This is a genomic window from Actinomadura sp. 1N219 (assembly GCF_044326405.1).
Lineage (GTDB): Bacteria > Actinomycetota > Actinomycetes > Streptosporangiales > Streptosporangiaceae > Spirillospora.
The window spans coordinates 1-447,621 of sequence record NZ_JBIRAY010000005.1 but is presented as its reverse complement, the minus strand read 5'-3'; the positions used below and the strand labels follow the sequence as shown (position 1 = coordinate 447,621).

421 protein-coding genes, 2 tRNA genes, 6 pseudogenes and 3 riboswitches (1 of these 432 only partly in view) are annotated in these 447,621 nt (G+C 73.5%); of the genes and pseudogenes, 231 read left to right on the top strand and 198 right to left on the bottom strand.

Features of this window, described 5'->3' with window-relative positions:
- The 3 genes in view from hpaE to ACH35V_RS19485 are tightly spaced (at most 50 nt apart) and all read right to left on the bottom strand, a layout consistent with a single transcriptional unit that may run on beyond the window.
- Window positions 1-577, bottom strand: the beginning of a protein-coding gene (gene hpaE, locus ACH35V_RS19495; RefSeq protein WP_395974067.1) for a 5-carboxymethyl-2-hydroxymuconate semialdehyde dehydrogenase. 932 nt of this gene lie to the left of the window's left edge; the window shows 577 of its 1,509 coding nt (coding positions 1-577); it begins with the start codon at window positions 575-577; its stop codon lies off the left edge, out of view.
- Window positions 578-627: 50 nt separating this feature from the next.
- Window positions 628-1,548, bottom strand: a complete 921-nt coding sequence (gene dapA, locus ACH35V_RS19490; RefSeq protein ID WP_395974065.1) for a 4-hydroxy-tetrahydrodipicolinate synthase — start codon at window positions 1,546-1,548, stop codon at window positions 628-630.
- Window positions 1,549-1,565: 17 nt separating this feature from the next.
- Window positions 1,566-2,996 carry a fumarylacetoacetate hydrolase family protein gene (locus tag ACH35V_RS19485; protein ID WP_395974064.1) on the bottom strand — a complete coding sequence of 477 codons (1,431 nt, stop codon included), beginning with the start codon at window positions 2,994-2,996 and terminating at the stop codon, window positions 1,566-1,568.
- Between the two features lie 202 nt (window positions 2,997-3,198).
- Here ACH35V_RS19485 and ACH35V_RS19480 point away from each other — a divergent pair, with 202 nt between their 5' ends.
- Complete coding sequence (locus ACH35V_RS19480) at window positions 3,199-3,930, top strand: alpha/beta fold hydrolase (protein WP_395974062.1); 732 nt, start codon at window positions 3,199-3,201, stop codon at window positions 3,928-3,930.
- A gap of 94 nt (window positions 3,931-4,024) precedes the next feature.
- Window positions 4,025-4,699, top strand: a complete 675-nt coding sequence (locus ACH35V_RS19475) for a GntR family transcriptional regulator (RefSeq protein WP_395974061.1) — start codon at window positions 4,025-4,027, stop codon at window positions 4,697-4,699.
- Between the two features lie 86 nt (window positions 4,700-4,785).
- Here ACH35V_RS19475 and ACH35V_RS19470 read toward each other — a convergent pair whose 3' ends face one another.
- Together ACH35V_RS19470 and ACH35V_RS19465 are read right to left on the bottom strand one after the other, a co-directional pair.
- On the bottom strand, window positions 4,786-5,523 hold the full coding sequence (locus ACH35V_RS19470; protein ID WP_395974059.1) for an SDR family NAD(P)-dependent oxidoreductase: 738 nt from the start codon (window positions 5,521-5,523) through the stop codon (window positions 4,786-4,788).
- Entirely contained in the window at window positions 5,520-6,512 is a 993-nt protein-coding gene (locus ACH35V_RS19465; RefSeq protein WP_395974058.1) for a methyltransferase dimerization domain-containing protein, read from the bottom strand. The genes ACH35V_RS19470 and ACH35V_RS19465 overlap by 4 nt, the downstream gene beginning before the upstream one ends.
- Window positions 6,513-6,625: 113 nt before the next feature.
- On the opposite strand from ACH35V_RS19465, the gene ACH35V_RS19460 reads away from it, so the two are divergent.
- Window positions 6,626-7,642, top strand: coding sequence for an aldo/keto reductase (locus ACH35V_RS19460; protein WP_395974057.1), 1,017 nt, complete (start codon window positions 6,626-6,628; stop codon window positions 7,640-7,642).
- A 64-nt stretch (window positions 7,643-7,706) separates the two neighbouring features.
- Here the strand turns inward: ACH35V_RS19460 and ACH35V_RS19455 are convergent, their stop codons facing one another.
- Window positions 7,707-9,101 (bottom strand): amidohydrolase, encoded by a 1,395-nt coding sequence (locus tag ACH35V_RS19455; protein ID WP_395974056.1) that lies wholly within the window; start codon window positions 9,099-9,101, stop codon window positions 7,707-7,709.
- Between the two features lie 118 nt (window positions 9,102-9,219).
- Between ACH35V_RS19455 and ACH35V_RS19450 the strand changes: the two genes are divergently transcribed.
- Genes ACH35V_RS19450 through ACH35V_RS19420 form a run of 7 tightly spaced genes read left to right on the top strand, consistent with a single transcriptional unit; the run spans window position 9,220 to window position 16,940 of the window.
- The gene (locus ACH35V_RS19450; RefSeq protein ID WP_395974054.1) at window positions 9,220-10,170 is read left to right on the top strand and encodes an alpha/beta hydrolase; all 951 of its coding nucleotides are present in this window, start codon (window positions 9,220-9,222) and stop codon (window positions 10,168-10,170) included.
- Window positions 10,167-10,922 (top strand): ABC transporter ATP-binding protein, encoded by a 756-nt coding sequence (locus ACH35V_RS19445; RefSeq protein ID WP_395974053.1) that lies wholly within the window; start codon window positions 10,167-10,169, stop codon window positions 10,920-10,922. Before ACH35V_RS19450 ends, ACH35V_RS19445 begins: the two co-directional genes overlap by 4 nt.
- Window positions 10,919-12,670 carry an ATP-binding cassette domain-containing protein gene (locus ACH35V_RS19440; protein WP_395974052.1) on the top strand — a complete coding sequence of 584 codons (1,752 nt, stop codon included), beginning with the start codon at window positions 10,919-10,921 and terminating at the stop codon, window positions 12,668-12,670. Before ACH35V_RS19445 ends, ACH35V_RS19440 begins: the two co-directional genes overlap by 4 nt.
- A 51-nt stretch (window positions 12,671-12,721) precedes the next feature.
- Window positions 12,722-13,888 carry an ABC transporter substrate-binding protein gene (locus ACH35V_RS19435; RefSeq protein ID WP_395974051.1) on the top strand — a complete coding sequence of 389 codons (1,167 nt, stop codon included), beginning with the start codon at window positions 12,722-12,724 and terminating at the stop codon, window positions 13,886-13,888.
- Between the two features lie 58 nt (window positions 13,889-13,946).
- Window positions 13,947-14,819 carry a branched-chain amino acid ABC transporter permease gene (locus tag ACH35V_RS19430; protein WP_395974049.1) on the top strand — a complete coding sequence of 291 codons (873 nt, stop codon included), beginning with the start codon at window positions 13,947-13,949 and terminating at the stop codon, window positions 14,817-14,819.
- A gap of 32 nt (window positions 14,820-14,851) precedes the next feature.
- A complete protein-coding gene (locus ACH35V_RS19425; RefSeq protein WP_395974047.1) occupies window positions 14,852-15,958 on the top strand; it encodes a zinc-binding dehydrogenase in 1,107 nt (368 codons plus the stop codon).
- 16 nt (window positions 15,959-15,974) lie between these two features.
- Window positions 15,975-16,940 carry an aldo/keto reductase gene (locus ACH35V_RS19420; RefSeq protein WP_395974045.1) on the top strand — a complete coding sequence of 322 codons (966 nt, stop codon included), beginning with the start codon at window positions 15,975-15,977 and terminating at the stop codon, window positions 16,938-16,940.
- Between the two features lie 71 nt (window positions 16,941-17,011).
- On the opposite strand, the gene ACH35V_RS19415 is transcribed toward ACH35V_RS19420, so the two are convergent.
- Window positions 17,012-17,407 (bottom strand): STAS domain-containing protein, encoded by a 396-nt coding sequence (locus tag ACH35V_RS19415; protein WP_395974043.1) that lies wholly within the window; start codon window positions 17,405-17,407, stop codon window positions 17,012-17,014.
- A 146-nt stretch (window positions 17,408-17,553) separates the two neighbouring features.
- On the opposite strand from ACH35V_RS19415, the gene ACH35V_RS19410 reads away from it, so the two are divergent.
- Genes ACH35V_RS19410 through ACH35V_RS19395 form a run of 4 tightly spaced genes read left to right on the top strand, consistent with a single transcriptional unit; the run spans window position 17,554 to window position 23,861 of the window.
- Window positions 17,554-18,618 carry a FecCD family ABC transporter permease gene (locus tag ACH35V_RS19410; RefSeq protein ID WP_395974041.1) on the top strand — a complete coding sequence of 355 codons (1,065 nt, stop codon included), beginning with the start codon at window positions 17,554-17,556 and terminating at the stop codon, window positions 18,616-18,618.
- The gene (locus tag ACH35V_RS19405; RefSeq protein WP_395974039.1) at window positions 18,615-19,640 is read left to right on the top strand and encodes a FecCD family ABC transporter permease; all 1,026 of its coding nucleotides are present in this window, start codon (window positions 18,615-18,617) and stop codon (window positions 19,638-19,640) included. Before ACH35V_RS19410 ends, ACH35V_RS19405 begins: the two co-directional genes overlap by 4 nt.
- Complete coding sequence (locus ACH35V_RS19400; protein WP_395974037.1) at window positions 19,637-20,446, top strand: ABC transporter ATP-binding protein; 810 nt, start codon at window positions 19,637-19,639, stop codon at window positions 20,444-20,446. Before ACH35V_RS19405 ends, ACH35V_RS19400 begins: the two co-directional genes overlap by 4 nt.
- Window positions 20,447-20,477: 31 nt before the next feature.
- A complete protein-coding gene (locus ACH35V_RS19395; RefSeq protein WP_395974035.1) occupies window positions 20,478-23,861 on the top strand; it encodes an amino acid adenylation domain-containing protein in 3,384 nt (1,127 codons plus the stop codon).
- A 10-nt stretch (window positions 23,862-23,871) separates the two neighbouring features.
- On the opposite strand, the gene entS is transcribed toward ACH35V_RS19395, so the two are convergent.
- Window positions 23,872-25,179 carry an enterobactin transporter EntS gene (entS, locus tag ACH35V_RS19390; protein ID WP_395974034.1) on the bottom strand — a complete coding sequence of 436 codons (1,308 nt, stop codon included), beginning with the start codon at window positions 25,177-25,179 and terminating at the stop codon, window positions 23,872-23,874.
- 78 nt (window positions 25,180-25,257) lie between these two features.
- Here entS and panD point away from each other — a divergent pair, with 78 nt between their 5' ends.
- On the top strand, window positions 25,258-25,665 hold the full coding sequence (gene panD / locus ACH35V_RS19385) for an aspartate 1-decarboxylase (RefSeq protein WP_395974032.1): 408 nt from the start codon (window positions 25,258-25,260) through the stop codon (window positions 25,663-25,665).
- Window positions 25,666-25,670: 5 nt separating this feature from the next.
- Complete coding sequence (locus tag ACH35V_RS19380) at window positions 25,671-27,239, top strand: (2,3-dihydroxybenzoyl)adenylate synthase (protein ID WP_395974030.1); 1,569 nt, start codon at window positions 25,671-25,673, stop codon at window positions 27,237-27,239.
- A 39-nt stretch (window positions 27,240-27,278) separates the two neighbouring features.
- On the opposite strand, the gene ACH35V_RS19375 is transcribed toward ACH35V_RS19380, so the two are convergent.
- Window positions 27,279-28,307 carry a LacI family DNA-binding transcriptional regulator gene (locus ACH35V_RS19375; protein ID WP_395974028.1) on the bottom strand — a complete coding sequence of 343 codons (1,029 nt, stop codon included), beginning with the start codon at window positions 28,305-28,307 and terminating at the stop codon, window positions 27,279-27,281.
- 219 nt (window positions 28,308-28,526) lie between these two features.
- Between ACH35V_RS19375 and ACH35V_RS19370 the strand changes: the two genes are divergently transcribed.
- Genes ACH35V_RS19370 through ACH35V_RS19350 form a run of 5 tightly spaced genes read left to right on the top strand, consistent with a single transcriptional unit; the run spans window position 28,527 to window position 32,983 of the window.
- Window positions 28,527-29,519: an ABC transporter substrate-binding protein gene (locus ACH35V_RS19370; protein ID WP_395974026.1), complete on the top strand. Its 993-nt coding sequence runs from the start codon at window positions 28,527-28,529 to the stop codon at window positions 29,517-29,519.
- A complete protein-coding gene (locus tag ACH35V_RS19365) occupies window positions 29,516-30,373 on the top strand; it encodes an ABC transporter permease (protein WP_395974024.1) in 858 nt (285 codons plus the stop codon). Before ACH35V_RS19370 ends, ACH35V_RS19365 begins: the two co-directional genes overlap by 4 nt.
- Entirely contained in the window at window positions 30,370-31,164 is a 795-nt protein-coding gene (locus ACH35V_RS19360) for an ABC transporter ATP-binding protein (RefSeq protein WP_395974022.1), read from the top strand. The genes ACH35V_RS19365 and ACH35V_RS19360 overlap by 4 nt, the downstream gene beginning before the upstream one ends.
- A complete protein-coding gene (locus ACH35V_RS19355; RefSeq protein WP_395974020.1) occupies window positions 31,161-31,976 on the top strand; it encodes an ABC transporter permease in 816 nt (271 codons plus the stop codon). Before ACH35V_RS19360 ends, ACH35V_RS19355 begins: the two co-directional genes overlap by 4 nt.
- Window positions 31,973-32,983, top strand: coding sequence for an amidohydrolase family protein (locus ACH35V_RS19350; RefSeq protein WP_395974019.1), 1,011 nt, complete (start codon window positions 31,973-31,975; stop codon window positions 32,981-32,983). The genes ACH35V_RS19355 and ACH35V_RS19350 overlap by 4 nt, the downstream gene beginning before the upstream one ends.
- Before the next feature lie 63 nt (window positions 32,984-33,046).
- Here the strand turns inward: ACH35V_RS19350 and ACH35V_RS19345 are convergent, their stop codons facing one another.
- The gene (locus ACH35V_RS19345; RefSeq protein ID WP_395974166.1) at window positions 33,047-33,526 is read right to left on the bottom strand and encodes a hypothetical protein; all 480 of its coding nucleotides are present in this window, start codon (window positions 33,524-33,526) and stop codon (window positions 33,047-33,049) included.
- On the opposite strand from ACH35V_RS19345, the gene ACH35V_RS19340 reads away from it, so the two are divergent.
- On the top strand, window positions 33,411-34,721 hold the full coding sequence (locus ACH35V_RS19340) for an RNA-guided endonuclease InsQ/TnpB family protein (protein ID WP_395974157.1): 1,311 nt from the start codon (window positions 33,411-33,413) through the stop codon (window positions 34,719-34,721). The two genes, ACH35V_RS19345 and ACH35V_RS19340, sit on opposite strands and share 116 nt — an antisense overlap.
- 232 nt (window positions 34,722-34,953) lie before the next feature.
- On the opposite strand, the gene ACH35V_RS19335 is transcribed toward ACH35V_RS19340, so the two are convergent.
- Window positions 34,954-35,784, bottom strand: a complete 831-nt coding sequence (locus ACH35V_RS19335; RefSeq protein ID WP_395974017.1) for an ABC transporter permease — start codon at window positions 35,782-35,784, stop codon at window positions 34,954-34,956.
- A 183-nt stretch (window positions 35,785-35,967) separates the two neighbouring features.
- Between ACH35V_RS19335 and ACH35V_RS19330 the strand changes: the two genes are divergently transcribed.
- Window positions 35,968-36,993, top strand: a complete 1,026-nt coding sequence (locus tag ACH35V_RS19330; protein WP_395974016.1) for a LacI family DNA-binding transcriptional regulator — start codon at window positions 35,968-35,970, stop codon at window positions 36,991-36,993.
- A 36-nt stretch (window positions 36,994-37,029) separates the two neighbouring features.
- On the opposite strand, the gene ACH35V_RS19325 is transcribed toward ACH35V_RS19330, so the two are convergent.
- Genes ACH35V_RS19325 through ACH35V_RS19310 form a run of 4 tightly spaced genes read right to left on the bottom strand, consistent with a single transcriptional unit; the run spans window position 37,030 to window position 41,297 of the window.
- Window positions 37,030-37,866, bottom strand: a complete 837-nt coding sequence (locus tag ACH35V_RS19325; RefSeq protein WP_395974014.1) for a sugar phosphate isomerase/epimerase family protein — start codon at window positions 37,864-37,866, stop codon at window positions 37,030-37,032.
- Window positions 37,863-39,038, bottom strand: a complete 1,176-nt coding sequence (locus ACH35V_RS19320) for a dihydrodipicolinate synthase family protein (RefSeq protein ID WP_395974013.1) — start codon at window positions 39,036-39,038, stop codon at window positions 37,863-37,865. The genes ACH35V_RS19325 and ACH35V_RS19320 overlap by 4 nt, the downstream gene beginning before the upstream one ends.
- Entirely contained in the window at window positions 39,035-40,195 is a 1,161-nt protein-coding gene (locus tag ACH35V_RS19315; protein WP_395974011.1) for a Gfo/Idh/MocA family protein, read from the bottom strand. Before ACH35V_RS19315 ends, ACH35V_RS19320 begins: the two co-directional genes overlap by 4 nt.
- Window positions 40,196-40,223: 28 nt before the next feature.
- Window positions 40,224-41,297, bottom strand: a complete 1,074-nt coding sequence (locus tag ACH35V_RS19310; RefSeq protein WP_395974155.1) for an amidohydrolase family protein — start codon at window positions 41,295-41,297, stop codon at window positions 40,224-40,226.
- Between the two features lie 52 nt (window positions 41,298-41,349).
- Here ACH35V_RS19310 and ACH35V_RS19305 point away from each other — a divergent pair, with 52 nt between their 5' ends.
- From ACH35V_RS19305 to ACH35V_RS19285, 5 genes are read left to right on the top strand one after another with little or no spacing between them, the layout of a single operon-like run.
- Entirely contained in the window at window positions 41,350-42,120 is a 771-nt protein-coding gene (locus tag ACH35V_RS19305; protein ID WP_395974009.1) for an SDR family NAD(P)-dependent oxidoreductase, read from the top strand.
- Window positions 42,117-43,691 carry an acyl CoA:acetate/3-ketoacid CoA transferase gene (locus ACH35V_RS19300; protein WP_395974007.1) on the top strand — a complete coding sequence of 525 codons (1,575 nt, stop codon included), beginning with the start codon at window positions 42,117-42,119 and terminating at the stop codon, window positions 43,689-43,691. Before ACH35V_RS19305 ends, ACH35V_RS19300 begins: the two co-directional genes overlap by 4 nt.
- Window positions 43,688-44,461: an enoyl-CoA hydratase/isomerase family protein gene (locus ACH35V_RS19295; RefSeq protein ID WP_395974005.1), complete on the top strand. Its 774-nt coding sequence runs from the start codon at window positions 43,688-43,690 to the stop codon at window positions 44,459-44,461. The genes ACH35V_RS19300 and ACH35V_RS19295 overlap by 4 nt, the downstream gene beginning before the upstream one ends.
- A gap of 12 nt (window positions 44,462-44,473) precedes the next feature.
- A complete protein-coding gene (locus ACH35V_RS19290; protein WP_395974003.1) occupies window positions 44,474-45,322 on the top strand; it encodes a shikimate dehydrogenase family protein in 849 nt (282 codons plus the stop codon).
- Window positions 45,319-46,407, top strand: coding sequence for a glycerate kinase (locus ACH35V_RS19285; RefSeq protein WP_395974001.1), 1,089 nt, complete (start codon window positions 45,319-45,321; stop codon window positions 46,405-46,407). The genes ACH35V_RS19290 and ACH35V_RS19285 overlap by 4 nt, the downstream gene beginning before the upstream one ends.
- A gap of 224 nt (window positions 46,408-46,631) precedes the next feature.
- On the opposite strand, the gene ACH35V_RS19280 is transcribed toward ACH35V_RS19285, so the two are convergent.
- Entirely contained in the window at window positions 46,632-46,973 is a 342-nt protein-coding gene (locus tag ACH35V_RS19280) for a DUF5713 family protein (protein ID WP_395973999.1), read from the bottom strand.
- A 76-nt stretch (window positions 46,974-47,049) separates the two neighbouring features.
- Window positions 47,050-48,366: a salicylate synthase gene (locus tag ACH35V_RS19275; protein WP_395973997.1), complete on the bottom strand. Its 1,317-nt coding sequence runs from the start codon at window positions 48,364-48,366 to the stop codon at window positions 47,050-47,052.
- A gap of 125 nt (window positions 48,367-48,491) precedes the next feature.
- Between ACH35V_RS19275 and ACH35V_RS19270 the strand changes: the two genes are divergently transcribed.
- The 8 genes from ACH35V_RS19270 (at window position 48,492) to ligA (ending at window position 69,627) form a co-directional block, all read left to right on the top strand.
- The gene (locus tag ACH35V_RS19270; RefSeq protein ID WP_395973995.1) at window positions 48,492-60,458 is read left to right on the top strand and encodes an amino acid adenylation domain-containing protein; all 11,967 of its coding nucleotides are present in this window, start codon (window positions 48,492-48,494) and stop codon (window positions 60,456-60,458) included.
- A gap of 95 nt (window positions 60,459-60,553) precedes the next feature.
- A complete protein-coding gene (locus tag ACH35V_RS19265; protein WP_395973993.1) occupies window positions 60,554-61,570 on the top strand; it encodes an ABC transporter substrate-binding protein in 1,017 nt (338 codons plus the stop codon).
- 9 nt (window positions 61,571-61,579) lie between these two features.
- Window positions 61,580-62,908 carry a lysine N(6)-hydroxylase/L-ornithine N(5)-oxygenase family protein gene (locus tag ACH35V_RS19260; RefSeq protein ID WP_395973991.1) on the top strand — a complete coding sequence of 443 codons (1,329 nt, stop codon included), beginning with the start codon at window positions 61,580-61,582 and terminating at the stop codon, window positions 62,906-62,908.
- A 1-nt stretch (window position 62,909) separates the two neighbouring features.
- The gene (locus ACH35V_RS19255; protein ID WP_395973989.1) at window positions 62,910-63,107 is read left to right on the top strand and encodes an MbtH family protein; all 198 of its coding nucleotides are present in this window, start codon (window positions 62,910-62,912) and stop codon (window positions 63,105-63,107) included.
- 465 nt (window positions 63,108-63,572) lie between these two features.
- Entirely contained in the window at window positions 63,573-65,699 is a 2,127-nt protein-coding gene (locus ACH35V_RS19250) for a phosphatase PAP2 family protein (protein ID WP_395973987.1), read from the top strand.
- Window positions 65,699-66,604, top strand: a complete 906-nt coding sequence (locus ACH35V_RS19245) for a DMT family transporter (protein ID WP_395973985.1) — start codon at window positions 65,699-65,701, stop codon at window positions 66,602-66,604. Before ACH35V_RS19250 ends, ACH35V_RS19245 begins: the two co-directional genes overlap by 1 nt.
- Window positions 66,601-67,500: an alpha/beta hydrolase gene (locus tag ACH35V_RS19240; RefSeq protein WP_395973984.1), complete on the top strand. Its 900-nt coding sequence runs from the start codon at window positions 66,601-66,603 to the stop codon at window positions 67,498-67,500. Before ACH35V_RS19245 ends, ACH35V_RS19240 begins: the two co-directional genes overlap by 4 nt.
- Window positions 67,501-67,536: 36 nt before the next feature.
- Window positions 67,537-69,627: an NAD-dependent DNA ligase LigA gene (gene ligA, locus ACH35V_RS19235; RefSeq protein ID WP_395973981.1), complete on the top strand. Its 2,091-nt coding sequence runs from the start codon at window positions 67,537-67,539 to the stop codon at window positions 69,625-69,627.
- A 9-nt stretch (window positions 69,628-69,636) separates the two neighbouring features.
- Here ligA and ACH35V_RS19230 read toward each other — a convergent pair whose 3' ends face one another.
- The 5 genes from ACH35V_RS19230 to ACH35V_RS19210 all read right to left on the bottom strand — a co-directional run bounded on the left by ACH35V_RS19230 (window position 69,637) and on the right by ACH35V_RS19210 (window position 74,674).
- On the bottom strand, window positions 69,637-70,809 hold the full coding sequence (locus ACH35V_RS19230) for a helix-turn-helix domain-containing protein (RefSeq protein WP_395973980.1): 1,173 nt from the start codon (window positions 70,807-70,809) through the stop codon (window positions 69,637-69,639).
- A gap of 47 nt (window positions 70,810-70,856) precedes the next feature.
- Window positions 70,857-72,188, bottom strand: a complete 1,332-nt coding sequence (locus ACH35V_RS19225) for an acyltransferase family protein (RefSeq protein WP_395973978.1) — start codon at window positions 72,186-72,188, stop codon at window positions 70,857-70,859.
- A 196-nt stretch (window positions 72,189-72,384) separates the two neighbouring features.
- The gene (locus tag ACH35V_RS19220; RefSeq protein ID WP_395973977.1) at window positions 72,385-73,179 is read right to left on the bottom strand and encodes an SAM-dependent methyltransferase; all 795 of its coding nucleotides are present in this window, start codon (window positions 73,177-73,179) and stop codon (window positions 72,385-72,387) included.
- 313 nt (window positions 73,180-73,492) lie between these two features.
- Window positions 73,493-74,125 carry a GNAT family N-acetyltransferase gene (locus ACH35V_RS19215; RefSeq protein ID WP_395973975.1) on the bottom strand — a complete coding sequence of 211 codons (633 nt, stop codon included), beginning with the start codon at window positions 74,123-74,125 and terminating at the stop codon, window positions 73,493-73,495.
- 81 nt (window positions 74,126-74,206) lie between these two features.
- Window positions 74,207-74,674 (bottom strand): hypothetical protein, encoded by a 468-nt coding sequence (locus ACH35V_RS19210; protein WP_395973973.1) that lies wholly within the window; start codon window positions 74,672-74,674, stop codon window positions 74,207-74,209.
- 109 nt (window positions 74,675-74,783) lie between these two features.
- Here ACH35V_RS19210 and ACH35V_RS19205 point away from each other — a divergent pair, with 109 nt between their 5' ends.
- A complete protein-coding gene (locus tag ACH35V_RS19205) occupies window positions 74,784-75,728 on the top strand; it encodes a phosphotransferase (RefSeq protein ID WP_395973972.1) in 945 nt (314 codons plus the stop codon).
- Window positions 75,729-75,735: 7 nt separating this feature from the next.
- Here ACH35V_RS19205 and ACH35V_RS19200 read toward each other — a convergent pair whose 3' ends face one another.
- The 5 genes and pseudogenes from ACH35V_RS19200 to ACH35V_RS19180 all read right to left on the bottom strand — a co-directional run.
- Entirely contained in the window at window positions 75,736-76,689 is a 954-nt protein-coding gene (locus tag ACH35V_RS19200) for an anti-sigma factor RsbA family regulatory protein (RefSeq protein WP_395973971.1), read from the bottom strand.
- A gap of 250 nt (window positions 76,690-76,939) precedes the next feature.
- Window positions 76,940-78,028, bottom strand: coding sequence for a glutamate--cysteine ligase (locus ACH35V_RS19195; protein WP_395973970.1), 1,089 nt, complete (start codon window positions 78,026-78,028; stop codon window positions 76,940-76,942).
- A 142-nt stretch (window positions 78,029-78,170) separates the two neighbouring features.
- Entirely contained in the window at window positions 78,171-78,380 is a 210-nt protein-coding gene (locus tag ACH35V_RS19190; RefSeq protein WP_131969122.1) for an HGxxPAAW family protein, read from the bottom strand.
- Window positions 78,381-78,499: 119 nt separating this feature from the next.
- On the bottom strand, window positions 78,500-79,033 hold the full coding sequence (locus ACH35V_RS19185) for an acyl-CoA dehydrogenase family protein (RefSeq protein ID WP_395973969.1): 534 nt from the start codon (window positions 79,031-79,033) through the stop codon (window positions 78,500-78,502).
- A 118-nt stretch (window positions 79,034-79,151) separates the two neighbouring features.
- Window positions 79,152-79,292, bottom strand: a pseudogene (locus tag ACH35V_RS19180) (acyl-CoA dehydrogenase); the annotation flags it as partial.
- 160 nt (window positions 79,293-79,452) lie between these two features.
- Here ACH35V_RS19180 and ACH35V_RS19175 point away from each other — a divergent pair.
- The 7 genes from ACH35V_RS19175 (at window position 79,453) to ACH35V_RS19145 (ending at window position 87,461) form a co-directional block, all read left to right on the top strand.
- On the top strand, window positions 79,453-81,276 hold the full coding sequence (locus tag ACH35V_RS19175) for a methylmalonyl-CoA mutase family protein (RefSeq protein ID WP_395973968.1): 1,824 nt from the start codon (window positions 79,453-79,455) through the stop codon (window positions 81,274-81,276).
- Entirely contained in the window at window positions 81,273-83,486 is a 2,214-nt protein-coding gene (scpA, locus tag ACH35V_RS19170) for a methylmalonyl-CoA mutase (protein WP_395973967.1), read from the top strand. Before ACH35V_RS19175 ends, scpA begins: the two co-directional genes overlap by 4 nt.
- On the top strand, window positions 83,483-84,466 hold the full coding sequence (gene meaB, locus ACH35V_RS19165) for a methylmalonyl Co-A mutase-associated GTPase MeaB (protein ID WP_395973966.1): 984 nt from the start codon (window positions 83,483-83,485) through the stop codon (window positions 84,464-84,466). Before scpA ends, meaB begins: the two co-directional genes overlap by 4 nt.
- An 80-nt stretch (window positions 84,467-84,546) precedes the next feature.
- A complete protein-coding gene (locus tag ACH35V_RS19160) occupies window positions 84,547-85,545 on the top strand; it encodes a GNAT family N-acetyltransferase (RefSeq protein ID WP_395973964.1) in 999 nt (332 codons plus the stop codon).
- Between the two features lie 147 nt (window positions 85,546-85,692).
- A tRNA-Asn gene (locus ACH35V_RS19155) sits at window positions 85,693-85,763 on the top strand.
- A gap of 25 nt (window positions 85,764-85,788) precedes the next feature.
- Entirely contained in the window at window positions 85,789-86,229 is a 441-nt protein-coding gene (locus tag ACH35V_RS19150; protein WP_395973963.1) for an HNH endonuclease, read from the top strand.
- A 215-nt stretch (window positions 86,230-86,444) separates the two neighbouring features.
- Entirely contained in the window at window positions 86,445-87,461 is a 1,017-nt protein-coding gene (locus tag ACH35V_RS19145; protein ID WP_395973962.1) for a hypothetical protein, read from the top strand.
- Window positions 87,462-87,473: 12 nt separating this feature from the next.
- Here ACH35V_RS19145 and ACH35V_RS19140 read toward each other — a convergent pair whose 3' ends face one another.
- Complete coding sequence (locus tag ACH35V_RS19140; RefSeq protein ID WP_395973960.1) at window positions 87,474-88,544, bottom strand: Gfo/Idh/MocA family oxidoreductase; 1,071 nt, start codon at window positions 88,542-88,544, stop codon at window positions 87,474-87,476.
- A gap of 109 nt (window positions 88,545-88,653) precedes the next feature.
- Here ACH35V_RS19140 and ACH35V_RS19135 point away from each other — a divergent pair, with 109 nt between their 5' ends.
- Together ACH35V_RS19135 and ACH35V_RS19130 are read left to right on the top strand one after the other, a co-directional pair.
- Entirely contained in the window at window positions 88,654-90,288 is a 1,635-nt protein-coding gene (locus ACH35V_RS19135) for an FAD-dependent oxidoreductase (RefSeq protein WP_395973958.1), read from the top strand.
- Window positions 90,285-91,712, top strand: coding sequence for an ATP-binding protein (locus ACH35V_RS19130; RefSeq protein WP_395973956.1), 1,428 nt, complete (start codon window positions 90,285-90,287; stop codon window positions 91,710-91,712). Before ACH35V_RS19135 ends, ACH35V_RS19130 begins: the two co-directional genes overlap by 4 nt.
- A 14-nt stretch (window positions 91,713-91,726) precedes the next feature.
- Here the strand turns inward: ACH35V_RS19130 and ACH35V_RS19125 are convergent, their stop codons facing one another.
- Window positions 91,727-92,521, bottom strand: coding sequence for a class II aldolase/adducin family protein (locus tag ACH35V_RS19125; RefSeq protein WP_395973954.1), 795 nt, complete (start codon window positions 92,519-92,521; stop codon window positions 91,727-91,729).
- 125 nt (window positions 92,522-92,646) lie between these two features.
- Between ACH35V_RS19125 and ACH35V_RS19120 the strand changes: the two genes are divergently transcribed.
- From ACH35V_RS19120 to ACH35V_RS19110, 3 genes are read left to right on the top strand one after another with little or no spacing between them, the layout of a single operon-like run.
- Window positions 92,647-93,828: a helix-turn-helix domain-containing protein gene (locus ACH35V_RS19120; RefSeq protein WP_395973953.1), complete on the top strand. Its 1,182-nt coding sequence runs from the start codon at window positions 92,647-92,649 to the stop codon at window positions 93,826-93,828.
- A gap of 58 nt (window positions 93,829-93,886) precedes the next feature.
- The gene (locus ACH35V_RS19115; protein ID WP_395973951.1) at window positions 93,887-94,780 is read left to right on the top strand and encodes an LLM class flavin-dependent oxidoreductase; all 894 of its coding nucleotides are present in this window, start codon (window positions 93,887-93,889) and stop codon (window positions 94,778-94,780) included.
- Window positions 94,762-95,109: a DMT family transporter gene (locus ACH35V_RS19110; RefSeq protein ID WP_395973949.1), complete on the top strand. Its 348-nt coding sequence runs from the start codon at window positions 94,762-94,764 to the stop codon at window positions 95,107-95,109. Before ACH35V_RS19115 ends, ACH35V_RS19110 begins: the two co-directional genes overlap by 19 nt.
- Window positions 95,110-95,133: 24 nt before the next feature.
- On the opposite strand, the gene ACH35V_RS19105 is transcribed toward ACH35V_RS19110, so the two are convergent.
- The 3 genes from ACH35V_RS19105 to ACH35V_RS19095 all read right to left on the bottom strand — a co-directional run bounded on the left by ACH35V_RS19105 (window position 95,134) and on the right by ACH35V_RS19095 (window position 97,460).
- A complete protein-coding gene (locus tag ACH35V_RS19105; protein ID WP_395973947.1) occupies window positions 95,134-95,682 on the bottom strand; it encodes a hypothetical protein in 549 nt (182 codons plus the stop codon).
- An 86-nt stretch (window positions 95,683-95,768) separates the two neighbouring features.
- The gene (locus tag ACH35V_RS19100) at window positions 95,769-96,617 is read right to left on the bottom strand and encodes a helix-turn-helix domain-containing protein (protein ID WP_395973945.1); all 849 of its coding nucleotides are present in this window, start codon (window positions 96,615-96,617) and stop codon (window positions 95,769-95,771) included.
- A gap of 93 nt (window positions 96,618-96,710) precedes the next feature.
- Complete coding sequence (locus tag ACH35V_RS19095) at window positions 96,711-97,460, bottom strand: hypothetical protein (protein ID WP_395973943.1); 750 nt, start codon at window positions 97,458-97,460, stop codon at window positions 96,711-96,713.
- A gap of 264 nt (window positions 97,461-97,724) precedes the next feature.
- On the opposite strand from ACH35V_RS19095, the gene ACH35V_RS19090 reads away from it, so the two are divergent.
- Window positions 97,725-99,155 carry an alpha/beta fold hydrolase gene (locus tag ACH35V_RS19090; protein ID WP_395973942.1) on the top strand — a complete coding sequence of 477 codons (1,431 nt, stop codon included), beginning with the start codon at window positions 97,725-97,727 and terminating at the stop codon, window positions 99,153-99,155.
- A 46-nt stretch (window positions 99,156-99,201) separates the two neighbouring features.
- Here the strand turns inward: ACH35V_RS19090 and ACH35V_RS19085 are convergent, their stop codons facing one another.
- The 3 genes from ACH35V_RS19085 to ACH35V_RS19075 all read right to left on the bottom strand — a co-directional run bounded on the left by ACH35V_RS19085 (window position 99,202) and on the right by ACH35V_RS19075 (window position 102,491).
- Window positions 99,202-99,741: a hypothetical protein gene (locus ACH35V_RS19085; RefSeq protein ID WP_395973941.1), complete on the bottom strand. Its 540-nt coding sequence runs from the start codon at window positions 99,739-99,741 to the stop codon at window positions 99,202-99,204.
- Window positions 99,742-99,746: 5 nt separating this feature from the next.
- Entirely contained in the window at window positions 99,747-100,334 is a 588-nt protein-coding gene (locus ACH35V_RS19080; RefSeq protein ID WP_395973939.1) for a hypothetical protein, read from the bottom strand.
- A 90-nt stretch (window positions 100,335-100,424) separates the two neighbouring features.
- The gene (locus ACH35V_RS19075) at window positions 100,425-102,491 is read right to left on the bottom strand and encodes a DUF6077 domain-containing protein (RefSeq protein ID WP_395973938.1); all 2,067 of its coding nucleotides are present in this window, start codon (window positions 102,489-102,491) and stop codon (window positions 100,425-100,427) included.
- A 295-nt stretch (window positions 102,492-102,786) separates the two neighbouring features.
- On the opposite strand from ACH35V_RS19075, the gene ACH35V_RS19070 reads away from it, so the two are divergent.
- Window positions 102,787-103,239, top strand: coding sequence for a hypothetical protein (locus tag ACH35V_RS19070; protein WP_131963018.1), 453 nt, complete (start codon window positions 102,787-102,789; stop codon window positions 103,237-103,239).
- A 57-nt stretch (window positions 103,240-103,296) separates the two neighbouring features.
- Here the strand turns inward: ACH35V_RS19070 and ACH35V_RS19065 are convergent, their stop codons facing one another.
- From ACH35V_RS19065 to aceA, 5 genes are all read right to left on the bottom strand, one after another.
- Window positions 103,297-104,280: an ATP-binding cassette domain-containing protein gene (locus ACH35V_RS19065; protein WP_395974154.1), complete on the bottom strand. Its 984-nt coding sequence runs from the start codon at window positions 104,278-104,280 to the stop codon at window positions 103,297-103,299.
- A gap of 12 nt (window positions 104,281-104,292) precedes the next feature.
- Window positions 104,293-105,078 carry an ABC transporter permease gene (locus ACH35V_RS19060; RefSeq protein WP_395974152.1) on the bottom strand — a complete coding sequence of 262 codons (786 nt, stop codon included), beginning with the start codon at window positions 105,076-105,078 and terminating at the stop codon, window positions 104,293-104,295.
- 20 nt (window positions 105,079-105,098) lie between these two features.
- Complete coding sequence (locus tag ACH35V_RS19055) at window positions 105,099-105,887, bottom strand: ABC transporter permease (RefSeq protein WP_395973936.1); 789 nt, start codon at window positions 105,885-105,887, stop codon at window positions 105,099-105,101.
- 114 nt (window positions 105,888-106,001) lie between these two features.
- Window positions 106,002-107,468 (bottom strand): M1 family metallopeptidase, encoded by a 1,467-nt coding sequence (locus tag ACH35V_RS19050; protein ID WP_395973934.1) that lies wholly within the window; start codon window positions 107,466-107,468, stop codon window positions 106,002-106,004.
- 284 nt (window positions 107,469-107,752) lie between these two features.
- Window positions 107,753-109,051 (bottom strand): isocitrate lyase, encoded by a 1,299-nt coding sequence (gene aceA / locus ACH35V_RS19045; RefSeq protein ID WP_395973933.1) that lies wholly within the window; start codon window positions 109,049-109,051, stop codon window positions 107,753-107,755.
- A gap of 117 nt (window positions 109,052-109,168) precedes the next feature.
- Between aceA and ACH35V_RS19040 the strand changes: the two genes are divergently transcribed.
- The 3 genes from ACH35V_RS19040 to ACH35V_RS19030 all read left to right on the top strand — a co-directional run bounded on the left by ACH35V_RS19040 (window position 109,169) and on the right by ACH35V_RS19030 (window position 113,065).
- A complete protein-coding gene (locus ACH35V_RS19040; protein WP_395973931.1) occupies window positions 109,169-110,638 on the top strand; it encodes a helix-turn-helix domain-containing protein in 1,470 nt (489 codons plus the stop codon).
- Between the two features lie 119 nt (window positions 110,639-110,757).
- The gene (locus tag ACH35V_RS19035; RefSeq protein WP_395973930.1) at window positions 110,758-111,741 is read left to right on the top strand and encodes a glucosyl-3-phosphoglycerate synthase; all 984 of its coding nucleotides are present in this window, start codon (window positions 110,758-110,760) and stop codon (window positions 111,739-111,741) included.
- Window positions 111,742-111,835: 94 nt separating this feature from the next.
- On the top strand, window positions 111,836-113,065 hold the full coding sequence (locus ACH35V_RS19030; RefSeq protein ID WP_395973928.1) for an acyl-CoA dehydrogenase family protein: 1,230 nt from the start codon (window positions 111,836-111,838) through the stop codon (window positions 113,063-113,065).
- A gap of 513 nt (window positions 113,066-113,578) precedes the next feature.
- Here ACH35V_RS19030 and ACH35V_RS19025 read toward each other — a convergent pair.
- Entirely contained in the window at window positions 113,579-114,376 is a 798-nt protein-coding gene (locus ACH35V_RS19025) for an NAD(P)H-binding protein (protein ID WP_395973927.1), read from the bottom strand.
- A gap of 75 nt (window positions 114,377-114,451) precedes the next feature.
- On the opposite strand from ACH35V_RS19025, the gene ACH35V_RS19020 reads away from it, so the two are divergent.
- Together ACH35V_RS19020 and ACH35V_RS19015 are read left to right on the top strand one after the other, a co-directional pair.
- Window positions 114,452-114,982 carry a TetR/AcrR family transcriptional regulator gene (locus ACH35V_RS19020; protein WP_395973925.1) on the top strand — a complete coding sequence of 177 codons (531 nt, stop codon included), beginning with the start codon at window positions 114,452-114,454 and terminating at the stop codon, window positions 114,980-114,982.
- A gap of 1,211 nt (window positions 114,983-116,193) precedes the next feature.
- On the top strand, window positions 116,194-116,553 hold the full coding sequence (locus ACH35V_RS19015) for a hypothetical protein (RefSeq protein ID WP_395973924.1): 360 nt from the start codon (window positions 116,194-116,196) through the stop codon (window positions 116,551-116,553).
- Window positions 116,554-116,592: 39 nt separating this feature from the next.
- Here ACH35V_RS19015 and ACH35V_RS19010 read toward each other — a convergent pair whose 3' ends face one another.
- Complete coding sequence (locus ACH35V_RS19010; RefSeq protein WP_395973922.1) at window positions 116,593-116,757, bottom strand: hypothetical protein; 165 nt, start codon at window positions 116,755-116,757, stop codon at window positions 116,593-116,595.
- 255 nt (window positions 116,758-117,012) lie between these two features.
- Window positions 117,013-117,876 (bottom strand): LysR family transcriptional regulator, encoded by an 864-nt coding sequence (locus ACH35V_RS19005; RefSeq protein ID WP_395973921.1) that lies wholly within the window; start codon window positions 117,874-117,876, stop codon window positions 117,013-117,015.
- Between the two features lie 70 nt (window positions 117,877-117,946).
- On the opposite strand from ACH35V_RS19005, the gene ACH35V_RS19000 reads away from it, so the two are divergent.
- Entirely contained in the window at window positions 117,947-118,867 is a 921-nt protein-coding gene (locus tag ACH35V_RS19000; RefSeq protein WP_395973919.1) for a PhzF family phenazine biosynthesis protein, read from the top strand.
- The gene (locus ACH35V_RS18995) at window positions 118,864-119,931 is read left to right on the top strand and encodes an ornithine cyclodeaminase family protein (RefSeq protein WP_395973918.1); all 1,068 of its coding nucleotides are present in this window, start codon (window positions 118,864-118,866) and stop codon (window positions 119,929-119,931) included. Before ACH35V_RS19000 ends, ACH35V_RS18995 begins: the two co-directional genes overlap by 4 nt.
- Here the strand turns inward: ACH35V_RS18995 and ACH35V_RS18990 are convergent.
- Entirely contained in the window at window positions 119,924-121,225 is a 1,302-nt protein-coding gene (locus ACH35V_RS18990) for a serine hydrolase domain-containing protein (RefSeq protein ID WP_395973917.1), read from the bottom strand. The genes ACH35V_RS18995 and ACH35V_RS18990 overlap by 8 nt on opposite strands.
- Before the next feature lie 169 nt (window positions 121,226-121,394).
- Window positions 121,395-121,736: a hypothetical protein gene (locus ACH35V_RS18985; protein WP_395973915.1), complete on the bottom strand. Its 342-nt coding sequence runs from the start codon at window positions 121,734-121,736 to the stop codon at window positions 121,395-121,397.
- Between the two features lie 436 nt (window positions 121,737-122,172).
- Here ACH35V_RS18985 and ACH35V_RS18980 point away from each other — a divergent pair, with 436 nt between their 5' ends.
- Window positions 122,173-122,766 carry a DUF6461 domain-containing protein gene (locus tag ACH35V_RS18980; RefSeq protein ID WP_395973913.1) on the top strand — a complete coding sequence of 198 codons (594 nt, stop codon included), beginning with the start codon at window positions 122,173-122,175 and terminating at the stop codon, window positions 122,764-122,766.
- 242 nt (window positions 122,767-123,008) lie between these two features.
- On the opposite strand, the gene ppk2 is transcribed toward ACH35V_RS18980, so the two are convergent.
- The gene (ppk2, locus tag ACH35V_RS18975; RefSeq protein ID WP_395973911.1) at window positions 123,009-123,812 is read right to left on the bottom strand and encodes a polyphosphate kinase 2; all 804 of its coding nucleotides are present in this window, start codon (window positions 123,810-123,812) and stop codon (window positions 123,009-123,011) included.
- A gap of 445 nt (window positions 123,813-124,257) precedes the next feature.
- Between ppk2 and ACH35V_RS18970 the strand changes: the two genes are divergently transcribed.
- Entirely contained in the window at window positions 124,258-124,557 is a 300-nt protein-coding gene (locus tag ACH35V_RS18970) for a hypothetical protein (protein WP_395973910.1), read from the top strand.
- A 1,165-nt stretch (window positions 124,558-125,722) separates the two neighbouring features.
- On the opposite strand, the gene ACH35V_RS18965 is transcribed toward ACH35V_RS18970, so the two are convergent.
- Window positions 125,723-125,911, bottom strand: a complete 189-nt coding sequence (locus ACH35V_RS18965; protein WP_395973908.1) for a hypothetical protein — start codon at window positions 125,909-125,911, stop codon at window positions 125,723-125,725.
- Window positions 125,912-126,647: 736 nt separating this feature from the next.
- On the opposite strand from ACH35V_RS18965, the gene ACH35V_RS18960 reads away from it, so the two are divergent.
- From ACH35V_RS18960 to ACH35V_RS18940, 5 genes are all read left to right on the top strand, one after another.
- Complete coding sequence (locus ACH35V_RS18960) at window positions 126,648-127,151, top strand: MarR family winged helix-turn-helix transcriptional regulator (RefSeq protein WP_395973906.1); 504 nt, start codon at window positions 126,648-126,650, stop codon at window positions 127,149-127,151.
- Entirely contained in the window at window positions 127,148-128,101 is a 954-nt protein-coding gene (locus ACH35V_RS18955; RefSeq protein WP_395973905.1) for a DMT family transporter, read from the top strand. Before ACH35V_RS18960 ends, ACH35V_RS18955 begins: the two co-directional genes overlap by 4 nt.
- 19 nt (window positions 128,102-128,120) lie before the next feature.
- Window positions 128,121-128,726 carry a DJ-1/PfpI family protein gene (locus tag ACH35V_RS18950; protein ID WP_395973903.1) on the top strand — a complete coding sequence of 202 codons (606 nt, stop codon included), beginning with the start codon at window positions 128,121-128,123 and terminating at the stop codon, window positions 128,724-128,726.
- Between the two features lie 354 nt (window positions 128,727-129,080).
- A complete protein-coding gene (locus ACH35V_RS18945; RefSeq protein WP_395973902.1) occupies window positions 129,081-129,509 on the top strand; it encodes a VOC family protein in 429 nt (142 codons plus the stop codon).
- A 61-nt stretch (window positions 129,510-129,570) separates the two neighbouring features.
- A complete protein-coding gene (locus ACH35V_RS18940) occupies window positions 129,571-129,729 on the top strand; it encodes a hypothetical protein (protein WP_395973901.1) in 159 nt (52 codons plus the stop codon).
- Window positions 129,730-130,478: 749 nt separating this feature from the next.
- Here the strand turns inward: ACH35V_RS18940 and ACH35V_RS18935 are convergent.
- The 4 genes from ACH35V_RS18935 to ACH35V_RS18920 form a co-directional block, all read right to left on the bottom strand.
- Entirely contained in the window at window positions 130,479-131,084 is a 606-nt protein-coding gene (locus tag ACH35V_RS18935) for a hypothetical protein (protein ID WP_395973899.1), read from the bottom strand.
- Between the two features lie 325 nt (window positions 131,085-131,409).
- Window positions 131,410-131,952, bottom strand: a complete 543-nt coding sequence (locus ACH35V_RS18930; protein WP_395973898.1) for a GrpB family protein — start codon at window positions 131,950-131,952, stop codon at window positions 131,410-131,412.
- A gap of 73 nt (window positions 131,953-132,025) precedes the next feature.
- Window positions 132,026-132,214: an ATP-binding protein gene (locus ACH35V_RS18925; protein ID WP_395973897.1), complete on the bottom strand. Its 189-nt coding sequence runs from the start codon at window positions 132,212-132,214 to the stop codon at window positions 132,026-132,028.
- Window positions 132,211-132,555, bottom strand: a complete 345-nt coding sequence (locus ACH35V_RS18920; RefSeq protein WP_395973895.1) for a winged helix-turn-helix transcriptional regulator — start codon at window positions 132,553-132,555, stop codon at window positions 132,211-132,213. The genes ACH35V_RS18925 and ACH35V_RS18920 overlap by 4 nt, the downstream gene beginning before the upstream one ends.
- A gap of 69 nt (window positions 132,556-132,624) precedes the next feature.
- Between ACH35V_RS18920 and ACH35V_RS18915 the strand changes: the two genes are divergently transcribed.
- Complete coding sequence (locus tag ACH35V_RS18915; protein ID WP_395973893.1) at window positions 132,625-133,233, top strand: NAD(P)-dependent oxidoreductase; 609 nt, start codon at window positions 132,625-132,627, stop codon at window positions 133,231-133,233.
- Between the two features lie 189 nt (window positions 133,234-133,422).
- On the opposite strand, the gene ACH35V_RS18910 is transcribed toward ACH35V_RS18915, so the two are convergent.
- On the bottom strand, window positions 133,423-135,120 hold the full coding sequence (locus tag ACH35V_RS18910) for an amidase (RefSeq protein WP_395973891.1): 1,698 nt from the start codon (window positions 135,118-135,120) through the stop codon (window positions 133,423-133,425).
- A gap of 636 nt (window positions 135,121-135,756) precedes the next feature.
- On the opposite strand from ACH35V_RS18910, the gene ACH35V_RS18905 reads away from it, so the two are divergent.
- From ACH35V_RS18905 to ACH35V_RS18875, 7 genes are all read left to right on the top strand, one after another.
- Window positions 135,757-136,005: a hypothetical protein gene (locus tag ACH35V_RS18905; RefSeq protein ID WP_395973890.1), complete on the top strand. Its 249-nt coding sequence runs from the start codon at window positions 135,757-135,759 to the stop codon at window positions 136,003-136,005.
- Window positions 136,006-136,296: 291 nt separating this feature from the next.
- Window positions 136,297-137,601 (top strand): MFS transporter, encoded by a 1,305-nt coding sequence (locus tag ACH35V_RS18900; RefSeq protein ID WP_395973889.1) that lies wholly within the window; start codon window positions 136,297-136,299, stop codon window positions 137,599-137,601.
- 287 nt (window positions 137,602-137,888) lie between these two features.
- Window positions 137,889-139,232, top strand: a complete 1,344-nt coding sequence (locus tag ACH35V_RS18895; protein WP_395973888.1) for an MFS transporter — start codon at window positions 137,889-137,891, stop codon at window positions 139,230-139,232.
- A gap of 150 nt (window positions 139,233-139,382) precedes the next feature.
- Complete coding sequence (locus tag ACH35V_RS18890) at window positions 139,383-140,309, top strand: ketopantoate reductase family protein (RefSeq protein ID WP_395973887.1); 927 nt, start codon at window positions 139,383-139,385, stop codon at window positions 140,307-140,309.
- 5 nt (window positions 140,310-140,314) lie between these two features.
- The gene (locus tag ACH35V_RS18885) at window positions 140,315-141,406 is read left to right on the top strand and encodes an enolase C-terminal domain-like protein (RefSeq protein ID WP_395973885.1); all 1,092 of its coding nucleotides are present in this window, start codon (window positions 140,315-140,317) and stop codon (window positions 141,404-141,406) included.
- A gap of 73 nt (window positions 141,407-141,479) precedes the next feature.
- Window positions 141,480-142,463, top strand: a complete 984-nt coding sequence (locus ACH35V_RS18880; RefSeq protein ID WP_395973884.1) for a fumarylacetoacetate hydrolase family protein — start codon at window positions 141,480-141,482, stop codon at window positions 142,461-142,463.
- Window positions 142,460-143,770, top strand: coding sequence for a RidA family protein (locus ACH35V_RS18875; RefSeq protein ID WP_395973883.1), 1,311 nt, complete (start codon window positions 142,460-142,462; stop codon window positions 143,768-143,770). The genes ACH35V_RS18880 and ACH35V_RS18875 overlap by 4 nt, the downstream gene beginning before the upstream one ends.
- A gap of 74 nt (window positions 143,771-143,844) precedes the next feature.
- On the opposite strand, the gene ACH35V_RS18870 is transcribed toward ACH35V_RS18875, so the two are convergent.
- The 3 genes from ACH35V_RS18870 to ACH35V_RS18860 all read right to left on the bottom strand — a co-directional run bounded on the left by ACH35V_RS18870 (window position 143,845) and on the right by ACH35V_RS18860 (window position 146,930).
- Entirely contained in the window at window positions 143,845-145,494 is a 1,650-nt protein-coding gene (locus tag ACH35V_RS18870; protein ID WP_395973882.1) for an FAD-dependent monooxygenase, read from the bottom strand.
- Window positions 145,491-146,141, bottom strand: a complete 651-nt coding sequence (locus ACH35V_RS18865; RefSeq protein WP_395973881.1) for a TetR/AcrR family transcriptional regulator — start codon at window positions 146,139-146,141, stop codon at window positions 145,491-145,493. Before ACH35V_RS18865 ends, ACH35V_RS18870 begins: the two co-directional genes overlap by 4 nt.
- 171 nt (window positions 146,142-146,312) lie before the next feature.
- The gene (locus tag ACH35V_RS18860; RefSeq protein ID WP_395973879.1) at window positions 146,313-146,930 is read right to left on the bottom strand and encodes a PadR family transcriptional regulator; all 618 of its coding nucleotides are present in this window, start codon (window positions 146,928-146,930) and stop codon (window positions 146,313-146,315) included.
- Window positions 146,931-147,123: 193 nt separating this feature from the next.
- Here ACH35V_RS18860 and ACH35V_RS18855 point away from each other — a divergent pair, with 193 nt between their 5' ends.
- The 5 genes from ACH35V_RS18855 to ACH35V_RS18835 are packed head-to-tail and all read left to right on the top strand — an operon-like array spanning window position 147,124 to window position 150,888.
- A complete protein-coding gene (locus ACH35V_RS18855; protein ID WP_395973878.1) occupies window positions 147,124-147,792 on the top strand; it encodes a cupin domain-containing protein in 669 nt (222 codons plus the stop codon).
- Window positions 147,793-147,796: 4 nt separating this feature from the next.
- Window positions 147,797-148,522, top strand: coding sequence for a dienelactone hydrolase family protein (locus ACH35V_RS18850; RefSeq protein ID WP_395973877.1), 726 nt, complete (start codon window positions 147,797-147,799; stop codon window positions 148,520-148,522).
- On the top strand, window positions 148,519-148,869 hold the full coding sequence (locus ACH35V_RS18845; protein ID WP_395973876.1) for a Rieske (2Fe-2S) protein: 351 nt from the start codon (window positions 148,519-148,521) through the stop codon (window positions 148,867-148,869). Before ACH35V_RS18850 ends, ACH35V_RS18845 begins: the two co-directional genes overlap by 4 nt.
- Window positions 148,866-149,942, top strand: a complete 1,077-nt coding sequence (locus tag ACH35V_RS18840) for a mandelate racemase/muconate lactonizing enzyme family protein (protein ID WP_395973874.1) — start codon at window positions 148,866-148,868, stop codon at window positions 149,940-149,942. The genes ACH35V_RS18845 and ACH35V_RS18840 overlap by 4 nt, the downstream gene beginning before the upstream one ends.
- Window positions 149,943-149,991: 49 nt before the next feature.
- On the top strand, window positions 149,992-150,888 hold the full coding sequence (locus ACH35V_RS18835; RefSeq protein ID WP_395973872.1) for a fumarylacetoacetate hydrolase family protein: 897 nt from the start codon (window positions 149,992-149,994) through the stop codon (window positions 150,886-150,888).
- Between the two features lie 49 nt (window positions 150,889-150,937).
- Here the strand turns inward: ACH35V_RS18835 and ACH35V_RS18830 are convergent, their stop codons facing one another.
- Window positions 150,938-151,747, bottom strand: coding sequence for an IclR family transcriptional regulator (locus ACH35V_RS18830; protein WP_395973870.1), 810 nt, complete (start codon window positions 151,745-151,747; stop codon window positions 150,938-150,940).
- 283 nt (window positions 151,748-152,030) lie between these two features.
- On the opposite strand from ACH35V_RS18830, the gene ACH35V_RS18825 reads away from it, so the two are divergent.
- From ACH35V_RS18825 to ACH35V_RS18815, 3 genes are read left to right on the top strand one after another with little or no spacing between them, the layout of a single operon-like run.
- Entirely contained in the window at window positions 152,031-152,909 is an 879-nt protein-coding gene (locus tag ACH35V_RS18825; RefSeq protein ID WP_395973868.1) for a methylenetetrahydrofolate reductase, read from the top strand.
- A complete protein-coding gene (gene purU, locus ACH35V_RS18820; protein ID WP_395973866.1) occupies window positions 152,906-153,772 on the top strand; it encodes a formyltetrahydrofolate deformylase in 867 nt (288 codons plus the stop codon). The genes ACH35V_RS18825 and purU overlap by 4 nt, the downstream gene beginning before the upstream one ends.
- 43 nt (window positions 153,773-153,815) lie before the next feature.
- Window positions 153,816-155,243, top strand: a complete 1,428-nt coding sequence (locus ACH35V_RS18815) for a hypothetical protein (RefSeq protein WP_395973864.1) — start codon at window positions 153,816-153,818, stop codon at window positions 155,241-155,243.
- 260 nt (window positions 155,244-155,503) lie between these two features.
- Here ACH35V_RS18815 and ACH35V_RS18810 read toward each other — a convergent pair whose 3' ends face one another.
- From ACH35V_RS18810 to ACH35V_RS18800, 3 genes are all read right to left on the bottom strand, one after another.
- Complete coding sequence (locus ACH35V_RS18810) at window positions 155,504-156,307, bottom strand: NAD(P)-binding domain-containing protein (RefSeq protein WP_395973862.1); 804 nt, start codon at window positions 156,305-156,307, stop codon at window positions 155,504-155,506.
- Between the two features lie 284 nt (window positions 156,308-156,591).
- Window positions 156,592-157,176, bottom strand: coding sequence for a dihydrofolate reductase family protein (locus tag ACH35V_RS18805; RefSeq protein ID WP_395973860.1), 585 nt, complete (start codon window positions 157,174-157,176; stop codon window positions 156,592-156,594).
- A gap of 32 nt (window positions 157,177-157,208) precedes the next feature.
- Window positions 157,209-158,186: a threonine/serine dehydratase gene (locus ACH35V_RS18800; RefSeq protein WP_395973859.1), complete on the bottom strand. Its 978-nt coding sequence runs from the start codon at window positions 158,184-158,186 to the stop codon at window positions 157,209-157,211.
- A gap of 100 nt (window positions 158,187-158,286) precedes the next feature.
- Between ACH35V_RS18800 and ACH35V_RS18795 the strand changes: the two genes are divergently transcribed.
- Complete coding sequence (locus ACH35V_RS18795; protein ID WP_395973858.1) at window positions 158,287-158,802, top strand: Lrp/AsnC family transcriptional regulator; 516 nt, start codon at window positions 158,287-158,289, stop codon at window positions 158,800-158,802.
- A 179-nt stretch (window positions 158,803-158,981) separates the two neighbouring features.
- On the top strand, window positions 158,982-159,491 hold the full coding sequence (locus tag ACH35V_RS18790) for a hypothetical protein (RefSeq protein WP_395973857.1): 510 nt from the start codon (window positions 158,982-158,984) through the stop codon (window positions 159,489-159,491).
- Window positions 159,492-159,536: 45 nt separating this feature from the next.
- Here the strand turns inward: ACH35V_RS18790 and ACH35V_RS18785 are convergent, their stop codons facing one another.
- The 3 genes from ACH35V_RS18785 to ACH35V_RS18775 are packed head-to-tail and all read right to left on the bottom strand — an operon-like array spanning window position 159,537 to window position 161,645.
- Window positions 159,537-159,884, bottom strand: coding sequence for a DUF1330 domain-containing protein (locus ACH35V_RS18785; RefSeq protein WP_395973856.1), 348 nt, complete (start codon window positions 159,882-159,884; stop codon window positions 159,537-159,539).
- Window positions 159,832-161,256, bottom strand: a complete 1,425-nt coding sequence (locus tag ACH35V_RS18780) for an MFS transporter (RefSeq protein WP_395973854.1) — start codon at window positions 161,254-161,256, stop codon at window positions 159,832-159,834. Before ACH35V_RS18780 ends, ACH35V_RS18785 begins: the two co-directional genes overlap by 53 nt.
- A gap of 26 nt (window positions 161,257-161,282) precedes the next feature.
- A complete protein-coding gene (locus tag ACH35V_RS18775) occupies window positions 161,283-161,645 on the bottom strand; it encodes a MarR family winged helix-turn-helix transcriptional regulator (protein ID WP_395973852.1) in 363 nt (120 codons plus the stop codon).
- 222 nt (window positions 161,646-161,867) lie between these two features.
- Between ACH35V_RS18775 and ACH35V_RS18770 the strand changes: the two genes are divergently transcribed.
- Together ACH35V_RS18770 and ACH35V_RS18765 are read left to right on the top strand one after the other, a co-directional pair.
- Window positions 161,868-162,137, top strand: coding sequence for a hypothetical protein (locus ACH35V_RS18770; RefSeq protein WP_395973850.1), 270 nt, complete (start codon window positions 161,868-161,870; stop codon window positions 162,135-162,137).
- Between the two features lie 625 nt (window positions 162,138-162,762).
- Window positions 162,763-163,410 carry a DUF4360 domain-containing protein gene (locus ACH35V_RS18765; protein ID WP_395973849.1) on the top strand — a complete coding sequence of 216 codons (648 nt, stop codon included), beginning with the start codon at window positions 162,763-162,765 and terminating at the stop codon, window positions 163,408-163,410.
- A 66-nt stretch (window positions 163,411-163,476) separates the two neighbouring features.
- Here the strand turns inward: ACH35V_RS18765 and ACH35V_RS18760 are convergent, their stop codons facing one another.
- On the bottom strand, window positions 163,477-163,758 hold the full coding sequence (locus ACH35V_RS18760; RefSeq protein ID WP_395973847.1) for a hypothetical protein: 282 nt from the start codon (window positions 163,756-163,758) through the stop codon (window positions 163,477-163,479).
- Window positions 163,759-164,197: 439 nt separating this feature from the next.
- On the opposite strand from ACH35V_RS18760, the gene ACH35V_RS18755 reads away from it, so the two are divergent.
- Window positions 164,198-166,573, top strand: a complete 2,376-nt coding sequence (locus tag ACH35V_RS18755) for an ATP-binding protein (RefSeq protein ID WP_395973846.1) — start codon at window positions 164,198-164,200, stop codon at window positions 166,571-166,573.
- A gap of 22 nt (window positions 166,574-166,595) precedes the next feature.
- On the opposite strand, the gene ACH35V_RS18750 is transcribed toward ACH35V_RS18755, so the two are convergent.
- Window positions 166,596-167,678, bottom strand: a complete 1,083-nt coding sequence (locus ACH35V_RS18750) for an isoaspartyl peptidase/L-asparaginase family protein (protein WP_395973845.1) — start codon at window positions 167,676-167,678, stop codon at window positions 166,596-166,598.
- Between the two features lie 166 nt (window positions 167,679-167,844).
- Between ACH35V_RS18750 and ACH35V_RS18745 the strand changes: the two genes are divergently transcribed.
- Both ACH35V_RS18745 and ACH35V_RS18740 read left to right on the top strand, forming a co-directional pair.
- The gene (locus ACH35V_RS18745; RefSeq protein ID WP_395973844.1) at window positions 167,845-168,501 is read left to right on the top strand and encodes a TetR family transcriptional regulator; all 657 of its coding nucleotides are present in this window, start codon (window positions 167,845-167,847) and stop codon (window positions 168,499-168,501) included.
- Complete coding sequence (locus ACH35V_RS18740) at window positions 168,498-168,977, top strand: mannose-6-phosphate isomerase (RefSeq protein WP_395973843.1); 480 nt, start codon at window positions 168,498-168,500, stop codon at window positions 168,975-168,977. Before ACH35V_RS18745 ends, ACH35V_RS18740 begins: the two co-directional genes overlap by 4 nt.
- A gap of 69 nt (window positions 168,978-169,046) precedes the next feature.
- Here ACH35V_RS18740 and ACH35V_RS18735 read toward each other — a convergent pair whose 3' ends face one another.
- Window positions 169,047-170,270, bottom strand: a complete 1,224-nt coding sequence (locus ACH35V_RS18735) for a cytochrome P450 (protein ID WP_395973842.1) — start codon at window positions 170,268-170,270, stop codon at window positions 169,047-169,049.
- A gap of 120 nt (window positions 170,271-170,390) precedes the next feature.
- Window positions 170,391-170,867, bottom strand: coding sequence for an SgcJ/EcaC family oxidoreductase (locus tag ACH35V_RS18730; RefSeq protein ID WP_395973841.1), 477 nt, complete (start codon window positions 170,865-170,867; stop codon window positions 170,391-170,393).
- A gap of 198 nt (window positions 170,868-171,065) precedes the next feature.
- Here ACH35V_RS18730 and ACH35V_RS18725 point away from each other — a divergent pair, with 198 nt between their 5' ends.
- Window positions 171,066-171,899 (top strand): SDR family NAD(P)-dependent oxidoreductase, encoded by an 834-nt coding sequence (locus ACH35V_RS18725; RefSeq protein WP_395973840.1) that lies wholly within the window; start codon window positions 171,066-171,068, stop codon window positions 171,897-171,899.
- 81 nt (window positions 171,900-171,980) lie between these two features.
- Here ACH35V_RS18725 and ACH35V_RS18720 read toward each other — a convergent pair whose 3' ends face one another.
- The 4 genes from ACH35V_RS18720 to ACH35V_RS18705 form a co-directional block, all read right to left on the bottom strand.
- On the bottom strand, window positions 171,981-174,776 hold the full coding sequence (locus ACH35V_RS18720) for a family 20 glycosylhydrolase (protein ID WP_395973839.1): 2,796 nt from the start codon (window positions 174,774-174,776) through the stop codon (window positions 171,981-171,983).
- 235 nt (window positions 174,777-175,011) lie between these two features.
- Window positions 175,012-176,622, bottom strand: coding sequence for a monocarboxylate uptake permease MctP (gene mctP / locus ACH35V_RS18715; RefSeq protein ID WP_395973837.1), 1,611 nt, complete (start codon window positions 176,620-176,622; stop codon window positions 175,012-175,014).
- Window positions 176,623-176,625: 3 nt separating this feature from the next.
- Window positions 176,626-176,943 carry a DUF3311 domain-containing protein gene (locus ACH35V_RS18710; RefSeq protein WP_395973835.1) on the bottom strand — a complete coding sequence of 106 codons (318 nt, stop codon included), beginning with the start codon at window positions 176,941-176,943 and terminating at the stop codon, window positions 176,626-176,628.
- A 127-nt stretch (window positions 176,944-177,070) separates the two neighbouring features.
- The gene (locus ACH35V_RS18705; RefSeq protein ID WP_395973834.1) at window positions 177,071-177,628 is read right to left on the bottom strand and encodes a VOC family protein; all 558 of its coding nucleotides are present in this window, start codon (window positions 177,626-177,628) and stop codon (window positions 177,071-177,073) included.
- 202 nt (window positions 177,629-177,830) lie between these two features.
- On the opposite strand from ACH35V_RS18705, the gene ACH35V_RS18700 reads away from it, so the two are divergent.
- From ACH35V_RS18700 to ACH35V_RS18685, 4 genes are all read left to right on the top strand, one after another.
- Window positions 177,831-179,990: an anthranilate synthase component I gene (locus tag ACH35V_RS18700; protein WP_395973832.1), complete on the top strand. Its 2,160-nt coding sequence runs from the start codon at window positions 177,831-177,833 to the stop codon at window positions 179,988-179,990.
- 239 nt (window positions 179,991-180,229) lie between these two features.
- Window positions 180,230-180,376 carry a GPGG-motif small membrane protein gene (locus ACH35V_RS18695; protein ID WP_395973831.1) on the top strand — a complete coding sequence of 49 codons (147 nt, stop codon included), beginning with the start codon at window positions 180,230-180,232 and terminating at the stop codon, window positions 180,374-180,376.
- Window positions 180,377-180,454: 78 nt separating this feature from the next.
- A complete protein-coding gene (locus ACH35V_RS18690) occupies window positions 180,455-181,390 on the top strand; it encodes an SDR family oxidoreductase (RefSeq protein ID WP_395973830.1) in 936 nt (311 codons plus the stop codon).
- 79 nt (window positions 181,391-181,469) lie between these two features.
- Complete coding sequence (locus ACH35V_RS18685) at window positions 181,470-181,874, top strand: ChaB family protein (protein ID WP_395973828.1); 405 nt, start codon at window positions 181,470-181,472, stop codon at window positions 181,872-181,874.
- A 100-nt stretch (window positions 181,875-181,974) separates the two neighbouring features.
- Here ACH35V_RS18685 and ACH35V_RS18680 read toward each other — a convergent pair whose 3' ends face one another.
- On the bottom strand, window positions 181,975-182,946 hold the full coding sequence (locus tag ACH35V_RS18680) for a helix-turn-helix transcriptional regulator (protein WP_395973826.1): 972 nt from the start codon (window positions 182,944-182,946) through the stop codon (window positions 181,975-181,977).
- A gap of 108 nt (window positions 182,947-183,054) precedes the next feature.
- Between ACH35V_RS18680 and add the strand changes: the two genes are divergently transcribed.
- Complete coding sequence (add, locus tag ACH35V_RS18675; protein ID WP_395973824.1) at window positions 183,055-184,089, top strand: adenosine deaminase; 1,035 nt, start codon at window positions 183,055-183,057, stop codon at window positions 184,087-184,089.
- Window positions 184,090-184,104: 15 nt separating this feature from the next.
- On the opposite strand, the gene ACH35V_RS18670 is transcribed toward add, so the two are convergent.
- Both ACH35V_RS18670 and ACH35V_RS18665 read right to left on the bottom strand, forming a co-directional pair.
- Window positions 184,105-185,346: a DUF1266 domain-containing protein gene (locus ACH35V_RS18670; RefSeq protein ID WP_395973822.1), complete on the bottom strand. Its 1,242-nt coding sequence runs from the start codon at window positions 185,344-185,346 to the stop codon at window positions 184,105-184,107.
- Between the two features lie 44 nt (window positions 185,347-185,390).
- Window positions 185,391-187,436, bottom strand: coding sequence for a molybdopterin-dependent oxidoreductase (locus ACH35V_RS18665; RefSeq protein WP_395973821.1), 2,046 nt, complete (start codon window positions 187,434-187,436; stop codon window positions 185,391-185,393).
- A gap of 160 nt (window positions 187,437-187,596) precedes the next feature.
- On the opposite strand from ACH35V_RS18665, the gene thyX reads away from it, so the two are divergent.
- Both thyX and ACH35V_RS18655 read left to right on the top strand, forming a co-directional pair.
- Window positions 187,597-188,394 carry an FAD-dependent thymidylate synthase gene (gene thyX, locus ACH35V_RS18660; protein WP_395973820.1) on the top strand — a complete coding sequence of 266 codons (798 nt, stop codon included), beginning with the start codon at window positions 187,597-187,599 and terminating at the stop codon, window positions 188,392-188,394.
- Window positions 188,395-188,509: 115 nt separating this feature from the next.
- Complete coding sequence (locus ACH35V_RS18655) at window positions 188,510-189,310, top strand: helix-turn-helix domain-containing protein (protein WP_395973818.1); 801 nt, start codon at window positions 188,510-188,512, stop codon at window positions 189,308-189,310.
- Here the strand turns inward: ACH35V_RS18655 and ACH35V_RS18650 are convergent.
- A complete protein-coding gene (locus ACH35V_RS18650) occupies window positions 189,225-190,499 on the bottom strand; it encodes a globin domain-containing protein (RefSeq protein ID WP_395973817.1) in 1,275 nt (424 codons plus the stop codon). The genes ACH35V_RS18655 and ACH35V_RS18650 overlap by 86 nt on opposite strands.
- A 541-nt stretch (window positions 190,500-191,040) precedes the next feature.
- Between ACH35V_RS18650 and ACH35V_RS18645 the strand changes: the two genes are divergently transcribed.
- From ACH35V_RS18645 to ACH35V_RS18635, 3 genes are all read left to right on the top strand, one after another.
- On the top strand, window positions 191,041-191,793 hold the full coding sequence (locus ACH35V_RS18645) for a gamma-glutamyl-gamma-aminobutyrate hydrolase family protein (protein WP_395973815.1): 753 nt from the start codon (window positions 191,041-191,043) through the stop codon (window positions 191,791-191,793).
- 156 nt (window positions 191,794-191,949) lie between these two features.
- A complete protein-coding gene (locus tag ACH35V_RS18640) occupies window positions 191,950-192,918 on the top strand; it encodes an alpha/beta hydrolase (RefSeq protein ID WP_395973813.1) in 969 nt (322 codons plus the stop codon).
- Complete coding sequence (locus ACH35V_RS18635; protein ID WP_395973812.1) at window positions 192,899-193,696, top strand: enoyl-CoA hydratase/isomerase family protein; 798 nt, start codon at window positions 192,899-192,901, stop codon at window positions 193,694-193,696. The genes ACH35V_RS18640 and ACH35V_RS18635 overlap by 20 nt, the downstream gene beginning before the upstream one ends.
- A 14-nt stretch (window positions 193,697-193,710) precedes the next feature.
- On the opposite strand, the gene ACH35V_RS18630 is transcribed toward ACH35V_RS18635, so the two are convergent.
- The 3 genes from ACH35V_RS18630 to ACH35V_RS18620 form a co-directional block, all read right to left on the bottom strand.
- The gene (locus tag ACH35V_RS18630) at window positions 193,711-194,892 is read right to left on the bottom strand and encodes an acyl-CoA dehydrogenase family protein (protein WP_395973811.1); all 1,182 of its coding nucleotides are present in this window, start codon (window positions 194,890-194,892) and stop codon (window positions 193,711-193,713) included.
- Between the two features lie 73 nt (window positions 194,893-194,965).
- On the bottom strand, window positions 194,966-195,619 hold the full coding sequence (locus ACH35V_RS18625; protein WP_395973810.1) for a TetR family transcriptional regulator: 654 nt from the start codon (window positions 195,617-195,619) through the stop codon (window positions 194,966-194,968).
- A 40-nt stretch (window positions 195,620-195,659) separates the two neighbouring features.
- The gene (locus ACH35V_RS18620; protein WP_395973808.1) at window positions 195,660-196,451 is read right to left on the bottom strand and encodes an SDR family NAD(P)-dependent oxidoreductase; all 792 of its coding nucleotides are present in this window, start codon (window positions 196,449-196,451) and stop codon (window positions 195,660-195,662) included.
- Between the two features lie 195 nt (window positions 196,452-196,646).
- On the opposite strand from ACH35V_RS18620, the gene ACH35V_RS18615 reads away from it, so the two are divergent.
- On the top strand, window positions 196,647-198,734 hold the full coding sequence (locus tag ACH35V_RS18615; protein WP_395973806.1) for a HelD family protein: 2,088 nt from the start codon (window positions 196,647-196,649) through the stop codon (window positions 198,732-198,734).
- A 7-nt stretch (window positions 198,735-198,741) separates the two neighbouring features.
- Here the strand turns inward: ACH35V_RS18615 and ACH35V_RS18610 are convergent, their stop codons facing one another.
- The gene (locus tag ACH35V_RS18610; protein WP_395973804.1) at window positions 198,742-199,320 is read right to left on the bottom strand and encodes a TetR family transcriptional regulator; all 579 of its coding nucleotides are present in this window, start codon (window positions 199,318-199,320) and stop codon (window positions 198,742-198,744) included.
- Window positions 199,321-199,423: 103 nt separating this feature from the next.
- On the opposite strand from ACH35V_RS18610, the gene ACH35V_RS18605 reads away from it, so the two are divergent.
- The 3 genes from ACH35V_RS18605 to ACH35V_RS18595 are packed head-to-tail and all read left to right on the top strand — an operon-like array spanning window position 199,424 to window position 202,151.
- The gene (locus ACH35V_RS18605; protein ID WP_395973803.1) at window positions 199,424-199,825 is read left to right on the top strand and encodes a nuclear transport factor 2 family protein; all 402 of its coding nucleotides are present in this window, start codon (window positions 199,424-199,426) and stop codon (window positions 199,823-199,825) included.
- 47 nt (window positions 199,826-199,872) lie between these two features.
- Window positions 199,873-201,066, top strand: coding sequence for an acyl-CoA dehydrogenase family protein (locus ACH35V_RS18600; RefSeq protein ID WP_395973801.1), 1,194 nt, complete (start codon window positions 199,873-199,875; stop codon window positions 201,064-201,066).
- Window positions 201,063-202,151 carry an acyl-CoA dehydrogenase family protein gene (locus ACH35V_RS18595; protein ID WP_395973800.1) on the top strand — a complete coding sequence of 363 codons (1,089 nt, stop codon included), beginning with the start codon at window positions 201,063-201,065 and terminating at the stop codon, window positions 202,149-202,151. Before ACH35V_RS18600 ends, ACH35V_RS18595 begins: the two co-directional genes overlap by 4 nt.
- An 8-nt stretch (window positions 202,152-202,159) precedes the next feature.
- Here ACH35V_RS18595 and ACH35V_RS18590 read toward each other — a convergent pair whose 3' ends face one another.
- From ACH35V_RS18590 to ACH35V_RS18580, 3 genes are all read right to left on the bottom strand, one after another.
- Window positions 202,160-203,011: a 1-aminocyclopropane-1-carboxylate deaminase/D-cysteine desulfhydrase gene (locus ACH35V_RS18590; RefSeq protein WP_395973799.1), complete on the bottom strand. Its 852-nt coding sequence runs from the start codon at window positions 203,009-203,011 to the stop codon at window positions 202,160-202,162.
- Window positions 203,008-203,652: an adenylate kinase family protein gene (locus ACH35V_RS18585; protein WP_395973797.1), complete on the bottom strand. Its 645-nt coding sequence runs from the start codon at window positions 203,650-203,652 to the stop codon at window positions 203,008-203,010. The genes ACH35V_RS18590 and ACH35V_RS18585 overlap by 4 nt, the downstream gene beginning before the upstream one ends.
- A 70-nt stretch (window positions 203,653-203,722) precedes the next feature.
- Window positions 203,723-204,277: a universal stress protein gene (locus tag ACH35V_RS18580; RefSeq protein ID WP_395973795.1), complete on the bottom strand. Its 555-nt coding sequence runs from the start codon at window positions 204,275-204,277 to the stop codon at window positions 203,723-203,725.
- A 150-nt stretch (window positions 204,278-204,427) separates the two neighbouring features.
- On the opposite strand from ACH35V_RS18580, the gene ACH35V_RS18575 reads away from it, so the two are divergent.
- The 10 genes from ACH35V_RS18575 (at window position 204,428) to ACH35V_RS18530 (ending at window position 212,947) form a co-directional block, all read left to right on the top strand.
- Window positions 204,428-204,937: an XdhC family protein gene (locus ACH35V_RS18575; protein ID WP_395973794.1), complete on the top strand. Its 510-nt coding sequence runs from the start codon at window positions 204,428-204,430 to the stop codon at window positions 204,935-204,937.
- 200 nt (window positions 204,938-205,137) lie between these two features.
- Window positions 205,138-206,115 carry a sigma-70 family RNA polymerase sigma factor gene (locus ACH35V_RS18570; protein WP_395973793.1) on the top strand — a complete coding sequence of 326 codons (978 nt, stop codon included), beginning with the start codon at window positions 205,138-205,140 and terminating at the stop codon, window positions 206,113-206,115.
- A 123-nt stretch (window positions 206,116-206,238) separates the two neighbouring features.
- Window positions 206,239-206,922 carry a protocatechuate 3,4-dioxygenase subunit beta gene (gene pcaH / locus ACH35V_RS18565; protein WP_395973792.1) on the top strand — a complete coding sequence of 228 codons (684 nt, stop codon included), beginning with the start codon at window positions 206,239-206,241 and terminating at the stop codon, window positions 206,920-206,922.
- Window positions 206,922-207,491, top strand: a complete 570-nt coding sequence (pcaG, locus tag ACH35V_RS18560; RefSeq protein ID WP_395973790.1) for a protocatechuate 3,4-dioxygenase subunit alpha — start codon at window positions 206,922-206,924, stop codon at window positions 207,489-207,491. Before pcaH ends, pcaG begins: the two co-directional genes overlap by 1 nt.
- Window positions 207,481-208,707: a 3-carboxy-cis,cis-muconate cycloisomerase gene (gene pcaB, locus ACH35V_RS18555; RefSeq protein ID WP_395973788.1), complete on the top strand. Its 1,227-nt coding sequence runs from the start codon at window positions 207,481-207,483 to the stop codon at window positions 208,705-208,707. The genes pcaG and pcaB overlap by 11 nt, the downstream gene beginning before the upstream one ends.
- Window positions 208,704-209,483, top strand: coding sequence for a 3-oxoadipate enol-lactonase (gene pcaD / locus ACH35V_RS18550; protein WP_395973787.1), 780 nt, complete (start codon window positions 208,704-208,706; stop codon window positions 209,481-209,483). The genes pcaB and pcaD overlap by 4 nt, the downstream gene beginning before the upstream one ends.
- Window positions 209,480-209,857, top strand: a complete 378-nt coding sequence (gene pcaC, locus ACH35V_RS18545) for a 4-carboxymuconolactone decarboxylase (RefSeq protein WP_395973786.1) — start codon at window positions 209,480-209,482, stop codon at window positions 209,855-209,857. The genes pcaD and pcaC overlap by 4 nt, the downstream gene beginning before the upstream one ends.
- Window positions 209,858-209,925: 68 nt before the next feature.
- A complete protein-coding gene (locus ACH35V_RS18540; protein ID WP_395973785.1) occupies window positions 209,926-210,738 on the top strand; it encodes an IclR family transcriptional regulator in 813 nt (270 codons plus the stop codon).
- Window positions 210,739-210,760: 22 nt separating this feature from the next.
- Entirely contained in the window at window positions 210,761-211,918 is a 1,158-nt protein-coding gene (locus tag ACH35V_RS18535) for a 4-hydroxybenzoate 3-monooxygenase (RefSeq protein ID WP_395973783.1), read from the top strand.
- 162 nt (window positions 211,919-212,080) lie between these two features.
- Entirely contained in the window at window positions 212,081-212,947 is an 867-nt protein-coding gene (locus ACH35V_RS18530) for a phosphatase PAP2 family protein (protein WP_395973781.1), read from the top strand.
- A gap of 26 nt (window positions 212,948-212,973) precedes the next feature.
- Here the strand turns inward: ACH35V_RS18530 and cphA are convergent.
- A pseudogene (gene cphA / locus ACH35V_RS18525) lies at window positions 212,974-215,520 on the bottom strand (cyanophycin synthetase); the annotation flags it as partial.
- A gap of 16 nt (window positions 215,521-215,536) precedes the next feature.
- The gene (locus tag ACH35V_RS18520) at window positions 215,537-216,370 is read right to left on the bottom strand and encodes a cyanophycinase (protein ID WP_395973780.1); all 834 of its coding nucleotides are present in this window, start codon (window positions 216,368-216,370) and stop codon (window positions 215,537-215,539) included.
- A gap of 90 nt (window positions 216,371-216,460) precedes the next feature.
- Here ACH35V_RS18520 and ACH35V_RS18515 point away from each other — a divergent pair, with 90 nt between their 5' ends.
- A complete protein-coding gene (locus ACH35V_RS18515) occupies window positions 216,461-217,072 on the top strand; it encodes a QsdR family transcriptional regulator (protein ID WP_395973779.1) in 612 nt (203 codons plus the stop codon).
- Between the two features lie 93 nt (window positions 217,073-217,165).
- Complete coding sequence (locus tag ACH35V_RS18510) at window positions 217,166-218,521, top strand: ABC1 kinase family protein (protein ID WP_395973778.1); 1,356 nt, start codon at window positions 217,166-217,168, stop codon at window positions 218,519-218,521.
- Window positions 218,522-218,555: 34 nt separating this feature from the next.
- Here ACH35V_RS18510 and ACH35V_RS18505 read toward each other — a convergent pair whose 3' ends face one another.
- Window positions 218,556-219,401: a siderophore-interacting protein gene (locus ACH35V_RS18505; protein ID WP_395973777.1), complete on the bottom strand. Its 846-nt coding sequence runs from the start codon at window positions 219,399-219,401 to the stop codon at window positions 218,556-218,558.
- Between the two features lie 105 nt (window positions 219,402-219,506).
- Window positions 219,507-220,649, bottom strand: a complete 1,143-nt coding sequence (locus ACH35V_RS18500; RefSeq protein WP_395973776.1) for a serine hydrolase domain-containing protein — start codon at window positions 220,647-220,649, stop codon at window positions 219,507-219,509.
- A 221-nt stretch (window positions 220,650-220,870) separates the two neighbouring features.
- Between ACH35V_RS18500 and ACH35V_RS18495 the strand changes: the two genes are divergently transcribed.
- The 5 genes from ACH35V_RS18495 to ACH35V_RS18475 all read left to right on the top strand — a co-directional run bounded on the left by ACH35V_RS18495 (window position 220,871) and on the right by ACH35V_RS18475 (window position 226,805).
- Window positions 220,871-221,644: a cyclase family protein gene (locus ACH35V_RS18495; protein ID WP_395973775.1), complete on the top strand. Its 774-nt coding sequence runs from the start codon at window positions 220,871-220,873 to the stop codon at window positions 221,642-221,644.
- Window positions 221,641-223,323: a thiamine pyrophosphate-binding protein gene (locus ACH35V_RS18490; protein ID WP_395973774.1), complete on the top strand. Its 1,683-nt coding sequence runs from the start codon at window positions 221,641-221,643 to the stop codon at window positions 223,321-223,323. The genes ACH35V_RS18495 and ACH35V_RS18490 overlap by 4 nt, the downstream gene beginning before the upstream one ends.
- 174 nt (window positions 223,324-223,497) lie before the next feature.
- Complete coding sequence (locus tag ACH35V_RS18485) at window positions 223,498-224,346, top strand: MIP/aquaporin family protein (protein WP_395973773.1); 849 nt, start codon at window positions 223,498-223,500, stop codon at window positions 224,344-224,346.
- Between the two features lie 35 nt (window positions 224,347-224,381).
- On the top strand, window positions 224,382-225,899 hold the full coding sequence (glpK, locus tag ACH35V_RS18480; RefSeq protein ID WP_395973772.1) for a glycerol kinase GlpK: 1,518 nt from the start codon (window positions 224,382-224,384) through the stop codon (window positions 225,897-225,899).
- A 54-nt stretch (window positions 225,900-225,953) separates the two neighbouring features.
- Entirely contained in the window at window positions 225,954-226,805 is an 852-nt protein-coding gene (locus ACH35V_RS18475) for a trypsin-like peptidase domain-containing protein (protein ID WP_395973771.1), read from the top strand.
- Window positions 226,806-226,824: 19 nt separating this feature from the next.
- On the opposite strand, the gene ACH35V_RS18470 is transcribed toward ACH35V_RS18475, so the two are convergent.
- Together ACH35V_RS18470 and ACH35V_RS18465 are read right to left on the bottom strand one after the other, a co-directional pair.
- Entirely contained in the window at window positions 226,825-227,529 is a 705-nt protein-coding gene (locus ACH35V_RS18470; protein WP_395973770.1) for a haloacid dehalogenase type II, read from the bottom strand.
- Complete coding sequence (locus tag ACH35V_RS18465) at window positions 227,526-228,317, bottom strand: SigB/SigF/SigG family RNA polymerase sigma factor (protein ID WP_395973769.1); 792 nt, start codon at window positions 228,315-228,317, stop codon at window positions 227,526-227,528. The genes ACH35V_RS18470 and ACH35V_RS18465 overlap by 4 nt, the downstream gene beginning before the upstream one ends.
- 173 nt (window positions 228,318-228,490) lie before the next feature.
- On the opposite strand from ACH35V_RS18465, the gene crcB (ACH35V_RS18460) reads away from it, so the two are divergent.
- From crcB (ACH35V_RS18460) to ACH35V_RS18450, 3 genes are all read left to right on the top strand, one after another.
- Window positions 228,491-228,985: a fluoride efflux transporter CrcB gene (gene crcB, locus ACH35V_RS18460; protein WP_395973768.1), complete on the top strand. Its 495-nt coding sequence runs from the start codon at window positions 228,491-228,493 to the stop codon at window positions 228,983-228,985.
- The gene (gene crcB, locus ACH35V_RS18455; protein WP_395973767.1) at window positions 228,982-229,344 is read left to right on the top strand and encodes a fluoride efflux transporter CrcB; all 363 of its coding nucleotides are present in this window, start codon (window positions 228,982-228,984) and stop codon (window positions 229,342-229,344) included. Before crcB (ACH35V_RS18460) ends, crcB (ACH35V_RS18455) begins: the two co-directional genes overlap by 4 nt.
- Window positions 229,345-229,482: 138 nt before the next feature.
- Window positions 229,483-229,785, top strand: coding sequence for a DUF2267 domain-containing protein (locus ACH35V_RS18450; protein ID WP_395973765.1), 303 nt, complete (start codon window positions 229,483-229,485; stop codon window positions 229,783-229,785).
- 40 nt (window positions 229,786-229,825) lie between these two features.
- Here ACH35V_RS18450 and ACH35V_RS18445 read toward each other — a convergent pair whose 3' ends face one another.
- The 4 genes from ACH35V_RS18445 to mgrA all read right to left on the bottom strand — a co-directional run bounded on the left by ACH35V_RS18445 (window position 229,826) and on the right by mgrA (window position 233,122).
- Window positions 229,826-230,503 carry an SDR family oxidoreductase gene (locus ACH35V_RS18445; protein ID WP_395973764.1) on the bottom strand — a complete coding sequence of 226 codons (678 nt, stop codon included), beginning with the start codon at window positions 230,501-230,503 and terminating at the stop codon, window positions 229,826-229,828.
- Window positions 230,500-231,525, bottom strand: coding sequence for a glycosyltransferase family 9 protein (locus ACH35V_RS18440; RefSeq protein ID WP_395973762.1), 1,026 nt, complete (start codon window positions 231,523-231,525; stop codon window positions 230,500-230,502). Before ACH35V_RS18440 ends, ACH35V_RS18445 begins: the two co-directional genes overlap by 4 nt.
- A gap of 258 nt (window positions 231,526-231,783) precedes the next feature.
- On the bottom strand, window positions 231,784-232,053 hold the full coding sequence (locus ACH35V_RS18435; RefSeq protein WP_395973761.1) for a DUF6343 family protein: 270 nt from the start codon (window positions 232,051-232,053) through the stop codon (window positions 231,784-231,786).
- Window positions 232,054-232,096: 43 nt separating this feature from the next.
- Entirely contained in the window at window positions 232,097-233,122 is a 1,026-nt protein-coding gene (gene mgrA, locus ACH35V_RS18430) for an L-glyceraldehyde 3-phosphate reductase (RefSeq protein ID WP_395973759.1), read from the bottom strand.
- A gap of 67 nt (window positions 233,123-233,189) precedes the next feature.
- On the opposite strand from mgrA, the gene paaZ reads away from it, so the two are divergent.
- Together paaZ and ACH35V_RS18420 are read left to right on the top strand one after the other, a co-directional pair.
- Complete coding sequence (gene paaZ / locus ACH35V_RS18425) at window positions 233,190-235,232, top strand: phenylacetic acid degradation bifunctional protein PaaZ (RefSeq protein WP_395973758.1); 2,043 nt, start codon at window positions 233,190-233,192, stop codon at window positions 235,230-235,232.
- Between the two features lie 81 nt (window positions 235,233-235,313).
- Window positions 235,314-236,240 (top strand): LysR family transcriptional regulator, encoded by a 927-nt coding sequence (locus ACH35V_RS18420; RefSeq protein ID WP_395973757.1) that lies wholly within the window; start codon window positions 235,314-235,316, stop codon window positions 236,238-236,240.
- Here the strand turns inward: ACH35V_RS18420 and ACH35V_RS18415 are convergent.
- Genes ACH35V_RS18415 through ACH35V_RS18405 form a run of 3 tightly spaced genes read right to left on the bottom strand, consistent with a single transcriptional unit; the run spans window position 236,218 to window position 240,078 of the window.
- Window positions 236,218-237,363 carry a Glu/Leu/Phe/Val dehydrogenase gene (locus tag ACH35V_RS18415; RefSeq protein ID WP_395973756.1) on the bottom strand — a complete coding sequence of 382 codons (1,146 nt, stop codon included), beginning with the start codon at window positions 237,361-237,363 and terminating at the stop codon, window positions 236,218-236,220. The genes ACH35V_RS18420 and ACH35V_RS18415 overlap by 23 nt on opposite strands.
- The gene (locus tag ACH35V_RS18410; protein ID WP_395973755.1) at window positions 237,356-238,528 is read right to left on the bottom strand and encodes an NAD(P)/FAD-dependent oxidoreductase; all 1,173 of its coding nucleotides are present in this window, start codon (window positions 238,526-238,528) and stop codon (window positions 237,356-237,358) included. The genes ACH35V_RS18415 and ACH35V_RS18410 overlap by 8 nt, the downstream gene beginning before the upstream one ends.
- 11 nt (window positions 238,529-238,539) lie before the next feature.
- Window positions 238,540-240,078: an aldehyde dehydrogenase family protein gene (locus tag ACH35V_RS18405; RefSeq protein WP_395973754.1), complete on the bottom strand. Its 1,539-nt coding sequence runs from the start codon at window positions 240,076-240,078 to the stop codon at window positions 238,540-238,542.
- Between the two features lie 211 nt (window positions 240,079-240,289).
- Here ACH35V_RS18405 and ACH35V_RS18400 point away from each other — a divergent pair, with 211 nt between their 5' ends.
- From ACH35V_RS18400 to ACH35V_RS18390, 3 genes are read left to right on the top strand one after another with little or no spacing between them, the layout of a single operon-like run.
- Window positions 240,290-242,425: a thiamine pyrophosphate-dependent enzyme gene (locus ACH35V_RS18400; RefSeq protein ID WP_395973753.1), complete on the top strand. Its 2,136-nt coding sequence runs from the start codon at window positions 240,290-240,292 to the stop codon at window positions 242,423-242,425.
- Window positions 242,426-242,470: 45 nt separating this feature from the next.
- Window positions 242,471-243,382 (top strand): serine/threonine-protein kinase, encoded by a 912-nt coding sequence (locus ACH35V_RS18395; RefSeq protein WP_395973751.1) that lies wholly within the window; start codon window positions 242,471-242,473, stop codon window positions 243,380-243,382.
- Window positions 243,379-244,110 (top strand): ABC transporter substrate-binding protein, encoded by a 732-nt coding sequence (locus tag ACH35V_RS18390; protein WP_395973749.1) that lies wholly within the window; start codon window positions 243,379-243,381, stop codon window positions 244,108-244,110. The genes ACH35V_RS18395 and ACH35V_RS18390 overlap by 4 nt, the downstream gene beginning before the upstream one ends.
- A gap of 9 nt (window positions 244,111-244,119) precedes the next feature.
- On the opposite strand, the gene ACH35V_RS18385 is transcribed toward ACH35V_RS18390, so the two are convergent.
- Genes ACH35V_RS18385 through ACH35V_RS18370 form a run of 4 tightly spaced genes read right to left on the bottom strand, consistent with a single transcriptional unit; the run spans window position 244,120 to window position 248,756 of the window.
- Complete coding sequence (locus ACH35V_RS18385) at window positions 244,120-244,854, bottom strand: ABC transporter ATP-binding protein (RefSeq protein ID WP_395973747.1); 735 nt, start codon at window positions 244,852-244,854, stop codon at window positions 244,120-244,122.
- Window positions 244,851-246,626, bottom strand: coding sequence for an ATP-binding cassette domain-containing protein (locus tag ACH35V_RS18380; RefSeq protein ID WP_395973745.1), 1,776 nt, complete (start codon window positions 246,624-246,626; stop codon window positions 244,851-244,853). Before ACH35V_RS18380 ends, ACH35V_RS18385 begins: the two co-directional genes overlap by 4 nt.
- Complete coding sequence (locus ACH35V_RS18375) at window positions 246,623-247,522, bottom strand: branched-chain amino acid ABC transporter permease (protein ID WP_395973744.1); 900 nt, start codon at window positions 247,520-247,522, stop codon at window positions 246,623-246,625. Before ACH35V_RS18375 ends, ACH35V_RS18380 begins: the two co-directional genes overlap by 4 nt.
- Before the next feature lie 25 nt (window positions 247,523-247,547).
- The gene (locus ACH35V_RS18370; RefSeq protein ID WP_395973743.1) at window positions 247,548-248,756 is read right to left on the bottom strand and encodes a branched-chain amino acid ABC transporter substrate-binding protein; all 1,209 of its coding nucleotides are present in this window, start codon (window positions 248,754-248,756) and stop codon (window positions 247,548-247,550) included.
- A gap of 159 nt (window positions 248,757-248,915) precedes the next feature.
- On the opposite strand from ACH35V_RS18370, the gene ACH35V_RS18365 reads away from it, so the two are divergent.
- The 8 genes from ACH35V_RS18365 to ACH35V_RS18330 all read left to right on the top strand — a co-directional run bounded on the left by ACH35V_RS18365 (window position 248,916) and on the right by ACH35V_RS18330 (window position 256,740).
- The gene (locus tag ACH35V_RS18365; protein WP_395973742.1) at window positions 248,916-249,893 is read left to right on the top strand and encodes an ornithine cyclodeaminase family protein; all 978 of its coding nucleotides are present in this window, start codon (window positions 248,916-248,918) and stop codon (window positions 249,891-249,893) included.
- 63 nt (window positions 249,894-249,956) lie between these two features.
- On the top strand, window positions 249,957-250,565 hold the full coding sequence (locus ACH35V_RS18360) for a helix-turn-helix domain-containing protein (RefSeq protein ID WP_395973740.1): 609 nt from the start codon (window positions 249,957-249,959) through the stop codon (window positions 250,563-250,565).
- Between the two features lie 63 nt (window positions 250,566-250,628).
- Window positions 250,629-251,789 (top strand): NAD(P)/FAD-dependent oxidoreductase, encoded by a 1,161-nt coding sequence (locus tag ACH35V_RS18355; protein ID WP_395973738.1) that lies wholly within the window; start codon window positions 250,629-250,631, stop codon window positions 251,787-251,789.
- Entirely contained in the window at window positions 251,786-252,046 is a 261-nt protein-coding gene (locus tag ACH35V_RS18350) for a (2Fe-2S)-binding protein (protein ID WP_395973736.1), read from the top strand. The genes ACH35V_RS18355 and ACH35V_RS18350 overlap by 4 nt, the downstream gene beginning before the upstream one ends.
- Window positions 252,043-253,410, top strand: coding sequence for an NAD(P)/FAD-dependent oxidoreductase (locus ACH35V_RS18345; protein WP_395973734.1), 1,368 nt, complete (start codon window positions 252,043-252,045; stop codon window positions 253,408-253,410). Before ACH35V_RS18350 ends, ACH35V_RS18345 begins: the two co-directional genes overlap by 4 nt.
- Window positions 253,407-254,339: a dihydrodipicolinate synthase family protein gene (locus ACH35V_RS18340; protein ID WP_395973732.1), complete on the top strand. Its 933-nt coding sequence runs from the start codon at window positions 253,407-253,409 to the stop codon at window positions 254,337-254,339. Before ACH35V_RS18345 ends, ACH35V_RS18340 begins: the two co-directional genes overlap by 4 nt.
- On the top strand, window positions 254,339-255,340 hold the full coding sequence (locus ACH35V_RS18335; protein WP_395973731.1) for a proline racemase family protein: 1,002 nt from the start codon (window positions 254,339-254,341) through the stop codon (window positions 255,338-255,340). The genes ACH35V_RS18340 and ACH35V_RS18335 overlap by 1 nt, the downstream gene beginning before the upstream one ends.
- Window positions 255,340-256,740, top strand: a complete 1,401-nt coding sequence (locus tag ACH35V_RS18330; protein WP_395973730.1) for an aldehyde dehydrogenase (NADP(+)) — start codon at window positions 255,340-255,342, stop codon at window positions 256,738-256,740. Before ACH35V_RS18335 ends, ACH35V_RS18330 begins: the two co-directional genes overlap by 1 nt.
- Before the next feature lie 7 nt (window positions 256,741-256,747).
- Here the strand turns inward: ACH35V_RS18330 and ACH35V_RS18325 are convergent, their stop codons facing one another.
- Both ACH35V_RS18325 and ACH35V_RS18320 read right to left on the bottom strand, forming a co-directional pair.
- Window positions 256,748-258,127: an NADP-dependent succinic semialdehyde dehydrogenase gene (locus ACH35V_RS18325; RefSeq protein WP_395973729.1), complete on the bottom strand. Its 1,380-nt coding sequence runs from the start codon at window positions 258,125-258,127 to the stop codon at window positions 256,748-256,750.
- Between the two features lie 52 nt (window positions 258,128-258,179).
- Window positions 258,180-259,199: a lactonase family protein gene (locus ACH35V_RS18320; protein WP_395973728.1), complete on the bottom strand. Its 1,020-nt coding sequence runs from the start codon at window positions 259,197-259,199 to the stop codon at window positions 258,180-258,182.
- Window positions 259,200-259,523: 324 nt separating this feature from the next.
- On the opposite strand from ACH35V_RS18320, the gene pgi reads away from it, so the two are divergent.
- Window positions 259,524-261,155, top strand: a complete 1,632-nt coding sequence (pgi, locus tag ACH35V_RS18315) for a glucose-6-phosphate isomerase (protein ID WP_395973727.1) — start codon at window positions 259,524-259,526, stop codon at window positions 261,153-261,155.
- Here pgi and ACH35V_RS18310 read toward each other — a convergent pair.
- From ACH35V_RS18310 to ACH35V_RS18285, 6 genes are all read right to left on the bottom strand, one after another.
- Complete coding sequence (locus ACH35V_RS18310; RefSeq protein WP_395973725.1) at window positions 261,152-261,376, bottom strand: EF-hand domain-containing protein; 225 nt, start codon at window positions 261,374-261,376, stop codon at window positions 261,152-261,154. The two genes, pgi and ACH35V_RS18310, sit on opposite strands and share 4 nt — an antisense overlap.
- A 31-nt stretch (window positions 261,377-261,407) precedes the next feature.
- On the bottom strand, window positions 261,408-262,175 hold the full coding sequence (locus ACH35V_RS18305) for a sugar isomerase domain-containing protein (RefSeq protein ID WP_395973723.1): 768 nt from the start codon (window positions 262,173-262,175) through the stop codon (window positions 261,408-261,410).
- The gene (locus ACH35V_RS18300) at window positions 262,168-262,599 is read right to left on the bottom strand and encodes a PTS sugar transporter subunit IIA (RefSeq protein WP_395973721.1); all 432 of its coding nucleotides are present in this window, start codon (window positions 262,597-262,599) and stop codon (window positions 262,168-262,170) included. The genes ACH35V_RS18305 and ACH35V_RS18300 overlap by 8 nt, the downstream gene beginning before the upstream one ends.
- 47 nt (window positions 262,600-262,646) lie before the next feature.
- Window positions 262,647-262,949 carry a PTS sugar transporter subunit IIB gene (locus ACH35V_RS18295; protein ID WP_395954810.1) on the bottom strand — a complete coding sequence of 101 codons (303 nt, stop codon included), beginning with the start codon at window positions 262,947-262,949 and terminating at the stop codon, window positions 262,647-262,649.
- Between the two features lie 49 nt (window positions 262,950-262,998).
- Window positions 262,999-264,429: a PTS ascorbate transporter subunit IIC gene (locus ACH35V_RS18290; RefSeq protein WP_395973719.1), complete on the bottom strand. Its 1,431-nt coding sequence runs from the start codon at window positions 264,427-264,429 to the stop codon at window positions 262,999-263,001.
- Window positions 264,430-264,555: 126 nt separating this feature from the next.
- Window positions 264,556-265,296 (bottom strand): GntR family transcriptional regulator, encoded by a 741-nt coding sequence (locus ACH35V_RS18285; protein WP_395973717.1) that lies wholly within the window; start codon window positions 265,294-265,296, stop codon window positions 264,556-264,558.
- Between the two features lie 118 nt (window positions 265,297-265,414).
- Between ACH35V_RS18285 and ACH35V_RS18280 the strand changes: the two genes are divergently transcribed.
- Entirely contained in the window at window positions 265,415-266,764 is a 1,350-nt protein-coding gene (locus tag ACH35V_RS18280; RefSeq protein WP_395973716.1) for a hypothetical protein, read from the top strand.
- A 95-nt stretch (window positions 266,765-266,859) separates the two neighbouring features.
- On the top strand, window positions 266,860-268,062 hold the full coding sequence (locus ACH35V_RS18275; protein WP_395973714.1) for a carbohydrate kinase family protein: 1,203 nt from the start codon (window positions 266,860-266,862) through the stop codon (window positions 268,060-268,062).
- A 3-nt stretch (window positions 268,063-268,065) separates the two neighbouring features.
- Here the strand turns inward: ACH35V_RS18275 and ACH35V_RS18270 are convergent, their stop codons facing one another.
- Complete coding sequence (locus ACH35V_RS18270; protein ID WP_395973712.1) at window positions 268,066-269,010, bottom strand: cupin domain-containing protein; 945 nt, start codon at window positions 269,008-269,010, stop codon at window positions 268,066-268,068.
- An 81-nt stretch (window positions 269,011-269,091) separates the two neighbouring features.
- Here ACH35V_RS18270 and ACH35V_RS18265 point away from each other — a divergent pair, with 81 nt between their 5' ends.
- Together ACH35V_RS18265 and ACH35V_RS18260 are read left to right on the top strand one after the other, a co-directional pair.
- Complete coding sequence (locus ACH35V_RS18265; RefSeq protein WP_395973711.1) at window positions 269,092-269,940, top strand: NAD(P)H-binding protein; 849 nt, start codon at window positions 269,092-269,094, stop codon at window positions 269,938-269,940.
- 34 nt (window positions 269,941-269,974) lie between these two features.
- Window positions 269,975-270,478 (top strand): DUF1772 domain-containing protein, encoded by a 504-nt coding sequence (locus ACH35V_RS18260; RefSeq protein WP_395973709.1) that lies wholly within the window; start codon window positions 269,975-269,977, stop codon window positions 270,476-270,478.
- Window positions 270,479-270,559: 81 nt separating this feature from the next.
- Here the strand turns inward: ACH35V_RS18260 and ACH35V_RS18255 are convergent, their stop codons facing one another.
- Window positions 270,560-272,011 (bottom strand): alpha/beta hydrolase family protein, encoded by a 1,452-nt coding sequence (locus tag ACH35V_RS18255; RefSeq protein ID WP_395973707.1) that lies wholly within the window; start codon window positions 272,009-272,011, stop codon window positions 270,560-270,562.
- Window positions 272,012-272,090: 79 nt separating this feature from the next.
- Between ACH35V_RS18255 and ACH35V_RS18250 the strand changes: the two genes are divergently transcribed.
- On the top strand, window positions 272,091-272,657 hold the full coding sequence (locus ACH35V_RS18250; protein WP_395973706.1) for a helix-turn-helix domain-containing protein: 567 nt from the start codon (window positions 272,091-272,093) through the stop codon (window positions 272,655-272,657).
- 29 nt (window positions 272,658-272,686) lie between these two features.
- Window positions 272,687-273,526 (top strand): metallophosphoesterase family protein, encoded by an 840-nt coding sequence (locus ACH35V_RS18245; protein ID WP_395973704.1) that lies wholly within the window; start codon window positions 272,687-272,689, stop codon window positions 273,524-273,526.
- A 34-nt stretch (window positions 273,527-273,560) separates the two neighbouring features.
- On the opposite strand, the gene ACH35V_RS18240 is transcribed toward ACH35V_RS18245, so the two are convergent.
- The 4 genes from ACH35V_RS18240 to ACH35V_RS18225 form a co-directional block, all read right to left on the bottom strand.
- Window positions 273,561-274,169, bottom strand: coding sequence for a TetR/AcrR family transcriptional regulator (locus tag ACH35V_RS18240; protein WP_395973703.1), 609 nt, complete (start codon window positions 274,167-274,169; stop codon window positions 273,561-273,563).
- 186 nt (window positions 274,170-274,355) lie between these two features.
- Window positions 274,356-276,092: a phosphomethylpyrimidine synthase ThiC gene (gene thiC / locus ACH35V_RS18235; RefSeq protein ID WP_395973702.1), complete on the bottom strand. Its 1,737-nt coding sequence runs from the start codon at window positions 276,090-276,092 to the stop codon at window positions 274,356-274,358.
- Window positions 276,088-276,201, bottom strand: a riboswitch (TPP riboswitch). (Overlaps the previous gene by 5 nt.)
- Before the next feature lie 74 nt (window positions 276,202-276,275).
- Window positions 276,276-277,367 (bottom strand): hypothetical protein, encoded by a 1,092-nt coding sequence (locus ACH35V_RS18230; RefSeq protein ID WP_395973701.1) that lies wholly within the window; start codon window positions 277,365-277,367, stop codon window positions 276,276-276,278.
- Between the two features lie 65 nt (window positions 277,368-277,432).
- Window positions 277,433-277,798, bottom strand: coding sequence for an Mth938-like domain-containing protein (locus ACH35V_RS18225; RefSeq protein WP_395973700.1), 366 nt, complete (start codon window positions 277,796-277,798; stop codon window positions 277,433-277,435).
- Between the two features lie 86 nt (window positions 277,799-277,884).
- Between ACH35V_RS18225 and ACH35V_RS18220 the strand changes: the two genes are divergently transcribed.
- Window positions 277,885-279,090, top strand: a complete 1,206-nt coding sequence (locus ACH35V_RS18220; protein WP_395973699.1) for a sensor histidine kinase — start codon at window positions 277,885-277,887, stop codon at window positions 279,088-279,090.
- Between the two features lie 11 nt (window positions 279,091-279,101).
- Here ACH35V_RS18220 and ACH35V_RS18215 read toward each other — a convergent pair whose 3' ends face one another.
- Entirely contained in the window at window positions 279,102-280,826 is a 1,725-nt protein-coding gene (locus ACH35V_RS18215) for a serine/threonine-protein kinase (protein WP_395973698.1), read from the bottom strand.
- Between the two features lie 170 nt (window positions 280,827-280,996).
- Here ACH35V_RS18215 and ACH35V_RS18210 point away from each other — a divergent pair, with 170 nt between their 5' ends.
- Window positions 280,997-281,605, top strand: a complete 609-nt coding sequence (locus ACH35V_RS18210) for a CDP-alcohol phosphatidyltransferase family protein (protein ID WP_395973697.1) — start codon at window positions 280,997-280,999, stop codon at window positions 281,603-281,605.
- Window positions 281,602-284,112 carry a sugar phosphate nucleotidyltransferase gene (locus tag ACH35V_RS18205; RefSeq protein ID WP_395973695.1) on the top strand — a complete coding sequence of 837 codons (2,511 nt, stop codon included), beginning with the start codon at window positions 281,602-281,604 and terminating at the stop codon, window positions 284,110-284,112. The genes ACH35V_RS18210 and ACH35V_RS18205 overlap by 4 nt, the downstream gene beginning before the upstream one ends.
- Window positions 284,113-284,146: 34 nt before the next feature.
- Here ACH35V_RS18205 and ACH35V_RS18200 read toward each other — a convergent pair whose 3' ends face one another.
- The 3 genes from ACH35V_RS18200 to ACH35V_RS18190 form a co-directional block, all read right to left on the bottom strand.
- The gene (locus tag ACH35V_RS18200; protein ID WP_395973693.1) at window positions 284,147-285,562 is read right to left on the bottom strand and encodes an aminotransferase class V-fold PLP-dependent enzyme; all 1,416 of its coding nucleotides are present in this window, start codon (window positions 285,560-285,562) and stop codon (window positions 284,147-284,149) included.
- Between the two features lie 109 nt (window positions 285,563-285,671).
- Window positions 285,672-287,303, bottom strand: coding sequence for an ATP-binding cassette domain-containing protein (locus tag ACH35V_RS18195; protein ID WP_395973691.1), 1,632 nt, complete (start codon window positions 287,301-287,303; stop codon window positions 285,672-285,674).
- A 169-nt stretch (window positions 287,304-287,472) separates the two neighbouring features.
- A complete protein-coding gene (locus ACH35V_RS18190) occupies window positions 287,473-288,828 on the bottom strand; it encodes a PLP-dependent aminotransferase family protein (RefSeq protein WP_395973689.1) in 1,356 nt (451 codons plus the stop codon).
- Window positions 288,829-288,911: 83 nt separating this feature from the next.
- Here ACH35V_RS18190 and ACH35V_RS18185 point away from each other — a divergent pair, with 83 nt between their 5' ends.
- Complete coding sequence (locus ACH35V_RS18185; protein ID WP_395973687.1) at window positions 288,912-289,550, top strand: LysE family translocator; 639 nt, start codon at window positions 288,912-288,914, stop codon at window positions 289,548-289,550.
- 66 nt (window positions 289,551-289,616) lie between these two features.
- Here the strand turns inward: ACH35V_RS18185 and ACH35V_RS18180 are convergent, their stop codons facing one another.
- A complete protein-coding gene (locus ACH35V_RS18180; RefSeq protein ID WP_395973685.1) occupies window positions 289,617-291,776 on the bottom strand; it encodes an MMPL family transporter in 2,160 nt (719 codons plus the stop codon).
- 165 nt (window positions 291,777-291,941) lie between these two features.
- Here ACH35V_RS18180 and ACH35V_RS18175 point away from each other — a divergent pair, with 165 nt between their 5' ends.
- The 9 genes from ACH35V_RS18175 (at window position 291,942) to ACH35V_RS18135 (ending at window position 299,396) form a co-directional block, all read left to right on the top strand.
- The gene (locus tag ACH35V_RS18175; RefSeq protein WP_395954836.1) at window positions 291,942-292,634 is read left to right on the top strand and encodes a response regulator transcription factor; all 693 of its coding nucleotides are present in this window, start codon (window positions 291,942-291,944) and stop codon (window positions 292,632-292,634) included.
- The gene (locus tag ACH35V_RS18170; protein ID WP_395973683.1) at window positions 292,634-294,097 is read left to right on the top strand and encodes a sensor histidine kinase; all 1,464 of its coding nucleotides are present in this window, start codon (window positions 292,634-292,636) and stop codon (window positions 294,095-294,097) included. Before ACH35V_RS18175 ends, ACH35V_RS18170 begins: the two co-directional genes overlap by 1 nt.
- A 38-nt stretch (window positions 294,098-294,135) precedes the next feature.
- Complete coding sequence (locus ACH35V_RS18165) at window positions 294,136-295,008, top strand: DUF881 domain-containing protein (protein WP_395973682.1); 873 nt, start codon at window positions 294,136-294,138, stop codon at window positions 295,006-295,008.
- A 22-nt stretch (window positions 295,009-295,030) separates the two neighbouring features.
- On the top strand, window positions 295,031-295,363 hold the full coding sequence (locus ACH35V_RS18160; RefSeq protein ID WP_132172509.1) for a small basic family protein: 333 nt from the start codon (window positions 295,031-295,033) through the stop codon (window positions 295,361-295,363).
- A complete protein-coding gene (locus tag ACH35V_RS18155) occupies window positions 295,360-296,079 on the top strand; it encodes a DUF881 domain-containing protein (RefSeq protein ID WP_395973681.1) in 720 nt (239 codons plus the stop codon). The genes ACH35V_RS18160 and ACH35V_RS18155 overlap by 4 nt, the downstream gene beginning before the upstream one ends.
- Window positions 296,080-296,388: 309 nt before the next feature.
- Window positions 296,389-296,919: an FHA domain-containing protein gene (locus ACH35V_RS18150; protein WP_131964961.1), complete on the top strand. Its 531-nt coding sequence runs from the start codon at window positions 296,389-296,391 to the stop codon at window positions 296,917-296,919.
- 38 nt (window positions 296,920-296,957) lie between these two features.
- Window positions 296,958-297,701 (top strand): MerR family transcriptional regulator, encoded by a 744-nt coding sequence (locus ACH35V_RS18145; protein ID WP_395973679.1) that lies wholly within the window; start codon window positions 296,958-296,960, stop codon window positions 297,699-297,701.
- A 142-nt stretch (window positions 297,702-297,843) separates the two neighbouring features.
- A complete protein-coding gene (locus ACH35V_RS18140) occupies window positions 297,844-298,314 on the top strand; it encodes a bifunctional nuclease family protein (RefSeq protein WP_067886188.1) in 471 nt (156 codons plus the stop codon).
- 479 nt (window positions 298,315-298,793) lie between these two features.
- Entirely contained in the window at window positions 298,794-299,396 is a 603-nt protein-coding gene (locus tag ACH35V_RS18135; protein WP_395973678.1) for a MerR family transcriptional regulator, read from the top strand.
- Window positions 299,397-299,408: 12 nt separating this feature from the next.
- Here the strand turns inward: ACH35V_RS18135 and ACH35V_RS18130 are convergent, their stop codons facing one another.
- Window positions 299,409-301,886, bottom strand: a complete 2,478-nt coding sequence (locus tag ACH35V_RS18130) for a flippase-like domain-containing protein (RefSeq protein ID WP_395973677.1) — start codon at window positions 301,884-301,886, stop codon at window positions 299,409-299,411.
- 370 nt (window positions 301,887-302,256) lie between these two features.
- A riboswitch (glycine riboswitch) is annotated at window positions 302,257-302,351 on the top strand.
- Window positions 302,352-302,458, top strand: a riboswitch (glycine riboswitch). It abuts the riboswitch before it with no gap.
- Between the two features lie 64 nt (window positions 302,459-302,522).
- Between ACH35V_RS18130 and gcvP the strand changes: the two genes are divergently transcribed.
- The 3 genes from gcvP (at window position 302,523) to ACH35V_RS18115 (ending at window position 307,291) form a co-directional block, all read left to right on the top strand.
- Window positions 302,523-305,393: an aminomethyl-transferring glycine dehydrogenase gene (gene gcvP / locus ACH35V_RS18125; protein ID WP_395973676.1), complete on the top strand. Its 2,871-nt coding sequence runs from the start codon at window positions 302,523-302,525 to the stop codon at window positions 305,391-305,393.
- Between the two features lie 97 nt (window positions 305,394-305,490).
- On the top strand, window positions 305,491-306,603 hold the full coding sequence (locus ACH35V_RS18120; RefSeq protein ID WP_395973675.1) for a tetratricopeptide repeat protein: 1,113 nt from the start codon (window positions 305,491-305,493) through the stop codon (window positions 306,601-306,603).
- 52 nt (window positions 306,604-306,655) lie between these two features.
- Complete coding sequence (locus ACH35V_RS18115; protein ID WP_395973673.1) at window positions 306,656-307,291, top strand: alpha/beta family hydrolase; 636 nt, start codon at window positions 306,656-306,658, stop codon at window positions 307,289-307,291.
- Window positions 307,292-307,416: 125 nt separating this feature from the next.
- Here ACH35V_RS18115 and ACH35V_RS18110 read toward each other — a convergent pair whose 3' ends face one another.
- Window positions 307,417-307,620, bottom strand: coding sequence for a DUF5999 family protein (locus ACH35V_RS18110; protein WP_395973671.1), 204 nt, complete (start codon window positions 307,618-307,620; stop codon window positions 307,417-307,419).
- A gap of 277 nt (window positions 307,621-307,897) precedes the next feature.
- On the opposite strand from ACH35V_RS18110, the gene ACH35V_RS18105 reads away from it, so the two are divergent.
- The 3 genes from ACH35V_RS18105 (at window position 307,898) to ACH35V_RS18095 (ending at window position 310,793) form a co-directional block, all read left to right on the top strand.
- Window positions 307,898-308,626: a (Fe-S)-binding protein gene (locus tag ACH35V_RS18105; RefSeq protein WP_395973670.1), complete on the top strand. Its 729-nt coding sequence runs from the start codon at window positions 307,898-307,900 to the stop codon at window positions 308,624-308,626.
- A gap of 92 nt (window positions 308,627-308,718) precedes the next feature.
- Window positions 308,719-310,128: a lactate utilization protein B gene (locus ACH35V_RS18100; RefSeq protein ID WP_395973669.1), complete on the top strand. Its 1,410-nt coding sequence runs from the start codon at window positions 308,719-308,721 to the stop codon at window positions 310,126-310,128.
- A complete protein-coding gene (locus ACH35V_RS18095) occupies window positions 310,107-310,793 on the top strand; it encodes a lactate utilization protein C (protein WP_395973668.1) in 687 nt (228 codons plus the stop codon). Before ACH35V_RS18100 ends, ACH35V_RS18095 begins: the two co-directional genes overlap by 22 nt.
- Before the next feature lie 6 nt (window positions 310,794-310,799).
- Here ACH35V_RS18095 and ACH35V_RS18090 read toward each other — a convergent pair whose 3' ends face one another.
- A complete protein-coding gene (locus ACH35V_RS18090; protein WP_395973666.1) occupies window positions 310,800-311,375 on the bottom strand; it encodes a TetR/AcrR family transcriptional regulator C-terminal domain-containing protein in 576 nt (191 codons plus the stop codon).
- 114 nt (window positions 311,376-311,489) lie between these two features.
- On the opposite strand from ACH35V_RS18090, the gene ACH35V_RS18085 reads away from it, so the two are divergent.
- Both ACH35V_RS18085 and ACH35V_RS18080 read left to right on the top strand, forming a co-directional pair.
- On the top strand, window positions 311,490-311,906 hold the full coding sequence (locus ACH35V_RS18085; protein WP_395973665.1) for a plectin: 417 nt from the start codon (window positions 311,490-311,492) through the stop codon (window positions 311,904-311,906).
- A 183-nt stretch (window positions 311,907-312,089) separates the two neighbouring features.
- Complete coding sequence (locus tag ACH35V_RS18080) at window positions 312,090-312,812, top strand: maleylpyruvate isomerase N-terminal domain-containing protein (RefSeq protein ID WP_395973664.1); 723 nt, start codon at window positions 312,090-312,092, stop codon at window positions 312,810-312,812.
- On the opposite strand, the gene ACH35V_RS18075 is transcribed toward ACH35V_RS18080, so the two are convergent.
- Complete coding sequence (locus ACH35V_RS18075) at window positions 312,760-314,118, bottom strand: nitrate/nitrite transporter (protein WP_395973662.1); 1,359 nt, start codon at window positions 314,116-314,118, stop codon at window positions 312,760-312,762. The genes ACH35V_RS18080 and ACH35V_RS18075 overlap by 53 nt on opposite strands.
- Window positions 314,119-314,310: 192 nt before the next feature.
- Between ACH35V_RS18075 and ACH35V_RS18070 the strand changes: the two genes are divergently transcribed.
- On the top strand, window positions 314,311-314,559 hold the full coding sequence (locus tag ACH35V_RS18070) for a hypothetical protein (RefSeq protein WP_395973660.1): 249 nt from the start codon (window positions 314,311-314,313) through the stop codon (window positions 314,557-314,559).
- A 36-nt stretch (window positions 314,560-314,595) separates the two neighbouring features.
- Here ACH35V_RS18070 and ACH35V_RS18065 read toward each other — a convergent pair whose 3' ends face one another.
- On the bottom strand, window positions 314,596-315,078 hold the full coding sequence (locus tag ACH35V_RS18065) for an NUDIX hydrolase (protein ID WP_131967830.1): 483 nt from the start codon (window positions 315,076-315,078) through the stop codon (window positions 314,596-314,598).
- Between the two features lie 293 nt (window positions 315,079-315,371).
- On the opposite strand from ACH35V_RS18065, the gene ACH35V_RS18060 reads away from it, so the two are divergent.
- The 4 genes from ACH35V_RS18060 to ACH35V_RS18045 all read left to right on the top strand — a co-directional run bounded on the left by ACH35V_RS18060 (window position 315,372) and on the right by ACH35V_RS18045 (window position 319,940).
- Window positions 315,372-317,501, top strand: a complete 2,130-nt coding sequence (locus ACH35V_RS18060) for a molybdopterin oxidoreductase family protein (protein WP_395973658.1) — start codon at window positions 315,372-315,374, stop codon at window positions 317,499-317,501.
- Between the two features lie 91 nt (window positions 317,502-317,592).
- Window positions 317,593-318,006: a nitrite reductase small subunit NirD gene (gene nirD, locus ACH35V_RS18055; protein ID WP_395973657.1), complete on the top strand. Its 414-nt coding sequence runs from the start codon at window positions 317,593-317,595 to the stop codon at window positions 318,004-318,006.
- Window positions 317,990-319,186: a uroporphyrinogen-III synthase gene (locus tag ACH35V_RS18050; RefSeq protein WP_395973655.1), complete on the top strand. Its 1,197-nt coding sequence runs from the start codon at window positions 317,990-317,992 to the stop codon at window positions 319,184-319,186. Before nirD ends, ACH35V_RS18050 begins: the two co-directional genes overlap by 17 nt.
- Window positions 319,179-319,940, top strand: coding sequence for a sirohydrochlorin chelatase (locus ACH35V_RS18045; protein WP_395973653.1), 762 nt, complete (start codon window positions 319,179-319,181; stop codon window positions 319,938-319,940). Before ACH35V_RS18050 ends, ACH35V_RS18045 begins: the two co-directional genes overlap by 8 nt.
- Here ACH35V_RS18045 and ACH35V_RS18040 read toward each other — a convergent pair.
- Entirely contained in the window at window positions 319,892-320,404 is a 513-nt protein-coding gene (locus tag ACH35V_RS18040) for a MarR family winged helix-turn-helix transcriptional regulator (protein WP_395973652.1), read from the bottom strand. The two genes, ACH35V_RS18045 and ACH35V_RS18040, sit on opposite strands and share 49 nt — an antisense overlap.
- Window positions 320,405-320,519: 115 nt before the next feature.
- Here ACH35V_RS18040 and ACH35V_RS18035 point away from each other — a divergent pair, with 115 nt between their 5' ends.
- The 3 genes from ACH35V_RS18035 (at window position 320,520) to ACH35V_RS18025 (ending at window position 323,835) form a co-directional block, all read left to right on the top strand.
- Entirely contained in the window at window positions 320,520-321,503 is a 984-nt protein-coding gene (locus tag ACH35V_RS18035; protein ID WP_395973650.1) for an ATP-binding cassette domain-containing protein, read from the top strand.
- Window positions 321,504-321,505: 2 nt separating this feature from the next.
- Window positions 321,506-322,507, top strand: a complete 1,002-nt coding sequence (locus tag ACH35V_RS18030; protein ID WP_395973648.1) for an ABC transporter permease — start codon at window positions 321,506-321,508, stop codon at window positions 322,505-322,507.
- Between the two features lie 92 nt (window positions 322,508-322,599).
- Complete coding sequence (locus ACH35V_RS18025; protein ID WP_395973646.1) at window positions 322,600-323,835, top strand: esterase-like activity of phytase family protein; 1,236 nt, start codon at window positions 322,600-322,602, stop codon at window positions 323,833-323,835.
- Between the two features lie 91 nt (window positions 323,836-323,926).
- Here the strand turns inward: ACH35V_RS18025 and ACH35V_RS18020 are convergent, their stop codons facing one another.
- The 3 genes from ACH35V_RS18020 to ACH35V_RS18010 form a co-directional block, all read right to left on the bottom strand.
- Window positions 323,927-325,360: an RNA polymerase sigma factor gene (locus tag ACH35V_RS18020; protein WP_395973644.1), complete on the bottom strand. Its 1,434-nt coding sequence runs from the start codon at window positions 325,358-325,360 to the stop codon at window positions 323,927-323,929.
- Window positions 325,361-325,613: 253 nt separating this feature from the next.
- The gene (locus ACH35V_RS18015; protein ID WP_395973642.1) at window positions 325,614-326,660 is read right to left on the bottom strand and encodes a cation diffusion facilitator family transporter; all 1,047 of its coding nucleotides are present in this window, start codon (window positions 326,658-326,660) and stop codon (window positions 325,614-325,616) included.
- Between the two features lie 48 nt (window positions 326,661-326,708).
- On the bottom strand, window positions 326,709-327,917 hold the full coding sequence (locus ACH35V_RS18010) for an AMP-binding protein (RefSeq protein ID WP_395973640.1): 1,209 nt from the start codon (window positions 327,915-327,917) through the stop codon (window positions 326,709-326,711).
- Between the two features lie 122 nt (window positions 327,918-328,039).
- Here ACH35V_RS18010 and ACH35V_RS18005 point away from each other — a divergent pair, with 122 nt between their 5' ends.
- The 3 genes from ACH35V_RS18005 (at window position 328,040) to menD (ending at window position 331,617) form a co-directional block, all read left to right on the top strand.
- Window positions 328,040-328,939: a 1,4-dihydroxy-2-naphthoyl-CoA synthase gene (locus ACH35V_RS18005; protein ID WP_395973638.1), complete on the top strand. Its 900-nt coding sequence runs from the start codon at window positions 328,040-328,042 to the stop codon at window positions 328,937-328,939.
- 84 nt (window positions 328,940-329,023) lie between these two features.
- Window positions 329,024-329,953, top strand: coding sequence for an o-succinylbenzoate synthase (locus ACH35V_RS18000; RefSeq protein WP_395973636.1), 930 nt, complete (start codon window positions 329,024-329,026; stop codon window positions 329,951-329,953).
- The gene (gene menD, locus ACH35V_RS17995; protein WP_395973634.1) at window positions 329,950-331,617 is read left to right on the top strand and encodes a 2-succinyl-5-enolpyruvyl-6-hydroxy-3-cyclohexene-1-carboxylic-acid synthase; all 1,668 of its coding nucleotides are present in this window, start codon (window positions 329,950-329,952) and stop codon (window positions 331,615-331,617) included. The genes ACH35V_RS18000 and menD overlap by 4 nt, the downstream gene beginning before the upstream one ends.
- A 101-nt stretch (window positions 331,618-331,718) precedes the next feature.
- Here menD and ACH35V_RS17990 read toward each other — a convergent pair whose 3' ends face one another.
- Window positions 331,719-332,525 (bottom strand): tyrosine-protein phosphatase, encoded by an 807-nt coding sequence (locus ACH35V_RS17990; RefSeq protein WP_395973633.1) that lies wholly within the window; start codon window positions 332,523-332,525, stop codon window positions 331,719-331,721.
- A gap of 200 nt (window positions 332,526-332,725) precedes the next feature.
- Here ACH35V_RS17990 and ACH35V_RS17985 point away from each other — a divergent pair, with 200 nt between their 5' ends.
- On the top strand, window positions 332,726-333,775 hold the full coding sequence (locus ACH35V_RS17985) for a fatty acid desaturase family protein (RefSeq protein WP_395973631.1): 1,050 nt from the start codon (window positions 332,726-332,728) through the stop codon (window positions 333,773-333,775).
- A gap of 26 nt (window positions 333,776-333,801) precedes the next feature.
- Window positions 333,802-334,617 (top strand): Fpg/Nei family DNA glycosylase, encoded by an 816-nt coding sequence (locus ACH35V_RS17980; protein ID WP_395973629.1) that lies wholly within the window; start codon window positions 333,802-333,804, stop codon window positions 334,615-334,617.
- A 12-nt stretch (window positions 334,618-334,629) separates the two neighbouring features.
- On the opposite strand, the gene ACH35V_RS17975 is transcribed toward ACH35V_RS17980, so the two are convergent.
- From ACH35V_RS17975 to ACH35V_RS17955, 5 genes are all read right to left on the bottom strand, one after another.
- The gene (locus ACH35V_RS17975; RefSeq protein WP_395973628.1) at window positions 334,630-335,910 is read right to left on the bottom strand and encodes a cation:proton antiporter; all 1,281 of its coding nucleotides are present in this window, start codon (window positions 335,908-335,910) and stop codon (window positions 334,630-334,632) included.
- Between the two features lie 4 nt (window positions 335,911-335,914).
- Entirely contained in the window at window positions 335,915-336,397 is a 483-nt protein-coding gene (locus ACH35V_RS17970) for a cation:proton antiporter regulatory subunit (protein WP_395973626.1), read from the bottom strand.
- A gap of 108 nt (window positions 336,398-336,505) precedes the next feature.
- Window positions 336,506-337,753 (bottom strand): isochorismate synthase MenF, encoded by a 1,248-nt coding sequence (locus ACH35V_RS17965; protein WP_395973624.1) that lies wholly within the window; start codon window positions 337,751-337,753, stop codon window positions 336,506-336,508.
- Between the two features lie 166 nt (window positions 337,754-337,919).
- Entirely contained in the window at window positions 337,920-338,546 is a 627-nt protein-coding gene (locus ACH35V_RS17960; protein ID WP_395973622.1) for a biotin transporter BioY, read from the bottom strand.
- Window positions 338,547-338,637: 91 nt separating this feature from the next.
- Window positions 338,638-339,414 carry a spermidine synthase gene (locus ACH35V_RS17955; protein WP_395973620.1) on the bottom strand — a complete coding sequence of 259 codons (777 nt, stop codon included), beginning with the start codon at window positions 339,412-339,414 and terminating at the stop codon, window positions 338,638-338,640.
- A gap of 99 nt (window positions 339,415-339,513) precedes the next feature.
- Here ACH35V_RS17955 and ACH35V_RS17950 point away from each other — a divergent pair, with 99 nt between their 5' ends.
- A complete protein-coding gene (locus ACH35V_RS17950) occupies window positions 339,514-340,050 on the top strand; it encodes a GNAT family N-acetyltransferase (RefSeq protein ID WP_395973618.1) in 537 nt (178 codons plus the stop codon).
- A 97-nt stretch (window positions 340,051-340,147) separates the two neighbouring features.
- Entirely contained in the window at window positions 340,148-341,113 is a 966-nt protein-coding gene (locus ACH35V_RS17945; RefSeq protein ID WP_395973616.1) for a S1C family serine protease, read from the top strand.
- Window positions 341,114-341,186: 73 nt separating this feature from the next.
- Here ACH35V_RS17945 and ACH35V_RS17940 read toward each other — a convergent pair whose 3' ends face one another.
- Window positions 341,187-342,152, bottom strand: coding sequence for a GlxA family transcriptional regulator (locus ACH35V_RS17940; protein ID WP_395973614.1), 966 nt, complete (start codon window positions 342,150-342,152; stop codon window positions 341,187-341,189).
- 95 nt (window positions 342,153-342,247) lie between these two features.
- Here ACH35V_RS17940 and ACH35V_RS17935 point away from each other — a divergent pair.
- Window positions 342,248-342,868: pseudogene (locus ACH35V_RS17935) on the top strand (NAD(P)H-dependent oxidoreductase); the annotation flags it as partial.
- A gap of 204 nt (window positions 342,869-343,072) precedes the next feature.
- Here the strand turns inward: ACH35V_RS17935 and ACH35V_RS17930 are convergent.
- The 3 genes from ACH35V_RS17930 to ACH35V_RS17920 form a co-directional block, all read right to left on the bottom strand.
- Window positions 343,073-343,852 carry a class I SAM-dependent methyltransferase gene (locus ACH35V_RS17930; RefSeq protein ID WP_395973612.1) on the bottom strand — a complete coding sequence of 260 codons (780 nt, stop codon included), beginning with the start codon at window positions 343,850-343,852 and terminating at the stop codon, window positions 343,073-343,075.
- 75 nt (window positions 343,853-343,927) lie between these two features.
- On the bottom strand, window positions 343,928-345,235 hold the full coding sequence (locus ACH35V_RS17925; RefSeq protein ID WP_395974151.1) for a serine hydrolase domain-containing protein: 1,308 nt from the start codon (window positions 345,233-345,235) through the stop codon (window positions 343,928-343,930).
- A gap of 84 nt (window positions 345,236-345,319) precedes the next feature.
- Window positions 345,320-346,342, bottom strand: coding sequence for an Rv2578c family radical SAM protein (locus ACH35V_RS17920; protein ID WP_395973610.1), 1,023 nt, complete (start codon window positions 346,340-346,342; stop codon window positions 345,320-345,322).
- 164 nt (window positions 346,343-346,506) lie between these two features.
- On the opposite strand from ACH35V_RS17920, the gene ACH35V_RS17915 reads away from it, so the two are divergent.
- The 3 genes and pseudogenes from ACH35V_RS17915 to ACH35V_RS17905 all read left to right on the top strand — a co-directional run.
- A complete protein-coding gene (locus tag ACH35V_RS17915) occupies window positions 346,507-348,132 on the top strand; it encodes a family 10 glycosylhydrolase (protein WP_395973608.1) in 1,626 nt (541 codons plus the stop codon).
- 46 nt (window positions 348,133-348,178) lie between these two features.
- Window positions 348,179-348,382 carry a DUF3040 domain-containing protein gene (locus tag ACH35V_RS17910; RefSeq protein ID WP_395973606.1) on the top strand — a complete coding sequence of 68 codons (204 nt, stop codon included), beginning with the start codon at window positions 348,179-348,181 and terminating at the stop codon, window positions 348,380-348,382.
- Between the two features lie 251 nt (window positions 348,383-348,633).
- A pseudogene (locus tag ACH35V_RS17905) lies at window positions 348,634-349,641 on the top strand (ATP-binding protein); the annotation flags it as partial.
- Window positions 349,642-349,720: 79 nt separating this feature from the next.
- Here ACH35V_RS17905 and ACH35V_RS17900 read toward each other — a convergent pair.
- Entirely contained in the window at window positions 349,721-350,875 is a 1,155-nt protein-coding gene (locus tag ACH35V_RS17900; RefSeq protein WP_395973605.1) for a helix-turn-helix transcriptional regulator, read from the bottom strand.
- Between the two features lie 150 nt (window positions 350,876-351,025).
- Window positions 351,026-353,932: a hypothetical protein gene (locus ACH35V_RS17895; protein ID WP_395973603.1), complete on the bottom strand. Its 2,907-nt coding sequence runs from the start codon at window positions 353,930-353,932 to the stop codon at window positions 351,026-351,028.
- Between the two features lie 220 nt (window positions 353,933-354,152).
- Between ACH35V_RS17895 and ACH35V_RS17890 the strand changes: the two genes are divergently transcribed.
- The 4 genes from ACH35V_RS17890 (at window position 354,153) to ACH35V_RS17875 (ending at window position 357,731) form a co-directional block, all read left to right on the top strand.
- Window positions 354,153-355,163 carry an EamA family transporter gene (locus ACH35V_RS17890; protein ID WP_395973601.1) on the top strand — a complete coding sequence of 337 codons (1,011 nt, stop codon included), beginning with the start codon at window positions 354,153-354,155 and terminating at the stop codon, window positions 355,161-355,163.
- A 26-nt stretch (window positions 355,164-355,189) separates the two neighbouring features.
- Window positions 355,190-356,002, top strand: a complete 813-nt coding sequence (dapB, locus tag ACH35V_RS17885) for a 4-hydroxy-tetrahydrodipicolinate reductase (RefSeq protein ID WP_395973600.1) — start codon at window positions 355,190-355,192, stop codon at window positions 356,000-356,002.
- 112 nt (window positions 356,003-356,114) lie between these two features.
- Window positions 356,115-356,711, top strand: a complete 597-nt coding sequence (locus ACH35V_RS17880) for a TetR family transcriptional regulator (protein ID WP_395973599.1) — start codon at window positions 356,115-356,117, stop codon at window positions 356,709-356,711.
- A 144-nt stretch (window positions 356,712-356,855) separates the two neighbouring features.
- A complete protein-coding gene (locus ACH35V_RS17875) occupies window positions 356,856-357,731 on the top strand; it encodes a sigma-70 family RNA polymerase sigma factor (RefSeq protein ID WP_395973598.1) in 876 nt (291 codons plus the stop codon).
- Window positions 357,732-357,755: 24 nt separating this feature from the next.
- Here ACH35V_RS17875 and ACH35V_RS17870 read toward each other — a convergent pair whose 3' ends face one another.
- Window positions 357,756-358,319 (bottom strand): dihydrofolate reductase family protein, encoded by a 564-nt coding sequence (locus ACH35V_RS17870; protein ID WP_395973596.1) that lies wholly within the window; start codon window positions 358,317-358,319, stop codon window positions 357,756-357,758.
- A 162-nt stretch (window positions 358,320-358,481) separates the two neighbouring features.
- Between ACH35V_RS17870 and ACH35V_RS17865 the strand changes: the two genes are divergently transcribed.
- Window positions 358,482-359,033 carry a YdeI family protein gene (locus ACH35V_RS17865; protein ID WP_395973594.1) on the top strand — a complete coding sequence of 184 codons (552 nt, stop codon included), beginning with the start codon at window positions 358,482-358,484 and terminating at the stop codon, window positions 359,031-359,033.
- Window positions 359,034-359,125: 92 nt separating this feature from the next.
- On the opposite strand, the gene ACH35V_RS17860 is transcribed toward ACH35V_RS17865, so the two are convergent.
- Genes ACH35V_RS17860 through ACH35V_RS17850 form a run of 3 tightly spaced genes read right to left on the bottom strand, consistent with a single transcriptional unit; the run spans window position 359,126 to window position 360,562 of the window.
- Window positions 359,126-359,587, bottom strand: a complete 462-nt coding sequence (locus ACH35V_RS17860) for an SRPBCC family protein (RefSeq protein WP_395974150.1) — start codon at window positions 359,585-359,587, stop codon at window positions 359,126-359,128.
- Window positions 359,584-360,225: a TIGR03086 family metal-binding protein gene (locus tag ACH35V_RS17855; RefSeq protein WP_395973593.1), complete on the bottom strand. Its 642-nt coding sequence runs from the start codon at window positions 360,223-360,225 to the stop codon at window positions 359,584-359,586. The genes ACH35V_RS17860 and ACH35V_RS17855 overlap by 4 nt, the downstream gene beginning before the upstream one ends.
- Complete coding sequence (locus ACH35V_RS17850) at window positions 360,218-360,562, bottom strand: ArsR/SmtB family transcription factor (protein WP_395973591.1); 345 nt, start codon at window positions 360,560-360,562, stop codon at window positions 360,218-360,220. Before ACH35V_RS17850 ends, ACH35V_RS17855 begins: the two co-directional genes overlap by 8 nt.
- Window positions 360,563-360,742: 180 nt before the next feature.
- On the opposite strand from ACH35V_RS17850, the gene ACH35V_RS17845 reads away from it, so the two are divergent.
- Window positions 360,743-361,969, top strand: coding sequence for an AI-2E family transporter (locus ACH35V_RS17845; protein ID WP_395973590.1), 1,227 nt, complete (start codon window positions 360,743-360,745; stop codon window positions 361,967-361,969).
- Here the strand turns inward: ACH35V_RS17845 and ACH35V_RS17840 are convergent.
- Window positions 361,891-363,108 (bottom strand): protein kinase, encoded by a 1,218-nt coding sequence (locus ACH35V_RS17840; protein WP_395973588.1) that lies wholly within the window; start codon window positions 363,106-363,108, stop codon window positions 361,891-361,893. The genes ACH35V_RS17845 and ACH35V_RS17840 overlap by 79 nt on opposite strands.
- Window positions 363,109-363,277: 169 nt before the next feature.
- On the opposite strand from ACH35V_RS17840, the gene ACH35V_RS17835 reads away from it, so the two are divergent.
- Window positions 363,278-365,149 carry a glycoside hydrolase family 3 protein gene (locus ACH35V_RS17835; protein ID WP_395973586.1) on the top strand — a complete coding sequence of 624 codons (1,872 nt, stop codon included), beginning with the start codon at window positions 363,278-363,280 and terminating at the stop codon, window positions 365,147-365,149.
- A gap of 36 nt (window positions 365,150-365,185) precedes the next feature.
- Here the strand turns inward: ACH35V_RS17835 and ACH35V_RS17830 are convergent, their stop codons facing one another.
- Window positions 365,186-365,935: an alpha/beta fold hydrolase gene (locus ACH35V_RS17830; protein WP_395973584.1), complete on the bottom strand. Its 750-nt coding sequence runs from the start codon at window positions 365,933-365,935 to the stop codon at window positions 365,186-365,188.
- 81 nt (window positions 365,936-366,016) lie between these two features.
- Here ACH35V_RS17830 and ACH35V_RS17825 point away from each other — a divergent pair, with 81 nt between their 5' ends.
- The gene (locus ACH35V_RS17825; protein WP_395973582.1) at window positions 366,017-366,988 is read left to right on the top strand and encodes a helix-turn-helix transcriptional regulator; all 972 of its coding nucleotides are present in this window, start codon (window positions 366,017-366,019) and stop codon (window positions 366,986-366,988) included.
- 15 nt (window positions 366,989-367,003) lie between these two features.
- Here ACH35V_RS17825 and ACH35V_RS17820 read toward each other — a convergent pair whose 3' ends face one another.
- From ACH35V_RS17820 to ACH35V_RS17790, 7 genes are all read right to left on the bottom strand, one after another.
- Complete coding sequence (locus tag ACH35V_RS17820) at window positions 367,004-367,573, bottom strand: GNAT family N-acetyltransferase (RefSeq protein WP_395973580.1); 570 nt, start codon at window positions 367,571-367,573, stop codon at window positions 367,004-367,006.
- A gap of 53 nt (window positions 367,574-367,626) precedes the next feature.
- Window positions 367,627-368,646, bottom strand: coding sequence for a YihY/virulence factor BrkB family protein (locus tag ACH35V_RS17815; protein ID WP_395973579.1), 1,020 nt, complete (start codon window positions 368,644-368,646; stop codon window positions 367,627-367,629).
- Window positions 368,647-368,665: 19 nt separating this feature from the next.
- Window positions 368,666-369,046 (bottom strand): DUF3618 domain-containing protein, encoded by a 381-nt coding sequence (locus ACH35V_RS17810; protein ID WP_395974149.1) that lies wholly within the window; start codon window positions 369,044-369,046, stop codon window positions 368,666-368,668.
- Window positions 369,047-369,150: 104 nt separating this feature from the next.
- Window positions 369,151-369,669: a phage holin family protein gene (locus tag ACH35V_RS17805; protein WP_395973578.1), complete on the bottom strand. Its 519-nt coding sequence runs from the start codon at window positions 369,667-369,669 to the stop codon at window positions 369,151-369,153.
- 75 nt (window positions 369,670-369,744) lie between these two features.
- On the bottom strand, window positions 369,745-370,869 hold the full coding sequence (locus ACH35V_RS17800; protein ID WP_395973577.1) for an AAA family ATPase: 1,125 nt from the start codon (window positions 370,867-370,869) through the stop codon (window positions 369,745-369,747).
- The gene (locus tag ACH35V_RS17795; RefSeq protein ID WP_395973575.1) at window positions 370,853-371,641 is read right to left on the bottom strand and encodes an RNA ligase family protein; all 789 of its coding nucleotides are present in this window, start codon (window positions 371,639-371,641) and stop codon (window positions 370,853-370,855) included. Before ACH35V_RS17795 ends, ACH35V_RS17800 begins: the two co-directional genes overlap by 17 nt.
- Before the next feature lie 101 nt (window positions 371,642-371,742).
- Entirely contained in the window at window positions 371,743-372,633 is an 891-nt protein-coding gene (locus tag ACH35V_RS17790; protein WP_395973573.1) for a virginiamycin B lyase, read from the bottom strand.
- 105 nt (window positions 372,634-372,738) lie between these two features.
- On the opposite strand from ACH35V_RS17790, the gene ACH35V_RS17785 reads away from it, so the two are divergent.
- On the top strand, window positions 372,739-373,452 hold the full coding sequence (locus tag ACH35V_RS17785) for a TetR/AcrR family transcriptional regulator (protein WP_395973572.1): 714 nt from the start codon (window positions 372,739-372,741) through the stop codon (window positions 373,450-373,452).
- On the opposite strand, the gene ACH35V_RS17780 is transcribed toward ACH35V_RS17785, so the two are convergent.
- A complete protein-coding gene (locus tag ACH35V_RS17780) occupies window positions 373,421-374,671 on the bottom strand; it encodes an RNA polymerase sigma factor (RefSeq protein WP_395973571.1) in 1,251 nt (416 codons plus the stop codon). The two genes, ACH35V_RS17785 and ACH35V_RS17780, sit on opposite strands and share 32 nt — an antisense overlap.
- Window positions 374,672-374,678: 7 nt before the next feature.
- Window positions 374,679-375,098 (bottom strand): YciI family protein, encoded by a 420-nt coding sequence (locus ACH35V_RS17775; protein ID WP_395973569.1) that lies wholly within the window; start codon window positions 375,096-375,098, stop codon window positions 374,679-374,681.
- Window positions 375,099-375,278: 180 nt separating this feature from the next.
- On the opposite strand from ACH35V_RS17775, the gene ACH35V_RS17770 reads away from it, so the two are divergent.
- Window positions 375,279-375,650 carry a hypothetical protein gene (locus tag ACH35V_RS17770; protein WP_395973567.1) on the top strand — a complete coding sequence of 124 codons (372 nt, stop codon included), beginning with the start codon at window positions 375,279-375,281 and terminating at the stop codon, window positions 375,648-375,650.
- Window positions 375,647-376,066 (top strand): MerR family transcriptional regulator, encoded by a 420-nt coding sequence (locus ACH35V_RS17765; protein ID WP_395973565.1) that lies wholly within the window; start codon window positions 375,647-375,649, stop codon window positions 376,064-376,066. The genes ACH35V_RS17770 and ACH35V_RS17765 overlap by 4 nt, the downstream gene beginning before the upstream one ends.
- Before the next feature lie 27 nt (window positions 376,067-376,093).
- Here ACH35V_RS17765 and ACH35V_RS17760 read toward each other — a convergent pair whose 3' ends face one another.
- The 4 genes from ACH35V_RS17760 to ACH35V_RS17745 all read right to left on the bottom strand — a co-directional run bounded on the left by ACH35V_RS17760 (window position 376,094) and on the right by ACH35V_RS17745 (window position 379,961).
- Window positions 376,094-376,756 carry a response regulator gene (locus tag ACH35V_RS17760; protein ID WP_395973563.1) on the bottom strand — a complete coding sequence of 221 codons (663 nt, stop codon included), beginning with the start codon at window positions 376,754-376,756 and terminating at the stop codon, window positions 376,094-376,096.
- On the bottom strand, window positions 376,744-377,916 hold the full coding sequence (locus ACH35V_RS17755) for a sensor histidine kinase (RefSeq protein ID WP_395973561.1): 1,173 nt from the start codon (window positions 377,914-377,916) through the stop codon (window positions 376,744-376,746). The genes ACH35V_RS17760 and ACH35V_RS17755 overlap by 13 nt, the downstream gene beginning before the upstream one ends.
- Window positions 377,917-378,011: 95 nt before the next feature.
- Window positions 378,012-378,542: a hypothetical protein gene (locus ACH35V_RS17750; protein ID WP_395973559.1), complete on the bottom strand. Its 531-nt coding sequence runs from the start codon at window positions 378,540-378,542 to the stop codon at window positions 378,012-378,014.
- A 171-nt stretch (window positions 378,543-378,713) separates the two neighbouring features.
- Window positions 378,714-379,961 carry a Cmx/CmrA family chloramphenicol efflux MFS transporter gene (locus ACH35V_RS17745; RefSeq protein ID WP_395973558.1) on the bottom strand — a complete coding sequence of 416 codons (1,248 nt, stop codon included), beginning with the start codon at window positions 379,959-379,961 and terminating at the stop codon, window positions 378,714-378,716.
- Window positions 379,962-380,370: 409 nt separating this feature from the next.
- On the opposite strand from ACH35V_RS17745, the gene ACH35V_RS17740 reads away from it, so the two are divergent.
- Window positions 380,371-381,354, top strand: a complete 984-nt coding sequence (locus ACH35V_RS17740) for an NAD(P)/FAD-dependent oxidoreductase (RefSeq protein ID WP_395973556.1) — start codon at window positions 380,371-380,373, stop codon at window positions 381,352-381,354.
- A 30-nt stretch (window positions 381,355-381,384) separates the two neighbouring features.
- Here ACH35V_RS17740 and ACH35V_RS17735 read toward each other — a convergent pair whose 3' ends face one another.
- Window positions 381,385-382,254, bottom strand: a complete 870-nt coding sequence (locus ACH35V_RS17735) for a helix-turn-helix domain-containing protein (protein ID WP_395973555.1) — start codon at window positions 382,252-382,254, stop codon at window positions 381,385-381,387.
- 74 nt (window positions 382,255-382,328) lie between these two features.
- Here ACH35V_RS17735 and ACH35V_RS17730 point away from each other — a divergent pair, with 74 nt between their 5' ends.
- Window positions 382,329-383,327, top strand: coding sequence for an alpha/beta fold hydrolase (locus tag ACH35V_RS17730; protein WP_395973554.1), 999 nt, complete (start codon window positions 382,329-382,331; stop codon window positions 383,325-383,327).
- 291 nt (window positions 383,328-383,618) lie between these two features.
- Here ACH35V_RS17730 and ACH35V_RS17725 read toward each other — a convergent pair whose 3' ends face one another.
- The 6 genes from ACH35V_RS17725 to ACH35V_RS17700 form a co-directional block, all read right to left on the bottom strand.
- Window positions 383,619-383,813 (bottom strand): hypothetical protein, encoded by a 195-nt coding sequence (locus ACH35V_RS17725; RefSeq protein ID WP_395973553.1) that lies wholly within the window; start codon window positions 383,811-383,813, stop codon window positions 383,619-383,621.
- A gap of 53 nt (window positions 383,814-383,866) precedes the next feature.
- The gene (locus tag ACH35V_RS17720) at window positions 383,867-385,102 is read right to left on the bottom strand and encodes an RNA polymerase sigma factor (RefSeq protein WP_395973552.1); all 1,236 of its coding nucleotides are present in this window, start codon (window positions 385,100-385,102) and stop codon (window positions 383,867-383,869) included.
- Window positions 385,099-385,422 carry a YciI family protein gene (locus ACH35V_RS17715; RefSeq protein ID WP_395973550.1) on the bottom strand — a complete coding sequence of 108 codons (324 nt, stop codon included), beginning with the start codon at window positions 385,420-385,422 and terminating at the stop codon, window positions 385,099-385,101. The genes ACH35V_RS17720 and ACH35V_RS17715 overlap by 4 nt, the downstream gene beginning before the upstream one ends.
- A gap of 140 nt (window positions 385,423-385,562) precedes the next feature.
- On the bottom strand, window positions 385,563-386,162 hold the full coding sequence (locus ACH35V_RS17710) for a dihydrofolate reductase family protein (RefSeq protein WP_395973549.1): 600 nt from the start codon (window positions 386,160-386,162) through the stop codon (window positions 385,563-385,565).
- A 146-nt stretch (window positions 386,163-386,308) separates the two neighbouring features.
- Window positions 386,309-386,467: a hypothetical protein gene (locus ACH35V_RS17705; RefSeq protein ID WP_395973547.1), complete on the bottom strand. Its 159-nt coding sequence runs from the start codon at window positions 386,465-386,467 to the stop codon at window positions 386,309-386,311.
- Between the two features lie 33 nt (window positions 386,468-386,500).
- Window positions 386,501-387,691, bottom strand: a complete 1,191-nt coding sequence (locus tag ACH35V_RS17700) for a tyrosine-type recombinase/integrase (RefSeq protein WP_395973546.1) — start codon at window positions 387,689-387,691, stop codon at window positions 386,501-386,503.
- 183 nt (window positions 387,692-387,874) lie between these two features.
- Between ACH35V_RS17700 and ACH35V_RS17695 the strand changes: the two genes are divergently transcribed.
- Together ACH35V_RS17695 and ACH35V_RS17690 are read left to right on the top strand one after the other, a co-directional pair.
- Window positions 387,875-389,104 (top strand): hypothetical protein, encoded by a 1,230-nt coding sequence (locus ACH35V_RS17695; protein WP_395973545.1) that lies wholly within the window; start codon window positions 387,875-387,877, stop codon window positions 389,102-389,104.
- A gap of 515 nt (window positions 389,105-389,619) precedes the next feature.
- Window positions 389,620-391,638 (top strand): GTP-binding protein, encoded by a 2,019-nt coding sequence (locus ACH35V_RS17690; protein WP_395973544.1) that lies wholly within the window; start codon window positions 389,620-389,622, stop codon window positions 391,636-391,638.
- 139 nt (window positions 391,639-391,777) lie between these two features.
- Here the strand turns inward: ACH35V_RS17690 and ACH35V_RS17685 are convergent, their stop codons facing one another.
- Genes ACH35V_RS17685 through ACH35V_RS17665 form a run of 5 tightly spaced genes read right to left on the bottom strand, consistent with a single transcriptional unit; the run spans window position 391,778 to window position 394,595 of the window.
- Window positions 391,778-392,500, bottom strand: a complete 723-nt coding sequence (locus tag ACH35V_RS17685; RefSeq protein ID WP_395973543.1) for a hypothetical protein — start codon at window positions 392,498-392,500, stop codon at window positions 391,778-391,780.
- 10 nt (window positions 392,501-392,510) lie between these two features.
- On the bottom strand, window positions 392,511-392,795 hold the full coding sequence (locus ACH35V_RS17680) for a hypothetical protein (protein WP_395973541.1): 285 nt from the start codon (window positions 392,793-392,795) through the stop codon (window positions 392,511-392,513).
- Window positions 392,796-392,813: 18 nt separating this feature from the next.
- Window positions 392,814-393,431, bottom strand: a complete 618-nt coding sequence (locus ACH35V_RS17675; RefSeq protein ID WP_395973540.1) for a methyltransferase family protein — start codon at window positions 393,429-393,431, stop codon at window positions 392,814-392,816.
- Window positions 393,432-393,486: 55 nt separating this feature from the next.
- Window positions 393,487-394,218: a cation transporter gene (locus tag ACH35V_RS17670; protein ID WP_395974147.1), complete on the bottom strand. Its 732-nt coding sequence runs from the start codon at window positions 394,216-394,218 to the stop codon at window positions 393,487-393,489.
- A gap of 2 nt (window positions 394,219-394,220) precedes the next feature.
- Window positions 394,221-394,595 (bottom strand): ArsR/SmtB family transcription factor, encoded by a 375-nt coding sequence (locus ACH35V_RS17665; RefSeq protein WP_395973539.1) that lies wholly within the window; start codon window positions 394,593-394,595, stop codon window positions 394,221-394,223.
- 195 nt (window positions 394,596-394,790) lie between these two features.
- Here ACH35V_RS17665 and ACH35V_RS17660 point away from each other — a divergent pair, with 195 nt between their 5' ends.
- The 5 genes and pseudogenes from ACH35V_RS17660 to ACH35V_RS17640 form a co-directional block, all read left to right on the top strand.
- Complete coding sequence (locus ACH35V_RS17660; RefSeq protein WP_395973537.1) at window positions 394,791-395,126, top strand: hypothetical protein; 336 nt, start codon at window positions 394,791-394,793, stop codon at window positions 395,124-395,126.
- Window positions 395,127-395,128: 2 nt separating this feature from the next.
- Window positions 395,129-395,686, top strand: coding sequence for a GNAT family N-acetyltransferase (locus tag ACH35V_RS17655; protein WP_395973536.1), 558 nt, complete (start codon window positions 395,129-395,131; stop codon window positions 395,684-395,686).
- Window positions 395,687-396,646: 960 nt separating this feature from the next.
- The gene (locus tag ACH35V_RS17650) at window positions 396,647-397,072 is read left to right on the top strand and encodes a VOC family protein (protein ID WP_395974145.1); all 426 of its coding nucleotides are present in this window, start codon (window positions 396,647-396,649) and stop codon (window positions 397,070-397,072) included.
- Between the two features lie 78 nt (window positions 397,073-397,150).
- Window positions 397,151-397,651 carry a pyridoxamine 5'-phosphate oxidase family protein gene (locus tag ACH35V_RS17645; RefSeq protein WP_395973534.1) on the top strand — a complete coding sequence of 167 codons (501 nt, stop codon included), beginning with the start codon at window positions 397,151-397,153 and terminating at the stop codon, window positions 397,649-397,651.
- Window positions 397,650-398,173 (top strand): annotated as a pseudogene (locus ACH35V_RS17640) (DUF6596 domain-containing protein); the annotation flags it as partial. The gene ACH35V_RS17645 and the pseudogene ACH35V_RS17640, both read left to right, overlap by 2 nt.
- A 128-nt stretch (window positions 398,174-398,301) precedes the next feature.
- Here the strand turns inward: ACH35V_RS17640 and ACH35V_RS17635 are convergent.
- Window positions 398,302-399,426, bottom strand: coding sequence for an epoxide hydrolase family protein (locus ACH35V_RS17635; protein WP_395973533.1), 1,125 nt, complete (start codon window positions 399,424-399,426; stop codon window positions 398,302-398,304).
- A 62-nt stretch (window positions 399,427-399,488) separates the two neighbouring features.
- Here ACH35V_RS17635 and ACH35V_RS17630 point away from each other — a divergent pair, with 62 nt between their 5' ends.
- The 3 genes from ACH35V_RS17630 (at window position 399,489) to ACH35V_RS17620 (ending at window position 401,866) form a co-directional block, all read left to right on the top strand.
- Window positions 399,489-400,448, top strand: a complete 960-nt coding sequence (locus ACH35V_RS17630; RefSeq protein WP_395973532.1) for a helix-turn-helix transcriptional regulator — start codon at window positions 399,489-399,491, stop codon at window positions 400,446-400,448.
- 198 nt (window positions 400,449-400,646) lie between these two features.
- Window positions 400,647-401,303: a DNA alkylation repair protein gene (locus ACH35V_RS17625; protein ID WP_395974143.1), complete on the top strand. Its 657-nt coding sequence runs from the start codon at window positions 400,647-400,649 to the stop codon at window positions 401,301-401,303.
- 62 nt (window positions 401,304-401,365) lie between these two features.
- On the top strand, window positions 401,366-401,866 hold the full coding sequence (locus ACH35V_RS17620; RefSeq protein ID WP_395973531.1) for a MarR family winged helix-turn-helix transcriptional regulator: 501 nt from the start codon (window positions 401,366-401,368) through the stop codon (window positions 401,864-401,866).
- Window positions 401,867-401,930: 64 nt separating this feature from the next.
- On the opposite strand, the gene ACH35V_RS17615 is transcribed toward ACH35V_RS17620, so the two are convergent.
- On the bottom strand, window positions 401,931-402,908 hold the full coding sequence (locus ACH35V_RS17615) for a helix-turn-helix transcriptional regulator (protein ID WP_395973530.1): 978 nt from the start codon (window positions 402,906-402,908) through the stop codon (window positions 401,931-401,933).
- Between the two features lie 108 nt (window positions 402,909-403,016).
- Here ACH35V_RS17615 and ACH35V_RS17610 point away from each other — a divergent pair, with 108 nt between their 5' ends.
- The 12 genes from ACH35V_RS17610 (at window position 403,017) to ACH35V_RS17555 (ending at window position 409,030) form a co-directional block, all read left to right on the top strand.
- Entirely contained in the window at window positions 403,017-403,445 is a 429-nt protein-coding gene (locus tag ACH35V_RS17610; RefSeq protein ID WP_395973529.1) for a VOC family protein, read from the top strand.
- Window positions 403,446-403,533: 88 nt separating this feature from the next.
- On the top strand, window positions 403,534-403,995 hold the full coding sequence (locus ACH35V_RS17605) for a pyridoxamine 5'-phosphate oxidase family protein (RefSeq protein WP_395973528.1): 462 nt from the start codon (window positions 403,534-403,536) through the stop codon (window positions 403,993-403,995).
- Window positions 403,996-404,119: 124 nt separating this feature from the next.
- Window positions 404,120-404,749: a hemerythrin domain-containing protein gene (locus tag ACH35V_RS17600; RefSeq protein WP_395973527.1), complete on the top strand. Its 630-nt coding sequence runs from the start codon at window positions 404,120-404,122 to the stop codon at window positions 404,747-404,749.
- 159 nt (window positions 404,750-404,908) lie between these two features.
- The gene (locus ACH35V_RS17595; protein ID WP_395973525.1) at window positions 404,909-405,235 is read left to right on the top strand and encodes a hypothetical protein; all 327 of its coding nucleotides are present in this window, start codon (window positions 404,909-404,911) and stop codon (window positions 405,233-405,235) included.
- Window positions 405,236-405,376: 141 nt separating this feature from the next.
- The gene (gene gvpJ / locus ACH35V_RS17590) at window positions 405,377-405,814 is read left to right on the top strand and encodes a gas vesicle protein GvpJ (protein WP_395973523.1); all 438 of its coding nucleotides are present in this window, start codon (window positions 405,377-405,379) and stop codon (window positions 405,812-405,814) included.
- Complete coding sequence (locus tag ACH35V_RS17585; RefSeq protein ID WP_395973521.1) at window positions 405,811-406,593, top strand: GvpL/GvpF family gas vesicle protein; 783 nt, start codon at window positions 405,811-405,813, stop codon at window positions 406,591-406,593. Before gvpJ ends, ACH35V_RS17585 begins: the two co-directional genes overlap by 4 nt.
- 4 nt (window positions 406,594-406,597) lie before the next feature.
- Window positions 406,598-406,849 (top strand): gas vesicle protein GvpG, encoded by a 252-nt coding sequence (locus tag ACH35V_RS17580; protein WP_395973519.1) that lies wholly within the window; start codon window positions 406,598-406,600, stop codon window positions 406,847-406,849.
- 15 nt (window positions 406,850-406,864) lie between these two features.
- Window positions 406,865-407,125: a gas vesicle protein GvpO gene (gene gvpO / locus ACH35V_RS17575; RefSeq protein WP_395973517.1), complete on the top strand. Its 261-nt coding sequence runs from the start codon at window positions 406,865-406,867 to the stop codon at window positions 407,123-407,125.
- A 51-nt stretch (window positions 407,126-407,176) separates the two neighbouring features.
- Window positions 407,177-407,527 (top strand): gas vesicle protein, encoded by a 351-nt coding sequence (locus ACH35V_RS17570; protein ID WP_395974142.1) that lies wholly within the window; start codon window positions 407,177-407,179, stop codon window positions 407,525-407,527.
- Window positions 407,524-408,402, top strand: a complete 879-nt coding sequence (locus tag ACH35V_RS17565) for a GvpL/GvpF family gas vesicle protein (RefSeq protein ID WP_395973516.1) — start codon at window positions 407,524-407,526, stop codon at window positions 408,400-408,402. Before ACH35V_RS17570 ends, ACH35V_RS17565 begins: the two co-directional genes overlap by 4 nt.
- Entirely contained in the window at window positions 408,399-408,617 is a 219-nt protein-coding gene (locus ACH35V_RS17560) for a gas vesicle protein (protein ID WP_395973514.1), read from the top strand. The genes ACH35V_RS17565 and ACH35V_RS17560 overlap by 4 nt, the downstream gene beginning before the upstream one ends.
- A complete protein-coding gene (locus ACH35V_RS17555; RefSeq protein WP_395973512.1) occupies window positions 408,614-409,030 on the top strand; it encodes a gas vesicle protein K in 417 nt (138 codons plus the stop codon). The genes ACH35V_RS17560 and ACH35V_RS17555 overlap by 4 nt, the downstream gene beginning before the upstream one ends.
- Before the next feature lie 4 nt (window positions 409,031-409,034).
- Here ACH35V_RS17555 and ACH35V_RS17550 read toward each other — a convergent pair whose 3' ends face one another.
- The 11 genes from ACH35V_RS17550 to ACH35V_RS17500 form a co-directional block, all read right to left on the bottom strand.
- The gene (locus tag ACH35V_RS17550; RefSeq protein WP_395973510.1) at window positions 409,035-410,603 is read right to left on the bottom strand and encodes a TROVE domain-containing protein; all 1,569 of its coding nucleotides are present in this window, start codon (window positions 410,601-410,603) and stop codon (window positions 409,035-409,037) included.
- Window positions 410,604-410,871: 268 nt separating this feature from the next.
- Window positions 410,872-411,017 (bottom strand) — tRNA-OTHER (locus ACH35V_RS17545).
- A gap of 227 nt (window positions 411,018-411,244) precedes the next feature.
- Window positions 411,245-412,123, bottom strand: coding sequence for a methyltransferase domain-containing protein (locus ACH35V_RS17540; RefSeq protein ID WP_395973508.1), 879 nt, complete (start codon window positions 412,121-412,123; stop codon window positions 411,245-411,247).
- A 111-nt stretch (window positions 412,124-412,234) separates the two neighbouring features.
- On the bottom strand, window positions 412,235-413,998 hold the full coding sequence (cydC, locus tag ACH35V_RS17535; RefSeq protein WP_395973506.1) for a thiol reductant ABC exporter subunit CydC: 1,764 nt from the start codon (window positions 413,996-413,998) through the stop codon (window positions 412,235-412,237).
- On the bottom strand, window positions 413,995-415,608 hold the full coding sequence (cydD, locus tag ACH35V_RS17530; RefSeq protein WP_395973504.1) for a thiol reductant ABC exporter subunit CydD: 1,614 nt from the start codon (window positions 415,606-415,608) through the stop codon (window positions 413,995-413,997). The genes cydC and cydD overlap by 4 nt, the downstream gene beginning before the upstream one ends.
- A 29-nt stretch (window positions 415,609-415,637) precedes the next feature.
- Window positions 415,638-416,384: a cytochrome d ubiquinol oxidase subunit II gene (locus ACH35V_RS17525; protein ID WP_395973502.1), complete on the bottom strand. Its 747-nt coding sequence runs from the start codon at window positions 416,382-416,384 to the stop codon at window positions 415,638-415,640.
- 84 nt (window positions 416,385-416,468) lie between these two features.
- Window positions 416,469-417,701 (bottom strand): cytochrome ubiquinol oxidase subunit I, encoded by a 1,233-nt coding sequence (locus tag ACH35V_RS17520; protein ID WP_395973500.1) that lies wholly within the window; start codon window positions 417,699-417,701, stop codon window positions 416,469-416,471.
- A 142-nt stretch (window positions 417,702-417,843) separates the two neighbouring features.
- Window positions 417,844-418,938, bottom strand: coding sequence for an MFS transporter (locus ACH35V_RS17515; protein ID WP_395973498.1), 1,095 nt, complete (start codon window positions 418,936-418,938; stop codon window positions 417,844-417,846).
- A 198-nt stretch (window positions 418,939-419,136) separates the two neighbouring features.
- Complete coding sequence (locus tag ACH35V_RS17510) at window positions 419,137-419,712, bottom strand: TIGR03086 family metal-binding protein (RefSeq protein WP_395973496.1); 576 nt, start codon at window positions 419,710-419,712, stop codon at window positions 419,137-419,139.
- Window positions 419,713-419,873: 161 nt separating this feature from the next.
- Window positions 419,874-420,377, bottom strand: coding sequence for a GNAT family N-acetyltransferase (locus tag ACH35V_RS17505; RefSeq protein WP_395973495.1), 504 nt, complete (start codon window positions 420,375-420,377; stop codon window positions 419,874-419,876).
- 183 nt (window positions 420,378-420,560) lie between these two features.
- Window positions 420,561-421,877, bottom strand: coding sequence for a phosphatidylserine/phosphatidylglycerophosphate/cardiolipin synthase family protein (locus ACH35V_RS17500; RefSeq protein WP_395973493.1), 1,317 nt, complete (start codon window positions 421,875-421,877; stop codon window positions 420,561-420,563).
- Between the two features lie 181 nt (window positions 421,878-422,058).
- On the opposite strand from ACH35V_RS17500, the gene ACH35V_RS17495 reads away from it, so the two are divergent.
- The gene (locus tag ACH35V_RS17495; protein WP_395973492.1) at window positions 422,059-422,391 is read left to right on the top strand and encodes a YnfA family protein; all 333 of its coding nucleotides are present in this window, start codon (window positions 422,059-422,061) and stop codon (window positions 422,389-422,391) included.
- Window positions 422,392-422,444: 53 nt separating this feature from the next.
- On the opposite strand, the gene ACH35V_RS17490 is transcribed toward ACH35V_RS17495, so the two are convergent.
- Window positions 422,445-423,149 (bottom strand): DUF72 domain-containing protein, encoded by a 705-nt coding sequence (locus tag ACH35V_RS17490; protein WP_395973491.1) that lies wholly within the window; start codon window positions 423,147-423,149, stop codon window positions 422,445-422,447.
- A gap of 118 nt (window positions 423,150-423,267) precedes the next feature.
- Here ACH35V_RS17490 and ACH35V_RS17485 point away from each other — a divergent pair, with 118 nt between their 5' ends.
- Window positions 423,268-424,395, top strand: coding sequence for a tyrosine-type recombinase/integrase (locus ACH35V_RS17485; RefSeq protein ID WP_395973489.1), 1,128 nt, complete (start codon window positions 423,268-423,270; stop codon window positions 424,393-424,395).
- 155 nt (window positions 424,396-424,550) lie between these two features.
- Here ACH35V_RS17485 and ACH35V_RS17480 read toward each other — a convergent pair whose 3' ends face one another.
- The 3 genes from ACH35V_RS17480 to ACH35V_RS17470 all read right to left on the bottom strand — a co-directional run bounded on the left by ACH35V_RS17480 (window position 424,551) and on the right by ACH35V_RS17470 (window position 426,680).
- Window positions 424,551-425,312, bottom strand: a complete 762-nt coding sequence (locus ACH35V_RS17480) for a hypothetical protein (RefSeq protein ID WP_395973488.1) — start codon at window positions 425,310-425,312, stop codon at window positions 424,551-424,553.
- Between the two features lie 135 nt (window positions 425,313-425,447).
- Window positions 425,448-426,062, bottom strand: a complete 615-nt coding sequence (locus tag ACH35V_RS17475) for an HAD family hydrolase (RefSeq protein ID WP_395973486.1) — start codon at window positions 426,060-426,062, stop codon at window positions 425,448-425,450.
- A gap of 126 nt (window positions 426,063-426,188) precedes the next feature.
- Window positions 426,189-426,680, bottom strand: coding sequence for a DUF1707 domain-containing protein (locus ACH35V_RS17470; RefSeq protein ID WP_395973484.1), 492 nt, complete (start codon window positions 426,678-426,680; stop codon window positions 426,189-426,191).
- Window positions 426,681-426,876: 196 nt separating this feature from the next.
- Between ACH35V_RS17470 and ACH35V_RS17465 the strand changes: the two genes are divergently transcribed.
- Both ACH35V_RS17465 and ACH35V_RS17460 read left to right on the top strand, forming a co-directional pair.
- The gene (locus ACH35V_RS17465) at window positions 426,877-427,560 is read left to right on the top strand and encodes a DedA family protein (RefSeq protein ID WP_395973482.1); all 684 of its coding nucleotides are present in this window, start codon (window positions 426,877-426,879) and stop codon (window positions 427,558-427,560) included.
- A 123-nt stretch (window positions 427,561-427,683) separates the two neighbouring features.
- Window positions 427,684-428,481, top strand: a complete 798-nt coding sequence (locus ACH35V_RS17460) for a phosphatase PAP2 family protein (protein WP_395973481.1) — start codon at window positions 427,684-427,686, stop codon at window positions 428,479-428,481.
- A 92-nt stretch (window positions 428,482-428,573) separates the two neighbouring features.
- On the opposite strand, the gene ACH35V_RS17455 is transcribed toward ACH35V_RS17460, so the two are convergent.
- Both ACH35V_RS17455 and ACH35V_RS17450 read right to left on the bottom strand, forming a co-directional pair.
- Entirely contained in the window at window positions 428,574-429,242 is a 669-nt protein-coding gene (locus tag ACH35V_RS17455; protein WP_395973479.1) for a response regulator, read from the bottom strand.
- A complete protein-coding gene (locus tag ACH35V_RS17450) occupies window positions 429,239-431,107 on the bottom strand; it encodes a sensor histidine kinase (RefSeq protein ID WP_395973477.1) in 1,869 nt (622 codons plus the stop codon). The genes ACH35V_RS17455 and ACH35V_RS17450 overlap by 4 nt, the downstream gene beginning before the upstream one ends.
- Window positions 431,108-431,331: 224 nt before the next feature.
- On the opposite strand from ACH35V_RS17450, the gene ACH35V_RS17445 reads away from it, so the two are divergent.
- The 6 genes from ACH35V_RS17445 to ACH35V_RS17420 all read left to right on the top strand — a co-directional run bounded on the left by ACH35V_RS17445 (window position 431,332) and on the right by ACH35V_RS17420 (window position 436,569).
- The gene (locus ACH35V_RS17445; RefSeq protein WP_395973475.1) at window positions 431,332-432,735 is read left to right on the top strand and encodes a sensor histidine kinase; all 1,404 of its coding nucleotides are present in this window, start codon (window positions 431,332-431,334) and stop codon (window positions 432,733-432,735) included.
- On the top strand, window positions 432,732-433,397 hold the full coding sequence (locus ACH35V_RS17440; protein ID WP_395973473.1) for a response regulator: 666 nt from the start codon (window positions 432,732-432,734) through the stop codon (window positions 433,395-433,397). Before ACH35V_RS17445 ends, ACH35V_RS17440 begins: the two co-directional genes overlap by 4 nt.
- Before the next feature lie 48 nt (window positions 433,398-433,445).
- Window positions 433,446-434,195, top strand: a complete 750-nt coding sequence (locus ACH35V_RS17435; protein ID WP_395973471.1) for an RNA polymerase sigma factor — start codon at window positions 433,446-433,448, stop codon at window positions 434,193-434,195.
- Complete coding sequence (locus ACH35V_RS17430) at window positions 434,192-435,007, top strand: methylated-DNA--[protein]-cysteine S-methyltransferase (RefSeq protein ID WP_395973469.1); 816 nt, start codon at window positions 434,192-434,194, stop codon at window positions 435,005-435,007. The genes ACH35V_RS17435 and ACH35V_RS17430 overlap by 4 nt, the downstream gene beginning before the upstream one ends.
- A 130-nt stretch (window positions 435,008-435,137) precedes the next feature.
- The gene (locus ACH35V_RS17425; protein WP_395973467.1) at window positions 435,138-436,220 is read left to right on the top strand and encodes an NAD-dependent epimerase/dehydratase family protein; all 1,083 of its coding nucleotides are present in this window, start codon (window positions 435,138-435,140) and stop codon (window positions 436,218-436,220) included.
- A 97-nt stretch (window positions 436,221-436,317) separates the two neighbouring features.
- A complete protein-coding gene (locus tag ACH35V_RS17420) occupies window positions 436,318-436,569 on the top strand; it encodes a hypothetical protein (protein ID WP_395973465.1) in 252 nt (83 codons plus the stop codon).
- Window positions 436,570-436,595: 26 nt separating this feature from the next.
- On the opposite strand, the gene ACH35V_RS17415 is transcribed toward ACH35V_RS17420, so the two are convergent.
- The 4 genes from ACH35V_RS17415 to ACH35V_RS17400 all read right to left on the bottom strand — a co-directional run bounded on the left by ACH35V_RS17415 (window position 436,596) and on the right by ACH35V_RS17400 (window position 438,601).
- Complete coding sequence (locus ACH35V_RS17415) at window positions 436,596-437,372, bottom strand: sulfite exporter TauE/SafE family protein (RefSeq protein WP_395973463.1); 777 nt, start codon at window positions 437,370-437,372, stop codon at window positions 436,596-436,598.
- Window positions 437,360-437,506, bottom strand: a complete 147-nt coding sequence (locus ACH35V_RS17410; protein WP_395973461.1) for a hypothetical protein — start codon at window positions 437,504-437,506, stop codon at window positions 437,360-437,362. The genes ACH35V_RS17415 and ACH35V_RS17410 overlap by 13 nt, the downstream gene beginning before the upstream one ends.
- A 185-nt stretch (window positions 437,507-437,691) precedes the next feature.
- The gene (locus ACH35V_RS17405) at window positions 437,692-437,877 is read right to left on the bottom strand and encodes a hypothetical protein (protein WP_395973459.1); all 186 of its coding nucleotides are present in this window, start codon (window positions 437,875-437,877) and stop codon (window positions 437,692-437,694) included.
- A gap of 97 nt (window positions 437,878-437,974) precedes the next feature.
- Entirely contained in the window at window positions 437,975-438,601 is a 627-nt protein-coding gene (locus tag ACH35V_RS17400) for an IMPACT family protein (protein WP_395973457.1), read from the bottom strand.
- Between the two features lie 58 nt (window positions 438,602-438,659).
- Between ACH35V_RS17400 and ACH35V_RS17395 the strand changes: the two genes are divergently transcribed.
- Window positions 438,660-439,067: an ester cyclase gene (locus ACH35V_RS17395; RefSeq protein WP_395973455.1), complete on the top strand. Its 408-nt coding sequence runs from the start codon at window positions 438,660-438,662 to the stop codon at window positions 439,065-439,067.
- A 43-nt stretch (window positions 439,068-439,110) separates the two neighbouring features.
- Here the strand turns inward: ACH35V_RS17395 and ACH35V_RS17390 are convergent, their stop codons facing one another.
- From ACH35V_RS17390 to ACH35V_RS17375, 4 genes are all read right to left on the bottom strand, one after another.
- Window positions 439,111-439,890, bottom strand: coding sequence for an HAD-IIA family hydrolase (locus ACH35V_RS17390; RefSeq protein ID WP_395973453.1), 780 nt, complete (start codon window positions 439,888-439,890; stop codon window positions 439,111-439,113).
- Between the two features lie 169 nt (window positions 439,891-440,059).
- Window positions 440,060-440,635: a TerD family protein gene (locus ACH35V_RS17385; RefSeq protein ID WP_138650437.1), complete on the bottom strand. Its 576-nt coding sequence runs from the start codon at window positions 440,633-440,635 to the stop codon at window positions 440,060-440,062.
- 237 nt (window positions 440,636-440,872) lie between these two features.
- Window positions 440,873-442,729, bottom strand: a complete 1,857-nt coding sequence (locus ACH35V_RS17380; RefSeq protein WP_395973452.1) for an acyl-CoA dehydrogenase — start codon at window positions 442,727-442,729, stop codon at window positions 440,873-440,875.
- A 179-nt stretch (window positions 442,730-442,908) separates the two neighbouring features.
- Window positions 442,909-443,943, bottom strand: a complete 1,035-nt coding sequence (locus ACH35V_RS17375; RefSeq protein WP_395973451.1) for an ACP S-malonyltransferase — start codon at window positions 443,941-443,943, stop codon at window positions 442,909-442,911.
- Window positions 443,944-444,182: 239 nt separating this feature from the next.
- Between ACH35V_RS17375 and ACH35V_RS17370 the strand changes: the two genes are divergently transcribed.
- The gene (locus ACH35V_RS17370; protein ID WP_395973450.1) at window positions 444,183-445,244 is read left to right on the top strand and encodes a 3-oxoacyl-ACP synthase III family protein; all 1,062 of its coding nucleotides are present in this window, start codon (window positions 444,183-444,185) and stop codon (window positions 445,242-445,244) included.
- A 119-nt stretch (window positions 445,245-445,363) separates the two neighbouring features.
- Window positions 445,364-446,260: pseudogene (locus ACH35V_RS17365) on the top strand (SgcJ/EcaC family oxidoreductase); the annotation flags it as partial.
- A gap of 122 nt (window positions 446,261-446,382) precedes the next feature.
- On the opposite strand, the gene ACH35V_RS17360 reads toward ACH35V_RS17365, so the two are convergent.
- Together ACH35V_RS17360 and ACH35V_RS17355 are read right to left on the bottom strand one after the other, a co-directional pair.
- The gene (locus ACH35V_RS17360) at window positions 446,383-446,832 is read right to left on the bottom strand and encodes a DoxX family protein (RefSeq protein WP_395974140.1); all 450 of its coding nucleotides are present in this window, start codon (window positions 446,830-446,832) and stop codon (window positions 446,383-446,385) included.
- A 138-nt stretch (window positions 446,833-446,970) separates the two neighbouring features.
- The gene (locus ACH35V_RS17355; RefSeq protein WP_395973449.1) at window positions 446,971-447,495 is read right to left on the bottom strand and encodes a hypothetical protein; all 525 of its coding nucleotides are present in this window, start codon (window positions 447,493-447,495) and stop codon (window positions 446,971-446,973) included.
- Window positions 447,496-447,621 lie beyond the last annotated feature (126 nt).

The following is a 447,621-nucleotide window of genomic DNA, read 5'->3' as shown; positions in this document are numbered from 1 at the left end:
ACAGCGGCGTCCACTCGGCGGGCTTCAGCACGAGCGTGCACCCGGCCGCGATCGCAGGGGCGAGCTTCCAGCTCTCCAGCATGAACGGCGTGTTCCACGGGGTGATCAGCCCGGCGACGCCCGCGGGCGTCCGGACCACGTAGTTGAGCTGCTGGTCGCCGACGCGGTACGCCTCCTCGCCGAGCGCGACGATCACGTCGGCGAAGTAGCGGAAGTTCTCGGCGGCGCGGCGGGCCTGCCCGCGCGCCTGCGTGATCGGCAACCCGGAGTCGAACGACTCGAACGCGGAGAGCCGGTCCTCGCGCGCCTCGACGGCGTCGGCGATCCGGTTGAGGATCGTGGCGCGCTCGCGGTTCCCGATGCCGGACCAGGCGGGGAACGCCGCGCGGGCCGCCGCGACCGCGCGGTCGACGTCGGCGGGCCCGCCCGCGGCGGCGGTGGCGTAGGGGGCGTTGGAGACGGGGTCGAGGACGTCGAAGACCGCGCCGTCGGCGCTGTCGGCGAACTCGCCGCCGATCCAGTGCCGGATGCGGTCCGGGAGCCCGTCGGGCCGGGCGGGGGAGGAGGGGAGGGGCATCGTGCTCTCTTCCGGTTCGTTGTGGGACGGCGCCGCCGCGGAAATCGGTGTCAGATCCCCGCGGTGAGGTCGCCGCCCTGGTCGAGCAGTGCGCGGATGCGGGCCTGGGCGTCGCCGGACGGCGCCGCGAGCGGCGGCCTGACGTGCCCGGACGGGATCCGCCCCTGCCGCTCCAGCACCCACTTGGCGGGCGCCGGGTTGGTCTCGACGAACAGCAGGTCCACGAGGGGGTGCAGGCGGTAGTGCAGGTCGCGGGCGGCGGCGTGGTCGCCGGCCGTCCACAGCTCGTACATCCGCGCGACGGCGGCGGGCGCGAGGTTGGTCACGGCGCTGATGAACCCGGTGCCGCCGAGGGCGAGCAGCGGCAGGCACAGCAGCTCGATCCCGGACCAGACGAGCAGCTCGGGCCCGCAGGCGTGCAGGACGCGCGAGAAGTGCTCGAAGTCCTTGGTCGTCTCCTTGATCCCGACGACGTTGTCGAAGTCGGCGAACAGCCGCCGGACGGTCTCCGGCGCGATGTCCACGGCCGTCCGGGACGGGACGTTGTAGATCACGAGCGGCAGGTCCGGGAACTCGCGCGCGACGGCCGCGTACCAGTCGTACAGGGCGTTCTGGGTGGGCCGCGCGTAGTACGGGGTGATGATCAGGGCGGCGTCGGCTCCGGCGTCGCGGGCCGCGGCGGTGATCTCCAGGGTCTCGTCCAGCTTCGCCGAGCCGGTGCCGGGCAGGAACGGGACGCGGTCGGCGACCTCGTCGGCGGCCGTCCGGATGGCGGCGATGCGCTCGGCCGCGGTCTGCGCGCTCGGCTCGCCGGTCGAGCCGCCCAGCGAGATCCCGTGCGAGCCGGACTCCAGCTGCCAGCGGATCAGGCCGCGCAGCGCGTCGTGGTCGACGGCGCCCTCGGCGGTGAACGGCGTGACGACGGGCGCGATGGACCCGCGGATCGTGGCGGGGTCGGTGCGGAACTTCAACGTTGCTCCTCTGATGGTCAGCTGTGGTCGCGGCGCCAGGTCTCGTACGCCTCGCGCCAGCGCGGCCCGAGCGGGTACAGGCCGTCGACGGACTCGCCCGCGGCGACGCGCTCGGTGATGAAGCGCTCCTGCGCCTCCTGCTCGGCGGCGTCCGCGGCGAGGCCCGCGGCGATGTCCGGGGGGATGACGACGACGCCGTCCGCGTCGCCGACCAGGACGTCCCCCGGCTGGACGAGCGCGCCCCCGCAGGAGATCGGCAGCCCGGTGTCCCAGGGGACGTGGCGGCGGCCGAGCACGGCCGGGTGCGCGCCCGCGTGGAAGACGGGCAGGCTCATGCCGCCGACGGTCTCGCTGTCGCGGAGCCCGCCGTCGGTGACGACTCCCGCCGCGCCGCGCTTCTCGGCCCGCAGCGCGAGGATGTCGCCGATCGTCCCGGACGAGGAGTCGCGGCGCGCGTCCATCACCAGCACCTGGCCGGGACGGATCTCCTCGATGGCGCGCTTCTGCGCGTTCATCCCGCCGCCGTACCGCTCGAACAGGTCCTCGCGGAGCGGCAGGTAGCGGAGCGTGTGGGCGGTGCCGACCATCTTGACGCCGTCCCCGCCCGCCGGGTGGACGCCGTCGATCGACATGTGCTGCAGGCCGCGCTTGCGCATCTGGGAGCTGAGCGTCGCGGTCGACAGGCCGCGCAGCGCCTCCGCGACGGCCTCGTCCAGCGTGGGCTTCGCCACGTAGGCCGAGCCCCAGGCGTCGGCGCGCGCGGCGTCGTCCGCGCGGGGCATCGCGCCCCAGCCGTCGAGCGGCCCGGCCTCAACGACCGTGTTGGACAGCCGTCCGGTCGACTCGGCGCCGGCGGTCACCTCGACCTCGACGATGTCGCCGGGACGGGCCACCGACGCGCCGGCCGGGGTCCCGGTGAGGATGACGTCGCCCGCTTCGAGGGTGATCAGCCGGGACAGGTCGGCCACCAGCGCCGCGAACGGAAACAGGAGCGTGTCGCTGGTGTCGTCCTGGACGATCTCGCCGTTCACCCAGGTGCGGATCCGCAGCCCCGCGGGGTCGAGGGCGCGGGCGTCGAGGAGCCGCGGCCCGATCGGGGTGAACCCGTCCGCGCCCTTGGACCGCAGGTTGGAGCCGCGGTCGGCCCACTTCATGTCGTGCACGCCCGCGTCGTTGGCGGCCGTCACCCAGCCGACGTGGTCCCACGCGTCGGCGGGCGCGACGCGGTGCGCGCGACGCCCGATGACCAGGGCGATCTCGCCCTCGAAGGTCATGAGCTCGCAGCCGGCCGGGCGGGCGAGGGGGTCGCCGGTCCCGGCGAGGGAGGACGGCGGCTTGAGGAAGTACGAGGGCTCGGCGGGGATCCGCCCGCGCTCCCCGGCGCGGGACGGGAAGTTGAGGTGGACTGCGATGATCTTCGAGGGCCGGTCGCCCAGCGGGTGCGGCACTGCGAGCTCTCCTGTGACGGGACGGGAACGGACCTGGCATCAGGTCTGAGCAAATCGTATATGAAGTCATGCACGATGACGAGGGTGCAATGCGTCTCGCTTCAACCGTTCCAACATCCGGGACGGGCGGGAGCCGGATGCGAAGTTCCCGTGCAGTATGATCGCAAATCGTATGCGAAATCCTCTAGGAGGTGCTTGACGGATGCGCGACCTCGCCGTTCGCACGTTCACGTCCGCCGATCCGGCGGACGCGCCCCCCGTGCTCCTCGTGCACGGCTTCTGTTCGGACGGGAAGGCCGACTGGGTCGACACCGGCGTCGCCGACGCCCTCACCGCCGCCGGGCGCACCGTCGTCGTCCCCGACCTGCCAGGGCACGGGGATAGCCCGTCGCCCGCCGCCTCCGCGGAGGTCACCGCTCCGGCCATCGCCGCCGACCTCGTCGCCGTCATGGACCGCGCCGGATTCTCCACGTTCGACGCGGCCGGTTACTCGCTCGGTGCCAGGATCGCATGGGAGCTGCCCGCCGCCGCGCCCGGCCGCGTGGAACGCACCGTGCTGGGCGGACTCAGCCCCGCGGAGCCGTTCACGGCCGTCGACGTCGACGCGCTGCACCGCGCCGTCCGGGCGGGGACCGAGCCCGCCGACCCGTTCACCGGCATGATCGCCGGCATGATCTCCTCCCACGGCGACCGCGCCGCCGGGCTCGCGCTCTGCGTCGAGGGCCTGCGCGCGACCCCCTTCGCCGGAGGCGCCTGGAACGCGAAGGTCCTTCCCGTCTTCGTCGTCGGCGACAATGATGAGCTGACACGTGGAATCGGAGGCCTCGCCGAAGAGCTCGGCGAGGCGCGACTGGTCACCGTGCCGGGCGCCCATCACGAAGTGCTGGGCGGCGCGGGCTTCCGCGCCGCAGTGCTGGACGCGCTGTCGCGATGACAGGGTCGTTCCGGGGGGCGTGGGGGCCGTCCCCCACAAGAGACAGAACGGCGAACACGACCGGGGGGTGCGGGCCGACGATGAGGAGAACCGGGTGAACTCCGCGAAGAAGCAGGACCAGACCAAGGAGAGCAAGGCCGAGTTCTGCTACGAGCTGCTGCGGTCGCGCATCCTGGAGGGCACCTACGTGCCCGGCTACCGGCTGGTCATCAACCAGCTCGCCCAGGAGACCGGGGTCAGCACCATTCCGCTGCGCGAGGCGCTGCGCCGCCTGCAGTCCGACGGGCTCGTCGAGGTGGTGCGCAACGTCGGCGCCCGCGTCGCGGTCTTCGAGGCCGAGCAGGTGGAGCACACGCTGCAGATCCTGGCCCGGCTGGAGGGCTACGCCACCGCGATCTCCGCGCCGTTCATGAAGGGCGGGGAGATCGGCCGCTCCCGCAAGATCAACGACCGCATGGTCGAGGCGCTGGAGGAGTTCGACCCCACCGCGTTCACCGCGCTCAACCGGGAGTTCCACTTCTCCATCTACGAGTACTGCCCCGACGCGCACCTGAAGGCGCTCCTGGAGGCCGAGTGGACGCGCCTGGACCACATGCGCCGCTCCACCTTCACCTACGTCCCCGGCCGCGCCCGCCGCTCGGTGGTCGAGCACGAGCGCATCCTGGAGCTCATCGCCAAGGGCGCCGAACCCGCCGAGATCGAGCGCGTCGCCTGCGCCCACAAGAACGCCACCGCCGACGCCCTCCACAGCGCCGTCCCCCACAAGTAGCCGTCCCCTCGGGCAGCCGAAACGCCGAACGCGCCGTTCCCGCCGGGCGACTGGTGGGGGAACGGCGCGTTCGAGTTTCATGCCGGTCAGGTGAGGAGTTGGCCCCCGTCCACCTGGATGACCGTGCCGGTGATGTGGCCTGCCTGGTCGGACGCGAGGAACAGGACGAGGGGGGCGACGTCGTCCGTTGTGGCGATCTTGCTCAGCGGGATGCGGGACTCCCAGGCCGCGCGGGCCTCGGCGTTCTCCATCAGCCCGGCCGTCATCGGCGTGTGGACCGGTCCAGGCGCGACGCCGTTCACGCGGATGCCGTGCCCCGCCAGCTCCAGCGCGGCCGTCCGGGTGAGGGCGTCCACGGCCGCCTTGGTGGCCTCGTAGTGGCCGAGGCCGGGGGTCGGCTGGCGCGCGCCGATCGAGCTGATGTTGACGATGCGCCCCTTGGTGCCGTGCTCGATCATCTGGTTCGCCACCGCCTGGGTGACGGTGAACGTGCCGCGCAGGTTGACGGCGACGACGGTGTCGAAGATCTCCAGGGGCAGGGACGCCAGCGGCCCGCCGCCCGCGACGAGGCCCGCGTTGTTGACCAGGATCTCGACCGGGCCGACGGCCTCGGCGACGTGCGCGACCCCGGCGGCGACCGCAGCCGCGTCGGTGATGTCCATGGTGACGGCGTGGCCGTCCAGCTCCTTGGCCGCCTCGGCAGCGGCTTCGGCGTCCCGGTCGGCGATCACGACGCGGTCGCCGGCGGCGGCGAACGCCGCGGCAACCGCGCGGCCGATGCCGCTCGCGCCGCCCGTGACCAGGACGACGCGTCCCGCGCTCATCGGGCCTCCGCGATGATGATGCGCGGGCTGCCGGGCAGCGAGCGGGTCTCGACCGGCTCCCAGCCGGCGGCCGTCAGCCAGCCGCGGACCTCGTCCTCGGGGTAGACGACCGTGCCGTCGATGACCAGGTACTCGCCGGCGTGCAGGGCGTCGATGGCGCGCTGCTCCGGGTCGTCGTCGAGGAAGAAGTCGAGCAGGACGAGCGTCGCGCCGGGGGCGGCGGCGCGCCTGGCCTTCCCTATCAGGGTCTTGTTCTGCTCGGCGTCGAAGCGGTGGACGACGTGCTCCAGCAGGACGCAGTCGAAGCCGTCCGGGATCTCGCCGGTCAGCGGGTCGGACTCGACGACCTCGCTGCGGCCGGCGAGGCCGGCGTCCTCCAGGGCCTTGCGGGTGAACTCGAGGAAGTCGCCGGGCGCGACGAAGGTGCCGTGCGCCTTCTCGGCCGTGCGCAGCGCCTCGACGAGGAACGCGCCGGACAGCCCGCCGAAGTCCAGGATGCGCGCATAGGGGGTGAAGTCGAAGTTCTCCGCCAGCATCTTCGCGTGCAGCGCGTTGTAGGTCATCACGCCGGTCATGAACGTCTGCATCCGCGCGCCGGAGAGGTCGAGCGGCTGCGGCTCCGCGCTGGCCGTGGTGGCGGCGAAGTCGAGCCAGTGCGGGTAGCTGATCGCGTCGAGGAAGGCCAGGAACGGGCGCAGGTCGACGCCGTCCGCGCCGCCCGCCAGGTACGCCGCGGTGGCCGGGGAGTTGGCATAGCGGCCGTCCTCGCGCGTCAGCAGGCCGAAACCGGACATGGTGTCGGCGAGAATGCGGGCGGTGCGTTCGGGCAGCCCGGCCCGGCCGGCCAGCTCGGCCGCCGTCGCGGGGCCGTCCGCCAGCGCGGCGAACACGCCGGCCTCACTCGCCGCGAACAACTGCTTGGCGGCCATGTAGCCGGTGGCGACGCCGAGAATGGACGAGGGGTCGGCGCCCGGGGAGGGATGCGACATCAAACTGTCTCCTTCGCGGTGAGAATATGCAGGATGCTATACGATCTAACGCAGAGACGGCCAGGGGTCCGCCCGGGGCCGACCACCCATCCCGCTCACCGGAGGCAGTCACGATGGAGTTCGCAGAACGGGTGCCCAGGCGGCGGCTCGGCGTGCACGGGCCGGAGGTCCCGCTCCTGGCCCTCGGCTCCTGGAACACCTGGGACCGGATGGACCCCGAGGACGCGGCGGCGCTCGTCCGGCTCGCGGTCGACCGCGGCGTGAACATGTTCGACGTCGCGCACTACAACTTCGGCCCGCACTCCGAGAACGCCGTCACGGACATCCTCTTCGGGCAGGCCATCCGGGATGCCGGAATCGCCCGCGAAGACTACCTTCTGTGCGGGAAGCTCTGGCTGTGGGAATACCCTGCGTCCTCCTTCGCCGAGCAGATCGAGGTGTCGCTCGGCCGCGTCGGCACCGATCGCGCGGACTCGGTCGTGGTCGGCGACTTCATGGAGCGCCCCGACATGCACGCCGTCGTGACGGACGTGGCGGAGCTCGTCCGGGCCGGGAGGTTCACGTCCTGGGGCGTCAACAACTGGTCGGCCTGCGACGTGCTGTTCGCCTGCCGGTTCGCCGCCGCCGAGGGCCTGGTGCCGCCGTCGTTCGCGCAGCTCAAGTACAACCTGGCCCGCCGGTCGGTGCCGGAGGGCGCGCTGTACGCCCGGCTGTTCGCCGAGGAGGGCCTCGCGCTGCAGGCGTCGGACGTGCTGGAGGGCGGCATCCTCGCCGGGAAGGCCGACCCGCAGCGCAAGATCGGCGCCGACCCCGGCGGCATCCGTGACCGGATCCGCGCCGCCCTCCCCGAGATCCGCCGCATCGCGGACGGCTTCGGCGCCACCCCCGCGCAGCTCGCGATCGCGTTCTGCCTGGCCCATCCGGCGGTCGCGAACGTCCTGGTCGGCGTCAGCAGGTCAGATCAGCTCGAGGACAACCTGGCCGCACTCGGCCTCTGCGCCCGGCACGGCGACGAGCTGCGCGCCGCCGCGGCCGGGCTGTGGCTGGACGAGGGCGTCGTGGACCCCGCGGCCTCCTGGGGAACCGACGCGCCCTCCGCGGTCCGCGACGACGCCGTCCCGTGCGGATGACGAACCGCTGACCAGGCGGGCCGCCGACCCGGCCCGCCCCGCCCGCGCAGGGCTCGTGGACCGCTCAGAGTTCGTGCACGACCTCGCCGTCCAGAACGGTCATCCGCACCGGCACCGACGGCAGCGCCTCCGGCTCCGCGCCGTACAGGTCGCCGTCGAGGACGCACAGGTCGGCGACCTTTCCGGGCTCGATCGAGCCCTTCGTCCGCTCCTCGCCGTCCTGCCACGCGGGCGTGATCGTGTAGGCGCGCAGCGCCTCGGCGAGCGCGAGCCGCTGCGCCTCCCCGCGGACGGAGCCGTCCAGGCCCTTGCGGGTCACCGCCGCCGCGACCCCGGCGCGCCAGTCCGGGGTCAGCACGGGGGAGTCGGAGCTGAGGCACAGCCGGACGCCGGCGTCCAGCGCGTCGCGGGTCGGCCACGCGTCCCGGAGGGCGTCCTCCCCGAACGCGTCGGCCAGCATGGGCTCGGTCGCGACCGGGATCCCGGCCTGGGTGTTCAGCCCGATCCCGGCGGCCGACATGGCGGTCAGCGTCCGCGGCGCGAGCAGGTCGCCGTGGATGACGTAGTGCCGGGCGTCGCGCTCGCTCCGCCGCAGCGCCGCCGCCAGCGCGTCCGCCACGACCCGGGTGGTGGCGTCGCCGGTCGCGTGCACGCCGATCTGGTGCCCGGCGTCGTGCGCCGCGTCGATCATCGCCCGCAGCGCCTCCTCCCGCCTGTCGTCCGAGCGGCCGTCGATCAGCAGGGCGCCGTGGGAGCCGTCGGCATAGGGACGGTCCGTCCAGGCGGTGCGCATCGGCGGGATGCCGTCGGCGAAGATCTTCACGCCCGCGACCTTGAAGCGTCCTTGCACGTCAGCGGGCGGTTTGAAGTCGCGCAGGCCGTCAAAGAACTCCTGCGCGGAGCTGCGGCCGTCCAGCTCCCCGAACAGCAGCAGGGCGGTCACCCGGGCCTTGAGCCTGCCCTGCGCGGCCAGCTCGGCGTAGTCGTGCAGGGCGGCGGAGCCGAAGCAGCCGGTGGCGCCGCCGTCCTCGCCGGGGCCGAGGCCGGGCTCGGTGTAGCTGGTGATCCCGAAGGAGGCGAGCAGGTCGGCGGTGCGCAGGAGGGCCCGGCGGCGGTCGTCGGCGGTCTCCAGCCGGGAAGGGGCGGACGGGCCCGCCGGGGGCTCGTGCGAGTGGCCGCCGCCGGAACCGGCCAACTGGTCCATGAGCAGGTTCGGCCACATCGCGCCGAGCCACATACCGTGCAGATGGGAGTCGTTGATGCCGGGCAGGACTGACCGTCCCTCCAGCCGGACGACCCGCGTGCCGGGCCCGGTCAGGGGGGCGATCTCTTCGGCCGCGCCCACGCGCGCGATGCGGCCGCCGCGGACGGCGACCGCCTCGGCGACGCGGTCGCGGGCGTCGACCGTGTGGACCCTGCCACCGGTCAGGACAAGGTCGGCGAAGGAAACATCCGGCATATCCTGCTCCAACTCTGGACACCGTCGATGGGATGCAATTAACGTACACGGAATCAGATACGATTTTGGAGTGTCCGGCCCGACGGGCACGGACACACCGGGCCTTCGGAGGTAAACGATGCCCCTGGATCCCGAGGCGCGGCGGATCATCGACCGCACTCCTGCCGAGGACCCGAACGCATCAGGACCGCTCGACGTCGTCGCGATGCGCGAGGGGTTCAGCCAGATGTGGGTCATGCCGGACGACCTCCCCGAGGTCGGCTCCGTCGCCGACACCACGATCCCCGGCCCGGCCGGCGAGCTGCCCGTCCGCGTGTACACCCCCAAGGGCCCCGGCCCCTTCCCGACCTTCGTCTGGTACCACGGCGGCGGCTGGACGATCGGCGGCCTCGACGAGAACGAGTACTCGTGCCGCGCCGTCTGCGCCGCCGCGGACGCCATCGTCCTCTCCGTCGACTACCGGCTCGCCCCCGAGAACCCCTTCCCGGCGGCGGCGGAGGACGCCTACGCCGCCGTCGCCTGGGTCGCCGAGCACGGTAGGGAGATCGGCGCCGACCAGGCCCGCATCGCGGTCGGCGGGGAGAGCGCGGGCGGCAACCTCGCCGCCGTCGCCGCCCTCAAGGCCCGCGACCTCGGCGGCCCGGAACTGGCGCTCCAAGTGCTCGTGTCTCCCGTCCTCGGCCACCCGGACGACGGACGCCCCTCCTACGCCGAGTTCGCCGAAGGGTACTTCCTCTCCAAGTCGAGCATGGACTGGTTCTTCACCACCTACCCGACCGGCCCCGGCGACCTCGACGACCCGTACCTGCTGCCCCTGAGATCCGACAACTTGAAGGGACTGGCTCCGGCGCTGGTCCTGGAGGCGGAGTGCGACGTGCTCCGCGACGAGGGCGAGGAGTACGCCGCCCGGCTGAAGGACGCGGGCGTCGAGACCGAGCTCGTCCGCTACGACGGCATCATCCACGCGTTCTTCGGCCCGCTCGCCACCGAGCTGTCGGCCGCCAAGGACGCCCAGGCCAAGGCCGCCGCCGCGCTCCGCGCCGCGTTCGGCACGGAAGGCGACCGATGACCGCTCCGGCGCTCGCCCTGGACGGCGTGAAGGTGAACCGGGCCGAGGTCCCGGTGATCCACGACGTGACCCTCGACGCCGCCCCGGGCGCGGTCACCGTCGTGCTCGGCGCGAACGGGGCCGGGAAGACGACGCTGATGGACGGCATCGCCGGCCTCGCCCCCGTCAAGGCCGGCACGATCAAGCTGGACGGGACGCCGATCGAGAAGCTCCCGCCCTACAAGCGGGCCCGCGCCGGGCTCGGCTACGTCGAGCAGGCGCGCACCACGTTCCGGACGCTCACCGTCGAGCAGAACCTCATCGTCTCCCAGTCGGGCGACGGCGACCTCGGGACCGTCTACAAGCTCTTCCCCGAGCTGGACAAGCGGCGGAACCTGCAGGCCGGGCACCTGTCGGGCGGCGAGCAGCAGATGCTCGTGCTCGGCCGGGCGCTGGTCTCGGCGCCAAAGGCCGTCCTGATCGACGAGATGTCGCTGGGCCTCGCGCCGATGGTGGTGCGCCGGCTCATGAGCACGGTCGGCGAGCTGGCCGGGATGGGCATCGCGGTCGTGCTGATCGAGCAGTTCGCGAACCTGGCCCTCGACATCGGATCCCACGTCCACGTCCTGCGCAAGGGCGGCGTGGTCTTCTCCGGCCCGTGCGAGGAGCTGCGCGGCGACGAGGAGCGCCTCCACCGCCTCTACTTCGGCGGCCCTCCGCGGAGCGCCGCCGCCGAGAAGGACTCTGGCACAACCGAGAGCGAGCCCGAATGAACGTGCTGGACAAGCGGAGCCTCGGCGCCGGCCTCGGCGCCGCGGTCCTCGCGTGCGCGGTGCTGCCGGTGGCGCTGCCGCCGTACTGGGTCTACCTGGCGATCAGCGCGGCCATCAGCGCGGTGATCATGCAGAGCTTCGGCGTGATCGTCGGCCGGGCCGGCGTCATGTCGCTCTGCCAGATGTCGTTCGCGGCGATCGGCGCGTGGGTCGTGCTGCGGCTCAACGTGGCGGAGGCGCCCGGCGGCTTCTACCTGTGGCTGATCCTCGGCGGCCTCGCCGCGGTGCCCGTCGGCGTCGCGATCGGGCTGCCGGCGCTGCGCATCCGCGGCGTCAACCTCGCCGTGGTGACGTTCGGGTTCGCGGTCTCCACCGACATCGTGCTGAACGTCAACCCGTTCCCCGGCGCCGAAGACCTGACGATGCTGGACCGGCCGGCGCCGTTCGACACCGACGGCGGCTACTTCGTCTTCTGCGTGATCGTGTTCACCGTCCTGGCGGTCGCGCTCGGGATGATCGGCAAGACCCGGTTGGGGCTGTCCTGGTACGAGCTGCGGCACTCCGAGCGGTCCGCCGCCGCGCACGGCATCTCGGTCGCGCGCAGCAAGCTCGCCGCCTTCGCGATCAGCGCGTTCGTCGCCGGGATCGGCGGCGGGCTGCTGGTCGGGCAGCTCAGCCTGGTGGTGCCGCAGAACTTCGCGATGGGCCAGTCCCTGGCGCTGTTCGCCGTCGCCATCATGATCGGCCCGCACCACCCGGAGGGCGCCGTGCTCGGCGGGATCTTCGGCGCGATCATGGGCACGATCATGGAGAAGATCTCGCTGCCGCAGGACTTCGGCGGCGTGCTCTTCGGCGTCGGCGCGCTGCTCGCCCTGCGCAGCGGGCTGAGCCAGACCGACCTCACCCGGATGCGCAAACGCGAGGCCGGCGCCCGCAAGCTGCTGAAGGCCGCCGAGGACAAGGCCGCCGAGGAGCAGGCCGCAGGGGAGCAGGCCGCGCCCGCGGCCGTCCCGGCGCGGCGCCCCGCGGGCGACCGGACGCCGCTGCTCACCGTCAAGGGGATGACCGTCAAGTTCGGGGAGGTCGTCGCGCTCGACGCCGTCGACCTGACCGTCCCGGAAGGCGGCGTGGTCGGGCTCATCGGCCCCAACGGCGCCGGCAAGTCCACGTTCATCGCGTCGGTCAGCGGGTTCGTCGGCTACCAGGGCGCGGTCGAGCTGGCCGGGCGGTCCCTCGACCGGCTCTCCCCGAACAAGCGCGCGACGCTCGGGCTGCGCCGCACCTTCCAGACCACCGCCATCGCGCCCGAGCTCACCCAGTACGAGTACCTGACGATCGGCGCGGGCCGGCGGCTGACGCGCGCCGAGGCGGACGAGCTGCTGGAGTTCTTCGGCTGCCCGCCCGGGCAGGTCCCGGTGTCCATCGTGGACGCCGGCAGCCGCAGGCTCCTCGACGTCGCGGCGGCGATCGCGGCGCGCCCCAAGGTCGCGCTGCTGGACGAGCCCGCCGCCGGGCAGTCCGCGGCCGAGTCGCTGACGCTCGGCGCCCGGCTCGCCGCCGTCCCCGAGACGTTCGGGGTGTCGATCCTGCTGGTCGAGCACGACATGGAGCTGGTCCAGGCGGTGTGCGAGGAGGTCACCGTCCTGGACTTCGGGAATGTGATCGCTTCAGGCCCGACCGGCGAGGTACTGGAGGACCCCGCCGTCCGGGCCGCCTATCTCGGGGCCGCGGACGTCCCGGCGTCCTGAGCCGTTCCGTCGAACCACCACCCACCTTCCCCGCGAACAAGGGCCCACACGATGAAACGCACATACACGCGCACAGCCACGGGGGCGGCCGCGGCCGCACTTGTCATCTCCATCGCCGGCGCCGGCTGCTCGGACTCCGGCGGCAGTGACGGGCCGATCAAGGTCGGCGCGATCAACGGCATCACCGGCCTGTTCCAGACGCCCGAGGTCCCGAAGGCCGTCAAGGCGGTCTTCGACGAGGTCAACGCGGCCGGCGGCGTCAACGGCCGCAAGCTGGAGCTGGTCAGCAAGGACGACGCCATGGACCCGGCGCGGTCCAGCCAGGCCGCCCGGCAGCTGATCAAGTCCGAGAACGTGGTCGCGCTCGCCGGCTCGTCCAGCGCGGTGGACTGCGGCGTCAACCGCGCCACCTACACCAAGGAGAAGATCGTCTCGGTGCCGGCGATCGGCGTCGACCCGTCCTGCTTCACCAGCCCGAACATCGCGCCGGTGAACCCGGGCCCGTACACGCTCACCACGGCGATGCTGTACTACGCGTCCGAGACGCTGAAGCGCGACAAGGTCTGCCTCGCCTACACCGTCCTGCCCGGCAGCGGCGGCGGCATCGAGAACGCCATCAAGGAGTGGACGAACCTCACCGGCAAGACCCTCACGGTCAAGAACGTCGCCGTCGGCCAGGGCGACCCGACCCGCTACCTGGTGCAGCTGAAGAACGCCGGCTGCCAGGCCGTGGCCTACAACTCGACCGTCGGGCCGTGGTTCCAGCAGGCCAAGACGCAGGGCATGCAGAACGTCGACTTCATCCTCGCGGCGAACAGCTACTCCGACGCCAACGCCAAGGTGATCCCGGCGGGCATGAACGCCTACGCCGGCACCGAGTGGCAGCCGTACACCGACCCGACGCTGCCCGGCAACGACCGCTGGTCCAAGATCATCGAGAAGAACGGCATCCAGAAGACGGCGTTCAGCCAGGGCGCGGTCATGTCGGCGGACATCTTCGTCCAGGTCCTCAAGACCATCAAGGGCGACATCACCCGCGAGTCGGTGACCAAGGCGTTCAAGGAGATGAAGCCGATCAACTACCCGATGGTCGGCACCCCGTACGTCTTCGGCCCCGGCAACGACCACAACCCGATCAAGGGCAGCCAGTTCGTCAAGGCCGAGAACGGCGCCTGGAAGGTCCTGCCCGGCGGCTTCACCGTCCCCACCAAGAAGTAGCCGTGCGCACCGGGCGCGCGGGGCCTCCCCGCGCGCCCGGGCCCACCGGAGGTATCCGATGCTGAACTCTGTGATCGCCGGGCTGAGCAGCGGCGGCGGTTACGCCCTGCTCGGCCTGTGCGTCGTGCTGACCTACCGGCTCGTCGCCGTCGTCAACTTCGCGATGACGGCCGTCGGCGCGATGGGCGCGTTCGTGATGGTGACGCTCACCGACGAGGGCCTGAACGTCTGGCCGGCCCTGCTGATCGGCGCGCTCTCCGCGGCCGTGCTGTCGGGCGTGTTCGGCATGGCGCTCGCCCGCTGGTTCGCGGACCACCGCGAGGGGACGAAGGCCGCCGTCACGGTGGCGCTGTTCGTGGCGCTGACCGCGATCGGGGTGCGGCTGTTCGGCGGCACCTCCACCGGCGCACGCCGGTTCCCCGACCCGTTCAGCGATCCCGTCTTCACGGTCGGCGGTGTCGTCGTCCCGCAGTCGGTGCTGGTGTCGCTGGCGTTCGCGGTGCTCATCACGGTGGCGGTCGGGCTGATGCTGACCCGCACCCGGGTCGGGCTGAAGCTGCAGGCGCTGTCGGAGCGGCCCGGCACCGCCCAGGTCGTCGGCATCCCCGCGCCGGTGCTCGCCGTCGGCGTCTGGTCCGGCGTCGGCGCCGTCACGATGCTGGTGATCGTGCTGGTCGCGCCGCGGCTCGGCGGCGACTTCGGCACCCTGGCCGGGCTGATCAGCACCGCCCTGGCGGTGGCGATGGTCGGCGCGTTCCGCAACCTGCCGCTGACGCTCGCCGGCGGCCTGATCGTGGGGTGCCTGGAGGGCATGTCGTCCTCCCTGGACTCCATCCAGAAGTACCAGGGCGTCGTGCCCTTCCTGGTGATCCTCGTCCTCCTGTGGTGGCGCAGCCGCCGCGAGGTCTGGGACACCGCGCACAGCCGCTGACCCCCGGCTGCGAGAAAGAGAAACGAGGAAAGATGCTCCACCCGACCTCCACCAGGGCCGCCGTGCTCCGCGAGCACGGCGCGGACCTGAGCATCGAGGAGCTGCCGCTGCCCGCCGAGTGCGAGCCGGGCGCGGCGCTCGTCCGGGTCGACTGCGCGACGCTGTGCGCGACGGACGTGCACCTGTGGTCCGGCGCGATGGCGTTCCCGGAGATGCTGCCGATCGTCCTCGGCCACGAGACGATGGGCACCGTCTGCGCCGTCGGCCCCGGCACCCGCGACGCGCTCGGCCGGGACGTCAAGGTCGGCGACCGCATCGGGTGGTCGGAGTCGGTGTGCGGGCACTGCTACGGCTGCACCGTCCTGCGCAACCCCGTCGCGTGCTCCGAGCGCGGCTACGGGTTCCTGCTGCGCGCCGACCGCTTCCCGTACGCGACGGGCGGTCTCGCCGGGCACAACTACGTGACGCCGGGCGCGCTGAAGCTCGTCCTGCCGGACGAGGTGAAGGACACGTGGGCGGCGTCCGCGGGGTGCGCGGTCAAGACCGTCCTGCACGCCTTCGACCGGGCCGGGGGAGTGCGCCCCGGGTCGGCGGTCGTGGTGCAGGGCGCGGGCGCGCTCGGCATCGTCGCGACGGCCGTGGCGAGCCTGTCGGGCGCCGGCCGGGTGATCACGATCGGCGCGCCGGACGCCCGCCTCGACCTGGCCCGCCGCTTCGGCGCCGACGAGACCATCGGGCTGGACGGCGACGCCGACTCCCGGGTCGCCGCCGTCCTGGAGGCCACGCAGGGCCGCGGCGCGGAGCTCGTCCTCGACCTCGCCGGGGCGCCCGGCGTCGGCGCGGAGGCGGTCGGCATGGCCGCGTTCGGCGGCCGGTTCGTCATCGTCGGCAGCACCGGCCCCCAGCCGGACCAGCTCTCCCTCGGCGCGATCATGGGCAAGGAGCTGAACGTGCTCGGCTCGCTGAACGGCGACGTCGGCGACCTGCACCGCAGCATCGAGTTCCTGCGCGGTTCCGCGGACCGCTTCCCCTGGGACGACCTGTTCAGCGCCCCGGGCGGCCTCGCCGGGGCGTCCGGCGCGCTGTCCGCCATGTCGCGGCTGGAGCAGGTCAAGGCCGTCATCAACCCCAACCGGTAAGGAAACGCCCCCCATCGTGTCTGCACAAAATGTCCCCCACCGCCGCCTGGGCTCGGCCGGTCCTGAGGCGTCCGTCCTGTCGCTCGGCTCCTGGCACACCTACGACCGGATGGACTTCGGCGACGCGGTGAAGATGCTCAGGCACGCCGTCGACTCCGGTATCAACCTGTTCGACGTCGCCGTCTACGGCATCCCCGGCGTCCACCCGCCGGTGTTCACCGACGTGCTGTTCTCCGCGATGGTCCGCGCCGCCGGGATCGCCCGGGACGAGTACCTGCTGTCCACGAAGCTGTGGCTGGAGGGGTACCCCGAGCACTCGATGCGCGACCAGCTGACCAACGCGCTGTTCCGGGTCGGCGCCGACCACGCGGACGTGGCCGTCCTCGGCGACATCCGCAGCGACGACCTCGACCTCAAGGCGCTCGCCGAGGACCTCGCCGCGCTGGAGCGGGAGGGCCTGCTCGGCTGCTGGGGCGTCAACAACTGGTCGGCCACCGCCGTCCGGACGATCCGCGCGCACGCCCTGGCCGCCGGGTCGCCCGGCCCGCAGCTCGCGCAGCTGAAGTACAGCCCGTGCCGGCGCTCCATCCCCGACGGCGAGCCGTTCGCGGCCGTCTTCGCCGACGGCGTGTCGCTGCAGGCGTCGGACGTCCTGGAGGGCGGCATCCTGGCGGGCAAGTCGGGGGAGTCCCGGCAGATCGGCCGCGACCCCGGCGACATCCGCCCGCGCATCCAGGAGGCCGCCAAGGGCCTGGCCGACCTGGGCCGGGAGCTGGACGCGAGCCCGGCCCAGCTCTGCATCGCGTTCACGCTCACGCACCCGTCCACCAGCACCGTGCTGTTCGGCTCGACGAGCATCCAGCAGCTCGAGGACAACATCGCGGCGCTGGACGTCCTGGACCGCGTCGGCGCGTCCCGGCTCCGTTCCCTGATGGACCCGTTCTGGGCGGACCGCGACATCGTCGACCCCGAGGGCCCCTGACCCTCGACCCCGCCGGGGCCGGCCAGCGGTCGGCCCCGGCGGCCGGGGCCGGGCGGTGCGGGGTTTGCGGCTCAGGCCTCGGTCAGGGCGGCGAGCGCCTGCTCGGGCGTCTCGTGGGCGATGAGGTGGCGGTCCAGGCCGCTGCGTTCGATGATCGTGCGGAACCGCCGCTCCGGGCGGGCGAGGACGAGCCGGCCGCCCGCCGCGCGCGCGGCCTTCCAGAGCACGATCAGGGCGTTGAGCCCGGACGAGTCGCAGAACCCGACCCCGCCGACGTCCAGGACGACCCGCGGCGGCCCGTCCAGCCGGCCCATGTCCGCGAGGACGCGCTCCCGCAGCAGCCCGGCCGTGACGAGCGTCAGCTCGCCGTCCGCCGCCACGAGCAGGCACGGCCCGCGGACCTCGCTGCGGATCCGCAGCCGGTCCGGGTCCGCGGCGCCCGGCCGCTCCTCCGCGTCGTGCGGCACAGTGATCACCTTCTGTCATCGCGCAGGCATCTCGCCTACCCGCGACAGCGCAGGTCATGCGGCGATTCGCGGACCGCGGCCCGGCCGGCGTCCCGGTGGTCGGGGACGGCCTTATCAGGCGGCTTAGCTTAGGCTAGCCTCATCTTGTGCTGTCCCCCGTGCGCAGGCGCCCGCCCCGAGCCCCGGTGAAGGCGGGCGGGCGGCGCGGGCGGCGCGGTCCTGGGGCGCATCTGGGCTGGCTGGCGGCGCTCACGGTGGTGCTCCTGCTGACGGTCGTGGCGAGCCTCGCGATCGGGGCGGGGGACGTCCCGCTCGGACGGGTCCTGCCCGGCGTCTTCTCCCCGGACGACACGTCCCGGCCGGATCTGATCGTCCACGAGCTGCGGCTGCCGCGCACGGTCCTCGGCATCGCCGTCGGGATGGCGCTCGGGCTCGCCGGGGCCGTGATGCAGGCGCTCACCCGCAACCCGCTCGCCGAGCCGGGGCTGCTCGGCGTGAACGGCGGCGCCGCGCTCGCGGTCGTCATCCTCATCGGGTCGACCCAGGTGGACGATCCGCTCGTCTACGTGTGGGCGGCCTTCCTGGGCGCGGCGGGCGCGGCGATGCTCGTCTACATGATCGGCGCGCGGGGCCGGGGCGGCGCGTCGCCCGCGCGGCTGGTGCTCGCGGGCGCCGCCGTCGAGGCGGTGTTCACCGCGCTCACGGCCGGGCTGATGCTGCTCAGCCCCGGCAGCTTCGGCGGCTTCCGGTTCTGGCAGGTCGGCAGCCTCGGCGGACGGGAGATGTCGGTCTTCGTCCGCATCCTGCCGTTCGTGCTGGCCGGGACGGTCCTGGCGCTGCTGCTGGCCCGTCCGCTGAACGCGCTCGGCATGGGCGACGAGGCGGGCAAGGCGCTCGGCTCCCGCCCGGGGCGGACGCGGGCGCTCGGCGCGCTCGCCGTGGTGGTGCTGTGCGGGTCCGCGACGGCGGCGGCGGGGCCGATCGTGTTCCTCGGGCTGGCCGTGCCGTTCATCGTCCGGACGGCGGTCGGGCCCGACCAGCGGCTCGTGCTGCCGTACTCGCTGCTGCTCGCGCCCGTCCTGCTGCTCGGCGCGGACATCATCGGCCGGGTCATCGCGCCCGGCGAGCTGGAGACCGGGATCGTCACCGCGTTCCTCGGGGCGCCGCTGTTCGCGCTGATGGTCCGGCGGGGAAGGACGCGCGACCTATGAGAGTGATGCGCGCGGGCGCGCTGTCGGTGCGCTGGGAGCCACGGGCCGCGGCGGTGTGCGGGGCGCTGGCGCTGGTCGCGTTCGGCGCGGCCGTCCTCGTCGTCGGGTCGGGCGAGTTCCCGATCTCGCCGCCGGACGTGGTGCGGGCCCTCGCCGGGCGGGCCGACCAGGCCACCGAGTTCATCGTCACGACGCTGCGGCTGCCGCGCGCCGTCACCGGGCTGCTCGCCGGGCTCGCGCTCGGCCTCAGCGGCGCGATCTTCCAGAGCATCTCCCGCAACCCGCTCGGCAGCCCCGACCTGATCGGGTTCACCACCGGGTCGGCGTCCGGCGCGCTGCTGCAGATCCTCGTGTTCGGCGGCGGCGCGGTCGCGATCACCGTCAGCTCGGTCGCGGGCTCGGTGCTGACCGCGATGGGCGTGTACCTGGTCGCCTACCGGCGCGGCGGCGGCGTGCACGGCGTCCGGCTGGTGCTGATCGGCGTCGCGGCGGCGGCGATGTTGCAGGCGCTGAACTCCTACCTGATCACCCGCGCGGAGCTGCGCGAGGGCTACGAGGCCGCGTTCTGGCTGACCGGCAGCCTGAACGGGCGGGACTGGGACCAGGCCGTCCCGCTCGGGATCGCGCTGGCCGTGCTCGTCCCGGCGGCGCTGCTCCTCGCCCGCCCGCTCGGCATGGGCGAGCTGGGCGACGACGCGGCGCAGGCGCTCGGCGTGCCCGTCCAGCGGACCCGGGCGCTGCTCACGGTCGCCGGCGTGGGCCTGGTCGCGGCGGCGACGGCGGCGGCCGGGCCCGTCCCGTTCGTCGCGCTGGCGGCGCCGCAGCTCGCCCGGCGGATGACGCGGCGGCCCGGCGCGCAGTTGCTGCCCGCCGCGCTGACCGGCGCCGCGCTGCTGGCCACCGCCGACCTGATCTCGCTCCACCTGCCGGTCGCCATGCCGGTGGGCGTCGTCACCGGCGTCCTCGGCGGCGCGTACCTGGCCTGGCTGCTGTCGACCACCGGACGGAAGGGGATGGCGTGACCCGGTTGCGCGCGGACGACCTCACCCTGGCGTACGAGAGGCGCGTCGTCGCCGAGAACCTCGGCGTGCGGATCCCGGACGAGTCGTTCACCGTCATCGTCGGGCCGAACGCGTGCGGCAAGTCCACGCTGCTCCGCGCCCTCGCCCGCCTGCTCCGCCCACGCGCGGGCACGGTGTACCTGGACGACGCCCCGATCGCCGCCCTGCCGCCGAAACGGCTCGCGCGGCGGCTCGGCCTGCTGCCGCAGTCGCCGCTGACGCCCGAGGGCATCACGGTCGCCGACCTCGTCGCGCGGGGCCGCTACCCGCACCAGGGCCTGCTGCGCCAGTGGTCCCGCGAGGACGAGGCCGCCGTCGGCGAGGCGATGGCCGCCGTCGGCGTCGCCGATCTCGCCGAACGGGTCGTGGACGAGCTGTCCGGCGGCCAACGGCAGCGGGTCTGGCTTGCGCTCGTCCTGGCCCAGGAGACCGGCATCATGCTGCTGGACGAGCCCACGACCTACCTCGACATCGCGCACCAGATCGAGGTCCTCGACCTGTGCGCGCGGCTGCACGAGGAGGGGCGCACGCTCGTCGCGGTGCTGCACGACCTCAACCACGCCTGCCGCTACGCCACCCATCTGATCGCGATGCGCGGCGGCGAGATCCTCGCGGAGGGCCCGCCCGCCGGGATCGTCACGGCCGACCTCGTGGAGCGGGTGTTCGGCCTGCCGTGCCGCGTCATCCCCGACCCGGAGACGGAGACGCCGCTGATCGTCCCGGCCGACCGGCGGCGGGCGTTGACGACCGGAAAACCTCTCAATTAGGTTTGCCTTACCTAATTTGGAGGGGAGTGCCGTGCCCACCGCGCTGACCTGGGAAGACCTGCACGCCGCGCTGGCGGAGGTGCTCGGCGAGCCCGCCGGGGCCGACGACAACCTGATCGGGCTCGGGATGGACTCGATCCGGCTCATGCAGCTGACCGGGCGGCTGCGCCGCCGCGGCGTCGAGATCCGGTTCGCCGAGCTGGCCGAGCGGCCCACGCTCGCCGGCTGGTGGGACCTGCTCGCGGAGAAGGGGCAGGTCGAAGCGTCGGCGGGCCCGCCCGAACCCGGGCCGGACGAGCTCGATCCGGCCGACATCGAGCCCGACGGGCCGTTCCCGCTCGCGCTGATGCAGCACGCCTACTGGATCGGCCGCGACTCCGGCCAGTCGCTCGGCTCCGTCGCCGCGCACCTGTACGTCGAGCTGGACGGACGCGAGATCGACCCCGCCCGGCTGGAGGACGCCGTCCGCGGCCTGGTGGCGCGGCACCCGATGCTCCGCGTCGCCGTGTCCGACGACGGCACGCAGCGCATCCTGCCCGAGCGTCCCGGGCCGGCCGTGACCGTCCACGACCTGCGCGATTCCGCCGACCCCGAGGCGGGGCTGGAGGCGATCCGCGCGGAGATGTCGGAGCAGCGGCTCCCGATCGAGGACGGCCGCGTCTTCGACGCCCGCCTCAGCCTCCTGCCCGCCGGGACGTCCCGCCTCCACCTGGACGTCGACATGGTCGCCGCCGACGCGATGAGCTACCGCGTCATGCTCGACGACCTCGCCGCCCTGTACGAGGGCGGGACGCTCGCGCCGATCCGCTACGGCTACGCCCGCTACCTCGCCGACGACCCCCGCGCCGACGCCCGCGAGCAGGACCGCCGCTGGTGGGCCGACCGGCTCGCCGACCTGCCGGGACCGCCCGAGCTGCCGGTCGTCGCCGAGCCCGGCAACCGCGTCGAGCGCAAGCACCACTGGCTCTCGCCGGACGACAAGGACCGCTTCATCGCCCGCGCCCACGCCGAAGGCGTCACCCCCGCGATGGCCCTCGCGGCGGTGTTCGCCGAGGTCATCGGCGCGTGGTCGGCGACGCCCCGGTTCCTGCTCAACCTGCCGCTGTTCCACCGCGAGCCCGTCCACCCCGACGTGGACAAGGTCGTCGGCGACTTCACCGGCTCCATCATGCTGGAGGCCGACCTCACCGAGGACCTCACCTTCATCGCCCGCGCCCGCGCGATCCAGGCGAACCTGCACACGGCCGGAGCGCACAGCGACTACTCCGGCCTGGAGGTGCTGCGCGACCTGTCCCGGCAGCGCGGCGAGCAGGTCCTCGCGCCCATCGTCTACACGAGCGCGCTCAACCTGGGCGAGCTGTTCGGCGAGCGCGTCCGGGGGCACTTCGGCGAGCCGGGGTGGATCGTCTCGCAGGGCCCGCAGGTGCTGCTGGACGCGCAGGTCACCGAGGTGTCCGGCGGCCTGCTGCTGAACTGGGACGTGCGCCGTCCCGCGTTCGCGGACGGCGTCGCCGAGGCCATGTTCGACGCCTACACCTCCGCGATCACCCGTCTCGGCGCGCCCGGCGCCGACTGGGACGTCCCGCTCGGCATCGCGGCGCCGCCGTCGCAGCTCCGCCTGCGGCACGGCCTGAACGCGACCCCGGCGCCGCCGCCGCGCACCCTGACCGAGGGGTTCTTCGAGCACGCCCGCCGCCGTCCGGACGCCCCGGCGCTGCACTGGGGCGACGACGGGACGCTCACCTACGGCGAACTCGCCGACCGTGCGCTGCGCATCGCGTCCGGCCTGGCCGGGGAGGGCGTGCGGCACGGCGACCGGGTGTCGGTCGAGCTTCCCAAGGGGCCCGATCAGGCCGCGGCCGTCCTCGGCGTCCTCGCGGCAGGAGCCGCCTACGTTCCCATCGGACCGGAGCAGCCCGAGGCCCGCCGCGCCAAGATCCGCGCGACGGCCCGCGTGGCCGCGTCCCTCGCCCCCGACCGGATCGCGGACGCCGAGCCGCTGCCCGAGCCGGTCAAGACCCGTCCCGAACAGGTGGCGTACGTGCTGTTCACGTCCGGGTCGACGGGCGAGCCGAAGGGCGTCGAGGTGCCGCACGGCGCGGCCATGAACACCATCGGCGACCTCGTCGAGCGGTTCGCGATCGGCCCGGACGACGTCACGTTCGGGATCTCCGCGCTCGACTTCGACCTGTCGGTGTTCGACCTGTTCGCGGCCTGGCACGCGGGCGGCGCGGTCGTCCTCCCGGACGAGGACGAGCGCCGCGACGCCGCCCGCTGGGCCGACCTCGTCCGGCGGCGGTCGGTGACGGTGCTGAACTGCGTCCCGTCCGTGCTGGAGATGCTGCTGCGCGCCGGACGCGCCGAGAGCCTGCGGCTGGTGCTGCTCGGCGGCGACTGGGTCGGCACGCACCTGCCCGCGCTGCTGGACGAGCGCGCCCCCGGCTGCCGCTTCGTCGCGCTCGGCGGGACGACGGAGACCGCGATCCACTCCACGGTCCAGGAGGTCGCGGGGGAGCCGCCGCCGGACTGGCACGCCGTCCCGTACGGGGTCCCGCTGCGCGGCGTCGCCTGCCGGGTCGTGGACGAGCTGGGCCGCGACCGTCCCGACTGGGTGGCGGGCGAGCTGTGGATCGGCGGGTCCGGCGTCGCGGACGGCTACGCCGCCGACCCGGACCGCACCGCCGACCGGTTCGTCGTCCACGAGGGCGCCCGCTGGTACCGGACGGGCGACCTCGCCCGCTACCGCCCCGACGGCACGCTCGAATTCCTCGGCCGCCGCGACCACCAGGTCAAGGTCCGCGGGTTCCGGATCGAGCTCGGCGAGGTCGAGGCCGCGCTGCGCGACCACCCCGCCGTGGGGCGCGCCGTCGCGCTGCTGGCGAACGGCCGCCTCTCCGCCACCGTCGAGGCCGGGGACGATCTCGACCGGGACGCGGTGCTGGCGCACGTCCGGGAGCTGCTGCCGCCGCACATGGTGCCCGAGCTGCTCGTCCGCGTGGACGAGTTGCCGCTGACCGCCAACGGGAAGGTCGACCGGAAGGCGCTCACGGCGCTGGCCGCCGCCGAGGCCGGGGAGGCGTCCGGCTCCTACGTCGAACCGGGCACTCCGCTGGAGAAGGTGCTGGCCCGGGTCGTGGCCGGGGTGCTGGGGGAGGAGCGCGTCGGCGCGGACGCCGACTTCTTCGCGCTGGGCGGCGACTCCGTCCTCGCCACCACCGTGATCGCGCGGCTGCGGGAGGCGCTCGACACGACCGCGCTGCCCGTCCGGGTCCTGTTCGCCGAGCGGACGGTCGCGCGCGTCTGCCGCCGCTTCACCGACCTGGAGGAGACGCCGGGACGCCTTGAGGCCGTCGCCGCGATCTGGCTGGAGGTCGAGGCGATGAGCGAGGACGAACTCGCCGCCCGCCTCGGCTGACGGCCGCCGCTCAGCTCGGCTCGGGCTCCGGTTCGGGCTCCGGACGCAGCGTCGCCGTCCGGAGCCCGGTGAGGGTCAGCGCCAGAGCCAGCGCCAGGACGGCGCTGACCGTCCCGTAGACGACGATGGCCGCGCCCGGCGCGAGATACCGGCCGAGGGCCCCGGCGCCCAGCGACCCGACCGCGCCGCCTCCCGTTTCCTGCGCGGCCCAGAGCGCGTTGACGCGTCCGAGATGCGAGTCGGGCGTGTGCGACTGGATCAGCCCGTACCGCAGGATCTCCTCGACCGACTGGGCGAACCCGTACGCGAACAGGATCGCTACGGCCAGCGCCGGATGCCGTGCGAGGCCCAGGCACGCGAGCGCGGCGAACCCCGCGACGGACGCGACGAGCAGCGCCGTCCCGGGCGCCCGCGCCGTCCCCGCCCATCCGCTCGTCACGGACGCGAGCACCGCGCCGCACGCGGGCGCCGCGAACAGCAGCCCGACCGTGGTCGCGCCGCCGTCCAGGCTCCGCTCGGCGAACGCGGGCATCAGCACCGGAATGCCGCCCGCCACCATGAACAGCAGCCCGAGCAGCATCAGCGACCCGACGACGCGATGCGACGCGACGAACCGGAACCCCTCCGCGACGGACTTCAGCGGGTTCGCGGGCTTCTCGTCCCCGAGGTCGGGCTTCAGCGACGGCAGCCCGGTCAGCAGGGCGAGCGTGCCGATCGTCCCGGCGGCGGCCGCGGCGTAGTTCCAGCCGACGCCGAACGCCGACACCACGACGCCGCCGAGCGCGGGCGACGCCATCGACCCGAGCCGGACGGTCAGCGCGTTGAGCGCGCCCGCCGCGACCAGCTTGTCGGGCGCCACCAGCGCGGGCGTCGCGGCCAGCAGCGCGGTGACGCTGACGCCGGTCGCGAGCCCGTCCCACGCCGCGAGCACGTAGACGGCGGGGAGCCACGGCGACGGCAGGAACGCGTTCAGCGCCAGCAGGACGAACCCGGCCCCGGCCGCCGTCCTGGCGTGCAGCATCAGCCGCCGCCGGTCGTACCGGTCGGCGAGGACCCCGCCCCACAGGAACCCGGCCAGCAGCGCGAACCCCTCCGCCGCGGACACCGCGCCGACGTGCACCGTCGACCCCGTCAGGTCGTAGACCTGCACCGGGACGGCGACCGCCAGCATCCCGATCCCGAACACCGAGACGGTGCGGGCGATGAACACGTTGCGGAACGGCCTGCTGTCGCGGAGCGGGCCGACGTCCATGGCAAGTCGGCGGGCAGGTGCGAGTCGGCGGGCAGGAGCCAGGCGGCGGGCCAGTCGCCGGAGCATTCTCGGGGTTCTCCTCTGCCGGGGGGATTGGCTAAGGTAAGCCTAGCCTTAGTTGGTCTTGGAAAAGAGGGCGTACCGGTGCAGCGCATGCTGATGAACGGAAAGATCCACCGTGCCACGGTCACCCAGGCGGACCTGCATTACGTGGGCTCGCTGACCATCGACGCGGACCTCATGGCCGCCGCCGACATCGTGGAGGGCGAGCAGGTCCACGTCGTGGACATCACCAACGGCTCCCGTCTCGTCACCTACGCCATCACCGGCGAGGCGGGCAGCGGCGTCATCGGGATCAACGGCGCGGCGGCCCGCCAGGTCCAGCCCGGCGACCTGGTCATCATCATCACCTACGCGGCCGTGGCCGAGGCCGACCGCCCCCGCCACCTGCCCCGCGTCGTCCACGTGGACGGCGCCAACCGCATCGTCGCCCTGGGCTCGGACCCGGCCGAACCGGTCCCCGGCGCCCCGGCCCAACTCGCGGGACGGTGAGCGCGATGGACGGCTTCGTCCCCTGGCCGGACGGCTTCGAGGCCCGCTACAAGGCCGAGGGCTATTGGAGCGACCGCGTTCTCGGCGACGTCCTGCGCGGCGACCCCGGCAAGACCGCCCTCGTCGCCGGCGCCGACCGCCTCACCTACGCCGAACTGGACGACCGCGCCTCCCGTGCCGCGGCCGGATTCCTGCGCCTCGGCATCGGCCGGGGCGACCGCGTCGTCGTCCAGCTCCCGAACACGACCGGCTTCGTGGTGACGTTCCTCGCGCTCGTCCGCGTCGGCGCCGCGCCCGTCCTCGCGCTGCCCGCGCACCGCGAGAGCGAGATCCGCTACCTGTGCGAGCTGTCCGACGCCTCCGCCTACGTCTGCGCCGACCGCGACGGCGACTTCGACTACCGCGTGATGGCCCGCACCCTCCCCGTCGAGCACGTGATCGTGGACGGCGACGCGCAGGACCTCACCGCCCTGTCCGCCGTCGACGCCGACCCGGCCGACCTGCCCCGGCCGGACCCGTCCGACGTGGGTGTCTTCCTCCTCTCCGGCGGCACCACGGGCCTGCCGAAGCTGATCCCCCGGACGCACCGCGACTACGTCTACAACCTCGAGGCCAGCGCCGAGGTCTGCGGGTTCACGTCCGCCACCGTCTACCTCGTCGTCCTGCCCGCGGCGCACAACTTCGCGCTCGCCTGCCCCGGCATACTCGGCGTCTTCGCCAACGGCGGCACGGTCGTCCTGTCCCCGTCGGGCTCCCCGGACGAGGCGTTCCCCCTCATCGAACGGGAACGCGCCACGGTCTGCGCGGTCGTCCCCCCGATCGCCCTCCTCTGGCTGGACGCGGTCACCTGGCAGGACGAGGACATCTCGGCCCTCGAACTCCTCCAGGTCGGCGGCGCCAAGTTCGCCGCCGAACGCGCCGCCGAGGTCCCGGACGTCCTGGGCTGCCAGGTCCAGCAGGTGTTCGGCATGGCCGAGGGCCTGCTCAACTACACCCGCCTGGACGATCCCCGCGACCTCGTCGAGCAGACCCAGGGCCGCCCCCTCTCACCCGCCGACGAGATCCGCGTCGTGGACGCCGAAGGCGAGGACGTCCCACCGGGCGAGACGGGAGAACTCCTCACCCGCGGCCCGTACACGCTCCGCGGCTACTACCGCGCCCCCGAGCACAACGCCCGCTCGTTCACCCCGGACGGCTTCTACCGCACGGGCGACCTTGTCCGGCGGCTCCCCTCGGGCCACCTCATCGTGGAGGGCCGCGAGAAGGACCAGATCAACCGCGGCGGCGACAAGATCTCCGCCGAGGAACTCGAGAACCATCTCCTGGCGCACCCGGCCGTCCACGACGCCGCCGTCGTCGGCCTCCCCGACCCGATGATGGGGGAGCGCACCTGCGCGTTCCTCATCATCAGGGACGGCGAGAAGACGCCCGATCTCCGCGAGATGAAGGACTTCCTCCGCACCCGCGGCGTCGCCGCCTACAAGTTCCCCGACCGCCTCGAAACGACCGACGCCTTCCCCCGCACCCCCGTGGGCAAGATCAGCAAGAAGGCCCTCGCCGCCGGCGTCCAGTAGCCCTGGAGCTTGCGCGTGCCGCGGTAGCGCGGCTCGCCGTCAGGCGCGGGCGGTGCGGCGCGCGGTCGTCTCGCGGGGGATGAGCCGGTGGCTCAGGGAGGTGGTCTCGGCGGCGGCGCCCGCGGCGGCCGACGGGGGAGTGTCGATGATGTGGCGGGCGGCCATGGCGCCCATCTCGTAGAGCGGGAGGCTGACGGTGGTCAGGCCGACGAACTGGGCGACGCGGAGGTCGTCGATGCCCGCGACGGAGACCTCGCCCGGGACGTCGATATGCGCCTGCCGCAGCGCGTTGAGCGCGCCGACGGCGGCCTCGTCGTTGGCCGCGAGGATGGCGTCCGGCAGGGGCGGGCGCGCGATGAGCCGCATGGCGGCGGCGTGCCCGGCCTCGAAGTCGAACCCGCCGGGCAGGACTTGCGCGCCGTCGGCGAGGTCGGCGTTGCTCATGCAGGCGAGGAAGCCGTCCCTGCGCTGCCGGGTGGCCACCATGCCCTCCGGCCCCTCGATGAACGCGATCCGGCGGTGGCCGAGCGAGACGAGGTAGTCGGTGATGTCGTGCGCGGCGGCCCGGGCGTCGGCGGCGATGACGGGGCAGCCGATGTCGCGGGCGGCGAGCGACACGGCGTGGATGCCCTGCTCCTGCGCCTGGCGGACGGCCTTGGCGAGCTCCGGCTCCTTCGGGTCGTCGACGTAGCCGCTGCCCGCGAAGACGACTCCCGCGGCGCGGTAGTCGCGCATCGTCCGGACCCGCGTGATCTCCGTCGTGGTGCGGCGGTCGACGTTGCACAGCATCGTGACGTAGCCGGCGCGGCTGGCGACGTCGTCCACCCCGCGGGCGATGACGGAGAAGTACGGGTTGACGATGTCGCTCACGAGCACGCCCATGAGCCGGCTGCTGCGCGAGACCAGCGCGCGGGCCAGCGCGCTCGGCGAATACCCCAGCTCCTCGGCGACCGCGACGACCTTGGCGCGGGTCTTGGCCGAGATGGGATGGCTGGATCCGGTCAGCACCCGTGACGCGGTGGACACCGACACGCCAGCCGCCCGGGCGACTTCCGCGAGTGAGCTCACGGCCACCTTCCTAGGAGAACGTTTTCCTGATTATGGCACGAGGCGGCGCCGCCGACAAACGAAACCCGCCTGCTCCAGGGCGTTTTCCAGGGATCGCCCTTGACATTTCTGTGGTGAGGCTCACTACCATGCCGGGCTAAGGCATACGTTTGCCTAGTCGATTACCTCGCCTTTCGACGCGAAGCCGAGGGAACCGGCGCGATCCTGGAGGAGGAGACCGTGGACGCCGGGACACATCTCAGACGGCTCGCCGCCCTCGCGGCCCTCGCCGCCCTGGCCGCGACCGCCGCGTGCGGTGGCGGGGGCGCGGCCGAGAGCAACGGGAACGGGAAGCTCTCGTTCAAGGTGGCCCTCACCGAACCCGACATCACGACCGTGCCGATCCTCGCCGCCCTCGACGACCTCCGCGGGCAGGGCCACACCATCAAGGTCGTCGAGCTGGCCGAGCCCGAGCTGTCCATCGAGGGGCTGGCCAAGGGGGACTACGCGCTCTCGGCCGAGGCGACGAGCCCCGCCCTGCTCGCGGTCGAGCGCGGCGCCCCCATCAAGATCATCGCCGATGCCATCGGGAACCAGTGGGCGGTCTACGGCAAGCGCGGCGTCGCGTCCTGCGACCAGCTGGACGGCAGCCCGTTCGGGATCTTCAGCGAGGGCGCGACGGCGACCGCGATGGTCAAGGAGTGGGTGCGGTCCACCTGCGCCCCGGGCAAGAAGCCCAAGTACCTCACGATCGGCGGCTCGGACGTCCGCGCCCAGGCCCTCGTCACCGGACGGATCGCCGCCACCGCGCTGGAGGTCTCCGACGTCGTCGCCCTGGAGTCCAAGGGCGGCCAGTTCGCCAAGGTCGCCGACTTCGCCCAGAGCCTGCCCGACCTCCGGCCGCAGACCGTGTACGCCAACGGCGACTTCATCACCGAGCACAAGGACGTGACCCAGGCCCTGGTGACCGCGCTGACCCGGCAGCACGCGAAGATCAACGCCGATCCGCGGCACCTGGTGGCGCTGGCCGCCAAGTACCTGCCGGAGGAGGACGGCGCCGAGATGGCGAAGGTCGCCGAACGGTACGCCAAGGCGGGGCTCTTCAACGCTGCCGCGCTGACAGAGAAGAACATGCAGGGCACCATCGACTTCTTCGTCCGGGCCGGCGTGATCAAGAAGGGCATGACCGCCGAGGACGCGGCGGACCTGACCTTCGTCCAGGCGGCCCGATGACGGCGGCGACGACGGGCCGGCCGCCGCGCCGGGACGGGACGCGGACCGGGCCCCGCCCGGCGCGGCGGCCCGGCGTCCTGCGGCGCGCCGCCGGCCGGAACCTGCCGTACCAGCTGCTCACGTTCGTCCTCTTCGCGGCGGGCTGGGAGCTCTACGTCCGGCAGCGGGGCGGCCTGCTCATCCCCAGCTTCACCGAGACCGTCGAGGCGACGATCGAGCTGCTCGGCACCGCGGAGCTGTGGCGGAACATGTACGTCAGCAACCAGGCGCTGGTCATCGGCTTCGCCGTCACCGTCGTCCTCGGCGTGCCGCTCGGCATCCTGCTCGGCCGGTTCCGCGCGCTGGAGCGGCTCGCGGACGTCTACCTCAACATCCTGCTCGTCACCCCGATGGCGGCGATCATCCCGCTGCTGGTGATGTCGGTCGGCTTCGGGCTGGCCTCGCGGGTCATCCTCGTCACGATCTTCTCGATCGTGATGGTGGTGGTGAACGCGCGGGCCGGCGTCCGGCAGGTGGACCCGGCGCTGATCGAGATGGCCCGCTCCTTCGGGGCGGACGAGCGGGCCGTCTGGACGCGCGTCCTGCTCCCCGGCGCGCTGCCGGCGATCATGACGGGCGTCCGGCTGGGCCTCGGCCGCGCGGTCACCGGCATGGTCATCGTCGAGCTGCTGATGGTCTCCGAGGCGCTGGGCGGCATGATCCTGGAGTACCGCGGCCTGTTCCAGGCCCCGCTCCTGTACGGCACCATCGTGATCATCCTGGCGGAGGCGCTGCTGCTGATCTCCGCCGCGCGGTGGGCCGAACGCAAGCTGACCCGATGGGCACGCACCACCACGGCAAGGAGCGTTCGATGATCGAGATCCGCGGGCTGCGGAAGACCTACACCGGGCAGGACGGCGGCCTCGTCGAGGCGCTGCACGACGTCGACCTCGACGTCCGCCCCGACGAGTTCCTGACCGTCCTCGGGCCGAGCGGCTGCGGGAAGACCACGCTGCTCAAGTGCGTCGCGGGCCTCATCCCGTGGGACGAGGGCGACATCCGCATCGACGGCGACCCGGTGCGCGGGCCAGGGCCTGATCGCAGCATGGTGTTCCAGAACTTCGCGCTGCTGCCATGGGCGACCGTCCTGGACAACGTCGCCTTCGGGCTCCGGATGCGCGGCGTCGGCCGCGCCGAGCGCGAGGAGCGTGCCCGCGCGCTGATCGGCACGGTGGGGCTGGCGGGCTTCGAGACCAAGCGGCCCGGCGAGCTGTCCGGCGGCATGCAGCAGCGCGTGGGCCTCGCCCGCGCGCTCGCCGTCCAGCCGCGGGTGCTGCTGATGGACGAGCCGTTCGGCGCCGTCGACGAGCAGACCCGCCGCCTGCTCCAGGAGGAGCTGCTGTCCATCTGGGAGGAGCGCCGGCTGACGGTCGTGTTCATCACGCACAGCATGGAGGAGGCGGTCCTGCTCGGCGACCGCGTCGTGCTGATGAGCGCGCGCCCGGGGGAGATCGCCGAGATCGTGCCGGTCCCGCTGGAGCGTCCGCGCTCCAGCGACGTCGGCGCGCTGGAACGGTCCGGCGAGTACGTCGAGATCACGGCCTACCTGTGGGACCGGCTGCGCGACATGCACGCCGAGCACCGTGCGGCCAAGGCGGCCGGATGAGCGCCCTCGCGGAACGCCGCGACGGGGCCGCGCGGGCGCGCCGGCGGCTGTCCTGGCGGCGGCTGCCGGCGGCCCCGGTCAGCCTGGCCGCCGGTGCGGCGGCCTGGGAGCTGGTCGGGCACCTGGCGGACGCGTCGTTCTTCCCGCCGCTGAGCACGGTGCTGTCCCGGCTGGCCGAGATGGCGTCCAGCGGGCTGATCTTCAGCAGCCTGCGCGACAGCCTGATCAACCTGGTCCTCGGCTTCGCGATCTCGCTGGCGGCGGGGCTGGCCGTCGGGGTGGCCATGGGCCGCTACCGCAAGGTCGAGGCCGCGCTCGGCGTGTACGTCTACGCGCTGCTCACCGCGCCGTCCCTGGTCTTCGCGCCGATCTTCTTCTCGCTGCTCGGCGAGGGGCGCGGCTCGATCGTCGCCGTCGTCGTCATGTACTCGGCGTTCGTCATGATCATCAACACGGCGGCGGCGATCCAGGGCGTGCCGGCGCACCTGGTGGAGATGGCGCGCTCCTACGGCGCCGGCGAGGGGCAGGTGCTGCTGCGCGTCATGCTGCCCGCCGCAGCACCCATGATCATGGCCGGCGTCCGGCTCGGCGTCGGCCGCGCCGTCACCGGAATGATCAACGGCGAGATGTTCATCGCGGTCGTCGGCCTCGGCCGCGTCGTGACCCAGGCGGGCGGGCGCTTCGACGGCGCGAGCGTCCTGGCGGTGCTCCTGGTGATCATCGCCGTCGCGCTCGGCGCGGTGGCGCTGGTGCAGGCCGTCGACCGGAGGATCACCCGCTGGGTGCCGCAGACCGCACGAGGAGACCGATGAAGATCGACGCCTACAGCCACATCCTGCCCGAGCCGTACTTCGAGCGGATGCGGGAACTCGCCGACCCGGCGGCGTTCAAACGCTGGCTGGAGCTGCCCGCGCTGCACGACCTGGACGAGCGGCTGCGGATCATGGACGAGTTCGGCGCCGGCTACCAGCAGGTCCTCACGCTCTCCTCGCCGCCCATCGAGCTGCTCGCCGGCCCGGACGAGTCGCCGGCGCTGGCGCGGCTCGCCAACGACTCGATGCGCGAGCTGTGCGGCAAGCACCCCGACCGGTTCCCGGCCTTCGTCGCGTCCCTGCCGATGAACGACCCGGACGCCGCCCTCGCCGAGCTCGTGTTCGCCGTCGACGAGCTCGGCGCCCGCGGCGTGCAGGTGTTCACCAACGTCAACGGGCGGCCGCTGGACGATCCCGCGTTCGCCGCCGTGTTCGCCGAGATGGCCGCGCGGGACCTGCCCGTCTGGATGCACCCGGCCCGCACCGCGGCGTTCTCCGACTACGCCGCCGAGGACGCCTCCAAGTTCGAGATCTGGTGGGCGTTCGGCTGGCCGTACGAGACCAGCGCCGCCATGGCCCGGCTGGTCTTCTCCGGCCTGTTCGAGCGCCATCCCCACCTCAAGATCATCACCCATCACATGGGCGCGATGATCCCGTACCTGGAGGGCAGGATCGGGGTCGGCTGGGGCCCCCAGCTCGGCAGCCGCACGTCCGGCCCGGACTTCGAGCGCCTCCAGCACGCGCCGCGCGAGCCGCTCGACCACTTCCGCAAGTTCTACGCCGACACGTCGCTGTCGGGCTCCGACATCGGGACCCGGTGCGGCCTGGACTTCTTCGGCGCCGACCACGTCGTGTTCGGCACCGACTGCCCGTTCGACCCCGAGGGCGGCCCCCTCTACATCCGCGAGACGATCCGCGTCCTGGACGCCCTCGACATCTCCGGCGACGACCGCGACCGGATCTACCGCCGCAACATCCTGCGCCTGATGCGGCTCTCCGACGAATGACGGCGCCGGAAGGCCGTGCCGCCGTCCCGGAAGGTCCCGGACGGCGGCACGGCCCGGCCGGCGCTAGTCCGGCGAGCCGCCGTGGGCGCTGCCGAGCAGGGCCCGCAGCGCGGACGTCTTGCGGCCGAACTCCTCGGCGCGCATCGTCGCGGAGTAGTCGTCGCGGTCGGGCGGCAGGCCGACGTCCAGGATCTCCGCGACCCGGCCCGGCCGGGCGGTCATGGCGACGACCCGGTCCGACAGGTAGACCGCCTCGGCGACCGAGTGGGTGACGAGCAGGACGGTGGTCCCGGTCTCCCGCCAGATCCGCCGCAGCTCGATGTCATCGGATATCTCCAGCGTAGAAGGCCCGTTCCTGTAGGGCGGGGAGGAAGGGGGGGCGCGGTGCAGTGTGGTGACTGTCCGGGGTTTGTCGGTGGCGGTCGGTATGTTGCGGGGCGTGTCCCGGTACCGGCTGTGCCCGACCCCTGTCCAGGAGGCGGGGCTGCTGGAGCATTGCGGGCATGCCCGGTTCGTGTGGAATCTGGCGGTGGAGCAGCACACCTGGTGGACGCGGCGGCGGGGTCCGGCCCCGGGGTATGTCGCTCAGGCCCGTCAGTTGACTGAGGCCCGCGCGGCCAACCCGTGGTTGGCGGCAGGGGCGCAGACGGTGCAGCAGCAGGCACTCAGGGACTTCGCCCAAGCGATGGCGAACTTCTTTGCGGGCACGCACCGGCGCCCGACCTGGCGCAAGGCCGGTGTGCATGAGGGGTTCCGGATCGTGGGGGCCCGGGGCCGGGCTTGGGAGGTGCGGCGGTTGTCGCGCCGCACGGGTGAAGTGCGGGTCCCCAAGGTGGGGTGGGTGCGGTTTCGCCTGTCCCGGCCTGTGCCCGGCGGGGTGAGGTCGTTCCGGGTGGTGCGTGACCGGGCCGGCCGGTGGCATGTCGCGTTCGCGCACGTGCCCGCCCCGGTCCCTGCACCTGGCAACGGTGAGGCGGTTGGTGTCGACCGGGGCGTGGCGGTGTCGGCCGCGTTGTCGACCGGCGAAACCCTGAACGTGCCCGGGTTGACGGCGGGTGAGGCGGTGCGGCTGAAGCGGCTGTTGCGCCGCCTGGCCCGCGCCCGGCGGGGGTCGAACCGCCGCGCCCGGATCAAGGCCGCCATCGCCCGGCTTCGCGCCCGCGAGAGCGACCGTCGCAAGGATTGGGTGGAGAAGACCAGCACGGATCTGGCGCGCCGGTTCGATCTGATCGCCGTCGAGGACCTGAACGTGCGCGCCATGACCCGATCGGCCAAGGGCACCATCGATGCCCCCGGCGCTGGCGTCCGCGCCAAGGCGGGGCTCAACCGCTCGATCCTGGCCAGCGGGTGGGGCCGGTTGGTCACTCGCCTGGAGCACAAGGCCCCGGGACGCCTGGTCCCGGTCGACCCGGCCTACACCTCGCAGACCTGTCATGCCTGCGGGCACTGCGCCCGGGACAACCGCGAGAGCCAAGCGGTGTTCCGGTGCGTGGCCTGTGGGCACCGCGACAACGCCGACGTCAACGCCGCCTGCAACATCCGAGACACCGCCGTGGGACGCACGGTGGCCGCGCGGGGAGGCGGGGCGCCGGCCCGGCCGGCGAACCGCGAACCCCAACCCGTTCTCCTACACCGTAGGGAACGGGTTGAAATCCCCCGCCTTCAGGCGTGGGAGGACGTCAACGCCTCGCGGGTCAGTGTCGAGGGCGCCGAACGGCTCGGCCATGAACAACACTGACGGCCGGTGTAGCAGCGCGCCGCACAGCGACACCGGTGCTGCATCGCGTCCGCGAAGTCCAGGAGGCCGGTCATCACCATCAGCTCGCGAGCCCGCCACTCGACCTCATTCTTCGGCATCGGCCGTAGTTCGATGTTCATCGTTTCTCTCCCCCCAGGGGTTCTGCAATGGGCTGGCCAGGCGGTGTCGGCGGGAGGGCCGGGAGCGCCGGCAGCCGGTTCCGGCGGCACGATCAGGAGCCGGCGGTCGTGACGCCGGGCCGGCGGCGCGAGCTGTGCCAGGGCATCAGCAGCCGCTCGGCGAGGTCGACCAGCGCGAACAGCACCACGCCGATCAGCGAGAGCAGGATCAGCGCGGCGTAGAGCATCGCGGTGTCGACGTTGCCGGTGGCCTCGACGATCACGTAGCCGAGCCCGCTGTCGGCGCCGACGAACTCGCCGACGACCGCGCCGGTGACGGCGAGCGTGACCGCGACCTTCAGGCCGCTCATGATGAACGGCAGCGCCGCCGGGAAACGGAACCGGACGAACGTCTGCAGGCGGGTCGCGTTCATCGTCGCGGACAGCTCGATGAGGTCGGGGTCGATCGACTTCAGCCCGGTGAACCCGGCGACGACGACGGGGAAGAACGCGATGAACGCGGCCATCAGCACCTTCGGCGAGAAGGCGAAGCCGAGCCACACCACGAACAGCGGCGCGACGGCGATCTTCGGCACGACCTGGGCGAAGACGAGCACCGGGTACACGGTCTTCTCCAGCGCGGGCGCGTACGCCATCAGCAGGGCGGACAGGAGGCCGAGGACGACCGCGGCGGCGAATCCGGCGAGCGTCTCGGCGGTCGTGACGAGCGCGGCGTCCCAGAGGTAGCCGGCGTTGTCGGCGAACCGCCGCCAGGTCTCCATCGGGGGCGGGACGAGGTAGCTCTCGACGAGCCCGAGCGCGGTGACGGCCTTCCACACGCCCAGGACCGCGGCGATCAGCAGCGCGGGCCGCCAGACGGCCCCGGCCCAGGCCCGCCGGGGCCGGGGGAGGCGGGGACGGCGGGGGAGGGCGGAGCTCGCCATGGCAGATCCCTAACGGTAAGCGCTTTCAATTTCTGGCGCTGGCAATGTAGGCAGGTGTTGAGACTCGCGTCAAGGGAAGAGTTGTAAGCGCTTACGGATTCCGCCACGATGTGGCGGACCGTCACGTGCCGGGGACCGCCCCCGCCCCCTCGGAACGGCTTGCACCCGGAGGAAACGACACCCATGGCCGACCGCAACCTGGTCCGACTGCAGGACGTCGCCGCGCACGCCGGCGTCTCGATCGCGACGGCGTCGCGGATGCTGAGCGATCCGGACTACCGCGGCCGGGCCGCGCTCCGCGAGCGCGTCCTCGCCTCCGCGGCGGAGCTCGGCTACCGGGTGAACCCGCACGCCCGCGCGCTCGCGACGTCGTCCTCGACCAGCGTCGGGCTCGTCGTCCACGACGTCCGCGACAGCTACTTCGCCCTGCTCAGCGGCGGCGTCATGTCGGTGGCCGAGCGCGAGGACCTGCTGGTCAACATGGTCTGCACGTACCGCGACCCGGCCCGCGAGCTCGAATACGTCAAGCGGCTCATCGACCAGCGGGTCAGGGCGCTCATCCTCGCCGGAAGCGCGTTCCGCGACACCGCCCACAACGCCGCCATGCGCGCCGAGCTGCGCGACTACCAGGAGTCCGGCGGGTCGGTCGTCTCGGTGACGCGCGGGCGCGACATCGGGCACCTCGTCCAGATCGACAACGCGGGGGGCATGCGCGCGCTGGCTGGCGCGCTGGTGGAGCTGGGGCACACGTCGTTCGGCGTGGTCGCCGGGCCGCTGCGGCTGCTCACCGTCCGCGACCGGCTGCAGGGGCTGAAGCAGGGCCTCAAGGACCACGGCATCGTCCTGCGCCGGGACGACGTCGTCTACACCGACCTGTCGCGCGAGGGCGGGCTGACCGGCGCGCAGACGCTGATGAGCCGCCGGAACCCGCCGCGCTGCCTGATGGCCGTCGCCGACGTCATGGCGATCGGCGCGATGTCGTGGCTGCGCGCGAACGGGACCTCCGTCCCGGACGAGGTGTCGGTGACCGGCTTCGGCGGCCTGCCCGCCGCGCTCGACGCGGTGCCGCGGCTGACCACGGTGGAGATCCCGCTGGAGCGGGTCGGCGAGACGGCCATGGACCTCGCCCTGCGTTCCCCGTCCCCCCGGCACGTGGTGGAGATCGAAGGCACGCTCGCGCTCCGGGAAAGCGCCGCCGCGCCCCGGTGAACCACGCGGCTCACCGGCGGCGGGCGGCGTCGCCGGTCAGGGCAGGACGTGGCGGGGGAAGCCCGCGACGACGGCGGCGAGGACGTCGTCGGGGTCCGCCGCCCACACCTTCTCGTTGAAGATCTCCACCTCGATCGGGCCCGTGTACCCGGCGGCGTTGACGGCGCGGGTGATCGACGGGAGGTCGATCGCGCCGTCGCCCGGGAGCCCGCGCCCGAACGTCGGGTGCGGCTGCGGCACCAGCCAGTCGCACACCTGGTAGCCGATGATCCGCCCGCCCGCGCGGGCCAGGGCCGCGTCGAGGCCGGGGTCCCACCACACGTTGTAGGTGTCGACGGCGAGCCCGACGTGCGCGGGGTCGAACCGTTCGACCACGTCCAGCGCCTGGTCGAGCGTCACCGTGACCGACCGCTCGGCGCACATCATCGGATGCAGCGGCTCGACCGCCAGCCGGACGCCCGCCGCCGCCGCGAACGGCACCAGCTCGGCGATCCCCTCGGCGACGGCCGCGCGCGACCGCGGCAGGTCCAGGTCGTCGCGGACGCCGCCGCTGACCAGGTAGAGGACGTCCCCGCCGATCGCCGCCGTCAGCTCGACGGCGCGGCGGTTCGCGTCGTGGTCGAGCCCGCCCCCGTCCGGATTTTTGCCGGTGAAGAACCCCGCGCGGCACATGCTGGACACCCGCACGTCGTGGTCGCGCAGCAGCGCCGCCGCGCGCTCCGGGCCGTACTCCTCGACGGGCCCGACCCACGCGCCGAGCCAGCCGATCCCGTGGCGGGCGAGCCCGCGCACGGTCTCCTCGAAGGACCAGCTCTTCACCGTGATCTGGTTGATGGCGAGCCGTTCGATGCTCACGCCGTGATCTTCACTCACGCCGTGCTCCTTCCGTCGATCCCGGCGGTCGCCAGCACGGCGAGCATGCGGCCGGCCGCGAGTTCGGCGTCCTCGATGAGGCCCGCCTGGTCGGCGAGCCGGAACAGGCGGGCGAGATGGCCGAGCGACCGGGCGCCCTGGTGCCCGCCGAGCATGAGGAAGTGCGGCTGGAGGCCGCGCAGGTAGGCGAGGAACACGACGCCGGTCTTGTAGTGGTACGTCGGAGCCTCGAAGATCGCCCTCGACAGCGGCATGGTCGGGGCCAGGACGCGGTCGAAGCCGTCCGCGTCGCCCTCGTCCAGGAGGGCGAGGGCCTCGGCGGCCAGCGGTGCGATCGCGTCGAAGATCCCGAGCAGGGCGTGGCTGTGGCCCTGGTCGTCGCCCCTGATGAGCTCGGGGTAGTGGAAGTCGTCCCCGGTGAACATCGTCGTCCCGGCGGGGAGGCGGCGGCGCAGGGCGACCTCCCGCCCGGCGTCCAGCAGGGAGATCTTGACGCCGTCGACCGCCCCCGCGTGCTCCGACATCAGCCGGACGACGGTGTCCGCGGCGGCGTCGAGGTCGCGGGCGCCCCAGTAGCCCGCGAGCCGCGGGTCGAACATGTCGCCGAGCCAGTGCAGGATCGCAGGGCGGGCGAGCGAGCCGAGCACCTTCGCGTACACCGACAGGTAGTCGTCGGCCGAGCGCGCCGTCCGGCAGAGCGCCCGGCTGGCCATCAGCACGACCTGGCCGCCCGCGTCCTCGATCCACCGGCACTGGCGGAGGTAGGACCGCTCGATCTGCTCAAGGGTGACGGGCCGGTCGTCCGGGAGGTCGTCGGTGCCGGCGCCGCACGCGACGGCCGCGCCGCGTCCAACCGCCTCCCGGCACGACCGCTCGATCAGCTCCCGGACGAGCCCGTGCGGCAGCCCCGTCCCGCGCTGCGCGGTGTCCATCGCCTCCGCGACGCCCAGCCCGAGGTCCCACAGGTGGTGCCGGAAGCTCAACGTCGCGTCCCAGTCGACGGCCGGGTCGAGCACCGGGTCGGCGGTGGCCAGCGGGTCGGCCACGACGTGCGCGGCCGCGTACGCCCGGCGCGTCCGCGGCGCGTCCCGGCGGCCGGGGAGCGGACGCGGAGCGCCGCGCAGCGTGTACTTCTCCAGCCTCGCGCCGGAGGGCAGCAGGAGCGAGGTCACGCCGGCTCGACCGCCAGCTCGGGCACGTCCACCCAGCGCCGCTCGCGCGACGACCGCAGCGCCAGTTCGGCGAGCTGGACGCCCTTGGCGCCTTCGAGGAGGTCCCAGCCGAACGGCGCGTCCTCGACCACGTGCCGGAGGAACATCTCCCACTGGACGCGGAACGCGTTGTCGAACTCCTCGTTGTCGGGCACCTCCAGCCAGCCCGCGCGGAAGTCGATCGGGTTGGGGACGTCGGGGTTCCACACCGGCATCGGCGTGTTCGCGCGCGACTGCGTCCGGCACTCGCGGAGCCCGGCGATCGCGCTGCCGTGCGTGCCGTCGAGCTGCCACTCGCCGATCTCGTCGCGGTAGGGGCGGGTGGCCCAGGACGTCGTGAACTGCGCGGTGACGCCGTTCTCCAGCTCGAACAGGCCGTAGGCGGCGTCCTCGGCCGTGGAGTCGTAAGGCTTCCCGTCCTCGTCCCAGCGCTTCGGGATGTGGATCGCGCTGTGGCACAGCACCGACTTGATGGGCGAGACGACGTTGTCGATCAGGTAGCGCCAGTGCGGGTACATGTCCAGGACGAGGCCGCCGCCGTCCTCGGCGCGATAGTTCCAGGACGGCCGGTTGAGGTGCTGCCAATCGCCCTCGAACACCCAGTAGCCGAAGTTCAGCCGGAAGCTCAGCATCGTGCCGAAGAAGCCGCCGTCCACGAGCCTCTTCAGCTTGCGGATGCCGGGCAGGAACAGCTTGTCCTGGACGACGCCGTGCTTGACCCCGGCCGCGTCGGCGAGCCGGGCGAGGTCGAGGGCCTCGGCGAGCGAGACGGCCGTCGGCTTCTCGCAGAAGACGTGCTTGCCCGCCGCGACGGCCTTGCGGATCGCCTCCGCCCGCAGGTTCGTCGTCTGCGCGTCGAAGTAGATCGCGTCGTCCTCGTTGGCGAGCGCCTCGTCGAGGCTGGTCGTCCAGCGCTCGACGCCGTAGCGGCGGGCGAGGTCCGCCAGCTTGGCGGGGTTGCGGCCGACGAGGACGGGGTCGAGGACGAGGCGGCGGCCGTCCCGCAGGACGAGCCCGCCCTGGTCCCGGATCGCCGTGATCGACCGGTCGAGGTGCTGCCGCGTCCCCATCCGCCCCGTGACGCCGTTCATGATGATGCCGATCCGCACCTGATCCATGTGTACCTCCAGTTTCTGTAAGCGCTTTCTATTTCATGCGATTCGGCGGTGTCAAGGCCGGGGGTGGCAAGGCCGGCCGGGTCCGGCGGCCGAGGAGACCGGCGGCGGCGCCGCCCAGCACGCCGGCGCGCTGAGCGCAGGTCAGGCCGGGCGCCGCCGCCACCGCCGCGACCGCCTCGGGGTCGCCGGTGGGGAAGGGGTAGTCGCTGCCGAGCAGCACATGATCGCTCCCGGCGAAGCCGACGAGCCAGGACAGCGACGTCGGCGAATGGGTGAGCGAGTCGTAGTGGAGCCGCCGCAGGACCGTGCTCGGCGGGACGCGGTCGTCCGTCCAGTCAGCCCGGAGCCGGGCGATCGCGTCGAGCCTCCCGGCCTGGTACGGGAGGAACCCGCCGCCGTGGACGACGCAGAGCCGCAGCCCGGGAAAGCGGTCGAAGACGCCCGCGAGGATCATCGCGGCGACGGCCGCCGTGGACTGCGCCGGGTTGTCCACGATGTCGCCGAGCCGGTCGCCGTCCAGGCCCGCCGGGGAGGTCGCCCGCCAGGGATGGAGCAGCACCAGCGCGCCCGTGTCGGCCGCGGCCTTCCAGAGCGGATCCCAGCGCTCGTCGTCCAGCCGGGGGCCCGGCCCGCCGCCCACCGCCAGCTCACCGCCCGCGAAGCCGGGACGCGCCGCCGCGCGCCTGAGCCGCGCCGCCGCCGACACCGGGTCGTGCCTGTCGAGCAGGGACAGGGCGATCAGGCGGTCGGGGCGCGTCGCCACGACCGCGGCCATGGCGTCGTCCAGGGCGTGGAGGAAGCCGGTCGCGGCGTCGGGGGCGAGTTCGTCCGGGCTCAGCTCCAGCCAGGGGGCGACGACCTGGACGTCCACGCCGGTCCGGTCCATCTCCGCGATGCGGGTGCGCACGTCGGTGAGGGCGTCGGCGACGGGCGGGGTCAGGCGCGCGCCGAACCGGACGCGCTGGTCGTCGGTGAGGGCGGGCGCGTCCGGGCCGCGCCCGCCGCGTTCCAGCTCAGCGAGCAGCGCCGCCGGGACGGCATGCGCGTGGACGTCGACGACGCGGTCGCCGGCCGGGGCCGGGAGGGGGCTTGAAGTGGTCATCACGCTGTGAGATGGTAACCGAAAATTGAAAGCGCTTACAGGAGACGATGGTATGCCGGATCGAAACGAGTCGCGCCCGCTGCACGGCCGGGTGGTGGCGGTCACCGGCGGCGGCAGGGGGCTGGGACGGTCGATCGCGCTGGCGGCCGCGGCCGCGGGCGCCGACGTCGCGATCGCCTACCGGGAGAGCGAGGCCGGCGCGAAGGCCGTCGCCGACGAGGCCCGCTCCCTCGGCGCCGAGGCGGACGTCCACCGCTGCGACGTGACCGACCGCGACCAGGTGTTCGCGTTCGCCGCGGCGGCCGAGCGGCGGTTCGGCCGGATCGACGGCCTGGTCAACAACGCGGGCATCATGCCCGAGACGCCGTTCCTGGAGACGACCCCGCAGGAGTGGGACCGCGTCATCGCCACCGATCTGACCGCCGCGTTCCACGCCAGCCAGGCGGTGCTGCCCGGGATGCTGGAGCGCGGGTCGGGCAGCATCGTGAACGTCGCGTCCCGCCTGGGCCAGGTCGGCTGGCCGGGCGTCGCGCACTACGCGAGCGCCAAGGCCGGGCTGATCGCGCTCGCCAAGTCGATCTCCCGCGAGTTCGGGCAGCGCGGGGTGCGCGCGAACAGCGTGGCGCCCGGCGTCACCAACACCGACATGGGCCGGACCGTCATGGCGGGCGAGGTCGGCCGCAAGCGCATGGCCGAGCTGCCGCTGGGCCGGTTCGGGGAGCCCGGGGAGGTCGCCGACTGCGTGGTCTTCCTGCTGTCGGACGCGTCCGCGCTGCTCATCGGCCAGACCCTCAACCCGAACAGCGGGGGGCTGATGCCATGAGCGCGGTCATCGGGACCGTCGACGACGCGCTCGCGCTCGTCCGCGACGGCGACGCCGTCTGGGTCGGCGGCTCGGGCGCCGGGCACGGCGTGCCGCAGGCGTTCATCGACGCCCTCGCGGCGCGGTTCCGCGGCACCGGCCATCCGCGCGACCTCACCACCGTCCGCGTCGTCGGCATCGGCGACTTCGCCGACAAGGGGTTCTCGCAGCTGGGACTGCCCGGCCTCGCGCGCCGGACGATCGGCAGCAACATCGGCAACGAACCGGGGCTCGGCGCGCTGGTGGCGGAGGGCGCGCTGGAGGCGTACTCGCTGCCGCAGGGCGTCCTGTCGGCGCTGTGCCGCGACATGGCCGCCGGACGCCCCGGCCACATCACCCACGTAGGTCTCGGGACCTACGTCGACCCGCGGCAGACGGGCGGCAGGCAGAACGCGCGCACCACAGAAGATCTCGTCGAGGTGGTCGAGCTGGCCGGACGCGAATGGCTGCTCTACCGCGCGCTGCCCATCGACGTCGTCGTCCTGCGGGCCACCACGGCGGACGAGGACGGCAACCTCACATTCGAGCACGAGCCGATCCTCGGCGACTCGCTCGCCCTGGCGATGGCCGCGCACAACAACGGCGGCACGGTCGTCGTCCAGGTCGAACGGCTGGCGGCGCGGGGCTCGTTGCGCCCGGCGGACGTCCGCGTCCCCGCCGCCCTGGTCGATCTCGTCTATGTAGACGCCGTCCAACGCCAGACCTACGCGACCGCGTACTCCCCGTACTACTCAGGTGAGCTGCGCGCCCCGTCGACCGGTTCTGCGCCTTCGCCGCTGGACGTCCGGAAGGTGATCGCGAGGCGGTCGCTCATGGAGTTCCGCCGCGGCGACATCTGCAACCTCGGCTTCGGCATCTCGCAGCAGATCGGCTCCGTCGCCGCCGAGGAGGGCGTCGCGGACGCGCTGACGCTCACCGTCGAGCAGGGGATCTTCGGCGGGATACCGGCCTTCGGCGGCGACGGCGGCGCCGGGCACGGCTACCAGGCGCGCCTTGAGCAGCCGTCGATGTTCGACTTCTACGACGGTGGCGGGCTCGACATCGCCAGCCTGTCGTTCGCGCAGGTCGACCGCTCCGGAAACGTGAACGTGCACGCGTTCGACGACCGTCCGCGCGGCCCCGGCGGGTTCGTCAACATCAGCACCCGGACGAGGCGGCTCTGCTTCGTCGGCACGTTCACCGCCGGCGGCCTCCGCGTCGCCGTCGAGGACGGGGCCCTGACGATCCTCCGCGAGGGACGGCACCGCAAGTTCGTAGACGCGGTCACCGAGATCAGCTTCAACGGACGCCTGGCGGCGGAGAAGGGCCAGTCGGTCAAGTACATCACCGAACGCGCCGTGTTCGAGCTGACCCCGGACGGCCTAGCACTGATCGAGGTCGCCCCCGGCATAGACGCGGAGAAAGACGTCCTGGCTCACATGGACATCGAACCCGCCGTCCCTGACACCCCCGCCCTAATGGACTCGCGCCTGTTCGCCGCCGCCCCGATGGGCCTGGCGGCCGACCTCACCTCAAAAGGGGCCGCGACATGACCGAACTCGTGCACCTGGTCTCGGGGGCGTGCACGGAGATCGTCCTGGACAACCCGCCGATGAACGTCGTGTCGCGCGAGCTGACACGCCAACTGCGCGCGGCGCTCCACAAGGTCGCGCGCGACCCCGATGTCAGGGCGGTCATCGTCCACGGCGCCGGAGGCAGGGCCTTCTGCGCCGGTTCCGACATCGCCGAGTTCCGCGACCTGCACGGCCGGGTCGCCGAGGACAAGCTGCTCCTGGAACGCCTGGTCTACCGCCAGCTCGCCCAGCTCCCCGTCCCGACCGTCGCCGCGATCGAAGGCCACGCGCTCGGCGGCGGCCTCGAACTGGCGCTGTGCTGCGACTTCCGGATCGCGACCCGCCGCTCCAAGCTCGGAATGCCCGAACTGAAGCTCGGCGTGACCCCGGGCAGCGGCGGCACCCAGCGACTCCCGAGGGTGATCGGCCTCGCCCGCGCGAAGGAGATGATCCTGCTCGGCGAGCCGCTCGACGCCGCGGAGGCGCTGGCGATCGGCCTGGTCACCCGCGTTGTCGACGACGGCCAGGCAGTGGACGCCGCCCGGAGCATGGCAGAGACCCTCGCCTCACGCGGCCCCGTCGCGATGAGGGTCGCGAAGAAGCTGCTCGACCTGTCGGCGGAGACCCCTCTGGAGGACGGCCTGGCCCACGAGCTCGACGGCTCGGAGACCGTCTTCGCCACCGACGACGCATTGGAGGGCGCAGCGGCCTTCCTAGCCAAACGCCCGGCCCGCTTCACGGGCAGATGACAGGAGTAGACCATGCGCACAGTCGCCCTCTTCGGCCGTCCCTTGCAGAGACGGCACTCGGCGGTCATGCACAACGCGGCGTTCGAGGCGGCGGGTGTCGACGCCCGCTACGAGCTGCGCGAGGTAGACGAGGACGGCCTCACCGCCCAGGTGGCCGAGGCGCGCCGCAACGAATGGATGGGCTTCCAGATCACCGCTCCGTACAAACTGCTCGTCATGGACCTGCTGGACGAGATCGAGCCCGGCGCCCGCGCGATCGGCGCGGTCAACAGCGTCACCGCCGCCCCGGACGGCAGGCTGATCGGCTTCAACACCGACGTCGTGGGTTTCATGGCCGGCGTCCGGGACTGCCTGGGCGACGGCGTGAAGGGACGGTCCGTGGTCGTAGCGGGCTCGGGCGGCGTCGGCCACGCCGCCGTCTACGGCCTGGCCACCGCGGGCGCGGGGAGCCTTGCCGTCCTGGACCTGGACGCCGACCTGCCGCGCCGCCTCGCGAACGACCTGGGCGACGCCGCCTCGATCGAGCCCCTCGCCTTCGACGACCCGCGCGCCCGCGACCGCCTGGCGGACGCCGACCTGTTCGTCAACGCGACCTCCGTAGGCATGCTGTCCCCGGGTCCGGTGGTCGACGTCGACCTCATCCGCCCGTCCGCCGCAGTGTTCGACGTCGTGTACATCCCGGCCGAGACGGAGCTGGTGCGCCAGGCCCGCGCCCGTGGAATGCGGGCGTCCAACGGTGACGGGATGCTGGTCGCGCAGGCCGCCGCCGCATGGTGCCGGTGGACGGGCCTGCCCGACCCGACCGAGACCATGCGGCGGGCCGTTGCCCCGCTGCTCGCGGAGGGAGACCCGCGCCCGTGACGCCCCGTGTGGTGCTGGCGCCCGACTCGTTCAAGTCGACCCTCACGGCGGCGAAGGCCGCCGAGGCGATGGCCGAGGGCTTCCGGCGCGTACGCCCCGGCGTCGCGATCGAACTCCTGCCCCAGGCGGACGGTGGCGAGGGCACGCTCGACACGGTGCTGGCCGCACGTCCGGACGCGTCCGTCCACACCACAACGGTGACGCTGCCGAACGGCCCGCACACGGCACGGTGGCTCATCCTCGACGACGGCACGGCCGTGGTGGAACTGGCCGAATGCTGCGGCCTGCCCCTTGTAGGCACCGGCGACCCCGCAGGCGCCGACAGCGCCCCACTCGGAACCGTTCTCCGCGAGGCCCTCCGGGCGTCGGCCCGCAGGATCGTCGTGGGCCTCGGCGGATCGGCGTCCACCGACGGCGGCGCCGGCTGCCTGCGCGAACTCGGCCTCCGCACGACGGACCGGCACGGCCGCGACGTCCCGCCCGGAGCCACCGGCCTCGCCGCGGTGACCAGCACCGACACCGCGAACCTCCTGCCCCCTCCACCGGACGGCATCCTGCTCCTATGCGACGTCGACGCGCCCCTGTTCGGCCCGCGCGGCGCCGCAGCCGTCTTCGCCCCCCAAAAGGGCGCCGACCCGGATCTGGTGCAGGTCCTCGACAACGCCCTTCGCCGATGGGCGGACGTCGTGAACGGCGCCCCGAACGCTCCCGGCGCAGGTGCCGCAGGCGGCATCGGGTACGGCCTGGCGTCCTGCTGGGGCGCGACGACGACGTCCGGCGCCCGGTACCTGACCGAGTTGAGCGGCCTCCCGGACCACGTCCCCGGCGCCGCGCTCGTCGTCACGGGGGAGGGACGCCACGACGAGCAGTCCTACACCGGCAAGGTCACCGGGCACGTCGTCCAGCTCGCGCAGCGGCACGGCGTCCCGGTAGCAGTCATCGCCGGAACCGTCACAACCGACCGGCTCGGCGTGACGATGCTCAGCCTCACCGACCTCGCCGGCTCAGAACACGAAGCGAAGAAACGCCCCGAACACCACCTCCGCCGCGCGTCAGAACGCCTCGCCGCAGCATTCACGGCATGAAGCGCCTTTGGCGACGGCGACTCGCGTACGCGCCGGTTGGTTTTACCTACAGGTCACGCTCGTGATGGCCGTCGAACTCGACCAGGTCCGCTCCGCCCGCCGCTTCACCGGGGGCGCTCCTCGCCGGCTGCCCAGCGGCTCCGACAAGGAGCGCCCGTCCGGGCCCGCCGTCGCTCCGGCTGGCGGCGGAACGAGTTCCGTCGCGGTGCCGTCCTTGCCCGGTGTCACCAGTCTCGGGGGGCGATGAGTTCCTCGGGGTCGGCTTCGGAGAAGCCGTAGGCGGTGGCGATGAACGAGAAGTCCGCTGCGATGATCTCGCGGGCGGCCGTCTCCAGTTCGCTGCCGGCTTCGAGGAACTCCTCCTCCAGGTCGTTGAACTCTTCGGTCGCGGCGTGCGTCAGCCGGTAGAGCGCCGCCAGGTCGTCCGGCGGGTCGCTCTCGATCTGCTCGCACAACCTCAGCAGCACGGCCTTTCCCTTGTCGACGAGGTGGTCGGGGAAGTACCCGTCGTCGTACATGCCCTTGAGGAACTCGTGTTCGAGCACCTTCTGGTCGGTCGGCGGCATCGCGGTCCTCCTGAGCCTGGGTGGGCTGAGGGCGCTGATCGTAATCGGGGCCACCGACATATCAGGGCGTCCGGGCTCAGGGGAGCGGGACGACGTGGGGGGCGATGCTGGTCAGTTTTTCGCAGGTCTCCTCGTACTCGCGTTCCGGGGTGGAGGCGTCGACTATGCCGGCGCCGGCGCGGAGCCAGGCGCGGCCGTCGCGGTTGTAGAGGGCGCGGAGGACGAGCGCCGCGTCGAGCGCGCCGTCGTGGGTGACGGTGAGGACGGCGCCGGAGTACAGGCCGCGGTGCTCGTCCAGGCGGGTGATCGCGTCGATCGCCTCGGCCTTCGGGATGCCGGACGCGGTGACGCCGGGGAACAGGGCGTCGAGGGCGTCCCACGAGGTGCGGCCGGGGGCGAGGACGCCGCTGACGGTGGAGCCGAGATGCTGGACGCTGCCGCGCTCCTTGACGGTCATGAACCCGCTGACCTGGACGGACGCCGGGTCGCAGACGCGGTACAGCTCGTCCTGCGAGGTGCGGACGGAGACGGCGTGCTCGTAGATCTCCTTGGGGTCGGTCTCCAGGTCGCGGCGGCCGCGGGCGTCGGCGTCGCCGCCCAGGCCGAACGCGCGGGTGCCGGCGAGGGGCTGGGTCATGACGCGTCCGGCGGCGTCCACGCTCACGAGGACCTCGGGGCTGAAGCCGGTGGCCTGGAAGCCGCCCAGGTCGAGGAGGAACGAGCGCGCCGGGGTGTTCGCGCGGCGGCCCCGGACGAACGTCGAGACCATGTCGACGGGGAAGGGGACGTCCAGCCGCCGCGACACGATCACCTTCTGGTAGCGGCCGGCCTTGATCTCCGCCACGGCGTCGGCGACCTGCGCGCGGTAGGGGGCGCCGCCGACCCGGACGTCGACCGGTGCGGGGGTGCCCGCGGCGGCGGGGGCGCCGGGCTCGGCCAGCAGTTTGGCGACCTGGTCGGCCTCGTGCGCGTCGACGCCGGTGATGCGGGCGCGGCCGTCCTCGGCGCGGACCTCGACGCGGGGGACGATCAGGTGCGCGAGCCGTCCCCGGGGAGGGGACGCGGCGAACTCGAACGCGATCCAGCCGTAGGCGTTCCAGGCCGGGAGCGGGACGTCGGCGAACGTCTCGCGCAGCGCGTCGGCCGGACGCCCCTGCGTCCAGGTCCTGGTGACCGGGGGACGGTCGGGCCAGCGGACGTGCACCCGGTCGGCGTCGAGGACGACCTCGCCGAGCACGCCGCCCGCGAACGTCCACGAGCCGGGTCTCTCGTAGACGACGTGGTCGTCGAACAGCCCCGACCCGGACAGCCGGGCCATCAGCGCGAGCGGGTCCGCGGTGTACTCGACGACCAGCTCGGCGGGGTTCGCGTCAGTGCGCAGAGCGAAGGACAAGGCAGCCAACTCCCTTTCGCGGGCCCGGAACGGTCCCAAACTTAGGTAAGGCTAACCTTGTAGGAAATTCCTAGGCAAGGCTAACCTAACCGACGCCGGGTGAAGCCGACAACGGAGAGTTGAGCGTGCACGAGCAGACGACGACGGCACGACGACGCGAACTGATGCGGCGGATGATGGCGGAGGCCGGGCTGGGCCCGGACACCGCCAGACTCGCCCCCCGGGAATCGGACGGGCCGGCGCCCCTGTCCTACGCGCAGCAGAGCATGTGGCTGCACCATCGGACGTTCCCGGACAGCCCCGCCTACAACGTCTGCCTCCTGGTCCGCATGTCGGGGCCGCTCGACGCCGGCGCCTTGCGCGAGGCCCTGCGCGGGCTGATCCGGCGGCACGCGGTCCTGCGCACCGTCTACGCGGACGCCGACAGCGGTCCCGTGCAGGTCGTCACCGACGACGATGCGCTGGAGCTGACGCCGGTCGCCTGCGCCGACTCCGGTGCGCGGGCGGAGGAGCTGGCGGCCGTGCCGTTCGACCTGCGCCGCGAGCGGCCCATCCGGCTCGAACTGCTCAGGCTGGACGGCGACGACGAGCACGCGCTCGTCCTCGTCGTGCACCACATCGCGTGGGACGGCATGACCTGGGGCTCGCTGTCGCGCGACCTGTCGGCCCTCTACCGCGCCGCCGTGACGGGCGAGCCGGACGGGCTCCCCACCCTGGACGTCCAGTACGCCGACTACGCCGAATGGGAGCAGCGGCGTCCCGTCGACGAGGACGACCTCGCCTACTGGCGCGAGCGGCTCGACCCGCCGCCCGCGCCGCTCGACCTGCCCGCAGACCACCCGCGGGGCGCCGCCGTGTCCGAGCGCGGCGGGCGGCGGGCGCGGCGGTTCGACGACGCCGTGACGGACGGGATGCGCAAGCTCGCCGCCGAGGAGAACCTCACCCCGTACATGGTGATGACGGCGGGCTACGCCGTCCTGCTGCACCGCTACACCGGCGCCGCCGACGTGGCGATCGGGTCGGCCGTGATGAACCGCGAGCACGCGGAGATCGAGCGGCTCGTCGGCAACTTCGGCAACACGCTGGTGATGCGGACCGACCTGTCCGGCGCGCCGACGTTCCGGGAGGCGCTGCACCGCGTCGGCCGGACGGTCACCGGCGGCTTCGCGCACCAGGCCCTCCCGTACGACCGCATCGTGCGGGAACTCCGCCCGTCGCGGGGACGGGGGCGGTCGGCGTTCTTCGACACCATGCTGCTGTTCCTCGCCCAGGAGATCGGCGAGCTGGACCTGCCCGGCGTCACGTCGAGCTGGACGCACGTCCACAACGGCACCACGCACTTCGACCTGTCGCTGGAGGCGTTCGTCCGGCCGCAGGGCATGACGGTCGAGGCGACGTTCCGCCGCGAGCTGTTCGACGACGCGCGCATCGACGCGCTGCTCGGCCACCTGGAGACGCTCCTCGGGGACGCGCTCGCGGACCCCGACTGTCCGATCGGCGCGCTCGAACTCATGGACGCGGGCGAGCGCGCGCTGATCGAACGCGCCAACGCCACCGGCCGCGACCTGCCGGGCACCGGCGTCGTCGCGCTGTTCGAGGAGCAGGCGGCGCGCACACCGGACGCGACGGCCGTCGAGGCGGGGGACCGGCGCCTCACGTATGCCGAGCTGGACGAACGCTCGTCGGCGCTCGCCGCGCACCTTCGGGCCCGGGGCGCCGGGCCGGAGGCCGTCGTCGCGCTGGCGCTGCCGCGCACGCCCGATCTCGTCGTCGCGCTGCTCGGCGTCCTGAAGTCGGGGGCCGCGTACCTGCCGCTCGACCTCGACCATCCCGCCGACCGGCTCGCCTACATGCTGGACGACGCCGGGCCCCTCTGCGCGATCGCCACGGAGGAGACCGCGCGCCTGCTCCCCGACGCCGCGAGCCTCCTCGTCCTGGACGGCGGCCCGCTGGAGGACGTTCCGGCGGAGCCGTCCCACGAGCCGCGACACGACGACCTCGCCTACGTCATCTACACCTCGGGCTCGACCGGACGACCCAAGGGCGTGGCCGTTCCGCACGGCGCGCTCACGAACTTCCTCCTCACGACGCGCTCGCAACTCGACCTCGGCGCGGCCGACCGGCTCGTCGCGGTCACGACTATCGCGTTCGACATCGCGGCGCTGGAGCTGTTCGCGCCGCTGATCAGCGGCGCGACCGTCGTCCTCGCCGGGAGGCGGACCGTCCGGGACCCGGCCGCGCTCGCCGCGCTGCTGGAGGACGCGACCGTCGTGCAGGGCACGCCGTCGCTGCTCGGCACGCTCGACCCGGCCGCGCTGAAAGGGTTGCGGGTCCTCGTCGGCGGGGAGGCGCTGCCCGCCGCGCTCGCCGGATCGCTGGAGGCGTCCGCGTCGCTCGCGACCAACATGTACGGGCCGACGGAGGCGACGATCTGGGCGACGTCCGCGGACCTGCCCGCGGCCGGCATCGGCGGGCCGTTCTGGAACACGCGGGCGCACGTCCTGGACGCGGCGCTGCGTCCCGTCCCGCCGGGCGTTCCCGGCGAGCTGTACCTGGCGGGGACGCAGCTCGCCCGCGGCTACGTCGGCCGTCCCGACCTGACCGCGGAGCGGTTCGTCGCCGACCCGTTCGGCCCGCCCGGATCCCGCATGTACCGGACGGGCGACCTCGCGCGCCGCGCCCGCGACGGGTCCGTCGAGTACCTGGGCCGCACCGACGACCAGGTGAAGATCCGCGGGTTCCGGATCGAGCCGGCGGAGGCGCAGGCGGTGCTCGCGGCGCTGCCCGGCGTCGCGCAGGCCGCGGTCGTGGTCCGCGACGACCGGCTGATCGCCTACTACGTGCCCGACAGCGAAAGCGCGGACGAGGCTGCGCTGCGGGACGCGCTCGCCGGGGCGCTGCCCGAGTACATGGTGCCGTCCGCGCTCGTCGCCCTGGACGCGCTGCCCCGGACCGTCAACGGCAAGCTCGACCGCGCCGCCCTCCCCGCCCCCGAGGCCGAAGTCTCCGGACGGGCCCCGCGTGACGCCCGCGAGGCCGCGCTCTGCGCGATCTTCTCCGAGCTGCTCGGCGTCGACGGGATCGGCATCGACGACGACTTCTTCGCGCTCGGCGGCCATTCGCTGCTGGCGACGCGGGTGGCGGCGAAGGCCCAGGCCGCTCTCGGCGGGACGCTGTCCATCGCGGACGTGTTCGAGGCGCCGGCCGTGGCCGCGCTCGCGCCCAGGCTGGTCACGGCGGAGACGGCGCGCGTCCGCGACGTCGAGCGGCCGGAGACCGTCCCGGCGTCGGCGGCGCAGCGCGGGCTGTGGCTGGAGGAGCGGCTGCGCGGACCGTCCGCCTCGTACGCCCTGCCGCTCGGCCTCCGGCTCCGCGGCCCGCTGGACGAGGCCGCGCTGGACGCCGCGCTCGCCGACGTCGTCGTCCGCCACGAGGCGCTGCGCACGCTGCTCGTCGAGGGGCCGGACGGGCTGCCCGTCCAGCGCGTCCTGGAGCCGGACGTCCCCGTGCACCTCACCGTCGCGGGCACTGAAAGGGAAGCGACGGGTCACGTCTTCGACATCGGCCGCGACCTCCCGATCCGCGGCAGCCTCGTCCGGAACGGCGACGAGGACTGGTCGCTGATCCTGCTCTTGCACCACGCCGCCGCGGACGAGTGGTCGTTCACGCCGCTGCTCGCCGACCTGGCCCGCGCCTACGAGGCCCGCCGGGACGGACGCGCGCCCGAATGGGAGCCGCTGCCCGTCCAGTACGCCGACTACGCGGCCTGGCAGCGGGACGGCGCGCCCGACGCGTCCGCGCAGCTCGACTACTGGGAGGAGGCCCTGGCCGGGCTGCCGGAGGAGACCGTCCTGCCGTTCGACCGGCCGCGCCCGGCGGAGGCGAGCCACCGCGGCGGGCTCGTGCCGTTCCGGCTCCCGGCCGCCGGTGCGCGGCGGCTGGCCCGCGACACCGGCACCAGCGTGTTCATGGTGCTGCACGCCGCCGTCGCCGCGCTGCTCCAGCGGTCCGGCGCGGGCGACGACGTGGCGGTCGGATCGCCCATCGCGGGACGCGCCGACGAGGACCTCGCCGACCTGGTCGGCGTGTTCGTGAACCCGCTCGTGCTGCGCACCGACCTGTCCGGCGACCCGTCGTTCGCCGAGCTGCTCGACCGGGTGCGCGCGGCCGACCTCGCCGCGTTCTCGCACGCCGACGTCCCGTTCGAGCGGGTCGTGGACCGGCTCGCTCCCGAACGCTCCCTGGCCCGGAGCCCGCTGTTCCAGGTGATGATCGTCCATCAGCGGTTGGACGACGTGCGCCTCGCGTTGCCGGGCGTCCGCGCGGAGCCGTTCCTGCCGGAGACCGGCGGCGTCAAGTTCGACCTCGACGTGTACTTCGCCGAAGGCGACGAGGAGATCGAGGGGTTCGCGGCGTACGCGGCCGACCTCTTCGACGCCGCGACCGTCGAGCGGCTCCTGGACGGCCTGAACGACCTCCTCACCCAGGTCACCGCCGACCCGCGGCGGAAACTGTCGTCGCTGGGCGCACCCGTCGAACACCCCGACACCACGCGCGAATACCCCGTGCGGACGGTCGCCGCCCTCATCGAAGAGCAGGTCGCGCGGACACCCGCCGCGACCGCCGTGGTCTTCGGCGACACCGTCCTGACCTACGCCGACCTCGACCGCCGCGCCGAGGCGCTCGCCGACCGGCTGGCCGCCGCCGGAGCCGGGCCCGAGCAGGTCGTCGCGCTCGCCCTGCCGCGCTCGGACGAGTTCGCGGTCGCGCTGCTCGCCGTCCTCAAGACGGGCGCCGCGTACCTGCCGATCGACCTGTCGTACCCGCCCGCGCGCGTGGAGGCGATGCTGGACGCCGTCCGCCCGCTCCTCGTCCTCGGCCGCGACGAGCCGCCGCAGGACGCGCCGCCCCGTGAACGGCCCGACCTCCACCCCGATCACCCGTCGTACGTCATCTTCACGTCCGGCTCGACCGGGACGCCGAAGGCCGTCGCCGGCACGCAGCGCGCCCTCGCCAACCGGCTCGCCTGGGGCGTCGGCCTGCCGGCCTACGGGGCCGCGCCCGGCGGGGCCGCGCCCGGCGGCGTCCGCGTCGCGAAGAGCTCGCCCGCGTTCATCGACGGCACCACCGAGCTGCTCGGCGGCCTCGCCGCCGGGGACGCGGTCGTCATCGCCGACGACGCGACCGCCACCGACGCCGTCGCGCTCGCCGAGTTCATCGAACGGCATGACGCGCGGCTCGTCACGCTCGTCCCGAGCCTCCTGGCCGCGCTCGTGGAGAACGGGCTGCCGTCCTCGGTCACCACCTGGATCAGCAGCGGCGAGGCCCTGCCGAAGGCGCTCGCCGAGCGGGTCCCGGCCCGCATCGTCAACCTGTACGGATGCTCCGAGGCCGCGGGCGACAGCCTCATCGAAGAGGACGGCGGGCTGTTCCCCATCGCCAACACCCGCGCGCACGTCCTGGACTCCGCGCTCCGCGAGGTCCCCGTCGGGGAGCTGTACCTCGCGGGCGACGGGCTCGCCCGCGGCTATCTCGGCGACCCGGCCCGCACCGCCGAGCGATTCGTCGCGAACCCGTTCGGCCCGCCCGGCTCCCGCCTCTACCGCACCGGCGACCGCGTGCGGCGCCGCCCGGACGGCGGGCTCGACTTCCTCGGCCGCGCCGACGAGCAGGTCAAGATCCGCGGCTTCCGGATCGAGCCGGGCGAGGTGGAGGCCGCGCTCGCCGCGCAGCCCGGAGTGCGGCGGGCCGCCGTCGCCGCGCACGGGTCGCGGCTCGTCGGCTACGTCACCGGCGACGTCGACCCCGGCGAACTCCGCGACCGGCTCGGCGCGCTGCTGCCCGACTACCTCGTCCCGGCCGAGCTGGTCGTGCTGGACGAGCTGCCCCTCAACCCGAACGGCAAGGTCGACCGCCGCGCCCTGCCCGAGCCGGGACGCCCCGCCGCCGGACGCGCGCCCGCCACGGAGCCGGAACGCGTCCTCGCCCGCCTCGCCGCGACCGTCCTCGGACGCGACGCCGTCGGCGCCGACGACGACTTCTTCCGCACCGGCGGCGACAGCATCAGCGCGGCCCTCCTCGTCGCCCGCGCCCGCCGCGCCGGGCTGTCGTTCACCGTCCGCGACGTGTTCAAACTGCGCACCGTCGAGGCCCTCGCGACGACGGCCGCGCACGCCGTCGCCGCCCCGGCGCAGGCGGCGGAGCAGGCCGGGGAGCTGCCGCTCTCGCCGCTCCAGGAAGGGCTGCTGTTCCACCTGATGCTGGCCGGCGAAGGCCGCGACGTCTACGTGCAGCAGGCCGTGGTGACGCTGTCCGGCCCGGTCGACCCGGCGCGGATGGCGGACGCGGCGCGCGCCGTCCTGGAGAAGTACCCCAACCTCCGGGCCGGGTTCCGGACGGACGGCGACCGCGCCGTCCAGTTCGTCCCGGACCACTTCGAGACTCCCTGGACGCACGCCCGCGTGTCCCCGGACGGCCTCGACGCGTTCATCGACGCGCAGCGCGCCGAGCCGTTCGACCCGGGCGAGCCGCCGCTGATCCGGTTCGCGCTCGCCACCCTCGCGGCCGACGACCACCGCCTGATCCTCACCTCCGAGCTGATCCTGCTGGACGGCTGGTCCGGCGGCCTGCTCGTCACCTCGCTGCTCGGCTCCTACACCGACGCCGAGGCCGAGGCGGCCCGTCCCGTCCCGCCGTTCCGCGCGTTCCTGGACTGGGTGAACGGCCGCGACAAGGCCGCCGCCGTGGACGCGTGGCGCCGCGCGCTCGACGGCTTCGACGAACCGGCGCTCGTCCGGCCCGGCCTGGTCGACCGGCCCGCCGACCTGGCGACGGCGGGGGAGGTGCACCGCGCGCTGCCGCCCGGCCTGGCCGACCGCCTGGACGCCGCCGCCCGCGACCACGGCGTCACCCCCGGCACCCTCTTCGAGACCGCGTGGGGCCTCGTCCTGATGGGCCTGACCGGACGCGACGACGTCGTCTTCGGCGCCTCCGTCTCCGGCCGCCACCCCGACGTCGACGGCGTCGACGCCATGGTCGGGCTGCTGTTCAACACCATCCCCGTCCGCGTGCAGGCCGGACCGGCGGACCCGCTCACCGCCGTCCTCGACCGCGTCCAGACCGCCCAGTCGGAGCTGTTCGACCACTCGTTCGTCGCGCTCGCCGACGTCCAGCGCGCCACCGGCCTCGGAACGCTCTTCGACACGCTGTTCGTCTTCCAGAACTTCCCGGGCATGCCGACCGGCCGCGGCTTCGGCCCGGACGGCGCACTCCGCGTCCGCGGCCGGCAGGTCCGCGACGCCACCCACTACCCGATCACGATGGTCGTCGAGCCGGGCGCCGGGCTGCGCGTCATGTACCGGGGCGACGCGTTCACGGATGCCGAGGCCGAGCGGATCACCGACCGGTACGTGCGGGTCCTGCGGACGCTCGCGGAGTCGCCCGCGACGCCGTGCCACCGCCTCGACCTGCTCGTCCCCGAGGAGCACGACCGCCTGCGCCGCGACTGGGACGAGGCGCAACGTCCCGTCCCGGAACTGACCGTCGCGGAGCTGCTCGCCGAACGCGCCGCGCAGCAGCCCGGTGACCTGGCGCTCGTCTCGCTGCCCGACGTCCGTCTCACCTACGGCGAGCTGAACGCCGAGGTCAACCGGCTGGCCCGCCTGCTCATCGCCAACGGCGCGGGCCCGGAACAGGTCGTCGCGCTTGCGCTGCCCCGGTCCGCGCAGATGGTCGTCGCGCTGTTCGCCGTCCTGCGGACGGGCGCCGCTTACCTGCCGCTCGAACTCGACTATCCGGCGGAGCGCCTCGACTACATGCTCCAGGACGCCGCGCCTACCTGCCTGCTTTCGCATCGCGACATCGCCGCGGGTCTCACCCACTCCGGCGTCACCCTCGCGCTGGACGACCCCGAAGTGGCGCGCACGCTCGCCGCCCTGCCCGGCGCCGACCTGACCCCGGACGAGCTGCCCGGCTTCGCCCCCGGCACGCAGGGCCGCCTCGACCACCCGGCCTACGTCATCTACACATCGGGCTCCACCGGACGTCCCAAGGGCGTGGTCACCCCGTACCGCGGTCTTACGAACATGCAGTTCAACCACCGCGCGAACATCTTCGACCCTGTCGTGGAGTCCGCGGGCCGCCGCCTCCGGATCGCGCACACCGTCTCGTTCTCCTTCGACATGTCGTGGGAGGAGCTGCTCTGGCTCATCGAGGGCCACGAGGTGCACGTCTGCGACGAGGACCTCCGCCGCGACGCCGAAGCCCTCACCGCCTACCTGCGGCAGCACCGCATCGACGTCATCAACGTGACCCCGACCTACGCCCAGCAGCTCCTGGACGAAGGGCTCCTCGACGGCGAGCACCGGCCGCCGCTCGTCCTGCTCGGCGGCGAGGCCGTCCCGACCTCCGTGTGGGACCGGCTCGCGCAGGCCGACGGCGTCCTCGGCTACAACCTGTACGGGCCGACCGAGTACACGATCAACACGCTCGGCGGCGGCACCGAGGACAGCGCCACCCCGACCGTCGGGAAGCCGATCTGGAACACGCGCGGCTACGTCCTGGACGGCTGGCTGCGTCCCGTCCCGCCCGGCGCGCCCGGCGAGCTGTACATCGCGGGCGCGGGCCTGGCCCGCGGCTACCTGGGCCGCGCCGACCTGACCGCCGAACGCTTCGTCGCCGACCCCTTCACCGGTGGCCGCATGTACCGGACGGGCGACCTCGTCCGCGTCCGCGCGGACGGGAACATCGACTTCCTCGGCCGCACCGACGACCAGGTCAAGATCCGCGGGTACCGGGTCGAGCTGGAGGAGATCGAGACCGCGCTCGCCGCCGAGCCGGGCGTCGGGCAGGCCGCGGTCGTCGCCGCCGACACCGGCGTCCCCGGCGTGAAGCGGCTCATCGGCTACGTCGTCCCGGACGGGACGCGCGAAGGCGCCGCCGACGAGCAGCTCGCCGAATGGCGGCAGATCTACGACGCCGAGTACACCGAGGTCGGGACCGTCGTCCACCAGGAGGAGTTCGCCGGCTGGAACAGCAGCTACGACGGCGAGCCGATCCCCCTGGACCACATGCGCGAATGGCGCGAGACGACCGTCGACCGCGTCCGTGGGCTCCGGCCCCGCCGCGTCCTCGAAATCGGCGTGGGCGCCGGGCTGATCCTGACGCGCCTCGCGCCCGAGACCGACGAGTACTGGGGCACGGACTTCTCCGAACCCGTCATCGCCAAACTCCAGCAGGACCTCGGCCCGGACTCGCACGTCCGGCTGAGCTGTCGACCCGCGCACGACACGGGCGGCCTGCCCGAGGAGTACTTCGACGCCATCGTGATCAACTCGGTGGTGCAGTACTTCCCCGGCGCCGCCTACCTCCAGGACGTCATCGCCAAGGCGATGCGGCTCCTCGCACCCGGCGGGGCGTTGTTCATCGGGGACGTCCGCGACCTGCGGACGGTCCGCTCCCTGCACGCGGCGATCCAGCTCGGACGCGGAGGCGGGGACCTGGAGTCGGTCGAGCGCGCCGTCCGCATGGAGAAGGAACTGCTCCTCGACCCCGCCTTCTTCACGGCCCTGGACGGCCCCGCGCGCGTGGACGTCCTGACCAAGCGCGGCACGCACCACAACGAGCTGACCCGCCACCGGTACGACGTCGTCCTCCACAAGGACGCCGCCCCGGCGCCCGACACACCGGTCGTCGACTGGACCACCCTGGACGACCTCAACGGCAGGCCGCCCGGCCCGCTGCGCGTCAGGGGCATCCCCGACGCGCGCCTGACCGGCGAGATGGCCGCCCTGCACGCCCTCCAGAACGGGACGCCACCCGACGCGCCCGAAGGCGTCGAGCCGGAGACGCTGCACGCCCTGTTCCCGGACGCTGTGCTCACCCCGTCCGAAACGGCCGGGTGCTACGACGCGGTGTTCGGCGGGGGAGCGGCCTGCCTCCCGGCCGAGCCCGGACGCGCCCCCGCGTCCTACGCGAACAACCCGGTCGCCGCCCGCGACCACGGCGTGCTGGCGGCGCGGGTCCGGGAGGCATTGAAGGGACGCCTCCCCGGCTACATGGTGCCGAGCGCGATCATGACGCTGGACGCGCTGCCGCTGACCGTGAACGGCAAGCTCGACCGCCGCGCCCTCCCCGACCCCGGCCAGGACGGCCCGCGCCGCGCCGGGCGGGCGCCCCGCACACCCGTCGAGCGGCTCCTGTGCACCCTGTTCGCCGAGATCCTGGACGCGCCGGGAGCGGGCATCGACGACGACTTCTTCGACCTCGGCGGCCACTCCCTCCTGGCGACCCGGCTCGTCGGACGCGCCCGCGCGGTCCTCGGCGCCGACCTGGCGATCCGCGACCTGTTCGAGGCGCCGACCGTCGCGGAACTCGCCGAACGCGCGCACCGCAACGCCGCCGCCGGGGCCCGGCCCGTCCTGGAGCCGAAGGAACGGCCGGAGCGCGTTCCGCTGTCGTCCGCGCAGCGCCGCCTGTGGATGCTCGACCAGCTCCTCCGCGAGGAGGACTGGCCGAGCGGAGCTCGTCGTTTGACTGGTGGTGGGCGGGGGCTGGAGGACGGTGGGCCGCGCGGGGCATACCACTTGCCGCTCGCCGTCCGGCTCCGCGGCGACCTTGACCTCGCCGCCCTCGAAGCCGCGATCGCCGACGTCACCGCCCGGCACGAGAGCCTGCGCACCGTGTTCCCCGAGCACGACGGCGTCCCGTACCAGCGGATTCTTCCTCCGGAGGAGGCGCGTCCCGTCCTGGAGGTGGCGACGTGCGCGCCGGAGGACGTCATCGCCCGCCCGTTCGACCTCGCCAAGGACGTCCCGCTGCGGGTCGCGGTGTTCCCCGAGGGGGAGCGCGAGCATCTGCTGCTCGCCGTCTTCCACCACATCGCGTTCGACGAGTGGTCGTTCGGCCCGTTCGCGCGGGACGTCGCCGAGGCGTACACGGCGCGGCTGGACGGAGAGGCCCCCGGCTGGGAGCCGCCGCCCGTCCAGTACGCCGACCACGCGCTGTGGCAACGCGAGTTGCTCGGAGACCCGCTCGACCCCGGCAGCGTCCACGCCCGGCAGCTCGACCACTGGGCGCGGGCCCTCGCCGGCCTCCCCGAGGAGATCCCGCTGCCCGCGGACAGGCCGCGTCCCGGCACCGTCGGGCAGCGCGGCGGCACGCTGACCGCCGACTTCCCGTCCGGCCTGACGCGGCGGCTGCGCCAGGTCGCGCGCGACGGGAACGCCAGCATGTTCATGGTCTGCCAGGCCGCCGTCGCCGCGCTGCTGCACCGCACGGGCGCGGGCGACGACGTCCCGCTCGGCAGCCCGGTCGCCGGACGCACCGAGGAGGCCGCGCGGGACCTCGTCGGGTTCTTCGTCAACACGCTCGTGCTGCGCGCCGACGTGTCCGGCGACCCCGCGTTCGCCGAGCTGCTCGGCCGCGTCCGGGAGGCCGACCTCGCCGGGCTCGCCAACCAGGACCTGCCGTTCGAGGCGGTCGTCGAGGCGCTGCGCCCGCGCCGCGTGCCCGGCCGCAACCCGCTGTTCCAGGTGATGGTCGGCTACGAGAACCAGGGCGCGGGCGACGTGCGGTTCCCCGGGCTGGAGCAGAAGGAGGCGCTGTTCGGGCCGGGCGCGGCGAAGTTCGACATCGACTTCATCTTCCGCGAGGCGACCGACCCGGACGGCCTCCGGCTGATCGTCGACTACTCGGCCGACATGTTCGACCGGGACACGGTCGCAGCCCTGGCCGACGGTCTCATCGCGCTGCTGGACGCCGTCGCCGCCGACCCCGGCGTGAAGGTGAGCGCCCTGCCCGCCCCGCTCACGCCCGCAGCTCCTGCCGCCCGCGTGGCCACCGCCGAGGCGGCGACGCCCGCGGCGCGGACCGGGGACGACGACCGGGAGGCCGTCCTGTGCCGCGTCTTCGCCGAGGAGCTCGGCGTCGCCGAGGTCGGCCCGGACGACGACTTCTTCGATCTCGGCGGCCATTCGCTGCTCGCCATGAAGCTCGTCCGGCGGATCAGGAAGGAGCCCGGATGCGAGTCCCTGAAGATCGCGGCCCTGATGGCGTCGCCGACCGTGGCGGGATTGCTGGCGCGAATGAGGTGATGCTCATATACGGACACCCATTGCACAGTTAGGTGAGCCTAACCTAAGATCTCGGTCGATAACCCCCCGGAATTTCGGAAGGACACCGGTCCTCTATGCGCACCTTCATGCGGCGAATGGCGGTCACCGCCGCGCTGGTCCTGAGCCTGGGCACGGCCGCCGCCTGCGGCGACGACGATCCCGCGGAGAACGCCTCGGGCGGCAACGCGGGGACCGGCGCGTACCCGGTCACGATCACCCACAAGCTCGGCACCGCGAAGATCGAGTCCGCGCCGAAGCGGATCGTCGCGCTCGGCGAGGTCGACCAGGACGCGCTGCTCGCGCTCGGCATCACGCCCGTCGGCATGGCCGAGCTGACCGGCGTCCAGCCCGACGGCCTCGCCCCCTGGAGCGCGCCGAAGCTCACCGGCGCGAAGCCCAAGCTGCTCAAGGCCGGGGAGGCCGGGTTCAACCTGGAGGAGATCGCGGCGCTGCGCCCCGACCTGATCCTCGCCGCCGGCGACTTCTACATCGACAAGGAGTACGGCAAGCTCTCCAAGCTGGCCCCGACCGTCGCGTACCAGACCGGGCCCGCCGAGGACGCCTGGCAGCAGATCACCATGCAGGTCGCCAAGGCCGTCGGCAAGGACGAAGAGGGCCGCGCCCTGATCGGCAGGCTCGACACCAGCCTCGCCGCCGTGAAGACCCAGCACCCCGAGCTGAACGGCAAGGAGTTCGCGTTCACCAGCATGTTCCCGAACGGGAACATCGGCGTGATGAAGGCCGACACCGACACCAGCGTCAAGATGCTCAAGCAGTTCGGCATGGTGCTGCCCGAACCCGTGAAGAAGCTGCCCGGGGAGGGCTTCGCCGCGGAGCTGAGCATGGAGAAGATCTCCATCCTGGACGTGGACGTCCTGCTCAGCCACTACAACGACGACCCGGCCACGCAGAAGAAGGTCGAGGGCAACAAGCTGTTCGCCGACCTCGCCGTCGTCAAGCGCGGCGCGTACGTGGCGCTCGACCTGAAGTCGTTCTGGCCGCTGCGCACGCCGACGCCGCTGTCCGTCCCGTACGTCATCGAGCAGATCGTCCCGAAGATCGCCAAGGCCGCCGCGGCCAAGCCCGCCTAGGCCCGCCTGATGCCGGAGGAGCGCATGCAGATCCCCGTCCATGACGTGGTGGGCATCGGGTTCGGCCCGTCCAACCTGGCGCTCGCCGTCGCGCTCGACGAGGCGGGCCGCGCGGACCGCGCCGACCGCCCGGGACGCGCGGGCGGCGGGGACGGCGCGGCCGCCGACGCCGTGTTCTTCGAGAAGCAGCCGGAGTTCGGCTGGCACCGGGGCATGCTCATCGACGGCGCCACCATGCAGGTCCACTTCCTCAAGGACCTGGTGACGCTGCGGAACCCCGCCAGCCCGTACTCGTTCCTGGCGTACCTGCACGCCAGGGGCCGCCTCGTCGACTTCGTCAACCACAAGACGATGTTCCCGACGCGGGTGGAGTTCCACGACTACCTCGAATGGACGGCCGCCGCGTTCGCCGACCGGGTCCGCTACCGCTCCGAAGTGGTCGCCATGCGCCCGCACGACGACGACACGCTCGAAGTCGTCGTGCGGCGCGACGACGAGCTGGAGACGCACCTGACCCGCAACGCCGTCATCGGCGCCGGGCTGGAGCCCGTCCTGCCGGAGGGCGTCCAGGCCGGCGACCGGATCTGGCACACCGAGGACCTCCTCACCCGCCTCGCCGAGCGGCCGGGCTGGACCCCGAAGCGGCTCGTCGTCGTCGGCGCGGGGCAGAGCGCCGCCGAGGCCGTCGAGTACCTGCACCGCACCTTCGGCGGCGCCGAGGTGTGCGCCGTCTTCGCCCGGTACGGGTACTCGCCCGCCGACGACAGCTCGTTCGCCAACCGCATCTTCGACCCCGAGGCCGTCGACCACTACTACGCGGCGCCCGACGACGTGAAGCGGATGCTGTTCGACTACTCGCGCAACACCAACTACTCGGTGGTCGACCTCGACCTCATCGACGAGCTGTACCGGCGCTCCTACGCCGAGAAGGTCGCGGGCGCCGAACGGCTCCGGATCCTCAACGTGTCGCGCGTCATGGACGTCCGGGAGCTGCCAGGGGGAGTGCGGGCGCGGATCCGGTTCATGCCGACCGGCGACGTGAGCGACCTGGACGCCGACGCGATCGTCTTCGCCACCGGCTACCGCGAGCGCGACCCGTTCGACCTGCTCGGCGAGGCGGCCTCGCACTGCCAGACCGGGCCGGACGGACGTCCCGTCATGGAACGCGACTACCGCGTCGCCACCCACCCCGGCCCGCGCTGGGGCGTCTACCTGCAAGGAGCCACCGAGCACAGCCACGGCATCGCGTCGTCGCTGCTGTCCATGACGGCCGTGCGCACCGGGGAGATCGTCCGCTCCATGGTCCGCCGCTCCGTCCCCGTCGCCCAGGAGGCGTGAGATGACCAACCCGTTCGACGACCCCGACGGCACGTTCCTCGTCCTCGTCAACGACGAGGGCCAGCACTCCCTGTGGCCCGAGTTCGCCGACGTCCCCGCCGGGTGGACGGCCGCCTTCGGGCCCGCGTCCCGGCCCGACTGCCTCGGCTACATCACCGCCAACTGGACCGACCTGCGCCCGCGGAGCCTCATCACCTGACCCAGGGCGCCGCGCGGCGCGTGCCGCGCACTGGTCCCGCGGAAGCCGCGCCGGGACGTCCTCCCAGGTAGACCACTATTGCGGCCGGTCGTGTGACATTTCACGGCGGGCGGGCGCTGTAGGAGTTGGGAGCCGGAGAGCGACGCCGCCGGCGGGCCGTGCAGGAGGGGGGCCCGCTCGGCGGGGTCGGGGCACCGGCCGCAGCCGGCGGGCTGGACGGTCCCGCGGTGCCGGGGCGGACGCCGCGGGACCGTCTCGCCCGCCGGCCGGGGGCATGCGGGCATGGGCGGCATCGGACCGCTGACCGGCCCTTTCTTTCACACCTTCGCAGTTCTCTTTCGTGGCTCTTCTTGGCCTGCCGATCGGCGTCCATGGCAACGCAATAAACAAGTTCTGGTCGTTGCTATGGATGACGGGGAAGATGATCGGTAGTGGGCGGGAGTGACGGACGAGGCGGGAGGCGCTTTGATCCGGTCCGAATCGGTCGCGGCCGGCACAGGGGAGACCGGTCCGGGGGAGTCCGGCGCGGGGGAGTCCGGCGGGGGACGGGCCGCGTCGGCGGCGCGTGAGATCGCCGCCGCGCTCGTCGTCCTGGCCGTCTACCTGACGTTCACCCATGTCTTCACCGGCCCGCGGGAGGTCAGCGACGCGAACGGGCGTGCCCTGCTCGACTTCGAACGCTGGACCCACCTCGACATCGAGCGTCCGCTCAACGACGTGCTCGTCCGGCACGAGTGGCTGGGCGCGATCGCCGCGTGGGAGTACGCGACGACGTACGCCATCGGCACGTTCGGTTTCCTCGCGTACCTGTGGTGGCGCAAGAGCCCGGTCTACCCGTGGGCCCGCAACACGCTGATCTGGCTGACGCTGATCGCGATCTGCTGCTTCGCGCTCTGGCCGACCACACCGCCCAGGCTGCTGCCGGACGAGGGCTACATCGACATCATCGCCGTCCACCATCCGCCCGCGACCTGGGGAACCGGCGTGGTGTCGGCGGGCGCCAACCCGTACGCGGCCATCCCGAGCCTGCACATCGGATGGGTCGCCTGGATCGGGGTGGCGGCCGTGCGGGCCCGGACCGGCGCCTTCCTCACCTGGCTGTGCGCGCTGCATCTGGTCGTGACGGCCCTGGTCATCGTGGCCACCGCCGCCCACTACGTCGTGGACATCCCCGCCGGGCTGCTGCTCATCCCGGCCGCGGCCGCAGCCGAACGGCTCCGCGTGAGTGTCGTGCGGCGGTGGCGCCCGCCCGGCATCCGCGCCGGTGAGCTCCCAGCCCGGCGGGAGCAGCGGGTGGCCGCCGCCGACGCGTTCTTCCTCCACGTGGAGAGCGAGAACGTCCCGCAGGTCGTCGGCGGGGTCGCCGTGTTCGCCGGTACGGGCCCGCCGGCCGAGCGGATGCGCGACCTGATGGCCGAGCGCCTGCCGCACCTGCCGCGCCTCACGCAGCGGATCATCCCCGCCGGGCGGTTCCGGCGGGCGCGCTGGGCCGAGGCCGACGCGATCGACCTCGACTGGCACGTCCAGCAGATCGAACTCCCCAGGCCCGGCGGGCGCCGCGCGCTGGACGACCTCGTCGCCCGCCTGGTGGCCGGGCCGCTCGACCACGACCGGCCGCTGTGGCGGTTCTGGCTCGTCCGGGGCGGGGACCACGGGCCGGACGCCATCGTGATCCTCCTCCACCACGCCATCGCGGACGGGATCGGCGTCGTCGACATCCTGCGCGGCATCCTCGAACCCCGGCTCCCGGACGCGGAGCCGATGAAGGGCCCCGGCGGCTTCGCGCGCGCCGCCGCCGTCGTCCCCGGCCTGGTCCTGCTCGGCCTGGACGGCGCCGCCCCGACCGTGTCCGTCACGGGCGCGCTCGGTCCTGAGCGCGGATTCCAGACGGTGACCTTTCCGCTCGACCAGGTCCGGGACACCGCGCGGGCCGCCGGTGTCCGCGTCACCGACGTGCTGCTCGCGCTGGTCGGCGAGGTCGTCGCCGACGTGCTGGCCCAGCGCGGCGAACGCGCGGGCGGGCGGGCACTGCGCGCCGCCGTCCCCATGACGCTGCGCGCTCCCGCCCCGCCCGACCGGGGCCGGACCGCAGTGCCCGGCAACCTCACGGCCGCGCTGCGGCTGGACGTCCCGCTCGACCCGATGCCCGTCCACGAGCGGCTCGCGGCCGTGCACCGGTCGGCCGAGCGGCGCCGCAGGTCCGGCCGGGCGGTGGCGAGCACCGCCGTGCTCGCCCTGATCGGCGCGCTGCCGCCGCGCCTGCACGCCCGCGCCGCGCGCGGCGCCTACCGGGCCCGGTTCTTCGGCGGGATCGTCTCCAACATGCCGGGGCCCGCCGTGCCGATGTCGATGGCGGGCGTGCCGCTCGGCGACGTCCACCCCATCCTGCCGCTCGCGGACGGCGTCCCGTTCGCCGTCGGCGCGCTGAGCTGGGACGGGGCGCTGCACGTCGCGGTGACCGCCGAGCCGAGGCTGCTGCCCGAGGCGGCCGCGTTCATCGGCGGGATGGTCCAGGCGTTCGACGAGCTGTCCGCCGCCGTCGCGGGGCGGGAGCGCGGCGCGGACGGCGGCGCACGGGCCGGGACGGCGTGATGGAGTGGTCCGGTGAGACGGCGTGGTCGGTCTGGCTCAGCCTGGCCGCCGCGTTCCTGTTCGCCGGGGCCGCCGCGCTCCAGTACCGGGCGGCCAGGCGCGCCGTCCACGGCGGCACGGGCGCCACCGCCGCGCACGGGCTGATCCGCCGGCTGGTCCGCGACCCGGTGTGGCTGACCGGGTGGGTCGTGAACCTGGCCGGGTTCGCGACGCAGGCCGCCGCGCTGCACTTCGGGTCGACCGCGATCGTCCAGCCGCTGCTGGTCACCCAGCTCGTCTTCACCATCCTGCTCGGCACGGTCGGCACGGGCCGCCGCCCCGCCCGCATGGACCTGCTCGGCGGCATCGCCGTGTCGGCGGGCCTCGCCGTCCTGTTCACCGTGCCGGGCGCGATCCCGCCCGAGGGCGAGCCGTCCCGGCCGCGGCTGTTCCTCGCCGGGCTGATCGCCGCGCCGCTGATCATCGTGCTGTCCCGGGCGGCGTGGCTGCGCAAGGGGCCGGTCCGGGCCGCGCTGCTCGGCGTCTGCGCCGGGCTCTGCTTCGCCGCGACCGCCGTGCTGATCAAGCTCACCACCGCCAGCCTCGTCGACCACGGCGTCGCCGCGACCGCCGTGGACTGGCCCGGCTACACCCTCGCCGGCAGCACGCTGCTCGGGCTCGTCATCGAGCAGCGGGCGTTCGCGGCCGGTTCGCTGCCCGCGGCGATGACCGCCATGACGATGACGAACCCCATCGCGTCCTACCTGGTGGCCGTGCTCGCCTTCCACACCCTGCCGCCGCGGACGGTGTCCGCGTTCGTTGCCGTATCGTTCACGGCCATGCTCCTGACCGCGGGTGTCGCCATGCTGTCCCGCTCCGCGGCCGCCGCACGGAGAGAGGCCGCCGCCGTGAAGGAGGCGATTTGATCACCAGGCGGGCGCTGCTCGGCGGCGTCGGCGGCCTCGGGGCCGTCACCGCGATGAGCGGCGCCGGGTACGCCCTCGTCCAGCGGGAGGTCCTGCCCGGCAAGGTGCGCCTCGACCGCGCGCTCGGCAGGTGCGGGGACGCGCCTGAGCCGCCGCCGGGGCCCGTCGAGATCGAGTTCATGACGTGGCGGTCCGCGCGGCGCCGGACCGCCGTCACCGCCGCCATCGTGCCGCCCGCGGACGGCCGCTCGCTGCGCGGGCTGCCGGTCGTGATCGCCCTGCACGGCACCGGCCACACGGCGACGTCCCTCGTGGCGAGCCTCAACCTCCACCACTACCTCCCGGACGCCGTCGCGAACGGCGGCGTCCCGCCGTTCGCGCTCGTCGCCGTCGACGGCGGCAAGGACTCCTATTGGCACCCCCGCGCGGACGGCGACGACCCCATCGGGATGATCACGGACGAGCTGCTGCCCCGCCTCCGCGACCGCGGCGCCCGCACCGACCGCGTCGGCGCGATCGGCTGGTCGATGGGCGGCTACGGCGCGCTCGTCCTGACCCGGCAGCTCGGCGCCGCGCGGATGGCGGCGGTCGTCGCGTCGTCCCCCGCCCTGTTCTCCTCCTACGACGACGCGCGCTCCGCCAACCGGCGCGCGTTCGACGGCCGGGACGACTTCGCCCGCAACGACGTCTTCGCCTCACTGGACGCGTTGAAGGGCGTCCCGCTCCGGGTCGACTGCGGGCACAGCGACCCGTTCGCACGCATGACGCGCCGGCTTCGCGACCGGGTCCGGCCGGACGGCTCGATGAGCGGCGGGTGCCACGACGTGGCCTACTGGCAGCGCCTCCTGCGCCCGCAGCTCGCCTTCCTCGGGCACCGTCTCGCGGGCCCCCGATAAGTCCGAAATGTCGGTGGGACCAGGGATGATGTGGTCATGACCGAGACACCGGCCCTTACGGAGATCGGCGACCAGGCCGCCTACGCCGCCGCCGTGCAGAGCGCCGTCGCGGCCTCCGCCGCCTACTACGGCGAGGGCGACTCGCCGCTCGACGACGACGCCTTCGACCGGCTGGTGCGCGGCATCGCCGCCTACGAGGCCGGGCACCCCGAGCACGTGCTGCCGGACTCCCCGACGGGCAAGGTCGCCGGGGGAGCGGTCGCCGGGGACGTCCCGCACACGGTCCCGATGCTGAGCCTCGACAACGTGTTCTCGGCCGAGGGCCTGGAGTCGTGGGCCGCGGGCCTCGTCCGCAGGCTCGGCCGCGAGGTCGCGACGTGGAGCGTGGAGCCGAAGCTGGACGGCCTGGCGATCTCGGCCCGCTACCGCGACGGCCGCCTCGTCCAGCTGGTCACCCGGGGCGACGGGACCGCCGGCGAGGACGTCTCGGCCCGCGGCATCGCGATCATCACGGGCCTGCCGGAGCGGCTCGCCGAGCCGGTCACGGCGGAGGTGCGGGGCGAGGTGCTGATGACCCGCGCCCAGTTCGGGGCCGCCAACGCCGCCCGCACCGGCGCCGGGCACCCGCCGTTCGCCAACCCGCGCTCGGCCGCCGCCGGGTCGCTGCGGACCAAGCACCACGCCTACCAGGTGGAGACGACCTTCTTCGGGTACGGGATCCTGCCCCTGCCCGCCGACGCGGGATTCGGCACCGGCACCGCCCTTGAGCTGGCCGAACGGCTCCGCGAGCTGCCGCACAGCGCGCTGATGGCACTGCTGGACGAGCTGGGCGTGAAGACGACCGCCACCACCCCGGTCGCCGGGACGACGTGCGCCACGATGGAGCAGGTCCGCGGGCGCGTCGAGGAGATCGCGGCGCTGCGCGCCGACCTCGACTTCGGCATCGACGGCATCGTGATCAAGGCGGACGCCGCCGCCGACCAGGCCGCCGCCGGGCTCTCCTCCCGCGCGCCCCGCTGGGCCGTCGCCTACAAGCTGCCCGCCGTCGAGAAGATCACCCGGCTGCTGGACGTCGAGTGGAACGTCGGCCGCACCGGCGTGATCGCGCCGCGCGCCGTCCTGGAGCCCGTCGAGGTGGACGGCTCGACCGTCACCTACGCGACCCTCCACAACGCCGCCGACATCGAGCGGCGCGGCCTGCGGATCGGCGACCACGTCACCGTCTACAAGGCGGGCGACGTGATCCCCCGCGTGGAGGCCCCGGTCGTGCATCTGCGGACCGGGGAGGAGCGGCCGATCGAGGCGCCGTCCGCGTGCCCGCGCTGCGGCGACGCGATCGACGCGTCGCAGCAGCGGTGGCGGTGCGTCCGGGGGCGGGCGTGCCATGCGGTCGCGTCCGTCCGCTACGCCGTCGGGCGCGACCAGCTCGACATCGAGGGCCTCGGCGAGAACCGGATCGACCAGCTCGTCGACGCCGGGCTGATCACCGACTTCGCCGACCTGTTCGTCCTCACCCACGACCAGGTCATCGCCCTGGAGCGGATGGGGGAGACCAGCACGGCCGCGCTCATCGCCGCGATCGAGGGCGCGAAGGCCAAGCCGCTGAACAAGGTGTTCTGCGCGCTCGGCGTCCGCGGCACCGGACGGTCCATGTCCCGCCGCATCGCCCGGCACTTCGCGACCATGGACGCGATCCGCGCCGCCGACGCGGAGGTCTTCCAGCAGGTCGAGGGCGTCGGGCCGGAGCGGGCCGCGATCCTGGTCGAGGAGATCGCCGAGCTGGCCCCGCTGATCGACAAGCTCGCCGCGGCCGGCGTCACCTTGACGGAGCCGGGCGCCACCGGCCCCGCCGAGCCCGCGGGCGACGAGGCGTCCGGGCTGCCGCTGGCCGGGCTGTCGGTCGTCGCCACCGGATCGATGTCCGGGCCGCTCGACGGCCTGTCCCGCACCCAGGTGAACGAGCTGATCGAGCGCGCCGGCGGGAAGGCGTCCTCGTCGGTGTCCGCCCGCACGTCCCTGCTCGTCGCGGGCGCGAAGGCCGGGTCGAAGAGGGCCAAGGCCGAGCAGCTCGGCGTCGAGATCGTCACCCCGGAGGAGTTCGCCGGCCGCGTCGCCGCCTTCCTGTGACGGCGCCGGTCACGCCGTCCGCTCGGCGCGGCCCGTCCGGACGAGCCAGTTCAGCATCAGCATCACGTCGAGGCGGCCGCCGGGCTCGGTGAACCGGCCGCCGGTCAGCTCGTTGATGCGGCGCAGCCGGTACCGGACGGTCTGCTCGTGGATGTGCAGCCGCTCCGCCGCGATCACCGCGTTGTCGCCGCACCGCAGGTACGTCAGCAGCGTCTCGGCGAGCGGCTGCCGCCGCGCGGGCGGCAGCTCCAGCAGGGGCCCGAGGACGTCCGCGGCGGTCGCGTCGACCAGCTCCTCCGCGGCGAGGGTGGCGAGGGTCGCGATGTGGTCCGCGCACCGGATCGGGGCGCCGCCGGGCAGCAGCCCCCGCTCGGCCAGCGCCAGCGCGTGCCGCGCCCAGCGCAGCGAGACGGCGCCCCGCCCGATCGGGACGGTCGGCCCGATCGCCGCCGTGCCGAGCCTGCGCAGCGCGGGCCACAGCCGGTCCTGGCCGGGGCCGTCCGGATCGGGCACCACGAGGAACGGGATCGGCGCGTCCCAGTCGGGCAGCACGGCGGGCGGCAGGATCCGCGCCGCGGCGGGCGCCCCGGACGGCAGCGCGACCAGCCCGATGCTCTTCGGCAGCTCCCAGCGGGCCGCGACCGCCAGCTCCGCGATCGCCTCCCGGCCGGGTGCGGGCTCGGCGATGAGCAGGTCCCGCAGCCGGTCGCGGCGGCGCTCACGCTCGGTCGCGAGCTGCCCCTGCTCGCGCGCGTAGCCCTGCGCGGCGGCGTCGGCGACCCTGGCCAGCAGCAGGAACAGCGAGTCGGTCAGCCGGCCCAGCGTCTCCCGCGACCAGCCGAGCCGGTAGGCGTCCTTGATGAACCGGCGGCACGCGACCTGGCTGCTCACCCGCATCGCGTTCTGGAGGGCGTCCAGGCTCCGGCCCTGCCTGGCCTCCTGCTCGCCGAGCCGCACGTACAGGTCGGTGAGCTGCCGCGGGTCGGCGTCGGGGTGATCCACGGAGTCGACGAAGAACGCGACCGTGTCGCTGACGGTCCGCTCCACCCGCCGGGCGTAGCCGCCGCCCGCGCCGTACTCGGGCACCTGGTCGCGGATCTCCCGCTCCATCTCGGCGACGGCGGCCCGCAGATGCTGCCGCAGCATGTTCGGCAGCCCGGCGGGCATGGGCCCTTGCGTCATCCGGTGTTCCGTTCGGCGGGGTCGGGCTCGGGCGGATCCGCCTCACCTTAAACAGGAACGCGCACGCTGTCATTACCCGGGTCATTGCCCGGGTCAGCGCGCGGGCCCGCGTCCGCGCGGGGGCGGCGGCGGGCCGTCACGCGCCGTCCGAGCCGCTGGGCCGGGACTTCGACGTAGCGGTACGCCACCGCCGCCGAGCCGAGGACGAGCGTGACCAGCACCACGCCCCAGATCAGCCGGATCGAGCCGGGCAGGTTGCCAGGGTCGCGTCCGGCGGCGTGCCAGATCGCCTGGATGACCAGCGGATGCAGCAGGTACAGCGAGTAGCTGACCGTCCCCGACCACACCAGGGCGCGGGGCATGGGACGGTTCCGCAGCGCGAGACCGCCGAGGAACGTCAGCCACGCCGCCCCGACCGCGATGGACCAGTCGAGCCCGAGCGGGGCCGGGTTGGCGTTCAGCGCGAGGGCGGTCGGCGTGCGCAGGCCCGCGACCAGCGTGAAGGCGGGGACGACCGCGACCATCGCGACGGCGGGCCAGGTGCGCAGCCGCCCGTCCTGGATGCCCCGGACGGCCGTCCCGGCGAACATCGTGGCGATGATGCACAGGCTCTCGATGGCGCCGATACGGCTGTCGAGGACGAGCAGCCCCAGCGCCAGCGCCGCCACCACCGCGACGCCCGTCCGGCGCACCGCGCGGCGGCGGCTGACCATCGCCGCGAGCCCGACGGCCAGGAACAGCGCGGCGGCGAGGATCGTCCCGCCCGGCCACCGGGAGGCCAGCAGGCCCGACGGCAGCGCGACGCCCAGGATCGCCGCGCCCACGCCGAACCCCAGCGCGACCCGGGCGCTGGAGCGGTGCACCCCCGCGACGAACATCGCCGTCACGAGCAGGTAGAAGACCATCTCGTAGGAGAGCGTCCAGTAGACGTTGACGGCGTTGGGCACGCCCAGGAGATCTTGCAGCATCGTCATGTGCGCGAGCGCGGACGCCCACGGACGCTCGCTCAGCGCGGCCGGCAGCCCGTACGACATCCCCGCCGCGCCGAGCATCAGCGCGAGCGCCAGCGACACGCACCACGCGGGGTACAGCCGGAAGAACCGCCCGGCCCAGAACCGCCGGACGCTCCCGCGCCGCTCCAGCGAGAACGGCACGACGTACCCGCTGACCAGGAAGAACACGAACACCCCGTAGCGGCCGAAGTCGAACCACGGGCTCGCCGCGCCGCGGACCTCCGGCAGGAGCACGTCGAGGGAATGCTCGAACACCACCACCAGCGCCGCGAGCCCGCGCAGAGCGTCCAGCCAGTCCATCCGGCGCGCTTTGTCCGGACGGGAGCCGATCTGCGTTTGAGGCGGAGTCAGGGTGTTCGTCGGCATCCGGGCCACCCTAGGGGCGGCGCGCACGCGTTCTCTAACCGGCGAATGACATTTTTCTTAACTCGGCGCACCGGCGGCTGACTGAGGGTGATAGTCGCGGAGGCCCGCGAGCACGGGCGGGAGCAGGGACTCCGTGATCAGGAAGCGGCACGCCGTACCCGCCCCGGGTGTGACCAACTCCACAATGCGGTCCGCGTCAGCGCAGCCCGACGGCCCCGTACATGATCGGCTCGTGGCCGGGGCGGAACGTCCCGCCGAGCGGCCCGGAGGTCAGCGGGACGAGCCCGGGGGAGACCGGCCGGAACGGGCCCAGCAGCCGCGCGACCTCGACCGCGCCGCGCGGGAACAGCGGGATGTCGCTCGCCTCCAGGTAGAGCCGCGCCGCCTCGGTGATCGCGAGCGGCGCGAAGTCGGCGGTGACGTGCGAGACGACCAGGGCGCTGCCGGGCGCTGCCGGGCCCGCCAGCGCCGTGAGGAGGTCGGCCGCGCCGGGCAGGAAGTGCAGGACGGAGGAGAACACCAGCGCGACCGGCTCGGCCGGGTCGATGAGGCGGCGCACCTCCGGGCTGTCCAGGATCGCGCCGGGGTCGCGGATGTCGGCCCGCAGCGCGGCGACGTTGCCGCCGTCCATCATCAGCGCGCGGGCGTGCGCGATGACGAGCGGGTCGTCGTCGACGTACACGATGCGGGTGCCGGGAATGTGCCGGGCCGCTAACTCGTGCAGGTTCCCGGCCGTGGGCAGGCCGCAGCCGAGGTCGAGGAACTGCCGGACGCCGCGTCCCGCGACCAGCCGCACGGCGCGGGCGAGGAACTCGCGGGCGGCGCGGGCCGCCTCCGCCGCCTGCGGGAGCACCTCCAGGAGCCGCAGCGCCAGCTCGCGGTCGGCGGCGTAGTTGTCCTTGCCGCCGAGCAGGTAGTCCTGGACGCGCGCGGGGCCCGGCCTGTGCAGGGCGAGCCGCGTCTCCGGCGCCCGGGTGCCGACCGTCGTCATTCGCTTCACCTGTCGCTTTCACGAAGAGGAGCGCGGGGGCGTGGCTCTCCCTCGACGGTAGGCGGCGTAGGTCGCCGGAAGGTTGAGACGGCCCGCGGACCGCCCGGAGGGCGCCCGCCGCGTGGCCGCATCGGGCCAGCCGCGTTTGGCGGCGTCCGGCGGGTCCGGGCGGCGCCGGTGACGATGATCAGGAACGCGGCGGGCGAGCGGACGGTCGCCGAGCGCGCATCCGCCGTGATGCTCAATTGTCCAAATGGCCGCTTCCGGCCATGACAGGACCTTAACCGCGCTGCCGAATCCTTGTCGGAGCCGCTCAGGATCCGGGCGTCCGCCACATGAGCCAGATCGGCGGGGCGCCCCTGCCCGGCAGGGTCAGCTCCCGCGTCACCTTGAACCCGAACCGCTCGTAGTACGGCACGTTGATCTCTTTCGAGCTCTCCAGGTAGGCGGGCACGCCGTCGGCGTCGCAGCGGTCGAGCCGGGACCGCAGCAGCGCGGCCCCCAGGCCGTTGCCCTGCGCGGGCGGATCGGCGCCGAGCACGGCCAGGTACCAGTGCGGCTCGCGGGGATGCTCCTTCTCGATCGCGCTCAGCGTGCGCAGCGACGCGGGCATCCGCGCGCCGAGGACCCGCAGCAGCGGCACGGCCTGGGCCGCCTGCACGCGGAGGGGGACGCGCCAGTGCCCGGGCGGGTCCCACAGCGCCGCCGCCTCCGTGCGCGCGTCCCGTCCGGCGAGCTCCGTGCCGCCGTGCGGGAGGTGCACCCGGCGCAGCATGATCCCGAACAGCCCGGCCAGGCGGCGCACGCGGGACGCCTCGTCCGGCAGCAGCCACGACCAGACCGGGTCGTCGTCGAAGGCGCGCCCGAGGACCGCCGCGATCTCCGCGACGTCGGGCGCCGCGGCCTCGCGGACGGCGGGCCGCGACGGCTCGGGCCCGCCCGTCACGGGCGCTGGTCTGTCATGGGCGCTGGTCTGTCATTGCGCGGCCTCCAGGGGGACGCGCTGATCTTCACCGGGCGCGCACGCTCACGTCAACCTGAAGCACCGGCGCCCGCGCCGCGCGCGGCGTTCCTCGCGGGCCCGGCCGATCTCCTCCAGGACGAGGGCGGACCCGATGCCGAGCAGCCAGAAGTCCTTCGCCAGCGCCGTGCCCTGCTGGGTCGGACGCAGCCCGCCGGGCTCCCGCATGCCGGGCACCCGCAGGTACAGGCCGCTCAGCCCGCCCGCGAACGCGGTGAGCGCCGCGCCCGCGACGATCGACGGCACCAGCGGCACCATCAGCGCGGCGCCGAGCGCCACCTCGGCGGTGCCGAGCATGCGGGTGAACTCCCGCGGATCCCGCGATCCCAGGAACGGGTAGGCGGTCTTCGCCAGGCCGTGGGTCTGCTCCGCCGCCTCGTCCCCGCCCTTGAGCTTCGACAGCCCCGAGTTCACGACGAACGCCCCCACGGTCAGCCGGGCGGGCATCTGGTGAGCACGAGCCAGAAAACGCATCGTTCCCCATTGATGTCGGGTGAGATCGGGCGCTTGGATCCATTCCCGCCGTCCGCCCGCTACACCTGGAGCCGGGTCAAGTCTCGGCATCGGGGTAGCGTGGGCGGACGTGACCACCCGACCGGACGGATCGCCGCCCCCCGAATGGGCCCCAGAACGCGAGGTCACCGCGGACCTGGCCGCCGCGCTCATCGGACGCAGGTTCCCCGAACTGCGCGATGCGAAGGTGGAGCGGCTCGCCACCGGCTGGGACAACACGGTCTTCCTCGTCGGCGGGGAGTGGGTGTTCCGGTTCCCGCGCCGCAAGATCGCGGTGCCGGGGATCGAGCGGGAGATCGCGGCGCTGCCCGTCCTGGCGCCGAGGCTGCCGCTGCCGGTGCCCGTGCCGCGCTTCGCCGCCGAGCCGTCGGACGACTTCCCGTGGCCGTTCTGGGGCGCGCGGATGATCCCGGGCCGCGAGTTCGCCGACGTCCGCCCGCCGGAGCGCGAGCGGACCGCCCTCGCCGCCGGGATCGGGGCCTTCCTGCGGGCCCTGCACGACCCGGCGCTCGTCCGCGAGGCCGGGCACGGGCTGCCGCTCGACCCGATGGGACGGGCCGCCCCGGCGATCCGGGCGGCACGCACGACCGGCCGCCTGGACGCGCTCGCCGAACTCGGCGTATGGGAGCGCGACCCCGCCGTGGACGCGTTCCTCGCCGCCGCCCGCGAGCGCGGCGTCCCGGCCGGCGATCCGGTGATCGTCCACGGGGACCTGCACGTCCGCCACCTGCTGCTCGCCCCGGACGGCAGCGTCGCCGGGGTGATCGACTGGGGCGACGTGTGCCTGGCCGACCCGGCCGTCGACCTGTCGCTCGCCTACGCCGGGTTCGGCGGCGCCGCGCGGGACGCGCTCCTGGCCGGATACGGGCTGCCCGTGCCGCCCGGCCGGGAGGCGGCGGCGCGGACGCTCGCGCTGAACCTGAGCGCCACGCTCGCCGAGTACGCCGCGTCGACGGGCCGCGAGGCGCTGCTGGCCGAGTCGCTCGCCGGGATCACCCGCGCGATCTCCCCGTAATACCGGGTCAGTGGCGCATGTAGACGCGGACCGCGGTGCCGTCCGGGCCGGTGTGCATCCGGACGAGATCGGCGAGGTGGTTGACCATCAGGATGCCGCGGCCGCCGTCCGGGCTCATGTCGGCGGGCCGCCGCCCGGCCAGCGGGTCGGTGATCGTCCCGGCGTCGCGGACCTCGCACACGACCTGGCCGTCCTCCGACCACAGCCGTGCGGTGCCCGCTCCGCCGCCGTGCAGGCACGAGTTGGCGGCCAGCTCGTTCGCGGCCAGCTCAAGGTCGCCCACCGCCCGCGGCCCGAGGCCGAACCGCGCCGCCCACCGGGTGACGAACTCCCGGACGAGGGGCAGCGCGTCGAGGTCGAAGCTCATCTCGACCGCCCCGGCCGGCTCCGGCAGCGGCCGGTTGTAGGCGCTGATGACGCGGTCGGGCGCGTAGTCGCCGCTCACGTGCTCGCCGTGCCGGTCGATCACGACGGGATGGGTGGCGCGGGCGTCGGCGATCGCGACGTCGTCCAGGCCGCTCACGTCGTAGGGGCACAGGATCGACACGCCGCGCCCCTCGAACGCCAGGTTGATCAGCGCCTCGTGCTGGGCGCAGGCCGGGTACTCGGTCGCGGACCGGCCCGGCCAGATCGGCTCGCCGATGATCCGCACCCGCCCGGCGGCGGCGTGCCGGTCGGCGAAGTCGCGCAGCACGCCCGGGATGATGCGGCCCGGGTTGCGGCCCGCCTCGGACATGTCCAGCCAGGACACCTCGCCGGCCGTCCGGCCCAGCGCCTCGCGCAGCGTGCCCAGCCGCTCGCCCGGCACCGCGACGGCCACGGGTTCGCCCGACTCGCGGCCGGCGCGGATGAACGGCACCGTGCCCGCGAGGTACTCCTCGTCGTCGCGGTAGAAGAGGGCTGGGTGGACGAACGCGTCACGCGGCGGCGACGTGCCCGGCCCCCCGGGCCTGGGGTTCATCGCGCCGTCTTCTCGGTCGGGGCGGGTGGCGTATGCACGTGCATCGGGTTCGAGGGTACGCGTAGGGGAGCGGCTCGTGCCAGACGGCTGAACGCCGCGTCCCCCGGGGTCGGACGGCCGCCTCGGCCGAGCTGTGGTCACCACGACGACTACCCGCTGACGGCCTCCGAAAAACGGGTGAAGTCCGTAAAGTCACGTTTTCGACCGCCGAAAGCGCTTCCCCGGGCCGTCGAATCGCTTCCCGCGGGGCTCACCTGTCGCGCAGGATCGCGGCGTCCACCACGTCGGTCAGCCGGCCGCGCCGCCGGTACGCGCCGCGCTGGCGCTCCGCGCCCGTCCCGCCGGTGAGGAGCCGGCGGACGCCGCGGGCGACCGGGCCGAGGTCCCCGCTGTCGCGCAGCGCGGGCAGGACGTGCGCCAGCAGGTCGCCGGCCAGCTCCCGGAAGCCGACGGCGCGGCCGGTGCACACGTCCACGCCCGTCCCGGCCAGGCCGTCCCGCGCGGCCAGCCAGTACGCCGCGCGCAGCAGCTCCTGCGGCGGGTCGGGCGCCCGCTCGCCCGCGTCCACCGCGGCGGACGAGACCTCCACCAGCGCCCGGATCAGCGCCGCGAGCACGACCGCGTCGGCGGCGGTCGGGGCGACGTCGGCGAGCCGGATCTCCACGGTCGGCAGCCGCGCCGAGGGCCGCACGTCCCAGAAGATCGTGCCGGTGTCCATCAGCGCGCCGCAGCCGAGCAGCGTCGCGACGACGTCCTCGTAGTGGGCGGACGACTCGAAGAACGGCGGCGGGCCCGCGACCGGCCACCGCGCCCACGCCATCACCCGCCAGCAGGCGTGGCCGGTGTCGCGCCCGGCCCAGTACGGCGAGTTCGCGGCCAGCGCCAGCAGCGTCGGCAGCCACGGCCGCAGATGGTTGCTGACCTGGACGGCGTGCTCCCGGTCGGGCATCTCGACGTGGACGTGGCACGAGCAGATGCTCTGCTCGTCGTCCAGGCCCCGGTAGGTCGCGCGGCTCTCGGCGTAGCGGGCGCCCGCGCCGATCGGGGCGGGGAACAGCTCGCCGAGCACCGGCGTCCCGGTCGCGGCGAGCCGGACGCCCTCGGCCGCCGCCGCGGCCGCCATCGCCGCCCGCATCGCGCGGACCTGCCCGTCGAGCTTGTCGAGGTCGTCGCACGGGGGCGTCTTGGCCTCGGCGAGGAAGTCGACCAGTTCCGTGGAGGCCCGCTCGCCCAGCGCCGCCGACGCCCGCCGCACGACGGCGGCGGCACGCGGGACGACCTCCCGGGACACGGGATCGACGACGAAGTACTCTTCCTCGATTCCGAATCGCAGCGGCATCCCACCACCTCGGGCTCGGGAGCGACGCAGGAGGCTGCTTCCCCTCGACCGTACGTGGCCGCCGTCCGGTTCGCACCTGCCGGACGGGCGCTAAAGGGCCCCGCGGGCTGTCCTTGACGCTCCCTTGGCCGGAGCGGCGGGGCTACTGGCGGGGCTCGTCGACGACGACGTCGGTCATGATGTCGACGGCCAGCGCGATGATCCCGCCGATCACGGTCACCGCGGCGCCCGCGCCGAACACGATCCAGTCGGGTCCCATGACGAGGCCCACGCCGCCGACGACGAAACCGACGAAGATGATGGTCACCGCGACCCAGGACTTCGGGCGCCCGGCGTGGCTGCCAGTCGACATGCGTTGGTCTTCCTCTGCGGGATCCGTTGGGGCTTCGACGCCCGAACTCTAGCAACGCCCCTCGCCACAAGGCGTTCCGGGGTCAGCCGAACGCGCCGGATCAGGCGGAGGCGCCGGCGTCAGACGAAAGCGCTGTGGCCCGTCGCGGCGCGGCCGACGATCAGGGTGTTGATCTCCCGGGTGCCCTCGTAGGAGTAGAGCGCCTCGGCGTCGGCGACGAAACGGCCGATGCCGTAGTCGAGGACGATCCCGTTGCCCGCCATCAGCTCCCGCGCCCAGCCGACGACCTCCCGCATCCGGGTGGTGCAGTACGCCTTGGCCAGCGCCGAGTGCTCGTCGCGGTACAGGCCGTCGTCCTGGAGCTGGGCGAGCCGCACCACCATGCCGAGCGACGCGGTCGTGTTCCCGAGCATCCTGACCAGCAGGTCCTGGACGAGCTGGAACCTCGCGATCGGCCGTCCGAACTGCTCGCGCTCCACCGCGTAGTCGCGCGCGATCTCGTAGGCGGCGAGCATGACCCCGACGGCCTGCCAGGCGACGCCGCTGCGCGTCCGGCGCAGGATGGCGGCGGTGTCCTTGAACGTGTTCGCCCCGGCGAGCCGGTCGGCCTCCGGGACGCGGCAGCCGGAGAGGATGATGTCGGCGTTCTGCACGGTCCGCAGCGCGATCTTGTTCTCGATGCGGGTGGCTGTCCATCGCCAGGAACCCGGTGAGCAGGCTGCTCGGCTTCTCGCCCGGGCACTCGTCGTGGGCGAGCCCGGCGATGCCGAGCGCCCCGTACTCCGGGATCAGGTCGAACGGGAACTCGGCCCGCACCCAGCAGCCGTTCGCGATCGGCGCGACCTTCGACTCCAGGAAGTCCCGCACCCGCCCGACGACCTCCTTCTCGCGCTCGTCGAGGAGTTCCTGCATGTGGTAGAGGTCGCCGGGGAGCGCGTCCAGGGTCATGGCCTGCTCTTTCCCGGCCGCCGCACGGCTAACCGGGACGCGGCGCGGGGGTGCGCCTCCGCGCCTTCCGGTCGGCGGGACCCGCATTAGAGGTGCGTTCGGCCGCTCGCCTACGATCCAGGACATGACGGTGCCGCCTGACGAAATCGAACTGGCTGCCGCCTTCCCCCCGGCCGAACGCGACCGGTGGCGGGAGATGGTGAAGGGGGTGCTGCGCAGGTCCGGCGCGGCGGCGGAGGACACCCCGCTCGACGAGATCGAAGGTCTGCTGACCCGCGAGTCGTACGACGGCGTGCCGGTCGCAGCGCTCTACACCCGCGACGACGCGCCGCCGGGACGTCCCGGGCTCGCGCCCTACGTCCGCGAGGTGCGGCCCGACGGCGAGGGCATCGCGGGCTGGGACGTCCGGCAGCTCCACGCCCATCCCGACTCCGCGGCTACCCGCGAGGCGATCCTCGCCGACCTGGAGAACGGGGCCACGTCCATCTGGCTGCGGCTCGGCGGCGGGAGCCTCCCGGTCGCGGGTCTGGCGGATGCGCTGCGCGGCGTCCTGCTCGACCTCGCGCCCGTCGCGCTGGACGCGGGAACGGAGACGGCCGAAGCCGCGGACGCGTTCCTCTCTCTTGCCGCCGAGCGCGGGAACGCGGCTGACGCGTCCGGCGCCCTCGGCGCCGACCCGCTCGGCCTCGCCGCCCGCACCGGTACGCCCGGCTCCCTGGAGGACGCCGCCGCGCTGGCCGTCCGGTGCGCCCGCGAGTTCCCGAAGCTGCGCGCCGTCGTCGCGGACGGCACCCCGTACCACGACGCGGGCGGCTCCGACGCCGAAGAGCTGGGTGCGGCGGTCGCCGCGGGAGTCGCCTACCTGCGCGCCCTCACCGAAGCCGGGCTGAGCGTGGACGAGGCGTTCGGGCAGATCGAGTTCCGCCTCGCCGTCAACGCCGACCAGTTCGCCTCGATCGCCAAGCTCCGCGCCGCCCGCCGCCTCTGGGCGCGGGTCGCCGAGGTCGGCGGGGCCGCCGACGGGACGTCCGCGCGGATCCACGCCGTGACGTCGTCGGCGATGATGACGCGGCGCGACCCCTGGGTGAACATGCTCCGCACCACCCTCGCCGCGTTCGCCGCCGGGGTCGGCGGCGCGGACGCGGTCACCGTCCAGCCGTTCGACGCCCGCCTCGGCCTCCCCGACGGGTTCGCCCGCCGCATCGCCCGCAACACCCAGACGCTGCTGCTGGAGGAGTCGAGCCTCGCCCGCGTCGTCGACCCGGCCGGCGGGTCCTGGTACGCCGAGAGCCTCACCGAGGGCATCGCCCGCGCCGCCTGGGACCGGTTCACCGAGATCGAGAAGGCGGGCGGGCTCGCCGCCGCCCTCGAATCGGGCCTGGTCGCCGACCGGATCGCCGCGACATGGGCGCGCCGCCGCAAGGACATCGCCCGGCGCAAGGCCCCGCTGACCGGCGTCAGCGAGTTCCCCAACCTCGCCGAGACCCTCCCCGAGCGGGCCCCGGCGCCCCGCGCGCCCGGCGGCGGGCTCCCCGTCGTCACGTACGCGCAGGACTTCGAGGCCCTCCGCGACCGCTCCGACGCCCACGCGGAGGCGACCGGCGCGCGGCCGCGGGTGTTCCTCGCCACGCTCGGGCCCGTCGCCGTCCACACGGCGCGGGCGTCGTTCGCCGCGAACCTGTTCCAGGCGGGCGGGATCGAGACGGTCGGCGGCCCGCCGGAGGAGTTCGGGACGTCCGGGACGACCGTCGCCTGCCTCTGCTCCAGCGACGGGGTGTACGAGGAGCAGGCCGCCGAGGCGGCGCGGGTTCTCCGTCAAGCGGGCGCGATGAAGGTCTGGCTGGCGGGTAAGGGAACCTATGAGGGCGTGGACGCCGGCGTGTACGCGGGATGCGACGCGATCGAGGCGCTGGAGACCGCCCTCCGTGATCTGGGAGTGAACGAATGATCCCCGACTTCAGCGAGATCGAGCTCGGGACGGCGCCCCCCGCCGACGAGGCCGCCAAGCGGTGGCGCGCCGCCGTCACGGACGCCACCGGCCGGGACCCCGACGCCCAGACCTGGGACACGCCGGAGGGCATCGGCGTCCGGCCCCTCTACACCGGCGACGACCTCGCGGGGCTCGACTTCCTCGACACCTACCCGGGCATCGCGCCGTTCCTGCGCGGCCCGTACCCGGCGATGTACGCGACGCAGCCGTGGACGATCCGGCAGTACGCCGGCTTCTCCACCGCCGAGGAGTCCAACGCGTTCTACCGCCGCAACCTCGCGGCCGGGCAGAAGGGCTTGTCGGTCGCGTTCGACCTGGCCACGCACCGCGGCTACGACTCCGACCATCCGCGCGTCTCCGGCGACGTCGGCATGGCGGGCGTCGCGATCGACTCGATCTACGACATGCGGCAGCTCTTCGACGGCATCCCGCTGGACCGGATGAGCGTGTCGATGACCATGAACGGCGCCGTCCTGCCCGTCCTGGCGCTCTACATCGCCGCCGCCGGCGAGCAGGGGGTGGAGCCGGAGGCGCTCGCCGGGACGATCCAGAACGACATCCTCAAGGAGTTCATGGTCCGCAACACCTACATCTACCCGCCGCAGCCGTCCATGCGGATCATCTCCGACATCTTCGCGTTCACCTCGCAGCGGATGCCGAAGTACAACTCCATCTCGATCTCCGGCTACCACATCCAGGAGGCCGGGGCGACCGCCGACCTGGAGCTCGCTTACACCCTCGCCGACGGCGTCGAGTACATCCGCGCCGGGCGGGAGGCGGGCCTGGACATCGACGCGTTCGCGCCCCGCCTGTCGTTCTTCTGGGCGATCGGGATGAACTTCTTCATGGAGGTCGCCAAGCTCCGCGCGGCCCGCCTCATCTGGGCGAAGCTCGTGAAGGGATTCGATCCGCAGAATCCCAAGTCGCTGTCGTTGCGGACGCACTCGCAGACGTCCGGCTGGTCGCTCACCGCGCAGGACGTCTACAACAACGTCGCCCGCACCTGCATCGAGGCGATGGCCGCCACGCAGGGCCACACGCAGTCGCTGCACACCAACGCGCTGGACGAGGCGCTCGCGCTGCCGACCGACTTCTCGGCCCGGATCGCCCGCAACACCCAGCTCGTCCTGCAGCAGGAGTCCGGGACGACCCGCACCATCGACCCGTGGGGCGGCAGCGCCTACGTCGAGCGGCTCACCTACGACCTCGCCCGCCGCGCCTGGGGGCACATCGCCGAGGTCGAGCAGGCCGGCGGCATGGCGAAGGCGATCGACGAGGGCCTGCCGAAGCTGCGCATCGAGGAGGCCGCCGCCCGCACGCAGGCCCGCATCGACTCCGGGCGGCAGCCCGTCATCGGCGTCAACAAGTACCGTCCGGACGCCGACGAGGAGATCGACGTCCTCAAGGTCGACAACGCGTCCGTCCGCGCGCAGCAGATCGACAAGCTGCGGCGGCTGCGGGAGGAGCGCGACGAGCCCGCGACGCTGGCCGCGCTGGACGCCCTGACCCGCGCCGCCGGGGCGGCAGAGAACGGAACCCGCGAGCCCGGCCTGGAGCGGAACCTCCTCGCCCTCGCCATCGACGCCGCCCGCGCCAAGGCCACCGTCGGCGAGATCTCCGACGCGCTGGAGAAGGCGTACGGGCGGCACGCCGCGCAGATCCGTACCATCTCCGGTGTGTACCGGGAGGAAGCGGGCCAGGTGACCGCCATCGAGAAGGCGCGCGCGGCGACCGCCGCGTTCGAGGACGCCGAGGGCCGCCGCCCCCGCATCCTCGTCGCCAAGATGGGCCAGGACGGCCACGACCGCGGCCAGAAGGTGATCGCGACCGGCTTCGCCGACCTCGGCTTCGACGTCGACGTCGGCCCGCTGTTCCAGACCCCGGCGGAGGTCGCGCGGCAGGCGGTGGAGGCCGACGTGCACATCGTCGGCGTCAACTCGCTCGCCGCCGGGCACCTCACGCTGGTGCCCGCGCTGCGCGCCGAGCTGGCCGCGCTGGGCCGCGACGACATCATGATCGTCGTCGGCGGGGTCATCCCGCCCGGGGACTTCGACGAGCTGCGCGCCGCCGGCGCCGCCGCGATCTTCGGGCCCGGCACCGTCCTCCCGGACGCGGCGGCCGGCCTGCTGGACGAGCTGACCGCGAGGCTCGGCCACGGAGAGCAGTGAAAGCGGGCCTGGACGACTACGCGGCCGGCGTGCGGGACGGGTCGCGGGCATGGATCGCGCGGGCGATCACGCTCGTCGAGTCGACCCGCCCCGACCACCGTGACCTCGCGCAGAAGCTGCTGGTCGAGCTGACCCCGCACACCGGGAACGCCCGCCGCGTCGGGATCACCGGCGTGCCCGGCGTCGGGAAGTCCACGTTCATCGACGCGCTCGGCACCCGGCTCACCGGCGACGGGCACAGGGTCGCGGTCCTCGCGGTCGACCCGTCCTCGACCCGGACGGGCGGCAGCATCCTCGGCGACAAGACCCGCATGCAGCGCCTCGCCGCCGACCCGGACGCGTTCATCCGCCCCTCGCCCACGGCCGGGACGCTCGGCGGCGTCGCCAAGGCCACCCGCGAGGCGATGGTCGTCATGGAGGCCGCCGGGTACGACGTCGTCCTCGTCGAGACGGTCGGCGTCGGGCAGTCCGAGACGACCGTCGCCGAGATGGTCGACGCGTTCCTGTTCCTCACCCTCGCCCGCACCGGCGACCAGCTCCAGGGCATCAAGAAGGGCGTCCTGGAGCTGGCCGACGTCATCGCCGTCAACAAGGCAGACGGCGAGCACCAGCTGGAGGCCAAGCGCGCCGCCCGCGAGCTGTCCGGCGCGCTGCGGCTGCTGCGCAGCGACGAGCGCGTCCGGGACACGCCCGTCCTGACCTGCAGCGCCAAGGAGGGCACCGGGCTGGACGCGGTGTGGGGCAAGCTCGCCGAGCACCACGACCGGCTCCGCGAGTCCGGCGAGCTGGAGGCCCGGCGCCGCCGCCAGCAGGTCGGCTGGACGTGGGCGATGGTCCGCGAGCGGCTCCTCGGCGAGCTGCACGCGGACCCCGCCGTGCGCAGGCTCGCGCCCCTGCTGGAGAAGGAGGTCGCGGACGGCTCACTCACCCCCGCGCTGGCCGCCGAGCGGATCTTGGAGGCGTTCTCGCGGGGCCGCTGACCCTCGTTCGCGACGTCCGAAACCCCCGCGTTGCCCCGGGCCGCCGGTCGCGCGGCACGCCGATCAGGTACAACAGTCGGATGGACGTCATCGCGCTCGATGATCCGACGGAGGCGCAGATCCGGGAGTGGCACGAGGTGCTCAGCGCCGTCCACGCCGCCGACCCCGCCGGGGACCCGGCCCCCGACCCGGAGCAGACCGCGCTGCGGCTGCTCGGCGCCGGGCCCGGATCGCGGCAGCGGCTGTGGGGGGCGGCCGACGGCGGCCGGCTGGCCGGGGTGGCCGCGCTCCGGCTGCCCGGCGAGCCCGGCGCCGGACGTCCCGCCGAGATCGACATCCAGGTGAGACCGCCGCTGCGCCGCCGCGGGCTCGGCGGGCGGCTGCTCGCCGCCGCGGCCGAGGGGCTGCGCGCCGACGGCCGCACCAGCGTGATCGCGCAGGTCCTCGCGGGCACGCCCGCCGTCCCGTTCCTGGAGCGGCACGGCTTCGAGTGCGTCCTGACCCTGCGCGGCATGCTGCTGCGGCTCGACGACGTCCCGCCCGAGCAGGTCGCGCGGCTGCTGGCCGCCGCGCCCGCCGGGTACCGGCTCGTCCGCTGGCGGGGCGTGGTGCCGGACGAGCACGCCACCGCCCTCGCCCGCGCCAAGCACGCCATGGCCGACTTCGCCGAGTACGAGGGCGGCACGCCCTGGGACGCCCACCGCGTCCGCGAGACGGAGGAGGTCGTCGCCAAGCGCGGCGACGACCTCTACACCGTCGCCGCGCTGTCGGGCGACGTCGTCGCCGGGTTCACCGAGGTCGTCGTCCCGCACGACGACGCCCGCCGCGCCGGCCAGTACGACACGGCCGTCGTGCCCGAGCACCGCGGCAGGCGGATCGGCATCTGGATGAAGGCGGCGATGCTCCGGTGGCTGGCCGAGGCCCGCCCCGAGGTCCGCGAGATCGAGACCGACAACGCCGGCGACAACGCCCACATGCTCGCCGTCAACGAGGAACTCGGCTTCCGCATGGAACGCGAGTCCATGGAATACCAGGCCCCCGTCGACGCCCTCCCCGGCCCGCTGAGCCCCGCCCGCTGAGCCCGGCCCGCTGAGTTCCGGCGGCCCGCTGCGCCGCGCCCGGCAGCCCGGCGGCGGGACGAAAATGCGTTGCCTCCCGTGCCCGTGTATCGGCACTCTTATGAAGGCTTCCGGGAAATGCCCGGAGCCGGATAATTGCCGGAACATTTCCTCGTAGTTCAACGGGAGAACGCCGCACCGTTAATGCGGATATTCAGGTTCGAATCCTGGCGGGGGAGCGGCACGGGCTAGGGAGGTGACCCGGTGAACGTGCTCGTCCTGAACGCGTCGTACGAGCCACTGCAGAAGGTGGATCTGCGGCACGCCATCCGGATGCTGGTCCGCGAGGTGGCGGTGGTCGAGGAGGCGGAGGAGGGCCGCACCTTCGGGAGCTTCCCCGTGCCGCGCGTCCTGCGGCTGGTCAGGTACGTCGCGATGCGCTGGCGGCACGGCCGGCGCCCGCCCTGGAGCAAGCGCGGCGTCTACCTGCGCGACCGGGGCCGCTGCTGCTACTGCGGCAAGCGCGGCAACACGATCGACCACGTCCACCCGCAGTCGCGCGGCGGTGGCGACACGTGGGAGAACACCGTCCTGGCCTGCGGAAAGTGCAACAACCGCAAGGGCGACAGGACGCTCGCCGAGGCGGGCCTGCGGCTGCTGTCCGAGCCGCGGATCCCGCGCTGGGACGAGCTCGTCGGCCCTTGAACCGGGGCCGCGTCCGGGCCGTATCCAAGGGCGTATCCGCGGCCCTGTCCGAAGCCGGACCGCCGCATTGCGGCGGTCCGGCCTCCGAATCGTGGACCACACGGTCCTTCGGTAGCCTTTATGTCACGCTATGTGTTTTCTGATGCATGTGAGACGAATTAGGTGATTGTGGTAGCGTGCCGCCAATCTTGAGCTTTGTTATCTAGGAGTGATCTGTGGCGGCCCTCGATCCCACCGGCACGGCGGCCCGCTCGGGCGGGCGGCGCAGAGCGGGGCGGCGCCTCGCGGCCCTCGCCCTCGCGGCGGGCCTCGCGGTGGCGCTGCCGCCGGCGTCCGGGAGCGCGGCGAGGCTCCCGCAGGAGCCGCAGGACGCCAAGAAGAAGTACGCGGAACTCCAGAAGCGCGCGGCCAAGCTGTCGAAGGACTACCGCGGCGAGCTCGTCACCCTCGAGGAGACGAAGAAGGCCGCCGAGCGCGCCGCCGCCGACGCCGCCGCGACCGACCGCGAGTACGAGGCCGCCCGCGTGGGCATCGCGCGGCTCGCCTCCACCGCCTACATGACCGGACGGCTCGACATCATCCCGATGATCTCCTCGGCGCAGCCGGGCAGCGCCGTCCACGACGCCGCCGTGGTCGAGCACATCAGCCGCAACAACAGCCGCCGGCTGCAGGCCCTGCAGGCGCTGAACGCCAAGGCGACGCAGTCGCAGGCGACGGCCGCCACGAAGCTGGACGCGGTCAAGAAGGAGATCGAGGACCTGGAGAGCCAGCGCACCCGCGTCAAGAAGCTGCTCGCCAAGTACAAGCCCGAGGTCGCCAGGACGCAGGCCCCCGCGGGCCGGCCCGACGGCGTGAGCGGCTCCAAGTCCCCGATCACGGGCAACTCGATGACCGCGCGGATGCGCACCGCCCTGCTGGCGATCGACGGCAGGTTCGGGCCGTTCCCGTCCATCGGCTGCTCGCGTCCCGGCGACCCGCAGGACCACGGCTCCGGCCGGGCCTGCGACTTCATGGAGAGCACCGGCGGGCGGATGCCGAGCGCGTCCGCGCAGGCGCACGGCGACCAGGTCGCCCAGTTCGTGATCAGCAACGCGTCCCGGCTCGGGATCAAGTACGTCATCTGGAAGCAGCGCATCTACGACATGCGCAGCAGCGGCGGCTGGCGCCAGATGGAGGACCGCGGCAGCATCACCGCCAACCACTACGACCACGTCCACGTCTCCGTCCTCTAGGCCGGAGCGGCGCTATCTCTCGCCGCGCCGCGCCTCGTCCAGGTCGACGACGGCGCGTTCGGCGGCGGAGCGTGTGGCGGCCTCGACGACCTCCAGGCCGGTGATCGCGTCGGCGAGCGTCACCGGAGGGTGCGCGTCGCCGCCGAGGGCGCGGGCCACGGACGCGTAGAAGTCCTGGTAGGCGCCGGGCGCGGTGGGTTCGAGCCGCTCCTCGCCGGGCGTGCCGACCAGGCCGTAGGACTCCGGCGCGGCCATCCCGTAGCCGTGGTCGTCCGGGGTGAGGCCCGCGCGGAGCTGCTCCTCCTGCGCGTCCATCCCCGGGACGACGTAGGACGCGCGGCTCCCCAGCACCCGGAACCGCGGCCCGAGCTGCGCGGCCGTCGCGCTCGCCCACAGGTGGGAGCGGACGCCGCCGGGATGGGACAGCGCCACGAACACGTCGTCCGGCGTCGCCGCGCCCGGTCGCCGCGTGTCGATCTCCGCGTAGACCGAGCCCGGCCGGCCGAACAGCGCGACCGCCTGGTCGATCAGGTGCGTGCCGAGGTCGAACAGGATGCCGCCCGCGTCGCGCGGGTCGGTGCTCTCCTTCCAGCTCTTCCGCACCTCGGGCCGCCAGCGCTCGAAGCGGGACTCGAAGCGCCGGACGTCGCCGAGGACGTCCGAGCCGATCAGCCGCCGCGCCGTGCGGAAGTCGCCGTCCCAGCGCCGGTTGTGGAACGGGAACACCGGCACCCCCCGGACGGCGCTCAGCGCGGCCAGCGACCTGGCGTCCGCGGCGGAGGCGGCGACCGGCTTGTCCACGACGACGGGGAGGCCCGAGGTCAGCGCCGTCCGGGCCAGCGGGACGTGCTGCCGGTTCGGCGCCGCGACCACCACCAGGTCGTAGTTCCCCGACGCGCCCCACAGCCGGTCGGGCCCGTCCACGACCTCCGCCTCCGGGTACCGCTCCCGCACCGCCGCCTGCCGCTCCGGGTCCCCGGTGACTACCGCGGCGAGCCGCATTCCGGGGACGGACGAGATCAGCGGCGCGTGGAAGACCGAGCCGCCGGTCCCGTATCCGATCAGCGCAACACGCAGGTCCATGCCACGATCATGACCGATGGCGGGGCGGCCGCCCGGGGCCGGGGTCCGGGCGCGACGTAGGCTTTCGTCCAGGGATGTACAGGAACGAGGGGGCCCGTTGCCTAAGCCAGTGCTTCTGACGGTCGACGACGACCCGGGCGTGTCCCGGGCCGTGGCCAGGGACCTGCGGCGCAGGTACGCCGAGTCGTACCGGATCGTGCGCGCCGAGTCCGGCCGGCAGGCGCTGGACGCCCTGAGCGAGCTGCGGCTGCGCGGCGAGGACACCGCCGTGATGCTCGCCGACTACCGGATGCCCGAGATGAACGGCGTGGAGTTCCTCGAACACGCCATGGACCTGTACCCGTACGCCCGCCGCGTCCTGCTCACCGCCTACGCCGACACCGACGCCGCGATCCGCGCGATCAACGTCGTCGACCTCGACCACTACATGCTCAAGCCCTGGGACCCGCCGGACGAGAAGTTCTACCCGGTGATCGACACCCAGCTCGACGCGTGGGCGCGGACCGACCGGCACCCGCCCCGGGAGCTGCGCGTCGTCGGGCACCGCTGGTCGGCCCGCTGCTACGAGGTCCGCGACTTCCTCGCCCGCCACCAGGTGCCCTACCACTGGCTGATGGACGGCGACCCGGAGGGCGCCCAGCTCGTCGCCGCCGCCGGGGACCCGGAACTGCCGCTGATCGTGACGGCGGACGGGACGACGCTGTGCGCCCCGTCCGACGCCGAGCTGGCGTCCGTGATCGGGCTGTCGACGACGCCGTCCACCGGCTTCTACGACCTGATCGTCGTCGGCGGCGGGCCGTCCGGGCTGGGCGCGGCCGTGTACGGCGCCTCGGAGGGCCTGGACACGGTCGTGGTGGAGCGGCGCGCCCTCGGCGGGCAGGCCGGGCAGAGCTCCCGCATCGAGAACTACCTCGGCTTCCCCGACGGGGTGACCGGGGCGCAGCTCGCCGAGCGGGCCCGCCGGCAGGCCGACCGGTTCGGCGCGGAGCTGCTCCAGGCCGGCGAGGTCACGGCGCTGGAGGCGCGCGGCACGGCCCGCGTCGCCCGGCTCGCGGACGGCACCGAGATCGCCGCGCACGCCGTCATCCTCGCCACCGGCGTGTCCTACCGCCGCCTCAACGCCGAGGGCGTGGACGACTTCGTCGGGCGCGGGGTGTTCTACGGCGCCGCGCTCACCGAGGCGCCGTCCTGCGCGGACGAGGAGGTCGCCGTCGTCGGCGGCGCGAACTCCGCCGGGCAGGCCGCCGTCCACCTCGCCAAGTACGCCAGGAAGGTGCACGTCATCGTCCGGGCGGACGGCCTGGAGCGGTCGATGTCGCACTACCTGATCGAGCAGATCGCCGAGACGCCGAACATCGAGGTCCACACCGGCAAGACGGTCTGCGCGGCTGAGGGCGCCGACCGGCTGGAGCGCCTCACGTTCGCGTGGCCTGGCGGCAAGAAGACCATCGACGCGCACTGGCTGTTCGTGTTCATCGGCGCCGAGCCGGGCACGGGCTGGCTGGACGGGTTCGTCGAGCGCGACCCGCTCGGCTACCTGCTGACGGGCCCCGACCTCGTCGCCGGGGGACGCCGCCCCGCCGGATGGCCGCTCGTCCGGCAGCCCTACCACCTGGAGACCAGCGTCCCCGGCGTGTTCGCCGCGGGCGACGTCCGCGCGGAGTCGATGAAGCGCGTCGCGTCCGCGGTCGGCGACGGCGCCATGGCCGTCGCGCTCGTCCACCGCTACCTGGAGCAGGCATGACCACCACGACACCCGAGGAGCTGCGGGGGCTGTTCCTCTTCGAGGACCTCGACGACGACAAGCTGGCCTGGCTGTCGGAGCACGGGACGGTCGAGGTGATCCCCGCGGACGGCGTGATCTGCGCGCAGGGCGAACCCGCCGAGTTCCTGTACGTGCTCCTGGACGGCGAGATGGTGCTGTCCACGAACGTCCGGGGCCACGTCGTCGAGGTGACCCGGACGTCGCGTCCCGGCACCTACGGCGGCGCCGTCCAGGCGTACCTGGGCGACAAGATCGAGCAGATCTACCAGCACTCGCTCCGGGCGGCGCGGGACTGCCGGATGTTCGTGCTGCCGGCCCGCAAGTTCGGCAAGTCCGTCCGCAAGTGGTTCCCGATGGCCGCGCACCTGCTGGAGGGCATCTTCTTCGGGATGACCAACAACCGGCGGGTCGTCGACCAGCGGGAACGGCTCACCGCGCTCGGCACGATCACCGCCGGGCTCACCCACGAGCTGAACAACCCGGCCGCCGCGGCGGCGCGGGCCAGCACCGAGCTGGGCGATCGGCTGCTCGGCGCGCAGAAGAGCCTCGCCGACCTCGCGGCGCAGGGCGTCGACTGCAGGCATCTCAGCGCCCTGGTCGCGCTGCGTCCCGCGCTCCAGCCGCAGCTGGCCAGGCGGAGCCCGCTGGAGGTCGCCGACGCCGAGGACGAGCTGGGCGACTGGCTGGAGGAGCACGGCGTCGGCGACGCCTGGGACCTCGCGCCGGGCCTGGTCGCCGCCGGGATCGGCGTCGAGCAGGCCGCGGAGGTCGCGGCGGCGGCGGGCGACCACCTGCCGGGCGCGATGCGGTGGCTCGCCGAGGTGATGGAGGTCGCGCAGCTCCAGGCGGAGATCTCCGAGGCGATGGGCCGGATCACCGCGCTGCTGGACTCGGCGCGCCAGTACTCCCAGCTCGACCGCGCCGCGCACCAGCGCGCCGACCTGCGCGAGCTGCTCGACAGCACGCTCACCATGCTCAAGCGCAAGATCGGCCAGGACGTGGTGGTGAAGACCGACTACGCCCCGGACCTGCCGCCCGTCCCGGTCTACGCGGCGGAGCTGAACCAGGTGTGGACGAACCTGATCGTGAACGCGCTGTACGCGATGGAGGGGTCCGGCACGCTCACGATCCGCACCGCGCGCGAGAACGACCACGCCCTCGTGGAGATCGGCGACACCGGGACCGGCATCCCCGAGGAGAACCTCGGCCGGATCTTCACGCCGTTCTTCACCACGAAACCGGTCGGGCAGGGCACCGGCCTCGGGCTGGACATCTCATGGCGCATCGTGGCGAACCGGCACGACGGAGACATACGGGTCGAGTCGCTGCCCGGCGACACCCGCTTCCAGGTGCTGCTGCCGCTCACCGAGCCGCCCGACGAGAACGCGGACCAGCCGGACTAGATGGAACAGTCCGACTAGTCGAACAGGTCGGGCTGCTCTCGGGTGATCTGGTCGTGGAGCGGCTGGTAATTGATCCAGCCGACCAGGTCGTTGCCGATCTGCTCGTGGGTCAGGACGGCGTTGTCGTGCTCGATCGGGACGACCTGCCCGGCGGCCTTGGCGAGGAGCTGCACCTGGCACGAGCGCTCCATCGTGATGAACCACCAGGCGGCGGCGTCGACGGTGTCGCCGACCGTGAGCAGGCCGTGGTTGCGCAGGACGACGGCCTTGGCGTCGCCGAGCGCGGCGGCGATCCGCTTGCCCTCCTCCAGGTCGGTGACGACGCCGGTGTAGTCGTCGAACAGGCCGTGGTCCTGGTAGAACGCGCACACGTCCTGCGTGATCGGCTCCAGCTTCTGGCCGAGCGCCGAGAGCGCCCGCCCGTAGGTGGAGTGGCTGTGCGCGGCGGCGACGACGCCCGGCCTGGCCTGGTGGATCTGCGAGTGGATCGCGAACGCGGCCTCGTTGACGGGGTAGCGGCCCTCGACGACCTTGCCCTCGTGGTTCACCAGGATCAGGTCGCTGACCCTGATGTGCCTGAACGACATGCCGAACGGGTTGACCCAGAAGTGGTCGGTGCGCTCCGGGTCGCGGGCCGTGATGTGCCCGGCCACGCCCTCCTCGAAGCCGAACTTGCCGAAGATGCGCAGCGCGGCGGCCAGGCGCTCCTTGCGGTGGCGGCGCTCGTCCTCGACGTTCTCGAACGTCGGCGGCAGCTTGAAGATCAGGTCGGTCGGCAGCTTCTCCAGGAACTCGTCCTCGTCGGACATCGGCGCACTCCTCGGCTCGTCTGCCCCCACCGAACACCATCTCCGGCGGTCCGGCTAGACCGGAACGATCCAAGCATTCCGGGGCTCGTTGTCCGGACGGGACAAACAGGGCGCAGAATGGGGGGATGGAGCCCAGCGCCGGCGACCGGTTCCTGCGGTTGCTGATCGAGCACGGCGACGACCCGGTGCTGCTGGAGGCGACCGTCCGCGCCGCCCGCGGCCGGTCCCCGCTGGTGGCGGCACTGCCCGAGGAGGAGACCAGGCGGCACACCCGCGCGCTCGTGCGGGGCGTGCTCGCCGCCCTGGAGGGCGGCGGCCCCGGCGCCGACGTCCTCGCCGCGGCGGAGCGGCTCGGCTCGGACCGGGCGCGGCAGGGCGTGCCGGTCGAGGCGTTCCTGGACGGCTTCCAGGCCGGCCGCGCCCATCTGGTCCGGACGCTCGTCGCCGCCGGCCGCCGCGAGGGCGTCCCGGACGCCGCGCTCCTCGACGGCGTCACCCGCATCGACGAGATCACCACCGCGCTCGTCCACCGGATGGTCCACGCGCACCGGGTCGCCGAGCTGGAGACGGCCCGCACGATGCGGGAGGGCCGCGTGCAGATGCTGCGGCAGCTCCTGCACGGCGAGGCCGTCCCGGTGCTCGCGCCGCTCGACCCGTCCGGCGCGTACCGCTGCGTGGTGTCCGACGTCAGCGACCCGGCGGTCGCGGCGCGGCTGGAGGCGGAGCTGACCGCGGCGGGGCCCGGCCTGTGCGGGCTGGTCGACGGGCGGTTCACGGCGCTGGTCGCCCGCCTCCCGGAGCCGCATGCCACGTCCGGTCTCTTGCGGGGGGACGACCCCCCGCACCCCCCGGAACGGCCCGAGCCGCTCCTGCTGGCGGCCCCGCCTGCGCGTCCTGCCGATGTCGCGACGATGTACGAGCTGGGACGGCGGGCGCTGCGCGCGGGCGCGGACGCCGGGCTCACCGGGATGCGGGAGCTCGCCGACCTGGCGCTGCTCACCGTCACCGAGGCGGAGCCGGAGCTCGGCGGCCTGCTCGCCGGGGCGCTGCTGGCGGGCCTCGACCCGGACGAGCCGTTCCACCGCGAACTGGCCGAGACGGGTCTCGCCTACCTCGACCACGGCGGCCGGATCGGGCCGACGGCCGCGGCGCTGCACGTCCACGACAACACGGTCAAGTACCGGATCCGGCGGCTGCAGGAGCTGACCGGGCGCCCGCTGCTGGACCCTTCGGGCGGGGCGGCGGTGTCGCGCGCCGCGCACTGGTGGTGGGCCCTGAACCGGTGGCTGGCCCGCGCGGCGACGTGATTCTGTTTGGATGGACGTTCCGTCCGGGGACGTCCGGGACGAGAGCGGAGGGGGACCGGTGACCGCACCGAGGATCGGCACCGTGATGTGGCCCATGGAGTCCTGGCCGGAGGCGGGGGAACTGTGGCGGCGCGCCGAGGACCTCGGGTTCCGGCACGCCTGGGTGTACGACCACATCGCGTGGCGGGGCGCGACGCCCTGGTACGACGCGTACACGACGCTGGCCGCGGCCGCCGCGGTCACCTCGCGGGTGCGGCTCGGGACCCTGGTCACCTCGCCGAACTTCCGGCATCCCGTCCCGACCGCGCACGCGATCAAGACGATCGACCACGTCAGCGGCGGGCGGCTGGCGATCGGCATCGGGTCGGGCGGCACCCGCCGCGCGTCCGACGCGGGCGTCCTCGGCGGCGGCGACTGGACGCCCGGCGAGCGCGCCTCCCGCTTCGCCGAATGGGTCGAGCTGCTCGACCGGCTGCTGCGGCAGCCGGAGACGACCTTCGAGGGGACGCACTACACGGCGCAGGAGGTCGTCCTGGAGCCGGGCTGCGTGCAGCGTCCCCGCGTGCCGTTCGTCATCGCCGGGAACGGCCCGCGCGGCATGCGCCTCGCCGCCCGGCACGGCGCCGGGTGGGTGACCAGCGGCCGTCCCGAGGGCGGGACGGCGCAGGACACGGTCCGCTCCCGGCTGGAGGCGCTGGACGCCGCGTGCGAAGCGGAGGGCCGCAAGATCGAGGACAGGATCCTGCTGACGGGGTTCAGCGGGGAGCCGTGGCTGGACTCGGCCGGCTCGTTCGACGACCTCGCGGGCCGCTACGCCGAACTCGGGATCACCGAGATCGTGCTGCACTGGCCGCGTCCCGGCTCCCCGTTCGACGCCGACATGAAGGTCTTCGAGGCCGTCGCCGCGAAGCACGGCGAGCAGGGAGAGGGCGAGTGGGGAGAGGGCCGCTGATGCCGTTCGTGCTGCTCGCCCTCGCGATCGCCTTCGAGGTCACCGCCACGCTGTCGATGCGCGCGTCCGACGGGTTCACCAAGGCCGGGCCCGCCGTGGTCGTGGTCGTGGGGTACCTGATCTCGTTCTTCTTCATGGCGAAGGCGCTGACGTCGCTGAACGTCGGGCCCGTCTACGCGATCTGGTCGGCGCTCGGCACGATCGGCGCCTTCGTCGGCGGCGTGCTGCTGTTCGACGAGCAGGTCAAGCCGCTCACCATCGCCGGCGCGGTGATCATCGTGGTGGGCGTGATCGTGATGAACCTCGGCGGGGGCGTCCACCAGGGCTGAGGACCGCTCGCATCCGGTGACCGCTCACATCCGGTAGAGGCCGCCCGCGACGCCCCACTCGGCGGACGGCGGCGGGTCCCCGTGCCCCGCGGCGGGCGGCGGCCGGACGAGGACCAGCCGGGCCACGCCCAGCCGCCGCACCGCCCGGACGGCCTCGTCCGCGGGCCCGCCGGGCGGGACGCCCGCGAACATCAGGTCGGCGTCCCGCGCCCAGCCGGGCGGCTCGGCGAACTCCGGCGCCCACGCGCACGTGCGGTGCCCGGCGGTGATCAGGTAGCCGTGCATGGCGCCGCCGGGATGCGGGACCGGGAGCGGCTCGACGCGCAGCGCCCCGCGCCGGAACGGCGCGAGGACGGGCGCGGGCATGCCGCACTCCCGCGCGATCCGGGCGAGGACCGCCTGGTGCGGGCCCTGCTCGTCGCGGACGAGCCACGCCTGCGAGCTCTCCGGCGGCTCCGAGCCCGGACCGCCGTCCAGCCCGACCCGCGCGTGCCCGTACTCGACCAGCAGCCCGGCCGGGGCGTGCCGCGGCGAGCGGGCCGTTCCGACACCGAGCAGGATCAGGCGCGGCATGCCCCGATCGTCACCCCGTGTCCGGTCCGCGTCCAGCCCTGGAACAGCTCGGGGGCGGGGGAGGAGCGGCTCGGGAGCGGCTGTGGTCAGGCGGGTTCGGCGAGGGTGGTGACGCGCTGCTGCTCCAGCTGCCCGCCGATCAGCTCGCGCGGCGTGCAGCCGGACAGGGCGCGGAACTCGCGGTTGAGGTGCGCCTGGTCGTAGTAGCCGCAGGCGAACGCGGCGTCGGCGAGCGCGGCGCCGCCGGTCAGCAGCCCGACGGCGCGCCGGAAGCGGATCACGCGGGCCATCACCTTGGGCGGCAGCCCGGCCTGCTCCCGGAACCGGTGGGTCAGGTGCTTGCGGCTCCAGCCGACGTCGGCGGCGATGTCGGCGACGGTCAGGGCGAGGTCGCCGTTCAGCAGCCGCCACGCCCTGACGACCTCCGGGTCGGGCACGGGACCGATCTCCAGGCGGCGCAGCAGGAACGCGTCGAGGACGTCGAACCGCTCGCTCCAGGACGGGGCGGACGCGAGCCGATCCACGAGCATGTGCGCGCTGCGTCCGAGCAGGTCGGGCAGCTCGACGGCGGCGTTGGTCAGGTGGGCCATCGGGACGCCGAACAGCGTGTAGGCGCCGAGCGGGGTCACGTCGAGCTGGACGCCGCGCTGCCCGCCCGGGCTGACGTACATGCCGTGGCCGTCGTACATCCCGGCGACGAACGACCCGTACTCGCGGTCGGGGACGCCGCCCGGCACCTGCATGAGGAGCGGCGGCCCGAGGTTGATGATCACGACGGCGGTGCGGGTCGGCAGGGTCCGCATCCGGGTCGGGACGATCTCGGTCTCCCAGTAGCCGTCGTAGGAGCGCAGGAAGGGGCGCAGCGCGGGATGCGGGCGTGCCTGCGCCAGCCACCAGCCGTCCCGGTCGTCGAACTCGACCGGCCTGTCGCTCATGTTCCCAGTCCTACCACGCCATTCTGACAAATCCCTTCCCAGTCCTACCACGCCATTCTGACAAATCCAGGCGTGCGGACGCCCTCGCCGAGGCTACTCGTACACCTGGCCGCAGACCGCGATGCGCGACAGGTCGTCCCAGGTCATCGTGGTGATCGTGCGGACGTAGGACCGGGCGGGCGCCTCGCCGGGCTCCGCGGGCAGCGGGACGCGGGCGCCGTCGGCGGCGTCCCACCCGCCGAGGCTCCCCGCGACGGCGCACTCCAGGTACGTCGCCGGGTCGAAGTTGTACCAGCGGGCGGGGGTGGCGCGGGCGCCGGAGCCGGGCGGGCGCGGGGCGTCCACGCCGAACCTGGCCTGCGGGCCTGGGGGAGCGGCCAGGAAGTCCTCCAGGTCGGCGACCTGGGAGAGCAGGACGCGCTCCCAGTCGGCGTACCCGTCCGGCTCGTCGCCGGGCAGCGCCAGGTCCTTGCCGCTCCACGCCGGGTCGAAGTCGGCGGGCGGTGTCGTGGACGCCGCCCGGAACATCGCCGCGACGTCGTCCGGCTCCAGCCGCTCCTGGTCACTGAGCGGCGCGCTGACCTTCCACAGTGCGCGCAGGAACGCCGACAGCGACCACGACGCCGCCCTGGCCTCCTGGCCGAGGTGCAGGAACACCAGGTACAGGTCGCGGTTCGTGCGGACGACGGGCCCCGGCGGGCCCTCCACCCAATACATCTGCCTGTGCTTGACGCCGCTTTCCATCACCAGGACCTGGGCGAGCGCCGAAATCCGCGAATCGTGCGAGGCCACATGGAAAGTGTTGCCGAGGTCGTCCTGGCGCATCACGTCCCAGGTCTGCATCCGGCTCCTCCACGGTCGGCGGCGAGGTTCCACGACCCCCCGCCCAAAAAGTGTCCCATTTCGGGAGCTGCCCACCAGTAGTGGCGATATCACTTTCCGGACTCGAAGTCGTGACTTTGTGTACATAAAGTCCGTTGCGGGAGAATGGAGGGAGGCCGATCGAGGAGACCAAACGAGGAGACCGCTCGCGCGGCCGGTCGCGGCGGCATGACCGGATCCGGCGAGATCTCACCACCGCGCGGATCACCGGGTCATGATCAGCGCATGCGATCACGTTCCATCGCGGCGTTCGCCCTCGTCCTCGCGCTCGTCGCGCCGGGCGGGGCGGCGGCCGCCACACCCAAGCCGCCGGACGGGCGATCCCCGTCCGGCAACTCTGGACCGGTCCTGACCGACCCACGTCCCTGCCCCGGCCAGGCCGGATTCACCTGCTCGTACCTGACCGTGCCGCTCGACCACCGGCATCCGGGCGGGCCGGAGACGCTGCGGCTGCAGGTGGCCACGGCGGACAACGCGGACGCGCCGAAGGGCGTCCTGATGTTCCTGACCGGCGGCCCCGGACAGCCCGGCGTCCCCTACGTCAGCCGCATCGCCCAGCGCATGCCGGACGTGATGAAGAACTACCGGCTCGTCATGGTCGACCAGCGCGGCACCGGCGAGTTCGGCGCAATCAACTGCCCGGCTCTGCAGGCCGAGGTCGGCAGCGGCGACATCGAGCCGCCCACGCCCGGCGCGGTGGCCGAATGCGCCGGCGTCCTCGGGGAACGGCGGCACTACTACACGACCGAGCAGACCGTCGGCGACATCGACCTGCTGCGCCGGGCGCTCGGCGTCCGGTCCATGACGGTGGACGGCGTCTCCTACGGCACCATCACCGCCGCTTCCTACACCGCGCGCCACCCGCAGCACGTGCGCAAGCTCGTCCTGGACTCGGTCGTGCCGCACCGCGACCCGCAGCGCGACAACATGCTCTACCTGACGAGCCTGCGCGCCACCGGACGGGTCCTGCGGGACGCGTGCGCGACCGCCCCCGCGTGCGGCTTCGACCCGGCCGAGGAGCTGGCCTGGGTCGTCCGGCACCGCACGGACTCCGTGCTGATCTGGGACATGCTGGTCACCTACGAGTACGTCGACGCCACGTTCCGCAACCCGGACGCGCTGGGCGGCGCGGGCGACGCCGTGTCGGCGATCCACGAGGCCCGGAACGGGAACCCGGCACGGCTCGACCGGCTCCTCCAGTTCCTGAACCAGGGCGGCGACCCCGTCGCGCAGTACAGCTCGGGCCTGCACATCGCCACGATCTGCGCCGACGGCCACTTCCCGTGGGGGACGTCGGAGACGCGGCCGTCCGCCCGCCCGGCCGCGCTGGAGCGGACCCGCCGGACCCTCCCCGAACGGGCCACCTGGCCGTTCACGGCCGACACGGCCGTGGGGAACGGGTTCGTCCAGGAATGCCTGACCTGGCCCTGGGCCCGGCACACCGCCGAGCCGCCGCGCGCCAAGCTGCCCGTCCCGGTGCTGCTGGTGAACGGCGACCGCGACCTGTCCACGCCGGTCGAATGGGCGCGTGAGGTACTCGGCTACTCGCCGCGCGGCGAGCTCGTCGTGATCAAGGGCGCCGTGCACTCCATCCAGAACCGCGAGAGCGGGACGGAGGGCCGTGCGGCGGTCACCCGTTTCCTGCTGAACGACTGACGCGACCGCCCGCGCGGCCGCCCGGCCGCGCGGGCGTCGTCGCCGGTCAGGCGTCGATGACCCGGTCCAGCAGGTCGCGGTAGCCGTGCAGCGCCAGGCGGAGCCGCTCGGTGTCGGGGCGCCCGTCCTTCGCGGAGTCCTCGGCGAGGCTCCGCCGGTGCGCGGCGATCGCGCGCCCGAGCGCGTCGACGGCGTCCGCGGCGAGGCCGTCCGCCCGGCGGACGGCCTCGCCCGGGTCGTCGACGAACCCGGACTGCACCTCGCGCCAGCGCTCCCGGAACCGCTCGGCCTCGGCCGGGTCGAGCAGCGGCCCCGGCGACTCCGCCGGTGCGGAGCGCTCGGCCTGCGCGGATGGCTTCGCCTGCGCGGATGGCTTGGCCGGGACGGCGGGCGGCGGCGCCGTGGCAGGCGGCGCTGTGGCGGGGCCGGGCGGCGCGTCCATGACGGGCGGCTTCGGCGCGGGACCGGCGACGTGCGTGTCGCCCGCCACGCCGGGGTCGGCCGTCCCGGCGGCGCGGGCGCGCTCGTCCGCGATGGGACCGCCGCCCGTGCCCGGCGCCCTGTCCTGGGGTCGCCTGTGCTCCATCGGGGTCAGCCCCTCCTGGCCCGGTCGCCGGCACCGCTCGCCGTCCGGCCGGTGCCGGCGGCGGGCGCGGCCAGCAGCTCGTCGAACAGGGCGCGGTAGTGCACCATGGCCTGCCGCAGGTCCTCGGTGGACGCCTGCCTGGACGCCGCCCGGTCGCTGATGGCGCGGGCGCGGCGGTAGTGGTCCATCGTGCGGCCGTGCTCCACCGACAGGTGGGCGACCTTCTCCTCGAAGCCGTGCGTCGGGTAGCCGCGCTCGCCCATCACCACCGTGACGAGGCCGTCGGCCTGCTCGACCGCCGCCTCCGGGGCGTCGACGAAGCGCTCCTGGACGCCGACCCACTGCTCGCGGTACTGCTCGCGCCGGTGCGGATCGAGGTCGTGCAGGTCGAGCTCCTCGTGGCGCTCCTCGCGGGAGCGCAGCTCGCGCTCGGCCGCAGCGCGGCCGCCCTGGCGCTCCACGGCCCGGTCGTACTCGGGGCCGAAGCGCTCCCGGAGCCGCCGCGTCCGGGCCCCGGTCCAGGCGATGTACGTGGCCGCGGCGAAGCCCGCGACGATGACGATGGCGATGACGACCCATATCGCGGTCGACATGGTTCCTCCAACATGCGTCGGATCGAATGGGACGCCGATGCCCGCATACCGGCGTTCAAAACGAACCGCCATGAATCGGCCATGCGCGGGTCAGGTCCCCGGCGGGAAGAGGCAGACCAGCCGGCCGACGCGCCGGTCGCCCCCGTACCCGGCGCTCCGCAGCAGGTCCAGGCCGCGTTCGTCGCGGCGGCTCGCGCACGCCACGTCCACCTTCGTGCGCGACAGCGCCGCCGCGACCTCGGACGCCTCCGGCTTGGCGCTGCGCGGCCCGCGGACCGTCGCCGACAGCACCTTCCGGTCGCGAATGAACTGCGGCGGCACCGGCATCAGCTTCAGATAGTGGTTGTTCGGGTTGACGGCATGCGTGCGGACGGTCAGCAGCGGCACGACCCGCATGACGCCGGGCGGCATCAGCACCAGGCCGTCGCGTCCCGCGAGCGCGACCACCTCCCGTGCCGTCCCGACGGCGGACGCCGGCACCTTCCACGCCGGACGCGACGCCACGGCGGACCCGTTCGAGTCAGACCACACCGGCGTCCCGCCCACGACCAGCGCCACCGCGAGGACGGCGGCCGGGACGCCGACTGCGACGACGCGCGCAGGCCCGGTCCATTGCCAGGTGGGAATGCGCACCGCGGCGAGCAGCCCGATCAGCGCGGGCGCGGGGACGACCCACATCGTCCGCCACAGCACCTGGCCGGCGCCCGACGCGTCCGCCGCCGCCTCCAGGACCCCGGGGATGATCAGCACCGTCAGCGCCGCCGCGACGCCCGTCGCGATCAGCGCGGGGACGCCCCGGCGCGCCGTCCACGGCGACAGCCACACCGCGCACCCGCCGATCACCCCGAGCGCGGCGTGCAGCAGGACCCACCGGTAGCTGCCCGGCGCGTCGTGCACCCTCCCGACCACGCTCGTCTCGCCGTAGAGCAGCTTCACCGCGAGCGCCGTCCCGACCGGGTACACGATCGCCACGCACGCGAAGAGACCCGCCTGGACGCGTCCGGCCGCGATCAGCGCGACGGCGGCGGCACCGACCGCGAGCGGCACGACGAACACGGCGGACGAGGTCAGCCCCACCGCCGCGACCCCGGCGGCGGCGAGCAGGACGAGGTCGCCACGCGAGCGCCGCTCCGCCCACCGCGTCAGATACACGAACAGCAGCGGGACCAGCGCGGACACGAGCATCGCCTTGCCCTGCCACATGCGCAGCAGGTGGAACGAGCCGAGCGACGCCCCGCCCATCCCGCTCCAGAGCAGGTACACCGCCCCGACCGCGAAGCACAGGGCGGCGTGGCGCGGCGCCCACGCCCTGACCAGCCGCCACAGCGCCCAGACGGCGACGAAGGTCACCGCGGGCAGCAGCGCGTACCAGACGAAGGAGGCCGCGTGGACGCCGAGCACCCGCGCCACGGCCCCGGCGAGGACCTCGATCGACGCCACCGGCGGCTCGCCCGAGATCTCGTCCGCCCCGCCCGAGGTGAAGATCACGTCCTTGAGCGGGATCTCGCCGGTCACGGCCGTCGCCACGGACCGCGAGATGAAGTACGCGTCGTCGCCGTCGGAGTTCACGATGAACAGCGACGCGATCGCGAACCCGGCGCCGGTGAGGAGCGCGAGCGGCGTCCCCCACCGCGTGTCCTCGGCCCCGGAGGAGTCGCGGACGCCGTCGTCCGCGTCGCCTTCGCCGTCCGGCCCCCCTCGGCGGAGCAGCAGGTACGCGGCCGACGCGGCGACGCTGACGATCCCCGGGAGCCACGCGCACCACCACGGGACGCCGGACGGATGCAGTCCCGCGGACGTCCCCGCCACCACCCCCGCGACCACCGAGACGACGACCAGCCACCGGGGCGCGGACCTCGCACGCCCGATCGGCGCCCCGGAAGGCCCCCGCCAAAGCGGCCCCGCCCACCACCCGCGCCGCGCGGCGTACAGCGCGCCGATCGCCACCGCCCCGGCGAGCCACACCAGGAGCAGCACCGGCGTGGGCGGACGGAAGAGCAGCCCGAGATGGTAGACGGCCGTCCACGCCGCGAAGAGCAGCACGACGCCGTTGGTGAACCCGTCCACCAGCCGGGTCGCCCGCGTCGGCGTGGCCTGAACGCGCGGTCCCGCTGCGCGGGCCAGCTCCTGGATCACCTGCGTTCCCCCTGTGCGCATGTGCGTGCCTCCTCGCCGATTCCTCTGCCGGCGGGGGGAGGGCCGAGAGCGGTCGGAGGCACGGTGCCCTTTATTGATCTTGTTATGTATTCGACGCGGGATCCGGACCGGGAGTTGACCGGCACCGGCGATTCGCCTGCCGCCCGTCCGCCGCCGGGCGCCGTCCGTCGCGAAGAGTCGTCCCCATCGGGCGGATTTACTGCGCTATGCCCGATGCTCATGCTGTGATTGGGGGCGCGATACCGGAACGAGCGGACCGGAACTGACGGACCGGAACGATGGGATGTGATGCGCGGTGCGCCACGCGATCGGCTTCTTCCTCGGCGTCCTGCTGACACCAGGGCTGGTGTACGGCGCGGCCTGGGGTTACGTGCAGGCCGGCCAGTCCTTCGACGGCACGGGCCAGGAGATCACCGACCGCACCCGCATCTACGGCGCGTTCGCCCTGCTGGCCGCGGTGGGCCTGGTGATGGGCGTGATCATCGTCGCGCGGTGGGCGTCGCCGCTGGTCTCGCTCGTCCCCGCGCTGGCGCTGCTCGGCTTCTCCGCCTGGTTCCTCATCGACCCGGACGGCGTCCTCGACCTGCCCGGCAAGGTGCCGCCCGCCGGCGACATGGACTTCGGCCTGCGGATGCTCCTCGGCTCCGGCGTGTACGGGATGATGGGCCTCGCGCTGCTGATGCCGGCCTGGGCGCCGCGCCGCTGGGGCTCCGGCCGCGAAGACGACACCGCCGACCTGGCCTTCTGACCGCCCGGCCCGCCCGGCCCGGCCGTCCTGGCAGGCCCGCCCGGCGCTGACGCCCGGCTACGGCGCCACCGGACGGCCCGAGCGGCGGTACGCGTGGTCGCCGCGGTAGAGCCCGGCCAGCACGTCCTCGATCCCCGCCTCACGCAGCGAGATGTCGCGGACGTCGTGGCTGCGGGCCAGCTCCGCCACCACCGCCGCCGCGTTCGCCGTGCGCGGCAGCCGCAGCCACTGCCGCGGCCCCTCCACCCGCTCCGCCTCGATGCCGTCCAGCGCGATCGGCGGGACCGGCCGGTCCAGCTCGACGACCAGCAGCCGGTCGGCGTCCACGGTGCGGCGCAGCTCGTCCAGGCCGCCGTCGTAGGCCAGTCGCCCGTGGTCGATGATCAGGACGCGGCGGCAGAGCCGCTCGATGTCGCCGAGATCGTGCGTGGTCAGCAGGATCGTCGTGCCGCGCTCGGCGTTGATACGTTCCAGGAAGTCGCGGACGGTCGCCTTGCTCACCACGTCCAGGCCGATCGTCGGCTCGTCCAGGACGAGCAGCTCCGGGTCGTGCAGCAGCGCGGCGGCCAGGTCGCCGCGCATCCGCTGGCCCAGGCTGAGCTGCCGGACCGGCGTGTCCAGGAACGGCTCCAGCTCCAGCAGCGCGGTCAGCTCCGCCAGCCGCTCCCGGTGCGCGCCCGCCTCGACCCGGTACAGCCGCCGGACGAGCGCGAGGCTGTCCCGCAAAGGCAGGTCCCACCACAGCGTCGTCCGCTGCCCGAACACCACCCCGATCCGGCGGGCGAGCGAGGTGCGCCGCCGCGACGGGTCGAGCCCGCACACCCGCAGCCGCCCGGACGACGCGGTGAGGATCCCGGTCAGCATCTTGATCGTCGTGGACTTCCCGGCGCCGTTCGGGCCCAGGTACCCGACGAACTCGCCCGGCTCGACGGTGAACGACACGCCGTCCACCGCGCGCAGCGGCGTCCGCGTCCGCCGCCGCCCGCCGCCCGACCTCGTCCGGACGGTGAACGACTTGACCACGTCCTCGGCTTGGATCATCGTCACCCGGCATCAGCTCCCTGTCGATCGGTAGTGCCGCAGCCCCGCCCGCCACGCCAGCGCCGCCGCCCCGCACAGCGCGGCGGCGACCAGCGGGGACGCGAACCGCGCCGCGCCCGGCAGCCCGAGCGGGTCGGCGCGGTCCAGGACGTACAGCGCGGGCTGCCAGTTGACGAAGGCCAGCGGCACGACGAACGTCACGCCGCGGACGAAGTCGCGCGCGAACATCGTCATCGGGTACTGGGTCAGGAACCCGCCCCCGTAGGTGAGCGACTTGCTCGCGCCGTGGACGTCCACGACCACGAACTGCACCGCCGCCGTCAGCACCCACAGCGCCCCGAAGATCGCCGCCCCGGACAGGACCATGACCGGGACCATCGCCACGCGGCCGGGCGTCCACGCCACCTCCACCCGGGCCAGCGCGAACACGAGCACCCCCGCCGCCGGGACGAGCTTGCCGAAGCGGCGCGGCGAGAACTCCTCCGTCGCGATCTGGACGAGCGGGCTCACCGGCCGCACCAGCATCGCGTCGAGCGTCCCCCGCCGCACGTGGTGCCCGAGCCGCTCGGTGCTGCCGAGCACGATGTCGGAGATCCCGAACGACAGCGCCGACGTCCCGTACAGGAACAGGACCTCCGGCGCGCCGAACCCGGCGATGCGCGGCGCCTGCGAGAACAGCAGCACGATCGCGGCGGCGTCCAGGCCGGTGACGACGGCCGTCGCGAGGGCCAGCAGCACCATCGACACCGGGTACTGCGCCGCCGACCGGATCCACGTCCACACGAGCAGCCCGTACATCCGCCCCGCGTCAACCACCGTCAGCCACCGTGCACCACCAGCTTCCGCCGCGCCGCCCGCGTGACCAGCGCGCCCAGCCCCAGCAGGACCGCCGCCCACCCCGCCTGGAACGCCAGCGCGCCGACCAGGCCGGCGCCGCCGTAACGGCCGAGGAACACGTCCGCGGGCACCTGGATCATGGCCGCCCACGGCAGCGCCCGCGCGGCGGCGCCGAGCGCCCCGGGGAACACGACCAGCGGCAGGATCATGCCGGAGAAGAACAGCGACATCACGAGCGTGACGGCGCTGAGGCCGCGGTCGTCGTGCAGCCAGAACATCCCCATCGCCACCAGGTAGCGCAGCCCGAAGCTCACCGTCACCGCGAGGACGAGCGCCGCCGCGAACGCGGCGAGGTTCGCCGGGGCCGGCGGGCGGAACGGGAACACCAGCGCCCCGGCCAGCAGCGGCGGCCCGGCGCGCAGCAGCAGCGAGCCCGCAGCGCGGCCGAGGTCGTCGGCCAGCCACCAGCCCTGCAGCCCCGCCGGGCGGTGCAGGTCGATCGCCACGTCGCCGTTGCGGATCCGCTCGGTCAGGTCCATCCCGCCGAAGATCTGGACCGGTCCGATCAGCGCCTGCGTGATGAAGCAGAACGTCACCGCGTCGATCTCGTCGTAACCGCCGAGGGACGGACGCGCCTGCCACAGCGCGATCAGCACGTACGCCCGCATGAACCCGAAGACGGTGTTGGTCACGGCCTCGGTGGCGGAGCCGAGCGGATAAGCCGTGTGCCGGCGGACGCCGTACCACCACACCCAAGGAAGAACACCCACTTGCCGAGAGCCTAAACAGGCGGGCCCGCCCCCACTACGTAATTTCGCACAGAATGCGAGATACGGGAACGGGCCCCGGCGCGTCCCGCCGGGGCCCGTGCGCGCGCGCCGGCGCTACTGGATCTCGGGCTTGATGGCCGAGAAGAGCCAGTCCTTGAAGAACGCGTCCAGGTCCTGGCCGGAGATCTGCTCCGTCAGGGCGATGAACTGGGCGGTGTCGGCGTTGCGGTCCTTGTGCCGGGCGAGCCAGGTCCGCAGGACGGCGAAGAAGTCCTCGTCGCCGATCTTCTCGCGGAGCATCTGGATCATGATCGCGCCGCCGTTGTAGACGCGGTCGTTGAACATCGTGTCGCGCTGCGGGTCGCCGAGCACGACCGACCAGAACGGGCGGCCCGGACGGTCCGGGAACGGCCGCGCCGCGTAGGTCGCGCGGGCCTGCGCGGCGGCGGAGCTGCCGCCGTGGACCTCGTTCCAGTGCCACGTGACCCAGGTCGCGAAGCTCTCGTTCAGCCAGATGTCGTCCCACTGCCTCGGCGACACCGAGTCGCCGAACCACTGGTGCGCCAGCTCGTGGACGATCGTGCCGACGCTGCGGACGGCCGAGTACACCGGCTTGCTCTGGGTCTCCAGCGAGAAGCCGAGCGGCTGCCCGTTGAACTGCGCGTCGTCGGCGATGGCGCCGGTGCTGCTGAACGGGTACTTGCCGTAGATCTTCGCCAGCCCGTCGGTGACCTCGCTGGTGGTGTTGAAGAAGAAGTCCACCGCGTCCGGCTGGTTCGCCAGCAGTACAGGGTCGACGAAGGTGTAATTGGGCACGCCGCCGGGCGTGCGGCCCTGCTTGACCTCCCACTTCCCGACGTCGATCGTGGTGAGGTAGCTCGCCATCGGGCTGTCCTCGCGCCACTTGAAGACCTCGGCGCGGGTCTGCGCGCTGCGGCGGCTGAACGAGGCGACCGAGCTGCGGTGCGAGAGGAGCCGCCCGTTGGCGACGGCCTTCAGCCCCTGCGGCACCGTGAGGGTGTAGTCGTAGGTGGCCTTGTCGCTCGGGTGGTCGTTGACCGGGAACCAGGTGCTCGGCCCGTTGGGCTCGCCGCCGACGAACGCGCCGTCGGGGGTGTGCAGGAAACCGTACGGGGAACCGAAGACGATCGGCGAGCCGACGATCGTCTGCGGCACGCCGCCGTACTCGACGACGGCCGTGAAGACCGAGCCCTTCCGCAACCCCTTGCGCGGCGTGATCGTCAACTCCTGGCCGCGGCGCTTGTAGTCCGCGCGGCGCCGGTCGACGGTGACCTGCTCGACGTCCATGCCGGACAGGTCCAGGTTGAACGACGACAGGTTCTGCGTGGCGCGGGCGGTGAGGGTCACCGTCCCGTCCAGCTGGTCGTAGTCGGGGTCGTAGCCCAGGTCCAGCGAGTAGTGCAGGGCGTCGTAGCCGCCGTTGCCCTCAAGCGGGAAATAGGGGTCGCCGACACCCGAGGCGCCTGGGGTGTAGCGCCCGTGCTGGTGGCCCTTGTCGGCGGCGGACGCGGCCGGCGCGAGCGCCACGACGCTCACGGCCGCGACGGCGATCGGAAGCATTCGCCCGGGGTTCTCCCGGGACGGAATGAACCAAGTGTGACGCGCCATTGGAGATCCTCTCCCTCGAGTGATCAATAGCGCGCTCACGATCTACCTGATTTCGGTCGATGTCGAGATCCATTGCCGGATGTGGCCGAAACCGTGTCCTCGCCGCGGACGGAAGATCGCCGGACGCGGGCACGTCCAGGTCGGTGCGGGTCCGGGCGGCCAGAAGGCCCCCGCGGGTGTAGGAACGCGGGGGCCTTCTGCTCAGGGGGTCGGCCCGGAGGGCGGACGAAGAAGGATCAGTGGAACTGGCCCTCTTCGGTCGAGCCCTTCAGGGCCGTGGTGGACGACTCCGGGTTGATCGCGGTGCTGACGAGGTCGAAGTAGCCGGTTCCGGCCTCGCGCTGGTGCTTGACCGCGGTGAAGCCCTTCTCCGCCGCCGCGAACTCGCGCTCCTGCAGGTCGACGTAGGCCGTCATGCCCTCGCGGGCGTAGCCGTGGGCCAGGTCGAACATGCCGTAGTTGAGCGCGTGGAAGCCCGCCAGGGTGATGAACTGGAACGTGTAGCCCATGTGGCCGAGCTCGCGCTGGAACTTGGCGATGGTCGAGTCGTCCAGGTGCGCCTTCCAGTTGAAGGACGGCGAGCAGTTGTAGGCCAGCATCTGGTCCGGGTAGTCGGCCTTGACGGCCTCGGCGAACCGGCGGGCCTGCTCCAGGTCCGGGGTGCCGGTCTCCATCCAGATCAGGTCGGAGTGCGGCGCGTACGCCTTGGCGCGGGCGATGCAGGGCTCGATGCCGTTGCGCACCCGGTAGAAGCCCTCGGCGGTGCGGTCGCCGGTGACGAACTCGCGGTCGCGCTCGTCCACGTCCGTCGTGATCAGGGTCGCGGCCTCGGCGTCGGTCCGCGCGATGATCAGTGACGGCACGCCGGACACGTCGGCGGCGAGCCGGGCGGCGTTGAGGGTCTTGACGTGCTGCGAGGTCGGGATGAGGACCTTGCCGCCGAGATGGCCGCACTTCTTCTCGGAGGCCAGTTGGTCCTCCCAGTGCACGCCCGCGGCGCCCGCGGCGATCATGCCCTTCATCAGCTCGTAGGCGTTGAGCACGCCGCCGAAGCCGGCCTCGGCGTCCGCGACGATCGGCGCGAGGAAGTGGGTGTCGCCCTCGCCCGGCTGCCCGTCCGACTCGGCCCACTGGACCTGGTCGGCGCGCAGCAGCGCGTTGTTGATGCGGCGGACGACGGCCGGGACCGAGTTCGCCGGGTAGATGCTCTGGTCGGGGTAGGTCTGGCCCGCGAGGTTGGCGTCCGCCGCCACCTGCCAGCCGGACAGGTAGATGGCCTTGAGGCCCGCCTTGACCTGCTGGACGGCCTGGAGTCCGGTCAGCGCGCCGAGAGCGTTGACGTAGTCCTCTTCGTGCAGCAGCGTCCAGAGCCGCTCGGCGCCGAGGCGCGCGAGGGTGTGCTCTTCCTGGACCGAACCGCGGATGCGCACGACGTCCTCGGCCGTATAGGTCCGCTCGACGCCCTTCCATCGCGGGTCGGTCTCCCACTGCCGCCGCAGCTCTTCGGCTGCGCCCTTGAGGCGACTGTCAGTCATCGTCTTGCCCTTCCGTGTCGTCCCCTGGGTGCTTGTGGACGACTATGCCCCGGCTGCGGCGCCTTAATGAACCCAGGAGTAACGAAAGAAGTGCGAAATTTCCGCTACTATGAAGCCGTGACGACCTTGCGACCAGAAGAACCCCTCAACTTCACGAGTGACGTCGACCTCGTCACCTTCGGCCAGCGGCTCCGCCATCTCCGGCGCGGCCGCGGGATGACGCTGTCGGAGCTCGGCGAGCGCGTCGGGCGCGCCCCGTCCCAGCTGTCCCTGCTGGAGAACGGCCGGCGCGAGCCGAAGCTGTCGCTGCTGCAGTCCCTCGCCGCCGCGCTGGAATGCCCGGTCGAGGAGCTGCTGCGGCGCCAGCCGCCCAGCCGCCGCGCGCAGCTGGAGATCGAGCTGGAGGAGGCGCAGCGCGACCCGCTCTACCGGACGCTCGGCCTCTCCCACCTCAGGGTCGGCAAGCGGATGCCGAACGAGGTGATCGAGCACATCCTCGCGCTGTACGGGGAGCTGAAGCGCAGCCGGACGAAGCCGACCGCGAGCCCCGAGGAGGCGCGCAAGGCCAACGCCGAGCTGCGCCGCCAGATGCACGAGCGCGGCAACCACTTCCCCGAGATCGAGCGGATCGCGTCCCAGACCCTCGACTCCGTCGGCTACCGGCGCGGCGCCGTGTCGCAGGGCCTGCTGATGACGCTGGTCGGCCACTTCGGGTTCAGCCTGCAGTACGTCCAGGACCTGCCGCGCTCAGTCCGGTCCGTGACCGACCTGCGCAACCGGCGGATCTACCTGGAGCGCGAGCAGCTCGGCATGCACACCCCGCGGACGATCCTGCTGCAGACCCTCGGGCACATCGCGCTCGACCACGACCAGCCCCGCGACTTCGCCGACTTCCTGCGCCAGCGCGTCGAGGCCAACTACTTCGGCGCCGCGATCCTGATCCCCGAGCGCAGCGCCGTCCCGTTCCTGCAGGAGGCCAAGGCCGCGCGGGAGCTGTCGGTGGAGGACCTCGCGGACGTCTTCGCCGTCTCCTACGAGATGGCCGCGCACCGCTTCACCAACGTCGCGACCCACCACCTCGACCTGCAGCTGCACTTCACCAAGAACGACGAGAACGGCACCATCTACAAGGCGTACGCCAACGACGGCCTGAACTTCCCGCAGGACGAGGACGGCGCCATCGAGGGCCAGCGGATGTGCCGCGAATGGGCCGGGCGGCACGTGTTCGGCGCCGCCGACCGCTTCTCCGTCTACTACCAGTACACCGACACCCCGAGCGGGACGTACTGGTGCCTGTCGCACATCGACCCCAGCCACGAGCGCGACTTCGCGATCACGCTGGGCGTCCGGTTCGAGGACTCGCGCTGGTTCCGCGGCCGGGAGTCGACCCGGCGCCGCAAGTCGTCCTGCCCGGACGGCGACTGCTGCCAGCGCCCCCCGAGGGAGCTGTCGGACCGGTGGGAGGGCATGGCGTGGCCGTCGGCCCGCGCGCACTCGCACGTCCTGTCCGTCCTGCCGCCGGGAGCGTTCCCGGGCGTGGACGAGGCGGACGTCTACGAGTTCCTGGACAGGCACGCCGCCGAATGACCGCCGTGCCGCGTTCATCGGGCGGTCCCGCCCGGTGGTGAATGTTCTGGGAGGATCTGGCGTTCCCTAGATGAGGACGGACGCCGGGTCCCGGACGGCCCGCACGGGAGGGAGAGCGCGTGCTGCCAGAGGTCGCTTCGTGGTTGGCCCGCCGCACCAGCGCGGCGGAGGACTGGCCGCCGCGGCTGCTGCTCGCCGCCAAGGGCGACGCGCGGATCAGCGTCGTGCTGCCCGCGCGCGACGAGGAGGCGACGGTCGGGGCGATCGTCGCGGCCGTCCGGGCCGACCTGGTCGAGCGGATCCCGCTGGTGGACGAGATCGTCGTCGTCGACTCCCGCTCCGCCGACCGGACCGCGGCCGTGGCCGCCGCCGCGGGCGCCGACGTCGTCGCGCAGGACGCCGTCCTGCCCGGGCACGGCCGCATGTCGGGCAAGGGCGAGGCGCTGTGGAAGTCCCTCGCGGTGACGTCCGGCGACCTGATCGTTTTCGTGGACGCCGACCTGCGCGAGTTCACCTCGTCGTATGTGACGGGGCTGCTGGGGCCGCTGCTGACTGACCCGTCCGTCGGCTACGTCAAGGGCTGCTACGACCGCCCCCTGGTCGACGGCGAACGCCGCGTGGAGGGCGGCGGCGGCCGCGTCACCGAGCTGGTCGCGCGCCCCCTGATCAACCTGCACTGGCCGCTGCTCGCCGGCGTCATGCAGCCCCTGGGCGGCGAGTACGCCGGACGCCGCACGCTGCTGGAGCGCCTGCCGTTCGTCACCGGCTACGGCGTGGAGCTCGGCCTCCTCCTCGACGTCTACCAGGACTCCGGCCTGGACGCGATCGCGCAGGTCGACCTCGGACGCCGCGTCCACGCCCACCAGTCGACCGAGGCGCTCGGCGCCATGTCGGGCCAGATCATGCTGACCGCCTGGTCGCGGCTGGAACGGCACGGCCGGATGATGCCGCTCGAAGCCCCGTCCACCGCGCTGACCCGCTTCCACCGCGCCGCGGACGGCCACGACGCCCGCACGACCGACGTGGCCGTGGGGGAGCGCCCCCCGATGATCGAGGTCCCCGGCTACGCCGCCGCCCGCTCGTTCTCACCCGGCCGCCACTAGCCCGCGCTGTGGCGTCGGACACGGTGTTACCCGCGGTAACTCGGGAAGGTGCTACCGTTGGTAACAGCGATATTGGAGGAAGGGTCAATTAGCCATGACGAGCGCCGAACCGACGCCCTTCTCGCTGGAGCCGAGCGAGGACGTCCGCGAGGTCAGGGACTGGGTCCACGGGTTCGCCAGGGACGTCATCCGTCCCGCCGCCGAGGAGTGGGACGAGCGCGAGGAGACCCCCTGGCCGCTGATCCAGGAGGCGTCCAAGGTCGGCATCTACTCGCTCGACTTCTTCGCCACCCAGTGGCTCGAGCCGACCGGCCTCGGCATCCCCGTCGCGTTCGAGGAGCTGTTCTGGGGCGACGCGGGCATCGGGCTGTCCATCGTGGGCACCGGGCTCGCCGCCGCGTCCATCGCCGCCGTCGGCACCAACGAGCAGATCGCCGAGTGGGTCCCGCAGATGTTCGGGACCCCCGACGACGTCCGCCTCGGCGCGTTCTGCGCCTCCGAGCCCGACGCCGGCAGCGACGTCGGCGCCATCCGCACCCGCGCGGTGTTCGACGAGGCCAAGGACGAATGGGTGCTGAACGGCACCAAGACCTGGGCGACCAACGGCGGCATCGCCGACGTCCACATCATCGTCGCCTCCGTACATCCCGAACTCGGCAGCCGCGGCCAGGCGAGCTTCATCGTCCCGCCGAACACCCCGGGCCTGCGGCAGGGCCAGAAGTTCAAGAAGCACGGCATCCGCGCGTCCCACACCGCCGAGGTGATCCTGGACGACGTCCGCCTCCCCAGCGGCAACGTCGTCGGCGGCAAGGAGAAGTTCGACGAGCGCGTCGCGCGGACCCGCGAGGGCAAGCGCTCCAAGGGCCAGGCCGCGCTGAAGACGTTCGAGACCACCCGCCCGTCCGTCGGCGCGATGGCCCTCGGCATCGGCCGCGCCGCCTACGACTACGCCCTGCAGTACGCGCGCGAGCGCGAGCAGTTCGGCCGGAAGATCGGCGACTTCCAGGCCGTCGCCTTCAAGCTGGCCGACATGAAATGCCGCCTGGACGCCGCGCGCCTCATGGTCTGGCGCGCCGCGTGGATGGCCCGCACCGGCAAGGACTTCGAGAACGCCGAGGGCTCGATGGCCAAGCTCATGGCGAGCGAGATGGCGGTGAACGTCACCGAGGAGGCCATCCAGATCCTCGGCGGCAACGGCTACACCCGCGACTACCCGGTCGAGCGCATGCACCGCGACGCCAAGATCTTCACCATCTTCGAGGGCACCTCAGAGATCCAACGCCTGGTCATCGGCCGCACCGTGACCGGCCTCCCCGTCAGATAGCGCTGTCCTGCACGAACGACCAGACTCTCAGCGACGCTCGCTGGGCAGCGGCGCACCCGCCGCAACACTGTGGCCACGGTCTCGCGCCCGATTGGGAGACGATCGGGAGACGATCACCCCAAAGTGGGGCGCGGCGACGGCGACCCGCCGCGCGGCGAGCAGCTCGTTCAGCAGCGGCACCGGCGACGTCGGGCAGATCGCGAGTCTCTCGTCCAGAGTCGCCTCCCACCGCGCCTGGAGCCGCTAGCCCTGGCCCGGGACACAAGCGCGCGATCTCGTCGCGCAATGCTGGACGCACCTTCTCGACAAGCCACACCGCAACGCACCGCGGCTCTTCGAGTCCTACACCGAAGTCGCCTGATCGGCTACGGCCTGAACCGATCGTCCTCACCACGCAGGAGATGGGGAGCGCCTGCTGCTCGGAGGTGGTGCGGGTGCGGAGCGGGACTGATCGCGGCGTTCGGCGCAGGGGCGGCGGTCGGGTTCCTGCTCCTCGGCCACCGCTGCCCACGTCTATCCAAGGAACTCCCGCAGCGAACGCGGTTCGCGACCCAGGATGTCGGCCACGGTCGTGGTCGTGCTCGCCCAGCGCCCGTCCCCGATCTGCGACATGAGTTCGGCCAGGTCACGGGCCGCTTGGGCGGGCATGCCGCGCTTCTCCAGGTGAACGGCGGCTTCCTCGACCGTCAGATCCACGTAACGCACGGACCGGCCGAGTGCTCGGGTGAGCTCGGCGGCGACCTCGTCATGCGTGGGCGCCACCGGCCCGGTGAGCTCGTACGTGGCGTCGGCCCCGACTGGACGTGTGAGCAGCAGGGCTGCGACCGCCGCGATGTCACGCGCGTCGATGTAGCCGACGCCGCCCCTGCCGTACGCGCCGAAGATCCGCCCCTCCTCGTCGACGTCGCCCGCCAGGTTCTGCATGAAGCCGACGGGCGCCAGGATCGACCACGGCACCCCCGACGCCTTGAGATGCTCGTCCACCTGCCCATGCATGCCGAACCCGAGCAGGCTGCCCGATGCCACGCCGCGTACGGAGACGGTCACCACCTGCGCCACATCCGCCGCCCTCGCGTGATCGATGACCGCCTTGTGCGCTCGCACGAAACCCGGCCATAGCGCGCTATTGAGAAAGAGCCTGTCACCCGGTTCGAGCGGGATGCTCTCCGGCCGCTCCAGGTCGCCGACCACGTGGTCGCATCCCAGTTCCTCGCCCTGTTCCGCGCGCCGTACCACAGCTCGCGCCGCACCGCCGAGTTCCTCGATCAGCGCGCGCCCGACCGTGCCTGTGGCACCCGTCACCACAATCATCGCAACCTCCTAAGCGGAATGTCAGTTTCCGGTTCTATACTAAGCGGAAGACTGTCGTCCAGTTCAGGGAGTTCGATGCGCGCCGATGCCCGCCGCAATCGGGACCGGATCCTGGAGGCGGCACGCGACGCGGTGGCCGAGCGTGGCGCGGATGCGCCGATGGAGCTGATCGCCCGCCGCGCCGGCGTTGGCGTCGGCACGCTCTACCGCCGCTTTCCCGACCGCAGCGTGCTGCTCGCCGCCCTGGCGGAGCAGTACGTTCACGAGCTGATGGACGGTCTCGACCGCGCCGTGGCGGCCGAGCCTGACGCGTGGGCGGCCGTTCGCGCCTTCGTCGTCTACAGCGTGGAGAAGGGCCGCGGCGCCACCGCGGCCGCGCTGGCCGGGGCTTCTGCGCCGCAGGCGAGGCAGGCGCTGGTGCAACGACTCGACGAGCTGGTAAGGCAGGCGCAGGCGGACGGTGCGATGCGTTCAGATGTCGGCACCGGCGACCTCATGGATTTGCTCAACGTGTTCGCCTGCCACCCCGGCGTCATTCCGGAACGCTTCCTGTCTCTCATCCTCGACGGCCTCGACCGACGTCAGCCTGGCCGCCCCAGTAGGTGATCGGGGGCAGCGGCGTCCTCCGACGCCGAGACCGGCTTGCCGGGTCAAGGCGGCGGTGGATCGTGGCGCGGCTGACGCGAGCCGGTCAGCGACCTGCTGCGGCGCTTCCCGTCATCGCCCTTCATCTCGTACAGTGCACGGGCCATCTCCACGCCGTGAGCATCCGGGGCCGGAGGACGCCCGCCACCGCGACCGCGCCAGCGGAGTATCTCGGCTCACCGCGGGGGCGCGCCGTCCGGGCCGTGACCGAGCGCGAGGAGCAGATGCTGGCGCTGATCCAGAGCGCCACGATGAGCGGGGATGGCGAGATCGTCATGACCGACCAGGTGATCGAGCGCCTCTCGGCCGACCACGCCACCGGAGTGAGCCTGCCGTCGCGCCCTCTACCTCGACACCGCCATCCGCCGTCTGGGCGTCGCGCCCATCCCGGCCGGATCGTAGCTGCCGGCCAGCAGCCCAGACCGGCGCCAGCGCCATCCACGGCACCCCGAGCCGCCGCCCCGTCGAGACCGCCGCCTTCAGGCCCGAGTCGGCGGATCGTCTCACCCACGGGGTCTTGGACGCCGGAGTATCACCTGGGTGAACTTGGGCGATCGCGTCGTGCGCGGTTTGCGTTTCCAGCTCAGGCCCGGCTCGGTGGGTCACACGAGCGGTGCGAGCTGTCAGTCGATCGGAACGCAGTCGTTCCAGCCACGAGTGGACCGAGGCGAGCAGCGTGACCAGTGGTGCCGGGGTGAACTTACGGTTCCGCGCGGCAGTACCCCCGACACGTCGACCGGGCGGCGGACTAGGGCAGCAGAGCCTGGCGCTGCGGGCCACACACGGTAGTGACCCGAAGCCGGAATGCGGTGCCGACATCGTTCCGGCTCGATCGAGATTTCATTGTCGTGGGTCCACTGGCGTCCGGACGGCTTGCGGCCCAGATGGGACTCGATCAACCGCGTTCCGGCCGCAAGGTAGGCCGCGGTGACCGGATCATTGGCCAGCCTGCTGCGGCTGGCCGGCGTGGCACCAGCGTGTGCGGTGTAGCAGGCCCCCGGGTGACCTCAAGTCGTCCCCAGGCATGATCAACTGCGGGCTGCCGAATCCGCGTTTGCTCGCGCTTGTGGCGAGGATGTGTCGTAGAGTATTCGTCGATGCTCTTAGGGCTTTGGGAGGACAGGCATGCGCGGTTGGCCTGGGAGAATCCGCTGATGTTTCAAATGCTTCGGATGGCGGCACCCGAGAAACCGGGTCTCGATAACCCGATTCTCGCGGTCGTTGGCATGGTGGTGCTCGTCATCTTTCTTATCGGCTGTGTCGTGGCCGGTGTCCTTGCCTTCAGCGGGCGGTGGCGTTCCTGGTATCCCATCAAGTTGAACACGACGACCTCCCCACTGGTGTTCCCATGGATGGCCGGTGCCATGCTCCTTATGCTGCTCGCGGTGGGGCTGCACTACCTTCTCGATCCTATTCCGCTGTGGCTGGGAGGTTTCCTGGCCTGCTGTTCTGGGCTTCTGTGCCTCATCGGTGGGATCTATATCGTTCCGCCCCGCCGGCTGCTGCCTAGCTGGATGCGGGAACTCGAGTGATCGAGAGAATTTGGGTGTTCAACTTTGGAGCGCTCGATTTCAGGAGTTCGCATCGACGGTGTGCGGATCGCTCATCCGCCGTGGCATGAATCGGCAGACCGCTGCGGCATTCCGCCGGTAGAACACCTCGAAGGCCGCAGGGTCGCGCATGACCTGCTGGAGATCTCTGGCTTGCGAGGAGGTTTTTGAGGAGCCTTCTGACATCCACTGCACCTTTCGGTAGCCGGTGTTTCTCCTTCTTGGTCGGTGGGCCTGCATTACATCCCACGGTGCGCTTTGTTTGATCGCCCGACTGACTAGCTACGTCGTCTCACGACCGCGTGGCTATGAGGGCTTCGACGCAGACCGTCACAGCCACCTGCCCGAGCGGCCGCAGCCGTCTCCGCGGCCTGGACGCAGCGCCGGTCCTGTTCATTTCAGCGCGCCTGACGTGGCTCATGGAGCCGGGTGGTAGGTGCCCTACGGGGCGACCGCCCGGTGGAGCAGGCGTTCGAGGCTGTCCAGGGCGGTATCGGTCTCGGTGCCGGGGCGCCGCGACACGGCGATCTCCACTTCGGGCGGATCCGGCAGGCCGTCGCGTGCGGACAGGCGCGCCGCACCCGCGGGGATGTTGCCCGCAAGCAGCGCGCCGACCCCGATACCGGCGCTGACCGCGGCCTGGACGGCGTGGACGCTGTTGCTCTGGAAGGCGATCCGCCATGACCGTCCGCGCCGGCTGAGCGCGTCCAGCACCGGAGCGCGCCACTGGCACGGCTGGGAGAACATGACCAGGGGCAGGGGATCGGGGAGGGGGTCCAGCGAGACCGCGGCGACCCAGGAGAGGGGCACGCGGCGCCGCCATCGGACGGCGTTCTCGCTCATGACGGACGGGTCGCCGAACACCAGGTCCACGCGGCCGTGATCGGCGAGCGGGCGCAGCGTCGCCGCGGTCCCGATGATCACCTCCAGATCGATCCGCGGACGCAGCGCGGCGAAGTCGGCGAGGGCGGTGGGCAGGATGGTCACCGCGAGGTCTTCGAGGAGGCCCAGCGTGCGCCGTCCGTCCGGCGCGTCCCCGTGCCGGACGACCGCCGCGCGCGCCTCGTCGTGGAGCGCGAGGACTCGCTCCACGTAGGCGAGCATGGTCTCGCCGGCGGGGGTGATCCGGATGCCGCGCGGTTCCCGCAGGAGCAGCCGCTCTCCGGCGGCGCGCTCCAGGCGCTGGACGCGCTGGCTGACGGTCGGCTGGCTCAGCCGGAGTGCCGCCGCGCCCCGGGTGATGCTGCCCGCACGCACGGCCGCCGCGAACGAACGCAGGTCGGCGATCTCGAAGTCCCGCTCCATTGGGAAATCTTATGTGTGCCATGCCGATATCGCTCTTCTCGATGGGTCGACGGCTTTCTAGCCTGGTTCCATGCCACGAGCCCAGCGTCCGCCCCGACCGGTCGCGCACCACCACGTCGACGTCTTCGCCGAGGAGCCTTACACGGGCAACAGCCTCGCCGTCTTCGTCGATCCGCCGCCCCTGACGACGGCCCAGATGGCCGCCGTCACCAAGGAGCTGCGCCACTTCGAAACGATCTTCGTGGCCCGGCGGGACGGGCGGGCCGCCGATGCCCGCATCTTCGACCTGATCGAAGAGCTTCCCTTCGCCGGGCACCCGGTCCTGGGGGCGGCCGCCGTGCTGCACGGTCTCAGCAGCGCACCCGACGACGCCCAGTGCGAATGGACGATCGACCTGGCCGCCAGGACGGTGCGGGTCACCACGCGCCGGGATCCCGCGGGCCGGCTCACCGCGCTGATGGACGCCGGCCGGCCCGAACTGGTCGGCACACCGCCTGCCGGGGACGCCGCGTCCATCGCCGGTCGGCTCGGACTGTCCCCGGGCGACCTCGATCAGCGGCTCCCGCCGCAGGTGTGGTCGACCGGCCTCTCCTATCTCATCGTCCCGGTGCGCGACGGCGACGCGCTCGCCCGCGCCCGGATCACCGCCCCGGACTTCGAGGGCTTCCTCGGACGCCACGACGCGCAGTTCGCCTACGTGCTCGACGCGTCCGCGCCCGAGGGCAGGCACTGGAACAACGACGGCGTCGTCGAGGACGTCGCGACCGGCAGCGCGGCCGGATGCGTCGCCGCTTACCTGCTGCACCATGGGCGCGCCGGGGACGGTGTCCGGACCCTGCTGTCGCAGGGACGCTTCACCGGCAGGCCCAGCACCATCGCGATCACCGCGTACGGTACCCCGGAGCGGCCCGGCAGAGTCACCGTGAGCGGCGACGTCGCCCTGGTGGGCACGGGTGCCCTCCACGTCCTCCCGCGGCCGGAGCCGAGGTGACCGTCCCGCAGGTCTTCGACGCCGACGCCATCCGGCGCGCCGTCGGGTTCGAGGACCTCGTGGACCCGGTGGCGGACGCCCTGGCCGCCTTCAGCCGCGGACTCGGCGAGTCGCCCGTCACGGTCTTCGCGCCCGCGGGCCCGGACGGCGACGTGCACGTCAAGTCGGCCTGGCTGCCGGGGCGGCCGGTGTTCACCGTCAAGGTGGCGGCCTGGTTCGCGGCACGGGCCGCCCGCGGCCTGCCGGGCGGCAGCGGATACGTCGCGGTCCACGACGCCGCCACCGGGGACCTCCTGGCGCTGCTGCAGGACGAGCATCACCTCAGCGATGTCCGCACCGCGGCCGCGGGGGCCCTCGCCACCCGGCTGCTCGCCGCTCATGACGCCCGCACGCTCGCCGTCCTCGGCACCGGGGTCCAGGCGTATCTCCAGGCGCTCGCGGCCATGGCGGAACGGCCCATCGACACCGTGCTGGTCTGGGGGCGGCGTGCCGCCGCCGCGCGGACACTGCAAGCCGCGATCAGCGCCCGTGCACCCGAGGTCGCCGTCTCCATCGCAGGCACCGCCGGGGAGGCCGTCCGCGGCGCCGACGTGATCGTCACCGCGACATCCAGCAGGCGGCCGATCGTGGACGGGTCCTGGCTGCGTCCCGGCCAGCACGTGACCGCGGTCGGCGCCGACGACGCGACGAAGGCAGAACTCGACCCCGAGTGCTTCGCGCGCGCCGATCTCCTCGTCGTCGACAGCAGGGCCGACGCACCCGTCCACGCCGGCGACCTGCGCGCCGCCATCGCGGGCCGCGCCGTCACCGAAGCCGGCATCGACGCGGAACTCGGCGAACTCATGCCGGCCGGTCATGCCCGCCGACCCGGAACGCAGATCACCATCGCCAAACTCATCGGCCTCGGCGTCCAGGACCTCGCGGCAGCGGAGGTCGTGCTCCCCCGGTTGAGGGCGGACCAGCCGCCCAGTGCCGGGGCATCACTCCCGGCATCGATCCTCGACCTGCGCCGGACCGCCGGGAAACGCCGTCCGCCGGACGAACGACACCACGCTGCTATTTGAGCGCGGCATGGCCGATCCGCTGGGCCACCGGGTTCATCCCGTCGCCTTTCGCGTCCGTGGAGTTGATCGAGAGGACGAGGACGCGGCTCAGATCGCGGGACGCGGCGATCAACGCGCTGTAGCCGTAGCGGGCGCCCGACTTGAGCCAGTAGACCCTGCCGCTGTACTTGTAGCGTTGGAGCCCGACGCTCATCGTCGCGCCGTCGATGTTCGCCGGGACCGTGAACATCTCCTCCAGTTGCGGCCGGGGGACGATCCGGCCCCGGAACAGTGCGGTGATCAGTCGCTCCAGGTCCACCGTCGTGGAGATCATGTCGCCTGCCGCCCAGCGGTCCGCTTGGTTCCACTCGGTGACGTCGACGAACTTGGTCGTGCCATCGGCCCGTTTCACCGCCTGGTAGCCGCGGTTGTGCCGGCCGTGGATACGAGGATCGGTGCCGGGGAAGTAGGTGTGCCACATCCTGGCGGGGCGCAGCACGCGCCGGGTCGCCTCCGCCGCGTAGGGATGCCCGGTCACCTTCTCGATCAGCATGCCGAGAATCGTGTAGTTGATGTTGAGGTAGTGCTGCCGGGTTCCTGGACCGAACTCCGGCCCCTTCGCCGCCGCCGACGCAACGACCTGCTGGGGCGTCAGCGTGTCGAACCGGTGCGCGTACACCTCCTCGAACGTGTCCCCGAAGCCGTCACCGGCCTGGATGCCGCTGGTGTGGTTCAGCAGCTGCCGTACGGTGATGGGCTTGAACGCCCGGCCCAGCAGCCCCGGGAGATAGTGCTGCACCGGCCTGCCCAGGTCGACCTTCCCCTCCGCCGCGAGCTTCAGCACGACCGCGGCCGTCACCGCCTTCGTGGTCGAACCGGCCCGGAATCGCGCATGCGGATCCGCCCGCCGGTGGCTCACGAGGTCGTGCACACCCGCGCTGCCACGCCACCTGCCGTCGGTGCCGCCGACCCGCACCAGAGCAGCGGTCGCGTCCGCGTTCGGCAGTCCGCAGATCGCGGCTGCCAGAGCTTCGGCATCCGGACCTGCGGTGATGCTGCGGGAGGTCGTCGGGGCGGCGGGCGCGGCGGTGGCGGCTGCGGTCCGGGGGGCGGCTGTCAGGGCGAGGACGAGGGCGGAGGTCAGGACGGTGGTGCTGGCGGGCATACGCATCGGCTGCTCCTGGTTGTCGGATGTCGTTGATGGTTCTGCGGACCGATCACGTCCCACCGATCGCAACTCCTGGACGGCCCGGTGGAGGCCGCCGGCGCCGAGGATCTCGACGTCGAACTCCGGCCCGGCGATCGGTGCCTGCACGGGGCAGTCAGTGCCTGCACGAGGCGGGCAGCGCGGTACCGCGCTGCCTTCGCCACACTCCGGAAGACCGGCCTGGGCCGCAGGTGGTGAGCGCACTGGTGGTGCGCCGATGTCGCCTGTCCAGGCATGCGGATGGTGAAGCCAGGCCGTGCGCCGCTGGATCTCCTGCTCACTTGCGGCGGCGAAGGCGAGGATGTCGGGCAGCCGGAAGATGTGGCCGGCGCTGCCCCAGTTCCCGTTGATGATCACCGATGACGCGGAAGGCGTCCTCGTCGAGCGTCGCCTGCGGCACTCCGACCATGATCCGTTGGCGGGGCCGTTGCACCGGACGTCCTGTCACCGTGACCAGGGCGGGCTCGTGCGGGAACGTCCAGGGATCGACTCGGCCGCGTCGTTCCCCCGGTTCCGCGCGCTCCCATTTCGGGAGCGTGCGAGTGAGCGTCTCCATGAGTTCGGCCGCGGCGTCGTCGCAGAGCGCGTCGCGCGGCAGTGTGAGGTCGATCAGCGGCATGGCCGGGCCCATCGATAAGTTCACTAGAGATACTTACCGTAGAGCATGCTAGTTCACTACAGCAACTAAGGATTGGACATGCGTCAGGAGCGCGAGGAGCGGCGGCCGACCGGCAGGCAGACGGCCCGGCGGCCGGCGCCCGACGTCATCAACGGCGGACACCCGGAGCCGATCGACCAGCCGAACGCGCCCGCGCTGACCGGACGCCGCCCATTTCCCGGTCGGCTGAGCGGTCGGCTGGGCCGAGACGGCCAGGCGACGTCCGGCGCGCGTGCTCCCGCGGTGACCGTCCCTCGGCGAATGCCGTGGCGGCTTCGCGCGCGTCTTCGCTCTGAGCCGCCTCTACGCTCGCCACTGTTCCTCGCCGCAGGACGGGCGCGCTGCCTCGGTATCGCCTGGGATGAAATGTCCGCAAGAGATGGCAACATGCCACCCCATGATCAAATCTGACGAAAACTTCACCTGGACGGGCCGCTGCCCCGGAGACCCCCGCGAGAACTACGCCGTGGCGATGGTGCGCGGCCTGTCGCCTCAACACCTTCTGGAGAGGCTGAGACTTCGCCCGACCGATCCGCCGCGCATCATCGGAGCCGAAGCCGTGTACGAGCATTGGATGAACGAGCGCGAGGACGACGACCTGGTCGGCATCTTCCCGATCGACGATTGGGCGGTGGCCTTCGAGCCCGGCGCGTACCTGCTCGCCGACCGTCAAAGGCTCACTCGGCTGTCAGCCGGCACCCAACTGGTCTGCCATTCCAACAGCATCTACACCCAGGATCACTTCTACTGGCTGGAGGACGGAGACCTGCGCCTCTACCTCCCGCCGTTCTGGCCCGAGGAGCGGGAGGGCACTGCCGTCACCGACCTCACGGACGCCATGCGCGCCATCGGCTTCCAGTTCATCGAGGACGAAGGCGAGACGAACCCGATCGCCAAGGCGTTCGCGCTGGCAGAACACATCACCGGTGTCTCCCTCACCGAGGAGACGTTCCAGGAGGCGGTCTACCTGCTGGGCGCCGTGCCGGACTGACCCGACACCGAAGTGCGACCCGGACCCCAGCCGGTGCTCCGCACCATCCGAAGGCGCCCTGCGATCGCGGGATTCCAGCGATCACGAGGCGGCCTGGAAACTCCCCGCCGCCTCGGCTGTGCCGGCGGCCGCCGGCCGGTGGTCGACGACGACAAAAAGACGACGCTCGTGTGGACTACGTGCAGGATGTCGTCCGAGTGCCGGGCGATCTTGTTCAGGTCTATCCGGCCGTGGGGCTGGCGTCATTTGAGCAGGGTCGAGGAGTGGTCGGGGACGTAGGACTGCATGTCGCGCGGTGACCGCTCGTAGCCCTTCGGGGGCGGACGCTTGGGCAGCTCCAGCGGCGGGCGCTCCACGGCGTGGTAAGGCATCGTCGACAGCAGGTGGGCGATCATGTTGATCCGTGCGCGCCGCTTGTCCTCGCTCTCCACGACGTACCAGGGCGCCTCGGGAATGTCGGTGTGGACGAACATCTCGTCCTTGGCGCGCGAGTAGTCCTCCCAGCGGGTGATCGACTCCAGGTCCATCGTCGACAGTTTCCACCGCCGCATCGGATCGTCGAGCCGGCTACGGAAACGGCGTTCCTGTTCGGCGTCGCTGACCGAGAACCAGTACTTGCGCAGCAGGATCCCGTCCTCGACCAGCAGCCGCTCGAAGATCGGGCACTGGTGCAGGAAGCGCGTGTATTCCTGTTTGGTGCAGAACCCCATGACACGCTCGACGCCCGCCCGGTTGTACCAGGAACGGTCGAACAGGACGATCTCTCCGGCGGCGGGCAGGTGCTCGGTGTAGCGCTGGAAGTACCACTGCGTGCGCTCGCGGTCGGTCGGCGCGGGCAGCGCCACGATCCGGGCGACGCGGGGGTTGAGGTACTCGGTGACCCGCTTGATCGTGCTGCCCTTGCCGGCGGCGTCCCGTCCCTCGAACACCACGACGACGCGGGCGCCTTCGCTGCGCACCCATTCCTGCAGCTCCACCAGCTCCGTCTGCAGACGCGCCAGCTCCGGCTCGTACACCCCTCGGGGCAACCGCTTGGCCTTGCTCATGCACCATCCTTACCCGATCCTCCGGCCCGCGGACGCTGGTCCTTCCCGGGCCACGGCCAGCCGTGCTCGGTCTCGTGGGCCCGATCTCCACGTCGAGATGGGCGTTCACACGCATGCGATCCTCCTCCGGTCACCGACATCGCGACGGCGACGACCGGAACCCCACAACTCACTGCCGAGGCGACCACGAGCCCCACCGCCGGTTGCGTGTAGCGGGAAGGTGCTTAAGCAGGCGAGATGTCCGGGCTTTGTCCTTCTGTACATTGGCCGTAGCGTCGCCTCATGATCTCCGTCGCGAGCCGGTCCGCGGACAATGGCTCGGGAGCCGTGGTGTGCGCCGGCGCGGGCAACCTCGGCCAGGCCCTCGCTTGGTCCGGTCGCGGCCGGGTCTGGACGTTGTGGCGTCCGCTCCGCGCCCGCCGCGAAGCTTGATCGCATCCGTGCATTGGACGCCAGCCTGGAGCGGGTGGACGGCGACTTCGACGTGGCACGCGAGTGGGCGGCCATCGCGCGCCATGAGGGCATCCGGCTATCGCTGACGGCGTCGCCGGTCGGCGTCCCGGTCAGGCCGTCCTGGACGACCTCCTTCTGGTCGCTGACGATGTCGTCCTGGGCAAGGAGGCGTCGATCACCACCGGCAGGCGAATGCTCCTCGACCCCGCCGGCCTCGTCGTCTAACCGGCGGCAGCGCTTGGCATCGCGGCGGTACTCGAAGACCGCGACCGTTTCGCTGGCCGACACATAGTCACCATCGCGTCGGGCAGCAAGGTCGACGCAGGCGCCTATCACTGCTGGGCCGGCGCGACTCCAATCCACGGGTCTTGGCGATTGTTCCCACGCGTTTCTGGCGACCGATCTCCAACCGCCCGGATGCAGGACCATCGCTGAAGCTGCACTCTCTGGGATGCTCTTTCGTCAGCTTTTGGTCAGAGGCTGATTAGTCACAGGAATCTCCGTCACGCGGATGCACGTTACCCATATAGCCCATGAGCAACAGGTCCTGGGGTGGGTGCGGTACGACGAACCGGCTGTGCCCTGATGATGACGACTGTGACGCTATTCTCGCCGAGTTCTTAGACCCTCAGTCGGCGCTCTGCTCGATGGCAGGGGCGCCACGGGCTCGTCGGGCCAGCGTGCGGGAAGGTCGCGGACCTCTCGAACGCAGAGGTGAGAAACCATGCGATCATGATCGCTCTGCGCGGGCAGCGGCGCCGGGAAGCAGCTGGGCTGCGGCGGTGCGATACCGCGACGATCTGGCCGCCGCGCAGGTCGCCTACCCGGCAGGCACTGGCCTGGACTGAGGCATCCCCCGTCGTGTGGAGGCTTGTGCTCCGTCATCCGCTTGCCGAACTCGTTCGACTTGGCGGAGTCCACTCGGAGCCGACACAGTGGTGGCCCTTGCAGGGAGGCAGCGTGACTGAGCAAGGTGAGGCGGCCAGGCTGGCCGTTCCTGCTGGTGTATCTTAGGGTGACGTGGGGCGACGCGATGTATCGGCTGGGACATCGCGGGTACACGGACATTTTACGTGACAGCGTTCGGATTACTTCTTCTGCCATTGAGGCGATCATCGATTTGACTTCTAAGAGACGGCGTACGTCAAAGAACGGCCCTGTCGAGAGCCGGAACCACTTGGAGGATCTGAGCCCGTCGCTGCGGGATTATGTCTTGGAGCGCTGCAAGCGCGAGGGGATCCTCGTCACGTCAGTTCGCGTCGTCTCCCCAACCGAGGTCATCATCCCCTGATCGCCGAATCGGCCGGCGGACCAGCGCGCAAGCGTGCCGGGCGGAAATCCTCGATCGGAACTACAACCGTGTGGGTGCGGAAACCGGGGTTCAGAGCCTGACCTGCGTTTCGTGGTCGGAGCACGTGCTGGTACTGGCATCCTCCTGCTTATGGCTTGGTGTGTGCTTACCTTCTGCTCGTCGGATCCTGCAGCTTGTGGCGTTGTTCGCCCGTGGTGACCGCGCCAAGGAGATCGAGATTCTTGTGCGTCGGCATCAGGTCGCAGTGCTGCGCCGTCAGGTCGACCGGCCTGAACTGAACGACTGGGATCGGGTTCTGCTGGCTGCGCGGTCGCGGTCGCTGCCTCAGCGTCATGGATGAGCTTCTTGGTGACGCCGGCGACGTTGCTGAACTGGCACCGTCGCCTGCTCACCCGCAAGTGGACCTACCCCGCGCACACGTCCCGGTCGTCCCTTGGCCTGGCAGGACATCCGCGATGCGGCACGCGGTTCGGCTCGTGAGAACCCGAGTCGGGGTTATCGGCGGATCAGCGGTGATCTCGCCGGGGCCGGTGTCCGAGTGCCGCCCGGCACCGTACGCGACATGGGCGCAGTTCCTGAAGACGCAGGGCGAAGGGATCGTCGCCTGCGACCTGTCCCACGTCGGCACGATGCTGTGCGGACGGATCTACGTGTTGTCTTCATCGAGCACGCCACCCGGGTTGCGCACGTAGCGGGGTCACGGCGAATCCGACCGGTGCGTGGGTGGCTTAGCGTGCTCGATGAGGTGTTCACCTCGTTCGGTGTCCGGGTGATCCGGACGCCGGTCCGCGCCCCTGGGCGAACGCAATCGCCGAACGCTGGGTTGGGCACGGGATCGACCGCCACCTCCACCGCTGCTGCGGCCGGTCGCCACCGACCTGCGTCTTACGTCCAACTCAAATGTTGGCGAGCCGTTGAAGGCTTGGATCAGCGACTACCGGAACGCCGCATGACCCTACGGGAGGAACCACAGGTCAGAGCCTCGGGACCGAGTTCTCGCACCCCACAGGTGACGAAGGACGCCCAACAGGTCTATACATGACTGACTCAGTCATCTATCGTCCGAAGATATGGACGATAGATCAGCGAACCTCCTCAGCGCGCTCGTGGTGGCGCTGGCAGACGAGCTGGAAGACGTGACACGTCAGTCAGGTGCGCACGGGACCAGCGGCGCCTCGGCCCTGACGACGATCCTTTTCGTGCCGGGTGAGCGCATCGAGGACTTGAGCAAGGTCCTCGGGATCACCGGCTCGGGAACAGTGCGGCTGGTGGACCGGCTGGTCGCCGATGGGTTGGTCGAACGGCGCCCCGGGCGGGACAAGCGCAGTGTGTCGCTGTGGTTGACCGAGCGGGGGCAGGAGCTCGCCGAGGCGATCGTCGCCGAACGGCGAGCGGTGCTGCGACGGGTGTTGGAGCCGTTGACCGAGTCGCAACGGCGGGTGCTGGCCGAGGTGGCCGAGCCGATGCTGGCCGGCCTGGCGGGGGACCGCTACCGTGCGGACCGGATCTGCCGGCTGTGCGACTACCACGCTTGCCCGCAGGATCTGTGCCCGGTTGAAAGGTCGGTGTCATGAGCACCGGCCATTTCCGGCTGATTCTGATCGCTGCTGCGGCGGGATGGGGCTGCGCCACCACGGCGACCAAGTATGCGTTGGCCGGGTTCGGTCCGGTGACCATGCTCTCGGTCAAGCTGGCCGCGGCGACCGCAGTGCTGTGGGCGGTGTTGCTGGTACGCGGTGCTCGCACGCCCCCAGCTTGGCGGCGCCTGGCATTGCTCGGGCTGATGGAGCCCGCGCTGGCCTACGGCGGCCTCACGGTGGGCCTTACCCTCACGACGGCCACGAACGCGTCGCTGCTCGGGGTGACCGAATCATGTTTCGTGCTCGTCCTGGCCGCCGTATTCCTGCGCGAGCGCGTCCGCAGCCGCTCCCTGCTCGGCCTGGTGCTGGCGGTCGCGGGCGTCCTCGCTCTCAGCGGCGGCGACATCGGGTCGGGATTCAACGCCGGTGACCTGATCGTCGTGGCGGGCTCGGCCGCGGCTGCCCTCTATGTGACCCTCGCCGCGAAGGTCGCGCCGACGGTCGACGCCGTCACCATGACCACCTACCAGTTCACCTTCGGCACCCTGTTCGTCGCGCCGCTGGCGCCATGGGCGTGGCTGACCGGACGCGAGGCCGTCCCGACCGACGTCGCCCCCCGGTACTGGCTCGCCGCGCTGTTCGTCGGCGGCATCTGCTTCGCGCTGAGCTTCCTGCTCTACAACCGTGCGATCAGGTACGTGCCCGCCGGGATGGCGGGCCTGATCCTCAACATGGTCCCGGTGATCGGCGTGCTGACCGCCGTGGCCTTCCTCAACGAGACCCTGACGGTGTGGCACCTCAGCGGCGCGGTGCTGGTCGTCGCCGGGATCATGCTCTTCCCCGCCGTCAAAAAGACAGATCACACCCACGAACGGTTCGGCGCCGTCGAGGCAAGGATACCCCCGCACGGCCTCCAGCCTCCGCTGAAGACACCATCGGTCTGATCCAGAAAGGGAGCACACCATGACCACTTACGGGATCCTCATCTTCGACGGGGCGGAGGAACTGGACATCGTCGGCCCCTGGGAGGTGTTCACCTTCTCTTCAAGGCGGCGCGACCGCGTCGACACCGCCGTGCTCATCGCCCAGAACCTCGACCCCGTGAAGTGCAACCAGGGCATGCGAGTGCTCCCCGACCACACCTTCGACGACCACCCCCCGTTGGACGTGCTCCTGGTCCCCGGCGGCGCCCACTCCCGCATCGAGGCCCTGATGGCCGATCCCGCCGTGCTGGACTGGATCAAACGCACCGCCGCGCAGTCCGACTGGGCCACCAGCGTGTGCACCGGCGCGTTCCTGATGCACGCGGCCGGTCCGTCCCGCGGCCGCCGCGTGGCCACCGAAAGGCCGCTGGAAGACGAACTGGAGGCCCGTGGCGACATCACCGTCGTTCGCGACGCCCGCTACGTCGTGGACGGCAACCTGCTCAGCAGCCAGGGCGTGTCAGCCGGCATCGACATGGCGCTGTGGCTGATCGGCCGCCTGCACGGCCGCGACCACGCCCGAGACGTCATGAGCGGCATCCAATACGAGCCCGCACCGCCCTACCTCGCCGACGAACCCCTCTAAAGCGGCCGAGTCTCGTCGAACAAGATACGAAGCCCGCTCTGGATCATCTGAAACGGTCCCCGATGCGGTACAGGTGGAGCATCGGCGGGGTCCGCGCGGCGAAGCAGGTGCGGGAACGAGTTTCGGCGACCGCTTCACCGCTGTCACGAGTCGGGCCGAGCCCCGGCAGTGCGGGCCGTGCGCACTAGAGTCGGTCGGGTGACTGCCGGGTCGGCCGTGGGGCACGCGCGGACAGGATTCCCGGCCTCGGCGTGAGCGCGAGGCGGACGAGAGGCCCGCCCTCGCCGCGCCATCGCTTCGCAGCCCTTACAACTTCCCGTCCCATCGGATCCAAGCCCCAGAGGCACATCCCTGATGACGTACGACCAGCAGCGCCCGCACGAGTCCGAGGTGTCGGCGACCTCCGTCCAGCTCGACCACACCGTCGTCCACGCCAAGGACCGGCGCCTGGCGGCCGAGTTCATCGCCGCGATCCTGGGGCTGGAGGTCGGTGCTCCGTTCGGGCCGTTCCTGCCCGTCGACCTCGGCAACGGCGTGACGCTCGACTACTACGAGAAGAGGGACGAGCCGATCCAGCCGCAGCACTACGCGTTCCTGGTGCCGGACGCGCAGTTCGACGCCATGATCGCCCGCATCGAGGCGGTGGGGGTCACCTACTACGCCGACCCCGGCCACACCGAACCCGGCCGGATCAACAGTCTGTTCGGTGGTCGCGGGGCGTACTTCGATGACCCGGACGGCCACAACATGGAGATCATGACCCGGCCCTACGTCCGTCCCTAAGTCCCATGAGGTCCGCCCGGCCGAGATCCTCGGACGACGTCGGCGATGGCGGGTGGCCGTCGTGGCCGTTGCGGCCGTCCTGGCGAGCCTCCGTGCTCAGCCATGGACGCTCACCCGCCATCTGTCGACGAAGACCGCGATGAGGGAGCCGTCCAGGCTCGACCAGATGTGCCCTGACTCCCAGGTGCGGGTGGACAGCTTTCGCGCCGGCCAGCCCTGATGACCAAGGCTCGTGCAGGCGCCACCGGCCGCCGCGGCATTACCGAACGGTCTGGGACAACGGACGGACGTCCGCTCGCCAGAAGCCGTTGGGCGGGCATCGGAGAACGTGCAGCACGCCGGCCAGCGTCATCATGTTGGCCGGAATCGCCGTAGTGATCAGCTACAAGCACATGCACCAGCTGGTATTGCGGTACGGGTGCGCGCGTCTGCGAGCATGCCGATCATCAGTCGAGGTCTGGCGGCGAACTCCGTCTGACCGCCGTCTGACCGGGCGCCTCGGTCCATGCGGCCGGCATCGCAATCCAGGCCCCGCCCCGGGCAGGTCGAGCCGCCAGTCGATGAACGCGTGCCCAGTGGGGGCGGCGGTGAGCGCTGGCGTCACCTGGCTGTTCGTGATCTGCCTGGGCGGCCCGCGATACCGGAAGGCGACCTCGGCCGAATGGCTGCCTTTCTTGATCGCCTGGACACCATTGCCGATTCGGCATCGGTGGTCAGGGGCGTGGGGATGACGTGGTCTGGTTGTTGTTGGCGTGATTGGTCGGTTGTGCGTCGCCGCTGTTGGGATCGGGGTCCGCAGGGTGATGGGGGTGCCGTCGACCTCGGCGGCGTCGGCGAGCGCCTGTGCGGCCACTGGCGCTGCCTGCGTCGTGTCGGTGGAGGCCTGTCCCGCCAGCTCATCTGAGGAGGTCTCTCGGGTGGCCGGTGATTTGGGCGGGCCTGGACGAACGCGCGGTAGACGTCCGAAGGTCAGCGCCGTCGGCGGTCCGGCGGACTCGGCAGTTCGGCTGCGATCTCGGCGAATCCATCCAGCACCTTGGGATCAAAGGTTCCCGTGACGGTCTCGGCTTCGGCGACTGTGAGCCGCGCACTTCTGGGAATCGAGTGGTAGTAGCGGCCAGTGAACCGAATGTCGCGCATGCCGAGCAGGCCTGCGGCCAGCGGCTTGATATCGCCGGTGCCGTATACGTCGATCACCTCTTGGAACCGCCTCCGGTCGCCGCCGGTACGGAACTTCACCCAGGCGACCGAGACAAGGGCGGTGTTCCCACGCCGGTCGGTGATGGCGAACAGCATCCGGTCCAGAGACGTGCACGGATTGCGAATGAGGGATCGCTGCACCTCCCCGAACGTGGCGCGGGCACACCTGAGGTTCCGCCTGGTGGCCGTCTGCTTCACCCGACGCATTCCGATACGGCGCCATGCCTGCTTGGCGTCGCTCTTACGCGCGGCACGTTTCGCGTCCGCCTTACGGGCGCTGACGGACTGGGCGCTCACCGACGCACCTCCCGCCCCGCCGGCGACTCCGCCGCCCCCCGCGACCATGACCGCGGCCAATCCCGCCGCGACGGCCATACCGGCACCACCGCTCTCGGCGCCGATCGGGATCCGCCGACCATCCTTGGTTATCCAACGCTGTGCCATAGCCGCAGCCCCCAGGCGTCCATCAGCCGGATAGGAGCCAGACTCTAGAACAGGCACCCGACATTCCCCGAGCGATTCCCGGCCGTGGGCCGACTCCGGACGTAGCGTGCCGAAACCAGGTAGCTGAGGCCAGCGCATCACGATGTCGATCTCACTGACGGAAAGTTCGAGGCGCTCAGCTCCTCGACGAGTGTCGGCGTACTCGCTGATGTGCAGAGCCGAGTACGGGTAATCGTGCAGAGCTGCCGGTGGGGTGTCAGTTGGTTGCTCGTGGTGTGGTGACGAAGGATGTCTTGCCGGTGGTGTATGCCTGCCGATTGTGAGGATGCTGGTGGGCGAGTTCGCGTTTGAGCCGTTCGTAGTCGGCGCGCGCGGTGGGGTCGGTGCGTAGGAGGTCGCGGAAGGACATCCAGCGGTGCCATTGGGCGTCATCGTGGCGGACCGCGTGGAGGTGGGCGATCCTGTGCGCGGGGCGGTCCTCAAGGACGAACAGCAGGCCGCCTTGGTCACCTTTATCGCCGCGGTAGATATAGCCGAGCGGCTCAAGCGCCGCGACGACGTCCTTGGTCTTTGCGTGTGGGCTGAGTGCGACTGCTATGTCAAGGATCGGTTTGGCGGCGAGACCGGGAACTGCGGTCGAGCCGACGTGCTCGACCGCCACCGTCATCGCGCCGAGTGCGGCCTGCGCCCTGGCTGCGAGGTGCTCGAAGGCTCGGGGCCATCGTGGATCACTGTCACAGATGCGCACTGTTCCGTACTCGAGCCCCAGTCCGAGGAAGGCGGAGGCCTCCTGTGTCATGCGCGCCGCCTGAAGGTGTGCGGGAGTGGTGCTGGACTGAGGATCTGCTTGTGGGTTGCGGGGACGTCCTGGTTCAGCCGGTGGCGGCGACTCGGGTCTCGACGGCGGCGAGACGGTTCCTGAGTCGGTAGCTTGGTCCGTTGATGGCGATGACCTCGCAATGGTGCAGGAGCCTGCCGAGGATAGTGGTGGCCAGGACCTCGTCGCCGAATACGCTTCCCCATTTTCGGGCGGGCTTGGCATGTGTCCGTCGCCCGTTCATGGGGCGTGCCCTGAACGCTCCAGGTCGAGCGCGACCGTACGCACCGCATCGACGATCGGCAGCAGTTTGCGACCGAACGGAGTGAGGTCGTACACCGTCGACTGCTTGCTTTTCGTCTCCGCGACCCGGCTGACAATGCCGGCCTCCTCGAGCTTGCGCAGACGGTTGGTCAGGGTGACCGCATTGACCTTCGGGATGGCCCGCTGAAGTTCGTTGAATCGCATCCCCGACTCCTGCAGCGTCATCACGATCGCCAGCGTCCACAGGTCGCCGATGACCGACAGGATCTGCATGCACCGCGCCGTCTGAAGGTCCTCCGCCTGATCCATGATGCCGTCCATTCTAAACCACTATGCTATCTTCACTGGTAAATAACCTTTAGTGGTTTCGGTCAGGAAGGCGCCCCCACCATGAGGATCACGATCTTCGGCGCGACTGGACGGATGGGGCAGCTGCTGGTGCAGCAGGCCCTTGACGCGGGACACGAGGTCACGGCCTATGCCCGCACACCCGGCAAACTCCGCATCACGCACGCGAACCTGTCCGTAGCCGCAGGACAGCTCGATGACGACGAGGCGATCCTCGAAGCGGTCCGCACCGCCGACGCCGTCATCGAGGGCGTCGGCTCCGAGAGCGCCGCGACCCGCAGGATCATCGCCGCCATGGACACCGCCGGCGTCAAACGGTTCGTGGTCGTGTCCACATGCAGCGTTCCAGACCCGGCCGATCGGCCGGACCTCAAGTTCAAAGCGCTCGTCCGATTCGTCAAGACCGCCGCGCCCCGGGCCTGGGCCGAGGTGCGCTCCGCGGCAGAGGCGGTACGCGCCAGCGACCTGGACTGGACGCTGGTCCGCGTGGCCAAGCTCAACGACAAGCCCGCCACCGGAGACATCAAGGTCGGACACTACGGCCACGGGGTAGTGAACCTCTCCATCAACCGTGCCGACATGGCCGCCTTCCTGCTCAGCCAAGTGACCGATGAGACCTATCTGCGCAACGCCCCGGCGATCAGCAACTGATCGGCCCAGTCACTGCCCGCGGACCTGGCATCCGAGGCCGGTGAGACCTGGAGCCTCGCCCCGTTGGGACTCGGGCTCAACCGCTCAGGCCCCTGCCGGTCAGGCTGGCGGCCCTGATCTCACTCGCGGGTTCTTGCGGTGTCTTCCATTGTGGTGCCGTGCGTCCAAGGGGTGTTTGCGGTGGCGCGGTCAGTTCAGGGGTGGGGTGCTTGCTGGTGGTCGGCGGTGCTGTGTCGCTTGCTGGTAGTCGAAGCCGAGCCCGAGCAGTGTCGGCTCGCTGAACGGCCGTCCCAGGAGTTCGACGCCTACCGGCATGCCGTCGGGTGTGAAGCCGGCGGGGATCGTCAGAGCGGGGAACCCGGTGTTGGCGGCGAGGGCGCAGATCCTGAGGCCTTCCTGGGGCTGTCCGATCGGCGCGGCTTGCTGTGAGACGGCCGGGTAGACCAGTGCGTCCAGGTCGTGGCGCTTCATCAGGTTGTGGAGCAGCTGTTGCGCCTGCGCGCGCCGGGCCAGCTTCTGGTGGTAGGCGTCCTGCGGGCCGGTCGAGGTGCCCAGCCGTTCCTTGAGCCGCGTCAGGACGGTGGGCGTGACCTGGCCGGAGGTGACGATGTCGGCCAGGGTCACGATGTCGGACGGTGGCTCCAGCCGGGCCAGCGAGCGGGGGAATCGTGAGCCCGGCGCCGCCAGGTAGCGGTTGAGGTCGCGCTCCATCTCGTCGACGAACACCCAGGAGGCGTCCACCGCCGACATCAGCGCGGGTTGGGCCGGCACATCGACGATGGTCGCGCCCTGCGAGGCCATGTCCTGGGTGGCCGTCCGGACCAGCGCGTTCGTCGTCTGCGCGGGCCCTGACGTGCTCAGGTAGTCGGTGAACACGCCGATGCGGGCGTTGACCAGGGCGGTGTCGTCCAGCGCGGTGGTGTAGGTGGGTGGGATCTGGCCGATGGAGGCCTTGGTGGACGGGTCGTCGGGGTCGTATCCGGCGGTGGCGTCCAGGATCAGTGCGATGTCGCCGACCGACTTGGCGAGGGGGCCGCCGGTGTCCTGGGTGTCGGAGAGCGGCGCGATGCCGTCGCGGCTGGACAGGCCCTGGCTCGGCCGCAACCCGACCAGGCTGTTGTGGGCGGCCGGGCTGCGGATGGAGCCGCAGGTGTCCGAGCCCAGGCCGGCCGCGCCGAAACCGGCCGCGACGCCGGCGCCCGTGCCGCCGCTGGAGCCGCCCGGATTGCGGGTCTGGTCGTAGGGGTTGCGGGTCTGCCCGCCGAGCGAGCTGATGGTCTCGACGCCGGAGGCGAACTCGTGCAGGTTGGTCTTGGCGACGATGACCGCGCCGGCCGCGCGCAGCCGCGCGACCTGTTCGGCGTCATCGGCGGTGCGCCAGTGCCTCAGCGCCAGCGAGCCGTTGGAGGTGGGCAGGTCTTCGGTGTCGTAGTTGTCCTTGATCAGGATCGGGATGCCGTGCAGCGGCCCGCGGACGCGCCCCCGCCGGCGTTCGGCGTCGAGCCGGGCGGCATCGGCGATCGCCGTGGGGTCCCTGCGAATGACCGCGTTGACACCGGGCTGGTCGGCGTAGGCCCGCTCGTAGGCATCGATGCGCGCCTGGTATGCCTTGACCAATCGGACCGAGGTGACCCGGCCGCCCGCCAACAGTCCGCGTAACTTGGTGGCGTCCATTTCCACCACCCACTCGGCGATATCGGACGGTGCCGCCCCCTCGTCCGTGTCGCCAAACGCGGCGCCGTTACCCGTTGCCGCGCCGACGGTGACCACGGGCGCGGTCAAGACGCCGATACCGGCCAGCAGGGCCGTTGCTCGTGTGCGCAGATTCCGCCTTCGTCTTGCCACATCGGCCTCCTCGTCACCGATTGGCGCCTCGACGTACAGCACGGGATATGTGCGTTCGGCCCTGCCGCCCGTGAATAGCCGCTGACTGTGCGCCCTGATTATGGGCTGGGGGTGCCGCAGCGGCTACCACCAGAACGGGCACATGACGCTACGAAGGCCCAGCACCGTTTGACTCGCGGCACCGACCTGTGCTGCTGCGCGTGCTTGCGGCATTGCTCGGCCGTCACGATGGGGACCAAGTCTGCCGGGGATGGACGTCACCCGAACCGCACTAGCGGAGTGACGTCGGTCGTGGGGCCCAGGTTGGCCGTAGTGGGTTTGGCGAGGTAAAGGCGGCTGCGCGGTGGTCCTTCGTGTGGGCTCGTTGGGTCTCCTTGGGCGCGGGAGGGTGCCGTTTTTGTGCCATCACGGTGCCATCACCGGACGCTCCTCGCGCACTGCCGATCAAGGTCGTCACCGAGCCCGGGGCACCTCAGTGCCGGAGCCGAGTCCGGCTTCATCGCAGGTGCGGTATCCCCATGGCGGGTCGTCCGCTAAGGCGAACTTCTGTTCCAGTTTGCGTTGCATGGCGGCATCACCAGGGCCGAGACCGGCTGATCGCCGCGCGCGCTCACGCCCTCGCCACCCGGCATGGCTGGACGCGCTGGAAGGCCAACGAGTGACCGGACGTGGCTGCAATTGGCGCTCGCCGACGCGCTCCACCGCGCCGTCGACGAGTGCACCGATCCGGTCGGCTGGTGGACCGCGGTCTACTCCGACGCGTTCATCGTCACGCAGGTCGACGACGGTAGCGGCGGCCCTGCCGCCGGGACCGGCGAGGCGACGTCGTCGCTGTCCTCGCCCGGCGCCGTCGCGCCCGCTCGCGGCTTTGAAGGGGTCTTGACATCGGACCGCAAAGCTGGCGTACTTCCATACACACTTACCTAAAGAGTAAGTGATATCGCCATGACTCAGGAGGTGAGAGGGCATGGCAGTCAGCACTCAAGTTCGTGACTCCTGCGATGGGGGCCCGGCCGGCGCCGTCCGGGACCCGTTCGCCGTCCGCGCCGCGGAGCGGGCCGGCTGACCGAACCGGCTGACCGAACCGGCGACGCGTCAGCGCCCTCCGCCGCGCGCCGCGGCCATCGTGCCCTCCAGGCCCGCCGCCCGCACCCGCTCCCGTCACTCGTGCCCGTACCTTCCAGCCCACCCCTGCGATCGCCGAGCGAGGAGCCCGCGATGCAACGTGCCACAGCGTCCAAGCGACACGAGAAGGACCACCATGGAACGAGCGGCAAGGCGGCGATCCTCGTCACCGTCCTGTGCTGGCTCGCCGTCGTGGCCGACGGCTTCGACCTGATCGTCTACGGCAGCGTCCTGCCCACCCTCGACGACGAGCCCGGATGGAACATCGGGGCCAAGGGGCTGAGCGTCATCGGTGCGGTCACCTTCCTCGGCATGCTGATCGGCGCGATCGTCACCGGTCTGCTGAGCGACCGCCTCGGCCGGCGGCTCCCGCTGATCACCTGCCTCGTGTGGTTCTCGCTCTGCATGATCGGAAGCGCCCTCGCCCCCTCGCCCGAGGTGCTCGGGATCGCGCGCTTCCTCGCCGGGCTGGGACTCGGTGGGCTGCTCCCCACGGCGTCCGCCCTGCTGATGGAGTACGCGCCGCCCCGGCATCGTGTGCTCATCTACGCGATGGCGATCTCCGGCATTCCGCTGGGCGGCGTGCTCGCCGCCGTGCTGTCGCTGCCGCTGCTGCCCGAGCCCGGCTGGCGGGTGCTGTTCATGATCGGCGCCGCGCCGCTGGTCCTCATCGTTCCGGTCGCCCTGCGCTACCTGCCGGAGTCCTTGGAGTATCTGGTGAGCCGAGGACGGACGGAGGAGGCCGCGGCGGTCGCCGGCCGGTTCGGCGTCCCGCTGCCGCCGCAGGCCCCGGCCGAGGACGCGGCCGCGCCGTCGGCCTCCCTGTTCCGGGGCCGCAACCTCACCGCCTCGCTGTGCTTCTGGGTCGCCACGTTCCTGGCCCTGCTCACCTGGTACGGCCTCGGCACATGGCTCCCGGGGATCATGCGGGACGCCGGCTACGAGCTCGGCTCCGCGGTCGGGGCGCTGCTGGTCCTCAGCATCGGCGGGGTCGTCGGCTCGTGCCTGATCGCGGCCATGGGGGACCGGCTGGGATACCGCGCCGTCGCCATCGCGTCCTTCCTCATCGCCGGGACCTCCCTCTTCCTGCTCAGCATCCCGGCCGGGACGCTCGTCCTGTACCTGCTGCTGGCCGTCGCGGGCTCGGCGGCCGTGTCCACCCAGGTGCTCATCAACAGCTTCGTCGGCGTCTACTTCCCTCCGCAGCGGCGCGCCGGCGCGCTCGGCTGGACGCTCGGCGTGGGCCGCACCGGCGCCATCGTCGGCCCGCTGTCGATCGGCCTGATCGTCGACACCGGCATGTCGTACCAGTGGAACTTCTACCTGTTCGGGGCGTGCGCCCTGCTGGGCGCGATCGCGATCATGATGGTGCCGTCCGGCGCCGGCAGGCACGCCTGAGCGGAGGCGGCGCGTCCGAGCGGGAGGCGGCGTGGGCGACCCGCGCTGCGAAGGCCCGCCCTCGCGGTCGAGGACGTGCCGGGAGCGCACGCCGCCGCCAGGCCGGGATTCTGCGATACCGAATCTCGTGGTCAGGCCGCCATCGCGTTCCTAGCATCGTCCCGACCGAGCCCCCGGAGCCGCGATGAGCGCGGTCCGCGGAACACGGCAGACACTTCATCCGGCCCTCATATCCAACGGTCACCGTTCCACGTCCGATCCGATGACTCGGGGGAAGAGGAGTGGTCATGTCAGTCACGACACCGCAGGAGCCCAGGCGCTCCGAGCGCGCCGGCGCCCGGCCCGCCGACCCGGTCGAACGGCATCCCGTGTCGCGGTGCGCCGTCGTCGCGAGCAGCTTCGGGAACTTCGTCGAATGGTTCGACTACTCGGTCTACGGCTTCTTCGCGACCGTCATCGCCGGGGCGTTCTTCCCGTCGGAGAACGAGACGGCGTCGCTGATGGCGTCGTTCGCCGCCTTCGGGCTCACGTTCGCGGCCCGTCCGCTCGGCGCGTTCGTGTTCGGGCACTTCGGCGACCGGTTCGGGCGGCGGACGGCGCTCGCGGTCTCGGTGCTCATGATGGGCTTCGCGTCCCTGGCGATCGGCCTGCTGCCGTCCTTCGGGGCGATCGGGCTGTGGGCGCCGGTGCTGCTGGTGGCGGCGCGGCTCACGCAGGGCTTCTCGGCGGGCGGGGAGGCCGGCGGCTCGTCGTCCTACCTCGCGGAGTCGGCCCCGCCCGGGAAGCGGGGGCTGTACACGAGCTGGCAGCAGTTCACGATCGTCCTCGGCCTGCTCGCCGGGTCGGGCTCGGGCGTCCTGCTGTCGACCGTCCTTTCCGAAGACGCCCTGCAGTCCTGGGGCTGGCGGCTCCCGTTCCTGCTCGGCGGGCTGATGGCCGTCATCGGGCTCTACCTGCGGCTGAACCTGGACGACACGCCGGCCTTCCGCGAGCTGGCGGACGAAGGGGAGGTGGACGGGGCGCCGCTGCTGAGCATCTTCCGCACCCACTGGCGGACCCTGCTCAAGGCCGTCGGGTTCTTCGTCTCGACGTCGGTGACGAACTACACGCTGTTCGTCTACATGCCGTCCTATGCAAACACCGAGCTGGGCGTGCCCATGTCGCGGGCGCTGCTGTCGAATTCCATCGCGCTCGGCCTGGTCGTCTGCCTCATCCCGTTGGTGGGCATCCTGTCGGACCGGCTCGGCAGACGTCCTCTGCTGCTGTTCTTCAACGGTTCGCTGGCGCTGGCGACGTACCCGCTGTTCCTGCTCGTCTCGGCGGGCACCTTCCCCACCCTGGTGGCCGCGCAGCTGGTCTTCGCCGTGCTCGCCTCGTTCGGGTTCGGCGCCGGGACGGCCCTCTACACGGAGATGTTCCCGACCCGCGTCCGCTACACGGGGATCGGCGTGAGCCTCGGCGTCTCGGCCGCGATATTCGGCGGGTCCGCACCGTTCATCTCGACCTGGCTGGTGTCCGCGACCGGCGACCAGATCGCCCCCGCGTTCTACCTCATCGCCGCCGCGCTGATCTCGTTCGTCGCCGTCTACCTGATCGCCGAGACCTATCGCTCGCCGCTGAGAAAGAAGTGACCCTTCCAGTCATCGGCCGGTCCGGCGCGCCCGACGCGGGCGTGCCGGACCGGCCGCCGCAACGACGAAAGGCAGGACCATGACCGTTTCCGACGGCGGCGCCCCCGCGGCGGCGTCCGGACCCGCAGGCGCTCCGTCCGGGGTGGTGCGATGAGGATCGCGATCGTCGGCGCCGGGGGAGTGGGCGGGTTCTTCGGCGCGCTGCTGGCCCGCGGCGGGGCGGACGTGACGTTCATCGCCCGCGGCGCGCACCTGGCCGCGATGCGGCGGAACGGCCTGCGGGTCGAGGGCGGCGCGCATCCCGTCCACGTCCCGGACGTGCGCGCCACCGACGACCCCGCCGAGGCCGGCGCGGCCGACCTGGTGATGCTGTGCGTCAAGCTGTGGGGCGTCGAGGCGGCGCTGGAGCAGATCCGGCCGCTCGTCGGGCCGGACACCACGGTCGTGTCGTTCCAGAACGGGGTCCTCAAGGACGGCTACCTCACGGCCGCGTTCGGCGCGGAGCGCGTGATCGGCGGGGTCGGCTACGTCGCCACGCACATCGCGCGTCCCGGGGTGATCGCGCAGACCGGCTCGCTGCAGCGGCTGGTCTTCGGCGAGTTCGACGGGCGGACGTCGGCCAGGGTCGCGGCGTTCCACGAGGCGTGCGCGGCGGGCGGGATCAACGCCGAGGTCAGCCCGGACATCAGGCGGGAGATCTGGCAGAAGTTCGTGTTCCTCACCGGCCTGTCGGCGACGACCGCGACCACCCGGCTGCCCATCGGGCCGGTGCGGGAGAACCCGCGGACCAGGGCGTTCCTGCTCGACCTCATGCGCGAGGTCGTCGCGGTCGGGCGGGCGTCCGGCGTCGCCCTCCCCGAGGACTACGCGGAGGAGTGCCTGAAGCTCGTCGACGAGGTCGCCCACGACATGACCTCGTCGCTGTTCCACGACCTCGACCGGGGACGTCCCCTCGAAGTGCGGTGGCTGTCGGGCGGCGTCGTCGAACTCGGCCGGAAGGCGGGGGTCGCCACGCCGCTGAACCGCGCCGTCGCCGACATCCTCGCCCTGCACGCCGACGGCCGGGGCGGGGGGTGACGGGGGTGGAGCGGGCACTGACCATCGAGTCGGTCGAGACGGTCCCCGTCGAGGCGCCCATGCGGTTCCCCCTCGGCACGAGCGTCGCGACGGTCCGCTCGGCCCCGCTGCTCCTATGCACCCTCAGGACGCGGGAGGACGTCGACGGGCGGGCGTACCTGTTCTGCTACTCCACGGCGGCGATGCGCGCGATCGAGATCGTGCTCCACGACGCCGCCGGGTCCGTCGCCGGGCGTCCGGTCACCCCGGGGCGGGCGGCGGGCGAGCTGGCCCGCCGTGCCACGCTCGTGGGGGTGACGGGCGTCGTCCGCATGGCGCTGTCCGCGATCGACATCGCCCTGTGGGACGCGCTCGCCGTCGCCGCGCACCGGCCGCTCGCGGAACTGCTCGGCGGCGCCCGGGCGTCGGTGCCCGCGTACAACTCCGGCGGGCTGGGCCTGATGGCGCCGCGGGCCGCGGCCGACGAGGCCGAACTGCTGGCCGGCGGCTTCCGCGCGCTGAAGGTCCGGCTCGGCCACCCGTCGCCGGCCGAGGACCTGGCGGTGCTGCGCGCCGTCCGGGACCGCGTGCCCGGCGCGGAACTGCTGGTCGACTACAACCAGGTGCTCACCGTCGAGGACGCGCTCCGCCGCGGCCGCGCGCTGCAGGACGAGGGCATCGCCTGGCTGGAGGAGCCCGTCCGGCACGACGATCTCGCCGGGAACTCCCGGGTGGCGGACGCGCTCGACGTCCCGGTCCAGATCGGGGAGAACTTCAACCGTCCCGAGGATCTGGCCGAGGCGGTCGACCGGGGCGCGTGCGACCTGGTCATGCCGGACGTCGCGCGGATCGGCGGGGTCAGCGGCTGGCTGCGCGCCGCGGCGCTCGCCGGGACGCGCGGCACGCCGATCTCCTCGCACCTGTTCCCGGAGATCAGCGTCCACCTGCTGGCGGCGAGCCCCACCGCCCACTGGCTGGAGTACGTGGACTGGGCGGACCCCCTGCTGCGGCGCCCCCTGGAGATCCGGGACGGCGAGGCGGTCGTGCCGCGCCGTCCCGGGATCGGGCTGGAGTGGGACCCGGACCGCGTGGCGTTCCACCGCTGCGACCGGCATTGACAGAAGGCGCACTGACAGAGGGCCGCATTCACAGAAGGCCGCACTGGAGAAGGCCGCACTGACAGGAGAAGCGATGAAACTGCTGACCATCGACGCGGGCGCGGCCGGCCACGCCGGGGTGCTCCTCGCCACCGGCGAGGTGCTCGACCTCGTCGCGCTGCCGGCGTCCGGCTCGATCGCCCGGTGGGTCCCGCCCTCGGTGCGCGGCATCCTGGAGGGCGGCGACGAAGCGCTCGGCCTGCTCCGGAAGATCGTGGACTCGGTCGAGTCCGACGACGCCGAGCTGGCGCGCTTGCGGGAGAAGGGCGCGGTCACCCCGTACGGGGTGACGCCGCTGCGGGCCGCCGTTCCGGATCCCGCGCTGGTGCTGTCGACCGGGATGAACTACCGGACGCACCTCCAGGAGATGCGGAACGTGCCCGCGCCCCGGCTCCCGTACGTGTTCGTCAAGGTCCTGGAGACCCTCACCGGGCACTGCCGCCCGATCGTGCTGCCCCGCCGGTTCCCCGACATGGTCGACTGGGAGGGCGAGCTGACCGTGGTGATCGGGCGCACCTGCCACGACGTCCCGGAGGACGAGGCGATGGCGTGCGTCGCCGGGTACACGGCCGCGAACGACGTGTCCGCGCGCGACTGGGCCGCGGAGTTCTACGCCGCCGAGGGCAGGGTCGACGTCGTGGCGGGCTGGGGACGCGCGATCAACGGCAAGCTCTTCCCGACGTTCCTGCCCTGCGGGCCGGTGATCGCCACGGCGGACGAGATCGCCGACCCGCACGACCTCCAGCTGACCACCACGGTGAACGGGACGGTCATGCAGTCGGCGAGCACCGGCGAAATGATCTTCAGCGTCGCGCGGCTCGTCTCCTACTGCTCGCAGTGGCACCGGCTCCGCCCCGGCGACATGATCACGACGGGCACCCCCGCGGGCGCCGGCTACGCCCGCGACCCGCAGGTCTTCCTGCGGCCGGGCGACGTCGTGACCGTCGGGATCGAGGGGATCGGCGAGCTGAGCAACCCCGTCGTCGCGGCGGGCGGGCGCGGCGGGGAGGGCGCATGACCGGCGTCGTGAAGACCGTCGTGCCGGACCTCGCCGGGACGGGCGTCCGCTACGCCCCCGCCGTCGCCGCCGGGCGGTGGGTGTTCGTCACGGGCCAGGAGGCCTTCGACCCGGTCACCGGCGCGGCGGACGGGAGCACGCCCGGGATCGGGGAGTCACGGCTCAGGCGGGAGGGCGAGATCGTCCTCGCGGAGATGCGGCGGCTGCTCGGCGGCCTCGGCACCGACTGGTCGCGGGGCGTGCGCGTCGACCAGTTCTATTCGAGCCCGGACGCGGTCAACCCGTACCACCGGGCCCGGCGGCGCGTCTGCGGCGACCACATCCCGGCCAGCACGTCCGTCGTCGTGGACCGCTGCTTCGCCGCGACGAGCTCGGTGTCCGCGGGGCTGATCGCGGTCCGCCCCGACGCTGGGCAGGACGCCGGGCACGATGCTGGGCAGGACGCCGGGCAGGATGCCGGGCACGATGCCGAGGCCGTCCTCCCGCCCGGGGCCGAGGCCGGCGGCTGGCAGGGCGTCGCCCCGGCGGTGGCGTGCGGGGACTTCGTCTTCGTGTCCGGCCAGATGGCGAGCGCGGGCGGCGAGTCGCTCGACCCGCGCGCCGCGGTCCCCGCGGGGATGCGCTGGGGCGCGAGCGCGATCCGGCGGCAGGTGGAGCACCTCATCGTCCACAAGCTCACCCCGGTCCTCGACGCGGCCGGGTCGTCCTGGGACGCGGCCGTCAAGGCGCAGGTCTACCTCGGCGACGCCGATGATCTGCCGGAGTTCCTCGAGGTCTGGTCCGAGCACCTCGGCGGCGTCCCGTGCGCCCTCACCGTCGTCCCGGCCGCCGGGTTCCGGATCGCCGGAGGACGCGTCGAGATCAACCTCGTCGCGCTGCGGGACGGGGCGGCGCGGCGGAAGTCGGTCGTCGACGCCGGGCTGCCGCGCGGCGCCGCCTTCGGCCCGTGCGTGCGGGCGGGCGACTTCCTCTTCCCCTCGGGGCTGCTCGGGGTGGCGGCGGACGGCGCCGTAGCCGGCGCGGGAACGTCGCAGGCCCTGGACGGCCTCGCGCACGCGGGGCACGTCCAGGCCGCCGCGATCTACGACCATGCCGACGCGCTGTGCGCGGCGGCGGGCACGTCCATGGCGAACGCCGTCCGCGCGCAGTACTTCGTGACCGACGTCCGCGACTTCCCCGGGGTCGCCGCCGCCTGGGCCGCGCGGTACGGGGACGAGCCGCACCCGTTCTGGTGCCTCCAGGTCCCCGGACCGCTCCCGGCGCCCGGCGCCGCCCTGATCGGCGACTTCTGGATCTACGCGCCCTGAGAGCCGGCGCTCGCGGCCCTACGGGGGCCGGCCGCGCGCGCCGGCGGCTCATCGCCGTCAGGCGGTCAGCGCCGTCAGGCGGTCAGCGCCTCGACGGACGCCGGGGTCAGCCAGGGGGCGAGGAGCCCGTCCAGGTCGTCCGGGGCGTTGGTGCGGAACGCGAGGTAGCCGTCGGGCCGGATCAGGAAGAGGTCGCCCGGCCTCGCGCCGAGCTTGTGGAGCAGCTCGCGCCTGGCGTCCAGGAGCGTCGGGACGTCGCCCGTCTCCGGCAGCCCCTCGCCGAGCACCATCAGGCACTGCAGCGCCCCGGCGTGGCGGTGCTTCAGCGCGGCCAGCTCGGCGACCATCGCGACCCTCTTCGCCTCGGCGGTGTAGGACGAGGCGTAGCCGACCAGCGTGTAGCCGGGCGAGCGCATGAGGCTGTAGAGGTGGACGCCGGGCCCGCCCGCGTCGGCGAGGTCGAGGTCGGGGACCCGGTCCCCGGCGTTGAGGACCGCCCTCCGCACGCCGCCGAAGCGCTGCGTCTTCGACAGCGCCGCGTGCCGGTAGTTCACCCCGGTCTGGGTGACGCGGCCGCTCATCCGGTTCTGCACGTGGCTCGTGGAGAAGATCGTGGACAGCACCCGGCTGCTGACCTTCCGGTACGCCGCCGACCGCGCCTGGCTGATGAAGATCCGGAAGAGCCTGTCCGAGATCCTGCGGGTCTGCGCGCCGACGGGGTGGCGCTCGCCGTGGTAGCTGTCGAGAAGCGACTCCGGCGCCCGGCCCTGGCACACGTAGGCCAGCTTCCAGGCGATGTTGAAGGCGTCCTGGATGCCGGTGTTCATGCCCTGGGCGGCCACCGGGATGAAGATGTGGGCCGCGTCGCCGGCGAAGAAGATCCGATCCGCGCGGTAGGTCTCCAGCAGCCGGTGCTGCGAGTGGAACCTGGTGATCCACTGCGGCTCGCTGAGGCGGAGCGGGTAGGGGACGATCGCGTCCACCGTCTCCTGGACGTCCGCCAGGTCGAGGGGCGTCGTGTGGGGGACGTTCATCTTGCCCATGTCGAAGGCGATGACCCGGACGTACTCGTTCTGGAACGGCAGCAGCGCCAGGCCGCCGCGCTCGTTGGTGTGGAGGCTGACGAACCCGCGCGGCAGGTCGCCCTCGACCAGCACGTCCGCGATGAGCGCGGACCCGCCGAACAGCTTGCTCCGCTCGGTCGTCCCGTAGTCGCCGCTGAGGACGCTGTGGGTCCCGCTGCAGTCGATCAGATACCGGGCGCTCAGCGTGCTGTGCGCGCCGGAGGCGTCGGTCACCTCGGCGACCACCGCGTCGGGCCGCTTCTCGGCGCGCATGAGCTTGAGCCCGCGGCGGATCCCGCCGCCCGTCCGTTCGAGGTGCGCGGTGAGGACCCGCTCCATCTCCTCCTGCGACAGGGTCAGCATGAACGGGAAGCGGCTGCCGGTGTGGTACATCTCCACGGTGATCGGCGTGCGGTCGTCCGCGCCGAAGTTGAACCCCGGGGCCAGGTACCCGTCGCGCACCATCCCCTCGGTGAGCCCGTGCATGTCGAGCAGTTCCATGGACCGCGCCTGAAGGACGAGAGCACGCGAGTACCGCGCCGGCTCGGTCCGCTGGTCGATCAGGATGCATTCGACGCCCTGCCGGCGCAGTTCCAGCGCCGCGGTCAATCCGGTGGGCCCTGCCCCCACTACCAGTACCTGGGTGTCGTGAACGGTCACGGGCGTTCCTCCTTGGTGGTGGTACAGGCGAGGAAGTAGTCCAGGTGCGCCTCGACCTGGCGTTCGGCGGCCGCGAGATCGTCGTCGGACGCGTCGGGACGCAGGCGGAGGAACCAGATGACGTCGAGCGGGGCCATGAGTTCCCACACCAGCTGCTCGGCGGGCTGGTCGGCGCGCATCAGGCCGGCGGCCTGCCACGCTTTGAACGGGCCGGCCAGCCGGTGCCGCGCCGCGTCGATGGCCTCGGCGAGCCCGCGGGCGCCCTCCCGGCCGGCGCCGTCCCGGAGGACGACGCCGGCGTAGAGCCGTCCGCGCGGGCTGAGCCACACCCGCAGGAGTCGCTCGACCAGCGCGCGGACGGCCTCGTCGGGGGGCGTGGCCGCGATCGCGTCCAGGTCCGGGCAGAGCGCCTCGAGGGAGGGTGGGCCCATCTCGTCGAACAGGGCCGCGTACATGGCGTCCTTGTTCTCGAAATGGAAGTAGATCGCGCTGTCGTGGACCCCGGCGAGCTTGGCGATCTGCCGCACGGTCGTGGTCGCGTACCCCTGCCGGGCGAACAGGTCCAGCGCCGCGTCGAGCAGCAGCCGCCGCGTGTCCTGCTCCTCGCCCTTGCGCGGCCGTCCCCGCCGCCTGCCCTCAGTGCTCATGCGGCTCATAAAATAAGCGGCTGCTGAATTTGTCAATGCCCGGCGTGGCATCGCGGCTCGGCAGGGTGATCGAGGTCCGGCGTTCGGGGAAGATCGCGCGCAGCGCGGCACCCGCCGTTGAACTCCGTTCGAGGCGTCAGTTGAGGCGGTGTCGTTTGAGGAGGTGCCGGGTCAGGCGTCGTCGCGGGGCCCGGCGCCGGCGGGCTCGGCGCGGTCCAGGTCGTCGATCATCTGGAGGCCGCGGCGGGCCCACGCGATCTCGGCGTCGGCGTGGGCGACCTGGCCTTCGAGCGCGAGCGCCTTGAAGGCGATGATGCGGCGGCGCAGTTCGGGACGGCTCTTGTCGAGCCGCACGCGCATCAGCGGGAACTGCTCCGACCGGATGGTCTCCAGCAGCTTCACCCACTGGTTCCGCCGCCAGGTGTAGTAGTCGAGATGCTCGTTGAGGTTCTTGCGGACGTTCTCGAGGCTGGTGAACTCGCCGTAGGTGATCTGGAGCCGGTGGACGTTGCGCTCCGGCGGGTAGGGCAGCGACTCCCCGGTCCAGGCGCGCAGCCGCGCCCGGCCGCGCGGAGTGATCTTGTAGAGGCGCTTCTCGGCCCGCTCGCCGCGCGGGATCGTCTCCGCGCGGATCAGCCCGTCGGCCTCCATCCGCCGCAGCTCAGGGTAGATCTGGCTGTCCGACGCGGCCCACATCAGGCCGACCGTGTCGTCGAAGTACCGGACGAGTTCGTAGCCGGTCATCGGCTGAGCGGCCAGGAGGGCGAGAGCAGCGTGGCGTAGTGACACCGATCCCCTTGCGTGGTCACCGCGTGTTTACCGGGCGAGCATACCTCGCCGGCGTCCCGTCCCCGCTCCGCCCGCGACCCGCCCCGGTCGCTCGTCGCGCGGGTCTTGACAGGCGGGGGACCCGCGTGGCCTTATTTTAGCTAAGCACTTACCTAAGCAGTGAGTGAATCAGGCCGAGCTACGAGGTGAGACGATGGCCGCACAGGGCAATGGCGCGGGCGGGAAGTCCGGCAGGGCGATCAGCATCGAGGAGTACCGCGAGCTCCTGCCGGAGATGCGCTCGGTCCGGGAGAGCAACGAGACGGCGAAGGTGCTGGACGCCGACGACTACTTCAAGGTCGTCCGCAAGCAGGACACCCGGCCCGCGTTCTGGAAGTTCTCCGACGTGAAGGCGACGCTCGACCGGCTCGCCGAAGAGCCGCTGCGGGAGGCGGAGCGGCGCTTCTGCACGACGGTCAACGGCGACACCGGCGAGCTCGTCGGCGCGTCCCCGTTCATCTTCATCGGCTGGCAGCTCATCCACCCGGGCGAGGAGGTGCCCCCGCACCGGCACAACTCCGTCGCGATCTACCACATCCTGCAGGGCCGCGGATACACCGCCGTCCAGGAGGCCGGGTCCACGTGGACGAAGTTCCACTGGGAGAAGGGCGACACCCTCGCCTGCCCGTCGTGGGCGTACCACGCGCACTACGCCGAGGGGGACGAGGACACGCTGATGTACGTCGTCCAGGACATGCCCATGATGGCGGTGAGCCGGACGCTCTTCTGGGAGGAGCCGCTCGGCCAGGAGAACATCCGGCACATGGTGACGGGCGCCAGCCCGTCCTGGAGCGTCACCCGGGACATGGGCGGCGAGGGCTGAGCCGATGCGACACGAGCGGTTCACCGAAGTGCGGTTCAACGCCGACGGAGCAGGCGGAGTCGTGGCCGACCCGGGCGGCGCGGAGCGGCCCGCGGTCGTGCTGACCACGGCCATCGCGGGCGTGAACGACTACGTTCTGCGGCAGGCCGGGCGGCTCGCCGACGCGGGGTATGCCGTCGCGGTGCTCGACTACTACGCCCGCGAAGGCGGCCGGGCCCCGGACTTGAGCAGCCCCGAGAAGATCATGGCGGCGGTCGGCGCGCTGGCCGACGAGACCGTGCTGGGTGACATGGCGGCCGCCGTGGCGTGGCTGAAGGAGCAGCCCGGCGTCACCCGCGTCGGCGCGCTCGGATTCTGCCTCGGCGGCACGTACGCGCTGCTCGCCGCGTCCCGCGTCCCCGGCCTGAGCTGCGCCGTGACGTTCTACGGCATGCTCAGGTACGGCGAGCTCAGCGACACCAAGCCGGTGTCCCCGATCGACGCCGCCGAGAAGGCCGGCTGCCCGTTCCTCGGCCACTTCGGCGAGGCCGACCACCTCGTGCCCGTCGCCGACGCCCGCGAGCTCGCCGACCGGCTGCGCGGCATGCCGGCCGAGATCTACACCTATCCGGGCGCCGGGCACGCCTTCCACGAGGACTTCCGGCCGGAGGTCTACCGTCCCGTCGCGGCGACCACGGCCTGGGCCCGCACGCACGAGTACCTCGCGTACTACCTGCGGGAAGGCGAGTGACCGCGACCGGCAGGGCGCGGGCCGCGGAGTGGGTGCGGCTCGCGCCCGCTGGCGCGCTGCCCCGCGGCGAGGCGGTCGCCGTCGACGTCGACGGCGAGCGGATAGCCGTCTTCCACACCGAGGACGGCTATCACGCCCTCGCCGGCCACTGCCCGCACATGGCCGGCGAGCTCAACGAGGGAGAGGTCGCCGGCGGCGAGGTCGCCTGCCCGCTGCACGCCTGGCGGTACGACCTCGCGACCGGGGCCCGGACGGACCGCCGGGGCCAGTCGGTCGCGGTGTACCCCACCGACGTCAGGGACGGCTGGCTGTACCTCGCACTGCCCGCACCGGAACAGGACCAATGAAGATAGACAACGTCGCCACCAGGCTGGTCATCGTCCCCTTCGGCGCGGCGCGGGGCGGATCAGGGGCCACGAGCCTGCAGGTCCTCCACGTGACCGTCCGCGACGTCGACGGCCGGACGGGCACCGGATTCACCTACGCGCTGACCGGAGGGGTGGAGGGGGCCAGGGCGATCGTCGACACGACGTTCGGCCCGCGCCTCACCGGCCTCGACCCGCTGGACTGGGACCGCGTCTGGCACGAGCTGTGGGCGGCCACCCACCGGGTCGGGCGCGGCGTCGCGCTGCCCGCGCTGTCCGCGCTGGACATCGCCGTCTGGGACCTGCGCGCCCAGACGGCCGGGCTGCCCCTCTTCCGGCTGCTCGGCGCGCAGCGCGACAGCGTCCCGGTGTACGGGAGCGGCCGCGCCACCCACCGGATGAGCGACGGCGAACTCGTCGCGGGCGCGCTCGCCTACGTCGAGGAGGGGTACCGCGCGGTCAAGCTGCGGGCCGGCGCCCTCGGCATCGAGCGGGACGTGCGGCGCGTCGCGGCGGTGCGGGACGCGGTCGGCCCGGACGTCCGGCTCATGGTCGACTGCAACGAGCGTCTCGACCTCGCCGACGCGCAGCGGCTCGCCCACCGGCTGGACGAGCTCGACGTGGCCTGGCTGGAGGAGCCGCTGCCGTCCGGCGACGTCGAAGGCCACGCGCTGCTCGCCGCGCGGTCCCCGGTGCCGATCGCCGTGGGGGAGCACCTGCAGGGGCGGTTCGAGTTCAAGCAGTACCTCGACCGGGGAGCCGCCGCGATCCTCATGCCGGACGCGCCGCTCACCGGCGGGGTGAGCGAGTGGCTGCGGATCGCGACCCTCGCCGAGGCGGCGAGCATCCCGGTCACGCCGCACTTCCTGCCGGAGCTTCACATCCAGCTCGCGGCGGCGGCCAAGCCGGCGACGTACATCGAGCACTTCCCGCTGCTGGACGACCTGCTGGCCGAGACGCTCACCGTGTCCGGCGGCGTCGCCGTCCCGCCGGACCGGCCGGGGCACGGCCTCCTCTGGGACCAGGGCGCCCTCGACCGGTACACGTCCGCCTGACCCCCGGCCGGTGCCCGGACGGCCCGGCCCGCCCGAACGGAGCGAGACCATGCGACTTGCGATCTTCGACGACTGGCGGCTCGGCGCCGTCGACCCCGACCACGCCTCGATCACCGACGTCACGGACGCGCTCCCGGAGCCCCATTCAGGTGAGCCGTTCGGGGCGGGCTGGTGGGTCCGGCTGTGCCGCGACTTCGCGGAGACCGGGCCGCGCCTGGCCGCCGCGGCGCGCGGCGGAACGGCGCGGCCGCTCCATGAGGTGCGGCTCCGCGCCCCGGTCCTCAACCCCGGCAAGATCGTCGCGTGCGCGTCCAACTACGCCGCGCACGTCGCCGAGATGCGCGAGTCCGTCATGCCGCGCGAGACCGGCGGGACGGGCGCGTGGCTGCTCGACTTCGACGTCTTCCTCAAGGCGCCGAGCTCGATCAGCGGCCCGGACGACCCGGTGCTGCTGCCCGCGGCGCCGCTGGCCGCCGGACGCGAGATCCACCACGAGAGCGAGCTGTCCCTCGTGATCGGCCGCGGCGGCAAGGACATCCCGGAGGAGACGGCGCTGTCCCACGTGCTCGGCTACCTCATCGGCCTCGACCTGACCGAGCGCGGCACCGGCGACCGCTCCCGCCGCAAGAGCTACGAGACGTTCACCCCGCTGGGGCCGTGGCTGACGACGGCGGACGAGGCCGGGGCCCCGGACGCGTTCGACATCGAGCTCCGCATCGGCACGGCGGTGCGGCAGAAGGTCAGCACCGCCGACATGATCACGCCGGTCGCGCGCATCATCGCGCACGCGTCCCGGCTGATGCGGCTGGAGCCGGGCGACGTGATCATGACGGGTGCGCCGCCCGGGGTGGGGCCGATCGAGGCGGGCGACGTCATCGACGTCGCGATCAGCGGCCTCGGGGCCATGAGCCTGCCCGTCCGGAAGGCCGGATCCTCCGGCTCCTGACCGCGTTTCACGGCGGGCGGGCCGGACCGAACCGGCCCGCCCGCCGTCGTCATGCCGTGGCGGCGACGGCCTCCCCGGGCACGGGTGCCTCCAGGTCTCCTTCGATCTCCGCCTCGATCCGGGCGCACGCCTGCCGCATGTACCGGACGGTCCGGTCGAGACCCGGCCCCACCAGGCTCGACGGGCCGTGCGTGGTGATGGTCATCGCGCCGAGCGGCGCGCCCGACCGGCTCCGGATCGGGATGCCGATCGCGGTGACGGTCCGCTCGCACTCGCCCTTGGAGACCGACCAGCCGGTGCGCCTGACCCAGCCGATCCCGTCCATGAGCCGGTCGAACTCCGCGACCGGGACGGCGGTGTCCACGCCCTCGGCGAGGTACATGCCCTCCAGGTCGGGGTCGGGCAGCAGCGACAGCATCGCCTTGCCGCTGGCGGTCCGGTGGGCGGGCAGGACCGACCCGCGCCAGTCGTAGGTGCTGCCGGGCACGGTGGCGCTCGCCAGCACGCGGACCTCGCTCCCGACCCGGATCGCGAGGTTCGTCGAGTTCCCCACCAGCTCGCCGAGGCGGCTCATGTGGGGCGCCGCGGTCCGGCGGAGGCCGCGGCTCCACGCGATGCGCGCCGCCCCGGCCGACATGGCCGGCCCGGGAACGTAGGCGTGGGTCTCGTCCTGGACGAGGAAGTCGCGGTACACCAGGGTCTGGAGCAGCCGATGCGCGCTGGACGCCGCCACGCCCAGTTCCTCCGCGGCGTCCGTGACCCGGACGCGGCCCTCGTCGCGGACGAGCTGGATGAGCCGGAGGCCGCGGTCGAGCGCGTTCGTGGGGTATGCCGGAGGCATTCTCTCCGAAGAGGACATCCCGATCCTCCTACGTGCGGCCGGCCCTCGACCGGATAAGTCACGAGATAAGTATCTGGAAACTTACCGAGCCACCGGCGGCGCGGTCAACATCGTCGCTGGTCACGACCCTGGGCGCGGACGGCGCCGCGCACCGGCCCGGCGCCGCGAAAGAGCCGGCCCATGACGAAAGTAGGCGCCCGATGCGGGCGGCGGGCGGCGATTCTGCGATACCGAATCTCGCGTTCGGGGAAACCGCGCCGTCCTAGCGTCGAGCCGAGCCGCTTTCAGGAGGTTGTGGACGGTGGAGCTCGACAGCATCGAATCCGAGAGAAGCGGACGCCGGACGGCCTTGGCGGACGGCTTCTCGCTGGAAATGACGGGCAAGGACGCCGGGGCATTGGCGGACGCGGCCGGGCTCATTCCGCCGGGGACACGGGTCAACGTGACATTCCTCGCCGGCGAAGACCTCGCGACACGGGTGTCGGCGGCGCGGGCCGTGCGCGAGCGCGGGCTTCGCCCCGTTCCGCACATCTCCGCCCGGCGCCTGCGCTCGGAGTCGGAGCTGGCGGAGTACCTCGCCGCGCTCGCCGAAGCGGGGGCGGCCGAGGAGATCTGCGTCGTCGGCGGCGACCTCGCCGAGCCCGCCGGCCCGTACGCGGACGCGCTGGCGGTCATCCGGTCGGGCGCGCTGGCGCGGTCCGGCGTCCGGCACGTCAGCGTCGCCGGCTACCCGGAGGGGCACCCGCACATCGACACGCCCACACTGTGGCGCGCGCTGGAGGACAAGCGCGCCGCCCTTCACCGGCAGTCGCTCGGCGCGACCGTGATCACGCAGTTCGGTTTCGACCCGGCGCCCGCCGTGGCCTGGCTGGACGAGCTCCGGCGCCGCGGCGTCGAGGCGCCCGTCCGGATCGGCGTGCCGGGACCCGCCGGCGTGAAGCGGCTCCTGCGGTACGCGCGCCGGTTCGGCGTGCAGTCGTCCGCGGGGATCGTCCAGAAATACGGGTTCTCGTTGACGAACCTGCTCGGCACCGCCGGGCCCGGCCGCTTCATCAAAAGGCTGCAAGAACAGATCGACCCCGTCCGGCACGGAGATGTCGCTCTGCATTTCTACACCTTCGGCGGCATCCGCGTGACGGCCGAATGGGTGCGGGACGACGAATCGATGGTGACGCGATGAGCACAGTTCAGCAGGACCGCGCGAGCCTCATGGTGTACGGCGACGACAAACCCGGAATCGTCGCCGCCGTCGCCGGAGTGCTCGCCCGGCACGGCGCGAACATCGTCGCGCTGGACCAGCACAGCGACGACCCGGAGGGCGGCGCGTTCTTCCAGCGGACCGTCGTGCACCTCGCGGACCTCGCCGCGACCATTCCGGCGCTGGAGAAGGACCTCGCCGCCACCGTCGGCGAGGAACTCGGGCTCCACTGGCGGCTCCGGGACCTCTCCGTCCCGCCGCGGGTCGCCGTCCTCGCCTCCAGATCGGACCACTGCCTGCTCGACCTGCTGTGGCGGCAGCGGCGCGGCGAACTGCCGATGACCGTCCCGATGGTGATCTCCAACCATTCCGACGTCGCCGACGACGTGCGCTTCTTCGGCATCCCGTTCTTCCACGTGCCGGCCCGGGGACGGGACAAGTCGGCCGCCGAGGCGGAGATCGTCAAGCTGGTCGCCGGCAATGCCGACCTGATCGTCCTCGCCCGGTACATGCAGATCCTCACCGGGTCGTTCATCGACGAGGTCGGGGTGCCGATCATCAACATCCACCATTCCTTCCTCCCGGCGTTCATCGGCGCCGGCCCGTACCAGAAGGCCAAGGAGCGCGGCGTCAAGCTCGTCGGCGCGACCGCGCACTACGTCACCGAGGACCTCGACGAGGGACCGATCATCGAGCAGGACGTGATCCGCGTGTCGCACTCCGACACGGTCGCCGAACTGACGAGGCGCGGCGCGGACATCGAGCGCCAGGTGCTGGCCCGGGCCGTGCTGTGGCATCTCCAGGACCGCGTGATCCGGCACGGGAACCGGACGATCGTCTTCTGACCGGCGGCGGCCGCCGGCAGCGATACCGAGAACAGGAGCCCGAATGGGAACGGGAAACGGAAAGTCTCTCCAGGACCTGGTCGACGAGACCCCCGATCTGGTCGACCACTTCTACAACGAGACCATCGCCCCGCATTTCCGCGCGCGGACCAGCCTCACCGCCGCGTTCATCCCCCCGGACTTCACCAACTGGCGGGACGAGCAGCGGGCCTGGCGGGAGACCGCGATCCTGTTCGACCAGTCGCACCACATGCCCGAGCTCTTCCTCAAAGGCCCCGACGCGCTGCGCCTCCTGACCCGCGTCGGCATCAACGGCTTCGCGAACTTCACCCCCGACCGGGCCAAGCAGCTCGTCGTGTGCACGCCCCGCGGGCACGTCATCGGGGACTGCATCGCCTACTGCCTCGGCGAGAACGACTTCGAGCTCGTCAGCGGAATGAGCGTGCTGAACTGGGTCGAATACCAGGCGGTGACGGGAGGTTTCGACGTCTCCATCGAGCGCGACGCGCCGACCCCGTACAACCCGAGGGGACGGCGGGTCCGCTACCGCTTCCAGTTGGACGGCCCGAACGCGGGGAAGATCTTCGACGAGGTCACGGCGGGGACGATGCCGGAGATCCCGTTCTTCAGGACCGCGCGGGTGACGATCTCCGGCGTCCAGGTCCTGGTGCTGCGGCACGGCATGGCCGGCCATCAAGGCGTGGAATTGTCGGGCCCCTATGACGAGCTCGACACCGTCCGGTCAGCCATCCTGGCCGCGGGGGAGAAACACGGGATGGTGCAGGGCGGCACCCGCTCGTACTTCAGCACGATCTTCGAGAGCGGATGGATCGCCTACCCGCTCCCCGGCATTTTCACGGGGGAGGAGCTGCGCGGGTTCAGGGAATGGCTTCCCGCGGAGAGCTGGGAGGGGAACACGCAACTCGGCGGCAGCTTCTATTCGTCCGACATCGAGGACTACTACGTCACGCCCTGGAACCTGGGATACGACCGCTTCCTGAAGTTCGACCACGACTTCATCGGCCGTCCGGCGCTGGAGAGCATGGCCGGCGGACCGCACCGCAGGAGGGTGACCCTCGCCTGGAACGAGGAGGACGTCCTTCGCGTGATGGGCTCCCAGTTCGGATCCGGCCCCAGGTACAAGTCGATCGAGTTCCCGGTCGCCTTCTACGGGTTCCCGCATTTCGACGAGGTCCGCGGAAAGGACGGCCGCATGGTCGGCCTTTCCTGCCACTGCGGATACAACATCAACGAGGGTGTGGCCCTTTCCCTGGCCATGCTTGACGAGGAGCACGCCGTTCCCGGTACGGAGGTCGTCCTCACCTGGGGCGAACCGAACGGCGGCTCCCGGAAACCGCACGTCGAACGGCACGAGCAGGTGCAGATCCGCGCGACCGTCGGCCCGGTCCCGTACTCGAAACAGGTCCGCGAAGCGCAGCGCGCCGCGATGGGCGCCCCTAGGAGGCCGTAGCCCCCGCGGAAGCCGCCGCAGGCGGAACCCCCGTCCGACCGCGGCCGCCGTCGCTCGGCCTGCTGATCGCGTGGCTCCTCAGGGGCGGCAAACCCGGCCGAAACCGCTGGCTGCGCAGTTCCCCTGCTGGGCGCAAGCCGACCCCGCGCGCATCGATCTGTTCTCCGCGGCGTTCGCCGAACGGTCGCGCCGGCTGGGTCGTCCTGCATGCCGATCTCACCCGGCAATAGGCCGAGCAGCATCGGGGGAGTGGGCTGCTATTACCGCTGATCGTTGTCCCGTTGTCCCTCAAGGCTGGTGAGGAGGTCATCGAGGGCCTGGTTGAGGGCTTCGGAGTTGGCCGGGGTGAACCACGTGGTGCGGATGCGTTCGTTGCTTCCGTTCGGGGTCTCGTGGTCGGCCGCGAGCTGGTGCAAAGAGCGGGTCTCATCGCTCAGGGCGCGGCCGACGCCCTGGAAGAGGCTGCGAACGTAGCTGTCCGCGTCGTCGGTGGCGATGCCGTGGCCGGCCGCCCACGACGTGAGCTTGGCGAGATAGAAGTAGTGGGTGGTCAGCGTTCCCGTCAGCGCGGAGAAGACGTTGAAGGCCGCCTCGTCCGCGACCGGGAGCACCCCGCCCAAGTACTCGAAGAGGGAGTTCGCCGTCGGGTGCGAGGGGTACGTCACCGTGACGGAGCGGCGTTCGCGTACGGCGGGCAGGGGAATGGCCCGTACCAGAGGGACGTCGGTGGCCAGTGTCCGGCGCAGGTCGTCGTTGCCGACGCCGGCCATCACGTTGACCACCAGCTTGTCGCCGTCCACCCTCAGGCCAGCGAGTGCTTCGTGCCTGTCCTCGCGGCGCACGGCGATGATCACCACCTCGGAGCGGTCCACCACCTCCTGATTGTCGACGCACACCCGCACGCCCTCGAAGCGCTCGGACAGCTCCGCGACCGTGCCTGCTCCTCGAGGGGAGAGGAACACCTCCGGCGACCTGTCGCCCCCGTCGCACAGGCCCGTCACGATGGCCCGGCCGAGCTCGCCCACTCCGATGATGCCGATGCGTTTCACTGCGTCTACCTCCATGGCGCGTGGTGGTCGTGCCCCGGGTCGGTCTTGGTCGGTGACGTTGAGTTGGTATTGGGCGAATCCGTTTCGCGGCCCCGCGGCCCCCCGCACCGAATCCCGCCGCGTGTTCGGGGAGGGGGAGCCGTGGCTCGTGTCGCCGGGATGGTCGGTGTCCGCCCGTCACACGCGGAGTCCGCCGGAGCCGGTCTCACCGCGCCGCGGTCTCGTCCATAGGAGTGCGACGGCCAGAGGGCTGCCGGGCTGGGAGCCCTTCCCCGCCCGGCCCGGCGTCACCGACCGGCTCAGCGGCGGATGCGGTAGCGGATATGGGTGGCCTCCGGTGTGTCGATCACCCGGACGATGTCCAGCTCCACGCGCGACGACAGCACGTCGAACAACCGCCGGCCACCGCCGAACAGCACCGGGACCAGATGGACCTGCACCTCGTCCAGCAACCCGGCCTCGATCGCCCGCTGCGCCGTGTAGGCGCCGATCACGTGCACGTGCCGGTCCCCGGCGGCGGCCTTGGCCCGGGCCATCGCGTTCTCGATCCCGTCGGTCACGTAGGTCACCAGCGGATAGTTCGCGACGGACGGGCCGGGTGGCCGATGACTGGCCACGAAGATCGGGATGCCCTGACCGTTGTGATCACCGCCCCAGTGATCGACCTGCTCCGCGGTGCGCCGTCCCGCCAGGACCGCACCGGCCGCCGCCATGTCGCCGAGCACCTCCCCGGCCGGACCGGACCGGCGGAACTCCCCATCCGCCGTGAGGCCCCATTCGTGGAGCCGGACGAAGCCGTCGCCACCGGGGTTGCCCGGTTTGTCGTTCGGCCCCGCGACGTACCCGTCGAGCGACATCGACATGTCGAGCACTGATACAGACATGAACCTTCTCCTGTCTTCCACGTCGCAGCTCATCAGCGCGACTCCTGCTTGCTCACCCTCAGCCGCGCCTGTTCGGGACGCGGATTGGCGCCGGTCAGCACTGTTGCCAATCGGTCGCCGGGGACCGCGCCCTCGGCGATCGCCGCCAGGCCCGCCGCCCCCGCCGGTTCCAGGACGATCCCGAGGGTGCGCGCCGCCAGCTCCATGGCGGCGGCGATGGCCTCGTCGGTGACCAGGACGATCTCGTCCACCAGGGCGCGGGCCCGCCGCACCGAGGCCTCCGGCGGGGTGCGCACCGCGATGCCGTCGGCGAAGGTGCGGGCGCGTTCGATGCGGACCGCGCGGCCGGCGCGCAGGCTTTCCAGCATCGAGGGGGCGCCCTCGGCGTTGACCCCCACGATCCGGGTGCCGGGAGCGTGCTCCTTCATCCAGCGCGCTACGCCGTTGATCAGCGCGCCATCGCCGACCGGGAGCACGACGGCGTCGAAACCCGGACCGCCCGCGCCGCCCGGTGCGCCGCGGGTCAGCTCGACTCCGATCGTCCCGGCGCCTTCGGCGATCGCCGCCTGGAGACCGTCCTGCAGGTAGACGCGGTCAGGATGGCGTTCGGCATGGGCGGCCGCGGCCTTCCGTGCTGACGAGCCGTCCGGCCCGGCCGCGATGACCCGGGCGCCGAAGGTCTCCATCCGCTCCCGCTTGGCGGGATTGACCGTCACGGGCACGAAAACCTCGACCGGTATCCTGCGGGCCCGTCCCGCGTAGGCGACGGCCTGCCCGAAGTTGCCCGAGCTGGCGCACACCACCGGAGTGCCGGGGGCGAGCGTGCTCAGCATCAGATCGGCGCCCCGGCCCTTGAAGCTGCGCACCGGATTGGCCGTCTCCAGCTTCACCGTCACCGCGCGGCCGCCCAAGGCCTGGCACAGCTGCTCGTCGAGGTACTGCGGGGTGTTGAGGAACACCGGATCGATCACCTGTAGGGCCTTCTCGATCCGCGCCACGTCCAGATCCATGCGCGCCGCCTTTCCTCGTGGCTTCCGGACCTGGACGACGTTAATCGAACTCCCGATCGAAGCGATTGAGAATTCTCGCGCCGCAGCGCAATAATCTTGCATGCCCGAACCGCCGCCACTCCGTCTGGACGAGATCGACGGCCTGCTGCTGGACCTCCTCCAGCACGATGCCGGACGCACCCTGCACGACCTCGGCGAACAGGTCGGGCTCTCACCCAGCGCCGTCCAGCGGCGGATCGCCCGCTACCGCAAGGACGGCCTCATCGCCAGGCAGGTCGCCGTCCTCGACCCGCACCGATTCGGGCCCACCGTCCTGGCCACGGTCCTGGTCACCCTGGCCCAGGAATCCTTCGAGCACCACCGGACCTTCTCCGACCGGATGCGCTCGGACCCGCAGGTCCAGCAGTGCTACCGGGTCGCGGGACCATGGGACTACGTCGTCGTCCTAGCCGCGCGGAGCATGCGCGACTGCAGCCGGCTCGGCGACCGCCTGTTCAAGGCCGACGACAACGTCAGGCGCTACGAGACCCTGGTCGCCTTCGACACCATCAAGACCGGCCTGACCCTCCCGCTACCCGCACTACAGCCCTATCGACCACAAGACCGGCGCCCATAGCGGCAAGACCCAGGAGAAGACCAAACAGGTGACGGGCGTCACCGTCACCAGCAACCGCCGGGCAGACCAGACCAGAGACGCCGCCGCCTAACCGGCCGGTCAGCACAAGCCCAGGGCGAAAGGGGCCACCTCCTTGACCACGGGCCTGAGCGCGCGTCACCGGCCGCCGCTTCCTGCTGATGGCGTCCGGAGGCGCCGCCGACCTGCGCCGAGTCGACCCGGCTCTCCTGCACCTCGCCGACCGCCTGGTCCTCAACGACGTCGACCCCGACGCCCTCGCACGCCTGCCGCCCGTGACCTGCGCCCAGACCGCCGCGGCCCCCGGCAATATCCTGCGCACCGTCGCCCACTTGGCCGCCGACCGCGGCCCCTTTGACCTGTTCCTGGCCGGAGGCCTCTTCGACTACCTCGAAGAACGCTCCGCTCGAGCCCTGATCCGTACCACTCTGTCCCGGCTGTGCCGCCCCGGAAGCACGTTCTACTTCTCCGGCATCGCGACCCCGAGTCCCTACGCCGCCCTGATGACCCACATCGGCCGCTGGTATCTCGTCGAACGCACCTGCGCCGACATCGAGGCCGATGTCCATGCCGCCGCGCCGCCGGGAACCGTCGCTGGACTGGACGTCACCGCCGATGCCGCTGGCCTGACCCTGTTCGCGACGGTGCGGCGCGCTGACGAGCCGGGGTGATCCCCGCAGTCGGCTTCGTGTTCGTCGCCGACGCAGCATCGATCGTCAGTCGAGGCTTTCGATGATGCGGAAGTCGCACTCGACGCCGTCGGCAAGTGCGGCCAGCGCCTCCTGGTAAGCCGCACTCGCGTGTGCGGCGACCGCCTGTTCGAAGCTGTCGAACTCGACCAGGACGGTGCGCTCGGCGATTCCGGGGCGTCGTGTGCGACGCCCCGGCTGCCGCGGGCGAGCAGCCGCCCCCCCGCGGCCTCGACGACTGGACCGGCCAGCTTGTTGTAGGCAGCCAGCTTCTCGGTGTCCGCAATGGTGCGGTAGGCGCTGACCCAGTCGGACGGTTCGATCAACCGGCTGGGGCTGTGATCGGATTGGTCTCGGGTGAGCGTCGGCGGGCAAGGGCGAGGGCGAGGCTGGTCATCGTCGTGATCGCCATCGCGGCGACGCCGACCAGCGCCGCGGTGGTGTAGGCGCCGTCCTTCGGGAAGAGGCGGCCGGCGGTGGTGCCGGCGGCCAGGACCAGACCACCGATGGCGCTGCCCAGGGAGTACCCGACGCTGCGGACGACGTAGTTGAAGCTCATGGCGCTCGACGTCTCGCTCTTGGGCGTGACGGCCAGGATGACGCCGGGCATGGCGGCCGAGAAGCTGCCGACTCCGAAGCCCAGCACGCCCATGGCCGCGAGCAGTTCGGCCAGGTTGGACCGGGCCGCCGCGAACAGGACGAACCCGCCGCCGACGATGGCGGCGCTGCCGGCCAGGAGCAGGGGCCCGTCGATCCGTTCGCGGACCCGCGGCGTGAGCTTGCCGGCGACGAACCCCAGCACGGAGAACGGGATGAGGACCAGCCCCGCCACGAAGGTGGTCAGTCCGAAGCCGTAGCCGGCGCTGTGCGGCGTCTGCGCGTAGCGGGTGATGAGCGTGAGCAGGAGGTACATGCCGCTCCCGCCGACGAGCATGGCGATGTTCGCCCCGGCGACCGCCGGGTGCCGTACCGCCCGGACGTCCACCAGAGGCGTCTTGGTTCGCAGTTCGGAAACGGTCCAGACGCACAGCAGGAGTACGGCGGCGACGGCAAGGGTCACCGCCACGGCGAGGTGTCGGCTCCACAGGCTCCTCTCCCCGGCCAGGAACAGGACGAGGAGCAGTCCACCCGCCAGGACGAGCGCGCCGGCCACGTTCACGTGAGCGGAGCGGCCTTCGGGAGCCGCGGGCATGGAGCGCCACGCGGTCACGAAGGCGATGGCGGTGACGAGCAGGCCGAGGCCGTAGGCGGCCCGCGGTCCGCCGAACTCGGCGAGCAGTGCGGCCAGCGGGTAGCCGACGCCGGCTCCGATGATGGAGACCACTGAGATCAGGGCGATCGTGGCCGCGCCGCGCTCCTCGGGAAGATGGTCGCGGGCCACGCCCATCATCAGCGCCGTGAGACCGAGTCCGACGCCTTGGGCCGCTCTGCCCACGAGCAGCCAGGCGAACGGCAGCGGCAGCACGGTGAGCGCGCTGCCGACGACGACGATCGCCAGCGTGGCGAGAATCGTGACCCGCCGGTGCGGACCGGCCCCGAGCCGGCCGAGGACGGGTGTGGCGACGGCGCCGCTGAGCAGGGCGATGGTCAGCGTCCACTGCGCGCTGTCGAGGGAGACGTGGAACGTGGTCGCCACGCTGGTGATGAGCGGCGTCCCGAGGCTGGCGACCGCCGCCACGACCAGGGCGATGAATATCAGGGCGGGGACCAGCAGACGTGCCTCGGAACGCATCAGGGCAGTACTCACGGGCTGGTCATGATCCTGGGCCGCGGTCACCGGCCCGGTTCCTCTCGGGCGTGGCTTTCGAGCTCCGCCAGACGCAGCAAGGCCGGAAGGGCTGCTGCCAAGGCCTCGACCTCGTCACCGGTGAGTTCGTCGATCAACCGCGCGTACGCGTCGACGCCCGCCTGGCGCCGCGTCCGGACGTACGACGCGCCGGCCTCGGTCAGACAGACCAGCGTGACCCGCTTGTCGGACGGATCGCCCTTCCGCTCGACCAGCCCGGATTCCTCCATCACCCGGACCAGGACGGTCATCGCCGGCTGGGTGACGCCCTCGGCCACCGCCAGATCGGTGATCCGACGCGGGCCGGTCTTGTCCAGGGTGGCCAAGGTGGCGGCGGACGTCAGGCTCATGTCGCGGGGAAGGCGTCTCACGGCCCTCGTGGCCAGACCGTAGAGGGCTGACCCGATGGCATCGGAAGCGCCGCGCGCGGTACCTTGGCGACTCACGCTTGAAGCATAGCAGATTTATATTAATCCTTTATGCATCTCCCGATCAGGGTTCGGCGACACTTGACCCACAACGCGTTCGCGGCGGCGTGAAGACCCCAAGCGGAGCGGCCGCGGACGGCCGGTGTGGACCTGTCGGACCTGGAGTTCTGGGCGCTGCCCCCTGATATGCGGATGGCGGCGTACGCACGCCTGCGAGAACTGGAAGCGCCGCCGTTCTTCGAGGACCAGCCGATCCCGTTTCACCGGGCTGGCCGTCCGCTGACGTTCCCGCGGGGCGGGGTCGTGCTCCGCCGTCCGTGCCATAGCCCGTCCCGGCTGGCCGCGGCCGGTGCCTTCGCCGTCGGGTGCCCGGCGGGGCGATCGTTCTCGGCGGTCTTCGGCAGGACGCCGTGACGCCGCGTGCGAGGCGCCGTCGGCCCCCTCGCCCCGGGCTCTTTCGAGTGCCGTTCGTGGGCCGTTAGACGGCATCGGGGCAATGGAACGTTCCGTGGTGGAAATTCATCGCGTGTTCGATGTGCGTTGATCACATGGAACGGTTCACGCCCGTTTCTCCTATTCTATTCAAGTATAGCGAAGTTAAAGACTGATGATTGAGATTCCCGGGCGTTGTGGTTAAGCTTCATTCGGTTCCCGGCGCCGCCTTCATTCGGCGAATGTTTGAATGGAAACGAATTGCCGGGCAATCGCCTGCTTGCCGCCTCGGAGAGCATCGAATTCCAGCGAAAAGGAATCGCATGTGCGACGGCCCGACCGGTTCTGTCGTGGTAGCCGATGCGCGACCGTCGACGGACCGCCGCGGTCGCGCTCTGGAAGACGGACCGGAGGTCGGCCGCCGATTCCGGGGACGCCGGCGGATCAAAGGCGATCACGCACCATTCTTATGGCGTTTACGACGGCGACCGGCGCTGCACTGAGCGTGCCGGTGGGAAGCCGAGCGCCGGGAGCGGAACGTCGGCATCGGACCGAGCTGCATCACTCCTTTTAACCCCGTGTAACCCCCACCAGAAGGAGAAAGACCATGCGCAAGGGTGTCACCGCCTCGGCGGCATGCCTGTCCGCACTCGCGCTGACCGTGGCCGCGGCCCCGTCGGCGTCGGCGTCGGACGACCCGCCGCCCCCCGGCAAGATCACCATGGAGGTCCTCACGGTGAACGGCTCCGGCTGCCCCGCCGGGACCGCCGCCGTCGCCCCCTCGAGCGACAACACCGCGTTCACCGTCACCTACAGCGACTACATGGCGCAGGCCGGCGGCGACTCCAAGCCCACCGACTTCCGCAAGAACTGCCAGCTCGCCCTGTCCGTGCACATCCCGCAGGGATTCACCTACGCGATCGCGAGCGCCGACTACCGCGGCTTCGCGCACCTGGCGGCCGGCGCGACCGGGACGGAGCGCGCGAACTACTACCACCAGGGCATGTCCCAGACGACGCCGGTCAGCCACACCATCAAGGGCAAGTACTCCAGCAACTGGCAGTTCACCGACCGGACCCCGGTGGCCGAGCTCGTCTTCAAGCCGTGCGGTGAGACCCGCAACTTCAACATCAACACCGAACTGCGCGTGGAGAACGCCTCCGGCGACGAGACCAGCTTCATGTCCTTCGACTCCGCAGACGGAAGCGTGCGGACCGTCTACCAGTTCGCCTGGAAGAAGTGCCCCGCCAGCTGACCCGCGATGAACAGCCCGCGCCCACGTCCTCGCCGGACGTGGGCGCGGCCTGGTTCCGCCACCGCCTCAGCGGGCCGCTTCGACGGTGACCGCGCCGGACCGCGGGTCGCGGAAGCCGTTGGCGATGAGACCGTCGTAGAAGTACCCGGGATCGCGGCCCAGGTTGAGGCGGACGGCCCACACCACCCCCGAGGCGCCGGTCCGCTCGCCGGAGAGGGCCTCGGCGAGAGCGTCCACCGCCCGTTGCCGGTCGGCGCTGACGCCGCCGGGCCCGGCGCGCCTCGCGTCCCGGCACTGGACGTCCCAGCTGTAGAGATCACCGCTCGTGCCGTCAGTTCTGGCCGCCATCGGGCCTGCTCCCTTCCGGACGCGCCGCCCCGCCGGCCGCGCCGTCCCTGCCGCCCGGGGGGCGTGCTCCGCCCGTCGCTTCCGGCGGGCCGGTCCCCCCGCGATCTCGTCCCCGGCCCGCCGGCTCGGCGGACCGCGCGGGGCACGCCGTATAAAGGCCCTCTCGTACGTCCTACGTAGACGGCCTCGTCCCTCCGAGCAAAGGACCGCATGCCCCCGCGGCCGGTGCCCATCCTGGTGGGGCCGTGTCCGTCGCGCATCGGTCAATACACCGAAGTCGGCTACCGAGACTGAGGGGCCGGTCGCGGGACGGTCCTTCTCCCCGACCGAATGACGCGGAGAATCTGACGATCATGATCGCTCTGCGTGGCGATGCGAATACAATCCAGGATGTCTCGTGGTAGCCGGGCTTCCGGCGGGAGCTGACTCGGAGGCGGCCGTGGCGCGGCAGGCGACGCTCGAACGACAGACCGGACGGCTTCCCGCGGAGCTCACGAGCTTCATCGGCCGGGACGCGGAGCTGGGTCGGCTCCGGCGGCTGGTCGACGAGCACCGGCTGATCACGCTGATCGGGCCCGCCGGCGTCGGCAAGACCAGGCTCGCGGTCCGCGCCGCGACCCTGGTGCGGGACGCGTTCGGCGAAGGGGTGTACTTCGTCGGCCTCTCGGGGCTCACCGAGCCGTCGCTGCTGGCGCAGGCGATCTGCGACGCGCTCGGGGTGACCGAGCAGGACGGCGACGCGGCCGCCCGCCTCGCCGAGCACCTCGCCGACCGCCGCGTCCTGCTCATCCTCGACACCTGTGAACACCTGCTGGACGAGTGCGCCATCCTGACCGAGGCGCTGCTGGAGGCCGCCGCCGGGCTGCACGTCCTCGCGACCAGCCGGCAGGCGCTGGACGTGATGGGCGAGCACACCGTCCCCGTCACGCCGCTGGGCCGCCCGGGTCCCGCCGCGCACCGCCTCCCGGACGGCCTCCCCGACAGCCTCCCGGACGCCCTCGCGCACGGCCTCCCGGACGGCTTCCCGGACGGCGCGGAATACGACGCCGTCAGGCTGTTCGCCGAGCGCGCCGCCGCGGCCGTCCAGGGCTGGACGCTCACCCACGGCAACCGCGACGCCGCCGCACGGCTGTGCGACCGGCTCGACGGCATCCCGCTGGCGATCGAGCTCGCCGCCGTCCAGCTGCGGGCGTTCTCGCTGGACCAGGTGCTCGGCCGCCTCGGCACCCACCTCTTCCAGGTCCGGGGCAGGCGCACGAACGTGCGGCGCCACCAGACGCTGCGCGCCGCGGTCGACTGGAGCCACGAGCTCTGCTCCGCCGAGGAGCGGCTGCTGTGGGCGCGCCTGTCGGTGTTCGCCGACGGCTTCGACCTCGACGCCGCCGAGAACGTCTGCGCCGGCGACGGCCTGCCGCCCGAGGCGGTCGTCGGGGCCCTGACGGGCCTGGTCGAGAAGTCGATCGCGCAGCGCGCCGACCGCGGCGGCCAGGCCCGCTACCGGATGCTCGACACCCTGCGCGAGTACGGCGCGGAGCGCCTCACCGAGCTGGGCGGCGCGGACCGGCTCCGCCGCCGCTGCTTCGCCTGGTACGCCGGGCTGCTCCACCGCGCCCGCACGGAACTGCCGAGCGCGGCCCAGGCCCGCTGGCTCGACTGGTTCGACTGCGAGCGCGGCAACATCCGCGCGCTGCTGGGCGACGGCGTCGCGACGGCCGAGCCGGAGCTGCTCCAGGACGCGATGGAGTCCCTCGGCCGGTTCTGGGCGCTGCGCGGGACGCTCGGGGAGGGCCGGCAGTGGGCGGAGCGTGTGCTGGAGACCCGCGACACCACGGGCGCGGGCTGGTCCGGCTGCCTCGCGGCGGCCGCCTTGATGACGACCCTCCAGAACGATCTGGACGAGGCCCGCGAGCTGCTGGACCGGGCGCTGGCCCAGGGCCGCGCCGACGACGACCGGAGCGGCATCGCCCTCGCCCACTCGGGCCAGGGCATCCTGGCCCTGTTCACGGGCGATTTCGACCTCGCGCTGCGGCTGCTCACGACGGCGGACGGCCTGTACCGCGAGTCCGGCCAGGACGACGTGCTCGTCCTGCTCATCGACGTCTTCCGCGGCGTGGCGCACCTGTTCAAGGGCGACTTCGCCGCGTCCGTCGACCACGCCGACCGCGCGGTGCGCGCCGGTGCGGAGAGCGGCGAGCTGTGGGTCCGCTCCTACGGGATGCTCGTCTGCGGCATCGCGCTGTGGCTCGCCGACGACCTCGACGCCTCGTTGGAGCGGCTGCGCACGTCGCTGCGGATCAAACGCGACCTGGACGACGGGCTCGGCATCACGCTGGCGCTGGAGGCGATCGCCGCGTGCCTGTCCAGCCGGGGCGAGCCGACCCGCGCGATCAGACTCCTCGGCGCCGCCGACCGGCTGCGCGAGTTCACGCAGACGTCCTGGTTCGGCCCGCATCACGCGCTGCTGCGGGAGATCCACACCGGCAAGGCCATGGAGGCGCTCGGAGAGGAGCGGTACCGCACCGCCCTGGAGGAGGGCGGGCGCCTCCCCCTCACGGACGCGATCGAGGACGCGCTCGGCGAGACCCCGTCCGGCGCCGCCGCCTCCTCATCCGCGGCGGAGGCGGGCGGCCCGCTCACCAGCCGCGAGCTGGAGGTCGCGGCGCTGGTGGCCGAGGGCCTGTCCAACCGCGCCATCGCCGAGCGGCTGACGATCGCGAAACGCACCGCCGACTCGCACGTCGAGCACATCCTCGCCAAGCTCGGCTTCTCCTCGCGCGCGCAGATCGCCACCTGGATCACCGCCCAGAACGCCTGACGAGGAGAGAGGGCCGGATCGGCTACTCGGGCGGGGTCTCGTCGTCGTAGAGCCTCGTCTTGATCTCGCCGTCCTCGGTCACGTAGCCGTTGATGATCCCCTTGGTGCTGTGGGGCACGGCGAGGGTGCCCTTGCCGTCCAGCGCGATCGCGCCGCCGGTCGCGCCGAGCGCCGTGATCTTCTGGTTGACGACCGTCGCCGCCGCCTTCGTCACGGGCATGCGCGCGTACTCCATGAGGGCGGAGATGTCGTGCGCGGCGACGCCGCGGATGAACACCTCGCCGGTGCCGGTGCAGGAGACGGCCACGGTGCGGTTGTCGGCGTACGTCCCGGCGCCGATGACGGGGGAGTCGCCGACGCGTCCGACCTGCTTGTTGGTGAGGCCGCCGGTGGACGTCGCCGCCGCGATGTCCCGGTCGCCGTCCAGGGCTATCGCGCCGACCGTCCCGCCGACCTCGGACCGCTGGGGCTTCGCGCCCGCGGCCGCCGTCGCGGGCGGGTTGCCCTTGGCGGCCATGAGCTGGTCCCAGCGGCGCTGCGTCCAGAAGTAGTCCTGGGGGGTGAACGGCACGCCGTTGCGGAGCGCGAAGTCGTCGGCGCCCTTCCCCGCCATGAAGACGTGCGGCGACTTCTCCATCACCATCCGGGCGAGGGAGATCGGGTTCTTGGTGTGGTGGACGCCCGCCACCGCGCCCGACCTGCGGTCCTTCCCGTTCATGATGGAGGCGTCCAGCTCGTGCTCGGCGTCGGTGTTGAACACCGCGCCCTTGCCCGCGTTGAAGTTCGGGTCGTCCTCCAGGACGTTGACTGCCTTCTCGACCGCGTCGAGCGCCGGCTTCCCGTCCTTGATCAGCTCGTAGCCGGTGCGGAGGGCTCTGGTGAGCCCGTCGCGGTAGGCCTTCTCCTGCTCGGGCGTCAGGCTGCCGCGCGGCAGGGAGCCCGCGCCGCCGTGCACCGCGAGGACGACCCCGCGCACGCCCGGACCCGGCGGCGGGGCCTGCGCGGGAACGGCCGCGGCGCCCGCGGCGAGCTGGGAGCCCGGCAGGCCGGCGACGAGCGCGGCCAGGCCTGCGGAGATCAGGAGGGAACGCATGGGGGACGGCATCGGGAACCTCCTCGGTGATGACCTTGGTCGTCCCCGGGCGCGTGACGGCCACACCCGCAATTCCTGCCAAACCGGGCATCCATCGCCGACAGGGGCGTGAGGGCGCGTCTTCCGTGCAGGCCAGGACGTGTTGTCACCGGGTAACACCGCCGATACCGTGCTGTCCATGACGAGACCGGGGGGCGGGACGGCGCCGGGGGCCGGGCGCGATCCCGGACGGCGTCGCGCCCTCCTGGAGGCCGCCGACCGGGTCATCCAGCGGGAGGGGCCGGAGGCGTCCATGGCCGCGATCGCCGCGGAGGCGGGGATCAGCAAGCCGATCCTCTACCGCCATTTCGGCGACAAGAGCGGCCTGTACCAGGCGCTGGCCGAACGGCACACCCGCAAGCTGATCGACGGCATCCGGGAGGAGTTCTCCCGCGACGACCCGATCCGGGCGCGGACCCGCTCCACCATCGACACCTACCTGGCGACGATCTCCAAGAACCTCAACCTCTACCGTTTCCTGATGCACCGGGCCAGCGCGGAGGACACGGCGACGCACAGCGCGATGAGCACGATGATCCGCGACGTCAGCCGGGAGCTGGCCGAGGTGATGATCGCCGAGGGCGAGATGACGGACCGGACCCGCGCCTACGTGTGGGGCCATGCGATCGTCGGCATGGTGCAGACGGCCGGCGACTGGTGGCTCGACCACGACGCGGACGTGCCGCGGGAGGCCGTCGTGGACGGGCTCGCCGACCTCGTCCTCGGCGGGCTCCCGGCCGCCGCGTCCGGCGCCCGCGGCCCGCAGCCGTCCGACGACCCACGATCCCCGAGGTGACTGTGCAGACCGACGCCCGCCCGCAGCCCGACGCGCGCCCAGAGCCGGCCGCCCGCCCCGACCCCGCCGCCCGCCCCGGCCCCGCCGCGCGGCCGGAGCCCGCCGCGCGGCCGGAGCCCGCCGCGCGGCCGGAGCCCGCCGTGGAGACCGAGCGGCGGCCGTGGGGGAGCTTCGAGCGCTTCACGCTCAACGAGCCGTCCACCGTGAAGATCATCCACGTGGCGGCCGGGCAGCGGCTCAGCCTGCAGCGGCACCGCGACCGCGACGAGCTGTGGGTGGCGCTCGACCCCGGCGCCGTGTTCGAGGTGGCCGGGCGGCGCATCCTGCCAGAGGTGGGGGAGCGGGTCCTGATCCGCGCCGGCGACACGCACCGGCTCGGCTCGGACGGCCCGCCGGTGCGCGTCATGGAGATCGCGTTCGGCCACTTCGACGAGGACGACATCGAACGCCTCGAAGACGAGTACGGCCGCGCCTGACCCGCCGCCGGCGGCAGGGGCGGTCCACGAGCCCGGCATCGGCGCGACGGCCGGACGGGGCCTCGTCGTTCACCTGAGGCGGACGGGGAGGGCCGCGGGCCCGTTCATGATGAAGCTCTGCTGCGGCTTGATCTGATCGGCCGGGACGGCGAGCGCCAGGTCAGGGAAGCGTGCGAAGAGCGCGGACAGGGCGATCGTCGCTTCGAGCCTGGCCAGCGAGGCGCCGAGGCAGAAGTGCGCCCCGTGTCCGAAGGAGAGGTGCTCCTTGCCGGAGCGGGCGCTGTCGAACCGGCAGGCAGTCTCACCGTGCCGGGCCGGGTCGCGGCCCGTGGCGGCCAGGCAGATCGTGATCGGGTCGCCCTTGGGGATGGTCACGTCGCCCAGCGTGATGTCCTCGGTCGCGTAGCGCAGGGGCAGGTGCGCGATCGGAGACTCGGCCCGCAGCGTCTCCTCGACCACGTCCTCCCAGGGCAGCCTCCCCGACATGGCCTCTTCGAGCTGGTCCGGGTGGGTGAGCAGGGCGACGATCGCCGTCCCGAGCAGGTTCATCACCGTCTCCGACCCGGCGCCGAACACCATGAACAGCGACCCGACCAGCTCGGAGTCGCTGACCTCGACGCCGTAGCGGCTCCGGGCGTGGACGAGGTCGCTGGTCATGTCCTCGCCCGGCGCGGCGCGCTTGGACTCGACCAGCTCGTGCAGGGCGTGCTGCCAGCCGCGCAGGTTGGCCTCGGCCTCCTCGGGGGTGAGGGTGGTCGAGACGGCCACCTGCCCGCCGCGCAGGACGTCCGCGCGGGACCGCTCCGGGACCCCGAACAGCTCGCAGATCATCCGGGCGGGCAGCTGGTAGGCGAACGCCTCGCGGAGGTCGACCACCGTCCCCGGCGGGGTCCGGTCCAGGTCCGCGAGCAGCTCGGCCACGATCCGCTCGATGATCGGCCGCTTCGCCGCCACCTTGCGCGGCGTGAACGCGCGGGAGATCAGCCCGCGGAGCCGGCGGTGGTCCGCGCCGTCGGCGATGGCCATGCTGTCCATCCTGACCCAGCTGATGAGCGGCCAGTCGTCGCCGATGACGCCCCGGATGAAGTCGGGCCAGTGGCGCCGGGGGTCCTTGGCCGCGCGCGGGTCCACGAAGATCTTCCAGGCCGTCTCGTGGTCGTTGATCGACCACGCCGCCACGCCGCCGGGCAGCAGCACCCGGACGACGGGGCCGAGCGTCCGCAGCCGGGCCGCCTCGCCGTGCAGGTCACCGCCGGTGGCGTCGATCACGACGGGGGGCGTTCCGGTCTCCATTGCACACCTCCGCTGAGGGACGGACGGAATTCACGCGGAGCGGCGCCCGGTCCGGCCCTGGGCTCGCCGTCCCGCGCGTGATCGGCGACGCGGTGGACCGTCAGATCGCGACGGCGAGATTCAGCGGCCCGCCTGCGCAAGCGGAATGGTGGCCCGGACGGGCGTGTTCTCGTAGGCGACGATCGTCCATTCGCCGTCCCGCTCGGCGAATACCCAAAGGCCGCGGATGGAGTCGTCGGCCGTGACCTCGGCCGCACCGGGCTTGTACGCGCCGCCGTGCGAGAACATCACGATCAGCCCGTCGCCCAGATACCTGAGTTCAAGGGGCACGCCGAGGACCTGGGTGCCTTTCCACTTGCCGCCGAAAGCGCCCGCCATCCAGTCGCGGATCTCGCCCCGACCGCGGAGGAAAACGTCGCCGGGAAGGGCCACGAGGGCGTCGTCCGCATACAGTTTCGCCAGCGTGTCGGCGTCGCTGTCGCCCCACGAGGCGGCCAGTCGCTTGACGATCGAGAGGATGGCGGCGGCGTCCTCTTGGCGGACGGAGATCTTGGTCTCGTAGGAGCGGACCGCGGACGTGCTGATCGTGTCGGCCACGAGTTCTCCCTCTCTCAGAAGGTTTCGAGAACGACCCTGTCACGTCGCGCCTGAGCCCCGCATATTTGAAATTGCGAAGAAACTCTGGGGCGTCCGCACTATGGAAGGTGCCGGCCGGGCGGCGGCCGTGTCACGCTGCCACCGCGTCGCCGAAAGGAATACGGCGGCCTTTTTCGGCGCATCCGGCGAGGAGGGGCGATGCGGAGATTCGACCTGGACGGCAAGAGCGCGCTGGTCACGGGGGCGTCCCGCGGGATCGGGCGGGCGGTGGCGCTGGGGCTCGCGGAGGCCGGGGCCGACGTCGCCGTTCTCGCGCGGAGCGAGGACGCGCTGGCCGAGGTCGCCAAGGAGATCGAGGCGCTCGGCCGCACGTCGCTGGTGCTCACCTGCGACGTGAGCCGTCCCGAGCAGATCGAGCCGGCGGTGGCGGCGGGCGTGGACGAATTCGGGAAGCTCGACATCGCGGTGAACAACGCGGGCGGGTTCCCCGTCATCGCGCCCTTCCTCGACCTGGATCCCGACGACTGGTCCACGCTCCTGCGCACGAATCTGGAATCGGTGCTCCATTTCTGCCGGGCGGTGGGACGGCACATGACCGGCCGCGGCTCCGGGTCCCTGATCAACGTCGCCTCGGTCGGCGGCTACAACGGCACGCCCATGCTGTCGATCTACGCGCTGGCCAAGGCCGGGATCATCTCGCTGACGCGCACCCTCGCCGTCGAGTGGGCCGCGTCCGGGGTGCGGGTCAACGCGATCGCGCCCGGCTGGACCAGGACCCGGCTGACCAGCGGCTTCGCGGCCAATCCCGAGCTGGCGGACGAGCTGATCCGATCCGTCCCGGCGGGCGTGTGGGGGGAGCCGGACGATCTGGCCGGGGCCGTGGTGTACCTCGCCGGCCCCGCGTCCAGGATGGTGACCGGGACCTGCCTGACGGTGGACGGGGGAGTGACGGCCTACGACACCGGCCCCGCCATGATGGAGCTGCTGCCGGCGGGCCGCATCCCCGTCGACGCCGCCGAACCCGGCCGGTGAGGCCGGGCGCCTGAGCAAAGGAACGGCCCGGCCGTCCGATCGGCGGACGGCCGGGCCTTCGCCTTGCCGGGAATCGAGCGATTACTGGAGCAGCGCCCAGTAGCCGTCAGTGCGGCCGGGCTCCTTGCCGCTGCCCGCCTGCGTCGCGCGGAACAGCTCGCCCTTGTGCCGGATGAGGTCGCCCGGCTTGTAGGACTCGCTGCCCTGCCAGTTGGCGACGCCGACCGGCGAGATGCGGCTGGTGCGCCCGTCCACGCTGCGGGTGCGGGTCAGCACGGTTTCGCCGACCTTCACCGGCCCGCTGTACGGGCGCCACGTCCGGCCGTCCGTCGAGTACTCGATCGCCATGCCCGGGTTGCGGACGTTCGCCGTCAGCGTCCCGCCGGAGACCTTCGCTCCCGGCAGCGGGACGCGGTAGTTCACGCCCTCACCGCCGAGCCCGACCGGCTTGTAGAACGACAGCAGCGGGAACGTCTTCTGGCCGAGCGTGTTGTTGAAGACGTTCCAGGCCTCGCCCATCTTGTCCGGAGCCGGCGTGTTGCGGTTCCAGGCCCGCTCGGCCGCGCCGAGGAGCTTGGGGAACGCCTGGTACTCGCGGATCCCGGGGGTCTTGCCGTTCTCGGCCCACAGCTGGGCCTCCAGGCCGAGGATGTTCTTCTTGCCCTCGGGGGTGAGCTTCGTCCAGTTCGGGTTCTGCGGGACGGGGTTGCCCCAGCGGTCCTCGGTCGCGTTCGCGTAGACATTGAACGGCTGGTAGCTGAACGTGCTCTGCTCGTCCACGAGGGCGGCCCAGTAGTAGCCGGGCTCGTCCGGGTCCTTGTTGTAGGCGAGGTCCATGTACAGGTTCGTCGCGTGCGCGAGGATCACCGGGGTGCCCTCGTTGGCGAACCGGTACGCCCAGTCCTCACGTCCCCAGCCCCACACGTTCTGCCACGGCAGCGGCGCGAAGCCCTTGAGGCGGAACTCGTGGGTCGGGTCGGTGACGTCCTCCCACCCGGCGGTGGTCTTCGCGTACTTCTGCGCGATGTCGTTGTAGCGGCCGAAGAACAGGTGCTTCAGTTCCTCACCGGACTTGCCCTCGGTGTCGGGGTTCTTCTTGCACGCCGGCGATCCGGACCACCAGCCCGCAGGGGGTCCCGGCGGCTCGTCGCCGCCGAGGTTGAGCCGGTTGAACGGGACGCCCGCCCGCCCGTACATCTTCGCCACCTCGGACACGACCTTGTTCAGGAACGTGTACGTGCTGGGCAGGCACGGGTTCGCCAGGTTGTCGGTGTAGTACTGGACGCTGACGTGCTCGCTGGTGTCGTCCGGGTCGAGCAGCCGGTAGGCGTCGTCGTTCGTCTTCTGGTAGCGGCGCTCCATCGACTGGACGGCCGCGCGGGCGTGCGCCGGGAAGTTGAGCTCGGGGATGACCTCGACGTGCCGCTCGGCCGCGTACCGCAGGATCTCCTCGAAGTCCCGGACGGTGTAGTGGCCGCTGCCCTTGCCGACGAAGTTCAGCGTGTTGTCCTCGTAGCCCTGGTAGGCGGGGCGGCGTCCGAGGTTGGCCTCGGTCTCGTTGCGCGCCTTGCCGGACACGCCGTCGCCGCCGCCGAGGTCGTTCACCGATCCCATGCCCTGGTGCAGCCCGTCCTTCTCCTGCGGGTCGTGCACCCGCTTGGAGCCGAAGTCGGTCAGCTCGGGCAGGCCGGGGATCTCCAGCCGCCAGCCCTCGTCGTTGGTGATCCCGAGGTGCAGCTTGTTGAGCTTGGTGAAGCTCATCAGGTCGAGGAACTTCAGGACGGTCTGCTTGGTCTCGAAGTGGCGGCCCACGTCGAGATGCAGGCCGCGGTACCCGAACAGCGGCGCGTCCGCGATCTCGGCCAGCGGGACGCTGACGGTCGGCGCACGGTGGCCGCGCGCGGCGGCCTTGTAGCCGCCGGCCGGGATCAGCTGCCGCAGCGTCTGGATGCCGTACAGCACCCCGGCCCGGTCGGCGCCCACGATCTGGACGCCCTTGCCGGTCGAGCTGAGCCGGTAGCCCTCGGCGTCGGCCTTGCCGTCGCCGTCGACGTCCAGCTTCGGGTCGACGCTGAGCGCGATCGGCGCGCCCTTGTCGCGGGCGACGTCGTTCAGCGCGGAGCGCAGGTAGCCCGCCTCGCGGCTCAGCTCGCGCGGGGCCGTGACGGACGACCGCCCGCCGATCGCGACCGTGCCGGGGGACGACTTCGCCGACAGCGGCTGCGGGACGAGGCTCTGCTGGAGCGTCAGGTCGATCTTCGGCGCGGTGTTCTCGGCGAACCGGGTCGCCGCCGTCTCCACGGGGCGCTTGTCGCCGGAGAACGCGGTCGTCTGCTTGGGGTCGGTCGGGTCGAGGAGGGACTTGGCCGGCACCCACGCGGGCTTGCCGCCGCCGTACGCGATCGTCCAGCCGCTCGGGGCGTCCGACTTGTGGACGGCCCACACCTCGAAGTTGATGTCGATCTCGCGGCGCTCGCCGGGGGCGATCGCCTTGAATCCGTCCTGGGGTTTCAGCGCGTAGAAGTCGCCGCTCTGCGCGGCGTCCGCGCGGGCCACGGCGAGGCCCTGGTCGGCGAGCTGCTTGCGGCCGATGTCGCCGACCTCGCCCGCGAGGACGGCGGTCGGCTGCCGCACGCCGTTGAAGTACAGCGCCCATCCGGCGCTGCTCAGGGCGCAGCTGCTGTCGTTGTTGTCGATGGTGAGCCGCGCGAGGTGGTACTTCGCGTCGGCGACGGTGTGGTCGACCGGCTGGTAGGTGACCATGAGATCGCGGGGGTCAGGGTTGCAGGCCGCCGACGCCGCGCTGGACGGGACGGCCGCGAGTAGGGCCGCGGTAAGCGCGGCGGCCGTCAGTACGGCCGCTGGTCTTTTCGGCATAAATAGGAAACTATCCTAATAGATTGCCAAGATCCCGGGCTCTGACCTGGCCATTTATGAACCCGCAGGCAGCGCCGGTGGCCGCCTCCGGACAAGCTTTGGATCTTGACGGGGACGATCTCCGGGGTGTTCGATCACCGGTCAGCCAATGCCGGATTCGGGCGCCGGAAGCCCGTCATGTACCGGGTGCCCGGAACCGAGTCCCGGGCACCCGGAGGCGGCGGCAGGGCGCCGGTCAGGTGCTGGCGGTGAGGTCCAGCTTCTTGACCTTCGGGTCGCCCTCGTCCGCGAGGTAGTCGGACGTGCGGGTCGCGTCCGCGCCGTCCGCCAGCTTCGCGGCCTTGCAGATCACGGTGCCGACCAGCGCGACCGCGACGTTGACGGCGAGCGCCAGCATCCCGGCGTACATCGTCATGTCGGTGTCGAAGCCGAGGTCGCCCAGCGGGTAGGCCGAGCCGCCGAAGTGCTCCTTGCCCTTCGCCGGGTTCGGGATCTGGTACAGCATCCACAGTCCCGCGGCCATGCCGCCGACCCATCCGGCGATGAGCGCGCCCCGGTGGAACCAGCGCGTCATCAGGCCGAGCGCCACCGACGGCAGCGTCTGCAGGATGATCACGCCGCCGATGAGCTGGAGGTCGATGGAGAACTCCGGGTCCAGCGCGAGGATGCACGCCACCGCGCCCGCCTTGACGATCAGCGACACCAGCTTGCTGACCGTGGCCTCCTGCTTCTCGGTGGCGTCCCGCCGGATGTACTCCCGGTAGATGTTGCGGGTGAACAGGTTGGCCGCGGCGATCGACATGATCGCCGCAGGGACCAGCGCGCCGATGCCCACGGCCGCGAACGCCACCCCGGCGAACCAGTCGGGGAACATCTGGTCGAACAGCACCGGGACGGCCGTGTTGGCGTCCGGCTTGCCGTCGGTCGTGACCGGCTTCACGTCCGCGGCGATGGCCATGTAGCCGAGCAGCGCGATGAGGCCGAGGACGAGGCTGTAGGCGGGCAGCGCCGCCATGTTCCGCTTGATGGTGTCGCGGTTGCGGGCGGCGAGCACGCCGGTGACGCTGTGCGGGTACAGGAACAGCGCCATCGCCGAGCCGAGCGCCAGCATCGCGTAGTTCAGCTGGCCGCTGCCGGCGAGCGTGATCCCGTCGCCGGGCGCGGGCGTCGCCTCGAACTTGTCCTTCGCCGCGCCGAAGACCTCGCCCCAGCCGCCGAGCTTCGCCGGGATGTACAGCACCGCCACGATGATCACCAGGTAGATCAGCGCGTCCTTGACGAAGGCGATCAGCGCCGGCGCCCGCAGCCCGGACTGGTAGGTGTAGGCCGCGAGGATCACGAACGCGATGATGATCGGCCAGTGGCCGTGCACGCCCATCGTCTTCAGCACGGCCTCGATGCCGACCAGCTGCAGCGCGATGTAGGGCATCGTCGCGACGATGCCGGTGATCGCGATCAGCAGCGCCAGCGTCGGCGACCCGAACCGCGCCCGGACGAAGTCGGCCGGGGTCACGAACCCGTGCACGTGCGACACCGACCAGAGGCGGATGAGGAACAGGAACACCAGCGGGTACACGACGACCGTGTACGGGACGGCGAAGAACCCCGCCGCGCCCGCGCCGAACACCAGCGCCGGGACGGCCACGAACGTGTACGCGGTGTAGAGGTCGCCGCCGATCAGGAACCAGGTGACCCAGCCGCCGAAGCTGCGGCCGCCGAGGCCCCACTCGTCCAGGTTGTCGAGGGTCTCGGCCCGGCGCCACCGCGCCGCGACGAATCCCATCCCGCTGACCACCAGGAAGAACAGGGAGAAGACGACGATCTCGGTGATGTGGTCGCGCGCCATCGCTCAGCCCCGCTTCCTGGTCATCCGGTACACGACGACCGTGGTGCTCACGCCGAGCAGGATGAAGGCGAGCTGGATCCAGTAGAAGGCGGGGAAGCCGGCCAGGCGGGGCTCGTCGCTGTTGTAGACGAACGTCATCAGCGGGACCGCGACCGGGAGGAGCAGCAGCCAGTTCCAGGGGCTCCGGTCGGAGCGTCCGCCGGACGGCGGCGGGGTCGTGGGCGTGGGCGAGTCCGGGTCTTTCGGGTTCTCGGGAGCCAAAAGGGGGTCCTCCTCGTCGTGCGTCGCGAGGGCACGGGCGTCCGGATCGCGTGACGGCACCGTGCCGGAGAGTGCGGCCGGGCGAGAGTACACGCCTCATGATCACGGTGTGATCTCGGTCACGGCACGACTGAGTGGAGCGTTCCACCTGGAAGGGGCGCTTCTTGGGGACGGTCGGGCGCGCGCGTCAGACGGTGCGGTCGGCGGCGGTCCTCGGCTCGTGCCGGACGTCCTCCGGCCGGTCCAGGTCCCGGGTCCACGCGGCGAACTCCAGCAGGATCCCGTCGGGGTCCTTGAAGTAGATGGAGCGGACGAACACGCCCTCGTGGTTCTCCGGCGCGACGCCGAACTCGCTGTCGTCGTGGTTGAGCAGCACCCCGACGTCGACGCCCTTGGCGATCAGCCGGTCGCGGTACTCCTCGATCCGCTCGGGCGGGACGTCGAACGCGACGTGGTTCATCGACCCCACGGCCGACAGCAGCTCGCCCCGGTCCGGCAGGGTCTTCGGCGCGGACACGCCGGGGACGGGCTCGGGCGCGTCGGGGAACCAGAAGAAGGCGAGCGCGTTCCCGCCGCCGCAGTCGAAGAAGAAGTGCTGCCCCCAGCCCATCGGCAGCTCGATCGTCTTGATCAGCGGCATGCCGAGCACGCCCCGGTAGAACTCCACCGTCCGCTCCATGTCGCGGCAGACGAGCGCGAGATGGTTGACGCCGCGCAGTTCGAACTCGGTGTTCTTCCTGGTCATGGCAGTCCGCTCCGGCAAGTAAGTGATCCCTTTCGGTCATGCTCATGGTAGCCTCGGCCGCATGCGAACCGCAGCCTCCCAGTGGTGGTGGCGCCGCTGAGGCGGTGCCGGTTCGTGCGTGTTCAGATCAGGCGACCGCCCTCACCGGCGGTCGTTTCGCGTTTTCCCGCCTGGTGAGGGCCCGACATGAGGGGCCACCGCGGTGGAGACCGTCCCACAGCAGCCGCTGACCAGCGAGTTCGTCACGACCGGGGGCGTACGGGTGAGCCGTACCGCCACGCCGGTCGACTCCGAGCGCAAGTCCGATGTGCTGAACGCCCTCGTCGCCGCCGTGGGGGAGCGGCGCGGCGGTGTCCTCAGCTCCGGCATGGAGTACCCGGGCCGCTACAGCCGCTGGCACATGGCCTACGCCGACCCCTGCGCGGAGATCGTCGCCCGCGGCCGGACGGTCGCCGTGCGGGCCCTCAACGAGCGGGGACGCGTCGTCCTGCCCGCCGTGGCCGCGGTGCTCCGCGACGTCGGCGAGGTGCAGGCGGACGAGCCCGGCCTCTTCGAGGTGTTCGTCCCGCCGTCGGAGGAGTTCTTCACCGAGGAGGAGCGCAGCCGCCAGCCGACCGTGTTCACCGCCCTGCGCGCCGTGGTCGGCCTGTTCGGCTGCGACGACCCGCACCTCGGCCTGTACGGGGCGTTCGGGTACGACCTGTCGCTGCAGTTCGAGCCGCTGCGGACGCGGCTGGAGCGCCCGGACGACCAGCGCGACCTCGTCCTGCACCTGCCCGACGAGCTGGTCGTCGTCGACCGCAAGCGCGAGACCTCCCACCGGCTGTCGTACGAGTTCGAGGTCGAGGGGAAGAGCACCGCCGGGCTGTCGCGCGCTACCGAGCCGACGCCCGTCCCGGTGCGGGCGGAGCTGCCGCCGCAGCCCGTGCCCGGCGTGTACGCGCAGGTGGTGCGGGACGCGAAGGAGAAGTTCATCCGCGGCGACCTGTTCGAGGTGACGCCGGGCCACGCCATGTACGGGCGGTGCGACGCCCCCGCCGCGTTCTTCGAGCGCCTCCGCGAGACCAACCCGGCGCCGTACGAGTTCATGTTCAACCTGGGCGACGGCGAGTACCTCGTCGGGGCGTCGCCGGAGATGTTCGTCCGGGTCGGCGGCGACCGCGTCGAGACGTGCCCGATCGCCGGGACGATCAAGCGCGGCGGCGACGCGCTGGAGGACGCCGAGCAGATCCGCGCGATCCTGTCGTCCGCCAAGGACGAGTCCGAGCTGACCATGTGCACCGACGTGGACCGCAACGACAAGTCGCGGATCTGCGTGCCCGGCAGCGTGCGCGTCCTCGGCCGCCGGCAGATCGAGATCTACTCCCGGCTGATCCACACCGTCGACCACATCGAGGGACGGCTGCGCCCCGGCTTCGACGCGCTCGACGCCTTCCTCACCCACATGTGGGCGGTCACCGTCACCGGCGCGCCGAAGACGTGGGCGATGCAGTTCATCGAGGACCACGAGGAGTCGCCCCGCCGCTGGTACGGCGGCGCGGTCGGCTGCATCGGGTTCGACGGGTCGATGAACACGGGCCTGACGCTGCGGACGGCGCAGATCCGCGACGGCGTCGCGACCGTCCGGGCCGGGGCGACGCTGCTGTACGACTCCGACCCCGACGAGGAGGAGCGCGAGACGCACCTCAAGGCCAGCGCGCTGCTGGGCGCGCTCGCCGGGTCCCAGGAGGGCGGAGCGGACGCCGAGCCGGGGGACGAGCCGCAGGCGGAGCGGCCCGGCGACGGCCTTAAGGTGCTGCTCGTCGACCACGAGGACTCGTTCGTCAACACCCTCGCCGACTACTTCCGCCAGCAGGGCGCCGACGTCGTCACGCTCCGGCACGGGTTCCCGGCGCGGATGCTGGACGAGCACGCGCCCGACCTCGTCGTCCTGTCCCCGGGGCCGGGCCGTCCCGAGGACTTCGCCACCCGCGCCCTCCTCGACGCCCTGGACGAGCGGAACCTCCCGGTCTTCGGCGTCTGCCTCGGGCTGCAGGCGATGGTGGACCACGCGGGCGGCGAGCTGACGCTGCTGCCCGAGCCGTCCCACGGAAAGCCCGGCCAGGTCAAGGTGACCGGGGGAGCGCTGTTCGAGGGCCTCCCGGACGAGTTCGCCGCGGCCCGCTACCACTCGCTGCACGCCACGCCCGACCGGGTGAAGGGGTTCCGCGTGACGGCGCTGACCGGCGACGTCGTGATGGCGATCGAGGACCCGGAGCGGCGGCGCTGGGCGGTGCAGTTCCACCCCGAGTCGATCCTGACGGCGGCGGGCGGGGCCGGGCACCGGATCGTGGCGAACGTCCTGAGGCTGAGCCGTCCCTAGTCCCGTAGCAGGAGGGCCGGCCGTCCGAAATGGTCCTCTGGGTCCTATCGCGGCCCGCCATGCCGCGGGAAGACTGGGTGACCGGCCACGGCGCCGCCCTTCCGCGACGCGGTGATCGCCGTTATCCCGGCGGAGAGGGGAGCGATCCCCTCTCCGCTCCGGGGATGCCTAACCGTCAATTCGGTTATCCGAAACAAGGCGCTCGTTTCCGGGCGCTCCCCGCGGGGATCCCGGCGGCCATGATGACAATCCTGTGGCTCATCGCCGTGATCCTGGTGATCGCCGGGGTCTATGTGATCCTCGCCCGCCGCGAACTGATCTGGGGCGTCGTGCTCATCGTGGTCGGGCTCCTCGTCGGCCCGGGAGGGGTGAGCATCTTCACCTGACCCCGTCCTCCCCCTCGGCGGCACGCCGGGACGGAACGCTGACACAGGTTGTCAGGTTTCGGTGCCAGCATCGTCCCCATGAGCAGTAACACCACGCAGAAAAACCCGCTGGAAGGAACGATCGCCCTGGTCGCGGGCGGAACGCGCGGCGCGGGCCGCGGCATCGCCGTCGAGCTCGGCGCCGCCGGAGCGACCGTGTACGTGACGGGGCGGTCCACCCGGTCGAACCGGTCGGAGATGGATCGTCCCGAGACCATCGAGGAGACCGCGGAACGGGTGACGGCCGCGGGCGGCGAGGGCATCGCCGTCCGGGTCGACCACCTCGACCCGGAGCAGGTCGCCGCGCTCGTGGCGCGCATCGACGCCGAACAGGGCCGGCTGGACGTCCTCGTCAACGACGTCTGGGGCTCGGACCGCTACTTCGAGTTCGGCAAGTCCCTCTGGGAGCAGTCCCTGGACGACGGGCTGCGGATGCTGCGGCTCGGCATCGACACCCACGCCATCACCAGCCACCGCGTCCTGCCCCTGCTGATCCGCGAGCCCGGCGGGCTCGTGATCGAGATGACCGACGGGACCGCCGAGTACAACGCCGCCTACCGCAAGGACGTCGGCTACTTCTACGACCTCGTCAAGAGCGCCGTGATCAGGATGGCGCTCGCCCAGTCCGAGGAGATCGCGGAGTTCGGGGCGACGGCGCTGGCGCTGACGCCCGGCTGGCTGCGCTCGGAGGCGATGCTCGACGGCTTCGGCGTCACGGAGGCGAACTGGCTCGACGCCACGAAGGACGTCCCGCACTTCGCGATCTCGGAGTCCCCGGCGTACGTGGGACGCGCCGTCGCCGCGCTCGCCGCCGACCCGGACCGGGCCCGCTGGAACGGCGCGTCGCTGTCCAGCGGCGGGCTCGCCAAGGAGTACGGGTTCACCGACGCCGACGGCAGCCGCCCGGACGCGTGGCGCTACATCGTCGAGGTGGAGCAGGCGGGGCTGCCCGCCGACGTCACCGGCTACCGCTGACACCGGCCGGCGTGCGGTTCGCCGCTGTTTCGGATGGTTTGAGTCGGTAATGGCTTGCAGTGACCTGGAAGGAGGAGCCATGCCGATGATCACCAAGAGCGGCAAGCTGCGGATGCAGGAGCTCCCCAGCACGCTCCAGCGCTCCCCGAAGGAGGCCCAGGAGACCTTCGCCAAGGCCCACGACTCCGCGGTCGACACCTACGGGGAGGGGGAGCGTGCGCACCGCACCGCCTACGCGGCGCTCAAGCGCAAGTTCGAGAAGCGCGGCGACCACTGGGTCCCGAAGGCCAGGACGGGCCCGTCCGACCCGCGGGCCAAGGACCCGCAGGCCCGCCGCGGGCGCGGGAAGAGCTTCGGCGGCGTGGACTACGAGGGCAGCACCAAGAAGGAGCTGTACGACCGCGCCGCCGGGCTCGACGTCCAGGGCCGCTCGAAGATGACCAAGGAAGAGCTCGCCGAGGCCGTCGCGCGCAAGCAGGGCTAGGCACGAGCAGGGCTAGGCACGAGCAGGGCTAGGCACGAGCAGGGCTAGGCACGAGCAGGGCGCGGGCTCAGCGGGGCGCGGGCTCGGCGGGGCGCGGGGCTCAGCGGGGCGCGTACAGGTCCGCGAGCCGGGCGGCGCGCTCCGCCAGGTGCTCCCGCAGCTCGGGCGGCGCGAGGACCTCGACCTCCGGCCCGAACCGCATCATCTCCGTCGCCGCGACCGCCATCGACTCGACGGGAAGCGTGGTCACCACCCAGCCCTTCCCGTCGGGCTCCCCGGCGTCCTCCGCCGCCCGCCGCGCCGCGTACGGCTCGACGGCGTACCGCAGGATCCTCATCCCGGCCGGCGACAGCCGGACGGTGACCTCCTCGCGCAGCATCGAGCGGACGAACGACGCGGCCTGCTCCTGCCAGTGCGCGGCGAGGTCGAACTCCTCGTCGCGGTCGAACCGGGAGCCGGTCGGCCGGACGTCCGTCACCCGGTCGACCCGGTAGGTGCGCGGCCTGCCGCCGACCCGCGCGACCAGGTACCAGGTGCCGTTCTTCAGCACGAGCCCGTACGGCTCGACCGTCCGCGTGACCTCGGTGTCCTTGCGGCGGTAGCGCAACTCGACCGGCTCGTCCTCCCAGACGGCGCGGGCGAGGTCGCGCAGCAGCGGCGGCGGGCCGGACTCGCCGAACCAGCCGGGCGCGTCCAGGTGGAACCGCTGGCCCGCCCGCGACGGCGCGTCCCGCAACGACGCGGGCAGCGCGGCGAGGACCTTCAGCTCGGCGGCGGCCACCGCGTCGCCGCGGCCCATGTCCCCGGCCGGGCCGGGCAGCCCGGACAGGAACAGCGCCTCCGCCTCCTCGCGGGTGAGGCCGGTGAGTCGCGTCCGGTACCCGCCGACGAGCCGGTACCCGCCCGCGCGGCCCTGTTCGGCGTACACCGGGACCCCGGCCGCCGACAGCGCCTCCATGTCGCGGTAGACGGTGCGCTCCGACACCTCCAGCTCGCGCGCCAGCTCGCCCGCCGTCATCGTCTCCCGCGACTGCAGGAGCAGCACCATCGAGATCAGCCGAGCCGCCCGCACGACCCCTGTCTACCAGGAACGCCGTCCTCGGAGCGTTCTTGACATTTTCGTGGCAGGTTCGCCCGGATCGCCTATCGGGCGGGCCGGACGGGCTGTTAGCTTCGCGACGTGCTCACCGAAACCACCTCCATCGAAACGTTCATCGACGCCCTGCCGAAGGTCGAGCTGCACGTCCACCTCGTGGGCTCCGCCTCCGTCCCGACCGTGCTCGAACTCGCCCGCCGCCATCCCGGCGGTCCCGTCCCGGCGGACGAGCGCGAGCTGCGCGCCTTCTACGAGTTCCGCGACTTCCCGCACTTCGCCGAGGTGTACGAGGCGGTGTCCGCCCTCGTCCGCACGCCGGAGGACGTCGGGACGCTCGTGCTCGGCACCGCCCGCGACCTCGCCGTCCAGAACGTCCGGTACGTCGAGCTGACCGTCACCCCGTACACGCACCAGCGGGCCGGGATGCCGATGCCCGCGATCACCGAGGCGCTCGACCACGCGGTCCGCGAGGCCCGCGAGCGGCTCGGCATCCGCGTCGCCTACATCTTCGACATCCCCGGCGAGTTCGGCGCCGAGGGCGCCCGCGGCACCCTCGACCACGCGCTCCGGCACCCGCCGGAGGCGCTCGTCGGGTTCGGCCTCGCCGGCATCGAGCAGATGCGGCCGCCGCACCGGGACGCGTTCCGCGACGCGTTCGCCGCCGCCCGCGCCGCCGGGCTGCGCAGCCTCCCGCACGGCGGCGAGATGTCCGGCCCGGAGACGATCTGGGAGGTCGTCGAGGGCCTGCGCGCCGAGCGGATCGGCCACGGCATCAGCTGCCTGGACGACCCGCGCCTCGTCGCGCACCTGCGCGAGACGCAGATACCGTTAGAGGTGTGCCCGACGTCCAACGTGTGCACCGGGCAGGTCGCGTCCATCGGGGAGCACCCGCTGCCCCGGCTGCTGGACGAGGGCCTGTTCGTCACGCTGAACAGCGACGACCCGCCGATGTTCGACACGACCCTCACCGGCGAGTACCGCATCGCCGCCGAGGTGTTCGGCCTGGGCCGCGACGGCCTGGCGTCGCTGGCCCGCAACGCCGTGATCGCCTCGTCCCTGGACGAGGAGTCCCGCCAGGCGATCCTCGCCGACATCGACGCCCTGGCCGGTCCGTCTTAGCCCCGGGCCCGGGGCCTATCCCCAGGCCATGCGGCGCCAGGGGCTCTCGGGGTCCTCGGCGAGGACGCGGTGGCCGGCGACGGAGCGCTCGTACCACTCGCCGAACTCGCCCTCGTCGAACCGCAGCATCCGCCCGAGGACGTACCCGGCGGAGAACGAGCCCCACGACGTGTAGACCTGGCCGGCGCGCTGCCCGGCGGAGAGGACGCACTTCTCCGCCTCCTCCGCGTCGCAGAACCCGGCGTTCAGGCCCCAGCGGGCCATGTTCACCGCGCGGCCGAAGTCGTAGCCGTAGACGCTCTCGACCCGGCCGTCCGGCGGGAGGAGGCCGTCCGCGCGGAATCGCGACTCGTACCGGAGGATCTGGCCGGACAGCTCCATGACCTCGTGGACGGTCTGCTCCGCGATGTTCCGCTCCCGGCACCAGGCCACGATCGCCGCGCGCCACGCACCCTGGTCGGTGCCGCGCCCGCGCCGGTCGAGGACCATCTGGATCGCGGGGTCGCTGTTGCGGGCGTCGAGCAGCGCGTCCATCTGCTTGCGCCAGCTCTCGTGGTCGGTGACGCCCCAGTCGCGTTCCAGCAGGACCCGGTCGCCGCCGGGGTCGTCGCGGTCGGCGAGGGTGTTCCAGGCCACGCCGTTGCCGACCGCGAGGTGCGCGCCGACGGCGAGGGCCGCGGCGAGGCGTCCCCACACGGCGCTGTCGGGGTCGGTGATGAGGATGTCGTAGTCGCGGTCGGGGCGCCGTTCGGCGTCCGCGAGCAGCTTGGCGACCTGCCGGTGCCCGTCCCCGCCGGGCGGCATCTGCGCCATCAGCTCGGCCAGCGGCCGGAGCGCCTCGCGCGGGCCGGCGTCCTTGACGATGAGCCGCGCCGCGTGGACGCCCGCGGCGTCGGCGCGCTTGGCGTCGTGCAGCGACCAGAACCCGCTCATCGCCGCCCAGGCGCGCCGGGCCGCCTCGCCGGTGCGTCCCGCGGCGGCCATGACGTGCGCCGCCTGCGCGTCCAGCCCGGCGCGGACCCCGGCGGGCATGGACGCCGCGGCCCGGTCGAGGGTGTCGAGGAGCCGCTGCGCCTCGCCCGTCTTCCCCGCGGCGGCGAGCGCCCGCGCGCACCGCGCCCTGGTCGCGACGGCGGACGTCCAGTCCCCGCGCGCCTCCATCGCCTCGGCGGCCTCCGCGTAGGCGGCCGCGGCCTCCGCGGGCCGCCCCTGCCGCTCGAACTTCCTGGCCCGGTCCAGAATGGACTGATACGTCATGGTCCCCTCCGGGGCTCACCGTACCGGTCCCGTGATCTCCGTGGTCAGGCTTGCGGAACGCCGGTGATCTCCACGCGGGTGTCGTGGAAGACGGGGCCGCCGCCGAGGTCGGTGTCGCGCTCGTCCACGACGGCGTTGGCGTTCGCGCCGCCCGCGAGCTTGGCCCAGTGCCCCTTCGTCGTCGCCGCGACGCCAGGCCGCACCTCGTCGGTGATCGTCAGCACCGCCTCGAACGCGCCCCGGTCGTTGCCGACCCGGACCCGCTGCCCGTCCGCGAGACCCCTGGCCTTCGCGTCGTCCGCGTGCACGCGGACGGTCAGGCCGCCCGACCGCCGCCGCAGCTCGGCGTTGTTGCCGAACTGCGAGTTCAGGAACTCGTGCGACGCCGCCGAGATCAGGGCCAGCGGATACCGCGCGGCGCGTTCCCCGTCGGCGACCTCCGCGGGCGGGACGTATCCGGCGAGCCCGGCGGCCGAGGACCTGAACTCGAACCGCCCGGACGGCGTCGGGAACCCGTCCGCGTAGGGCAGGAACGGGTCGGGGACGGACATCCGCGCGAACCCCTCCTTGCGGAGCCGGTCGAGCGTGATGCCGTCCAGCCATGGATGCCCGGACGCGAGGAGCTGCTCGGCGAGGCGCTCGTCGGAGTCGTAGAGGCTCGGCTCGTCCAGGCCCATCCGCCGCGCCAGCCGCCGGAACGTCTCGGTGGCGGGCAGGCATTCGCCCGGCGGCGCGACCGCCGGCTCGTTCCACGTCAGGTACAGGTGGCCGTAGCCCTCGTGAAGGTCGGCGTGCTCGTGCTGGATCGTCGGCGGCAGGACGATGTCGGCGTAGTCGGCGGTGTCGGTCGGGAACGGGTCGATGACGACGGTGAACAGGTCGTCCCTGGCCAGGCCGCGCCGCACCTTGTTCTGGTGCGGGGTGCTCGCCGCCGGGTTCGCGGCCATGACGAACAGGGCCTTGACGGGCGGGTCCTGCACGTCGAGGAGGCCCTCGCCGAGGCGGCTCATCGACAGCGTCCGGACGGGCCCGGGGCGCAGGTCGTCCCGCCACAGGGCGGCCTTGTCCAGCTTGACGTGACCGGACGTCGAGAACGCGAGCCCGCCGCCGTGCAGCGCCCAGTCGCCGGTCACGGCCGGGATCCCCGCGATGACCCGCAGCGCCGCGCCGCCGCCCGCGTGCCGCTGCAGCCCCTGCGTCGCGCGGATCGCGGTGGGACGCGTCCGGGCGATCCGCTCCCCGAGCGCGACGATCCGCTCGGCCGGGACGCCGGTGATCTCCGCGGCCCGCTCCGGCGGGAACTCCGCGATCCGGCCCTGGAACTCGTCCCAGCCGAGGGTGTGGCGGCGCAGGTAGTCCTCGTCCTGCGCGCCGAGGCCCGTGATGACGTGGAGGAGGGCGAGGGCGAGCGCGGCGTCCGTGCCGGGCAGCGGGGCGAGGTGTTCGTCGGCCTGCCGCGCCGTCCGCGTCCGGACGGGATCGATCGCCACCAGGTGAGCGCCCGCCTTCCGCGCCTCCTGGACGAACTTCCACACGTGGTGCCCGCTGGTCAGCGGGTTCGTGCCCCACAGGATGACCAGCCCGGCGCGGGCGAGGTCCTGCGGGTCCATCCCGCCGGGCGAGCCGATCGCGGCGGTCATGCCCGCGCTGCCCGCCGCCGAGCAGATGTTCGCGTCGTGCGCCGACGCGCCCAGCACGTTGAAGAACCGCCTGCCCGCGTAGCCTTCGAGTCCTTGCAGGTAGCCGAGCGTGCCGGTGCCCCAGTACGGCCAGACGGCCTCGCCGCCGTGCTCGCGGACGACGCCGTCGAGGCGCTCCGCGATCTCGTCGAGCGCCTCGTCCCAGCCGATCCGCTCGAACCGGCCCTCGCCCTTGCGGCCCGTCCGGCGCAGGGGGTGCAGGATCCGGTCGGGCTGCGCGGCCCGCTCCAGCCACCGGTTGACCTTCGCGCACAGGGCGCCGCGCGTGTACGGATGGTCGGGGTTGCCGCGCAGGCCGGTGGCCTTCCCGTCCCGTACCGTCACGATCCAGGAGCAGCCGTCCGGGCAGTCCAGCGGGCAGGCGCCCAGCACTTTCAGCTCAGCCGGCATCGAACCCCTCCCAGGCCACGCGAATCCCTCCAGTGTGCGTCATAACACCATGAGCGTCATCCCAGACGCTCATTACTCCGCGGCGCCGCGCCCAGGTCGCGGCCGTCCCGCCGGGGTGGTTTCCTTGGGGACGACGGAAACGAGCGAGGGGGAAACGAGAGTGAAGAGCGTCGAACCGGAGGTGTTCCTCGTCGCGCGGCCCGAACTGGACTACGACGAGGTCGCCCGGTACCTGCGGGACGTCGGCGGCGAGAGCTGGCTGGAGCGCCTCGACCGGGGCGACCTCGACGACGAGCTGAACGACCCGCAGAACCTCGCGGAGTTCGCGGGACGGCTCTGCTACCGCTCGTGGGAGCCGGGCCTCAACCCCAACGTGGTCAAGATCCGGACGGACTCGGGCCAGTACCTGGAGAACATCCTGCGCAGCCTGCACGGCTCGGTGCTGGAGCACGTCAGCTTCAGCTTCGTCCTGCACAACGTGAGCCGCGTCCTCACCCACGAGCTGGTGCGGCACCGCCCGGGGGTGGCGATCTCGCAGGAGTCGATGCGGTTCGTCCGGCTCCAGGACATCCCCTTCTGGTTCCCCGACTGGGCCCGCGAGGACGCCGAACTGATGAAGCGCGCCACCGCCATGCTGGAGCAGATGGAGGAGTTCCAGGCGTGGATGGCCGGGCACTTCGGGCTGGACGACGAGGGCGTGCCGTTCAAGGAGAAGAAGCACAAGACGTCGTTCATGCGCCGGTTCGCGCCCGAGGGCGTCGGCACCGGCCTGGTCTGGACGGCGAACGTCCGCACGCTGCGCCACACGCTGGAGAACCGCACCGCGCCGGGCGCCGAGGAGGAGATCCGGCTGCTGTTCGGCAAGATCGGCGAGGTGGTGCGCAAGGAGGCCCCGGACCTGTTCGGCGACTACGTCGTCGAGGACGGCACCTGGGTCCCCCAGTGGCGGAAGGTCTAGGGAACCTCGCCAAGAAATCTACAACGTAAAGGCCGCAGGCTGGTGCCGTGGCGCCCGCGGCGCGTTACCCGGGACGTAGTCGCCGCCATGACCGTCCGCGGGTAACGTCGGCCTGGTGACGACGGCGTTGAGCGATGTGCGACCGGTGGGGGACCAGCTGCGCGCGTGGCGGCAGCGGCGCAGGCTGAGCCAGCTGGAGCTGGCGTCGGAGGCGGACGTGTCGACCCGCCACCTCAGCTTCGTGGAGACCGGGCGCTCGGCGCCGAGCCGGGAGATGGTGCTGCGGCTGGCCGAGCATCTGGACGTCCCGCTGCGCGACCGGAACCTGCTGCTCGTGGCGGCCGGGTACGCGCCGGTGTTCGACGAGACGCCGATCGAGGAGCCGAGGATGGACACGGTCCGCGCGGCGCTCAAGCAGGTCCTGGACGGGCACGAGCCGTACCCGGCGGTCGTCGTGGACCGGTTCTGGAACCTGATCGACGCCAACGGCGCGGCCGGGCTGTTCATGGAGGGCGCGGCGCCGGAGCTGCTGGAGCCCCCGCTGAACGTGCTGCGCCTCAGCATGCATCCGGACGGCATGGCGAAGCACATCCTGAACCTGGCCGAGTGGCGCGCCCACATGATCGACCGGGTCCGGCGGCATGTGGCGCTGACCGCGGACGCCGGCCTGGCCCAGCTCTACCGGGAGCTGCGGAGCTTCCCCGGGGACGTGGGCGAGGCGTTCGCCCCGCCCGCGGGCCACGAGGTGGTCGTCCCGCTGCGGCTCCGCGTGGACGGGCGGGAGCTGTCGTTCTTCAGCACCATCGCGACGTTCGGGACGCCGGTCGACATCACCGTGGCGGAACTGGCGATCGAGTCCTTCTACCCGGCTGATGCGCGGACGACCGCGTTTCTGCGGGAGCGCGCGGGCTGGTGACGGCCGTCCCGGCGGCGGCCTGGGGGGTTTCGTCGTCTGCGTCGAGCAGGTCGTGGTGGATCCGGGTGAGGGGCATCCCGTGCCGCTGCAGCGCGGTGACGGTGCTCCGGACGAAGGGGACGGGCCCGGCGACGTACGCGTCGTAGTCGTCCCAGCCGGGGAGGCCGTCCAGGAAGCCGGGCAGGACGTCGGGCAGCCGGCCGTGCAGTCGGCCGTGCAGGGCGTCCGGCCCCGGTGCGTCGTCGGCCTCGGGCGGCTGCGACAGGACCGGGGTCATCCGCAGCCGCGCGTAGGCCGACTCCAGCAGGCGTAGTTCGTCCAGGTCGTAGAGGTCCTGGTCGGCGCGGGCCCCGACCAGCAGGCGGACGTCCCGGTCCGGGCCGGACGAGACGGCCTGCTCGGCGAGCGCCTTCATCGGGGCGAGGCCGGTGCCGCCGCCGATCAGGAGCAGCCCGCGGCCGGAGTCCGGGTCGAGCGTCATCGCGCCGGCGGCCGGGCCGAGGAGCACGGTGTCGCCGGGCGCGGTGTGCCGCACCAGCGCGCCGCTCACCCATCCGGCGGGGCGGGCGCGGACGTGCAGGCGCAGCATCCCGTCGGAGCGGGGCGCGTTCGCGATCCAGTACGGCCGCCAGACGCGGGGCCAGCGGGGCGTCTGCACGCTCACCCGCTGGCCGGGGCGGAACGGCAGCGGATGCTCGGGCCGCAGCGTGAGGACCGCGAGGTCGCCGGCGCGGCGGTCGTGCCCGGCGACCTCGGCGACCCACCACGGCGGGGCGCCGGCCGCGTCCCGCTCCGCCGCCTCGATCATGGTCGTGGCGGCGGACAGGTAGGCCGACGTCCAGGCGTCCTCGGCCTCGGCGGTCCACACGTCGGCGGCGAAGGTCCGCAGCGTCGCGATGAGCGCGACCCCGACGGCGGCGTAGTCCTCGCGCCGCACCCCGTGCTTGCGGTGGGCGCGGCCGAGCCGCGCGAGGTGGCGGGCGAGGTCCTCCGGGTTGTCCTGGCTCCAGACGAGCCGGGTGAGCGCGTGGAAGAAGCGGTCGTGCTGGGCGCCCATCGCGGGCGGGAACAGGGCCCGCAGCCGCGGCTCGGCCGCGAAAAGGCGGCCGTAGAAATAGCTCATGGCGCCCGCCGGGTCGGATTCGAGGCGGGTGAAGGTCTCTTTGACGATTCGGGGTTCCGGTGCCATTCGCCTGCTCGCCCCCTGGGGCTTTTCCGCGGCCGGATCCGGGACGACAGCGGTGATCGCGCCGCATTCGATGCCCGGCTTCGTGAGATTCTCGCATTCAAATCCGCAGGTGTTCAAGCAGAACGTCGCGGAGGCGGCGCGATCGGGACGCTGAGTAATCAACACTTAATTCTCTGTGATCAAAGAATCGGAAAATAGCGGACGCATACTGATCAGTACTGACATGATCTGATGTGACGTCCTTGTGGCGATGTCTAGGGAGAGAGGATGATTCTCCTCCCGAGTAGAAGATTTCAGGATTCACTGGCGTTCCCGGCCGGGAGGCCCGCCGGGGCGGGGCGGCCCGGAAGCCCGTCCGGCGTTGACGTTCTCGCCGTTTGGGACTGCGCGGATCTTTCCCGTGCGGCAAGCTGGCCGGGAGGGAAGGCCCGGGGGCGGGACGGCCGGAGGGGAGGGTGATGCACCATGATGTGCAGTCAAGGACGGCGAATCACCCATTTCGCCGTCCTGCGGCCGGTGCTCAGCAGAGGGGGAAGCACGTATGTCAGAGGCCATCCGCGGGGCCCCGGCCCCGACCGCAGGCGGTGACGGGCCACCGCCGCTCATCGGAGTCACCACCTATCTGGAGCCGGCCCGCTGGGGGGTCTGGGTGCGCGAGGCCGCGCTCCTGCCGGCGCCCTACGTCCGCTCGGTCGAGCGGGCCGGCGGGGTCCCGGTCCTGCTGCCCCCGACCGCGACGCTGCGCGGGCTGAAGGCCCTCGTCGGGCGGCTCGACGGCATCGTCATCGCGGGCGGCGGCGACATCGACCCCGACCTGTACGGCGCCGTCCGGCACTTCGAGACCGGGCCGCCGCAGCCGCAGCGCGACCGGTTCGAGCTGGCGCTCGCCCGCGCCGTGATCGACGCCGACCTGCCGTTCCTGGCGATCTGCCGGGGCATGCAGGTGCTGAACGTGGCGCGGGGCGGGGCGCTCATCCAGCATCTGCCGGAGGCGGTGGGGCACAAGAGCCACGCGCCGGAGACCGGGATGGTCGGCTCCCACCCGGTGCGGATCAGCGGGACGAGCCTGGTCGGCAAGCTCCTGGGCGAGTCCGCGGACGTCCCCACCTACCACCACCAGGCGGTGGGGCGGCTCGGGAAGGGCCTGTCCGCCGTCGCCTGGGCCGAGGACCAGGTGGTGGAGGCCGTCGAGCTGCAGGGCCACCGCTTCGGGCTGGCCGTCCAGTGGCATCCGGAGGAGGGCGACGACGGGCGCCTGTTCGAGGCCCTGGTCGCCGAGGCCGCCGGCCGCTGACCGCCGCGCCGGCGCCCCGGCGGGGGTCGGCGCACCGGCGGGCGCATCGTCCGGGGACGGCGCTGCGGCGGGGGTTGGCGCCGCGGCGCCCGGGGAAGGCGATCCGGTAGATCACGCCGTGTTCCGCCGCGTTCACCGCCCGCCGGAGGCCGCCGCATGCCCCTGCACCCGCAGACCGTCCGCTTCCTGGACGTCCTCGCCTCCTGGACGGCCCTGCCGCCGGGCGCCGAACCGACGATCGAGGAGCTGCGGGCCCGGATCGGCGCGGCGTTCCCGGCCGTTCGGCGGGAGCTGCCGCAGGTCCGCGACGTCGCCGTGCCCGGCCCCTGCGGGCCCGTGCCGGTGCGCGTGTACCGTCCGGCGCCTCCGGAGCGGGGCGCGCTCCCGGCGATCGTCTACCTGCACGGGGGAGGCTGGGTACTCGGCGGCGTCGACAACGTGGACGCCCTGTGCCGGGAGCTGGCCGCGGGCACGGGCTGCGCCGTCCTGAGCGTCGGGTACCGGCTCGCCCCCGAGCATCCGTTCCCCGCCGCGGTGGACGACGCGTGGGCGGTCGTCGCGTCCGCCGCGCGCGAGCCGGGCCGGTGGGGCGTCCGTCCCGGGGCCGTCGCCGTGGCGGGCGACAGCGCGGGCGGGAACCTCGCGGCCGTGGTCGCGCTGCTGGCCCGCGACCGAGGCGTGCGGCTCGTCCACCAGCTGCTGGTCTACCCGGTGACCGACACGGCGATGGACACCCCGAGCTGGCGGCGCTACGCCACCGGGTACGGGCTGGACGCCGCGACCCTCGCCCGGTTCATGGCCCTGTACCGGGGCGGCGCCGACCCGTCCGACCCGAGGCTCGCGCCGCTGCGCGCCCCGGACCTCGCCGGGGCCGCCCCCGCCACCGTGATCACCGCGGAGTGCGACATCCTGCGCGACGAGGCGGAGGCCTACGCCCGCCGCCTCACCGCCGCCGGGGTCCCGGTGGAGAAGCGCCGCTACGACGGCGTCGTGCACGCGTTCTTCCTGCTTCCGGAGATCTTCGACGCCGGCGCGGAGGCGATGGATTTCGCTGTGCGACGATTGCGCGCGGCATTCGGCGAGCGGACGCGGGAGGGAGCCGGGCATGGGCGGCGGACGGTATGAGCGCTACGAGCGGCTGAAGATCGACTGGGCGGGGGAGGGCGTGCTGCGGGTCGTGATCAGCACCCCGGGCAAGCTCAACGCCGTCGACCGGATCGGGCACCGGGAGCTGGCGGAGATCTGGCGGGACGCCGACGCCGACGACGAGGTGCGGGCCGTCCTCGTCCGCGGCGAGGGGACGGCGTTCTCGGCGGGCGGCGACATCGCCATGATCGAGGAGATGATGGGCGACCACACCGCCCGCCGGAAGATCATGCGCGAGGCCCGGGACATCGTGATGAACGTGCTGAATTGCTCGAAACCGGTGGTCAGCGCCGTGCAGGGACCGGCGGTGGGCGCGGGCCTCGCGGTGGCGCTGCTGGCCGACGTCTCCGTCGCGGGCCGCGCCGCGAAGATCATCGACGGGCACACGCGGCTGGGCGTGGCGGCCGGCGACCACGCCGCGATCGTCTGGCCGCTGCTGTGCGGGCTGGCGAAGGCGAAGTACTACCTGCTGCTCAACGACGTCCTCACCGGCGAGGAGGCCGAGCGGATCGGCCTGGTCTCCCTCTGCGTGGACGACGAGGACGTCCACGACCGCGCCCTGGAGATCGCCGCCCGCCTCGCCGCCGGGCCCGCGGAGGCGCTGTCGTTCACCAAGCACGCGCTGAACAACTGGCTGCGCCTCGCCGGGCCCACGTTCGACGCGTCGCTGGCGATGGAGTTCTTCGGGTTCACCGGCCCGGACGTGCGGGAGGGCGTCGCCGCGATCCGCGAGAAGCGCCGCCCCGAGTTCGGCTGAGCGGCCGCACGCCGTCAGTACGACTTGGGGAGCCCCAGCTCGTGCTGGGCGATGTGCGCCAGCACCAGTTCCTCCGCGACCGGGATGTTCTTGGCGATGCGGGCGTCGCGGAACATGCGGGCGACCGGGTACTCCAGCGAGTAGGCCATGCCGCCGTAGGTCTGGAACGCGCGGTCGGCGGCCTGCCAGGCGGCGTCCGCCGCGGTGAGCTTGGCGATGTTGGCCTCCGAGCCGCACGGGCGGCCCCGGTCCCACAGCCAGGCCGCCTTGTAGGCCATCAGCCGGGCCAGCTCGACCTGCGCCTTGATCCGCGCGAGCGGGAACGCGATCCCCTGGTTCGCGCCGATCGGCTTTCCGAACGGCGCCCGCTCGGACGCGTACTCGCACGCGATCCGCAGGACCAGCTCCCCGAACCCGACGCCGCTCGCCGCCGCCAGGATGCGCTCGGGGTTCAGGATGTCCCACAGGACGGCGAAGCCCTGGTCGACCTCGCCGAGGACCCGGTCGGCGGGGACGCGCACCTCGTCCAGGAACACCATGTTCGACGCGACGACGTTGGTGCCGAGCTTGGGGATCGGCCGGTAGGACAGCGTCCCGTCGGCGACGGCCTGCTTGACGTCCACCAGCAGGACGGTGAACCCGGACGTGCGGGGACGCGCCTCCGCGGCGGGGATCGTCCGGGTGACGAGCAGCATGAAGTCGGCCCGCTCCACGCCGGAGATCCAGATCTTCTGGCCGCTGACGGCGAAGCCGCCGCCGTCCCGCCGGGCCCGCGTGGAGATCGCGATGGAGTTGCTGCCCGCGTCCGGCTCGGTGATGGCGAAGCAGGTCTCGATCTCGCCCGCGGCGATCCCCGGCAGGAACTCGCGCCGCTGCGCGTCGGTGCCGTGCCGCGCGATCGTCAGCCCGCCGAACGCGGGCGTGAGCAGGTACATGAACCCCGCCGCGCCGCCCGCGCCGCCCTCGGCGAGGGCCTCCAGCGCGACCGACAGCTCCAGCAGCCCCTGCCCGCCGCCGCCGTGCTCCGCCGGGATCGCCAGCGCGTGCCAGCCGCCCCGGACGAGATCCCGCCAGATCTCCTCGGGCCAGCGCTTGTCGGCGTCGCACCGCCCCCAGTACTCCTGGTCGTACTCGCGGGCGATCGCCAGCACGCCCTCGCGCACCGCGGCCGCGCTCTCCGGCAGGTCGAAGTCCACCGCGCCTCCCTCGAACTCGCTCCGCCCACCGTATCCGATTCTAGTAAGTGTCCACTGACGGACGTGCGGCAGTTCAGGCGGTGTCGGGGGAGCCGGCGCCGGGGCCGGGGGGTTGCGCGGGGGCGCCCATGTAGCGGGTCACGATCCGGGCGATGAAGTGGGCGACCTGCTCCGGCGGGCCGGACGGCAGCATGATGTGGCTGGTGGTCAGGCGCACGGCGGCGCCGGTGATCTCGGTGAGGGCGGCGCGGTCCAGGTCCGGCCAGTGGCGCAGGGCGTGCTCGGCGATGCGGTCGCTGGCCGCGAACAGGAGCGGCTCGGCCCGGGTGGTGAGCAGCGGCAGCAGCTCGTCGCCGCCCTCGCCGGTCAGCACCGCCTTCATCAGCCGGTCGTCCGCGGACGTCTCCAGCGTGTACGTCACCGCGGCGACCACCGCCGAGTACAGGTCGTCGTGGTCGGACAGCACCGCGTCGATGCCGTCGAGGTAGCGCTCGTTGTGGCGGATCACGACCGCCTTCGCCAGGCTCCACTTGTCGCCGAACTCGTTGTAGACGGTCTGGCGGCTCACTCCGGCGGCGGCGGCGACGTCCTGCATGCGGACGGTCCGGTAACCGCGTTCCACGAGCAGGTCGGCGGCGGCGTCCAGCAGGGACTCGCGTACGGAACGGACGGCAGTGCCCATGATGTCGTCGTGCCTCCGGATGACGATCGTGCGGCGGGGGCGCACGTCACCACCATTATCACTCGCGGGCCCGGCAGGCCACGGGTCAGGGCTGCAGGCGGTCCCGCGTCCACTCCTTGACGCCGGCGACGAACGCGTCGACGTCGGCGGCCTTGCCCGACGCCATCTCGCTGAACCAGCCCGGCACGTACTGCTCGAACCGGCCGCCGGCGAGGACGTCCAGCACGGCACCGGCGACCTCCTGCGGGGGAAGCGCGTCGGACAGGTCGCTGAGCGGCGCCTCGTTGCCGGGCAGCGTGAACAGCTCCGTCCCGGCGATCAGCGCGGGCTGGACGACGTGGGCCCGCACGCCGGTGCCGTCCAGGTCGACCGCCATGCTCTCCCAGAACGCGGTCAGCGCCGCCTTCGACGCCGCGTAGGCCGCCTCGTGCGGCGGGCCGAGCCGCGCCGCGACCGACCCCACCGCCACCAGGTTCCCGCGCCCGCGCCTGATCATCCCGGGCAGCAGCGCCAGCGTGAGCCGCACCGGGGACAGGTAGTTGAGGCGCATCACGTCCTCGGCCTCGGCGGGGGACAGGTCCTGGACGCGGCGCCGCTTCGGCATCCCCGCGTTGTTGACCAGCACGTCCACGCCGCCGAGCGTCCGCTCGGCGGCCGCCGCGAGGTCCGCGATCCCGTCGAGGTCGGACAGGTCGGCCGCCCACATCGCCGAGTCGGGCGCGTGCTCGCGGCACCGCGCGAGGACCTGCTCCAGCCTGTCCTTGCGCCGCGCGACGAGCCCCACCCGCGCCCCGGCCGCCGCCAGCGCCTCGGCGACGACCGCCCCGATCCCGGACGAGGCGCCCGTGACCAGCGCGGACCGTCCTGTGAGGGTCATCGGCCCGCTCCGCCCCGCCTCGTCTTCCCGGTCGGCGTCGGCGTCTTCTCGGTCTGCGTCAGCATGCCGCCCAACGTCACACACCCCGGCCCGCCCGGCAAGGCGCAGCGCCGTCCGCGGACGTCCTTGACCCGGCCCGGTAAGGTAGTGGGTTTCGCCCTCACCCACCCCTCTCGCCGCCGGAGGTCTGCGCGCATGCCCGCCGAACCCGCCCGAACCGCCGAGTCCGCCGAACGTGACGAGCCTGACGAACCCGAGCGGCCCGGCGAGGCGGCCGTCCTCGCGGCCGAGCGCGCCCACCTGGCCGAGTCCCGCGCCGCGCTGCGCCGGATGCGCGAGCACGCCCAGAGCCTGTCCGCCGACGTCGCGGCCGACTGGGTGTCCAAGCAGTTCCTGGAGTCGCTGCTCGACCAGCGCGTCGCGGCGCTCGCCGACAATCCCGACGCCCCGCTGTTCTTCGGCCGGATGGACCGCGACGCCGCCGGCCCCGCGGACGACGACCTGCCCGCGGTCATGTACGTCGGGCGGCGGCACGTCCACGACGGCGACGAGGGCCGCCCGCTCGTGCTGGACTGGCGCGCCCCCGTGTCGCGGGCGTTCTACCAGGCCGGCCCCGCCGACCCGATGGGCTGGCGGCTGCGGCGCCGGTTCGGCTTCCAGGCCGGCGAGCTGACCGCGTTCGAGGACGAGCCACTCGACGGCGGCGCGACCGGCGCGACGGGCCCGACCGGGCCGTCCCGGATCCTGACCGAGGAGATCGAACGTCCCCGCACCGGCCCGATGCGCGACATCGTCGCGACCATCCAGCCGGAGCAGGACGTGATCGTCCGCGCCGACCTGCCCCGGACCGTGTGCGTGCAGGGCGCGCCCGGCACCGGCAAGACCGCCGTCGGCCTGCACCGCGCCGCCTACCTGCTGTTCACGCACCGGGAGCGGCTGTCGCGGTCCGGGGTGCTGATCGTCGGCCCGAACCGGGCGTTCCTCGCCTACATCTCGGCCGTGCTGCCCGCGCTCGGCGAGGTCAGGGTGGAGCAGGCCACGATCGACGACCTGCTCGGCGCGCCCACGGCGGACGAGCCCGCGCGGGTCGCGGCGCTGAAGGGCGAGGCGCGGATGGCGGACGTGCTCCGCAAGGCGCTGTGGCTGCACGTCCGCAAGCCCGAGGAGGGCCTCGTCTTCACCCGCGGCTCGGCCCGTTTCCGGCTCGCCGACCACGAGGTCAGGGAGATCGCCGCCGCGCTGCGCGGCACGACCCGGTACGGTAGCGGCCGCGCCGCGTTCGCGCAGCGGCTCGCCCACCAGATCCTCGTGCTGATGGAGCGGCGCGGCGAGGCGCCCGACGACCGCGTCCAGGACCAGGTCGCGCGGAGCAGGCCCGTCAAGCGGATACTGGACGAGGTGTGGCCGAAGCTGACCCCCGAGCAGGTCCTGCACCGGCTGCTCTCGGACGCCGACTTCCTGCGCAAGGCCGCCAAAGGCGTCCTCGACGACGGGGAACAGGACGCCGTCCGGTGGGCCAAGCCCGCCCGCTCCCACCGCTCGGCCGAATGGACCGCCGCCGACCGCGCCCTGCTGGACGAGCTGAACGACCTCATCGAGCGCACCGCCTCACTCGGGCACCTGGTCGTGGACGAGGCGCAGGACCTGTCGGCCATGCAGCTGCGGGCGCTGGGCCGCCGCTGCGGGACGGGCTCGGCGACCGTCCTCGGCGACATCGCGCAGGGCACCACCGCCTGGTCGGCGCGGTCCTGGAAGGACGTCCTCACCCACCTCGGGCAGGACGGGGACGTCACCGAGCTGACCCTCGGGTTCCGCGTCCCCGGCACCGTCCTGGACTACGCGGCCCGGCTCCTCCCGCACGTCGCGCCGACGCTGGAGCGGCCGCGCTCGCTGCGTCCCGGGCCCGGCGCGCTGGACGTCCGGCGCGTCCCCGACACGATGGCCGCCGCCGTCGACGCGGCCCGCGAGTCCCTCGCCCGTCCCGGATCGGCCGGGCTGATCGTCCCGGACGCCGCCGCGGACGCGCACGCCGCCGCGCTCCGCGCCGCGGGCGTCGACCACGAGATCCTCGGGCCCGAGTCCGACGGCGCCGCCCGCCTGCTCGTCATCCCGGCGGCGCTCGCCAAGGGCCTGGAGTACGACCACGTGATCGTCGCCGAGCCCGCCGCCATCGCCGCCGCCGAGGAGCGCGGCCTGGCCCGCCTGTACGTGGCGCTGACCCGCGCCGTCACGTCCCTGACGATCCTGCACCGCGACGACCTGCCCGCGGAGCTGGCGTCCTGAACCCGCGTCACGGCCGGGGGCGGAGGCCGTCGAAGGCGAACCTGAGGACGTCCTCGTGGGCCCCGGCCCGCGCCGCCGCGTAGGACATGCCCGCCAGCAGCGCCATGACCTCGGCCGGGCCCACGTCCGCGCGGACGGCCCCCGCCTCCTGCGCGCGTTCCAGCAGCGCCCCGAGCGCCGCCCTCAGGTCGGGCCCCGCCCGGCCGGTCGCCGCGCGGGCGTCCGCGCTCATTTCCACGCCCGCCTCGGCCAGCGCCTCCGTCACGGCCTGCTTGGCCGCCGCCTGCGCCACCACCCGCCTGAAGAACCCGAAGAATGCCGCGCCGGCGTCGTCGGCCGTCCGCAGGCCCTCGGCCTCGGCCGCGAGCCGCTCCAGCAGGGCGACCAGGACGGCCTCCAGCAGCGACTCCTTGGTCGGGAAGTGCCGGAACACGGTGCCGATCCCGACGCCCGCCTTCCGCGCGACCTCCTCGGTGGAGGCCGAGGTGCCCCGGACGGCGAAGACCTCCTCCGCCGCGGCGAGGACCTTCGCGCGGTTGCGCACCGCGTCGGCGCGAAGCGGCCTCCCGGACGGGGATGACGTCATCGCAGCCTTTCGTTGACCCGATTGCCGATTGAGCCGGTGACCGGTTGAGTCGCGGCTCCGATATCTTCTTCCGGAGCACGAAGTCCGATTCTAGGGGAGGGACATGTCCGAGTTCGCGACCCCCCGGGCCGTCTTCCAGCGGCTGATCGACGGGGTGACCGCGCGGCGGCCGGACGCGCTGCCGCGCCTGTACGCGGAGGACGCGGTGGTCGTGCACCCGCTCGCCCGCCCCGCCGCGCGGCTGGAGGGCCGCGAGGCGCTGCGCGAGCACTTCGCCCGGCTGGGGAGCCTGCCGGTGGAGATGAGGGCGCGCAACATCGTCGTCCACCAGACCGCCGACCCCGAGGTGATCGTCGCGGAGTTCGAGTACGAGGGCCGCAACACCGAGACGGGACGCGCGTTCGTCGTGCCGAACATCTTCGTCCTGCGGGTCCGGGACGGCCGCATCGTCGAGTCCCGCGACTACGCCCGCCCCGACGCCTTCGACGAGGCGTTGGCCCTGTGAGCGCGGTGGCCCTGTGAGCGCGGTGGCCCGGTGAGCGCGGTGTCCCTGTGAGCGCGGCGCCGCCCGACGCCGGCGAGCTGGAGCGGCTGGTCGGCGGGTTCCTCGCGGCGCACGACCCCGCGGCGATGGAGCCCGTCGAGTTCCTGCGGGCCCGGTTCGACGCCGGCCTCGCCTGGGTCCACTACCCGGAGGGGCTCGGCGGGCTCGGCGCGCCGCGCGCCCTGCAGCCCGCCGTCGACCGGCGGTTCGCCGACGCCGGCGCGCCGGCCAACCATCCCGAGCGCAACGCCATCGGGCTCGGCATGGCCGCGCCGACGATCGCCGCGTTCGGCACCGATGAGCAGAAACGCCGCTTCCTGCGCCCGCTCTGGACGGGCGAGGAACTGTGGTGCCAGCTGTTCAGCGAGCCCGGCGCCGGGTCCGACCTCGCCGCGCTCGCCACCCGCGCCGTCCGCGACGGCGACGCCTGGACGGTCACCGGCCAGAAGGTCTGGACGTCCATGGCCCACGAGGCGCGCTGGGCGATCATCGTCACCCGCACCGACCCCGGCGTCCCCAAGCACCGCGGCATGACGTACTTCGTCTGCGACATGACCGCGCCCGGCGTCGAGGTGCGGCCGCTGCGGCAGCTCACCGGCGAGGCCGAGTTCAACGAGGTCTTCCTCACCGACGTGCGGATCCCCGACGAGCACCGCCTCGGCGACGTCGGCCAGGGCTGGCAGGTCGCCACCACCACGCTGATGAACGAGCGGGTCGCGATCGGCGGCCACGCCGCGCCGCGCGAGAGCGGCATGATCGGCGTCGCGGCCGCGCTCTGGCGCGACCGGCCCGAGCTGCGCACCCCCGGCCTGCACGACGCGCTGATGCGCGCGTGGGTGCAGACCGAGGCCGCCCGCCTCACCGGGGAGCGGCTCCGGCAGCAGCTCACCGCCGGACGGCCGGGCCCCGAGGGATCGGGCGTCAAGCTGGCGTTCGCCAGGCTCAACCAGGAGGTGTCCGGCCTGGAGCTGGACATGCTCGGCGAGGACGGCCTGCGCTACGACGACTGGACCATGCGCCGCCCGACCGAGGTCGACTTCACCCGCCGCTCGCCCGGCTACCGCTACCTGCGCGCCAAGGGCAACTCCATCGAGGGCGGCACCTCGGAGATCCTGCGCAACATCATCGCCGAGCGCGTCCTCGGCCTACCCGGCGAGATCCGGGTCGACAAGGACGTGCCGTGGAAGGACCTGCCGAAGTGAGCGACCTCGCACGCGACCTGCTGTACGGCGAGATCGAGAACGACCTGCGGGCGAGCGTCCGCGACGTGCTCCGCGACAAGGCGCCCTGGACGTCCGTCCTCGCCGGGACCGAGAAGGACGACCCGTACGACGCGGCGCTGTGGCGGGCCGTCGCCGCCGGGCTCGGCTGCGCCGGGCTGCCCGTCCCGGAGGACCTCGGCGGCGCGGGCGCGACCTGGCGCGAGACCGCCGTCGTGCTGGAGGAACTCGGCCGCTTCGCCGCGCCCGTCCCCTTCCTGACCAGCGCCGTCGTCGCGACCGCCGCGCTGATGGCGGCCGGGGAGCGCGACCTGCTCGCCCGCCTCGCCGCCGGGGAGGCGATCGCCGTCCTGGCCGTCCCGTTCAGCGCCGCGCCCGGCGACGAGGCGGCCACGACCGTCCGGGAGGACGGCGGCGCGCTGACGGGCGAGGTCACCAGCGTCGCGGACGGGATGGCCGCCGACGTCCTGCTGGTCCCGGCCGGGGGCGGGCTCTACGCCGTGGACGCCGCCGACGCCCGCCGCACCGCCGTGACCTCCCTGGACATGACGCGCCGCCTCGCCGACATCGCCTTCTCCGCCGCCCCCGCCCGCCGCGTCGCCGAAGGGACGGACGCCGTCCGCGCCGCGCTGCTGACCGGCGCGGCGATGCTGGCGTCCGAGCAGCTCGGGCTGGCCGAACGGTGCCTGGACGACACCGTCGCCTACGTCAAGGCCCGCTACCAGTTCGGGCGGCCGGTCGGCTCCTACCAGGGCCTCAAGCACCGCCTCGCCGACCTGTGGACGTCCATCACGCAGGCCCGCGCGGTCGCCCGCCACGCCGCATCGTGTGTCGCCGCAGGCGACGAGGACGTGCCGATCGCGGTCGCCGTGGCCCAGGCGCACTGCTCGGAGGTCGCGGTCAAGTCCGCCGAGGAATGCGTGCAGATGCACGGCGGCATCGGCTTCACCTGGGATCACCCGGCGCACCTCTACCTGAAACGCGCCAAGGCCGACGCGATCGCCCTCGGCACTCCCGACCGGCACCGCACCGCGCTGGCCGGGCTCGTCGACCTGCCGCCCGCCTGACGCGCTGATCAACCCGTGATGACGGCCAGGACCCGCGTGCCGTCCGGGAACTCGCCGCGATCGGCCAGGGCGAGGACGCCGAACATCATCTTCGCGGTGTAGATCCGGTCGAGGACGATCCCGTGCCGCTCGGCGAAGTCGTCGGCGAAGGCGTCCAGCTCCGGGGTCGTCCTGGCGTATCCGCCGAAGTGGAAGCCGTGTTCGACGCGCCAGGCCCCCCGCCGTCCGCCGTACGTCTCGCGCTGGAGGCGCTCCACCTCGCCGTCCAAAAAGCCGCCCTTCAGCACGGAGAAGCCCAGGGCGCGCTGGTCCGTCCCCAGCCCGGCGGCCAGGCCCGCGAGCGTCCCGCCCGTCCCGCACGGGCAGCACACGACGTCGTAGCCGGGAACCTCCCAGCCCAGCTCCTCACAGCCCCGGACGGCCAGCGCGTTGCTCCCGCCCTCGGGCAGAAGGTAAAAATCGCCCCACTCCCGGCGCAGGTCGGCGATCACGTCCGGGTCCTGCTTGCGGCGGTAGGACGCGCGGTCCAGGTAGGTCAGGCGCATGCCCGTCCGCTCGGCGTAGGCCAGCGAGTCGTTCAGCGGCCGACGCTCCTCGCCGCGGATCACCCCGATGGTCGCGAACCCGAAGATCTTCCCGGCCGCCGCCGTGGCCCGGACGTGGTTGGAGTAGGCGCCGCCGAACGTCAGGACCGTCCCGTTCTCCCGCGCGGGCCCGATGTTGTGCTTGAGCTTCCGCCACTTGTTCCCGGGCAGCTCCGGGTGGATCAGATCGTCCCGCTTCAGGAACAGCCGCAGGCCGCGCCGGGCGAACCGGCCGTCCGCCACCTCGACGACGGGGGAGACCACCGGCGAGATCACCGCGGCGGCGGCAGCCGGAGGCGCTCGCGGAGCGCCCGCTGCACCTCGTGGACGCCCGGCCGCGCGTCCACGGTCACCACGTACTCCTTGCGGCCGAACAGGTCCAGGATCGGGTCGGTCTTCTCGTGGTACAGCCGGAGCCGCTCGGCCAGCGCCTCCTCGGTGTCGTCCTCCCGCGCCGTCAGATCGCCGCCGCACACGTCGCAGCGGCCCTCCTCGGTGGGACGGTCGTTGATCAGGTTGTAGTCCATCCCGCACCGGGAGCAGAGCCGGCGGGCCAGGACGCGGCGCCGGACCTCCCCGTCCGGCAGGTCCAGGTGGATCACGCCGTCGATGTCGTAGCTCTCCAGGAAGAACTCCGTCTGCCTGCGGTTGCGCGGGAACCCGTCGATCACGAACCCGTAGTTCCAGTCGTGCTGGTCGAGGCGGTCCCGGACGACGCCCTCCACCAGGTCGTCGCCGACCAGCTCGCCCGCCGCCATGATGCGCCGCACCTGCGCGCCGAGCTTCGTGTGGCTCTTGACGTGCCACCGGAAGATGTCCCCGACGCTGATGTGCACGATGTCCAGGTCCCCCGCGAGCAGCCCCGACTGCGTCCCCTTGCCGCTGCCGAGCGGGCCGATGATGACGTACTTGCGCATGCGGAGAGCCTATGCGGCGCTTCCCCGCGCCCGGCCAGGGCGGCAGAAGCGCGGCAGGAGCGCGGCGGGGTCAGAGCGGGAGGCGCAGGCGGCGGCCCAGGCGGCGGAAGCGGGAGTCGGGGACGTGCTCGGGCGCCTCGTCCCGCGCGGTCAGGCACTCCAGTAGCAGGTCGAACGCGGGCGGGCGGACGCACACCAGCGTCGCCCTGGCCCGCCGCGCGCAGTGCAGCCGCACCGACGGGCGCAGCAGCCGCGAGAACAGGCTCCGCGTGCCGTGCCCGACGACGAGGATGTCGTCGTCGCCCGCCAGCCGCACCAGCGTCGCGCCCGGCTCGCCGACCAGCGCCAGCGCCGTCAGCTCCAGGCCGTCCGGCGGGCCGTCGCTCACCTCCGCGAGCAGCCGCGCGATCAGCTCGGCGCCGGACCCGCGCAGCGCCTCGGTGATGCCGCAGCCGAGCTGCCCGGCCGCCGACACGTGCGGCGGCAGCGGCGCGGCGTGGGCGACCAGCAGCGGCAGCCTCCGCAGCCGCGCCTCGCCGATCGCCCAGGAGAGGGCGCAGCGGGCGCCCGCGGAGTCGTCGACACCCACCACCACGCGGGGGCCGCCCTCCGGTCTCGCGATCACGGTCCCTCCCGAGGCCGCCGGTTGATGTGCAGTCTAGGGTGCAGGCATACCCGCCCCGACGGAAGTGTTTCGCGTTGTGGAAACACCGGTTTCCCCAAAATGAACGGGCCCGCTTTACCGGCCGCCGCCGCGGGCGGCAGACTTCCGGGTATGGGCACACCGCACGCGAACGACCTGGACGGACCCTCCTGCGCCGTCGCGCACGGCGACGCCGCGCCCCCGGCGGCGGAGCAGCGGACGCTGGTCGCGGTCTTCGCGGGCGCCGTCGCCGACCACCTGCTGCGCTACGGCGCCGACCTCGGCTACCGGACGTTCCTCGTCGACCCCGACAAGGACCGGGACGGCGCGGCCGACCTGCCGTCCCTCGACGCGACCGCCGACGTCGTCGTCACCGACCACCACCGTCCCGAGCTCGGGCCCGTCCTGCGGGACGTGCTGACCCAGCCCGTCCGGTGGGTCGGCGTCATGGGCAACCCCCGCCACCCGGCCCCGCACATCCCGGCGCTCACCGAACTCGGCGTCCCGGCCGCCGACATCGCCCGGGTGCACCGCCCCATCGGCCTGAACATCGGGTCCCGCACCCCGGCGGAGATCGCCATCGCGACCCTCGCGGGCCTGATCGCCGACCGCAACGGCCGGCCCGGCGGATTCGAGTTCTGACGCGTCCCGCCCGTGCTGACGCATCCCTCCCGCGGCCTCGCCCGGGACCGCGCGTTCGGCGGTGGACGCGCTGGTCGAAGCGTAGAATGGTGCGGGTTTTACACGTTCTGTCGGTGGGCTCGCCTACGGTCGGAGGCGACGGGCGCCCGTCGGCCCACGCCCGTCCTCGTGACGACGCCGAACGAAGGTGACGACCAGCCATGTCGAACAGCACCATCGAGACAGACCGGGACTTCCAGGAACTCGCCGACCCGTACCGGCGCGAGCTGCTGGCGCACTGCTACCGGATGCTCGGCTCCATGCACGACGCCGAAGACCTCGTGCAGGAGACCTACCTGCGGGCGTGGCGCTCGTACGAGAACTTCGAGGGCCGGTCCTCGCTGCGGACGTGGCTGTACCGGATCGCCACGAACGTGTGCCTGACCGCCATCGACCAGCGCGGCAACCGGCCCATGCCGTCCGGGCTCGGGGCGCCGAGCGACGAGCCGGAGCGGCCCGTGGTCGCCTCCCCGGAGGTGCCGTGGCTGGAGCCCGTCCCCGACGCCGTCCTCGGCGCCGACGCCGCCGACCCGGCCACGATCGTCGCCGCCCGCGAGAGCACCCGGCTGGCGTTCGTCGCGGCGCTGCAGCACCTGCCCGCCAAGCAGCGGGTCGTGCTGATCCTGCGGGACGTCCTGAAGTGGAAGGCCGCGGAGGTCGCCGAGCTGCTCGACACCTCCACCGCCGCGGTCAACAGCGCGCTGCAGCGGGCGCGGGCGCAGCTGGAGGAGAACCAGCCCCTGCGGGACGAGCTCGTCGAGCCGACCGACCCGGCGCAGCGCGACTTCCTCGAACGCTACGCCAAGGCGTTCGAGGACGCCGACATCACCGGCCTCATCGAGCTGTTCAAGAAGGACGTCATCTGGGAGATGCCGCCGCACCTCGACTGGTTCGTCGGCGCCGAGAACGTCATCCGGCTCATCCGCACGCAGTGCGCGCCCTCGCCGGGGGACATCCGGATGGTGCCGTCCGCCGCGAACGGGCAGCCCGCGTTCGGGCTCTACATGCGCGCGGACGACGGCGTGCACCGCGCCTACCAGCTCCAGGTCATCAGCATCACCGGCGACGGCGTCGCGCACGTCTCCGCGTTCTTTGACACGAGCCTGTTCGCCCGGTTCGGGCTGGCCGAGGAGCTCTGAACCGCCTCCCTTTTCACTGAGCGGAAACCCTCGTAAGGCGCACGGGACGCCGGCTGCCAGGGTGGAAACGAGCGGCCGGGCACGACGGCCGGTTCCGCTCCGCCGAGTGGGAATGGGAGGCACATGGACGAGGTCGTGGCGTCGCCGCACCCCCCGTACCTGCACCCGGGCTACAAGAGCACCGTGCTCCGCGCCCCCGCGCAGGAACTGATCATGCCGAAGCTCGGCCCGGACAGCGTCGAGCTGACCTCGCCGGTCTTCGGCCACCAGGAGCTCGGCCGGCGGGACTTCGACCTCACCGTCCAGCACCCCGGCGAGCCGCTCGGGGAGCGGATCATCGTGACCGGCCGCGTGCTCGACGCCGCGGGCCGCCCGGTGCGGGGCGCGCTGGTCGAGGTGTGGCAGGCGAACGCGGCGGGCCGGTACCCGCATCTCGGCGACCTCCACCCCGCGCCGCTCGACCCGAACTTCACCGGCGCCGGACGCTGCCTCACCGACGGCGACGGCCGCTACCGCTTCATCACGATCAAGCCAGGCGCCTACCCGTGGGGCAACCACCACAACGCGTGGCGGCCCGCGCACATCCACTACTCGGTGTTCGGGACGGCGTTCACGCAGCGGCTCGTCACCCAGATGTACTTCCCCGGCGACCCGCTGTTCCCCTACGACCCGATCTTCCAGTCGATCCCCGGCGAGCGGGACCGCGAGAAGCTGATCGCCCGGTTCGACATGGACACCACCGAACCGGAGTGGGCGCTCGGCTACCAGTGGGACATCGTCCTCGGCGACACCCCGACGGAGGCGTGATGGCGACCGACCCGTCCTCGACCGGCGTGTCGCCGGTCACGCCTTCGCAGACCGTGGGCCCGTTCTTCGGGCACGCGCTGCCGTACGAGGCCGGGCCGGAGGTCGTGCCGGGCTGGCGGCCGGACGCGATCCGCGTCCGCGGCCGGGTCCTCGACGGCGCGGGCGCGCCGGTGCCGGACGCGCTGCTGGAGATCTGGCAGGCCGACGAGACCGGCGAGATCCCGCGGCGGCCGGGCGGCATCGTCCGCGCCGGGCACGACTTCTCCGGGTTCGGCCGGTGCGGCACCGACGCGGACGGCGGCTACTGGTTCACCACCGTCAAGCCCGGCGCGATCGGCGGCGGCGCGCCGTACATCGCCGTCCTCGTCTTCGCCCGCGGGCTGCTCAAGCCCGTCTTCACCCGGCTGTACTTCCCCGAGGACCAGGCCGCGCACGCGCGGGACCCGCTGCTCGGGGACGTCCCGGACGGGCGGCGCGCCACCCTGATCGCCGAGCGCGAGGGGGAGCGGCGGTACCGTTTCGACATCCACCTGCAAGGGGAGCGGGAGACGGTCTTCCTTGGCTTCTGACGAACACGGCGCGCCCGGCAAGCCCGGCGCGTCCGGCGGGCCCGGCGAAGGGGCGGTGTCGCCGGACGCCGGGCTGCTGTCCCCGGTCCGCGCGGGGACGGAGGCCGAGCCCGCCACGAGCGACCTCGCCTACCTGACGGCGATGCTGGACGCCGAGGCCGCCCTCGCCCGCGCGCAGGCCCGCCTCGGCATCGTCCCCGCGGACGCGGCCGAGACGATCACCGCCGCCGCCGTCCCAGAGCGGTTCGACCTGGCGGATCTGGCGCTGCGGGCACGCGGCGCCGGCAACCCCGTCGTGCCCCTCGTCGCCGACCTGCGGCGGCTCGCGGGGGCGGCGGGCGAGCACGTCCACAAGGGCGCGACCAGCCAGGACATCGTCGACACCGGCGCCATGCTCGTCGCGGCCCGGACCAGGCGCGTCGTCCTCGCCCACCTCGACCGGGCCCTGGACGCGCTGGCCGGGCTCGCGGCGCGGTACCGCGACACCCCGATGGCGGCCCGCACGCTCGGCCGGCAGGCGCTGCCGACGACGTTCGGCGCGAAGGCCGCGAACTGGCTGATCGGCTGCCTGGACGCCCGCGAGCGGCTCGCCGCCGTGATCCTGCCGGTGCAGCTCGGCGGCCCCGCCGGGACGCTCGACGCCTACGGGGACCTGGCGCTCGACCTGGTCGCCGCGTACGCGGACGAGACGGGGCTGGCGCGTCCCGTCCTGCCGTGGCACACGCGCCGCACGCCGGTCGTGGACCTGGCGGCGGCGCTGGGGCTGGTCGCGGGCGCGCTCGGCAAGATCGCCACCGACGTGTGGCTGCTGTCGCAGAGCGAGGTCGGGGAGGTGGCGGAGGCGGCCGGGCCGGGGAAGGGCGGGTCGTCGTCGATGGCGCACAAGCGCAACCCGGCGCTGTCCACGCTGATCCGCTCCGCCGCGCTGCAGGTCCCGGCGCAGGTCCAGGTGCTGCTCGCCGCGCAGGCCGCGCCGCACGAGCGTCCGGCGGGGGAGTGGCACGCGGAGTGGCAGCCGCTGCGCGAGTGCCTGCGCCTCACCGGCGGCGCGGCGGAGACGGCCGCCGACCTGGTGGACGGCCTGGAGGTGTCCACGGAGCTGATGCGGGCCGACCTCGACGACCTGCTGGACGTCCTCGGCGACGACCCCGGCACGGGCGCCGCCGCCGTCCTCGTCGGGCAGGCCCTCGACGCCTACCGCAGGAGCCGCGCGTGACCCCGGGAAGACCGCCGCGCCATCGGCTGGACGGCCCGGCGGGCGCGCCGGTCGTCGTCCTGGGCCCGTCCCTCGGCACGTCCATGGACCTGTGGCTGCCGCAGCTGCCCGCGCTGACCAGGACGTGGCGCGTCCTGCGCTACGACCTGCCCGGCCACGGGAACCAGCCGCCGCCGGACGGCCCCTTCACCGTCGAGGACCTCGCCGACGGGATCACGCGCCTGCTGGACGATCTCGGCGTCGACCGGGCCGCATACGCCGGTGTGTCGCTCGGCGGGGCCGTCGGCACGGCACTCGCGCTCCGCGCCCCCGACCGCGTCGCCGCGCTGGTCCTGTGCTGCACGTCGCCGCGCTTCGGCGGGCCCGGGCCGTGGCGGGAGCGGGCGGCGCTCGTCCGCCGCGAGGGCGTCGGGCCGGTCGCGGACACGGCCGCCGGACGCTGGTTCACACCGTCCTTCACCGGCGCGGACCCGTACGTGGCGATGCTCCGCGCGACCGACCCGGAGGGCTACGCGGCCTGCTGCGACGCCCTCGCCGAGTTCGACGCCACCGAGCGCCTCGCCGAGATCTCCGCGCCGACCCTGGTGATCGCCGGAGCGCAGGACATGCCGACCCCGCCGGACGGCCACGCCCGCAGGCTCGCCGCCGGGATCCCGGACGCCCGCCTGACGATCATCGACGGCGCGGGCCACCTGGCGAACGTGGAGAAGCCCGGCCCGGTCACCGGCGCGATCACCGAGCACCTCGACCGCACACGGAAGGAGACCGGCCCATGAGCGACGCGGAGCGGCACGCGCAGGGGATGAGGACCCGCCGCGAGGTCCTCGGCGACGCGCACGTCGACCGCGCCGAGGCCCGCAAGGACGACTTCACCGCCGACTTCCAGGACATGATCACCCGGTACGCGTGGGGCGAGATCTGGAGCCGCCCCGGCCTGGACCGCAAGACCCGCAGCTGCATCACGCTGACCGCGATGGTCGCCGGCGGGCACCTGGAGGAGCTGGCGATGCACGTCCGGGCGGCGCTCCGCAACGGGCTGACCCGCGAGGAGATCAAGGAGGTGCTCCTGCAGTCGGCGATCTACTGCGGGGTCCCCGCCGCGAACTCGGCGTTCGCCGTCGCCCAGCGGGTACTCACCGAGCAGGAGTGACGGGCGGACGGGCCCGGGCGGCGAGTGTCCGGGCGCTGACAGCGCTGACAGCGTGGGCGGTGGACGGCGTGGGCGATGACCGGACGGGCGGCGCGCGGCCGGTGAGCGTGGCGGGCAAGGTCATGGCGATCCTGAACGCGTTCGCGCAGGGCGGCGTGCGGCTGAACCTGAGCGAGATCTGCCGCCGGTCCGGGCTGCCCCTCGCCACCGGCCACCGCCTCGTCGGCGAGCTGGTCGCGGGCGGGTTCCTGGAGCGGATCCCGGACGGCACCTACCGCATCGGCACCCGGCTCTGGCGGATCGGCAGCCAGGCCCCCGCCGTCATGGGCCTGCGCGAGCTGGCGCTCCCGCACATGGAGGACCTGTACGAGGCCACGCACGACAACGTCCAGCTCGGGGTCCTGCGCGACGACCGGGTGCTGATCGTGGAGCGGCTGCGCGGCACCCGCTCGGTGCCGGTCCTGACGCAGGTCGGGCGGACGCTGCCGCTGCACACCACCGGCGTCGGGAAGGTGCTGCTGGCCTACGCGCCGCCGGACGTCCGGGAGAAGGTCCTGCGCGGCGACCTGGACCGGCACTCGCGGCGCTCCATCACCGACCCGGACGAGCTGCGCCGCTCGATCGAGCAGGTCCGCCGCTCCGGGTACGCGCTGACCCGCGACGAGATGACGCTCGGCGCGTCGTCCGTCGGCGCCCCGGTGCGGGACGGCGCGGGCGCCGTCGTCGCGGCGATGTCGCTGGTCTCCGGCACCCGCGGCGCCGACCTGCGCCGCCTCCTGCCGCCGCTGACCACGGCCGTGCGGGCGCTCTCCCGCGACGTGGCCGCACACTGGCACGGGAACCCCGACGTCTTTTCCGCCGAGCGCGACACCGGCGCCTGACCCCCGACGAGGAGAACGAGCGATGCGCACCCAGGTCGCGATCATCGGCGGCGGGCCCGCGGGCCTGCTGCTGTCCCAGCTGCTCCACCTCCAGGGAATCGACTCGGTGGTCCTGGAGAGCCGGGACCGCGACTACGTCGAGCACCGGCAGCGCGCCGGGATGCTGGAGCAGGGCACGACCGACGCGCTGCGCGACGCCGGCGTCGGGGAGCGGCTCGACCGGGAGGGGCTCGTCCACCACGGGCTTGAGCTGCGGTTCGGCGGCGCCGGGCACCGCGTCCCGCTGACCGGCCTCACCGGCAGGACGGTGACCGTCTACGCGCAGACCGAGATCGTCAAGGACCTCGTCGCGCGGCGGCTGGCGGACGGCGGCGACGTCCGGTTCGAGGCCGAGGTCGTGGACCTGGACGCGTCCGCGCCGCGCGTGACCTACCGCGCCGGCGGCGAGACCCGCACCCTCGACTGCGACTACATCGCGGGCTGCGACGGGTTCCACGGCGTCAGCCGCCCGGCGGTTCCGGGGCTGCGGACGTTCTCCCGCGACTACCCGTTCGCGTGGCTCGGGATACTCGCCGACGTCCGGCCGTCCACCGAGGAGCTGATCTACGCCAACCACGACCGCGGCTTCGCGCTGCACAGCCTGCGCTCGTCCACGGTCAGCCGCCTGTACCTTCAGGTGCCGCCGGACGAGGACATCGCCGCCTGGCCCGACGCCCGCATCTGGGACGAGCTGGCCGCGCGGTTCGCCACCGGCGACGGCTGGAAGCTGCACGAGGGCCCGATCACCGACAGGTCGATCACGCCGATGCGCAGCTTCGTGGCCGAGCCGATGCGGCACGACCGGCTGTTCATCGCCGGGGACGCGGGCCACATCGTCCCGCCGACGGGCGCGAAGGGCCTCAACCTCGCCGTGTCCGACGTGATCATCCTGGCGCGGGCGCTGGCCGAGCGGTACTCGACGGGCTCGGAGACGCTGCTGGACGGCTACTCCGACGCGTGCCTGCGGCGCGTCTGGCGCGCCGAGCACTTCTCCTACTGGATGACGACCCTCCTGCACACCGATCCCGCCGCGAGCGGGTTCGAGCGGCGGCTCCAGCGCGCCCACCTGGACTACGTGGTCTCGTCGGAGGCCGCCGCCGCGTCGCTCGCCGAGAACTACGTCGGCCTGCCCATCGAATAGGGTCGTGATCTGGGCTCTGACCTGCGGCGGAGCAGGCGAGACGGCGGCCTGACCGGGCAATGAGATCCATCTCACCTAAATTGGCAGCATCTGAAATTCTGCCGGGAAGGCAAGTTCGGTCTACCGTGGGCCCGTGACGGGTCGGGCGGGCGGGGGAGCGCGGTGAGCCTTGTCGAGCCGCCGGCCCATCCGGACGAGTCCCCGCCGCGGCGACCGGAACCGGAGCGGCGGGACGCCGACCGGCCCGAAAAGCCGCCCCGGCCCGGCGGACGGCCGCGTCCCGTCCGGGAGCTGGTGCTGATCGCCGTGCTGTTCGGGCTCTACAAGCTCGGCCGGCTGTTCTCCAGCGACCGCGTCACGGACGCGTTCGCCAACGCCCGCGGCATCTGGGACCTCGAACGCGCCCTGCGCCTGCCCGACGAGGCCGCCGTCCAGCAGGGGATCCTCCACAGCGAGACGCTCATCCACCTCACGAACGGCTACTACGCGGTCGTGCACTTCCCGGCGACCGTGCTGTTCCTGCTCTGGATCTACCTGCGGCGGCCCGCCCACTACCGGTGGATCCGCCGCGTCCTGGTGGGCCTGACCGCCGCGGCGCTCGCCCTGCACCTGCTCGTGCCGCTGGCCCCGCCCCGCATGCTCCCCGCCACCGGCCTCATCGACACCGCCGCCCGGTACGGGCCCGCCGTGTACGGCGCCCCGGAGAGCGACATGATCGCCAACCAGTACGCGGCGATGCCGTCCCTGCACATCGGATGGGCGGCCGTCATCGCGCTCGGGCTCGTCGTCACGTCCCGGACGCGGTGGCGGTGGCTGTGGGTCCTGCACCCGGTCATGACCGTCGCGGTCGTCGTCGCCACCGCCAACCACTACTGGGTGGACGGGATCGTCGTGCTGGCGCTGCTGTCGGTCATCGTCCTGCTGCTGCGCCCTCCCACCTCCCCGGCGGGTGCCTCCCCGCCGGGCGTCTCCGCGTCCGGCGTTCCGGGCTCGGCGCCCAGCGTCTCCAGCAGCTCGACCACGGGCTGAAGCTTCTCGTACAGCAGCAGGACGGGCTCGCCCGGCTCGGCGAGGTCCAGCGCCGACGCCAGGGCCCCCTTCAGGTCGCCCGCCGGATGCGTCAGCACGTCCGGGCGCCCCTCCCGCAGCCCCTGGACGATCAGCCGGGTCATCTCGCCGGAGCGGCGGCCCCGCAGGTCCTCGTCCTCGTAGACGACGACGCGGCCGAACGTCCGGGCCACGGCCCGCGCGGTCTCGCCGACCAGCTCGTCGGACCGGTCGCCCGGCAGCGTGACCGCGGCGACGCCCCCGCCGCCCCAGCGCCGCTCGACGAACGTACCCATCGCGGTGACCGCCGCCGGGTTGTGCGCGTAGTCGACCAGGACGGGATTGGCCCCGACCTGGTACACGCAGCCGCGGCCCGGGTTGCGCAGGTGCGGGTCGAACGTCCGCAGCGCCCGCGCCACCACGTCCACCGGGACGTCGAGCGCGCGGGCGGCAGCGGCGGCGGCGAGCGCGTTGGCGACGACGTGCACGGCGTGCCCGCCGAACGAGCCCGCGACCTCGTCGGCGGGCAGGATCCGGGTCCGTCGGTCGCCGCGCGCCTCCGTCAGCCAGCCGTGCTGCACGTAGTAGCCGAGGCCGCCGTCCCGCAGATGCTCCGCCAGGACTGGCGCGTCGGCCGTCAGGGCGAAGTAGCGCAGCACCGGGGCCCGGCCCCTGACCGTGGGACGGCCGGCCAGCCCCGCCGCGGGCGGGTCCTCCGCGTTGAGGACGAGGTGCCCGCCGCGCCGGACCTCCTCGGCGACCAGCGCCTTGATGTCGACCAGGTCCTCCAGGGCCTCGGTGTCGTCCACGCCGAGATGGTCGCGGGTGATGTTGGTGACGACGGCGACGTCGGCGCGGTCGTAGCCGAGGCCGCGCCGGACGATCCCGCCCCGCGCCGTCTCCAGCACCGCCGCCTCCACCGACCGGTCGCCGAGCACCATCTCCGCCGACCGCGGCCCGGACGCGTCCGAGACGTGCACCAGCCGGCGGCCCACGTACACGCCCTCGGTGCTGGTCATGCCGGTCCGGCGCCCGTCCAGCTCCAGCATGTGCGCGATCATCCGGACGGTCGTGGTCTTGCCGTTCGTGCCCGTCACCGACACGACCGGGACCCGCGACGGCGTCCCCGCCGGGTACATCAGGTCGACGATGTCGCCGGCGACGTCCCGTCCCGTGCCCTCGTGCGGCGCCAGGTGCATGCGCAGGCCCGGCGCGGCGTTGACCTCCAGGATCCCGGCGGCGCCGCGGTCGGCGGGCGGCGGCGAGCCGATGTCGGGCAGCCGCAGGTCGATGCCGCACACGTCCATGCCGACCGTCGCGGCGGCCCGCACGCACATCTCCGCGACCTCGGCGTGGACGCCGTCGGTCACGTCCCGGCTGGTGCCGCCCGTGGACAGGTTCGCGTTGCGGCGCAGCCACACCCGCTCCCCGGCGGCGGGCGCCGACCGCGGGCCGTGGCCCTGCCGGGCCAGCAGCGCCAGCTCCGTCGCGCCGAGCGCCAGCCGCGTCAGCGGCCGGTCGTGGCCCTCGCCGCGCGCCGGGTCGGCGTTGACCCGCTCCACCAGCTCGGCGACGGTGGCGGTCCCGTCGCCCGTCACGCACGCCGCCGTCAGCTCGGCGGCCGCCGCCACCCGCCCGCCGACGACCAGGACCCGGTAGTCGCGGCCGGGGATGTAGGACTCGACGAGGACCTCGCCCTCCTCGCCCGCCGCCGCCGCGAACGCCGCCACGACCTCCGGCGCGGTGGCCAGCTCGATGTGGACGCCCTCGCCCTGGTGCCCCGACAGCGGCTTGACCACCACCGGGCCGCCGATCTCGTGCAGCGCCTCCAGGGCCTCCGCCGGCGACGCCGCCACCCGCCCCTCCGGGACGGGCACGCCCGCGTCGGCGAGGACCCGGTGCGCGAGCCGCTTGTCGCCCGCGACCTCCATCCCGATCGCCGAGGTGCCGTCGGTCATCGCCGCCCACACCGTCCGCCGGTACCGCCCGTACCCGAGCCGCAGCAGGTTCAGCCCGCCGACGCGGCGGACCGGCACGCCCCGGCGGCGCGCCGCCCGCGCCAGCGCCGACGTGCTCACCCCCAGCCGCTCGGCCTCGTGCCCGGCGGCGACGCGGGCCAGGTCGGCGGACGGGTCCGGCACCCGCCCGGCCAGCGCGCCGTTCACGATCCGCAGCGCGAGCGTGATCAGCTGCTCCACCACCGGGCTGCCGGACGGCTCGTCGCGCGGGCACTCCAGGATCACGTCGTACTCGGCGGGGCCGCCCGCGCGGACCGTCCGGCCGAAGAACACCTCCCGGCCGATCAGCCCGGACAGCTCAAGCGTGACGTGCTCGGTGACGTGCCCGAAATAGGTGCCGCGGGCCATCGCGTCCAGCAGGCCGCCCGGACGGCCCGCCGAGCAGTGGTGCGTCGTCAGGCCGGGCAGCGCCTCCACCAGCCGCTCCGCGAAACCGGGATGGTCGGTGGTCTCGTGGCCGGTCAGGCCCTGCAGGTCGAGCCGCGCGATCGCGACGGGACGGGACAGGAAGACGTTGGGGCCGCTCAGGCGGCGCACATGGTCGAGCCGCACGCTAATCCTCCTCCGGCCCGCGCATGTTGCCGATCGCCGGGAGCTTGTCGTTCATCTGGAACGCGCATCCGGCGGGCAGCAGGTGCAGCGACACGTCCAGCATCGCCATCGGCTCGTCGTCCGAGGCGGCGTAGGCGATGGTGGACTGGCCGGCGTCCACGACCGTGACCACGCCCGTCCCGACGACGTCGAACTTCCCGTCGCCCACCACGATCGCCGTGTCCTCGTCGATGCCGACGCCCAGCAGCCGCGTGTCGAGCGCGATGCCGCTCATCAGCCTCGGCAGCCGCCCGCGCTCGTTGAAATGCATGTCGATCAGCACGTTGTCGAGCAGCCCGAGCCCCGGCCCGACCTTCACGCTGGACGCGGCCACCTCGTGCCCGTGCCCGCCCAGGATCATCCAGTGGCCCATCGCGGTCGCGCCCGCGCTCGTCCCGGCGATGACCAGGCCCTCCTGGTCGAGCCGCCGCTTGAGCAGCTCGTTGGTCCGCGATCCCACCAGGGTCCGGATCCGCGACTGGTCGCCGCCGCTGAACAGCACCCCGGTCGCCGCGTCCAGCGCCCGCAGCGTCGCCGCGTCGTCGGCCGCGGCCCGGCCGAGCAGCCGCAGCTCCCGCACCGAGGTCACGCCGAGCCGCCCGAACACGGCGGTGTACTCCTCGGCGACCTCCTCCGGCACCTCGGTCGCCGTCGTCACGACCACGATCCGCGCGTCCTCGCCGCCCGCCGACTCGACGAACGTCTCCAGCGCCCCAGACCCGCAGGTGCGGTTCTCCGCACCGCCGATGATCAGCAGCCGGCCCTTGCGTCCGGCGCCCGCAATTTTCTCTTTCACATCAGCTAGCTACCCCTGATGACAGGCTGTAGTCGCGCGGACGCGAGGAGGCGCGGCGCCGGGGCTCCGGCCCTGTGCCATGCTGTCCGGATGAGCGGCAGCCCCGTGCCACCGGACGCCCCCGCCCGTCCCGCCGGGCCCGCCGCGGCGCTCGCCGCCGCGTCCGAGCACTACCTGCGCGGCGAGCCGATCGAGATGTCCGCGCTGGCCGCCGAGCTGGGCGTGGGCCGCGCGACCCTGTACCGGTGGGTCGGCAGCCGCGAGCGCCTCCTCGGCGCCGTCCTCGCGGAGATGACCGAGCGCACCTACCGCGTCGCGGCGCGCGGCGTCGGCGGCGGCGGCGCGGAGCGGATCATCAGGGTCCTCGACCGGTTCATGCGCGCCGTGGTGGACGCCGAGCCGCTGAAGGCGTTCACCGAACGGGAGACCAGGCTTTTCATCCGGCTCGCCACCATGCCCGGCACCATCGAGGACCGCGCCACCGAGCTGCTGACCAAGGAGATCCAGGCGGAGATCGACGGCGGCCGGCTGAGCGTCCCGCTGCCGACCCGGACGCTCGCGCAGGCGATCGTCCGCGTCGCCGACTCGTTCATGTACGCGCACTACCTGGGCGGGAACCGGCCGGAGATCGACCAGGCCCTTGAGGTCGTGGAGCTGCTGCTGCGGCCGTGCGGGGAATCTTCGGGCCCGCCCGAACGCTGAACCTTTTACGGGGGATGACCATTTTGTGGCGTTCCTTCGCCGTGAGAGGCTGACAGCCATTGGACGCATCGTCGAACGAGGGACGGTCGGGCCGTGAGTGACATCCCCCGCCGCGCCGTGACGCGGACCGCCAAGCTGGCGAGCCTGCCGCTCGGCTTCGCCGGACGCACCGCGCTCGGGTTCGGCAAGCGGACGATCGGGCGCCCCGCCGAGGCCGTCGCGCTGGAGGTCCAGCGCCGCACCGCCGACCAGCTGTTCGCCGTGCTCGGCGAGCTGAAGGGCGGCGCCATGAAGGTCGGGCAGCTGCTGTCGATCTTCGAGGCGGGGCTGCCGGAGGAGCTCGCCGGGCCGTTCCGCGCCAGCCTGACCAGGCTGCAGGAGTCCGCGCCCCCGATGCCCGCCGCGACCACCCACCGCGTCCTCGCCGAAGGGCTCGGCCGCGACTGGCGCGACAGGTTCGCCGAGTTCGACGACCGGCCCGCCGCCGCGGCGTCCATCGGCCAGGTCCACAAGGCGGTCTGGCACGACGGCCGGACGGTCGCGGTCAAGGTCCAGTACCCCGGCGCCGCCCAGGCCCTGATGAGCGACTTCAACCAGATCTCCCGCCTCAGCAGGCTCTTCACCCCGCTGTTCCCCGGCGTCGAGGTCAAGCCCGTGATCGCGGACCTCAAGCGGCGGCTGGAGAAGGAACTCGACTACGTCGACGAGGCCCGCGCACAGACCGCCTTCCACGACGCCTACGCGGACGACCCCGACTTCGTCGTCCCCGCGGTCGTCGCCCAGTCGGGCAACGTCCTCGTCACCGAATGGCTGGACGGCACCCCGCTCGCCAAGGTCATCGCGGACGGCTCGCAGGAGCGGCGCGACCGCGCGGGCCTGCTGCTGTTCCGCTTCCTGCTCTCCGGCCCGGACCGCTGCGAGATGATCCACATCGACCCGCACCCGGGCAACTTCCGGCTGCTGGACGACGGCCGCCTCGGCGTCATGGACTTCGGCGGCGCCGCCCGCGTCCCGGCCGAGCTGCAGTGGTCGATCGGCCGCCTGCTGCGCATCGGCACGCTCGGCGACCCCGACGAGATCGTCGAGGCGCTGCGCGAGGAGGGCTTCCTGGCGCCGGACGCCGACGTCGACCCGGCGGAGGTCGCCGAACTCGTCGCGCCGCACGCCGCCCCGTTCGCCGTCGAACGCTTCCGCTACTCGCGCGAATGGCTGCGCGAGCAGACCGCCCGCGGGCTCGGGCTCGCGTCCGACATGCGTCCCGGCGCGCTCGCCCGCCAGTTCCGGCTGCCGCCCCAGTACCTGGCCGTCAGCCGCGCCCTGTCCGGCTGCGGTGGCGTCCTGTGCCAGCTGGAGGCCGAGGGCGAGTTCCGCGCCGAGGCCGAACGCTGGCTCCCCGGCTTCGCTGACGACGACCCCGACCTCGACGACCAGACCCAGGTCACCGCCTGACCCTGCGCACCGAGCGCAGGGCGCCTCCGGGTGCTCAGGCCAGGGCCTGGGCCTCCTCTTCCTCGACCTGCTGGTTCCATTCGCGCTTGCTCGACTGCCAGCCGTCCTCGTCGCGGCCGCGGCGCCAGTAGCCCGAGATCGACAGCCGCTCCATCGGCAGGCCCCGCTCGACGCGCAGGTGCCGCCGCAGCGTCTTGATGAAGTTCGCCTCGCCGTGGACGAACGCGTGCACGTCCTCGCTGGGGAACTCCAGCTTCTGGACGGCCTCGACGAGCAGGTCCCCGACCTGGCCGCCGTTGCGGTGCAGCCACACGACGTCGGCGTCGCCCGGGGTCGGCAGGTCCTGCTCCTCCTCGGGCCCGGCGACCTCGACGAACACGCGGACGGGCGCGCCCGGCGGGATCCGTTCGAGCGACGCGGCGATCGCCGGCAGCGCGCTCTCGTCGCCGACCAGCAGATGCCAGCCCGCGTCGGGGCGGGGCGCGTAGCCGCCGCCCGGCCCCATGAAGTAGATCTCCTCGCCGGGACGGACGCGCGCCGCCCACGGCCCCGCGAGCCCCTTGTCGCCGTGGTGGACGAAGTCGATCGTGAGCTCGACGGCCTCGGGATCCCACGCCCGGACGGTGTAGGTCCGCGTGGACGGCCACTGCTCCCGCGGCATCTCCGCGCGGACCCGCTCCATGTCGAGCGGCTCGGGGTAGGTGACGCCCGGCTGCTTGAACTGCAACTTCACGTAGTGGTCGGTGCACTCTCCCGCGCCGAATCCGGCGAGGTCCTCACCGCCGATGACCACGCGGATCATGTGCGGGGTGAGCCGCTCGGTGCGCAGCACCGTCCCCTTGGTCAGCCTGCGTCCCTTGCGGGCCGGTTCCGTCGCCATGCAGCTCCTCCGATGAACCCAACAGCACTTAGGCAAGCCTAACCACCGGTTCGCCCGGATTGTTCCGCCGGGTCGCGGTCGGGGTGCGAGGAGGGCGAGACGGCGTCAGTTCGCTGAGGTGAGGCGGGCCGCGCGGGTGCGTGCGACCTCGGCGGCGACCGCCTCGAACGCGGCGTCCGTCTCGTTCCCGCCGGCGACGGTGGCGAGGGTCGACTTGACGATCACGACGCCGTGCCGGGGCGAGACCCAGATGTGCTGGCCGCCGAGCCCGTTCGCGGAGAACGCGCCGTCCGCGCCCAGCCACCACTGGAACCCGTAGCCCTGGTTGAACGGCGCGGACGGGCGCGTCGACTCCGTCACCCACGAGGCCGGGACGACCTGCCGCCCGTTCGCCCTGCCGCCGTTCAGGTACAGCAGCCCGAACCGCGCGAAGTCGCGATCGGTGGCGTAGTAGCAGCAGTACGCCATGCTGTTCCCGTTGGAGTCGTTGCCGAGGAGCGCCTTCGACGCCATCCCCGCCGGTTCCCAGATCTTCCGCTGGACGTAGGCGTGGTACGGGACGCCGGTCGTCCGCGCGACGACCCATCCGAGGACGAACGTGTTCATGCTGGTGTACTCGAACCGCGTCCCCGGCTCCCAGCCGCGCTTGCGCTGCCTCGCCATCTCGGTCAGCGGGTACCCGAGGCTCGCGGCGACGTGCACGGGCGGGACGTCGACCGTCTCCTCCCACGCGATGCCCGACGACATCCGCAGCAGGTCCCGCAGCGAGACGCCGTCGTACCCGGAGCCCTTCAGCTCGGGGATGTACTTGGTGACCGGATCGTCGATCGAGTCGATGAACCCCTCGCCGAGCGCGATGCCCACCGCCGCCGACGTGAACGACTTCGCCATCGACCAGGACTGGAAGAGGCTGTCGCGTCCCGCGGCGACGTAGCGCTCGAAGACGATGTCGTGGCCGTCCAGGACGACGAAGCCCTGCGTGCCCGTGCGGAGGAGGTAGTCGTCGAGCGTGTGCGTCCGCCCCTCGTAGGTGTAGGTGACCGAAAGCGGACGGTGAGCCTCGCGCAGCTCCACCGGCCGGGACGACGGGAGCAGCGGATCGAACCCGGCCGACCGTTCCGCGACGGCGGCGGACGGCGGCGGGGGCGGCGAGGGGGTCGCCGGGGAAGCGGCGGACGCCGGGGGAGCGGCGAGGGCGGCGGTGACGGCGGCGGCGGCGAGTGTGAGCGTCCAGGGCCTGCGGCGCATCGGACCTCCGTGGGGGGCTCGGCGGGTTCCGCCCCGATGGTGAGCGACCGGCAACGGCCCGTCTATAGCGCCGGGCAACGAAATCCGTGCCCCGGCGTGTGGCCGGGCGAAGGGTGGACGGGTGGACGGCCTGCGCCGGGTGACCCTCCGAACAGGTTCATCTGCGGTACGTTCATGAGGCCCGCGCGACCCCACGCCCGACCGCGCCGCACGGAGGAGCGATGTCCGTTCTCGCCCAGCTGCTCACCGCCGTCCACGACGGCTCGGTGGAGATCGTCGATCTGACCGCCCCGCTGTCGGAGCGCACCCCGATCCTCCGGCTGCCGGAGCCGTTCGCCAACACCGTGCCGTTCCGGCTCAAGGAGATCAGCCGGTACGACGACCGCGGCGCGGCCTGGTACTGGAACGACATCGAGACGGGCGAGCACGTCGGCACCCATTTCGACGCGCCCGTGCACTGGGTCACCGGCCGCGACGGCGAGGACGTCGCGCAGGTCCCGCCCCGCCGCCTCGTCGCGCCCGCGGTCGTGCTGGACGCGTCCGCGCAGGCCGCCGCCGACCCCGACTTCCTGCTGGAGGTCGAGCACGTCCGGGCCTGGGAGGAGGAGCACGGCCCGCTGCCCGACGGCGGCTGGTTCCTCTACCGCACCGGCTGGGACGCCCTGTCCGGCGACCAGGACACCTTCCTCAACGCCGACCGCGACGGCTCGCACACGCCCGGGATCTCGCCCGAGTGCGCCCGGTGGCTCGCCGAGGAGACGCCCGTACTCGGCCTCGGCGTGGAGACCGTCGGCACCGACGCGGGCGGCGCGCACGCGTTCGACCCGCCGTTCCCGTGCCACTCCTACTTCCTCGGCGCCGGCAAGTACGGGCTCACCCAGCTGCGGAACCTCGACCGGCTGCCCGCCCGCGGCGCCGTGCTGCTCGCCTCGCCGCTGCCGATCGTCGGCGGCTCCGGCAGCCCGGCCCGCGTGCTCGCGCTGGTCGAACGATGAACGTCGCGGAGGCCGTGGGCGAGGCCCTGGCGCGGCTCGGCGCCCGCACGGTCTTCGGGGTCGTCGGCAGCGGCAACTTCCACGTCACCAACGCGATGATCGCGAACGGGGCCCGGTTCGTCGCGGCCCGGCACGAGGGCGGGGCGGCCACGATGGCCGACGCCTACGCGCGGGTCGGCGGCGGCCTCGGGGTCGTGTCGGTCCACCAGGGGCCGGGCTTCACCAACGCCGTCACCGGCATCGCCGAGGCGGCCAAGAGCCGCACGCCGCTGGTGGTCGTCGCGGGCGAGGTCGCCGCCTCGGCGGTCCGCTCCAACTTCCGCGTCGACCAGGCGGCCATCGCGGCGGCGGTCGGCGCCGTCCCCGAGCGGGTCCACTCCCCGCGGACCGCGCTGGCGGACGTGGCCCGCGCCTGCCGCACCGCCGTCGCCGAGCGCCGCACCGTCCTGCTCGGCCTGCCCCTGGACATCCAGGCCGCCGAGCACCCCGACCCCGCGCGGCGGCCCGCGTCCGCCGGGCGGCGCGCCGCCCAGGTGCCGCCGCTGCCCGTGCCGCCGGCGGCCGCGATCGCGCGGCTCGCCGACGTGCTGCAGGCCGCGCGGCGGCCGGTGTTCATCGCCGGGCGGGGCGCGCGGCTGTCCGGCGCGGCCGGGCCGCTCGCGGACCTCGCCGCCCGCTGCGGCGCGCTCACCTCGACGTCCGCCGTCGCCCGCGGCCTGTTCGCCGGCGACCCGTTCGGCCTGGACGTCAGCGGCGGGTTCGCCACCCCGGCCGCCGCCGAGCTGATCGCCGGCGCCGACCTGATCGTCGGCTGGGGGTGCGCGCTGACCATGTGGACGACCCGGCACGGCGCGCTCGTCGCCAAGGACGCCACGGTCGTCCAGGTCGACGTGGACGCCCGCGCGCTCGGCGCGCACCGCCCCGTCGACCTCGGCCTGATCGGCGACGCGGCCGAGACGGCGCACGCCGTGGACGCCGAGCTGGACGCGCGCGGGCACACCGCCTCCGGCTACCGCACGCCCGACGTCGCGGAGCGGCTCGCCCAGGAGGGGCGCTGGCAGGACGTCCCGTACGAGGAGCATTCCCGGGGCGAGGACGAGGACGGCGCCCGCATCGACCCGCGGACCCTCACCATCGCCCTCGACCGGATGCTGCCCCGCGAACGCACCGTCGCCGTCGACTCCGGCAACTTCATGGGCTACCCGGCGATGTTCCTGGACGTCCCCGACGCCGACGGGCTCGTGTTCACCCAGGCGTTCCAGTCGGTCGGGCTCGGCCTCGCCACCGCCATCGGAGCCGCCGTCGCCCGCCCCGACCGGCTCACCGTCGCCGCGCTCGGCGACGGGGGCGCGCTGATGGCGATCGGCGAGCTGGAGACGGCCGTCCGGCTCGGGCTCGGGCTGCTCGTGGTCGTCTACGACGACGAGGCCTACGGCGCCGAGCTGCACCACTTCGCGCCCGGCGGGCATCCGCTGGACACGGTCACGTTCCCGCCCGCCGACCTGGCCGCGATCGGGCGCGGGTTCGGCTGCGCCGCGGCGACCGTCCGGCGCCCCGCGGACCTCGCCGCGGTCGAGACCTGGCTCGCGGGCCCGCGCGACCGCCCGATGGTCGTGGACGCCAAGATCACGCGCGGCCGGCCCGCCTGGTGGCTGGAAGAGGCGTTCCGCGGTCACTGACCGTGTTTGCCCGGCCACTTTTGGGAACGATCACGGACACGGTCGTCTTCCGGGACGGATGCCATGCCCGGCACCGAGTGCCGACATCGCCGTCACCGGACGGTTGACCGGCATTGTCGCGTACTCGCGTTCGCGGCGACCGTGCCTGCCGTCACACGTCCCGGAGGAGGAGACATGGCGCGAGGGCCGAAGGTTCCCGAGCTCGCCGCGGAGATGGCCGCGGAGTTCGCCGGCACGATGATCCTGATCCTGTTCGGCGTGGGCGTGGTCGCGCAGGTGGTCGCCGGCAGCGGGCTCGGCGACCCGCAGAGCCTCGGCGGCCACGACGCCATCGCCTGGGCCTGGGGGATCGGCGTGACGCTCGGCGTGTACGTCGCGGCCCGCCTCAGCGGCGGGCACATCAACCCGGCCGTCACCTTCGCCCTCGCGGTCTTCAAGGGCTTCCCGTGGCGGAAGGTCCTGCCGTTCTGGTTCGCCCAGCTCCTCGGGGCGTTCGTCGCGGCGCTGATCGTCCGGTGGAACTACAGCGAGATCCTGCAGAAGTTCGACCCCGGGCTGACGCAGAAGACGCACATCGTCTTCTCCACCATGCCCGGCAACGGGACGCTGCCGATCGGGACGTGGGGCGCGTTCCGCGACCAGGTGATCGGGACGGCGATCCTGCTGTTCCTCGTCCTCGCCCTCACCGACATGCGCAACGCCCCGCCGCTCGCGAACCTGGCGCCGCTCATCATCGGGCTCATCGTCGTCGCGATCGGGATGGCGTTCGGCTCCGCCGCCGGGTACGCGATCAACCCGGCCCGCGACCTCGGGCCCCGGCTCGCCCAGTGGCTCACCGGCTACGGGTCGGACGCATGGCGAGATCAGTACGGGCAGCTGTACTTCTGGGTCCCGCTCGTGGCCCCGCTGATCGGCGCCGTGATCGGCGCCGGACTGTACATCCTGCTCATCGGGCGCAACATCCCCGGCGAGGGGGAGGACACCGTGCCCACCCGGCCCGAGCCGGAGTACGACGTCACCTGACGGGTCCCGCGCCACACGCAGAAAGGGGAGAGCCGATGGCCGACTACGTCGGAGCGCTCGACCAGGGCACCACCAGCACCCGCTTCATGATCTTCGACCACGGCGGCAACGAGGTCGCCCGCCACCAGCTCGAACACGAGCAGATCCTGCCCCGGGCGGGGTGGGTGGAGCACAACCCCACCGAGATCTGGGAACGCACCCGCGCCGTCATCCAGAGCACCCTGAACGGGGCGCACCTGACGTACACCGACCTGGCCGCGTTCGGGATCACGAACCAGCGCGAGACGACCGTGGTGTGGAACCGGCGGACGGGGCGTCCGTACTACAACGCGATCGTCTGGCAGGACACCCGCACCGACCGGATCGCGTCCGCGCTCGAACGCGACGGCCGGGGCGAGACGATCCGGCACCGCGCCGGTCTTCCTCCGGCCACGTATTTCTCCGGCGGGAAGATCCAGTGGATCCTGGAGAACGTCGACGGCGTCCGCGAGGCCGCCGAGAACGGCGACGCGGTCTTCGGGAACATCGACACGTGGGTGCTGTGGAACCTGACCGGCGGGAGGGACGGCGGCGTCCACGTCACCGACCCGACCAACGCCAGCCGCACCATGCTGATGGATCTGGAGACCCTCGACTGGGACGACCAGCTCCTGTCGTTCTTCGGCATCCCGCGCCAGATGCTGCCGCAGATCAAACCGTCCTCGGCCCCCGAACCGTACGGCGTTACCCGCGCCGACGGCCCGCTCGGCGGCGAAGTCCCGCTGACGGGCATCCTCGGTGACCAGCAGGCGGCGACGGTGGGGCAGGTGTGCTTCGCGCCCGGCGAGGCCAAGAACACCTACGGCACCGGCAACTTCCTGCTGCTCAACACCGGTGAGGAACTGGTCAGGTCCAAGGCCGGGATGCTCACCACCGTCTGCTACAAGTTCGGCGACAGCGCGCCGGTGTACGCGCTGGAGGGGTCGATCGCGGTGACCGGGTCGGCGGTGCAATGGCTGCGCGACCAGCTCGGCATCATCTCCGGCGCCGCGCAGTCCGAAGCCCTGGCCCGCCAAGTCGACGACAACGGCGGGGTGTACTTCGTGCCCGCCTTCTCCGGCCTGTTCGCCCCCTACTGGCGCTCGGACGCCCGCGGCGCCATCGTCGGACTGTCACGCTTCAACACCAACGCCCACCTGGCCCGCGCCACCCTGGAATCGATCTGCTACCAATCCCGCGACGTCGTCGAAGCCATGCGCGAAGACTCCGGCGTCGCCCTGGACGTCCTCAAAGTCGACGGCGGCGTCACCGCCAACGAACTGTGCATGCAACTCCAGGCCGACATCCTCGGCGTCCCGGTCTCCCGCCCCGTCGTCGCCGAGACCACCGCCCTGGGCGCCGCCTACGCCGCCGGCCTGGCCGTCGGATTCTGGACCACCACCCAAGAACTGCGCCGCAACTGGAACGAAGACCGCCGCTGGGAACCCACCTGGAACGACGACCAACGCCACCACGGCTACGCCGGCTGGAAGAAGGCCGTCGAACGCACCTACGGGTGGGTGGACGTCGACTGAACGATCACCGGAGTGGCGGTCCCTTCGCGGGCCCGCCGGGGGAGGAGCCGCCGCATGACCAGACGCCTTGCCGCCGTCGCGCTCACCGCTGCCGCGGGCGTGGCGACGCTCACCGCCGCAGGCGCGGCGCCCGCCGGATCGGCGCGGGCCGACACCGTCAAGCCGCAAGCCCGGGAGATCGACTTCACCGGGATCGTCGCGCTGAGCAACTGCTCGGGGTCCCTGGTGCGCGGGCCGCGGTCCCGCGACACTGACGCCGCGCTGGTCATGACCAACGGCCACTGCCTGGAGTCGGGGATGCCGAAGGCCGGCGAGGTGATCGTGGACAAGGGGTCGTCCAGGACGTTCACGCTCCTCGACCGGACCGGCAAGAAGAACCTGGGCACCCTCCGGGCCACCAGGATCGAGTACGCCACGATGACCGACACGGACGTGGCGATCTACCGGCTGGACGCCACCTACGCCGCCATCGAGAAGCGGCACGGCATCACGGCGCTGCGCCTGTCGACGGCCAGACCCGACGACGGCACCGGGATCAAGGTCGTGTCGGGCTACTGGAAGAAGATCTACACCTGCGAGATCGACACGGCCGTGCACCGGCTCCGCGAGGCCGGCTGGACGTGGAAGGACTCCATCCGGTACACGCCCGAATGCGAGACGGTCCACGGCACGTCCGGGTCGCCGGTGATCGACGTCCGGACGCGCCAGGTCGTCGCGGTCAACAACACCGGCAACGACGACGGCGAGCGCTGCACGCTCAACAACCCGTGCGAGGTCGACCGCGACGGCGACGTCACCGTCCGGCGCGGCGCGCACTACGGCCAGCAGACGCACCTGCTCGCCCGCTGCCTCGGCAAGGACAACGACGTCGTGCTCGGCAAAGCGTGCGCCCTGCCGAGGCCGTGACAGCCCGAGGCCGTAGCCGTCAGCCGCCGAGGGCGAGGAGCCGTTCCACCACCTGGACGAGGTCGTCGCCGGTCACGTCCGGCGGAGCGAAGACGTCGCCGTAGCGGCCTTCGAGCCGGCCCGTCCAGCCGGTGACCAGGCCGGCGCGCTTGGCGCCGTGGCAGTCCCAGGCGTGCGCCGCCACCAGCGCGAGCCGGCCGGCGGGCACGCCCGTCGCGGCGGCCGCGTGCGCGTAGACGGCGGCGGACGGCTTCCACCGCCGCACCTCCTCGATGCTGATCACCCGGTCGACCAGGTCGGTGAGGCCCGCGTGGTCGAGGAACGCCGCCGTGGTGGCGCCGGCGCCGTTGGTCAGGCACACGGCGGGGACGTCCGCCGCCGCGAGACGCCGCAGCGCGGGCGCCACGTCCGGATGGGCCGGGAGCGAGGCGAGACCGTCCAGGACCTGCTCGACGGCCGCGTCGTCCAGAACGGCGGGGGCCTTCCCCGCGCGCCGCCCCGCGGAGAAGGAGACGGCGCGCAGCGCTCCCGCCGCGACCTGGCGGAACGGCTGGAAGTCGCCGGTCGCCGTCAGCGCCATGCCGTCGCGGAGCGTCCGGGCGTACCAGGCGTCCAGCGCCTCGCCGGGCAGGCCCGCGTCCTCGAAGCGGGCCCGCAGCGGCTCCAGCCGCATCATCGTCTCCATCACGTCGAAGGCGACGATGCGGGGCCTCCGTGGGGTCACCGCTCCGCCAGCAGCCCGGCGCGGAGCCGGTCCAGCGTGGCGCGGAGCAGCCGCGAGACGTGCATCTGGGAGAGCCCGATCTGCTCGGCGATCTGCGTCTGCGTCTTGTTGCCGAAGAACCGCAGCAGCAGGATCGTCCGCTCGCGCTCGGGGAGGTCGTCGATCAGCGGGGCGAGGGCGTGGCCGTCGATGAAGGCGTCCAGCGCCGGGTCGTCCGACCCGAGGTACTCGCCGACCGTCCCGTTGTCGCCGGACGCGGACCCGTCCGCCGGGGCCTCCAGGGACAGCGGGCGGTAGGCGTCGCAGGCGACGATGACCTCGACGGTCTCCTCCTCGGTGATCTCCATCAGCGCGGCGATCTCCGCGGTCGTGGGGGAGCGGCCCCGCTCGCGGGTGAACTCCTGGACGGTGCGCTGCAGCACCGGCCGCAGCTCCTGGATGCGGCGCGACACCCGGACGCCCCACGTCTTGTCGCGGAAGTGCCGCTTCACCTCCCCGGTCACCACCGGGTAGGCGTAGGTGACGAACCGGTCCCCGATCCCCGGGTCGAACCGGTTGATGGCCTTGACCAGCCCCAGGTAGGCGACCTGCTGAAGGTCGTCGAGCGGCTCTCCGCGGTTGGCGTACCGGCGCGCCACCCCCCGGACGAGCCCGGCGTGCATGTCGACGATCCGCGCCCGGAGCCGCTCCCGCAGGGGATCGTCCTCCGCCAGCCGGTTCATCTCCGCAAGCAGCGTCTCGGTCTGTCCGTCGTTGACTCGAGTGGTGGTGGACTGCACAGCCGTCATGCGTGTCGTCTCCCTCCCTGAGCGGCCGCTGAGGCGGGGGGCGGCCGCTCGTCCACTCCCTCTACCCGGCGATCGGCCGGTGACACAGGGCCGCCGACGCCCCGTCCGCGCAGCCGGAGGCCCGGGGGCGTGGGTAGACTTGCGGGTCGCCCTGCCTGGTGGGGAGCGTGCCCATGACCTCGGCCGACCGTCCCGTCGACCCCGATGTCGATCTGCGTGTGCCGGAGCAGCGGCGGGAACTGCGCCGCTACCCGTGGGAGACGCTGGCGGCGGTGTCGGCGGGCGGCGTCCTCGGGGCCCTCGCGCGGTACGGGCTGACCACCGCGTTCCCGTACCGTCCGGGCGACTTCCCCTGGGCGGTGTTCTGGATCAACGTCTCGGGCTGCCTGCTGATCGGCGTGCTGATGGTGCTGATCACCGAGACGTGGCGGGCGCACCGCCTCGTCCGCCCGTTCCTCGGCGTCGGGATCCTCGGCGGGTTCACCACATTCTCCACCTACGCCGTCGACATCCAGCAGGCGGTGGAGGACGGCGCGCCGCGCGTGGCGCTCGCGTATCTCGCGCTGACGCTCGTCGCGGCACTGGCCGCCGTCGTCGCCGGGATGCGCCTCGCGCGTGCGCTGAGCCGGGCGCTGATGCGGAGGCCCGCTGAGGAGGACGGCGAGTGACGGTCCTGCTGATCGCGCTGGGCGCCGCGCTGGGAGCGCCGCTGCGGTACCTGACCGACCGCGCCGTCCAGGCCCGGCACGACTCCGCCTTCCCGTGGGGGACGCTCACCGTCAACGTCGCCGGGTCGTTCGTCCTGGGGTTCCTGGCGGCGCTGCCCGCCGGCGACGGGGCGATGGCCTTCGCCGGGACGGGCCTGTGCGGCGCGCTCAGCACGTACTCGACGTTCGGCTACGAGACCGTCCGGCTGGTCGAAACCGGTGCGCGGTTCTACGCCGTCCTCAACGCGGTGGCCAGCGTGTGCGCGGGCCTCGGCGCGGCCTACTGCGGCATGGTCGTGGCCCAGGCCGTCAACGGATGAGGCGCCGCAACGTGGTGCGGCCCAGGCTCGCAGATCGGGGCACATGGCTCCGAGCCGACGAGTGGGCCGCGACGTGACTTTGCCCATCCGGCCGTTTCGGTAAACCGGTAGGTGTCTCAACTGTCACGGCCCGGGGACATGGGACGCGCGGTCGCGGGTAGCACGAAGCGGACAACACCCTGGCCGGAAAGACCGGCCGGGTCCGGGCGGCCGTCCGCGCTGCCGCCGTCCGGCGCGGGGAGCGGCGAGCGGTTCGGCAGGCACGACTTCATCGAGCGGGTCGGGGCCCGGTCCGGCGCCGCCGATCCGCGGGCCGCGTTCCTGACGCGGGTCGTCCTGGAGGTCACCGACGAGGCCACCCACGGCGCGGTCGCGCACAAGGTGCGCGGCAGCCTCCCCGCCGACCTCCGGGACCTGGTGGCGTCCGGCAGCACCGGCTGAGCGCCCGCGGGGCCGCGCAGCGCCGGGATCCGGCGTCCGGTCACGGCCACGACGGCTCGCGGGACGGGCAGACGACCATCTCCCGCACCTCGCAGCCCGGCGGCTGGGACAGCGCGAACGCGACGGTCGCGGCCACGTCGGCGGGCCGGTTGAGCTCGGCGTCCGGGCCCGGCTTGTGCTTCGCGGCGCGGTCGTCGAAGAACGCGGTGTCCATGCCGCCGGGCACGACCATCGTGACGGCGACCTTCCCGGCCATCTCGGCGGCGAGCGCCCGGGTGAACCCGACGACGCCGAACTTGGACGCGCAGTACGCGGTCGCGTCGCCCACGGCCCTGAAGCCCAGCGTGGACGCGACGGTGACGACCCGTCCCGCCGGCTCGTTCTCCAGGTAGGGGAGCGCGGCGCGGACGACGGCGGCCGTGCCGAGCAGGTTCACCTGGACGACCCGCTCCCAGTCCTCGGCGGGGACGTCGCAGAGCGTCCCGCAGGCGTCGATGCCCGCCGCGGTGACGACGGCGTTCAGCCCGCCGGCGGCGCGGGCCAGGCCGTGCACGGCGCGCTCGGCGCACCGGCGGTCGGCCAGGTCGGCCTGCATGTGCTCGAAGTCGTCCTTCGGCGGGTGCCGGTCGAGGACGAGCGGGCGGCCGCCGTCGTCGGCGACCTTCCGCGCGACGGCCGCGCCGAGCCCGGAGGCTCCGCCGGTGATGAGGACGTTCATGAGGCATGTCCCTTCGTGGTCGGTGGTGTGTGAACGGACGCCACGACGTCCACGGCGGCGGCGACCTCGTCGGCGCCGACGGACGCCAGGCAGGGATGGCCGTCGACCGGGCATTCGCGGGCGCGGCTGTCCCTGCACGGCGCCTGCTGGTCGCCGAGCAGCGCCATCGGGACGCCGAACGGCGCCCAGCGCGCGGCCGGGACCGTCGGCGCGAACAGCGACACGACGGGCGTGCCCACTGCCGCCGCGAGGTGCGCGGGCCCGGTGTTGCCGGCGACGACCGCGCGGGCGCCCTCCAGCACCGACGCCAGCTCCGGCAGCGTGGTGCGCCCGCCGAGGTCGAGGCCGTCCTCGCCCGCGACGAGCGCGGTCAGCTCCTTCTCGTCCGCGTGGCCGGTGACGGCGACGCGGTGGCCCGCCGCGTGGAGCACGCGGACGGCGTCGGCGCAGCGCTCGGGCGGCCACGCCCGCGCGGGCACGGACGTCCCCGGATGCACGACGACGTATCCGGGCCCGCCGGTGAGGTGCGAGGTGTCGGGCAGCGGGCCGCGGACCCGCAGGCGCGCGTCGTCCTCGGACGGGAACCCGGCGTCCTCGGCCAGCGCCAGCATCCGCAGCGGCTCGGGCATGTCCTCGCCGGGACGGTGCCGCAGGTCGAGCAGCGAGCCGGGATCGTCCTGGCTGATCCCGCCGATCCACGGGGTGCCGGCGAGACGCAGCAGCAGCGCCAGCGGCAGCGGCGACTGGTGGAACGAGGTGAGGATCAGCGCCCGGTCGAACCCGCGGAGCCGGCGCGTCAGCCCGTCGATCTCGCTCCGCCGGACCGGCACCCGGTCCGGGTCGATCCACGGGGCGCACCACTCGATGACGCGGTCGACGCCGGGCAGCAGGTCGGCGGCGGCGCGCCCGCGCGGGCCGCACAGCAGCACGACCTCGTCGGCGCGCGCGGCCACCGCGCGTAGAGCGGGCCCGGCGAGCAGCACGTCGCCGAGGTTGTCCTGGCGGGACACGAGGACCCTCATCCGCGCCGCCTCCCGCCGGGCACGAGATCGACGGCGGCGTCCACCGCCGGCGCGGCGGCCGGGTCGTGAAAGATCGCATTGATTCCGAGCACGCGCATGCAGGCCCCGTTTCGGCGCAGCGTTCGGTGGGATGGCGATGCCCTCGTCGTAGACATCCGCCCTGGCGTACTTGCCGGAGACAAATCCCCTATGGGTGATTTCGACATTGCCGGTAGCCGTGGCGCTAAACGCCGGAGCCGGGAAAGCCGCCGGTCGCTGCTAGGAGCGGGTTCGGCGGGCTATGACGATCAGGTCGATCGCGGCTATGACGGCTACGGCCGCGCAGATCGCGGCGGCGACGAAGGCGGCGTCGTCGTCGCCGCGCTGGCCGGCCACGGCGAAGACGACCGCGGCCGCCGCCGTGCCGACCAGCGCCACGGCGGACAGGATCGCCCGCAGCCGCAGCGGGCTGCGGGCCGCCAGCGGCTCCTTGCCCGACGGCTGCCGGTGCCGGTACGGGCCGCGTGAACCGGGGTCGTCTCCGTCCATGCGCTGGTCGTGCCCGGTCTGGACCGGTCGATGCGCCCGGCGGTCAGTGCGCGCTGGACGCCGCCCAGATGTTGATCCCCGCCTCCACCGCGTCCCGGTCGATGGCGGCGAGCTCGTCCGCGGTGAGGTCGAGCCGGTCGAGCGCCGCGAGGTTCTCCTCCAGTTGCGCGACGCTGCTCGCGCCGATCAGCGCCGAGGTGACCCGGCCGTCGCGCAGCGACCAGGCCAGCGCGAGCTGCGCCAGCGTCTGCCCGCGGCCCTTGGCGATCTCGTTCAGCGTCCGGACGTGCCGGACGTTCTCCTCGGTCAGGAGGCTCGCCGAGAACGACGTGCCCCGGCTGGCCCGCGACCCCTCGGGGACGCCGTCGAGGTACTTGCCGGTCAGCATCCCCTGCGCCAGCGGCGAGAACGCGATGCAACCGGCGCCCTCCCGGCCGAGCGTGTCGAGCAGGCCGCCCTCGATCCACCGGTTGAGCATGGAGTAGGACGGCTGGTGGATCAGCAGCGGCGTGCCCATCTCCCGCAGGATCGCCGCCGCCTCGGCGGTGCGCTCGGCGGAGTACGACGAGATCCCCGCGTACAGGGCCTTCCCGGACCGGACGGCCCGGTCCAGCGCCCCCATCGTCTCCTCCAGCGGCGTCTCGGGGTCGAAGCGGTGGCTGTAGAAGATGTCGACGTAGTCGACGCCCATCCGGCGCAGCGACTGGTCGAGGCTGGCGAGCAGGTACTTGCGCGACCCCCACTCGCCGTACGGGCCGGGCCACATGTCGTACCCGGCCTTTGTTGAGATGACGATTTCATCCCGGTATGGCCGGAAATCGTCCTGCAGGATCCGGCCGAAGTTGGCCTCGGCGGAGCCGTACGGCGGGCCGTAGTTGTTGGCGAGGTCGAAGTGCGTGACGCCGAGGTCGAACGCGCGCCGCAGGATCGCCCGCTGGACGTCCAGGGGGCGGTCGTCGCCGAAGTTGTGCCACAGCCCCAGCGAGATCGCCGGGAGCCGCAGCCCGCTGCGCCCGCACCGCCGGTAGGGGATCCGCTCGTATCGTCCGCTGTCCGCCGCGTAGGTCATGGCGACGAGTATTTCAGCGCCGAAGGTGGCAAGAAGACTCAGAGGCATCCGGACGAGGAGGTCCCCAGTGGTCGTGCTGCGCAGTTATGTGTCGGGTTCCTGGCATGCTCCGGACGACGAGGGCGCGCCGTTGCGCGACGCCGTCACGGGGGAGGAGGTCGCCCGGATCTCCTCGGCGGGCGTCGACATGGGCGCCGCGCTCCGGCACGGGCGGACGGCCGGCGGCCCGGTGCTGCGCGAGCTGACGTTCCACCAGCGTGCGGCGCTGCTGAAGGCGCTCGCCTCGCACCTGCGGGAGCATCGCGAGGAGCTTTACGCGCTGTCGGCCCGCACCGGCGCGACCTTGGGCGATTCGAAGTTCGACGTGGACGGCGGCATCGGCGTCCTGTTCGGCTACGCGAGCAAGGGCAAGCGGGAGCTGCCGAACGACACGATGCTGGTCGAGGGGAACGTCGAGCCGCTCGGCAAGGGCGGCACGTTCGTCGGGCAGCATCTGTGCACGCCGTCGCACGGCGTCGCGGTGCAGATCAACGCGTTCAACTTCCCGGTGTGGGGGCCGCTGGAGAAGCTCGCCCCCGCGTTCCTCGCCGGGGTGCCGAGCCTGATCAAGCCCGCGAGCCAGACCGCCTATCTGACGGCGCGGCTGGTCGAGCTGATCGTCGAGTCGGGCGTCCTTCCGGAGGGCAGCGTGCAGATGGTCTGCGGTGACCCGCGCGACCTGCTCGACCACCTCACCGAGCAGGACATCGTCGCGTTCACCGGGTCGGCGTCCACGGCCCGGCTCCTGCGCACGCATCCCGCGATCGTCGGGAACGCGGTCCGGTTCAACGCCGAGGCCGACTCGCTGAACTGCTCGATCCTCGGCCCGGACGCGACGCCCGGCACGCGCGAGTTCGACCTGTTCGTCAAGCAGCTCGTCGCGGAGATGACCGTCAAGGCGGGCCAGAAGTGCACCGCGATCCGCCGCGCGCTGGTGCCCGCGGCGCTGGTCGACGAGGTCGCCGAGGCGGCGCGGGAACGGCTCTCCAAGATCACGGTCGGGAACCCGGCCGACCCGGACGTGCGGATGGGCGCGCTCGCCGGACTCGACCAGCGCGAGGAGGTGCGGCGCTCCCTGAAGGCGCTGCTGGACGCGGGCCAGACCGTCTTCGGCGACCCCGAGCACGTCGACGTCGTCGGCGCGGACGCCGAGCGCGGCGCGTTCATGTCGCCGGTGCTGCTGCGCGCCGACGACGCCGGACGCGCCGAGCCGCACGAGGTCGAGGCGTTCGGGCCGGTCAGCACGCTGCTCCCGTACGACGGCGGCGCCGAGCAGGCGGTCGAGCTGGCCGTCCGCGGGCGGGGGAGCCTCGCCGGGTCGATCGTGACGGCCGACGCCGACTTCGCGCGCCGCGTCGTCCTCGGCACCGCGCCCTGGCACGGACGGCTCCTGATCCTGAACCATGAGGACGCCGCCGAGTCGACCGGGCACGGGTCGCCGCTGCCCGCGCTCGTCCACGGCGGGCCCGGACGCGCCGGGGGCGGGGAGGAGATGGGCGGGATCCGCGGGGTCGTGCACCACATGCGGCGCACCGCCGTCCAGGCCGGGCCCGCGATGCTCACGTCGATCACGGGGCGCTGGGTCCCGGGCACCGACCGGACGGTCACCGACGAGCATCCGTTCCGCAAGCACCTGGAGGACCTGCGCGTCGGCGACACCGCCGCCGGAGGCCCGCGCGTCGTGACCCTCGACGACGTGGAGCACTTCGCCGAGTTCACCGGCGACACCTTCTACGCCCACATGGACGAGGACGCCGCCCGCGCCAACCCGTTCTTCGGCGGACGCGTCGCGCACGGCTACCTCGTCGTGTCGTTCGCGGCCGGGCTGTTCGTGGACCCGCCGCCGGGGCCCGTCCTGGCGAACTACGGGCTGGAGAACCTGCGGTTCCTGACGCCGGTCAAGCCAGGCGACGAGCTGTCGGTCACCCTCACCGCCAAGCAGATCACGCCGCGCGAGGGCGCCGACTACGGCGAGGTCCGCTGGGACACCGACGTCACGAACCAGGAGGGCGCCTCGGTCGCGAAGTACGACGTGCTGACGCTGGTGGCCAAGAGGCCCAAACACGACTAAACATCAAACACGACTAATCATCGGACAGGGCGTCATGGGGGAGGCGCCGCCCGGTCAACGGCGAACGGGGTGCGCAATCACATGATCAGTCCCCTGCACATCCAGACGGTGCGCGAGGTCGTCCGCACCGGCTCGTTCGCGGACGCCGCCCGCAACCTCGGGTACACCGCGTCCGCCGTCTCCCAGCAGATCGCCGCGTTAGAGCGCGCCTGCGGGCTGGTGCTGTTCGAGCGCCGGGCCCGCAGCGTCCGGCCGACGAGCGCCGCGTTCCTGATGGTCAGCAAGGGCAACGACGTGCTGTCGGCCCTCGACACCCTGGAACGCGAGCTGCGGACGGTCGCCAGCGGCGAGCGCGGCGCGCTGCAGCTCGGCAGCTTCCCGACCGCGAGCGCCCGCATCCTGCCGCGGGTGCTGGCGGAGCTGTCCCGGGTCCGGCCCGGCATCGAGATCAAGCTGTCGGAGGGCGAGCCGGACGAGCTGCTGCCCGAGCTCCTCGACGGCGACCTCGACCTCCAGCTCGTCTACCGGTACGACCTGTTCCCGCGCACCTGGCCCGACCAGATCGTGGAGACGCCGGTCATGGACGAGAACCTCGTCCTGTGCGTGCCGGAGGAGCATCCGCTGGCGGGCGGCCGCACCGTCCGGCTGCGGGAGCTGCGGTCGGAGACGTGGATCGCGAGCCGCCCGGAGAGCTCCGGCTCGCAGGCGCTGCTGCGGCTGTGCAGCACCGCCGGGTTCACGCCGAACATCGCGTTCCGCAGCAACGACTACGCGGTCGTGTGCGGGCTCGTCGGCTGCGGCCTCGGCATCGCGCTCGTCCCGGCGCTCGGCTGCGTGCCGGTGAAGGGCCTGCGGATGCTGAAGCTCAGCCGCCGCACCCCGCAGCGGCACGTCACCGTCCTGCGCCGCACCACCAACACCAACCCGCTGGTGAAGGACGCGATGCGCGGCCTCACCGAGGTCGCCCGCAGCGTCGAGGCGGAGATCAGCGGCGCAACCGGCCCTTGAGCTCCATCGCCGCCCGCACCCGCCCCTGCGCTAAGGCGAGCGCGGCCTCGTGCGTGGTCGTCCCCTGCGCGCGGGCCGCTTCGAGCACCTTCTCGGTGTTCTCCCGCATCTTCGTCGACACCGCGGCGAACACGGCGTCCTGGTCGGGGCGGAACGCCGAGTAGCGGGCGTCCATCGCGAAGCCCGCAGCGACGACGCCGCCCGCGTTCGCGACGAAGTCCGGCACGACCGTCACGCCGCGCGCGGCGAGGACCCGCTGCGCCGCCGGGCTCGTCGGCAGGTTCGCGCCCTCCACCACGATGCCCGCCTGGACGCTCGCGGCGATGTCCTCGTCGATGACGTCCTGCAGCGCCGCCGGGACGAGGACGTCCGCCGGGACGAGCAGCTCCGCGCCGACCTCCAGGAGCCGTCCGCCGCCGTACTCCTTCACGACCGCGTCGCCCGCCTCCGCCCGCAAGTGGAGGAGCCGCCCGACGTCCAGGCCGTCGGGGTCGTGCAGCGCGCCGTGCGCGGTCGAGACCGCCACGACCGTCGCGCCCAGCTCGGCGAGGCGGCGCGCCGCCGCGTGCCCGACCGCGCCGAACCCCTGCACCGCGACCCGCGCGCCCCGCAGCGACGACCCGGCGTGCCGGGCGGCGGCGTCGGCGGCCTCCGCGACGCCGTAGCCGGTCACGCCCAGCTCGTCGTACGGCATCCCGCCGAGGACGTGCGGGGTGCCGACCGCCGCGCCCCGGTCGGCCAGCTCGTCCTGGACGATCGCCGCGTCCCGCTCCGTCAGCCCCATGTCGAGGCCCGCGACGTACTGCCGGGGGATCTCCTGCGACAGCGCCCGGACGAACGACCGCAGGATCGCCTCCCGGTCCGGCGAGCCGGGGTCGGCCATGATCCCGGCCTTCGCGCCGCCGAAGAACAGGTCGACGCCCGCCCACTTGTACGTCATGACCCGCGCCAGCCGCGCCACCTCCGCGACCGTCAGCGACGCGCTCATCCGCATGCCGCCCTTGCCCATCCCGCGCGCGGTGTTGTCGATGACCAGGACGCCGCGCATCCCGGTGCGGGTGTCGGACACGCACACGACCCGCTCGGGGCCCCACTCGTCCATCAGCGTGAGCACGTCAGACACGGTTCAGCTCCGGGCGCAGGCCGTCCCCGTCGCGGGCGGCGGCGGCGAACCGGGCCGCGCCGAACGGGGACACGTCGGCGAACGGCTCGCGTCCGAGGTACAGGTCGCGGACGACCTCGCCGACCGCGGGTCCCTGCAGGAACCCGTGGCCGGAGAAGCCCGTCGCGTACAGGAACCGGGACACGGCCGCGTCCTCCCCGATGAGCGCGTTGTGGTCGGGCGTGACCTCGTACAGGCCCGCCCAGCCGCCGGTCAGCCCGACGTCGAGGAGCCGGGGCGCGCGGGACCCGATCGCCTCGGTGAGGCGCGGCAGCCACGCGTCCGAGCGGTCGAGGCGGAAACCCGGCCGCTCCTCCGGGTCGGACATGCCGAGCATCAGGCCCTCGCCCTCGCCGTGGAAGTAGAACGACGTCGTGAAGTCGATCGTCATCGGGACGGGACGCGGCAGGTCCGGGATCGGCTCGGTGAACACGATCTGCCGCCGCAGCGGCTCCACCGGAAGATCGACGCCCGCCATCCGCCCGACCGCCGCGGACCAGGCCCCGGCGGCGCAGACCACGGCGGACGTCTCGATGCGCCCCTGATCCGTCTCGACCGCCCTGATCTCGCCGCCGTCGGTCTCGATGCCGAGGACTTCGCAGTGCGTGCGGATCGTCGCGCCGTGCCGCCGCGCGCCGGTCGCGTACCCGAGGACGACCGACTCCGGCGTGCAGTGCCCGTCGTCGGGGGAGAACGCCGCCGCCAGCAGCCCGTCCGTCTCGATCGTCGGGGACAGCCGCCGCGCCTCCGCCGCCGAGATCATCCGGCTCGGCACGCCCAGCTCGTTCTGCAGCGCCACGCTCCGCTCGAACGCCGCCACGTCCTCGGGCCGCGACAGCAGGAACAGGTACCCGACCCGATGGAGATCGATCTCCTGGCCCGGACGCTCGCCGAACCGCGCGAACGCCTCCAGGCTGCGGGCGCCGAGCCGGATGTTGACCTCGTCGGAGAACTGCGCCCGCACCCCGCCCGCGGCCTTGCACGTCGAGCCGGACCCCAGCTCGCCGCGCTCCGCCAGCACGACGCGCCGCACCCCGGCCTCCGCGAGATGGAACGCGATGCTCGTCCCCATCACCCCGCCGCCGACGATGACGACGTCGGCCCTGCCGTCCAAGGGGGTGTCCACGGCTCGCGCTCCTACAGCCGGAAACCGAGGTCGGGGCTGATCTCGAGGACGTCCATCTGCGCCTTCTGGAGCCGTCCCGAGTGGTCCCAGTTCATCGACTGCCAGCGGGTGAACTGGTCCAGCACCCACACGCCCGACTGGCGGCTGCCGTTCCCGGACCGGCCGTTGCCGCCGAACGGCAGGTGCGCCTCCGCCCCGGACGTCGAGTTGTTCACGCTCACCATCCCGGCGGAGATCCGCCGCCGGAACGCGAACACCTTCGCCGGGTCCGTCGTGTAGATCGACGCCGAGAGCCCGTAGCCGGGCGCGTTGGCGAGGGAGATCGCCTCGTCCAGCGTCCGGTACGTCGCGACGCCGATGACCGGGCCGAACGTCTCGTTCATGAACAGCTCGTCGGCGGGGGAGACGCCGTCCACGATCACCGGGTGGTAGTAGAGGCCCGCCTCGGCGTCGCCGGTGAAGCCGTCGCGCGGCGCCGCCGCCGTGATCCGGCCGGTCGCGGACGAGCCGTGCACGGCGTGGTGCGGGCCGATCCAGCCGAGCACCTTCTCGAACCCGTCCGCGAACCGCTCGTTGATCAGCGGCCCGTACAGGACGTCGCCCGCCGGGTCCCCGACGACGGCGGCCCGGGTCGCCTCGTCCAGCAACCTGACGAACTCGCCGTGCACCGACTCGTGGACGATCGCCGTCCCGAGCGACGTGCAGCGCTGCCCGGCCGTCCCGAACCCGGAGAACAGCGCGCCCTCGACGGCGAGCGGCAGGTCGGCGTCCTCGGTGACGACCATCGGGTTCTTGCCGCCCAGCTCCAGGCACGGCGACTGGAGGTGCCGCCCGCACAGCTCGCCGATCCGCGACCCGACCTCGGTGGACCCGGTGAAGCCGACCTTGTCGACCAGTCCCCGGCCGAGGGCCCGCTCCAGCCCCTGATAGGTCTCCGGGCCGTCCGCGTAGACGACGTTGAGGACGCCGTCCGGCACGCCCGCGTGCGCGAACAGCTGGAAGAACGCCTCGGCGCACGCGGCCGCGTACTCGGCGGGCTTCCACACGACCGCGTTCCCGCACAGCAGCGCCGGGACGATGTACCAGGACGGCACCGCCACCGGGAAGTTCCCCGCCGTGATCACGGCGACGACGCCGACCGGGTCGCGGAACGTGAACAGCTGCTTGTCCGGCATCTCAGACGGCACCGTCTGCCCGTACAGCCGCCGTCCCTCCCCGAGGAAGAACGCGCAGGTGTCGGCGATCTCCTGGACCTCGCCGAGCGCCTCCGCGTACGGCTTGCCGACCTCGCGGGTGACGACGCGGGCGAGCGCCTCCTTGTTGGCCTCGACGAGGCGTCCGATCGCGGCGACCACCTGCCCGCGGACGGGCGGCGGCACGTCCCGCCAGGCGTCCTGCGCCGCGCGGGCGGCGGCGCAGGCGCGGACGAGGTCGTCCGCGTCCGCTAGGGACACCTCGGCGACCACGTCGGCCGTGCGGGACGGGTCGGTGGAACGGTACGGGCGCGGGCCCGCCGGGATCCGGGCGCCGCCGATGACGGAGGAGAGCACGATTCCAGCGTGAACAGCCCGGCCCCCTCGCGCCAAGATCGGGCAGAGCGCGGCTTCCTTACCGCGAGGCCAAGCCTCGCTGAGGCTCTGCCGGGGGCGCCGTTAAGCGTTCCTTGGCCAACCGCCAACCTGTTCGGGGGCTTGCGGAGTCGACCCCGGGCAACGCCGCGTCCGATGCTCGAACCGCGCCACGATCCACGCAGGAGTCCGCATGCCCGAGCCCGCCGACGTCCACTTCCTGGAGAAGGCCGCCGCCCTCGTGCCGCCGGCCGCGCCCTCCCCGCCCGGCCCGCCGGGCGGGGAGCGCCTCCTGGAGCTGTTCGACGCCCAGCTCGGCAGCAGGCACCTCGACCTCGCCGCCCGGTGGCTCCAGTCCGAGGGCAGCGGCTTCTACACGATCGGGTCGTCCGGCCACGAGGGGAACGCCGCGGTCGCCGCCGCGCTCCGTCCGGACGACCCGGCGCTGCTGCACTACCGGTCGGGCGCGTTCTTCCTGGAGCGGGCGCGCCAGGTGCCCGGCGGGGAGCCGCTCCTCGACGTGCTCCTCGGCCTGGTCGCCGGCGCCGACGACCCAATCGCGGGCGGGCGCCACAAGGTGTTCGGGAGCCACCGCCTGCACGTCATCCCGTTGACGTCCACGATCGCGTCGCATCTTCCGCGCGCGCTCGGCGTGGCGTTCGCGATCGAACGCGCCGCCCGGCTCGGCGTCGAGACGCCCTGGCCACGCGACGCGCTGGCCGTGTGCAGCTTCGGTGACGCGTCCGCCAACCACTCCACCGCCGCGGGCGCGATCAACGCCGCCGTCAACACCGCCTTCCAGGGCCTGCCGCTGCCGCTGCTCTTCGTCTGCGAGGACAACGGCATCGGGATCAGCGTCCGGACGCCGCCCGGCTGGATCCACGCCGCCTACGGGTCGCGTCCGGGGCTCGCCTACTTCCACGCCGACGGCTGCGACCTCGCGGACGCCTTTGCCGTCGCGTCGCAGGCTGCCGACTGGGTGCGCGAGCGCCGCCGTCCCGCGTTCCTGCACCTGCGGACCGTCCGGTTCATGGGCCACGCGGGCTCCGACGTCGAGTCGTCCTACCGGACCCCCGCCGAGCTGGCCGCCGACCTCGACCGCGACCCCGTCCTGCAGACGGCGCGCCTGCTCGTCCGCGCCGGTGTCGCGACGCCCGACGAGATCGTCGGCCGCTACGAGGCGAAACGCGGCGAGGTGATGGCGCTGGCCGCGAAGGCCGCCGGAGCGCGTCGCCTGACGTCGGCCGCCGAGGTCATGGCGCCGCTGCGGCCGGCCGCGACGGCTCAGGACGCGGCGCCGCCGAGCGGGGAGCCGGTGACGGTCGCGCAGGCCGTCAACCGGACGCTCGGCGACCTGCTCGACGAGCGCCCCGGCCTGGTCGTCTTCGGCGAGGACGTGGCCCGCAAGGGCGGCGTCTACGGCGTCACGCGCGGCCTGCTGAAACGGGCCGGGGCGGCGCGGGTGTTCGACACGATCCTGGACGAGCAGTCCATCCTCGGCCTCGCGCTCGGGTTCGGCCTGGCCGGGATGCTGCCCATCCCGGAGATCCAGTACCTCGCCTACCTGCACAACGCCGCCGACCAGATCCGCGGCGAGGCGGCGACGATGGGGTTCTTCTCCTCGGGCCGGTACCGCAACCCGATGGTCGTCCGCGTCCCCGGCTACGCCTACCAGAAGGGCTTCGGCGGCCACTTCCACAACGACAACGCCGTCGCCGCGCTGCGCGACATCCCGGGCCTCGTCATCGCCTCGCCGGCGCGGCCCGACGACGCCGCGGGCATGCTCCGCGCCTGCGCGGACGCCGCCGAGACCGGCGGACGCGTCTGCGTGTTCCTGGAGCCGATCGCGCTCTACCACGTCCGCGACCTGCACGAGGACGGCGACGGCGCCTGGCTCGCGCCCGCCGGCGGGCTCGTCCCGATCGGGCGGGCCCGCACCTACGGGGACGGCCGCGACCTCACCATCGTGACCTTCGCCAACGGCCTGCGGATGAGCCTGCGCGCCGCCCGCCGCCTGGCGGCCCGGGGCGTCCGGTGCCGCGTCCTCGACCTGCGGTGGCTGGCGCCGCTGCCGGCGGCCGATCTGCTCCGCGAGGCCCGCGCCACCGGCACCGTCCTGATCGCGGACGAGACGCGCCGCACCGGCGGCGTGTCCGAGGCCGTCCTGACCGCGCTCGCCGACGCCGGCTTCCAGGGACGGACGGCCCGAGTCGCCAGCGAGGACAGCTTCATCCCTCTCGGCGACGCCGCCTACCACGTCCTGCTCGCCGAGAACGTGGTCGAAGACACCGCGCTGAGACTCGTCCGCGGTGAGACTGGAGGGGACTGACTCCGGAGAGCAGCGGAACCGCCTCGTCGCACCCGGTGTCGAACCGTGACACGAGCGAAAGGCGGCCAGGGCGTGGTCTACCTCGCGCGCTGGCCCGGCTCGCCGGACGGCCCGGTGGCCCTGAAGACCCCGCACGGCGCGCGCGACGCGGGCGCGGCGGCCGACCTGTCGGAGATCACGCTCATCCGGCAGGTCGCGCGGTTCTGCACGGCGCGGGTCCTGGACGCCGGGACCGACCGCGGCCGCCCCTACATCGTCAGCGAGTACGTGGACGGCCCCTCCCTGCGCGACGCGGTGGAGGACGGCGGGCCGCTGTCCGGCGTCGAGCTGGAACGGCTCGCCGTCGGCACGATGGTCGCGCTCGCCGCCACCCACGCCGCGGACGTCGTGCACCGCGACTTCACGCCCGGCAACGTGCTGCTCGCCCCGGACGGCCCCCGCGTCGTGGACTTCGGCGTCGCCCGGGCGCTCGGGCCGTCCGGGCGGGGCGCGCCCGGCGCGTCCGGGACGCCCGCGTTCATGGCGCCGGAGCAGGCGGCGGGCGGCGAGGTCGGCGCGGCGGCGGACGTGTTCGCGTGGGCGGTCACGATGACGTTCGCCGCGCTCGGCCCCGGGCCGTTCGCCGGGGGCCCGCCGCGCAGCGCCTTCGGACGGCTGCTGGACCTGGAGCGCCGCGTCGCCGACCTGCCCACCTGGCTGGCGGAGATCGTCGGCCCGTGCCTGCGCGAGGACCCGGCGGACCGTCCCACGGCGCCCGACGTGCTGGTCCGGCTGCTCGGCTACCGGGACGACCGGCGCCCGGAGGAGCACGCCACCCGGCACGACCGGCGGTCCGAGCCCGGCCGCGCCGCGCCGCCCGCCCCGGAGGTGGGGCATCCCGCTCGCCCACCATCGGCCGCCGGGACCGCTCCGACGCCGGCCGGCCGCCTCCCGGGCCCGCGCCGGGACCCACCGTGATCTCGGCCTGGCGGCGCCGCCGGGCGCTGATCGTCGGGGTGGCGCTCGCGCTGTCGGGCGCGGCGGCCGCCGCCTTCGCGGTCTGGCCGGAGATGCGGGACCGGGACGAGCCGGGCCCGCGGCCGGCGGCCGCCACGCCCGCGCCGGTGGAGTCGGTGAACGCCGCGCTGCGCCGCAGGCTCCCCGGGGGGCTGCGGCTCCTCGACCCGTCCCGGGCCGAGGACAAGGACGCGATCGTCGTGACGCGGCGGACGGCGCGCCGCCACGGGCTGACCTCCCTGGCCGACCTCGCGCGCGTGTCGGACGGCTTCGTCCTCGGCGGCGCGCCCGAGGCGCAGACCCGGCGCCAGGGGATGGTCGGCCTCAGGGCCGTCTACGGCGCCGGGTTCAAGGCGTACCAGCCGTTCCGGCAGGAGGACTTCGGCACGATGGCCGACCTCCTGGACAAGGGGTCGCTGCAGGCCGCGCAGATGTTCACCACCGACCCGCTGCTGCGGTCGCGCGACTTCGCCGTCCTGAGCGACCCGGAGCACCTGTTCGGCGCCCAGAACGTGACCCCGCTCGTCGGGGACGGGCGCGTGGACGCGGCGGTGCGGGCCGCGCTCAACGCCGTGTCCGCCGAGCTGACCACCGAGGACCTCCGGTACATGAACGCGCGGGTCGCGCTGGACGAGGACGCCGTCGAGGCCGTGGCGAAGGCGTGGCTCGTCCAGAACGGGCTGCTGTGACGCCGTCCCTCACGCGGAGTCGACGACGGGGTCGCCGCCGAGGTAGGCGGCCTTGACGCGGTCGTCCTGCGCCAGGTCGGAAGCGGGCCCGGACAGGACGATCCGGCCCGTCTCCAGCACGTACGCGCGGTCGGCGAGGCGGAGCGTCTGGTGGGCGTTCTGCTCGACGATCAGGATCGTCGTGCCCTGCTCGCGGATCTCCCGGATGACCCGCATCACCTGCTGCGCCATCTGCGGCGCGAGGCCCATCGTGGGCTCGTCCAGGGCGAGGAGGCGGGGGCGCAGCATCAGCGCGCGGCCGATCGCGAGCATCTGCTGCTCGCCGCCCGACAGCCACCCGGCGAGCTGCCCGCGCCGCTCCCCGAGCCGGGGGAACATCTCGTACACCTCCTCCCGGCGGGCCGCGACGGCGCTGCGGTCGCGGCGGCGGAGGTACCCGCCGAGCAGCAGGTTCTCGGCGACGTTCAGCGCCGGGAACACGCGCCTGCCCTCCGGGACGTGCCCGAGCCCGGCCGCGACGACCCTGTGCGCGTCGAGGCGGGTGATGTCGCGGCCGTCGAGCTCGACGCGCCCGGACCGGGCCCGGTGCAGGCCGGTGATCGTGCGGAGCGTCGTGGTCTTGCCCGCGCCGTTGCTGCCGAGCAGCGCGACGATCTCGCCGTCGCCCACCTCGAACGAGATCCCGGACAGCGCCTCGACCTGCCCGTACCGGCTGCGCAGGTCGCCGACCTTGAGGAGCGTCACCGCAGCACCTCCGTGACGAGGTCGGTCTCGGGGTCGTCGGGGACGCCGAGGTAGGCGGCGATGACCCGCTGGTCCTCCTGGATCTCGGCGGGCGGGCCCTCCGCGATCGTCCGGCCGTACTCCAGCACGGTGACCCGGTCGGAGATCGACATGACGAGCGCGACGTCGTGCTCGATCAGCACGACGGCGGCGCCGAGCGCGCTGATCCGGGCGATCAGCTCCATCAGGGCCCGCTTCTCGGTCGGGTTGGCGCCCGCGGCGGGCTCGTCCAGCAGCAGGACGCGGGGGTCCCCGGCGAGGGCCCGCGCGATCTCCAGCCGCCGCCGGTCGCCGTAGGCGAGGCCGCCCGCGGGACGGTCGGCCGCGTCCAGCAGGCCGACGAAGTCGAGGCAGCGGCGGACGGCGTCGGCGTCGTCGCGGGACAGCGGCCGCAGCAGGCCCCGGTCGCGGGCGAACCGTCCGATCAGCACGTTCTCCGCGACGGTCATCTCGTCGAACAGCCGGATGCTCTGGAACGTCCGGGCGAGCCCAGCGGCGGCGACCCGGTGCGGGGCCTTGCCGCGGACGTTCCGCCCGGCGAGCACGACCGTCCCGGCGGACGGCGGGATCATCCCGGTGATGCAGTTGAACGCGGTGGTCTTGCCCGCGCCGTTCGGGCCGATCACGCTGACGACCTGCCCGGCGTCCGCGCGGAGCCCGAGCCCGTCCACCGCGTTGACGCCGCCGAAGTTGCGGGACAGGCCCGCGACCTCCAGCAGCGTCCCTTCGGCGGACGGGAGCTCCGGCGCGGGCCCGGCCTTCGCGGGGAGGCGGAACCGGCGGGGACGGTAAGGCCACACGCCCTGCGGGCGCAGCAGCACGATCAGGATCAGCAGCAGCGCGAAGAACAGGCCCCGGTACTCCTGGACGCTCCGCAGGATCTCCGGCAGCGCGATGATCACCACGGCGCCGATCATCACGCCGGGCCGGCTGCCCATCCCGCCGATGATCACCACGAGCAGGATCATCAGCGAGGTCAGGAACGTGAAGCTGGACGGGTCGACCGTGCCGAGCTGCGCGGCGTTCAGCGGCCCCGCGACCGCGCCGGTCATCGCGCCGAGGACGTAGGCGAGCAGCTTCACCCGCCGGGCCGGGACGCCGACCGCCTCGGCCGCGGTGTCGTCCGACCTGATCGCCCGCCACGCGTACGCGAGCCGGGACCGGGCGAGCAGCGCGGTCAGCGCCAGCACGACGACGAAGAACGCCAGCGACAGGTGGTAGAAGTCCTTCGGCATGACGATCTCGCGGCCGCCGAGCGTCACCGGCGGGATCCCGGTGAGGCCGTTCGGCCCGCCGGTGACCTCCAGGTTGATCACCGTGATCCGGATGATCTCGCCGAAGCCGAGCGTGACGATGGCGAGGTAGTCGCTGCGCAGCCGCAGCGTCGGGTAGCCGATCACGACCCCGGCGACCGCGGCGGCGGCGACCGCGGCGGGCAGCGTGAGCCAGAAGTTCCACTCCAGCTCCACCATCAGCAGGCCCGCCGTGTACGCGCCGATCGCGAAGAACGCCGCGAAGCCGAGGTCCAGCAGGCCCGCGTACCCGACGACGATGTTGATGCCGAGCCCGAGGATCGCGTAGATCAGGATGGTGGCGCCGACGGTCAGGCCGTAGTCGTCCATGACCTGGCCCGCGACGAGCGCCACCGCGATCAGCAGCGGCCAGCCCCCGTACCGGACGGGCGTCTCCCAGCGCCCGAGGCCGGGCAGGCGCTCCAGCGCGCGGGCCCTCATGCGCGCTCCACGACGCGCTCGCCGAACAGGCCGGTGGGTCTCAGCGCCAGCACCGCGATGAGCAGCCCGAAGATGATCACGTCCGTCCAGCGGGACGAGACGTACCCGGCCGAGAACGACTGGACGAGCCCGATCGCGACGCCCGCGACCATCGTCCCCGGCAGGTTCCCGATGCCGCCGAGCACGGCCGCGGTGAACGCGCGCAGCCCGATGAGGAATCCCATGCCGAAGCTGATCTGCACGTAGTACAGCCCGTACATCACGCCCGCCGCGCCCGCCAGCATCGAGCCGATGAAGAACGTGATGAGGATGAGCCGCTCGACGTTGATGCCCTGCAGCCGGGCGGCGTCCCGGTCCATCGCGAGGGCGCGCATCGCCGTCCCCGTCACCGTGCGGGTCACGAACAGCCACAGCCCCACCATCAGCGCCACCGACATCACCACCAGCGCGAGCTGCCCCCACGTGACGTGGACGGAGCCGCTGAAGATCTGCCCGCCGTCCAGCGCGTTCGGGTACGACTTGAACCGCGCGTCGGTGAGGACCTTCACGCCCTCCTGCAGCGCCAGCGACACCCCGATCGCGGCGATCAGCAGCGCCAGCCGCGGCGAGGCCAGCAGCGGGACGTAGGCCGCCTTCGCGATCCCGGTGCCGACGACGCCGGTCGCCAGCGCGCCGACGAGCACGGCGGCGGCGATGGCGGGCAGCGCCATCCCGCCGGTCGCGCCGAACGTGGTCAGCGTCCCGAACCCGGCGAACGCGCCGATCATGAACACGTCCCCGTGCGCGAAGTTGATCAGCCGCACCACGCCGTAGATCATCGAGTAGCCCAGCGCGATCAGCGCGAGGAACGCCCCGATCGTCAGCCCGTTGACGAGGTACTGGACGAATTCGCTCATTGTTCGCTGTTCATAAGGTCTTGGTTCATGAGGTCTTGGCGTCCACCCACGTGCCGCCGCTCTTGTCGAGCTTCTTGTAGGCGGTGAACGCGCCGCTCTGGACCCGGACGGTGATGTACAGCGGGTCGGTCCGGTCGCCCTTGTCGTCGAACGTGATCGGCCCGGTGATGCCCGGGAAGTCCTTCATCTTGTGCAGCGCGTCGGTGATGTCCTTGCCCTTCGTGGACCCGGCGTCGTCGATCGCCTTCGCGACGATCTTCACCGCGTCGTACTCGTACACCGAGAACGGCCCGGGGTCGGCGTTGTTCGCGGCCTTGTACGCGGCGACGAACTGGGCGGCGGCGGGCAGGTCCTTGGCGAGCGGTGCCGTGGTGGCGATGTAGCCGTCGGCCGCCGCGCCCGCCGTCTTCAGGACGGTCGAGTCGGTCGTCGCGTCCCCGCCCATCAGCGTGAACTTCAGCCCGAGCTGCTTGCGCTGCTTCATCAGCAGGCCCGCCTCGGCGAAGTACCCGGTGAAGTACAGGACGTCCGGCTTCGTCGAGGCCACCTTCGTCAGGACGGGGCTGTAGTCGGACTGGCCGGGCTGCAGCGCGTCCTGGTACACGACCTGCCCGCCCGCCTGCTTCACCGAGTTCGCCGTCGCGTCCGCGAGGCCCTTGGCGTAGGTGGTGTTGTCGTGCAGGAGCGCGACGCGCTTGGCGCCGAGCTGCCCGGTCATGAACTTCGCGGCGACGAGGCCCTGGTTGTCGTCGCGGCCGCAGGTGCGGAACACCTTGCCCTTCCCGGTGTCGGTGAGGCCGGGGTTCGTGGACGCGTCCAGCACGAACGGCACGCTCCGCCGCCCGAAGATCGGGATCGCGGGCACGGCCGCGCTGGAGCAGTACCCGCCGGCGACCGCCACGACCCCGCTGTTGAGGAGCTTCTGCGCGGCCTGCGCGCCCTGCTGGGCGCTGCACTGGTCGTCGGCCTCGACGATCTGGACGTCGCGCCCGTCCACGCCGCCCGCCTTGTTGATCTCGGCGGCGGCGACCTTCGCGGCGGCGAGGATGTCCTGCCCGGCGGAGGCGGAGTCGCCGCTCAGCGGCGCCGGGACGCCGATCTTGATGGCGCCCGACCCGCCGGAGTCGTCGCCGGACCCGCAGGACGCGGCGAGCGGGACCAGCAGCAGCCCGGCGCCGGTGGCGGTGAGGAGGCGGAACCCGCGTCGCCGGTTCCGGGAAGTCGGTCGAGTCATCGGCGCCTCTCCGTCGCTCAAGGGCGGGATGGTGAAAGCCTGGAACCTCGTGGGACGGCCGTCGAGACGGGCAAGCATGCGATCTCATGTAGTGATCGATAAGAACCGCTTGCCCTTTCGGCCTCGACAGCGCGGGAAGGGGCTCGCGAGGATCGCAGCATGGCCGATGTCCTGCTGCTTTCCGCCGACGACGTGCGCGCGGTGTTCGACCTTCCGGCGGCGATCGCCTCGCAGCGGGCCGCGTTCGAGGCGCTCGGCCGCCGCGAGGCGCGGCTCGCGCCGCGGCTGCTCCTGGACGGCCCGGACGGCGGCGTCGCGTTCTGCTACGTGTCCCGCCTGCCCGGCACCGGCGCGGTCTCCAAGTTCGGCAGCGTCACCCCGGGCAACGCGGCGCGCGGCCTGCCGACCGTGGCGGCGCTGGTGACCGTCCAGGACCCGGTGGACGGACGGCCCGTCGCGATCATCGAGGGCGAGGCGGTGACGACGCTGCGGACCTCGGCGGCGAGCGCGGTGGCGGCCGACCATCTCGCGGTCCCGGACGCGGCCCGGCTCGCAGTGATCGGCTGCGGCGTGCAGGGGCGGGCGCACGTCCGGGCGATGGCGGAGGTCCGGCCGATCGGCCGTGTGGCGATGGCGTGCCGGCATCCGGAGACGTGCGAGATCGCCGCCGGGCTGGCGGCCGAGCTGGGGTTGCCGGTGGAGGCGGCGGCGTCCGTGCGCGCGGCCGTCGAGGGGGCGCAGATCGTCGTGACCGCGACGACCAGCGCGGAGCCGGTCGTCCTCGGCGAATGGCTCGACCCGGGGTGCACGGTGCTGAGCGTCGGCTCCTTCGCCCCGGACCGGGCCGAGGTGGACGACGGCGTCCTCACCCGTGCGGCCTCGATCGTGGTGGACGACGTGCCGACCGCGCTCGACCACGCCGGGCCGGTGGTGGCCGCGATCCGCTCGGGGCATCTGAGCCCGGAGCAGGTGCGGCCGCTCGGGCCGATCGTCGCGGGCCTCGCCGCCGGGCGGGAGTCCGCCGGCGACATCGTGTTCTACAACAGCGTCGGCGTCGGAGTGCAGGACACGGCGGCGGCGTCCGTGATCGTCGAGCGGGCGCGCGCGTCCGGCGCGGGGCGGATCGCGGAGCTCTGACCCGCCCCCGGGTACACTTCGTTCGGTAAGTCGAACGCTGATGGCCGGACGGGGAGGGCGAGCGTGGGCGCGTCAGGGGAATCGGTGCGGGACGTGCTGGCCGGAAACCTGCGCCGCGCGCGGCTGGAGCGCGGCCTGTCGCTGTCTGAGCTGTCCCGCCGGTCGAAGATCGGCAAGGCCACGCTGTCGCAGCTGGAGGCCGGGGCCGGGAACCCCACGATCGAGACGGTGTTCAGCCTGTCGCGCGCGCTGGAGGTCGCCATCTCCGACCTGCTCGACCACCGGGAGCCGTCCGGGCCGACGGTGGTGCGGGCCGCGGACGTGGAGGTGCTGCGCGGCGAGGGCGTCGACCTGCGGCCGCTGCGCGGCATCGAGTCCGGCGGCGCGATCTTCGAGGTGTACGACCAGCGCGTCAGGGCCGGGAGCACGCAGGACTCGCTCGGCCACGGCGGGACGGAGCACACGATCGTCCAGGCGGGGCGGCTCCGCGTCCGGGTGGACGGCCGGGACGTCGAGCTGGGGCCCGGTGACTACGTGGGCTTCGACGCCCGGCTGCCGCACTCCTACATGGCGCCCGACGGGGACGTCCGGTCCGTCCTGCTGCTGCAGTACGGCTCCGACCAGCGGCTTCGCGACGCGCCCTCGGGGCCGCCGCACCTGGTGGAGCGTTGACATCCGGCAGGCCGCCGACCTAGCCTCGAAACGTTCGGTTTAGCGAACGTCGACGGAGGTGGGATGACGCGGGTCGTGGTGCTCGGCGCCGGGATCGTCGGCGCGGCCTGCGCCCGCGAGCTGGCCCTGGCCGGATGCGCCGTCACCGTCGTCGACCGCGCCCGTCCCGCCGCCGCGACGACCGCGCACGGCGAGGGCAACGTCCTCGTCTCCGACAAGGAGCCCGGCCCGGAGCTCGAACTGGCGAAGCTGTCCCTCCGGCTGTGGCCGCGGGTCCTCGACGCGCTCCCGGACGCCGGGGCGGCGGAGTGGGACCCGAAGGGCGGCATCGTCGTCGCGACCACCGGCGAGGGCGCCGCCGCGCTCCGGGAGTTCGCGGACGCCCAGCGCGCGGCGGGCATCATGGCGGAGGAACTCGACGCCGCCGCCTTCGCCGAGGCCGAGCCGCACGCCACGAAGGACGTCGCCGCCGCCGTCCACTACCCGCAGGACGCGCAGGTCCAGCCGGTCGGCGCCGCGACCGCCCTGCTCGCCGGCGCCGTCCGCGCCGGGGCGGTGCTGGAGACCGGCCGCGAGGCCGTCGGAGCCGTCACGCGCGGCGGGCGGATCACCGGCGTCCGCACCGCAACCGGGCTCGTGGAGGGCGACGCCGTCGTCAACGCCGCCGGGCCGTGGGCAGGGGAGGTCGCCGCGCGGGTCGGCGTCCGGCTGGACGTCCGGCCCCGGCGCGGCGAGGTGCTCGTCACGACGCCGGTGCCGCCTACCGTCTTCCACAAGGTCTACGACGCCGACTACGTGGGCGCGGTCGGCAGCGGCGCGGGGGAGCTGCAGGCGTCCGCCGTCGTGGAGTCCACCCGCGCGGGGACGATCCTGCTCGGCTCGTCGCGGCGCCGCGTCGGGTTCGACGACCGGCTCCGCCCCGACGTGCTCGCGGTGATCGCGGGCAAGGCGCTGCGGCTGTTCCCGTCGCTCGCCGGAGTCCCCGTGATGCGCGCGTACGGCGGGTTCCGGCCCTACGTCGCCGACCATCTGCCCGTCATCGGCGCCGACCCGGACCTGCCCGGGCTCTGGCACGCCACCGGGCACGAAGGCGCGGGCATCGGGCTCGCGGCCGGGACCGCGGCCGTCCTGCGCGACCTGATGCTCGGCCGCGAACCGGACGTCGACGCGACGCCGTTCCGAGTGGATCGACCCGCCGTCCGGCCGGAGAGGGAGGTCGCATGAGCCTGGTGCGGATCACGGTGGACGGCGAGCCCGTCACCGGCGCCGCCGGCCGGACCATCGCGGGCGTGCTGCTCGCGTCCGGCCGCCGCACCTGGCGGACGGGCCCGTCCGGCGCGCCGCGCGGCGTCTTCTGCGGGATCGGGGTCTGCTTCGACTGCCTGGTCACGGTCAACGGCGTCCGCGACGTGCGGGCCTGCCGCCGCCGCGCCCGCGACGGCGACACCGTCACGACCCAGTCCCGCGCGGACGCCCGATGAGCCGGCACGTGGTCGTCGTCGGCGCCGGGCCCGCCGGGCTCGGCGCGGCGGCGGGCGCCCTGCGGGCCGGGGCGGCGGTGACGCTCGTCGACTCCGCTGAGCACCCCGGCGGCCAGTACCACCGGATCCCGTCCGACGCCTACGCCGTCGCCGATCCCGTGCTGCGGCACCCGCGCTGCGACTGGTGGCAGGAGAGCGCCGTCTGGTCGATCGAACGTCCGGACCAGGGCGTGCCGCGAGTTCACGTGCTGCGCGGCGAGGCCGACGCGGACGGACGGGAACGGCTCGTCCTCGCCCCGGACGCGCTCGTCCTCGCGCCCGGAGCCCACGACCGCGTCCTGCCGTTCCCCGGCTGGGACCTGCCCGGCGTCTACACGGCGGGCGCCGCGCAGGCGCTGGCGAAGGGGGAGCGCCTGGCCGTCGGCGACTCCGTCCTGATCGCCGGGTCCGGGCCGTTCCTGCTGCCGGTCGCCGCCTCGCTGCTGGCGGCGGGCGCGTCCGTCCGGGCGGTGCTGGAGGCCGGTGCGGCGACGGCCGTGGCGCGCGGCTGGACGCGGCGTCCCTGGGAACTCGCGGCGCACACCGGCAAGGCCGGAGAACTGGCCGGGTACGCGGCGCTGCTGGCCCGCCACCGCGTCCCGTACCGGACGGGCCGCGCCGTCATCGAGGCACGGGGCGACGGACGCGTGGAAGAGGCGGTCACCGCGCGGCTCCGTCCTGACTGGTCGGTCGTGCCGGGCACCGAGAAGTCCGTCGCGGTGGACGCGCTGTGCGTCTCCCACGGCTTCACCCCGCAGCTCGAACTCCCCGTCGCCGCAGGCTGCGCGCTGCGCGACGGCGCGTTCGCCGAGGTGGACGCCGACCAGCGCACCACCGTCCCCGGCGTCCACGCGGCAGGAGAGATCACCGGCATCGCGGGCGCGCAGGCCGCCCGCACCGAAGGACTCCTCGCGGGCTGGATCGCCGGGGGAGGCGCACCGGACGCCCCCGCGGCGGTCCGCACGCGCCGCCGCCGCGACCAGGCCCGCGCGTACGCCGCGCGCCTCGCCGCCGCGCACCCCATCGGCGCGGCCTGGGCGGGCTGGCTCCGTCCCGACACCGTCGTGTGCCGCTGCGAGGAGACCACGTACGGCGCGCTGCTCAGCGCGGCGGGCGACCCGTCCCGCAACTCCGCTCACGCGCTGAAGCTCGCGACCCGCGCGGGTCTCGGACCCTGCCAGGCGCGCATCTGCGGCCCGACCGTCGCCGAGCTGACACAGACCGGGGGCGACCCGCACCACCGGCCCATCGCCCAGCCCATCCGGCTGGGCGAACTCGCACTGCTCCCGATCGAGAACACCGACAGGAAGGGGAACGGCCGATGAGCGACACCGGGACCACGAGCCTCGGCGGCGTCATCGTGGCCACGGCGCTGCCCTACCGCGAGGACGCCACCGCGCCCGCCGGGCTCGCCGTCGACTACGACGCGTACGCCGAGCACTGCGCCTGGCTGGTGGGCAGCGGCTGCCGCGGCGTCGGCCCGAACGGCTCGCTCGGCGAGTACTCGTCGCTGACCGACGAGGAGCGCCGCCGCGTCGCCCGCACCGCCGTCGACGCGGTCGGCGACGGCGACGGCGTGGTCGTCGTCGGCGTGCACGCCCCGGGCTCCCACCAGGCGCGCCACTGGGCGGAACTGGCGGCCGAGGACGGCGCCGACGGCGTCCTGTGCCTGCCGCCCACCCTCTACCGCGCCAACCCCGGCGAGGTCGTCGCGCACTACGAGGCCGTCGCGTCCGTCGGGCTGCCGGTCATGGTCTACAACAACCCGATCGACACCAAGGTCGACCTCACCCCCGACCTCCTCGGCGAGATCGCGCAGATCGACGGGGTCGTCGCGGTGAAGGAGTTCTCCGGGGACGTCCGCCGCGTCCTGGAGATCAGGGAGAAGGCGCCGGGGCTGGACGTCGTCGCGGGCGCGGACGACGTCGTCCTCGAATCGCTGCTGATGGGCGCGACCGGCTGGTTCGCGGGCTTCCCCAACGTGTTCCCCGCCGAGTCCGCGCTGCTGTACGAGCTGGCCGCCGCCGGACGTCTTGACGAGGCCCGCGCCCTGTACGAGCCGCTCGTCGCCGCGTTCCGCTGGGACTCGCGGACCGAGTTCGTCCAGGCCATCAAGCTCGGCATGGACCGGGTCGGCCGGTACGGCGGCCCGTGCCGCCCGCCGCGCGGCCCGCTCACCGCCGAGCACAGCGCCGCCGTCATCGCCGACATGGACCGCGCCGTCACGGCGCTCGAACGGCGGAGGGCCGCCTGATGCGCTCGGTCCGGACGATCACCGCCGTCGACTCCTACGCCGAGGGCAACCCGGCCCGCATCGTCACCGGCGGCGTCGCGCCGATCCCCGGCGCCACGATGGCCGGCAAGCGCCTGCACGCGATCGAGCACCTGGACGGCCTGCGCCGCTTCCTGATGGACGAGCCGCGCGGCCACTCGGCGATGAGCGGCGCGATCCTCCAGCAGCCCACCCGTCCCGACGCCGACTGGGGTGTCGTCTACATCGAGGTCTCCGGGTTCCTCCCGATGTGCGGGCACGGCACGATCGCGCTCGCGACCGTCCTGGTCGAGACCGGGATGGTCGAGGTGACCGAGCCGGAGACCGTCGTCCGCCTCGACGCGCCCGCCGGGCTTGTCGAGGCCAGGGTCGCGGTGCGGGACGGCAGGGCCGAGAACGTCACGCTGCGGATGGTGCCGTCCTTCCTGCTCGAACGCGACGCCGCCGTGGACGTCCCGGGGCTCGGCGAGGTCCGCTACGACATGGCCTACGGCGGCAACTTCTACGCGATCACCGAGCTGGACGCGCTCGGCCTGCCGTTCGACCGGTCCCGCAAGGACGACATCCTCCGGGCGGGGCTCGGCATCATGGCCGCGATCAACGAGCAGAACCCGCCGAAACATCCCGAAGATCCCGGCGTGGCCGGGTGCAAGCACGTCCAGTTCCTGGCCCCGGGCTCGGACGCCGCGCACTCGCGCAACGCGATGGCGATCCACCCCGGCTGGTTCGACCGGTCGCCCTGCGGCACCGGCACCTGCGCCCGGATGGCACAGCTGCACGGACGCGGCGAGCTGCCCCTGAACACCGGCTTCGTCAACGAGTCGTTCATCGGGACGCGCTTCCACGGACGGCTCGTCGGCGCCACCGAGGTCGGCGGGCTGCCCGCCGTCGTCCCGGAGATTTCCGGACGCGCCTGGATCACCGGCACTGCGAACTACCTGCTCGACCCCACCGACCCCTTCCCCGAAGGCTTCTCCTTCTGATGACACCCAACGACGCCATCGCCGCCGCCGTCTCCGCCGCGCCCGGATGGGCGGCGGCCCCGCCGGAGACGCGCGCCCACGCCCTGACGTCCGTCGCCGCCGCGCTGGAGGACGCCCGCGCCGAGCTGACCGCCCTCGCCGACGAGGAGACGCGTCTAGGCGCGACCAGGCTGAACGGGGAGCTGACGCGCACGACGTTCCAGCTCACGCTGTTCGCCGAGCAGGTCGGGGAGGGCGCGTTCTACGACGCCCGCATCGACGCCGCCGACCCCGCATGGCCCACCGGCCCTCGCCCCGACCTGCGCCGCTACCGGACGGCGGTCGGGCCCGTGCTCGTGTTCGCGGCGAGCAACTTCCCGTTCGCGTTCAGCGTCGCGGGCGGCGACACGGCGTCGGCGTGGGCGGCGGGCTGCCCCGTCGTCGTCAAGGCCCACCCCGGCCACCCGCGCCTGTCCCGCCGGACGGCCGAGGTCATCGCCGCCGCCGGGCTCCCGGACGGCGTGTTCGGCCTCATCGAGGGGGAGGAGGCGGGCGTCGAGGCGCTCCGGCATCCGGGCGTCGCCGCCGCCGCGTTCACCGGCTCGCAGCGGGGCGGCCTGGCGCTGGCGAAGATCGCGGCGGAGCGTCCCGTGCCGATCCCGTTCTACGGGGAGATGGGCAGCGTCAACCCGTCCGTGGTGACGCCGCGCGCGGCGCGGGCGCGCGGGGAGGAGATCGTCCAGGGGTACGCGGCGTCCCTCACGATGGGCGCGGGACAGTTTTGCACCAACCCCGGGCTCCTGTTCGCGCCCGCCGAACTGCTCGACACGGCGGCCCGGCGGCTCCGCGAGATCGACGCCGCGCCGATGCTGAACGACCGCATCGAGTCCGGTTACCTGACGGCGGCGGACACGCTGGCCGCGCGTCCCGGCGTCCGGCGCGTCGTCTGGCCGGACGACGACACGTCCACCGCGCCCCGCCTGCTCACCATGGACCTGGACGCCTTCAAGGCCGACATCGACGCCGCCGCCGAGGAGTGCTTCGGCCCGCTGGGGCTCATCGTCACCTACGACCGGCTCGCCGACGTCGCGGACGTCCTGACCCGCCTGCCAGGCCAGCTCACCGCGTCCCTGCACGCCGAACCGGACGAGACCGGCGACCTCGCGGCCCTGACCACCGTGCTCGCCGGACGCAGTGGCCGCGTCCTGTGGAACCAGTGGCCCACCGGCGTGTCCGTCACCCACGCGATGCAGCACGGCGGCCCGTTCCCGGCGACGACCGCGCCGTCCACCACCTCGGTCGGCACGGCCGCGATCGAGCGGTTCCTGCGCCCGGTCGCGTACCAGGGCTGGCCGCAGGACCTACTTCCGCCGCCGCTGCGGGACGACAACCCGTGGAAGATCCCGCAGACCGTTCGCTGAAGGTGGCTCAGCCGACCCAGACCGTCTTGGCGTTGCAGAACGCGTGCATGCCCTCCGCCGACAGCTCCCGCCCGTAGCCGGAGCGTTTCGTCCCGCCGAACGGCAGCTCGGGATACGACGTCACCATCCCGTTGACGAACACCTGCCCGGCGTCCAGCTCCCGGACGAACCGCTCCCGCTCGACCTCGTCGCGCGTCCAGGCGTTCGAGCCGAGCCCGAAGCCCGTCGCGTTCGCGACCTCCACCGCCTCCGACACCCCGCGGACGCGGAACACCGACGCGACCGGCGCGAAGACCTCCTCGTGGTACATCCGCATGTCCGGCGTCACACCGGAGACCACGGTCGGCGGATAGAACCAGCCGGGGCCAGCCGGCCGCTCCCCGCCGCACAGCACCGCCGCGCCCTTGCCGACCGCGTCCGCGACCAGCTCCTCGGCCTCCGCGCGCGCCTCCTCGCTCACGAGCGGACCGATGTCGGTGGCGTCGTCCATCGGGTCGCCGACCCGCTTCGCGCGCATGTTCGCCACGAACAGCCGCTCGAACTCGTCCGCGCAGCCGATGTCGACGATGAAGCGCTTCGCCGAGATGCAGCTCTGCCCGTTGTTGAGGCACCGCGACTCCGTGGCCGTCCGCGCCGCCGCCTCGATGTCGGCGGACGGCATCACCACGAACGGGTCGCTCCCGCCCAGCTCCAGCACGGACGGCTTGACCTCGCTCCCTGCGATCGACGCGACGGACCGTCCCGCCGGCTCGCTGCCGGTGAGCGTCGCGGCCTTCACCCGCGGGTCGCGCAGCACCCGCTCGACCTTGGGCGACCCGATGAGCAACGTCTGGAAAGCACCCTCCGGGAACCCGGCCCGGCGGAACAGGTCCTCCAGGAACAGCGCCGTCTGCGGGACGTTCGACGAATGCTTCAGCAACCCCACGTTCCCCGCCATCAACCCCGGCGCCGCGAACCTGATCACCTGCCAGAGCGGGAAGTTCCACGGCATCACCGCGAGCACCGGCCCGAGCGGCTGGTAGCGCACGTAGGCGTCCCGCGCACCCACCGCCTCCGCGTCGGCGGGACGGCGATCGGCCAGGAACCCCTCGGCGTGCGCGGCGTAGTACCGGCACGCCTTCGCGCATTTCTGGACCTCCGCGCCGGTGGCCTTCAGGGTCTTGCCCATCTCGGCCGTCATCATCGCGGCGATCTGCTCGGACTCCCGGTCCAGGATGTCCGCGGCCGCGTTCATCCACTCCGCGCGCTGCGCGAGACCCGTCGTCCGGTAGGCGGCGAACGTCTCCGCCGCCCGCCCGACGCGCCGGTCGACCTCCTCGTCGGTCAGCGCGTCGAAGGTCTTCTCGACCTCGCCCGTAGCGGGATTGGTCGTGGCGATCGTCGTCATGGTCCGGGACGTGCCCGTGCGACCGGACCGGAAACACCCGCCCGAACGCGGCTCAGACAGGGATCACGCACACCGGCGACGGCACCGGCAGCGGCGTCCCCACCGGCTCGGGAACGCCGTCCGCGCCGATCCGGAACGTCGCGATCGAGTGGCTGTGCTCGTTGGCCACATGCATCCATGGGCCGTCGACATGCAGGTCACGGGGCCAGGCGCCGCCGGACGGGACGTCCGCGACCGGCCGGAGCGCCGCGCCGCCGTCCAGCACCCGGTGCGCGGTCACCACGGCCGTCCCGCGCGTGGAGGTGTAGGCATACCGGCCGCCGTCACCGAGCTTGAGCGCCGCGCACAGCGCCCGGGCGTCCGCCGGACCCGCCGTCGCGGGCGACTCCGCCACGACCTCCAGGCGCGCGTACCCGTCCAGCGGCCGCAGCACCAGCAGGGACGCGGACAGTTCCGCCACCACATGGACGTGCCCACCGGGATGGACGACCAGATGCCGCGGCCCGGACCCCGGCGGCAGCGGCGTCTCACCGACGAGCCTCAAAGCGCCGTCCTCGATCCGGAAGGACCGGATCAGGTCCGCCCCTAAGTCGGTCGTCAGGATCGTCCCGTCCGGGGTGTTCGCGCTCGCGTGCGCGTGCGGGCCCTCCTGCCGGTCGGCCACCGGGCCGCTCCCGTGCCCCTCCGCCACGTCCGGCTCACCCTCGAACGCGCCGTCCGGGCCCAGCCGAACGGCCCTGACCGTCCCGGACCCGTAGTCGGCGACGATCAGCCGCCCGCCATCGGGCGTCACCGACAGATGGCACGGCAACGCCCCCGCCGTCCGCGCCCCGATCTCCCGGAGCCGCCCGCCGGACGCGTCGAACGCGACGACGCCGCCCTCGTCCTCCTCACGCACCGCGTAAAGGACGTCCAGCCCCGGATGCACCACCAGATACGACGGGCTCACCGCCTCAGCGACGAGCTCCGGCCCCTCCAGGACGCCGTCCCCGCCCCGCGTCACCCGGTAGACCCCAGCCCCGCCCCCGGCGTCGCCGGTGTATGTGCCGACCCAGAACGCTTGCTCGCTCATTCACGCAACCCTAGCCCGCCCGAACGGCCGGTCCGCTGCGGAGGATGGGCCGGTGCTCGTCCCCGGGACAAGAACTCCGCGCACGTGATGCTGGTCCGGGCAGGTTTCGTCCCGGCCGGTGCTGAGGGCATAAGACCTGGGAGTCCGCCGGGCTCCCAGGCCGCCTGAGCCGGAAATCCCCGCGAACCCCATGAAGGGAAGGACTCCCCTTACCTTCAGGGAGGGGAGGATTCATGCGCGGTCGACCTATGATCGCCGGTTGGGACGGGGCGGCGCCGCGGGGGACGTCGGCGCGCCTCGCCCGCCGAGGAGATGAGAGAGGTTATGGCAGATATCACCGAGTCGCCCGAGTGGTCCGCGCTGGCCGAGCACCAGGCGGCGCTTGCCGGGCGGCACCTGCGCGAGCTCTTCGCCGACGATCCGGGGCGCGTCGGCCGCATGACCGTGACGGCGGGGGACCTCCACCTGGACTACTCCAAGCACCGCGCCACCGCCGAGACGGTGCGGCTGCTGGTCGCGCTCGCCGAGCGGGCCGGGCTGCGCCGCCGGATCGAGGCGATGTTCTCCGGCGAGCGCATCAACGTCAGCGAGGACCGCGCCGTCCTGCACACGGCGTTGCGGCTCCCGCCCGGCGAGGCCCTCACGGTGGACGGGCAGGACGTCGCGGCCGACGTGCACGCCGTCCTGGACAAGATGGCCGACTTCGCGGGACGCGTCCGCTCCGGGGAATGGACGGGCTTCACCGGCAGGCCCATCACCACCGTCGTCAACATCGGGATCGGCGGCTCCGACCTCGGGCCCGCCATGGCCTACGAGGCCCTCCACGACTTCGCCGACGCCGGTGTCTCCTGCCGGTTCGTCTCCAACATCGACCCGGCCGACATCGTCGGGAAGCTCGCGGGCCTCGACCCCGAGCAGACGCTGTTCGTCGTCGCGTCCAAGACGTTCGGGACGCTGGAGACCCTCACCAATGCCAAGGTCGCCCGGCGGTGGCTCGTCGACGCGCTCGGCGACGACAAGGCCGTGTCCCGGCACTTCGCCGCCGTGTCGACCAACGCCGGCCGGGTCGCCGAGTTCGGCATCGACACCGCCAACATGTTCGGCTTCTGGGACTGGGTCGGCGGCCGGTACTCCTTCGACGGCGCCATCGGCCTCGCGCTGATGATCGCGATCGGCGGGGAGGCGTTCCGGGAGATGCTCGCCGGGTTCCGCGAGATCGACGAGCACTTCCGCGGCGCGCCGTTCGAGGCGAACATGCCCGTCCTGATGGGGCTGCTCGGCGTCTGGTACACCGACTTCTTCGGCGCGCAGACCCGGGCCGTCCTGCCCTACAGCCAGCGCCTCGGCCGGTTCCCCGCCTACCTGCAGCAGCTCACGATGGAGTCGAACGGCAAGTCGGTGCGGGCGGACGGCGCGCCCGTCGTCGCGCAGACCGGCGAGATCTTCTGGGGCGAGCCCGGCACCAACGGCCAGCACGCCTTCTACCAGCTCCTGCACCAGGGCACCCGGCTCGTCCCCGCCGACTTCATCGGCTTCGCCGAGCCGTTCGAGGATCGCGAGGGAATGCACGACCTGCTCACCGCCAACATGCTCGCGCAGACGTCGGCGCTCGCGTTCGGCAAGACCGCCGAGGAGATCGCCGCCGAGGGGACGCCGGCCGCGGTCGTCCCGCACAAGGTCATGCCCGGCAACCGGCCGACGAGCACGATCCTGGCGCCGAAGCTCACCCCGAAGACGCTCGGCTCGCTCGTCGCCCTCTACGAGCACATCGTGTTCGTCGAGGGGACGGTCTGGGGCATCGACTCCTTCGACCAGTGGGGCGTCGAGCTCGGCAAGGTCATGGCGATGGACCTCGCGCCCGCGCTGACCTCGGAGGGGCCTCCGGAGGACGCGCCGGACGCGTCCACGGCCTCCCTCGTCCGGACGTACCGCGCGCTGCGGGGCCGCAGGGTCTAGCCCTGGGCCTCCATGACGGCGCGGAACTCCTCGAAGGAGATGAACCCGTCGAGGTTGCTGTCGGCCTTCTCGAACCTGTCCTGCGTCTCCGAGCGCGTCCAGGACAGGCCGAGGTCCTCCAGGACGAGGGTGAACTCCATCAGGTCGAGTCTCTGGTCGCCGCCGAGGTCCGCGCGCGTGAACAGGGTGTGCAGGTCGTCCCCGGCCGGTGTGGTCGTCATCTCGCTCCTCGTCGCGGTCCGCCCGCCCGAATCATCCCACAGGGCGGGCGCCGGACGGCCCGTCCCCGGTCAGCTCGGGGACGCGGTGCCGGTACCGCTCCAGCAGCGCGACGTTCAGCTCGTCGCTGCCGGGGACGTTCGCGCTCGTCCAGCGGAGCAGGTCCGCGCCGCGCGCCGCCGCGAGATCGTCGAGGGCGGCCAGGACGCGCGACCACGCGTACGCGGCGAGGATCGTGGAGGCCGCCGCCGTGCGCGGCGCCCCCGCCGGGTGCAGGACGTCGCCGGGCGGGACGCACGTGTCCAGCACGATCGAGGCGTGGTCGGCCAGCGTCGTCGCCGCCCGCGCCGCCGCGCCCTCCGACGCCCGCGCCGAGGTCACCGCGATGACCGGCACGCCCCGGGCGGCGCACTCCTCGGCGATCTCGACCGGATAGGGGTTGCGGCCGCTGGTGGAGAACACCACCGCCACGTCGGGCGGGGCGGGCGCGACCTCCTCGACCACGGCGCGCCCGACCCCGTCCTGCCGCTCGGCTCGGGTGCTCAGCACGGCGTCGTCGAGGGGGAACACCCGCGGGTCCCAGATCGGGCGGACGGCGGCTAGCCCGCCCGCCCGGTAGAACGTCTCCAGCACCATCGCCAGCGAATGCCCCGCCCCGGCGACGTGCACGATCCCGTCCGCCTCGACCGACTTCAGCAGCAGCCCGGCCGCCTCGCCGATCGCCTCACCGGAGGCCGCGTCGAGGTCGTCCAGCAAGGTTCGCACCCGGTCGGGGAGCTGCGGCCTGGTGAGTTCACGCATCAGGGAGGGCCTCCTTGAGGGTGCGGGTCAGGTCGTCCTGGCCGGACGCGGCGCGGAGCCGGTCGGCCAGGCCGCCGGACAGGGCGCGGGCCAGGCCGGACAGCGTCCCGACGTGCGCGTCCGGGTCGGGCGTGCAGAACGCGAGCAGCAGGTCCACCGGGTCGTTGTCGGGGTGGCCGAACTCGACCGGCGCCGCCAGCCTGGTGACGCCGACGCCGACGGCGAGCCCGCCCTCCTCCGGACGTGCGTGGACGAGCGCGAGCCCCTTCGTCAGCACGATGTACGGGCCGTTCTCCTCGACCACCCGGACGCAGGCGTCCGGGTACCCCTCGCCGGCCGCGCCCGCGTCGACCAGCGCGGCGGCCGCCTTCCGGACGGCCTCCCGCCAGTCGCCGGCGGCGACCTCGTCGGTCGCGGTGACCAAAGGCCGTTGCCGGGGGGTTTGGGGGGTCGCCCCCTCAGAGTGAGGCGTCATGAAAGCCAGCCCTGGGCGGTCAGGTGCTCGCGGAGCTGCGCTTCCAGGCCTTCCTTGTCGAGGAAGTCGCTGATCGTGATGACGACCGGCGCGAGGTCGGCGATCTCGCTGGTGTGCATGCCCTGCCCGATCACCACGTCGGGCGTCATCCCGCGCGCCGTGGACACGTCGGTGTTCTCCACCCGGGCGTCCACGCCGAGCGAGCGGAGCGCGTCCTCGGCGGTCATCTTGAGCATGAGGCTGGAGCCCATGCCGACCCCGCAGACCGCGAGGATCTCCAGTTGCCGGTCGATTGCCATGTCGTCCTTCTCCCCTGTGATGGTGGTGGCTCCCCGGTGATGGTGGTGATCAGGCCTTCGCGGGGGCCTTGTCCCCGGGCGCCGGGTCCGCCGCCGCGGCGCGGCGCTTCTCGGCGCGGCCGAGGATCAGCAGCGTCGCGACCGTCGCGGCGAGCGCGACGGCGGGCACGGCCCAGACCGAGGCGTCGCCGACGACCGGGTCGACCGCCTTCAGCAGCCACGCGATCGCGTACCAGTCCGGGTCGGCGAGGGTGGCCAGCTCCGGCGCGGTCTTCTCGAACAGGTCCCAGGTGACGGCCTGCCCGACGGCGAGGATCAGGCCGGTGATCACGCCGCCGAGGACGGCGCCGCGCCAGCCCGCCACCACGTTGCCGAACAGCCCGGCCGCGCCGCCCACGAAGAACAGCATGATCATGGGCGGGGCGAGGGTGAACCAGCCGGCCCCGGCGAACACGCCCAGGCAGATCAGGAACACGCCCGTGGACGCGACGAACCCGACCATGACGGCGGTCGGCGCGACGGGGAACACGGTCGGCGCGTCCAGCGCGGGACGGGTCCCCGGGATGACCTTGTCGCTGAACCCCTTGAACGCCGGGACGATCTCGCCGAGGAACATCCGCACGCCGAACAGCAGGATCGCGATGCCGCCCGCGAACCGCAGGCCGACCAGCAGCGCCCACACCCATGGGGACAGTTTGGGGTCCATCTCCGTCGCGGCCTTCGACACCACGCCGTCGTCGGCGAGCGCGACCCCGATCAGCATGATCACGGAGATGATCAGCGCGGTGCTGACGTTGACGTCCTTGAAGAACGACAGCTGGCGCGGCAGCTTCAGCTTCTCGGTGTCGTGCTTCTCCCGGCTGCCGAGCGGCCGCGCGGCGTAGCCGGTGATCAGGCAGGCGAGCGAGCTGGTGTGCGCGAACCCGAACCGGTCGTCCGGCATGACGCGGCGCATCAGCGGCCGCATCCACAGCGGCTGGACGGTCCAGTACGCGGCGACGAACCCGGCCCCGCACAGCACCAGCGTGAGCTGGTCGGCGCCCGGCGCGATCGTCACCAGCGACGCGACCGTCACCGTGCTGACCCAGAACATCAGGTGCCCGGTCAGGTACAGGTACCTGGCCGCCGGGAAGAGCCGCACGATCAGCACGTGGACGAGGAACGCGACCGTGATGACCAGCGCGATCGTCCCGCCCTGGTCGCCGAGGAAGTCGGTGAGGGTCTTGTCGGCCTTCGGCGGCGTGGTGCCCATCGCGCTGGCGAGGACGTTCTGGAAGCTGGTCAGCCCGCCGGTGAACACCTCGACGCCGATGAACAGGATGACCACGCCGATCGTGGCGCGCAGCGCGCCGGCGAAGACGTCCTCGAACCGCTTGCGCTGCAGGATCAGCCCGATGAGCGTGATCAGCCCGATGAGGATGGGCACCTGGCCGAACACGTTGTCGGCCAGGAAGGTGAGGATGTCCTTGATGACGTCCATGGTGAAGTCGCCTCACTTCTCGGGGGTGGGGTGGTGCGCTGTCGCCCCCGTCAGCGCGGTTGGACGGCCGCGGATCCCGGGCGGCGCGCCCGGGGGCCGGTCAGTGGCTCGGTGTGGCTCGGTCGGTCAGTGGTTCGGTGGTCTCAGGTCCAGCTCCAGGCGGTACCGGTCGCCGCGGTACACCGACCGGACGTACTCGAGCGGCCGCCCGTCCATGTCCTTGGTGATCCGCTCGAACAGGAACGCCGGCGTGTGCACCGGGACGCCCAGCTCGGCGGCCTCCTCGGCGGTGGTGACGGTCGGCTGGATCGTCTCGGTGCCCGAGGCGATCGCGATGCCGCCGCCGCGCAGCAGGTCGTAGAACGACTGCCCCTCCAGGTCCTGCCGGCGCAGGCCGGGCAGCAGCGCCCGCGGCAGGTAGAGCGTCTCGATGGCCATGGCGGCGTCGTCCGCCAGCCGCAGCCGCCGAATGGTAAATACCTCTTCGATGGGTGACAGGGCCAGCCGCCTGCCGATCCGCGCCCCCGCGGCTTCCGTGCGGAACGACAGGACCCGGCCGCCGGGCTTCATCCCGCGCCTGATCATGTCCTCGGTGAAGGACGTCATGGTCAGCGACACGGCGATCCGGGGCTCGGCCACGTAGGTGCCGCTCCCGTGCCGCCGGTCGAGCAGGCCCTCGGCGACCAGGCCGTCGATGGCCTGCCGCAGCGTGGGCCGCGACACGCCGAGTTCGGCGGCCAGCCGGCGCTCGGACGGCAGGGCGTCCCCGACGTCCAGGCCGTCCAGCATCGCGAGCAGCTCGCGGCGCACGGCCTGCCGTTTCGTGCTCCCGGACCGGGACTCGCCGGTGGATGTCACGCCGCTCACCCCCTTCGATGCTGTTCCTGTCGTGGCACACGGTATGTCCCGATATGGCGATTGGTCAATACCACTTTGGCGATGTTTGCCGTGGTCGTGGCGCGGAGGGCCGTCCTACCGTCGCGGAATGAGGAATCTCGCACGCGGCGCCCTGGCGCTGACGCTTCCGCTGGTCCTGCCCGCGGCCCTGTGCGCGGCCCCCGCCCAGGCGGCCCCGCCGTCGTCCCCGCCGTCCGGCCCGCCGGGCGCCCGGGAGGGGTGGCGGCTGGTGGCGGACGAGCCGTTCAACCGGCGCCTGGACGACCGCAGGGCCCCCTGGAAACCGGACGGCGACGGCCCGTCCAGCCCCTACGACGTCGACATGTACGACAACGACGGCGCCTACTTCGACACCGTGGGCGGCCCGGCGTTCCGGCAGCAGCTCCCGAAGATGAGCACCTACCGCAAGTCGTTCGCGTTCGGGACGCGCGGCTGGCTCACCGCCGAGCTCGCCGCGCGCGACGCCGACGGGGACGGCCGCCCGGACGCGCCGCCGACGCTCACCTCCCGCGGGGGAGTCGCGCACCTGGACGAGCCGGCCCACCAGGCGGGCGTCGTCATCCGCTCCACCCGCGACCTGCCCGCCGAGTACCGGGTCGAGATGACGCTGCGCGGGCTCGACTTCGGCGGGCAGCGCGGCGGGTCGTGGGACTACCCGGACGGCCGGATCAACGGCTACTCCCCGGACGGCTGCAAGACCAACTTCCCCTGGGCGTCCGGCGGGGACTTCGCCAGGCCGGAGTGCGAGTGGGCGAACGTCCGCACCGACTCCAACGGCTTCTACTACATGTCGATCATGGACTACCGGCAGGTGGCGCCGCACAACAACGTGTTCGTCCACGGCCACCGCAAGGTCGCCATGGACGGCTACAACCGCTACAAGTACGCCGGTTCCGGCCTGCTGAACTGCAACCCCGTCACCAAGCAGTACGAGCCGTACTCCGCCGGGACGGGCAACGGCGTCAACGCGATCTTCATGACCGACGACCGCCGCTACGCGACGATGCCGGGCACCGAGTACCTGATGCAGAGCGAGTGCGGGTTCAGGAAGGGCGGCGCGATCGTCTCGACCGTCGACCTGAAGCCCGAACTGCTGCCCGAGCAGCCCTACAGGTTCGCGGTCGAGCGGCGCGACGGCGCTTATACGATGGAGATGTCCGGGGTGTTCGCGCACGTGGGCCGGGCGACGTTCCGGTACACGCGGTCGTTCGTCCAGGACGGCGAGCCCATCTGGCACTACAACCAGCGCCCGGACGAGTACGACGGCCGGTTCGACGCCGACTGGACGTGGCAGGGGCCGGGCGGCACGCTCACCGACCGCGGCACCTGGCCCGCCGGGTCCGCGTACCCGGACCGGTTCATGATCGGCGACCCGCACATGAATTTCTACGAGGGGTCGGCGAAGGTGGACGATATTCGCCTCTACGTCCCGGACTAATTGTCAGTGGCGTCGGCTAGGTTCCGTGGGAACGTGCCAGGCCTTCGCTCTGGGGGGACCCGTGATTCGGCGGACGACGTGATTCGGCAGGCGACGTGATCCCGCGCACGACCGCACCGGGCGCAACGGGCGGGCCGGCCGCGCGGACAGTGCAGACCGGGCAGACCGCGCGGGCCGTGCAGGGCGTGCCGCCGGCGCCGTCCCTCGCCGACCCCTGCGCCGAGCGGGAGCCGGCGGGGGAGCGGCTGCACGGCGGCGGGCCGGCCGCGCCCCCGGCGCTGGACGTGTTCCTGTCCGGCCGGGTCTTCATGGACATGATCTTCACCGGGCTGCCGGGGCTGCCGCCGCCCGGCACCGAGATCGTCACCGACGGGCTCGGCTCCGCGCCCGGCGGCGTCGCGAACATCGCCGTCGCGATGAGCCGGCTCGGCCTGCGGGTCGGGCTGGCCGCGGAGTTCGGCGACGACATGTTCGGCGCCTACCTGTGGCGGACGCTCGCCGAGCAGGAGGGCGTCGACCTCGGCCTGTCCCGGCTCGTGCCGGGCTGGCCGACGCCGGTGACGGTGTCGATGGCCTACGACTCCGACCGCAGCATGGTGACGTACTCGCGTCCCGTCCCGGGCCCGCTGGACGGCCCGCCCGGCATGCCGCCGCCGGCAGCGCGGGCCTGCTTCGTCGACGTCGACCAGCCGCTGCCGCCCTGGGCCGCCGCGATGCGCGAGCGCGGCACGCTCGTCTTCGGCGACCTCGGCTGGGACCAGACCGGCGCCTGGCCCGCCGAGGTCCTCGACCGCCTTGACCACGTGGACGTGTTCCTCCCGAACGCCGCCGAGGCCATGGCCTACACGCGCACGGCAACCCCGTCCGACGCCGCCGAGGCCCTGGCCGAGCGGGTGCCGGTGGTCGTCGTCAAGCGCGGCGGCGACGGCGCCATCGCCGTCGACTCGGCGGCGGGGGAGCGGGCCGAGGTCCCCGCGCTGCCGGTCGAGGCGCTCGACCCGACCGGCGCGGGCGACGTGTTCGCCGCCGGGTTCGTGTTCGCGACACTCGCCGGGCTCCCGCTCGCCGAGCGGCTCCGGTTCGCCAACCTGTGCGCCGGGCTGTCGGTGCGGCACCACAGCGGCTCGCTCGGCTCGCCCTGCTGGGGCGAGATCGCCGTGTTCGGCGAGTCCGGCGAGGTGCCCGACGCCGTGCTGGCCGACTACGCGTTCGTGATCCCGTTCATCCCGGACGCGGCCGACGAGACGGCCGAGACCGTCGTCCGCGCCGAGCCCACCCTCCGCAAGGAGCAGCGGTAGGTGTCAGGCGGTGGCGAGGCCGGTGCGGTACTCCTGCGGGCTGACGCCGTGCTCCCGCTTGAACGCGGTGCTCAGCGCGAACGCGTTGCCGTAGCCGACCTGCCGCGCCACCGACTCCAGCGTCGCGTCGCTCTCCCGCAGCAGGTCGGCGGCCTGCGCGAGGCGGACGCCGGTCAGGTACGACATCGGCGGCTCGCCGATCAGCTTCGCGAACCGCTGCGCGAGCGCCGCGCGGGACACGCCGACCTGGGACGCCAGGTCGGCGACCGTCCACGGGTGCGACAGGTCGTCGTGCAGGAGCCGCAGCGCCGGGCCCACCACCGCGTCGCCGTGCGCGCGGTACCAGCCGGGCTTCTCGGCGTCCGGGCGGGAGAACCAGGCGCGGAGCGTCGCGATGAGCAGCAGGTCGAGCAGCCGGTCGAGGACGACGTCCTGGCCGGGCTCGTCCTTGCCGATCTCCTCGCCGAGCACGTCGACGAGCGGCGACTTCCACGTGTCGCCGCGCACGATCGCGATCGGCGGCAGCGCCGACAGCAGCCGCTGCGTGACCGCGCCGCGCATCTGGTACGCGCCGATCAGCATGACCGCCGACCCGTCCGGGTCGTTGCCCCAGGCGCGGACGCCGAGGTCCATCTCCTCGGACATGCTCGCCGTCCCGTCCGGGGTGGTGCAGCGCTGCCCGGGGTGGATGATGATCTGCGGCTTCGTCGCCGGCTCGTCGCTGACCGTGTACGGGTCGGGGCCCCGGAAGATCACCATGTCGCCGGGCGAGACACGCTGGGACTCGCCGTGATCCGGGATCACCCACGCGTCGTCGCGCACCATGGACATCAGCGTGATCGGCGCCTCGTCCTGGATCCGGACGGACCAGGGCGGGTTCAGCGACGCGCGGAGCATGAACGCCCCCCGCGCCCGCGGGCCGTCGAGGAGGTCGGTGAGCGCGTCCATGGGACCAGCGTAGACGCTCGCGTATGCGGCCGAGCTTCTCAACGATGGTGGCCGGGACCGGCCGACTGTTGACTCAAAGGCATGACGAACAACACGCGGAACATCATCGAGAACGGCCTCACCCTCGTCCTCGGCGGGACCGGCAAGACCGGCCGCCGCGTCGTCGAGCGGCTGGAGGCGCTGGACGTCCCGGTCCGCATGGGCTCGCGGTCGGCGTCCCCGGCCTTCGACTGGACGGACGAGTCCACCTGGGCGCCCGTCCTGCGGGACGTCGAGAAGGTCTACCTGTCGTACTACCCGGACCTGGCCGCGCCCGGCGCGGTCGACGCCGTCCGCTCGTTCACGGCCGCCGCGGTCGGCGCGGGCGTCCGGCACATCGTCCTCCTGTCGGGACGCGGCGAGGACGAGGCGCGGGAATCCGAGCGGATCGTCCAGGAGTCCGGCCTCGCGTGGACGGTCGTGCGGGCGAGCTGGTTCGCGCAGAACTTCAGTGAGGACTACCTGCTCGACCCGATCCGCGAAGGCGAGGTCGTCCTGCCGGCGGGCGACGTCCCGGAGCCGTTCGTGGACGCCGACGACATCGCCGACGTCGCCGTCGCGGCCCTCACCCGCGCCGGGCACGCCGGCGAGGTCTACGAGGTGACCGGCCCCCGCGCCCTCACCTTCGCCGAGGCCGTCGCCGAGATCGGCCGCGCCGCCGGACGCGACGTCGCGTTCGTCTCCGTCCCCGTGGCGGACTACGCGGCCGCGCTCAAGCAGCAGGGCCTTCCCGACGACCTCATCGGATTCCTCACGTACCTGTTCGGCACCATCCTGGACGGACGCAACGCGCGGCCGGCCGACGGGGTCCGGCGGGCGCTCGGCCGCGAGCCGAACGACTTCGCCGACTTCGCCCGGAACACCGCGGCCAGCGGCATCTGGTCCAGCTGACTTCCAGCCAGCAGAGAAGAAATGGAGCACGACGATGCAATCCGCACTCGCCGCGGTCGCGGTGACCCTCTCGATCATCATGGTCGCGGGCATGGCCGGGACGTTCTTCGGCTTCTCCACCAGCGTGATGCCGGGCCTGGACGCCGCGCGGCCCGCCTCGGCGATCGACGCCTTCAAGGGCATGGACCAGAAGATCCAGAACCCGCTGTTCATTTCCATGTTCACGCTGGTCCCGGTGGCGGCGGTCGCGGCGGGGGTGCTGCTGCTGACGCTCGACGAGAACTCGGCGGCCGTCCTGTTCTTCGTCGCGGCGGGCGTGTACTTCGTGGGCGCGCTCGTCCCGACCATCGCGGTCAACATCCCGATGAACAAGGCTCTGGAGGCGGTGACGATCCCGCAGGACGCGTCCGAGGCGGCGAAGATCTGGTCGGCCCACTCCGGCCGCTGGACGACCTGGAACACCGTCCGCACCGTGTTCAGCTGGGCGAGCCTCCTCGCGATGAGCCTCGGCGTCTACCACTGGGGCCAGAACAACTGACACCGGACACCGGACACCTCAAGGAAACGCGGCCCGCGCTCCACCCGGAGCGGGGCCGCGTTCTCGTTCCGCCCGTCCCGGCTAGGGAACGAGCAGGCCCCAGTAGACCGCCCACGGGACGAACACGACGCCCGCCGTGACCAGCAGCCCAAGCCGGACGCGCTCGCCCGCCGGGACGGTCGCGGCGTCCCGGCGCCATGCCACCACCGTTGCGATCCCGGCGGCGACGGCCGCGACGGCGAGCGCCTGGAGCGCCAGCCACGGAAGCGGCCTGCCCGCCAGGACGGGCCCCGGGTCCGGCGTCCGTCCGGCGGCCATGAGGTAGAAGATGTAGAAGAGGAGGCCGACCGCCGAGCTCAGCCCCGCTCCGGCGAGCAGCCGCGCCCACCGGCTCACCGGACGCACCGCCCGCCCGCGGAGCCGCCGCACCAGCGCCACCAGCGGATACGCCGTGAACGCGACGATGAACAGCGCGAACACCGCGAGCTGCGTCTGCCACGACGCCCACCACGGCGACGGCGAGATCTCCACGCTCGCGTAGTCCTGCTTCAACGGCGTCGCGGCGTCGGCGACCGGCGGCCGTCCGCTGGTCACGTCGTTGACCCAGGTGCCGACGAGGTCGGCGTATCCGGGGGCCAGCGCCTCGCCGCGCGTGAGGCCGCCGTCGGGGGTGGTGTGCGCGGCGTGGTCGGCGTCGGCGAAGAAGCGGAACGTGTAGTGGGTGTTCCCGCCGCGGCGGAGTGCCTGCGCGAACAGCGGCGGGTTGTCCTCGGGCGGGGTCTGGAGGTCGCGTCCGCCCCACACGCCGAGCAGCGGCTGCCGGACCCGTTCCAGGACGACCTGCGCGTCGAAGAACGCCTCGGCGAACAGGCCCGCGTCCGCGCCGAGCCGCGCGAAGTTGCGCTTGCCGTGGTCGATCAGCGAGCCGGAGACGCCCGCCCGGCGCAGCGCGGACGTCTCGTTCCAGACCTGCTGCCGCATCGGCGTCATGGCGTTGCCGCCGACGACGATCACGAACGCGACGTCCGCCGACCGGGACGCGGCGAGCGGCGCCACCCAGCCGCCCTCGCTGAGCCCCCACAGCCCGACCTTCGCCGGATCGACGCCGGGACGGGCGCGCAGCGCACCCACCGCCCCGAGCGCGTCGTCCGCCAGCTCGGAGTAGGAGCGGCGGAAGTTCGAGTAGCCCGCGGACCTCTTGTCGTAGATCAGGACGGCGACGCCCCGGCGCGCGAACTCCGTCGCCTCCGTCAGCAGGTGCTCGCGCGGCACGCCCGCGCCGGACCCGGTGACGAGCACCACGCCCGGCACCGGCCGGGCGGCTTTGGCCGGCGCCAGCACCGTGCCGTGGAGTGTGAGGCCGCCGAACCCCTTGAAGCTCACATCGGCGGAGGTCAGCCCCGGCGGCGCCGGAATCGGGCCGGACGCCGAAGCCGAGCCGGACGCCGAGACCGGGCCGGACGCCGAGACCGGGACGCTGCCCAGCAAAGCGCTGACGACGAATGCCAGCACGACCGTGATCGCTCTCTTCATGCCGAGCACGGTAGACCGCAGAGAAACCTCTGCAAAGAGTTCTCTGCAAAGATACCTCTGTAGTACTAGACTGCTCCTCATGAAGGACGATGCGGAGCCCGTCATCCTGGACGACCCGGGACGGATCAGGACGCTGAGCCATCCGCTGCGCCGCCGGATCCTGCACCGGCTGCGCGCGCACGGCCCGGCGACGTCCACCACGATCGGCGAGGTGCTCGGCGCCAACACCGGCACGACCAGCTACCACCTGCGGCAGCTGGAGAAGTACGGGTTCATCGAGGAGATCCCGGAGCGGTCCGCCGGGCGGGAGCGGTGGTGGCGGCCCGCCGAGACCCCGCGCGACCTGCGGCTGCCCGCCCCGGAGACCGTTGCCCCGGAGGACCGGGCCGTCCTCGACGAGCTGATCCGCGTCGGCCACGCCGAGGACATGGAGCTGTTCCGCCGCCTGCCCGCCGAGTACGAGCGCGACCGCGCCTGGGCGCTGCTGTCGCGCGGCTTCGCGCACATGACCGAGGAGGGCCTCGCCGAGTTCTTCGAGGCCTACATCCGGCTCCTGCACGAGCACGGCCACCGCCGCGAGGACGCGCCGCCTGGCGCCCGCCCGGTGCACGTCCGGCTCTTCACGCTTCCCGCCGACGAGGACTGAGCCCGCCCGCGACCGCCTACGATCTTTGGATGAGCAGTGTCCACGCCATCAGCGACTTGCACGTCGGGTTCGCCGAGAACCGCGAGTTCGTCGAGGGGCTGCGGCCCGCGTCCGGCGACGACTGGCTGATCGTGGCCGGCGACGTCGCCGAAACCGTCTCCGACGTCGAATGGACGCTCAGAACGCTGCGCGAACGCTACGCCACCGTCATCTGGACGCCCGGCAACCACGAACTCTGGACCGTCAAGAACGACCCGGTGCGGCTGCGCGGCGAGGCCCGCTACGGCGCGCTCGTCGACATGTGCCGGAGCATCGGCGTGCTGACCCCCGAGGACCCGTACCCCGTGTGGGACGGCGAGGACGGCCCCGTCACGATCGCGCCGCTGTTCCTCCTGTACGACTACACGTTCCGGCCGGAGGGGACGTCCACCAAGGAAGAGGCCCTGAAGGTCGCGCAGGAGGCGGGCGTCGTCTGCACCGACGAGGTCTACCTGCACCCCGACCCGCACCCCACGCGCGACGCCTGGTGCGACGCGCGGATCGCCTACACCGAGAAGCGCCTGTCGGCCCTCGAACCCGGGACGCGGACGGTGCTGGTCAACCACTGGCCGCTCGTCCGCGAACCCACCCGCGTCCTGTGGTACCCGGAGTTCGCGCAGTGGTGCGGCACCGTGCGGACCGCCGACTGGCACACCCGGTTCGGCGCCGTGTCGGTCGTGTACGGGCACCTCCACATCCCCCGGACGATCTGGACCGGCGACATCCCGCACATCGAGGTGTCGGTCGGCTACCCCCGCGAATGGCGCAAGCGGGAGGGCGGTGCGCCGCGCGGCCCCCGCCGCATCCTGCCCGTGCCGGAGACCACCTGATCGGGCGCGTCCTCGCCCTGACGCTCAGGACGGCCTAGCCGCCGTGAGCGCCCTTCCCGGGGGCCAGGCCGGCGGCGGCGAGGGCCAGCAGCCGATCGGCCGCCTCCGGGTCGCGCTCGGTGACCATCGCGATCGCGCCCGCGAGCCTCAGCGCGTCGGCGAACTCGGCGTCCGCGGGCACGTCCCCGGCGTCCTGCGCGCGCCGGAACAGCGCCTCGCCCGCGTCGCGCACCGCCCGGCGCGCCCCGGACGGCTCGGGCCGCCCTGGCTGTTCGGGCCGCAGCGACACCGCGGCCGCGGCCGCCATCCCGGGGAACGCCGTGATCCGCACGATGAACGCGCGCAACCAGGTGGTGAGCGCCTCCCCGGGCGCGGGCGAGACGAGGAGCTCCCGCCCCGTCGCGGCCAGCCCGTCGTAGACGTCGGCGAGCAGCGCCTCCAGGAGGTCCTGGCGCGTCGGGAAATGCCGGTAGAGCGTCCCGATGCCGACGCCCGCGAGCCGCGCGACGGCCTCCAGGGAGGCGCCGGCCCCGTCCCGCTCGAACATCTCCCTCGCCGCCGCGAGCAGCCGGGCGCGGTTGCGGCGGACGTCGGCGCGCATCGCCCGCTGCGGGCCGGGTCTCGGAATATCGTCGCTGGTCACCTGAGTCGTGGGTCCTTCCCGGCGGGTCGGCGGGCCCGCGGCGATCCGGGGGATCCGCGGCTTTGGAACGGTCCCCCGATACTAGCCGCGCGACGTCCCCGGCGAGGCGGCGACCTCCGCGCGAGACGGGGGGAGGCCCGCCGCGGCGCCGTCCGCGGCGGGCCCCCGTTCTCGCGGCGAACCGCGTCAGGTCTTGCCGGGGGAGAGCGGCAGGTAGACGCGGCCGCCGGCGGCCTTGAACTCGTCCGCCTTCTCGCGCATCCCGGCGGAGAGCGCCTCCTCCTCGGCCAGGCCGTGCTCGTCGGCGTACCGGCGGACGTCCCGGGTGATCTTCATGGAGCAGAAGTGCGGCCCGCACATAGAGCAGAAGTGCGCCGTCTTCGCCGGGGCGGCCGGGAGCGTGGCGTCGTGGAACGCGCGGGCGGTGTCCGGGTCGAGGGACAGGTTGAACTGGTCCTCCCACCGGAAGTCGAACCGGGCGTCCGACAGCGCGTCGTCCCACGCCTGCGCGCCCGGATGGCCCTTCGCCAGGTCGGCGGCGTGCGCGGCGATCTTGTAGGCGATGACGCCGGCCTTGACGTCGTCGCGGTCCGGCAGCCCGAGATGCTCCTTCGGCGTGACGTAGCAGAGCATCGCGGTGCCGTGCCAGCCGATCATCGCCGCGCCGATCGCCGAGGTGATGTGGTCGTAGCCGGGCGCGATGTCGGTGGTCAGCGGCCCGAGCGTGTAGAACGGCGCCCCGTCGCACCACTCCTGCTGCAGGTCGACGTTCTCCTTGATCTTGTGCATCGGGACGTGGCCCGGGCCCTCGTTCATCACCTGGTTGCCGTACTCCGCGGCGATCTTCGTCAGCTCGCCCTGGGTGCGCAGCTCGGCGAACTGCGCCTCGTCGTTGGCGTCGGCGATGGAGCCGGGCCGCAGGCCGTCCCCGAGCGACCACGTGACGTCGTACGCGGCGAAGATCTCGCACAGCTCCCTGAACCGCGTGTACAGGAAGTTCTCCTCGTGGTGCGCCAGGCACCACGCCGCCATGATCGACCCGCCGCGGGACACGATCCCGGTCTTGCGCCGCGCCGTCAGCGGCACGTACGACAGCAGCACCCCGGCGTGGACGGTCATGTAGTCCACGCCCTGCTCGGCCTGCTCGATCACCGTGTCGCGGAACACGTCGAAGGTCAGCTCCGCGGGGTCGCCGCCGACCTTCTCCACCGCCTGGTACAGCGGGACGGTCCCGACCGGCACCGGCGAGTTCCGCAGGATCCACTCGCGCGTGGTGTGGATGTCCCGGCCCGTCGACAGGTCCATGATCGTGTCGGCGCCCCAGCGGGTCGCCCACGTCATCTTCTCCACCTCGTCCTCGATGGACGACGCCACCGCCGAGTTCCCGATGTTCGCGTTCACCTTCACCAGGAAGTTCCGCCCGATGACCATCGGCTCGATCTCGGGGTGGTTGACGTTGGCGGGCAGCACGGCGCGGCCGGCGGCCAGCTCGTCCCGGACGAACTCCGGCGCCACGCCTTCGCGCAGCGCCGCGAACTCCATCTCTGGGGTGATCTCCCCGCGCCGCGCGTAGGCGCGCTGCGTCACCGCGCCGCCGGTCGCGCGGCGCGGCCGCCGCGGCAGGAAACCCTCCTGCAGAGGCGGCGGCTGCGGCGGCGCCTTGCGGCCGTCGTCCTCGGGGCGGACGGTCCGGCCCTCGTACGGGGCCGTGTCGCCGCGCCCGGCGATCCACGGCTCCCGCAGCGCGGGCAGCCCCCGGCGGACGTCGGTCTCCTGCGCCGGATCGGTGCACGGCCCGGACGTGTCGTACAGGACGACGGTGTCGCCGCTGGTCAGCGGCACCTCCCGCATCGGGACGCGGATGTCGGGGCGCGAGCCCCGCAGGTAGGTCTTGCGGGCGGCTGGAACCAAAGGTTCGGTCATGACGACTCGATCTCTCCCTACGCCGGCATTACCCGGTCAGGTTCATGCGGTCAGCGGCCGTCTCAGCCGCTATCTCAGCCCGGTTCGCCGGACCCCCGCGATCTGTCGTGCTCGACGCTAACCCGGCCCACCCCCGTTGCGGCAACCGCCGCCCATGGGATAAGGCCGCGCTGATGGAACGGGTCAGGCGGCCTGGCGCGCGAGCCGCACCACCATCGGCAGTGCCAGGGTGAGGGTGCGCAGCTGGTCAGGGGCGGATCGCGAGCGCTCCAGCCACATGCGGCTGTCGTCGGCGCCGCTCTTCGTCCTCAGCGACGCGGACTCGCGCCCGTCCACGCCGGTGACGACATGGCGGTCGCCGTGCCGCCGGGTGGTGCCGAGGAGCGTCCCCCCGGCCGAGTAGAAGGACGGCTCGCGCAGCCTCTCGATCGTGCCGACGTGCCGGCCGTCCGCGTCGAACACCCGCATGCGGCCGCCGCCCGTCAGCCGGGACGTCTTCTTGAACGCGAGCAGCCTGCCCGCGTGGGGATCGCGCAGGACGATCGTCCGGCGGCCCCGGTCGGGGTTGCGGCGGAAGCGGGCCGGGCCCGGCCCGCGCCTGGCGAGCCGTCCGCAGGCGACGGCGATGAGCGCGCCGCCGCCCTGGTCGCGGTAGCGGCCGGCGCCGTCCACCAGGAGGCGGTCGGCTCTGGCCAGCGCGTCCGCCCGCGGCTGCTCGACCTCCTCGCCCTCGTCGTCGAGGACGCGCCAGGACGCGCCGAGGTTCTCGGTCGCGGCGGCGCGCACGGCCGGGAGCCATCCGGAGGGGAGCGACCGGTCCCGGAGGAGCGCCGCCGCGTCGCCGTCCACCTTGACGATCGCGCCGGCGTCCGGGGCCGCCGCGGTGTCGAACCAGACCGTCAGGACGGGGTCGGCGACCGGCCACACGATGCCGACCGCGCGCACGGCGTCCGCCGGGATGACCGCCTGCTTCTTCGCGCGGCGCAGGACGAGCCCCTTCTCCCCGACGGTCACGACCAGCCGGTTCCGGAAGATCACGAAGGCCCAGACGATCGCGGCCAGCGCGACGAGCGCCCCGCCGCCGCCGTACACGGCGATGGCCCGGCGGGCCTCCCCGGCCCCCCACGCCGCGCTGCCGCCGGTGCGCGTGGACAGCGAGATGAGCAGGCCGATCGCCAGCGCGGCCAGGCACACCCGGAACGGCCACCGGTAGGCGCCCCGGCCGAGCGTGACCCGGAGGTCCGGCAGGGAGCGGGTCGGGGGAGGGACGGACACGGTCAGCCCTTCATGATGGAGTTCGCAGAACTATAGGGCGGGACGACCCCATTCATCCCGGCCGTTCAGCAGGTCGAGTGGAAGAGCCCGCCCACGCTCTCAGTCTCGGCCAGCCGGTTGTAAATCGCGACGGCCTCGGTCGTCTCCTCCACGTGCACCTCGACACCGGCGTCCCGCAGCACCTCCAGCGTGGACGGCATCGTCTTCAGGCGCAGCTCCATGCCCCTGCTGAGGACGACGACCGTGCAGCCGTGGTCGAGCAGTTCCCGCACGTCGCCCGGCTGGATCCCCGGGTCGTGCCGGGTGCCGTGCTCGGTCCAGTCCCATTCGCGGCCTCCGCCCGGATAGAGCTTGAAGTCCTTGCCGCCCTGAAGTCCTTCGACCTCCATGCGGCCCCAGGCGATATGGGTGATCCGAGGTGACTTCTCCATGCGCGGAGCGTACTGAAATCCGCGGTCGTCCTCCGGCGGCGCGGGGGCGGTGTGCGGTGTTCGGACGTTGTGGAGAAAATGGACGCGTGGTGACGGTGCCCAAGGGCGGTGCGACGGCGAGCGACGCCCTGTTCGCGACGCTGCTGGCGTGCGTCGCCGTCGCGGTCGCGGTGATGTGGCCCGGCGTCCGGGACCTGGACGCGGCCGGGACGCTCCTGCTGGTGGCCGCGCACGCGCCGCTCGCGGTGATGCGGCGGTGGCCGACGCCGGCGCTGGCGGCCCTGCTGATGCTGGCGCTGCCGTACCACCTGGCGCAGTACCAGCATCATGCGCTGGTGCCCGCCGAGGTGGTCGCGCTGTTCGCGTACGCGGTGCTGGGACGGCGCGTCCGGGGCGTCCTCACCGTGGCGGGCGTCGTGCTGTTCGTGTGCGTGATCGGGATGGCGCTGCAGGCGGGCGGCAAGTCGCTCCGCGAGCAGATCGCGGTCATCGAGGCCGTGATCTCCGTCGTGATCGCCGTCCAGGTGTGGCGGGTGCACCGGGCGCGGCTGGCGACGATCACCGAGCGGGCCGAGCGGGCGGAGCGGACGCGGGAGGAGGAGGCGCGGCGGCGCGTCGCCGAGGAGCGGCTGCGGATCGCCCGCGACCTGCACGACCTCCTCGCCCACAGCATCACCGTCATCGGCGTCCAGGCCGGGGCGGCGGCGCACCTCGTCCGCGGGGACCGGCCGCTCGACCGGGAGGAGCTGGCGGAGGCGCTCACGTCGATCGCCGACACCTGCCGGGACGCCCGGACGGAGCTGCGCGGCACCCTGCAGGTCCTGCGCGGCACGGACGTCGAGACGACCGGGCGGCTGCCCGGCCCGGACGGGATCGCCGACCTCGCGCAGGCCGCGCGCGCCGCCGGGGTCGAGGTCGACCTCGACGACGCGGACGCGGGGTCCCTGCCGCCGGAGGTCGGCGTCGCGGCGTACCGGATCGTCCAGGAGGCGCTGACCAACGTCGTCAAGCACGCGGCGGCCGAGCGCGTCGCGGTCACCCTGTCCCGGGACGGCGGCGGGCTCGTCGTGCGCGTCGCCGACGACGGGATCGGGCCGTTCCGGGGGGCGCGGGGGGTCGTCCCCCCGCCAGAGAGTCGACCGTCCGGCGGGACGCCGGGCGGCTTCGGGATCCTCGGGATGATCGAGCGGGCGCGGAGCGTCGGCGGCACCCTGGACGCGGGCCCCGGCGACGGCGGCGGGTTCGTCGTCACCGCCGTCCTCCCGGTCGCGGACGTCGTCTCCCCCCAATAGCGGCCCGCCCCTCAGCGCGTCCGGACGGACGCGAGGACCTGATCCATGTCGCCCGGCGCCGCGAAGGCGCTCGGGACGGACACCAGCAGAATCCCCGGCACGCCGCCGTCCGCGCCGTCCTGATCGATGACCAGGAGCGCCATCGTGTCTCCCGTGACCGGCCAGCCCTGCGCCTTGGCCTGCGGAAAGTCGAACCGCGCTTTCTCCAGCCAGCCCCTGCCCCCGCCGCTCACCTCGATGGGCCCGGACGCGAGCGTCTTCTCGTCGTGCGGGACGGTGAACAACTCGCGGATGACGCGAGCCTTCACGCGCGCCGCTACGGCGCCGAGGTCCTGGGGCCCGGTGTAGCCCTGACGCTCGTCGGCTCTGGGCAGCCCGGCCACGGAGGTCGCGTTGAAGGTCGAGTCGCCGTTGCGCTGCCGCAGCGGTGCGATCTGCCCGCTGGTGAACATCCCCGGCCTCGTCCAGCCGCCTCCCGGCGTCACCCACGGCGTGCCCAGGCGGGCGTAGGAGAAGCCCGCGCGCGGGTCGTCGATCCGCCCGGTCACCGCCGAGACCGGCAGCTTCGGCTTGGTCGCGGACGGCGACGCGGAAGACCGGCCCGACCCCGAGCCGCCTTTCCAGTTCAGCGCCAGGACGACCCCGGTCGCCAGCAGCGCCAAGCCGGTGAAGAACGCGACGCCGCCGAGAATCCACCTGGCCCGGGACCCGGACCGGCGCGGCGGCGGAGACAGGGGAGCGGTCGCGGGGTGGCGCCCGTAGGGCCCCGGCGGCGGCTCCGGCGGCGGCCCTGCTGGCGGCAGGGCGCCGGAACGCATCGGGCTCTCCAGGGCAGGGGCGGGAGTGTCGTGCTCGGTCGGCTGCGCGGCGCCCGCGCCCGGACCCATCGCCGCGGCCATCGCGAGGACGGCCGGGGGCAGCCAGTCGTCGCCCGCCGCGCCCGCGCAGCGCTCCAGCACGTCCGGCAGGGCGGGACGGTCCGCGGGGTCCTTCGCCAGGCACGCCCCGATCAGGTCGCGCAGCTCGGCGGGGACCCCGTCCAGATCGGGCTCCTCCCGGACGATCCGGTACAGCACCGCGTGCGCCTGGCCGCGGCCGAACGGGGCCGAGCCGGTGGACGCGAACGCCAGCACCGAGCCGAGCGCGAACACGTCCGCGGCGGGCCCGATGTCCCGGTCCCCGCGGGCCTGCTCGGGCGACATGTACGCGACCGTCCCGGTGATCGCCCCGGTGGCGGTGCCGGACGCGCTCTCCAGCGCCCGGACGATCCCGAAGTCGATCACCCTCGGCCCGTCCGGCGCCAGGATCACGTTGCCGGGCTTGAGGTCGCGGTGCACCAGCCCGCAGGAGTGGACGGCCGCCAGCCCCTCCGCCAGGCCCGCCCCGAGGACGCGCACCGCGCGGGCGGGCAGCGGCCCCAGCTCGTCCACGGCCGCCTGCAGCGACGGGCCCGGCACGTAGGCGGTGACGAGCCACGGCCGGTCGGCGTCCGGGTCGGCGTCGACGACCTGCGCGGTGAAGAACCCGCCGACGCGGCGGGCCGCCTCGACCTCGGCCGCGAACCGGCGCCGGAACTGCGGGTCGTCGCCGTACTCGGGGCGGACGAGCTTCACCGCCACCGGCCGCCCGCCGGGGGAGCGGCCGAGGTACACCTGGCCCATGCCGCCGCCGCCCAGCCGCGCCGACAGCGCGTACCCGCCCACGGCGCGCGGGTCGTCAGCCTGAAGGGGATCCAACGCGACGCCCTTTCTGGGGGCCCCGGCCGAGCGGGGCGTCCGGAGAGATCGTTCCGGTGAAGAAGACGCCGCGGGGGCGGTCTTTGTTGGCGGCGGTTCTGCCATGAAGGGCTTTCAGAATCCTTACCGGTAGGGTCAGGATCAAGGGACCAGGGGAGGCGAACGCGTCGGTGAGCACACAGCAGGAAGCCCCGCAGGACCGGATTTTCACGGTGCCCAACAGCCTCAGCCTGGCGCGGCTGGTCGGCGTTCCGCTGTTCCTGTGGCTCGTGCTGATCGAGGCGGACTGGTGGGCGCTCGGCCTGCTGGTGTTCGCGGGCCTGTCCGACTGGCTGGACGGCAAGCTGGCGCGGGTCCTGAACCAGACCAGCAAGCTCGGGGCGGTGCTCGACCCGGCCGCCGACCGGCTCTACATCCTGGCGACGCTCGTCGGCCTCACGATCCGCGACATCATCCCGCTGTGGCTGGTGGTGCTGCTCGTCGCGCGCGAGCTGGCGATCGTGCCGATCGCGCCGATCGTCCGGCGGCTCGGGTACAGCGGGACGCTGCCCGTCCATTTCATCGGCAAGGCGGGCACGCTGTGCCTGCTGTACGCGTTCCCGCTGCTGCTGCTCGGCGACCATGACGGCGCGGCGGCGACGGCGGCGAAGGTCGTCGGCTGGTCGTTCGCGATCTGGGGGGCGGGCCTGTACTGGTGGGCGGCCGTCCTGTACTGGGAGCAGACGCGGCAGCTCGTGGTCGCCGGGCGGGAGGCCGCCGGCCGGGAGGCCGCGCGATGAAGGCCGTCGTGATGGCGGGTGGCGAGGGGACGCGGCTGCGCCCGATGACCGCCAACCAGCCGAAGCCGCTGCTCCCGCTCGTCAACCGGCCGATCATGGAGCACGTGCTGCGGCTGCTGAAGGCGCACGGGTTCAGCGAGACCGTCGTCACCGTCCAGTTCCTGGCCGCGCTGATCCGCAACTACTTCGGCGACGGCGAGGAGCTCGGCATGTCGCTGAGCTACGCGACGGAGGAGATCCCGCTCGGCACCGCGGGGAGCGTGAAGAACGCCGAGGAGGCACTGCGCGACGACCGGTTCCTGGTGATCTCCGGGGACGCGCTCACCGACATCGACCTGACCGACATGGTGCGGTTCCACGAGCGCAACGGCGCGCTCGTCACGATCGGTTTGAAGCGCGTCCCGAACCCGCTCGAGTTCGGGATCATCATCGTGGACGACGAGGGCCGCGTGCAGCGGTTCCTGGAGAAGCCGACGTGGGGCCAGGTGTTCTCCGACACCGTCAACACCGGCATCTACGTGATGGAGCCGGAGGTCCTGGAGCACGTCGCGGCGGGGGAGCCGGTCGACTGGTCCGGGGACGTGTTCCCCGCGCTGCTCGCCGAGGGCGCGCCGCTGTTCGGCTATGTCGCCGACTGCTACTGGGAGGACGTCGGCACCCACGAGAGCTACCTCAAGGCCCAGGCCGACATGCTGTCGGGCCAGGTCGGCATAGACCTGGACGGGTTCGAAATGTCGCCGGGCGTGTGGGTCGCCGAAGGCGCGGAGGTGGACGCCGAGGCCGTCCTCAAGGGCCCGCTCTACATCGGCGACTACGCCAAGGTCGAGGCGGGCGTCGAACTGCGCGAGTACACCGTCTTGGGTAGCAACGTGGTCGTGAAGGAAGGCGCGTTCCTGCATCGGGCGATCGTCCACGACAACGTGTTCGTCGCGCCGTCCACGAACCTGCGCGGCTGCGTGGTCGGCAAGAACACCGACGTCATGGCGGGCGCCCGCGTCGAGGAGGGCGCGGTCATCGGCGACGAGTGCGTGATCGAGGCGGAGGCGTACGTCTCGTCCGGCGTGAAGGTGTACCCGTTCAAGACGATCGAGGCGGGCGCGGTCGTCAACACCAGCGTGATCTGGGAGTCGCGGGGGCAGCGCAACCTGTTCGGGCCGCGCGGGGTGTCCGGGCTGGTCAACGTCGAGATCACGCCCGAGCTGGCGGTCCGGCTCGCCAGCGCCTACGCGACGACGCTGAAGAAGGGCACGACCGTCGTCACCGGACGGGACGTCTCCCGCGCCGCCCGCACCCTGAAACGCGCCGTGAACAGCGCCCTGACCGCCAGCGCGATCAACGTCGACGACCTGGAGGCGACGCCGCTGACCGTCGCCCGGTTCGAGACCGGCCGCGAGGACGCCGTCGGCGGCATCTACATCCGCACCACGCTCGGCGACCCGCAGGGCGTCGACATCATCTTCCTCGACCCCGACGGCGCCGACCTGTCGCAGAACGCGCAGCGCAAGCTGGAGCGCGTGTTCGGGCGGCAGGAGTACCGGCGCGCGTTCCCCGGCGAGATCGCCGAGCTGACCTACCCGCCGCGCGTCGTCGAGACCTACACCCGCGACCTGCTGCGCCGCGTCGACATCCGCGGGGTCCGCGAGGCCGGGCTGAAGATCGTCCTGGACTGCGCGGGCGGCGTCGCGTCGCTCGTCCTGCCGAACCTGCTCGGCAAGGTCGGGGTGGAGGTCCTCACCCGCAACGCCGGGCTGGACGAGGCGAACCCGACCGAGACGCTCGCCGAGCGGATGCGCGACCTGGAGCGGCTCGGGGAGCTCGTGTCGTCGTCGCGGGCCGCGTTCGGCGTCCGGTTCGACCCGGTCGGGGAGCGGATCTCGCTCGTGGACGAGAACGGGGAGCTGGTCGGCGACGACCGGGCGCTGCTCGTCATGCTGGACCTGGTCGCGGCCGAGCGGGGCGCGCGTGCGGAGCAGGGCCGGGTCGCGCTGCCGGTGACGACGACGCGGGTCGCCGAGCAGGTGTGCCGGTTCCACGGCGTCCAGGTCGAGTGGACGTCCACGTCCCAGGACGTGCTCACCAAGGCCGCCGCGCAGCGCAGCGTGATCTTCGCCGGGGACGGCCGCGGCGGGTTCCTGATGCCCGAGTTCAGCGGCACCGTCGACGGGATCGCGGCGTTCGTCCGCCTCGTCGGGCTCGTCGCGCGGACCCGTTTGACGCTGTCGCAGATCGACCGCCGCATCCCGGACGCGCACCTGCTGCGCCGCTCCGTCCCGACGCCGTGGGCCGCGAAGGGCAGCGTGATGCGGCACGTCGTGGAGGCCGCCGGGGACCGCACGATCGACACCACCGACGGGGTCCGCGTGGTCGAGGACGACGGCCGCTGGGTCCTCGTCCTGCCCGATCCGGCGGAGGCCGTCACCCACCTGTGGGCCGAAGGCCCGGACACCGACGCCGCCCAGGCCCTCCTGGAGGAATGGGCCGTCGTCGTCGAACGCGCGGGCACCTGATTTCTCGCGCGGGTATCAATTTCTCGTGCGGGTCTCAGCAGCGTTCGCGGGGTTTCAGGCCGGTGGCCTCCGGTTCCCGGTCGCGGTAGGCGGCGCCGAGGACGTCGATGAGGCGTTCCACGTCCGCGACGTTCGAGACCAGGCCGAGGGACGCGCGGACGGCGCCGCCGCTGGGCAGGCCGAGCACGCCCAGGTAGTCGTCCAGCGTCCGCATCCGCCGGTTCGCAGTGAGCCGCAGCGCCCGCTCGGAGATCTCGAACGCGCCCTCGCCCGCGCCCGGGTTGCAGAAGCAGCCCGTGCGGATCGAGATGCCCGCGGCGGCGGTGTCGCGCGCGACGATCCGCTCGTCGACGATCCCGCCCCGCGCGTCGAGGACGTTGAACGCGACCGTGCCGCCGCGCCGGTCCGTGCCGTCCGGCCCGTACAGCCTGATCATGGGGGAGCCGTCGGAGTGCCGCAGGCCCGCGAGCGTCCGCAGGAGCAGGTCCGTCAGGCACGTCACGCGGAGGTGGATCAGGTCCATGCCGATGCCGTCGACCCAGTCGACGCCGAACTCCACGTCGGGGATGGACAGGAAGTTCAGGGTGCCGTCCTCGAACGCCGTCTCGTCGGGCGCGAGGACGTGCCAGTCGCCGAGCGCGCTCACCGCCTGGATCGTCCCGCCCGCGAACCACGGCCGCCGGAGCCGCGCCAGGGCGTCGCGCCGCGCGACCAGGCAGCCGACGCCGGTCGGGTACCCGAACACCTTGTACCAGCTCACGGGGACGAAGTCGGGACGCGTCCGGCCCAGGTCGAGGCGGTTGGCGGGGACGAACGCCGCCGCGTCCAGCAGCACGTCGTAGCCGTGCGCGCGGGCCTGGTCGATCCAGGCGAGCGGGTGCTGGACGCCGGTGAAATTGCTCTGCGCGGGATAGACGAGCAGGCCCCGGCGGTCGGCGAGCGCCGCGCCGACCTCCTCGCCCCCGACGCGCAGCTCCGGCCCGCGGACGGGAACGTGCACGATCTCGGCGCCCCGCGCCCGCGCGAATTCCCGGAGCCCGTTCACCGAGTTGTGGTTGTCGCCGGTCAGCACGAGCCGGGTGCCAGGCCCGAACGGGTACGCCTCGCCGACCAGCCGGCACGCGCCGGTCGCGTTCGCCGTGAACACCACCGCGTACTCGTCGGCGGACGCGTTGAAGAACGCCAGGATCCGCTCCCGCGCCCGATCGACCAGCACGGTGGACGCGCTGGACGTCGGGTTCTCCGAGTGCGGGTTGCCGTAGCAGCGGCTGGTCAGCCGCTCGACGTGCGCCCGTAACTGGGCGGCGGCGGCCACGCCCGATCCGGTGTAGTCGAGGTAGGTCTGCCCGTGCTCGTCCAGATGGCGGTATTCGGTCGCGCGGAGCTCGTCCAGGCGCCGGGTGTCCGCGTAGCCGGACGTGGCGACGTAAAAATCGGATGAAGTGCTCACGGTGCACCCCCGGTGGCGTTAAGCCGCATCCATAACAGAACGGTCCAAAATCGGGAGATCAACCGCAAGGGGGGATTCTGGCCGTAATTGGCCCGTCACGGGGCGTTTGTCAGGTTCGTCGGGCGAGGACCAGGCACGTCCCCGCGAGGAAGGCCGCCGTGAACCCGGCCAGCACCGCCCAGTCGACGGCGACCGCCCGCGCGAACGTGTCGCCGTACGAGGCCAGCAGCGGCGGCCCCAGCGGAGACCGTCCGGACCCCCACAGCCGCTCCACGCCGACGCTGCGCCCCAGCCCCTCGAACGCCCACCGGTTCGACATGGCGTAGCTCAGCCACCGTCCCGGCGCCGCCATCACCGGGACGGGCAGGATCGCGCCCACGAACAGCACCTGCGGGAAGCACAGCATCGGCAGCGCCATCGTCGCCTGCGCCGGGTCGGTGACCGCCGCCGACACCAGAAGGCCCAGCGCCAGAGCGGCCAGCGAGCACAGCAGCAGGGTGACGAACAGCTCCGCGTACGTGCCCCAGCCCATCGCGGGCAGCCTGTCCAGGCCCCGCAGGACGCCCAGCATCAGCGCGTCCACCAGGGCCAGAAGCGGCAGAAGCACCGCCACCTTCGCTAGCACGTACGGGCCGACCCGCAAACCCGTCAGCCGTTCGCGCCGCACGACGGGCAGCTCCGTGCAGATCTGCAGCAGCCCGTACGTCAGGCCGAAGAAGAACCCGCCGAACGCGATCCAGAACAGGATCATCACCGTCGCGCCAGGGCTCGGCGACTCCGGCGAGAACGCGCCGGGACGGAACAGCACCGCGAACATCGCCAGCACCATGACCGGCGACCCGGCCAGGACGGCGAGCGTGAGCCGGTTCCGCGACAGCAGATCGAGGTTCCGCCGGGCCAGCAGCGCCCACTGCCCGAACGCCCCCACGCCCGGACCCTCCGCAGGCGCGGGTTCGTCGCCGAACCGTCCCTCCCACTCGTGCGCCTCGGTTCCGGCGAGCCGCAGATAGATGTCCGCTATCGCCTCGACGCGGAACTCTTCTCGCGCCACGTCCGGCTCGCCGTAGAACGCCAGCCGCCCGTCCTGCGTCAGGACGGCCACCCGGTCGCACACCGCGACGTCCGGCGGATGATGCGTCGTCAGGACGACCGTCGTCCCCGAATCGGCCAGGCCGCGCAGCAGCCGCATCAGATCGGCCGCCGTGGCGGGGTCGAGCCCCGACGTCGGCTCGTCGAGGAAGAACACGCGGGGACGCGTCAGCAGCTCGACCGCGATGCTGGCGCGCTTGCGCTCGCCGCCGCTGAGCGACCCGACCCGCTGCCCGGCGCGTTCGGTGAGCGCGAGCGCGTCCATGACGGCGTCCACGGCCCGCTCCGCCCGCTCCGGCGGCGTCCCGGACGGCAGCCGCAGCCCGGCCGCGTACCGCAGCGTGCGCCGCAGCGGCATCTCCAGGTGGACGATGTCGTCCTGCGGCACATACCCGAACGACCTGGCACCGCCCTTGACGCCGGCCTCGCCGTTGACACGGGCGTCACCGTCGACGGGGGCCTCGCCGTCGAAGCGGACCTCGCCCTCGGCCGGAGGGCGCACGCCCGCGATGGCGTCCAGCAGCGTCGTCTTGCCCGCCCCGCTGCCGCCGATGATCGCCACCAGCTCGCCGGACTCGATCGTCAGCGACACGTCCCGCAGCGTGCGGCGCCCGCCGCCCGCGCGCTGCCCGACCCCCCGTACCTCGATCATCCGCCTGGCTCCCGCCCGGGCCTGCGCCCCTCGCGTCCGCCGTGCCGGGCATCGCACCCAATGCCACGATGAACGACCGCACCCCCGCCAGTCCAGGGCGGTGGGCCGAGCGGAGCTCGTCCGTTGGATGGTTGGTGGGTGGGGGCTGGAGGACGGTGGAGCTCGTCCGTCAGTCGACGGGGGCGTCCTCGGGGGATCCGGCCGCGATCCCGGCGAGGACGTCGAGGGCCCGCGCGAGCGTCTCCGGCGGCGGCGAGGCGAGGCTGACGCGGACGGCGCGCGGCGCGGCGGTCGTCCCGGCGGCGAAGGCGGCGGCGGGCGTGACGGCGATCCCGTGCCGCGCCGCCGCGGCCACGAACGTGTCGGCGCGCCACGGCGAAGGCAGCTCCCACCAGCGGAAATAGGAGGCCGGGCCCGCGCCGCCCGCGCCGGGGACGCGGTCGGCGGCGAGCCGGGAGCGGGACGCGGCGTCCGCGCGCTTGGCGCGGGTCACCGCCGCGACGGCGCCGCCGGTGATCCAGCCGGACGCCGCCGCGAGCGCGAACCCCGTCGGCGCCCACGCGCCGGAGCGCAGGGCGGCGGCGACGCGTCCGGCCAGGGCGGCGGGCGGGAGGACGAACCCGACGCTCAGGCCGGGCGCGAGGCGCTTGGAGAGGCTGTCGACCAGAACCGTCCGCCGCGCGGCGAAGGACGCCAGCGGCGCGGGACCGTCCTCGGCGAGGAACGCCCACACCCGGTCCTCGATCGCGTGGAGGCCGAGCCGTTCCAGCGTCTCGGCCAGCTCCGCGCGGCGCGGCCCCGGCATCGTCGTCCCGTACGGGTTGTGGAGCGTGGGCTGCAGGTACACCGCGCCGAGCGGGGCGGCGCGGTGGGCGTCGGCGAGGGCCTCCGGGCTCAGCCCGTGCTCGTCGGACGCGACCGGGACGAGCGTCACGCCGAGCCGCGCCGCGACGCCCTTGATCACCGGATAGGTCAGCGCCTCGACCGCGAGCCGCCCGCCCGGCGGCACGAGCGCGGCCACGGCGCCCGCGATCGCCTGCCGCCCGTTCCCCGCGAACAGGACGCCGGACGGATCGGGCCGCCAGCCCGGCACGGCGAGCAGCTCCGCCGCCGCCTCGCGGGCCGCGGGCGTCCCCGCGACACCCGTGGGGCCGAGCGTCGTCTCCAGGACGTCCGGGCGCAGCAGCCGCTCCATCCCGGCCGCCAGCAGCGCGGACTGCTCGGGCACCACCGGGTAGCTGAACTCCAGGTCCACGCGGGCGTCCGCGGGCTCGGCCAGCGCCGCGACGGCCGGGCCCTCCGCCGCGCGGACGAACGTCCCGCGGCCCACCTCGCCGACGACGAGACCGCGCCGGCCCAGCTCCCGGTACACGCGGCTCGCCGTCGAGGCCGCGATGCCGCGCTCCCGCGCGAAGGCGCGCTGGGGCGGCAGCCGGTCGCCCGGACGGAGCCGTCCCGCCGCGATGGCGGCGGCCACCTCGTCCGCGACCCGCCGGTAGTCCTCCATCGCGCCTCCGATCGCCACGATTGCACCGAGATCAATCTCATTATTGCACTGAGACTACTCGGACATCTAGCATCGGATCACATCGAGACGTCAGGAGCGCAATGATCTCGTCCAGCGCGGTGGCGGCCATCGCGGTCTTCGCCCTCGGCCTGGTGCTCACCCCAGGACCCAACATGATCTACCTGGTGTCGCGGTCGGTGACGCAGGGCCGCCGCGCCGGCATGATCTCGCTCGCCGGGGTCGCCGCCGGGTTCCTCGTCTACGCCACCGCCGTGACCGCGGGCGTCGCGACCGTCTTCGCGCTCGTCCCGGAGATCTACACGGCGATCAAGGTCGCGGGCGCGGCCTACCTGCTGTGGCTCGCCTGGCAGGCGGTCCGGCCGGGCGGGACGACGCCGTTCGCCCCGAAGGAGCTGCCCGCCGACCCGCCGCGCCGCCTGTTCACGATGGGCCTGGTCACCAACCTGCTCAACCCGAAGATCGCGATCCTGTACGTGTCGCTGCTGCCCCAGTTCACCGACCCGGAGCGCGGCCACGTCGGCGTCCAGACCATGCTGCTCAGCCTCACCCAGATCACCGTCGCGATCACCGTGAACGCCCTCATCGTGCTCGGCGCCGGCGCCATCGCGGTGTTCCTCGCCCGCCGGCCCGGCTGGCAGCGGGCCCAGCGCTACCTGATGGGCTCGGCGCTCACCGGGATCGCCGTCCACCTGGGCCTCACCCGCACCGCCGCCCACTGACCGCCCGCCCCCGCAGGACGGCCGGCGGTCAGGGCGGGCAGCGGCCAGCGGCCGGGGGACGGGCGGTCAGACGGGGACCGGGACGCGGTCCGCGCCGTCCGGCTCCGGGAGGGGCGAGGGCCGGACGCGCAGCACCCGGGCGGCCCAGCCCGGCAGCCACCAGTTCCACCGCCCGAACAGCGACACCGCCGCCGGGACGAGCAGCGCCCGCACCACGGTCGCGTCCAGCAGGATGCCCAGCCCGAGCCCGGTCGCGAAGATCTTCACCTCGACGATCGGCGCCGCGGCGAGCGACGCGAACGCCAGGAACAGGATCAGCGCCGCGCTGGTCACCAGGCGTCCCGTCCGGCCGAGGCCCTCGACGATCGCGGCCTCGGTGGAGCCGGTGCGGTCGTACTCCTCCCTGAGCCGGGCCAGGATGAACACCTCGTAGTCCATCGACAGCCCGTACAGGAACGCGAACACCATCGCCGGGACGAACGCGGCGATCGAGCCGGTCGCGGAGACGCCCCAGAACAGGTCGCTGCCGTGGCCCTGCTGCCACACCAGGACGATCGCGCCGAGCACGGCGGCCAGCGACAGCAGGTTGAGCACCACCGCCTTGAACGCCAGGAGCAGCGACCGGAACGCGCGGGCCAGCAGGACGAACGTCAGCAGGCAGATGAGCCCCAGCATGTACGGGAACGTCCCGTACACCTTGGCCGCGAAGTCGATGTCGGACGCGGTCTCACTGCCCACCTGCGCACCTGCGGGCACCGCGTCCCGGACGGCCTTGACGACGTCCTTGCCCGCGTCCGTCCCGCCCTCGTCGGCGGGCACGACGGTGATCAGCGCGGACCCGTCCCGCCGCCACATCCCGCCGTCGGGCGCCGCGACCGTGTGGACGCCCCGCAACCCCTGGAGCTCGGACGCGGCCGCCGCGGGGTCGGCGCCCGGCGGCAGCAGCACGTCCACCGGAGTGAGGACGCCCGTCGGCACCCCCGCCCCGCGCAGCTCCGCCAAGCCCTCGTAGGCGGGGCCCGACTTGGCCAAGGCGCTGCTGTTCGGCTCGCCGAGGTTCATCCCGAGCGCGGCGAACGCGAGGCCCCCGAGGACGGCGAGCGCCGCCAGCGCCGCCGGGATCCGGAACCGGACGATCTGCCGCGCCCACGCCGTCCAGGCCCGGCCCGCGCGGGACCCGTCGCCGCGCCACCGCGGCGCGATCCGGTCGAGGGCCGGTCCCACCGTGACCAGGACGACCGGCAGCAGCGTCAGCGTCGCGAGCGCGCTCACCGCAGGGATGATCACACCGCCGTACGCCACGCTGCGCATGAACTCGACCGGCATCACCAGCATCGCGACGAGCCCGATCGCGACGGCCGCCGCGCTGAACACCACCGCGTGACCGGCCGTGGCCATCGCGCGCCTGGTCGCCTGGTCCGCGGACAGGCCGCGCGCCCGTTCCTCCCGCCACCGCGTCACCAGCAGCAGCGAGTAGTCGACGGCGACGCCGAGCCCGATGAGCGCCACGACGAACTGCACCATGAAGTTCACGTCGGTGACGCCCGTGATCCCGTAGACCAGCAGGAACGAGGTCAGGATCGAGACGGTCGCGATCACGAGCGGCACGACCGCCAGCACCGACCCGAACACGAACGCCAGCACGACGAGCGCCCCGAGCCCGCCGACGAGCGTCTCGGTGAGGACGCTCGGCCCCTCGCTTCCCGCCTCGTCCGCCAGCCCGTCCATGCTCGTCACGTGCAGCTCGGACCCGGCGGGCAGATGCGGCCGCATCGCCTCCGCGAGCGGCCCGGCCGGGTCCGGGCCGTCCTCGATCTCGCTCGCGCCAGGGTCGACGCGCGGATACACGAGCCCGTAGACGACCCGGCCGCCGTCGCCGGTGAAGCGGGCGTCGCCGGTGGTCCCGTACGAGACGACGCGGGCGCCGAGCCGCTCCCCGCCCGCCGCGAACGCCTTCGCCAGCCCGGCGCGGACGCCGGGCGAGTCCGCGGTCGTCCCGGCGGGCAGCCTGACGACCGGGATCGCGGGCTTCTCGTCGCCGCCCGTCCCGTAGGCGGCCAGGATCGCCGCGTTGGCGTCCCGCGCCGCCGAGCCGGGCGGCGCGAAGTCCTCGGTGAGACGGTCGGGGACCTGCATGACGGCGAACGCGCCGGCGCACGCGGCGGCCAGCCACACCAGGCCGATCAGCAGCCGGTGCCTGAGCACGAAATCGGAGAATCTGTCCATGCGCACCACTGCAGCGGCCCGCTCTTCCGGCACCGTGTGAACGCTCTTGGGGATCCCTGTGAAACCGGCAGGGCGCCGGCTTCGACCGGCTTCACAGCGATCTCTAAGACGTCCCACAGAACGCCCGCAGTGCGCCCGGCGGCGCCCACCGGGAAGACTGGCCCCGTGACGCCCACCAAGATCCTCGTCGTGGACGACGAGGCCTACCTCGCCGACCTCGTCGCGACCGCGCTGCGCTACGAGGGCTTCGAGACGGCCGTGGCCGGGTCGGGCGCGGAGGCGCTGGCGAGCATCCCGCGCTTCGGCCCCGACCTGATCGTCCTGGACGTGATGCTCCCGGACGGCTCAGGACTCGACGCCTGCGCCCGGCTCCGGCGGGACGGCTGCCAGGCCCCCGTCGTGTTCCTCACCGCCCGCGACGCCACCGAGGACAAGATCAAGGGCCTGACGGTCGGCGGCGACGACTACGTCACCAAGCCGTTCAGCCTGGAGGAGCTGATCGCCCGGATTCGCGCCGTGCTGCGCCGCACCCGCCCCGCCGGTCGGGACCGGGCCCGGCTGTCGTTCGCCGACCTGGAGCTCGACGAGGACACCTACGAGGTGCGGCGCGGCGGCGTCCTGATCGACCTCACCCCCACCGAGTTCAAGCTGCTGCGCTACCTGCTCCTCAACTCCGGCCGGGTGCTGACGAAGCGGCAGATCCTCGACCACGTCTGGCAGTACGACTTCGGCGGCGGCGACGGCGTCGTCCAGACCTACGTCAGCTACCTGCGCCGCAAGCTGGACGACCGCGACCCGCGCCTCATCCACACCGTCCCGCGCGTCGGGTACATCCTCCGCATGCCCCGGGAGGGCTGATGTCGCTGCGCAGGCGCATCGTGCTGACGCAGCTCGCCCTGCTGGCGCTCGGGCTGCTGATCGCCGGCGCGTCCAGCTTCGCCGCGCTGAACGACTGGAAGAACGACAGCGAGCACAACCGGATGACCACCGTCGGACGCGAGGCCGCCGCGCTGTTCGCCGAGAGCGGCCCCGGCGGCCCCTGGTCGCGGCTCTCGGAGGCCACCTCCGACCTGGACCGGCTGTGGCGCGCGGCCGGCGACGGCGGCGGCCTGCCGCTGTTCCTCCAGGTCCGCCGCACCGACGGCGCCGTTGTGGAGACCGTCTCGTTCGTCGGCGAGCCGCCGCTCCCGGACGATCTGCGCCCCGGCAAGGCGACCGGCGGCAACCCGGACGGGCAGCGGTTCGTCCGCACCGAGGCCCGGCCCCGCCCCGGCGAGGACGACGACGGCCCGTTCGGACGCGACGGCCCTGACTGGCTCGTCCGCACCGCGTGGGTCCCCGGCGAGCGGCACTACCTCGTCACGTCCATGCGCACCACCGAGCAGGACGAGTTCTTCGGCCGCACCCTCGGAACCCAGGTCAGCGTCACGCTCGCCGTCCTCCTCGGCGTCGGGCTGCTGGTGTGGCGGGCCGTCCGCCGCGCGACCCGCCCGCTGGAGGAGATCGCCGCGACCGCCGCCCGGATCGGCGACGGCGACCTCGGCCGCCGGCTCGCCGTGCACGGCCCGAAGACCGAGGTCGGACGGCTCGCCGAGGCGCTGAACGGCATGCTCGCGCAGATCGAGGCGTCGTTCCAGGAACGGGAGGCGTCCCGCGACCGGCTGCGCCGCTTCGTCGCCGACGCCTCCCACGAGCTGCGCACCCCGGTCGCGACCGTCCGCGGGTACGCCGAGCTGTTCCGCCGCGGCGCCGCCGACCGCCCCGAGGACCTCGCGAAGGCGATGCGCCGCATCGAGTCGGAGGCCGAGCGGATGGGCCGCCTCGTCGACGAGATGCTGCTGCTCGCCCGCCTGGACCAGGGCCGCCCGCTGGAATGCGAGCCCGTCGACCTGGCCGCCCTCGCCGCCGAAGCGGTCGCCGACGCCGCCGTCGTCGAGCCGGACCGCCCCCTGACCCTGGAGGCGGACGGCCCCGTCGTCGTCGCCGGCGACGCCGGACGGCTCCGCCAGGTCCTCGACAACCTGCTGGCGAACGTCCGGCGCCACACGCCCGCCGGGACGGCCGCGACCGTCCGCGTGTCGGAAGGGGACGGGGAGGCGGTCCTGGAGGTCGCCGACAAGGGCCCCGGAATCCCGGCGGACGACACCGCCCGCGTGTTCGAGCGCTTCTACCGCGCCGACCCGTCCAGGTCCCGCGACCGCGGCGGCGCCGGACTCGGGCTGTCGATCGTCGCGGCCGTCGCCGAGGCGCACGGAGGCCGCGCGTTCGTGACGGACGCCCCCGGCGGCGGCGCCGCGTTCACGATCTCGCTGCCGCGCTGATTCGCCGTCCCCGCACATGAGTGGGCCATGATGGGCCGGTGATCGCACCACGAGAGGACGACGACCCGCCTGCCCGCCGGCCCGACGCGTCCATGTCGCTCCTCGCCGACCTGTTCAGCGGCAAGCTCCTCGATCACGGCTACGCGGAGGCCGCGGCACGGCGCGCCGCGGCGGGCGGGCCCGGCCCGGCGCGGGGACGGCTGCGCGGCGGCGGCGTCCTGCTCGTCCTCGTCCTCGCCGGGACGCTGATCGCCGTCGCCGGCGCCGAGGTCCGGCGCGGCGAGCCCGTGGCCGCCGGGCAGCGCTCCCGGCTCGTCGACGCGATCCACGCCCGCACCGCCGAGACCGACGGCCTCCAGCGCCGCCTCGACCGGCTCCGGGCCGAGACGGAGCGGCGCCGGGCCGCCGCGCTCGCCCGCAGCGAGGACGGCCGCCGCGCCCGCAGGGACCTCGCCCTCGCGGGCGCCGCCGCGGCCGCCGCGCCCGCCACCGGCGACGCGCTGGTCGTCACCCTGGACGACGCACCGCACGACGAGCCGGAAGGGCACCCCGCCGACGCCGGCGGCCGGGTCTATGATCAGGACCTCCAGGTCCTGGTGAACGGGCTCTGGGCGGCGGGCGCCGCGGCCATCGGCGTCAACGGGCAGCGCCTCACCCCGGCGACGGCGATCCGCGCCGCCGGCGAGGCGATCCTGGTCGACTACCGGCCGCTCGGCCGCCCCTACGAGGTGACGGCGCTCGGCGACCCCGGCCGCCTCCGGGACGCGTTCTCCGGCTCCTCCGCCGACCGGCGGCTGCGGGCCCTGCACGAGCGCTTCAAGATCAGATACGACACGCGCCGGTCGTCCGGGGCGAGCCTGCCCGCCGCGGGCGCCGTCCGGCTGCGGTACGCCCGCGAGGCGGGCCGGTGAGCGGGGGAGAGGTGACAGGGACTTGATCGCGCTGATCGGGCTGGTGATCGGCGTGGCGCTGGGCCTGCTGCTCCAGCCGGACGTCCCGCTCTGGCTGGAGCCGTACCTGCCGATCGCCATCGTCGCCGCGCTCGACGCCATGTTCGGCGGGATCAGGGCCCGGCTGGAGGGCATCTTCGACGAGAAGGTGTTCGTGGTGTCGTTCGTCAGCAACACCGTCATCGCCGCGCTGATCGTCTTCCTCGGCGACAAGCTCGGGGTCGGCTCGCAGCTGTCCACCGGCGTCGTGGTCGTCCTCGGCATCCGGATCTTCTCCAACGCGGCCGGCATCCGGCGGAAGCTGTTCGGCGCATGACCGGGGACGAGCGCGAGAACGGCCGACCCGACGAGCCCGCGGGGCTCCGCGGCCTCCTCGACTTGTTGAGACCGCGAGTCAGCATGGGCCAGCTGATCGGCGGGCTCCTCTGCCTCGTCCTCGGGTTCGCGGTCGTCGCCCAGATCCAGTCGAACGAGCGCGACACCACGTTCGCCACCGCCCGGCAGGACGAGCTCGTCGGAGTCCTGTCCGATCTGGGCCAGCGATCCGAGCGGCTGCGCGGCGACCTGCGCGACCTGGAGGACACCAAGGCGCAGCTGGAACGGGACGCCGAAGGAGGAACCGCCCTTGAGGAGGCGCGCAAGCGGGCGACCACCTATGGCCTCCTCGCGGGCACCGTCCCGGCCGAGGGCCCCGGCATCGAACTGCTGATCACCGACCCGCGCCGCGGCGTCAAGGCGATCAACCTCCTGGACGCGCTGCAGGAGCTCCGCGACGCCGGCGCCGAGGTCGTCCAGGTCAACGACGTGCGCGCCGGCGTCGACACCTACTTCCTGGACGGCCGGAACGGCGTCCAGGCCGACGGGAGGCCCCTCGCCGCCCCGTACCGGTTCCTCGCCATCGGCGACCCCCACACCATGACGACCGCGCTGAACATCCCCGGCGGACTGGTCAGGACGCTGCAGGGCGTCGGCTCCGACGTCTCGATCACCCCGCGCGCGAAAATCGCCGTCGACGCGATACGGTCTCCCTAGGGGAATTCGGGGAAGCGGTAAACCGGACGCCGGGCTCGGGCGTCGCGATCGGGGACGTCCGCGCGGCGGCGTAGACCTGCGATCATCGGCGAATGTAGGTTGGTCCAGCCGGCTCGCCGTTCCAGTTGACCCCTCGGGTAATACCCGCGTAAGTTGCGGCGACCGTCCCGTAAGCGGCCGGTGAGTCAGACCGTGGTCGGGGCGGGTCCCCGGCGTGGGTTGGTTGAAGGATGCGCGTGGCGCAGGCGGCTCCCGTTGCGGCGGGACGCCCGCGAGCGGCACGCCGATGGTAGGAGGCCGAGCCGATCGATGCCGAGCGTCTACTGCACGCAGTGCGGTCACGCCAACCCGGATGATGCCCGCTTCTGCTCGAACTGCGGAACTCCGCTCACCCGGAGCCCGCTGCCTCCCCGGGAGTCGCCCGGCGAGTCCACGTCCACGATCTCCATCGGCGGGTTCGAGGCGCTGGACACCGACGCGGGCGCCGAGGAGCCGTCGCTCGGGCCGGACCAGATGGCCATGGAGGCGCTCCCTCCGGGGACGGCGCTCCTCGTCGTCAAGCGGGGCCCGAACGCCGGCAGCCGCTTCCTGCTCGACAAGGACCGCACCTCCGCGGGCCGGCACCCCTCGAGCGACATCTTCCTGGACGACGTCACCGTGTCCCGCCGGCACGCCGAGTTCGCCCGCCAGGGCTCCGCGTTCTCCGTCCGCGACGTCGGCAGCCTGAACGGCACCTACGTCAACCGGCAGCGGATCGACCAGGCCGGCCTGTCGGGCGGCGACGAGGTCCAGATCGGCAAGTTCCGGCTGGTGTTCCTGATCAACCCGGCGCACGGCTGACCGGGGAGCAGGAGGCCGCGGCGACGATGGGAGGGGCCATGAACGCGCAGCCAGCCCGGTCCCTGATGACGATCGGGGACGTCCTCGGACTGCTCAGGCCCGAGTTCCCCGACATCACCATCTCCAAGATCAGGTTCCTGGAGTCCGAGGGCCTGGTCGAACCGGAGCGCAGCCCGTCCGGCTACCGCAAGTTCGGCGCCGCAGACGTCGAGCGGCTCCGCTTCGTCCTCACCGCGCAGCGCGACCACTACCTGCCGCTGCGCGTCATCAGGCAGCACCTCCAGGCCCGCGACCGCGGCGAGAACGTCCCGCCCCTCGGCGCCCACCACGCCGCGTCCGCGGGGACGGCGGCCGCCCCCGAGCCGCGCCGCCCCCGCACCCTCGTCGCCGCCGACACCACCGCCGAGGACCCCTCCGTCCGCCTCACCCGCCGCCAGCTCCTCGACGGCGCCGGCATCGACGAGGCCCTCCTCGGCCGCCTGGAGGAGTACGGCCTCGTCCGCCGCACCGGCGCCCACTACGAGGGCGACGCGCTCAACATCGCGCGCGTCGCCGCCGCGCTCGGCGAGTTCGGCTTCGAGGTCCGGCACCTGCGCGCCGTCAAGGCCGCCGCCGACCGGCAGGTCGGCCTCATCGAGCAGATGGTCGCCCCGCAACTGCGCCGCCGCAGCAGCGGCGCCCACGAGCAGGCCGCCGAGACCGCCCGCGAGATCGCCGCCCTTTCGGTGAAACTGCACGCCGCGCTGGTGGCCGCCGGCCTGAACGAAAGCCTCGACCGCTGATCATGCGCGCCGCGGAGGTTTTTGCCGAACGCACGGCATCACGAGCTGTCCGGGGCGGGGTGTACGTTGGCTACAGGGTTCGGTCACGAATCGATCCGCTGCACGTGGTGATCGAGATAGCGAGAACCAGCAGGGAGCCGCAGTGAAGCAGATGGAGGTCGTCGGCGTCCGGGTCGAGATGCCCTCCAATCAGCCCATCGTCCTGTTGAAGGAGACGGAGGGCGACCGCTACCTGCCCATCTGGATCGGGGCGGTCGAAGCGACCGCGATCGCCTTCGCCCAGCAGGGGGTCCTGCCCGCCCGGCCCCTCACCCACGACCTGTTCCGCGACGTCCTGGACGCCCTCAGCGTCCAGCTCCGCACCGTCAACATCACCGCGCTCCGCGAGGGCATCTTCTTCGCCGACCTCGTCTTCTCCAACGGCGTCGAGGTCAGCGCCCGCCCGTCCGACTCCATCGCCCTGGCCCTCCGCACCGGCGCCACCATCTTCGCCAGCGAGGACGTCCTGGAAGAGGCCGGCGTGGCCATCCCGGACGAGCAGGAAGACGAAGTCGAGAAGTTCCGCGAGTTCCTCGACACCATCTCCCCGGAAGACTTCGGCCGAGCCGGCTGAAGCCTGACGGCGAGTCTGCCCGAAGCAGCCTTCCCAGCGGGTTAGCCTGGGATTACGCGCGAGCAGTGGGTTTGTTGCCCCGGTTCCTGGGGATTCTTGAAGATGTGCTTGATCGCCTGCCGGAAGCCGTCATGCGCGACAACCTCAGCCACCACCGCAACCCCGCGACGACCTGGGGCGTCGCGATCGCGTCCGAAGGCAGGTTTCGAGCTTGCGAGAAACCTGATCGCGAAGCGAGCCGCAAGGCGAGACGGAGCGATGCAGTGATCGCACGCGTTTCTCGACGATGGAGGCCCTCCAGGGCCGAAGGAGGAGAGAAATGCAGGTAATCAGCGGGTTCATCCGGGCATGCGACGCGCCGACGATGAACGTTGACCCCACCCTGACCGGCACCTACCGTGCTGGTGGAACACCCGTGGTGTAATTCGTCAAACCCCCTTGACGAAGCGCCACGGGATGATTTGGAGCCGGAGGTCCGCGTGGCGGTGAGCAGCGGCGAGGGCAAGGCGACCCCCGAGAGGCATATGGCGTCCCAGCGCGCCGGGGAGCAGGGACTGCTCTTCGACACGCGGGTGTCGGCGCCGCCGGACGATGTCGGATACCGCGGCCCGACGGCCTGCGCCGCGGCGGGGATCACCTACCGGCAGCTCGACTACTGGGCCCGGACGAAGCTGGTCGAGCCTGGCGTGCGGTCGGCGCACGGGTCGGGGAGCCAGCGGTTGTACAGCTTCCGCGACATCCTCGTGCTGAAGGTCGTGAAGCGGCTCCTCGACACGGGTGTGTCGCTGCAGCAGATACGCACGGCGGTCACCCATCTGCGCGATCGCGGCGTGCAGGACCTGGCGCAGATCACGCTGATGAGCGACGGCGTCAGCGTCTACGAGTGCACGTCGCCGGACGAGGTCGTCGATCTTCTGCAGGGCGGGCAGGGCGTGTTCGGCATCGCGCTCGGACGGGTGTGGCAGGAGGTGGAGGGCAGTCTCGCGGAACTTCCCGGTGAGCGCGCCGCCACCGACGACGACCCGTCCGGACACCCCCACGACGAGCTGGCCAACCGGCGCCGCGCGCGCCGCACCGGATGACCACGGCTTCGGCTACAGCGCTTCCTTGCGCTGCAGGTAGGTGAACGCTCCCCAGCCGGGCAGGACGGGCAGCCACAGGGTGAGCAGCCGGTAGAGCAGGACCGCGGACGTCGCCGTCTCCGCGGAGAGTCCCGAGATCGTCAACGCCAGGGTGAGGGCGCCCTCGACGGCGCCGAGCCCGCCGGGCGTCGGCGCGGCCGACCCGAGCGCGTTGGCGGTGAGGAAGACCACCACGACCGTCGTCAGCGGCAGCGAGCCGCCGAACGCGCGGATCGAGGCGTCCAGGCACAGCACGAACGCCACCGTCAGCAGCAGCGTCCCGCCCATTCCCGTGGACAGCTTCTTCGGGGACTGCAGGACGTCCACCAGCCGCGGCACCACGCCGGAGAACATGCTCTTCAGGCGGGTCGTGACCTCCCGCCGGACGCGCGGCACCGTCAGCGCGAGACCCGCGAGCAGGCCCAGCGACAGCACGGCGATCACGACGGTCCGGGACGGCGCGAGGTCCTGCGTCGCCTTCGACGTCGACCCGGTGAGGAACCCGAAGAGGATCAGCAGCAGGATGTGCGTGACCAGCCCCACCAGCTGCGACGCGCCGACGCTCGCGACGGCCGGGCCGGGCCGCACCCCGGAGCGCTGCAGGTAGCGGGTGTTGACCGCGACGCCGCCGACGGCCGCCGGCGCGACCAGCTTCACGAACGACGCGGCGAGCTGCGCCAGGACCGTCCGGCCCAGCGGCAGCCGCTCCGGGACGAACCCCATCAGCATCAGCGCCGCCGCGACGTAGGTGAGCGCCGCCGCGCCCAGCGCGATCAGGACCCAGTGCCAGCTCGCGGTGGCCGTCATCCTCCCGATGTCGAGGCTCGCCACCTGCGGGATGACGATGTACGCCGCGACCGACAGCGCCACGATGCTGAAGATCGTCCGGGGGCGGAAGCGCTCCAGCCTGGCGGGCGCGACCTCTGTCTCCGGCTTCAGCCGGACGATCTGCTCCCGGATGCGGGTCAGCAGGTCCCGGTCGTGCCGCAGCGCCGTCCGGGTCGTCCGGGACAGCGCCACCCGCTGCAGCAGCGGGACGGCGGCGGCGAGGGCCTCCTCGCCGAGCACGGCCGCCGCGGTCCGGACGGCCCGCTCCGGGCTCGCCCGCAGCGCCAGCGTCGTGAGGACCTGCGCCAGGTCGAGCCGCAGCGCCAGGTCGCCCGCTGCGATCTCCCCGGCCCGCAGGTCGGTGATGTAGGCGCCGCCGTCGTCGCCGACCAGGACGGCGCCGTCCTGCAGCCGGCGGTGCGCCAGCCGCCCCTCCTGCAGCGCGCGGAACTGCCGCCAGATGTCCGTCAGGAGGTCGTCGGTGATCTCCTCGTCGTCGAGGTCGGCGAGCCGCCGCCCCGGGACGTGCTCGTACGCCAGCAGCGCCGCCTCCGTGCCGACCTCCGACGTGCCGATCAGGCGCGGCGTCCGGACGCCCGCCGCGTCCACCGCGTACGCCATCAGCGACTCCTGCTCCAGGGACCGGCGCAGCGAGCGCAGCGCCCGCCCGGTCGTCGTGCCGCGCAGCCGCAGCAGCCGCCACACCCGGTACAGCAGGCCCGCCGTCTGCTGGTCGCGGTCGAGGACGTGCAGCTCCAGGTCCCAGTCGCCGTGGGCGCCGCGTCCGACGGGGAGGCGCGCGCCGCGTCCGTCCAAGGGGCGAGGCGCGAGGACGACGCCGTACCGGCGGGTCTGCTCGGCGCCGTCCGCGGGCTCGTCCAGCCGCGCGGCGCGTTCCGGGCGCAGCCCGAGGCGTTCGAGCGCCGCCACCACCGCCCGTCCCGGCGGGCGCGGGTTCGGGGTGCCGACCGCGTACAGGGTGCCGTGGCCGATGGCGCGGCCGAGGAGGTAGGTGGCGGCGAGCGCGGCGACCGAGGCGTAGGACGCGGTGAGGCCCGTCAGCGCGGCCAGCCCGATCAGCGTCCAGGTCGCGGCCTGCCAGCGGGCGCGGCCCGCCATCCCGACCGCGCTGACGAACGCGATCACCGGCGCGATGTCGGTGTGCACCGGCGCGGTCTCCGTGCCGCCCCAGATCAGCGAGTCCAGGACGCCGCCGGGCGCGCCCCGCACGACCAGGTCGTCCAGGCCGACCGTGAGCCCGAACGCGATCACGGCGGCGAGCAGCGCGATCGCGACGCGCATCCCGTCCTTGTGGAACAGCCGCTCGATCCCGAACGCGATCGGCACGGCCAGCACGCCGAAGCTGGACACCAGCGTCGCCAGCGACAGCAGCAGCCGCGGCGCGTGCGCGGCGCCCTCGGCGATGTCGGTGTGCAGGCCGTGCGTCGTCTCCTGCGCGATCGACACCAGCAGCATCACCGCCGCGAGCCCGACGACGGACGCCGCGAACCGGATCGCGTCGCCCGGGCGGCGGATCCGGTCCGGCTGGGCGGGCTCGTCGACGGGCACACCGGCGGGCGCGCCCTGCCGCGCGGGCACCGTCTCCTCGTGGATCGGGGTCACGCCGTACCGCCGCCCTGACCGTCCGCCATCGCGATCAGCGTCCCAGAACCGGCGGCGCGCCGTCGACCGGTGCCCCGTCGGGCGTCGCGCGTTCACCCCGCAGCCCACCGTCCTCCAGCCCCCACCCACCGCCATTCAACGGACGAGCTCCGCTCGACGGACCATCTCCAGCTCCCGCCCACCGCCGTTCAACGGACGGGCTCCGCTCGACGACCATCTGCGTCCGCGTCGCCCGGGGCCGTTCCGTCCCAGGTGGGACTGCACATCGTACTGGCTGGTACGGCGCCGGGCCCCGCGGGGACGGGCCCGGCCGGACCCGGCGCGATCGTGGGAACCGATCTTTGGGTAGGGTTTGTCCAGGACATGCCGTCGACCCTGTGCGGGAGAGACCCCACGCCGCCAGCGTGGGGCGCCGAAGGGGCAACCTCCCCGGAACCTCTCAGGCAAAAGGACCGCTGGGCGAGGCACCTCTGGAAAGAAGGCGTCGATTCCCGCAGCGCGGGAAGGCGGCTCACCGAAGGGGAAACCCCGCGGCGCGGGTGAAGCTCTCAGGTGCCGATGACAGAGGGGGAGACCGGCCGCAGGCCCGCGCGCCAGCGGCCCGCCTGAGCGACCGCAGCAGCCAGGAGGCTCTCCATGACCGCCCAGTTCTTCGCCCCCGTGGCCGCGCCGCAGCATCCGCGGGCCGCGTTCGCCGACCGGCACATCGGCCCGTCGCCCGACGACCAGGCGAGGATGCTCGCCGCCATCGGCTACGCGGGCGTCGAGGCGCTGATCGACGACGCCGTCCCGGCCGCGATCCGCACGTCCCGCCCGCTGGACCTGCCGCCCGCGCTGAGCGAGCCCGCCGCGCTGGACCGCCTCCGCGAGCTCGCCGCCCGCAACACCGTGCTCACGTCCATGATCGGCCTCGGCTACCACGGGACGATCACCCCGGGCGTGATCATGCGGAACGTCCTGGAGAACCCCGGCTGGTACACCGCCTACACCCCCTACCAGCCGGAGATCTCCCAGGGGCGCCTCGAGGCGCTGCTGAACTTCCAGACCGTCGTCAGCGATCTGACGGGGCTGCCGGTGGCGAACGCGTCCATGCTGGACGAGGCGACCGCCGCCGCCGAGGGCATGGCCCTCGCCCACCGCGTCACCAAGCGGAAGGAGCCGGGAACGTTCCTTGTGGACGCCGACGTGCTCCCGCAGACGATCGAGGTCGTCCGGACGCGGGCCGTCCCGCTCGGCATCGACGTGGTCGTCGCCGACCTGTCCGGCGGGCTGCCCGAGGGCGACGTCTTCGGCGTGCTGCTGCAGTACCCGGGCGCGTCGGGCGCCGTCCGCGACCTGGAGCCCGTCATCGCGCAGGCGCACGAGCGCGGCGCGCAGGCGGTCGTCGCCGCCGACCTGCTCGCCCTGACGCTGCTGCGGCCGCCCGCCGAGTCCGGCGCGGACATCGCCGTGGGCTCGGCGCAGCGGTTCGGCGTCCCGTTCGGGTTCGGCGGCCCGCACGCCGGCTACATGGCGGTCCGCGAGGGCATCCAGCGGCAGCTCCCCGGACGGCTCGTCGGCGTGTCCGTCGACGCCGACGGCGCGCCCGCCCACCGGCTGGCGCTGCAGACCCGCGAGCAGCACATCCGCCGCGAGAAGGCCACCAGCAACATCTGCACCGCGCAGGTGCTCCTCGCCGTCATGGCGAGCATGTACGCGGTCTACCACGGGCCGGAGGGGCTTGCCGCGATCGCGCAGCGGGCGCACCGCCGCGCCGCCGAGATCGCCGCGGGGCTCCGCGAGAGCGGCGTGGAGGTCGTGCACGGCGCGTTCTTCGACACCGTCCTGGCCCGCGTGCCCGGCCGCGCCGCCCAAGTGGTGGACGCGGCCCGCCAGCGCGGGATCAACGTGCGTCCCGTGGACGCCGACCACGTCGGCGTCGCCTGCGACGAGACGACGCTGCCCGCGCACGTCACGGCCGTCCTTGAGGCGTTCGGCGCCGCCGAGGCCGGCGAGGCGGCCGAGGCGCTCCCCGGCACGCTGCGCCGCGAGAGCCCCTACCTGACCCATCCCGTCTTCCACGCGCACCGCTCCGAGACCGCGATGCTGCGCTACCTGCGCAAACTCCAGGACAAGGACGTCGCGCTCGACCGCTCGATGATTCCGCTCGGCTCCTGCACGATGAAGCTGAACGCCACCGCCGAGATGGAGCCGATCACCTGGCCGGAGTTCGCGAACATCCACCCGTTCGCGCCCGTCGGCCAGGCCGCCGGGTACGTCGAGCTGATCGGCGAGCTGGAGGACGCGCTCGCCGAGATCACCGGGTACGCGAAGGTGTCCGTCCAGCCGAACGCGGGCTCCCAGGGCGAGCTGGCCGGGCTGCTGGCGATCCGCGGCTACCACGCGTCCCGCGGGGAGGAGCACCGGGACGTGTGCCTGATCCCGTCGTCCGCGCACGGCACCAACGCCGCCAGCGCCGTCATGGCCGGGATGCGCGTCGTCGTCGTGTCGTGCGACGACGGCGGCAACGTCGACCTGGACGACCTGCACGCCAAGATCGCCAAGCACGGCGACCGGCTCGCCGCGATCATGGTGACGTACCCGTCCACGCACGGCGTCTTCGAGGAGACGATCACCGACGTGTGCGCGGCCGTGCACGACGCGGGCGGCCAGGTCTACGTCGACGGCGCGAACCTCAACGCCCTCGTCGGGCTGTCCCGTCCCGGCGAGTTCGGCTCGGACGTCTCGCACCTCAACCTGCACAAGACGTTCTGCATCCCGCACGGAGGCGGCGGGCCCGGCGTCGGCCCGATCGGCGTCCGCGAGCACCTCGCCCCGTTCCTGCCGAACCACCCGCTGCGCGCCGAGGCGGGCCCGGAGACCGGCGTGGGCCCGATCTCCGCCGCCCCGTGGGGCTCGGCGGGCATCCTGCCGATCTCCTGGGCGTACATCGCGATGATGGGCCCGGACGGCCTCACCGCCGCGACCGAGGGCGCCATCGTCGCCGCCAACTACCTCGCCACCCGCCTCGGGCCGCACTACCCGATCCTCTACACCGGTCGCAACGGCCTCGTCGCCCACGAGTGCATCGCCGACCTCCGCAAGATCACCAAGGAGACGGGGGTCACCGCCGAGGACGTCGCCAAGCGCCTCATCGACTACGGCTTCCACGCCCCGACGCTCTCCTTCCCCGTCGCCGGCACCCTGATGATCGAGCCGACCGAGTCCGAGGACCTCGCCGAGCTCGACCGCTTCTGCGACGCCATGATCGAGATCCGCCGGGAGATCCAGCGGGTCGCGGACGGCGGCTACGACGCCGAGGACAACCCGCTCAAGAACGCCCCGCACACCGCCGCGTGCCTGGTCTCCGACGACTGGAAGCACGCCTACACCCGCGAGGAGGCCGCCTACCCCGTCCCGGCCGTCCGCGACGGGAAGTACTGGCCGCCCGTCCGCCGCATCGACCAGGCCTACGGCGACCGCAACCTCCTCTGCTCCTGCCCGCCCCCCGAAGCGTTCGAAGACTGACCGGGCCTTCGGGGACTGACCGGCGGCGTCGCGAGACGCCGGGTCGGGGGGTCGCTAGGCTCCTGTGGCGGACCCCCGACCCAGAGGGCGGAGACTGATGAGTCCCGTGACGGATGACCCGGCTCAGCTGTGCGAGGAGGCGCGGAGCCTCGCGGAGAACGGCGAGGCGGGGCGCGCGGCGCTGCTGTTCGAGAAGGTGCTGGAGCTCGGCGAGACGTCCTGCCGGGCGCAGGCCGCGCTGGGGCTGGCGGTCGTCCTCGACGACGCCGGGGAGGTCGAGCGGGCGCGGGACGCCGACCGGGCGGCGATCGCCACCGGCGACCCCGAGTACGGGCCGCGCGCCGCCTACCATCTGGCGCTCACGCACGAGCGGGCCGGCGAGCACGGCGAGGCGGCGCCCGCGTGGCGGGTGGTGGTCGACTTCGGCAACCCGGCGTACCTGCCGCCCGCGCATCTGGCGCTCGCCCGGATCGCCGACGACGCAGGCGAGTTCGACGAGGCGCGCGGCCACTGGGAGGCGGTGATCGCGACGGGCGACGCCGAGTACGGGCCGCCCGCCGCGCACGACCTCGCGCAGCGGCATCTGGAGCGCGGGGAGCCCGCGCGGGCGCAGCGGGTCCTGGCCGCCGGGCTCAAGCTGATCGACCGCGGCACCGCCCCGTACGCCTACGCGCGGCTCGCCGTCGCGCTGGGCATCGCCTACCTCGACCAGGCGATCGGCTCGTTCGGCGCGGCGCTGGGGGAGGATCCGTCCGACCCGGAGGTGGGGCCGCTGGCGACCGAGCTGCTGGCGCGGACGCTGCCGCTGCGGGGACGCGCCGGCGAGGCGGCCGAGGTGTGGCGGCGCGGGCTGTCCGACCCGGCGACCGCGGGCCAGGTGCGGGCGCGGCTCCGCCGCGACTTCGGCGTGGACGAGGATGACGGCGACCCCGCCGACCTGTGGTGGGAGCCGGTCGTCGAGCAGGCCGTGTCCGACGGGACGCTCCCCGCCCTCGCCGGGGAGGCGTTCGGCGCGCTCGACCACATGTACGCGCTGCTCGCCGTCCGGAACGGCGACGCGCCGGACGACCGGCGGGCGGGCGACGCGCGGGAGGCGCTGGGCCGGGCGGTGCAGGTCCCCGGCGACTACGCGTGGGGCCCGCTGCTGCAGGAGAGCTTCGCCGAGCGGCTCCGCCTCGCGATGGGTCCCTCGGACCGGTCCGAGCGCTAGCGCCGGCCATCCCGCCGCGGTGATCGTTTCAGCGGCGGGCTACGGTGGGCCGATGGAGGTCGTGACGGCGCACGGGCTCGCCGGGGTCGCGCTGGACGAGGCGGACGACCCGGCGTTCCTGCTGGTCCTGACGCACGGCTCTAACGGAAGCGTGGACGCGCCCGACCTGCTCGCCGTCCGGGAGACCGCGCTGAGGCTGGGCGGCGCGGTGGCGCGGGTGACGCAGCCGTTCCGGCTCGCGGGCCGCCGCGCGCCCGGCCCGCAGGCGAAGCAGGACGAGGCGTGGCTGGAGATCATCGCCGTGCTGCGGGACCGGGTCGGGGACGTCCCGCTCGTGCAGGGAGGCCGGAGCAACGGCGCCAGGGTGGCGTGCCGGACGGCGACGGCGGCGGGCGCGGTGGGCGTCCTCGCGCTGGCGTTCCCGCTTCACCCGCCGCGGAACCCGGAGAAGACGCGGGCGGACGAGCTGCGCTCCGCGGGCGTGGAGGTCGTCGTCGTCAACGGCGACCGGGACCCGTTCGGCGTGCCGGACGAGGCGGACGCGACGAAGGTCATCGTGCTGGCGGGGGAGCGCCACGATCTGAACCGGGATCCCGCCGCGGTCGGGACGGCGGCGGAGCCGTGGCTGCGGAGATGGGCGGGGTCGCGGGGTCGGGCGGCCCGCGCGGTGCGGACGGGCGGCCCGTGACGGTCCCGATGGCGGTCTGGGCGGCGGTTCCGTTCCGGGCCCGGTGCGGGCCCGGAAGGAGCGGGCAGGTGGCCGTGGCCCCCGAGGATGATCACCCGTTTGAACTAGTCCCCCGTGGACGTCGTTCAGGCGGCGGACGGAGCCAGCGGATCCGTCGGCCGGTGCGGTGCGATGATTCCCCCGTCGGGCAGCAGCTCACCGGTGTCCTCGAAGAGCACGACGCCGTTGCACAGGAGGCTCCACCCCTGCTCGGGGTGGGAGGCCAGCGTGCGGGCGGCGTCGCGATCGGGTGCGTGGTGCGAGGGACAGGGCGGCTGGTGCGGGCACATCGTGGTGCCTCCGGTCTCAACTACGGGTCGGTTGTGGAGCTTTCCTTTATTGACGCCTCTCAGTGTGGAACGGTTCGCCTCCACCGGCCATAGTCCGTTGGGGCGGTTGTCCGTTGGTACCCGAGTACCGGGGGATGTGACCCGTCTCACCCGGAGGTGCCGGTTCCAGCGTTCCTTCCGCGCGCGAACGGACGGCGAACGACACGCCGTCAGCGCGTGAAACCCCTACGATGTTCGGCGGGAACGGGCTTTGCGAGGCGTGGGGGGAGTGAGGCCGGTGCGGGTCGCCCTGTCCGTCGCCTGCTTCGACGACGCGCTGTTCCCGGGCACCGGGAAGGCCGTGACCGCCCTGCTGGAACGGCTCGGGCACGAGGTCGCGTACCCGCCGGGGCAGACGTGCTGCGGGCAGATCCACTGGACGACCGGCTACCACCGCGAGGCCGCCGACCTGGCCCGCGCCTACACCGCCGCGTTCGAGGGCTGCGAGGTCGTGGTCGCGCCGTCCGCGTCGTGCGCGGCGACCGTCCGCGACGGCTACCCGCGGATCGCGCGGGCGGCCCGAGACCCCGGCCTGGCCCGCGCCGCCGAGGGCCTCGCCGTCTACGAGCTGACCGAACTCCTGGTGGACGTCCTGGGCGTCACCGACGTCGGCGCGTATTTCCCGCACCGGGTCACCTACCACCCGTCCTGCCAGTCCGCGCGGACGCTCGGCGTCGCCGACCGTCCGCTCCGGCTGCTGCGCGCGGTCAAGGGCCTCGACCTGGTCGAACTGCCCGCGGCGGGGGAGTGCTGCGGGTTCGGCGGCGCGTTCGCGATGAAGAACTCCGACGTGTCGGTCGCGATGGTGGCCGACAAGGTGCGCCACATCCGCGACACCGGCGCCGACGTGGTCTGCGCTGTCGACAACTCCTGCCTGGCGCACATCGGCGGCGCGCTGTCCCGGCTGCGCGGCGGCGTCCGGATCATGCATCTGGCCGAGATCCTCGCCGAGACGGGGCCGGCGTGACGGGCCCCTCCCCGGGCTCCTTCCCGGGGACGACGCCGTCCTCCACTGGGATGAGGTCACCCGCGGCGACAGGCGGGCCGGTTCCATTGCCGATGCCGAAGTTCGCGGCCGCCGCGCGGTCCGCGCTGGCCGATACCGGCCTTCGCCGCAACCTGCGCGGCGGGATCGCGGCGGCCAGGGAGCGGGGGGCCGCCGCGGCCGCCGAACTCGCCGGCTGGGACGACCTCCGCGAGGCGGGGCGCGCGATCAGGGACGCCGCCCTCCTCGACCTCGACGCCCACCTGGAGGAGCTGGAGCGCGCCGTCACCGAGGCGGGCGGCACCGTGCACTGGGCGGCGGACGCGGCCGAGGCGTGCGAGATCGTCACCGGGCTGGTGCGGGCGGCCGGGGCGGACGAGGTCGTCAAGGCGTCGTCGGCGACCACCCGGGAGATCGGGCTGACCGACGCGCTGGCCCGCGCCGGCGTCACCGCCCGCGAGACCGCCCTCGCCGACCTGGCCGTGCAGCTCGGCGACGACGAGCCGTCCCACCTGCTGTCGGCCGCGCTCCACCGCGACCGCGCCGAGTTCAGGGAGCTGTTCCGGCGGACGATGCCGTCCGCAGGGCCCGACCTGACCGACGACCCCGCCGAGCTCGCCGCCGCCGTCCGCACGCATCTCCGCGAGCGGTTCCTTCGCGCCCGCGTCGCCGTCACCGGCGCGAACTTCCTGGTCGCCGAGACGGGGACGCTCGTGGTGCTGGAGTCGGAGGGCAACGCGCGGCTGTGCCTGACCCTCCCCGACACGCTGATCAGCGTCGCCGGCATCGACAAGGTCGTCCCGACCTGGGCGGACATGGAGGTGTTCCTCCAGCTCCTGCCGCGTTCGTCGTCCGGTGACCGGATGACCCCGTACGTCGCGACGTCGACGGGCGTGACGGCGGGCGACGGGCCGCGCGCGTTCCACCTCGTCCTGCTCGACAACGGCCGCACCCGGGCCCTCGCCGACGAGGTCGGGCGGGCCGCGCTGCGCTGCATCCGCTGCTCGGCCTGCATGAACGTGTGCCCCGTCTACGAGCGGACGGGCGGCCGGGCGTACGGGCCGGTCTACCCGGGGCCGATCGGCGCGATCCTCACCCCGCAGCTGCGCGGCGTCGACAGCGCCGCCGACGCGTCCCTGCCGTACGCGTCGACGCTCTGCGGCGCGTGCGCCGACGTCTGCCCGGTGAAGATCGACATCCCGGACGTGCTGGTCCACCTGCGCGGCACGGTGGTGGAGTCGCGGCGGCGGCGTCCCGTCCCGCCGCCGGAGCTGATGCTGATGCGCGGCCTGGCGTGGACGATGGGCGACCCGCGCCGCTACGAGACCGCGCTGCGGCGCGGCACCCGGTGGGCGCGGCTGCTGTCGCGCGGCGGCCGGATCCGCCGCCTCCCCGGCCTGCTCGGCAAGTGGACCGAGGCCCGCGACCTGCCCGCGCCGCCGGCGGAGAGCTTCCGCGCCTGGTGGACGCGGAGGCGGCCGTGACGGCGTCCGGCGAAGGGCCCGGCGGGGGCTCGCGGGCGGAGGTGCTGCGGCGGGTGCGGGAGGCGCTCGGCGGTGATCGCGGCACGCGTCCGCCGGTCCCGCGCCGCTACCCGCGCCGGCTCACCGAGGACGAGGCCGGCAACCGGGCGGACGTCCTGGCGCTGTTCACCGAGCGGGTCGCCGACAACCGCGCCTCGGTGCGCCACGTCAGCGCCGACGAGCTGGGCACGGCCGTGGCCGCCGCCCTGTGGGGACGGGAGGCCAAGCAGATCGTCGTCCCGGCCGACCTGCCGTTCGGGTGGCTCGCGGAGCTGGACGGCGTCCGGGCGCTGGCCGACACCCCCGCCGTCGACGTCGACACCCTCGCCGCCGTCGACGGCGTCGTCACCGGCTGCGCGGCGGCGATCGCGCTGACCGGCACCGTCGTCCTGGACGGGGGCCGGGCGCAGGGGCGGCGGGCGCTCACCGCCGTCCCCGGCTATCACCTGTGCGTGGTGCACGCCGACCAGATCGTCGGGACGGTCCCGGAGGCGGTCGAGCGGCTCGATCCGGCGCGCCCGCTGACGTGGATCAGCGGGCCGTCCGCCACCCACGGGATCGAGATGGTCCGCGTGGAGGGCGTGCACGGCCCGCGCCACCTGGAGGTCCTCGTCGTCGAGGACTGAGCCGGATCAGCTCACCCCGCTGATGACGAGGTCGAGCCCGGCGGTGAAGCGCGCGTCCCAGTCGACGGGCCGCTCGGCGCCGTCCTCGTTGGTGCCGCGGACCTCCAGGGAGGCGTGGCCGATGACGTAGCCGAGCAGGGTGTGCGCGGCGACCGCGGCCGTGTCCTCGGCGACGCCGCCGCGCCGGAGCACCTCGCGCAGCGACGCGACCGTGGTGGTGAGCGCGGCGGGGTTGCGGCGGGTGACGACCAGGGGGAGGACGCCCGCGTGCGTCAGCAGCCGCGTCCGGTAGTCGGCGGCCCAGGCGCGCAGGACGCGCCGCCAGTCTCCGTTCGAGGCGGCGCTCCCGGTGTCGGCGGGCGCGGACGCGACGTGCGCGACGAGACCGTCCAGGAGCTGCTCCTTGCCGCGGGGGAGGTGGTGGTAGATCGCCATCGCCTCGACCTCCAGCGCGTCGCCGAGGCGGCGCATGGTGAGCCGGGCGAGGCCCTGCCCGTCGACGATCCGCAGGGCCGACTCGATGATCCGCTCGGTGGACAGCGGGGCGCGGTGCTGGGCGTTGATGCTCGGTTGCCGGACCATGACCCGACCTTACTGCGTAAAGGGCCGGAGCGGGGTGTCCGCCGTCACGACACGCCGGGGGCCCGCGTACGCTTTCCTCGACCGGAACACCCAAGACCGCCGATAGGAGTGACCATGCCGCTGGGCCGCCGGGTGAGCAAGGACGTCGCGGAGCCGTACGAGGCCGACCAGCGGCTGGCCGCCGAGTACGAGGACCGGCGCGCGGCGGCGGGCGAGGCGGAGCGGGCGCTGCGGGACGCGCAGGGCGCGGCCACGCCCGAGCCGGAGCTGCGGGCCCTGACGGTCGCGTTCGACAAGGCGATGACGGACGTGCTCGCCGCCGCCGAGGCGTCCGAGCGGGTCGTGATGGGCCCGCAGGTGTACTCGGTCGAGGCGCAGGACGCGAAGACGCGCCGGGCCGCGGAGATCGCGTACCGCAAGGCGAAGGCGCGCCCGAACGTGCGCCCGTGGACGGACGAGGTCGACCGGCTCCGCACCGCGCGGGAGGCGCACCGGCTCAGTTTCCGGACGCGCCCGACCATGGTGGTCTAGAGCCGTGTGACGACACAGCGTCACCGGGTGGCACCGGCCACCGAACTTTGAGAGTCTGCCCTCTCGGGGGAACGTCGGGGGGCGCTCGCGCCGGTCGCCGCAGGCCGCGGCGGGCGCGGCGGCGTCCCGGCGGAGAGGGCACGGCTGTGCACGCACTGTGCTCTGGACGCGGGGGGAAGTCACGTGGAGCGCACGCCGCCGGACCGGGGCCGCGTACTGGAGTCCTACCAGGACGGGGTGAAGGCGATCGGTGAGCTGGCGGAGCGGGCGGGGGACTGGGACGTCCCGACGCCCTGCGCCGACTGGCGGCTGATCGATCTCGCCGGGCATCTGCGGTGCGTCGCGGAGAACTTCCTGGAGTACCTCCAGGACGCGCCCGACAGCCGGCTGGCGACGCTGTTCGCGCAGGACGCGGCGTCGGCGGTGCTGATCAGGCAGCAGGCGCGGCAGAACGCGGCGGAGCTGGCGGTGCTGCCGCCCGAGCCGGGCCCGGAACGGATCATGGCGTTCGGGGTGTCCGCCGGCGCGTACGCCGACCTGATGCCGGACATGTGGGACCGGACGCACCTGATCTACCGGGGCACCAAGTACACGGTCGGGGACCACGCGGGCGCGGCCTGCGTGGAGTGGCATCTGCACGCCTGGGACATGGCCCGCGCCGTGGGGGCGGGCTACCGGCCGCGCGACCCGGATCTGCTGGTGTCGGCGTGGCACTGGGGCGTGCCGCATCTTCCGCTGTCGTCCGGGGACGCGTGGGAGTCGGTGCTGCGGTCGTCCGGCCGGTCGCCGAACTGGCCGGACCCCGACGGCGCGCCCGGCCGGACGCGGGGGCGGCGCGGGGCCCGGCAGGGCGTCAGACGTCCGCCGGCCTCCTCGGGTGGTTCCGCAGGTAGACCAGCCAGGTGAGCGCGCAGCAGGCGGCGTAGAAGGCGATGAACGCGACGTAGGCGGCGTCGCCGGTCCCGTGGGCGAGGAACGACTGCCGGAAGGCGACGTTGACCAGGACGCCCCCGAACGCGCCGACCGCGCCCGCGACGCCGAGCAGCGCCCCGGCGAGTCTGCGGCCCTCGTCGCCGTCGCGGGTCCGCGCGCGGAAGATCGCCGGGATCATCGTGTAGGTGGAGCCGTTGCCGACGCCGCTGAGCGCGAACAGCAGGACGAACCCGGTGAGGAACAGCGGCAGCGACCCGAGCCGCGACGCGCCCAGCACCAGGCCCGCCGCGGCGGCCATCGCGACGAACGTCCAGAAGGTGACGGCGGCGCCGCCGAGCCGGTCGGCGAGCCGCCCGCCCGCGGGACGGAGCAGCGAGCCGAGCGCAGGGCCGATGAAGGTGAGGCAGGCGGCCTTGACGGGGGTGTCGAAGACGTCGGCGAACTGCACCTGGAGGACCTGCCCGAACGCGAACCCGAACCCGATGAACGACCCGAACGTGCCGATGTAGAGCACCGACATGATCCAGGTGTGGGCGTCCTTGCTGACGTCCCGCATGGCCCTCCGGTCGTTGCGGACGTGCGAGAGGTTGTCCATGCGGAGCGCGGCGCCGAGCGCGGCCAGGACGATCAGCGGGATGTAGACCCCGGCGACGAGCCCCGGACGGTCCTTCCCGGCGGTGGCGAGGACGAGGAGCCCGACGAGCTGGACGACGGCGACGCCGAGGTTCCCGCCGCCCGCGTTGACGCCGAGGGCCCAGCCCTTGAGCCGCCGCGGGTAGAACGCGTTGATGTTGGCCATCGAGGACGCGAAGTTGCCGCCGCCGATCCCGGCGGCGGCCGCCAGGACCAGCAGCGTCGGGTAGGAGACGCCGGGCTTGATGAGGAAGGCGGCGAGCACGGCCGGGACGAGGAGCATCGCGGCGCTGAAGACCGTCCAGTTGCGGCCGCCGAACCGGGCGACGGCGAGGGTGTAGGGGATCCGCAGCGCGGCCCCGACCAGCGCCGGGACGGCGGTGAGGGTGAACTTCCCGGCCGGGTCGATGCCGTAGGCGGGGCCGAGGAACAGCACCAGCACCGACCACAGCGTCCAGACCGAGAAGCCGACGTGCTCGGCGAAGATCGAGAAGGCGAGGTTGCGGCGGGCGGTGCGGGCGCCGGCGGCCGTCCAGAACGCGGGGTCCTCGGGCCGCCAGTCGTCGATCCAGCGGCCCTTGAACGCGCGGGCGCGGCGGGCGCGGCGGTCTCGGTCGCTGCGGGGGGCTTGGGCGGTGACGCTCATGGGTCTCCCTGGGGTCGCTCGGCGGGCACGACCGTAGGAGCGGCGCGTTTCGCGCTCGTGTGAGCGGTCATACGGCTCTGATAACTCCGCCGCACAGCGCGTCCCGCCGGCTGTGAGGCGCGGGGTAGACCCGGGACCGTCCGGGTAGCAGTGCCGGATAGGCGGCGCGGCGGGGGAACGGAGACAGGACCGATGGCGACCTGCGAGGTCTGCGGCAACGACTACGACATGACGTTCGAGGTCCACGCGCAGGGCGAGGTGCACACGTTCGACTCGTTCGAGTGCGCGGTCACCAAGATGGCGCCGGTCTGCGAGCACTGCCAGTGCCGCATCATGGGCCACGGCATCGACGTGGACGGGCACTGGTACTGCTGCGCGCACTGCGCCCGCGCGGTCGACCCGGAGCGGGGGCGGCAGGCCAGGGACGCCGTGCTCGCCTAGCCGAACGGTCGCCCGCCCAGCGGAATGGTCGCCCGCCTAGCCGAACGGCTGCTCGCGGCCGTCCTCCAGGTAGACGGCGCGGCCCTCGGCCATCGCGCGCAGGCTGGGGTCCATCCGGCGCGACACGTGCGCGGGCGCCAGCTCGGGGATCTTCTCCGGAGCAACGAGGATGTGGTCGGACAGCTCGTCCGGCGGCAGCCGGATCGCGGCGATCTCCTCGCCGGTGATCGTGCCGCCGAAGACGAACACGTTGACGGCGTCGACGCCGTCGTCGCGCGGCGAGCCCCAGTCGACGCAGGCCAGGCCGTTCAGGCGGGGGACGAGGCCGAGCTCCTCCGAGCATTCGCGCACGCATGCCGACAGGGGGGACTCGTCGGCCTCGATGACCCCGCCGGGCAGGTACCAGCCCTCGCTGTAGGTGGGCTTGACCAGCAGGACCCGCCCGAGGTCGTCCAGGAGGAGGGCCGCCGCGGCGCCGCGGGAGCGCGGCAGTGAGGCGTAGTAAGCAAGGTCGGGCATGTACCGAGGTTAGGCGCGATCATCGCCGCGTGATCCGGGGCTCCGGGCGGCCGGGGCCGCATCCGTCCGGAAGATCGCCGGGGAGCCGCGAATCCGTTCGGAGATCCGGTAAAAGGCGACGAAAGGGCCATGATGGGGGACGACAACGCTTGACCCGCGAATGTCAAGGTCACCGGCTCAGGGCCCCGTCGCGGGACGCCTGACGTCGGTGAACGCGCCGCGTGAAAGGCATTTAACGCTGGGGTCACACCGGGGACTCGCGGACGAAACGGCCCCCGCCGAGCCTCGACCGCATGACGGGGACTCCGACGCACTGCCCGTACTGCGCGCTGCAATGCGGCATGACCCTGCACCGTGAGCGCGGCGCCGTCCGGGTGGAGCCGCGCGACGACGTGCCCGCCAACCGCGGCGGGCTGTGCCAGAAGGGCTGGACGGCCGCGGAACTGCTCACCGTCCCGGACCGGCTCAGGACGCCGATGACGCGCCGCCGCAAGGGCGCGCCGCTGGAACCCTGCACGTGGGACGAGGCGCTCGACCGCGTCGCCGCCGGGGCTTCGCGGCTGCGGTCGCTGCACGGCCCGGACGCCGTCGCGGTGTTCGGGGGCGGCGGGCTGACGAACGAGAAGGCGTACCTGCTCGGGAAGTTCGCGCGCGTCGCGCTCGGCACGTCCCAGATCGACTACAACGGGCGGTTCTGCATGGCGTCGGCCGCGGCGGCGTCCGGACGGGCGTTCGGCATGGACCGCGGCCTGCCCGGCCCGGTCACGGACCTGGCGGCGTCCGGCGCGATCCTGCTGGCGGGCGACCCCGCCGAGACGATGCCGCCGTTCATGCGGCACCTGACCGGGATGCGGGACGCGGGCGGCGCGCTCATCGTCGTGGACCCGCGCCGCACCGCCACCGCCCGGCAGTCCGACCTGCACCTGCAGCCGGCGCCCGGCACCGACATCGCCCTGGCCAACGGGCTGCTGCACCTGGCGATCACCGAGGGCCTCGCCGACGAGGGCTACATCGCCGCGCGCACCGCCGGGTTCGACGCCGTCCGGACGGTCGTGAACGCCTACTGGCCCGACCGGGTCGAGCGGATCACGGGCGTGCCCGTCCCGGCGATGCGCGAGGCCGTCCGGCTGCTGGCCCGCGCGCGCCGCGCCCACGTCCTCACCGCGCGGGGCGCCGAGCAGCACGCGCGCGGCACCGACATGGTCAGCGGCTTCATCAACCTGGCGCTCGCGCTCGGGCTGCCCGGCCGCGCGGGCTCCGGGTACGGGTGCCTGACCGGGCAGGGCAACGGGCAGGGCGGACGCGAGCACGGGCAGAAGGCCGACCAGCTGCCCGGCTACCGGCGGATCGACGACCCGGCGGCACGCGCGCACGTCGCGCGCGTCTGGGGCGTGGCCCCCGAGACCCTTCCCGGGCCGGGACGTTCGGCGTACGAGCTGCTGTCGGCGCTCGGGACCCCGGACGGGCCGAAGGCGCTGCTGCTGTTCGGGTCGAACCCGGCGGTGTCCGCGCCGCGCGCCGCGCACGTGGAGGAACGCCTCGGCGCGCTCGACCTCCTGGTCGTCGCCGACGTCGTGCCGTCGGAGACCGCGCGGCTCGCCGACGTGGTCCTGCCCGCCGCGCAGTGGGCGGAGGAGTCGGGGACGATGACGAACCTGGAGGGCCGGGTGCTGCGGCGGCGAAGGGCCGTCCCGCCGCCGGACGGCGTCCGCACCGACCTGGAGATCATCACCGCGCTCGCCGGGCGGCTGGACGCGCCGGGGGAGTGGAGCGCCGACCCGGAGGCGGTGTTCGCCGAGCTGCGGCGCGCGAGCGCGGGCGGGATCGCCGACTACTCCGGCATCACCTACGACCGCGTCGAGGCCGAGGGCGGCGTGTTCTGGCCCTGCCCGGCAGAAGACCATCCCGGCACGCCGAGGCCCTACCTGGACCGGTTCCCCACACCGGACGGCCGGGCCCGGTTCGTCCCGGTGGACCACCACGGCGCCGCCGAGGACGTGGACGCCGACTACCCCCTCTACCTGACCACGGGCCGCGTCCTCGCGCAGTACCAGTCGGGCGCGCAGACCAGGCGCGTCGCGGCCCTGGCGGAGGCCGCGCCCGGCCCGTTCGTGGAACTGCACCCCGACCTGGCCGGACGCCTCGGCATCGAGGACGGAGCCCGCGTGCGGGTCGAGAGCCGCCGCGGCACCGCGACCGTCCAGGCGCGGCTCACCGGCACGATCCGTCCCGACACGGTGTTCATGCCGTTCCACTGGGCGGGGGACGGCCGCGCGAACCTGCTCACCAACCCGGCCCTCGACCCGGTGTCGCGGATGCCGGAGTTCAAGGTCTGCGCCGTCCGCCTGCACCCCTGCCCAGCCAGGGGCGACGACCCCACACACACCCCGAGCGCTCCGCGCCTTGAGGTGAGCGGCTTTTAACACAGAGGTGACAAGCGGGACCCAACCGCGAAACGGCCCCCGCCGAGTATCGAACCATCGACCCGTACCCGCCAGGGAGGTTGCCGCGCCGATGACCAGGACACCCGAAGCGACCGTGACACCCGAAGCGACCAGGACATCCGAAGCGACGATCACCAGGGGCGCCGTCCGCTGGTCCGACGTCTGCTCCTACGCGACCCTGACCCCGGAGCGGGGCGTCTGCGCGATGCTCGACGGCACGCAGGTGGCGATCTTCCGGACGTTCGACGGCGCCCTGTACGCGCTGTCGAACCTCGACCCGTTCAGCGGCGCCCACGTCCTGTCGAGGGGCATCCTCGGCACCCGGAACGGCGCGCCGACCGTCGCGTCCCCGATGTACAAGCAGGTGTTCGACCTGCGGACCGGGGCCTGCCTGGACGATCCCCGCGTGGCGCTGCCGGCGTTCCCGGTCCGCCGCGCCGGCGACCGCGTGGAGGTGGCGCTCACCGATGAGCACCGCCAGTGAGCCGTCGGCCGGGTTCGCCGAGCCGCTGGCGGGCTTCGCCGTCGGGGTGACCGCGGCCCGCCGCCACGAGGAGCTCGCGACGCTCCTGGAGCGGCGCGGGGCCAGGGTCGTGCTCGCGCCCGCCATCCGCGTCGCGCCGCTCGACGACGACGCCGAGCTGCTGGAGGCGACCCGGGCGTGCGCGGCCGGGCCGCTCGACCACGTGGTCGTCACGACCGGGATCGGGTTCCGCGCCTGGCTGGAGTCGGCCGACGGGCAGGGCACGCGGGACGCGCTCGTCGCCCGCCTCGCCGAGGCGGCGATCGTGGCGCGCGGCCCGAAGGCGCGCGGCGCGATCCGGTCGGCGGGGCTGCACGAGCGCTGGTCGCCGGACTCGGAAGGGCTCGCCGAGGTGACCGAGCACCTGCTGCGGCAGGACCTGAACGGGGCGCGGGTCGCCGTCCAGCTGTACGGGGAGCGGCAGCCGGAGCTGACCGCGGCGCTGCGCGGCGCGGGCGCCGAGGTGATCGAGGTCCCGGTGTACCGGTGGTCGCGGACCGAGGACCCGACGCCGCTGCGCCGGCTCGTCGGCCAGGCCGTCGCGGGCACGATCGACGCGATCACGTTCACCAGCGCGCCCGCGGTCGCCGAGACGCTCGCCGTCGCCGCCGAGGACGGGCTGGCGGAGCCGCTGCTGGACGCCCTGCGCGCCCACGTCGTGGCGGCGTGCGTCGGGCCCGTCACCGCGCGGGCGCTCACCGGCCGGGGCGTCCCGACCGTCCAGCCGGAGCGGGCGCGGCTCGGTGCGCTGGTGCGGGCGCTGGTGACGGACCTGCCGGCGCGGCGGTCGCGGCGGCTGTCGGTGCGCGGGTGCGCGCTGGAGCTGCGCGGGCACGCCGTCGTCCTGGACGGGCTGCTCCGGCCGATCGCGCCCGCGCCGATGGCGATCCTGCGGGCGCTCGCGCGGCGGCCGGGGCACGTGGTGTCGCGGGCGGAGCTGTGCGGCGCCCTGCCGGGCCGCCTCGCCCCCGCCGGGGAGGCGCGGCCGCAGGCCGACGAGCACGCGGTGGAGATGGCGGTGGCGCGGCTGCGGCGCGGCCTCGGCCGTCCCGGGATCGTCGAGACGGTCGTCAAGCGCGGCTACCGGCTGGCGTGCGATCCGCGGCTCGCCGAGCGGCTCCCGGCGGGCGCCGGTGGCTGACCCCGTCCTGCTGGCCGTCGCGCACGGCACCCGCGACCCGGCCGGGCCCGCCGCCGTCCGGGACCTGCTCGCCCTGGTGCGGGCCCTGCGTCCCGGTCTGCGGGTGGTCGAGGCGTATGGCGAGCTGTCGGCGCCGTCGCTGGAGCAGGCGGCCGGCGGCCTGGACGGCGACGGCCCGGTGGTCGTCGTCCCGCTGCTGCTGGGGCGCGGCCACCACGCGCTGGCCGACGTCCCGGGCCGGGCGAGGCGGCTGCTGCCGGACGCGGCGACGGCCCGCCCGCTCGGCCCGGACGCCCTACTGGCCGATGCGCTCACCGATCGACTGGCCGATGCGCTCGCCGCACGGCCGGCCGACGCGCCGGCCGCTCGGCCGGCCGCAGTGCTCCCGCCGCGCCGCCCGGACGCCGTGGTCCTCGGCGCGGCGGGGTCCGCCGACCCGGCGGGCGCCGCCGACGTGCGGGCCGCCGCGCGGCTGCTGGCGCGGAGGCTGCGCCGGCCCGTCCCGGTCGGGTTCGTCGCCGCGGGCGCACCGTCCCTCGACGAGGTCGTGGCGGCCGTGCGGCGGGACGGCGCGCGCCGTGTCGCGGTGGCGTCCTACCTGCTGGCTCCCGGCCGGTTCCACGACCGGATGACGGCCTGCGGCGCCGACGCGGTCGCCGCGCCGATCGGAGCGCACGCCGCCGTCGCGCGGCTGGTCCTGCGCCGCTACGACGAGGCGCGGTCGCGCCCCGCGGTTCCCGCCGCCGCGTCCTGACCCGGCTCGCGGGACGCGGGGCAGGCGAACCGCTGGTCGTGGTGGGCGAGGACGCGCAGCATCAGGTCCTTGAGCAGCCGCAGCTCGTCCGGCGACAGCGGCTCGAACAGCGTCGCGTTGAGGCGGGCGCGGTCGTCCAGGCTCGCGCCGAGGGCGAGCCGGCCGTCCTCGGTGGCCTCCAGCGCGTACCGGCGGCGGTCGTCGGGGTCGCGGCGGCGCCGGACGCTGCCCGCCTCCTCCAGCGCGTCCACGACGCCGACCAGGTCGCCGGGATCCATCCGCAGGTGCCCGGCGACCTCGCGCTGCGACAGCGGCCCGAGCCGCGCCACGCATTCCAGCACGAGCATGTGCGGCAGCCGCAACCGTCCGGGGAACAGGCGCGCCGAGGTGCGCCGCGCGAGCCTCATCAGCTCGAACATCAGGTAGGTGGGCGACTCGTGCAGCGGGTCGGGCCGGTCCTCCACGTGCCCCTCCCTCGGGTTCGCTTGGCGCGTCCTATCTCTCTTGACGTGAGAGATAGGATAGTCCTACCGTTGGACGGTCCACAATATGCCGCGACAGCGCGGAGAGGGAGGCCCGATGCCGGACGGGGGACCCGCCGTCGAGGTCGACGGCCTGACCAAGCGGTTCGGCGACGTGGAGGCCGTGCGGGGGATCGAGCTCACCGTCCGCCCGGGGGAGGTCTTCGGGTTCCTCGGCCCGAACGGCGCCGGCAAGTCGACCACGATCAACATGCTCTGCACGCTGCTGAAGCCCAGCGGCGGGCGGGCGCGCGTCGCCGGGCACGACGTGGTGTCCGAGCGCGACAGCGTGCGCCGCAACATCGGCCTCGTCTTCCAGGACACGACGCTCGACGGCTACCTGTCCGGCGAGCAGAACCTGCGCTTCCACGCCGAGCTGTACGGGGTGCCGAGGGCCGTCACGGGCGAGCGGATCCGGCAGGTGCTGGAGATGGTCGGGCTGTGGGAGCGGCGCCGCGACCTCGCGCAGACCTACTCCGGCGGCATGAAGCGCCGCCTGGAGATCGCGCGCGGCCTGCTGCACTCCCCGCGGGTGCTGTTCCTGGACGAGCCGACCGTCGGCCTCGACCCGCAGACCCGCGCGTCCATCTGGGACTACATCCGGCAGCTCCAGGCCGCCGAGGAGATCACCATCTTCATGACCACCCACTACATGGACGAGGCGGAGTTCTGCGACCGCATCGCGATCATGGACTCGGGGCGGATCGTGGCGCTGGACACCCCCGAGGCGCTCAAGGCGGGCGTCGGCAAGGACCGGGTCCGCATCCAGACCGCCGACGACGAGGCCGCGATCGCCGCGCTCAAGGAGCGGTTCGACCTCGACGCGGTCATGTCCGAGGGCGCGGTCGCGTTCCCGGTGGCGTCCGGCGAGGCGTTCGTGCCGCGGCTGTTCGCCGGGCTCGGCGTCCCGATCCGGTCGGTGAGCGTGTCCCGGCCGTCCCTGGACGACGTGTTCATGTCGTTCACCGGCTCGACGATCCGCGACGCCGAGGCCGGGTCGAGCGACCGCCTGCGGATGACCATGCGCGCGATGAGGAGATGACCATGCCGGTTTCCAGCGGGCCGGTTTCCAACGGGGCGGGCGCCGGCGGGGCGGGCGCCGGCGGGGCGGGTGCCGGCGGGGCGGGTGCCGGCGGGGCGGGTGCCGGCGGCGCGCCCGGTCCGGCCGCGGGCGGGACGGCGCGTCCGGTCGACGTCGTCCGCGTGCGGGTGCCCGAGCCGGGCCTGCGGCAGGACCTGCGCGCCGTGAAGATCGTCCTGCACCGGGAGCTGATCCGGTTCTGGCGCGACAAGCCGAGGATGCTGTCCAACCTCGTCCAGCCGGTGCTGTGGCTGCTGGTCATGGGCACCGGCCTGTCCAACCTGATGGCCACCGGCGGCGGGACGCACGGCGACGTCGACCTGAAGACGTTCGTCTTCCCGGGCGTGTGCGCGATGTCGGTGGTGTTCACCGCGATGTTCTCCGCCGGGTCGATCGTGTGGGACCGCGAGTTCGGGTTCCTGCGCGAGATGCTCGTCGCCCCCGTCAGCCGCAGCGCCATCGTCGTCGGCAAGTGCGTCGCCGGCGCGCTCGTGGCCACCGTGCAGGGCGCCGTGATCCTGGCGCTCGCGGGCCTGGCGGGCGTCCCCTACGACCCGGGCCTCATGGCCGAGCTGCTGGGCCTGATGTTCCTCTGCGCGTTCACGCTCACCGCGTTCGGCGTCATGATGGCGGCGCGGATCAAGCAGATGCAGTCGTTCTTCGGGCTCATGCAGATGGCCGTCATGCCGATGATGTTCCTGTCGGGAGCGCTGTACCCGCTGAACGGGCTGCCCACGTGGCTGACCGTCCTGACCCGCTTCAACCCGCTCACCTACGCCGTCGACCCGCTCCGCCAGGCGGTCTTCTCCCGCCTGGACCTCTCGCCCGCGCTGCAGAGGACGTTCAACCCCGGCGTGACGTGGAACGGCTGGGTCGTTCCGGTCTGGCTGGAGATCGCGATCGTGTTCGGCATGGGCGTCGCCCTGATGGGCGTGGCCATCCTGGAGTTCCGCCACGCCGATTGACGGAGGAATATCTATCGATCACCCAGCGTGATATTGAATACGAGTACGTTACGCACGGAATTGACTCGTATCCGAAGGGTGATGGTAGCCAGGTGAACGGGCAACAGGCTTTGTGGCGCGGGATCGCGGCGGGCGCGGCGGTCCTCGCGGTGATGGCCGTCCCGGCGGTCGCGGACGGGCGTCCGGCGGCGGACGCCGCCAGCGAGGCGAGCACAGCGACGAACGGAACGGCCGCCGAACGGGCGGACGCGCAGCCGCAGCGGAGGCTGCGGATCACGCGGTTCCTGGGCGAGCGGCGCCTGCCGCACAAGATGACGTTCAAGGGCACCACGTTCGGGGGCGTGTCGGGCATCGACCGCGACCCGCGCACCGGCACCTGGTACCTGATCTCCGACGACCGGTGGCGCTACGACCCGGCCCGCTTCTACACCGGCCGGCTGGACATCGACCCGTCCACCGGCGCGTTCACCGGCGTGAGGATCTCCGGCGTCCAGACCCTGACGCGGCGGGACGGCAGCCCCTACCCGGGCTACGCCAAGCCGGAGTCGGCCGACCCGGAGTCGATCCGCTACGACCCGCGCAGCGGCCGGGTGCTGTGGGGCAACGAGGGCGACCGCCCGGACGAGACCCACGCGGACATCCCGGTGTCCGACCTGTCCGTCCGGTGGGCGGGACGGGACGGCCGCCACCGCGGGGACGTGCGCCTCCCGGGGAACCTGAAGCAGACCGACACGCGCCGCGGGCCGCGCCGCAACTTCGGGATCGAGGGCCTGACCTTCACACCGCACGGGATCGCCGCGATGGTCGAAGGCCCGCGCTACGAGGACGGCGAACCGCCGACGGTGGAGCGCGGCGCCCCGGCCAGGCTCACCCTGTGGAGCCGTAGCGGGCAGGTCCGCGCGCAGTACGCCTACCTCATCGACAGGCTCCCGGCGAGGCCGGTGCCGCCGGACGGGGCGACCGACACCGGCGTCTCGGAGATCCTCGCGATCGACGGGCACCGGTTCCTGGCGCTGGAGCGGTCGTGGCTCCAGGGCGTCGGCTACCGGGTCCGGCTCTACGAGTTCGACACACGCGGCGCGACCGACGTCCTGCGCCGGGACGGCCTCGCCGAGGGCGGGCCGTACCGGCCGGTGACCAAGCGGCTCGTCGGCGATCTCGGCCGCGCGTCCAGGCCCGTCCAGAACCTGGAGGCGATGGGCTGGGGGCCGCGCCTGGCGTCGGGGGAGTGCACGCTGGTGGTGGGCTCCGACGACAACTTCAGCGCCGAGGAGATCACCCACTTCCTGGCGTTCGCCGTCAGCGACTGCCCGTCAGGGCAGCGGTAGGCCGCGGTAGGCGGCGCGTGAAAGGGCCCGCCGGACCGGTCACGGTCCGGCGGGCCTTCTGTTGCGCGGGACGCGCGTCGCGGCGCGCGTGTCAGACGGCGAAGTCGAGGAGCGGGCGCGCGTTGCTGGGGTGCCGCAGCTTCGACAGCGACTCCTTCTCCAGCTGCCGGATCCGCTCGCGGGTCAGCCCGAGCGCCTTGCCGATCTCGTCGAGGGTGCGGGGCGTCCCGTCGTACAGCCCGAACCGCATCGCCATGATCTTGGCCTCGCGCGGGGACAGGATGTCCAGCGTGCGGCGCAGCTGGTCGGCCATGAGCTGCCGGTCCACCAGCTCGGACGCCTCGGGGCTGTCGGTGTCCTCGATGAGGTCGCCGATGCGGGTCTCGCCGTCCTCCCCGATGGTGGAGTCGAGGCTGATCGGCTGCCGGCTGGTGCGCAGCAGGTCGCGCACCTGCTCGGGGCTCTTGTCGAGCTCGACGGCCAGCTCCTCCGGGGTGGGCTCGCGGCCGAGCCGCTGGTGCATGTCGCGCTCGACGCGGCTGAGCTTGCTCAGCATCTCCAGGACGTGCACGGGCAGCCGGATCGTGCGGGCCGAGTCGGCGAAGCCGCGCTGGATCGCCTGCCGGATCCACCACATCGCGTACGTGGAGAACTTGTAGCCCTTGGAGTAGTCGAACTTCTCCACGGCGCGGATCAGGCCGAGGTTGCCCTCCTGGACGACGTCCAGCAGCGACAGGCCCCGGTCGGAGTACTTCTTGGCGACCGACACCACGAGCCGGAGGTTGGCCTCCAGCATGTGGGCCTTGGCGCGGCGGCCGTCGGCGGCGACCCATTCCAGGTCGGCGCGCGCGGCGGGGGAGAGGGCCTCGGTCTCCAGCTTGTGCTCGGCGTACAGGCCGGCCTCGATGCGCTTGGCCAGCTCGACCTCCTGGTCGGCGGTGAGCAGCTGGCGGCGTCCGATGGCCTTGAGGTAGGTGTGGACGGAGTCGCCCATGACGGTCGACTGGTCGTCCAGGTCGGCGCCGGCGTCGGCGTCCGCGTCGGCGGGCTCGACCTCGGTGACCTCGAAACCCTCGTCGGGGGCGTCCCCGTCGGCGGGCTTCGCGGCGCCCTTCTGGGAGCCCTTCGCGCCGTTCTTGACCGCCTCGTTCTTGGCCGTGTCGTCCTCGGCGCCGTTCTTCGCGGCCGTGCGGGAGGGCTTGGCGGCGGTCTTGCGTGCGGCGCGCTTCGCGGCGCCGGGCGCGCTCGCCGTGCCGGGGGTCGCCTGGGCGGTGTCGCCGCCGTCGTGGTCGGCCGCCGCGGCCATCTTGCGGACCGCGTCGGACTCGCCGGCCAGGCTGATGCCGGCCTCGGACAGCTCGCGCAGGATGGAGCGGCCCTGGGCCGGGCTGATGCCCGCGGCGTCGAAGGCCCCCCTCACCTCGTCGAGCGAGAGGCGCCCTTGGGCGTGGCCACGCTTCAGGAGGTCGTCGAGCGCGGGGCTCGGCGACTCCGTGAGCGGGGTCTCTACGGCGCTTCGCGGCATGGGGACACCCCCCTCCCTTCGGTGGTGTGAGTACGGCGCGCGGATTGTGTTCGCTGGTGGCGCACGCACTTAACGGAACGTCGCACGAAGGGGTTCTTGTTCCCGACGCCCCGGGATCGGCGGTCCGGCGCGGACCGTGCAGGAGCGATCCAGAAGGTCGTGGTGCCCGGACCGGGTCGTTTCACACGGGACGGTCCGAACGGCCGTTACCTTACTGCGTAAAGGGCCGGGGCGGGTGGCAAATCACGGTAAATCATTCCGACTCCGGGCGCTTGGGGCGCAATGTCCGACCGTACCGCGCGATGACGCGTTCACGCAGCTCAGGGTCGTCGCGGGGGACGGGTTCGAGGAAGACCTCGTCGATCTCCTCGTGCGCCGCGCGCAGGTCGTGCGCCATCCGCACGCAGGCGTGCTCGACGTCGCCGGCGGTGAGGGAGTCGCGGAAGTCCAGCCGGGCGCAGACGAGGACGCGGTCGGCGCCGAACGTGACGGTGACGATGTCGACGACCCAGTCGATCTCGGGCGCGGCGCCGAGGCGGGCGCGGACGTCGGCGACGAGCCTCGGGTCGGCCTGCGTGCCGATCAGCAGGTTGAGGTTGATCCGGCCGAGGACGAGCGCGACGGCGGTGAGCAGCACGCCGATGAGGAGCGATCCGGCGCCGTCCCAGGCCGCCGAGCCGGTCAGGTGGTGCAGCCCCAGGCCGCCGAACGCGATGATCAGGCCGACGAGGGCCGCGGAGTCCTCCAGCAGGACGCTGACGGAGGTGGGCTCGTCGGTCCGGCGGATGTAGGCGCGCAGCGGGAGGTCGTCGGCGCGGGCGGCGGCGCGGACCTGCCGGACGGCCTGCTGCCACGAGACCGACTCCAGGACGAACGCGACCGCGAGGACGGCGTAGCCGACGATCGTGCCGGCCTCGGCGTCCTCGCGGTGGCCCGCGAGGGTCTGAATGCCCTGGTAGAAGGAGAACAGCGCGCCCATCCCGAAGATCGCGACGGCGACGAGGAGCGTCCAGATGTAGCGCTCCTTGCCGTAGCCGAGGGGGTGGCGGCGGTCGGCGGGCCGGCCGCTGCGGCGCAGCCCGGCCATCAGCAGCACCTCGTTGAAGGTGTCGGCGACCGAGTGGGCGGCCTCGGCGGCCATCGACGCCGACCCGGTGATCAGCGCCGCGACGATCTTCGCGACGGCGATGCCGAGGTTGGCGGCGAACGCGAGCGCGACGGTGAGCCGGCTCTCGTTCTCCGGCCCTTTCCCCTGCTCGCCGCGCTGCTCTTCGCGCCGTTCGCCGCGCTGTGCCGCCATGGTCGTCCTGTCCCCAGTGATCACCGGGCCATGCGCGCGCGGGCGGGGTCAGGGGGTGCGGAGGCGGGCGCGGTCGGGTTTGCCGGACGCCAGCAGCGGGATGGCGTCCACCAGTTCCAGCTCGTGCGGCGCCGCGTAGGCGGGCATCGTCTCGCGGACGAGGGCGCGCAGCTCCCGCAGCTCGGGCCCGCCGGAGCCGCCGGTGGCGCCGGGCGCGCCGGACGGGCCTGGCGCGGGCACCACGACGGCGGTGACGCGCTCGCCCCATTCGGGGTCGGGGCGTCCGACCACGACGACGTCGCGGATCTTCGGGTGCCGGGACAGCGCGGCGGCGACCTCGCCCGCGACGACCTTCTCCCCGCCGGTGTTGATCACGTCGTCGAGCCGGCCGCGGACGCGGAGCCTGCCGTCCTCCAGCGCGCCGAGGTCCTGGGTGACGAACCATTCGCCGTCCCTGGCCCCTTCGCCGACCTGGGCGGTCTGCTCGGGCCGCAGCCGGTAGCCGGTGAACAGGGACGGGCCGGCGAGGCGGATCCGGCCGCCGTCGCCGAGCGCGACGCGCATGCCGGGCAGCGGCGTCCCGTCGTAGACGCAGCCGCCGGACGTCTCGCTCATGCCGTAGGTGGTGAACACGCGGGCGCCGCGGTCGCGGGCCTCGGCGAGCAGGCCGGGCGGGGCCGCCGCGCCCCCGAGGACGATCGCGCCGAGCCGGGAGAGGTCGGTCCCGGCGTCCAGGAGGCGGCGCAGCTGCGTCGGGACGAGCGAGATATGCGGGCGTTCCGCGGCGGCGGCGGCGATGGCGGCGGTGTCGAAGCGCGGGACGATGATCGGGTCGGTTCCGGCGACGAGGGCGCGGACGAGGACCTGGACGCCGGAGATGTGGCTGGTGGGCAGGCAGCAGAGCCACCGGTCGCCGGGCGCGGCGCCGATGCGGTCGAGGGTGCCGGCGGCGGAGTGGCGCAGCGCGGCGGCCGAGAGCTCGACGAACTTGGGTGTCCCGGTGGAGCCGGACGTGGCGATGAGCACGGCGGTGTCGGCGTTCACGGGGACGGGCCCGCCGCGGGGGCGGTGCGGGGCGAGGCCGCCCGGGGTGCGGATCGCGTCCGGGGCGAGTGCGTCGAGGAGGTCGCGGAGCGCGGGCTCGGGCAGGTCGGGGGAGAGGGGGCAGATCGCGGGGCCGCCGTCGAGCGCGCCGGCCAGGGCCCGCAGCAGGGGCGGGCCGGGCGGCAGGACGGCGGCGTGCAGCGGGCGATCCATGATCTGATCAGGGTAGACGACCCCGCTGAACGCGTTCAAACCCGGGGGCGGTTGAATGGGACCCGGAGCGCCGCGCCCCCCGGGGCGGCGCCGGCGGCGCGATCCCGACGGGAGAGGGAGTCATGGTCTCGGAGCTGTTCGACGCGGACGCGTGGAAAGAGGTCGAGGGGTTCGGCTTCACCGACATCACCTACCACCGCGCGGTGGACCACGGGACGGTCCGGGTGGCGTTCGACCGGCCCGAGGTGCGCAACGCGTTCCGCCCGCACACGGTGGACGAGCTGTACCGGGCGCTGGACCACGCGCGGATGTCCAGCGACATCGGGTGCGTGCTGCTGACGGGGAACGGCCCGTCCCCGCGCGACGGCGGGTGGGCGTTCTGCTCGGGCGGCGACCAGCGGATCCGGGGCAAGGACGGCTACCGGTACGCCGAGGGGGACACCTCCGACACGATCGACCCGGCGCGGGCGGGGCGGCTGCACATCCTGGAGGTGCAGCGGCTGATCCGGTTCATGGGCAAGGTCGTGATCTGCGTGGTGCCGGGCTGGGCGGCGGGCGGCGGGCACAGCCTGCACGTTGTGTGCGATCTCACCCTCGCGAGCCGGGAGCACGCGCGGTTCAAGCAGACCGACGCGGACGTGGCGAGCTTCGACGGCGGGTTCGGGTCGGCGTACCTGGCGCGGCAGGTCGGGCAGAAGTTCGCCCGCGAGATCTTCTTCCTGGGCGACGAGTACGACGCGGAGGCGGCGCACCGGATGGGGATGGTGAACGCGGTCGTCCCGCACGCGGAGCTGGAGGCGACGGCGCTGGAGTGGGCGCGGAAGGTCAACGGGAAGAGCCCGACGGCGCAGCGGATGCTGAAGTACGCGTTCAACCTGGTCGACGACGGGCTCGTCGGGCAGCAGGTGTTCGCGGGGGAGGCGACGCGGCTGGCGTACGGGACCGACGAGGCCGCCGAGGGGCGGGACTCGTTCCTGGAGAAGCGCGACCCCGATTGGTCGCGTTTCCCGTGGTACTACTAATGGTCGAACTTACGGTGTGGTCAGGAATACGGTGATTGGGCGGGCAGTCAGGGGGTTCGGCGGGTGCGGGTGTACTCCATCCCGATGCGGACGCGGTTCCGCGGTGTGACGCGGCGGGAGGGCGTCCTGGTCCAGGGGCCCGCCGGGTGGGGGGAGTTCTCGCCGTTCGCCGAGTACGGGCCCGCCGAGTGCGCGCGGTGGCTGGCCGCGGCGCGGGAGGCCGCTTTCGAGGGCTGGCCGGCGCCGGTGCGCGACCGGGTGCCGGTGAACGTGACGATCCCGGCGGTCGGGGCGCGGCGGGCGTATGAGATGGCGAAGGAGTCCGGCTGCCGCACCGCGAAGGTGAAGGTCGCCGAGCGCGGCCAGACCGACGGTGACGATCTGGCGCGGGTGGAGGCGGTCCGCGCGGCGCTCGGGCCGGAGGGCCGGGTCCGCATCGATGTGAACGGGGCGTGGGACGTCGAGCACGCCGCCCGGATGATCCGGACGCTGGACCGGTGGGAGCTGGAGTACGCCGAGCAGCCGTGCGCGACGCTGGAGGAGCTGGCGCTGGTGCGGCGGCGGGTGGACGTCCCGATCGCCGCGGACGAGTCGATCCGCCGCGCCGAGGACCCGCTGAAGGTCCGGGCGGCGGAGGCGGCGGACGTGGCGGTGCTGAAGGTGCAGCCGCTGGGCGGTGTGGCGGCGGCGCTGCGGGTCGCGGAGGCGTGCGGGCTGCCGGTGGTGGTGTCGAGCGCGGTGGAGACGTCGGTGGGGCTGGCCGCCGGGCTGGCGCTGGCGGCGGCGCTGCCGGAGCTGCCGTTCGCGTGCGGGCTGGGGACGCTGTCGCTGCTGGAGGGCGACGTCGTCGATGATCCGCTGGCGCCGGTGGCGGGTGAGATCCAGGTGCGGCGGCCGGTGGTGGACGAGGAGGCGCTGCGCCGCTGGGAGGCGCCGGCGGACGGGTGGCGTGAGCGGGCCGCCGAGGCGCAGGCGCATCTGGGCGGGCCTGCGGTGATCGAGGCGGCGCCGTGAACCCGGCGACCGCGCTGGCGACCGTCCTGGTGGACGAGCTGCTGCGGTGCGGGATGACCGACGCGGTGCTCGCGCCGGGGTCGCGGTCGGCGCCGCTGGCGCTGGCGCTGCAGGCCGCCGAGGACGCGGGCCGGATCCGGCTGCACGTGCGGATCGACGAGCGGTCGGCGTCGTTCCTCGGGCTCGGCCTGGCGAAGCGGTCGGGGCGCCCGGTGGCCTTGGTGTGCACGTCGGGGACGGCGGCGGCGAACTTCCATCCGGCGGTGATCGAGGCGCACGAGTCGGGCGTGCCGCTGATCGTGATCACCGCGGACCGTCCGCCTGAGCTGCGCGACACCGGCGCGAACCAGACGATCGACCAGGTGAAGCTGTACGGGACGGCGGTGCGGTGGTGCACCGAGATCGGCGTCCCGGAGAACCGTCCGGGGATGGTGGCGTACTGGCGGTCGCTGGTGAGCCGCGCGTGGGGGCTGGCGCAGGCGCCGGTGCCGGGCCCGGTGCATCTGAACGCGGCGTTCCGCGAGCCGCTGATCCCCGACGGCGACGACACGTGGTGCGAGCCGCTGGACGGCGACGTCACCGGCGCGTGGACGAAGGTTCGGGCGGCTACGCCGGGGTCGGTGCTGCACGTCCCGCCGACGCGCCGGGGCGTGCTCGTGGTGGGGGACGGCGCGTCCAACGTCAAGCGGTACGTGGCGGCGGCGTCGATGGCCGGCTGGCCCGTGCTGGCCGAGCCGAACGGCAACGCCCGTTACGGCGACCACGCGCTGTCGTCGCACCATTTCCTGCTGGGCGTCCCGGAGTTCGTGGAGCGGCACCGTCCCGAGGTGGTGGTGACGCTGGGCAAGCCGGGTCTGTCGCGTCCGCTGCTGTCGCTGCTGCGCCGCGCCGAGGAGCACATCGTGCTGGCGCCTGACCTGGCGCACTGGCCCGACCCGGTCCGGTCGGCGACGCAGGTCGCGCCGGAGGTGGAGATCCCGGTGGTGTCGGGCGACGACGCGTGGCTGAAGTCGTGGCGCACCGCCGACATGGCCGCCGCCGCAGCGGTCGACGGGGTCCTGGACGCGGTGCCGGGGGTGAGCGAGCCGCGGCTGGCCCGCGACCTGGTCGCGGGGCTGCCGGGCGGGTCGCTGCTCTTCACGGCCGCGAGCATGCCGATCCGCGACCTGGACCAGGTGATGCGGCCGCGCCGCGGCATCCGGATCATGGCGAACCGCGGCGCGAGCGGGATCGACGGCCTGGTCTCGACGGCGATCGGCGCGGCGCTGGCGCACAGCGGCCGGTCGTTCGCGCTGCTCGGCGACCTGGCGTTCCTGCACGACCAGAACGGCCTGATCGTCGGCCCGCGGGACCAGCGTCCCGACCTGACGATCATCGTGGTGAACAACCGCGGCGGCGGGATCTTCTCGCTGCTGCCGCAGGCCGCGCTGCGGGGCCCGTTCGAGCGGGTCTTCGGCACCCCGCACCAGGTCGACCTGGAGGCGGTCGCGGCCGCGCACGCCATCCCGTACCGGCTGCTGGACGCCCCGACGGACCTGTCGAAGGCGATGGCGGGGGAGGGGCTGCGGATCGTGGAGGCCCGCACCGACCGCGACGCGAACGCGGTGCTGCACGCCGAGATGCGCAAGGCCGCCCACGCCGCCGTCCGCACCACCCTCACCTGACCGCGGGGCTGCGCGCACCGTCAGTTATCTCAGCCTTCAATTTACAACGTAAAGGCCGTGGGCTGGGGCACTACCTCCAGCCCACAAACCGACAACCACAACTAGGTCAGCAGTCGAGAGCGGAGGGCTTCGGTGTCGTCGGGTGTCCAGCCGTGGTCGGACAGCCAGCCGATCGTCCCGCCGAACTCCTCGTCGACGCGGGCGAGGACCTTCTCCATGAGGGCCGCGTTGGGCCGGTGGCTGCCGGCCGGACGGGAGTCGAGGTCGGCGGCGTAGGTGTCGCTGGCGCGCAGCCGGCGCAGGACGGCCTCCAGCCGTTCGCCGCTCTGGGCGTAGTCGCCGACGATCGCCTCGCGGGTGACGCCGGCGACGTCCAGGGCGAGGGCGCAGACGACGCCGGTGCGGTCCTTGCCCGCGGCGCAGTGCACGAGCGACGAGCCGTCGGTGCGGGTCATGACGCGGAGGGCGGCGATGATCGAGTCGCCGCGGTCGGTGAGGTAGCCGAGGTAGAGGCCGAGCGAGCGGTCCTGCTCCGGGCCGTCGCTGGAACGTTCCTGCCAGGGCAGCGCGCGGTCGGCGTCGACGGTGTCGGCGGTGTCGGCGGCGACGTCGGTGTGGCGGCCGCCTTCGGGGAACAGCGACAGCTGGTGGACGGTCACGGACGGTACCCGCGCCAGCGGCCCGGGGCCTTCCAGCCGGACCTCGGCGTCGCTGCGCAGGTCGATGACGTTCTTCAGGCCGTAGTCGTCGAGCAGGAGGCGGACGTCGGCGACGGTGAGGTCCTGGAGGTTGTCGGAGCGCAGGACGCGCCCGCGCCGTGTGGTCCGTCCGTCTGTGGTGGGGAGGCCGCCCAGGTCACGGGCGTTGACAGCGCCGTCCAGCTCGATCCATCGCGTGCCGTCGTCCATGACTTGTGACCCTATATGGCCGATGTGTCCCGGCCGGTGGTCAGGGTAGGGGCGATGGTCCCGGGGAGCGGTGGCGCTGTGCGGCGACCGGGACCTGGGAGCCAGATCGGGGATGGCTCCGTAGCGGGTTACTGACGTGGATTCACGCTCCGTAGCCTCTCGGGGAGTTGTCCGATTCTCTTCCGTCCCATGGAGGTTTCATGGCCGTGACCTTGCCCGCCCCGCCCGTCCCGTCCGTTTCGCGATCGGCGGAGTCCGGCCGCGGCGGGAGCGACTTCACGCCGCTGGCGCGGCGTGTGCGCGCCAGCGGGCTGCTGGAGCGGCGTCCCGGCTACTACGCGCGGGCCATCGGGCTGAATCTGGTCGCCACGGCGGCGGTCTGGGGGGCGGTCGCGTGGGCGGGGGCGAGCTGGTGGACGGTTCTGCTCGGCGTCCCGCTGGCGGTGATCGCGGTCCGGACGGCGTTCCTGGGGCATGACGCGGGGCACCGGCAGATCGCCCGGACGGCGCGCGGGAACCGGCTGCTGGGGCTGCTGCTCGGCAATCTGCTGCTGGGGATGGGGCACGGCTGGTGGAGCGACAAGCACAACCGGCATCACGCCAACCCGAACCATGTCGGCAAGGACCCGGACGTGGGGGAGGGGATCCTGGCGTGGACGGAGGAGCAGGCGGGGCGGCAGCGCGGTGTGCTGCGGTGGGTGGCGCGGCATCAGGCGTTGCTGTTCTTTCCGCTGCTGACGCTGGAGGGTGTGAACCTGAAGGTCGGGAGCCTGATGTTCCTGCGGGGGCGGAAGCGGCGTGACCAGGTCGTGGAGGGCGGGCTGCTGCTGGCTCACGTGGTGGGGTATCTGTCGCTGGCGTTCGCGTTGCTGCCGGTGGGTCAGGCGCTGGCGCTGATCGCGGTGCAGCATGCGGTGTTCGGTGTGCATCTGGGGGCTGTGTTCGCGCCGAATCACAAGGGGATGGTGATGCCGGAGCCGGGGGAGCGGTGGGGTCACTTGCGGCGGCAGGTGCTGACGTCCCGGAACGTGCGGGGCGGCGTGGTGACGGACTGGGCGTTCGGGGGGCTGAACTACCAGATCGAGCATCATCTGTTCCCGAGTGTTCCGCGGTGCAATCTGCGGCGTGTCCGGCCGTTGGTGCGTGCGCATTGCGCGGAGGTGGGCGTGTCGTATGCGGAGACGGGGGTGGTCGGGTCGTACCGGCTGGCTCTGCGGCATATGCGTGAGGTGGGGGAGCCGCTGCGGTAGGGCGGGTGGGGCTATGCTCCGTGGGCATGCCCGAGGGACACACGATTCATCGTCTGGCCGCCGAGCATCAGCGGATGTTCGGCGGCCGTCCCGTGTCGGCGTCGAGTCCGCAGGGGCGTTTCGCTGATGGTGCGGGGGTGCTGGACGGGCTGGTGCTGGCGGACGCGGACGCGCATGGCAAGCACCTGCTTCTCCAGTTCGGTGAGGACCGGGTGTTGCACGTCCACCTGGGGATTTACGGCAAGTACGTGTTCGGTTCGGGGCCCGCGCCCGCACCTGTAGGGGTGGTGCGGCTGCGGTTGTCGGGCGCGGGCGGGTACGCGGATCTCCGCGGCCCTAATACCTGCGAGGTGCTGGATCCGGGTGAGGTGAAGCTGCTGCGTGACCGGCTGGGTCCTGATCCGCTGCGGGCGGACGCGGATCCGGAGGTGGCGTGGCGGCGGATCGGGCGTTCGCGGACGCCGGTCGCGGTGCTGCTGATGGATCAGTCGGTGGTGGCGGGGCCGGGGAACATCTACCGGGCGGAGGTGCTGTTCCGGCAGGGGGTGGATCCGCGGTTGCCGGGGCGGCGGTTGACGGCGGCGCAGTGGGCGGGGATCTGGGCTGATCTGGTGGTGTTGATGGCTGATGGTGTGCGTGCGGGGCGGATCGACACGGTGCGTCCGGAGCATATGCCGGAGGCGATGGGGCGGCCGCCGCGGGTGGACGGTCACGGCGGCGAGGTGTACGTGTACCGGCGTGCGGGGCTGCCGTGCCTGGTGTGCGGGACGGCGGTGGCGGCGGCGGAGCTGGCGGGTCGGAATCTGTTCTGGTGCCCGGGCTGCCAGCCGGCGGCCGGATAGCCGGATAAGGGGTCAGGCGGGTTCGGCGGCGTCCTGCGTGTCGTCGGCGGTGCGTGCGTCTCCGGTGGTGCGTGTGGTGGGGACGGGGACGTCGTCGTCGGTCTGCGGGGCGTGGTGTGGTCCCTGCTCGCGGGCGGCGCGGCGGGTGCGGAGGCGGGCTGCGAGGGGTTCGGTGCCGCGGGCGAGGACGGGTCCGGCGACGGCGAGGATGAGGACGTAGGCGGCGGCGAGGGGGCCGAGGCGGGCGTTGGAGCCGGCGCTCACGGCGAGTCCGGCGATGACGATGTTGAACTCGCCGCGGGGGGTGAGGGCGGCGCCGGCGCGGAGGCGTCCGGTGGTGGCGACGCCGGCGCGGCGGGCGGCGATCCAGCCGGTGGCGAGTTTGGTGAGGATGCCGGCGGCGGCGAGGAGCGCGGCGACGCCGAGGACGGGGGGCAGGTCGCCGGGGTCGGTGTGGAGGCCGAAGAAGACGAAGAAGACGGCGGCGAACAGGTCGCGGAGGGGGCTGAGGAGTTTCTGGGCGGTGTGGGCGAGGGGGCCGGACAGGGCGATGCCGACGAGGAAGGCGCCGACGGCGGCGGAGACCTGGAGTTGCTGGGCGACGCCGGCGACGAGGAGGGTGAGGCCGAGGACTTTGAGGAGGAGGACCTCTTCGCTGGGGGAGGCGACGAAGCGTTCGACGAGGGCGCCGTGGCGGAGGGCGACGAAGAGGATGGCGGTGATGGTGGCGGCGGCGATGGCGAGTGCGGCGGCGCCGCCGAGGAGTCCGGCGCCGGCGAGGAGTGCGGTGAGGATGGGCAGGTAGGCGGCCATGGCGAGGTCTTCGAAGACCAGCACGGACAGGACGGCGGGGGTTTCGCGGTTGCCGAGCCAGCCGAGGTCGCCGATGACTTTGGCGGTGATGCCGGAGGAGGTGACGTAGGTGACGCCGGCCATGGCGACGGCGGCGACGGGTCCCCAGCCGAGCAGGAGGGCGGCGATGGCGCCGGGGGCGGCGTTGAGGACGAGGTCGGCGAGTCCGACGGGTGCGGAGGTGCGGAGGGTGGCGACGAGTTCGTCGGCGGTGTATTCGAGGCCGAGGGTGAACAGGAGCAGGATGACGCCGACCTCGGCGCCGATGGAGACGAAGTCTTCGCTGGTGGTGAGGGGGAGGATGCCGCCGGAGCCGAAGGCGAGGCCGGCGATGAGGTAGAGCGGGATGGGGGAGATGGAGAAGCGGACGGACACGGCGCCGAGGAGGCCGAGGCCGAGGATGATGGCGCCGAGTTCGATGAGCTGGACGGCTGAGTCCATGCGGTCAGCCGTCGGCGAGGATCTGGGCGACGGCGCGGGTGCCTTCGCCGGTGCCGACGACGACGATGATGTCGCCGGCGGTGAAGGTGAAGTCGGGGCGTGGGCTGGCGATGACCTGGCCTTGGCGGACGACGGCGACGATGGAGGCGCCGGTGCGGGTGCGGGAGCGGGTGTCGGCGAGGGGGCGTCCGTCGTAGGGGGAGCCGGGGGCGATGGGGATCTGCTCGGTGACGAGGCCGTCGACCTGGCGGTGGAGTTCGGCGAGGTGTTCGACGATGCGTCCGGTGCCGAGGAGTTCGGCGATGGCGTTGGCCTCGTCGGCGGACAGGGCGACGGTGGCGATGCAGGTGTCGGGGTCTTCCCTGTCGTAGATGACGAGGTCGCGGCGGCCGGTGCGGTGGGAGATGACGCCGATCTGGCGGCCGCGTCCGGTGGTCATGACGTGTTGCAGGCCGATGCCGGGCAGGGCGGTCCGTTCGACGTCCACGGTGCTGGTGTTCCTTTGGTTCGTGCTGGTCCGGGTCGTGGACGACCGTACCGGGTGCGGTGGGCCGGTCTTGCGGGGGCGTCCTGGCGTTAGCGGGCGTCCCCGGCGTTAGTGGGCGTCGCGGCCTTGGAGGGCGTCGCGCATGACGCGGAATTTGGTGCGGGCTTCGGCGAGTTCGGCGGCGGGGTCGGAGTCGGCGACGATGCCGCAGCCGGCGAAGAGGCGGGCGCGGGTGCCGTCGAGTTCGGCGCAGCGCAGGGCGATGCCCCATTCGCCGTCGCCGCGGGCGTCGACCCAGCCGACGGGGCCGGCGTAGCGGCCGCGGTCCATGCCTTCGAGTTCGCGGATGAGGTCGAGGGCGGTGTCGGTGGGGGTGCCGCAGACGGCGGGGGTGGGGTGGAGGGCGGCGAGGACGTCCAGGACGGAGCGGTCGGCGGCCAGGCGTCCGCGGACGGGTGAGGCGAGGTGGGTGAGGTTGGGGAGGGTGAGGAGTTCGGGCTGGTCGGGGACGGTGAGTTCGGCGCAGAGGGGGGTGAGGGCGTCGCGGACCATGTCGGCGGCGTAGCGGTGTTCTTCGCGGTCTTTGGCGGAGGCGAAGAGGCGGGCGGCGCGGTCGCGGTCGTCGGCGGGGCCGGTGCCGCGGGCGGTGGTGCCGGCGAGGACGAGGGATTCGATGTCGCCGCCGGTGCGGCGGATGAGGAGTTCGGGGGTGGCGCCGACCATGCCGGCGCAGGAGAAGGCGTAGCAGCCGGGGTAGCGGCGGGCGAGGCGGCGCAGGAGGACGCGGGCGTCGATGGGGGCCTCGGCGCGGACGGTGAGGTCGCGGGCGAGGACGACTTTGCCGAGGCGGCCGTCTCTGATGCGGGTGACGGCGGTGGCGACGGCGTCCTTCCAGGCGTGTTCGGGGAGGGCGCCCTGGGACCAGCGCAGGCCGGCGGGGGTGTGGGGCGGGGTGGTGAGGGTGAGGGGGTCGGTGTCGTCGCCGATGGTGGTGAGCCATGCGGTTCCGTCGCGGCGGCCGAGGACGCGGCGGGGGACGATGAGGACCGAGTCGGGGGATTTGGGGTCGAAGGCGAAGGAGCCGAAGGCGACGGGTCCGGTGCCGGGGGCGGTGACGGGGTCGTCGACGGCGGCGTTGCCGAACAGGTCGCGCAGGAGGCGGGCGGCTGCGGTGAAGCGGTCGGGGCCGCCGGGGAGGGTGAGGCGGGCGGCCTCGCCCCAGCCGACGATGCCGTCGCCGTGGCGGATCCAGGCGAGTGCGGCGGGGTGCGGGAGCCGTGCGATGAGGTCGCCCGGGTCGGGGACCGGGACGGTGCGGACGGACAGTCGGTCCGGTGCGGTCACGGCGAGCTTCACGCGACCCACTGTACGACAGATTTGAACCTGTTCAAACGGGCGGGGGCGGGGTGGGCGGTGAGGTGTGCGCCACATTGTGCGGTCGGCGCCGGTTGTGTGGGTGATGCCCGTCCGTCCGGGCCCTATTCGGGCGGAACGGACGGACGGGCACGCCGGGCGGGCTCCGTCAGCGCCCCCGGCCCCGGTCCTGGCCCCGGTCGGCGTCGCGGCCCCGGTCGGCGCCGGTGAGCTTCCACGCGGCCGGGAGCAGCCCGGCGGCGAGCAGGACCTTCAGCGCGTCGCCGGCGAGGAACGGCGTCATGCCGAGGTCGAGCGCGCGGCCGAGGTCCACGTCCAGGGACGCCATCAGGTAGGGGACGCCGGCCGCGTACATGATCGCCGTCCCGGCCAGCATGGTCGCGGCGGTCTTGACGGGGGTGCGGTCGCCGCCGCGCTGCGCGAGCCGTCCGACGACGGCGGCGGCGGCCACGAACCCGAGGACGTAGCCGAGGGTGGGGACGCCGGTCCCGGAGCCGCCGTCGGTGAACCAGGGCATTCCGGCGATGCCGGCGAGCAGGTAGAGCAGCATGCCGAGGGCGGCGCGGCCGGGGCCGAGCGCGGCGGCGGCGAGCAGCACCGCGAAGGTCTGGCCGGTCACCGGCACGGGGGTGCCGGGCAGCGGGACCGCGATCTGCGCGGCGAGGCCGGTGAACGCGGCGGCGCCGGCGACGAGCGCGGCGTCGCGGGCGAGGGCGCCGGGCAGCAGGTCGCCCAGGACGGCGGGGCGCCGCCGGGCTGCGTGGGCAGTGGCCACGGTTCCTCCCAAACGTGTGGTGTCAGGTCGAAACCTAGCGAACGGGCCTTACGGTGCGGTCGGGCGGGTCACGAGCCGGGCTGGAGGGCGCTCACCGGCCGGCGGGTTCGCGGGCCAGGTATTCGCGGGCCAGGTAGACGACGTCGGGTTCGCCGCGGGGCACCGGCACCGGCCGTGCCCGCACGTGCGCGAACCGGTCCCGCAGGAGCGCCTCGAAGGCGGGCGCGGCGTTGGCGCTCCACACCGCGAGCGTCCCGCGCGGGGTGAGGCGCGCGGCGAGCAGGTCCAGGCCAGTGGGGGCGTAGAGGCGGGCGTTGCCGGGGGTGACGGTCCAGTCGGGGCCGTTGTCGATGTCCAGGCACAGGGCGTCGAACCGTCCGTCCGGGCCGTCCGGGCTGTCCGGGGCGGGCGGGCCGTCCGGGCCGTCCGGGGCGGGCGGGGCGGTGAGGACGTCGAGGAGGTCGAGGAGGTCGGCGTTGTGGACGGTGACGCGGGGGTCGTCCAGCGCGTCCCGCGACCAGGGCCGCAGGACGGTCCGGTGCCAGGCGATGACGGCGGGCTCGCGTTCGACGACGGTGACGTGCGCGACGCCGGGCAGGGCGAGGGCCTCGGCGAGGGAGAACCCGACGCCGAGCCCGCCGATCAGGACCCGCGCGGGCCCGCCGGCGCCCGCGCGGCCGTCGAGGCCGTCGAGGGCGGCGCGGACCAGGAGCCGTTCGGACTCGCCGTTGCGGGTGTCCATGAGGAACACGCCGTTGCTGATGATCTCGTAGTCGGCGCCGGCGCGGCGCAGTACCAGCTCGCCGCCGGCGCCGTCCGCGCGTTCGACCACGACCGGCTCGGCGGCCGTCCCCGGAGCGGCTTCCATGCCCCGCACCCTACGACGTCGCGGCGGCGGGCCCGCGCGCGGCCGGTGATCGGCGGAACCGGGTGGCCGGCGGGGCGCGCCGGGCTTACCGTGTGGCCCGTGGACGATCATGTGCGACTGCGGCCGGTGGCCGAGGAGGATCTGCCGTTCGTCGAGCGGCTGCGGACCGACCCCGGCCTGTGCGGCCCGTTCCTGTGGGAGGGGTGGCGCGACCCGCGGCGGTTCCGCCGCCGCTGGGAGCAGGACGGCTGGCTCGGCGACGACACCGCCACGCTCATGGTCGACGGCGGGCCGGGCGGCGGCGGTCCGCTCGGGCTGGTCTCCTACCGGAGGATGCACACCGCCGGGCCGGTGTGGTGCTGGAGCATCGGGATCTCGCTGATGCCCGAGGCGCGCGGGCGGGGCGCCGGGACCCGCGCGCAGCGGCTCCTGGTGGAGTACCTGTTCGCCTACACCCTCGCGCACCGGATCCAGGCCGAGACCGACGTCGACAACGTCGCCGAGCAGCGCGCCCTGGAGAAGGCGGGTTTCACCCGCGAAGGCGTGATGCGCGGCTACAGCTTCTTCGGCGGCCGGTACCGCGACGAGGTCCTGTACAGCGTCCTGCGCGAAGAACTGCGCGAGGACGGCCCGTGAGCCGCGCGGGCGGCAGGCACCGGGCCGGGCGGCGGGCGGGAACACCCCTTCCCCGACCGTCGTTACCGTGTAACGATGTAATCATCCGGGAGGTGCGATGGTCTCCGACCCCCACGACGACGCGCCGCTGGACGCCTACTCCCGCGTCGTGTCCGCCGTCGCCCGCGAGCTGACCCCGCGCGTGGCGGCGCTGCGCGTCCGGCACCGGCGCGGCGAGGGCGCCGGGTCCGCGGTCGCGTTCACCGGCGACGGGTTCCTGCTCACCAACGCCCACGTCGTCGGCGCCGCGACCGGCGGGCAGGCCGCGTTCGCCGACGGCGCGACCGCCCCGTTCACCGTCGTCGGCACCGACCCGCTGTCGGACCTGGCCGTCGTCCGCGCGGACGGGCCCGTCCCCGACCCGGTCACGCTCGGCGACAGCGACGGGCTGGTCGTCGGGCAGCTCGTCGTCGCGGTCGGCAACCCGCTCGGCCTGTCGGGGTCGGTGACCGCCGGGGTGGTGTCGGCGCTGGGCCGGTCGCTGCCGACGTCGCAGCCGACCCGCACCGGCACCGTGGTCCGCGTCATCGAGGACGTGATCCAGACCGACGCCGCGCTCAACCCGGGCAACTCCGGCGGCGCGCTCGCCGACTCCCACGGCCGGGTCGTGGGCGTCAACACCGCCGTCGCGGGGTTCGGGCTCGGGCTGGCCGTGCCGATCAACGCCACCACGCGCCGGATCATCGGCGCGCTGATCCGCGACGGGCGGGTCCGCCGCGCGTTCCTCGGCCTGGTCGCCGCGCCCGTGCCGGTCCCGGCGGTGCTGCGGCCCCGGATCGGGCAGGACGAGGCGCTGCGCGTCGCGGAGGTCGTGCCCGGCAGCCCCGCCGACCGGGCCGGGCTGCGCCGCGGCGACCTGGTCCTCACCGCGGGCGGCCGGCCGGTGTCGACCGCGCAGTCGCTGCAGCGGCTGATGTTCGCCGAGGCGATCGGGCGCCCGCTGTCGATCACGGTGCTGCGCAACGGCGCGATGGTCGACGTCATCGCCGCCCCCGTCGACCTGGACGGGGCCGAGCACGCCTGACCGCCCGGCCCCCGGGCCGCGCCCGCCCTCGGCCGCGCCGTGCGGCCCCGTGCGGCCCCGTGCGCCTGGGGGGTCAGCGGCCGCGGAACGTGGCGCGGTAGGCGGTGGGCGGCACCCCGACCGCCGCCTGCAGATGCTGGCGCAGCGACGCGGCCGTCCCGAACCCGGCGCGCTCGGCGACCCGGTCCACCGGCAGGTCGGTCTCCTCCAGCAGCCGCCGTGCCCGCTCCACCCGCTGCGCCGTCAGCCACACCTGCGGCGACACGCCCGTCTCCTGCCGGAACCGGCGGGTGAAGGTCCGCACGCTCATCGAGGCCCGCGCCGCCATCCGCGCCAGCGTGACCGGGCCGTCCAGATGCCGCAGCGCCCACGCCCGCGCCGGTCCCGTCGACGCGTGCCGCTGCTCGGGCACCGGGCGCGCGATGAACTGGGCCTGGCCGCCGTCGCGGTGCGGCGGCACGACCGTGCGGCGCGCCACGTCCCCGGCCACCGCGGCGCCGTGGTCGCGGCGGATCAGGTGCAGGCACAGGTCGATGCCCGCCGCCTCCCCGGCCGAGGTGAGCACGTTCCCTTCGTCGGTGTACAGGACGGCCGCGTCCACCCGCACCCCGGGGAACATCGCGGCGAACCGGTCGCACGACATCCAGTGCGTGGTGGCGCGGCGCCCCTCCAGCAGCCCGGCCGCCGCGAGCACGAACGCGCCCGTGCAGATCGAGGCGATCCGCGCGCCGCGCCGCGCCGCCTCCGCCAGCGCCGCCGGGACCGGGCCCTCGCCTGGGCGGGTCTCGTCCAGCGTGTGGGACGCCGGGACGATCACGGTGCCGGCGGCGGCGACCGCGTCCAGGCCGTGGGCGACCGTCACCGCGAAGTCCGCGTCGGTCGCGACCTCGCCCGGCTCCACCGCGCACGACACCACCTCGTACAGCGGCGCGCCCGCGGCGGAGCGGGCCTGCCCGAACAGCTGGTGGACCAGGCCCAGCTCCAGCGGCAGGACCCCGTCGCGCACCAGCACCGCCACCCGATGCCGCACCACGATCATGGCCCGATCCTGACACATCTCGGCCGACCGGCCACTCGTGGGCGTCCCGCCGCCGCGGCAGCATCGGACACGCAGCACATCGGAAGGAGACAGCCATGAACGTCCTGTGGGTCTTCGCGCACCCCGAGGGCCGCTCCCTCAACGGGGTCCTGCGCGACCGCGGCGCCGCGACCCTCGCGCGCCTGGGCCACCGCGTCCGCCACTCCGACCTGTACGCGATGGAGTGGAACCCGGTCGTCGGGCCCGCCGACTTCGGCCACGACCCCCGCGACCGGCTCGTCGTCGGCGCCGCGTCCGAGCGCGCCCACGCCGCCGGCGCCCTGGCCCCCGACATCCGCGCCGAACAGGACAAGATCGCCTGGGCGGACGCGCTGGTCGTGCAGTTCCCGCTGTGGTGGTTCGGGATGCCCGCCATCCTCAAGGGCTGGTTCGACCGCGTCTTCGTCCAGGGGTTCGCGTTCGGCGTCACCGACGACCGCGGCCGCACCCAGCGCTACGGCGCCGGCGGCCTGGCCGGGCGCCGCGCCCTGGTCGTCACCACCGCCGGCGCCCGCCCCACCGGCCTGGGCCCCCGCGGCGTCCACGGCGACGCCGAGGACGTCCTGTTCCCCCTGCTGCACGGCACGCTGTTCTACACCGGCATGGACGTCCTGCCGCCGCTGGTCGTCCCCTCCGCCGACCGCGCCGGGCCCGCCGACACCGCGGCCGCCGCGGCCGCGCTCGACGAGCGGCTGCGCGACCTGCCCACCGCCGCGCCCATCCCGTACCGGACCGAGTCGGGCGGCGACTACGACGACGACCTCGTCCTGCGCCCCGCCCTGGCCCCCGGCCGCACCGGCCTCACCGTCCACCGCAGGGCCCCCGCGTCCCGGACGAACGCCGCCCGCCCCTCCCCGAGGCGGGGCACGGACCGGGCGAGGTCAGCGTCGGCGGGCCGTGATGATCCAGGCACGCGAGTCGAAGCACACCCCGCTGCCGGTGTCGTGCGCGGCGAGGGCGGCGCGCAGCCGCGCGCGTGCGTGCTCGACCGTCGCGGCGTCCAGGCCGGCGAGCACGTCGTCGTCCCAGAGGCGGAGCACGTTGTCGAAGGCGGCGGCGCTGCCGGGGCCGTAGTAGACGGGTTCGTGCACGTCGGTGAAGGCGACGTCCGCGAAGCCCGCCGCGGCCAGGACGCCCCCGGCGACGGCCGGGTCGGCGAGTGAGAACGGGTCCGGCCCGCCGGCGGCAGGGGCGGCGGGCGCGGTGCCGGGCCGGCGGATCACGGAGGCCCACTCATTGCGGTCGCGGCTTTGCCAGACCAGCAGCGCCAGACGCGCCGCAGGGCGCAGCGCGCGCCCGATATTGGCGAACGCGGCGACCGGGTCGTCGAAGAACATCGTCCCGAACCTGCTGATGCACAGGTCGAAACCCGCCGGCGGGAACGGATGCACCTGCGCGTCCGCCAGCTCGTAGGTGACGTTGGACAGTCCCTGGTCGCCGCTGAGCCGGCGGGCCCGCTCGAGCATCCGCGCGGACGTGTCGACGCCCACCGCGCTTCCCTCGACGGCGGCGCGGGCCGCCTCCCGCGTGGACTGGCCCGTCCCGCAGCCGATGTCGAGCACACGGTCGCCCGAGCCGACGCGGGCCGCGGCGCGGAAGAGCTCGTTGTGCCGCCGCAACTCCGCGTCGTAGTCGAACAGGCCGGCGCGATCGGACGCCACCGTCATCAACTCCTCTCACCCGTCATTCGGAAAGGTGATCGGTCATGCCGCCACGCTAAGCCGGGATGGCGATGCTCAGGCGCGCTCCCGTCCGGTTCGCCCGGCCGCGCGGACGCCCGCGCGGGCGTCCGCGCGGCCCGTGTGCAGGTAGCGCGCGCGGCCCTCGCCGTCATCTCCCAGGAACGCGACGGGCCCGCGGCCGGGCTCGGCGGGCAGCAGGGAGTCCCCGCGCCAGCCGAGCAGCTCCGTCCGGTACGGCTCGGCGCCGGCCTGCACCGCCAGGCCGAGGGGGACGTGGTCGAGCCACAGCCGCCCCCGCTCGTCCTCGCTCACCGTGGTCTCGCTCGTGCTCGACCGGTAGACGCCCGCGCAGCGCCGGGCGTCCGGGCGCGCCGTGGGGTCCGGGACGGGCTCGGCGGGCGTCCCGACGACCCTGCCGAGGATCTCCCTCATCAGCGGCCTGCGGTCGCCGCCGTTGGTGAGGACCGCCACGGACACGTCGCGGCCGGGGTCGACCCGCAGGACCGCCGACTGCCCGATGGTGTTGCCGTTGTGGCCGAACACCGGGCCGCCCGGCAGGTCGTAGAGCTCCCAGCCCAGGCCCCAGGCCGTCCCCCAGCCGATGTCGGGCAGGACGACCTGCGGCTCCCGCATGGCCCGCAGGCCCTCGTCGGCGAGATGCGCCCGGGCGAAGGCCAGCAGGTCGCGGGGGGTCATGGCGAGCATCGACCCGGCGGGCGCCTCCGAGCGCGCCATCGCCCACACCGGGACGGGCCGCCCGCCCAGGTGCCCCACCGCCGCGCGGTGCAGGATCGCCTCGTACGGATCGCTCGCCGCGTGCGTCATGCCCAGGGGCGTGAACAGGTGGTCGCGCATGCACCGGTCGAACGGCTCGCCCCGCACGACCTCCACGATCCGCCCGAGGACGCAGTAGCCCGCGTTGCAGTAGGAGAACATCTCCCCGGGCTCGAAGATCTGCGGCACTCCCGCCAGCAAATCCACGTACTTCTCCAGGCAGTCGTCCCCCTTGCCCGTGTCGGTGAACAGGTCCCCCTCGAACCCGGCCGTGTGGCACAGCAGCTGCCGGACGGTCGCCTCCCGGAACCCGGGAAGGTACTCCCCGGCCGGCGCGTCGAGCTCCACCAGCCCCTCCGCGACGAGGCCCATCACCAGCGTCGCCGTCAGGACCTTGGTGACTGACCCGATCTGGAACACCGAGTCGACCGTCGCCTCCACCCCCGTCGCCGTGCTCAGCACCCCCGCCGCGGCCTCGACCACCCGCCCCCCGGCGCCGACGGCGACCGCCGCCCCCGGCACCCCGTGCTCCTCCGCCAGCCCCGGCAGCCGCTCCCGCAGCCACCCCTCGACCTCATCGATCTCCATCGTCACCCGCCCCACCGTAGACGGCCGCAACGGCGCCATTTTCCGTTCACCGCGGCGTCCGCCAGTCCGCCCAGGTGAGTGCCGTCAAAGGAGGGAGAGCTGCCTTGGGGGATCGGGCGGCGGTGGCGGTGGGGATGGGGGATCGGGGCGGTGTGCGGCACGGTCGCCGATGCCGTAGCGGGCGGCCAGGTCGCGGACGCGGCGGGAGATGTCGTCCTGGTACTCGCGCGGCGCGTAGGCGCCCGCCCCGTACAGGCGCGCGTAGGGGACGATCAGCTCCGGGTGGTGCGCGCGCAGCCACGCCATGAACCATTCCCGGGCGCCGGGACGCAGGTGCAGCGTGATCGCCGACACCCAGGTCGCGCCGGCCTCGGCGATCTGCCGGACGGCCGCGTCCAGCTGCGCGGGCGAGTCCGACAGGTGGGGGAGGACCGGGCCCATCAGGACGCCGCAGCCGATGCCCGCCTCGTTCAGCGCCGTGCACACCGCGAGCCGACGGCGCGGCGGCGGGGTGCCCGGCTCCGCCAGCCGCCACAGGTCCGGGTCGACCGACCCGACCGACACCGCCGCGCTCACCGCCGCGCGCCCGGCCGCCTCCCGCAGGATCGGCAGGTCGCGCAGGATCAGCGACCCCTTGGTCAGGACGGAGAACGGGTTCGCGGCGTCCCGCAGCGCGGTCAGGATGCCCGGCATCAGCCGGTAGCGGCCCTCGGCGCGCTGGTAGCAGTCGACGTTGGCGCCCAGCGCGATGTGCTCGCCCCGCCACCGCGGCGACGCCAGCTCCGCCCGGACCCGCTCGGCCGCGTTTACCTTCACCACGATCCGCGAGTCGAAGTCGGCGCCCGCGTCCATGTCCAGGTATTCGTGGGTTTTGCGGGCGAAGCAGTACACGCAGGCGTGGGAGCAGCCTCGGTAGGGGTTGATCGTCCAGCGGAACGGCATGCGGGACGCCTCGGGCACCTTGTTCACGACCGTCCTGGCGCGGACCTCGTAGAAGGTCATGCCGCGGAACTCGGGGGTGTCGAACGTGCGGGCCACCGCCCGCCGCTCGATCAGCGGCGGCTCCGGGCCCGGGTCGCCGTCCAGCCGCAGATGATCCCAGCGCACACCCCACCCACTTTCGAACGTCTGAGCGATCAGCGTCCGGCCAGTATGGAACGTGTGTTCGATGATCGCAACGCGGAGGTCGGGCGAAACGGGACGGGTGGGCATTACACGGGCATCCGCGTTCCGTACGCAGCACCGCGACGGGTAGGTGACAATGGGCCGCTATGGCAACGCGACTGAGGATCCGGATCACGGCGGCCCTCGCGGCGGGAACGGCGGCGTGCGCGCTGGCCGGCTGCGGCATCCCCGCGCTCGGCGGCGAGAGCGGCGACCGCGGCCCCGTCACCGCCGGCGCCGAGGCCGAATGCACCGCCGTCCCCGCGCCCGGCGACGGCGGCCGGACGCGGCAGCTGCGCGCCATGTGGATCGCCACCGTCGCCGGCATCGACTGGCCCAAGGACACCGCCGACCCCGCCGCCGAGCAGCGCGAGCAGTTCACCCGGCTCCTCGACACCGCCGCCGCGATGAACATGAACGCCGTGTTCGTGCAGATCCGCCCCAACTCCGACGCGTTCTACCCCTCCCCGTACGAGCCGTGGTCGCAGTGGATCACCGGCACGCAGGGCAAGGACCCCGGCTACGACGTCCTCGCCTTCATGATCAAAGAGGCGCACGCCCGGAACCTGGAGTTCCACGCCTGGTTCAACCCCTACCGCGTGTCCCGCCAGGACGACCTGAAGAAGCTCTCGCCCAAGAGCCCCGCCCGGCAGCACCCCGACTGGGTCCGCAAGTACGGGACCGGCCTGTGGTACGACCCGGGCATCCCGCAGGTCCGCGACCTGGCCACCAGAGCCGTGATGGACGTCGTCGCCAAGTACGACATCGACGCCGTCCACTTCGACGACTACTTCTACCCCTACCCCGAGGGCGGCGAGTTCCCCGACCAGGCCACCTACAAGACCCACGGCGGCGGCATGGACAAGGGCGACTGGCGCCGCAAGAACGTCGACACCCTCGTCCAGACCCTGTCCGGGAAGATCCACGACAAGAAGCCGTGGGTGCGGTTCGGGATCAGCCCGTTCGGCGTGTGGCGCAACAAGACCACCGACCCGCGCGGGTCCGGCACCCGCGCGCTGCAGAGTTACGACGACATCTACGCCGACACCCGCACCTGGATCAAGAAGGGGTGGATCGACTACGTCACCCCGCAGCTGTACTGGCCGATCGGCGACCCCCGCGCCGACTACGCCGAGCTCGCCGGCTGGTGGGCCCGCCAGGTCGAGGGCACCGACGTGCAGCTCACCATCGGGCAGGGCGCCTACCGCGTCGGCAAGGACGCCGCCTGGAAGGACCCCGCCGAGCTGTCCAAGCACCTCACCCTCAACGCCAAGCACCCGGAGATCCGCGGCGACGTGTACTTCAGCGCCTCCGACATCGTCTCCAACCGCCGCGGGTTCGCCGCCCGGCTGCGCGAGGACCACTACCCCCGCCCCGCCATCCCGCCCGTCCCCGCCGGCCGTGGCGGGAAGGCGCCGCCGCCCGTCCAGGACACCGCCGCCGTCCCCGCCGACGGCACCGGCAAGGGCGGCAAGGGTGTGAAGGGCGTGAAGGTGACCTGGCGGCCGTCGGAGGGCGCCACCTCCTACGCCGTCTACCGCGTGGACGGCGAACGCCCCGGCTGCGCCCCCGTCGACCCCGAGCGCCTCATCGCCAACGTCCGCGGCGGCGGCATCGTCGACCCCGGCGCCAAGCCCGGCCGCGCCTACACCTACTACGTCACCGCGCTGGACCGCCTCCACCACCAGAGCGCCCCCGGGCGCGGCGCAACCGTCACACCGCCCCAGGGATAACGATCATGCTCCGCGGGGAGAATCCAGACACCTGACCCCCGGAGGTATGAGCATGGCGCTGTCGATGGAGGAGCAGCGGATCCTCACGCAGATCGAGGTCCGCCTGAGCGAGGACGAACCGCGGCTGGCCCATCGCCTCGCACGGCTCGGCGCACCCCGCCGCCGCGCCCGCACCGTCGTCCTCGCCGCGGCCGCCGCCATCGTCGTCCTCGCCGCGATCGGCGCCGCGATCGCCGCGGCCGTACTCTGACACCGCCGTAACACGGCCGGGCCCCGCAGTCTCGCGCGGCGCCCGCGCCGGTCCCGGGACGGCCGTGCGCGCCCCCGGCCGCCCGCAGGCGCGCGAACGCCGATGCCCCGGCGAGGACCTCCTCGCCGGGGCATCGGCGTTCAAGCCGGTGTGGTGGTCGCCTCACGGCGAAAGGCACAACGAAGCTCCAGCCCGGACCGCATGGGACCGGCGGTATTCCCCGAAGGCGTCAGGTAGAGCCCGGGGGACACATGCCACACCGACCCGTCCACTGTAACGGCTCCCCGCGGGTGCTCCTCCACCGCGTCCCCGATGTCCCGATCACCTCACCCCCGGGTGAGGCTTGCCTGAGCCCGTGCACCCCGCCCGCGCCGGACGCGTCCCCGACTGTGACCGCACGCTCGCAGCACCGGGGGAACGGCGGCCAGGGGACGGCCGCCGGCCCGGTGGAGACCGGTACGGAAGAGACCGGCACAGAGGGGAGAAGCGACAGTGACCACCACGGGGACCGGAACCAGGCGACCCGCCGACGCGGCCGCCGCCCGCGGCGGGGGCCGCGACACGCTCCACCGCACCGCCGCCACCGACCTGCCCGACGACACCGAACCCACCGAACCCACCGAAGCTGCAGACACCGCCGCCGACACCCGGGCACGGGCGTCGCCGCCAGCGCGGGCACAGGCCCGGCCGCCAGCGCGGGTGCGGGCCTCACCGCCGGCCTCACCGGGGGCGCTGGCACCGCCGCGGACGACGATGCGGATGCGGACGCAGCCGCGGAGGGCAGCTCGGACGGCGGCGTGGGCGATGGCGTGGGCGACGGCTCTGAGAGCACCGGCGGTGGTGTGGACGGTGGGGAGCGCGGTGCCGGCGGTGCGGGGTCGGGGGCTTGGGAGCTGGCCGCCGAACCCTACGCCGCGGCCCGCGCGCGCGGGCTCACCCGCCGCGCCCTGCGGGACTGGCGCGTGACCGACCCCGGCGACGTCGACGACGTCGTCCTCATCGTCGACGAGCTCGTCACCAACGCCGTCGTCCACGGCGCCGGGCCCGTCCGCCTCGCCCTGCGCCTGCACGGCGACCGCCTCGACGGCGAGGTCGGCGACGCCGCGCCCGCCGGGCCGCCCGGCCCGCGCAACCCGCTGACGGGGGATGCGCCCGCCGAGCCGCGCGTCCTGGACTGGGCCGAGGCCGGACGCGGGCTGCTCCTGGTCGCCGCCCTCGCCACCGGCTACGGCGCCCGGCCCGAACCGTCCGGCAAGACCGTCTGGTTCACCCGCCGTCTCGCCGCCGGCGGCCCCCCGCCCCGCCTGACCCGCTACCTGCGACGGGACGGGGCGGCCGTCAGGCTTGCAGGGGGCAGCGGTCCACGACCCAGACCTCCTCGTCGTCCCCGGACGGGGCCGGCGGCGGCTCGTCGGTCAGCCGGTCCAGATGCCACTCGATGTGCGCCAGCGGGCCCCGCCAGCCCGCCAGCAGGTCCGCCAGCGGTCGCGGCGGGCCTGGCGGGCCGTAGGGGCGGGGGTCGGGCAGCTCCCCCTCCCATAGCGCGTCGTCGCAGCCCGCCGCCCAGTGCGCCACCGACTCCAGGACCTCCTCCAAGTCACGAGCCAGCTCGCCCAGCGACCGCAACGCCATCGCGTCCTGGATCATCCGCTCGCGCGCGTCGAAGGGCAGCTCCCGGTCGAACCCGTCGGGGAACCGCGGGCGGCGCCCCGCCAGTACCGGCTCCTCGTCGGTGGCCGCCGACCGGATCGCCGCCGCCTGCCACCGCGTCCACTCCGCCAGATGCCCCAGCACGCCCCGCAGCGCCGCCGCCCCCGCGCCACGCGACGCGCCCCGTGACGCGGCGCGGGCCGAGCCGGTGGGCACGACCTCCGCCGTCGCGTCCCGCAGCCGGGACCGGACGAACTCCAGCCGGTCCAGCGTCCACGCACGCGCCCGCGCGGCGCCCGCCGGGCCGCGCGGGCCCGTCTCGGCCGGGGGACGCGGCATCGGCACCCGCAGCGCCGCCAGCAGCGCGTCCAGGTCGCGGACCTCGCCGCCGCGCCCCGACAGGAACGCCGCGCCGATCCGGTCCAGCCGGAACATCCGGGGACCGTCGCGCATCCGGCACCACCCCACCAGGTACTCGGCGTAGGGGGCGATGACCAGGCCGTGCGCCTCCACGTCGCGGAAACTGCGCGCCCCCGACTGGTCGGTGTAGGCCAGCCGCACGATCCGGCGGGTCCGGACGGCCTCGGCGAGGGTGCCGCGCACCGGGCCCACCAGCGACTCCGCCTCCGTCAGCGGCGCCGGCTCCGCCGCGGCGGGCAGCGCGTGCCCGCGGCCCTTCTCCGCCCGCACCGGCAGCCCGCCGTGCGTCAGCAGCTCCAGGTCGCGGCGGACGGTCCGCTCGCTGACCCGCAGCCGCGCGGCCAGCTCCGCCGGGTCCAGCGGCGCGGGCGACGCCGCGCGGAGCTCGGCGACGAGCGCCAGCAGCCGGTCTACGCGATCCACACCCCCATCGTGACCGCGCCCACCGACATTTCACCGCGCGCAGGGGCCCAAATCCCTTACGGGCAAGGCGAATCGGGCCCCCGGGCGACCGCCCCGCCGCGCCAAGCCCCGGTGGCCGAGCCCCGGCGGGCCGGGGATCAGCGGGCGCGGTCAGCGGCCTGACAGTTCTGCTGCCAGGCCCTCGAAGTCGGCCGCCGTCAGCGACAGCGCGCTGCCGATCGCCTGCGTCGCCTCCGCGCTGCCCAGATGCCGGGTCGCCGCCCGGTCCAGGTAGGCCTCCACCAGGCGGGCGCCGGTGAGGCGGCCGCGCGGGCGCAGCGTCCCGACGTCGCGGTTGACCACCGTCCAGGCGTCCGACCCCAGCCGCAGCCGCCGCTCCTCGGCCAGCAGGCCCACCAGCGCCGACCGCGCCGCCGCGTCGGAAAGGTCCGGGAGCCGCACCGCCCGCAGGTCCGTCACCAGCTCCGGCGACGCCGCCGACAGCTCGCCGACCCGGTCCGGCTCGCACGTGCCCAGCAGCGCGGTGTCGTTGACGCCCTCCAGCCGCGCCCGGTACAGCACCGACGCGTACGCCGGGCCCTGCGCCTCGTCCAGGATCAGGCCGTCCAGGCCGTCCAGCAGCAGGACGTGCCCGGCGTGCTCCTCCAGCGCGGCGCGCAGCCCCTCGGGGCCGTGCTCGCGCAGGTCCTCGGCGTGGGCGCTGTGGACCTGCCCGCTTGAGGCCTCCACCTCCGCCAGCGCCGCCGCGGCCATCCGCGCCAGCCGCCGCTGCCCGCTGGACGGCGTCCCGATCAGCAGCAGCGCCGGCGCCGACGCGCTGGACACCTCCTGCCCGCGCAGCCGCCGCGCCCACTTCCCGCGCCGCCGCACCTCCGTCACGACGCGTTCGATGTCGTCGGCGCCGCACAGGAACCGGATCCCGTACGCCTCGGCGATCTGCGGGCTGCGCTCCCGCGCGGGCGCCGGCCGCAGCGGGGGCGGCGGCTCGGGCACCGGCGCCGGCGGCGGAGGCAGATCCGCGTGCGGGACGGCCTCCCGCTCCGGCTCGGCCGGCGGCTCGGCAGGCGAGGCCGAAGGTGCGGGGGGCGGCGCGGTGTCCGCGCCGGGCCAGGCCGGGCCCGGGTCTAGCTGGGTCTTGAACGCGTCGGTGTCCAGCTGCGTCTCCTGCGGCTCGGCGGGCCACACCGGCTCCGGCGGCGCGGGCGGCAGGCCGGGAAACGGCGGGGGAGCGGCGTCGGCGGTCGTCGCGTCCGGCGGCTGCGGCCACGCCGGGGGCTCGTCCGCCGCGCGCGCCGGCTCAGGCGCCGGGGGCGGGGGAGGAGGGGGCGGCGGGTGCGGGGTGGCGCGCGTCGGCGGGGCCTCCATGCCGAACGGGTCCGACGGCTCGGGCGCCACGGCGGTCGGCGGAGCCGGAGCCGGCGGCGGAGTCATCGGCCGGGCGGGCGGCTGGGCGGGCGGCTGGAGGGGCGGGGGCTCGGGCGCGGACGGCGGCGGCACCGGAGCGGCGGCCGGAGGCGGGGCGGGCGCGACCGCGGGCGGCGGGCCCGGCGCGTCCTTCGCCGGCTCGGGCACCGGCGCCACCGGCTGGTCGCCGCCCGCGCCGCGCTCGGCGGCCAGATGCTCCCGCGCGGCCTTGATGATGTCCCACGCCGACAGCTCGTCGGTGGACGGCGGGGTGTGCATCGCCGGGGACGTCAGCTCCGCCGCGACCGCCTGCGGCACCGCGAACCCCGTCGCCGGCGGCGGGACCTGCGCCAGCCGGCACCACGTCAGCCCGAGGGTGTAGGTGGTGGCCAGCAGCGCGGCGAGGGCGTCGGCGTCGTCGCTGCGCAGCGCGTCCGGGAGCCGCCCGTCGCGCGGCCACAGCGACCGCAGCGGGTTGGCCGGGTCGCCCAGCACCGCCTGCACCGTCCGGGCGCTGTCGGCGTCCAGCCACCGCTGCAGCGCCGGCAGCGCGCCCGGCGAGGCCTGCAGGTCGGCGGCCAGCACCGCGACCCCCGCGCGGCGGACCTCGTCGTGCCCCCGCCCCGGCGCCGCCGGGCGCGGGCCGGTCAGCCCCGCGACGATCTGCTGCAGGTCGTACAGCGCGAGGCGCAGGTACTCGCCGGGCGCGGTGTCGCGGACCATCGGCGTCGCGAACTCCGCCGGGCAGCGCCGCCGCCACTCCTGCACGATCGCGTCCGGCCCGTACCGGACGGTCGCCAGGTCCTGGTTGACCAGCCGCAGCGACGCCGCCGTGATCGCCGAGAGGGCGTCCGCGCCGGGACGGAACCGCGGGTCGGCCTGCAGCCCCGCCGCGACCTCGTACATCACGCGGGCGATGTGCGCGGCGCCGCCGCCGTCGCCGGCGCCGAGGCGGTGCACGTAGTAGCCGGCCAGGGTGCCGAGGTCGGGCGGCATCATCCAGTGCAGCTGCTCGGCGGAGGTGGTCAGGAACGGGATGAACGACTCGATCAACGGGTGCTCGGTCAGCGCCACCGGCGACCCCGCGCACCACAGCAGCGCGCCCCACGCCGCCGCGACCGTGGACGGCGTCCCGGGCTGGAACATCGGGTCGCGCTGCACGAACTGCTGCGGGTTGACCGCCAGCGCGGTGGTGAGCGCCTGGGAGATCCGCGCCACCACCGCGGTGTCGGGGACGGGCCCGAGGAACCCCAGCGGCGCGACCCGCCCGGCCGACAAGTCCGGGCCGGTCGGGAACAGCTGCGGCGGGACGGGCGGCGTCCCGGCCCCCTGCGGCGCGGGGACGGCGACGCGGCGGTCCTCGAACGCGGCGGGCGGCGGGCAGGGATGCCAGGTGCCGTCCAGGCCGCACCGGTACCAGCGGCCCCACGCCCCGTACAGCCACCACTCCCCGGCGCCCCACAGCATCCGCGCGGCGATCTGGGCGGCGCGGTCGGCGGGCGGCGCGGTCTGCCACCAGGGGGAGGCGACCAGCTCGCGCACGTTGCCCTCGACGGACGCGAACAGGTCCCCGCTCGGGCCGCCTCCGGTCCCGCCGGGTCCGCCGGGTGCTCCGCCTCCGCCGGGCCCCGCCCCGGCCGCCTGCCAGCTCATCCGGCGATAGTAGTGGCCGCGGGCGGACCGTCCGGCACCGCGTGAATCAATCGCTCCGGACCGGTCCGTCCCGGTTCGCGGGCGGCCGCGCGGGCCCGTGTGCGGGCCGGTGCGCCGCCCGTCGACGTGTAAGGAGTGTTATGTCATGATGCTCATTAGCTCGCGGGTGCGGGCGGCACGACGGCGGTGAGGCCCGGGCGGGCCGGGCGACGGATCAGAGGTGGCGGTGGACGGTGCGGCGCGCACCCGCGCCTGGGGCGTGGGCCTGGCGGTGTTCTCCTCGGTCTGCTTCGGCGCGTCCGGGCCGTTCGGCAAGGCGCTCATCGAGGCGGGCCTCGGCCCGCTGCAGGCGGTGTGGCTGCGGATCGCGACCGCCGCGCTGGTCCTGGTCCCGCTCGCCCTGCTGCTGCGCGGCCGGGCGGCCGTCCGGGGCCTGCGCCTAAACCTCGGGCCCGTCCTCCTGTACGGGGTGACCGGCGTCGCCGGGTGCCAGGCCCTGTACTTCGTCGCCGCGTCCCGGCTGCCGGTCGGCGTGGCGATCCTGCTGGAGTTCAGCGGCCCCGTGATCGTGCTGGCGTGGCTGGGGCTCGTCCGCCGCGCCCCCGTGCACCGCACCGCCGTCGCCGGCGTCGCGGTCGCGATGGCCGGGCTGACGATGGTCGTCCAGGTCTGGACGGGCCTGAGCCTGGACCCGGTCGGCCTGGCCGCCGGGATCGGCGCCGCCGCCTGCCAGGCCAGCTACTTCCTCATCGTCGACCGCCTCACCGGACGCGTCGACCCCCTGGTCATCACCGCGTCCGGCAGCGTCGTCGCCGCCGTGTCGCTCACCGCGCTCGCCACGCCCTGGTCGCTGCCCTGGGACGTGCTGCCCGCGCAGGTCCCCGTCGCCGGGCACACCGCCCCCGGCTGGACACTGGTCGTCTGGATCGGGATCGTCAGCACCGTGCTGGCCTACCTCGCCGGGGTCGCCGGGCTGCAGCGGCTGTCGGCGCAGGTCGGCGGCGCGATCTGCTACACCGAGGCGGTCGCCGCCGCGCTCATCGCCTGGGCCGTCCTCGGCGAGCGCCTCACCCCCGCGCAGATGCTCGGCGGCGTCATCGTCCTGACCGGCGCCTACATCGCCCAGCGCGCCGCCGTCCCCCGCCCCGGCCTCCCCGCCCAGGTGCCCGCCGGGACCGGCACGGCCGCCGCCGCGCCCGGGACCGGGATGGCCGAGCCCGCCGGGAAATGAGCGCCGGCGCCGCCTACACTCCAGATGTGATCAACGTCTGCTTCGCCGGCGTCACCGGCTGGACCGCGCCGCCGATCATCGCCGGGCTGGACGCCGCCGACGACCTGGCTCTGACCGCCGGGGTGTCCCGGTCCGCGGCCGGGCGGGACCTGTCCGACGCCACTGCCGCCCGCGGCCCCGGACGCGTCCACGCCACCGTCGCCGACGCGCTCGCCGGCGCCCCCGTGGACGTCCTGGTCGACTACACCAGCGCCGACGCCGTCCGCCGCAACGTGTGGACCGCCGTCGAGGCCGGAGTCCACGCCGTGATCGGCTCCAGCGGCCTCACCGCCGCCGACTACGACGAACTGGACCGCCTCGCCCGCCGCACCGGCGCCGGGGTGATCGCCGCGGGCAACTTCTCGGTGATGGCCGCCGTCCTGCTCCGCGCCGCCACCCTCGCCGCCCGGCAGCTGGACCAGTGGGAGATCATCGACTACGCCGCCGCCGCGAAACCCGACGTGCCCAGCGGAACCGCACGCGAACTCGCCGAGACCCTCGGCCGGGAGCACCCGCCCGCCCCCGCCGTCCCGCCGGAGCGGCTGCACGGCCCGCCCGAGGCGCGCGGCGCGGACGTCGCCGGAACCCGCGTCCACTCGATCCGGCTGCCCGGCTTCGTCGTCGCCACCGAGGTCGTCTTCGGCGGCGACGGCGAACGCCTCGTCATGCGCCACGACCCCGGCCTCACCCCCGACCCCTACGCCGCCGGGACCCTCCTGGCGATCCGCCGCGTCGCCGAGACCCCCGGCGTCCGCCGCGGCCTCGACACCCTCCTGTTCCCCGCCGACCCGCCCGGATGACCCGCACCGCCCGGGGCGGGCCCGATCCGGCGGGACGCGATCCTCGCCCCCCGGTACAGTGGGCGACCGCCCATCCGACCGCCCATCCGACCGCCGGGGGACAGGGGTCACAGTGCCGACCGGGGTGCACATCCGCGACGTGCGCGAGCAGCTGTTCGGCGCCGCCGACCGCGTCCTGCTCCGCGCCGGGCCGAGCGCGCTGACCAGCCGCGCCGTCACCGCCGAGGCGGGCTGCGCCAAGGGCGTCCTGCACCGGCACTTCGCCGACTTCGACGACTTCCTCGCCGAGTTCGTGCAGGCCCGCGTCCACCGCATCGACGCCCAGGCCGCCGCCCTGCGCCGCGCCGCCGGGACCGGCACCGTCACCGGCAACCTCACCGCCGCGCTCACCGCCGTGTTCGGCCCGGCCGCCGTCGCGATCGTCGCGCTCGTCACCTTCCGCGACGGGCTGCGCGCCCGGCTGCGCCGCACCCGGCCCGCCGGCGTCCCGATCCTCACCGAGGCCGCCGGGATGATCGCCTCCTACCTCGACCGCGAGCGGGACCTGGGCCGCCTCGACGCCGCCGCCGACGTCGACACGCTCGCGGGCACGCTGATCGGCGCCGGGCACATGCTGTTCGCCGACCCGGGGTCCGCCCCGCCGGACGCCGAAGCCGTCCGCAGGACGGTGACCACCGTCATCGCCGCCGCCCTGACACCGCCGCCCTGACACCGCCGCCCTGGCCCGCACCGGGGTGAGCGGCGGCCGCCCGGCGCCGATACCCTGCTCCTATCGGATCATCGGCTCCCTCCCTGCCGCGCCGTCCAACGGACGCCCACCCCGCAGACGCACCGCGACGAGGAAAGGTGACCGATGAACGAGCACGGCGCGCTGGCCGAGCGGTTCGAGGCGCACCGCGGGCGGCTGCGCGCGGTCGCCTACCGGATGCTGGGCTCGGCCGCCGAGGCCGACGACGCCGTCCAGGAGGCCTGGCTGCGGCTGTCGCGCACCGACCCCGCCGGCATCGACAACCTGGAGGCGTGGCTGCGCACCGTCGTGTCCCGGCTGTGCCTGGACATGCTCCGCGCCCGCACCGCCCGCCGCGAGGAACCCTACGGCTGGCAGCCTCCCGTCCAGGCGGGCGACGGCGACCCCGAACGCGAGGCCGAGCTGCTCGACCAGGTCGGACGCGCCATGCTCGTCGTGCTCGACACCCTCGGCCCCAACGAACGCGTCGCGTTCGTCCTGCACGACGTGTTCGCCGTGCCGTTCGAGGAGATCGCCGCCATCGTCGGCCGCACCCCCGCCGCCGCCAAGAAGCTCGCCAGCCGCGCCCGGCGCCGCGTCCGCGGCGCCGCGGCCGTGCCCGCCGCCGAACTCGCCCGGCAGCGCCGCGTCGTCGAGGCGTTCCTCGCCGCCGCCCGCGGCGGCGACCTGGACGCGCTCCTGGCCGTCCTCGCGCCCGACGTCGTCCGCCGCGCCGACGCCGCCGTCCTCCCGCCCGGCCGCGACCCGGTCGTCCGCGGCGCCGACGCCGTCGCCCGCGAGATCGAGCTGTTCGGCCGCCGCGCCCGCCACGCCGAACCCGCCCTGGTCGACGGGCGCGCCGGCGCCGTCGTCGCCCCGCACGGCCGCCTCCTGCTGGCAATGGCGATCACCGTCCGGGACGGCCGCGTCGCCGAATACGAGCTGATCGCCGACCCCGGGCGGCTGCGGCGGCTCGACCTGGCCGTCCTCGACGACCACTGACCGGGCCGGTCGGGGTGGCCGCGTTCAAGGTCGTTGCGGCTCCAGGTGCAGCGCGGTGATCCCGCAGTCGAACTGCCGCGCGGTCACCAGCCGCAGCGGCCGCTTCGCGCCGGTGTCGGGGAACACCGGCATCCCGGCGCCGAGCGCGGTCGGGTTGACGAACAGGTGCAGCTCGTCCAGCAGCCCCTCGGCGATCAGCCCCCGCACCAGCGTCCCGCCGCCGTAGGCGATCAGGTCGCCGCCCGGCGCGGACTTGAGCCGGTGCACCGCCCCGGCCAGGTCCCCGCCCTCGACCACGGCGTTCTTCCACGGCGACTCGGCCAGCGACCTGGAGAACACGACCTTCGGCGTGTCGTTCATCCAGTCGATCGACTCCTGGTCCTCGCCTTCGGGCCCCGCCTCCCACGTCGGGATGAACCCCTCGGCGAGCCTGCGGCCCAGCACGATGGTGTCGACGGGCCTGGTCAGCGCGCCGACGTAGGCGTTGACGTCGTCGGTCCAGGGGAACGTCAGCCAGTCCATCTCGCCGTCCGGGCCGGCCATGTAGCCGTCGACGCTCATCTGGACCTGGAGCTTGAACTTCCGCACGGTATGTGTCCTTCCGGGTGATTTCGTGACGTGCCCGCAGCGTGCCCGATCCCGTTTACGGGATCCTTACGGCCCCTGCCCGAACCGTCCGCCCCGACGCCCGCCCCGCCCCTGGTCGGCGGGCTCTTTCATTGGACGGGAGCGGTGGGTGATGCTGGGGCGATGATGCACTTCGCGGACGCCGCCCAGTGGGAGGCGTGGCTGGCCGACAACCACGACGCCGAAGGCGGCGTCTGGCTGAAGATCGCCAAGAAGGGCGCCCCGGCCGCCTCGATCACGATCCGGGAGGCGCTGGACGTCGCGCTGTGCTACGGCTGGATCGACAGCCAGCGCAAGTCCCACGACGAGCACAGCTACCTGCAGCGGTACTCGCGCCGCCGCAAGGGCAGCCCCTGGTCGCGGGTGAACGTCGAACGCGTGGAGCAGCTCACCGCCGAGGGGCGGATGCGTCCCCCCGGCCTCGCCGAGGTCGCCGCCGCCCAGGCCGACGGACGGTGGGACGCCGCCTACGCCGCCCAGCGCGACGCCACCGTCCCCGACGACCTGGCCGAGGCGCTCGCCGCCCGCCCCGAGGCCGCCGCCCGCTTCGACGCGCTCGACAAGACCCGCCGCTACCAGGTCATCCTGCCGCTGCTCAAGGCCCGCACCCCGGCCGGACGCCGCGCCCGCCTCGACAAGGCGATCTCCGCACTCCTCGACGACCGCCCGGCTTGATCATTTTTGCCAGGGGCCGCCGCGCGGGTCGCCGGTTGCTGGGCACATCGCGGTGCTCCGCCGCCCCGCGCGGCGCCTGAGAAGGCGGGGCCTCACGGCTCCCGCAGGACGGTGTCGAGGCGGTCGTAGCCCTCGGCGACGCCTCGGGCCATCGGGGACTCGATGACCAGGTCGCGGATCCGCTTGGACTCGAACAGGAACGTCGTGGACAGCGTCGTCGTCCCGTCCCGCTCGGTGAGGTCGTGGGCGACGACGGCCCGGCCCGGATACCAGGCGTCGTCGAACGCCTCGGTGTAGACGAGCCGGGCCGGCGGGTCGATCTCGCGGTAGACGCCGCCGGCGGCCATGCCCGCCCCGTCCGGGCCCCGCCACACGAACCGCCAGGCGCCGCCGACCCGCAGATCGATCTCGGCCGCCACCACGTCCCAGCCGTGCGCGCCGTACCAGCGCCTGACCAGATCGGGCTCGGTCCAGGCCGCGAAGACCAGCGCGCGGGGCGCGGCGAAGTCCCGGGACATGACGATCGCCCGGTCCGAGGGGGTGGCGACCGTCACGGCCGCCAACGCGGATCCCTGCCGATGAAGGCCAGCAGCCGGTCCTGCGCGGAGGCGTCCGGGCCGACCTTCACCTCCGGGCCGAAGACCTCGACGCCCGGGCCGAACGCGCCCGGCGTCCGCAGCATCCGCAGCGTCTCCTCGGGGATGGCGTCCATGCTGGACGACGCCTCCTCGACGTCGGCCGGGTCGATCGCGTCGTCCTGCCCGGTGGCCTTGGCCAGGTCCCAGCCGTGCAGCGGAAGGTCCCGGCTGACGACCTGGTCGATGTGCTGCAGCGCGGTCAGCCGCCCGGACGGCGTGTCGCACTCCCGCCCCGCCAGCGCGGGATCGGCGAGCACGGCCTCGACGTCGGCGCGGGCCGCGCGGAACGCCGCCGCCGGGTCCTCGGCGACGCCCGGCGCGGCGCTGAGGGCACGGCCGATCGGGGTCAGCATCACCCCGTGCATGTCGACGATGTGCCGGACGACGTCCCTGGCCGTCCACTTCTCGCACGGCGACGGGTTCTCCCACTGGTCGGCGCGGACGGCGGCGACCTTCGCGCCGAACGCGTCCGCGCGGCGCCGGTAGCGCGCCGCGATCTCCTCGGCGCCGGCCGCGTCGGCGCGGCCGCGGTACTGCTCCTCGAACTCACTCATCGTCGGTCCCCTTCAGCTCGTCGAGCAGGATGTCCAGGTTCTGGAAGCGGTCCTCCCAGAAGGCGCGGTAGTTCTCCAGCCAGCCCGCCGCGTCCTCGAGCGGGCCGGGACGCAGCCGGCACGGCCGGCGCTGCGCGTCGCGGCCCCGCGAGATCAGCCCCGCCCGCTCCAGCACCTTCAGGTGCTTGGACACCGCGGGCTGGCTCATGTCGAACGGCGCGGCCAGCTCCGACACCGACGCCTCGCCGCTGCGCAGCCGCGCCAGGATCGCCCGGCGGGTCGGATCGGCCAGCGCCGCGAACGTCGCGTCGAGCGCGCCCGTGGCGGCATCGCTCATGACCACCTGCTTTCATGACCACTTTCATGACCAGGGTCGTTAACCTAATGGTTCTATAACCGTCCGGTCAAGGACGGGCGTTCGGCGGGTGGGTGGGGCGGCTGAAATCTCGGCAAAGGTTGCGCCCGCGCCGGGCCATGCGCGCCGGGGCGGGCGGGGCCACGCGGTTAGCGTGCGGGGATGCCGCAGACGCCGGGCGACAGCGCCGCCTACGCGCCCGCCGACATCCCTCCCGACGCCCCCGCCGGGCCCGCCGAGCTCGCCGGAGGACCGTCCGCCGCCGGACGCGGCAGCGCCGGGCCGCCCGGCCGGATGCCGCCGTGGCTGCCCAAGGCGTTCCTGCTCGCCGGCGCGGTCGTGCTGCTGTTCCTGGCCGGGCTGTGGCTGCTGGAACGGCTCCGGGAGCTGCTGCTGCTCCTGCTGACGTCGCTGTTCCTGGCGTTCGCGATCGAGCCGGGCGTCAACTGGCTGGCCCGGCGCGGCTGGCGGCGCGGCCCCGCCACCGCCGTGATGTTCCTGGTCATCGCCGTGCTCGTCGGCGGGTTCCTCGGCGGCATCGGGTCGCTGCTGGCCACCCAGGCGATGAACCTGATCGACGGGTTCCCCGGCTACGTCCGGCACCTCATCGGCTGGATCAACTCCACGTTCGGGACGCGGCTGTCGCAGGACACCCTCTTCCAGCGGCTGCCGACCGTCACCGACACGCTGACCCGGCACCTGTCGTCCCTGGCCGGGAACGTGTGGGGGATCGGCGCCACCGCGTTCGGCGTCATCTTCAAGGGCCTCGGGGTCCTGCTGTTCACCTTCTACCTGTCCGCCGAGGGCCCGCAGTTCCGCCGGACGGTGTGCTCCCTGCTCCCGCCGAGACGGCAGCGGCAGGTGCTGTGGGCGTGGGAGATCGCCGTCGAGAAGACCGGCGGCTACATCTACTCCCGCGCGCTGCTGGCGCTGCTGTCGGGCGTCGCGCACTTCATCGCCATGATCGGGCTCGGCATCCCCTACGCCGCGACGCTCGCGCTGTGGGTGGGCGTGGTGTCGCAGTTCATCCCCGCCGTCGGGACCTACCTGGCGGGCGCGGTGCCGGTGCTGATCGCGCTGACCGTGGCGCCGTCGACCGCGCTGTGGATGCTGCTGTTCGTCATCGGCTACCAGCAGCTGGAGAACTACCTGCTGCAGCCCCGCATCACCGCCCGCACCCTGGACATGCACCCGGCCGTCGCGTTCGGGCTGATCCTGGCCGGCGCGGCCGTCATGGGGCCCATCGGGGTGCTGCTGGCCCTGCCCGTCGGCGCGAGCGTGCAGGCGTTCGCGGGCGCGTACGTGCGGCGCTACGACATCGAGGAGCATCCCCTCACCGAGCCGGACGCGCCCGCCGGCGCGATCTGGCGATGGCTGCGCCGCAAATGATCGTTTAACGTCGGGGCGTGGCGGAGTCCGCGCGGCGGAACCGGTGGCTGCTCCTCGCCGTCGCCGCCGCGGTGGCCGCGTCGGCGGTCTGGCACGCCACCGCCGGGCCCGACCGGGTCGACTGGCTGCCGCCGCGCGCCACCGGCCAGGACTGGTACCCGGTCTGCCAGGGGACGGCGTTCACCCGCGCCGCCCCCTATCGCGGCTCGGGGCCGCACCCGGTCGTGATCTACGGCGGGGGAGGGCCCGGCGGCGGCGCCTCCGCCGACCCCGACAAGCCGCCGTCCACCTGGCGGCCCGCCGCGCCCGGACGGGTGCGGCTGGTCTCCTGCGCCGAGCCGATCGACGACGGCGCCGGACTCGGCGAGGAAGCGGCGCGATGCCCCAGGTACTCGCGGGTCACCGTCCTGGAGCGCCGCCGGACCGGCGAGGTCGCCCTCTACCGGACGCGCTACCTCGTCCGGCTGCTGGAGGCCCGCACCGGACGCGAGGTCCGCCGGTTCGAGATCACCGGCGCCGACGAGGTCTGCCCCCTCCACGCGCCGGAGGCGGCCGTCCACGACCCCGCCGTCCAGCCGCTCGGGGGCGATGTAGCCGGGGCTGCCGATCACCGTCCCCGTCCTGGTCAGCGCCGGGTCCCCGGCCATCTCGGCGATGCCGAAGTCGGTGAGCACCACACGCCCGACCCCGCCCGCCGGGCCGGGGGCGAGCATGATGTTGCCCGGCGTCACGTCCCGGTGCAGCACCCCCGCGGCGTGCGCGGCGCGCAGCGCGCCCAGCACGGCCGCGCCGACCCGCGCCGCCTCCGCCGGCGGCAGCGGCGCCGCCTCCCGCAGCGTCACGCCCTCGACCAGCTCCATCACGATCCACGGCCGGCCGGCGTCGACGACGACGTCGTGCACCACGACGATCGACTCGTGCTCCAGCAGCGCCGCCGCCCGCGCCTCCCGCACCGCCCGCGCCTCCCGCACCGCCCGCGCCATCAGCCGCCGCCGCTCGTCCGGCTCCAGGCCCTCGGGCGGCAGCACCTCCTTCACCGCCACCGGACGCCGCAGCACCCCGTCGGCCGCCTCCCACACCCGCCCCATGCCGCCGCGCCCCAGCTCGCGCACCAGCCGGTACCGGCCGCCGATCTCCACGGTGCCCCACGCTAGCCGCCGCGCCCGGACCAAAGTGATCATTGCCCTGTACCGGCCACGCGGCCGGTTCCGGCGCGGCCGCGGGTGGTGGACGGGCGCGCGGCGCGGGGTTAACTTGCAGGGAGAACCTTGATCGTCGGGACTGCTCGGGGGACGGGAGGGAGCCCACATGTACCGTCCCCGCACGCGCCTTCGATGGCTCGCCGGACTCACCGCCGGGACGCTCGCCGCCACCGGCCTCGCCGCCCTGGCCGCACCCACCGCCCACGCCGACGCCGCGCACGCCGGCGCTGGGCAGGCCGGCGCCGGGCACGGAAGGAACCCGCAGCTGATGCGCGTCCTGCGGTCGATGACGCTGGAGGAGAAGGCCGCGCAGCTGTTCGTCCTGCAGATCTACGGCAAGAGCGCCGACACCGCCGACCCGGCCGCCGTCGCCGCCAACCGCAAGCTGTACGGGGCCGACAACGCCGCGCAGGTCATGGCCCGCTACAACCCCGGCGGGTTCATCTACTACGGCGAGAACGTCACCGACCCGCACCAGCTCGCCGCGTTCTCCAACGGCATCCAGCGCGCCGCCCTCGCCCAGCGCCACCGGATCCCCGCGACGATCGCGATCGACCAGGAGGGCGGCATCGTCGCCCGCGTCCAGCCGCCCGCCACCCAGTCGCCCGGCGCGATGGCGCTGGCCGCCGGGCGCAGCACCGGCGACGCCCGCGCCCTGGCCCGCATCACCGGACGGGAGCTGCGCGCCATCGGCGTCAACCAGGACTACGCGCCCGACGCCGACGTCAACGTCAACCCCGCCAACCCCGTCATCGGCGTCCGGTCCTTCGGGTCCGACCCGGCGCTGGTGTCGTCCATGGTCACCGCGCAGATCGGCGGGTATAGGTCCGGGGGCGTCACCCCGACCGTCAAGCACTTCCCCGGGCACGGCGACACCACCACCGACAGCCACACCGGCGTCCCGGAGATCGACCACACCCGCGCGGAGTGGGAGCGGCTCGACCTGCCGCCGTTCCGCGCCGCCATCGCCCGCGGCGCCGACTCGATCATGACCGCGCACATCGTGGTGAAGTCGCTGGACGCCTCCGGCGACCCCGCCACCCTGTCGCGGCCCATCCTCACCGGCATCCTGCGCGAGCGGCTCGGCTACCGCGGCGTCGTCGTCACCGACGCCCTGGACATGGACGGCGTCCGCGCCAAGTACGGCGACGAGCGCATCCCCGTCCTCGCCCTCAAGGCCGGCGCGGACGTCCTGCTCAAACCGCCCGCCGACGCCGGCGGCACCGGTGTGTTCCCCCGCCAGCTCGCCGCCGTCGTCGCCGCCGTGAAGTCCGGCGAGCTGACCGAGAAGCGCATCGACGAGTCGGTGTACCGGGTCCTGGAGCTGAAGCACAAGCGCGGCCTGTTCCGCGACCCCTACGCCGACGAATCCGAGATCGGCGACGTCGTCGGGACGCCGGAGAACCTGGCCGCCGCGCAGCGCGCCGCCGACCGCACCACCACCCTGATCAAGAACGGCGCGGGCGTCCTGCCGCTGCGGCCGGGCGCCCGCGACGTGCTCGTCACCGGGTGGGGCGTGTCGACCACGGCGGCGCTCGGCACCGAGTTCGCCCGGCGCGGCGCCACCGCCACCGTCCGGCAGACCGGCCTCAGCCCCGGGCAGGCCCAGATCGACCAGGCCGTCGCCGCCGCCCAGGGCCAGGACCTCGTCGTCGCCGTCACCAACCGCGCCTGGGACGTCAAGGACGAGCCCGGCCACAACGGGCCCGGCCAGACCAACCTCGTCAAGGCCCTCGTCGCCACCGGCAAGCCCGTCATCGTCGTCGCCGTCCGCGACCCCTACGACATCGCCTGGTTCCCCGAGGCCGCCACCTACCTGGCCACCTACTCCTACACCGCCGAGGCGCTGCGGTCGCTGGGCAAGGCGCTGATCGGCGAGCTGGACCCGCGCGGACGGCTGCCGGTCACGATCCCCGTCCGCGACGAGCCCGGCACCGCCCTCTACCCGTTCGGCCACGGCCTCGGCTACGGCCGCTGACCCAAGCTGGGCGCCTAGCGGAGCGCCGGCCGAGCGCTAGTCGAGCGCGGCGAGTTCGTCCAGCAGGGCGGCCAGTTCGCGCGGCTCGGAGAGCATCGGCCAGTGGCCGGTGGGCAGTTCCCGGTACGTCCAGCCGGGGCCGGTCATCATGGCGAAGACCGGGTGGCCGTCCTCGCCCATCTGCCGGACGGCGGCCAGCGGGATCGTGCTGGCGATCAGCGTGCGGGGCGTGTCCGGCACCGGGTCGGGACGCGCGGCGGGCTGCGTGGCCGTGCCGAACGGCTGCGGGGTGCCGCGCTCGCGCATCTCGGCGAGCCGCTCCCCGGTCAGCCCGGCGAGGTTGACCGGGTCGGCGGCCGGGTCGAACGGCGGCACCGGGATCAGCCACCCCTCGCCCTCCTCGGCGACCTGCTTCTCCAGCGCCGCCCGCGCCTCGGGGTCGTGGAAGTCGATCCCCGCCAGGCCCGACGGCATCGGCCCGGTGTCGACGTAGACGATCCGCGCGATCCGCTCCGGGATCCGGTCGGACGCGGCGGTCGCGGCCATGTTCGCGCCGCTGTGCGCGACCAGCACGACCCCGGTCAGGCCGCCGCCCTCGACGACCTCGACGATGTCGGCGGCGTGGGCGTCGACGTCCACGTCCGGCGCCGCCTCCCCGGCCCGCTCCGCCATGCCCCTCAGCGTCACCGCGTGGACGTCGTGGCCCGCGGCGCGCAGCGGACCGGCCACCTCGTCCCACGCCCACGCGCCGAGCCAGTATCCGGGGACCAGTACGAACGTTGCCATGTCAGCCGTCCTTTCTCGGTGGTGTCACCACACGCTACGGTCGATACCGGACAGAAACCGCCCAGATTAGGTGAGCGACCCGTGTCACATTCCCCGCCGTCCGGGTCGTCGCATCCGACGACCCGTGTCCTGGCCATGCTCGAATTGCTGCAGGCCAACCACCGCATGCGCGGCGGGGACCTGGCCCGGCGGCTCGGCGTGGACGAGCGAACCGTCCGCCGGTACGCGGCGCGGCTGGAGGACCTCGGCGTCCCCGTCGTCGCCGAACGCGGCCGCCACGGCGGGTACCGCCTCATGCCCGGCTACAAGCTGCCGCCGCTCATGCTCACCGACGACGAGGCCACCGCCGTCGTCCTCGGGCTGCTCGCCGGGCGGCGGATCGGGCTGCCCGCGCAGGCCACCGAGAGCGCCCTGGCCAAGGTGCAGCGGGTGCTGCCCGCCGCGCTCCGCGACCGCGTCCAGGCGCTGCGCGACACCCTCGAATTCACCCTCGCCGTCCGCGACGCCGCCGCGCCCGACACCGGCGCGGTCCTCACCCTGGCCGCCGCGGCGCGGGAGCGGCGCCGCGTCCGGCTGCGGTACCGGTCGTGGCGGGACGCCGAGACCGAACGGGACCTGGACCCCTACGGGCTGGTGTTCCACTCCGGCCGCTGGTACGTCACCGGCCACGACCACCGCAGCGGCGAGATCCGCACGTTCCGCGTCGACCGGGTCGTGTCCGCCGAGCCGGGCGCCGCCCGCTTCGAGATCCCCGGCGGCGTCGACCCCGTCCAGCACGTCACGCGGTCGCTGGCGCGCGTCCCGTACGCGCACGAGGTCGAGGTGCTGCTGGAGACCACCCTGGACCAGGCGCGGCGCCGCGTCCCCGCCACCACCGCCACGCTCACCGAGCAGGACGGGGGAGTGGTCATGCTCGCGCGGGCCGAGCGGCTGGACGGGATGGCGCGGATGCTCGCCGGGCTCGGGTTCCCGTTCGTCGTCCGCCGTCCCGCCGAGCTGCGCGGCCACGTCCTGGACCTGGCGCGGACGCTGGAGGAGCAGGCCAGGCGGTGACCCACCGCCCGGGGGTCAGGAGGAGGCGGTGCGGGCGTCCCACTCGTGCCGCAGCATCGCGTACACGACCTCGTCGCTCCACTCGCCCTTGACGATCTCGTTCTGCATCAGATGCGCCTCGCGGCGCATCCCGAGCCGCTCCAGCACCCGCGCGGACGCGGCGTTGCGGCCGTCCAGCCGCCCGCACACCCGGTGCAGGTCCATGCCCTCGAACCCCAGCCGCAGCACGACCTCGGCGGCCTCGGTCGCGAACCCCTTGCCGTGGTAGGCGGGGTTGAAGATGTAGCCGATCTCGCCCTGCCGGTGCTCCCTGCTGCGCCACTGCAGGTTGACCTCGCCGATCAGGTCGCCGGTCTCGCGCCACACCACCGCCAGGACGAGCCAGTCGCCCTCCTTCTCCACGGTGGACGCGCTCATCTTCTGCTTCAGGAACTCCCGCGACTCCTCCAGGTTCCGCGGCTCCCAGTACAGGAACCGCGCCACCTCGGGCAGCGACTGGTAGGCGTACAGGCCCTCAAGGTCGCCCTCGCGGAACGGCCGCAGGGTCAGCCGCTCGGTCTCGATCGGGTAAGCCGGACGCAGCATGCGATGATCCTATTCACCGTGTCCGGTCTTGTGCGACCCGTGATCCCCGCAGATTAGGCCCGGCGGGCGCCATGACCCGTCCCCGCCCCGTCGCCGGTGCGGGGTTCGTCGCCGGAGTCCTCCGCGATGCCCGCCGCGCGGCGTTCGTCGTCGTCGAACCCTCGGGTGTCGCGGAACTCCACGTACGGCCCCTCGCCCGGACGGGCGCCCTCCTCGACGGCGCGGCCGCGTTCCAGCTCGGCGTTCAGCTCGGCGCCCAGCAGGATCGCCAGGTTCGTGATCCACAGCCACACCAGGAACACGATGATCCCCGCGAGACTGCCGTAGGTCCTGTTGTAGGACGAGAACCCCGACACGTACAGCGCGAACAGGCCCGACGCCGCCAGCCACAGCACGATCGCCAGGACGCCGCCCGGCGTCACCCACCGGAACCGGCGCTTGGCGTTGGGCGCCGCCCAGTACAGCAGCGAGAACAGGAACGCGATCACCACCAGCAGCACCGGCCACTTGGCGATGTTCCACACGGTGACCGCCTGCGAGCCGAGCCCGAGCAGGTCGCCGGCCTCGCGGGCCAGCGGCCCCGACACCACCACCGCGATCACCGACGCCGACAGCAGCACCAGCGTCACCAGGGTGATCATGACGCGGAGCGGGACGGTCTTCCAGAACGGCCGCCCCTCCGGGATGTCGTAGACGACGTTGGACGCCCGCATGAACGCCCCCACGTACCCCGACGCCGACCAGATCGCCGCCGCCAGGCTCACCAGCGCGACGATCCCCGCGCCGGCGCGGTTGCCCTGCAGCTGGGTGATGGAGCTGACCAGCAGCTGCTTCACCGACCCTGGCGCCATGTCGCCGGCGCTGGCGATCAGGTCCTGCGTCACCGACGTGCCAGCCAGGCCCACCAGGGACACCACCACCAGCATCGCCGGGAAGATCGACAGCACGGAGTAGTAGGTGAGCGCCGCGGCCCAGTCGGACAGGTTGTCGTTCTGGTACTCGCCGGCCGTGCGTTTCAGGGCCCGTCCCCACGTGGTCGCGGGCAGGTCGGTGGGCGCGCCGGGTGCGGTCATGGCCGGGGCTCCCTCCCCCTCAGCGGATCGGACGGCGGCCGCGCCGCATCCGGGCGGCCCGCCCCCACGGCGCCTTCGACTTACCGCCCCACGGCATCTTCGACTTGGACGAGCGGCCCCATCCCGGCTTGGACGGGCGGCCCCAGCGCGTCCCGGACGAGCGGCGCCGCCGCAGCCACACCGCCCCCAGCGCCACCGCGCCCGCCGACGCGACCACGATCCCGCCGCGTTTGGCCTGCTCCGCGCCGCCGGCGTCACGGGCGCGGGCGGCGGCGTCGCGGGCCCGCTCCTTCGCCTGCGCGGCCTTCTCCCTGGCCATCGCCTTCACGTCGGCCTTCGCCGCGAGCTGCTCCACCGTCTCGCCGAGGTCGTGGCGCGCCCGGTCGACCTCCTGGCGCAGCTCCTCGGTCCCGGCGGCGGCGCCGTGCTTGCCCCGCGCCGTCCCGTGCCTGCCCTGCGCCGTCTCGTGCTTGTCCTGCGCCGTTTCGTGCTTGTCCTGCGTCGTCATCGGTGCGTCGCCCTCTCCTTCAGCTCGGCCACGGTCTGCCGGGCCCCGTCCATGGCCTGCTCCGGCTTGGGCGGCGTGGCCTGCCTGGTCTGGGACCGTCCCAGCACCGCCAGGACGCCCGCGACCAGCATGAGGAACCCGCCGACGATCAGCGCCGCCGCCCACACCGGCAGCGCCAGCGCGATCGCGGCGACCGCCGCCGCGAGCAGCACCGCCACCCCGTACAGCGCCACCAGCGCGGCGCCGCCGAACATCCCGGCGCCGGTCCCGGCGTGGCGGCCCTTGTCCTTCAGCTCCGCCACCGCCAGCCGCAGCTCGGCGCGCATCAGGTCCGACACCTGCTGCGTGGCCTGCTTGACCAGTTCGCCGGTCCCCGGTTCGCGGCGGTGGCCGTCGAACTCGGGGGCGCGTCCGTAGTCGTGCCGGTGGGCGCCCGCGGTGCCGGGCCCGTTCCCGGGCACGGCCTCGGATCCGGCCCCGGTTTCGCCGTTGTGTGCCTGCCGCACGATGCTCATGACCTCCGGCCCCCTCCGCGTGTCCGCTCGACTAGAAGCCTGGGTTAAGCCGTTCCCCCTGCTCGCCGCCTAAACTCAGGCGGTGGTGAGCCAGCGGACCCGGTGGGCCTCGGTCGGGTCCGGGGTCTCCCAGCGGCGGACGAGCCGGTCGATCACCGCGTCCGGCACGGGCGCGGACCGTCCCCGGTTCCGGTCGCGGACCACCCGCGGCGGCGCCTCCAGCGCGACGACCTCCACCCGTCCCCGGTAGCCGGCGATGAGGCCGGTGCACGCCTCGCGCTGCGTCCGGGACACGTTGGTGGCGTTCCACACGAACGACCGCCCGGCGCGCAGGTGCTCGCGGGCCAGGTCGTGCGCGGCGGCCGCCACGGCGCGCTGGTCCCCGGCCGGGGACACGCCCAGCTCGGCGCGCAGCCGGTCCAGGCTGACGACCGGCACGCCGGGGCGGTTCGCGGCGATCCAGTGGTCCTTGCCGACGCCCGGCAGCCCGGACAGGACGGTCGCGGTCAGCCGCGTGTCGTCGTAGGCGGCGTAGCCGGGGTCGCGTCCGGGCTTGCGGAAGTACCAGAACCGGGCGTGGTCGGACGGGAACGCCCGCGGCCCGTCCAGGCAGTCCTGCTCGGCGCAGTACTCCCCGTACAGGCCGACGTTCTCCAGCAGCTCGGCGGTGTCGGGGCAGACGCGGCCGAGGATGTCGGCCGACGCCAGCAGCACCAGATCGTCGTTGCGGGCCAAAAGGCTGACGCGGAACGCGATCTGCTGCAGGTCGGGGCGCTCCAGCGCCCAGAACGGCACTTGGTGGTGGCGGATCAGCGCGGCGACGTGCTCGCGCCACTCCACGGGCGCGTCCAGCTCCCACAGGATCCGCCGCACCATCAGGTCGCCGCGCCGCGAGTGGCCGCGCGCGGTGATCCGGCCGTCGCCGTCGACGGCGGTGCAGTGCGGCTTGGCGATGTCGTGCATCAGCACCGTCGCGAACAGCCGCACCCGTTCCGCGTGCGGGCGGGCCCGCCACCGCGGCAGCGACGCCAGCGCCTCGCACGCCATCCGGGTGTGGGTCTCCACGTCGCCCTCGCCGTGGAACACCGCGTCCTGCGGGACGCCGGCCATGTCGCGGACCCAGTCGAAGGCGCCCCGGATCCGCGCCCAGTCGAGGTCCCAGTGCGGCGGCGCGGGGCACAGGTCATCGAACACCCGCATACAGCACCTCCGGGTCGGCGAGGCCGTTGGCGACGATGGGACGCTCCTGCCAGTGGGTCCCCGAGTCCAGGATCGCGGTCAGGAAGCTCGGCCGGACCCACTTGTAGCGGTCGACGGTCCTCCCGCCCTCCTCCACCTTGACGTAGAGGCCCTCCATCTCGTCGGAGGCGTCGCTCTCCTCGGCGACGCGGGCCGGGTCGGCGCCGCCCGCCTCCGCCGCCGCGCGCAGCGCGTCCCGCCAACCGCGGGTGCGGCAGGTCGACGGGCCCGCGAACGCGGTCAGCGCCGCCACGTCCTCCAGCGGGCCCTCGTGCAGGACGGGCACCGACACCACCGGCGTGCCGTCGAGCAGCTCGCGGCGCGCCGCCGTGGACAGGAACGTCCCGTCGGACTGGTCCAGGACGTCGAACTCACAGAAATAGTGGGGGAGCGCGTCGTAGAAGACGGTGTGCTTGGCGTACAGCCACTCCCCGTACAGGACGTACCGGTCGCCCAGCCGCTCGCGCAGGACATGCTGGACGGACGCCGCCCACGCCTTCAACGGCCCGAACTGCCGCTCGCGCGGCCCGCCCGTCAGGTAGTGGCCGCGGCTCTGCAGCCGCAGCTCACCCTCCGCGGTGAAGCTGATGCCGGCGTTGGCGCCGTCGAGCTTCTCCTCCACCACCAGGTACCGCCCGGCGATCGCCGCGAACGGCGCCGAGGCGAGGTCGTGGTCGCCCGGCTGCAGCCGGGAGCCCTCGATGTGCCGGGTCCGGGGGTACTTGCGGAGCATGCCGACCGTTCTAACGAACGCCGCCGGCCGTGCCAACCGGTTTTCACCCCGGCCGGGCCCGCGCCGCGCCCGCCCCGCGCCCGCTCTGGGCCCGCCCCGGGTCAGCTGACGGTGACGCGGGCGAGCGCGCCGGTCTCCAGCGCCACCCACAGCGCGCCGTCCGGGCCGAGCGCGATGCCGTGCGGCTCGCAGCCGGGGGTCGGCAGCGGGTGCTCGTCCATGCGGCCCTCCGGCGTGATCCGGGCGACGTGCGCGGTGCCCCACTCGGTGAACCACAGGTCCCCGCCGGGCCCGGCGACGATCGCGTGCGGCCGGGCCGCGGGGTCGGGCAGCGGGAACTCGGTGACCTTCCCGTCGGTGGTGATCCGCCCGATGTGCCCGGTGCCGATCTCGGTGAACCACAGCGCGCCGTCCGGACCCGCCGCGATGCCCACGGGCGCGGACCCCTCGGTGGGCAGCGGATGGACGGTCACGTCCCCGTCCATCCCGATCCGGCCGACCGCGTTGCCCTGGTTGAGGGTGAACCACATCGCCTCGTCCGGGCCCCGCGCGATCATCGAAGGCAGCGCGTCCCGGGCGGGCAGCGGATGGTCGGTGACGTGCCCGTCGACGGTGACGCGGCCGATGCTCCCGCCCTGCATCCGGGTGAACCACAGCGCCCCGTCGGGCCCGGCGGCGATCCCGCACGGGCCGCCGCCGTCCGGGACCGCGAACTCGACGACCTCGCCCTCCGGGGTGATCCGGCCGATCGCGCCGCCGCCGTACGCGGTGAACCACAGCGCGCCGTCCGGGCCCGCCGTGATCGTCGTCGGCCCGGCCGGGACGGGCCCGTGGACGGCGAGGTCCCCGTCCGGCGTCATCCGGCCCACCCGCCCCGCGTGGACGAGCGTGAACCACACCGCGCCGTCCGGCCCGGCGGCGACACCGTACGGGCCCGCGTCCGGACCGGCGACCGTGAACTCCCTGATCGTGGCATGTGAACCCTGCGGCATGGATCGTCCCCCCTCGTCCCTCATCTGCTGTTTCCGTCCGATGGCGAGGTTAACGCAACCAATGTTGCGTTACGATCGGGATGTGAGATCTCGCAGGCAGGGCGAGTGCGGGCACTGCGAATGCAGGCGGGGCGGGTGACCGCCGCCGGGCCCGGGAGCGTCCGCCCCGGCGGCCGCACCGCGCGGGTGCGCGAGGCCGTCCGGCGGGCCACGCTCGCCGAGCTGTCCGAGCACGGCTACCGGGGGCTCAGCGTCGAGACCGTCGCCGCCCGCTCCGGCGTCCACAAGACCACCGTCTACCGGCGCTGGGGCGGCGCGGGCGGGCTCGTCGCCGACGCGCTGGACGCCGCGGCCGGCGAACCGTGGCCCGTCCCCGACACCGGCACCCTGCACGGCGACCTGCGGGCCATCGCGCGGCTCGTCCTGACCGGCTTCACCGACCCCCGGCAGGGGCCCGTCACGCGGGCGTTCGTGTCGGCCGCCGCGCAGAGCGCCGAGGCCGCGCGCGCCCTGCACGCCTTCTTCGCGCGGCGGCACGAGCAGGCCGCGGCCGTGGTGCGGCGCGCCGCCGAGCGGGGCGAGGTCCCGGCGGGGACCGACGCCGCCGACGTCGTCCGCGCCGCCGTCGCGCCCCTGTACCACCGGCTGTTCATCACCGGCGAGCCGGTCGACGAGGCCTGCGCGGACCGCGCCGCGGCGGCGGCCATCGCCGCCGCCCGCGCCGGCGTCTTCCGCCAGCACTCGACCGACGCAGGCGTGTCCGGTGCGGGCGTGTCCGGTGCGGGCGTCACGGGGACAGGCGCGCCGCCCGCGCGTTGAGGTACCGCTGCTCGGGGACGCTGTGCGTGCGCCCCGCCGCCGCCAGGTAGGACTCGCGCGCGCCCGCCGCGTCGCCCGACATCTCCAGCAGGTGCGCGCGGACCGCGTGCAGCCGGTGATGCCCCGAGATCCGCCGGTCCGAATCCAGCTTCTCCAGCAGGGCGAGCCCGGCCGCCGGGCCGCGCGCCATCGCCACGGCGACCGCGTGGTTCAGCGCGGCCATCGGGTTGCCGGACATGCCCAGCAGCACCTCGTACAGCGCGGCGATCTGCGGCCAGTCCGTCTCGTCCGCCGACGCGGCCTCGTCGTGCAGCGCCGCGATCGCCGCCTGCACCTGGTAGGGGCCGGCCGGGCCGCGGGGGAGCGTCGCCGACACCAGCTCCAGGCCCTCGGCGATGTCGCCGGACCGCCACCGGCTCCGGTCCTGCTCGGCGAGCGGGACCAGCGCGCCGTCCGGGGCCGTCCGGGCGGGACGGCGCGCGTCGGTGAGCAGCATCAGCGCCAGCAGCCCCGCCGCCTCGCCGTCGCCGGGCAGCAGCCGGTGCACGATCCGCGCCAGCCGGATCGCCTCCGCCGACAGGTCGGGACGGAACAGGCCCGGCCCCGCCGTGCTCGCATACCCCTCCGTGAAGATCAGGTACAGGACGTGCAGGACGGCGGCGACCCGCTCGGCGCGCTCCTCCGGCGCGGGCGGCCGGAACGGGACGCGGCTGTCCCTGATCCGCTTCTTGGCGCGGCTGATCCGCTGGCCCATCGTCGGCTCGGGGACGAAGAACGCGCGGGCGATCTCCCCGGTCGTCAGCCCGCCGACCGAACGGAGCGTCAGCGCGATCCGCAGGTCCGGGGTCAGCACCGGATGGCAGCACAGGAACAGCAGGATCAGCGTGTCGTCGGCGTCGCGCGGCGGGCTGTCGGCGGCGGGGGACAGCCACTGTTCCGGCAGCCGGAACGCGGCGACCGCGTCCTCGCGGCGGCGGCGCGCCTGCTCGGCCCGCAGCAGGTCGGTCAGCCGCCGCGACGCCACGGTGATCAGCCAGGCGCGCGGGTCGTCGGGCACGCCGCCGTCCGGCCACTGCGCCGCGGCGGCGATCAGCGCCTCCTGGACGGCGTCCTCCGCGGCGTCGAAATGCCCGTACCGGCGGACGAGCGCGCCGAGGACCTGCGGCGCCAGCGGGCGCAGCAGGTCCCCGAACCCGGCCCCGCGCCGGCCGCCGGTCATGGCGCGGTCATCCCTCCAGGTCGGCGCGGCCGTCGACGAGCGGCCGCAGGTCGGCGTAGGCGCTGCCCTGCGCGGCCGCGGGCGCCGGGCACTCGCTCAGCCGCGCGGTGATCTCCGACGCGCGGTCGAAGCCGTCGCACTCGATGATCGTGTACCCGGCGAGGACCTCGGCGGTCTCGGGGTAGGGGCCGTCGGTGACGACCGGCACCCCGTCCCTGGAATGGAACCTGCGGGTGTGGATGGGCGCGGCCAGGGCGTTGGCGTCCACGAACTCGCCCGACTCGACCAGGTCCTGGTTGAACTTCTCCATGAACGCGCCCATCGCGGCCAGGTCCTCGGCCGTCCAGACCGCCTCGCCCGCGGGCACCATGCCCGCCATCTCGTCGTAGTCCCGCTGCGACGCGTACAGCATGATCATGTACTTCATGGCCGTCTCCCTCTCGTCCCGGCGCCCCTCCGGCGCCTCTCACCGGAGACGTCGGAGCCGCCGCGCCCCGTTCGACACCTTCACAGCGTGCACCCCGGAAATGCCCGCCCCGAAACCCGCATCAGGGCGGCGGGCAGCGGGCTTGCATCCGGGACCGCGGTACAGGGTTACCGTCGAAACATGGACGTGAACCATGCCTGGGCGCCCGAGGGGGCGCGGGCGTGCACGCTGCCGACGGCCGAACGGCCGCTGCGGGAGGCCGAGTTCGACGCGCTGTTCGCCGAGGCGGCGACCGGCGTGGAACGCGCGGGCCCGGGACGGACGCGGGTCCGGCTGCGGCCCGGCCCGGAGACGGCGGGACGCGCCGCCTCCCTGGCGGCCCGCGAGAACGCCTGCTGCTCCTTCTTCACCTTCACCGTGACCGTCTCCGGCGGGGACCTGACGATGGACGTCGCCGTCCCCGCCGCGCACACCGGCGTCCTGGACGCGCTGACCGCCCGCGCCGAGAGCGTGCTCAGCGCCGGGCCGTCCCCGCGCGAGGAGCAAGCGTGACCGGCGGGGCGGGGCTGCGCAGCGGGCAGGTCGCGGCGGCCGCCGGGGTGAACCCGCAGACGCTGCGGTACTACGAGCGGCGCGGCCTGCTCGACGACCCCGCCCGCACCCCCGGCGGGCACCGCGTCTACCCGCCCGAGACCGTCACCCTGCTCCGCGTGATCAAGACCGCGCAGCGGCTCGGCTTCACCCTCGACGAGGTGGCCGGGCTCCTGGCTGCGGGCGCCGGGGGACGAGCCGCGCCGGGCGCCGGGCTCGCGGGACGGGCGCGCGCCAAACTGTCCGGCATCGAGGCCAGGATCGACGAGCTGGCCGCCGTCGCAGCGACGCTGCGGTCCGCGCTGGCCGCGGGCTGTGACGACCTGGTGACCTGCGCCGCCGAGCCCGGCTGCCCGCTGCCCTTCCCCGCAGAGTAGGCGGCACCGCCCTGCCGCGGGGCCGGGTCAGGCGAGGCCGGCGTCGTGGGCCAGCAGCGCGATCTGGGTGCGGTTGTCCAGGTCGAGCTTGGTCAGGACGCTGGAGACGTGCGCCTTGACGGTCGCGACGCCCATGAACAGCTCGGCGGCGATCTCGGCGTTGGAGCGCCCCCGGGCGATGGCGAGGACGACGTCGTTCTCCCGCGGGGTGAGCCGGCCGAGCGCCGCGCGGGCCCGCTGGTGCGCGCCGGCCTCGACGGCCGCGCGGTCCATGAGCCGCCGGGTGATCCGCGGGGAAAGGATCGGGTCCCCGGCCGCGACCCGCCGGACCGCGTCGACGATCTCCTCCGGCGGGGTGTCCTTGAGCAGGAACCCGCTGGCCCCGGCGCGCAGCGCCCGCAGGATGTTCTCGTCGGAGTCGAACGTCGTCAGCACGACGACCTCGGGCGGGTTCGTCCGGGACCGGAGCCTGCGGGTGGCGGTGATGCCGTCCACGCGCGGCATCCGCAGGTCCATGAGGACGACGTCGGGCGCGTGCGCGTCGGCCGCCGCGGGCACCTGGTCGCCGTCGGCGGCCTCGCCCGCCACGGTGATGCCGGCGGTCCCGTCCAGCATCATCGACAGCCCGGCGCGGACGAGCGCGTCGTCGTCCACGATCAGGACGCGCAGGGGCCGGGTCACGCGGGCCATGGCAGCCAGGCGTGCAGCCGGAACTCGTCCGCGGTGGCCTGGTGGTCGAGGCGGCCGCCGGCGAGCCGCACCCGCTCGGTCAGGCCGACCAGTCCCGTCCCGCTGCCGGGCGCGGCGGGCGCGGCGCCCGGGTCGTCGGGCAGCGGGTTGCGGACGTCGATGACCAGCCGGGCCCCGGGCCGTCCCCGCAGCTCGACGCGGACGGGACGGCCGGCCGCGTGCTTGCGCGCATTGGTCAGCGCCTCCTGGACGACCCGGTACGCGGTCCGCCCGGCGGCGGCGGGCAGCGCGCCGGGGTCGACGACCTCGTCGCGCAGCTCCACCCGCCCGCCCGCGTCCCGCGACTCCTCCACCAGGCGGGACACGTCGTCCAGCACGGGCTGCGGGCGGCCCTCCTCCGCCTCGTCCTCCCGCAACAGGACGATCACGTCGCGGAGCTCGTCGAGCGCCTGGTGCACCCCGGCGCGGACCACCCCGGCGGCGTGCGCGAGCTTCTCCGGCGGCGCGTCCGGACGGTACTCCAGCGCGCCCGCGTAGGTGGCCAGCAGCGACAGCCGGTGGGCCAGCACGTCGTGCATCTCCCGCGCGATCCGGGCGCGTTCCGCCATGCGCGCCTCGGCGACCCGGCGGCCCTGCTCGGCCTCGGCGCGGCGGGCCCGTTCGCGCAGCGACTCCAGCAGCGCCCGGCGCGCCCGCGCCAGCGCGCCCCAGCCGATCAGCGCGCCGTACCCGAGCGAGATCAGCAGCAGCCACCAGCCGAACGAGATCCCGTCCGACGGCTGCCACCACCCCTGCACGACGTGCGCGCCGACGCCCGCCACGGCGATCCCGGCGGCGACCGGGAACGGGCGGCGCTGCGCGACCTGCAACGCACCCAGCGTCGCCGCCGGGGTCGCGGCCGGCGACACAGCCGCCAGCACGGTCAGCGCCACCGCGACCGCCACCGGACGCCACAGCAGCGCCGGGGACAGCAGCCACGCCGCCGCCCCGATCGCGATGTCCAGGGCGAGCCGCCCGTCCGGCACGTCCGCGCTGTACCGGCCCCAGATCGTCAGCGACACCAGCGCGCCGGTGACGGCGAGCACGATCGCGACGTCCGGCCGCCTGCCGCGCCGCCGGCACGGGGCGGCGGATTCCAGTCCGTCAGTTTTCTCGTTCACGTGCGAAGGCTAGCCCCGCAGGTCACAGTGCCGACACCGACCAAAGTCGGTGGCGGCCCCGCCCGCGAACGGAGCCGCCCCCCAGACCTGTTCGGCTACCGGGGCTTCATGCGGAGAACGGCCGTCCCCTCCGACGCCGAGACGACGGCGATGACGACCCCGTTGGCCTTGACCCGCGCACCGGGATGCGCGGTGATCTTCGCGTTCCCGGACGACCCGTACGCGGGGCCGACGACCATCGTCTGGCAGCGGGGATCGCCCTCGCAGTTGAAGTCGAACGCGCCCGAGGACGGGAGGCCGACCTCGAAGGAGATCGCGTCGCCCTTGAGCGACGTCACCTTGATCGTGCTGACTTCGAGCTTCTCCTCGTCCATCGGGATGGTGACCCGCCGCGTCACCTTCACCTCGCAGGCGCCGTCCTTGCAGGCGCGCAGGTTCGTCCCGTCCGCAGGCGGCGGTGTCGGCGACGCCGTCGGCGTGGCCGGAGCCGCCTTCGCGGCGGAGGGCGAACCGCTCGCGGACGCGGCGCCGCTGCCGTCACCCCCGCATCCGGCGAGGCCCAAGGCGGCGGCCGCGGCGAGCCCGGCGGCGGCGCGAAGACGGGAACCAGCGCGTGGACGAGCCATGACGGGACTCCTTTGCTCTGCGCGCACGTCCGATCCGTGCAGCCGGGGGTCCTCAAGATAGGGACCGAGCACGGGACGGGTCCCGCCAACCGCCCGATAGGCCCGGCCCGGTCTGGAGCCCGCGGACATCCGCGTGCGGGACTTGCGGCGGTTCGCGGGCCCAGAAGCCGGTCATGCGCGCGGCCGTTCCGCGATGCCGGACGCTGGCACGTCCTCGCGCGCCGAGGCCCGCATGCCCCGGGCGGCCCGGACGCTCCGGACGGCTTGCGCGACACCGGCCGTGACGAACGCGGCCGCCACCAGCAGCGCGCTGAGCCACAGCGGCGACCGGTAGCCGAGCCCGGCCGCGATGGCGGCGCCGCCGAGAGCCGGCCCGGCGGCCGCGCCCACATTGAGCGCCGAGGTCGCGAAGGCCCCGCCGAGCGAGGGCGCACGCGTCGCCGCGTACAGGATCCGCGTGATCAGCGTCGAGCCGACGGCGAACGACAGGGTTCCCTGGACGAAGACGAGCAGGAGCGCGACGACCTGGTTTCCGGCCGCGGCCGTGAACAGCGTCCACCCGGCGAGCAAGGCGATCCCGCCCGGGACCAGGACCAGCATGGGCCGCGTGTCGGACATCCGCCCGCCGACGGTCGCTCCGGCGAACGACCCGAGACCGAACAGCGCCAGCACCGGCGCCACCCAGTCCTCGGAGAACCCGCCGACCTCGGTGATCAGCGGACCCAGATAGGTGAAGGTGCAGAACGTCGCGGCGTTCACCAGCGCCGCCAGCAGCAGCACGACGAGCAGCCGGGGGCTGCGCAGCGCCCGCAGCTGGCCCCGGGCCCCGGCCGGGCGGTCGTTCGCGCGGTCGTCTGGAGTGCCGGTCGCCGGGACGCCGGCGGGCACCGAGCGCAGGACGGCGAAGACGGCCGGCAGGCAGATCAGCGCCACCGCCCAGAACGCCGACCGCCAGCCGAGGGCCTGGCCGAGCGCGGCGCCGGCGGGCACTCCGGCGACGCACGCCAGCGTGATGCCGCCCAGCAGGACGGAGGTCGCGCGTCCCTTGGCGTCCGGCCTGACCATGGCGGTCGCGGTCGCGAGCCCCACGGCGAGGAAGCCGGCGTTGGCCAGCGCGCCGAGCGCCCGGGTCGCCAGGAGCACCGCGAAGCTGGACGTGACCGCCCCGACGACGTGCACGAGCATGAAGGCGACCAGGAAGGCCAGCAGCGCCCGGCGGCGCGGCCAGCGCAAGCTGAGCACCGCCATCAGCGGCGCTCCGACGATCATTCCGGCGGCGAACGCGGACGTCAGCGCGCCGGCCGCGGAGATGGGGATGTTCAGTTCGCGGGCGATGTCCGGATTCAGCCCGGACAGCATGAACTCCGACGTTCCCTGGGCGAAGACCGCCAGCCCGAGGACGTAGATGGCGAATGGCATGGGAGAGGAACTCCACAGTCGTGTCGTGAGGCATCGAAGAAGGGGCGCGGACGCACCGTCGCGACGTCCCCGACCAGCCGTGCGAGGCGGCATGCGTGGTGGGACGCGCGAGTGCGGCGGCGCGCGCAGGAGACCGAGCCTCGGCAGCCCCAGCGGGGCGGCGGAAGGCGGCGGACCTCCAGGGAGGATTCAGCCCGAGTGACGATGATCAATGGCCACCGAGGAACCGGTGGCTAGCGTCTTGATGCCTCAGGACTGGACACGGGCCACACGATAGACAGGCGCCGCGAAACCCGTCCACCGCATTTCACACCCGTCGACCAGCCCGCGGACAGGCTTTTGCCGTCCCGGCAAAGAGTTTTGCCTGTTCGGCCGGCGTGAACGCATAGTCGGCGTGGAGGTGGTCACGATGACCGACCAGTTGAGAGACGACTATGACGTGGTAGTGATCGGCGGTGGCGCCGCGGGTCTGAACGGGGCGCTGATGCTGGCCCGCGTCCGGCGGACCGTCGCGGTGATCGACGCTGGCGCGCCGCGCAACGCGCCCGCCGAAGGCGTGCACGGCCTGCTGGGCCGCGAGGGGATCAGCCCGGGCGAGCTGCTGGAGCGCGGCCGGGCCGAGGTCCGCCACTACGGCGGTCACGTGGTGCCGGGAGAGGTCGCCGCGGCGGTCCCGGACTCCGGCGGGTTCACCGTGACGCTGGCCGACGGCGCGACCGTCCGTGCACGCCGGCTGCTGGTGACGACCGGGGTGGTGGACGAGCTGCCGGACGTCGCCGGCCTGCGGGACCGGTGGGGACGCGACGTCGTGCACTGCCCGTACTGCCACGGCTGGGAGATCCGCGACAAGGCCATCGGCGTGCTCGCCGGCGGTCCGATGGCGGTTCACCAGGCGCTGCTGTTCCGGCAGTTGAGCGACGACGTCGTCCTGTTCTCCCACACCATGCCGCCGCCGGCCGGAGAGGAGGCCGAGCAGCTGGCGGCCCGCGGCGTCCGCGTGATCGACGGCGAGGTGGTGTCCCTGGTGATCGCCGAGGACCGCATCGAGGGGGTGCGGCTGACCGACGGAACGGTGGTCGGCCGCGAGGCGATGGCCGTCGCGCCGCGGATGACCGTCCGCGCCGCCTTCCTCGACGGCCTCGGACTGCGGCCGGTCGAGCATCCCGCCGGGGTCGGCGAGCACGTCCCGTCCGACGCGGCGGGACGCACCGGCGTGCCGGGAGTGTGGGTCGCGGGCAACGTCACCGACCTGATGGCCCAGGTCGGCGCCGCCGCCAGCGCGGGCGCCGCCGCGGCCGCCCAGATCAACGCCGACCTGATCGCCGAGGAGACCCGCCAGGCCGTCGCCGCGCACGAGCCGCAGTTCTCGCCCGCATCCGAGCCCGCCGCGTGAACGCCTAACCGACGATCGGGTCCCGGCGGCCTACGCCCGGAAGGACGATGCCCGGGGCTTGCGGCCGGGCCAGGCGACGTCGTCGACCGCCAGCCACGGCTCGCCCGCCACCGTCACCGGGGTCGCCCCGGTGAACGCGACGACGTCGCGATGCAGGTGGGGCTGGTCGGCGTAGCCGGCCTCGGCCGCGACCCGGGCCGCGTCCTCGCCCGCGGCCAGCCGGTGGGCGGCGTGGTCGAAGCGGACGAGCCGCGCGGCGCGCTTGGGCGGCAGCCCGATCTGCGCCTGGAACCGGGACCACAGGCGCTTGCGGCTCCATCCGACCCCGGCCGCCAGCCGATCGACCCGGACCAGCCCGCGGCCGCCGACGATCCGGTCCCACGCCCAGGCCACTTCCGGGTCGACCGGGGACCCCGTCTCACGCCGCCGGGCGAGGAAGGCGTCCATCAGCGCGAAGCGCTCCTCCCACGAGGAGGTCTCGCTCAGCCGCTCGCCGATCCGCGCGGCGTCCCGGCCCCACAGGTCGCCGAGGGCGATCACGGCGCCGTCCAGCTCGGCGGGGGAGACGCCCAGGATCTCGCGCGCGACCAGCGGCGACAGGCGCACCTGCACGGCCTCGAAACGCTCGCCTCGCACCCACATCGCGCCGGAACCGAGCCCGAGCCCGGCGACGACGCTTCCCCGCTGCCTGCGTCCGGCGGCGTCGTCGACGATCAGCGGCCCGGCGCCGAGCTCCAGGGCCAGCGACACCGCCGGATGCGGGACCGCCCGATGCCCGGCCGCGGACCCGCCGCGGTCACGGAACCCGGCCATGCTGACACCGGCCACCCGGCTGGGCCGCTCCGGCGCCGCGACGTCCCACGCGAGCGCATCGGCACGCTCGCGCACGATGGACCGCATCACCACATGGTACGGCGGGCCGCCGGGAACATTCGTTCAAGCCACCGCCCCGCCCGGGCGGCGACAGTGCCCCCATGACCACGAAACACGCGAAGAACCGCCGCAGACGCCGCCGCGTCATCGCCTCGGCCGTCCCCCTCACGGTCGCCGGGCTGCTCCTGGCGAACGCCGCGGCGGTGTCGCGGCAGGAAGCCGAAGCCACCGGAGACTCGACCCTTCCCCTGCACGGCGGAAGCGTCCACGTGCGCCAGGACGGCCCCGGCGACGCCCCGGCGCTCGTGCTGATCCACGGCCTCGCCGGATCGACCCGCTGGTGGGACCCGCTGGTCCCGATGCTGGCGGAGTCCTCGCGCGTCATCCGGATCGACCTGCTCGGGCACGGCCGGTCGGCCAAGCCGTCCGGCGGGGGCTACGCGATCCCGGAGCAGGGACGCCGCGTCGGCGAGGCGCTGGACCGGCTCGGCGTGCGGCACGCCATCGTGGTCGGCCATTCCACCGGCGGCGCCGTCGCCACCGCCCTGGCCGAGCAGCGCCGCGACCTGGTGACCGCGCTGGCGCTCATCGACTCCGGCCCCCGCCTGGACGCCTTCGTCTCGGACGGGTTCGTCGGCCGGCTCCTGTTCGTCCCCGTCGTCGGGCACCTGCTGTGGCGGCTCCGCACCGACGGGATCATCCGCCGGGGCCTGGACACCGCGTTCAGCCGCCCCGGCTACGAGATCCCGCAGCAGCTCGTCGACGACGTGCGCGGCGTCACCTACCACGCGCTCACCGCGACGTCGCGCGCCGTCGACGACTACCTGAAACAGCGCACGCTCCCCGATCGGCTGGCGCCCCTCGGCAAGCCACTCCTGGTGATCTTCGGCGAGGACGACCGGAGATGGCGATCGTCGTCGGCCGCCGACTACCGCACCGTCCCGGCCGCGAAAGTCGAGGTCCTGCCCGGCCTCGGCCACTCACCCATGCTCGAAGACCCTCCGAGAACGGCCGCAGCCCTTTTGCCCTTCACCGCAGCCCACACGGCGCCGACGCCGGCTGGTTCAGATCGGCGAGCAGGTCATCAAGGGCCCGGGTGAGGGCCTCGCGGCCGGCGGAATCGAACCATGTCGTGCGGATGCGTTCGTTGTTCCCGTTCGGGGTCTCGTGGTCGGCCGCGAGCTGGTGCAGGGGTGCGGGTCTCGTCGCTCAGGGCGCGTCCGACGCCCTGGAAGAGGCTGCGAACGTAGCGGTCCGCCTCGCCGGAGGGGACGCCGTGACCGGCCGCCCACGACGTGAGTGTCGCGAGATACCAGTAGCGGGTCGTCAGCGTGCGTCGGTGGCGAGCACCTGCCGCACCTCGTCGTCGCCGACGCCGGCCATCACGTTGATCACGATCGTGTCGTCGTCCACCCGCAGGCCAGCGCTTCGTACCGGTCTGCGGGACGCACCGCGATGATCAGGACCTCGGAGCGGTCCACCACCGCCTGGTTGCCAGCGCACACCTGGACCGCGTCGTAGCGCTCGGGCACCTCGCCGGCTCCGCCGCACAAGCCCACCGCAATCGCCCGGCCGATCTCGCCCACCCAATGATGCCGACGCGCTCCACCACGCCGTCCTGGTTCGATCGGGATCGCGGCTACCGCAGCTGGTCGCGGCGACGTGTCAGGTAGGCGGTCTCGGCGGTGTTGCCCGCCAGTTCGATGGCCTTGTCGTAGGCCGCGCGCGACTGCCGGCTTCGGCCCAGCCGGCGCAGCAGGTCGGCGCGGGTGGCGTGGTAGGCGTGATAACCGGCCAGTTGGTCCTCAAGGTGGTCGACGGCTGCCAGTGCCACCTCCGGGCCGTCGAGTTCGGCGACCGCGATGGCCCGGTTGAGGGCGATGATCGGTGAGGGGTCGAGGCGGACGAGCTGGTCGTAGAGGGCGAGGACCTGCGACCAGTCGGTGTCGCGCATGTCGCGGGCGGAGGTGTGCACGGCGTTGATCGCGGCGAGGATCTGGTAGCGGCCCGGAGCGATCCCGGCGGCGGCAGCGGCCAGGCGCTCGCGCACCAGCCGGTGACCCTCGGCGATCAACGCCGCGTCCCAGGCCCCACGGTCCTGCTCGGCCAGGGAGACCAGTTCGCCGCCGGTCGAGACCCGGGCGGGGCGGCGGGCCTCGGTGAGCAGCATCAGCGCCAGCAGCCCGGCCACCTCACCGTCGCCCGGCAGGAGGGCGCGGATCAGGCGGGTGAGCCGGATCGCCTCGGCGGTCAGGCCGGGACGCACCGGGCCGGTGTCGGGGCCGGTCGCCAGGTAGCCCTCGTTGAACACCAGGTACAGCACGGCGAGCACGCCGGTGACGCGTGCCGGGAGATCCTCGGCGGACGGCACACGGTAGGGGATGCGCGCCGCCTTGATCTTGGCCTTCGCGCGGGTGATCCGCCGCCCCATGGCGGTCTCGGCCACCAGGAATGCCCGGGCGAGCTCGGGCACGGTCAGACCGCCCACCATGCGCAGCGTCAGCGCCACGCGGGTTTCCATCGCCAGCGCCGGGTGACAGCAGGTGAAGATCAGCCGGAGCCGGTCGTCGTCGATGGCGCCGACAGGCTCGGGCGGGTCGTCGTCGTACACCATCTGAGCCTCCTTGTGCTTGTCGTCGCGCTTGTTCTCGCGCCGGATCCGGTCGATGGCCTTGCGGTTGGCGGTGGTGGTCAGCCAGGCGCCGGGGTTGGGCGGCACACCGTCGGCCGGCCACCGCTCGACGGCGGTCGCGAACGCCTCGGCCGCCGCCTCCTCGGCGATGTCCAGGTCACCGAAACGCCTGGTCAGGGCGGCGATCACCCGCGCCCACTCCGCATGGTGGGCCAGGGTGATCGCCTCCTCGATGTCGCTCACTGGAACGGCCGCACCTCGATCTTCCGGTTGCAGGCCTTCGACCCCTCGGCGGCCAGCTTGAGCGCCACGTCGAGGTCGGGCGCCTCGATGATCCAGAAGCCGGCGAGGTACTCCTTGGACTCCAGGAAGGGCCCGTCGGTGACCAGCGCCTCCCCACCCCGGTTGTCGATGACGGTGGCCGTGTCGGGGAAGGCGAGGCCGCCGGCGAAGACCCAATGGCCCTCGGCTTGGAGCCGGTCGTTGAACACGTCGATCGCGGCCTGCTCGTCCGGGGTGGCGAGGCTGGACTGGTCGTGGATCACGGAAACCAGGTACTGCATCTGGAGATCATCCCCTGTGGTGTCGAAACAGTGTGGTCTACCGGGCAGGTGCTTCAGTCGGCGCCGGGTCGCTGCGGCTGCCGGTGACGTTGACCAGGTACTGCATGCTCAAATCCTCTCTCGGCCCTGCCCTGCCACGCCTAGCCCGCGTTTCGGAGCCGTGGACCGACGCCCTCGGGGATCTCGCCGTGAAGGTGCGGGGTGTACACGAGCTTGTGCGTGCGACCGTCGAGCACGGTCGACTCGATGAGTTCCAGGTCGAACTCCGCCCCGTCGTGGAAGAGCGCCGCTTCGCCGGCGCGACCTGAGATGGCGGGGAACATGATGACTTCGAGTCGGTCGACGAGGCCGGCGGCGAGCAGAGCGCGGTTCAGCGAGACGCTGCCGTGCGAACGCATCGGGACGTCCGTGGTGCGCTTCAGGCGCTCGATCGCCGTCACTGCGTCCTCGTTGAGAACCGTCGAGTTCTGCCACCCGAGCGGGTCTTCGAGCGTGCTGGAGAACACGATCTTCGGCAGCTCGTTCAGGCTGTCGTAGTAGGGCTCGTCGTACTCGACCACGAACTTGCGGAACTGCCGGAACGTCGTCGCGCCGAAGACGAGCACCTGGTCCTGCGCGAAGGTGCGCACCCGGTCCTCGCGGATCTCAGGGCCTTCCTTCCCCCAGTACCCGGGCCAACCTCTGGCCATGCCGTAGCCGTCGAGGCTGCAGAAGAAGTCGACAGTGAAGGTGGCGCTCATGGTGCTGCTCCCTTTTCTCGCGCCGCCTCCGTTGGGCGGCTTCACCACTTCCACGAACACGACTGGCCCGATCCGACACCGCCGTCGAAATTGTTTGAGGACTTCTCCAGCACGCCGGCCGCCACCGAGGCGGCTCCAGGGCCGGGTCAGTGGGTGCGGTTGGCAGAACACCAGCGCCAGCCCGATGGGCCCTGCCGGGCGACCATCGGGGTGTCGGCCGGACCGATCGTCTCCGGCCGGAAGTAGTTGAAGTAGTTCTGGAACACGTGCGACGGCCGCGACCACTCCAGGTCAGCGCGCGACACCTGCGCCTCGATCGCCTCCCATGCCGCCGTCCGTCATTCGTTTGAGGTGGGGTTCGGCGGCGGCGGGGCGGCGCGGTGGCCGGCGAGGATGCGGGTGAGGTCGGTGACCGGCGAGGCCGCCAGCTTGTGGTTGGTGTCGTCGTAGCCGCGGGTGGTGCGGGGGTCGGCATGCCCGGCCAGGTCCTGGACCTTGGCGAGCGGGACGTCGTTGCCGAGCAGGGTGGTGATGACGGTGCGGCGCCCGCTGTGCGGGGTCAGCCGGCGGGCCGCGGGCAGCCCGGCCAGTTCCGCCTGCCGACGCAGGATGTTGGTGACGTCGCGCTGGGTGAGGCGCTTGCCGCCGGGCTTGGCGGGGTCGTAGGGGTGCGGGACGGTGACCAGCAGCGGGCCGGGCGGGCAGGCGCCGTCCGGGTGGCGGCGAGCGCGGACGGCGAGGTAGGCGTCCAGGACGCGGCACAGCTCGCCGTCCAGCCGCACGAGGTCGCGGCCGCCGGGCCCCTTCCCCTTCACGCGGTGCCGCAGGACCCGGTAGCCGGCCTCAGTGTCCAGGTCGGCCAGATCGGCCTGGGTGAAGGCGGACACCCGGAGCGCGGTGTAGAACAGCAGCCCGATCACGGCCGCGTCCCGCCAGGCGGTCTCCGTCCCGCGGTCCGCGGCGCGGGCCTCGGCGGTGTCGAGGAGCCGGGCGGTCTCGGGGACGCTGAGCGTGGGGGCCTTGCGCGCGGACGCCGCGATCTCCGCGCCGGAAGGGCGCCTGACCAGCAGGGTCGGGTTGCGGTCGGCGACGTCGTTGGACTGCAGGTAGGTGTACCACGACGACACCGCCGCCAGCCGCCGGGCCCGGGTGGCGGCGCTGGGCGGACGGACCGCGCCGCCGACCCCGACGGTCATCGACGCCGACCAGTCGTCCACGTCCGCGCGGCGGGCCGTCCGCGGATCCAGGCTGGTGCGGGCGCAATAGTCCAGCCAGGCGGCGAGGTCGCGGTAGTAGGCGCGGCGGGTGGCATCGCTGTTCTGACCGCGCAGCCAGGCCGCGGTCAACACCCTGATGCCGTACCGGTCGCCGGGCCCGTCGGCGGGCAAAGCGGGCAGCAGCGCCACAGATTCGGCGATCGGATCAAGGCCCGATGGCTCCCCCAGGAAGACACGCGACGCCGGAACGGAGCGTGCGGGGATCACCTCCCCGGCAATCACCCCCGGCGACGGCTCCTGCGGTGCGCCCATGCGCTCTGGCCTCCTGTCGGCCCCTGGTGAACCCAAGGTTCGCGAGATCACGAAGAGACACCAGGATAACCGTCCTTATCCTGGAGCCTCACACACTCTCATCTAGCGCGTATCGCGCGTCGCGTAAATGATTTCGCGCAGAGCAACGCGATACTAGATCGCCATGAGTGTAGGGTGAGGCGCGTGAGCAGCGACGACATCGCCGCAGAAGCGGCAGCTACCGGCGTCCCGCAGACGGACCAGGAACCCGACCGGCAGACCGATCCCGAGGGGCCGGAGGTGGTGCCGAACGCAGCGGCCGAGGACGGGCCGCCACGTCCTGGCGGGGAGTGCGCGTTGGCCGGTTGCACGCAGCCGCTGCCGCCGCCTGGACGTGGCCGTCCGGCCAAGTACTGCAGCAAGGCCCACGCCGACCAGGCCAGCCGGGACCGTCGCGCCGCCGACGCCGCCGCGCTGGACGAACCGCTCCGCCGCGCCGAAGCCCTGGCCGGACGACTGCCCGAGGCCATCGGCGGGCTGCAGGAACAGCTCACCGCCCTGACCGACGCCCTCGCCCAGGCGCAGGCGGGCGGGCTGGCCCGGGTGCAGCGGGCCGAGGCGGAGTCCGTCGCCGCCCGCCAGGCCGAGGCCGACGCCGACGCCCGCGCGGCGGAGGCCGACCGCGCCCGAGCCCGGGCGGAAACCGCCGCCACGGACGCCGCCCAGGCCCGGCGGGCCGCCGAGCAGGTGGCCGAGCGGGATCGCGCCGCGCTGGCGCAGGTCCGCGCCGACACCGCCGAGACGATCGCCGCGCACACCCAGCTCCGCGACGCCGCCCGCGAGGCCCAAGCCGCCGCGGAGACCGCCCGGGACGCCAAGACCGCCGAGCTGCGCGAGGCCCGCCAGGGCCACGAGCAGGACCTGGCCCGCCGGGACGCCGCCATCCGCGCCCAGACCGGCCAGTTGGACGCCGCCCGGACCGATCTCGCCCGCACGACCGATGCCCTGTCCGCTGCGCGAGAGGCGCTGGCCACCGCCGGCGGCGAGGCCCGCGCCCAGCGAACCCGTGCGGAAGCCGCCGAGCACGCCCGCGACGCCGCCCTGCGCGACCTGCAGACCACCGAAGCCCGAGCCGCCGCGCTCGACCGCCGCTCGCGGGACCTGCAGACCGCCGCCGACCAGGCCGCCGCCGAGGCAGCCGACGCACGGGCCGCTCTGACGGCCTGCGAGGCCGTGTCCAACCGCCTCGAAACCGCGCTGGAAGCCGCCCGCGCGGAAGCCGCCGAGCAACGCGAACGCGCCGCCCGCGCCGAGGCCGCCGCAACCGCGGCGGCCGCTCAACGCTCCGGCGACAACCGGCACGACCAGGACGACCAGGGCGACGGACAAACTCCCCGGCCCGACAGCCCCCGCACCACCCAGCAACCCACCTGATCCCGGCCCGCCCGGCGAAGAGGGTCCTCAGCGTTGGCGGTGGGATTCGCGGCGGCCGTGCCACTGGTCGGTGGCCTAGCGGCGCCTCCGCATTAGGCCGGGGAGGCGGCGCGGGTCTCGTACGAGGTCGAGGAACCCAGGATCAGTAGTCGACGCCTAAATGATCATGGCTCCTGTAGTGGGCTCGCCGGAACACCGCCGGGTGACTCCGGCAAGGCCCTCATCGCTCGGGGACCCGGTGGCTGACCTGCTTCGGCTGCCTTTTGACCAGCGCTGACCGGCTCTCTGCCCCGGCCCAGACCAGGTGGGCGGACTCTTGGACGCCACCTGGTGCCGGCTTCGAGGTCGTCGGGCCTCCACGTCGTCGCCGGGCCGTAACTCGGTTGCGCGGACGCGGGCGACGTGGCTGTACTGGGGGCGGAAGCCGGAGGAACGAGGAACAGGGGAAACGATGCGCCGCACGTTCATGTCCACCCAGCAGGTCATCACCAGCTACGCAAGGGGCATGAACGTCAGTGCGAACACTGAACCTGGGGATTCTGGCGCATGTAGACGCCGGTAAGACGAGCCTGACCGAGCGGCTGCTGTACGCCGCCGGAGTCATCGACGAGCTCGGCAGCGTCGACGCCGGCAGTGCCCGGACCGACTCCCTGGCGCTGGAGCGGCGGCGCGGGATCACCATCAAGTCCGCCGTCGTGTCCTTCGTCGTCGACGCGGTCGCCGTCAATCTGATCGACACTCCCGGCCACCCGGACTTCATCGCCGAGGTGGAACGGGTGCTCGGCGTGCTCGACGGCGCGGTGCTGGTGGTCTCGGCGGTGGAGGGCGTCCAGGCGCAGACCCGGGTGCTGATGCGGGCCCTGCGCCGGCTGGGCATCCCGACGCTCGTCTTCGTCAACAAGGTCGACAGGCCCGGGGCGCGGGACGAGGACCTGCTGCGGAGCATCTCCGCACGGCTGACCACGGGCGTGATCGCGATGGGTTCGGTCGCCGGGCTCGGTACCCGCGACGCCCGCTGCACCCCCTACGGCGAGGCCGACCCCGGCTTCTCCGCCCGGCTGCTCGAACTGCTCGCCGAGCACGACGACGGCCTGCTCGACGCCTACCTGGAGGAGCGGCCGCCCGCCTACCCGCGGCTCCGCTCGGAACTCGCCGCGCAGACCCGCCTGGGCCTCGTCCATCCGCTCTACTACGGTTCGGCGATCACCGGCGCGGGCGTCCCCGACCTCATCGGAGGCCTCACCGAGCTGCTGCCTGCCGCCGAGGGCCGCTCCGGCGGCCCGGTGTCGGGCACCGTCTTCAAGATCGAGCGCGGTCCGGACGGGGAGCGGATCGCCTACGCGCGCCTGTTCTCCGGCACGGTCCGCGTCCGCGACCGGCTCCCCGTCCGCCACGCCGAGACGACGGCCGAGGAGGGGAAGGTCACCGCGATCGAGGTGTTCGACCGGGGGGAGGCCGTCGGGCGGTCCGAGGCCGGGGCCGGGCTGATCGCCAGGATCCGCGGCCTGGACGGGGTCCGGGTCGGCGACCCGATCGGGACCGTCCCGCCGCCGAACCCGCGGGCCCGGCAGTTCGCTCCGCCGACCCTGGAGACGGTCGTCGTCCCGGCGGAGCGGACGGACCGGGGCGCGCTCCACCTCGCCCTCGCCCAGCTGGCCGAGCAGGACCCGCTGATCGCGCTCCGCGAGGACCCGGTCCGGCGGGAGATCTCCGTCTCGCTCTACGGCGAGGTCCAGAAGGAGGTCGTCCAGGCCACGCTCGCCGACGACTTCGGCGTCGAGGTGACCTTCCGGGAGACGACGACGATCTGCATCGAGCGTCCGACGGGGAGCGGGTCCGCGCTGGAGATCATCGACACCGGGGCCAATCCGTTCCTCGCCACGGTCGGCCTGCGGGTCGACCCGGCGCCGCCCGGCTCGGGCGTGGAGTTCCGGCTCGGCGTGGAGCTCGGGGCGATGCCCTACACCTTCTTCCGCGCCGTCGAGGAGACCGTCCGGGAGACCCTGAGCCAGGGCCTGTGCGGGTGGCGGGTCACCGACTGCCTGGTGACCATGACCCGCTCCGGCTACTGGCCCCGCCAGAGCCACGCCCACGCGACGTTCGACAAGAGCATGTCCAGCACGGCCGGCGACTTCCGCAATCTCACCCCGCTGGTCCTGATGGCCGCGCTGACCGAGGCCGGCACCGAGGTCCTGGAGCCCGTCCACCGGTTCCGGCTGGAGATCCCCGCCGACGCCTACGGCGTGGTCCTGCCCGTCCTCGGACGCCTCCGCGCCGTCCCCGGTGAACCCGTGCCCATGGGCGACGCCTACCTGATCGAGGGTGAGATCCCGGCCGCCCGCGTCCACGATCTGGAGCAGCGGCTACCACCCCTGACCAGCGGCGAGGGCGTCCTCGAGTCGGTCTTCGACCACTATGCCCCCGTTCAGGGCCCCGCCCCGACCCGTCCCCGCACCGACCACGACCCCCTGAACAGAGAGGAGTACCTGCTGCGCGTCCTCCGCCGTGTCAGCCGCGCCGGACCAAGCCATTGACACGGACCGAGCTCCGCCAGGGGCAGGTGCCGAGGCTCCGTGGCGTCCCTGGTGTCCGGCCACGGTGCCACTCACCTGAGACCAAGGCCGTGCAGCGAGAGGCGTCGGGCCTGTGAGCGGAACGTGACGGCAGCCCGGCCTACGCGGCCAGCTTCTCGAGGCCGGTCCGGACCCAGCTGAGGCCCAGTTCGTCGGCGACGTTCCGAGCGGACTCGATGAGTGTGGCGCGCTCAGGATCGTCCTTGGGCAGCTCACCGGCGAGCAGCAGCTGGGCCGCGGCGATCTGCGGACGGATGCCTGCTGCGGAGCGCAGGTGAAGCGAGCGCCGCAGCATGCGCAGCCCCTCCTCGCGATCGCCGTCGTTGATGACATGCCAGGCCAGGTGGCGGAGCACGATGGACTCGAGGATCAAGTCGCCTTCCTGGCGGGAGGCCTGCAGAGCCGTGGCGTAGTGCGCCCTTGCGGCAACGCTGTCTTCGCGGACGTTGTCGAGGAGCGCAGCCCAGTGGAACTCGGCCCATCCGTGCGTCGTCGGGTCGGCGGCGGCGAAACGGTACCCGGCCTCTGCGGTCTCGTAGTCCCCTGGCAGCGGGTCCAGCTGGAAGAGCAGGCGGGTGTAGGCGAGCCGGGCGGTGAGCAGACGGGCTTGCAGCGATTCCGGATCGAGGGCGGCTATCGCGTCGGCTGCGGCTTCGATGCCGTCGACTCGGAACAAGAACCGCTCGTACAGGATCTCGGCCTTCAGTTCGAGCGCTTCGGTGCTCTCTTCTTCGGCCAGCACTGCAGCGGCGCGATCCCAATCACCGAGCACGTGAAGGCGGCGAGCCACACCAAGGCGCATGTAGGCGTCATTAACGATCATGCCGCCTACACTAGAATCCAGGAATGTAGGCGGTCAAGCTCAGTACAACAACTACATGGAGAACATGACTCGCCCGGCAGCCGCCGCCTCGGGCAAGGGCGCCGCGCAGCGGGTCGTCGCGGCGGGTGGCCTGGCCGGTGTTCCAGGTGGCGGTGAGCTGGTCGAACAGGTCGGTGAGGAACCGGGCCGCCTCGCGTGTCCTGGGGCTCCGGCGGCCCAGGTCGTGGGCGAAAGCGCGCAGCGTCGCGGTGGTGTCGGGTGGTGGCGCGGGTTTGCCGGACGGGCTGGGCAGCACCCGGGGGCAGGGTGCGCATCACTGGCGGGCACCGGGGTGCAGGCGGCCGATGGCGGGCAGGAACCGGCCGACGCGGGCGGCATAGGCGGCGTAGGCATCTGCGTGGACGGCCCACAGGTAGGGCTCTTCGACGATGCGGACCTGCAACTGGAACGCCACCGCGGTGAGGGCCAGGCCGGTGAGCGCGAGCGGGTTGGGGACCATGGCCGTCAGTCCGGCCGCGGTGGCGATCATGACGGTGAAGATGGGGTTGCGGACCAGGGCGAACGGCCCGCCGGTGACCAGGGCGGTGCGCTCGGCCTCGTCGACGCCGATCCGCCAGGAGGCGCCCATGGACGCCTGCGCGGCCAGGGTGGCGGCCACTCCCAGCAGTGCCAGCGCGGTTCCGCCGGTCCTCAGCCATGCCTGGTCGAGGGCGGCGATGGGATCCAGACCGGCAAGCGCAGCGATCGGCCCGGTCGCGCCGATGACCAGCGCGGCGATGGACAGGGCCCGCACCCACCACTGTGTGCTGCCGCGCGGCAGGCCGCCGCCGCGGAAGCCGGTGTCACCGGTGCGGCGCCATTGCGTCCAGGACCGAAGCCCGAACGCCAGGGCGGCCCAGAGCAGGTAGATGATCAGCGCGGCAATCGCCACGATGCCCTCCGTGAGACTCGATCAGGGACGTTAGACAGGGCAGGGGCAGTGGAGCTCAGGAGCAGCAGGCGCAGCCGGGCCCGCAGGGCGCGCAGTCGTCGCTCCCTCTCGCGCCCGTGGCCAAGGCGTCGACGGCGGCGGTGGCCTCCGCCGGAGTGGGACGGGCGCAGCAGGCTTTGCCGCGCCAGGCTTCGCGGCCTTCCTTGACCGCGACGGCCGCGATGACCAGCGCGGCGATCGGGTCCGCCCACGCCCAGCCGAACAGGCTGTTGACCGCCAGCCCGACCAGCAGCACACCCGACAGGTAGGTGCAGAGCAGGGTCTGCTTGGAGTCGACGACCGCGCTGGCCGACCCGAGTTCGCGGCCGGCCCGCCGCTGCGCGAACGACAGGAACGGCATGATCGCCAGCGACAGGGCGGCCAGGACCAGCCCGGGCGTAGAGCGCCCGGCCTGGCCGTCGCCGACCAGGACGCGGATCGAGTCGGCGGTGACGTAGGCGGCCAGCGCGAAGAACGAGACCGCGATGATCCGCAGCGCGCGCTGCTCGCGCCGCTCGACCACCTCCGGGTCGAGCGCGGAGAACTGCCAGGCGACCGCGGCGGCGGAGGCGACCTCGATCACCGAGTCCAGCCCGAACGCCACCAGCGCCCCCGACGAGGCGAGCGTCCCGGCGCCGATCGCGACGACGGCCTCGAACACGTTGTAGGTGATGGTGGCGGCCACAAGCCACCGCATCCGCCGCGCCAGGACCACCCGGCGTACCGGCGAGGGTGCCACCGACGACATGGTCATGTCGGCGGCCGTCCCTCGGGAGCGCATGCGCCCACCGGCTGGTCGGCGCCGTCGCCGTAGGTGGGGCAGAGTGCGACGGCGCGGTCGGTGACGGCCAGCAGGTGCTCGGCCGAGCGCAGCAGGTCCAGCAACTCCGGGGTCGCGATGAAGTAGAACGACTGGCGCCCCTCTGCGCGGTAGTCGATCAGCTTGCAGCCCCGCAGGCAGCCCAGGTGCTTGGACACCGTGGACTGCGCCAGCCCGAGTTCGCGGGTCAGATCCACGACCCGGGCCTCGCCCCGCGCCAGCCGCTGCACGATCGACAGCCGCACCGGGTCGGCCAGGGAGTGGAACAGCGCCGCCGCCGGCGCAAGCCCGTCCAGCGAAGTCATTCCACAATCAGAATCAATCGCCATAGCGCGATGATAGTCCTGGGATGTGATCGGTCAAGGGGTGGAGAGCGGCCCGTGGCGTCGACAACATCACCAACAGCGACGAGGGCAACTGCAGAGCCACGGGTCAGATCGCTGATGTAGGCAACGTAACGCACTTGACCGCCTATCGCCCTCGCTCTCATAGTAGGTGGCATGAGCGTTAATGCCGCCTACAAGTTCGCCGACGATGCCGCGCCGGCCGAGAAGGATTCCCTTCTCGGTGGGTACTGCGACGCACAAGTCACCTGCACCCGGATGCTGTTTGGGATCGAGCCTCGACCGGATGAGGGGGAGCGGGCTCGGACGGGCTTCACCGCCGCGACCGTCAAGCACCCGGACCTGATGCCGGGGTCCTATGCGATCAGGGACCTGGTCGGCCGGACGTCTCGCCTTCGTGCTGCCCGGGACGCTCGCCCCCAGATCGCGCAGGAGACCGCGGCGCGTGCAGCCCGCGAATTCAGGCTCATCTGGCCGATCAAGGGTTTGTGAAAATGATCGCCGACATCGACCTGGGCAAGGGGCTGCGGCTGCGCACCTTGACCGCGCATGACGTCGCCCTCGTGGTCGAGGCCACCGGCGCCGAGACGGCACATGCCCTGTGGGGGCCGCGCCCAGCCGGGCCCTACACGCCTCGCGATGCGCGCGCGGCGCTGAACGCCTGGGATCCAGATGCGGGACGCCAAGCGTCCTACGGATTGCTCAAGAACGACCGCCTGCTCGGAGCCTTGGGCCTGATGATCGACGGCCCGCACAGCGCCGAACTCGCCTACTGGGTGCGCCCGGAAAGCCGCCGCCAAGGCCTGGCCCTGCGCGGTATCAACGCGCTGACCTGCTGGACGCACGACGAACTGGGCCTAGACCGGATCTGGCTTGAGATCAACCCCGTCAACACCCCTTCGCTGCGTCTGGCCGACCGCGCCGGCTACCAGTACGAACAACGCCTCCCACACCATTGCCGTACTTGGACCAACCCCGACCCCGAGCACGACACCTGGCACGACTGCATGATCTGGGCGCACACCAACTCCACGACGCCACCGCCCATCTGAAACCGCACCACCCTGTGCCAGGTGAGAGTTCATCGATGCCGGGCGGTCGGCACCACCGCCTGGCTCGGCCGTGCTGCAGCAGGCCGCACCCGGCAGTCCCACTCACCTTGCACCTCGGCACGCTCGGCAAAACCAAGGTGAAGGCGTCCCGGCCGTACGGGCGTACGCGACGTCGCGGCGTCTGGGGCTCCGCCACCACGATCACACCGGCGGCGCCATTGCGGCGGCGACGGTACTCGCGCCGATCAGGGCCACCAGCCAGCTGGCCAACACCAGCAGACAGTGACGATGGGGCCCTTCCCGGGCCGGTCAGCAGGGCTTTCATTGAGGTCTACGAATGGTCCGGGGAACAGGTTGGTGCGGATGAGCCGTCAAAGACGGCCATCGAGTACTCGGTAAGGCCGCTGCTCGGGTCGGTGACGGACGTCTCAAGCGTGACGTCGAACAGCGACGACGTCACCGTCGCTGTCGCTCGCGCCCTCGTGCTCCACAGCGCCCCGGCAGCCTGGGCTGAGAAACGCGGCGAGCCTTTCGGACTTGTCGTGCTGGTTTCGGGCAGCCGGGCACCGTCCTCCCTGGCCTGCGGTTCTCACCTGCCGCCCGCTCGGGGCTGCAGGAAGCGGTGGGCCGGTACCGTCAGGCTGCTGCTGCCTCGTCTGCTCGAAGGTCGGGCAGCTGGGACGGCGTGTGCCCCGCCACGCCACCTGACCAGTCTCGGCACCTGCGGTCGCTGTTTCCTGAGTAGGGTCTTCGGTCGGGTGTTCCGCGGAGCCGGCCTGCGCGCGTGTCGGCGGGCTCTCGTCCGGTGTGGGCACCCTGGGCGGTGACGGCCCAAAGTAGGGTCCCGAAAAACTCAGCGCGCTTGCGGTGTCGAGAATGCGGCACCGGCTCCGTCCTAGCTGCATCAGCGGCTGCAGGGGCCCGCACGACGAGGAAGGAATCGCCATGACGATCCGGCGGATGGACAACGTGCTCATCGTCGTCGAAGACCTTGAGGCCGCTATCGCGTTCTTCACCGAACTCGGCATGGAGCTGGAGGGCAGGGGGCTTGTCGAGGGGGAGTGGGTCGGGCGTGTGATCGGGCTCGAGGGCGTCCGTACCGACATCGTCATGATGCGGACCCCGGACGGGCACGGGCGGGTCGAGCTGTCGAAGTTCCACTCGCCTCCGGCGATCAGCGGTGAGCCGCGGAACGCGCCGGCGAACACGCTGGGCATGCGCCGCATCATGTTCCTCGTCGAAGACCTCGACGACGTCGTCACCCGCCTGCGCACGCACGGCGCCGAACTCGTCGGCGAGGTGGCGCAGTACGAGGACAGCTACCGGCTCTGCTTCATCCGCGGCCCCGAGGGGCTCATCGTCGGGCTGTCCGAGCAGCTCGGCTGACGGCCACCTCGCAGCCGGGCTGCGACCGGCCAGAACGATCCGCTGGACGGACCAAGGAACGACGACGAAGGGCTGACCGTGCAACCGAACGAGATCACCGAGGTTCTGAACCGGCCGATCGCGCAAGAGCTGCTGGCCCGCGACGTGACCCGCATGGCCTACGTCGCCAAGGACGGCACTCCCCGCAACATCCCGATCATCTTCGCCTGGAACGGATCGGAGATCGTCGTGTGCACGCCGAAGAACGCTCCGAAGCTCCAGGCCCTGAGGGAGAACCCGATGGTCGCCCTGACCATCGACACCGAGGCGCACCCGCCCAAGATCCTTCTCATCCGCGGCCGGGCCGAGCTGGACTATGTCGACGGCATCCCGGACGAGTACCTCCAGACGACCAGCACCTATGACATGTCGCCCGAGCAGCGGGTCGAGTGGGAGGCGGAGGTGCGTTCGCTGTACCACGACGGCATGGTCCGGATCGTCGTGACCCCGACGTGGGCGAAGCTGATCGACTTCGAGACGACCCTGCCGAGCCCGGTCGAGGAACTGATCCGACAGCGGGAGGAGCGTCAGCGCAGCTGAGCGACGCGCTGTCGGCGGCCTGACCACGCGCCAGATCGCGCAGGCCTACCTCGTGCCGGAGGCGACCATGGCCAGCGCGTCAGCCGGGCAGAACGGACCGTCTCGGGCGAAAGGCTCAACCGGCCCGGTGCCGTCGCCACCGTGCTGCGCGTCCGTACCTACTCTTCGACGAGGGCTACTCGGGCCGACGTCGACCTTGCAGCCGTGGCGATCCGGCTCACGCGCCGGCCGGCGTCCGAGACGGGCCATGAGGAGGTCGCGGGGCTGCTCGCGCTCATAGTGCTGCGCCACGCGCGGCGTCCGGCACGCGCCGGCCCCGGCGGGGGGCTCGTGCCGCTGGCCGAGCAGGACCGCGGCTTGTGGGACACGTGCCTGATCAGCGAGGGCGTCGGCGTCCTGCAGGCGGCCTTCGCCCGCGGCCGCCTGGGCGGGTTCCAGGTCCAGGCGGCCATCGCGGCACTGCACGCCGACGCCCCGGCGGCCGGGGAGGCCGACTGGGTGCAGATCGTCGAGCGGTACGACGTAGGCCGGACGCCGATCCGCGCGGGGGCCGGGCGATTCACTCCTGCCACACGGGTCCGGTCGCCTCGTGTCTCTCCGAAGGGGCAGGTCGGCGCCGGTCCGTTCCGGCGATCCCGTTCAGGGACGGGTCAGTGCAGGGGGGTGAAGAAGGCGTGGATGTCGGTGGTCAGGGGGGCGGGTTGTTCCATGGCGGCGAAGTGGCCGCCGCGGTCGAACGTCGTCCAGTGGGCGGCGACGCCCTCGGGGTCGACCAGCGGCCGGACCGCGGGGTCGGCGGAGAACTCGGCGATGCCGACCGGGACCGCGCCGGGGGAGCCGTCGCCGGGCCGCACGGGCCGGGAGAGGTCCTGGTGCAGCTCGTAGACGAAGTGCGCGGACGAGACGCCGAGCCCGCCCAGCCAGTACAGGGTCACCTTGGTCAGCAGGTGGTCGCGGTCGACGGCGTCGTCGGGCAGTTCGGCGGCGGGGTCGGTCCACTCCTTGAACTTCTCGGCGATCCAGGCGAGCTGGGCGGCGGGCGAGTCGTTGAGGCCGTAGCCGAGGGTCTGGGGCCGGGTGGACTGGATCTGGAAGTTGCCCATGCCGTCCTCGGCGAACGCGATGCCGGGCCGGACGCCCATCGTCCCGTCCGGGGACAGGACGCCGAGCATGTCGTCGGTGGAGGCGAGGGACAGGTGCAGGCCGGCGATCCGTCCGGGGGCGAGCAGCCGCATGGTGTTCGCCACTCCCGACCCGGCGTCGAAGGCGTGCACGCCGTAGCGCTCGTAGCCGAGGCGGGCCATCAGCTCGATGAGGGCTTCGGCGGAGCGGTTGACGCCCCATCCGGCGTCCCGGACGGGCGTGGAGAACCCGAATCCCGGCAGGGACGGCGCCACGACGTGGAACCGCTCCGTCAGCGGCCCGATGACCTTCATGAAGTCGGCGGGGGAGCCGGGCCACCCGTGCAGGAGGACGATCGGCAGCGCGGCGGGGTCGGCGGCGCGGGCGTGCGCGAAGTGGAAGGTCTGGCCGTCGATCCGCGTGGTGAACTGCGGGATCGCGTTCAGTTCCGCCTCGTGCCGCCGCCAGTCGTAGCCGTCGCGCCAGTAGGCGGCCAGCTCGCGCAGGTAGCCGACCGGGACGCCGCGGCTCCAGCCGCCGCCGGGCGCCTCGGCGGGCCAGCGGGTCCGCGCGAGCCGGTCGCGCAGGTCGTCGAGGTCGGCCTGCGGGACGTCGATGCGGAACGGGCGGATGCCGTGCTGTGAAGTCGTCATGACCGCGACGCTACGGGCCCTTGTGGAACGTACGGTTCCTCAATGTCTGCGAGGATCGACAAATGTTGGAGACCTCGGTGCGGCTGCTGCGGCTGCTGGCGCTTTTGCAGGCGCGTCCGGTCTGGTCGGGCGCGGAGCTGGCGGGACGGCTGGAGGTGACGACCAGGACCGTCCGCAACGACGTCGAGCGGCTGCGCATCCTCGGCTACCGGGTGGAGTCGGCGACGGGGACGTCCGGCGGGTACCGGCTGGGCGCGGGCGGGGCGCTGCCGCCGCTGCTGCTGGACGACGAGGAGGCGGTCGCGGTGGCGGTCAGCCTGCACGCCGCCGCGTCCGGCACCGTCTCGGGCATCGAGGAGACGTCGCTGCGCGCGCTGACCAAGCTGCAGCGGATGCTGCCGCCGCGGCTGCGGCACCGGACCGGGGCGCTGCGGGCCGCGACGGTGTCGGTCGCCGGACGCGGCCCCGTCGTGGACGCCGCGACGCTGACCGCCATCGCCGCCGCGATCCGCGATCACGAGCGGCTGCGGTTCGACTACCGCGGCCACGACGGGACGGAGGGCGCGCGCGTGGTCGAGCCGCACCGCCTCGTCTACACCGGCCGCCGCTGGTACCTGCTGGCCTGGGACACCGGCCGCGACGACTGGCGGACGTTCCGCGCCGACCGGATCACCCCGCGCACGCCGAACGGGCCGCGGTTCGCCCCGCGCGAGCCTCCCGGCGGCGACGCCGCGGCACACGTCGTGCGCGGTGCGGGCTCGCGCGGCTGGCGGTATCCGGCGCGAGTGCGGTTGCACGCCCCGATCGAGGCGCTCGCCGAACGGCTCGCGCCCGCGGCGGGCCTGCTGCAGAGCGTGGACGAGGACACGACCGTGCTGGAGACGGGCGGTGACTCGCTGCACGATCTGGCGGGGTTCCTGGGCAGCCTCGACGTGGAGTTCACGGTCTTGGAGCCCGCGGAGCTCCGCGATCATCTGCGCGTCCTGGCCCGCCGTTACGCGTCGGCGGCCGGAGACGCGTGACGAGCGTCCCCCGGGACGGCTTGACGAGCGGGCGCGCGAGCGCGCATGCGCGGAGGCCGCGGAGCGTTCCCGGCCGTCGTCGGCATCGCGAGGTCTCGTGACAGGCGTCGAGCAGGGCTATTCTCAGGCCTCGTCTGAGAGGCACAGGAGGCTGCGGTGGCCGAGACGACGCCGGACGAGGCGACGCTGACCAAGGCGATGGTGGCCGAGGTGATGGCCGAGCTGGCCGCGCTCGAGGATCCGAAGATCCGTGCGGTGAACGAGAAGCACGGCGACGACCACGGCGTGAACCTCGGCAAGCTACGCGCGGTCGCGAAGCGGCTGAAGACGCAGCAGGAGCTCGCGCGCCGGCTCTGGGCGACGGGTGACAGCTCGGCGCGGCTGCTGGCGCTGCTGATCTGCCGTCCGAAGGCGTTCGGGCGGGACGAGCTGGACGTCATGCTGCGCGAGGCGCGCCGGCCCAAGGTGCACGACTGGCTCGTGAACTACGTCGTGAAGAAGAGCCCGCACGCCGAGGAGCTGCGCCTGGCCTGGTTCAACGACCCGGATCCGGTGGTCGCGAGCGCCGGCTGGGCGCTGACGACCGCGAGGGTGGCGAAGAGCCCCGACGGCCTGGACCTCGCGGGGCTGCTCGACATCGTCGAGGCGCGGATGAAGGACGCCCCGGACCGCCTGCAGTGGGCGATGAACGAGTGCCTGAGCACCATCGGGATCGAGCACGCCGGGCACCGCGCCCGCGCCGTCGAGATCGGCGAGCGGCTGGAGGTGCTCAAGGACTATCCGACGCCGCCGGGCTGCACCTCGCCGTTCGCGCCCGCCTGGATCGCCGAGATGGTGCGGCGGCGCGGCGCGTAGCGGGGTCCGCGCTCGCGCCGCGAGATAATCTCAACATTGAGATTGTGGATCGAGGAGGACCCATGGCCGACGCGGTGGACGCGATCCTGGCGCAGTGGGAGCGCGAGCGGCCCGACCTGGACTCGTCCCCGATGGGCGTCATCGGGCGGATCTCCCGGGCGCAGCAGCTGCTGGGCCGGGAGCTGAAGGACTTCTTCGCCGCGCACGGGCTGGAGAGCTGGGAGTTCGACGTGCTGGCGACGCTGCGCCGGCACGGCGCCCCCTACGAGCTGACGGCGGGCGGGCTGCTGCGGGCGGCGATGGTCACCTCGGGGGCGATCACCAACCGGATCGACCGGATGGAGGCCAAGGGGCTGGTCGAGCGTGTCCGGGACGCCGGCGACCGCCGATCGGTGCGGATCCGGCTGACGGCGCGGGGGCTGGAGGTCGTGGACGAGCTGGTGGGCCTGCACGTCGCCAACGAGGAGCGGCTGCTGGCGGGGCTGGACGCGGCCGGGCGGGAGCGGCTGGCGGGGGCGCTGCGCACGCTGCTGGAGTCGCTGGGCGACACCTCCCTCGGCTGATCCCCGGGGGCCCGGTGGCCCGGGCCTGCGCGGGGCGGCGGTCAGGGCCGGGTGGAGAAGCGGATCAGGGCTGGGTGAAGGAGCGGATGGCCTGGGCGGCGCGGTCGGCGATCGCGGCGAGGTGGTCGGCGAGCTCGGGCGGGTCGAGCAGGGTGTAGTCCACGGTCAGCAGGGTGACGCGGTAGGCCAGGAACCGCAGCGAGTCCGACCGGGTGTGCAGGATGCAGGTGTGGTCGTCGACCGGTTCCAGGACGCCCTGCCACGCGGTGACGTGCTGGGCGGCGTCCTCGGCGGGGAGGTGGAGCAGCAGCCGGGCGCGGATCGTCCCGGACCCGCCGGCGAGGGCGTCCATCGCCCAGGTGACGGCGTCGGCGCCGCCGGGCAGCTCGCGTTCGGGGCCGCGGACGCCGGTGCGGTGCGGGCCGGTGACGCGGTCGGCGCGGAAGGTGCGCCAGGCGGCGCGGTCCTCGTCGTAGGCGACCAGGTACCAGCGGCGGCCGGCGGCGACCAGGCGGTGCGGCTGCGCGTGCCGGCGCGTCTCGCGGCCGGCGGCGGCGGTGTAGGCGAAGCGAACTTTCTCGCGGGTGACGCAGGCGGCGGCGAGCAGGGCCAGGACGCCGGGGTCGGCGGCGGGCGGGGCGGCGTCCTGCGGGGGGAGGGACACCGCGGCCGCCGACAGCGCGGCGACGCGGCTCCGCAGCCGGTGGGGGAGGACCTGCTCCAGTTTGGCCAGGGCGCGCAGCGAGGTGTCCTCGATGCCGGTGACGGCGCCGGCGGCGGTGCGCAGGCCGATCGCGATGGCGATGGCCTCGTCGTCGTCCAGCACGAGGGGCGGCATCGCGGTGCCGGCGGTGAGCCGGTACCCGCCGGTGCTGCCGTGCGTGGCGTGGACGGGGTAGCCGAGCTCGCGGAGCCGGTCGACGTCGCGGCGGATGGTGCGGGCGGTGACGCCGAGCCGGCCGCCGAGTTCGGCGCCGGACCATTCGCGGGGGGTCTGCAGGAGGGACAGCAGCCGCAGCAGCCGTCCGGACGGGTCGCGCATGGTCCCCATCCTGCCGCCCATATAGGACGTTCACTGACCTATTGGCGGGTTAGCGTCGTAGGCGTCGGGTCGGGAACGAGATCCCGGCCCCGGTGAAGGAGGCAGGACATGCTGCGTGGATTCGCCACCCTCAACTTCTGGGCCGACGACATGGAGGCCGCCAAGGACTGGTACGCCGAGCTGCTGGGCGTGCAGCCGTACTTCAGCGTCCCCGGCCCGAACGGCGGGGCCGCCTACTACGAGTTCCGGGTCGGGGACTACGAGCACGAGCTGGGCCTCATCGACGCCCGGTTCCGTCCCGGCGGCGCGGACGCGGCGGGCCCGGGCGGCGCGATCATGTACTGGCACGTCGACGACCTGGAGGCGGCGGTGGCGCGGCTGCTGTCGCTGGGCGCGACCGAGCACGAGAAGATCACCGAGCGGGGCGAGGGGCGCGGGTTCGTCACCGCGTCGGTGCTCGACCCGTTCGGCAACATCCTGGGCGTGATGTCCAACCCGCACTACGTGCAGACGCTGGCCACGACCGGGCGGGGCTGAGCACCGGCCGCGTCCCGGCCGTGTCCCGGCGGCGGCCGGGCCGCGGGCGGGGCTAGCGTTAGGCTTCCCGATCAGGAGGAGGCTGCCGATGCTCCCGCCCGCCCGCACGCCCGAGCAGCGCAAACACGACGTCCTGGACCGGCTCGGCCGCGACGTGGACGCGTGGGTGGCCACCGCCGACCCGCGCACCGGCGCCCCCTACATGGTCCCGCTGTCGTTCCTTTGGGACAGCTTGTCGCTGCTGGTCGCGACGCCTGCGGAGAGCGTGACGGGGCGGAACCTGCGGGCGTCGGGGACGGCCCGCGTCGGGGTGGGCGGCACCCGCGACGTCGTCATGATCGACGGGACGGTGGAGGCGCTGGAGGCCGCGGAGCTGCCGGACGGCACGGCCGACGCGTTCGCCGCCCGGACCGGTTTCGAACCGCGTTCCCTGCCGGAGCACTACCTGTACTTCCGGGTGCGGCCGTCGCGGATCCAGGCGTGGCGTGAGGTCAACGAGCTGCCGGGACGCGACGTCATGCGCGACGGCGCATGGCTCGTGCCGGACTGAGACCCGTCCACCGAACGGGGGCGGGCGGTCAGGTGGGGCACCCGGCTCTCACCGGCGGGTGTGAGTTGGGTCTCTTGCCGCGCCGGGGCGTCACATCCGGGGGGTCGAAGGGGCTCTTACTTGTATGGAAGCATTCGCGATTCAGCCGCGCGAGATGACCTGCCACACGATCCTGCGCGCCGCGCACGACGCGTTCCTGCGGGACGCGGACCGGCTCGCGGCGGCGGTGGCGGCGGGCAAGGGCCGCGCCGCGCACGTCCGCGCGGGCTGGGAGAACTTCAAGGACCTGTTCCGCGCGCATCACGACCTGGAGGACCGGGTGCTGTGGCCGCGGGTGGAGCGGGCGGTCGGGGGACGCCGGGTGGAGCTGGCGGTGCTGGCGGAGGTCCGCGCCGAGCACGCCCGGCTCGAGCCGCTGATCGGCCGGGTCGACGCGGCGATGGAGGACGGCGGGGATCTGCGCCCGGCGGTGGCCGAGCTGCGCGCCGCGCTGGAGACCTACCTGCGGCATGAGGAGACCGGCGCGCTGCCGCTGGCGGAGTCGGTGCTGGCGGACGAGGAGTGGCGGGCGCTGGCCGACGAGGCCAGGCGGCGCTGCGAGGCCAGGACGCCGATGTTCGTGCCGTGGGTGGTGGACGGCATCGCGCCGATCGAGCGGAGCCGGTTCCTGACCGCGCTCCCGGCGCCGGTGCGGGACCTGAACCGGGTGATGTGGGAGCCGCACTACCGCAAGCGCCGCCTCTGGAGCGTCTGACCCGGCGCCCGCACGCCCGGCCGTCCCGCCCGGGTGGGGTCGGTGCGTGCGCGAGGGGGCGTCCGGGGGGATGTTTGCCGGCACTCGGCGGGGTAGGCGCGACACGGCGGCGGCTGCGGGCCGCCGCCCTGTGATGACCCCCCGATGGAAGGGACGCAGATGAACACCCCCCGAGTTCCCGGCGGCAGGTCCGGGAAGGTGAACGACTCCGGCGCGGCGACCGGCGCGGCGACCGGGAGGGCTACGGCGACGGCGCGGCGGGCCACCGGCGCGGCCAGGGGCACGGCGCGGGGCGTCCAGGACGGCGCCCGTAAGAGCGCGGGCCAGGTCAGCGAACGGGTCGGCGGACGGGTCGCGGCGCTGCCCGGGCGCCTCGCCGGGCTGGCGCGGCTGGTGACGCTCGCCAGGCTCCTGCGGGCCGCTCCGATCGCGGCGGCCGCCGCCGCGGGCGTCGCCGTCGGGCGCCTCACCGCCAGGAAACGCTGACCCGTGCCCCACCTGCGGCATCACGCCGCCCGCCGCCTTGACCGTCGGCTGACCGAAAGCAGGGGGCCCGTTTAGGCGGATCGGTGCGGGTACATCGGGGGGCGTGCCAGAACGAGACCCCCGATCGAGGGAGTGGATGACATGACTGGGCCGATCGCCCAGCAGACCTCGGGCACCGGTTACGTCCAGCGCGGCGGGTCGGGCAGCAGCCTGGCCGACGTCGTCGACCTGATCCTGGAGAAGGGCCTGGTCATCGACGTGTTCGCGCGGGTGTCGCTGGTGGGGATCGAGATCCTCACGGTGGACGTGCGGATCGTGGTCGCCAGCGTCGACACCTACCTGAGGTTCGCCGAGGCCTGCAACCGGCTCGACATCTCCCATGACGGCACCTCGCAGGGCCTGCCGCAGTTCGTGGAGGGCCTGCAGGAGTCGGGCGCGAAGAAGAAGACCCGCGGCGCGCTGGAAGGAGCGGGGGAGCGGCTGAAGGAGACCTTCGGCGGCGACTCCGGCGACTCCGGCGAGGAGGAGAAGCAGCCGGCGCGGCGCCGCTCGTCCCGCAAGAAGGAGGACGAGGAATGAGCACGCCGCAGCCCCCCGGCGGCCCCGCCCCCGGGGACCCGCAGTACGTCTACGGCGTGACCCGCTCGGGCGCGGCGCTGCCGCCCGAGGTGCACGGCCTGGACGACCGGCCGGTGTCGCTGGTGGAGGACGGCGGCGCGTGCGCCGCGGTCGTCAGCGCGCTGCCCGGCGGCCGGGCGCTCGGCGAGCGCGCCGACCTGGTGGCGCACCAGCGGGTGCTGAACGCGCTGGTCGGCGCCGGGACCGTGGTGGTGCCGTTCCGGTTCGGGGCGGCGATGGCCGACCGCGCCGCCGTGCAGAAGGAGCTGCTGGCCGCCAACGCCGGCCGCCTCGGGCAGGTCCTGGACGAGCTCGACGGCAAGGTCGAGCTGCGGCTGAAGGCCACCTACGTCCAGGAGACGGTGCTGCGCGAGATCATGGCGGCCGACCCGGAGATCGCCGAGCTGTCGCGGCGGCTGCGGGAGGTGCCGCCCGACATCGCCGACGCCGTCTACTACGACCGCGTCCGGCTCGGCGAGCTCATCGCGCAGGCGATGCAGCGGCGCCGCGACCGCGACGGGCAGGCCCTGCTGGACGGCGCCGCCCCGGCGGCCGAGGCGTTCACCAGCAAGCCGCCGGTCCGGGAGGAGGACGTCCTGGACGCCTCGTTCCTGGTCCGCGCCGACCGCCGCGCCGAGTTCGAGCAGGCCGTCGACGACCTGGGCCGGGCGCACGCCGACCGGGTCCGGGTCCGGCTGATCGGGCCGCTTCCGCCCTACGACTTCGTCCCGGAGGTCTGAGCCGATGGGCCTGTTCACCGGCCTGCTGACGCTGCCGCTGGCGCCCGTGCGGGGCGTGGCACGGCTGGCGGAGGTCCTCACCGAGCAGGCCGAGGCGCGGCTGTACGACCCGGCGCGGATCGCGGCGGAGATGCAGCAGGTCGCCGACGCGGCCGCCGCCGGGGAGATCACCGAGGAGGAGGCCGCGGCCCGCGAGGAGGACCTGGTCCGCCGGCTGAACGAAGGCCGCGCCCGCCGCGGGCCGGCGGGCCGCTAGCCAGGGAGGCCCGGAATGCTGTCCGCGTCGCAGGCCGCCAAGCGGGCGGCCGAGCACGTCACCGCGATGACCGGACGCTGCGCCGAGAGCGTGGTGGGGGTGGAGCGCGCCGGCGAGGACGGCTGGCGCATCACGGTGGAGGTCGTGGAGACCCACCGCATCCCCGACTCCGCCGACATCCTCGCGGTCTACGACACCGAGATCGACGCGGCCGGGGAGCTGGTCGCCTACCGGCGCGCCCGCCGCTATCCCCGCGGACGAGTGGAGAGGGACTGAAGAGCGTTGAGTGAGATCTCCTGGGGCGGGTCCCGGTCGCCGGCGCGGACGATGCCGGGCGAGCGGCAGGGCGCCAGCCTGGCCGACCTGCTGGAGCGGATCCTGGACAAGGGCATCGTGATCGTCGGGGACGTCCGGGTGAACCTGCTGGACATCGAGCTGCTGACGATCAAGCTGCGGCTGCTGGTGGCGTCGGTGGACCGCGCGAAGGAGATGGGCATCGACTGGTGGGAGCACGACCCGTCGCTGTCGTCCAGGGCGCGTCCCGCCGAGGAGGTCAACGGCGGCGGCCGCGACCGGGAGCTGGAGGAGGAGAACCGGCGGCTCCGCGACCGCCTCGCCGCGCTGGAGGCCGCCTCCGGCACCGCTTCCGCCTCCGACGGGAAGGAGCCGAGATCATGACCGCAGGTCCGTTCGCCGCCGGCGAGACGGCCGTCTACCTGTACGGAGTGGCGCGCGGCCTGGACCCGGGCGCGCTGCGCGGCGCCGCCGGGGTCGCGGGCGCGCCCGTCCGCGGCGTCGTCGAGGGCGGGCTGACCGCGCTGGTCAGCACCGTCCGGCTCGAGGAGTACGGGGAGGCGGCCCTGCGCGCCAACCTGGAGGACCTGGCGTGGCTGGAGGCCACCGCCCGCGCCCACCACGCGGTGGTGGACCGGGCCGCGCACGCCGCGCCGACCGCGCCGGTCCGGATCGCGACGATCTACCGCGACGACGCGCGGGTCGCCGAGGTGCTCGCGGCGCAGGGCGCCCGGTTCGGCGAGGTGCTGGACGGCATCGCGGGCCGTTCGGAATGGGGCGTCAAGGCCTACGCCGCCGCCGGAGCGCCGTACGGGGCCGAGGACGTCGCAGATCCCGGTGGGGGGCTCGCGCCGAGCGCCGAGCCCCTCACCGGCCCCAACCCCGGCACGGAGCCGGGCGGTGTGGGGACGGCGTATCTGCAGCGCCGGCAGCGGGAGCGCCGCCGCCGCGAGGACGCCGGCCGCCGCGCCGCCGAACGCGCCGCCGACGTCCACGCGGCGCTCGCCGGCCACGCCGTCGCGTCCCGGCATCACCCGCCGCAGGACCCGCGCCTGTCGGGACGGCCCGGCGCGCAGATCCTCAATGTCGCCTACCTGCTGGACGAGGAGCGGGTCGAGGGCTTCCTCGCGGTGGCGCGCACGGCCGCGGACAGGCTGCCGGGCGTCGAGGTGGAGGTGACGGGCCCGTGGCCGCCGTACTCGTTCATCGACACCACCGACACCGACACCGCGCCCGCGGGCGGGCCGGAGGACGCGTGAGCGCCGTCCTGGACCAGGGCCGCGACGTCCCGATGGAGCGGATCGCGCTGGTGGACCTGCTGGACCGGCTCCTGGCGGGCGGCGTCGTCATCGCGGGGGACCTGGTGATCTCGATCGCGGGCGTCGACCTGGTGCGGGTGTCGCTGCGGGCGCTGATCACCACCGTCCGCGACGAGCTCATGCCCGACGCGCCCGGACGGGAGGACCACCCATGACCCGCCCCGAGCGGCCAGCCCGGGAGCCGGTGACCGGCGAGGTGGAGGTCCGCGACGCCCCCGCCGCGTACCCGTTCACCACCGCACCCGCCCCCGCGCCCGCTCCCGCGGAGGGGCCGGGGGAGCGGGCGTCGCGGACGATGCGGCGGCTGCGGTCCGACCCCGAGACGGTGGAGCGGGACCTGGTGAAGCTGGTGCTGACCCTGGTGGAGCTGATCAGGCAGCTGATGGAGCGGCAGGCGCTGCGCCGCGCCGACGGCGGCGACCTCACCGCCGACCAGGTCGAGGCGCTCGGCCTGGCGCTGATGCGCCTCGACGAGGCCATGACCCGCCTCAAGGACCACTTCGGCCTGGACGACCACGACCTCAACCTGGACCTGGGCCCCCTCGGCCCCCTCCTCCCCGAGGACTGACCGCCTACAGCCAGGGCCAGGCGGCGTCGCGTCCGCCCTCCAGCAGCGGGATCAGCCGGAACGCGGCGTCGGACAGGCCTCCGAACACGTGCCGGTTCCCGCCGCCCGAGGGGCCGTGCCCGTGCTTGTACCCGGCGAGGTTCCAGGTGTAGACGGGGACGTCCGCCGGGACGTGGGCGGTCGGGTCGGCGCCGTGGCGGCCGCCCCACGCCTGCTCGTCGGTGACGATCACGACGCGGTCGTGCTTGCGGTAGTGCGCCCGGACGGCCGCGGCGGTGTTCGTCCCGCCCATGCTGGTGAACCGCTCCAGGACCGTCAGCAGCGACTCGCCCGCGTCGACGCGGACGGGCCGGTGGCCGGTGCCGAACTCCACCAGGTCGGCCGAGGCCGCGCGCAGCGCCAGCGCCGTCCCGAAGATCGCGGCGGCGTCGGCGCGGTTGAGCCCGGACTTGTCCGAGACGCGCCCGAACATCGACCCGGACCGGTCGACCAGGATCAGCGTCCGGCCGGTGAGCGCGGGCACGTTCGCCAGGGAGTGGTCGAGCGCCTGCTGCAGCGGCCACGCCCACCGCAGCGACGGCGCGGCCCGGTGCGCGGCCAGGAACCGGAACGGGAACATGCGCGAGCGGGCGATCACGCCGGGGTCGGCGAGCTTGGCCGCCACGGTCGCGGCGACCTCGTCGGAGACGCCCGCCCGGTCGAAGTTGCGCAGGTTCCGCGTCAGCGCCATCACTCCCATGCTCGGGATGATCGCCTCCCACGCGGCGGCGTCCATCGGGCCCTGCAGCCAGCCCGCCAGGGCCTCCCAGGTGATCCCGGCCGAGCGCAGCCGGTCCGGGCCGCCGGCGGCGAGCAGCACCGCCCGGCGCTCGGCGGCGGGGGTGGCCATCAGCTCCTCGCGGGCCCGCAGCATCGGCAGCGCGGGCTCGCCGCCGCGGCCGTGCCGCCGGTCGAGCGCGTGCGCGAACAGCTCGCCCTGCCACGGCTTGCCGGGCGCGGGCGCCGGGTGGACCAGGTCGATCACGTCGCCGAAGCGGAAGCCGTGCGCGCCGGTGTCGTACTTGAGCAGGGACCGCTCGGTGTAGAGGCGCCGGACGGCGTCGGCGATGCCGCGCTTGACGGGCTTGGGCACGGCGCGGCCGTGGACCGAGGTCCAGTAGGCCAGGGCCTCGCCGGGCTCGTCGGCGCGCTGCAACACGCTCGCCACGAGCTGCCGGTTGCCGCCGTTCAGCCCGGCGGCCAGGCGCGCGTGGACGGCCTCCAGCGCGGCGGCGACGGGCGCCGACCGCATGTTCGCCTCGCCGCGCAGCCACGGCAGGAACCCGGCCGTCCAGTCGGCGTCGTCGACGGCGACGCGGCGGACCAGGTCGCGGAAGCGGGCGTCGCGGTCGCCGGCGGCCTCGTAGAAGGTGCCCTCGCCGACCATGTTCGCCACCGCGAGCAGGAACAGCTCGCCCTTGGCGTCGCGCGCGTAGCCGGGCGCGCCCTCGTAGGTGCGGCCGGACGCCGCCGACCCGGTCCGGATCGCGCTGGAGACGGCCGCGCGGACGGTGCCGCGGTTGAACTTCGCCATGAGCAGGGCTCCCTTCCAGTTAATCGAGGGAGCCCTTCGGGTTTTCGCGGTGATGCCCGAGATCAGGAGTCGGCGACGGTCCGACGCGTCCACTGCTCTGCCGTGCTGAGCTACGCCGCCCCATGGACGGCGACGGGATTCGAACCCGCGCCCCGTGGATCCCAAGGAAGTATCCGTTGCCTGCGCACCGGGCACCGCGAAGAATGTGCTCCCTCCCGAGATCGAGTCGGCGCACGGAATAGCCCCGCCGAATGGGGCGACAGGCCCATGGGGGGCCTGCAAGGAATTGAACCTCGAAGTATCCGTCCGCCTGCGCACCGGGAGGTGCGTGTTCAGTTGTGACCAGAGAGCGCGCCCGAGATCAGAAGGTCGGCGAGAGACACGTAGCGCTCTACCCTTGAGCTACACGAGCCCAAAGGCTCGCGACGGGACTCGAACCCGCAACCACTCGATTATGTGTCGAAGTAACTCTCACCTGCGCACCGGGCACTCCCTGCAGTTGCCGAGCCCTTCCGAGTTCGGAGGCGGCCTCGGGAGAGGGTTTTCTTTTTTGCAGAAAGAAGTATCCCGTGGCCTTCGCACCGGAAGGGCGATATCCCTAGGGGACCAGTCCGGGCGCCGCCCGCACAACTGATTATTCGTTAAGGGGACGGGTTGACCGCCGTGCCTTTGAAGAAGGTGTAGTGGAATGTGCCGTCCGGGGCGGCGGTGCGGCGCAGGTCGGCGACGCCGCGGTCCCAGTCGGCGGGGGTGGCCAGCCCGGCGGCGACCGCGTCGGCGCGGACCGCCTCGACCATCGCGGTGAAGGTGTCGCGGGTGAACGCCCGCGCCAGCGCCGGGCGGCTCCCGTCGGCGTACACCGTCCGCGGCCCCACGCCGACCCGCTCGTACCCGGCGGCCGCCAGCAGCGGCGCCAGCCGCCGCCCGATCAGCGCGTCCCCGCCCGCGGCGGCCTGCAGCGCGACCAGGTGCGCGATCGCGGCGCGGGCGTGCGCGCTGTCGGGGTGGAAGAACGCCGACCCGTGATCGCCCTCGATGACCGTGACGGTCCCGCCGGGCCGCAGCACCCGCCGCAGCCCCGCCAGCGCGGCCCGCGGGTCCGGCAGGTGCTCCAGGACGAAGCACACGAACAGGTGATCGAACGCGTCGTCGGGGAACGGCAGGTCGTGCAGGTCCCCGAGCCGCCACTCCACCCGCGCCCCCGGACGCGCCGCCGCGACCCGCGCGCGGGCCTGGTCCAGCGACGCGGGAGACACCTCGACCGCGGTCAGGCGCGCGCCGGGGGAGCGGGCCAGCAGCTGCACCGTCTGCGCCCCGACGCCGCAGCCGACCTCCAGCACCCGGCTCCCCGCCGGGAAGGACGTCCCGTCGTGCAGCAGATCGGCCAGCGCCTCGGCCTGGTCCCCGAGCCGCCGCGCCTCCCGCCCCGAATACCCGTGCACATACCCGTTCCCCGGCCCGTCCGCCGGCCCGTCCTGCGACCCGCCCGCCGGGTCGTTCGCCGTCGTCGTCGCTTCCATGGACACCAACCGTGCCCCCCGCAATGGCCCGGTGAACAGGTCCAATCCCGGCCAGCCTGACAGGTCCATCTGACCTGACCCCGCGCGCCGCCCTGACCCGCGCGCCGCCGGTCAGGCGGTGAGGGTCTCGGCGTCCCACAGATCCCGGTACGCGCCCGGCACCGCGAGCAGATCGGCGTGCCGGCCGCGCTGCACCACCCGGCCCCGGTCCAGCACGACCACCTCGTCGGCCGCGTCCAGCGCCGCGAGCCGGTGCGTCACCAGCAGCAGTGTCCCGCCGCCCGGACGCGACAGCAGGTCCCGGGTGACCGCGTCCGCCATGACCGGGTCCAGCGCCTCGGCCGGCTCGTCCAGCACCAGCACCGGCGGGTCGGCCAGCAGCGCCCGCGCCAGCAGCAGCCGCTGCCGCTGCCCGCCCGACAGGCCACGCCCGCCCGCGCCGACCACCGTGTCCCATCCGTCCGGCAGCGCCTGCACCACCTCCAGGAACCGGGCCCGCTCCGCCGCCGCCCGCAGCCGCGCCTCACCTGCGTCCGGACGCGCCAGCAGCAGGTTCGCGCGGACCGTCCCGGCGAACACGTGCGCGTCCTGCGTCAGGCCCCGCACCGCCGCCCGCACCTGAGCGGGCGCGTCATCGCCCAGGACGTGCCCGCCGACCGTCACCGCGCCCGACCCCGCCGCCACCTCACCGGCCACCGCCGCCAGCAGCGTCGACTTGCCCGCCCCGCTCGCCCCCACCACCGCGACCCGCCGCCCCCGCCCCACCCGCAGGTCCACCCCGTCCAGCGCGACGGACGCGCCGTAGGACACCCGCACCCCGAGCAGCTCCACCTCCAGCGGCCCCCGCGCCACCCGCACCGGACGCCCCGCCGCCCGCGCCGGGGGAGCGGCCAGGACCGCACCGACCCGCCGCAGCGACGGCCGCACCTCCCGCAGCCGCTGCGCCGCCCCGGCCAGCGGCAGCACCGACTCCACCGCCACCAGCGCCGTCAACGCCAGCACCGCCGCGCCGACCTCGTCCACCCCCGCGCCCAGCCCCGCCCACAGCACCGCCGCGACCACGGCGCCCTGCACCGCGAAACCGGCCGCCGCCACCGCCGCAGCCACCCGCGCACCCGACCGCTCCGCCCGCGCCAGCCGCCCCGCCGCGTCCCCGGCCCGCGCCGCGAACCGCCCGGACGCCCCGAACACCGCCAGGTCCGCAGCCCCCTCCAGGACGTCCAGCGACCGCACCGCCAGCGCCTCACGCTCCGCCGCCGCCCGCGCCGCGGCCCGCCCGCCCGCAACCGCCGCGACCCCCGGCAGCACCACACCCGCCACCAGCAGACCTACCGCCAGCACCACCGCGGCGGGCGCCCACACCGCCCCGCACACCACCACGCCCGCGACCCCGCACGCCACCGCCGCCACCCCCGGCAGGACGCACCGCAGCAGCAGATCCTGCACGGCGTCGACGTCCGACACCATCCGCGTCAGCGCGTCACCGTCCCGCACACCCCGCCGCCCCGACAGCCGCTCGCCCGTCCGCGCCGCCGCCAGCGCGTCGAACACCCGGCCCCGCAGCTCCGCCAGCGCCCGCAGCGCCGCGTCATGCCCCGCCAGCCGCTCCACGTACCGCAGCGTCCCCTTCGCCAGCGCGAACCCCCGCACCGCCGCGATCGCCACCGACAGCGCCGCCAGCTCCGGCTGCTGCGACGCCCGCGCGATCAGCCACGCCGCCGCCGCGATCAGCCCCAGCCCGCACAGCTCCGCCGCCGCGCCCGCCAGCCCCGCCGCCACCAGCCGCACCGCGTGCGGCCGCACCGCACCCCACACCCCGCCCCCGCTCACCCGGTTCGCCGTCACATTGCTCATGGTCACGTCGCTCGCGGTCATGCCGCCTCCTCGCGCGCCGCGCCGGCGACCCGGCCGCCGTCCAGCCGCACCACCCGGTCCGCGACCCCCAGCAACGCCGGACGATGCGCCACCAGCACCGCCGTCCGCCCCGCCAGCAGCCGCGCCGCCGCGTCCACCAGCAGCCGCTCACTGCGCAGATCCAGCCGCGCGGTCGGCTCGTCCCACAGCACCACCGGACCGCCCGGCAGCCACGCCCGCGCCACCGCCAGCCGCTGCCGCTGACCCGCCGACAACCCCGCACCGCCCTCACCCAGCACCGTCGCATACCCCTCCGGCAGCTCCTCGACGAACTCCGCCGCGGCCGCCGCCCGCGCCGCCTCACGCACCCGCGCCTCGCCCGCGTCCGGATCGCCGAGGCGGATGTTGTCGGCCACCGACGCCGCGAACAGGTGCGGACGCTGCGGCACCCACCCCAGCCGCGCCCGCCACGCCACCGGATCCAGCTCCGCCAGATCCACCCCGTCGACCAGCACCCGCCCCGCATCCGGGACGACCAGACCCGCCAGCACCAGCAGCAGCGTCGACTTGCCCGCCCCCGACGGCCCCGCCACCGCCACCCGCTCACCCGCCCCCACCCGCAACGACACCCCCTCCAGCGCCGCACCCTCCGACCCCGGATACCGCACCGTCACCCCCTCCAGCACGATCTCCGGCGCACCCCCGCCCGGCATGACCCGCCCGCCCGGACGCGCCGCCGGGACGTCCAGCGCCGCGAACGCCGCCTCCGCCGCCGCCACACCCTCCGCACTCGCATGGAACCGCTGCCCCAACGCACGCAACGGCAGATACACCTCCGGCGTCAACACCAGAACCAGCAGACCCGCCGACAACGCCATCCGCCCCTCCAGCAGCCGCAACCCCACCGGAACCGCCACCAGCGCCACCGACAGCGCACACACCAGCTCCAGCACCAGCGACGACAAGAACGCCACCCGCAGCGCCCGCACGCTCGCCCGCCGATGACCGTCCGCCAGCTCCCGCACCACACCCGACTGGTGCCCCATCCGCCCGAACGCCCGCAACGTCGAAAGACCCGCCAGCACATCCCGGAAATGCCCGCCCAGCCGATGCAGCAACGCCCACTGACGCCCCGTCAACGCCGCCGTCCGCATCCCCACCAGCGCCCCGAACACCGGAACCAGCGGCACCGTCACCAGCACCACCACCGCAGACGCCCAATCCACCGTCACCAGCCGCGCCAACACCACCACCGGCACCACACACGCCGCCAGCAACTGCGGCACATACCCGGTGAAGAACGGATCCACCGCGTCCAGCCCCCGCGTCAGCAACGTCACCCGCGCACCCGCATCACCCGCCGGACGAGCCAGCAGCGCCTCCCGCAGCCCCCGCTTCACCCCCGCCGCCGCACCACCCGCCACGCTCGTCACCACCCACGCCAGCGCCGCCCGCGCCGCGACCGCACCCGCCAGCCACGGCAACGGACCCGCATCCAGCCCCGCCACCGCACGCACCAGCAACTCCGCCTGCACCAGCAGCAGCACACCCTGCGCCGCCGCCAGCACCCCCAGCACCACCGGCACCCGGCGGGGGAGACGCCGCAGCAGACGCCGCTCGACACCCTTCACCACAACCCCCTACAGGTCACCACAACCCCCTACAGGTACGACGGCGACTCGACCCGGCCTCGGAACGTCCACCACACCAACGCCTGCGCCGCCAGCAGCAACGGCAGGACCACCACCGTCGTCACCGCCGTCATCGTCAACCCCGCACCCTCCGCCACCACCTCCGACCACGACACCTCCACACCCGCCACCACCGGCGCCGACGCCATCACCAGCGCCGACAACCCGTACCGCGACGGCACCCGCGCCGCCCGCCCCGCCAGCGCCACCGGCAGCCGCCACCGCGCGAACCCCGCACCATGCCACGCGAACAGCACCGCCAGCGGCAACCCCAGCACACTCCCCGCGTTCAACCCGCCCCCACCGGCCAGCAGCGACCCCAGCACCGACCCCCACGCCAGCGCCAGCCCCCAGCTCCCCGCCACCACCGCCGCATCGCACCCGCCCCGCCACGCCGACGCGTCCACCCGCCCCCGCAGCCACAGCCCCATGTCCCGCACCACCCACGCGAACAGCAGCACCGCGAACACCGGATACAGCTCCTCCAGCAGCTCATGCTCCAACCCCGGGAACGCGCCCGCGACCAGACCCGCCGCCGCCACCAGCCACACCTCGTTCCCCAGGAAGAACGGCGCGAACGACGCGATCACCAACCGCCGCTCCCGCTGATCCCGCCCCAGCCACGGCAGCAGCATCCCCACCCCGATGTCCGCACCGGCCAGCACCAGATACCCGGCGGAGAACACCGCCAGCAACACCACCGCGAGAGCATCCATCACCAGGCTCCTTATCGACCGGTCGGCTTCAGAACGTCAGGCTTCAGAACGTGGGCTTCAGAACGTCGGGCAAGGCCGCGGGCCTCAGAACGTCGGGCTCAGCACCGGGGACGCCGGCTCCGCCGGGGGAGAGGCCCCCAGCCCCGACCCCTCCGGACCACGCCGCGCGAACCGCACCAGCAACCACGCATTCACCCCGAACAGCACCGCGAACAACACCGTGAACGCCGCGAACGACGCCGTCATCGTCCCCGAACCCACCCCCGGCGACAGCGCGTCCCGCGTCTTCAACACCCCGTACACCATCCACGGCTGCCGCCCTACCTCACGGAACAACCACCCCGACACCATCGCCACATACGGCAACGGCACCGCCGCGATCATCACCACGTGGAACACCCGCCCCCGCACCAGCCACCGCCCGAACGGGAACTTCACCAGCGCCACCACCGCCACGATCAACATCAGCAACCACATCATCGTCATCAGCGCCTCACCCACCCACGCCAAACCCGGCGGCGAGTAGTCGTCCGGCCCGAACCGCGCCGTGAACCCCGCCACCGCCGCCGCCCCCTCGTCACCCCCGCGCTTCGTCGGCTGGACGTAGGCGAACTGCATCCCCCCGAACACCACCACCGGCATCACCGACAACATCACCGTCAGCAACCCGATCCGCATCGACCGCCGGAAGAACTCCACCTCCGCCGTCCGCCGCAACAGGTGATAACCGCTCACCCCCGCCATGAAGAACCCCGCCGTCAGCAACCCCCCGAACAGCACATGCACGAACGCCAGCACCGCCGTCGGATTCGTCAGCAACGCACCCGCGTCCGTCAACCGCGCCGCACCGTCCACCATCTCGAACCCCACCGGACGCTGCAGCCACCCATTCGCCACCAACACGAAATACGCCGACAGATACGCCGTCAGCGTCACCACCCAGATCAGCCCCAGATGCGCCCACCGGTTCAGCCGATCCCACCCGAAGATCCACAACCCCAGGAACGTCGACTCCACGAAGAACGCCACGATCGTCTCCAACGCCAGCGGCGCCCCGAACACACCCCCCGTCACCCGCGACATCCCCGCCCAGTTCAACCCGAACTGGAACTCCATCACCAGCCCCGTCACGATCCCCACCGCATAATTCACCACATACAACTGCCCCCAGAACCGCACCATCCGCTCATGCACCGCACTGCCCGACACCGCCGCACGCGTCTGCGTCAACGCCACCAGCGTCGCCAAACCCAACGTCAACGCCACGAACAGAAAATGCGTACCGGCCGTCAACGCGAACTGCACCCGCGCCAGCATCAACGGGTCCCCACCCATGAGCGACACACCCCAACGATCGATCCGAGAACGACCCCACGATCCTCGGGCCCCGCACCCCACCGCCGAATCAGGCGCAAGCGTTCAACCCGCATGCGCATTTCGCGCAGCCCCACCCCGCCGCCTACATCTCCCGATGTACACGCCCACGCCGCCCCGCCAACCCCAGTACGACGGCCACCACCACATACGGCACCGCCGCCACACTCACCAGCACCCCGGCACCCGCCCACTGCGACCCCAACGCATACCCCGCATACACCAGCAACGCCACCACCTCCGAACCGAACCCCGCCACCGACGTCACCGTCGCCCGCGCCCCATCACCGATCCGCTCCTGCAACCGCGCGTCCGCCGCCGCCATCGCCCACCGGGACACCCCGAACGCCGCACCCACCAGCACCATCCCACCCGGACGCCCACTCAACGCCCCCGCCGCCAGCAACACCGCACCCACCCCCAGCAGCGGCGCCAGCCACCGCACACCACGCCCCGCCACCCACCCCCCGACCGCATCACCCACCGTCACCACCAGCACCAGCAACGGCACCGACGCCGCCGCCACCCCCGTCGACTGCGCCAGCAACGGCACGTACTCGTCCAGCGACGTCAACCCCTCCACCACCATCACCAGCACCAGCGACCACCGCACCGCCGACCCGCCCCGCACCTGCGCCCACCCCGCACGCACCACCGACCCCAGCGACGGCTCCTCCTCACCCTCACCGCCGCCGCCCCGCGACTCCGGCAGCAACCACCCCACCGCCGCACACGCCAGACACGCCGCCACACTCGCCGCGCCCAACGCCCGATACCCGCCCGCCGCCAGCACCGGAGCCGCCAGCGCCGTCGCCGCCACCACCGCCAGCATCGACACCGCCTCCGACCGCCCGATCAACCGCGCATACGCCCCCGTCGCCCCGACCCGCTCCAGCTCCTCGTACACCAGCGCCTGCATCGTCCCCGAACGCAGCGCCGACCCCGCGCCCCACAACACGAAACCCGCGGCGAACACCGGATACGACGGGAACAACGACCACAGGCCAAAGCCCGTACCCGCGAGCAGGGGAGCGATCACCAGCAGCGTCCGGCGCGAGAACACGTCCGCCCACACACCGGACGGCACCTCAAGCGTGAACGTCGTCACCGACCAGATCACGAACAGCGACGAGATCGCAGCGGGAGACAACCCGGTATCGGCGAACAGCAGCGCGTACACCGGGTACAGAAGAACGAGATCCTCGAGGAACGCGTAGGCGTACAGCCTGCGCGCGAGCCCCGCCTCAGGTGAAGATCAATGTCGCCAGGTCATACTCCGCACCCTAACCGCCCCACCCCGCCCGCCGCACCCGCAAATCCGGGGGAGAGGGACACAAGGGACACGGCCGGGGCGAGCGGCGCGAGAACAGCCGGTCGATCAGCCGGCCAGGGGAGTGCGGCCCAACAACGCCAGCAGCCGCTCCTGATCACCCGCCCCATCGGGCAGGACGCGCTCGGGACCCACCATCCCCGCCGCACGCCCGCGCGACGCGAACTCCCTGGCCGTCGCCAGCGCGGCCGCCACCAGATCCGCGTCGAACACGACCTCCTGCCCGGTCGCCTGCGCCAGATCCCACGTGTGGACGAGCAACTCCACCGGAGAATGCTCCAGCCAGTCACTCAGCGTCATCACATCCCCGGACCCCAGCGTGATCCGCCGCGCCAGCGCCTCCGGGGTCAACTCCGCCGTCATCCGCGCCCGCACCGCACGCCAGCTCGCCACCGGATCCTCACCGGCCACCTCGCGCCAGTCGGGATCGTCCCGGGGGAGCGGCAGTCCGGCCGCCCGCAGCTCCACCACCAGCAGCCCCGCCGTCACATGGCCCGCCACGTCGATCGCGCACCAGCCCTCGCACGGCGACGGCGACAGCCACCGATCCGGCGGCACCGCGACGAGCACCGCCTCGAAACCGTCCAACGCGCGCACGAACCGCTCAGGGATCACGACCGCCACACCGCCCGCCTCGCATCGTCGCCAACCGCGAACGCCCGCACTCTAACGCCCGCAACCGCCATCGGCCACGATCACCTCTACTTAACATAATATACATTATCGACCAACGATCAAGGGTGCTGGAAGCGGGGCGAATCGGGCGGTTCTCGGGTTCAGATCATTCAGGTGGTGAGGGTGATCCAGTAGCGGTCCTCGCCGTGGGCGCGGCCGTCGTGGACGCCGCCGTTCGCGACGATCACGCGGCGGGACGGCTCGTTGCCGGCGGCGCAGGTCAGCAGGACGCGATCCAGGCCGAGCCGACGGCATTCGTCCAGGCCCGCCGCGAGCATCCGCGTGGCGTGGCCCCGCCGCCGCCAGGCCGGGACGACGTGGTAGCCGATGTGGCCGCCGACCTCGGCGAGCTCGGGCGTCAGGCGGTGCCGGACGATCAGCGTGCCGAGGTAGTGCTCCCCCGACACGTACCAGAACGTGCTGCAGGGCACGCCCCAGCGGGTCTGCGCGCCGCGGCGCTCGGCGACGAACGCGCCGAAGTCCTCGCGGGCCGGTTCGAGCCAGCCGGTCGGCGTGCCGCTCGCCAGGCAGTCGGACCACTCCCCGACCAGGAACGATTCGCGCACCGCCGTCGTCGGCCGCACGAGCCGCGGAGGCTGGAGAAGGTCGCTCACCTGGCCGATTGTCCCTCTTCGCCTGCACCGGCGGGCTGCCGGGGCGGCGGACGGGCGCGAAGAATGTCGAACCGGACAGAAGCCAAATTCTGTATGGTGTACGGCGTTTTCGTGACCGCGTGGTCCGTCGCCCCGGGTCGGCGGCGGCGAACCACGCGATCGGCTCGCACGTCTTTCGCCAGGTCAGCTGCCGTCCCATGTGGGGCAGTAATCGTGGAGGGCGTTGAAGTGCTGGTCGAACTTCGCCCATATGGGCGAGGTCTTCATGATCCGGAGCACGCTCTCGTCGGCGTACTTCAGGGCGCCGTCGGTCATGTTGGCGCTGCCGATGTAGAGGCCGGCGGTGGGACCGTGATTGATCATCAAGGTCTTCTCGTGCATCTCCGAGTAGGCGCCCATGGACGGGTGGCACACCTTGACGTCGATGTTCGCCTCAAGGAGAAGGAGGAGCGCCGGCCAGTGGTCGTTCCCCGGCGTGCCGGGGTCGTCGCCCACGTCGCCGGTGACGACCTGGACCGTGCAGCCCCTCTTCTTGGCGAACCCGAGGATCCCGGTGATGTTGCTGCGGGAGATCCTGAAGTTGGCCACCTTGATGACGTCGTCGGTCGTGGTGGTGGAACAGGTCCTGGACGCCCTCTCGATGGCGGCGCCGACGGGGTCGTGGACCTGCCTGGGATAGGTGAAGACCTCGTTGTCGGCGCTGTGGAAGTTGTTGTCGGCCTCCGGGTCTGGGTCGGGGTCGCCGTAGGAGTTGTTCCCCGTGGTCGTCGGGCCGTCGAACAGGTCCTCGAAATATTTCTCGCCGTAGAACTTGTGGAGTTCGGCGCTCGCGAGGGTCACGACGTTCTCGTAGGCCTTCAGGTCGGGGCGGTCCTCGCCTTTCCACCAGTCCAGGTTGGCGGAGGACACGTAGACGACGTTGCTCACCGTCCCGGAGGTCGTCTGCACGCTGGACAGCGTCATGAACTTGTTGTGCATGATGGACGGCTCGTTGCTGGGCTCGCCGGTGTCCTCGTCGTACTCGCGATTGGCGATGCAGCCGCGGGACGCCACCCAGCGTCCGTTGTAGTTGACCCGTTTCGGGCTGCAGGTGGAGACGGCGACGCGCTCCGAGGGCGGCGTGGGTGCCTTGGACGCGGCGATGAGAGCCTTCCACTGGGGCCTGGTGCGGTTCCAGCCGTCCATGACGATGCGGACCTTGACGCCGCGTTTCGCCGCGGCGAGGAGCGCTTCGGTGACGTCCGCGCGGTCGTAGAAGTAGAGGGTGATCCTGACGGTGGAGCCGGGGGTGGCGGCGTTGAGGAGGGCGATGGCGTGGGCTGCGATCTTCTGGTGCTTGCCCTCGTCGAAGTCGGCGTAGTTCACGACTTTGGTGAGGTCGATGGGCTCGGCGGCGAGGGCGGCCGGGGATTCGGCGGCCGCGGGTGCGGCGAGGCCGAGGATCGCGGGGATCAGGAGGGCGCTGCAGGCAGCGCCGATGCGTAAGCGTCGGCTGGACATTCGTGTCCTTTCGCGGGGTGGGCGGCCTCGCGGGCGGTGATACGCCGGCGGCCGTTGATGATCACGAAAGTATCCTTGATGTCCCGGCTTGTTGATCATTGTCTGTCCAGGGGTGGACAGCGGCGTTGACGCCGCGGGGGCGAGGCGCTCTTGGATGACGCGTATTCGTAGGGTGAGCGGCATGGGTGTGCTGCGGTCGGTCGGGTTGTTCGTGGTCGCCGCACTGGCGGAGATCGGCGGGGCGTGGCTGGTGTGGCAGGGGTGGCGTGAGGAGCGCGGGCCGGTGTGGATCGCGGCGGGTGTGCTGGCGCTGGGCGCGTACGGGTTCGCGGCGACGTTCCAGCCCTCCCCTGATTTCGGGCGGATCCTGGCGGCCTACGGCGGGGTTTTCGTGGCGGGGTCGCTGGCGTGGGGCGTGGTGGTGGACGGTTTCCGTCCCGACCGGTGGGACGTCGCGGGTGCGCTGATCTGCCTGGGCGGCGTCGCTGTGATCATGTATGCGCCGCGGGGGTGACGCCGCTCCCCCAGGGGCCTCCCCCGGGTCTCCCCCTGGCTCCTCCCCTGGGTTCAGCGGAGGAGGTCGGTGAGGCGGAGGGCGTCGTGGACGGCGGCGCCGCCGGGGTCGTTGTTGAAGTAGACGTAGGCGTCGTCGGCGGGGGCGAGTTCGCGTGCCCAGGTGCGGAGTGTGGTCTCGTCGTAGCGGGGCCAGGGTTGTGCGGGGCCTTCGTGGAGTCGCAGGTAGAGCCAGTCGGCGGTGCGCCAGAGGGGTGTCGTGGGGCGGCCGAGGCGGTCGGCCCAGCACAGGGCGGCGCGGTGGTGGTGCAGGACGGTGCGGGTGTCGTCGGTCCACCAGGAGGGGTGGCGGGGTTCGACGGCGACGCGGACGTTTTCGGGGAAGCGGCGTAGGCAGGCGTCGAGGAGGTCGGGGTCGGCGCGCAGGGTCGGCGGGAGCTGCAGCAGGACGGGTCCGAGTTTGGGGCCGAGGCCGGCGGCGGCGTTCATGAGGCGGGTGACGGGTTCGGCGGGGTCGTTGAGGCGTTTCATGTGGGTGAGGTAGCGGCTGGCTTTGACGGCCATGACGAAGCCGGGTGGGGTGGCGTCGTGCCATTGCTCGAAGGTGGTGCGGGTGGGGAGGCGGTAGAAGGCGTTGTTGTTCTCGACGGTGGTGAAGGTGCGGGCGTATTCCTGGAGCCAGCGCTTCTGCGGGAGTCCGGGCGGGTAGAGGACGTCGCGCCAGTCGGCGTATTGCCATCCGGATGTGCCGATCCGCATCGGGTCGTCCCCTCCCCCGGTGTCGGTGTGTGCAGGTGGTGGTACCCGGCGGGCGGTCGATTCTGCGGGCGGGGGCGGGTGGGCGGTTTTGTCGGTGGCGGTGGGTAGCGTCCGGCGGGTGCGTCCCTCTGCTGTTCAGCGCCTGTCCGTTGCCGAGACCACCGACCGTTATGCGGAGATGGTGCGTGCGAAGACTTCGACGGGTGCGCTGACGCCGCGGACGGCGGAGGTGTACGTGCGGGACGTGCTGACGTTCGCGGACCTGGCGGGCGGTGAGCGGGTGCTGGACGATCTGACGGGTCAGGACGTCGACGCGGTGCTGCTGGCGTTCGCGCGGAAGCCGGACGCGCGGCGGCGGCCCGGGGCGGCGGGTGCCGGCGCGGCGGGGGCTGGGGCGCCGCGGCCGCGGGCCGGGTCGTCGGCGCAGGCGGGGCCGGTGCAGAGCGCGGCGTCGCAGGCGCGGTTCAGGCGGTCGGTGTCGGCGTTCTTCAAGTACGCGGCGGTGGTGGGGTGGGTGCAGCTGGATCCGATGCGGGCGGTGACGGTGCGTCCGGTGCAGCGGGGCGGGTTGCGGGCGGAGCGGCGGGCATTGACGGCGGAGCAGGCGGAGGGGCTGCTGGGGGCGGCGCGGGGCTTGGCGGAGGCGGGTCCGGCGGGTGCCGGGGCGGTGGGGGCGGGTCAGGGGCGGCGGCGTTCCGATCAGCGGACGGAGTTGCGGGACGGGCTGGTGGTGCTGTTACTGGCGGCGGTGGGGCCGCGGGTGTCGGAGCTGACGGCGGCGAATGTGGAGGACTTCTTCGTCAACGGCGGGACGCGGTACTGGCGGATCTTCGGCAAGGGCGGGCGGACGCGGGATGTGCCGTTGCCGCGTCCGGTGGCGGAGGTGCTGGACGCGTATCTGGCGGAGGGGCGCGCGCTGCTGGACCGGGGGCGGGAGCCGAAGGCGCTGCTGCTGTCGTGGCGGGGGCGGCGGCTGGCGCGGGGCGATGTGCAGGGGGTGATCGACCGGGTGCTGGCGAGGGTGGAGCCGGGGCGGCGGCGGAGCGTGACGCCGCATGGGCTGCGGCATACGACGGCGACGCATCTGCTGGCGGCGGCGACGGACATGGACGCGGTGCGGCGGGTGCTGGGGCATGCGGATCTGTCGACGCTGGGCCGGTACCGGGATGAGCTGCCGGGTGAGTTGGAGGCGGCGATGCGCGTCCATCCGCTGCTGGGGCCGCTGGAGGGCCGCCGCGGCGGGTAGCGCGCCGGGTGCCGGTCACGGAGGGGCGGTGGCCGGCGGCTGGCGGCCGGGTCGGCGGGTGGAGAAAGGGGTGTGCCGGGGGCTCATTTACCGCGAAGTGGAACGGGAGTTGATCCCGCTGTGCCTCGACGAGGGTGTGGGCCTCTTCCCCCGGGTCAGACCCAGCCGATGTCGGAGGGCTGGGGGAAGCCGTGGTGCCAGATGCCGTAGCCGATGAGCATGACGATGGCGGGTGCGAAGGCGGGGACGAGGACGCGGCCGAAGGTGCGGCGGGTGTGCAGGCCCCAGGCGGTGAGGGCGGCGGCGACGGCGAGTCCCATGAGGGCGGTGCCGCCTTCGAGGGAGTTGCTGGTCCAGGTGAAGGCGACGCCGAGGGCGGGGAGGATGGTGAGGCGGTCGGGCGGTGCGGGGTGGTGCGCGAGCGCGGCGGTGAGCGCTGCGACGACGAGGGCGGTTCCGGCGTACCAGAGGTAGTGGCCGACGACCTCGTCCCAGAGGTGGGCGACGTGTCCGGGGGCGTCGTTGCCGACGGAGTTGGCGGCGAGGTGGATGCCGTGGCCTTCGACGTAGGTGATGGCGCCGATCAGGTAGAGGGCCCAGGTGCGGCGTCCGGCTCGGGCGGTGTGGAGCGCGGCGGCGGCGGTGAGGAGGACGGCGTAGGGGGTGAGGATGTCGATCCAGTCGGCCCAGCGGGTGCGGTCGACGGTGCCGAGTCCGGCGAGGCCGAAGCCGATGTGGTGGGTGAGGCCGTAGAGGATCGCGCTGGCGGTGAGCCAGTGCAGCGGGCGTCCGCCGCGGGTTCGGGGGGCGCGTCCGTCCGGGGCCGCGTGCGCGCCCGCGGCGGGCTGCGGGGGCGGGGGCGTGGTCGCGGGCGTGCCGGGTGGCGTGTCCGCGGGTGTGGACGGAATGGACGTCATGGACGCTCCCCGTGTCGTGGCGAGTGTCCATCATGGCCCGGCGGGCGGGCGTCCGTCGCGCAGGGGGCGGGCAGGCGGGCCGGGTCGCAGGCCGGGCAGTGCCAGGGGCCCGCAGGGCGTCGGCCGGGGTGGGCGTCAGGCGGGTTGGAGGGTGCGGGCCAGGGCGTAGGCCTCGGTGAGGTCGGTGCCGCGGTAGTCGAGCGCGGCGATGTCGGCGAGGTGGTGGTCGGCGTTGACGGCGACGGTGTTGGCGAGGTGGCGGAACAGGGGCGCGTCGGACATGGAGTCGCCGTAGGCGGTGCATTGGGCGGGGGTGAGTCCGTGGCGGGTGCGCAGGTCCTCGGTGATGCGGACCTTGTCGGCGGGGGTGAGGATTCCGGCGGGGTCGAGGGCGCCGGTGAAGGGCATGGGCGGGAAGCGTGAGGCGATGACGTCGTCGAAGCCGAGGTCGAGGAGGTGGCGGGCGAAGAAGTCGGGCGACATGGTGATGACGGCGGAGTGCTCGCCGCGGGCGCGGATGTCGGCGCAGACGTCGGCGATGCCGGTGAGCCAGGTCGCGGCGGTGTAGGCGGTGGCGACGACGGCGGGGGTGAGGTCGCGCCAGAGGCGGTGGATCTCGGTGGAGAAGGCGCGGGTGTCGATGTCGCCGGCGGCGAAGCGGGTCTCGAGGTCGTGGAGTTCGGTGCGGGTGCCGAGGTGGCGGGCGATTTCGAGGTTGGCGGTGGTGCCGGTCAGCAGGGTGCCGTCCATGTCGAATATGTGCAGGTGTCCCACGGGTTCTGCAGTGCGGTGGACGGACGTCCCGCGGCGCGAACCGTTTTTGCCGTGGCCGTGGCCGTGGCCGTTGCGGGGGCCGGGGTCGTGTCCGTGGCCGGGTCAGTGGTCGTCGCGTGAGGGCCAGAGGGCGTAGGAGAGCAGGACGGCGGCCCAGATGCCGAGGGGGACGGCGGGCCAGTAGAACGTCCACTCCCCTTCCCGGAGCGCGGACACGGCCCAGATGGTGGTCATGATCGCGGCGCCACCGGCCCAGTAGCCCCATTCGTTGTGCCAGGCGCGTTCGTCGGCGCGGGTCTCGGCGGTGCGGCGGGCGGTTTCGGCGCGGTCGCGGGCGGCCTGGGAGGGGGGCAGGTCGGCGGTGAGGCGGTGCAGGTCGCCGTGGGTGGTGGCGGCGAGGGCCTGGTCGAGGCGGCGGTGGTGTTCGGCGGGGTCGAGGGCGCCTTCGGCGAGGGCGTCGCCGAGCCGCTGGACGGTGGCGTCGCGGTCGTGGTCGGCGGCGCGGATCCGGTCGTGTTCGGGCGGCGGGTCGAGCCGCTGGTCGCGTGGGCGGACGTTCGGGCGGTCGTTCGGGTGCTGGAGCTGGTGGTCCATGGTGTGCCCCTGGTGGTGGCGTCGTGCTCGGCTTGGTTCCAGGGTCGCGCGGTGGAAGGCGGTGGCGCTTCGTCCGCGGTGACGAACCGGGTGTACATCGTTCGCAGGACGCGGGGGCGGCCCTGCCGAAAGTGGGGGGTGGTGCTGGTCTTTCGGCGGATTCGGGGACCGTTCATTGTTTCTTAGCGTCGGGTTCATGGATGCGGTGATGGGGCTGGTGGACACGGCGGTGACGTCGCCGTGGTTCTACCTGGCGTTGTTCGTGCTGGCGGCGCTGGACGGGTTCTTCCCGGTGGTGCCGAGCGAGAGCGTGGTGATCACGGGGGGCGTGTACGCGGCGTCGGGGCAGCCGGAGCTGGTGCTGGTGGTGGTGCTGGCGGCGCTGGGCGCGTTCACCGGTGATCACGTGTCGTATCTGATCGGGCGGGGGTCGCGCGGGCGGGTGCTGCGGGCGTTGCGGCCGGGGTCGAGGCGGCATGCGGCGTTCGGGTGGGCGCGGCGGACGATGGACGAGCGGGGCGGGCTGATCCTGGTCGTGGCGCGGTACGTGCCGGGGGGCCGGACGGCGGTGACGCTGACGATGGGCGCGGTGGGGTTCAGGCCGCGGTCGTTCGTGCTGTTCGCGGGGGTCGCGGCGGTGTCGTGGGGCCTGTACGGGGGGTTGCTGGGGTATGTCGGCGGCCACGCGTTCGAGGACGATCCGCTGAAGGGCGTGGCGGTCGGGATCGGGCTGGCGTTGTCGGTGACGGCGGTGGTGGAGGCGGTGCGATTCCTGCGGCGCCGCCGCCAGGCCGCGTCGGACGTATCGGATGTAGCGGACATACCGGGTGGGTGCGGCACGGACGTCCCCGACCGGGTGGGGCCGATGTCGGGCGCGTGACCACCGCCCCGGTTCGCCGTTGGCACCGAGGTGGCCGACAGATGACTTTAAGGTGAACTTCAGCGGTCTGCACAGTGTCTCAAAGGTGTCGGGCAGGGGCCCGTTTCGAGTGTGAGGGAGAGCATGCGAGCGCCGGATTTCAGCGCCGATCTGTACCGCGACATCACCGGGTTCGCCGAGGGCACGCCGTCGTGGGTGCATTCGGCGGCGGAGGTGGGGACCGACGGGGGCCTGCTGCTGTTCGCCGCGCTGTTCGTGGCGGGGTGGTGGCGGGCCCGGGGACGGGACGCGCGGTCGATGGGCCTGGCGCTGGCGGCGCCGTTCGCGGTGGTGGCGGCGTATCTGGTGAGCGAGGTGTCCAAGACGTTCATCGAGCAGGAGCGTCCGTGCCGTGCGGTGGCGGGGGCGGTGCACATCGCGGCGTGCCCGTCGCCGGGCGACTGGTCGTTCCCGAGCAATCACGCGACGATCGCGGCGGCGTCGGCAGCGGCGATCGTGGTGGCGTGGCGGGGGCTGGCGCCGCTGGTGCTGCCGCTGGCGGCGCTGATGGCGTTCTCGCGGGTGTTCGTGGGCGTGCACTATCCGCATGACGTGGCGGCGGGGTTCCTGGTCGGGGTCGTGGTGGCGCCTGCGGCGGCGCTGGTGCTGGTGGCGGTGTCGCGGCGGGCGGTGGAGGCGCTGCGGGGCGTGGCGGCGGGCGCGGCGCTGCTCGGCGCCGGACCGGCGGCGGCGCCCGGCGGCCCGATGCCCGGCGCCTCGAGGCTGGTCGCGGGCGGTGTCCCGCAGGGCGTGCCGGTGCATGCCGGAGCGGCCTCGGCGCGGCGGGGCGGCGGCGGGCCGGAGGCGTCGGTGACGATGCCCGAGGTGACGATGCCGGACGTGATGGGCGGCCTGACCCGCCGCGGAGGCCCGCGCCCCTGACGTCCAGCGGCGACCGGCACTCCGTCGGAGCGGGACGCTGCCGGACCAGGACGTGCCGGACCAGGACGGGGGGCCTGAGCAGCGGGAGCGGGTCAGGTGTTCTCTTCGATGCCGTCGACGAGCCCGGCCTCGTAGGCGATGACGGCGGCCTGGACGCGGTTGCGGACGTCCAGCCGGGTGAGGATCGCGCTGACGTAGGCCTTGACGGTGCCCTCCACGACGTGGAGCCGCGCGGCGATCTGGGCGTTGGACAGCCCGGCGCCCAGCAGTGCCAGGACGTCGCGTTCGCGCGGTGTGAGCCCGGCGGTGCGGCGGCGGGCGCGGGCTCCGCCGGACAGGCGGCCGCCGCCGAGTTCGGTGATGACGCGGTGGGCGACCTTCGGGGACAGGTAGGCGGCGCCGCCGGCGACGGCGCGGACCCCGGCGATGAGTTCGCGGGGGTCGCCGGACTTGAGCAGGAAGCCGCTGGCGCCGCCGGACAGGGCGCGGGCGATGTACTCGTCCTCCCCGAACGTGGTGAGGATGATGACGGCGGTGCCGGGCGCGGCGCGGCGGAGTTCGGCGGCGGCGGCGAGGCCGTCCAGGCGGGGCATGCGGATGTCCAGGAGGGCGACGTCGGGGCGGTGCCGGAGGGCGAGGTCGACGGCCTCGCGGCCGTCGGCGGCCTCGGCGACCACGTCGATGCCGGGGTCGGCGGTCAGGATCGCGCGGACGCCCGCGCGGATCATCGCCTCGTCGTCGGCGAGCAGTGCCCGGATCACTCGGCGTCCTTCCGCTGCTGCCGGGCGCTGAGCTGCCCGGTGTCGTAGGAGTCCTTGCCGGTGAGGCGGCCGCCGGTGAAGCAGAGCCGGTAGTAGCGGTTGACGCCGACGAGGTTGGCGTCGGGCCGGTAGTAGCGGCAGTCGGCGTGCGCGGGTTCGGGGACGGTGGCCTTGACGACGCCGGAGCCCATCGCCTCCATGCGCGGCAGGGCGTCCTGGACGTCGCTCTGCGCGGCGCCGAGGCGCAGCGCGGCGTAGTCGGCGGGCGCGAGGACGGAGTTGAGGGTGGCGTACACGTAGTAGCCGGTCATGATGGCGCCGAGCGCGGCCATGAGCGCGGCGGGGACGGCGATCGCGGTGATCAGGCCGCGGCGGACCTGGCGGCGTTCGCGGGCCAGGTGGCGGGCCGATTCGGAGGACCACTCCCCCGCGCCCGCCCCGGTGCCGGTGAGCCCGAGGGCGCCGCGCAGCGCCGCGCCCGCAGCGCCGGCCGCGGCTGGGACGGCGGACGGGGCGGCGGGTGGGAGGGTGGCGGGCGGTGCGGTGGGCAGGTCGGCGGTGACGGTGAAGCCGCCCGCCGCGGTGGGTCCGGCGCGGAGCGTGCCGCTGAGGAGGCGGACGCGTTCGGTGAGCCCGGTCAGGCCGTGCCCGCCGGACGGCAGCAGGGGCGGTTCGCCGGGCGGCGCCTCGTTGGCGACCACCACCGTGATCACGCCGCCGCCCGTCCCGCCGCCGCTGTCGGTGGCCGGTTCGCTGTCGGTTGCCGGTTCGCGGTGGGTGAGGCGGACGGTGACGGCCGCGCCGGGCGCGTGCTTGGCGGCGTTGGTGACGGCCTCCTGCACGACGCGGTGGGCGGCGAGCGCGACCATCGGCGGCAGGTCGCCGGGCAGGTCGGAGTCGTCGGCGAGACGGACGGGGACGCCGGAGGCCCGTGCCCGTTCGACGAGCTCGGGAATGCTCTCCCCCGCGGGACGCGCAGGCGCCGCGGCCGCGCCGTCCGGTGCGGAGGCGTCCGGGGCGGTCTCCTCGCGCAGGACGCCGATGATCTCGCGGAGGTGCTCGGTGGCCTCGGCCGCGCCGGCGCGCAGCTGCGCGGCGGCGGTGCGGTGCCGGTCGTCGAGGCCGGGGTCGACCTGCAGGGCCCCGGCGCGGACGGCGATGAGGGCGAGTTCGTGGCCGAGGGAGTCGTGCATGTCCTGGGCGATGCGGGCGCGTTCGCGGAGCCGTTCGCGTTCGGCGATGATGCGCTGCTGGTGTTCGAGGCGCTCGGCGCGCTCCCATCCGGCGTGCAGGAGTTCCTGGTACTGGCGCCAGTAGCGGCCGACGAGCCAGGGCAGGACGCCGAGCAGGACCAGCCAGACGGTCGTGGGGAACCAGGCGGTGACGTCCATCCCGCGGATCATCGCCAGCGCCGCGCCGCCGACGAACACGGCGGCGAACCCCCACAGCAGCGGCTGCGCGCGGGTGGTGCGCAGCCCGGTGAGGTAGGCCAGGACGGGCATCGCGAACGTGAAGTTGCCGTGGACGGCGATCAGCGCGATCGCGGTGAGCAGCGCGGCGGTCGGCCAGGCGCGGCACACGGCGACCGCGGCGGCCAGGACGCCGAGCCCGGCGGCCTGCAGCCACCACGACGCCCGGCCCGGCTCGGGCGGGGTGATCCCGCCGGAGGCGACGGGGAACGCCAGGACCGCGTACATGACGACGTCCTTGACCAGCGCGGACCGCGACGGGCGGCGGACGGCCCGGCGGACGGCCTGGCGCAGCGCACCGGGCCTGGCGGCGCGGGCCGCGCCGGCGATGCGGGCGGTGACGCGGGCCGTGGGCGGGCGTGCGGGATCGTGGACGGTGGTCGCCGGGACGTTCACGCGCCCCACGCTACAAGCGGTTTGAACTGCGGCGTTACTGACGAAAGTCAGGAACGTCCGCCCCCGGCCGCCGGGACGCCGTGCCGGGCCCGCCGCGCACCGCGCGTCCTGGTCGGTGCCGCGCCCGCGCCGGGGCGTCCGGCCGGGCCGTGCGGTGATCGCGGGCGGACGCCGGCGGGCGCGGGTGTGCGCGGGCGGGACCGCGGCTGAACTACGGTTGGCGCGTGACCGAGACCCCGGCGCCTCCGGAGCGCCAGCGCCCGCCCGCCGAGCCCGCGGCGCCCGCCGCCCGCGCGGCGCGGCGGCCGCGGCGGCCGGCGTGGGTGCGGTGGCCGCGCGGGCAGGCCGCCGACGCGGTGTTCGCGTTCGCGGTCATGGCCGCCACGCTGGTGATGAGCGTCCAGGCCGAGAAGCCCGAGGACCGCGCGCTGTGGCCAGGCGGGTTCGCGATCATCGTGGTGGCGACGCTGGCGCTGGCGGTGCGGCGCCGGTACCCGGTGGCGGTCCTGGTGGTCGGGACGATCGCGCCGCCGATGTACTACCCGCTGGGCTACCCGGACGGGCCGATCGCGCTGGTGCTGTGGGTGGCGCTGTTCACCGCGGCCGCCGAGCGCCGCCTGGCGGTGTCGCTGGGCGCGGTCATCGTCGTCAACGCGGGGTTCGTGGTCGTGTCGGTGGCGCGCGGCGGCGAGGACGGCGGCGACCCCGAGGCGATCGTCGACGCGCGCGGCGTGGCGTCGCTGTCGCTCGGGCTGCTGCTGGCGGTGGCGCTGGGGCAGTACGTCCGCACCCGCCACCTGCGGGCCGTGGCCGCCGAGCGGCGCGCCGCCGAGGCCGAGCGGACCCGCGAGGAGGAGGCGCGGCGCCGCGCCATCGCCGAGCGGCTGCGGATCGCCCGGGAGCTGCACGACGTCCTCGCCCACCAGATCTCGCTGATCAACGTGCAGGCGGGCGCGGCGCTGCACCGCCGCGACGACCCCGCCCGCGCGTACGCGGCGCTGGAGGCGATCAAGTCGGCGAGCAAGGAGACGCTGCGGGAGCTGCGCGGGGTGCTGGGCGTGCTGCGGCAGGTCGACGCCGCCGACGCGGGCGGCGGGCCGGCGGCGCCGCAGCCGTCGCTGGCGCGGGTGGTCGACCTGCTGGAGCAGACCGCGGCGGCCGGGGTGACCGTCCGCCGCGCCGGCGACCTCGCCGATCCCGCCCCCGTCCCGGCCGATCCCGCGGACGCTGGTTCCGCCGAGCCGGGCGCGGGCGGGGTGGAGGCGCTGGCGGAGCTGCCCGCGCCGGTCGGGCTGGCCGGGTACCGGATCGTGCAGGAGGCGCTGACCAACGCCGTCCGGCACTCGGGCGCCGCGACGGTGACCGTGGAGGTGCGCCGCGTCCCGGGCGCGGTGATCGTGCAGATCGACGACGACGGCTCAGGCCCCGCCGACCCCGCCGACCCCGGCGGGACGGGCGAGCTGGGCGGGAGCGACGGGAACGGGCTGCGCGGCATGCGCGAGCGGGCCGCGTCCGTCGGCGGGGAGATGACGGCGGGACCGGGCCCGGCGGGCGGGTTCCGGGTGTGGGCGCGGCTGCCGCTGGGCGGGCCGGGCGAGGAGCGGGAGCAGATGGAGGGGATCGCGTGATCCGGGTGATGCTGGCCGACGACCAGACGCTGGTGCGGGCGGGGTTCCGGTCGATCCTCGAGGGCGAGGACGACATCGAGATCGTCGCCGAGGCCGGGGACGGGGAGCAGGCGGTGCGGCGGGCGTCGGAGCTGCTGCCCGACGTGGTGCTGATGGACATCCGCATGCCCGTCCTGGACGGGCTGGAGGCCACCCGCCGCATCATGACCGACCCGCGGCTGGACGCCGTCCGCGTGGTGATCCTGACGACGTTCGACCTGGACGACTACGTCTACGGCGCGATCAAGGCCGGGGCCAGCGGGTTCCTGGTCAAGGACACCGAGCCGCCCGAGCTGATCCACGGGGTGCGGGTGGTCGCGCGCGGGGACGCGCTGCTGGCGCCGACGGTGACGCGGCGGCTCATCGCCGAGTTCGCGTCCCGGATCACCGCGCCGCCGCCCGCGGTGGAGCTGAACTCGCTCACCGACCGGGAGCGGGAGGTGCTGGAGCTGGTCGCGGCGGGCCTGTCGAACGAGGAGATCGCCGGACGGCTCGTGCTGTCCCCCGCCACCGCCAAGACCCACGTCAGCCGGATCCTGGCCAAGCTCGGCGCGCGGGACCGGGCGCAGCTGGTGGTGCTGGCCTACGAGACGGGCATGATCCGTCCAGGATGGCTCGGCTGACCGGCCCTGAGCCGCAACCGGGCCGGTCACGGCGGTGTTTGAACGGATGTGACGGTTACGGACGAAGCCCTGCACCACCACGCCCCGCCGCCCGGCCCCGCCCCTGACGGCGCCGGCGGCCCAGGCGGCGAGGCGGCCCCCGACGGCCCTGACGGCGGTGCCGACGGCGCTGACGCCGCGGCCGCGCGGGTCGTCGCGGCGCTGGCGCGGGACCTGGACACCGGGTTCGAGGCCCTCTACGAGGCCTACCGGGGCGCGGTGTTCTCCACCGCGCTGCGGCTGTGCGGGCGGTGGGCCGAGGCCGAGGACCTGTCCGCCGAGGCGTTCCTGCGCGCCTACCGGGCGCTGTGCGGGTACGGCCCGGACCGGATCGAGGGGCTGCGCCCGCGGGCGTGGCTGCTGACGATCCTGACGAACGTGTGGCGCAACAGCCTGCGGTCGGCGTCCCGGCGCCCGCCGCCCGGCCCGCCGATCGAGGACGCCCCGGACCCGCCCGACCCGGGCGAGGGCGTGGAGGACGCGGCCGCCCGCCACGAGACCGGCCGGGAACTGGCCGGTCTGCTGGCCGAGCTCCCCCACGCCCAGCGCGCGGCGGTCGTGCTCCGCCACGTCACCGACCTGCCCGTCGCGGAGATCGCGGCCGTGCTGGGCGTCCCGGAGGGCACCGTCAAGTCGCACATCTCCCGCGGCCTGGCACGCCTGCGCAAACTCCGCACCGAACACGACCCCGCCCCATCCGCCCCGGACGGGGCCGATCACGATCCGCAGCACCTTGACCAGCGAGGGGGTACCCGATGACCCGCACCGATCCCGCCCACGCAGCCCCCGACCCGCCGGCCCGCGACCTGAACGGAGACCCGGCCGGGGAACTGGCCGGAGAGCTCGCCGGGCTGGCCGCCGACGCTCCCCCGTCCCTGCTGGACCGCATCGCCGCGCGGCGCGTCCACGTCCCCGGGCCGCTGGAGGGCCTGCAGGTCGCCTTCACCGACCACGGCGTCGCCTACCTGCGCGCCGGGCTGGACGACGAGGAGTTCACCGCCGCGTTCCGCGCCCGGTTCGCGCGGCCGCTGCTGCCCGCGGCCCGTCCGCCCGCCGGGCTGGTGCCCGCGCTGCGCGCCGGGAAGCTCGGCGGGCTGCGGCTGGACCTGCGCGGCCTCAGCGAGTTCGAGGCGGCCGTGCTGCGCGCCGCGGCGAAGATCCCGCGCGGGCAGACCCGCCCCTACGCGTGGGTGGCGCGTGCGGCGGGGCGGCCCAAGGCGGTCCGGGCGGTCGGGTCGGCGCTGGGCCGCAACCCCGTCCCGCTGCTGATCCCCTGCCACCGCGTCACCCGCTCGGACGGGACGCTCGGCGACTACGTGTTCGGCGCGGACGCCAAGGAGCGGCTGCTGCGCGCCGAGGACGTCGACGTCGAGGAGGCCGTGGAGCTGGCCCGGCGCGGGGTGCGGCTGGTCGGCAGCGACACCACCGGGATCGTGTGCTACCCCACCTGCGGGGACGCGCGGCGGATCACGCCCGCGCACCGGCGCGGATTCCCGGGCCTGGCCGCCGCGGAGGCCGCCGGGTACCGGCCGTGCCGGCACTGCCGCCCCGGCGACCCCCGGCCCGCCTGACCCTCACCGCCTCCCCCGGCCGGCCCTCTCCGCCCGGCGCATAGATCGGCGGGAGGCGGGAATGGGGCGGTCCCGTCCATCCGCGCGGGACGGCCCTCGCGGGGGCGGCACGACGAGGGGGGAGGCTGCCATGCGCGTCGTCGTCACCGGCGCCACCGGCAACATCGGCACCAACACGGTCCGGGCGCTCGCCGCGGACCCGGGCGTCACCGCCGTCACCGGCCTGGCCCGCCGCGCACCCGGCCCCGACGCCGACCCGGTCGCCGACCCGAACGACGGCGGCGGCGGGAAGGTCGAATGGGCCGAGGCCGACGTCACCGACACCGACCTGGTCCCGCTGATGCGCGGCGCCGACGCCGTGGTGCACCTGGCGTGGCTGTTCCAGCCCACCCACCGGCCCGCGGTGACGTGGGACGCCAACGCCGTCGGCAGCGCCCGCGTGTTCGACGCCGCCGCGCGGGCCGGGGTGCCCGCGCTGGTGTACTCCTCGTCGGTCGGCGCGTACTCGCCCGGGCCCAAGGACCGGCCGGTCGACGAGTCCTGGCCCACGCACGGCTGGCCCGGCGCCGCCTACAGCCGCGAGAAGGCCTACGTCGAGCGGCTCCTGGACGCGTTCGAGGCCCTCCACCCCGAGTGCCGGGTCGTGCGGATCCGGCCGGGGTTCATCTTCGAGCGGCAGAGCGCGGCCGAGCAGCGGCGCCTGTTCGCCGGGCCGCTGCTGCCCGGCCGCCTCGCCCGCCCCGGCCTGATCCCCGCCGTCCCGGACCTGCCCGGGCTGCGGCTGCAGGCCCTGCACTCCGCCGACGCCGGCGAGGCGTTCCGCCTGGCCGTGACCCGCGAGGTCCGCGGCGCGTTCAACATCGCCGCCGACCCCGTACTGGACGCCGCCGAGCTCGCCGACATCCTCGGCGCCCGCACCGTCCGGGTCCCGGCGCGCGGGGTCCGGGCGGCGCTGGCCGCCGCGTGGGCGCTGCACCTGGTGCCCGCCTCCCCCGGCCTGTTCGACCTGGCCCTGCAGATCCCGCTCATGGACGTCTCGCGGGCCCGCGACGAGCTCGGCTGGACGCCCCGCCGCACCGCCCGCGAGGCGATCGAGGAGTTCCTGGACGGCCTGCGCACCGGCGCCGGCCGCGACACCCCGCCGCTGTCGCCCGGGACCGGCGGCCCGGCACGCGCCCGCGAGTTCGCCACCGGCATCGGCCGCAAACCCTGACCCGTCCGCCCGTCCGTCCGCGGCGGCCCGTCCGCCCGCGGCGATCCGCCTGCCCGCCCTCGCCGTCGTCTCGGCGCCCGCACCTGGAGGTCACCCCATGCCGACGATCACGTCCGACCATCTGCACGCCCTGCTGGCCTCCGCGCACCGCGACGCCGCGCTCGTCGTCGTCGGCGGGCGGGCCGCCGTCGTGCCCGCCGACCCCGGCCGCGGCGACGGCCCCGAGGAGGCCCTGGTCATCACCACCCGCAACGCCGTGATCGCCGAACTCGACACCGGCGCCAACGACGAGCAGCTCGAAACCCTCGCCCAGCGCCTCGACGTCGCCCTGGACAGCCTCGGCGGCTGACTCGGCCGCCCGCGTCCGTCCGCGGGTCAGCCGTGCAGGGCGACGTCGGGCGCCAGCGTCAGCAGGCTCACCACCAGCGCGCCCGTCAGCGCCCGCGCCGGGACCGCGCGGGCGATCATCCACCCCAGCACCACGCCCGCCAGCTCCGGGACGCCCACCACCGCCGCCAGCGGCCAGTCGACCGCGCCCGCCGCCGCGTACCCGGCCGTCCCGACCCCGGCGATCACCACCGACTGCGCCTGCGCGGCCGCCAGCGCCGACAGCACCGGGACGCCCAGCGCCACCAGCAGCGGCACGCACAGCATCGGCCCGCCGACGCCGAACATGCCGCCCACCGCCGCCACGCCCGCGCCCGCCGCGACCACCGTCCCGCCGCGCAGCCCGCCCACCCCCTGTTCCGCGCCGCCGGGCGGGCGCCGCAGCACCAGCACCGCCACCAGCGCGATCAGCGCCCCCAGCAGCACCCCGAACACCCGGCCCGTCACCAGCCCGTTCACCAGCACGCCCAGCGGCGTGCCCGCCACCGCCCCGCCCGACAGCAGCACCGCCGTCCTGCGCGTCCCCGGGTCGCGCAGCTCCCCCGACCGGGTGTAGACGGCGGCGCCCAGCACGCCCGTCGCGACGTTGGTGGCCAGCGCCGTCCCCGCGACCTGCGCCGGCGACAGCGCCGTCACCGCGAACAGGCCCGCCGTGGCCAGCACCCCGCCCGGCCCCACCGCGGCGATCCCCGCGCCGGCGACCAGCCCGATCACCGCCAGCGCCACGACCGCCGACACGTCCAGCCCCGCCATCACCCCGCCCACGCGCCCGCCGCGCGGGCGGACGGCTCACGCCGGAACGTCCCGCCCGCCGCCCCCTCCAGCACCGCGCCGCCGACGCCGGACACGCCGAGAACCACGGCCCGGGCAGGGTCGCGAAGGGTCAACCTGCTGGTCATCGCCGCGCACGCTACACCACCGCCCCACCGCCGAACCCCACCGGACGCCGCCCCTCCCCGCCGATGCCGAACACCGCGCGGCTCGGAGATCCCTGCTGCCCGAACGGCCCCGGGTCCGCCGCGCTGACACGTCGGCGCCGTACATGACGACCGTCGGCCTACCCGGCCGTGCTGGAGGCGCTCGCCTACGACTCGATGGTCATGGACGACTCGGCCGCGGGAGGCGTCATGCCCTCCGACCCGGCCGCGCGGGTCGCCGTCCCGCGCTCGTCCTGGACGGCGGCGACAGCCCGAGCCTGGATGCGCCATCGCGCCGACCAGCGGCGGCCCTGCCGGACAGGACGCACCCCAGCCTGGACGGCCAGACCCACGACGTCTCCCGTCGCCGTGGGCGCCGCCCGCCCGCTATGCCGGGGGCGCCGGGGGCTCGGCAGGGCGGGCGGCGGAGCATCCAGCGGGGTCACGAGGTCACGGGGTGACGGGGACCTCGACGTATCCGGGGGCGCCGCGGCGCAGGGACGCGCGGCCGGCGGTGACCTGCGCCGTCCACGCCTCGAACTCGTCCAGGTCCCTGACCGGCACCGCCACGTCCGCCTCCACGTCCCGGCCGTAGCGGACGTCGCCCGGCGGGACGCCCCGCGCGTGCAGGTCGCCGAGGAACCGTCCCGCCAGCGCGTGCTCCACCGCCACGGTGACCGTCACCACCGGGCGCAGCTCCACCACCCCGACCGCGTCGATCGCGCCGGCGACCGCCTGGCCGTAGGCGCGGACCAGGCCGCCCGCGCCGAGCTTCACCCCGCCGAAGTAGCGGGTGACGACCGCGACGGTGCCGGTCAGGCCGCGCCGCACCAGCACCTCCAGCATCGGGATCCCGGCCGTGCCCGCGGGCTCGCCGTCGTCGCTGCTCTTGGTGATCTCGCCGTGCTCGCCGACCACGTAGGCGGTGCAGTTGTGGGTGGCGTCGCGGTGCGCGCGCCGGTGCAGGTCCAGGAACCGGGCCGCGTCGTCCTCGCCGGCGGCGCGGGCGAGGGTGCAGACGAACCGCGACCGGCGGATCTCCAGCTCGCGGGACCCCGCCTGTTTGATCGTGCGCATGGCCGCACCGAGTCTACGGCGTTTGACACGGCCGTCCCCGCGCGGTCAGCGTGGAGGGATGGACCTGCTGGACGAGCTGTACCGGCGCTGGCTGTTCGAGGTGTGGGCCGGCGACTACGCCGTCGCCGGGGAGATCCTCACCCCAGGCTTCACCGGGCACTGGCCGAACCTCGACGTGCACGGGCCCGCCGAGGCCGCCGAGCAGGTCCGCCGCTCGCACGGATACTTCGCCGGCGTCCGCACCACCCTGGACGTCGGGCCCGTCGTCGGCGACGGGATGGTCGCGGCCGGCTGGACCTTCCACGGCGAGTACCGCGGCGGCGTCCCCGGCGCGACCGCCGCGCCCGGCACCCCGGTGTCGTTCTCCGGGCAGGACATCTTCCGCGCCGAGGACGGCCGGTTCGCCGAGTACTGGGTCGTGTCCGACACGATGGGCCTGATGGCGGCCCTCGGCGCCGTCCGCTGACCCGGCCGCGGCTGACCCGGCCGCGGCGTATCGGCCGTGCGGGTCAGACCAGCTCGATGAGGTCGGCGATGGACGCGACGACGCGGTGCGGCCGGAACGGGAACCGGGCGATCTCGTCCTTGCCGGTCACGCCGGTCAGCACCAGGATCGTCTCCAGCCCCGCCTCGACCCCGGCGACGATGTCGGTGTCCATCCGGTCGCCGACCATCGCGGTCCGCTCGCTGTGCCCGCCGACCACGTTCAGCGCCGTCCGCATCATCAGCGGGTTCGGCTTGCCGACGAAGTACGGCTCCACCCCGGTCGCGCGGGTGATCATCGCGGCGACCGCGCCGCAGGCGGGCAGCGACCCCTCCGGGGACGGGCCGACCGGGTCGGGGTTGGTCGCCACGAACCGCGCGCCGGCCTCGATCAGCCGGATCGCGCGGGTGATCTGGGAGAAGCTGTAGGTGCGGGTCTCGCCGAGCACCACGTAGTCGGGGTCGATGTCGGTCAGGACGAAGTCCGACTCGTGCAGCGCCGTCGTCAGCCCCGCCTCCCCGATCACGTACGCCGACCCCTCGGGCCGCTGGTCGGCCAGGAACTTCGCGGTCGCCAGCGCCGACGTCCAGATCGACTCGGCGGGCACGCGCAGCCCCGCCGCCGCCAGCCGCGCCGACAGGTCACGGCGGGTGTAGATCGAGTTGTTGGTCAGCACCAGGAACGGCTTGCCGGACGCCGACAGCCGCCGGATGAACTCCTCGGCGCCGGGCACGGGACGCCCCTCGTGCACCAGGACGCCGTCCATGTCCGACAGCCAGTAATCGATGGGCCCGCGCTCGCTCATGCCCCCATTGTCGCAGGCCAAGATCTTCCCCCGGACCGCCCCGCCGCCCCGGGACGGGCGGGCGCGGAAACGGGGCGTCCCGGGGACCAGGTCCCCGGGACGCCCCGTTTCGTCCGTCCGGACTACGGCGTTTCCGGCGCTCGCGCCGGCGTCCGGCCTTCGCGGACGCTCAGACGTTGACGCCGAAGTCGGACGCGATGCCCGACAGGCCGGAGGCGTACCCCTGGCCGACCGCGCGGAACTTCCACTCCTCGCCGCTGCGGTACAGCTCGCCGAACACCATCGCGGTCTCGGTCGAGGCGTCCTCCGACAGGTCGTAGCGCGCTATCTCGCTGTTGTCGGCCTGGTTCACCACGCGGATGAAGGCGTTGCGGACCTGCCCGAAGTTCTGCTGGCGGCCGTCGGCGTCGTAGATCGACACCGGGAACACGATCTTGGCGATCTCGGCCGGGACGGTCGACAGGCTCACCTTGATCTGCTCGTCGTCGCCCTCGCCCTCGCCGGTGAGGTTGTCGCCGGTGTGCTCGACCGAGCCGTCGGGGCTCTTGAGGTTGTTGAAGAACACGAAGTGCTGGTCCGACAGCACTTTGTTCTCCGCCGAGCACACCAGCGCACTGGCGTCCAGGTCGAAGTCGGTCCCGGTCGTGGTCCGAACATCCCAGCCCAGACCGACCACGACGGCGGTCAGTCCTGGAGCCTCCTTGGTCAGCGAGACGTTGCCGCCCTTGCTCAGACTGACTCCCACTGTGTCTACCTCCGTATCGGCCCGCGCGGGCCCGTTGTCACCCGCGCGTGTTCGTCTGTCTAACGAGAACGGTAGCCACATCGCGCGGGTTCCCCCGCCTCCTTGGCAAACTCACGGCGTGGCGTGCGGTTTCTTCCCCGCGTCCGGGGCGCTCGCCAGCCTGTCATCCGTCCGGTAGACGACCGGCGGGCGGGGCGCCGGACGCCGAGCGGGCGCCGAACCCACGCCGGGGGCGCGTCAGAGGGAGGTGACGAACGCGGTCGGGGACGTGACCGGGGCGGGCAGCTCGAACGCGGCGGCCAGCGCGCCCGCGCGGGGGGCCAGCTCGTCGCAGGCCCGGCGCCGCGCCGCCCACACCTCGTCCAGGAACCCCGGCGGCGCCGCGCCCTCGTTCAGCAGGTCCGCGGCGCGGCGGTCCAGCACGTTCAGGGCGTGCAGGCCCAGCACGGGCCGCAGCGCGTCCGGACCCGACTCGGCGGCGGCGCCGACGATCTCCAGCACGATCCGGTCCGCGCTCGCCGCGGCGGTCCGGGCGGCCAACACCAGGTTGCCGTTCCACGCCGCGAACGGGTCGTCGCCGCCGTCGCGGGCGGCGGCGACGCGCGCGGCGAGCCGGTCGCGCATCCGCCGCTCGGCCTCGCGGGCCAGGAACAGCCACACGCGCGGGGAGGCCAGGTCGCCGCCGTCGGGCGGGCCCGCGCCCGGGTCGGGCGGGACGTAGCGGTCCAGGTCGGCCATCGCGCGGGCGGTGTCGTAGAGGATCAGCTCGTTGTCGCCGCCGGCGTTCATGTAGGCGTGCGCCAGGCCCCGGTAGGCGTTGAGGCGCTCGACGGCGGCGAACCCGGGCGCGCCGCTGTGCACCCGGCACGCCGACACCGTCTCCTGCGCCTGGACGGTCGCGGCGGCCTTCAGCAGCGCCAGGTCCCGGTCGACCGCCGACCACGGCGCCCACGCGGTGTCCGGCCCGCCCGCCGCGCCGCCGGGGGCGTCGGCGGCGGTGCGGGCGGTCTTGACGTGCTCGGCGACGGCGGTGAGCGCGTACCCGGCGGCCAGCGCGCCCAGCACCGCCTCCTGCTGGTTGCGGTAGTCGGTCAGCGGCCGCCGCGGCGCCAGCCGCCCGAGGGTGGCCCGGCCCGCCGAATGCGCCAGCAGCGTCCCCGCCGACGCGCGGGTGATCGCGGCCGACGCGGAGATCACCGCCCGCCACACCGCCGGGGCGATGCCCATCGAGCGGGTCAGCCGCGCCGCCGCCGACCCGGCCGGGTCGTGGAAGGACCCGCCGGCGCCGATGGACGCGCCGTCGCGCAGCCACGCCCCGTAGGGGACGTGCAGATCGTCCAGCAGGACGGCGGCGTAGTCGACCTGCAGCCCCGTCGTCTCCGGCGCGTCGACGACCCGCACGCCCGGCGCGACCGCGCCGCCGGGCCCCCGCAGCGGCACGACGAACACGAACACGCCGCGTTCGGCGCCGCCGTGGACGAGGGTGGCGTAGACGGCGGCGGTCTTGGGGACGCGGGGGTGGGCGGTGCTGGTGGGGAACTTGGCGGCCTGCGCGTCCGGCGTGCTGAGCACGAACCCGCCCGAGGCGGGGTCGTGGCGGGCGATCGTGCGCGGCGACAGGTGGCTGTTGCTGCGGCCGACCTCGGTCATCAGCAGCGTCCCGAAGGAGTCCATCGACGCCAGCGCGTCGCGCGCGTCCCGCAGCCCCCGCTCCCCCGCCCGCTGCCCGGCCGAGTCCCCTTCTCCGCCCATCTGCGCGGCGCCGAACCGCAGGATCGGGCCGAGCGCCAGGGTGTAGTGCAGCAGCATCACGTGGAACAGCGCCGGGTCGGCGATCGCGGCGCGCTCCAGCAGCGCGCACAGCGCCGGCGGGTCGGCCAGCAGCTCGGCCGCGGGCGGCGCGGCCAGGCCCGCCCGACGCAGCCGCTCGTAGGTCAGCGCCTGGTGGTCGCGGGCGGTGAGGCCGCCGGGGTAGGTGAAGAACTCGTCCGGGACGGCCTCGGCGATCCGCGTCCGGGTCTTGGCGTCCAGGGACGGGCCGCGGACGAAGCCGAGCAGGCCCTCGTCGGGGACGGCGGCGGTGAAGGTTTCCACGGCGGTCGATCCTTTCCTCGGGCCGTGCGCAGGAGTGTTCTCAATGCTGCCGGAAGGCGTGCTGGAGGACGTGCCAGACGGCGTGCCAGGCGGCGTGCCGGGCGGCGTGCCGGGCGGCGTCCGCCTGGAGCGGGGCCAGGGCGGGGCCGTCAGGGGCGGGGCCGTCAGGGGCGGGGCCGTCAGGGGCGGGCGGTGGGGTCGGCCTTGCCGCCGCGGCGGGCGCCCTCGCCGTCCCGGCCGCCGGGGCCGTGGTGGGGGCGTTCGCGCAGCGGGGTGAGGGTCCGCGCGCCGGGGACGGTCAGCCGCGCGCACCGGCACAGCGCGTTCCCGGCGCCGGCCTCGGCGAACACGGTCGCGCCGGCCGCGTGCACGGCGCGCAGCGCGTCCGGGAGCCGCACGGGTTTGACGATGCAGTCGGCCAGCGCGCGGTGCAGGTCGTCGCCGTCGTGGTAGGCGCGTCCGCGCACCGGCGAGTGCACGGGCAGCTCCAGCGGGCGCTGCGGGTAGCGGCGGATCATCGTGTACCACTCGTCGTCGGCGCCGGCCATCGCGGGATGGTGCGACAGGTAGGGGACGGCGAGCCGCACGGCCCGCACCCCCCGGCCGCGGGCCGCGTCCAGGACCCGCTCCAGCGGCCCGTCGGGGCCGGCGACGACGGTCGCGGACGGCGCGTTCAGCGACGCCACCACGACCTGCGGCTCGGCGGCGGCGTCGATGGCGGCGCGGGCGCCGTCCTCGCCGTCCTCCAGCAGTCCCATGCCGCCGCCGCGGCCGCGGCGCGCGAGGACGCCGACGAGGCTGACGGCCATGCGGGCGCCGTCGGCGATCGCGAACGCGCCCGCGCCGACGAGCGCGGCGATCTCGCCGAAGCTCTGCCCGACCGCGTAGGCGGGCTGGACGCCGCCGGTGCGCAGCGCCCGGTCGACGGCGACGGACGCGGCGTATCCGGCCAGCTGCGCGACGCCGGGGGTGCGCGCCGCCGTCCGGTAGGCGGCGGGGTCGTCCAGCAGGATCGTGCGCATCGACGGCCAGCGGGTGCGGGGCAGGCCCTCCTGGACGGCGTCCAGGACGTCGGCGACCGCGCGGGCGGCGCCGCGTCCGGTCCGGGCGAGGGCGGGCAGGTCGGGGGCTCCGGCCGAGCCGGTGCCGGCGAACAGGAAGGCGCACGCGTCGTCGGGCTTGAGCTCCTCGGCCGGATGCGGATCAGAGAACACCGGGGGTCTCCTTACCTCGAAGGAAAGGTTCTCATCTCTATTCGGATAAAGGCCGCTTAACTCGTAGTTATGGAACACAGACCCTGAAATGGGATTATTCACTCGTGGGATCGGTCTGGCAACCGTCAGTGGTGTGCGCACGTCACGCGCCCGCGGCGGCGGGGGCGCGGGCCGGGCGGCCCGGCAGGCCGGGCCGACCAGTGACCACCGGCGGCGACGCCGGTCGAGGGGAGCGAGCGATGACCCACCCCGAGCAGCAGCCGCGCGAATACCGGACCCATTTCGGACAGCCTGACGGCGGGAAAATGGGATGGTCGATATGGGGTACCGGTGCGTATCTGCCCGACCGGAAAGTGTCCAGCGAGGAGGTGTCGCGGTCGCTGGGCCTGGACCCGTCCTGGATCGAGGGCCGCACCGGCATCCGGCACCGGCACGTCGCCGCGCCCGGGCAGGCCGCCTCCGACCTGGCCGCGGCCGCCGCGAGCCGCGCGCTGGCCGAGGCGGGCGTGGCCGCCGCCGACGTCGGCCTGATCGTGCTCGGCACCTCCACCCCCGACGAGCTCGGCCCGTCCACCGCGTGCCGCGTCCAGGCGCTGCTCGGCGCGTCCCGCGCCGCCGCGTTCGACGTCGCCGCCGCCTGCTCCGGGTTCGTCTACGGGCTGCAGGCCGCGGTCGGCTGGCTCGCCGCCCAGCGCGGCCCCGCCCCGTACGCGCTGGTCATCGGCGTGGAGGTGTACTCCCGCTTCCTCAACGACGCCGACCGCGCCACCACCGCGCTGTTCGGTGACGGCGCCGCCGCCGCGGTGATCGGGCCCGTCGCGGGCCCGTACGGGATCGGCCCGGTCACGCTCGGGTCGGACGGCACCCGCGCCGGCGACGTGCTCATCCCCGCGGGCGGCAGCCGCTCCCCCGCCAGCGCGGGCACCGTGACCGGGTGCGGGCACACCATCCACATGGACGCGCGGGCCGTCCGCGACTTCATCGGCGAGATCTTCCCGCGGCTGGTGGCCGAGGCGTCCGAGGCCGCCGGGATCAAGCCCGCGGACCTGGCGCTGGTCGTCCCGCACCAGCCCAACCCGCGGCTGGTCGCCGCGCTGGCCGCCGCGGCCGGGCTGGAGGAGGCGCAGCTGGCGATCGCCGGGCACGACGTCGGCAACATCGGCGCCGCCAGCCTCCCCTACGCCCTGCACCGGGCCCTGCGGACCCGCCGGATCGCGCCCGGGGACCTGGTCCTGCTCGCCGGGTTCGGCGCCGGCGTCACCTGGGGGCACACCCTCATCACCTGGCCGCCGTCCCCCTGACCCCCGTTCATGCCTTGCAAGTTATATGCGGAAGGAGTTATGTTCGGTGGTGTGAGCCGTGCGGGCGCGCCGCCCGCACGGCCGGGCACCACCCGCGACCGGAAAGGCAGGCGAAAGTTATGGGCACCGACTGCACGGCCGGCGACGCGACCGCTCCGGACGGCACCGCCACCCACCGGGACGGGCGCACCCTGCTGCGGTTCGAGCGCCGCCTGCGCCACCCGCCCGAGCGGGTCTGGCGGGCCCTGACCGACCCCGCCGAGCTGTCGGCGTGGCTCGCCGACGCCGACCTGGAACCCGCCACCGGCGGCAAGTTCGAGCTGCGCTGGCTGAACGCCGCCGACCCCGCCGAGCAGGCCGTGGCGCGCGGCACCGTCACCGCGTTCGACCCGCCGCGGCTGCTGGAGCTGGACTCCGACCTGCACGGCCGGCTCCGCTGGGAGCTGGCCCCCGCACCCGAAGGGACGCATCTGGTGTTCACCAGCGACGTCCGGCTGCCCGGGGAGTACCTCGTCCAGACCCTGGCGGGCTGGCACCTGCACCTGGACTACCTCGGCGAGGCCCTCGACGGCGCCCGCGTCGACTGGGCGAACTGGACCACCGGCCGCTGGCAGGTCCACCACGACCGCTACGCCGCCCGGCTCGGCGCGCTGGACGCCGTCCGCGGCCTGTACCGGGGGATTCTGGACGGCTGGAACGCCCGCGACGGCCGCGCGTTCGCCGCCCCGTTCCGCGACGACGGCGTCTCGATCGGGTTCGACGGCAGCCTGCACGCCGGCCGCGCGGAGATCGCCGCGCGGATGGCGGAGATCTTCGCCCACCACCCCACGGCCCGCTACGTCGCCGCGGTCCGCGACGTGCGGCTGGTCGGCCCCGGCGCCGCGGTGCTGCACGCCGTCGCCGGGATGGTCCCGCCCGGCGCCACCGGCGCCCCGGACGTCAACGCCGACGCCAACGCCGTGCAGACCGTCACCGCGTCGCAGCTCATGGGCGAGTGGCGGGTGGCGCTGTTCCAGACGACGCCGGCCGCCTACCACGGCCGTCCCGACGACGCCGCCGCGCTGACGGCCGAGCTCAGCGCCCTGGCGCGGCAGGAGCCGCCGTCGTGGTGTGCGGGGGGCCGTCGTGGTGCGCGGGGTCAGCGTCCGAGGACGCGGCTGCGCGCCGAGCGCAGCGCCTGCCGGGACTCGGCGCGCCGGTCCCAGGCGACCGCGGCGAACACGACCGCGTACGCGGCGGGCAGCAGGCTCCACGCCGGCTCCAGCACCAGCAGCTGGGTGAGGACGGCGCCGCCCATCAGGCCGATCAGCCCGGCGGCGGCGAGCCCGGCCAGCCGCGGGATCACCAGGCCGATCGCGCCGGCGGCCTCGACGGCGCCGGTCACGTACCGCAGCCACTGCCCCCAGCCGATCTCGCTGAAGGTCTTCACGGCGTCGGCCTGCCCGGCGAACTTGGGCAGCGCGGATGCGAAGAGCAGGAACGCCGCCAGAAGGATCTGGAGGCCCCACAGCGCCTTGCGCAGGACGCGGCGTCCCTCCACATCGGCGGTGGCGGCAGGGGCGGCGGTGAGGGTGTGGGTGGCGGTCATGGCGGTGGTCCTTCCGTGCGGTGTCTCATCGGCCTTTCACTGACGCGTCGCACGGATCGCCCCCGGATCGACATCCCGCCCGGATTTTCTTCAACCTTTTTCTGGCGGGGGTATCGGCGCAGGTCAGAGGGCCGGTGGTCACCAGGGGGACAGGACCAGGGCCTGGACGGCCAGCGCCGTCGCCGCCTGCGCCGCCAGCCACGCCCGGGCCGGGGGGCGGTGTAGCGCGGCGGCGACCGTGAGCCACGCGGCGAACGGCACCCAGATCCGCTCGACCTCGCCGCGAGTGACGCCGGAGGCGTCCAGGACGAGCACGCCCAGCAGCGCCGCCCCGGCCAGCGCCGCGACCCCGCCCGCCGGTGAGGCAGCCGCCGCGCGCGTCCGGGCCGTCTGCCGCAGGGCGCCTGCCGCGCGGGGCAGCGCGTGCGCGACCGCCGGGCCGGTCAGCAGCCCGAGCACCGCCAGGTTCGCGGCGGCGAAGTAGGCGTAGGAGCGCTGCGCGGACCCGCGGCTGATCAGGTAGGTGTCCAGGGTGGCGCGGACGCCGTCCGGCCACCAGAACCCCAGCAGCGTGAACACCGCCGGCGCCGCGGCCAGCCCCGCGGCCGCGGCGGCGACCGTGGCCGCGCGGGGACGGGTCAGGGCCAGCACCGCCAGCGGCACCGCGAACAGCGGCAGCAGCCCGTAGCTCAGGTAGGGCAGGCAGCCCAGCAGCCCCCCCCCCCCCCCCCCCGCCCCCCCCCCCCCCCCCCCCCCCCCCCCCCCCCCCCCCCCCCCCCCCCCCCCCCC

Excerpts from the sequence above, each read along its gene's own strand:
- ACH35V_RS19480 (WP_395974062.1), top strand. The coding sequence starts at position 3,199 with ATGCGCGACCTCGCCGTTCGCACGTTCACGTCCGCCGATCCGGCGGAC.
- ACH35V_RS19470 (WP_395974059.1), bottom strand. The coding sequence starts at position 5,523 with ATGAGCGCGGGACGCGTCGTCCTGGTCACGGGCGGCGCGAGCGGCATC.
- ACH35V_RS19465 (WP_395974058.1), bottom strand. The coding sequence starts at position 6,512 with ATGTCGCATCCCTCCCCGGGCGCCGACCCCTCGTCCATTCTCGGCGTC.
- ACH35V_RS19460 (WP_395974057.1), top strand. The coding sequence starts at position 6,626 with ATGGAGTTCGCAGAACGGGTGCCCAGGCGGCGGCTCGGCGTGCACGGG.
- ACH35V_RS19455 (WP_395974056.1), bottom strand. The coding sequence starts at position 9,101 with ATGCCGGATGTTTCCTTCGCCGACCTTGTCCTGACCGGTGGCAGGGTC.
- ACH35V_RS19450 (WP_395974054.1), top strand. The coding sequence starts at position 9,220 with ATGCCCCTGGATCCCGAGGCGCGGCGGATCATCGACCGCACTCCTGCC.
- ACH35V_RS19445 (WP_395974053.1), top strand. The coding sequence starts at position 10,167 with ATGACCGCTCCGGCGCTCGCCCTGGACGGCGTGAAGGTGAACCGGGCC.
- ACH35V_RS19440 (WP_395974052.1), top strand. The coding sequence starts at position 10,919 with ATGAACGTGCTGGACAAGCGGAGCCTCGGCGCCGGCCTCGGCGCCGCG.
- ACH35V_RS19435 (WP_395974051.1), top strand. The coding sequence starts at position 12,722 with ATGAAACGCACATACACGCGCACAGCCACGGGGGCGGCCGCGGCCGCA.
- ACH35V_RS19430 (WP_395974049.1), top strand. The coding sequence starts at position 13,947 with ATGCTGAACTCTGTGATCGCCGGGCTGAGCAGCGGCGGCGGTTACGCC.
- ACH35V_RS19425 (WP_395974047.1), top strand. The coding sequence starts at position 14,852 with ATGCTCCACCCGACCTCCACCAGGGCCGCCGTGCTCCGCGAGCACGGC.
- ACH35V_RS19405 (WP_395974039.1), top strand. The coding sequence starts at position 18,615 with ATGAGAGTGATGCGCGCGGGCGCGCTGTCGGTGCGCTGGGAGCCACGG.
- entS (WP_395974034.1), bottom strand. The coding sequence starts at position 25,179 with ATGCTCCGGCGACTGGCCCGCCGCCTGGCTCCTGCCCGCCGACTCGCA.
- ACH35V_RS19380 (WP_395974030.1), top strand. The coding sequence starts at position 25,671 with ATGGACGGCTTCGTCCCCTGGCCGGACGGCTTCGAGGCCCGCTACAAG.
- ACH35V_RS19365 (WP_395974024.1), top strand. The coding sequence starts at position 29,516 with ATGACGGCGGCGACGACGGGCCGGCCGCCGCGCCGGGACGGGACGCGG.
- ACH35V_RS19360 (WP_395974022.1), top strand. The coding sequence starts at position 30,370 with ATGATCGAGATCCGCGGGCTGCGGAAGACCTACACCGGGCAGGACGGC.
- ACH35V_RS19355 (WP_395974020.1), top strand. The coding sequence starts at position 31,161 with ATGAGCGCCCTCGCGGAACGCCGCGACGGGGCCGCGCGGGCGCGCCGG.
- ACH35V_RS19350 (WP_395974019.1), top strand. The coding sequence starts at position 31,973 with ATGAAGATCGACGCCTACAGCCACATCCTGCCCGAGCCGTACTTCGAG.
- ACH35V_RS19340 (WP_395974157.1), top strand. The coding sequence starts at position 33,411 with ATGTTGCGGGGCGTGTCCCGGTACCGGCTGTGCCCGACCCCTGTCCAG.
- ACH35V_RS19335 (WP_395974017.1), bottom strand. The coding sequence starts at position 35,784 with ATGGCGAGCTCCGCCCTCCCCCGCCGTCCCCGCCTCCCCCGGCCCCGG.
- ACH35V_RS19330 (WP_395974016.1), top strand. The coding sequence starts at position 35,968 with ATGGCCGACCGCAACCTGGTCCGACTGCAGGACGTCGCCGCGCACGCC.
- ACH35V_RS19315 (WP_395974011.1), bottom strand. The coding sequence starts at position 40,195 with ATGGATCAGGTGCGGATCGGCATCATCATGAACGGCGTCACGGGGCGG.
- ACH35V_RS19310 (WP_395974155.1), bottom strand. The coding sequence starts at position 41,297 with ATGACCACTTCAAGCCCCCTCCCGGCCCCGGCCGGCGACCGCGTCGTC.
- ACH35V_RS19305 (WP_395974009.1), top strand. The coding sequence starts at position 41,350 with ATGCCGGATCGAAACGAGTCGCGCCCGCTGCACGGCCGGGTGGTGGCG.
- ACH35V_RS19300 (WP_395974007.1), top strand. The coding sequence starts at position 42,117 with ATGAGCGCGGTCATCGGGACCGTCGACGACGCGCTCGCGCTCGTCCGC.
- ACH35V_RS19295 (WP_395974005.1), top strand. The coding sequence starts at position 43,688 with ATGACCGAACTCGTGCACCTGGTCTCGGGGGCGTGCACGGAGATCGTC.
- ACH35V_RS19290 (WP_395974003.1), top strand. The coding sequence starts at position 44,474 with ATGCGCACAGTCGCCCTCTTCGGCCGTCCCTTGCAGAGACGGCACTCG.
- ACH35V_RS19280 (WP_395973999.1), bottom strand. The coding sequence starts at position 46,973 with ATGCCGCCGACCGACCAGAAGGTGCTCGAACACGAGTTCCTCAAGGGC.
- ACH35V_RS19265 (WP_395973993.1), top strand. The coding sequence starts at position 60,554 with ATGCGCACCTTCATGCGGCGAATGGCGGTCACCGCCGCGCTGGTCCTG.
- ACH35V_RS19260 (WP_395973991.1), top strand. The coding sequence starts at position 61,580 with ATGCCGGAGGAGCGCATGCAGATCCCCGTCCATGACGTGGTGGGCATC.
- ACH35V_RS19255 (WP_395973989.1), top strand. The coding sequence starts at position 62,910 with ATGACCAACCCGTTCGACGACCCCGACGGCACGTTCCTCGTCCTCGTC.
- ACH35V_RS19245 (WP_395973985.1), top strand. The coding sequence starts at position 65,699 with ATGGAGTGGTCCGGTGAGACGGCGTGGTCGGTCTGGCTCAGCCTGGCC.
- ligA (WP_395973981.1), top strand. The coding sequence starts at position 67,537 with ATGACCGAGACACCGGCCCTTACGGAGATCGGCGACCAGGCCGCCTAC.
- ACH35V_RS19230 (WP_395973980.1), bottom strand. The coding sequence starts at position 70,809 with ATGACGCAAGGGCCCATGCCCGCCGGGCTGCCGAACATGCTGCGGCAG.
- ACH35V_RS19225 (WP_395973978.1), bottom strand. The coding sequence starts at position 72,188 with ATGCCGACGAACACCCTGACTCCGCCTCAAACGCAGATCGGCTCCCGT.
- ACH35V_RS19220 (WP_395973977.1), bottom strand. The coding sequence starts at position 73,179 with ATGACGACGGTCGGCACCCGGGCGCCGGAGACGCGGCTCGCCCTGCAC.
- ACH35V_RS19210 (WP_395973973.1), bottom strand. The coding sequence starts at position 74,674 with ATGCGTTTTCTGGCTCGTGCTCACCAGATGCCCGCCCGGCTGACCGTG.
- ACH35V_RS19200 (WP_395973971.1), bottom strand. The coding sequence starts at position 76,689 with ATGAACCCCAGGCCCGGGGGGCCGGGCACGTCGCCGCCGCGTGACGCG.
- ACH35V_RS19195 (WP_395973970.1), bottom strand. The coding sequence starts at position 78,028 with ATGCCGCTGCGATTCGGAATCGAGGAAGAGTACTTCGTCGTCGATCCC.
- ACH35V_RS19190 (WP_131969122.1), bottom strand. The coding sequence starts at position 78,380 with ATGTCGACTGGCAGCCACGCCGGGCGCCCGAAGTCCTGGGTCGCGGTG.
- ACH35V_RS19175 (WP_395973968.1), top strand. The coding sequence starts at position 79,453 with ATGACGGTGCCGCCTGACGAAATCGAACTGGCTGCCGCCTTCCCCCCG.
- scpA (WP_395973967.1), top strand. The coding sequence starts at position 81,273 with ATGATCCCCGACTTCAGCGAGATCGAGCTCGGGACGGCGCCCCCCGCC.
- ACH35V_RS19160 (WP_395973964.1), top strand. The coding sequence starts at position 84,547 with ATGGACGTCATCGCGCTCGATGATCCGACGGAGGCGCAGATCCGGGAG.
- ACH35V_RS19140 (WP_395973960.1), bottom strand. The coding sequence starts at position 88,544 with ATGGACCTGCGTGTTGCGCTGATCGGATACGGGACCGGCGGCTCGGTC.
- ACH35V_RS19130 (WP_395973956.1), top strand. The coding sequence starts at position 90,285 with ATGACCACCACGACACCCGAGGAGCTGCGGGGGCTGTTCCTCTTCGAG.
- ACH35V_RS19125 (WP_395973954.1), bottom strand. The coding sequence starts at position 92,521 with ATGTCCGACGAGGACGAGTTCCTGGAGAAGCTGCCGACCGACCTGATC.
- ACH35V_RS19120 (WP_395973953.1), top strand. The coding sequence starts at position 92,647 with ATGGAGCCCAGCGCCGGCGACCGGTTCCTGCGGTTGCTGATCGAGCAC.
- ACH35V_RS19105 (WP_395973947.1), bottom strand. The coding sequence starts at position 95,682 with ATGCCGCGCCTGATCCTGCTCGGTGTCGGAACGGCCCGCTCGCCGCGG.
- ACH35V_RS19100 (WP_395973945.1), bottom strand. The coding sequence starts at position 96,617 with ATGAGCGACAGGCCGGTCGAGTTCGACGACCGGGACGGCTGGTGGCTG.
- ACH35V_RS19095 (WP_395973943.1), bottom strand. The coding sequence starts at position 97,460 with ATGCAGACCTGGGACGTGATGCGCCAGGACGACCTCGGCAACACTTTC.
- ACH35V_RS19090 (WP_395973942.1), top strand. The coding sequence starts at position 97,725 with ATGCGATCACGTTCCATCGCGGCGTTCGCCCTCGTCCTCGCGCTCGTC.
- ACH35V_RS19085 (WP_395973941.1), bottom strand. The coding sequence starts at position 99,741 with ATGGAGCACAGGCGACCCCAGGACAGGGCGCCGGGCACGGGCGGCGGT.
- ACH35V_RS19080 (WP_395973939.1), bottom strand. The coding sequence starts at position 100,334 with ATGTCGACCGCGATATGGGTCGTCATCGCCATCGTCATCGTCGCGGGC.
- ACH35V_RS19075 (WP_395973938.1), bottom strand. The coding sequence starts at position 102,491 with ATGCGCACAGGGGGAACGCAGGTGATCCAGGAGCTGGCCCGCGCAGCG.
- ACH35V_RS19065 (WP_395974154.1), bottom strand. The coding sequence starts at position 104,280 with ATGATCCAAGCCGAGGACGTGGTCAAGTCGTTCACCGTCCGGACGAGG.
- ACH35V_RS19060 (WP_395974152.1), bottom strand. The coding sequence starts at position 105,078 with ATGTACGGGCTGCTCGTGTGGACGTGGATCCGGTCGGCGGCGCAGTAC.
- ACH35V_RS19050 (WP_395973934.1), bottom strand. The coding sequence starts at position 107,468 with ATGCTTCCGATCGCCGTCGCGGCCGTGAGCGTCGTGGCGCTCGCGCCG.
- aceA (WP_395973933.1), bottom strand. The coding sequence starts at position 109,051 with ATGACTGACAGTCGCCTCAAGGGCGCAGCCGAAGAGCTGCGGCGGCAG.
- ACH35V_RS19030 (WP_395973928.1), top strand. The coding sequence starts at position 111,836 with ATGACGAGCGCCGAACCGACGCCCTTCTCGCTGGAGCCGAGCGAGGAC.
- ACH35V_RS19025 (WP_395973927.1), bottom strand. The coding sequence starts at position 114,376 with ATGATTGTGGTGACGGGTGCCACAGGCACGGTCGGGCGCGCGCTGATC.
- ACH35V_RS19020 (WP_395973925.1), top strand. The coding sequence starts at position 114,452 with ATGCGCGCCGATGCCCGCCGCAATCGGGACCGGATCCTGGAGGCGGCA.
- ACH35V_RS19015 (WP_395973924.1), top strand. The coding sequence starts at position 116,194 with ATGGCGGCACCCGAGAAACCGGGTCTCGATAACCCGATTCTCGCGGTC.
- ACH35V_RS19010 (WP_395973922.1), bottom strand. The coding sequence starts at position 116,757 with ATGTCAGAAGGCTCCTCAAAAACCTCCTCGCAAGCCAGAGATCTCCAG.
- ACH35V_RS19005 (WP_395973921.1), bottom strand. The coding sequence starts at position 117,876 with ATGGAGCGGGACTTCGAGATCGCCGACCTGCGTTCGTTCGCGGCGGCC.
- ACH35V_RS19000 (WP_395973919.1), top strand. The coding sequence starts at position 117,947 with ATGCCACGAGCCCAGCGTCCGCCCCGACCGGTCGCGCACCACCACGTC.
- ACH35V_RS18985 (WP_395973915.1), bottom strand. The coding sequence starts at position 121,736 with ATGCCGCTGATCGACCTCACACTGCCGCGCGACGCGCTCTGCGACGAC.
- ACH35V_RS18980 (WP_395973913.1), top strand. The coding sequence starts at position 122,173 with ATGATCAAATCTGACGAAAACTTCACCTGGACGGGCCGCTGCCCCGGA.
- ppk2 (WP_395973911.1), bottom strand. The coding sequence starts at position 123,812 with ATGAGCAAGGCCAAGCGGTTGCCCCGAGGGGTGTACGAGCCGGAGCTG.
- ACH35V_RS18965 (WP_395973908.1), bottom strand. The coding sequence starts at position 125,911 with ATGACGCTGAGGCAGCGACCGCGACCGCGCAGCCAGCAGAACCCGATC.
- ACH35V_RS18960 (WP_395973906.1), top strand. The coding sequence starts at position 126,648 with ATGGACGATAGATCAGCGAACCTCCTCAGCGCGCTCGTGGTGGCGCTG.
- ACH35V_RS18955 (WP_395973905.1), top strand. The coding sequence starts at position 127,148 with ATGAGCACCGGCCATTTCCGGCTGATTCTGATCGCTGCTGCGGCGGGA.
- ACH35V_RS18950 (WP_395973903.1), top strand. The coding sequence starts at position 128,121 with ATGACCACTTACGGGATCCTCATCTTCGACGGGGCGGAGGAACTGGAC.
- ACH35V_RS18945 (WP_395973902.1), top strand. The coding sequence starts at position 129,081 with ATGACGTACGACCAGCAGCGCCCGCACGAGTCCGAGGTGTCGGCGACC.
- ACH35V_RS18935 (WP_395973899.1), bottom strand. The coding sequence starts at position 131,084 with ATGGCCGTCGCGGCGGGATTGGCCGCGGTCATGGTCGCGGGGGGCGGC.
- ACH35V_RS18930 (WP_395973898.1), bottom strand. The coding sequence starts at position 131,952 with ATGACACAGGAGGCCTCCGCCTTCCTCGGACTGGGGCTCGAGTACGGA.
- ACH35V_RS18925 (WP_395973897.1), bottom strand. The coding sequence starts at position 132,214 with ATGAACGGGCGACGGACACATGCCAAGCCCGCCCGAAAATGGGGAAGC.
- ACH35V_RS18920 (WP_395973895.1), bottom strand. The coding sequence starts at position 132,555 with ATGGACGGCATCATGGATCAGGCGGAGGACCTTCAGACGGCGCGGTGC.
- ACH35V_RS18915 (WP_395973893.1), top strand. The coding sequence starts at position 132,625 with ATGAGGATCACGATCTTCGGCGCGACTGGACGGATGGGGCAGCTGCTG.
- ACH35V_RS18900 (WP_395973889.1), top strand. The coding sequence starts at position 136,297 with ATGCAACGTGCCACAGCGTCCAAGCGACACGAGAAGGACCACCATGGA.
- ACH35V_RS18895 (WP_395973888.1), top strand. The coding sequence starts at position 137,889 with ATGTCAGTCACGACACCGCAGGAGCCCAGGCGCTCCGAGCGCGCCGGC.
- ACH35V_RS18890 (WP_395973887.1), top strand. The coding sequence starts at position 139,383 with ATGAGGATCGCGATCGTCGGCGCCGGGGGAGTGGGCGGGTTCTTCGGC.
- ACH35V_RS18880 (WP_395973884.1), top strand. The coding sequence starts at position 141,480 with ATGAAACTGCTGACCATCGACGCGGGCGCGGCCGGCCACGCCGGGGTG.
- ACH35V_RS18875 (WP_395973883.1), top strand. The coding sequence starts at position 142,460 with ATGACCGGCGTCGTGAAGACCGTCGTGCCGGACCTCGCCGGGACGGGC.
- ACH35V_RS18865 (WP_395973881.1), bottom strand. The coding sequence starts at position 146,141 with ATGAGCACTGAGGGCAGGCGGCGGGGACGGCCGCGCAAGGGCGAGGAG.
- ACH35V_RS18855 (WP_395973878.1), top strand. The coding sequence starts at position 147,124 with ATGGCCGCACAGGGCAATGGCGCGGGCGGGAAGTCCGGCAGGGCGATC.
- ACH35V_RS18850 (WP_395973877.1), top strand. The coding sequence starts at position 147,797 with ATGCGACACGAGCGGTTCACCGAAGTGCGGTTCAACGCCGACGGAGCA.
- ACH35V_RS18840 (WP_395973874.1), top strand. The coding sequence starts at position 148,866 with ATGAAGATAGACAACGTCGCCACCAGGCTGGTCATCGTCCCCTTCGGC.
- ACH35V_RS18835 (WP_395973872.1), top strand. The coding sequence starts at position 149,992 with ATGCGACTTGCGATCTTCGACGACTGGCGGCTCGGCGCCGTCGACCCC.
- ACH35V_RS18830 (WP_395973870.1), bottom strand. The coding sequence starts at position 151,747 with ATGTCCTCTTCGGAGAGAATGCCTCCGGCATACCCCACGAACGCGCTC.
- purU (WP_395973866.1), top strand. The coding sequence starts at position 152,906 with ATGAGCACAGTTCAGCAGGACCGCGCGAGCCTCATGGTGTACGGCGAC.
- ACH35V_RS18815 (WP_395973864.1), top strand. The coding sequence starts at position 153,816 with ATGGGAACGGGAAACGGAAAGTCTCTCCAGGACCTGGTCGACGAGACC.
- ACH35V_RS18810 (WP_395973862.1), bottom strand. The coding sequence starts at position 156,307 with ATGGAGGTAGACGCAGTGAAACGCATCGGCATCATCGGAGTGGGCGAG.
- ACH35V_RS18805 (WP_395973860.1), bottom strand. The coding sequence starts at position 157,176 with ATGTCTGTATCAGTGCTCGACATGTCGATGTCGCTCGACGGGTACGTC.
- ACH35V_RS18800 (WP_395973859.1), bottom strand. The coding sequence starts at position 158,186 with ATGGATCTGGACGTGGCGCGGATCGAGAAGGCCCTACAGGTGATCGAT.
- ACH35V_RS18795 (WP_395973858.1), top strand. The coding sequence starts at position 158,287 with ATGCCCGAACCGCCGCCACTCCGTCTGGACGAGATCGACGGCCTGCTG.
- ACH35V_RS18790 (WP_395973857.1), top strand. The coding sequence starts at position 158,982 with ATGGCGTCCGGAGGCGCCGCCGACCTGCGCCGAGTCGACCCGGCTCTC.
- ACH35V_RS18775 (WP_395973852.1), bottom strand. The coding sequence starts at position 161,645 with ATGAGCCTGACGTCCGCCGCCACCTTGGCCACCCTGGACAAGACCGGC.
- ACH35V_RS18765 (WP_395973849.1), top strand. The coding sequence starts at position 162,763 with ATGCGCAAGGGTGTCACCGCCTCGGCGGCATGCCTGTCCGCACTCGCG.
- ACH35V_RS18760 (WP_395973847.1), bottom strand. The coding sequence starts at position 163,758 with ATGGCGGCCAGAACTGACGGCACGAGCGGTGATCTCTACAGCTGGGAC.
- ACH35V_RS18750 (WP_395973845.1), bottom strand. The coding sequence starts at position 167,678 with ATGCCGTCCCCCATGCGTTCCCTCCTGATCTCCGCAGGCCTGGCCGCG.
- ACH35V_RS18745 (WP_395973844.1), top strand. The coding sequence starts at position 167,845 with ATGACGAGACCGGGGGGCGGGACGGCGCCGGGGGCCGGGCGCGATCCC.
- ACH35V_RS18735 (WP_395973842.1), bottom strand. The coding sequence starts at position 170,270 with ATGGAGACCGGAACGCCCCCCGTCGTGATCGACGCCACCGGCGGTGAC.
- ACH35V_RS18725 (WP_395973840.1), top strand. The coding sequence starts at position 171,066 with ATGCGGAGATTCGACCTGGACGGCAAGAGCGCGCTGGTCACGGGGGCG.
- ACH35V_RS18720 (WP_395973839.1), bottom strand. The coding sequence starts at position 174,776 with ATGCCGAAAAGACCAGCGGCCGTACTGACGGCCGCCGCGCTTACCGCG.
- mctP (WP_395973837.1), bottom strand. The coding sequence starts at position 176,622 with ATGGCGCGCGACCACATCACCGAGATCGTCGTCTTCTCCCTGTTCTTC.
- ACH35V_RS18705 (WP_395973834.1), bottom strand. The coding sequence starts at position 177,628 with ATGACCAGGAAGAACACCGAGTTCGAACTGCGCGGCGTCAACCATCTC.
- ACH35V_RS18695 (WP_395973831.1), top strand. The coding sequence starts at position 180,230 with ATGATGACAATCCTGTGGCTCATCGCCGTGATCCTGGTGATCGCCGGG.
- ACH35V_RS18690 (WP_395973830.1), top strand. The coding sequence starts at position 180,455 with ATGAGCAGTAACACCACGCAGAAAAACCCGCTGGAAGGAACGATCGCC.
- ACH35V_RS18685 (WP_395973828.1), top strand. The coding sequence starts at position 181,470 with ATGCCGATGATCACCAAGAGCGGCAAGCTGCGGATGCAGGAGCTCCCC.
- ACH35V_RS18670 (WP_395973822.1), bottom strand. The coding sequence starts at position 185,346 with ATGACGTATCAGTCCATTCTGGACCGGGCCAGGAAGTTCGAGCGGCAG.
- ACH35V_RS18665 (WP_395973821.1), bottom strand. The coding sequence starts at position 187,436 with ATGCCGGCTGAGCTGAAAGTGCTGGGCGCCTGCCCGCTGGACTGCCCG.
- ACH35V_RS18650 (WP_395973817.1), bottom strand. The coding sequence starts at position 190,499 with ATGGCACCGGAACCCCGAATCGTCAAAGAGACCTTCACCCGCCTCGAA.
- ACH35V_RS18645 (WP_395973815.1), top strand. The coding sequence starts at position 191,041 with ATGTCAGAGGCCATCCGCGGGGCCCCGGCCCCGACCGCAGGCGGTGAC.
- ACH35V_RS18640 (WP_395973813.1), top strand. The coding sequence starts at position 191,950 with ATGCCCCTGCACCCGCAGACCGTCCGCTTCCTGGACGTCCTCGCCTCC.
- ACH35V_RS18635 (WP_395973812.1), top strand. The coding sequence starts at position 192,899 with ATGGGCGGCGGACGGTATGAGCGCTACGAGCGGCTGAAGATCGACTGG.
- ACH35V_RS18620 (WP_395973808.1), bottom strand. The coding sequence starts at position 196,451 with ATGACCCTCACAGGACGGTCCGCGCTGGTCACGGGCGCCTCGTCCGGG.
- ACH35V_RS18615 (WP_395973806.1), top strand. The coding sequence starts at position 196,647 with ATGCCCGCCGAACCCGCCCGAACCGCCGAGTCCGCCGAACGTGACGAG.
- ACH35V_RS18610 (WP_395973804.1), bottom strand. The coding sequence starts at position 199,320 with ATGACGTCATCCCCGTCCGGGAGGCCGCTTCGCGCCGACGCGGTGCGC.
- ACH35V_RS18605 (WP_395973803.1), top strand. The coding sequence starts at position 199,424 with ATGTCCGAGTTCGCGACCCCCCGGGCCGTCTTCCAGCGGCTGATCGAC.
- ACH35V_RS18585 (WP_395973797.1), bottom strand. The coding sequence starts at position 203,652 with ATGCGCAAGTACGTCATCATCGGCCCGCTCGGCAGCGGCAAGGGGACG.
- ACH35V_RS18575 (WP_395973794.1), top strand. The coding sequence starts at position 204,428 with ATGGGCACACCGCACGCGAACGACCTGGACGGACCCTCCTGCGCCGTC.
- ACH35V_RS18570 (WP_395973793.1), top strand. The coding sequence starts at position 205,138 with ATGTCGAACAGCACCATCGAGACAGACCGGGACTTCCAGGAACTCGCC.
- pcaH (WP_395973792.1), top strand. The coding sequence starts at position 206,239 with ATGGACGAGGTCGTGGCGTCGCCGCACCCCCCGTACCTGCACCCGGGC.
- pcaG (WP_395973790.1), top strand. The coding sequence starts at position 206,922 with ATGGCGACCGACCCGTCCTCGACCGGCGTGTCGCCGGTCACGCCTTCG.
- pcaC (WP_395973786.1), top strand. The coding sequence starts at position 209,480 with ATGAGCGACGCGGAGCGGCACGCGCAGGGGATGAGGACCCGCCGCGAG.
- ACH35V_RS18535 (WP_395973783.1), top strand. The coding sequence starts at position 210,761 with ATGCGCACCCAGGTCGCGATCATCGGCGGCGGGCCCGCGGGCCTGCTG.
- ACH35V_RS18515 (WP_395973779.1), top strand. The coding sequence starts at position 216,461 with ATGAGCGGCAGCCCCGTGCCACCGGACGCCCCCGCCCGTCCCGCCGGG.
- ACH35V_RS18505 (WP_395973777.1), bottom strand. The coding sequence starts at position 219,401 with ATGGCGACGGAACCGGCCCGCAAGGGACGCAGGCTGACCAAGGGGACG.
- ACH35V_RS18500 (WP_395973776.1), bottom strand. The coding sequence starts at position 220,649 with ATGCGCCGCAGGCCCTGGACGCTCACACTCGCCGCCGCCGCCGTCACC.
- ACH35V_RS18495 (WP_395973775.1), top strand. The coding sequence starts at position 220,871 with ATGTCCGTTCTCGCCCAGCTGCTCACCGCCGTCCACGACGGCTCGGTG.
- ACH35V_RS18490 (WP_395973774.1), top strand. The coding sequence starts at position 221,641 with ATGAACGTCGCGGAGGCCGTGGGCGAGGCCCTGGCGCGGCTCGGCGCC.
- ACH35V_RS18485 (WP_395973773.1), top strand. The coding sequence starts at position 223,498 with ATGGCGCGAGGGCCGAAGGTTCCCGAGCTCGCCGCGGAGATGGCCGCG.
- glpK (WP_395973772.1), top strand. The coding sequence starts at position 224,382 with ATGGCCGACTACGTCGGAGCGCTCGACCAGGGCACCACCAGCACCCGC.
- ACH35V_RS18475 (WP_395973771.1), top strand. The coding sequence starts at position 225,954 with ATGACCAGACGCCTTGCCGCCGTCGCGCTCACCGCTGCCGCGGGCGTG.
- ACH35V_RS18465 (WP_395973769.1), bottom strand. The coding sequence starts at position 228,317 with ATGACGGCTGTGCAGTCCACCACCACTCGAGTCAACGACGGACAGACC.
- crcB (WP_395973768.1), top strand. The coding sequence starts at position 228,491 with ATGACCTCGGCCGACCGTCCCGTCGACCCCGATGTCGATCTGCGTGTG.
- ACH35V_RS18450 (WP_395973765.1), top strand. The coding sequence starts at position 229,483 with ATGGGACGCGCGGTCGCGGGTAGCACGAAGCGGACAACACCCTGGCCG.
- ACH35V_RS18445 (WP_395973764.1), bottom strand. The coding sequence starts at position 230,503 with ATGAACGTCCTCATCACCGGCGGAGCCTCCGGGCTCGGCGCGGCCGTC.
- ACH35V_RS18440 (WP_395973762.1), bottom strand. The coding sequence starts at position 231,525 with ATGAGGGTCCTCGTGTCCCGCCAGGACAACCTCGGCGACGTGCTGCTC.
- ACH35V_RS18435 (WP_395973761.1), bottom strand. The coding sequence starts at position 232,053 with ATGGACGGAGACGACCCCGGTTCACGCGGCCCGTACCGGCACCGGCAG.
- mgrA (WP_395973759.1), bottom strand. The coding sequence starts at position 233,122 with ATGACCTACGCGGCGGACAGCGGACGATACGAGCGGATCCCCTACCGG.
- ACH35V_RS18420 (WP_395973757.1), top strand. The coding sequence starts at position 235,314 with ATGATCAGTCCCCTGCACATCCAGACGGTGCGCGAGGTCGTCCGCACC.
- ACH35V_RS18400 (WP_395973753.1), top strand. The coding sequence starts at position 240,290 with ATGCCCGAGCCCGCCGACGTCCACTTCCTGGAGAAGGCCGCCGCCCTC.
- ACH35V_RS18380 (WP_395973745.1), bottom strand. The coding sequence starts at position 246,626 with ATGAGGGCCCGCGCGCTGGAGCGCCTGCCCGGCCTCGGGCGCTGGGAG.
- ACH35V_RS18375 (WP_395973744.1), bottom strand. The coding sequence starts at position 247,522 with ATGAGCGAATTCGTCCAGTACCTCGTCAACGGGCTGACGATCGGGGCG.
- ACH35V_RS18370 (WP_395973743.1), bottom strand. The coding sequence starts at position 248,756 with ATGACTCGACCGACTTCCCGGAACCGGCGACGCGGGTTCCGCCTCCTC.
- ACH35V_RS18365 (WP_395973742.1), top strand. The coding sequence starts at position 248,916 with ATGGCCGATGTCCTGCTGCTTTCCGCCGACGACGTGCGCGCGGTGTTC.
- ACH35V_RS18355 (WP_395973738.1), top strand. The coding sequence starts at position 250,629 with ATGACGCGGGTCGTGGTGCTCGGCGCCGGGATCGTCGGCGCGGCCTGC.
- ACH35V_RS18350 (WP_395973736.1), top strand. The coding sequence starts at position 251,786 with ATGAGCCTGGTGCGGATCACGGTGGACGGCGAGCCCGTCACCGGCGCC.
- ACH35V_RS18345 (WP_395973734.1), top strand. The coding sequence starts at position 252,043 with ATGAGCCGGCACGTGGTCGTCGTCGGCGCCGGGCCCGCCGGGCTCGGC.
- ACH35V_RS18340 (WP_395973732.1), top strand. The coding sequence starts at position 253,407 with ATGAGCGACACCGGGACCACGAGCCTCGGCGGCGTCATCGTGGCCACG.
- ACH35V_RS18335 (WP_395973731.1), top strand. The coding sequence starts at position 254,339 with ATGCGCTCGGTCCGGACGATCACCGCCGTCGACTCCTACGCCGAGGGC.
- ACH35V_RS18330 (WP_395973730.1), top strand. The coding sequence starts at position 255,340 with ATGACACCCAACGACGCCATCGCCGCCGCCGTCTCCGCCGCGCCCGGA.
- ACH35V_RS18325 (WP_395973729.1), bottom strand. The coding sequence starts at position 258,127 with ATGACGACGATCGCCACGACCAATCCCGCTACGGGCGAGGTCGAGAAG.
- ACH35V_RS18320 (WP_395973728.1), bottom strand. The coding sequence starts at position 259,199 with ATGAGCGAGCAAGCGTTCTGGGTCGGCACATACACCGGCGACGCCGGG.
- pgi (WP_395973727.1), top strand. The coding sequence starts at position 259,524 with ATGGCAGATATCACCGAGTCGCCCGAGTGGTCCGCGCTGGCCGAGCAC.
- ACH35V_RS18310 (WP_395973725.1), bottom strand. The coding sequence starts at position 261,376 with ATGACGACCACACCGGCCGGGGACGACCTGCACACCCTGTTCACGCGC.
- ACH35V_RS18305 (WP_395973723.1), bottom strand. The coding sequence starts at position 262,175 with ATGCGTGAACTCACCAGGCCGCAGCTCCCCGACCGGGTGCGAACCTTG.
- ACH35V_RS18295 (WP_395954810.1), bottom strand. The coding sequence starts at position 262,949 with ATGGCAATCGACCGGCAACTGGAGATCCTCGCGGTCTGCGGGGTCGGC.
- ACH35V_RS18290 (WP_395973719.1), bottom strand. The coding sequence starts at position 264,429 with ATGGACGTCATCAAGGACATCCTCACCTTCCTGGCCGACAACGTGTTC.
- ACH35V_RS18280 (WP_395973716.1), top strand. The coding sequence starts at position 265,415 with ATGAGGAATCTCGCACGCGGCGCCCTGGCGCTGACGCTTCCGCTGGTC.
- ACH35V_RS18270 (WP_395973712.1), bottom strand. The coding sequence starts at position 269,010 with ATGGACGCGCTCACCGACCTCCTCGACGGCCCGCGGGCGCGGGGGGCG.
- ACH35V_RS18265 (WP_395973711.1), top strand. The coding sequence starts at position 269,092 with ATGACGAACAACACGCGGAACATCATCGAGAACGGCCTCACCCTCGTC.
- ACH35V_RS18260 (WP_395973709.1), top strand. The coding sequence starts at position 269,975 with ATGCAATCCGCACTCGCCGCGGTCGCGGTGACCCTCTCGATCATCATG.
- ACH35V_RS18255 (WP_395973707.1), bottom strand. The coding sequence starts at position 272,011 with ATGAAGAGAGCGATCACGGTCGTGCTGGCATTCGTCGTCAGCGCTTTG.
- ACH35V_RS18250 (WP_395973706.1), top strand. The coding sequence starts at position 272,091 with ATGAAGGACGATGCGGAGCCCGTCATCCTGGACGACCCGGGACGGATC.
- ACH35V_RS18245 (WP_395973704.1), top strand. The coding sequence starts at position 272,687 with ATGAGCAGTGTCCACGCCATCAGCGACTTGCACGTCGGGTTCGCCGAG.
- thiC (WP_395973702.1), bottom strand. The coding sequence starts at position 276,092 with ATGACCGAACCTTTGGTTCCAGCCGCCCGCAAGACCTACCTGCGGGGC.
- ACH35V_RS18225 (WP_395973700.1), bottom strand. The coding sequence starts at position 277,798 with ATGGAGAAGTCACCTCGGATCACCCATATCGCCTGGGGCCGCATGGAG.
- ACH35V_RS18205 (WP_395973695.1), top strand. The coding sequence starts at position 281,602 with ATGAAGGCCGTCGTGATGGCGGGTGGCGAGGGGACGCGGCTGCGCCCG.
- ACH35V_RS18195 (WP_395973691.1), bottom strand. The coding sequence starts at position 287,303 with ATGATCGAGGTACGGGGGGTCGGGCAGCGCGCGGGCGGCGGGCGCCGC.
- ACH35V_RS18185 (WP_395973687.1), top strand. The coding sequence starts at position 288,912 with ATGATCTCGTCCAGCGCGGTGGCGGCCATCGCGGTCTTCGCCCTCGGC.
- ACH35V_RS18180 (WP_395973685.1), bottom strand. The coding sequence starts at position 291,776 with ATGGACAGATTCTCCGATTTCGTGCTCAGGCACCGGCTGCTGATCGGC.
- ACH35V_RS18170 (WP_395973683.1), top strand. The coding sequence starts at position 292,634 with ATGTCGCTGCGCAGGCGCATCGTGCTGACGCAGCTCGCCCTGCTGGCG.
- ACH35V_RS18155 (WP_395973681.1), top strand. The coding sequence starts at position 295,360 with ATGACCGGGGACGAGCGCGAGAACGGCCGACCCGACGAGCCCGCGGGG.
- ACH35V_RS18150 (WP_131964961.1), top strand. The coding sequence starts at position 296,389 with ATGCCGAGCGTCTACTGCACGCAGTGCGGTCACGCCAACCCGGATGAT.
- ACH35V_RS18145 (WP_395973679.1), top strand. The coding sequence starts at position 296,958 with ATGAACGCGCAGCCAGCCCGGTCCCTGATGACGATCGGGGACGTCCTC.
- gcvP (WP_395973676.1), top strand. The coding sequence starts at position 302,523 with ATGACCGCCCAGTTCTTCGCCCCCGTGGCCGCGCCGCAGCATCCGCGG.
- ACH35V_RS18120 (WP_395973675.1), top strand. The coding sequence starts at position 305,491 with ATGAGTCCCGTGACGGATGACCCGGCTCAGCTGTGCGAGGAGGCGCGG.
- ACH35V_RS18115 (WP_395973673.1), top strand. The coding sequence starts at position 306,656 with ATGGAGGTCGTGACGGCGCACGGGCTCGCCGGGGTCGCGCTGGACGAG.
- ACH35V_RS18110 (WP_395973671.1), bottom strand. The coding sequence starts at position 307,620 with ATGTGCCCGCACCAGCCGCCCTGTCCCTCGCACCACGCACCCGATCGC.
- ACH35V_RS18100 (WP_395973669.1), top strand. The coding sequence starts at position 308,719 with ATGCCGAAGTTCGCGGCCGCCGCGCGGTCCGCGCTGGCCGATACCGGC.
- ACH35V_RS18090 (WP_395973666.1), bottom strand. The coding sequence starts at position 311,375 with ATGGTCCGGCAACCGAGCATCAACGCCCAGCACCGCGCCCCGCTGTCC.
- ACH35V_RS18085 (WP_395973665.1), top strand. The coding sequence starts at position 311,490 with ATGCCGCTGGGCCGCCGGGTGAGCAAGGACGTCGCGGAGCCGTACGAG.
- ACH35V_RS18075 (WP_395973662.1), bottom strand. The coding sequence starts at position 314,118 with ATGAGCGTCACCGCCCAAGCCCCCCGCAGCGACCGAGACCGCCGCGCC.
- ACH35V_RS18070 (WP_395973660.1), top strand. The coding sequence starts at position 314,311 with ATGGCGACCTGCGAGGTCTGCGGCAACGACTACGACATGACGTTCGAG.
- ACH35V_RS18065 (WP_131967830.1), bottom strand. The coding sequence starts at position 315,078 with ATGCCCGACCTTGCTTACTACGCCTCACTGCCGCGCTCCCGCGGCGCC.
- ACH35V_RS18060 (WP_395973658.1), top strand. The coding sequence starts at position 315,372 with ATGACGGGGACTCCGACGCACTGCCCGTACTGCGCGCTGCAATGCGGC.
- nirD (WP_395973657.1), top strand. The coding sequence starts at position 317,593 with ATGACCAGGACACCCGAAGCGACCGTGACACCCGAAGCGACCAGGACA.
- ACH35V_RS18050 (WP_395973655.1), top strand. The coding sequence starts at position 317,990 with ATGAGCACCGCCAGTGAGCCGTCGGCCGGGTTCGCCGAGCCGCTGGCG.
- ACH35V_RS18035 (WP_395973650.1), top strand. The coding sequence starts at position 320,520 with ATGCCGGACGGGGGACCCGCCGTCGAGGTCGACGGCCTGACCAAGCGG.
- ACH35V_RS18030 (WP_395973648.1), top strand. The coding sequence starts at position 321,506 with ATGCCGGTTTCCAGCGGGCCGGTTTCCAACGGGGCGGGCGCCGGCGGG.
- ACH35V_RS18020 (WP_395973644.1), bottom strand. The coding sequence starts at position 325,360 with ATGCCGCGAAGCGCCGTAGAGACCCCGCTCACGGAGTCGCCGAGCCCC.
- ACH35V_RS18015 (WP_395973642.1), bottom strand. The coding sequence starts at position 326,660 with ATGGCGGCACAGCGCGGCGAACGGCGCGAAGAGCAGCGCGGCGAGCAG.
- ACH35V_RS18010 (WP_395973640.1), bottom strand. The coding sequence starts at position 327,917 with ATGGATCGCCCGCTGCACGCCGCCGTCCTGCCGCCCGGCCCGCCCCTG.
- ACH35V_RS18005 (WP_395973638.1), top strand. The coding sequence starts at position 328,040 with ATGGTCTCGGAGCTGTTCGACGCGGACGCGTGGAAAGAGGTCGAGGGG.
- ACH35V_RS18000 (WP_395973636.1), top strand. The coding sequence starts at position 329,024 with ATGCGGACGCGGTTCCGCGGTGTGACGCGGCGGGAGGGCGTCCTGGTC.
- ACH35V_RS17990 (WP_395973633.1), bottom strand. The coding sequence starts at position 332,525 with ATGGACGACGGCACGCGATGGATCGAGCTGGACGGCGCTGTCAACGCC.
- ACH35V_RS17985 (WP_395973631.1), top strand. The coding sequence starts at position 332,726 with ATGGCCGTGACCTTGCCCGCCCCGCCCGTCCCGTCCGTTTCGCGATCG.
- ACH35V_RS17980 (WP_395973629.1), top strand. The coding sequence starts at position 333,802 with ATGCCCGAGGGACACACGATTCATCGTCTGGCCGCCGAGCATCAGCGG.
- ACH35V_RS17975 (WP_395973628.1), bottom strand. The coding sequence starts at position 335,910 with ATGGACTCAGCCGTCCAGCTCATCGAACTCGGCGCCATCATCCTCGGC.
- ACH35V_RS17955 (WP_395973620.1), bottom strand. The coding sequence starts at position 339,414 with ATGGAAGCCGCTCCGGGGACGGCCGCCGAGCCGGTCGTGGTCGAACGC.
- ACH35V_RS17945 (WP_395973616.1), top strand. The coding sequence starts at position 340,148 with ATGGTCTCCGACCCCCACGACGACGCGCCGCTGGACGCCTACTCCCGC.
- ACH35V_RS17940 (WP_395973614.1), bottom strand. The coding sequence starts at position 342,152 with ATGATCGTGGTGCGGCATCGGGTGGCGGTGCTGGTGCGCGACGGGGTC.
- ACH35V_RS17925 (WP_395974151.1), bottom strand. The coding sequence starts at position 345,235 with ATGGAGATCGATGAGGTCGAGGGGTGGCTGCGGGAGCGGCTGCCGGGG.
- ACH35V_RS17915 (WP_395973608.1), top strand. The coding sequence starts at position 346,507 with ATGGCAACGCGACTGAGGATCCGGATCACGGCGGCCCTCGCGGCGGGA.
- ACH35V_RS17910 (WP_395973606.1), top strand. The coding sequence starts at position 348,179 with ATGAGCATGGCGCTGTCGATGGAGGAGCAGCGGATCCTCACGCAGATC.
- ACH35V_RS17895 (WP_395973603.1), bottom strand. The coding sequence starts at position 353,932 with ATGAGCTGGCAGGCGGCCGGGGCGGGGCCCGGCGGAGGCGGAGCACCC.
- ACH35V_RS17875 (WP_395973598.1), top strand. The coding sequence starts at position 356,856 with ATGAACGAGCACGGCGCGCTGGCCGAGCGGTTCGAGGCGCACCGCGGG.
- ACH35V_RS17865 (WP_395973594.1), top strand. The coding sequence starts at position 358,482 with ATGATGCACTTCGCGGACGCCGCCCAGTGGGAGGCGTGGCTGGCCGAC.
- ACH35V_RS17855 (WP_395973593.1), bottom strand. The coding sequence starts at position 360,225 with ATGAGTGAGTTCGAGGAGCAGTACCGCGGCCGCGCCGACGCGGCCGGC.
- ACH35V_RS17850 (WP_395973591.1), bottom strand. The coding sequence starts at position 360,562 with ATGAGCGATGCCGCCACGGGCGCGCTCGACGCGACGTTCGCGGCGCTG.
- ACH35V_RS17845 (WP_395973590.1), top strand. The coding sequence starts at position 360,743 with ATGCCGCAGACGCCGGGCGACAGCGCCGCCTACGCGCCCGCCGACATC.
- ACH35V_RS17835 (WP_395973586.1), top strand. The coding sequence starts at position 363,278 with ATGTACCGTCCCCGCACGCGCCTTCGATGGCTCGCCGGACTCACCGCC.
- ACH35V_RS17830 (WP_395973584.1), bottom strand. The coding sequence starts at position 365,935 with ATGGCAACGTTCGTACTGGTCCCCGGATACTGGCTCGGCGCGTGGGCG.
- ACH35V_RS17820 (WP_395973580.1), bottom strand. The coding sequence starts at position 367,573 with ATGCTGCGTCCGGCTTACCCGATCGAGACCGAGCGGCTGACCCTGCGG.
- ACH35V_RS17815 (WP_395973579.1), bottom strand. The coding sequence starts at position 368,646 with ATGACCGCACCCGGCGCGCCCACCGACCTGCCCGCGACCACGTGGGGA.
- ACH35V_RS17805 (WP_395973578.1), bottom strand. The coding sequence starts at position 369,669 with ATGAGCATCGTGCGGCAGGCACACAACGGCGAAACCGGGGCCGGATCC.
- ACH35V_RS17800 (WP_395973577.1), bottom strand. The coding sequence starts at position 370,869 with ATGCGGGTGTTCGATGACCTGTGCCCCGCGCCGCCGCACTGGGACCTC.
- ACH35V_RS17795 (WP_395973575.1), bottom strand. The coding sequence starts at position 371,641 with ATGCTCCGCAAGTACCCCCGGACCCGGCACATCGAGGGCTCCCGGCTG.
- ACH35V_RS17790 (WP_395973573.1), bottom strand. The coding sequence starts at position 372,633 with ATGCCGCAGGGTTCACATGCCACGATCAGGGAGTTCACGGTCGCCGGT.
- ACH35V_RS17780 (WP_395973571.1), bottom strand. The coding sequence starts at position 374,671 with ATGACCGGCGGCCGGCGCGGGGCCGGGTTCGGGGACCTGCTGCGCCCG.
- ACH35V_RS17775 (WP_395973569.1), bottom strand. The coding sequence starts at position 375,098 with ATGAAGTACATGATCATGCTGTACGCGTCGCAGCGGGACTACGACGAG.
- ACH35V_RS17770 (WP_395973567.1), top strand. The coding sequence starts at position 375,279 with ATGGACGTGAACCATGCCTGGGCGCCCGAGGGGGCGCGGGCGTGCACG.
- ACH35V_RS17760 (WP_395973563.1), bottom strand. The coding sequence starts at position 376,756 with ATGGCCCGCGTGACCCGGCCCCTGCGCGTCCTGATCGTGGACGACGAC.
- ACH35V_RS17750 (WP_395973559.1), bottom strand. The coding sequence starts at position 378,542 with ATGGCTCGTCCACGCGCTGGTTCCCGTCTTCGCGCCGCCGCCGGGCTC.
- ACH35V_RS17745 (WP_395973558.1), bottom strand. The coding sequence starts at position 379,961 with ATGCCATTCGCCATCTACGTCCTCGGGCTGGCGGTCTTCGCCCAGGGA.
- ACH35V_RS17740 (WP_395973556.1), top strand. The coding sequence starts at position 380,371 with ATGACCGACCAGTTGAGAGACGACTATGACGTGGTAGTGATCGGCGGT.
- ACH35V_RS17735 (WP_395973555.1), bottom strand. The coding sequence starts at position 382,254 with ATGCGGTCCATCGTGCGCGAGCGTGCCGATGCGCTCGCGTGGGACGTC.
- ACH35V_RS17730 (WP_395973554.1), top strand. The coding sequence starts at position 382,329 with ATGACCACGAAACACGCGAAGAACCGCCGCAGACGCCGCCGCGTCATC.
- ACH35V_RS17715 (WP_395973550.1), bottom strand. The coding sequence starts at position 385,422 with ATGCAGTACCTGGTTTCCGTGATCCACGACCAGTCCAGCCTCGCCACC.
- ACH35V_RS17710 (WP_395973549.1), bottom strand. The coding sequence starts at position 386,162 with ATGAGCGCCACCTTCACTGTCGACTTCTTCTGCAGCCTCGACGGCTAC.
- ACH35V_RS17700 (WP_395973546.1), bottom strand. The coding sequence starts at position 387,691 with ATGGGCGCACCGCAGGAGCCGTCGCCGGGGGTGATTGCCGGGGAGGTG.
- ACH35V_RS17685 (WP_395973543.1), bottom strand. The coding sequence starts at position 392,500 with ATGATCGTTAATGACGCCTACATGCGCCTTGGTGTGGCTCGCCGCCTT.
- ACH35V_RS17670 (WP_395974147.1), bottom strand. The coding sequence starts at position 394,218 with ATGTCGTCGGTGGCACCCTCGCCGGTACGCCGGGTGGTCCTGGCGCGG.
- ACH35V_RS17665 (WP_395973539.1), bottom strand. The coding sequence starts at position 394,595 with ATGACTTCGCTGGACGGGCTTGCGCCGGCGGCGGCGCTGTTCCACTCC.
- ACH35V_RS17660 (WP_395973537.1), top strand. The coding sequence starts at position 394,791 with ATGAGCGTTAATGCCGCCTACAAGTTCGCCGACGATGCCGCGCCGGCC.
- ACH35V_RS17655 (WP_395973536.1), top strand. The coding sequence starts at position 395,129 with ATGATCGCCGACATCGACCTGGGCAAGGGGCTGCGGCTGCGCACCTTG.
- ACH35V_RS17650 (WP_395974145.1), top strand. The coding sequence starts at position 396,647 with ATGGACAACGTGCTCATCGTCGTCGAAGACCTTGAGGCCGCTATCGCG.
- ACH35V_RS17635 (WP_395973533.1), bottom strand. The coding sequence starts at position 399,426 with ATGACGACTTCACAGCACGGCATCCGCCCGTTCCGCATCGACGTCCCG.
- ACH35V_RS17630 (WP_395973532.1), top strand. The coding sequence starts at position 399,489 with ATGTTGGAGACCTCGGTGCGGCTGCTGCGGCTGCTGGCGCTTTTGCAG.
- ACH35V_RS17625 (WP_395974143.1), top strand. The coding sequence starts at position 400,647 with ATGGTGGCCGAGGTGATGGCCGAGCTGGCCGCGCTCGAGGATCCGAAG.
- ACH35V_RS17620 (WP_395973531.1), top strand. The coding sequence starts at position 401,366 with ATGGCCGACGCGGTGGACGCGATCCTGGCGCAGTGGGAGCGCGAGCGG.
- ACH35V_RS17615 (WP_395973530.1), bottom strand. The coding sequence starts at position 402,908 with ATGCGCGACCCGTCCGGACGGCTGCTGCGGCTGCTGTCCCTCCTGCAG.
- ACH35V_RS17610 (WP_395973529.1), top strand. The coding sequence starts at position 403,017 with ATGCTGCGTGGATTCGCCACCCTCAACTTCTGGGCCGACGACATGGAG.
- ACH35V_RS17605 (WP_395973528.1), top strand. The coding sequence starts at position 403,534 with ATGCTCCCGCCCGCCCGCACGCCCGAGCAGCGCAAACACGACGTCCTG.
- ACH35V_RS17600 (WP_395973527.1), top strand. The coding sequence starts at position 404,120 with ATGGAAGCATTCGCGATTCAGCCGCGCGAGATGACCTGCCACACGATC.
- ACH35V_RS17595 (WP_395973525.1), top strand. The coding sequence starts at position 404,909 with ATGAACACCCCCCGAGTTCCCGGCGGCAGGTCCGGGAAGGTGAACGAC.
- gvpJ (WP_395973523.1), top strand. The coding sequence starts at position 405,377 with ATGACTGGGCCGATCGCCCAGCAGACCTCGGGCACCGGTTACGTCCAG.
- ACH35V_RS17585 (WP_395973521.1), top strand. The coding sequence starts at position 405,811 with ATGAGCACGCCGCAGCCCCCCGGCGGCCCCGCCCCCGGGGACCCGCAG.
- ACH35V_RS17580 (WP_395973519.1), top strand. The coding sequence starts at position 406,598 with ATGGGCCTGTTCACCGGCCTGCTGACGCTGCCGCTGGCGCCCGTGCGG.
- gvpO (WP_395973517.1), top strand. The coding sequence starts at position 406,865 with ATGCTGTCCGCGTCGCAGGCCGCCAAGCGGGCGGCCGAGCACGTCACC.
- ACH35V_RS17570 (WP_395974142.1), top strand. The coding sequence starts at position 407,177 with ATGCCGGGCGAGCGGCAGGGCGCCAGCCTGGCCGACCTGCTGGAGCGG.
- ACH35V_RS17565 (WP_395973516.1), top strand. The coding sequence starts at position 407,524 with ATGACCGCAGGTCCGTTCGCCGCCGGCGAGACGGCCGTCTACCTGTAC.
- ACH35V_RS17555 (WP_395973512.1), top strand. The coding sequence starts at position 408,614 with ATGACCCGCCCCGAGCGGCCAGCCCGGGAGCCGGTGACCGGCGAGGTG.
- ACH35V_RS17550 (WP_395973510.1), bottom strand. The coding sequence starts at position 410,603 with ATGGCGAAGTTCAACCGCGGCACCGTCCGCGCGGCCGTCTCCAGCGCG.
- ACH35V_RS17540 (WP_395973508.1), bottom strand. The coding sequence starts at position 412,123 with ATGGAAGCGACGACGACGGCGAACGACCCGGCGGGCGGGTCGCAGGAC.
- cydC (WP_395973506.1), bottom strand. The coding sequence starts at position 413,998 with ATGACCGCGAGCGACGTGACCATGAGCAATGTGACGGCGAACCGGGTG.
- ACH35V_RS17525 (WP_395973502.1), bottom strand. The coding sequence starts at position 416,384 with ATGGATGCTCTCGCGGTGGTGTTGCTGGCGGTGTTCTCCGCCGGGTAT.
- ACH35V_RS17520 (WP_395973500.1), bottom strand. The coding sequence starts at position 417,701 with ATGCTGGCGCGGGTGCAGTTCGCGTTGACGGCCGGTACGCATTTTCTG.
- ACH35V_RS17500 (WP_395973493.1), bottom strand. The coding sequence starts at position 421,877 with ATGTCCAGCCGACGCTTACGCATCGGCGCTGCCTGCAGCGCCCTCCTG.
- ACH35V_RS17495 (WP_395973492.1), top strand. The coding sequence starts at position 422,059 with ATGGGTGTGCTGCGGTCGGTCGGGTTGTTCGTGGTCGCCGCACTGGCG.
- ACH35V_RS17490 (WP_395973491.1), bottom strand. The coding sequence starts at position 423,149 with ATGCGGATCGGCACATCCGGATGGCAATACGCCGACTGGCGCGACGTC.
- ACH35V_RS17480 (WP_395973488.1), bottom strand. The coding sequence starts at position 425,312 with ATGACGTCCATTCCGTCCACACCCGCGGACACGCCACCCGGCACGCCC.
- ACH35V_RS17475 (WP_395973486.1), bottom strand. The coding sequence starts at position 426,062 with ATGGACGGCACCCTGCTGACCGGCACCACCGCCAACCTCGAAATCGCC.
- ACH35V_RS17470 (WP_395973484.1), bottom strand. The coding sequence starts at position 426,680 with ATGGACCACCAGCTCCAGCACCCGAACGACCGCCCGAACGTCCGCCCA.
- ACH35V_RS17465 (WP_395973482.1), top strand. The coding sequence starts at position 426,877 with ATGGATGCGGTGATGGGGCTGGTGGACACGGCGGTGACGTCGCCGTGG.
- ACH35V_RS17460 (WP_395973481.1), top strand. The coding sequence starts at position 427,684 with ATGCGAGCGCCGGATTTCAGCGCCGATCTGTACCGCGACATCACCGGG.
- ACH35V_RS17430 (WP_395973469.1), top strand. The coding sequence starts at position 434,192 with ATGACCCGCACCGATCCCGCCCACGCAGCCCCCGACCCGCCGGCCCGC.
- ACH35V_RS17425 (WP_395973467.1), top strand. The coding sequence starts at position 435,138 with ATGCGCGTCGTCGTCACCGGCGCCACCGGCAACATCGGCACCAACACG.
- ACH35V_RS17420 (WP_395973465.1), top strand. The coding sequence starts at position 436,318 with ATGCCGACGATCACGTCCGACCATCTGCACGCCCTGCTGGCCTCCGCG.
- ACH35V_RS17410 (WP_395973461.1), bottom strand. The coding sequence starts at position 437,506 with ATGACCAGCAGGTTGACCCTTCGCGACCCTGCCCGGGCCGTGGTTCTC.
- ACH35V_RS17400 (WP_395973457.1), bottom strand. The coding sequence starts at position 438,601 with ATGCGCACGATCAAACAGGCGGGGTCCCGCGAGCTGGAGATCCGCCGG.
- ACH35V_RS17395 (WP_395973455.1), top strand. The coding sequence starts at position 438,660 with ATGGACCTGCTGGACGAGCTGTACCGGCGCTGGCTGTTCGAGGTGTGG.
- ACH35V_RS17390 (WP_395973453.1), bottom strand. The coding sequence starts at position 439,890 with ATGAGCGAGCGCGGGCCCATCGATTACTGGCTGTCGGACATGGACGGC.
- ACH35V_RS17370 (WP_395973450.1), top strand. The coding sequence starts at position 444,183 with ATGACCCACCCCGAGCAGCAGCCGCGCGAATACCGGACCCATTTCGGA.
- ACH35V_RS17360 (WP_395974140.1), bottom strand. The coding sequence starts at position 446,832 with ATGACCGCCACCCACACCCTCACCGCCGCCCCTGCCGCCACCGCCGAT.